General features: G+C 70.8%; 397 protein-coding genes, 8 tRNA genes, 3 rRNA genes, 1 other RNA gene, 3 pseudogenes and 3 riboswitches (2 of these 415 running past the window's edge). Of the genes and pseudogenes, 249 read left to right on the forward strand and 163 right to left on the reverse strand.

Annotated elements, in window-relative coordinates:
• Nucleotides 1-1968, forward strand: the 3' portion of a protein-coding gene (locus OHA17_RS23485) for an MMPL family transporter (protein WP_406508241.1). It extends 270 nt beyond the left edge of the window; the window shows 1968 of its 2238 coding nt (coding positions 271-2238); its start codon lies off the left edge, out of view; the stop codon is at nucleotides 1966-1968.
• A 171-nt stretch (nucleotides 1969-2139) separates the two neighbouring features.
• Here OHA17_RS23485 and OHA17_RS23490 read toward each other — a convergent pair whose 3' ends face one another.
• Nucleotides 2140-2544: an SsgA family sporulation/cell division regulator gene (locus OHA17_RS23490; protein WP_406508242.1), complete on the reverse strand. Its 405-nt coding sequence runs from the start codon at nucleotides 2542-2544 to the stop codon at nucleotides 2140-2142.
• Nucleotides 2545-2755: 211 nt separating this feature from the next.
• Between OHA17_RS23490 and OHA17_RS23495 the strand changes: the two genes are divergently transcribed.
• The 5 genes from OHA17_RS23495 (at nucleotide 2756) to OHA17_RS23515 (ending at nucleotide 7939) form a co-directional block, all read left to right on the forward strand.
• The gene (locus OHA17_RS23495) at nucleotides 2756-3802 is read left to right on the forward strand and encodes an energy-coupling factor ABC transporter permease (RefSeq protein WP_406508243.1); all 1047 of its coding nucleotides are present in this window, start codon (nucleotides 2756-2758) and stop codon (nucleotides 3800-3802) included.
• A 1-nt stretch (nucleotide 3803) separates the two neighbouring features.
• Nucleotides 3804-4565, forward strand: coding sequence for a cobalt ECF transporter T component CbiQ (gene cbiQ, locus OHA17_RS23500; RefSeq protein WP_053729612.1), 762 nt, complete (start codon nucleotides 3804-3806; stop codon nucleotides 4563-4565).
• Nucleotides 4566-4579: 14 nt separating this feature from the next.
• On the forward strand, nucleotides 4580-5341 hold the full coding sequence (locus OHA17_RS23505) for an energy-coupling factor ABC transporter ATP-binding protein (protein ID WP_406508244.1): 762 nt from the start codon (nucleotides 4580-4582) through the stop codon (nucleotides 5339-5341).
• A 616-nt stretch (nucleotides 5342-5957) separates the two neighbouring features.
• The gene (locus tag OHA17_RS23510) at nucleotides 5958-7124 is read left to right on the forward strand and encodes a serine hydrolase domain-containing protein (RefSeq protein WP_406510792.1); all 1167 of its coding nucleotides are present in this window, start codon (nucleotides 5958-5960) and stop codon (nucleotides 7122-7124) included.
• Nucleotides 7121-7939 (forward strand): SDR family NAD(P)-dependent oxidoreductase, encoded by an 819-nt coding sequence (locus OHA17_RS23515; protein WP_406508245.1) that lies wholly within the window; start codon nucleotides 7121-7123, stop codon nucleotides 7937-7939. The genes OHA17_RS23510 and OHA17_RS23515 overlap by 4 nt, the downstream gene beginning before the upstream one ends.
• 15 nt (nucleotides 7940-7954) lie before the next feature.
• Here OHA17_RS23515 and OHA17_RS23520 read toward each other — a convergent pair whose 3' ends face one another.
• From OHA17_RS23520 to OHA17_RS23530, 3 genes are all read right to left on the reverse strand, one after another.
• Nucleotides 7955-8800 (reverse strand): EamA family transporter, encoded by an 846-nt coding sequence (locus OHA17_RS23520; protein ID WP_398875995.1) that lies wholly within the window; start codon nucleotides 8798-8800, stop codon nucleotides 7955-7957.
• A 121-nt stretch (nucleotides 8801-8921) separates the two neighbouring features.
• Nucleotides 8922-10547, reverse strand: coding sequence for a penicillin-binding transpeptidase domain-containing protein (locus OHA17_RS23525; RefSeq protein ID WP_406508246.1), 1626 nt, complete (start codon nucleotides 10545-10547; stop codon nucleotides 8922-8924).
• Nucleotides 10548-10680: 133 nt separating this feature from the next.
• Nucleotides 10681-12456, reverse strand: a complete 1776-nt coding sequence (locus tag OHA17_RS23530; RefSeq protein WP_406508247.1) for a dolichyl-phosphate-mannose--protein mannosyltransferase — start codon at nucleotides 12454-12456, stop codon at nucleotides 10681-10683.
• Between the two features lie 76 nt (nucleotides 12457-12532).
• Here OHA17_RS23530 and rsmI point away from each other — a divergent pair, with 76 nt between their 5' ends.
• The 6 genes from rsmI (at nucleotide 12533) to OHA17_RS23560 (ending at nucleotide 18547) form a co-directional block, all read left to right on the forward strand.
• On the forward strand, nucleotides 12533-13420 hold the full coding sequence (gene rsmI, locus OHA17_RS23535; protein WP_406508248.1) for a 16S rRNA (cytidine(1402)-2'-O)-methyltransferase: 888 nt from the start codon (nucleotides 12533-12535) through the stop codon (nucleotides 13418-13420).
• A gap of 192 nt (nucleotides 13421-13612) precedes the next feature.
• The gene (locus tag OHA17_RS23540) at nucleotides 13613-13978 is read left to right on the forward strand and encodes a hypothetical protein (RefSeq protein ID WP_406508249.1); all 366 of its coding nucleotides are present in this window, start codon (nucleotides 13613-13615) and stop codon (nucleotides 13976-13978) included.
• Between the two features lie 61 nt (nucleotides 13979-14039).
• The gene (locus tag OHA17_RS23545; protein WP_053729621.1) at nucleotides 14040-14912 is read left to right on the forward strand and encodes a TatD family hydrolase; all 873 of its coding nucleotides are present in this window, start codon (nucleotides 14040-14042) and stop codon (nucleotides 14910-14912) included.
• Nucleotides 14913-15047: 135 nt separating this feature from the next.
• Nucleotides 15048-16454, forward strand: coding sequence for a ubiquitin-like domain-containing protein (locus OHA17_RS23550; RefSeq protein WP_406508250.1), 1407 nt, complete (start codon nucleotides 15048-15050; stop codon nucleotides 16452-16454).
• Nucleotides 16451-17314, forward strand: a complete 864-nt coding sequence (gene rsmA / locus OHA17_RS23555) for a 16S rRNA (adenine(1518)-N(6)/adenine(1519)-N(6))-dimethyltransferase RsmA (RefSeq protein WP_406508251.1) — start codon at nucleotides 16451-16453, stop codon at nucleotides 17312-17314. The genes OHA17_RS23550 and rsmA overlap by 4 nt, the downstream gene beginning before the upstream one ends.
• Before the next feature lie 330 nt (nucleotides 17315-17644).
• Nucleotides 17645-18547, forward strand: coding sequence for a 4-(cytidine 5'-diphospho)-2-C-methyl-D-erythritol kinase (locus tag OHA17_RS23560; RefSeq protein ID WP_406508252.1), 903 nt, complete (start codon nucleotides 17645-17647; stop codon nucleotides 18545-18547).
• Between the two features lie 2 nt (nucleotides 18548-18549).
• On the opposite strand, the gene OHA17_RS23565 is transcribed toward OHA17_RS23560, so the two are convergent.
• From OHA17_RS23565 to OHA17_RS23580, 4 genes are all read right to left on the reverse strand, one after another.
• Entirely contained in the window at nucleotides 18550-19080 is a 531-nt protein-coding gene (locus OHA17_RS23565) for a Uma2 family endonuclease (RefSeq protein ID WP_406508253.1), read from the reverse strand.
• A gap of 174 nt (nucleotides 19081-19254) precedes the next feature.
• A complete protein-coding gene (locus OHA17_RS23570; protein WP_406508254.1) occupies nucleotides 19255-19497 on the reverse strand; it encodes a DUF397 domain-containing protein in 243 nt (80 codons plus the stop codon).
• Nucleotides 19494-20330: a Scr1 family TA system antitoxin-like transcriptional regulator gene (locus OHA17_RS23575; RefSeq protein WP_406508255.1), complete on the reverse strand. Its 837-nt coding sequence runs from the start codon at nucleotides 20328-20330 to the stop codon at nucleotides 19494-19496. The genes OHA17_RS23570 and OHA17_RS23575 overlap by 4 nt, the downstream gene beginning before the upstream one ends.
• Nucleotides 20331-20446: 116 nt before the next feature.
• Nucleotides 20447-21088, reverse strand: a complete 642-nt coding sequence (locus OHA17_RS23580) for a lipoprotein (RefSeq protein ID WP_406508256.1) — start codon at nucleotides 21086-21088, stop codon at nucleotides 20447-20449.
• Between the two features lie 147 nt (nucleotides 21089-21235).
• Here OHA17_RS23580 and OHA17_RS23585 point away from each other — a divergent pair, with 147 nt between their 5' ends.
• From OHA17_RS23585 to OHA17_RS23600, 4 genes are all read left to right on the forward strand, one after another.
• The gene (locus tag OHA17_RS23585) at nucleotides 21236-23041 is read left to right on the forward strand and encodes an ABC-F family ATP-binding cassette domain-containing protein (RefSeq protein WP_406508257.1); all 1806 of its coding nucleotides are present in this window, start codon (nucleotides 21236-21238) and stop codon (nucleotides 23039-23041) included.
• Nucleotides 23042-23367: 326 nt separating this feature from the next.
• The gene (locus tag OHA17_RS23590) at nucleotides 23368-25053 is read left to right on the forward strand and encodes a PQQ-binding-like beta-propeller repeat protein (protein ID WP_406508258.1); all 1686 of its coding nucleotides are present in this window, start codon (nucleotides 23368-23370) and stop codon (nucleotides 25051-25053) included.
• 46 nt (nucleotides 25054-25099) lie between these two features.
• Nucleotides 25100-26959 carry a PQQ-binding-like beta-propeller repeat protein gene (locus OHA17_RS23595; protein ID WP_406508259.1) on the forward strand — a complete coding sequence of 620 codons (1860 nt, stop codon included), beginning with the start codon at nucleotides 25100-25102 and terminating at the stop codon, nucleotides 26957-26959.
• A gap of 343 nt (nucleotides 26960-27302) precedes the next feature.
• Nucleotides 27303-27974 carry a LuxR C-terminal-related transcriptional regulator gene (locus OHA17_RS23600; protein ID WP_053729630.1) on the forward strand — a complete coding sequence of 224 codons (672 nt, stop codon included), beginning with the start codon at nucleotides 27303-27305 and terminating at the stop codon, nucleotides 27972-27974.
• Nucleotides 27975-28271: 297 nt separating this feature from the next.
• On the opposite strand, the gene OHA17_RS23605 is transcribed toward OHA17_RS23600, so the two are convergent.
• Together OHA17_RS23605 and OHA17_RS23610 are read right to left on the reverse strand one after the other, a co-directional pair.
• The gene (locus OHA17_RS23605) at nucleotides 28272-28550 is read right to left on the reverse strand and encodes a hypothetical protein (protein ID WP_053729631.1); all 279 of its coding nucleotides are present in this window, start codon (nucleotides 28548-28550) and stop codon (nucleotides 28272-28274) included.
• Between the two features lie 16 nt (nucleotides 28551-28566).
• A complete protein-coding gene (locus OHA17_RS23610; RefSeq protein ID WP_406508260.1) occupies nucleotides 28567-30237 on the reverse strand; it encodes a sodium:solute symporter family protein in 1671 nt (556 codons plus the stop codon).
• 228 nt (nucleotides 30238-30465) lie between these two features.
• On the opposite strand from OHA17_RS23610, the gene galT reads away from it, so the two are divergent.
• Genes galT through galK form a run of 3 tightly spaced genes read left to right on the forward strand, consistent with a single transcriptional unit; the run spans nucleotide 30466 to nucleotide 33627 of the window.
• Entirely contained in the window at nucleotides 30466-31521 is a 1056-nt protein-coding gene (gene galT, locus OHA17_RS23615; RefSeq protein ID WP_406508261.1) for a galactose-1-phosphate uridylyltransferase, read from the forward strand.
• A complete protein-coding gene (gene galE, locus OHA17_RS23620; RefSeq protein WP_406508262.1) occupies nucleotides 31518-32486 on the forward strand; it encodes a UDP-glucose 4-epimerase GalE in 969 nt (322 codons plus the stop codon). The genes galT and galE overlap by 4 nt, the downstream gene beginning before the upstream one ends.
• Complete coding sequence (gene galK / locus OHA17_RS23625; RefSeq protein ID WP_406508263.1) at nucleotides 32479-33627, forward strand: galactokinase; 1149 nt, start codon at nucleotides 32479-32481, stop codon at nucleotides 33625-33627. The genes galE and galK overlap by 8 nt, the downstream gene beginning before the upstream one ends.
• Nucleotides 33628-34247: 620 nt before the next feature.
• Here galK and OHA17_RS23630 read toward each other — a convergent pair.
• Nucleotides 34248-34715, reverse strand: coding sequence for a GNAT family N-acetyltransferase (locus tag OHA17_RS23630; RefSeq protein ID WP_406508264.1), 468 nt, complete (start codon nucleotides 34713-34715; stop codon nucleotides 34248-34250).
• A gap of 263 nt (nucleotides 34716-34978) precedes the next feature.
• Here OHA17_RS23630 and OHA17_RS23635 point away from each other — a divergent pair, with 263 nt between their 5' ends.
• A complete protein-coding gene (locus tag OHA17_RS23635) occupies nucleotides 34979-35743 on the forward strand; it encodes a response regulator transcription factor (RefSeq protein ID WP_053724555.1) in 765 nt (254 codons plus the stop codon).
• On the opposite strand, the gene tamR is transcribed toward OHA17_RS23635, so the two are convergent.
• A complete protein-coding gene (tamR, locus tag OHA17_RS23640; RefSeq protein ID WP_053724556.1) occupies nucleotides 35702-36199 on the reverse strand; it encodes a MarR family transcriptional regulator TamR in 498 nt (165 codons plus the stop codon). The genes OHA17_RS23635 and tamR overlap by 42 nt on opposite strands.
• Before the next feature lie 131 nt (nucleotides 36200-36330).
• Between tamR and OHA17_RS23645 the strand changes: the two genes are divergently transcribed.
• On the forward strand, nucleotides 36331-37182 hold the full coding sequence (locus tag OHA17_RS23645) for a trans-aconitate 2-methyltransferase (RefSeq protein ID WP_406508265.1): 852 nt from the start codon (nucleotides 36331-36333) through the stop codon (nucleotides 37180-37182).
• A gap of 40 nt (nucleotides 37183-37222) precedes the next feature.
• A complete protein-coding gene (locus OHA17_RS23650; RefSeq protein WP_406508266.1) occupies nucleotides 37223-37591 on the forward strand; it encodes a VOC family protein in 369 nt (122 codons plus the stop codon).
• A 61-nt stretch (nucleotides 37592-37652) separates the two neighbouring features.
• Here the strand turns inward: OHA17_RS23650 and OHA17_RS23655 are convergent, their stop codons facing one another.
• The 3 genes from OHA17_RS23655 to OHA17_RS23665 all read right to left on the reverse strand — a co-directional run bounded on the left by OHA17_RS23655 (nucleotide 37653) and on the right by OHA17_RS23665 (nucleotide 41365).
• Nucleotides 37653-39377 (reverse strand): FG-GAP repeat domain-containing protein, encoded by a 1725-nt coding sequence (locus OHA17_RS23655; RefSeq protein WP_406508267.1) that lies wholly within the window; start codon nucleotides 39375-39377, stop codon nucleotides 37653-37655.
• A gap of 273 nt (nucleotides 39378-39650) precedes the next feature.
• Nucleotides 39651-40373 (reverse strand): TetR family transcriptional regulator, encoded by a 723-nt coding sequence (locus OHA17_RS23660; RefSeq protein ID WP_406508268.1) that lies wholly within the window; start codon nucleotides 40371-40373, stop codon nucleotides 39651-39653.
• Entirely contained in the window at nucleotides 40370-41365 is a 996-nt protein-coding gene (locus tag OHA17_RS23665; protein WP_406508269.1) for an acyl-CoA desaturase, read from the reverse strand. The genes OHA17_RS23660 and OHA17_RS23665 overlap by 4 nt, the downstream gene beginning before the upstream one ends.
• Nucleotides 41366-41583: 218 nt before the next feature.
• Here OHA17_RS23665 and ppc point away from each other — a divergent pair, with 218 nt between their 5' ends.
• On the forward strand, nucleotides 41584-44313 hold the full coding sequence (ppc, locus tag OHA17_RS23670) for a phosphoenolpyruvate carboxylase (RefSeq protein ID WP_053724562.1): 2730 nt from the start codon (nucleotides 41584-41586) through the stop codon (nucleotides 44311-44313).
• A gap of 543 nt (nucleotides 44314-44856) precedes the next feature.
• On the opposite strand, the gene OHA17_RS23675 is transcribed toward ppc, so the two are convergent.
• The 3 genes from OHA17_RS23675 to OHA17_RS23685 all read right to left on the reverse strand — a co-directional run bounded on the left by OHA17_RS23675 (nucleotide 44857) and on the right by OHA17_RS23685 (nucleotide 46721).
• Nucleotides 44857-45324 (reverse strand): hypothetical protein, encoded by a 468-nt coding sequence (locus OHA17_RS23675; RefSeq protein WP_406508270.1) that lies wholly within the window; start codon nucleotides 45322-45324, stop codon nucleotides 44857-44859.
• Nucleotides 45325-45400: 76 nt separating this feature from the next.
• Nucleotides 45401-45994, reverse strand: a complete 594-nt coding sequence (gene pth, locus OHA17_RS23680) for an aminoacyl-tRNA hydrolase (protein WP_053724564.1) — start codon at nucleotides 45992-45994, stop codon at nucleotides 45401-45403.
• Between the two features lie 139 nt (nucleotides 45995-46133).
• Nucleotides 46134-46721, reverse strand: coding sequence for a 50S ribosomal protein L25/general stress protein Ctc (locus OHA17_RS23685; protein WP_406508271.1), 588 nt, complete (start codon nucleotides 46719-46721; stop codon nucleotides 46134-46136).
• Nucleotides 46722-46946: 225 nt separating this feature from the next.
• Between OHA17_RS23685 and OHA17_RS23690 the strand changes: the two genes are divergently transcribed.
• Nucleotides 46947-47897 carry a LysR family transcriptional regulator gene (locus OHA17_RS23690; protein ID WP_406508272.1) on the forward strand — a complete coding sequence of 317 codons (951 nt, stop codon included), beginning with the start codon at nucleotides 46947-46949 and terminating at the stop codon, nucleotides 47895-47897.
• The gene (locus OHA17_RS23695; protein WP_406508273.1) at nucleotides 47894-48781 is read left to right on the forward strand and encodes a serine hydrolase; all 888 of its coding nucleotides are present in this window, start codon (nucleotides 47894-47896) and stop codon (nucleotides 48779-48781) included. Before OHA17_RS23690 ends, OHA17_RS23695 begins: the two co-directional genes overlap by 4 nt.
• Before the next feature lie 53 nt (nucleotides 48782-48834).
• On the opposite strand, the gene OHA17_RS23700 is transcribed toward OHA17_RS23695, so the two are convergent.
• From OHA17_RS23700 to OHA17_RS23715, 4 genes are all read right to left on the reverse strand, one after another.
• Entirely contained in the window at nucleotides 48835-49809 is a 975-nt protein-coding gene (locus tag OHA17_RS23700) for a ribose-phosphate diphosphokinase (RefSeq protein WP_053725021.1), read from the reverse strand.
• A 126-nt stretch (nucleotides 49810-49935) separates the two neighbouring features.
• Nucleotides 49936-51384 (reverse strand): bifunctional UDP-N-acetylglucosamine diphosphorylase/glucosamine-1-phosphate N-acetyltransferase GlmU, encoded by a 1449-nt coding sequence (gene glmU, locus OHA17_RS23705; protein WP_406508274.1) that lies wholly within the window; start codon nucleotides 51382-51384, stop codon nucleotides 49936-49938.
• A gap of 130 nt (nucleotides 51385-51514) precedes the next feature.
• Nucleotides 51515-51585, reverse strand: a tRNA-Gln gene (locus tag OHA17_RS23710).
• An 11-nt stretch (nucleotides 51586-51596) separates the two neighbouring features.
• Complete coding sequence (locus OHA17_RS23715) at nucleotides 51597-52472, reverse strand: hypothetical protein (protein WP_406508275.1); 876 nt, start codon at nucleotides 52470-52472, stop codon at nucleotides 51597-51599.
• Nucleotides 52473-52626: 154 nt separating this feature from the next.
• On the opposite strand from OHA17_RS23715, the gene OHA17_RS23720 reads away from it, so the two are divergent.
• Complete coding sequence (locus OHA17_RS23720) at nucleotides 52627-53946, forward strand: sensor histidine kinase (RefSeq protein WP_406508276.1); 1320 nt, start codon at nucleotides 52627-52629, stop codon at nucleotides 53944-53946.
• Between the two features lie 152 nt (nucleotides 53947-54098).
• On the opposite strand, the gene OHA17_RS23725 is transcribed toward OHA17_RS23720, so the two are convergent.
• Together OHA17_RS23725 and OHA17_RS23730 are read right to left on the reverse strand one after the other, a co-directional pair.
• Entirely contained in the window at nucleotides 54099-54587 is a 489-nt protein-coding gene (locus tag OHA17_RS23725) for an SUKH-3 domain-containing protein (RefSeq protein WP_398875961.1), read from the reverse strand.
• Between the two features lie 41 nt (nucleotides 54588-54628).
• Nucleotides 54629-55186 carry a YwqJ-related putative deaminase gene (locus OHA17_RS23730; protein ID WP_406508277.1) on the reverse strand — a complete coding sequence of 186 codons (558 nt, stop codon included), beginning with the start codon at nucleotides 55184-55186 and terminating at the stop codon, nucleotides 54629-54631.
• A gap of 249 nt (nucleotides 55187-55435) precedes the next feature.
• Here OHA17_RS23730 and OHA17_RS23735 point away from each other — a divergent pair, with 249 nt between their 5' ends.
• From OHA17_RS23735 to OHA17_RS23745, 3 genes are all read left to right on the forward strand, one after another.
• Nucleotides 55436-56422, forward strand: a complete 987-nt coding sequence (locus OHA17_RS23735; protein ID WP_406508278.1) for an SMI1/KNR4 family protein — start codon at nucleotides 55436-55438, stop codon at nucleotides 56420-56422.
• A gap of 8 nt (nucleotides 56423-56430) precedes the next feature.
• A complete protein-coding gene (locus tag OHA17_RS23740) occupies nucleotides 56431-59106 on the forward strand; it encodes an SUKH-4 family immunity protein (RefSeq protein WP_406508279.1) in 2676 nt (891 codons plus the stop codon).
• 253 nt (nucleotides 59107-59359) lie between these two features.
• A complete protein-coding gene (locus OHA17_RS23745; RefSeq protein WP_406508280.1) occupies nucleotides 59360-60262 on the forward strand; it encodes a cellulose-binding protein in 903 nt (300 codons plus the stop codon).
• 29 nt (nucleotides 60263-60291) lie between these two features.
• Here the strand turns inward: OHA17_RS23745 and OHA17_RS23750 are convergent, their stop codons facing one another.
• Nucleotides 60292-61875: an MFS transporter gene (locus OHA17_RS23750; RefSeq protein ID WP_406508281.1), complete on the reverse strand. Its 1584-nt coding sequence runs from the start codon at nucleotides 61873-61875 to the stop codon at nucleotides 60292-60294.
• Nucleotides 61876-62190: 315 nt separating this feature from the next.
• Between OHA17_RS23750 and OHA17_RS23755 the strand changes: the two genes are divergently transcribed.
• Both OHA17_RS23755 and OHA17_RS23760 read left to right on the forward strand, forming a co-directional pair.
• A complete protein-coding gene (locus OHA17_RS23755) occupies nucleotides 62191-62979 on the forward strand; it encodes an ABC transporter ATP-binding protein (protein WP_053725031.1) in 789 nt (262 codons plus the stop codon).
• Nucleotides 62976-65555 (forward strand): ABC transporter permease, encoded by a 2580-nt coding sequence (locus OHA17_RS23760; RefSeq protein WP_406508282.1) that lies wholly within the window; start codon nucleotides 62976-62978, stop codon nucleotides 65553-65555. The genes OHA17_RS23755 and OHA17_RS23760 overlap by 4 nt, the downstream gene beginning before the upstream one ends.
• A gap of 3 nt (nucleotides 65556-65558) precedes the next feature.
• On the opposite strand, the gene OHA17_RS23765 is transcribed toward OHA17_RS23760, so the two are convergent.
• The 3 genes from OHA17_RS23765 to OHA17_RS23775 are packed head-to-tail and all read right to left on the reverse strand — an operon-like array spanning nucleotide 65559 to nucleotide 67948.
• Nucleotides 65559-66995: a DUF2079 domain-containing protein gene (locus OHA17_RS23765; RefSeq protein ID WP_406508283.1), complete on the reverse strand. Its 1437-nt coding sequence runs from the start codon at nucleotides 66993-66995 to the stop codon at nucleotides 65559-65561.
• Nucleotides 66996-67011: 16 nt separating this feature from the next.
• Nucleotides 67012-67464 carry a hypothetical protein gene (locus OHA17_RS23770; RefSeq protein WP_406508284.1) on the reverse strand — a complete coding sequence of 151 codons (453 nt, stop codon included), beginning with the start codon at nucleotides 67462-67464 and terminating at the stop codon, nucleotides 67012-67014.
• A complete protein-coding gene (locus OHA17_RS23775) occupies nucleotides 67457-67948 on the reverse strand; it encodes a SigE family RNA polymerase sigma factor (RefSeq protein WP_406508285.1) in 492 nt (163 codons plus the stop codon). Before OHA17_RS23775 ends, OHA17_RS23770 begins: the two co-directional genes overlap by 8 nt.
• A 506-nt stretch (nucleotides 67949-68454) precedes the next feature.
• On the opposite strand from OHA17_RS23775, the gene mfd reads away from it, so the two are divergent.
• Both mfd and OHA17_RS23785 read left to right on the forward strand, forming a co-directional pair.
• Nucleotides 68455-71988, forward strand: coding sequence for a transcription-repair coupling factor (mfd, locus tag OHA17_RS23780; protein ID WP_406508286.1), 3534 nt, complete (start codon nucleotides 68455-68457; stop codon nucleotides 71986-71988).
• A gap of 238 nt (nucleotides 71989-72226) precedes the next feature.
• Nucleotides 72227-72904 carry an HNH endonuclease family protein gene (locus OHA17_RS23785; RefSeq protein ID WP_406508287.1) on the forward strand — a complete coding sequence of 226 codons (678 nt, stop codon included), beginning with the start codon at nucleotides 72227-72229 and terminating at the stop codon, nucleotides 72902-72904.
• Between the two features lie 25 nt (nucleotides 72905-72929).
• On the opposite strand, the gene OHA17_RS23790 is transcribed toward OHA17_RS23785, so the two are convergent.
• Entirely contained in the window at nucleotides 72930-73646 is a 717-nt protein-coding gene (locus tag OHA17_RS23790; protein WP_406508288.1) for a hypothetical protein, read from the reverse strand.
• Nucleotides 73647-73839: 193 nt separating this feature from the next.
• Between OHA17_RS23790 and OHA17_RS23795 the strand changes: the two genes are divergently transcribed.
• The 3 genes from OHA17_RS23795 to OHA17_RS23805 all read left to right on the forward strand — a co-directional run bounded on the left by OHA17_RS23795 (nucleotide 73840) and on the right by OHA17_RS23805 (nucleotide 78279).
• Nucleotides 73840-75909, forward strand: a complete 2070-nt coding sequence (locus OHA17_RS23795) for an N-6 DNA methylase (protein WP_406508289.1) — start codon at nucleotides 73840-73842, stop codon at nucleotides 75907-75909.
• 241 nt (nucleotides 75910-76150) lie between these two features.
• The gene (locus OHA17_RS23800; protein WP_406508290.1) at nucleotides 76151-76738 is read left to right on the forward strand and encodes a hypothetical protein; all 588 of its coding nucleotides are present in this window, start codon (nucleotides 76151-76153) and stop codon (nucleotides 76736-76738) included.
• Complete coding sequence (locus tag OHA17_RS23805; RefSeq protein ID WP_406508291.1) at nucleotides 76735-78279, forward strand: protein kinase domain-containing protein; 1545 nt, start codon at nucleotides 76735-76737, stop codon at nucleotides 78277-78279. The genes OHA17_RS23800 and OHA17_RS23805 overlap by 4 nt, the downstream gene beginning before the upstream one ends.
• Before the next feature lie 356 nt (nucleotides 78280-78635).
• Here OHA17_RS23805 and OHA17_RS23810 read toward each other — a convergent pair whose 3' ends face one another.
• Entirely contained in the window at nucleotides 78636-81095 is a 2460-nt protein-coding gene (locus OHA17_RS23810; RefSeq protein WP_406508292.1) for a YfhO family protein, read from the reverse strand.
• A gap of 248 nt (nucleotides 81096-81343) precedes the next feature.
• On the opposite strand from OHA17_RS23810, the gene OHA17_RS23815 reads away from it, so the two are divergent.
• Entirely contained in the window at nucleotides 81344-82021 is a 678-nt protein-coding gene (locus tag OHA17_RS23815; protein WP_406508293.1) for a SurA N-terminal domain-containing protein, read from the forward strand.
• Between the two features lie 21 nt (nucleotides 82022-82042).
• Entirely contained in the window at nucleotides 82043-83002 is a 960-nt protein-coding gene (locus OHA17_RS23820; protein WP_406508294.1) for a nucleoside triphosphate pyrophosphohydrolase, read from the forward strand.
• 75 nt (nucleotides 83003-83077) lie between these two features.
• Here OHA17_RS23820 and OHA17_RS23825 read toward each other — a convergent pair whose 3' ends face one another.
• Nucleotides 83078-84292: a globin domain-containing protein gene (locus tag OHA17_RS23825; protein ID WP_406508295.1), complete on the reverse strand. Its 1215-nt coding sequence runs from the start codon at nucleotides 84290-84292 to the stop codon at nucleotides 83078-83080.
• A gap of 39 nt (nucleotides 84293-84331) precedes the next feature.
• On the opposite strand from OHA17_RS23825, the gene OHA17_RS23830 reads away from it, so the two are divergent.
• The 9 genes from OHA17_RS23830 (at nucleotide 84332) to OHA17_RS23870 (ending at nucleotide 94781) form a co-directional block, all read left to right on the forward strand.
• Complete coding sequence (locus OHA17_RS23830) at nucleotides 84332-85588, forward strand: cytochrome P450 (protein WP_406508296.1); 1257 nt, start codon at nucleotides 84332-84334, stop codon at nucleotides 85586-85588.
• 135 nt (nucleotides 85589-85723) lie between these two features.
• Nucleotides 85724-86740, forward strand: coding sequence for a transglycosylase family protein (locus OHA17_RS23835; protein ID WP_406508297.1), 1017 nt, complete (start codon nucleotides 85724-85726; stop codon nucleotides 86738-86740).
• A 257-nt stretch (nucleotides 86741-86997) separates the two neighbouring features.
• Nucleotides 86998-87166, forward strand: a riboswitch (cyclic di-AMP (ydaO/yuaA leader).
• A gap of 3 nt (nucleotides 87167-87169) precedes the next feature.
• Nucleotides 87170-87886: a transglycosylase family protein gene (locus OHA17_RS23840; RefSeq protein ID WP_053725043.1), complete on the forward strand. Its 717-nt coding sequence runs from the start codon at nucleotides 87170-87172 to the stop codon at nucleotides 87884-87886.
• Nucleotides 87887-88145: 259 nt separating this feature from the next.
• Nucleotides 88146-89432, forward strand: a complete 1287-nt coding sequence (gene eno / locus OHA17_RS23845) for a phosphopyruvate hydratase (protein ID WP_053725044.1) — start codon at nucleotides 88146-88148, stop codon at nucleotides 89430-89432.
• 101 nt (nucleotides 89433-89533) lie between these two features.
• A complete protein-coding gene (locus OHA17_RS23850) occupies nucleotides 89534-90022 on the forward strand; it encodes a septum formation initiator family protein (protein WP_406508298.1) in 489 nt (162 codons plus the stop codon).
• A 31-nt stretch (nucleotides 90023-90053) separates the two neighbouring features.
• Nucleotides 90054-90587, forward strand: coding sequence for a DUF501 domain-containing protein (locus OHA17_RS23855; protein ID WP_053725046.1), 534 nt, complete (start codon nucleotides 90054-90056; stop codon nucleotides 90585-90587).
• The gene (locus OHA17_RS23860) at nucleotides 90584-91498 is read left to right on the forward strand and encodes an exopolyphosphatase (RefSeq protein ID WP_406508299.1); all 915 of its coding nucleotides are present in this window, start codon (nucleotides 90584-90586) and stop codon (nucleotides 91496-91498) included. The genes OHA17_RS23855 and OHA17_RS23860 overlap by 4 nt, the downstream gene beginning before the upstream one ends.
• 369 nt (nucleotides 91499-91867) lie before the next feature.
• Nucleotides 91868-93265 (forward strand): NAD(P)/FAD-dependent oxidoreductase, encoded by a 1398-nt coding sequence (locus OHA17_RS23865; protein ID WP_078966233.1) that lies wholly within the window; start codon nucleotides 91868-91870, stop codon nucleotides 93263-93265.
• 223 nt (nucleotides 93266-93488) lie between these two features.
• Nucleotides 93489-94781, forward strand: a complete 1293-nt coding sequence (locus tag OHA17_RS23870; RefSeq protein ID WP_406508300.1) for a class I SAM-dependent methyltransferase — start codon at nucleotides 93489-93491, stop codon at nucleotides 94779-94781.
• Between the two features lie 77 nt (nucleotides 94782-94858).
• Here the strand turns inward: OHA17_RS23870 and OHA17_RS23875 are convergent, their stop codons facing one another.
• Together OHA17_RS23875 and OHA17_RS23880 are read right to left on the reverse strand one after the other, a co-directional pair.
• A complete protein-coding gene (locus OHA17_RS23875) occupies nucleotides 94859-97390 on the reverse strand; it encodes an ABC transporter permease (protein WP_406508301.1) in 2532 nt (843 codons plus the stop codon).
• A gap of 180 nt (nucleotides 97391-97570) precedes the next feature.
• Nucleotides 97571-98341 carry an ABC transporter ATP-binding protein gene (locus OHA17_RS23880; RefSeq protein WP_398875935.1) on the reverse strand — a complete coding sequence of 257 codons (771 nt, stop codon included), beginning with the start codon at nucleotides 98339-98341 and terminating at the stop codon, nucleotides 97571-97573.
• A gap of 445 nt (nucleotides 98342-98786) precedes the next feature.
• Between OHA17_RS23880 and OHA17_RS23885 the strand changes: the two genes are divergently transcribed.
• Nucleotides 98787-98868, forward strand: a tRNA-Leu gene (locus OHA17_RS23885).
• A gap of 155 nt (nucleotides 98869-99023) precedes the next feature.
• Nucleotides 99024-99887, forward strand: coding sequence for a Bax inhibitor-1/YccA family protein (locus OHA17_RS23890; RefSeq protein ID WP_406508302.1), 864 nt, complete (start codon nucleotides 99024-99026; stop codon nucleotides 99885-99887).
• A gap of 70 nt (nucleotides 99888-99957) precedes the next feature.
• On the opposite strand, the gene OHA17_RS23895 is transcribed toward OHA17_RS23890, so the two are convergent.
• The 3 genes from OHA17_RS23895 to OHA17_RS23905 all read right to left on the reverse strand — a co-directional run bounded on the left by OHA17_RS23895 (nucleotide 99958) and on the right by OHA17_RS23905 (nucleotide 103125).
• A complete protein-coding gene (locus OHA17_RS23895) occupies nucleotides 99958-101151 on the reverse strand; it encodes a glycoside hydrolase family 64 protein (protein WP_406508303.1) in 1194 nt (397 codons plus the stop codon).
• A gap of 17 nt (nucleotides 101152-101168) precedes the next feature.
• On the reverse strand, nucleotides 101169-102569 hold the full coding sequence (locus tag OHA17_RS23900) for a glycoside hydrolase family 16 protein (protein ID WP_406508304.1): 1401 nt from the start codon (nucleotides 102567-102569) through the stop codon (nucleotides 101169-101171).
• A gap of 325 nt (nucleotides 102570-102894) precedes the next feature.
• Nucleotides 102895-103125 (reverse strand): DUF4287 domain-containing protein, encoded by a 231-nt coding sequence (locus tag OHA17_RS23905; RefSeq protein ID WP_053725101.1) that lies wholly within the window; start codon nucleotides 103123-103125, stop codon nucleotides 102895-102897.
• Nucleotides 103126-103225: 100 nt separating this feature from the next.
• Here OHA17_RS23905 and OHA17_RS23910 point away from each other — a divergent pair, with 100 nt between their 5' ends.
• Nucleotides 103226-103552: a hypothetical protein gene (locus tag OHA17_RS23910; protein ID WP_406508305.1), complete on the forward strand. Its 327-nt coding sequence runs from the start codon at nucleotides 103226-103228 to the stop codon at nucleotides 103550-103552.
• 25 nt (nucleotides 103553-103577) lie between these two features.
• On the opposite strand, the gene OHA17_RS23915 is transcribed toward OHA17_RS23910, so the two are convergent.
• The 3 genes from OHA17_RS23915 to OHA17_RS23925 form a co-directional block, all read right to left on the reverse strand.
• Nucleotides 103578-104396 carry a hypothetical protein gene (locus OHA17_RS23915; protein WP_199826911.1) on the reverse strand — a complete coding sequence of 273 codons (819 nt, stop codon included), beginning with the start codon at nucleotides 104394-104396 and terminating at the stop codon, nucleotides 103578-103580.
• 421 nt (nucleotides 104397-104817) lie between these two features.
• A complete protein-coding gene (locus OHA17_RS23920; protein ID WP_406508306.1) occupies nucleotides 104818-106038 on the reverse strand; it encodes an acetyl-CoA C-acetyltransferase in 1221 nt (406 codons plus the stop codon).
• A 200-nt stretch (nucleotides 106039-106238) separates the two neighbouring features.
• Nucleotides 106239-107225, reverse strand: coding sequence for an SGNH/GDSL hydrolase family protein (locus OHA17_RS23925; RefSeq protein WP_398876190.1), 987 nt, complete (start codon nucleotides 107223-107225; stop codon nucleotides 106239-106241).
• Between the two features lie 164 nt (nucleotides 107226-107389).
• Here OHA17_RS23925 and OHA17_RS23930 point away from each other — a divergent pair, with 164 nt between their 5' ends.
• Nucleotides 107390-108778 carry a cystathionine beta-synthase gene (locus OHA17_RS23930; RefSeq protein WP_053725058.1) on the forward strand — a complete coding sequence of 463 codons (1389 nt, stop codon included), beginning with the start codon at nucleotides 107390-107392 and terminating at the stop codon, nucleotides 108776-108778.
• Between the two features lie 423 nt (nucleotides 108779-109201).
• Here the strand turns inward: OHA17_RS23930 and OHA17_RS23935 are convergent, their stop codons facing one another.
• Both OHA17_RS23935 and OHA17_RS23940 read right to left on the reverse strand, forming a co-directional pair.
• Nucleotides 109202-109645 carry a hypothetical protein gene (locus OHA17_RS23935; RefSeq protein WP_406508307.1) on the reverse strand — a complete coding sequence of 148 codons (444 nt, stop codon included), beginning with the start codon at nucleotides 109643-109645 and terminating at the stop codon, nucleotides 109202-109204.
• Entirely contained in the window at nucleotides 109632-111077 is a 1446-nt protein-coding gene (locus tag OHA17_RS23940) for a purine-cytosine permease family protein (protein WP_406508308.1), read from the reverse strand. Before OHA17_RS23940 ends, OHA17_RS23935 begins: the two co-directional genes overlap by 14 nt.
• Before the next feature lie 142 nt (nucleotides 111078-111219).
• On the opposite strand from OHA17_RS23940, the gene OHA17_RS23945 reads away from it, so the two are divergent.
• The 3 genes from OHA17_RS23945 (at nucleotide 111220) to OHA17_RS23955 (ending at nucleotide 114213) form a co-directional block, all read left to right on the forward strand.
• The gene (locus tag OHA17_RS23945) at nucleotides 111220-112719 is read left to right on the forward strand and encodes an aromatic amino acid ammonia-lyase (RefSeq protein WP_398875926.1); all 1500 of its coding nucleotides are present in this window, start codon (nucleotides 111220-111222) and stop codon (nucleotides 112717-112719) included.
• A gap of 11 nt (nucleotides 112720-112730) precedes the next feature.
• The gene (locus OHA17_RS23950; RefSeq protein WP_406508309.1) at nucleotides 112731-113570 is read left to right on the forward strand and encodes a MurR/RpiR family transcriptional regulator; all 840 of its coding nucleotides are present in this window, start codon (nucleotides 112731-112733) and stop codon (nucleotides 113568-113570) included.
• A gap of 76 nt (nucleotides 113571-113646) precedes the next feature.
• On the forward strand, nucleotides 113647-114213 hold the full coding sequence (locus OHA17_RS23955) for a hypothetical protein (protein ID WP_406508310.1): 567 nt from the start codon (nucleotides 113647-113649) through the stop codon (nucleotides 114211-114213).
• 13 nt (nucleotides 114214-114226) lie between these two features.
• Here OHA17_RS23955 and OHA17_RS23960 read toward each other — a convergent pair whose 3' ends face one another.
• Nucleotides 114227-115573 carry a diaminopimelate decarboxylase gene (locus OHA17_RS23960; protein WP_406508311.1) on the reverse strand — a complete coding sequence of 449 codons (1347 nt, stop codon included), beginning with the start codon at nucleotides 115571-115573 and terminating at the stop codon, nucleotides 114227-114229.
• 115 nt (nucleotides 115574-115688) lie between these two features.
• Between OHA17_RS23960 and hutU the strand changes: the two genes are divergently transcribed.
• From hutU to hutI, 4 genes are all read left to right on the forward strand, one after another.
• Nucleotides 115689-117371 (forward strand): urocanate hydratase, encoded by a 1683-nt coding sequence (gene hutU / locus OHA17_RS23965; protein WP_406508312.1) that lies wholly within the window; start codon nucleotides 115689-115691, stop codon nucleotides 117369-117371.
• 464 nt (nucleotides 117372-117835) lie between these two features.
• Nucleotides 117836-119026, forward strand: a complete 1191-nt coding sequence (locus OHA17_RS23970) for an allantoate amidohydrolase (protein WP_406508313.1) — start codon at nucleotides 117836-117838, stop codon at nucleotides 119024-119026.
• Nucleotides 119017-120354, forward strand: coding sequence for a formimidoylglutamate deiminase (locus OHA17_RS23975; protein WP_406508314.1), 1338 nt, complete (start codon nucleotides 119017-119019; stop codon nucleotides 120352-120354). The genes OHA17_RS23970 and OHA17_RS23975 overlap by 10 nt, the downstream gene beginning before the upstream one ends.
• A 371-nt stretch (nucleotides 120355-120725) precedes the next feature.
• Nucleotides 120726-121892, forward strand: a complete 1167-nt coding sequence (hutI, locus tag OHA17_RS23980; protein ID WP_406508315.1) for an imidazolonepropionase — start codon at nucleotides 120726-120728, stop codon at nucleotides 121890-121892.
• Nucleotides 121893-121904: 12 nt separating this feature from the next.
• Here the strand turns inward: hutI and OHA17_RS23985 are convergent, their stop codons facing one another.
• Nucleotides 121905-123728 carry an FGLLP motif-containing membrane protein gene (locus OHA17_RS23985; protein WP_406508316.1) on the reverse strand — a complete coding sequence of 608 codons (1824 nt, stop codon included), beginning with the start codon at nucleotides 123726-123728 and terminating at the stop codon, nucleotides 121905-121907.
• A gap of 160 nt (nucleotides 123729-123888) precedes the next feature.
• Here OHA17_RS23985 and OHA17_RS23990 point away from each other — a divergent pair, with 160 nt between their 5' ends.
• Nucleotides 123889-124113 (forward strand): hypothetical protein, encoded by a 225-nt coding sequence (locus tag OHA17_RS23990; RefSeq protein ID WP_406508317.1) that lies wholly within the window; start codon nucleotides 123889-123891, stop codon nucleotides 124111-124113.
• Nucleotides 124114-124254: 141 nt separating this feature from the next.
• Here OHA17_RS23990 and OHA17_RS23995 read toward each other — a convergent pair whose 3' ends face one another.
• Nucleotides 124255-124554: a hypothetical protein gene (locus OHA17_RS23995; RefSeq protein WP_386135065.1), complete on the reverse strand. Its 300-nt coding sequence runs from the start codon at nucleotides 124552-124554 to the stop codon at nucleotides 124255-124257.
• A 346-nt stretch (nucleotides 124555-124900) separates the two neighbouring features.
• Between OHA17_RS23995 and OHA17_RS24000 the strand changes: the two genes are divergently transcribed.
• From OHA17_RS24000 to OHA17_RS24030, 7 genes are all read left to right on the forward strand, one after another.
• Entirely contained in the window at nucleotides 124901-126067 is a 1167-nt protein-coding gene (locus tag OHA17_RS24000) for an RNA-guided endonuclease InsQ/TnpB family protein (protein ID WP_406508318.1), read from the forward strand.
• 262 nt (nucleotides 126068-126329) lie between these two features.
• Nucleotides 126330-127400, forward strand: a complete 1071-nt coding sequence (locus tag OHA17_RS24005; RefSeq protein WP_406508319.1) for a GNAT family N-acetyltransferase — start codon at nucleotides 126330-126332, stop codon at nucleotides 127398-127400.
• 134 nt (nucleotides 127401-127534) lie between these two features.
• Nucleotides 127535-128788, forward strand: coding sequence for a glycosyltransferase (locus tag OHA17_RS24010; protein WP_406510793.1), 1254 nt, complete (start codon nucleotides 127535-127537; stop codon nucleotides 128786-128788).
• On the forward strand, nucleotides 128785-129588 hold the full coding sequence (locus tag OHA17_RS24015) for a polysaccharide deacetylase family protein (protein WP_406508320.1): 804 nt from the start codon (nucleotides 128785-128787) through the stop codon (nucleotides 129586-129588). Before OHA17_RS24010 ends, OHA17_RS24015 begins: the two co-directional genes overlap by 4 nt.
• 139 nt (nucleotides 129589-129727) lie before the next feature.
• Nucleotides 129728-131644, forward strand: coding sequence for a hypothetical protein (locus tag OHA17_RS24020; RefSeq protein ID WP_406508321.1), 1917 nt, complete (start codon nucleotides 129728-129730; stop codon nucleotides 131642-131644).
• Nucleotides 131645-131932: 288 nt separating this feature from the next.
• Nucleotides 131933-132334: a hypothetical protein gene (locus tag OHA17_RS24025; protein WP_406508322.1), complete on the forward strand. Its 402-nt coding sequence runs from the start codon at nucleotides 131933-131935 to the stop codon at nucleotides 132332-132334.
• Nucleotides 132331-133413 (forward strand): glycoside hydrolase family 26 protein, encoded by a 1083-nt coding sequence (locus OHA17_RS24030; RefSeq protein ID WP_406508323.1) that lies wholly within the window; start codon nucleotides 132331-132333, stop codon nucleotides 133411-133413. The genes OHA17_RS24025 and OHA17_RS24030 overlap by 4 nt, the downstream gene beginning before the upstream one ends.
• Here the strand turns inward: OHA17_RS24030 and OHA17_RS24035 are convergent.
• The 3 genes from OHA17_RS24035 to OHA17_RS24045 all read right to left on the reverse strand — a co-directional run bounded on the left by OHA17_RS24035 (nucleotide 133388) and on the right by OHA17_RS24045 (nucleotide 137778).
• A complete protein-coding gene (locus OHA17_RS24035; RefSeq protein ID WP_406508324.1) occupies nucleotides 133388-135571 on the reverse strand; it encodes a lipopolysaccharide biosynthesis protein in 2184 nt (727 codons plus the stop codon). The genes OHA17_RS24030 and OHA17_RS24035 overlap by 26 nt on opposite strands.
• On the reverse strand, nucleotides 135564-136736 hold the full coding sequence (locus OHA17_RS24040) for a DegT/DnrJ/EryC1/StrS family aminotransferase (RefSeq protein ID WP_406508325.1): 1173 nt from the start codon (nucleotides 136734-136736) through the stop codon (nucleotides 135564-135566). The genes OHA17_RS24035 and OHA17_RS24040 overlap by 8 nt, the downstream gene beginning before the upstream one ends.
• A gap of 139 nt (nucleotides 136737-136875) precedes the next feature.
• A complete protein-coding gene (locus OHA17_RS24045; RefSeq protein WP_398875908.1) occupies nucleotides 136876-137778 on the reverse strand; it encodes an RNA polymerase sigma factor SigF in 903 nt (300 codons plus the stop codon).
• Nucleotides 137779-138023: 245 nt separating this feature from the next.
• Between OHA17_RS24045 and OHA17_RS24050 the strand changes: the two genes are divergently transcribed.
• From OHA17_RS24050 to OHA17_RS24075, 6 genes are all read left to right on the forward strand, one after another.
• Nucleotides 138024-138392, forward strand: a complete 369-nt coding sequence (locus tag OHA17_RS24050; protein WP_053725107.1) for an STAS domain-containing protein — start codon at nucleotides 138024-138026, stop codon at nucleotides 138390-138392.
• A 64-nt stretch (nucleotides 138393-138456) separates the two neighbouring features.
• On the forward strand, nucleotides 138457-138966 hold the full coding sequence (locus OHA17_RS24055) for an ATP-binding protein (protein WP_406508326.1): 510 nt from the start codon (nucleotides 138457-138459) through the stop codon (nucleotides 138964-138966).
• Nucleotides 138967-139144: 178 nt separating this feature from the next.
• Complete coding sequence (locus OHA17_RS24060) at nucleotides 139145-139831, forward strand: peptidase (RefSeq protein ID WP_406508327.1); 687 nt, start codon at nucleotides 139145-139147, stop codon at nucleotides 139829-139831.
• A 54-nt stretch (nucleotides 139832-139885) separates the two neighbouring features.
• The gene (locus OHA17_RS24065) at nucleotides 139886-140824 is read left to right on the forward strand and encodes a hypothetical protein (protein ID WP_406508328.1); all 939 of its coding nucleotides are present in this window, start codon (nucleotides 139886-139888) and stop codon (nucleotides 140822-140824) included.
• 59 nt (nucleotides 140825-140883) lie between these two features.
• Nucleotides 140884-141939: a hypothetical protein gene (locus OHA17_RS24070; RefSeq protein ID WP_406510794.1), complete on the forward strand. Its 1056-nt coding sequence runs from the start codon at nucleotides 140884-140886 to the stop codon at nucleotides 141937-141939.
• Nucleotides 141940-141953: 14 nt separating this feature from the next.
• Nucleotides 141954-143402: a hypothetical protein gene (locus tag OHA17_RS24075; RefSeq protein ID WP_406510795.1), complete on the forward strand. Its 1449-nt coding sequence runs from the start codon at nucleotides 141954-141956 to the stop codon at nucleotides 143400-143402.
• Nucleotides 143403-143482: 80 nt separating this feature from the next.
• Here OHA17_RS24075 and OHA17_RS24080 read toward each other — a convergent pair whose 3' ends face one another.
• Nucleotides 143483-144982 (reverse strand): peptide MFS transporter, encoded by a 1500-nt coding sequence (locus OHA17_RS24080; RefSeq protein WP_406508329.1) that lies wholly within the window; start codon nucleotides 144980-144982, stop codon nucleotides 143483-143485.
• 469 nt (nucleotides 144983-145451) lie between these two features.
• Between OHA17_RS24080 and OHA17_RS24085 the strand changes: the two genes are divergently transcribed.
• Nucleotides 145452-146129: a response regulator transcription factor gene (locus tag OHA17_RS24085; RefSeq protein WP_053725082.1), complete on the forward strand. Its 678-nt coding sequence runs from the start codon at nucleotides 145452-145454 to the stop codon at nucleotides 146127-146129.
• A 13-nt stretch (nucleotides 146130-146142) separates the two neighbouring features.
• Nucleotides 146143-147414 (forward strand): ATP-binding protein, encoded by a 1272-nt coding sequence (locus OHA17_RS24090; RefSeq protein WP_406508330.1) that lies wholly within the window; start codon nucleotides 146143-146145, stop codon nucleotides 147412-147414.
• A 25-nt stretch (nucleotides 147415-147439) separates the two neighbouring features.
• Here the strand turns inward: OHA17_RS24090 and OHA17_RS24095 are convergent, their stop codons facing one another.
• Nucleotides 147440-147943: a GtrA family protein gene (locus OHA17_RS24095; protein ID WP_406508331.1), complete on the reverse strand. Its 504-nt coding sequence runs from the start codon at nucleotides 147941-147943 to the stop codon at nucleotides 147440-147442.
• A gap of 157 nt (nucleotides 147944-148100) precedes the next feature.
• On the opposite strand from OHA17_RS24095, the gene OHA17_RS24100 reads away from it, so the two are divergent.
• From OHA17_RS24100 to OHA17_RS24115, 4 genes are all read left to right on the forward strand, one after another.
• Nucleotides 148101-149240: a 5-(carboxyamino)imidazole ribonucleotide synthase gene (locus OHA17_RS24100; protein ID WP_406508332.1), complete on the forward strand. Its 1140-nt coding sequence runs from the start codon at nucleotides 148101-148103 to the stop codon at nucleotides 149238-149240.
• Nucleotides 149237-149776 (forward strand): 5-(carboxyamino)imidazole ribonucleotide mutase, encoded by a 540-nt coding sequence (gene purE / locus OHA17_RS24105; RefSeq protein WP_053725085.1) that lies wholly within the window; start codon nucleotides 149237-149239, stop codon nucleotides 149774-149776. The genes OHA17_RS24100 and purE overlap by 4 nt, the downstream gene beginning before the upstream one ends.
• Before the next feature lie 5 nt (nucleotides 149777-149781).
• Entirely contained in the window at nucleotides 149782-150966 is a 1185-nt protein-coding gene (locus OHA17_RS24110) for a dipeptidase (RefSeq protein WP_406508333.1), read from the forward strand.
• Between the two features lie 567 nt (nucleotides 150967-151533).
• Nucleotides 151534-152661, forward strand: a complete 1128-nt coding sequence (locus tag OHA17_RS24115) for a dipeptidase (protein WP_406508334.1) — start codon at nucleotides 151534-151536, stop codon at nucleotides 152659-152661.
• Nucleotides 152662-152685: 24 nt separating this feature from the next.
• Here the strand turns inward: OHA17_RS24115 and OHA17_RS24120 are convergent, their stop codons facing one another.
• Nucleotides 152686-154011 carry a UDP-glucose dehydrogenase family protein gene (locus OHA17_RS24120; protein WP_406508335.1) on the reverse strand — a complete coding sequence of 442 codons (1326 nt, stop codon included), beginning with the start codon at nucleotides 154009-154011 and terminating at the stop codon, nucleotides 152686-152688.
• A 192-nt stretch (nucleotides 154012-154203) separates the two neighbouring features.
• On the opposite strand from OHA17_RS24120, the gene OHA17_RS24125 reads away from it, so the two are divergent.
• Nucleotides 154204-155370: an acyl-CoA dehydrogenase family protein gene (locus OHA17_RS24125; protein WP_406508336.1), complete on the forward strand. Its 1167-nt coding sequence runs from the start codon at nucleotides 154204-154206 to the stop codon at nucleotides 155368-155370.
• Nucleotides 155371-155452: 82 nt separating this feature from the next.
• Here the strand turns inward: OHA17_RS24125 and OHA17_RS24130 are convergent, their stop codons facing one another.
• The gene (locus OHA17_RS24130) at nucleotides 155453-156730 is read right to left on the reverse strand and encodes a peptidase (RefSeq protein WP_406508337.1); all 1278 of its coding nucleotides are present in this window, start codon (nucleotides 156728-156730) and stop codon (nucleotides 155453-155455) included.
• Between the two features lie 231 nt (nucleotides 156731-156961).
• Nucleotides 156962-158281, reverse strand: a complete 1320-nt coding sequence (locus OHA17_RS24135; RefSeq protein ID WP_406508338.1) for an LCP family protein — start codon at nucleotides 158279-158281, stop codon at nucleotides 156962-156964.
• A 117-nt stretch (nucleotides 158282-158398) separates the two neighbouring features.
• On the opposite strand from OHA17_RS24135, the gene OHA17_RS24140 reads away from it, so the two are divergent.
• Nucleotides 158399-158923 (forward strand): acyl-CoA thioesterase, encoded by a 525-nt coding sequence (locus tag OHA17_RS24140; RefSeq protein WP_053725090.1) that lies wholly within the window; start codon nucleotides 158399-158401, stop codon nucleotides 158921-158923.
• Between the two features lie 14 nt (nucleotides 158924-158937).
• Here the strand turns inward: OHA17_RS24140 and OHA17_RS24145 are convergent, their stop codons facing one another.
• The gene (locus tag OHA17_RS24145; RefSeq protein WP_406510796.1) at nucleotides 158938-160335 is read right to left on the reverse strand and encodes an LCP family protein; all 1398 of its coding nucleotides are present in this window, start codon (nucleotides 160333-160335) and stop codon (nucleotides 158938-158940) included.
• Nucleotides 160336-160536: 201 nt separating this feature from the next.
• On the opposite strand from OHA17_RS24145, the gene OHA17_RS24150 reads away from it, so the two are divergent.
• Nucleotides 160537-161553, forward strand: a complete 1017-nt coding sequence (locus OHA17_RS24150; protein ID WP_406508339.1) for a glycosyltransferase family 2 protein — start codon at nucleotides 160537-160539, stop codon at nucleotides 161551-161553.
• 67 nt (nucleotides 161554-161620) lie between these two features.
• On the opposite strand, the gene OHA17_RS24155 is transcribed toward OHA17_RS24150, so the two are convergent.
• From OHA17_RS24155 to OHA17_RS24170, 4 genes are all read right to left on the reverse strand, one after another.
• Nucleotides 161621-163342 carry an LCP family protein gene (locus tag OHA17_RS24155; RefSeq protein WP_406508340.1) on the reverse strand — a complete coding sequence of 574 codons (1722 nt, stop codon included), beginning with the start codon at nucleotides 163340-163342 and terminating at the stop codon, nucleotides 161621-161623.
• A gap of 58 nt (nucleotides 163343-163400) precedes the next feature.
• Nucleotides 163401-165134 carry an LCP family protein gene (locus tag OHA17_RS24160; protein WP_406508341.1) on the reverse strand — a complete coding sequence of 578 codons (1734 nt, stop codon included), beginning with the start codon at nucleotides 165132-165134 and terminating at the stop codon, nucleotides 163401-163403.
• A 230-nt stretch (nucleotides 165135-165364) separates the two neighbouring features.
• Complete coding sequence (locus OHA17_RS24165) at nucleotides 165365-166732, reverse strand: LCP family protein (protein ID WP_406508342.1); 1368 nt, start codon at nucleotides 166730-166732, stop codon at nucleotides 165365-165367.
• 181 nt (nucleotides 166733-166913) lie between these two features.
• Nucleotides 166914-167666, reverse strand: coding sequence for a TIGR03089 family protein (locus tag OHA17_RS24170; protein ID WP_406508343.1), 753 nt, complete (start codon nucleotides 167664-167666; stop codon nucleotides 166914-166916).
• 129 nt (nucleotides 167667-167795) lie between these two features.
• On the opposite strand from OHA17_RS24170, the gene OHA17_RS24175 reads away from it, so the two are divergent.
• The 3 genes from OHA17_RS24175 (at nucleotide 167796) to OHA17_RS24185 (ending at nucleotide 171766) form a co-directional block, all read left to right on the forward strand.
• A complete protein-coding gene (locus OHA17_RS24175) occupies nucleotides 167796-169058 on the forward strand; it encodes a peptidoglycan recognition protein (protein ID WP_406508344.1) in 1263 nt (420 codons plus the stop codon).
• 108 nt (nucleotides 169059-169166) lie between these two features.
• On the forward strand, nucleotides 169167-170249 hold the full coding sequence (locus OHA17_RS24180; RefSeq protein ID WP_053725095.1) for an NDP-sugar synthase: 1083 nt from the start codon (nucleotides 169167-169169) through the stop codon (nucleotides 170247-170249).
• 551 nt (nucleotides 170250-170800) lie between these two features.
• The gene (locus OHA17_RS24185; RefSeq protein WP_406508345.1) at nucleotides 170801-171766 is read left to right on the forward strand and encodes a DNA-3-methyladenine glycosylase family protein; all 966 of its coding nucleotides are present in this window, start codon (nucleotides 170801-170803) and stop codon (nucleotides 171764-171766) included.
• Between the two features lie 6 nt (nucleotides 171767-171772).
• On the opposite strand, the gene OHA17_RS24190 is transcribed toward OHA17_RS24185, so the two are convergent.
• The 3 genes from OHA17_RS24190 to OHA17_RS24200 form a co-directional block, all read right to left on the reverse strand.
• Nucleotides 171773-173062, reverse strand: a complete 1290-nt coding sequence (locus OHA17_RS24190) for a coenzyme F420-0:L-glutamate ligase (protein ID WP_406508346.1) — start codon at nucleotides 173060-173062, stop codon at nucleotides 171773-171775.
• Nucleotides 173059-174015 (reverse strand): 2-phospho-L-lactate transferase, encoded by a 957-nt coding sequence (cofD, locus tag OHA17_RS24195; RefSeq protein ID WP_406508347.1) that lies wholly within the window; start codon nucleotides 174013-174015, stop codon nucleotides 173059-173061. Before cofD ends, OHA17_RS24190 begins: the two co-directional genes overlap by 4 nt.
• A gap of 98 nt (nucleotides 174016-174113) precedes the next feature.
• Complete coding sequence (locus OHA17_RS24200; protein WP_398875888.1) at nucleotides 174114-174620, reverse strand: cysteine dioxygenase; 507 nt, start codon at nucleotides 174618-174620, stop codon at nucleotides 174114-174116.
• 717 nt (nucleotides 174621-175337) lie between these two features.
• On the opposite strand from OHA17_RS24200, the gene OHA17_RS24205 reads away from it, so the two are divergent.
• The 3 genes from OHA17_RS24205 to OHA17_RS24215 all read left to right on the forward strand — a co-directional run bounded on the left by OHA17_RS24205 (nucleotide 175338) and on the right by OHA17_RS24215 (nucleotide 181178).
• Nucleotides 175338-175601 (forward strand): WhiB family transcriptional regulator, encoded by a 264-nt coding sequence (locus OHA17_RS24205; protein ID WP_053723761.1) that lies wholly within the window; start codon nucleotides 175338-175340, stop codon nucleotides 175599-175601.
• Nucleotides 175602-175896: 295 nt separating this feature from the next.
• Nucleotides 175897-179604: a glycosyltransferase gene (locus OHA17_RS24210; protein WP_406508348.1), complete on the forward strand. Its 3708-nt coding sequence runs from the start codon at nucleotides 175897-175899 to the stop codon at nucleotides 179602-179604.
• Entirely contained in the window at nucleotides 179601-181178 is a 1578-nt protein-coding gene (locus tag OHA17_RS24215; RefSeq protein WP_406508349.1) for a DUF5719 family protein, read from the forward strand. The genes OHA17_RS24210 and OHA17_RS24215 overlap by 4 nt, the downstream gene beginning before the upstream one ends.
• 23 nt (nucleotides 181179-181201) lie before the next feature.
• Here OHA17_RS24215 and OHA17_RS24220 read toward each other — a convergent pair whose 3' ends face one another.
• A complete protein-coding gene (locus tag OHA17_RS24220; protein ID WP_398875885.1) occupies nucleotides 181202-181744 on the reverse strand; it encodes a metallopeptidase family protein in 543 nt (180 codons plus the stop codon).
• A gap of 221 nt (nucleotides 181745-181965) precedes the next feature.
• On the opposite strand from OHA17_RS24220, the gene OHA17_RS24225 reads away from it, so the two are divergent.
• The 6 genes from OHA17_RS24225 (at nucleotide 181966) to OHA17_RS24250 (ending at nucleotide 187928) form a co-directional block, all read left to right on the forward strand.
• Complete coding sequence (locus OHA17_RS24225) at nucleotides 181966-182385, forward strand: DUF3499 domain-containing protein (RefSeq protein ID WP_398875884.1); 420 nt, start codon at nucleotides 181966-181968, stop codon at nucleotides 182383-182385.
• Nucleotides 182386-182575: 190 nt separating this feature from the next.
• The gene (locus OHA17_RS24230; RefSeq protein WP_406508350.1) at nucleotides 182576-183937 is read left to right on the forward strand and encodes a phosphomannomutase/phosphoglucomutase; all 1362 of its coding nucleotides are present in this window, start codon (nucleotides 182576-182578) and stop codon (nucleotides 183935-183937) included.
• A gap of 253 nt (nucleotides 183938-184190) precedes the next feature.
• On the forward strand, nucleotides 184191-184373 hold the full coding sequence (locus OHA17_RS24235; protein ID WP_053723767.1) for a Trm112 family protein: 183 nt from the start codon (nucleotides 184191-184193) through the stop codon (nucleotides 184371-184373).
• Between the two features lie 66 nt (nucleotides 184374-184439).
• The gene (locus OHA17_RS24240; protein WP_406508351.1) at nucleotides 184440-185567 is read left to right on the forward strand and encodes an SIS domain-containing protein; all 1128 of its coding nucleotides are present in this window, start codon (nucleotides 184440-184442) and stop codon (nucleotides 185565-185567) included.
• 155 nt (nucleotides 185568-185722) lie between these two features.
• Nucleotides 185723-186889 (forward strand): mannose-6-phosphate isomerase, class I, encoded by a 1167-nt coding sequence (gene manA / locus OHA17_RS24245; RefSeq protein WP_406508352.1) that lies wholly within the window; start codon nucleotides 185723-185725, stop codon nucleotides 186887-186889.
• A 79-nt stretch (nucleotides 186890-186968) separates the two neighbouring features.
• On the forward strand, nucleotides 186969-187928 hold the full coding sequence (locus OHA17_RS24250; protein WP_406508353.1) for a cation diffusion facilitator family transporter: 960 nt from the start codon (nucleotides 186969-186971) through the stop codon (nucleotides 187926-187928).
• Nucleotides 187929-188630: 702 nt separating this feature from the next.
• On the opposite strand, the gene OHA17_RS24255 is transcribed toward OHA17_RS24250, so the two are convergent.
• Nucleotides 188631-190634, reverse strand: a complete 2004-nt coding sequence (locus OHA17_RS24255) for a fructose-specific PTS transporter subunit EIIC (protein ID WP_406510797.1) — start codon at nucleotides 190632-190634, stop codon at nucleotides 188631-188633.
• A 476-nt stretch (nucleotides 190635-191110) separates the two neighbouring features.
• Between OHA17_RS24255 and ahcY the strand changes: the two genes are divergently transcribed.
• Together ahcY and OHA17_RS24265 are read left to right on the forward strand one after the other, a co-directional pair.
• Nucleotides 191111-192574 (forward strand): adenosylhomocysteinase, encoded by a 1464-nt coding sequence (gene ahcY, locus OHA17_RS24260; RefSeq protein ID WP_406508354.1) that lies wholly within the window; start codon nucleotides 191111-191113, stop codon nucleotides 192572-192574.
• 270 nt (nucleotides 192575-192844) lie between these two features.
• A complete protein-coding gene (locus OHA17_RS24265; RefSeq protein ID WP_406508355.1) occupies nucleotides 192845-193465 on the forward strand; it encodes a hypothetical protein in 621 nt (206 codons plus the stop codon).
• A 125-nt stretch (nucleotides 193466-193590) separates the two neighbouring features.
• Here OHA17_RS24265 and OHA17_RS24270 read toward each other — a convergent pair whose 3' ends face one another.
• Nucleotides 193591-194628, reverse strand: a complete 1038-nt coding sequence (locus tag OHA17_RS24270) for an RDD family protein (protein ID WP_406508356.1) — start codon at nucleotides 194626-194628, stop codon at nucleotides 193591-193593.
• Between the two features lie 128 nt (nucleotides 194629-194756).
• Here OHA17_RS24270 and OHA17_RS24275 point away from each other — a divergent pair, with 128 nt between their 5' ends.
• From OHA17_RS24275 to rrf, 4 genes are all read left to right on the forward strand, one after another.
• Nucleotides 194757-195764: a stage II sporulation protein M gene (locus tag OHA17_RS24275; RefSeq protein ID WP_406508357.1), complete on the forward strand. Its 1008-nt coding sequence runs from the start codon at nucleotides 194757-194759 to the stop codon at nucleotides 195762-195764.
• Nucleotides 195765-196371: 607 nt separating this feature from the next.
• A 16S ribosomal RNA gene (locus OHA17_RS24280) occupies nucleotides 196372-197897 on the forward strand.
• 304 nt (nucleotides 197898-198201) lie between these two features.
• Nucleotides 198202-201325: ribosomal RNA gene (locus tag OHA17_RS24285) — 23S ribosomal RNA — on the forward strand.
• Nucleotides 201326-201410: 85 nt separating this feature from the next.
• Nucleotides 201411-201527 (forward strand): 5S ribosomal RNA (gene rrf / locus OHA17_RS24290).
• The 16S, 23S and 5S rRNA genes sit together here, the layout of an rRNA operon.
• Nucleotides 201528-201639: 112 nt before the next feature.
• On the opposite strand, the gene OHA17_RS24295 is transcribed toward rrf, so the two are convergent.
• Genes OHA17_RS24295 through OHA17_RS24315 form a run of 5 tightly spaced genes read right to left on the reverse strand, consistent with a single transcriptional unit; the run spans nucleotide 201640 to nucleotide 207059 of the window.
• Nucleotides 201640-202950 carry a DUF58 domain-containing protein gene (locus OHA17_RS24295; protein ID WP_406508358.1) on the reverse strand — a complete coding sequence of 437 codons (1311 nt, stop codon included), beginning with the start codon at nucleotides 202948-202950 and terminating at the stop codon, nucleotides 201640-201642.
• Nucleotides 202951-202959: 9 nt separating this feature from the next.
• Nucleotides 202960-203943, reverse strand: a complete 984-nt coding sequence (locus OHA17_RS24300) for an AAA family ATPase (RefSeq protein ID WP_406508359.1) — start codon at nucleotides 203941-203943, stop codon at nucleotides 202960-202962.
• Nucleotides 203940-205124, reverse strand: coding sequence for a DUF4350 domain-containing protein (locus tag OHA17_RS24305; RefSeq protein WP_406508360.1), 1185 nt, complete (start codon nucleotides 205122-205124; stop codon nucleotides 203940-203942). The genes OHA17_RS24300 and OHA17_RS24305 overlap by 4 nt, the downstream gene beginning before the upstream one ends.
• Entirely contained in the window at nucleotides 205121-205810 is a 690-nt protein-coding gene (locus OHA17_RS24310; protein ID WP_406508361.1) for a DUF4129 domain-containing protein, read from the reverse strand. The genes OHA17_RS24305 and OHA17_RS24310 overlap by 4 nt, the downstream gene beginning before the upstream one ends.
• A 4-nt stretch (nucleotides 205811-205814) precedes the next feature.
• On the reverse strand, nucleotides 205815-207059 hold the full coding sequence (locus tag OHA17_RS24315; RefSeq protein WP_406508363.1) for a glycerophosphoryl diester phosphodiesterase membrane domain-containing protein: 1245 nt from the start codon (nucleotides 207057-207059) through the stop codon (nucleotides 205815-205817).
• Nucleotides 207060-207214: 155 nt separating this feature from the next.
• On the opposite strand from OHA17_RS24315, the gene mtnA reads away from it, so the two are divergent.
• From mtnA to OHA17_RS24350, 7 genes are all read left to right on the forward strand, one after another.
• A complete protein-coding gene (gene mtnA / locus OHA17_RS24320) occupies nucleotides 207215-208363 on the forward strand; it encodes an S-methyl-5-thioribose-1-phosphate isomerase (RefSeq protein ID WP_406508364.1) in 1149 nt (382 codons plus the stop codon).
• Between the two features lie 4 nt (nucleotides 208364-208367).
• On the forward strand, nucleotides 208368-209057 hold the full coding sequence (gene mtrA, locus OHA17_RS24325; RefSeq protein WP_189389435.1) for a two-component system response regulator MtrA: 690 nt from the start codon (nucleotides 208368-208370) through the stop codon (nucleotides 209055-209057).
• A 1-nt stretch (nucleotide 209058) separates the two neighbouring features.
• On the forward strand, nucleotides 209059-211059 hold the full coding sequence (gene mtrB / locus OHA17_RS24330; protein WP_053727252.1) for an MtrAB system histidine kinase MtrB: 2001 nt from the start codon (nucleotides 209059-209061) through the stop codon (nucleotides 211057-211059).
• Nucleotides 211049-212956 (forward strand): LpqB family beta-propeller domain-containing protein, encoded by a 1908-nt coding sequence (locus OHA17_RS24335; RefSeq protein WP_406508365.1) that lies wholly within the window; start codon nucleotides 211049-211051, stop codon nucleotides 212954-212956. Before mtrB ends, OHA17_RS24335 begins: the two co-directional genes overlap by 11 nt.
• Nucleotides 212957-213023: 67 nt before the next feature.
• The gene (locus OHA17_RS24340; protein WP_406508366.1) at nucleotides 213024-213851 is read left to right on the forward strand and encodes a ComF family protein; all 828 of its coding nucleotides are present in this window, start codon (nucleotides 213024-213026) and stop codon (nucleotides 213849-213851) included.
• 314 nt (nucleotides 213852-214165) lie between these two features.
• Entirely contained in the window at nucleotides 214166-214855 is a 690-nt protein-coding gene (hpf, locus tag OHA17_RS24345; protein ID WP_406508367.1) for a ribosome hibernation-promoting factor, HPF/YfiA family, read from the forward strand.
• Between the two features lie 249 nt (nucleotides 214856-215104).
• Nucleotides 215105-215863, forward strand: coding sequence for a response regulator (locus tag OHA17_RS24350; RefSeq protein ID WP_406508368.1), 759 nt, complete (start codon nucleotides 215105-215107; stop codon nucleotides 215861-215863).
• On the opposite strand, the gene OHA17_RS24355 is transcribed toward OHA17_RS24350, so the two are convergent.
• Both OHA17_RS24355 and OHA17_RS24360 read right to left on the reverse strand, forming a co-directional pair.
• A complete protein-coding gene (locus OHA17_RS24355; protein ID WP_406508369.1) occupies nucleotides 215856-217022 on the reverse strand; it encodes a winged helix-turn-helix domain-containing protein in 1167 nt (388 codons plus the stop codon). The genes OHA17_RS24350 and OHA17_RS24355 overlap by 8 nt on opposite strands.
• A gap of 44 nt (nucleotides 217023-217066) precedes the next feature.
• Entirely contained in the window at nucleotides 217067-217639 is a 573-nt protein-coding gene (locus tag OHA17_RS24360; protein ID WP_398872403.1) for a GNAT family N-acetyltransferase, read from the reverse strand.
• A 197-nt stretch (nucleotides 217640-217836) separates the two neighbouring features.
• Here OHA17_RS24360 and secA point away from each other — a divergent pair, with 197 nt between their 5' ends.
• Nucleotides 217837-220689: a preprotein translocase subunit SecA gene (secA, locus tag OHA17_RS24365; protein ID WP_398872401.1), complete on the forward strand. Its 2853-nt coding sequence runs from the start codon at nucleotides 217837-217839 to the stop codon at nucleotides 220687-220689.
• Between the two features lie 87 nt (nucleotides 220690-220776).
• Here the strand turns inward: secA and OHA17_RS24370 are convergent, their stop codons facing one another.
• Nucleotides 220777-221184, reverse strand: coding sequence for an Rv3235 family protein (locus tag OHA17_RS24370; protein ID WP_053727245.1), 408 nt, complete (start codon nucleotides 221182-221184; stop codon nucleotides 220777-220779).
• Nucleotides 221185-221458: 274 nt separating this feature from the next.
• Here OHA17_RS24370 and OHA17_RS24375 point away from each other — a divergent pair, with 274 nt between their 5' ends.
• Entirely contained in the window at nucleotides 221459-221965 is a 507-nt protein-coding gene (locus tag OHA17_RS24375) for a DUF6912 family protein (protein WP_406508370.1), read from the forward strand.
• Nucleotides 221966-222043: 78 nt separating this feature from the next.
• Entirely contained in the window at nucleotides 222044-222739 is a 696-nt protein-coding gene (locus OHA17_RS24380) for an HAD family hydrolase (RefSeq protein ID WP_406508371.1), read from the forward strand.
• Between the two features lie 22 nt (nucleotides 222740-222761).
• Here the strand turns inward: OHA17_RS24380 and OHA17_RS24385 are convergent, their stop codons facing one another.
• Nucleotides 222762-223328, reverse strand: a complete 567-nt coding sequence (locus OHA17_RS24385; protein WP_053727242.1) for a DJ-1/PfpI family protein — start codon at nucleotides 223326-223328, stop codon at nucleotides 222762-222764.
• A 461-nt stretch (nucleotides 223329-223789) separates the two neighbouring features.
• Between OHA17_RS24385 and OHA17_RS24390 the strand changes: the two genes are divergently transcribed.
• Entirely contained in the window at nucleotides 223790-228781 is a 4992-nt protein-coding gene (locus OHA17_RS24390; RefSeq protein ID WP_406508372.1) for an NAD-glutamate dehydrogenase, read from the forward strand.
• Between the two features lie 74 nt (nucleotides 228782-228855).
• Here OHA17_RS24390 and OHA17_RS24395 read toward each other — a convergent pair whose 3' ends face one another.
• The 3 genes from OHA17_RS24395 to OHA17_RS24405 form a co-directional block, all read right to left on the reverse strand.
• Nucleotides 228856-230130: a glycosyltransferase 87 family protein gene (locus tag OHA17_RS24395; RefSeq protein WP_406508373.1), complete on the reverse strand. Its 1275-nt coding sequence runs from the start codon at nucleotides 230128-230130 to the stop codon at nucleotides 228856-228858.
• A gap of 183 nt (nucleotides 230131-230313) precedes the next feature.
• Entirely contained in the window at nucleotides 230314-231102 is a 789-nt protein-coding gene (locus tag OHA17_RS24400) for an ABC transporter ATP-binding protein (RefSeq protein ID WP_406510798.1), read from the reverse strand.
• A 40-nt stretch (nucleotides 231103-231142) separates the two neighbouring features.
• Nucleotides 231143-232042, reverse strand: coding sequence for an ABC transporter permease (locus OHA17_RS24405; RefSeq protein WP_406510799.1), 900 nt, complete (start codon nucleotides 232040-232042; stop codon nucleotides 231143-231145).
• A 204-nt stretch (nucleotides 232043-232246) separates the two neighbouring features.
• On the opposite strand from OHA17_RS24405, the gene OHA17_RS24410 reads away from it, so the two are divergent.
• The gene (locus OHA17_RS24410) at nucleotides 232247-232879 is read left to right on the forward strand and encodes a TetR/AcrR family transcriptional regulator (RefSeq protein ID WP_053727239.1); all 633 of its coding nucleotides are present in this window, start codon (nucleotides 232247-232249) and stop codon (nucleotides 232877-232879) included.
• 199 nt (nucleotides 232880-233078) lie between these two features.
• On the opposite strand, the gene OHA17_RS24415 is transcribed toward OHA17_RS24410, so the two are convergent.
• From OHA17_RS24415 to OHA17_RS24435, 5 genes are all read right to left on the reverse strand, one after another.
• Nucleotides 233079-235325 (reverse strand): CDP-glycerol glycerophosphotransferase family protein, encoded by a 2247-nt coding sequence (locus tag OHA17_RS24415; protein ID WP_406508374.1) that lies wholly within the window; start codon nucleotides 235323-235325, stop codon nucleotides 233079-233081.
• A 180-nt stretch (nucleotides 235326-235505) separates the two neighbouring features.
• Entirely contained in the window at nucleotides 235506-236387 is an 882-nt protein-coding gene (locus tag OHA17_RS24420; protein ID WP_398872387.1) for a carbohydrate ABC transporter permease, read from the reverse strand.
• Nucleotides 236388-236484: 97 nt separating this feature from the next.
• A complete protein-coding gene (locus OHA17_RS24425) occupies nucleotides 236485-237837 on the reverse strand; it encodes a carbohydrate ABC transporter permease (RefSeq protein ID WP_406508375.1) in 1353 nt (450 codons plus the stop codon).
• 7 nt (nucleotides 237838-237844) lie between these two features.
• Nucleotides 237845-239242: an ABC transporter substrate-binding protein gene (locus OHA17_RS24430; RefSeq protein ID WP_406508376.1), complete on the reverse strand. Its 1398-nt coding sequence runs from the start codon at nucleotides 239240-239242 to the stop codon at nucleotides 237845-237847.
• 232 nt (nucleotides 239243-239474) lie between these two features.
• Nucleotides 239475-242561 carry an FtsK/SpoIIIE domain-containing protein gene (locus OHA17_RS24435; RefSeq protein ID WP_406508377.1) on the reverse strand — a complete coding sequence of 1029 codons (3087 nt, stop codon included), beginning with the start codon at nucleotides 242559-242561 and terminating at the stop codon, nucleotides 239475-239477.
• Nucleotides 242562-242958: 397 nt separating this feature from the next.
• On the opposite strand from OHA17_RS24435, the gene OHA17_RS24440 reads away from it, so the two are divergent.
• The 4 genes from OHA17_RS24440 (at nucleotide 242959) to OHA17_RS24455 (ending at nucleotide 248606) form a co-directional block, all read left to right on the forward strand.
• A complete protein-coding gene (locus OHA17_RS24440; RefSeq protein ID WP_406508378.1) occupies nucleotides 242959-244632 on the forward strand; it encodes a serine/threonine-protein kinase in 1674 nt (557 codons plus the stop codon).
• 142 nt (nucleotides 244633-244774) lie between these two features.
• Nucleotides 244775-246019 carry a serine/threonine-protein kinase gene (locus tag OHA17_RS24445; RefSeq protein WP_406508379.1) on the forward strand — a complete coding sequence of 415 codons (1245 nt, stop codon included), beginning with the start codon at nucleotides 244775-244777 and terminating at the stop codon, nucleotides 246017-246019.
• A gap of 58 nt (nucleotides 246020-246077) precedes the next feature.
• Nucleotides 246078-247184 (forward strand): peptide chain release factor 2, encoded by a 1107-nt coding sequence (prfB, locus tag OHA17_RS24450; RefSeq protein ID WP_406508380.1) that lies wholly within the window; start codon nucleotides 246078-246080, stop codon nucleotides 247182-247184.
• A gap of 438 nt (nucleotides 247185-247622) precedes the next feature.
• Nucleotides 247623-248606: a hypothetical protein gene (locus OHA17_RS24455; RefSeq protein WP_406508381.1), complete on the forward strand. Its 984-nt coding sequence runs from the start codon at nucleotides 247623-247625 to the stop codon at nucleotides 248604-248606.
• A 74-nt stretch (nucleotides 248607-248680) separates the two neighbouring features.
• Here OHA17_RS24455 and OHA17_RS24460 read toward each other — a convergent pair whose 3' ends face one another.
• Nucleotides 248681-248872, reverse strand: a complete 192-nt coding sequence (locus OHA17_RS24460) for a hypothetical protein (RefSeq protein ID WP_053727229.1) — start codon at nucleotides 248870-248872, stop codon at nucleotides 248681-248683.
• A 264-nt stretch (nucleotides 248873-249136) separates the two neighbouring features.
• Between OHA17_RS24460 and ftsE the strand changes: the two genes are divergently transcribed.
• From ftsE to ssrA, 5 genes are all read left to right on the forward strand, one after another.
• Nucleotides 249137-249826, forward strand: coding sequence for a cell division ATP-binding protein FtsE (gene ftsE / locus OHA17_RS24465; RefSeq protein WP_053727228.1), 690 nt, complete (start codon nucleotides 249137-249139; stop codon nucleotides 249824-249826).
• Between the two features lie 46 nt (nucleotides 249827-249872).
• A complete protein-coding gene (gene ftsX / locus OHA17_RS24470; RefSeq protein WP_053727227.1) occupies nucleotides 249873-250790 on the forward strand; it encodes a permease-like cell division protein FtsX in 918 nt (305 codons plus the stop codon).
• A gap of 93 nt (nucleotides 250791-250883) precedes the next feature.
• Entirely contained in the window at nucleotides 250884-252080 is a 1197-nt protein-coding gene (locus OHA17_RS24475) for a S41 family peptidase (RefSeq protein ID WP_406508382.1), read from the forward strand.
• Nucleotides 252081-252114: 34 nt separating this feature from the next.
• Nucleotides 252115-252627: an SsrA-binding protein SmpB gene (gene smpB, locus OHA17_RS24480; protein WP_053727225.1), complete on the forward strand. Its 513-nt coding sequence runs from the start codon at nucleotides 252115-252117 to the stop codon at nucleotides 252625-252627.
• 131 nt (nucleotides 252628-252758) lie between these two features.
• Nucleotides 252759-253128: a transfer-messenger RNA gene (ssrA, locus tag OHA17_RS24485) on the forward strand.
• Between the two features lie 63 nt (nucleotides 253129-253191).
• Here the strand turns inward: ssrA and OHA17_RS24490 are convergent.
• The gene (locus OHA17_RS24490; RefSeq protein WP_406508383.1) at nucleotides 253192-253611 is read right to left on the reverse strand and encodes a hypothetical protein; all 420 of its coding nucleotides are present in this window, start codon (nucleotides 253609-253611) and stop codon (nucleotides 253192-253194) included.
• Nucleotides 253612-253665: 54 nt separating this feature from the next.
• Nucleotides 253666-254892, reverse strand: coding sequence for an MFS transporter (locus tag OHA17_RS24495; protein ID WP_406508384.1), 1227 nt, complete (start codon nucleotides 254890-254892; stop codon nucleotides 253666-253668).
• A gap of 103 nt (nucleotides 254893-254995) precedes the next feature.
• Here OHA17_RS24495 and OHA17_RS24500 point away from each other — a divergent pair, with 103 nt between their 5' ends.
• The 6 genes from OHA17_RS24500 to OHA17_RS24525 all read left to right on the forward strand — a co-directional run bounded on the left by OHA17_RS24500 (nucleotide 254996) and on the right by OHA17_RS24525 (nucleotide 263233).
• Nucleotides 254996-256006, forward strand: a complete 1011-nt coding sequence (locus OHA17_RS24500) for a LysR family transcriptional regulator (RefSeq protein WP_406508385.1) — start codon at nucleotides 254996-254998, stop codon at nucleotides 256004-256006.
• Between the two features lie 155 nt (nucleotides 256007-256161).
• On the forward strand, nucleotides 256162-256950 hold the full coding sequence (locus OHA17_RS24505; RefSeq protein ID WP_406508386.1) for a hypothetical protein: 789 nt from the start codon (nucleotides 256162-256164) through the stop codon (nucleotides 256948-256950).
• A 275-nt stretch (nucleotides 256951-257225) separates the two neighbouring features.
• Nucleotides 257226-259331 (forward strand): bifunctional polysaccharide deacetylase/glycosyltransferase family 2 protein, encoded by a 2106-nt coding sequence (locus tag OHA17_RS24510; protein WP_406510800.1) that lies wholly within the window; start codon nucleotides 257226-257228, stop codon nucleotides 259329-259331.
• Nucleotides 259328-260485, forward strand: a complete 1158-nt coding sequence (locus tag OHA17_RS24515) for an acyltransferase (RefSeq protein ID WP_406508387.1) — start codon at nucleotides 259328-259330, stop codon at nucleotides 260483-260485. Before OHA17_RS24510 ends, OHA17_RS24515 begins: the two co-directional genes overlap by 4 nt.
• A 143-nt stretch (nucleotides 260486-260628) precedes the next feature.
• Nucleotides 260629-261966 (forward strand): nitrate/nitrite transporter, encoded by a 1338-nt coding sequence (locus tag OHA17_RS24520; protein ID WP_406510801.1) that lies wholly within the window; start codon nucleotides 260629-260631, stop codon nucleotides 261964-261966.
• A gap of 103 nt (nucleotides 261967-262069) precedes the next feature.
• Nucleotides 262070-263233 carry a uroporphyrinogen-III synthase gene (locus OHA17_RS24525; protein WP_398872361.1) on the forward strand — a complete coding sequence of 388 codons (1164 nt, stop codon included), beginning with the start codon at nucleotides 262070-262072 and terminating at the stop codon, nucleotides 263231-263233.
• A gap of 42 nt (nucleotides 263234-263275) precedes the next feature.
• On the opposite strand, the gene OHA17_RS24530 is transcribed toward OHA17_RS24525, so the two are convergent.
• From OHA17_RS24530 to OHA17_RS24545, 4 genes are all read right to left on the reverse strand, one after another.
• A complete protein-coding gene (locus OHA17_RS24530; protein ID WP_406508388.1) occupies nucleotides 263276-263959 on the reverse strand; it encodes a DUF2637 domain-containing protein in 684 nt (227 codons plus the stop codon).
• 49 nt (nucleotides 263960-264008) lie between these two features.
• Complete coding sequence (locus OHA17_RS24535; protein ID WP_406508389.1) at nucleotides 264009-264203, reverse strand: hypothetical protein; 195 nt, start codon at nucleotides 264201-264203, stop codon at nucleotides 264009-264011.
• Between the two features lie 660 nt (nucleotides 264204-264863).
• Nucleotides 264864-265145 carry a hypothetical protein gene (locus OHA17_RS24540; RefSeq protein WP_189966143.1) on the reverse strand — a complete coding sequence of 94 codons (282 nt, stop codon included), beginning with the start codon at nucleotides 265143-265145 and terminating at the stop codon, nucleotides 264864-264866.
• 73 nt (nucleotides 265146-265218) lie between these two features.
• Nucleotides 265219-265959: a hypothetical protein gene (locus OHA17_RS24545; protein WP_398872359.1), complete on the reverse strand. Its 741-nt coding sequence runs from the start codon at nucleotides 265957-265959 to the stop codon at nucleotides 265219-265221.
• Between the two features lie 537 nt (nucleotides 265960-266496).
• Here OHA17_RS24545 and OHA17_RS24550 point away from each other — a divergent pair.
• From OHA17_RS24550 to OHA17_RS24560, 3 genes are all read left to right on the forward strand, one after another.
• Nucleotides 266497-266970, forward strand: a complete 474-nt coding sequence (locus tag OHA17_RS24550) for a hypothetical protein (RefSeq protein WP_398872357.1) — start codon at nucleotides 266497-266499, stop codon at nucleotides 266968-266970.
• Between the two features lie 291 nt (nucleotides 266971-267261).
• Nucleotides 267262-267543, forward strand: coding sequence for a hypothetical protein (locus tag OHA17_RS24555; RefSeq protein ID WP_053727213.1), 282 nt, complete (start codon nucleotides 267262-267264; stop codon nucleotides 267541-267543).
• Nucleotides 267544-268264: 721 nt separating this feature from the next.
• Nucleotides 268265-268558, forward strand: a complete 294-nt coding sequence (locus OHA17_RS24560; RefSeq protein WP_398872355.1) for a hypothetical protein — start codon at nucleotides 268265-268267, stop codon at nucleotides 268556-268558.
• A gap of 201 nt (nucleotides 268559-268759) precedes the next feature.
• Here the strand turns inward: OHA17_RS24560 and OHA17_RS24565 are convergent, their stop codons facing one another.
• Nucleotides 268760-270184: a condensation domain-containing protein gene (locus tag OHA17_RS24565; protein ID WP_406508390.1), complete on the reverse strand. Its 1425-nt coding sequence runs from the start codon at nucleotides 270182-270184 to the stop codon at nucleotides 268760-268762.
• A 346-nt stretch (nucleotides 270185-270530) separates the two neighbouring features.
• Between OHA17_RS24565 and OHA17_RS24570 the strand changes: the two genes are divergently transcribed.
• The 10 genes from OHA17_RS24570 to OHA17_RS24615 all read left to right on the forward strand — a co-directional run bounded on the left by OHA17_RS24570 (nucleotide 270531) and on the right by OHA17_RS24615 (nucleotide 279988).
• On the forward strand, nucleotides 270531-270773 hold the full coding sequence (locus tag OHA17_RS24570) for a hypothetical protein (RefSeq protein ID WP_053727210.1): 243 nt from the start codon (nucleotides 270531-270533) through the stop codon (nucleotides 270771-270773).
• Nucleotides 270774-271044: 271 nt separating this feature from the next.
• The gene (locus OHA17_RS24575) at nucleotides 271045-271392 is read left to right on the forward strand and encodes a hypothetical protein (protein WP_406508391.1); all 348 of its coding nucleotides are present in this window, start codon (nucleotides 271045-271047) and stop codon (nucleotides 271390-271392) included.
• 390 nt (nucleotides 271393-271782) lie between these two features.
• On the forward strand, nucleotides 271783-272073 hold the full coding sequence (locus OHA17_RS24580) for a hypothetical protein (protein ID WP_406508392.1): 291 nt from the start codon (nucleotides 271783-271785) through the stop codon (nucleotides 272071-272073).
• Between the two features lie 402 nt (nucleotides 272074-272475).
• Nucleotides 272476-272832 carry a hypothetical protein gene (locus tag OHA17_RS24585; protein ID WP_398872347.1) on the forward strand — a complete coding sequence of 119 codons (357 nt, stop codon included), beginning with the start codon at nucleotides 272476-272478 and terminating at the stop codon, nucleotides 272830-272832.
• 161 nt (nucleotides 272833-272993) lie between these two features.
• A complete protein-coding gene (locus tag OHA17_RS24590; RefSeq protein WP_406508393.1) occupies nucleotides 272994-273554 on the forward strand; it encodes a CGNR zinc finger domain-containing protein in 561 nt (186 codons plus the stop codon).
• Between the two features lie 92 nt (nucleotides 273555-273646).
• Entirely contained in the window at nucleotides 273647-274234 is a 588-nt protein-coding gene (locus tag OHA17_RS24595; protein WP_078966511.1) for a sigma-70 family RNA polymerase sigma factor, read from the forward strand.
• Complete coding sequence (locus tag OHA17_RS24600) at nucleotides 274231-274992, forward strand: anti-sigma factor family protein (RefSeq protein ID WP_406508394.1); 762 nt, start codon at nucleotides 274231-274233, stop codon at nucleotides 274990-274992. Before OHA17_RS24595 ends, OHA17_RS24600 begins: the two co-directional genes overlap by 4 nt.
• A gap of 117 nt (nucleotides 274993-275109) precedes the next feature.
• On the forward strand, nucleotides 275110-277503 hold the full coding sequence (locus OHA17_RS24605; RefSeq protein WP_406508395.1) for a HelD family protein: 2394 nt from the start codon (nucleotides 275110-275112) through the stop codon (nucleotides 277501-277503).
• Between the two features lie 396 nt (nucleotides 277504-277899).
• Nucleotides 277900-279333 (forward strand): NAD-dependent malic enzyme, encoded by a 1434-nt coding sequence (locus OHA17_RS24610; protein ID WP_053727202.1) that lies wholly within the window; start codon nucleotides 277900-277902, stop codon nucleotides 279331-279333.
• Between the two features lie 373 nt (nucleotides 279334-279706).
• Entirely contained in the window at nucleotides 279707-279988 is a 282-nt protein-coding gene (locus OHA17_RS24615) for an HU family DNA-binding protein (protein WP_003968811.1), read from the forward strand.
• A gap of 88 nt (nucleotides 279989-280076) precedes the next feature.
• On the opposite strand, the gene murA is transcribed toward OHA17_RS24615, so the two are convergent.
• On the reverse strand, nucleotides 280077-281417 hold the full coding sequence (murA, locus tag OHA17_RS24620) for a UDP-N-acetylglucosamine 1-carboxyvinyltransferase (RefSeq protein WP_398872337.1): 1341 nt from the start codon (nucleotides 281415-281417) through the stop codon (nucleotides 280077-280079).
• A gap of 294 nt (nucleotides 281418-281711) precedes the next feature.
• On the opposite strand from murA, the gene OHA17_RS24625 reads away from it, so the two are divergent.
• The 9 genes from OHA17_RS24625 to OHA17_RS24665 all read left to right on the forward strand — a co-directional run bounded on the left by OHA17_RS24625 (nucleotide 281712) and on the right by OHA17_RS24665 (nucleotide 293531).
• The gene (locus OHA17_RS24625) at nucleotides 281712-282272 is read left to right on the forward strand and encodes a YqgE/AlgH family protein (protein WP_053727200.1); all 561 of its coding nucleotides are present in this window, start codon (nucleotides 281712-281714) and stop codon (nucleotides 282270-282272) included.
• 55 nt (nucleotides 282273-282327) lie between these two features.
• On the forward strand, nucleotides 282328-282615 hold the full coding sequence (locus OHA17_RS24630; protein ID WP_078966510.1) for a DUF3039 domain-containing protein: 288 nt from the start codon (nucleotides 282328-282330) through the stop codon (nucleotides 282613-282615).
• A gap of 206 nt (nucleotides 282616-282821) precedes the next feature.
• Nucleotides 282822-284138, forward strand: coding sequence for an extracellular solute-binding protein (locus tag OHA17_RS24635; RefSeq protein ID WP_406508396.1), 1317 nt, complete (start codon nucleotides 282822-282824; stop codon nucleotides 284136-284138).
• Nucleotides 284139-284188: 50 nt separating this feature from the next.
• A complete protein-coding gene (locus OHA17_RS24640; RefSeq protein WP_406510802.1) occupies nucleotides 284189-285085 on the forward strand; it encodes a carbohydrate ABC transporter permease in 897 nt (298 codons plus the stop codon).
• Nucleotides 285082-285936 carry a carbohydrate ABC transporter permease gene (locus OHA17_RS24645; protein ID WP_406508397.1) on the forward strand — a complete coding sequence of 285 codons (855 nt, stop codon included), beginning with the start codon at nucleotides 285082-285084 and terminating at the stop codon, nucleotides 285934-285936. Before OHA17_RS24640 ends, OHA17_RS24645 begins: the two co-directional genes overlap by 4 nt.
• Nucleotides 285937-286669: 733 nt before the next feature.
• A complete protein-coding gene (locus tag OHA17_RS24650; protein WP_406508398.1) occupies nucleotides 286670-288379 on the forward strand; it encodes a beta-N-acetylhexosaminidase in 1710 nt (569 codons plus the stop codon).
• Between the two features lie 333 nt (nucleotides 288380-288712).
• Complete coding sequence (locus OHA17_RS24655) at nucleotides 288713-289612, forward strand: FAD binding domain-containing protein (protein ID WP_406508399.1); 900 nt, start codon at nucleotides 288713-288715, stop codon at nucleotides 289610-289612.
• The gene (locus tag OHA17_RS24660; RefSeq protein WP_406508400.1) at nucleotides 289609-291216 is read left to right on the forward strand and encodes a 2Fe-2S iron-sulfur cluster-binding protein; all 1608 of its coding nucleotides are present in this window, start codon (nucleotides 289609-289611) and stop codon (nucleotides 291214-291216) included. Before OHA17_RS24655 ends, OHA17_RS24660 begins: the two co-directional genes overlap by 4 nt.
• A complete protein-coding gene (locus OHA17_RS24665) occupies nucleotides 291213-293531 on the forward strand; it encodes a xanthine dehydrogenase family protein molybdopterin-binding subunit (RefSeq protein WP_406508401.1) in 2319 nt (772 codons plus the stop codon). The genes OHA17_RS24660 and OHA17_RS24665 overlap by 4 nt, the downstream gene beginning before the upstream one ends.
• 4 nt (nucleotides 293532-293535) lie before the next feature.
• Here the strand turns inward: OHA17_RS24665 and OHA17_RS24670 are convergent.
• Nucleotides 293536-294276, reverse strand: a pseudogene (locus OHA17_RS24670) (NAD(P)-binding domain-containing protein); the annotation flags it as partial.
• On the opposite strand from OHA17_RS24670, the pseudogene OHA17_RS24675 reads away from it, so the two are divergent.
• From OHA17_RS24675 to OHA17_RS24695, 5 genes and pseudogenes are all read left to right on the forward strand, one after another.
• A pseudogene (locus OHA17_RS24675) lies at nucleotides 294260-294463 on the forward strand (winged helix-turn-helix transcriptional regulator); the annotation flags it as partial. The pseudogenes OHA17_RS24670 and OHA17_RS24675 sit on opposite strands and share 17 nt — an antisense overlap.
• A gap of 79 nt (nucleotides 294464-294542) precedes the next feature.
• Nucleotides 294543-294902 (forward strand): hypothetical protein, encoded by a 360-nt coding sequence (locus OHA17_RS24680; protein ID WP_406508402.1) that lies wholly within the window; start codon nucleotides 294543-294545, stop codon nucleotides 294900-294902.
• Nucleotides 294903-294939: 37 nt separating this feature from the next.
• Nucleotides 294940-297243, forward strand: coding sequence for a DUF6571 family protein (locus OHA17_RS24685; RefSeq protein WP_406508403.1), 2304 nt, complete (start codon nucleotides 294940-294942; stop codon nucleotides 297241-297243).
• Between the two features lie 35 nt (nucleotides 297244-297278).
• Complete coding sequence (locus OHA17_RS24690) at nucleotides 297279-297794, forward strand: hypothetical protein (RefSeq protein WP_406508404.1); 516 nt, start codon at nucleotides 297279-297281, stop codon at nucleotides 297792-297794.
• A gap of 227 nt (nucleotides 297795-298021) precedes the next feature.
• Nucleotides 298022-298666, forward strand: coding sequence for an HAD family hydrolase (locus tag OHA17_RS24695; RefSeq protein ID WP_406508405.1), 645 nt, complete (start codon nucleotides 298022-298024; stop codon nucleotides 298664-298666).
• Here OHA17_RS24695 and OHA17_RS24700 read toward each other — a convergent pair.
• The 4 genes from OHA17_RS24700 to OHA17_RS24715 all read right to left on the reverse strand — a co-directional run bounded on the left by OHA17_RS24700 (nucleotide 298663) and on the right by OHA17_RS24715 (nucleotide 301699).
• Nucleotides 298663-299514, reverse strand: a complete 852-nt coding sequence (locus OHA17_RS24700; protein WP_406508406.1) for a DUF1932 domain-containing protein — start codon at nucleotides 299512-299514, stop codon at nucleotides 298663-298665. The two genes, OHA17_RS24695 and OHA17_RS24700, sit on opposite strands and share 4 nt — an antisense overlap.
• Complete coding sequence (locus tag OHA17_RS24705; RefSeq protein WP_406508407.1) at nucleotides 299511-300095, reverse strand: guanylate kinase; 585 nt, start codon at nucleotides 300093-300095, stop codon at nucleotides 299511-299513. The genes OHA17_RS24700 and OHA17_RS24705 overlap by 4 nt, the downstream gene beginning before the upstream one ends.
• The gene (locus OHA17_RS24710; protein WP_406508408.1) at nucleotides 300095-301111 is read right to left on the reverse strand and encodes an AAA family ATPase; all 1017 of its coding nucleotides are present in this window, start codon (nucleotides 301109-301111) and stop codon (nucleotides 300095-300097) included. The genes OHA17_RS24705 and OHA17_RS24710 overlap by 1 nt, the downstream gene beginning before the upstream one ends.
• A 234-nt stretch (nucleotides 301112-301345) precedes the next feature.
• Complete coding sequence (locus OHA17_RS24715) at nucleotides 301346-301699, reverse strand: GntR family transcriptional regulator (protein WP_406510803.1); 354 nt, start codon at nucleotides 301697-301699, stop codon at nucleotides 301346-301348.
• A 587-nt stretch (nucleotides 301700-302286) separates the two neighbouring features.
• On the opposite strand from OHA17_RS24715, the gene OHA17_RS24720 reads away from it, so the two are divergent.
• The 16 genes from OHA17_RS24720 (at nucleotide 302287) to ssb (ending at nucleotide 312209) form a co-directional block, all read left to right on the forward strand.
• Complete coding sequence (locus OHA17_RS24720; protein ID WP_406508409.1) at nucleotides 302287-302457, forward strand: hypothetical protein; 171 nt, start codon at nucleotides 302287-302289, stop codon at nucleotides 302455-302457.
• A gap of 89 nt (nucleotides 302458-302546) precedes the next feature.
• A complete protein-coding gene (locus tag OHA17_RS24725; protein WP_406508410.1) occupies nucleotides 302547-302843 on the forward strand; it encodes a hypothetical protein in 297 nt (98 codons plus the stop codon).
• A complete protein-coding gene (locus tag OHA17_RS24730; protein WP_406508411.1) occupies nucleotides 302840-303184 on the forward strand; it encodes a hypothetical protein in 345 nt (114 codons plus the stop codon). The genes OHA17_RS24725 and OHA17_RS24730 overlap by 4 nt, the downstream gene beginning before the upstream one ends.
• Nucleotides 303181-303711, forward strand: coding sequence for a hypothetical protein (locus tag OHA17_RS24735; protein WP_406508412.1), 531 nt, complete (start codon nucleotides 303181-303183; stop codon nucleotides 303709-303711). Before OHA17_RS24730 ends, OHA17_RS24735 begins: the two co-directional genes overlap by 4 nt.
• Nucleotides 303708-304715: a DUF2637 domain-containing protein gene (locus tag OHA17_RS24740; protein ID WP_406508413.1), complete on the forward strand. Its 1008-nt coding sequence runs from the start codon at nucleotides 303708-303710 to the stop codon at nucleotides 304713-304715. The genes OHA17_RS24735 and OHA17_RS24740 overlap by 4 nt, the downstream gene beginning before the upstream one ends.
• On the forward strand, nucleotides 304715-305101 hold the full coding sequence (locus OHA17_RS24745) for an RRQRL motif-containing zinc-binding protein (protein WP_406508414.1): 387 nt from the start codon (nucleotides 304715-304717) through the stop codon (nucleotides 305099-305101). Before OHA17_RS24740 ends, OHA17_RS24745 begins: the two co-directional genes overlap by 1 nt.
• A 28-nt stretch (nucleotides 305102-305129) precedes the next feature.
• Nucleotides 305130-305456 carry a hypothetical protein gene (locus OHA17_RS24750; protein WP_406508415.1) on the forward strand — a complete coding sequence of 109 codons (327 nt, stop codon included), beginning with the start codon at nucleotides 305130-305132 and terminating at the stop codon, nucleotides 305454-305456.
• Nucleotides 305457-305492: 36 nt separating this feature from the next.
• Nucleotides 305493-305714 carry a hypothetical protein gene (locus OHA17_RS24755; protein WP_406508416.1) on the forward strand — a complete coding sequence of 74 codons (222 nt, stop codon included), beginning with the start codon at nucleotides 305493-305495 and terminating at the stop codon, nucleotides 305712-305714.
• Between the two features lie 585 nt (nucleotides 305715-306299).
• Entirely contained in the window at nucleotides 306300-307427 is a 1128-nt protein-coding gene (locus OHA17_RS24760; RefSeq protein ID WP_406508417.1) for a hypothetical protein, read from the forward strand.
• 2 nt (nucleotides 307428-307429) lie between these two features.
• On the forward strand, nucleotides 307430-309598 hold the full coding sequence (locus OHA17_RS24765) for a hypothetical protein (RefSeq protein WP_406508418.1): 2169 nt from the start codon (nucleotides 307430-307432) through the stop codon (nucleotides 309596-309598).
• 225 nt (nucleotides 309599-309823) lie between these two features.
• Nucleotides 309824-310015 carry a hypothetical protein gene (locus tag OHA17_RS24770; protein WP_406508419.1) on the forward strand — a complete coding sequence of 64 codons (192 nt, stop codon included), beginning with the start codon at nucleotides 309824-309826 and terminating at the stop codon, nucleotides 310013-310015.
• 24 nt (nucleotides 310016-310039) lie between these two features.
• Entirely contained in the window at nucleotides 310040-310525 is a 486-nt protein-coding gene (locus tag OHA17_RS24775) for a hypothetical protein (protein ID WP_406508420.1), read from the forward strand.
• An 11-nt stretch (nucleotides 310526-310536) separates the two neighbouring features.
• Entirely contained in the window at nucleotides 310537-310866 is a 330-nt protein-coding gene (locus tag OHA17_RS24780) for a MazG-like family protein (RefSeq protein ID WP_406508421.1), read from the forward strand.
• Nucleotides 310863-311066 (forward strand): hypothetical protein, encoded by a 204-nt coding sequence (locus tag OHA17_RS24785; protein WP_406508422.1) that lies wholly within the window; start codon nucleotides 310863-310865, stop codon nucleotides 311064-311066. Before OHA17_RS24780 ends, OHA17_RS24785 begins: the two co-directional genes overlap by 4 nt.
• Nucleotides 311063-311743 carry a hypothetical protein gene (locus tag OHA17_RS24790; protein WP_406508423.1) on the forward strand — a complete coding sequence of 227 codons (681 nt, stop codon included), beginning with the start codon at nucleotides 311063-311065 and terminating at the stop codon, nucleotides 311741-311743. Before OHA17_RS24785 ends, OHA17_RS24790 begins: the two co-directional genes overlap by 4 nt.
• Before the next feature lie 10 nt (nucleotides 311744-311753).
• Nucleotides 311754-312209 carry a single-stranded DNA-binding protein gene (ssb, locus tag OHA17_RS24795; protein WP_406508424.1) on the forward strand — a complete coding sequence of 152 codons (456 nt, stop codon included), beginning with the start codon at nucleotides 311754-311756 and terminating at the stop codon, nucleotides 312207-312209.
• Between the two features lie 124 nt (nucleotides 312210-312333).
• On the opposite strand, the gene OHA17_RS24800 is transcribed toward ssb, so the two are convergent.
• Nucleotides 312334-313344 (reverse strand): hypothetical protein, encoded by a 1011-nt coding sequence (locus OHA17_RS24800; RefSeq protein WP_406508425.1) that lies wholly within the window; start codon nucleotides 313342-313344, stop codon nucleotides 312334-312336.
• 142 nt (nucleotides 313345-313486) lie between these two features.
• On the opposite strand from OHA17_RS24800, the gene OHA17_RS24805 reads away from it, so the two are divergent.
• The 5 genes from OHA17_RS24805 (at nucleotide 313487) to OHA17_RS24825 (ending at nucleotide 317700) form a co-directional block, all read left to right on the forward strand.
• Complete coding sequence (locus OHA17_RS24805; RefSeq protein ID WP_406508426.1) at nucleotides 313487-314398, forward strand: bifunctional DNA primase/polymerase; 912 nt, start codon at nucleotides 313487-313489, stop codon at nucleotides 314396-314398.
• Nucleotides 314395-314748 (forward strand): hypothetical protein, encoded by a 354-nt coding sequence (locus OHA17_RS24810; RefSeq protein WP_406508427.1) that lies wholly within the window; start codon nucleotides 314395-314397, stop codon nucleotides 314746-314748. The genes OHA17_RS24805 and OHA17_RS24810 overlap by 4 nt, the downstream gene beginning before the upstream one ends.
• Nucleotides 314745-316007: a DUF3631 domain-containing protein gene (locus OHA17_RS24815; RefSeq protein WP_406508428.1), complete on the forward strand. Its 1263-nt coding sequence runs from the start codon at nucleotides 314745-314747 to the stop codon at nucleotides 316005-316007. Before OHA17_RS24810 ends, OHA17_RS24815 begins: the two co-directional genes overlap by 4 nt.
• A 192-nt stretch (nucleotides 316008-316199) precedes the next feature.
• On the forward strand, nucleotides 316200-316421 hold the full coding sequence (locus tag OHA17_RS24820) for a helix-turn-helix domain-containing protein (RefSeq protein ID WP_406508429.1): 222 nt from the start codon (nucleotides 316200-316202) through the stop codon (nucleotides 316419-316421).
• A 10-nt stretch (nucleotides 316422-316431) separates the two neighbouring features.
• Complete coding sequence (locus tag OHA17_RS24825) at nucleotides 316432-317700, forward strand: tyrosine-type recombinase/integrase (protein ID WP_406508430.1); 1269 nt, start codon at nucleotides 316432-316434, stop codon at nucleotides 317698-317700.
• An 81-nt stretch (nucleotides 317701-317781) separates the two neighbouring features.
• Here the strand turns inward: OHA17_RS24825 and OHA17_RS24830 are convergent.
• Nucleotides 317782-317856: transfer RNA gene (locus OHA17_RS24830), tRNA-Cys, on the reverse strand.
• 182 nt (nucleotides 317857-318038) lie between these two features.
• On the opposite strand from OHA17_RS24830, the gene OHA17_RS24835 reads away from it, so the two are divergent.
• The 4 genes from OHA17_RS24835 (at nucleotide 318039) to OHA17_RS24850 (ending at nucleotide 324149) form a co-directional block, all read left to right on the forward strand.
• Nucleotides 318039-319472: an MFS transporter gene (locus OHA17_RS24835; RefSeq protein ID WP_406508431.1), complete on the forward strand. Its 1434-nt coding sequence runs from the start codon at nucleotides 318039-318041 to the stop codon at nucleotides 319470-319472.
• Nucleotides 319473-320361: 889 nt separating this feature from the next.
• Complete coding sequence (locus OHA17_RS24840) at nucleotides 320362-322146, forward strand: DEAD/DEAH box helicase (protein WP_398872311.1); 1785 nt, start codon at nucleotides 320362-320364, stop codon at nucleotides 322144-322146.
• A 481-nt stretch (nucleotides 322147-322627) separates the two neighbouring features.
• Nucleotides 322628-323272, forward strand: coding sequence for an IclR family transcriptional regulator (locus OHA17_RS24845; RefSeq protein WP_053729455.1), 645 nt, complete (start codon nucleotides 322628-322630; stop codon nucleotides 323270-323272).
• Nucleotides 323273-323360: 88 nt separating this feature from the next.
• The gene (locus OHA17_RS24850) at nucleotides 323361-324149 is read left to right on the forward strand and encodes a S16 family serine protease (protein ID WP_406508432.1); all 789 of its coding nucleotides are present in this window, start codon (nucleotides 323361-323363) and stop codon (nucleotides 324147-324149) included.
• On the opposite strand, the gene OHA17_RS24855 is transcribed toward OHA17_RS24850, so the two are convergent.
• The 8 genes from OHA17_RS24855 to OHA17_RS24890 all read right to left on the reverse strand — a co-directional run bounded on the left by OHA17_RS24855 (nucleotide 324082) and on the right by OHA17_RS24890 (nucleotide 330689).
• On the reverse strand, nucleotides 324082-325392 hold the full coding sequence (locus tag OHA17_RS24855; RefSeq protein WP_406508433.1) for an MFS transporter: 1311 nt from the start codon (nucleotides 325390-325392) through the stop codon (nucleotides 324082-324084). The two genes, OHA17_RS24850 and OHA17_RS24855, sit on opposite strands and share 68 nt — an antisense overlap.
• Entirely contained in the window at nucleotides 325389-325568 is a 180-nt protein-coding gene (locus OHA17_RS24860; protein WP_406508434.1) for a hypothetical protein, read from the reverse strand. Before OHA17_RS24860 ends, OHA17_RS24855 begins: the two co-directional genes overlap by 4 nt.
• Before the next feature lie 13 nt (nucleotides 325569-325581).
• On the reverse strand, nucleotides 325582-326211 hold the full coding sequence (locus OHA17_RS24865) for an ArsR/SmtB family transcription factor (RefSeq protein ID WP_406508435.1): 630 nt from the start codon (nucleotides 326209-326211) through the stop codon (nucleotides 325582-325584).
• Nucleotides 326212-326308: 97 nt separating this feature from the next.
• The gene (locus OHA17_RS24870) at nucleotides 326309-327292 is read right to left on the reverse strand and encodes a glycine betaine ABC transporter substrate-binding protein (protein WP_406508436.1); all 984 of its coding nucleotides are present in this window, start codon (nucleotides 327290-327292) and stop codon (nucleotides 326309-326311) included.
• The gene (locus OHA17_RS24875) at nucleotides 327292-328164 is read right to left on the reverse strand and encodes an ABC transporter permease (RefSeq protein ID WP_406508437.1); all 873 of its coding nucleotides are present in this window, start codon (nucleotides 328162-328164) and stop codon (nucleotides 327292-327294) included. Before OHA17_RS24875 ends, OHA17_RS24870 begins: the two co-directional genes overlap by 1 nt.
• Nucleotides 328161-329363: an ABC transporter ATP-binding protein gene (locus OHA17_RS24880; protein ID WP_053729500.1), complete on the reverse strand. Its 1203-nt coding sequence runs from the start codon at nucleotides 329361-329363 to the stop codon at nucleotides 328161-328163. The genes OHA17_RS24875 and OHA17_RS24880 overlap by 4 nt, the downstream gene beginning before the upstream one ends.
• Before the next feature lie 166 nt (nucleotides 329364-329529).
• Nucleotides 329530-330177 (reverse strand): ABC transporter permease, encoded by a 648-nt coding sequence (locus OHA17_RS24885; protein ID WP_398872297.1) that lies wholly within the window; start codon nucleotides 330175-330177, stop codon nucleotides 329530-329532.
• A 26-nt stretch (nucleotides 330178-330203) separates the two neighbouring features.
• Nucleotides 330204-330689, reverse strand: a complete 486-nt coding sequence (locus tag OHA17_RS24890) for an Lrp/AsnC family transcriptional regulator (protein WP_053729462.1) — start codon at nucleotides 330687-330689, stop codon at nucleotides 330204-330206.
• 121 nt (nucleotides 330690-330810) lie between these two features.
• On the opposite strand from OHA17_RS24890, the gene hppD reads away from it, so the two are divergent.
• Nucleotides 330811-331953: a 4-hydroxyphenylpyruvate dioxygenase gene (hppD, locus tag OHA17_RS24895; RefSeq protein ID WP_053729463.1), complete on the forward strand. Its 1143-nt coding sequence runs from the start codon at nucleotides 330811-330813 to the stop codon at nucleotides 331951-331953.
• Between the two features lie 115 nt (nucleotides 331954-332068).
• On the opposite strand, the gene OHA17_RS24900 is transcribed toward hppD, so the two are convergent.
• Nucleotides 332069-333781, reverse strand: a complete 1713-nt coding sequence (locus tag OHA17_RS24900) for a tetratricopeptide repeat protein (RefSeq protein WP_406508438.1) — start codon at nucleotides 333779-333781, stop codon at nucleotides 332069-332071.
• A gap of 98 nt (nucleotides 333782-333879) precedes the next feature.
• Here OHA17_RS24900 and OHA17_RS24905 point away from each other — a divergent pair, with 98 nt between their 5' ends.
• Nucleotides 333880-335247: an FAD-binding oxidoreductase gene (locus OHA17_RS24905; RefSeq protein ID WP_406508439.1), complete on the forward strand. Its 1368-nt coding sequence runs from the start codon at nucleotides 333880-333882 to the stop codon at nucleotides 335245-335247.
• Between the two features lie 10 nt (nucleotides 335248-335257).
• Here the strand turns inward: OHA17_RS24905 and OHA17_RS24910 are convergent, their stop codons facing one another.
• Entirely contained in the window at nucleotides 335258-335743 is a 486-nt protein-coding gene (locus OHA17_RS24910) for an SsgA family sporulation/cell division regulator (RefSeq protein WP_398872291.1), read from the reverse strand.
• A gap of 121 nt (nucleotides 335744-335864) precedes the next feature.
• Nucleotides 335865-337031 (reverse strand): hypothetical protein, encoded by a 1167-nt coding sequence (locus OHA17_RS24915; RefSeq protein ID WP_406508440.1) that lies wholly within the window; start codon nucleotides 337029-337031, stop codon nucleotides 335865-335867.
• Nucleotides 337032-337309: 278 nt separating this feature from the next.
• On the opposite strand from OHA17_RS24915, the gene OHA17_RS24920 reads away from it, so the two are divergent.
• Both OHA17_RS24920 and OHA17_RS24925 read left to right on the forward strand, forming a co-directional pair.
• Nucleotides 337310-338710, forward strand: a complete 1401-nt coding sequence (locus OHA17_RS24920) for an RDD family protein (RefSeq protein ID WP_406508441.1) — start codon at nucleotides 337310-337312, stop codon at nucleotides 338708-338710.
• A gap of 91 nt (nucleotides 338711-338801) precedes the next feature.
• On the forward strand, nucleotides 338802-339593 hold the full coding sequence (locus OHA17_RS24925) for an RDD family protein (protein ID WP_406508442.1): 792 nt from the start codon (nucleotides 338802-338804) through the stop codon (nucleotides 339591-339593).
• Here OHA17_RS24925 and OHA17_RS24930 read toward each other — a convergent pair.
• Complete coding sequence (locus OHA17_RS24930; RefSeq protein ID WP_406508443.1) at nucleotides 339579-339941, reverse strand: hypothetical protein; 363 nt, start codon at nucleotides 339939-339941, stop codon at nucleotides 339579-339581. The genes OHA17_RS24925 and OHA17_RS24930 overlap by 15 nt on opposite strands.
• 420 nt (nucleotides 339942-340361) lie before the next feature.
• Here OHA17_RS24930 and OHA17_RS24935 point away from each other — a divergent pair, with 420 nt between their 5' ends.
• Entirely contained in the window at nucleotides 340362-342752 is a 2391-nt protein-coding gene (locus tag OHA17_RS24935; protein ID WP_406508444.1) for an immune inhibitor A domain-containing protein, read from the forward strand.
• A gap of 136 nt (nucleotides 342753-342888) precedes the next feature.
• Nucleotides 342889-343188, forward strand: a complete 300-nt coding sequence (locus OHA17_RS24940; RefSeq protein WP_053729469.1) for a hypothetical protein — start codon at nucleotides 342889-342891, stop codon at nucleotides 343186-343188.
• Between the two features lie 2 nt (nucleotides 343189-343190).
• On the opposite strand, the gene OHA17_RS24945 is transcribed toward OHA17_RS24940, so the two are convergent.
• Nucleotides 343191-343778, reverse strand: coding sequence for an isochorismatase family protein (locus tag OHA17_RS24945; protein WP_406508445.1), 588 nt, complete (start codon nucleotides 343776-343778; stop codon nucleotides 343191-343193).
• 140 nt (nucleotides 343779-343918) lie between these two features.
• A complete protein-coding gene (locus tag OHA17_RS24950) occupies nucleotides 343919-345247 on the reverse strand; it encodes a nicotinate phosphoribosyltransferase (RefSeq protein ID WP_406508446.1) in 1329 nt (442 codons plus the stop codon).
• A gap of 272 nt (nucleotides 345248-345519) precedes the next feature.
• Here OHA17_RS24950 and clpS point away from each other — a divergent pair, with 272 nt between their 5' ends.
• The 10 genes from clpS (at nucleotide 345520) to OHA17_RS25000 (ending at nucleotide 353278) form a co-directional block, all read left to right on the forward strand.
• The gene (clpS, locus tag OHA17_RS24955; protein WP_053729472.1) at nucleotides 345520-345825 is read left to right on the forward strand and encodes an ATP-dependent Clp protease adapter ClpS; all 306 of its coding nucleotides are present in this window, start codon (nucleotides 345520-345522) and stop codon (nucleotides 345823-345825) included.
• Nucleotides 345825-346406 carry a DUF2017 domain-containing protein gene (locus OHA17_RS24960; RefSeq protein ID WP_406508447.1) on the forward strand — a complete coding sequence of 194 codons (582 nt, stop codon included), beginning with the start codon at nucleotides 345825-345827 and terminating at the stop codon, nucleotides 346404-346406. The genes clpS and OHA17_RS24960 overlap by 1 nt, the downstream gene beginning before the upstream one ends.
• A gap of 319 nt (nucleotides 346407-346725) precedes the next feature.
• Nucleotides 346726-348195, forward strand: coding sequence for an amino acid permease (locus OHA17_RS24965; protein ID WP_406508448.1), 1470 nt, complete (start codon nucleotides 346726-346728; stop codon nucleotides 348193-348195).
• An 85-nt stretch (nucleotides 348196-348280) separates the two neighbouring features.
• Complete coding sequence (locus tag OHA17_RS24970; RefSeq protein WP_406508449.1) at nucleotides 348281-348703, forward strand: Mov34/MPN/PAD-1 family protein; 423 nt, start codon at nucleotides 348281-348283, stop codon at nucleotides 348701-348703.
• 49 nt (nucleotides 348704-348752) lie between these two features.
• A riboswitch (cobalamin riboswitch) is annotated at nucleotides 348753-348886 on the forward strand.
• A gap of 37 nt (nucleotides 348887-348923) precedes the next feature.
• Complete coding sequence (locus tag OHA17_RS24975) at nucleotides 348924-349904, forward strand: ABC transporter substrate-binding protein (protein ID WP_406508450.1); 981 nt, start codon at nucleotides 348924-348926, stop codon at nucleotides 349902-349904.
• A gap of 5 nt (nucleotides 349905-349909) precedes the next feature.
• Entirely contained in the window at nucleotides 349910-350938 is a 1029-nt protein-coding gene (locus tag OHA17_RS24980; RefSeq protein WP_406508451.1) for a FecCD family ABC transporter permease, read from the forward strand.
• Nucleotides 350935-351729 (forward strand): ABC transporter ATP-binding protein, encoded by a 795-nt coding sequence (locus OHA17_RS24985; protein WP_406508452.1) that lies wholly within the window; start codon nucleotides 350935-350937, stop codon nucleotides 351727-351729. The genes OHA17_RS24980 and OHA17_RS24985 overlap by 4 nt, the downstream gene beginning before the upstream one ends.
• Before the next feature lie 77 nt (nucleotides 351730-351806).
• Nucleotides 351807-351935: a putative leader peptide gene (locus OHA17_RS24990; protein WP_264198279.1), complete on the forward strand. Its 129-nt coding sequence runs from the start codon at nucleotides 351807-351809 to the stop codon at nucleotides 351933-351935.
• Nucleotides 351936-352047: 112 nt separating this feature from the next.
• Complete coding sequence (locus tag OHA17_RS24995) at nucleotides 352048-352326, forward strand: MoaD/ThiS family protein (protein ID WP_398872265.1); 279 nt, start codon at nucleotides 352048-352050, stop codon at nucleotides 352324-352326.
• 1 nt (nucleotide 352327) lies between these two features.
• Nucleotides 352328-353278 carry a PLP-dependent cysteine synthase family protein gene (locus OHA17_RS25000; RefSeq protein WP_406508453.1) on the forward strand — a complete coding sequence of 317 codons (951 nt, stop codon included), beginning with the start codon at nucleotides 352328-352330 and terminating at the stop codon, nucleotides 353276-353278.
• A 28-nt stretch (nucleotides 353279-353306) separates the two neighbouring features.
• Here OHA17_RS25000 and OHA17_RS25005 read toward each other — a convergent pair whose 3' ends face one another.
• Nucleotides 353307-353768 carry a type II toxin-antitoxin system PemK/MazF family toxin gene (locus tag OHA17_RS25005; protein WP_398872261.1) on the reverse strand — a complete coding sequence of 154 codons (462 nt, stop codon included), beginning with the start codon at nucleotides 353766-353768 and terminating at the stop codon, nucleotides 353307-353309.
• A 245-nt stretch (nucleotides 353769-354013) separates the two neighbouring features.
• On the opposite strand from OHA17_RS25005, the gene OHA17_RS25010 reads away from it, so the two are divergent.
• The gene (locus tag OHA17_RS25010; protein ID WP_406508454.1) at nucleotides 354014-354766 is read left to right on the forward strand and encodes an MBL fold metallo-hydrolase; all 753 of its coding nucleotides are present in this window, start codon (nucleotides 354014-354016) and stop codon (nucleotides 354764-354766) included.
• Nucleotides 354767-354841: 75 nt separating this feature from the next.
• Here OHA17_RS25010 and OHA17_RS25015 read toward each other — a convergent pair whose 3' ends face one another.
• The gene (locus OHA17_RS25015; RefSeq protein ID WP_053729483.1) at nucleotides 354842-356104 is read right to left on the reverse strand and encodes a PTS transporter subunit EIIC; all 1263 of its coding nucleotides are present in this window, start codon (nucleotides 356102-356104) and stop codon (nucleotides 354842-354844) included.
• A 339-nt stretch (nucleotides 356105-356443) separates the two neighbouring features.
• The gene (locus OHA17_RS25020; protein ID WP_406508455.1) at nucleotides 356444-357739 is read right to left on the reverse strand and encodes a PTS transporter subunit EIIC; all 1296 of its coding nucleotides are present in this window, start codon (nucleotides 357737-357739) and stop codon (nucleotides 356444-356446) included.
• A gap of 231 nt (nucleotides 357740-357970) precedes the next feature.
• On the opposite strand from OHA17_RS25020, the gene OHA17_RS25025 reads away from it, so the two are divergent.
• The 4 genes from OHA17_RS25025 (at nucleotide 357971) to rdgB (ending at nucleotide 360175) form a co-directional block, all read left to right on the forward strand.
• Entirely contained in the window at nucleotides 357971-358204 is a 234-nt protein-coding gene (locus tag OHA17_RS25025; protein ID WP_053729485.1) for a glucose PTS transporter subunit EIIB, read from the forward strand.
• Nucleotides 358205-358299: 95 nt separating this feature from the next.
• A complete protein-coding gene (gene rph / locus OHA17_RS25030) occupies nucleotides 358300-359037 on the forward strand; it encodes a ribonuclease PH (RefSeq protein WP_406508456.1) in 738 nt (245 codons plus the stop codon).
• Nucleotides 359038-359154: 117 nt separating this feature from the next.
• A complete protein-coding gene (locus OHA17_RS25035; protein ID WP_406508457.1) occupies nucleotides 359155-359529 on the forward strand; it encodes a hypothetical protein in 375 nt (124 codons plus the stop codon).
• A gap of 43 nt (nucleotides 359530-359572) precedes the next feature.
• Nucleotides 359573-360175, forward strand: a complete 603-nt coding sequence (gene rdgB, locus OHA17_RS25040) for an RdgB/HAM1 family non-canonical purine NTP pyrophosphatase (protein ID WP_406508458.1) — start codon at nucleotides 359573-359575, stop codon at nucleotides 360173-360175.
• Nucleotides 360176-360231: 56 nt separating this feature from the next.
• Here rdgB and OHA17_RS25045 read toward each other — a convergent pair.
• Both OHA17_RS25045 and bcp read right to left on the reverse strand, forming a co-directional pair.
• Nucleotides 360232-360304 (reverse strand) — tRNA-Leu (locus OHA17_RS25045).
• 91 nt (nucleotides 360305-360395) lie between these two features.
• Complete coding sequence (bcp, locus tag OHA17_RS25050; RefSeq protein ID WP_189966275.1) at nucleotides 360396-360863, reverse strand: thioredoxin-dependent thiol peroxidase; 468 nt, start codon at nucleotides 360861-360863, stop codon at nucleotides 360396-360398.
• A 134-nt stretch (nucleotides 360864-360997) separates the two neighbouring features.
• On the opposite strand from bcp, the gene OHA17_RS25055 reads away from it, so the two are divergent.
• The 3 genes from OHA17_RS25055 (at nucleotide 360998) to OHA17_RS25065 (ending at nucleotide 362162) form a co-directional block, all read left to right on the forward strand.
• Nucleotides 360998-361318: a DUF3618 domain-containing protein gene (locus OHA17_RS25055; RefSeq protein WP_053729491.1), complete on the forward strand. Its 321-nt coding sequence runs from the start codon at nucleotides 360998-361000 to the stop codon at nucleotides 361316-361318.
• 44 nt (nucleotides 361319-361362) lie between these two features.
• On the forward strand, nucleotides 361363-361695 hold the full coding sequence (locus OHA17_RS25060) for a co-chaperone GroES (protein WP_053729492.1): 333 nt from the start codon (nucleotides 361363-361365) through the stop codon (nucleotides 361693-361695).
• A 42-nt stretch (nucleotides 361696-361737) separates the two neighbouring features.
• Nucleotides 361738-361808: riboswitch (guanidine-III (ykkC-III) riboswitch) on the forward strand.
• Nucleotides 361809-361841: 33 nt separating this feature from the next.
• Entirely contained in the window at nucleotides 361842-362162 is a 321-nt protein-coding gene (locus OHA17_RS25065; protein WP_053729493.1) for a multidrug efflux SMR transporter, read from the forward strand.
• Between the two features lie 10 nt (nucleotides 362163-362172).
• Here OHA17_RS25065 and OHA17_RS25070 read toward each other — a convergent pair whose 3' ends face one another.
• Nucleotides 362173-364695 carry a transglycosylase domain-containing protein gene (locus tag OHA17_RS25070; RefSeq protein ID WP_406508459.1) on the reverse strand — a complete coding sequence of 841 codons (2523 nt, stop codon included), beginning with the start codon at nucleotides 364693-364695 and terminating at the stop codon, nucleotides 362173-362175.
• Between the two features lie 161 nt (nucleotides 364696-364856).
• Here OHA17_RS25070 and OHA17_RS25075 point away from each other — a divergent pair, with 161 nt between their 5' ends.
• From OHA17_RS25075 to OHA17_RS25090, 4 genes are all read left to right on the forward strand, one after another.
• Entirely contained in the window at nucleotides 364857-365657 is an 801-nt protein-coding gene (locus OHA17_RS25075) for an ABC transporter permease (RefSeq protein ID WP_406508460.1), read from the forward strand.
• A gap of 49 nt (nucleotides 365658-365706) precedes the next feature.
• A complete protein-coding gene (locus OHA17_RS25080) occupies nucleotides 365707-366483 on the forward strand; it encodes an ABC transporter permease (RefSeq protein WP_406510804.1) in 777 nt (258 codons plus the stop codon).
• A 109-nt stretch (nucleotides 366484-366592) separates the two neighbouring features.
• Nucleotides 366593-367552 (forward strand): ATP-binding cassette domain-containing protein, encoded by a 960-nt coding sequence (locus OHA17_RS25085; protein WP_406510805.1) that lies wholly within the window; start codon nucleotides 366593-366595, stop codon nucleotides 367550-367552.
• Between the two features lie 43 nt (nucleotides 367553-367595).
• The gene (locus OHA17_RS25090) at nucleotides 367596-368252 is read left to right on the forward strand and encodes a DUF1707 domain-containing protein (RefSeq protein WP_406510806.1); all 657 of its coding nucleotides are present in this window, start codon (nucleotides 367596-367598) and stop codon (nucleotides 368250-368252) included.
• A gap of 299 nt (nucleotides 368253-368551) precedes the next feature.
• Here the strand turns inward: OHA17_RS25090 and OHA17_RS25095 are convergent, their stop codons facing one another.
• Nucleotides 368552-369775, reverse strand: a complete 1224-nt coding sequence (locus OHA17_RS25095) for a GDSL-type esterase/lipase family protein (protein ID WP_406508461.1) — start codon at nucleotides 369773-369775, stop codon at nucleotides 368552-368554.
• A gap of 175 nt (nucleotides 369776-369950) precedes the next feature.
• Here OHA17_RS25095 and OHA17_RS25100 point away from each other — a divergent pair, with 175 nt between their 5' ends.
• A complete protein-coding gene (locus OHA17_RS25100) occupies nucleotides 369951-371291 on the forward strand; it encodes a DUF445 domain-containing protein (RefSeq protein WP_398872245.1) in 1341 nt (446 codons plus the stop codon).
• A gap of 165 nt (nucleotides 371292-371456) precedes the next feature.
• On the opposite strand, the gene OHA17_RS25105 is transcribed toward OHA17_RS25100, so the two are convergent.
• The 3 genes from OHA17_RS25105 to OHA17_RS25115 all read right to left on the reverse strand — a co-directional run bounded on the left by OHA17_RS25105 (nucleotide 371457) and on the right by OHA17_RS25115 (nucleotide 372930).
• The gene (locus tag OHA17_RS25105; RefSeq protein ID WP_053730296.1) at nucleotides 371457-371762 is read right to left on the reverse strand and encodes a hypothetical protein; all 306 of its coding nucleotides are present in this window, start codon (nucleotides 371760-371762) and stop codon (nucleotides 371457-371459) included.
• Between the two features lie 110 nt (nucleotides 371763-371872).
• Nucleotides 371873-372085, reverse strand: a complete 213-nt coding sequence (locus OHA17_RS25110; protein WP_406508462.1) for a DUF397 domain-containing protein — start codon at nucleotides 372083-372085, stop codon at nucleotides 371873-371875.
• Entirely contained in the window at nucleotides 372082-372930 is an 849-nt protein-coding gene (locus OHA17_RS25115) for a helix-turn-helix domain-containing protein (protein ID WP_406508463.1), read from the reverse strand. The genes OHA17_RS25110 and OHA17_RS25115 overlap by 4 nt, the downstream gene beginning before the upstream one ends.
• A gap of 209 nt (nucleotides 372931-373139) precedes the next feature.
• On the opposite strand from OHA17_RS25115, the gene OHA17_RS25120 reads away from it, so the two are divergent.
• Nucleotides 373140-373847 carry an ATP-binding protein gene (locus OHA17_RS25120; protein WP_406508464.1) on the forward strand — a complete coding sequence of 236 codons (708 nt, stop codon included), beginning with the start codon at nucleotides 373140-373142 and terminating at the stop codon, nucleotides 373845-373847.
• Between the two features lie 91 nt (nucleotides 373848-373938).
• On the opposite strand, the gene OHA17_RS25125 is transcribed toward OHA17_RS25120, so the two are convergent.
• Complete coding sequence (locus tag OHA17_RS25125) at nucleotides 373939-375708, reverse strand: DUF262 domain-containing protein (RefSeq protein WP_406508465.1); 1770 nt, start codon at nucleotides 375706-375708, stop codon at nucleotides 373939-373941.
• A 286-nt stretch (nucleotides 375709-375994) separates the two neighbouring features.
• Between OHA17_RS25125 and OHA17_RS25130 the strand changes: the two genes are divergently transcribed.
• Both OHA17_RS25130 and OHA17_RS25135 read left to right on the forward strand, forming a co-directional pair.
• Nucleotides 375995-376771 (forward strand): hypothetical protein, encoded by a 777-nt coding sequence (locus tag OHA17_RS25130; RefSeq protein ID WP_406508466.1) that lies wholly within the window; start codon nucleotides 375995-375997, stop codon nucleotides 376769-376771.
• 196 nt (nucleotides 376772-376967) lie between these two features.
• Nucleotides 376968-378074 carry an MrcB family domain-containing protein gene (locus tag OHA17_RS25135; protein ID WP_406508467.1) on the forward strand — a complete coding sequence of 369 codons (1107 nt, stop codon included), beginning with the start codon at nucleotides 376968-376970 and terminating at the stop codon, nucleotides 378072-378074.
• Nucleotides 378075-378129: 55 nt separating this feature from the next.
• Here the strand turns inward: OHA17_RS25135 and OHA17_RS25140 are convergent, their stop codons facing one another.
• Nucleotides 378130-379143, reverse strand: coding sequence for an SEC-C metal-binding domain-containing protein (locus OHA17_RS25140; RefSeq protein WP_406508468.1), 1014 nt, complete (start codon nucleotides 379141-379143; stop codon nucleotides 378130-378132).
• Nucleotides 379144-379259: 116 nt separating this feature from the next.
• Here OHA17_RS25140 and OHA17_RS25145 point away from each other — a divergent pair, with 116 nt between their 5' ends.
• The 3 genes from OHA17_RS25145 to OHA17_RS25155 are packed head-to-tail and all read left to right on the forward strand — an operon-like array spanning nucleotide 379260 to nucleotide 381765.
• Complete coding sequence (locus tag OHA17_RS25145; RefSeq protein WP_406508469.1) at nucleotides 379260-380045, forward strand: class E sortase; 786 nt, start codon at nucleotides 379260-379262, stop codon at nucleotides 380043-380045.
• A 9-nt stretch (nucleotides 380046-380054) separates the two neighbouring features.
• Entirely contained in the window at nucleotides 380055-380282 is a 228-nt protein-coding gene (locus tag OHA17_RS25150; protein ID WP_406508470.1) for a DUF3311 domain-containing protein, read from the forward strand.
• A complete protein-coding gene (locus tag OHA17_RS25155) occupies nucleotides 380275-381765 on the forward strand; it encodes a sodium:solute symporter (RefSeq protein ID WP_406508471.1) in 1491 nt (496 codons plus the stop codon). The genes OHA17_RS25150 and OHA17_RS25155 overlap by 8 nt, the downstream gene beginning before the upstream one ends.
• 12 nt (nucleotides 381766-381777) lie before the next feature.
• Here OHA17_RS25155 and OHA17_RS25160 read toward each other — a convergent pair whose 3' ends face one another.
• Complete coding sequence (locus OHA17_RS25160; protein WP_406508472.1) at nucleotides 381778-383151, reverse strand: MFS transporter; 1374 nt, start codon at nucleotides 383149-383151, stop codon at nucleotides 381778-381780.
• A gap of 183 nt (nucleotides 383152-383334) precedes the next feature.
• Between OHA17_RS25160 and OHA17_RS25165 the strand changes: the two genes are divergently transcribed.
• The 5 genes from OHA17_RS25165 (at nucleotide 383335) to OHA17_RS25185 (ending at nucleotide 386859) form a co-directional block, all read left to right on the forward strand.
• Nucleotides 383335-383868 (forward strand): winged helix-turn-helix transcriptional regulator, encoded by a 534-nt coding sequence (locus tag OHA17_RS25165; protein ID WP_406508473.1) that lies wholly within the window; start codon nucleotides 383335-383337, stop codon nucleotides 383866-383868.
• A gap of 181 nt (nucleotides 383869-384049) precedes the next feature.
• Nucleotides 384050-384373 carry a DUF6412 domain-containing protein gene (locus OHA17_RS25170; RefSeq protein WP_053730286.1) on the forward strand — a complete coding sequence of 108 codons (324 nt, stop codon included), beginning with the start codon at nucleotides 384050-384052 and terminating at the stop codon, nucleotides 384371-384373.
• Nucleotides 384374-384480: 107 nt separating this feature from the next.
• A complete protein-coding gene (locus OHA17_RS25175; protein WP_406508474.1) occupies nucleotides 384481-385254 on the forward strand; it encodes a YidC/Oxa1 family membrane protein insertase in 774 nt (257 codons plus the stop codon).
• A gap of 158 nt (nucleotides 385255-385412) precedes the next feature.
• Nucleotides 385413-386270: a fumarylacetoacetate hydrolase family protein gene (locus OHA17_RS25180; RefSeq protein WP_406508475.1), complete on the forward strand. Its 858-nt coding sequence runs from the start codon at nucleotides 385413-385415 to the stop codon at nucleotides 386268-386270.
• Between the two features lie 22 nt (nucleotides 386271-386292).
• Entirely contained in the window at nucleotides 386293-386859 is a 567-nt protein-coding gene (locus OHA17_RS25185) for a Uma2 family endonuclease (protein WP_406508476.1), read from the forward strand.
• 43 nt (nucleotides 386860-386902) lie between these two features.
• On the opposite strand, the gene OHA17_RS25190 is transcribed toward OHA17_RS25185, so the two are convergent.
• Both OHA17_RS25190 and OHA17_RS25195 read right to left on the reverse strand, forming a co-directional pair.
• Nucleotides 386903-387352, reverse strand: a complete 450-nt coding sequence (locus OHA17_RS25190) for a heme-degrading domain-containing protein (RefSeq protein WP_406510807.1) — start codon at nucleotides 387350-387352, stop codon at nucleotides 386903-386905.
• 59 nt (nucleotides 387353-387411) lie between these two features.
• Nucleotides 387412-388497 (reverse strand): Gfo/Idh/MocA family oxidoreductase, encoded by a 1086-nt coding sequence (locus OHA17_RS25195; protein ID WP_406508477.1) that lies wholly within the window; start codon nucleotides 388495-388497, stop codon nucleotides 387412-387414.
• 68 nt (nucleotides 388498-388565) lie between these two features.
• Between OHA17_RS25195 and OHA17_RS25200 the strand changes: the two genes are divergently transcribed.
• The 13 genes from OHA17_RS25200 (at nucleotide 388566) to OHA17_RS25260 (ending at nucleotide 401593) form a co-directional block, all read left to right on the forward strand.
• Nucleotides 388566-389681: an ROK family protein gene (locus tag OHA17_RS25200; RefSeq protein WP_406508478.1), complete on the forward strand. Its 1116-nt coding sequence runs from the start codon at nucleotides 388566-388568 to the stop codon at nucleotides 389679-389681.
• A gap of 232 nt (nucleotides 389682-389913) precedes the next feature.
• Nucleotides 389914-390708 carry a hypothetical protein gene (locus OHA17_RS25205; RefSeq protein ID WP_406508479.1) on the forward strand — a complete coding sequence of 265 codons (795 nt, stop codon included), beginning with the start codon at nucleotides 389914-389916 and terminating at the stop codon, nucleotides 390706-390708.
• A 115-nt stretch (nucleotides 390709-390823) separates the two neighbouring features.
• On the forward strand, nucleotides 390824-391585 hold the full coding sequence (locus OHA17_RS25210) for a GntR family transcriptional regulator (RefSeq protein ID WP_053730309.1): 762 nt from the start codon (nucleotides 390824-390826) through the stop codon (nucleotides 391583-391585).
• A gap of 462 nt (nucleotides 391586-392047) precedes the next feature.
• Nucleotides 392048-393169: a TIGR03364 family FAD-dependent oxidoreductase gene (locus OHA17_RS25215; RefSeq protein WP_406508480.1), complete on the forward strand. Its 1122-nt coding sequence runs from the start codon at nucleotides 392048-392050 to the stop codon at nucleotides 393167-393169.
• A gap of 14 nt (nucleotides 393170-393183) precedes the next feature.
• The gene (locus OHA17_RS25220) at nucleotides 393184-393894 is read left to right on the forward strand and encodes an HAD family hydrolase (protein WP_406508481.1); all 711 of its coding nucleotides are present in this window, start codon (nucleotides 393184-393186) and stop codon (nucleotides 393892-393894) included.
• Nucleotides 393891-394970 (forward strand): ABC transporter ATP-binding protein, encoded by a 1080-nt coding sequence (locus OHA17_RS25225; protein WP_406508482.1) that lies wholly within the window; start codon nucleotides 393891-393893, stop codon nucleotides 394968-394970. The genes OHA17_RS25220 and OHA17_RS25225 overlap by 4 nt, the downstream gene beginning before the upstream one ends.
• Before the next feature lie 205 nt (nucleotides 394971-395175).
• The gene (locus tag OHA17_RS25230; protein WP_406510808.1) at nucleotides 395176-396009 is read left to right on the forward strand and encodes a 2-aminoethylphosphonate ABC transporter permease subunit; all 834 of its coding nucleotides are present in this window, start codon (nucleotides 395176-395178) and stop codon (nucleotides 396007-396009) included.
• Entirely contained in the window at nucleotides 395996-396793 is a 798-nt protein-coding gene (locus OHA17_RS25235; RefSeq protein WP_406508483.1) for an ABC transporter permease, read from the forward strand. The genes OHA17_RS25230 and OHA17_RS25235 overlap by 14 nt, the downstream gene beginning before the upstream one ends.
• A 36-nt stretch (nucleotides 396794-396829) precedes the next feature.
• The gene (locus OHA17_RS25240; protein ID WP_406508484.1) at nucleotides 396830-397906 is read left to right on the forward strand and encodes a 2-aminoethylphosphonate ABC transporter substrate-binding protein; all 1077 of its coding nucleotides are present in this window, start codon (nucleotides 396830-396832) and stop codon (nucleotides 397904-397906) included.
• A 164-nt stretch (nucleotides 397907-398070) separates the two neighbouring features.
• A complete protein-coding gene (locus OHA17_RS25245) occupies nucleotides 398071-398850 on the forward strand; it encodes an HAD-IIA family hydrolase (protein ID WP_053730275.1) in 780 nt (259 codons plus the stop codon).
• Between the two features lie 100 nt (nucleotides 398851-398950).
• A complete protein-coding gene (locus tag OHA17_RS25250) occupies nucleotides 398951-399526 on the forward strand; it encodes a hypothetical protein (RefSeq protein WP_406508485.1) in 576 nt (191 codons plus the stop codon).
• A 1-nt stretch (nucleotide 399527) separates the two neighbouring features.
• Nucleotides 399528-400211 carry a class F sortase gene (locus OHA17_RS25255; protein WP_406508486.1) on the forward strand — a complete coding sequence of 228 codons (684 nt, stop codon included), beginning with the start codon at nucleotides 399528-399530 and terminating at the stop codon, nucleotides 400209-400211.
• A gap of 380 nt (nucleotides 400212-400591) precedes the next feature.
• Nucleotides 400592-401593, forward strand: a complete 1002-nt coding sequence (locus tag OHA17_RS25260) for a glycoside hydrolase family 6 protein (RefSeq protein ID WP_406510809.1) — start codon at nucleotides 400592-400594, stop codon at nucleotides 401591-401593.
• A gap of 103 nt (nucleotides 401594-401696) precedes the next feature.
• On the opposite strand, the gene OHA17_RS25265 is transcribed toward OHA17_RS25260, so the two are convergent.
• Nucleotides 401697-401770 (reverse strand) — tRNA-Lys (locus OHA17_RS25265).
• A 193-nt stretch (nucleotides 401771-401963) separates the two neighbouring features.
• Here OHA17_RS25265 and OHA17_RS25270 point away from each other — a divergent pair.
• From OHA17_RS25270 to OHA17_RS25290, 5 genes and pseudogenes are all read left to right on the forward strand, one after another.
• Nucleotides 401964-403586 (forward strand): peptidoglycan-binding protein, encoded by a 1623-nt coding sequence (locus tag OHA17_RS25270; protein ID WP_406508487.1) that lies wholly within the window; start codon nucleotides 401964-401966, stop codon nucleotides 403584-403586.
• A gap of 160 nt (nucleotides 403587-403746) precedes the next feature.
• Nucleotides 403747-404913, forward strand: a pseudogene (locus OHA17_RS25275) (SPFH domain-containing protein); the annotation flags it as partial.
• 197 nt (nucleotides 404914-405110) lie between these two features.
• Nucleotides 405111-405710, forward strand: a complete 600-nt coding sequence (locus tag OHA17_RS25280) for a lytic polysaccharide monooxygenase (RefSeq protein WP_406508489.1) — start codon at nucleotides 405111-405113, stop codon at nucleotides 405708-405710.
• Between the two features lie 26 nt (nucleotides 405711-405736).
• Nucleotides 405737-407431 (forward strand): AMP-binding protein, encoded by a 1695-nt coding sequence (locus OHA17_RS25285; protein ID WP_406508490.1) that lies wholly within the window; start codon nucleotides 405737-405739, stop codon nucleotides 407429-407431.
• A gap of 224 nt (nucleotides 407432-407655) precedes the next feature.
• On the forward strand, nucleotides 407656-408615 hold the full coding sequence (locus OHA17_RS25290) for an SGNH/GDSL hydrolase family protein (RefSeq protein WP_406508491.1): 960 nt from the start codon (nucleotides 407656-407658) through the stop codon (nucleotides 408613-408615).
• Between the two features lie 96 nt (nucleotides 408616-408711).
• On the opposite strand, the gene OHA17_RS25295 is transcribed toward OHA17_RS25290, so the two are convergent.
• The 9 genes from OHA17_RS25295 to OHA17_RS25335 all read right to left on the reverse strand — a co-directional run bounded on the left by OHA17_RS25295 (nucleotide 408712) and on the right by OHA17_RS25335 (nucleotide 416553).
• On the reverse strand, nucleotides 408712-410295 hold the full coding sequence (locus OHA17_RS25295) for an MFS transporter (protein WP_406508492.1): 1584 nt from the start codon (nucleotides 410293-410295) through the stop codon (nucleotides 408712-408714).
• Between the two features lie 129 nt (nucleotides 410296-410424).
• Nucleotides 410425-410889 carry a group II truncated hemoglobin gene (locus OHA17_RS25300; protein ID WP_406508493.1) on the reverse strand — a complete coding sequence of 155 codons (465 nt, stop codon included), beginning with the start codon at nucleotides 410887-410889 and terminating at the stop codon, nucleotides 410425-410427.
• Nucleotides 410890-411006: 117 nt separating this feature from the next.
• Nucleotides 411007-411080: transfer RNA gene (locus OHA17_RS25305), tRNA-Lys, on the reverse strand.
• 75 nt (nucleotides 411081-411155) lie between these two features.
• A complete protein-coding gene (locus OHA17_RS25310) occupies nucleotides 411156-411914 on the reverse strand; it encodes an IclR family transcriptional regulator (protein ID WP_189966364.1) in 759 nt (252 codons plus the stop codon).
• Between the two features lie 211 nt (nucleotides 411915-412125).
• A complete protein-coding gene (locus tag OHA17_RS25315) occupies nucleotides 412126-412908 on the reverse strand; it encodes an amino acid ABC transporter ATP-binding protein (RefSeq protein ID WP_406508494.1) in 783 nt (260 codons plus the stop codon).
• Entirely contained in the window at nucleotides 412898-413548 is a 651-nt protein-coding gene (gene ehuD / locus OHA17_RS25320) for an ectoine/hydroxyectoine ABC transporter permease subunit EhuD (RefSeq protein ID WP_398872184.1), read from the reverse strand. The genes OHA17_RS25315 and ehuD overlap by 11 nt, the downstream gene beginning before the upstream one ends.
• Entirely contained in the window at nucleotides 413545-414201 is a 657-nt protein-coding gene (gene ehuC, locus OHA17_RS25325) for an ectoine/hydroxyectoine ABC transporter permease subunit EhuC (protein WP_398872182.1), read from the reverse strand. Before ehuC ends, ehuD begins: the two co-directional genes overlap by 4 nt.
• Nucleotides 414198-415076, reverse strand: coding sequence for an ectoine/hydroxyectoine ABC transporter substrate-binding protein EhuB (ehuB, locus tag OHA17_RS25330; RefSeq protein ID WP_406508495.1), 879 nt, complete (start codon nucleotides 415074-415076; stop codon nucleotides 414198-414200). Before ehuB ends, ehuC begins: the two co-directional genes overlap by 4 nt.
• Before the next feature lie 76 nt (nucleotides 415077-415152).
• On the reverse strand, nucleotides 415153-416553 hold the full coding sequence (locus OHA17_RS25335) for an amidase (RefSeq protein ID WP_406508496.1): 1401 nt from the start codon (nucleotides 416551-416553) through the stop codon (nucleotides 415153-415155).
• A gap of 350 nt (nucleotides 416554-416903) precedes the next feature.
• Here OHA17_RS25335 and OHA17_RS25340 point away from each other — a divergent pair, with 350 nt between their 5' ends.
• On the forward strand, nucleotides 416904-417965 hold the full coding sequence (locus OHA17_RS25340) for an LLM class flavin-dependent oxidoreductase (RefSeq protein WP_406508497.1): 1062 nt from the start codon (nucleotides 416904-416906) through the stop codon (nucleotides 417963-417965).
• Between the two features lie 268 nt (nucleotides 417966-418233).
• Here OHA17_RS25340 and OHA17_RS25345 read toward each other — a convergent pair whose 3' ends face one another.
• On the reverse strand, nucleotides 418234-418782 hold the full coding sequence (locus OHA17_RS25345; RefSeq protein WP_406508498.1) for an NADPH-dependent FMN reductase: 549 nt from the start codon (nucleotides 418780-418782) through the stop codon (nucleotides 418234-418236).
• Nucleotides 418783-419051: 269 nt separating this feature from the next.
• Here OHA17_RS25345 and OHA17_RS25350 point away from each other — a divergent pair, with 269 nt between their 5' ends.
• A complete protein-coding gene (locus OHA17_RS25350) occupies nucleotides 419052-420743 on the forward strand; it encodes a glycosyl hydrolase family 18 protein (RefSeq protein WP_406508499.1) in 1692 nt (563 codons plus the stop codon).
• A gap of 77 nt (nucleotides 420744-420820) precedes the next feature.
• On the opposite strand, the gene OHA17_RS25355 is transcribed toward OHA17_RS25350, so the two are convergent.
• Nucleotides 420821-422536 (reverse strand): putative bifunctional diguanylate cyclase/phosphodiesterase, encoded by a 1716-nt coding sequence (locus OHA17_RS25355; protein WP_406510810.1) that lies wholly within the window; start codon nucleotides 422534-422536, stop codon nucleotides 420821-420823.
• Between the two features lie 628 nt (nucleotides 422537-423164).
• Between OHA17_RS25355 and OHA17_RS25360 the strand changes: the two genes are divergently transcribed.
• Nucleotides 423165-424436, forward strand: coding sequence for a M6 family metalloprotease domain-containing protein (locus OHA17_RS25360; protein ID WP_406508500.1), 1272 nt, complete (start codon nucleotides 423165-423167; stop codon nucleotides 424434-424436).
• A gap of 82 nt (nucleotides 424437-424518) precedes the next feature.
• On the opposite strand, the gene OHA17_RS25365 is transcribed toward OHA17_RS25360, so the two are convergent.
• The 7 genes from OHA17_RS25365 to OHA17_RS25395 all read right to left on the reverse strand — a co-directional run bounded on the left by OHA17_RS25365 (nucleotide 424519) and on the right by OHA17_RS25395 (nucleotide 430985).
• A tRNA-Lys gene (locus OHA17_RS25365) sits at nucleotides 424519-424592 on the reverse strand.
• Complete coding sequence (locus OHA17_RS25370; RefSeq protein ID WP_406508501.1) at nucleotides 424583-425299, reverse strand: bifunctional DNA primase/polymerase; 717 nt, start codon at nucleotides 425297-425299, stop codon at nucleotides 424583-424585. Before OHA17_RS25370 ends, OHA17_RS25365 begins: the two co-directional genes overlap by 10 nt.
• Nucleotides 425300-425438: 139 nt before the next feature.
• Nucleotides 425439-425786 (reverse strand): hypothetical protein, encoded by a 348-nt coding sequence (locus tag OHA17_RS25375; protein ID WP_053730260.1) that lies wholly within the window; start codon nucleotides 425784-425786, stop codon nucleotides 425439-425441.
• A 328-nt stretch (nucleotides 425787-426114) separates the two neighbouring features.
• The gene (locus tag OHA17_RS25380; RefSeq protein ID WP_406508502.1) at nucleotides 426115-427455 is read right to left on the reverse strand and encodes an AAA domain-containing protein; all 1341 of its coding nucleotides are present in this window, start codon (nucleotides 427453-427455) and stop codon (nucleotides 426115-426117) included.
• A complete protein-coding gene (locus tag OHA17_RS25385) occupies nucleotides 427452-429038 on the reverse strand; it encodes a hypothetical protein (protein ID WP_406508503.1) in 1587 nt (528 codons plus the stop codon). The genes OHA17_RS25380 and OHA17_RS25385 overlap by 4 nt, the downstream gene beginning before the upstream one ends.
• Nucleotides 429029-430177, reverse strand: coding sequence for a hypothetical protein (locus tag OHA17_RS25390; RefSeq protein ID WP_406508504.1), 1149 nt, complete (start codon nucleotides 430175-430177; stop codon nucleotides 429029-429031). Before OHA17_RS25390 ends, OHA17_RS25385 begins: the two co-directional genes overlap by 10 nt.
• The gene (locus OHA17_RS25395; protein ID WP_406508505.1) at nucleotides 430098-430985 is read right to left on the reverse strand and encodes a phosphatase PAP2 family protein; all 888 of its coding nucleotides are present in this window, start codon (nucleotides 430983-430985) and stop codon (nucleotides 430098-430100) included. Before OHA17_RS25395 ends, OHA17_RS25390 begins: the two co-directional genes overlap by 80 nt.
• Nucleotides 430986-431200: 215 nt before the next feature.
• Here OHA17_RS25395 and OHA17_RS25400 point away from each other — a divergent pair, with 215 nt between their 5' ends.
• Nucleotides 431201-431806, forward strand: coding sequence for a histidine phosphatase family protein (locus tag OHA17_RS25400; protein WP_406508506.1), 606 nt, complete (start codon nucleotides 431201-431203; stop codon nucleotides 431804-431806).
• A gap of 838 nt (nucleotides 431807-432644) precedes the next feature.
• On the opposite strand, the gene OHA17_RS25405 is transcribed toward OHA17_RS25400, so the two are convergent.
• On the reverse strand, nucleotides 432645-434153 hold the full coding sequence (locus OHA17_RS25405) for a hypothetical protein (protein ID WP_406508507.1): 1509 nt from the start codon (nucleotides 434151-434153) through the stop codon (nucleotides 432645-432647).
• 231 nt (nucleotides 434154-434384) lie between these two features.
• Here OHA17_RS25405 and OHA17_RS25410 point away from each other — a divergent pair, with 231 nt between their 5' ends.
• Together OHA17_RS25410 and OHA17_RS25415 are read left to right on the forward strand one after the other, a co-directional pair.
• Nucleotides 434385-434867: a hypothetical protein gene (locus tag OHA17_RS25410; protein WP_406508508.1), complete on the forward strand. Its 483-nt coding sequence runs from the start codon at nucleotides 434385-434387 to the stop codon at nucleotides 434865-434867.
• Between the two features lie 122 nt (nucleotides 434868-434989).
• Entirely contained in the window at nucleotides 434990-435847 is an 858-nt protein-coding gene (locus OHA17_RS25415; RefSeq protein WP_406508509.1) for a spermidine synthase, read from the forward strand.
• A gap of 12 nt (nucleotides 435848-435859) precedes the next feature.
• On the opposite strand, the gene OHA17_RS25420 is transcribed toward OHA17_RS25415, so the two are convergent.
• On the reverse strand, nucleotides 435860-436414 hold the full coding sequence (locus OHA17_RS25420) for a hypothetical protein (protein ID WP_406508510.1): 555 nt from the start codon (nucleotides 436412-436414) through the stop codon (nucleotides 435860-435862).
• A 99-nt stretch (nucleotides 436415-436513) separates the two neighbouring features.
• Here OHA17_RS25420 and OHA17_RS25425 point away from each other — a divergent pair, with 99 nt between their 5' ends.
• The 3 genes from OHA17_RS25425 to OHA17_RS25435 all read left to right on the forward strand — a co-directional run bounded on the left by OHA17_RS25425 (nucleotide 436514) and on the right by OHA17_RS25435 (nucleotide 440754).
• On the forward strand, nucleotides 436514-437203 hold the full coding sequence (locus OHA17_RS25425) for a response regulator transcription factor (RefSeq protein ID WP_053730252.1): 690 nt from the start codon (nucleotides 436514-436516) through the stop codon (nucleotides 437201-437203).
• A complete protein-coding gene (locus OHA17_RS25430; protein ID WP_406508511.1) occupies nucleotides 437200-438591 on the forward strand; it encodes a sensor histidine kinase in 1392 nt (463 codons plus the stop codon). The genes OHA17_RS25425 and OHA17_RS25430 overlap by 4 nt, the downstream gene beginning before the upstream one ends.
• Before the next feature lie 681 nt (nucleotides 438592-439272).
• Complete coding sequence (locus tag OHA17_RS25435; protein ID WP_406508512.1) at nucleotides 439273-440754, forward strand: cellulose binding domain-containing protein; 1482 nt, start codon at nucleotides 439273-439275, stop codon at nucleotides 440752-440754.
• Here OHA17_RS25435 and OHA17_RS25440 read toward each other — a convergent pair.
• From OHA17_RS25440 to OHA17_RS25475, 8 genes are all read right to left on the reverse strand, one after another.
• The gene (locus OHA17_RS25440; protein WP_406508513.1) at nucleotides 440745-440906 is read right to left on the reverse strand and encodes a hypothetical protein; all 162 of its coding nucleotides are present in this window, start codon (nucleotides 440904-440906) and stop codon (nucleotides 440745-440747) included. The two genes, OHA17_RS25435 and OHA17_RS25440, sit on opposite strands and share 10 nt — an antisense overlap.
• A gap of 16 nt (nucleotides 440907-440922) precedes the next feature.
• A complete protein-coding gene (locus OHA17_RS25445; RefSeq protein WP_406508514.1) occupies nucleotides 440923-441090 on the reverse strand; it encodes a hypothetical protein in 168 nt (55 codons plus the stop codon).
• Between the two features lie 20 nt (nucleotides 441091-441110).
• Nucleotides 441111-441875, reverse strand: coding sequence for a MerR family transcriptional regulator (locus tag OHA17_RS25450; protein WP_406508515.1), 765 nt, complete (start codon nucleotides 441873-441875; stop codon nucleotides 441111-441113).
• A gap of 50 nt (nucleotides 441876-441925) precedes the next feature.
• A complete protein-coding gene (locus tag OHA17_RS25455; protein WP_406508516.1) occupies nucleotides 441926-443575 on the reverse strand; it encodes a bifunctional aspartate transaminase/aspartate 4-decarboxylase in 1650 nt (549 codons plus the stop codon).
• A 65-nt stretch (nucleotides 443576-443640) separates the two neighbouring features.
• Nucleotides 443641-445044: a GH1 family beta-glucosidase gene (locus OHA17_RS25460; protein WP_406508517.1), complete on the reverse strand. Its 1404-nt coding sequence runs from the start codon at nucleotides 445042-445044 to the stop codon at nucleotides 443641-443643.
• Nucleotides 445045-445204: 160 nt separating this feature from the next.
• The gene (locus OHA17_RS25465) at nucleotides 445205-446086 is read right to left on the reverse strand and encodes a carbohydrate ABC transporter permease (RefSeq protein WP_406510811.1); all 882 of its coding nucleotides are present in this window, start codon (nucleotides 446084-446086) and stop codon (nucleotides 445205-445207) included.
• Nucleotides 446044-447039 (reverse strand): carbohydrate ABC transporter permease, encoded by a 996-nt coding sequence (locus OHA17_RS25470; RefSeq protein ID WP_406508518.1) that lies wholly within the window; start codon nucleotides 447037-447039, stop codon nucleotides 446044-446046. The genes OHA17_RS25465 and OHA17_RS25470 overlap by 43 nt, the downstream gene beginning before the upstream one ends.
• A gap of 2 nt (nucleotides 447040-447041) precedes the next feature.
• Nucleotides 447042-448361 (reverse strand): extracellular solute-binding protein, encoded by a 1320-nt coding sequence (locus OHA17_RS25475; protein ID WP_406508519.1) that lies wholly within the window; start codon nucleotides 448359-448361, stop codon nucleotides 447042-447044.
• Nucleotides 448362-448612: 251 nt separating this feature from the next.
• On the opposite strand from OHA17_RS25475, the gene OHA17_RS25480 reads away from it, so the two are divergent.
• Nucleotides 448613-449644: a LacI family DNA-binding transcriptional regulator gene (locus OHA17_RS25480; RefSeq protein WP_406508520.1), complete on the forward strand. Its 1032-nt coding sequence runs from the start codon at nucleotides 448613-448615 to the stop codon at nucleotides 449642-449644.
• Nucleotides 449645-449734: 90 nt separating this feature from the next.
• Here the strand turns inward: OHA17_RS25480 and OHA17_RS25485 are convergent.
• The 4 genes from OHA17_RS25485 to OHA17_RS25500 form a co-directional block, all read right to left on the reverse strand.
• Nucleotides 449735-449807 (reverse strand) — tRNA-His (locus OHA17_RS25485).
• Between the two features lie 133 nt (nucleotides 449808-449940).
• Nucleotides 449941-450543: an oligoribonuclease gene (orn, locus tag OHA17_RS25490; protein WP_053723702.1), complete on the reverse strand. Its 603-nt coding sequence runs from the start codon at nucleotides 450541-450543 to the stop codon at nucleotides 449941-449943.
• A gap of 10 nt (nucleotides 450544-450553) precedes the next feature.
• Nucleotides 450554-451804, reverse strand: coding sequence for a helix-turn-helix domain-containing protein (locus OHA17_RS25495; RefSeq protein WP_053723701.1), 1251 nt, complete (start codon nucleotides 451802-451804; stop codon nucleotides 450554-450556).
• Nucleotides 451805-452191: 387 nt separating this feature from the next.
• Entirely contained in the window at nucleotides 452192-452512 is a 321-nt protein-coding gene (locus tag OHA17_RS25500; RefSeq protein ID WP_398872132.1) for a hypothetical protein, read from the reverse strand.
• Nucleotides 452513-452956: 444 nt separating this feature from the next.
• On the opposite strand from OHA17_RS25500, the gene OHA17_RS25505 reads away from it, so the two are divergent.
• Nucleotides 452957-453478, forward strand: coding sequence for a universal stress protein (locus OHA17_RS25505; protein WP_053723699.1), 522 nt, complete (start codon nucleotides 452957-452959; stop codon nucleotides 453476-453478).
• Nucleotides 453479-453643: 165 nt separating this feature from the next.
• Nucleotides 453644-454213, forward strand: a complete 570-nt coding sequence (locus tag OHA17_RS25510) for an acetate uptake transporter (protein ID WP_053723698.1) — start codon at nucleotides 453644-453646, stop codon at nucleotides 454211-454213.
• Nucleotides 454214-454318: 105 nt separating this feature from the next.
• Here the strand turns inward: OHA17_RS25510 and glmS are convergent, their stop codons facing one another.
• The 3 genes from glmS to OHA17_RS25525 all read right to left on the reverse strand — a co-directional run bounded on the left by glmS (nucleotide 454319) and on the right by OHA17_RS25525 (nucleotide 457456).
• Complete coding sequence (gene glmS, locus OHA17_RS25515) at nucleotides 454319-456136, reverse strand: glutamine--fructose-6-phosphate transaminase (isomerizing) (RefSeq protein ID WP_406508521.1); 1818 nt, start codon at nucleotides 456134-456136, stop codon at nucleotides 454319-454321.
• Between the two features lie 55 nt (nucleotides 456137-456191).
• The gene (locus OHA17_RS25520; protein ID WP_053723696.1) at nucleotides 456192-456473 is read right to left on the reverse strand and encodes a hypothetical protein; all 282 of its coding nucleotides are present in this window, start codon (nucleotides 456471-456473) and stop codon (nucleotides 456192-456194) included.
• 98 nt (nucleotides 456474-456571) lie between these two features.
• Nucleotides 456572-457456 (reverse strand): DUF4429 domain-containing protein, encoded by an 885-nt coding sequence (locus OHA17_RS25525; RefSeq protein ID WP_406508522.1) that lies wholly within the window; start codon nucleotides 457454-457456, stop codon nucleotides 456572-456574.
• A 176-nt stretch (nucleotides 457457-457632) separates the two neighbouring features.
• Between OHA17_RS25525 and OHA17_RS25530 the strand changes: the two genes are divergently transcribed.
• Nucleotides 457633-459225, forward strand: a complete 1593-nt coding sequence (locus OHA17_RS25530) for a beta-N-acetylhexosaminidase (RefSeq protein WP_406508523.1) — start codon at nucleotides 457633-457635, stop codon at nucleotides 459223-459225.
• Nucleotides 459226-459285: 60 nt separating this feature from the next.
• On the opposite strand, the gene OHA17_RS25535 is transcribed toward OHA17_RS25530, so the two are convergent.
• Complete coding sequence (locus OHA17_RS25535; protein ID WP_406508524.1) at nucleotides 459286-461055, reverse strand: IucA/IucC family protein; 1770 nt, start codon at nucleotides 461053-461055, stop codon at nucleotides 459286-459288.
• Nucleotides 461052-461373: the 3' portion of a GNAT family N-acetyltransferase gene (locus tag OHA17_RS25540; protein ID WP_406508525.1), read on the reverse strand. It continues 233 nt past the right edge of the window; the window shows 322 of its 555 coding nt (coding positions 234-555); its start codon lies beyond the right edge, outside the window; it ends in the stop codon at nucleotides 461052-461054. The genes OHA17_RS25535 and OHA17_RS25540 overlap by 4 nt, the downstream gene beginning before the upstream one ends.

The raw sequence follows: 461373 nt of genomic DNA on the forward strand, positions 1-461373 counted from the left end.
AAGGCCGCGGTCGAGAAGACGATCGCGGGCCTGAAGGCCGGCTCGGACCAGGTCGCCGCGGTGACCGACCCGTTCAAGGCCAACGCCGTCTCCAAGAACGGCCAGGGCCCCATCGCGTACGTCCAGGTGTCGTACAAGGCCAACGCGATGCAGCTGACCGACGACACCCGTGACGCGCTCAAGAAGAGCGGCGACGAGGCGAAGAAGGCCGGGCTCACCGTCGAGATCGGCGGTGACGCGCTGCAGGCCATGCCGGAGCAGGGGGCCGGCGAGATCATCGGCGTGATCATCGCGGGCGTCGTCCTGGTGATCACCTTCGGGTCGCTGGTGGCGGCCGGGCTCCCGCTGCTCACCGCGCTCATCGGCGTCGGCATCGGTATCTCCACGATCACCGCGCTCGCCAACGTACTCGACCTCGGCACCACCACCGGCACCCTCGCGATGATGATCGGGCTCGCGGTCGGCATCGACTACGCGCTGTTCATCGTCTCCCGCTACCGGGCCGAGCTGGCCGAGGGCAGGGAACGCGAGGAAGCCGCCGGACGGGCCGTCGGAACGGCCGGCTCCGCCGTGGTGTTCGCCGGTCTGACCGTGGTGATCGCGCTGGTCGGCCTCGCCGTGGTCAACATCCCGATGCTCACCAAGATGGGCGCGGCCGCGGCCGGCACGGTCGTCATCGCCGTCCTCATCGCGCTCACCCTGATCCCCGCGCTGCTCGGCTTCGCCGGCAAGCGCGTGCTCGGCCGCAAGGCCCGCAAGGCGCACGAGCAGGGCGAGAAGACCGCCTCGACCAAGCCCAACATGGGCACCCGCTGGGCGAGCTTCGTGCTGCGCAAGCCGGTGTGGGTGCTGCTCGTCGGCGTGCTCGGCCTCGGCGCGATAGCGCTGCCGGCGAGCTCGCTGCAGATGGGCCTGCCGGACGACGGCTCGCAGCCGACCTCCACCACGCAGCGCCGTGCCTACGACACCCTCTCCGAGGGCTTCGGGCCCGGCTTCAACGGGCCGCTCATGGTCGTCGTCGACGGCAAGGACAGCACGAACCCGCAGGCCGCCGCCAACAAGACGGTCGACGCGATCAAGAAGCTCCCGGACGCGGGTCCGGTGCTCCCGCCCGCGTTCAACAAGGACAACGGCAACAACACGGCGACCATCACGGTCATACCGAAGTCCAAGCCGTCCTCCACCCAGACCGAGGACCTGGTCCACTCGATCCGGGACACCAACGAGTCGATCAAGGCCGAGACCGGGGCGAAGCTCCTGGTCACCGGCTCGACCGCGATGAACATCGACTTCTCGCAGAAGATGAACGACGCCCTGCTGCCCTACCTGGCACTCGTCGTCGGGCTCGCCTTCCTGCTCCTGATGGTGGTCTTCCGTTCGGTCCTGGTCCCGCTGAAGGCGGCCCTCGGCTTCCTGCTCTCGGTGGTCGCCGCCCTCGGCGCGGTCGTCGCGGTCTTCCAGTGGGGCTGGCTCGGCTCGCTGTTCGGCGTGCAGCAGACCGGCCCGATCATGTCCATGATGCCGATCTTCATGGTGGGCGTGGTCTTCGGTCTCGCGATGGACTACGAGGTCTTCCTGGTCACGCGGATGCGCGAGGCGTACGTCCACGGCGAGCGGCCCGGCCAGGCGATCGTCACCGGGTTCAAGCACGGCGCCCGGGTGGTCACCGCAGCCGCGGTGATCATGATCGCGGTGTTCTCCGGCTTCATCGGCTCCAGCGAGCAAATGATCAAGATGATCGGCTTCGGCCTCGCGATAGCGGTCTTCTTCGACGCGTTCATCGTCCGCATGGCGATCGTGCCCGCGGTGCTCGCGCTGCTCGGCGCGAAGGCCTGGTGGCTGCCGCGCTGGCTGGACCGGGTGCTGCCGAACGTCGACGTCGAGGGCGAGGGCCTGCGCAAGCAGGAGGCCGCCGAACTCGACAGCGACGGCGACCCCGACGGGCGTCGCGAGCTGGCGCGGGTCTGACCCCCGCCTCCTGAACGCCGGGACCCTTCGAACCGAGCGGCCGTGGGTCCCGGCCGACGTCGGCGGCCTGTGGGGACGGGACCGCCGGCGCCCCTCGGCCCCTCGTGCGTACCGCGCACGGGGGGCCTCCGCATGCCGTAAGGCATGCCGTACGGAATGTCGTACGGAAGCTCAGCGGTGGCGGCCCGCCGCGGACGGGGCCGCCCGCGCGTCGGTGGCGTAGGTGTGGCGCAGGAAGCGGACCAGCGGCGAGCTGTCGAACTGGACCACCGCGACCCCGTCCGGCGAGTGGAATTCGAGGACCGTCTGGGCGCGGCCGCACGGCCACACCTCCACGTCGCCCCGGCGGGCGGGCGCGCGCAGCCCCGATTCGAGCAGGTCGCGCGGGAAGATCCATTCGTTGCCGCCCGGGAAGGCGAAGCAGACCGTGCCGGGGGCGTCGGCGGGGTCGTAGCGCAGCTTCACCGGGACGGGGTTGGTGAGCGGGGCGTCCGTGACGATGCGGGCCCGGGCGTGATCCTCGACGGAGCGGCTGTCGGCGTGTTCCTCGGCGTGGTCCTCGACTGCGGGGGACATCGGTCGCTCCTCACGCTGGGTGCTGAATGAAATTCGGTTCGTGCTAGTTGGTATCAAATGTCCCATATTTTTCGGGTAAACCCCCAGCGAGTCGGCTTGTCACTTGGTACTTGTCCGCTCTTGCGAAGGGTTCGCAACAGGGCACTATCATCAAACGGTTCTGCGCATGCCGCGCAGGGAAGAGGGCGCCACGGGAAATCGGAGTCCCCCCATGCACGTACCCGATGGATTCATCAACGCACCTGTATCGGCGGTCACAGGTGTGGTCGCCGCCGGAGCCGTCGCCGTCAGCCTGCGCGGGGCGCGCCGCGAACTCGACGAAAAGACGGCGCCGCTGGCCGGTCTCGTCGCCGCGTTCATCTTCGCCGTGCAGATGCTGAACTTCCCCGTCGCGGCCGGCACCAGCGGCCATCTGCTCGGCGGCGCGCTCGCCGCGATCCTCGTCGGGCCCTACACCGGCGTGCTGTGCGTGTCCGTGGTCCTGCTCATGCAGGGCATCCTGTTCGCCGACGGCGGCCTCACTGCGCTCGGCGTGAACATCACCGACATGGCGATCACCACGACCGTCGTCGCCTACGCCCTCTTCCGCGGCCTCGTGAAGGTGCTGCCCCGCACCCGCCGCTCGATCACCGTCGCCTCGTTCGTGGCCGCGCTGCTCTCCGTCCCGGCCGCCGCCCTCGTCTTCACCGCGATCTACGCGCTCGGCGGCACCACCGACGTGCCGATCGCCAAGGTGCTCACCGCGATGGTCGGCGTGCACGTCCTGATCGGCATCGGCGAGGCCGTGATCACCGCGCTCACGGTGGGCGCCGTCATCGCCGTACGCCCCGACCTCGTGCACGGGGCCCGCGGCCTGACCGCGCCGCTCAAGCTGCGCGTCGGCGGCGAACTCGTCGACGCGCCCGCCGCCGCCCCCGCGGCGGCCCGCACCCGCTCCACGAAGAAGGTGTGGGGCATCGGCATCGTCACCGCGCTCGTCCTCGCCGGGTTCGTCTCCTTCTACGCCTCGGCCAGCCCCGACGGCCTGGAGAAGGTCGCCCACGACAAGGGCATCGACGCCAAGACCAAGTCGCACGCCACCTCCGACTCGCCGCTCGCCGACTACTCCGTCAAGGACATCGGCGACGCCCGCCTGGCCGGCGGCCTCGCCGGAGTGATCGGCGTCGGCGTCACCGTCGTGGTGGGCAGCGGCGTGTTCTGGGCCGTACGCCGCCACCGTACGGAGCCCGCCCCCGAGCGCACCCCGGAAGCGGTCTGACGTGGGAGCGGGCCACTCCCACCGGCTCTACCGGCACGGCCACTCACCCGTCCACGACCTGCCCCCGCACTGCAAGCTCGCCGCGGTGTTCCTGTTCGTGGTCGTCGTGGTGTCCACACCGCGCGAGGCGATGTGGGCCTTCGCGCTGTACGCCGTGCTGCTCGCCTGCGTGGCGGGTGCGGCCCGCATCCCGGCCGGATACCTCCTGAAGCGGCTGCTCATCGAGATCCCGTTCGTGGCGTTCGCCGTGCTCATGCCGTTCGTCGTGCCCGGCGAGCAGGTCCACGTGCTCGGCCTCTCGCTCAGCGAGAACGGGCTGTGGGGCGCCTGGAACGTGCTCGCCAAGGGCACCCTCGGCGTCGCCGCCTCCGTGATCCTCGCCTCCACCACCGAACTGCGCGCCCTGCTGCTCGGCCTGCAGCGCCTCAAACTGCCGCCGCTCCTCGTCCAGATCGCGTCCTTCATGATCCGGTACGGGGACGTGATCACCGACGAGATGCGGCGGATGTCGATCGCCCGCCGCTCGCGCGGCTTCGAGGCACGCGGGGTGCGCTCCTGGGGCGTCCTCGCCAAGTCGGCGGGCGCGCTCTTCATCCGCTCCTACGAACGCGGCGAACGCGTCCATCTCGCGATGGTCAGCCGCGGCTACGCCGGCGCCATGCCGGTGATCGACGAGGTGACGGCGACCCGCGCCCAGTGGACGCGGGCCGTGGCCCTCCCCGTGACGGCGCTCGCCGTCTGTCTGCTGGGCTGGATTCTGTGACAGGTGAGAACGTCATGAACGCTGAGAACGTCCCGTCCCTCGAAGTGTCCGGGCTCGCCTTCGCCTACCCCGACGGGCATCAGGCGCTGTTCGGCGTCGACCTGACGGTGGCGCGCGGCGAGCGGGTCGCGCTGCTCGGCCCCAACGGCGCGGGCAAGACGACCCTCGTCCTCCACCTCAACGGCATCCTCGAAGGCGGCGCGGGCTCCGTGACCGTCGCCGGTCTGCCGGTCGCCAAGAAGAACCTCGCCGAGATCCGGCGCCGGGTCGGCATCGTCTTCCAGGACCCCGACGACCAGCTCTTCATGCCGACCGTCCGCGAAGACGTCGCCTTCGGCCCGGCAGCGTCCGGCGTGCGCGGGCCGGAACTGGAGAAGCGGGTCCTCGCGGCCCTCACCCAAGTGGGAATGGCCGAGTACGCCGACCGGCCGCCGCACCACCTGTCCTTCGGCCAGCGCCGCCGCGTCGCCGTCGCGACGGTGCTCGCGATGTCGCCGGAGATCCTGGTCCTGGACGAGCCGTCGTCCAACCTCGACCCCGCGTCGCGGCGCGAACTGGCCGACATCTTGCGGGGGTTGGACGTAACGGTCCTCATGGTGACCCATGACCTGCCGTACGCGCTGGAGCTGTGCGGGCGGGCGGTGATCCTGAGCGAGGGGGTCATCGCGGCGGACGGCCCCACGGGGGATGTCCTGTCCGACGCGGCCCTGATGCGGGCGCATCGCCTTGAGCTCCCGTTCGGCTTCGACCCGTCCGCGACGGCGGCGCTCCGCTAGGGGGCGGGTCATCTCGGCGCGGGCCCGCCGTACCCTTTTGCGCAGTTCCCCGCGCCCCTTAACGGGCCGGACGCCGTCCGCGGGCCTGCCGTGCCCTTTGCGCAGTTCCCCGCGCCCCTTAACCCCGTTTCGGCCGCAGGGGGCGTGTGGCTGGTCGCGCAGTTCCTCGCGCGCCTAACCCCGTTTTCGGCCTCGGGTCGTGGGTGGTTGCTCGCGCAGTTCCCCGCGCACCTGAACCCGCCTTCGTCCGCGGGCCGTACGTGGTGCTCGCGCAGTTCCCCGCGCCCCTGACAGCATCGATCCTGGCCAGCACCGGCATCTTCAGCCTGTCGTGGGGGTCCCCCTGGCCCTTAAGGCCTTGGGGGAGTTTGAGGACGAGCGCCCTTCAGGCGCGAACGGGGTCTGGGGCGGAGCCCCAGGTCATGACCGCCGGGCCGCAGGCGACCCACCCACCCCCGGAGGGTTTAGGGAAGGGGTGGGGTGGGGGCGAAACGGGGTCTGGGGCGGAGCCCCAGTGCACCCGCCCGGGCCGCAACCCCGCCCGCGTCGGCCCCGCCTCCCCGTCAGGCACCATGGGTAGCGGGCACCAGCGCGGCGCCCAGCAAGATGGGGAGCGATCGTGGTCGACGTACAGGGCACCGTGGCACCGGGCTACGAACCGGTGAAGGACGCCTTCGTGCGGAACTTCGAGCAGCGCGGAGAACGCGGCGCGGCCGTCGCCGTCTACCGGCACGGCCGCAAGGTCGTCGACCTGTGGGCCGGCACCAAGGACGTGGACGGCACCGCCCCCTGGGCGCTGGACACCGCCCAGATAGTGCGCTCGGCCACCAAGGGCGTGGTCGCCGCCGTCCCCCTCCTCCTGCACCAGCGCGGACGGCTCGACCTGGACGCCCCGGTGTCGACGTACTGGCCCGAGTTCAAGGCGGCCGGCAAGGAGCGCACCCTCGTACGGCACCTCCTCTCGCACCGGGCCGGGGTGCCCGCCCTCGACCGCCCGCTCACCCCCGCCGAGGCCGCCGACGGCGAGAGCGGACCGGCCGCCGTGGCCGCGCAGCCCCCGTTCTGGGAGCCCGGCACCGCGCACGGCTACCACGCGCAGACCTACAGCTGGCTGCTCGGCGAGCTGGTCCGGCGCGTCACCGGGCGCACCATCGGCCGGTGGGTGGCAGAGGAGATAGCCGGGCCGCTCGGCCTGGACTTCTGGATGGGCGTGCCGGACACCGAGGCGCACCGGGTGGGCCGGGTCGGCCCCGTCGAGGCGCCCGAGGCGGGCGACGGCGGGCTGCGGCTCAGGCCGAAGCGCAGCGTCACCGAGGCCTACCAGGACCCGCACTCGCTGACCCGGCGCGCGTTCGGCGCGATCGACCCGCTGCCGGACGAGAACGACCCCGCCTACCGCGCCGCCGAACTCCCCGCCTCCGCGGGCATCTCCACCGCCCGCGCGCTGGCCCGCTTCTACGCCGCCACCTTCGGCGAAGTGGACGGCGGGGAGCGGCTGTTCGCGCCCGCCACGCTCGCCCTGGCCCGCACGGAGGAGAGTTCGGGGCCGGACAGGGTCCTGGTCGTGAACACCCGCTTCGGCCTCGGCTACATGCTGCACGGCCCGGCCTCCCCGCTCCTCGCCCCCGGATCCTTCGGGCACCCCGGACGCGGCGGCTCGCTGGGCTTCGCCGACCCCGAGTCGGGGACCGCGTTCGGCTATGTGACCAACGGCCTGCAGAAGGGCGTCACCGCCGACCCCCGTGCCCAGGCCCTGGTGCGGGCGCTACGTTCGACCGTATGACGCATCCTCAGACGGCTTCCCAAGCGGCTTCCCAGACGGTTTTCAACGCAGCACGTTTCGACGGACACGCGGTACTGATCACCGGCGCGGGGCGCGGCATCGGCGCCGCCACCGCGCGCAGGCTGGCCGCCGAGGGCGCCCAAGTCCTCGTCACCGACGTCGAGTTGGGGCGGGCGGCCGAAACGGCGGCCGAACTGAAAGGTGCCGTAGCCCGGCACTGCGACGTGTCCGACCGGGCTTCGGTGGAGGCCGCGGTCGCCTTCGCCGTCGAGGAGTTCGGCCGGCTCGACGTCCTCGTCAACAACGCCTATTCGTGCACGCCGGACGCCGCGCGCTTCGAGGACGAGGACGACGAGGAGTGGGCCCGCGACCTCGACATCAGCCTCACCGGCGCCTTCCGCTGCGCCCGCGCCGCCCTGCCGCACCTCGCCGCGTCCGGCCGGGGCGCGATCGTCAGCATCGGATCGGTCAACGGCGAGCAGGACTTCGGCAACCACGCCTACAGCGCCGCCAAGGCGGGCCTCGCCTCCCTGACCCGTACGCTCGCCGGGGACGCCGCGCCGCGCGGGGTGCGGGTCAACCTGGTCGAGCCCGGCACCGTCCACACCCCCACCTGGGACGGCCGCGAGGCCCAGCTGGAGCGGATGGCGAAGCTGTACCCGCTGGGCCGGGTCGGCGAGCCCGAGGACATCGCGGCGGCTGTCGCCTTCCTCGCCTCGGCCGACGCGTCCTGGATCACCGGCACCACCCTGCGCGTCGACGGCGGCCTCCTCGCGGTCAACACCGGCTTCCAGCGGGCGGCTTGCGGGGAGTGACCGGCCGAGGGGATGTCACCCCGCCCGCAGCATCAGGCCGATGCCCACCACAAGGAGGCCCGCCGCGGCGATCCGGGGGGCGCCGAAGCGTTCCTTGAAGAAGATCGCCCCGATCGCCGCGCCCACGATGATCGACGATTCGCGCAGCGCGGCGATCGGGGCGAGCGGCGCCCTGGTCTGCGCCCACAGGACGAGCCCGTACGCGGTGACCGAGAGCGCCGCGCCTAGGAGCCCGCGGGCCGCGAACGGGCGCAGTTCCACGGCCAGTTGGGACCGCCGGCGGTATACGGCGTAGGCGGGGATGGCCAGGCCCTCCAGGATCATCAGCCAGGCGATGTAGCCGGACGAGGAGCCCGAGGCGCGCACCCCGACGCCGTCGACGACGGTGTACCCGGCGATCGTGAGGCCGGTGGCGAGGGCCGCGAGAATGGCCGGCCAGTTCGGCCGCGAGCCGCGCAGGCCCCACAGGGCGACCCCGACCAGCCCCGCGCAGGCCACGGCCACGCCCGCCAGCTGCCAGGCGTTCGGCATCTCGTGCACGAACACGGCGGCGAGCACGGTCACCACCAGCGGGGCCGTGCCGCGCGCGATCGGATACATCTGCCCGAAGTCGCCCAGCGTGAACGACCGCATGAGCAGCAGCATGTACGCGACGTGCAGAGCCGCCGAGACCAGCAGATACGGCCAGGCCCCGCGGTCCGGCACCGGCACGAACGGCAGCGCGAGCAGCCCGATCAGCGCGCCGCCGCCGGATATCAGGGTGAAGGAGAGCAGCTGGTCCTTGAGGTGGTGGGCGAGCGCGTTCCAGCTGGCGTGCGTGAGGGCCGCGAGCAGCACCGCGCACGTGATGGTCAGGGTCACGAGTGCCGCTCGCGCGGGTCGAGGGGGCGATCCGAAGAGTCCATGGCCCGCACGCTAGTGGTCGGTGTACGGGCCACGCGAGAGGGTTTCAGAGCCTGGGCCCGACCCCTGCTCCAGGTGCTCAGCCCGCGCGCAGGACCTGCGCGACGATCGGCCCCGCCGCGTCCCCGCCGTGTCCGCCGGACTGCACCAGGGCGGCCGCCGCGAGGTCGTCGCTGTAGCCGGTGAACCAGCTGTCCGACTTGTTCTGGCCGTCCTTCTCGGCGGAGCCGGTCTTGGCGCCCTTGTCGCCGCCGACGCTCTGCATGGCCACGGTCGCCGTCCCGTACGAGGCGGTCGCGGTGATGTGCATCATCTCGCGCAGCTGGCCGGCGATGCCCGAGGGCAGCGGGTCGGCCTGGGCCAGCGCCCGGCCGTCGAGGGACTGCGGCACGATCACCGGCTGGCGGAAGCGGCCCGACTTCGCGGTCGCCGCGATGGACGCCATGTCGAGCGGGCTCATCTGGACCTTGCCCTGCCCGATGTACGCCGCCGCCGTCTCGGCACCGGCCGAGGCGGGCACGCTGCCGTCGAAGGACGGCACGCCGATCTTCCAGTCCTGGCCGATGCCGAAGTAGTTGGCCGCGACGCGCCCCAGCGCCCCGTCGTCGTTCACGTCGTCGACGAGCTTGATGAAGGCGGTGTTGCAGGACTTGGCGAAGCTCATCGAGAAGGGCTTGTTGTCCAGCGAGAAGTTGTTGAGGTTGTGGAAGGTGACGCCCTGCCACATCACGTCGGAGGGACACTCGGTCGGCTTGTCCGGGGCCGCCTTGCCCTTCTCGATCAGCATCGCCGCGGTGACGATCTTCATCGTGGAGCCGGGCGCGACCCGGCCCTGGAGCGACGCCGGGAACTTGTCGGTGCGGTTGTCCGCGACCGCCCGGATCTCACCGGTGCTCGGCTTGACGGCCACCACCGACGACTCCCCGAACCCCTTCACGGCCTTCTCGGCGGCCGCCTGCACATCCGCGTCCAGGGTCGTCTTCAGCTTGCCCGGCGTGCCCTTCTGCAGGGTGATCAGCGTGCGGGCCGGGGTGTTGTTGCCCTGGATCTGGAGCTCGATGCCCGGCGTGCCGTCGACCTTGGCGCCGTACTTCTGGCGAAGCCCGTCCAGGATCGCGGCCAGCGAGGGGTACTGCTCCTTGGTCAGCGGCCGGTCCTTGTAGTCGACGGCCTGGATCTCGGGGTTCTGCGCCTTGTCCGTCACCAGGCGCTCGCCCGTCTTCAGCTGCGGGTGCAGCACGGCGGGCTGCCAGTCCACCAGCACCTTGTGCGTCAACTGGCCGCGTACGACGGTGAGTTGGGAGGCGTAGGACAGCGGGGCCGTCTTGCCCTCGAAGGAGACGTCGGCCTTGACGGTGTACGGGACGACCGCCCCGTTCGGCGCGCCCGGGGTGACCACCACGTTCGTGATGTGGGCCTGGTCGCTGAAGCCGGTCAGCGCGGCCGAGGCGCCCTGCTGGTTGTTGGTCAGGGCGGCGGCCCCCGCCGCGTCGCCCTTCGCCCAGGCCTGGAGGAAGCCGGTGGAGGTCTCCTTGATCTCGTCCGCGCCAGGCGGCCCGGTGCGCGCGGGCGCGCCCTGCGTGCGCGTCCCGCCGGAGCCCTTGTCGTCACCCCCGCCCACCAGCGTGTAGCCCCCGTACGCCACGCCTCCGGCGACCACCACGAACACCCCGCCCACGATGGCGACCTTCGCTCCACTGCGCATCCCGCAGTTCCCCTCCCCAGGAGTCCCCCGAACCTCTTGAACGTGTTCAAGGGGTTACTTGGGGGCGACTCTACGGGACGGCAGTGACAGCGGTGCTCTCAGTTGTCGAACGGTTACCGGAACGCGACCGGCATCACACCCAGCTGTCCAGCCACATCCGGCTGCGCCACGCGTCGAGGGGGATCGCGGTGCCGGTGTAGATCGGCCAGAAGTACACGAAGTTCCACACGATCAGCAGGACGAGCACACCCGCCCCGATCGCCCCCACCGCACGCCGTCGCTCGTCCGAGCCCGGTGGCCCCATGATCGCGCCGATCATCATCGCCACCGCGAGACACAGGAACGGCACGAACACGACCGCGTAGAAGAAGAAGATCGTCCGCTCCTGGTACATGAACCAGGGCAGGTACCCGGCCGCGATGCCGCACGCGATCGCGCCGGCCCGCCAGTCGCGCCGGAAGATCCAGCGCCACAGGACGTAGAGAAGCGCGAAGCAGGCGGCCCACCACAGCAGCGGGGTGCCGAGCGCGAGGACCTCGGAGGCGCACTTGCCGGCCGTGTTGGAGGGGCAGCCCTGGGTGCCGGGGGCGGGGCTCTCGTAGTAGTACGAGACGGGCCGGCCGAGCACCAGCCAGCTCCACGGGTTCGACTGGTAGGTGTGGCCCTCGGTGAGGCCGACGTGGAAGCTGTAGACCTCGGTCTCGTAGTGCCAGAAGCTGCGCAGCGAGGCCGGCACCCAGCTCAGGTCGAACTGCGGCAGGTGGTTGATGGTGCCGATGACCGGGAGCTTGATGTGGTCGGGGGACAGGCCCGCGCGGCCGTCCGCCCAGTGCCGGCCGTACCCCTTGTCGGTGACGAACCAGCCCGTCCACGACGCCATGTACGTGGCGATCGCGACCGGCACCGTGGAGAGGAACGCCCAGAACGCGTCCCGGCGAAGGACCGCCCGGTAGGGGGTGACCGCCCCCGCCGTGCGCCGGGCGCCCACGTCCCACAGGACGGCCATCACGCAGAAGAAGGCCAGGATGTAGAGGCCGTTCCACTTGGTGCCGCAGGCCAGGCCGAGCATGATCCCGGCGCCGAGCCGCCAGGGCCGCCAGCCGAACCTCAAGGTCGCCGCGATCTCCGCGTCCGGGCGCAGCAGTCCGTCCTCGCCCTCGGGCAGCGCGGCCGCGAGTTTCGCTCTCGTACGGTCGCGGTCGACGAGGAGGCAGCCGAACGCGGCCACCACGAAGAACATGAGGACGGTGTCGAGCAGTGCGGTGCGGCTCATCACGAAGTGCAGCCCGTCGACCGCGAGCAGCGTGCCCGCGAGGCACCCCAGGAACGTCGAGCGGAACAGGCGCCGCCCGATCCGGCAGATCAGCAGCACCGACAGGGTGCCGAGCACGGCGACCATGAAGCGCCAGCCGAACGGCGTGAAGCCGAACATCTTCTCGCCGATGCCGATCAGGTACTTGCCGACCGGCGGGTGCACCACATAGCCCGGCGCGGTCGGCACCGCGATCAGATCGGGGTTGGCGAGGATCGACTTGTCGATGTCCTTCGGCCAGTCGCCCTCGTAGCCGTGGTTGATGAGCGCCCAGGCGTCCTTGGCGTAGTACGTCTCGTCGAATATCACCGCGTGCGGGGCGCCCAGGTGCCAGAACCGCATGAGCCCCGCGACCAGCGTCACCAGGAGCGGCCCCGCCCACGCCGACCAGCGCACGATGCGCGCCGCCCACAGGGGCGGGATGCCGAGCACCGTCCACAGCTGCCCCGAGGGCCGGGTGAACGGAGGCACCAGACGCTCGCGCAGCCCGGTTCTCGGCCGCACGACATGGCCGAACCGGCGCATGCGGTGCGGCCAGGAGGGCGGCTCGTCCCCGGCTTCGTGGCCCGGCAGGGTCTGTGGCGCAGTACTGGTCACCGCGCCATCGTAGGGAACCCGGCTGTGCGAGTCCCGTGGCCGGGCCCGGCGGCCCGGCCGTCGCCGGGCTGCGAGGATGGTTGGTGTGACCGGAACTCTCGTACTCGCAGGCACCCCCATCGGCGACACCGCGGACGCCCCGCCCCGGCTCGCCGCCGAACTGGAGCGGGCCGACGTCGTCGCCGCCGAGGACACCCGGCGCCTTCGCCGCCTCACCCAGGCGCTCGGCGTGCACACCCATGGCCGGGTCCTCTCCTACTTCGAGGGCAACGAGTCGGCGCGCACCCCCGAACTGGTCGAGGCCCTCGAAGGCGGCGCCCGGGTGCTGCTCGTCACCGACGCGGGCATGCCGTCGGTCTCCGACCCCGGGTACCGCCTGGTCGCGGCCTGCGTGGAGAAGGACATCAAGGTCACGGCGGTGCCGGGCCCCTCGGCGGTGCTGACCGCGCTCGCCCTGTCCGGGCTTCCCGTGGACCGCTTCTGCTTCGAGGGGTTCCTGCCGCGCAAGGCCGGCGAGCGCCTCGGCCGGTTGCGTGAGGTCGCCGACGAGCGGCGCACGCTGGTCTACTTCGAGGCCCCGCACCGGCTCGACGACACCCTGGCCGCGATGGCCGAGGTGTTCGGCGCCGGGCGGCGCGCGGCGGTGTGCCGGGAGCTGACCAAGACGTACGAGGAGGTCAAGCGCGGCCCCCTGAAGGACCTCGCCGAGTGGGCGGCCGAGGGTGTGCGCGGCGAGATCACCGTCGTGGTCGAGGGCGCGCCCCAGACGGGCCCGGCCGATCTGGACGAGGCCGAGCTGGTCAGGCGCGTACAGGTCCGGGAAGAGGCGGGGGAGCGGCGCAAGGAGGCCATCGCGGCCGTCGCCGTCGAGACGGGTCTACCCAAGCGCGAGGTGTTCGACGCGGTAGTGGCGGCAAAGAATGCGGCACGTCAGGGCCCCGCCGCAGGTAAAGGACTATCGTAAAAAGTAAAACGCAGGCCGCGCACCGGGGCAGGGAAAAGCACGCAGCCCTAGGAAAGGCCAAGACCACGCCAACTCTCGACAGCCCCTGATGCGTTTTGGCAGCGAAAGGCGTCTCCTGGATCGGGGACGCTTTCGCCCCCGCTCGCAAGAGCGCTCGCAAGAGCTTGTCCAGCGGACAAGAGGAGCCGGCACATGAGTGAGATCGCTGAGACCACGGCACACGAGGCGTATGCCTTCGCGTGCATGAGGTGCGGATACGGCTGGGAACAGGCGTACGAAATAGAGCACCACACAGACGCCACTGGCCAGGCATTCGTCATATACAAGGCCAACGGCGAACGGGTGCCCTCCCCGCTGTCCGCCCCCACCTGCCTCAACTGCGGCGGGCACGTGGTGCGCATCATGCGTGCCGGGCGGGTGTCGTCCGCACAGCAGTGGCTCAAGGACCACGAGGCGAAGCCGGCCAAGTCCGAGCTGGAAGACACCGCCGAGACCGCTGCGAAGCCGGAGCACCACTGGCACCTGTCGGACCTCCTGCATCCCTTCCACCGGAAGTAGGCGCCCGCACGTACGCGACCGGTCGCGTACGGGGGCGCGCCCCTTTCGTAGGATCGCCCGTATGAGTGCCGCCAAGGATGCCCCGCCGCCCCTGCCCGAACCGCTCGGAGTGGCGGTGGCCGATTCGCACACCCACCTGGACATGCAGGACGGCACGGTCGAACAGGCCCTGGAGAAGGCCGCGGCCGTGGGCGTCACCACCGTGGTCCAGGTGGGCTGCGACGTGAAGGGCTCCCGGTGGGCGGCGGAGACCGCCGAGGCGTACGCGCCCGTGCACGCGGCCGTGGCCCTGCACCCCAACGAAGCCCCCCGGATCGTCCACGGAGACCCCGACGGCTGGTCGCGCCAAGGCGCGCGCGGCCCCGGCGGCGACGGCGCGCTGGACGAGGCCCTCGCCGAGATCGAGCGGCTCGCCGCCCTGCCGTGGGTCAAGGCCGTCGGCGAGACCGGCCTCGACTACTACCGCACGGGACCCGAGGGCAAGGCCGCCCAGGAGCGGTCCTTCCGGGCGCACATCGAGATCGCCAAGCGGCAGGGCAAGGCGCTCGTCATCCACGATCGCGAGGCGCACGCCGATGTGCTGCGTATTCTGCGCGAGGAAGGCGCACCGGAACGCACGGTCTTCCACTGTTATTCCGGCGACGCGGAAATGGCCGAACTCTGCGCCGAATCCGGGTACTTCATGTCCTTCGCGGGAAACATGACCTTCAAAAACGCCCAGCCGCTGCGCGACGCTCTCGCCGTCGCCCCGCTGGAACTCGTTCTCGTCGAGACCGACGCGCCGTTTCTCACCCCGGCTCCGTACCGCGGACGGCCCAATGCGCCGTATCTCATTCCGGTCACGGTACGGGCCATGGCGGCCGTGAAGGGCATCGGCGAAGACGTGCTGGCCGCGGCGATCGCGGACAACACTGCGCGCGCGTTTGATTACTGACCGATAACAGGATCCGGTCGCGCCGAGCGGTGCACAGGGTAGCGCCACGACGCTGTGTAGTCGAGTTGCTTTGGAGAGTGACCGCTGCTCCGCTAGTGTCCCGGCCCGCACCATCGGACCGGACCCTGGAGCGTCGTGAGCAATTCGCAGGGCAGTCACCGTGCCGCACGCGGCGGCAACCGCGCCGCGACCGCCACGGCAACGCCTCCGTACGGGGTCGCCGCGGGCACCGCAGAGGCGTCCGCGCCCCCCTTCGGCTCCCGCGCGCCCCGTTACGACGGCTTCACGCCCGCCTACGCGGACCACGAGACCCTGATCGCCCCGGTGCCCGTCCCCGAGCAGCGCGCACCCGTGCCACCCCGCCCAGAACGCCGAGAACGCCAGGACGCAGAGCCCGGAGGGCGGGCCGGGGCGCGCCGGGCGGCCCGGCGCCGCAAGTCCTCGGGCGGGCCCGAGGGCCTGCGCAGGCTCGTCCCGCAGGCCCTCGTCGTCGCGTTCCTGGCGGGCGGCACCTCCGCGTTCGTCGTCAGCGACAAGGCGGTCCACCTGACCGTCGACGGCGTACCGCGCACCATGCACACCTTCGCCGACAGCGTCGAGGAGCTCCTGGCCGACGAGCACGTGCCGGTCGGGGCGCACGACCTCGTGGCGCCCGGCCCCGGCGCGGAGCTCGCCGGCGGCGACGAGGTCGTGGTGCGCTACGGCCGCCCCGTCCAGCTCACCCTCGACGGCCAGCGCCGCCAGGTGTGGACGACCGCCCGCACCGTCGACGGGGCCCTGCGCCAGCTCGGCGTGCGCGCCGAAGGTGCCTATCTGTCGGTGTCCCGCTCCTTGGAGATCGGCCGCGCGGGCCTCTCCCTGGACGTACGCACCGAACGCTCGGTGACCTTCCTCGCGGACGGCCGCGAACGCACCCTGCGCACCAACGCGGCCACGGTCTCCGGTGCCCTGGAGGAAGCGGGCATCTCGCTGCAGGGCCAGGACACGACCTCCGTACCCCCGATGTCCTTCCCCCGCGACGGCCAGACGGTCACGGTCATGCGGATCAGCGGAACGAGGGAGGTGCGCGAGGAGCTCATCCCCTTCAAGGTCGAGAAGACCAAGGACGACACGCTGTTCACGGGTACGCAGGTCGTGGTCCGCCAGGGCCGGCAGGGCGCCCGCAAGGTCACGTACGCGCTGCGGACGGTCAACGGGGTCAAGCAGAGGCCGAAGAAGATCGCCGAGGAGATCGTGCGCGAGGCGGTCACCCAGCAGGTCAAGGTCGGCACCAAGGCACTGCCCGCCTCGGTGGGCGGCGCCGACCACCTCAACTGGAGCGGCCTGGCCCACTGCGAGTCGGGCGGCCGCCCGAGCGCCCTCGACCCGTCCGGCACGTACGGCGGGCTCTACCAGTTCGACGCGGGCACCTGGCACTCGCTCGGCGGCAGCGGGCGGCCCGAGCAGGCACCGGCGGGCGAGCAGACGTTCCGGGCGAAGAAGCTGTTCGTGACCAGGGGAGCGAGCCCGTGGCCGCACTGCGGCCGTAGGCTGTATCGGTGAGCACCACTGAGCCCGACGCACTCCTTACCCCCGCCGACATCCGCGAACTGGCCGCGGCGCTTGGCGTACGCCCCACCAAGCAGCGCGGCCAGAACTTCGTCATCGACGCCAACACGGTCCGCCGCATCGTGCGGACCGCCGAGGTCCGCCCCGACGACGTGGTGGTCGAGGTGGGCCCGGGCCTGGGCTCGCTGACCCTGGCGCTGCTCGAAGCGGCGGACCGGGTGGTGGCGGTGGAGATCGACGACGTACTGGCGTCGGCGCTCCCCTCGACGATCGCGGCACGCATGCCGAGCCGTGCGGACCGTTTCGCTCTGGTCCACTCCGACGCGATGCTGGTCAAGGACCTGCCGGGCCCGCCCCCCACGGCACTCGTGGCGAACCTCCCGTACAACGTGGCGGTCCCGGTCCTCCTCCACATGCTGGACCGCTTCCCGAGCATCGAACGCACCCTGGTCATGGTCCAGGCGGAGGTCGCGGACCGCCTCGCGGCGAAGCCGGGCAACAAGGTGTACGGGGTGCCTTCGGTGAAGGCGAACTGGTACGCGGAGGTGAAGCGGGCGGGGTCGATCGGCCGGAACGTGTTCTGGCCGGCGCCGAACGTGGACTCCGGGCTGGTGTCGCTGGTGCGGCGTACGTCCCCGGTGGAGACGACGGCCTCCAAGGCGGAGGTCTTCGCGGCCGTGGACGCGGCGTTCGCGCAGCGCCGCAAGACCCTGCGGGCGGCGCTGTCGGGCTGGGCGGGCTCGCCTGCGGCGGCCGAGGCGGCCCTGGTTGCGGCGGGGGTTTCTCCGCAGGCGCGGGGCGAGGGGTTGACGGTGGAGGAATTCGCCCGGATCGCAGAGAACCGCCCGAGCTAGGACCGCCTGCGGCGAGCCATTCCCCAGCCCGCCCCTTCCCGAGACCCGCCGGGGGAGTTCGTTCGGCTGCGGGCCGTGGGTGGTTGCTCGCGCAGTTCCCCGCGCCCCTATCAGGGTGGATGCGGGCATACCCAGCCCGTCATGGGGGTCCCCCCTGGCCCTTAAGGCCTTGGGGGAGTTTGAGGACGAGCGCCCTTAAGGCGCGAACGGGGTCTGGGGCGGAGCCCCAGGGGCCTTCCCCCCGGAGGCCACGCGGCGGAGCCGCAGAGTGTTGCAGCGGGAAGGGGCGGGGTGGGGGAAAATGAAGCCGCCCGCACCCGAAGGAGCCACGTGACCCCCCGCACCGTCACCGTCCGCGTCCCCGCCAAGGTCAACGCCCAACTGGCCGTGGGCCCCGCCCGCCCCGACGGGTTCCACGACCTCGCCAACGTGTTCCTCGCCGTCGCCCTCTACGACACCGTCACGGTGACCCCCGCCGACGAGCTCCGCATCACCTGCACCGGCCCGGACGCGGAACAGGTCCCCCTGGACCGCACCAACCTGGCCGCCCGAGCGGCGGAACTCCTCGCGGCCCGGCACGGCATCGAGCCCAACGTCCACATCCACATCGACAAGGACATCCCCGTAGCGGGCGGCATGGCAGGCGGCAGCGCGGACGGCGCGGGCGCGCTCCTGGCCTGCGACGCCCTGTGGGGTACGGGCGCCGAACAGTCCCAACTCCTCGACATCTGCGCCGAGTTGGGCAGCGACGTCCCGTTCAGCCTGGTCGGCGGAGCAGCCCTCGGTACGGGACGCGGCGAGAAGCTCACCCCGCTGGAAGTCGGCGGCACCTTCCACTGGGTGTTCGCGGTGGCGGACGGCGGCCTGTCCACCCCGGCGGTCTACCGGGAGTTCGACCGCCTCACCCTGGACGCCCCCGCCCCCGTAGCCTCCCCGGCTCTCCTGGACGCACTCCGCACCGGCGACCCGAAGGCCCTCGCGGCCGCCCTCACCAACGACCTGCAGCCCGCCGCCCTGTCCCTGCGCCCCTCCTTGGCGGACACCCTGGAGACGGGCAAGCAGGCGGGCGCCCTGGCCACCCTGGTCTCAGGCTCGGGCCCGACGACGGCTTTCCTGTGCGCAGACCCCGAAGCGGCGACCAAGGTCGCGACGGCCCTCACCGCATCGGGCACCTGCCGCACCGCGCGGGTGGCCTCGTCACCGGCACAGGGGGCGACGGTGCTGCCGGGCTGAGATCAGAGCTCGTCGATCGCGGTGAGGTCGAGGTCGATGGCGTAGGGCTTGCCGACCTTGAGCCGGTCGCGCTGCATGCCCATGTGTACGTACGCCTTGGTGAGCGGGTCGAGCTCGTAGACGTGAACCACCGGCTCGTCGCCGGTGCCGCCCCGCTCGACCCGCCAGAAGTTCGGGATCCCAGCGGCGGCGTACTTCTGCGGCTTCGTCGTACGGTCCCGGGACTCGGAATCCGGGGAGACGACTTCGACGGCGAGCAGCACGTCTTCCGCGCGAAAGCTCATCTGGTCCGGCCCAGTGATCGCGGAAGCCTGAACCACGCTGACGTCGGGCGTGAGGCCATTGCGGCTGTCCAGTACGACGGTCATGTTCCGGGTGACCTTGAACTCGGTTGGCAGGTCACGGCGTACGCCGCCGACCAGCAGGTCGACCACGACCGAGTGGAACATGCGCTGCGGGCTCGCGAAGACCAGGCTCCCGTCGATCAGCTCGGTGCGCGACGGGAGCTCGGGCAGCGTGAACAGGTCGTCCACGGTGTAGCCGTCCCGAGGCGGCCGGGGTCACTGGTACTCGACGGGCTCGTCAGCGTTCATGGTTTCGTCCATGGACGGGATCCTTCGGCACGCCCGTCCACAGTGACCGCCGCTTTCCGACCGCGTCACCACGAAGCGTGACGCAGCCGTGTCCTGTTCGACCCAGGCCGGTCGTCAGCCCCGGTGCCCCGCGACGAACGCGGTCCACGCCCGCGCCGAGACGGCGAACTGCGGACCCTGCTTGTCCTTGGAGTCGCGTACGTGGACGGTGGCGGGGCAGACCGCGACCTCTACGCAGTTGTCGCCCTGGCCGCTGCTGTAGCTCGACTTGTGCCAGGCGAGGGCGACTTCTATGCAGTCGTCGCCCTGGGGGCTGCTGTAGCTGGACTTGAACCAGGCGAGTTCACTGGCGCTCATAGGGCTCCTCGGATTCGCTCCAGCAGGCCCCTTGACTTGGCAGGGGTGAGGGCCTGCGAGCGCAGTGTCGCATACAGGCGGTAGAGCAGCGCCACCTCATTTGGGTCGGAGATCAGGCGGCCGTTCAACTGGCCTTCGGAATAGGCGTGTCGGCGACCGTCGGGTAGTTCCAGCAGGCGCAGCGGGCCTGCGAGGCCAGCGTGCTCCGTGGACTCCAACGGCATGATCTGCAACACCACGTTGCGAGGCTCGGTGAGAGCTAGCACATGGTCCAACAGGCCGCGTGTGACCTCCGGTCCGCCGATGCCGCGTCGGAAGACGTGCTCCTCGACGACGAAGCTGTACGAGACGTGGGGGCGGTCGCACAGGAGCCGCTGTCGCTGCATGCGGGCCACCACCTTGGCCTCCAACTCCTCGTCGGTCAGCGGGGGAAGGGCGTTGCCGAAGGTCACCTGTGCGTACGCCTCCGACTGCAACAGGCCCGGTACCAACCGGCATTCGTACGTGTCCAGGCTGTCCGCGAGCCGCTCATACCTCGCCCACTGGCGGAACCACGCCGCCAACCCCGGATGCCGGGTCAGATGGCGGTACGCCTTCTTCAGCGCGCCCGTCCCGCCCAGGGCCGGCTCCGCTCGGTCCACGAAGTCGCGGTCCGGCATGCGGCGGCCCAACTCGATCGATTCCACGGTGTGTTTGGAGAAGCGGACCAGCGAGGCGAGCTCTTCGCGGGTGAGGCCGGCGTGTTCGCGCAGGCCCTGCACGAAGGCCCCGAACGTCTTCAGGCTGTCGGACGAAACGGGCTCGCCCGCGCCGTACTCCCAGTCCTCGGTCATGTGCCGCCACCTTCCGGTGAGTTGATCTCCCCGCTCAACTCACCCAGGGTGACCGCTCGCGACCGTACCGTCCACCCTCCGTGTCCGTACGCTCGCTCAGCGTACGGACCGGGGCGTCATGGCGTCGGCTTCATGCTGGACTTCGCCAGCTCGTACGCCGGGAGCATTTCCGTCTGCTCCTGCGTGTCCAGGCCGGACAGGTGCAGGACGAGCGTGCCCTTCGGGGTGACCACCGCCAGTGCCCGCTCCTGCTTCGACTCGTCCATCAGCTTGTTGTACGTCTCGAAGACGACCTCGGTCGCGGGGAGCGAGCCCGCCTTGATCTCCTCGTACGTCGCCTTGCTCGCGTTCTTGTTCGCGCCGACGAACGCCTCCAGGGCCGAGCGGGGCGTGCCCGACTTGGCGTCCTCGGTCCAGGCTCGCAGGAAGCCGACGTTCCCCGCCGGCTTCGCGTCCATCTCGCACGCCATCGTGAACGGGCCCTGCTTGCTGAGCCCGGCGAGCGGGGAGTCCGCAGCCTCCGGCTCCACCGGCTTCGCCTTCCACTTGGCCGCCAGGTCGAAGGCCACCGGCAGTGTGCACGCCGAGCCCGCCGCCCCCACCGCGGAGCCCTTGGCCGCCGTCGCCGTCGCCCCGCCCTGCGAGGGCTTCGCCGGGGCCGACGGCGCCGCCTTCTCCTCGCCGCACCCCGTCAGTGCCGCCCCCGCCAGCGCCAGCGCCACCGCGCCCCGCACCACATTCCGCACATTCCGCTTCATGAGCCCCCGCCCCTTTACAACTCGTAATCCCCAGGTCTTGAACCTCGGATTACCGAACATGTGATCCCCTGATCGCGCACCGCACGCTATCCGACCCCTCGCGGCGACTACCCTGGACGACGATCCATCCCCCTGCTCAGGAGTGAAATGGCCGTCAACCTGGTCAATGTCGAGGCAGTCAGCAAGGTGTACGGGACCCGTGCCCTGCTCGACGGTGTTTCCCTCGGCGTCTCCGAAGGTGACCGGATCGGTGTCGTAGGGCGCAACGGCGACGGCAAGACCACCCTGATCCGGATGCTCGCCCAGCTGGAGGAGCCGGACACCGGGCGGGTCACACACGTGGGCGGGCTGCGCCTCGGCGTGCTCACCCAGCACGACTCGCTCGACCCCGAGGCCACCGTCCGGCACGAGGTCATCGGCGACCTCGCCGACCACGAGTGGGCCGGCAACGCCAAGATCCGTGACGTCCTTACGGGCCTGTTCGGCGGGCTCGACCTGCCCGGCTTCGCGCAGGGCCTCGACACCGTCATCGCGCCCCTTTCCGGCGGCGAGCGGCGCCGCATCGCGCTGGCCAAGCTGCTCATCGGTGAGCCGGATCTGATTGTTCTTGATGAGCCGACCAACCATTTGGATGTGGAAGGCATCAGCTGGCTCGCCCGGCACCTCCAGGCCCGGCGGTCCGCGCTCGTCTGCGTCACCCACGACCGCTGGTTCCTCGACCAGGTCTGCACCCGCATGTGGGACGTCCAGCGGGGGTCGGTGTTCGAGTACGAGGGCGGGTACTCCGACTACGTCTTCGCGCGGGCCGAGCGCGAGCGCATCGCCGCCACCGAGGAGGTCAAGCGGCAGAACCTGATGCGCAAGGAGCTCGCCTGGCTGCGCCGCGGTGCCCCGGCCCGTACCTCCAAGCCGCGCTACCGCATCGAGGCCGCCAACGAGCTCATCGCCGACGTGCCGCCGCCGCGCGACACCAGCGAGCTGATGAAGTTCGCGAACGCCCGGCTCGGCAAGACCGTCTTCGACCTGGAGGACGTGACCGTCCAGGCGGGCGAGAAGCTGCTGCTCAAGCACCTGACCTGGCAGCTCGGCCCCGGCGACCGCATCGGCCTGGTCGGCGTGAACGGCGCGGGCAAGACCTCGCTGCTCCGCGCACTGACCGAGGCCTGGCGCACCGCGGGCGAGGCGCAGCCGGTGGCCGGCAAGGTCGTCGTCGGCAAGACCGTGAAGCTCGCCTACCTCTCCCAGGACGTCGCCGAACTCCCGCCCGCCCTGCGGGTGTTGGAGGCCGTCCAGCAGATCCGCGACCGCGTCGACCTCGGCAAGGGCCGCGAGATGACCGCCGGGCAGCTCTGCGAGCAGTTCGGCTTCTCGAAGGAGAAGCAGTGGACGCCTGTCGGTGACCTCTCCGGTGGTGAGCGGCGGCGGCTCCAGCTGCTCCGTCTGCTCATGGACGAGCCCAACGTGCTCTTCCTCGACGAGCCCACCAACGACCTCGACATCGAGACCCTGACCCAGCTGGAGGACCTCCTCGACGGCTGGCCGGGCTCCATGGTCGTCATCTCCCACGACCGGTTCTTCATCGAGCGCACCACCGACCACGTGTGGGCGCTGCTCGGCGACGCCACGCTGCGGATGCTGCCGCGCGGCATCGACGAGTACCTGGAGCGCAGGCAGCGGATGATCGAGTCCGCGCCGGCTCCGGTCGCGGCCCCCGCCGCCAGGCCCACGAGCGCGGTCTCGGCGCAGGACGCCCGCGCCGCCAAGAAGGAACTCCAGAAGGTCGAGCGGCAGCTCAACAAGATCTCCGACCGCGAGACCAATCTGCATGCGCAAATCGCCGATAACGCCACGGACTTCGGCAAGGTGGCGAAACTGGACGCCGAGCTGCGCGAACTGATCGCCGAGCGCGACGAGTTGGAGATGCGCTGGCTCGAACTGGCCGAGGAGGCCTGAGGCACACCCTTACGAACGTCTTGCGGCGCTTGCGTAGAGACGGCGTACAGAGTCAGTAACGGCGGCATTACGGGCCGGTTCTCCCTTGGGAACAGGGGTGACCGGCCCGTGGCGCGTAGTGCTCCGAGTGATAGAAAGTAGCTCCGTTCGACTGACGTAAAGACGTAAAGACGCAAATTCGGGGGTATCTCGCTGTGACTCAGCCGCCCAGTTCGCAACCACCACAGGGTGGCTTCGGAGCACCGCAGGACAAGCCTCAGGGACCGCCGGCCCAGCCGCCGCAGATGCCGGCCGCGCCGCCTACTCCACCGGCCCAGCCACCGCAGATGCCGCCCGCTCCGCCGGCCGGAGCGCCCGGCTACGGCTACCCGCAGACGCCCCCGCAGCAGCCGGGTTACGGCTACCCGCAGACCTCGCCCCAGCAGCCTGGTTACGGCTACCCGGGCCAGCCTCCGACGGGCCCCAACCCGTATGCGCAGACCCAGCAGGGCGGCTACGGCTACCCCGGTCAGCCGCAGTACCCGGGCGCCCCGGTGCCGCCGCAGGGCGGTGGCAAGAACCCGTTCAAGGGCAAGCCCGGGGCGATCGTGGCCGCGGCGGTCGCGGGCCTCCTGGTCATAGGCGGCGGCGCGTACTTCATGTTCAGCGGCAGCAGCGACAACAAGAAGCCCGTCGCCGACAAGAGTCACGGCGCACAGCCCTCCGGCTCGGCCTCCGTCGACAAGGGCGACGGCAAGGGCAACGGCGGCAGCGACTCCAGCGACATCAACGCCGGGATCAAGGACGGCGAGGCGCGGGTCTGGCTGCACGAGAACGAGACCGCGCTGACCCAGAACGGCGCCGAGCAGCACGGCCCCTGGCGGCTGGGCGACGTCGTCGTCAAGGCCATGTACAAGGAGGTCGTCGGCTACGCCGTGGCGGACGGCAAGGAGAAGTGGAAGGTGTCCCTGGACACCCCCATCTGCAGCGCCCCGCACGACACCACCGCGGACGGAAAAATCGTCTTCGGCGTCCAGGAGAACAACACCAAGGACGCCAAGTGCAATCAGCTCCAGATGGTCGACCTGGCGGCCGGCAAGGCGGGCTGGAAGGCTCCGGTGCCGTCGGAGGGCCTATTCGACATCATGGTCGGCGGCGACATGGCGATCAGCGGCAACACCGTGGTGCTTGCCCGCATGGGCGGCGCGAGCGGCTTCTCCATCACCGACGGCAAGAAGCTGTACGGCACCCCGAAGACCGGTAACTGCCGCTCCGACGCGTTCGCGGGCGGCCCCAAGCTGATCTCCGTGGGCACCTGCAGCGACCCGAACAACACCAGCATGGACGCCCCGCAGTCGGAGCTCCTGCAGGAGCTGGACCCGGCGACCGGCCAGCCCAAGTGGAACTACCAGTACGACAAGGGCTGGTCGATCCGGCGCATCTACTCGATGGACCCGCTGGTCGTCTACGCCACCAACAAGGACAAGAAGACGTGGAACATCTCCACCTTCACCCCTGACGGCAAGGTCCGCTCGCAGGTCGACTCCAAGTCTCAACTGACCGCGAACTGCAGCGGGTTCGGCATCGTCGACCGCCAGCTCCAGGACTGCTCGGGCACGGCCGCCGACGCCAACACCCTCTACATCTCCACCGAGGGCAAGGACGCCGGCGACCTCGGGGTCGGCCGCAGCAACGACATCGTCGCCATCGACCTCGGCACCGGCAAGGAGAAGTGGCACGCGGCCGCGCCCAAGGGCCGCATGATGGAGCCGCTGGCCGTGGAGGGCGGCAAGGTCGTGGTCTACATCGAGCCCGGCATCGACGACGAGGGGGCCGCGATCGCGACCCTGCCGCCGACCGGCGGCACGCCGACGATCACGCTGCAGAGCCCGTCGGCGGCCGCCAGCACCGAGCAAGCCTTCTTCAGCCCCCGCATCACGTGGGCGGGCGGGCGCGTCTTCCTCCTCAACGGGCGAGTGAACAGCCCCAAGGGCGACCAGAGGGACAACTCGATCCTGTCCTTCGGCAAGTGACGCCCCAACTCCCCGTCCCCGCCTTCCAGTCAGAGGTCTCCCCGGCATGAGCCAGCCACCCCAGCCACCATCGCAGCCCCCGCAGCCCGAGGACGCGCCCAAGGGCTTCGGCGCCCCGCAGCAGCCCCCGGCCCCCGGGTTCGGCGCGCCCCAGGAGCCGGCGGCGCCCGGCTTCGGCGCGCCCACCCCGCCGCCGCCCGCAGGACCGCCGAGCACCCCGCCGCCCGCGGCGGCCCCGGCGTACGGCTACCCGCAGGCGCCCGGGCAGCAGCCCGGCTACGGCTACCCGCAGACCCCGCCCCCGCAGCAGCCGGGCTACGGCTACCCGGGCCAGCCGCAGCAGCCGGGCCAGCCCGGTCAGCCCGGTTACGGATACCCGACGCCGCAGCCCGCCACCCAGCCGATGCAGCCGCAGTACGCGACGCCGGGCGCGCCCGTGCCCGGCGGTCAGGGCGGCGGCGGCAAGAAGCTCAACACGCAGATGACGATCATCATCGCGGCGGTCGTCGCGGTGGGCCTGATCGTCGGCGGCGGCATCTGGTACGCGGGCAAGGACGACGGCAAGAGCGACGCCAAGCAGGGCGACACCGGCGGCGCCAAGGGCGACGGCGGCAGCGCGACCGGAGGCGGCGGCAAGGAGAAGGTCCCCGCCAACACCGCCGGCAAGGTGCTCTTCCAGACCCCCCAGCCCAAGGTCACCGACCTCACCTCGGTGCACGGCTCCTGGCTCACCGACAAGGTGTACGCCAAGTCGGGCGTCAAGGAGATCGTCGGCTACGACCCGGTCAAGGGCACCCAGCTCTGGAAGCTCCCGCTGACCGGCAACGTCTGCGAGTCCACCACGCACGTCTCGGCCGACGGCAAGACCGCGTTCGCCTTCGAGAGCCAGGAGGCCGGCGCCAAGGTCGCCTCCTGCACCGAGGTCGCCGGCCTCGACCTCAACACCGGCAAGCTGCTGTGGCAGGCGGACATCAAGGGCGCCAACGGCGACCGCAAGACCCGCTTCGACGAGGTCACCCTGGGCGCGGGCACCGTCGCCGCGGGCGGCCTCGACGGCGGCGCGGCCTGGGACGTGAACACCGGCAAGGAACTGTGGAAGCCCACCACCACCGCCGACCAGTGCAAGGACGTCGGCTACGGCGGCGGTGACGCGCTCGTGGCGGTCCGCAAGTGCGGCGACTACGACAAGCCCACCATCAACATCCAGACGCTCGACCCCAAGTCGGGCCAGCCGATCTCGACGTACAAGATGCTGCCCGGCATCCAGTACGCCCACATCGTCTCCACCAGCCCGCTGGTGCTCGCCGCCGACGTCGGCGAGAGCGCGGGCGACGGCAGCGGCATCTCGGACTTCTTCTCCGTCGACGCCAAGACCGGCAAGCTGCTCGCCCGCATCCCGGCACCCGGCGACAAGTACGCCGCCGACTGTGACGGCACCTCCGTAGAGAAGTGCACGATGGTCGCGGCCGGCAACGGCAGGCTGTACGTGCCGACCGAGCAGCACGAGAACGCCGCCGGCTCCAGCTCGGTGGGCCGCACCAACGAGATCGTCGCCTTCGACCTCACCACCGGCCAGCCCGTGCCCGGCAAGGCGGACGCGGGCGACGGCTACACGCTGTACCCGATGCGCATGGACGGCAACAACGTCATCGCGTACAAGGACGCCCCGTACGACAAGGGCACCCAGGTCGTCAGCATCGACGGCGGCAGCCTCAAGTCGACGCTGCTCCTGGAGAACCCGGCCGACCGTGCGGTCCGCGACGCGATCACGTCGTTCTCGCCGAAGTACTCCGAGATGCTCTACGGCAACGGCCGCCTGTACCTGGGCGCGGTGCTCCTGAGCAAGCCGTACTCGGCGAGCGACGCCGACAAGAAGTTCCTGTTCATGGCGACCGGCACCGGCTGAGGCGCGGGTCCGGCGAAGGCCCCGGCGGCGGAGAACGAACTCCGCCGCCGGGGCCTTTCGCTTTTTCCGCACCCCGTTTCGGCCATCTGTTCCCTCGCAGGTCGGGGGCGTGCAGGGATTCGGAACGGGCTGAGTTTGCTTCATCCACTCCCCCTCCTTCTTCCTCAACCGGGCCTGAATGCCGGAGAATTCGGCATTCCGGGGGCTTCTTACCGGTAAGGGGCGCGCGGCGTCGAACAAGCGTGTAGCTTGCCGGGGCAAGAGGGGCCGGGGACCGGGGGGTCCGAGTGGGCTGCCCTCAGCTCGTAGAGCTGGGGAGAGTCCAGGGGATGGGGGTAGCTCGATGGGCGTGCGGCTCATGGTGGTCGACGACCACCGGCTGCTCGCCGAGGCACTCGCCTCGGCGCTGAAACTGCGGGGCCACCGGGTGCTCGCCGCGGCGGCTCCGGTCGCCGGGGCCGCCGAACTGGTGGTGAGCCGGGCGCCCGAGGTGTGCCTGCTTGGCACGGCCTCGCCCGCCGAACCGGGGGTGTTCGACCCGATCGTACGGATCAAACGGGAGCGGCCGCAGGTGGCCGTGGTGGTGCTCGGCCCGGTGCCGAGCCCGCGCGGCATCGCGGCGGCGTTCGCGGCGGGGGCGTCGGGTTACGTGCGCCACGACGAGCGCATAGAGGGCGTCGAGCGGGCGATGGTGAAAGCGAGGGCCGGTGAGGCGGCGGTGGCCCCGCAGCTGTTGCAGGGCGCGTTCGCCGAACTCCTCAACCCGGCGGCCCAGCCCGACGACGAGGGCCAGCGCCTCCTCCAACTCCTGACGCCCCGCGAGGTGGAGGTCCTGGTCAGGGTGGCGGACGGCGAGGACACCCGGCTGATCGCGGCGGGCATGGGAATAGCGCCCTCCACCGCGCGGACCCACGTCCAGCGGGTCCTGATGAAGCTGGGGGTGGGCTCCCGCCTGGAGGCGGCGGCGCTGGCCGCGCGAACGGGCCTACTGGACCGGGTCACCCCGAGCCAGTGAATGCACCCCTTGGGGCTCCGCCCCAGACCCTGGGAGGCCCCACCCCACCCCACCCCTTCCCGAAACCCGCCGGGGGTTGGGAAGGGGGGAAGCCGGGTTTCCTGGGGCTCCGCCCCAGACCCCGTTCGCGCCTTGAGGGCGCTCGTCCTCAATCGCCGGACGGGCTGAAATGCTCCGGTGCGGGCCAGCACCGGTCCTGCTAGGGGCGCGGGGCTGTGACATTGTGCGGCTCCGCCGCGCGGGCGCGACCAGCCAGCCACGGTCCGCACCCAACCACCCCGCACCCCGCAGAACGCGCTACTCCCCGGACGTAGGCGTAGGCGGAGCCGTAGGCCGCAGTTTCAGCCACACCAGGAAGAACACCCCCAGAGCCAGCATCCCCAACCCGGTCCAGAGGTTGATGTTGACTCCCTGCGCCTTCTTCAGATCCGCGTCGGACGCGAAGACCCCCGCCCCGCCGACAATCACCCCGTACAGGGTGAACAGCCCGCCGATGATCCGGCGGATGTCGAACAACCGGGCCGCCGACGCCGACTTCCGCTCCAACTCGGAGACTTCACGCTGCAGTTCAGACATTTAAAGAGGCCTCCGGTCAGAACGAGTAGGGCACGTAGCAGAGCGCGGCCAGCGCGATCGCGCCCCAGCCGAGCAGGGCGGGCCGGCGGTACCAGGCGGCGTCGCCCTCGGCGGGCGGCTCCTCGACGCCGGGCGACTTCGTCCCGTACACCAGACCCGCCAGCTCAGCCGCCGGCTTCGGCTCGGTGAACAGCGTGACGACGACCATCACGACCGCACCCGCCACGAAGCCGACGATCGCCGAGACGAAGTTCGCGCCCTGGTCGGTCGGGATCGACACGACACCCTGCTTGTAGATCCAGAAGTAGTTGACCATCGCCGCCGTGGTGCCCGCGAACAGCCCCCACACCCCGGACTTCACCGACGCCCGCTTCCAGAACATCCCGATCACGAACACCACGAACATCGGCACGTTGAAGAAGGAGAACAGCGTCTGGAGGTAGCCCATGATGTTGGAGAAGGACGAGGCGATGAACGCCGTGCCGATGGACGCCAGAACCCCGATCGCGGTGATCAGACGCCCGAACCGGAGGTAGTAGCCGTCCGGCTGGTCCTTCTTCACGTACTTGGCCCAGATGTCGTACGTGAACACGGTGTTGAAGGACGACACGTTCGCCGCCATGCCCGCCATGAACGCCGCGAGCAGACCGGTCACCGCGATGCCGAGCACGCCGTTGGGCAACAGCTCCTGCATGAGCATCGGGATCGCGTCGTTGTACGTGAGGTCCGAGCCCGCCGTGCCGATCTTCGGCACGAGTACGGCCGCGACGAGGCCGGGGATCATGACCAGGAACACGATGAACATCTTCGGGAACGCGGCGATCAGCGGGGTCCGCCGGGCGGCGCTCAGGTTCTTCGCGGACAGCGCCCGCTGCACCTCGGCGAAGTTGGTCGTCCAGTAGCCGAAGGACAGCACGAAGCCGAGCCCGAGCACGATGGTCAGCCAGTTCGCGCCCAGCGGGTTGGCCTGGCCGATGCCGGTGCCGCCCCACGCGGACAGGAAGTTGTCGCCGTGGCTGGTCTTGAGCGAGCTCGTCAGGCCGTCCCAGCCGCCGACCCGCTTCAGGCCCAGGATGGTCAGCGGTATGAGCGCGGCCAGGATCACGAAGAACTGGAGCACCTCGTTGTAGATCGCCGAGGAGAGCCCGCCGATGGTGATGTACGCGAGCACGAACAGCCCGGCGACGACGATCGCCACCCACTGCGGCCAGCCGAGCAGCGCCTCCACGACGATCGACAGGGCGTACAGGTTGACGCCCGCGATCAGCACGGCGGCGAACGCGAACAGCACCGAGGCGAGCAGGTGCGCCGACTTGTCGAAGCGCTGGAGCAGGAACTCCGGTACGGAGCGGACCTTCGACCCGTAGTAGAAGGGCATCATCACGAGCCCGAGGAAGACCATCGCCGGGATCGCGCCGATCCAGTACCAGTGCACGACCGCGACGCCGTACTGGGCGCCCGTCGCGGACATGCCCAGGATCTCGGTGGCGCCGAGGTTGGCGGCGACGAAGGCGAGCCCGGTCACCCAGGCCGGCAGCGACCGGCCCGACAGGAAGAAGTCGAGGCTGGTCTTCACGCTGGCGCGGGCGGCGAAGCCGATGCCCAGAACGACGATGAAGTAGATCGCCAGAATCGTGTAGTCGAGCCCGTTGGTGGGGAGCCGTAGCCCCGCGGCCAGGTATTGCATGCGTACTCGCTTCGTCGCGCTTACTGATCCGGACGGGAACCTACGCCTCCATGTTCAGAAACTGAACAGTTTTGATGAGATTGTTTGTTTGATTGTGATCGAGCGTGGATCGCCGCCGGAGCTGCCGCCGTACTTGATCATCCATAGCAACCGCTTGCACGCCCATTGACGGAGCCTGTTGGCTTGTGGTTTGTTGTGTGCGGTTCTGTTGGATGGTGGAGGTTGCAGGTGAAGAAGACGTCGACCCGGCTCGCCGACGGTCGTGAGCTGCTCTACTACGACTTGCGGGACGACCTCGTACGGGACGAGACGGACCGCCGCCCCCTCGACCCGGTCTCGACCGCGTCCGAGATCCGCCGCGACCCGCTGCTCGGCGACGCCGTGGCCGTCGCCTCCCACCGCCAGGGCCGCACCTACCACCCACCCGCCGACGAATGCCCGCTCTGCCCGTCGCGCGACGGGCGCCTCAGCGAGATCCCGGCCGCCGACTACGACGTCGTCGTCTTCGAGAACCGCTTCCCCTCGCTCGCGGGCGAATCCGGGCGCTGCGAGGTCGTCTGCTTCACCCCCGACCACGACGCCTCCTTCGCCGACCTCACCGAGGAGCAGGCCGCGCTCGTCCTGGAGGCCTGGACCGACCGCACCGCCGAACTCGCCGAACTCCCGCAGGTCCAGCAGGTGTTCTGCTTCGAGAACCGGGGCGCCGAAATAGGCGTCACCCTCGGCCACCCGCACGGCCAGATCTACGGCTACCCCTTCACCACCCCGCGCACCGCCCTGATGCTCCGCTCGCTCGCCGAGCACCGCGAGCGCACGGGCGGCCGCAACCTCTTCGACGACGTGGTCGAGCGGGAGCTCGCCGACGGCGACCGGGTGGTCCTCGACGGCGAACACTGGGTGGCGTTCGTGCCGTACGCCGCGCACTGGCCGTACGAGGTCCATCTGCACCCCAAGCGGCGCGTCCCGGACCTGCGGGAGCTCGACGACGGCGCGCGCACAGAGTTCCCACAGATGTATCTGGAACTCTTGAGGCGATTCGACCGGATCTTCGGTCCCGACGAGCCGCCCACCCCCTACATCGCCGCCTGGCACCAGGCGCCGTTCCGGGGCGAGGGCGCCGCCGACCGTGCGGAGTTCGGGCTCCATCTTGAGCTTTTCACCATCCGACGCACTTCCGGCAAGCTGAAGTACCTCGCCGGTTCCGAGTCCGGCATGAGCGTGTTCATCAACGACGTGCCGCCGGAGGCCGCGGCCGAGCGACTGCGAGAGGCGGCAAGCAAGTGAGCAAGTACCTGGTGACGGGCGGTGCGGGGTACGTGGGCAGCGTGGTGGCGGCCCACCTGGTCGAGGCCGGCCACGAGGTGACCGTCCTGGACGACCTCTCCACGGGCTTTTGCGAGGCGGTCCCGGCGGGTGCCGAGTTCATCGAGGCCCGCATTCAGGACGCGGCCAAGTGGCTGGACTCCTCCTTCGACGCGGTGCTCCACTTCGCGGCGTTCTCGCAGGTGGGCGAGTCGGTGCTGAACCCGGAGAAGTACTGGTCGAACAACGTGGGCGGCACGATGGCGCTGCTCGCGGCGATGCGGGACGCGGATGTACGCACACTGGTCTTCTCCTCCACGGCCGCGACCTACGGCGAGCCGGTCTCGACCCCGATCACCGAGACCGACCCGACGGCCCCGACCAGCCCCTACGGCGCGTCCAAGCTGGCGGTCGACCACATGATCGCGGGCGAGTGCACGGCCCACGGCCTGGCGGCGGTGTCGCTGCGATACTTCAACGTGGCGGGCGCGTACGGGAGTTGCGGCGAGCGCCACGAGCCGGAGTCGCACCTGATCCCGCTGGTGCTGCAAGTGGCGCTGGGGGAGCGGGAGTCGATCTCGATCTACGGCGACGACTACCCGACCCCCGACGGCACTTGCGTCCGGGACTACATCCACGTGGCGGACCTGGCGGAGGCGCACCTGCTCGCCCTTGACGCGGCGACGGCGGGCGAGCACCTGGTCTGCAACCTGGGCAACGGCAACGGGTTCTCGGTCCGCGAGGTCGTGGAGACCGCGCGCAAGGTGACCGGGCACCCGATCCCGGAGGTCGTCGCGGGCCGGCGCGGCGGCGACCCGGCGGTCCTGGTGGCCTCCGCGGCGCGCGCCCACGACCGCCTGGGCTGGCAGCCCGCGCGCGCCGACCTCGCCGGAATCGTGGCGGACGCCTGGGCGTTCGCGCGGCGGACGGAGCACGCGGGTGAGTGAAGTGGCCGCCGCCTTCAGGGAGTTGTACGGGTCGGAGCCGGACGGGGTGTGGGCGGCGCCCGGCCGGGTCAACCTCATCGGCGAGTACACCGACTTCAACGAGGGCTTCGTCATGCCGCTCGCCCTGCCGCACACGGCGGTGGCGGCGGTGGCCCGGCGGGCGGACGGGGTGCTGCGGATCCACTCGGCGGACATCGAGGGCCCGCTCGTGGAGCTCCGGATCGACGAGCTGGAACCGCTGTCCGGCGCGGGCTGGGCGGCGTACCCGGCGGGAGTGGCGTGGGCGCTGCGACAGGCGGGCCACGAGGTGACCGGCGCCGACATCCACCTGACGTCGACGGTACCGACGGGCGCGGGCCTGTCGTCGTCGGCGGCGCTGGAGGTGGTGACGGGTCTGGCGCTGCGGGATGTGTTCCAACTGTCTTTGTCCATGGAGGAGTTGGCAGGGATTGCACAGAAGGCGGAGAACGCCTTCGTCGGGGTCCCGTGCGGAATCATGGACCAGACGGCGTCGGCGTGCTGCACGGAGGGCCACGTGCTGCACTTGGACGCGAGGGACCTGAGCCGACGCCAGATCCCGTTCGACCTGCCGGCGCACGGACTGCGGCTCCTGGTCGTGGACACCCGCGTGAAGCACGCGCTGGGGGACGGCGCGTACGCCGAACGGCGCGCCGGCTGCGAGCGGGGCGCGCGGGAGCTGGGTGTACGGACCCTGCGCGAGGTGGAATTCGCGCAACTCCAGTATGTGCTGGGCCAGTTGTCCTCCCTCCCGACCGTACGGGACTACGTGCGGCATGTGGTGAGCGACAACGAGCGGGTGGAGCGGGTGGCGGCGCTGCTGGCGGCGGGCGACGTCCGGGGTGTGGGCCCGGTCCTGACCGAGGGCCACGCTTCCCTGCGGGACGATCTGCGGGTGTCCTGCGCGGAGCTGGACCTGGTGGTCGAGACGGCGGTGGCGGCGGGGGCGCTGGGCGCGCGCATGACCGGCGGGGGTTTCGGCGGCTCGGCGATCGTACTGGTGGAGGAGGCTGAGCTGGGCCCGGTGACGAAGGCCCTGGTGACAGCCTTCGAGGGGGCCGGCCTGACCCGCCCGAGGGTGTTCGAGGCGGTGCCGTCGGAGGGGGCGAGGCGGGTGGGGTGAGGGGGGCTTTCCCTCCATCCCGCCCCTACCCCGCTGTGACGCGCTGCGGCTGCGCCGCGTGGCTCCGGGGAGGGGGTTCGTCGGCCCGGCGGGGTGTGCGCTGGGGCTCTGCCCCAGACCCCGTGGGCCCCTCCCCGCCCCTTCCCTAGACCCTCCGGGGGTGGGTGGGTTGGTGGGTTCGGCTCCGGCCTGGGGCGGGTAGGTGGTTCGGGTGCGGGCCTTGCGTGGTTGCTCGCGCAGTTCCCCGCGCCCCTAGCAGGATGGTGCTGGGCCGGGTCGGCATCTTCAGCCCGTCCGGCGTTTGAGGACGAGCGCCGTTCAGGCGCGAACGGGGGTCCGGGGGCGGAGCCCCCGAAAAGGGGTGCAGGGGACGGAGTCCCCGCGGGGGTTCGAGGGGCGCAGCCCCTCAAGGGGGTCTGGGGCGGAGCCCCAGGGGTCGACGCATCCAACCCCCTGCATGGGCGGGCGGGTGGGCCAACTCCCCGGGGGTGCAGGGGGCGGAGCCCCCGCAGGGGGGGGCTGGGGGCGTAGCCCCCAGAAGCCGAACCGTCCCACCCGCGTCACGGGTGGGTGGGTGGGAAAACCCCCGGGGTCTGGGGCGGAGCCCCAGGCGGCCCGGGTCAGCTCGTACCCCCGCCCGCGGCGCAGCCCAGCCGCTTCGTCAGCGTGTACTCCGTAACCCCCGGAGGATAGTCGGGGATGGCGCACACCACCTCGTACCCCCGCTTGCGATAGAACCCCGGCGCCTGGAAGTCCCACGTCTCCACCCGCGCGAAGCCGCAACCCCGCTCGGAGCGCGCCAACTCCTCGGCAGAGGTGAGGAGTTGGGAGCCCAGGCCCCCCGAGCGGAGCCCCGCGTCGACCCACAGGAGGTCCACGTGCAGCCACCCCGCCCACGTACGCCCCACCAGGCCCCCCGCGAGCAGCCCCTCCTCGTTCAACCCCCAGACATGGAGCGGCACTTCCTTCTCCGACGGAGTCCCCCGCAGCGCGCGCAGCACCGGGGACCGCTCGGTATTCGTGTCCCGCAGCCGCCGATGCAGCTGCACCTGCCGGTCCTTGTCCACTTCTGTCTCGATACGAAACATGGAACTCACCCTAAACATTCGCGCACGCCAAGTAGCCGTACGGGTTCAATCAGTTCTGCAAAGTGCCTTCCGCTCACAGCTCACGGCCCTACGCTGATGCACAACACCGGTGGGGGCCGGTGTTGATCAGGGGGCGAGACAGTCGGGTACGTCGCCCGGGGCGGGGTAGTACTCAGTGCACGGCGGCGGCCGTGCGACTGCGGTGAACCCAGCTCCGGGCGCCGTACCCGTACCGGTCCGTCCCCCGACCCTGGGGGTGTCACTTGGTACGTATCCGAGTTCTGGTGGTGGACGACCACCGCATCTTTGCCGAGTCGCTCGCCGCGGCCCTGGCGGCGGAGCCCGATGTGGACGTCGCCGCGGCCGGCAGCGGCCCCGCGGCGCTGCGCTGCCTGGAGCGGGGCGCCGCCGAAGGGCGCAGATTCGATGTGATGCTCGTCGACGCGGACTTGGGCACGTCGGCGACGGTCCCGGTGGCCCGCGCGGTGCCCGACAGCGGCGCCGACGGCCTGGTGGACGGCATCTCCCTGGTCGCGGGCGTGCGTTCGGGCCAGCCCGCGGTGCGCACCGTCGTACTCGCCGAGAAGGACGACCCGCGCCGGGCCGCCCTCGCCCTGCAGGCCGGCGCCTGCGGCTGGGTCGCCAAGGACTGCTCCCTGCAACGGCTGCTCGCCGTGATCCGGGGCGTACTGCGGGACGAGACGCACCTGCCGCCCGCGCTGCTCACCGGCGTCCTGCGGGAGCTGACGGCCGCCCGCAAGCACCGCACCGAGTCCGAGCGGCTGGTGGAGTCGCTCACCCCGCGTGAGCGCGAGGTGCTGCGCTGCATGGTGGCCGGGCTCGGCCGCAAGGCGGTCGCCGAGCGCCTGTTCCTGTCGCCGCACACGGTGCGCACCCACATGCAGAACGTGCTCGGCAAGCTGGGCGTGCACTCCACGCTCGCGGCCGTCGCACTGGCCCGCCGGGCGGGCGTCGGCCCGGTCGACCTAGCCGGGGATGTTGTCGAACGGGGCGGTCAACTGGCGTAGCAGGGCCGCCAGTTCGCCCCGCTGGTTGCGGCTGAGCTCGCCGAGGATGGCCCGCTCCTGCTCAAGGAGTCCGGCGAGCGCCTGGTCGGCCCGGTCGCGCCCCTCGGGTGTGAGCCGCACCAGGACCCCGCGCCGGTCGCTGGGGTCGGGCAGCCGCTCGACCAGGCCCTTCTTGGCGAGCCGGTCGATCCGGTTGGTCATCGTGCCCGAGGTGACCAGCGTCTGCGTCAGAAGCTGCCCGGGGGAGAGCTGGTAGGGGGCGCCCGCGCGCCGCAGCGACGTCAGCACGTCGAACTCCCAGGGCTCCAGGCTGTGCTCGGCGAACGCGAGCCTGCGGGCCCGGTCGAGATGGCGGGCCAGCCTGCTGACCCGGCTGAGCACCTCGAGTGGTTCCACGTCGAGGTCCGGGCGCTCTCGGCGCCATGCTGCGACCAATCGGTCGACCTCGTCCTCCATGGCGATCAGTGTAGAGGGTCTGTCGACGTGAAGTCTCTTGACGTCAAGATATATATCGAGCCACCATTGGGCATGGAGGGGCCGGGACCCTGTTCCGCTTCGGCCAGCCGTACCTGCAAGGGGGCTCGAACATGCATTCCGATTCATCGACGACCACCACTCAGACCGAGCCACCGGTCTGGGACCCACAGCAGTATCTGCGTCACGCCGGGCACCGCACCCGCCCGTTCCTCGACCTGCTCGGCCACATTCCGGAACTCCCGGCGATCGGCGGCCTCTCGCCCCGGATCGCCGACCTCGGCTGCGGCCCCGGCAACGTCACCGTCCGCCTCGCCGACCGCTGGCCCGACGCCCGCATCACCGGCTTCGACCTGTCACCGCAGATGCTCGCCCAGGCCGACAAGGACCATGCCGGCACCACCGCGGGCGGCGGCTGGCTCGACTTCCAGGTCGCCGACGCCGCGCACTGGCTGCCGGACGAACCGTACGACCTGATCGTCTCCAACGCGGCGCTGCAGTGGGTTCCCAACCACCCCGAGTCGTTCCGGGCCTGGATCGACGGGCTGAGCCCCGGCGGCACCTTCGCCTTCCAGGTCCCCGGCAATTTCACCTCGCCCAGTCACGCGATCCTCGCCGAACTCTGCGAGTCCCCGCGCTGGCGCTGCCGCCTCGACGACCACGGCCGCCGTTACGTCCATATCCTCGAACCCGCCGACTACCTCACCCGCCTCGTGGATCTCGGCTGCGAGACCGATGTCTGGGAAACCGTCTACTGCCAGCTGCTCACCGGCCCCGACCCCGTCCTCGACTGGGTGAAGGGCACCGCCCTGCGCCCCGTGCTCACCGCGCTCGACGGCGACCAGGAAGCCATTGACGCCCTGCTCACCGAATACCGCGACCGGCTCCGCGAGGCCTACCCGCCGGGCCCGCACGGCACGGTCTTCCCGTTCCGTCGCATTTTCGCCGTAGCCAGGAAGAAGTAGAGGAAGTAGAAGGAGTGGAAGAAGCAGGAGGAACGAGCCGATGCTTGCCGCTGTCGACCATGTGCAGCTCGCCGCCCCGCCGGGCAGCGAGCCGCAGTTGAGGACGTACTACGAAGACATACTCGGCATGACCGAAATCCCCAAGCCCCCGGTGCTCGCGGCCCGGGGCGGCTGCTGGTTCCAGTACGGGACCGTCCAGCTCCACCTCGGCATCGAGGAGGACTTCCGCCCCGCGAAGAAGGCCCACCCGGGGCTGCGCGTCACCTCGATCGATGCGTACGCGCGGCGCCTGGAGGGGCACGGCGCCAACGTCGTCTGGGACGACGACCTGCCGGGCCACCGGCGCTTCTACTCCGAGGACCCGGTGGGCAACCGCCTGGAATTCCTGGAGCCGGTCGCCTCCGGATGAACAACGCCGAGTGCCCCGCCCCTTTCCGTTGAGAAGGGGGCGGGGCACTGGGCGTATCGGCCTAGTAGATGCCGTTGTACGTGTTCCAGCCGGCACCCAGGCTCGCGCGCTCCTTGAAGGAGCCCGTGCCGTTGGCGTCGTAGCGCCAGGCCTTGCCGGAGCTGTCGACGCCGATCACGTCGGCGCGGCCGTCACCGGTCATGTCGCCCGGGGTGGCCAGCTTGTTGTAGCCGTTCCAGCCGCCGCCGAGGTCGATGCGGTTGCCGAAGCCGGGCGTCGACTTGCCCGGGTACATGAACAGGTGGCCGTTGCCGTCACGGGCCAGCAGGTCCGCGACGCCGTCACCGTTGATGTCACCGGCGCCGATGAGCTTGTTGAAGCCGTTCCAGCCCGCACCGAGGTCGACCCGGTTGTAGAACCCGGTCGCCTGGCCGTTGCCGGGGTAGAGGTACATGTGGCCGTTGTTGCCCCGCGCGAGCAGGTCGCCGTTGCCCTCACCGGTGAGGTCGCCGACCCCGGCGATCCCGTTGAACGCGTCCCAGCCGGCGCCGAGGTCGTGGCCCTCGACGAAGAGGTGACCGCCGCCGAGCTCCAGCAGCGTGCCCCAGCGGCTGTCGGCGCGGAGCGAGGAGGTGAAGGTGACGTTGGCCCCGGCCCAGCCGCCGACGTCGCTGATCAGCTTGCGGTCGGCCAGGGTGCCGTTGCCCAGCGCGTAGTAGTAGTAGAGCGAGCCCTGGGTGTCGAGGCCGAGCAGGTCGCCCTTGCCGAAGGACGCGTTGCCGCCGGCATTGGCCAGGACGGAGCCGTTCCAGCCGGTGGCGTTCATGGCGCCCCGCGGGCCCAGGCCGCCCTGCGGGTCGACGCCGTAGTACCAGAGCGCCCCCGCGAGGTCGCGCCCCACGATGTAGCTGCCCGCGGCGTCGTCCATCACGAGGAGCTGGTTGTAGACGTTCCAGCCCGTGCCGATCTTGACGCGGTCCTTCAGCGGGGCAGCGGTGCTGCCCGAACCCGAATAGAAGAACAGGTCGCCGCCGGGCGTGCGGGCGACGATGTCGGCGATGCCGTCGCTGTTCATGTCGAGGCTGCCGACGATCTGGTCGTAGATCCCCCAGCCGCTGCCGACCTTGACCCGGTCCCCGAAGGGGCTGCCGCTGATCGAGCCGGTGCCGGGGTACAGGTACAGGTCGCCGGAAGGCGTACGGGCCAGCAGGTCGGCTTTGCCGTCACCGGTGAGATCGCCGGGCACGATCAGCTTGTTGTACGCGTTCCAGCCGGTGCTGGACCACGACAGTGAGCCGCCGTAGACAGAGAGGCTGTCCTGCTGGTTCTGGTCCTTGACCGGCGTGGCGTACAGGCCCGAGTACAGGGCCAGCGTGCCGGTCGGCGACACGACGAACAGCTCGGGGTTCCCGTCGCCGTCGATGTCGCCGGGCTCGATCAGGTCCTTGGCCGGGGCGTAGCTGCTGGAGACCTCCGGGTTGTGGGTGATCTTCCAGGGCTCCAGGTAGACCTTGCCGTTCGGCTCCTGGTACAGCAGATCGCTGTCGCCGTCCTTGTTCAGGTCGAACCGGGGCTTCCGCGGGACGGCGGCGGTCGTGGCGCTGTAAGGCGTCTTGTGCTGGGGCCGGGCCGCGGAGGGCTCGGCAGTCTGCGGCTTCGCCGGCTTCGCCGCGACATGCGGCCCCGCCGGGTTGCTGTCGGCCGAGGCCGGGCCGGCGAGCAGCATGCCCGCCGACAGAACGATGGCGGTGCAGGCCGCGAGGCGGCTCGCGCGCTTGGTGCGCACAGAGGACAAAATTCCCCCCATGGGAATAAGCGGGTAGATCCGGGGGGAATGGAATCGCTGCGTATTCGTCGTCGCATGGGCGCACGGAAAAGGGCGCGGCACACACGCCGTGGCGGCAGTACGCAGTCACGGGTGATTGCACGCGAGGAATGGCGAAAATCCCCCCCGGGATTGTGCGTGAAGACTACAGCGGATACTTGTGTAGTTGAAGTGAAAATTGTGGCCGATGTTGTCCGCTGCTACCCGACGCCATTGCCCGATGGGGGCTGGGTATCAGTTCTTGCGGTGGCCTATCAGGCGCGGTTTCGGTTCAAGACCGTCCAAACCGTGCCAGGCCAGATTCACCAGATGCGCCGCGACTTCCGCCTTCTTGGGCTTGCGCACGTCCAGCCACCACTGCCCGGTGAGCGCCACCATGCCGACCAGCGCCTGCGCGTACAGCGGCGCCAGTTTCGCGTCGAAACCGCGGGCCTTGAACTCCAGGCCCAGAATGTCCTCGACCTGGGTCGCGATGTCGGAGATCAGCGAGGCGAACGTTCCCGTCGACTGGGCGACGGGGGAGTCGCGCACCAGAATGCGGAATCCGTCCGTATACGTATCGATGTAGTCGAGCAGGGCGAATGCGGCCTGCTCCAGGAGTTCCCGCGGGTGCCCCGCGGTCAGTGCGCCCGTCACGCCGTCGAGCAGCGAGCGCATTTCCCGGTCCACGACGACCGCGTACAGGCCTTCCTTGCCGCCGAAGTGCTCGTACACCACCGGCTTGGAGACGCCCGCCTTCGCCGCGATCTCCTCGACCGAGGTGCCCTCGAAGCCCTTCTCCGCGAAGAGTGTGCGACCGATGTCCAGCAGTTGCTCCCGGCGCTCGGCGCCGGTCATCCGGGTCCGGCGGGTGCGCCGGGGCTTCTCTGCGGAGCCTGGGGCCCCGGCCGAGCGGGAGGAACCAGAGGTGCTGGTGGTACGGGTGGTACTGGAGTCGGTCGCCACGTCGTCCATCATGCCGCCTCGGCGGCCTTGTCCTTGCGCCGGGACCGGTCGCCCTCGTTCCGCTTGGAGTCGATACGGGCCGCGCTCGGCCAGCGCACGTCGTAGGCCAGACCCAACTGCTCGCACCAGCGGATGATCCGGGCACTGGAGTCGATCTGCCCGCGCATCACCCCGTGCCGGGCCGACGTCGGGTCCGCGTGGTGCAGGTTGTGCCACGACTCGCCGCAGGACAGGACCGCCAGCCACCACACGTTGCCGCTGCGGTCACGCGACTTGAACGGCCGCTTGCCCACCGCGTGACAGATCGAGTTGATCGACCACGTCACATGGTGCAGCAGCGCGACCCGCACAAGCGAGCCCCAGAAGAACGCCGTGAACGCGCCCCACCACGACATCGTCACCAGACCGCCCACCAGCGGCGGAATCGCGAGGGACACGATCGTCCAGTAGACGAAGTCGCGCGAGATGCGGCGGATCGCCGGGTCGGCCAGGAGGTCCGGGGCGTACTTCTCCTGCGAGGTCTGCTCCTCGTCGAACATCCAGGCGATGTGCGCCCACCACAGGCCCTTCATCAGCGCGGGCAGCGTCTCGCCGAACCGCCACGGCGAATGCGGGTCGCCCTCCGCGTCCGAGAACTTGTGGTGCCTGCGGTGATCGGCCACCCAGCGCACCAGCGGCCCTTCCACCGCCATCGAGCCCGCGACCGCGAGCGCGATCCGCAGCGGCCGCTTCGCCTTGAACGAGCCGTGCGTGAAATAGCGGTGGAAACCGATCGTCACGCCGTGGCAGCCCAGGTAGTACATGAACACGAGGAGGCCGAGATCGAGCCAGCTGACCCCCCAGCCCCAGGCGAGCGGCACCGCGGCGAGCAGCGCCACGAAGGGCACCGTGATGAAGAGCAGCAGAGCGATCTGCTCGATGGAGCGTTTGCTTTCGCCGCCCAGCGTCGCGGACGGCACCGGAGGTTCGTCCGGCGACTTGAGCAGATCGGGACTGGTGGTCATGGGGAGTACCCCCGGCAGGGTGAGGAATTCGAGAGGGATTGCCTGGCTACGGTTGCGTAACCTACGGCAACGTAAGTATGGCAGTGCCGTGGCCCGGGACAAGAGCCCGTGGACGGCGGGGCGGAACGGGACACCTATCCTGGGTGTCGTCGGACAGCGCGGTCCGCAAGCCTCCAGAACCCTCCAGACGTGCTCAAACACTGCAAGGAGCCGCACCTGTGAGCAGTGCCGACCAGACCCCCTCCGCCAGCCACGAGCTGCGCGCCGACATCCGCCGACTGGGTGACCTGCTGGGCGAGACCCTCGTCCGACAGGAGGGCCCCGAGCTCCTTGAGCTTGTCGAGCGGGTCCGCGCGCTGACCCGGAGCGACGGCGAAGCAGCCGCCGAACTCCTCGGCGGCACCGAAGTCGAGACCGCCGCCAAGCTGGTACGCGCGTTCTCCACCTATTTCCACCTCGCGAACGTGACCGAACAGGTCCACCGAGGCCGTGAGCTGCGCGCCCACCGCGCCGCCGAGGGCAGCCTGCTCGCCCGCACCGCCGACATGCTCAAGGACGGCGACCCCGAGCACGTCCGCGAGAGCGTCAAGAACCTCAACGTGCGGCCGGTCTTCACCGCCCACCCCACCGAGGCCGCCCGCCGCTCCGTCCTCAACAAGCTGCGCCGCATCGCCGAGCTCCTGGAAACCCCGGTCATCGACTCCGACCGGCGCCGCCACGACCTGCGCCTGGCCGAGAACATCGACCTGATCTGGCAGACCGACGAGCTCCGCGTCGTACGCCCCGAACCGGCCGACGAGGCCCGCAACGCCATCTACTACCTCGACGAGCTGCACGCCGGCGCCGTCGGGGACGTACTGGAGGACCTGGCGGCCGAACTGGAGCGCGTCGGCGTCGAGCTGCCCCCGGGCACCCGCCCGCTCACCTTCGGCACCTGGATCGGCGGCGACCGCGACGGCAACCCCAACGTGACCCCCGCGGTCACCTGGGAGGTGCTGATCCTCCAGCACGAGCACGGCATCAACGACGCGCTCGAAATGATCGACTTCCTGCGCGGGCTGCTCTCCAACTCCATCCGCTACGCCGGAGCCACCGAAGAGCTGCTCTCCTCCCTCCAGGCCGACCTCGAAGCCCTCCCCGAGATCAGCCCCCGCTACAAGCGCCTCAACGCCGAGGAGCCCTACCGCCTCAAGGCCACCGCAATCCGGCAGAAGCTCGTCCACACCAAGGACCGGCTCGCCAAGGGCACCCCGCACCAGCCGGGCCGCGACTACCTCGGCACGGCCGAGCTGCTCACCGACCTCACCCTCATCCAGACCTCCCTGCGCGAACACCGCGGCGCCCTGTTCGCCGACGGCCGCATGGACCGTACGATCCGCACGCTCGCGGCGTTCGGCCTCCAGCTCGCCACCATGGACGTACGCGAACACGCGGATGCCCACCACCACGCGCTCGGCCAGCTCTTCGACCGGCTCGGCGAGGAGTCCTGGCGCTACGCCGACATGCCGCGCGACTACCGGCAGAAGCTGCTCGCCAAGGAGCTCCGCTCCCGCCGCCCGCTCGCGCCCACCCCGGCCCCGCTGGACGCGGCCGGACAGAAGACCCTCGGCGTCTTCGGCACCGTCAAGGAAGCCTTCGAGCGGTTCGGGCCCGAGGTCATCGAGTCGTACATCATCTCGATGTGCCAGGGCGCCGACGACGTGTTCGCCGCCGCCGTCCTCGCCCGCGAGGCCGGCCTCATCGACCTGCACGGCGGCTGGGCCAAGATCGGCATCGTGCCGCTCCTGGAGACGACCGACGAACTGCGCGCCGCCGACGTCATCCTCGACGAAATGCTGGCCGACCCCTCCTACCGGCGCCTCGTCTCGCTCCGCGGCGACGTCCAGGAGGTCATGCTCGGCTACTCGGACTCCTCGAAGTTCGGCGGCATCACCACCTCCCAGTGGGAGATCCACCGCGCCCAGCGGAGGCTGAGGGATGTCGCTCACCGTTACGGAGTCCGGCTGAGGCTGTTCCACGGCCGCGGCGGCACCGTCGGCCGCGGCGGCGGCCCCTCGCACGATGCCATCCTCGCCCAGCCCTGGGGCACCCTGGAGGGCGAGATCAAGGTCACCGAGCAGGGCGAGGTCATCTCCGACAAGTACCTCATCCCGTCGCTGGCCAGGGAGAACCTGGAGCTCACGGTGGCGGCCACGCTCCAGGCATCCGCCCTGCACACCGCGCCCCGCCAGTCCGACGAGGCGCTCGCCCGCTGGGACGCGGCCATGGACACGGTGTCCGACGCGGCCCACTCGGCGTACCGCAAGCTCGTCGAGGACCCGGACCTCCCCGCCTACTTCTTCGCCTCCACTCCCGTCGACCAGCTCGCCGAGCTGCACCTCGGCTCACGGCCCTCGCGCCGCCCCGACTCGGGTGCCGGCCTCGACGGGCTCCGCGCGATCCCGTGGGTCTTCGGCTGGACCCAGTCCCGGCAGATCGTGCCCGGCTGGTACGGCGTCGGCTCGGGCCTCAAGGCGCTGCGCGAGGCCGGGCTCGACACGGTGCTCGACGAGATGAGCGAGCGCTGGCACTTCTTCCGCAACTTCCTCTCCAACGTGGAGATGACGCTCGCGAAGACGGACCTGCGGATCGCCCGGCACTACGTCGACACGCTCGTGCCGGACGAACTGAAGCACGTGTTCTCCGCGATCGAGGCGGAGCACGAGCTGACCGTGCGGGAGGTCCTCCGGATCACCGGGCGCGATGAACTGCTGGGCGCCAACCCGGTGTTGCAGCAGACCTTCGCGATCCGGGACGCGTATCTGGACCCGATCTCCTACCTTCAGGTCGCGCTCCTTGCCCGCCAGCGGTCGGCCGCGGAGCGGGGCGAGGCGGCGGACCCGCTGCTGTCCCGGGCCCTTCTCCTCACGGTGAACGGCGTGGCAGCGGGCCTGCGCAACACGGGCTGATTTTCCCCACCCCGCCCCTTCCCCAGACCCTCCGGGGGTTGGGAAGGGGCGGAGGCTGGTCCTGGGGCTCCGCCCCAGACCCCGTTCGCGCCTGAAGGGCGCTCGTCCTCAAACTCCCCCAAGGCCTTAAGGGCCAGGGGGGACCCCCATGACGGGCTGAAATGCCCCGGTGCGGGCCAGCACCATCCTGCTAGGGGCGCGGGGCTGTGACATGTGCGGCTTCGCCGCGTGTGCGCGACCGGGAGTGCCGGGTGCCTTACAGGGGCGCGGGGAACTGCGCGAGCACCACGCACGGTCCGCAGGCCGAAGGGCGGTTGGGGTGGCAGGGCGCAGCGCAGGGGATGCCTGCGAGGGATCCTGCTCAGGGGCGCGGGGAAACTGCGCGAGCAACCATGCACGGTCCGCAGGTTGACGGGCTACGGGGTTCGGGCTGCAGCCCGGGGTGCCTGCACCGGATCCTGCTAGGGGCGCGGGGAACTGCGCGCTCAGCCACCCACGGTCCGCAGGCCGAAGAGCGGGGGTCGGGGGCAGCGCCCCCGGAAGCTACAGGGCGATGAATGCCGCCGCCATCGTCGCCGCGCCCACCAACCCCGTCACCCACGCCGTCCGCGGCATCCGCAGGCCCCCGCCTACCACCAGCGCCGCGAGCAGCAGCGCCCCCGCCAGCGGCAGCCATGCGTACAGGAGGCCCGCCGCCCCGCTGCGTACCGCCTCCGCCGTGCCCGGTTTCACGACCACCGGTATGTGGTCGCCCCGCCGAACCGCCACCGACTCGGCGATCGTCATGCCCGGGTGCGCCGACGAGCCCGGCGAGGGCCGGTAGGGGCCGGTGCACACGTCGTCCGCGCACCTCGTCACCGTCAGCGTGCCGTGGTCGCGGCCCTTCGCCAGGACCACGTGCTGGGCGGTGCCCCACGACGACCAGAACCCGGCGACCACGAGCAGCGCGGCGACCAGGGCCATCGCGGCCCGGCGCACGTACAGCAGGAAGGTACGGCTCCGTTTCGTCATGGGGCGCGATCCTGACGGCTGTGGATGCGCTCGGTCAACCTCTACCCAGCAATCGGCGCCGCTCTGCCATGCCTTGTCAGGAGTTGTACGTCGACTGGGCTCGTTCCAGGCCCTCGATGACCAAGGCCTCCGCCGCGTCCGCCGCCCGGTCCACGAAGTAGCCCAGCTCCTTGCGCTCCGTCGAGGAGAAGTCCTTCAGGACGAAGTCCGCCACCTGCATCCGCCCCGGCGGCCGCCCGATCCCGAACCGCACCCGGTGATAGTCCGCACCCAGCGACTTCGTGATCGACTTCAGGCCGTTGTGCCCGTTGTCCCCACCGCCCAGCTTCAGCCGCAGCACCCCGTAGTCGATGTCCAGCTCGTCGTGGACCGCGACGATGTTGGCCACCGGCACCTTGTAGAAGTCGCGCAGCGCCGTCACCGGACCACCCGAAAGGTTCATGTACGACAACGGCTTGGCGAGCACCACCCGGCGGTTCAGCGGACCCGGCGGACCGATCCGTCCCTCCACGACCTGCGCCCGCGCCTTGTGCGCCTTGAACCTGCCGCCCATGCGCTCCGCGAGCAGATCGACGGTCATGAACCCGACGTTGTGCCGGTTCGCGGCGTACTCCGGACCCGGATTGCCCAGGCCCACGATCAGCCAGGGTGCGTTCGCGTCGGTCGTCATGGGGACTGCGTCTCCTCACGAAGGGACAAAACATGTGGACGAAACATATGGACAAAGAAAAAACGGGGCGGCGGGCCATTGTGGCCCGCCACCCCGTCGGAGTCCGTGCCCGGCACGGATCTCAGGCAGAGCGTGCGGCTCAGGCCTCGGCGCCTTCGGCGGCCTCGGTCTCGGCGGCCGGCTCCTCGGCCTGCGCGGCCAGGATCTGGATGACGACGGCCTCGGGGTCGGTGGCCAGGGTGGTGCCCGCCGGGAGCTTGATGTCCTTGGCGTGGATGGCCGCGCCGGCCTCAAGGCCCTGGATGGAGACGGTGACCGAGGTCGGGATGTGGGTGGCCTCGGCCTCGACGGAGAGCGTGTTCAGCACGTTCTCGACCAGGAAGCTGCCCGGGGCCAGGTCGCCCTCGGTCTCGACCGCGACCTCGACCGTGACCTTCTCGCCCTTCTTGACGAGCAGCAGGTCGACGTGGACCAGGTAGCCCTTGATGGCGTCACGCTGGACGGCCTTCGGGATGGCGAGCTCGGTCTTGCCGTCGATGTCCAGGGACAGCAGGACGTTCGCGGTACGCAGCGCCAGGTGCAGCTCGTGGCCCGGCAGGGTCACGTGGACCGGCTCGGTGCCGTGACCGTAGATGACAGCGGGAACCTTGTTCTCACGGCGGATGCTGCGGGCGGCGCCCTTGCCGAAGCTGGAACGGACGTCGGCGGCGAGCTTGATCTCAGCCATGTGCACTCCTCGTAGAAGATGATCCAAAAATGGTGGTCACCCGGCCACGACTGGCCTGCTACGAAGAGCGCGTCGATAACGGACCGCCGTACCTCAGGTACGGCCTCCCTCGCCGAGCAACTTCCCCAGGCTACCCGGCCACCCCCCCACCCGCCCAATTGGATCAGCCGGGGAGGCTCTGTTGTCGAATCCTGCCTCATAGGCGTTCGCCTATCCTTGCTGTTCATGGACCTGCTGCTGCACCTCAGGTACTTCCGCACCGTCGCCGAAGAACAACACTTCGGCCGCGCCGCCGAACGCCTGCGCGTTGCCCAGCCCTCCCTCTCCCAGCGCATCCAGCGCCTCGAACGCGAACTCGGCGTCCGCCTCCTCGACCGCGGCCGCACCGGCGCCACCCTCACCCCGGCGGGCCGCCTCGTCCTCGCCGAAGCCGACCCCCTGCTCGACGCCGCCGACCGCCTGCGCACCCTCGTCGGCCGCGTCCAAGGAGGCGCCGCAGGCACCCTGCGCGCCGCCGTCCCGCCCCAGCTCGGCGGCGCCACCATCGCCGCCCTCCTCACCGCCTACCGCGACCGCAGCCCCGGCGGCGAACTCGACCTCCGCGAACTCAGCACCGCCGACCAGAGAGCCGAACTCACCGCGGGCACCCTCGACGCCGGCATCGTCCGCCACCCCTGCCCCGCGACCGGCCTCGGCTTCGGCCCCCAACTCCACCAGCCACTCGGCGCCCTCCTCGCCGACCAGGACCCCCTCGCCGCCCACACCGAGATCGACGTACGCGAACTCGACGGCCGCGAACTCGTCCTCTTCCCCCGCGCCGACGCCCCCGCCCTCCACGACGAAACCCTCACCGCCTGCGCCCGCCACGGCTGCACCCCCAGCGCCGTCCGCGAAGTCGCCGGCATCGAATTCACCCGCGCCCTCATCCTGTCCGGCACCCACGTCGTCGCCCTCCTGCCCCGGCCGGCCCCCGAACCCGGCACCACCTGGCGCCCCCTGCACGCCAACCCCCTCACCTGGCGCACCTCCACCGCCTGGCCCGCCGGACGCGACGGCCCCGCCGTCCGCCTCTTCACCGAAGCCGCCCACGACGTCCTGCGCGAAACCGCCGGCCTCACCCCCACCGCCACCCAGCGGCGCCTCTTCCCCCGCCCCGCATCGGAGTTCCCGCTGTGAACACCCCCGTACGCAGCCGCATCACCGCCGCCTTCACCGACGCCGGCATCACCGGATCCCTCTGCGCCACCGACATCGACACCGGCGCCGACATCACCCTGGCCGCCGACACCCCCGTCTCCACCGCCAGCGTCCACAAGCTGTGCCTCGTCGCCACCCTCTACCGCGAAGCCGCCGCCGGACGCATCGACCCCACCACCCCCCTCGACATCCCCGCAGGCGGGCGCGCCCCCGGCCCCACCGGCCTCGCCGTCATGCGCGACGCCGCCCGCCTCTCCCTGCGCGACCTCGCCTCCCTCGCCATCGCCGTCAGCGACAACGCCGCCGCCGACCTCCTCTGGGACCACCTCGGCCTCGACACCGTCAACGCCACCATGAACGCCCTCGGACTCACCCGCACCATCGCCGTCCACAACCAGGCCGGCCTCTACGCCACGATGGTCACCGACACCGGCCGCAGCGGCCCCGCAGCCCTCGTCGACCCCGCCGCCGTCGCCCGCCTCACCGTCCTCGATCCCACCCGCACCAACCGCTCCACCCCCCGAGAAATCTGCGCCCTCCTCGCCGCCGTCTGGCGCGACGAGCTCTGCCAAGAACCCTGGGCCGACGAACTCCGCGCCATCCTCGGCGTCCAGGCCTGGAGCCACCGCCTCGCCTCCGGCTTCCCCTTCGACGACGTACACGTCAGCGGCAAAACCGGCACCCTGCCCACGCTCCGCCACGAAGCCGGGGTCGTCGAATACCCCGACGGCGGGCGCTACGCCGTCGCCGTCTTCACCCGCGCCGCCTCCACCGCCGCCACCCTGCCCGCCGCCGACGCCGCCATCGGACGCGCCGCCAGAATCGCCGTCGACGCGCTGCGCGCCACACCCACCAGGGCATGAAGAAGGGGCCGCGCCCGAAACCGGACGCGGCCCCAACTCCCAACAACTACAAGCTAGTTCTCCTCGAACAGACTCGTCACCGAGCCGTCCTCGAAGACCTCGCGCACCGCGCGGGCGATCGACGGAGCGATCGAAAGCACCGTGATCTTGTCGAGCTCCAGATCCGACGGATCCGGCAGCGTGTTCGTGAACACGAACTCGCTCACCTTGGAGTTCTTCAGACGGTCCGCGGCCGGACCCGACAGGATGCCGTGCGTCGCCGTCACGATGACGTCCTCCGCACCGTGCGCGAACAGCGCATCGGCAGCGGCGCAGATCGTGCCACCCGTGTCGATCATGTCGTCGACCAGGACACAGACGCGGCCCTTCACATCACCGACGACCTCGTGCACCGTCACCGTGTTCGCGACGTCCTTGTCACGGCGCTTGTGCACGATGGCGAGCGGCGCGTCCAGACGGTCGCACCAACGGTCGGCGACCCGCACGCGACCCGCGTCCGGAGACACGATCGTCAGCTTCGAGCGGTCGACCTTCGCACCCACGTAGTCCGCCAGCACCGGCAGCGCCGTGAGGTGGTCCACCGGACCGTCGAAGAAGCCCTGGATCTGGTCCGTGTGCAGGTCGACGGTGAGGATGCGGTCCGCACCCGCCGTCTTCAGCAGATCGGCCACCAGACGCGCCGAGATCGGCTCACGGCCCTTGTGCTTCTTGTCCTGACGGGCATAGCCGTAGGACGGCACGATCACCGTGATCGAGCGGGCCGACGCGCGCTTCAGCGCGTCGATCATGATGAGCTGCTCCATGATCCACTTATTGATCGGAGCCGTGTGGCTCTGGATCAGGAAGCAGTCCGCACCACGCGCCGACTCCTGGAAACGAACGTAGATCTCACCGTTCGCGAAGTCGAAGGCCTTCGTCGGCACGAGGCCCACACCCAACTGGTGCGCAACCTCCTCGGCCAGCTCGGGGTGGGCGCGGCCGGAGAAGAGCATCAACTTCTTCTCGCCGGTCGTCTTGATCCCGGTCACAGCACAGTCTCCTCAGACGTGTTCGATGCCGCTGCACCCGCGCGGTCCCTGTCGCGGCGAGCCAGCCGAATATGTGCACCTGTCGCGTCTATCACGGTACGCCGTGAAAGACGCGCCCGAATCCGGTCAGTTCTCCCCACCCGACTGCTCGGCCGCAGCCTGAGCAGCCTGCGCGGCAGCACTTCCCGGACGCTTGCGCTCCACCCAACCCTCAATATTCCGCTGCTGGCCACGGGCGACAGCCAACGAACCCGGCGGCACATCCTTCGTGATCACCGAACCCGCAGCGGTGTAAGCACCGTCCCCCACTGTGACAGGAGCAACAAACATGTTGTCCGAACCCGTCTTGCAGTGTGAGCCGATCGTCGTGTGGTGCTTGGCCTCACCGTCGTAATTCACAAACACGCTGGCCGCGCCGATGTTCGTGAACTCACCGATCGTCGCGTCCCCCACATACGACAGATGCGGAACCTTCGTCCCCTCACCGATCGTCGCGTTCTTCGTCTCGACGTACGTACCGATCTTGGCCTTCACCCCGAGGCGCGTACCCGGCCGCAGATAGGCGTACGGGCCGACCGTCGCACCCTCACCCACCTCCGAGTCGTACGCCACCGCATTGTCGAGCCGAGCGTCCCGGCCCACGACCGTGTTCGTCAGACGCGAATTGGGACCCACCTCGGCACCCGAAGACAGGTGAGTCGTCCCCAGCAGCTGAGTACCGGGAAGCACCACGGCATCCTGCTCGAAAGTCACCTGAACATCGACGAACGTCGACGCCGGATCCACCACCGTCACACCCGCGAGCATCGCCCGCTCCAGCAACCGGTCATTCAGCAAACGACGCGCCTCGGCCAACTGCACCCGATTGTTGATCCCCAGAATCTCCCGGAAATCCCCCGCCAACGACGCACCGACCCGATGCCCCGCCTCACGCAGAATCCCCAGCACATCAGTCAGATACTCCTCACCCTGACTGTTGTCCGTCCGCACCTTCCCCAACGCATCCGCCAACAACGCGCCGTCGAACGCGAACACACCCGAATTGATCTCACGAATCGCGCGCTGCGCCTCGCTCGCGTCCTTGTGCTCGACGATCGCGGTGACCGCACCCGAGACGTTGTCCCGCACGATGCGGCCGTAGCCCGTGGAGTCGGCGACCTCGGCGGTCAGCACGGTGACCGCGTTGCGGTCCGCCTCGTGCGTACGGGTCAGCTCCGCCAGCGTCGCGCCGGTCAGCAGCGGGGTGTCGCCGCACACCACGACGACCGTGCCCTCGATGGTCTGGCCCAGCTCCTCCAGCGCCATCCGGACGGCGTGGCCGGTGCCGTTCTGCTCGTACTGGACCGCGGTGCGCGCCTCGGCGTCGATCGCGCCGAGGTGGGCGGACACCTGCTCGCGGGCGTGGCCCACGACCACGACGAGGTGCTGGGGGTCCAGCTCACGAGCGGCCGCCACGACATGGCCGACGAGCGAGCGCCCGCAGATCTCGTGCAGAACCTTGGGAGTGGCCGACTTCATGCGGGTGCCCTCACCCGCGGCGAGGACGACGACGGCGGCCGGGCGGGTTGCGCTCACGGAGGTGCCCTTCGGCTTCGGGGGGTGGACACCCGAAGGATACCGGGGGGTTTCGCGGATGAAATCGGGGTGGGGGCGGGGGAAAACGCGGCGGGTCCTGACTGGGACAGTCAGGACCCGAACTTTTGAGCTCCCAGGGAAGGAATCGAACCCTCATTCAATGGACCAAAACCATTTGTCCTGCCATTAGACGACCTGGGATGGTCTGCCCTCTATGTCCGTTTCGACTCACCGGTCGAGAGGGCAGCCCCTACTATGCCGTACCAGGCGCCTTCCATGCGACGGTACAGATCGACGCTATCCCGGACATAGATCGCGAGGCAGCCCCGGTACGTGTCGCCGGTGTTCTTCCGGAGTGTCTTCGGGTTGTGGCGCTTGAGTACGGGCTTGTTGAAGCTGGCGGGGTCGAGGCCTGTCAGTTCCGCCCAGAACCGCGTCGCTTCCTCCACGTCGGCCGACTCGTGAATGTTGACGCAGAGACGGAGCCGTTCCGGCGTGACGCCCTGCAGCCCCAGCCACTTCAGGTAGAGCTCGATCACGTTCGGGTCGCTGTTGATGAACTTCAGGGACTCCCGGCGGGCCCAGGGCTTGTCCTTTGCTCCCTCTGCCCAGTACAGGACCACGCCGACGAGGTACAGCTCCCGATCGGACAGCTCCCCGACGTCGGCCGCCGAGTCCTCCTTGGCCTGCTGGCGCTCCTCCTCGCGCCGCTGAAGCGTCGCCTCCCAGCCTCGCCGGGCGATCGCCGACGCCTCCTCCGGGGTGCGGGTGCGGTCCGGCTTGGGGAGGTCGCGGACCCACAGGGATATCGAGCTCTTCGAGCAGCCGAGCTCGACCTGGATCTGGTCGTACGTCATGCCCTGTGCGCGGAGCTCTCTCGCCCGGTCGCGGAGGTCGTCCTTGGCGTTGGGGCGCTTGGTCCACTCGGGGGCCGGTTCGCCGTTCAGGAGGCGGTTCAGGAGGTCGTTGTTGTCGACGAACAGGCGGTCGCGGATCTGGCGGCGGCTGAGGCCTTCTCGGCGCAGGGCGACGGCCTGCTCGCGCAGGGCCTCGAAGTCGGCGTATTTGCCGGGTGTGGTCGATGTCATACGGACACGCTCGTCCGGAATGCGGATGTCCGCTCGAATAGGCGGGCGATTCACTACATCAGGGGATGATCGACGATTTCTGGCGTGTTCGAGGGGATTTCGTGCTGCGCACGCCGACGGAAAAACGTTCGCGCTCGCCCGTAGTCTGGGTGCTATGACCGCAACGGGGGCTTACCAGGAAGCCACGGGGTTGACCTCCCGTGGCTGGTGGTGGTGGGAACGCAGGCGCAGCGCGGTGCTGGATGTGCTGCTCGGGTTGATCTCCGCGCTGGAATGTGCGCTGGAGGGTGTGAGTTTCGCGGGGGACGCGGGGTTGCCCGTGCCGGCCGGGGTGTTGCTCGGGCTTGCCGCGGGGGCGTCGTTGGTGCTTCGGCGGCGGTGGCCGATCGCCGTGGTGCTGGTGTCGATCGCGGTGACGCCGGCCAGCATGGGTTTCATTCTGAGCGTGGTGGGGCTGTACACGCTGGCCGCGTCGGATGTGCCGCGCCGGATCACGGCGGCGCTGGCGGGGATGTCGGTGGCGGGGACGTTCATCGTCACGTTCGTGCGGATGCATCAGAGCGTGGCGCGAGGTGATTACGACCCGGGGCGCTGGTACGTGCCGCTGGTGTCGCTGGTGATGTCGCTCGGGATCTCGGGTCCGCCGCTGCTGTACGGGCTGTATATAGGGGCGCGGCGGCGGTTGATGGAGTCGTTGCGGGAGCGGGCGGATTCGCTGGAGCGGGAGTTGTCGCTGCTCGCGGACCGGGCCGAGGAGCGGGCGGAGTGGGCGCGTACGGAGGAGCGGACGCGGATTGCCCGGGAGATGCATGACGTGGTGGCGCACCGGGTGTCGTTGATGGTGGTGCACGCTGCGGCGTTGCAGGCGGTGGCGCGCAAGGATCCGGAGAAGGCGGTCAAGAACGCGGCGCTGGTCGGTGACATGGGGCGGCAGGCGTTGACGGAGTTGCGGGAGATGCTCGGGGTTTTGCGGGCGGCGGATCAGCGGCCGGTGGCGGTGCGGGTGGCTCCGGTGCCGTTGGCGGCGGTGGGGGTGGCTGCCGCGGCTGCCGCCGCCGCTGCGGAGGAGGGTCCGTGTCTGGCGGACATCGAGGCGTTGGTGGGGCAGTCCCGGGAGGCCGGGATGGTGGTGGAGCTGATGGTGCAGGGGGAGGCGCGGGGGTATGACGCGCTGGTGGAGCAGACGGCGTACCGGGTGGTCCAGGAGGCGCTGACCAATGTGCACAAGCATGCGGCGGGCGCGAAGGTGATGGTGCGGCTGGCTCGGCGTGAGGCCGAGGTGGCGATGCAGGTGGAGAACGGTCCTGCGGACGGGGTCACGGAGGATGCGGGGTTGCCGTCCGGCGGCAATGGTCTGGTGGGGATGCGGGAGCGGGTGACGGCGCTGGGCGGGGTGTTCGTGTCGGGGGCGACGGATGCGGGCGGGTTCCGGGTGTCGGCGGTGCTGCCGGACCGGGCTCCGGTGGTGTCGTAGCGTCCCTGGGGCTCCGCCCCAGACCCCGGGGGCGCCCCACCCGGGCCCTGGGGGCTCCGCCCCCAGACCCCCGTTCGCGCCTGAACGGCGCTCGTCCTCAAACGCCGGACAGGCTGGATATGCCTCCGCATCGGCCCTGCTATGGGTTCGGGTCAGCCCGATGTCAGGCGGATTGGCTGGGTGCCCGTGAGGAGGGTGTTCAGGGCGTGGTCGATGTCGGGCCCGAGGTACCAGTCGCCGGTGTGGTCGAGGGAGTAGACGCGGCCTTCGGCGTCGATGGCCAGTACGGCCTGCTGGTCGCCTTCCTCGCCGAGCGGGGCGATGTCGGTTTCGAGGGCGCGGCCGAGGTCGGCGAGGGTGCGGGCGAGGTGGAGGCCGGCGAGGGGGTCGAAGCGCAGGGCGGCGGGGGCGTTGCGGCGGCCGGGGCCCGGGGCGGTGAGGCTGAGGCCGCCGAATTCGGCCCAGGCTTCGACGGCGGCGGGGAAGACGGTGTGGCGGTGTCCCGCGGGCGAGGTGTGGCCGCGCAGGACGTCGGCCCAGGCTTCGGCCTGGCGGATGTCCCAGCGGCCGGGCTGCCAGCCGGCGGTGCGCAGGGCGGCGTCGACGGGGACGGGGAAGCGGGTGGTGGAGATGTCCGGCATCGGCCGCGGCCTTTCCGTGAGGTTTTGGTAGTGGGGTCGGCTCAGGGTTCGACGCTGCGGACGCCGAAGTGGTCGAGCAGGGCGGTGCAGGAGCGGCAGGGGGGTGCGTAGCTGCCGTGGAGGGGGTCGCCGTCCTCGCGTATGCGGCGGGCGGTGAGTTTGGCGTGTTTGAGGGCGCGGCGGGCCTCGCCGTGGGTGAGGGGCTTGCGCTGGGCGCGTTTGGAGCGTCCTGTTTCGACGGCGGTCAGGTGTCGGGAGAGCAGGATGGCTTCGGGGCAGCGGCCGGTGAAGCGTTCGCGTTGGCCGCTGGTGAGGGTGTCGAGGTAGTCCTGTACGAGGGTGTGCAGGATCGGTGGCTGTTCGCCTTTGCCGGCGGTACAGGTGAGGGTTTCGCCGCGTACGGAGAGGGCGGCGGCGATGGCGGGGAGGATGCCGTCGCGGCGGTGGCGGAGTAAGGGAGCGGCGGTGGTGGCCGTGGCGCTCCACCCCAGGCGTGGGTCGCCCGGCCCCTGGCGTGGGTCGCCCGGCCCCTGGCGTGGGTCGCCCGGTGTCCCTTTTATCGCGCTTGTTGCTGATGTTTCGCCTGGTGCGGTGTGCATGGTGCTGTGTTCCTCCCACTGGCCGCGGCTTCAGCCGCACGTGTCAGCGCCCCCGAGTTGCGGGGACAGCCTGCCAAATGTGCGTACTGGTACGGAAGCTGGGGCGTGATAAGCCGCGCGTCGCGGGCGCAGGGTGATGCGGGTGTGACGGTTGGTGACCGATATGCGGGGCCGGGACCCGGTATTGCCTCACCGCATAGTCTGGTCCTCACCAGCCAGACGCAGAGCACGCAGCAGGGGGCAACCGCCATGACGACAGGTCGGCTCGGGCAGCATGCCGCGCCACCGAACGCGGCCTATGCCGGGCAGGTCGTGCACTTCCCGGATCCGGTCCGGGCCTCCCGGCATCCCAGAGGGGTGCGGGTGGACGAGAACGGCTTCCCGGTCTTCTCGGCGTACGCCCGTGCGGCGGCGGAGATCGCGGAGCCGCCCGAGGGTTTCGGGGTGGACGAGCTCCGGCTGACCGACTACGTGTCGGCGAACGCGGCGCTGGCCGCGGCGGGCCACGAGCTGTGGGACACGATCGCTCCGGTGGCGACGCCGCACGGCTGGACGTGGCATCACGTGCCGGGCGGCCGCCGTCTCGAACTGGTGCCGGTCGAGGTGAAGGCGCTGCTGCGGCATTACGGCGGTCTCGCGACGGCGCAGGTCGAGCACGGCAAGCGGGGTACGCGTCCGCTGCAGGAGACGCGGCCCGCGCATTTCGGTCTGCCGAAGGGTTCGGTGTCGGTGACGGAGTCCCAACTCCTCGGTGTGGAGGAGGACTTGGGGTACCGGCTGCCGGGTGCCTACCGGTCGTTCCTGAAGGCGGCGGGGGGTTGTGCCCCGATGGGCGCGGCGCTCGACGCCGAGCTGGGGCTCCTGGTGGACCAGCCGTTCTTCACGGTGCGTGAGGAGGCGGCGGTCAACGACCTGGTGTACATCAACAAGTGTCTGCGTGATCACCTCACCAAGGACTATCTGGGCGTCGCGTTCGTCCAGGGCGGGATCCTCGCGGTGAAGGTGCGGGGTTCGGCGGTCGGTTCGGTGTGGTTCTGCGCGTACGACGACGCGCGGGACCGGGACGGGCTGAGCGTGCACGAGCGGGTGGAGCAGCTGCTGCTGCCCTGTGGGGACGATTTCGACGCGTTCCTGGCGCGGCTCGCGGGCAATCCGCCGGAGCTGGAGACCGTGGCGAACCTGATGGTGGACGGCGGCTTCGCGCGCGCCGTCGAGACGACCTCGGTAGGGGAGTGAGCCGGCCGATGGTGACTTTCGCTCAGGCGCAGGAGCGCGCGGAAGAGTGGATCAACGGCGATGTGCCCGCGTATCAGCACCGTGAGGTGCGGGTACGGGAGTTCGAGCTGGGTTTCGTGGTGTGGGCGGAGGACCGCGAGAACGGGCCTTCGGGCGGTGGCGGCGCGCAGCGTCTGGTGATCGCCCGGGACAGCGGCGAGGCGTCGCTGTGGCCGGCGCTGCCGGTGGGTGAGGTGATCCGCCGGTACGAGGAGGAGTACGGGGTGCCCGAGGGCGCGCCGCCCGCGCCGGAGCCCCCGGCGCGGATCGATCTGAACCAGACGTCGTTCCTGCTGAGTCCGCCGGAGTGGTTGCAGGAGGCGGCGGACAAGCTGGGGATTCCGGACCGGCGGGGCGAGAGTGCCGCTTCGGGTGCTTCTCAGGGCGCTGGTTCCGGTGCGTCGCAGGGGGCCGGTGTTTCTCAAGGTGCCGGTGTGCCCGGTGCCGGGGCGTCTCCCGGCGCCCCCGCTCCCGCTGCTCCCGAGCCCGCGTGGCCGGCGCCCGCCGCCGCCTCGCAGGGCGGTCCGGCCGCCGGGACTCCGGCCGGGGCCACGCCCTGGGCGGGGACGGACACCAACGCCGGTTCGGACGACGGTTCGGTGCCGCTGCCGGCGACGGTGTTCGCGCCCTCGCTGTCCGGTTCGGACGAGGAGGACGCGGCCCCGCCGAGGGCGCTGCCCGAGGCGAAGACCGCGCTGATGGCGGGGGGCAGTCAGCTTCCGCCGACGGCCCTTGCGCCGGCGCTCGACCCGCAGGCCGGGCCGCCGCCGGGGTCGACCCCGCCGCCGGTCGCGCCCGCTCCCGTTGCGCCCGCTCCGGTCCCGCCCGCCCGCTCCACCGGCCCCGCGTCTTCGGGCGCCGGGGACATCGCGGACGCGGCCACCAGCAAGGCGGTCGGGCCGCCGCCGGGTGCGCGGGCCGTGCGCGGCGGGGGTTCGACGACTCCGCCGCCGCCCGGTGCGCCGGGTACTCCGGGTGCCCGTCCGGGCGTGCCGGTGCCTCCTCCCGCGCCGGGTTCGACTCCGCCGCCGGGTGCGCCCGCGGGCGGTTATCTGCCGACGCAGCTGGTCTCGCAGCTCGGCCCCGAGGGTGCCCAGCCGCCCGGCCCGCCGACGCCGCCGCCCGCGCAGGGCGGGGTGCACCAGGCGGCCACGATGTTCGCGGACCCGAGCCAAATGGGCCCCGGCGGTCCTGGTGGCCCGGTGCCTCCCGGTCCTCCCGGGGCGCCCGGCGCCCCGATGCCGCCGGGCCCTCCCGGTGCGCCCGGTACCCCGCCCGGCGGGGTGCACTATGCGGCGACGATGTTCGCGGACCCGAGCCAAATGGGCCCCGGCGGTCCTGGTGGCCCGGTGCCTCCCGGTCCTCCTGGGGCGCCCGGCGCTCCGGGTGCCCCGATGCCGCCCGGCCCGCCCGGAGCCCCGGGTGCCCCCGGCGCGCCCATGCCGCCCGGTCCCCCCGGCGGCCCGCAGCCGCCCGCGGTTCCGGGTGCTCCCGGCGCTCCCGGTGGCGGCGTGCACCAGGCGGCGACGATGCTCGCGGGGCCCGCGCAGATGGGTCCCGGTGGTCCGGGTGCTCCGATGCCGCCCGGTCCGCCCGGCATGCCGCCGGGTGGTCCGGTACCGCAGGCGCCGCCCGCGTACGGCTATCCGCAGCAGCCCCCGGCGGGGCCGCCGACGGTCGGCCCGGGTTATCAGGCGGTGCTGCGCTACCGTGCGCCCGACGGGTCCGAGCAGCAGCTCATCCGCCGTTCGGCGCCGGGCATTCCGCACCCGGAGTGGCAGATCTTCCATGAGCTGCGGGCGATGAACGTGCCCGCCGACCATGTGCTCGAACTGCACACGGAGCTGGAGTCGTGCGAGCTTCCGGGTGGTTACTGCGCGCGGATGATCCGTGAGCAGTGGCCGCAGGTGCGGATCACGCATGTCGCCCCGTACGGCAAGGATCACGGCTCGCGTCGGCAGGGTGTGCAGCATCTGCTCACCCACCAGGGCGAGTTGGCGCAGGTGGCGGACGGTCCGGCCAGGCCGCAGCCGGTGCGGGCGCCGATCCCGGCGGTGCAGCCGGTGCCGCCGCTGCCGCCGGAGGGGGTGGCGCACGAGCTGGCGGGCGCGTTCGGGCCGCAGGGTGTGTTCCGCTTCGACCAGCGCGCGGTGTCGCGGCAGGGCGTGCCGGAGGTCGTGGCGGTCACGCTGGTGTGGGCGGGTCTTCCGGTGGACTTCGGGCCGTTCTTCTGGGCGCAGGCCGCGCCCGGGCAGCCGGTGCCGACGCTGGCCGAGCTCGCCCAGCAGCGCGGTGTGCAGCCGGCCGCGGACGCGGGCTCGTACCTGGTGATGGGCTCGGACTTCGGGCGGGCGATCTGTGTCCAGTACGGGACCGCGAACATCGTGGCGGTGCCGGTGGAGGCGGGGCCCGGCGGGCAGTCGGTGCCGCCGCAGTTCGTGAACTCGGGGCTGCCCGAGTTCGTGCGCTCCCTCGCGTTGCTCGGCCGGATGTGGCGGCTGCGGTTCGGGCTCAACCCCGAGCAGGCGGGCCGCTGGACGGTCGACTTCCAGGCGCAGCTCGCGGCGCTGGACCCGGCGGCCCTGGCGTCGCCGGAGAGCTGGTGGTCGGTGCTGCTTGAGCAGTTGTGGGACGGGCTGCTCTGACCGTTGCCTTTCGCTGTGCCGAGGCGCTCACCGTGCGGGTCGCGGTGGGCGCCTCTTGCGTGTGTCACCTGGGCGATTCCGGCTTCTGACGCCAATTGGCGCATCCTTGGGCGTGCGGTGTGGGCGGAGTGTCGCGTTATGACCACTTCGCTTCGATCGGTCAGGATTCGATCGATCAGGGTGAGTGAGTGAGCGCCGATCAGCCAGGACGGGGACGCCGGGTCGCCCGTGGGTGCCAAGGAGAGGCTTCAGGATGAGCGCAGCATCGATGCCACCGCCGCCGTCGGCGGAGCCGTTCGGCTACAGCCGGGGCCGTGGCTACCGCCCCGATCAGGTCGACCGGACGCTGGCGCGGACCTCGCAGGAGCGGGACGCGGCCTGGGAGCGGGCGGCCCGGCTCACCGTGCTCGCCAAGGAGATGGGCGCCCAGGCGGCCGTCCTGCGCGAGCAGGTCACGGCGCTCTCCCCGCAGACGTACGAGGGCCTCGGCGGGCGCGCCGGGGTGCTGTTCGCGCTGACGGTCGAGGAGGCGGACGCGCTGCGGGCCGGGGCCGAGGAAGCGGCGGCCGGCCGGATGCGTGCCGCCGAGGAGGCGGGCCGGGCGATCCGGGACGCGGCGCGGGCGCACAGCGAGGGGGTGCTCGCGGCGGCCGAGGCGTGGGTGCAGCAGACGCTGCTGGCGGCCCGTACCGAGGCGGACGAGCTGCGGGTCGCGGCCCGCGTCGAGGCCAAGGAGCAGCGCGAGGAGGCGGCCGACGCGCTCGACGAGATGCGCCGGCGCTGCGAGGAGTTCCTGGCCGGGCAGGAACAGGAGTGCACCGAGGCGTTCGAAGCCGCCGAGCGTGAACGGGCCGCGCGGGAGGCCGAGTTGGACGCCTCCGTCGCCGAGCTGACCGCCGCCGCCGAGGCGGGCCTGGAGGAGGCGCGGCGCGCGTTCGCCGAGGCCGAGGAGAGCGCGCGCCGCGACCAGGAGGACGCGGAGGAGCGGGCGGCCGAGCTGGTGGCCGAGGCGCGGGCCGCCGAGGAGCGGATCGCGGCGGAGACGGAGCGGCTGCTGCGCGAGCACGCCGGGGCCCGCGAGGAGGTGCAGGCGCACATGACGCACGTACGCAACAGTCTGGCGACGCTGACGGGCCGCACACCGGAGGAGGACTGATCCATCAACTCCCATGTGCTGCAAGGGAGTTAGTCCTTGTCGTGCTCGGCGAGGATCGGGAAGCGGCGCGGGGCCAGGAAGAGCAGGACGAGCAGGGACAGGACGGCGGCGAGCGCGGCGCCGACGTAGACGTGGCCGACCGCGCTCGCCACCGCCCGGCGCAGGTAGTCGGCGGCGTCGGCGGTCAGGGACGCCGGGTGTTGCAGGGCGTGCGAGACGGAGTCGAGGTCGCCGGGCAGGCCCGGCATGGGGGCGTGGGCCAGGCGGGCGGCGAGGGTGGCGTTGGCGATGGCGCCGAACAGGGCCGCGCCGACCGACTGGCCGACCTGGCGGCAGAACAGTACGGACGCGGTCGTGGTGCCGCGCTCGGCCCAGCCCACCGTCGACTGGACGCCGATGATCAGCGGGAGCTGGAACAGGCCGAGCGCGCCGCCGAGCAGCAGCATGAGCAGCGCGGGCTGCCAGGCCCGGCCGGGGAAGGGCAGCAGCGGGAAGGCGGCGAGGATCAGCGCGGCGAGGGCGATGCCGGTGATCGCGGAGTTGCGGAAGCCGATGCGGGTGTAGACGCGGCTGGAGAGCGCGGCGGACAGCGGCCAGCTCAGCGTCATCACGGACAGGACGAACCCGGCGGCGGTGGGGTTGAGACCGAGGACGGACTGGGCGTACGTGGGCAGGAACACGGTGGGGGCGACCATCAGCAGGCCGAGCCCGCCGAGCGCCAGGTTGACCGCGGCGATGGTGCGCCGGCGCCACACCCAGCCGGGTATGACGGGCTCGGCGGCCCGGCGCTCCACGTACACGGTGAGCGCCGCGAGCGCGGCGCTGCCCGCGAGCAGGGCGAGTGAGGGCGTCGACAGCCAGGGCCAGGCGACGCCGCCCTGGACGAGCGCGGTGAGCAGCAGGGCGCCGGTGGCGAAGACGCACAGCGCGCCCGCCCAGTCGATGCGGGGCCGGGCGGCGGGCCTCGGCCGGGCGGGTTCGGTGAAGTGGCGGACGACGAGATAGAGGGCGACCGCGCCGACGGGCACGTTGATGAGGAAGATCCAGCGCCAGTCCGCGTACGTGGCGAGGAGGCCGCCGAGGGCCGGTCCGGCGACCGCGGAGACGGCCCAGACCGTGGACAGCTTGGCCTGGATCTTGGGGCGTTCCTTGAGCGGATACAGGTCGGCGGCGATCGTCTGGACGGTGCCCTGGAGGGCGCCGCCGCCCAGGCCCTGCACGACGCGGAAGGCGATCAGCGCGGCCATGTTCCAGGCGAACGCGCAAAGCACCGAGCCGGCGAGGAAGACGATGACGCCGGCGATGAGGACGGGCTTGCGGCCGAAGGTGTCGGAGAGCTTGCCGTAGACGGGCAGGGTGACGGTCACGGCGAGCAGATAGCCGGAGAACAGCCAGGAGAAGACGGCGAATCCGCCGAGGTCGCCGACGATCTGGGGGACGGCGGTCGACACGATGGTGCCGTCGAGGGCAGCCAGGGCCATGCCCATCATGAGGGCCGCGACGACCGGGCCGCGCCCACGCGTGGGGGTGGCGTCCGGTGCCGCGCCGGGTATCGCCGCTTCGGTGCCGGGTGCTTCGTCGGAGACGCTCACCGAGATCCCTTCACTGTGCATGCATCTGGGGGACCCACCTTCTCACCCGGGCCTGGAGCCGCGGCAGGGGTGGAGGCGGCCCTGACACGCACTCCGCCCACGGGTGGAGACCCCTAAGGGTCGGGCCCTACTTGGGGGCAGGGGGCGTTCGTCCCGGCGGAGGAGGTGGCGGCATCCCTTCGGTCCTTACCTTGGTTTTACGTCGAGGCGCGCGGCCGGGGGTGGGGAAAGCCCCACCTCAAGACTGCGCCTGGCACCAGGGCACGGGGGCCCTGCATGGCCCGACACTCGATGCGTACGTCAGCGACTGGCTGAAATTGACCTAGGAGAATTACCGTGACAACGGCTGTGACGATTCCCAGGCACGGGGACACTGGAGGGCGCACGGCGGTCGCGGCCCGGGCGCGGCAGGTCGTGAAGGCGTACGGATCGGGGGAGACCCGGGTGGTCGCCCTCGACCATGTCGATGTCGACATAGCCCGCGGCCAGTTCACCGCGATCATGGGCCCCTCGGGTTCCGGCAAGTCCACGCTGATGCACTGCCTGGCGGGGCTCGACACGGTGACCGGCGGCCAGATCTACCTGGACGAGACCGAGATCACCGGGCTCAAGGACAAGAAGCTCACCCAGCTGCGCCGGGACCGGATCGGGTTCATCTTCCAGGCGTTCAACCTGCTGCCGACGCTGAACGCGCTGGAGAACATCACGCTGCCGATGGACATCGCGGGCCGCAAGCCGGACGCGAAGTGGCTGGAGCGCGTCGTGGAGACGGTGGGCCTGGCGGGGCGGCTCAAGCACCGGCCGACCCAGCTGTCGGGCGGCCAGCAGCAACGCGTCGCCGTGGCACGGGCGTTGGCGGCCCGGCCGGAGATCATCTTCGGTGACGAGCCGACCGGAAACCTGGACTCGCGGGCCGGCGCCGAGGTGCTCGGCTTCCTGCGCCAGTCCGTCGACGAGCTGGGCCAGACCATCGTGATGGTCACCCACGATCCGGTGGCCGCCTCCTACGCCGACCGGGTGCTGTACCTCGCGGACGGCCGCATCGTGGACGAGATGTTCCGCCCGACCGCAGACGCGGTCCTGGACCGCATGAAGGACTTCGACGCGCGGGGGCGGACCTCGTGAGCGTGCTCAAGACCTCGATGCGCAACTTCCTCGCGCACAAGGGACGGATGGCGCTCTCCGCCGTCGCGGTCCTGCTTTCGGTGGCGTTCGTGTGCGGCACGCTCGTGTTCACCGACACCATGAACACCACCTTCGACAAGCTGTTCGCGGCGACCTCCTCCGACGTCACCGTCAGCCCCAAGTCGGCCTCCGACGACGGTGCCCCCTCGCGGACCGGCAAGCCCGACGCGCTGCCCGCATCCCTGATCCAGCGGGTCGAGAAGGCGCCCGGCGTGGGCAAGGCCGAGGGTGGCGTCGGCAGCACCAGCGTCACGGTCGTCAACGCCAAGAACGAGAACATGGGCTCCTCCACCGGCGCCCCGACCATCGCCGGCAACTGGACCGACAACGACCTCAAGGCGATGGAGATCACCTCCGGGCACGCCCCGCGCGGGCCGACCGAGATGATGGTCGACGCCGACACCGCCGACAAGCACCACCTGAAGATCGGCGACTCGCTGCGCACCATCGCCGTCACCGGCGACTTCACCGCCAAGATCACCGGCATCGCCACGTTCAAGGTGACCAACCCGGGCGCGGCCATCGTCTACTTCGACACCGCGACCGCCCAGCAGGAACTCCTGGGCGCCACCGGCCAGTTCACCCAGATCAACGTCACCGCGGCGAGCGGGGTGAGCGACACCCAGCTCAAGCAGAACGTGGCGGCCCAGCTCGGCTCGGGCCCGTACAAGCTCCAGACCGCGAAGGAGGCCGCGGACGCCAGCAGGGACAGCGTCGGCTCGTTCCTCGACGTGATGAAGTACGCGATGCTCGGCTTCGCCGGGATCGCCTTCCTCGTCGGCATCTTCCTGATCATCAACACGTTCTCGATGCTGGTCGCCCAGCGCACCCGCGAGATCGGCCTGATGCGCGCGATCGGCTCCAGCCGCAAGCAGGTCAACCGCTCGGTGCTCCTGGAGGCGCTGCTGCTCGGCGTGTTCGGCTCGATCCTCGGTGTGGGCGCGGGAGTCGGTCTCGCGGTCGGCCTGATGAAGCTGATGGGCTCCATCGGGATGGAGCTGTCCACCGGTGACCTCACCGTCAAGTGGACGACGCCCGTGACCGGCCTGGCCCTCGGTGTCGTGGTGACCGTCGTCGCCGCCTACGTCCCGGCCCGCCGGGCCGGGAAGATCTCGCCGATGGCCGCGCTGCGCGACGCCGGCACCCCGGCCGACGGCAAGGCCGGCGTCATCCGGGCCACCATCGGCCTGGTCCTGACCGGCGCGGGCACCGCCGCCCTGTTCGCCAGCGCCAACTCCTCGAAGGCGGCGGCCGGTTCGGGCCTGCTCGGCCTCGGCGTCGTCCTCACCCTGATCGGCTTCGTGGTCGTCGGCCCGCTCCTCGCGGGCGGCGTGGTGCGGGTGATCAGCGCCCTGGTGCTGCGGATGTTCGGCCCGGTCGGGCGGATGGCCGAGCGCAACGCGCTGCGCAACCCGCGGCGTACCGGGGCGACCGGCGCGGCCCTCATGATCGGCCTCGCCCTGGTGGCGTGCCTCTCGGTGGTCGGCTCCTCGATGGTCGCCTCGGCCACCAGCGAGCTCGACAAGTCGGTCGGCGCGGACTTCATCGTGTCCTCCGGCACCGGCCAGCCGATCGTGCCGCAGGCCGCCGAAGCCCTGAAGAAGACCCCGGGCATCGAGCACGTCACCAACTACAAGGACATGGACGCGAAGGTGACCGCCCCCGACGGCAGCACCTCCAAGGACGAGAACCTGATCGCCGCCGACCCGACGTACCAGCAGGACCTGCGGCGCAAGGTGGTTTCCGGCGACCTGGCCGCCGCGTACGGCAAGAACGCGATGTCGGTCGGCGACACCTACGCCACGGCGCACCACGTCAAGGTCGGCGACTCGATGACCGTCGCCTTCAAGGACGGCGGGACCGCCCGGCTGAAGGTCGCGGCGATCACCTCGGACGACACCAACGTCGACAAGGCCGCGATGTACACCAGCATCACGACGGCCGCGAGCTACGTCCCCGCCGACCGGATGCCCAAGAACGCGATCATGTTCGCGAAGGCGGACGACGGCAAGGCCAAGGAGGCGTACGCCTCCCTGAAGGACTCGCTGAAGGCGTATCCCCAGTACAAGGTGCAGAACCAGGCCGACTTCAAGCAGGACCTGAAGGACCAGATCGGCCAGCTCCTGAACATCGTGTACGGCCTGCTCGCCCTCGCGATCATCGTGGCGGTGCTCGGTGTGGTGAACACCCTGGCCCTGTCGGTGGTCGAGCGGACCCGGGAGATCGGCCTGATGCGGGCGATCGGCCTCTCGCGCCGGCAGCTGCGCCGGATGATCCGCCTGGAGTCGGTGGTGATCGCCCTGTTCGGCGCGCTGCTCGGCCTCGGGCTCGGCATGGGCTGGGGCACGACCGCCCAGAAACTGCTCGCCCTTGAGGGCATGGGCGTCCTGGAAATCCCCTGGCCGACCATCATCACGGTGTTCGTGGCCTCGGCCTTCGTGGGCCTGTTCGCGGCGCTGATCCCGGCGTTCAGGGCGGGAAGGATGAACGTCCTGAACGCGATCGCGACGGATTAGTCCCTAGCCGAGCTTCAGCAGTACGTAACCCCCTGCCACCCCGGTGACCGTGTAGACGGCGCCGGGGTGCAGTGCTGTCGCGTACCGGACGGGGTCGCCCGCCCAGCCGTCGGAGTTGTCGAGCGCGATGTAGCCCGGGGTCACGGGGCGCGCTGCGCCGACCCAGAAGACGCGGCAGCGGGAGGTGAGCCGGGCGATCGGCCCGATGTTCGCCTCGACGGTCGCCCCGTCCGGAATCGTCCCCAACAGGCGCTCCACGGCGGCCACTTGAGGGCTCTTGCGGTACGTGGCCGGGTCGGTCAGCGCGGCCAGCGGCAGCGAGAGCGTCAGGGCGAGGGCCGCCGCGGCCGCGCAGACCGGCAGGTCGCGGGCGTACGAACGCAGCCAGGCGCGCGGGCTGTGCCGCGCGGTGGCCACCGCGTCGGCTAGGGCCAGCGCGAGGACCGGCATCAGGACCGCGCTGTAGTGCCAGTCCGTCGACCAGTAGTGGTCGTCCGAGGACAGGAGGCGCCAGCCGAGGGTGGGCAGCGCGACGAGCAGCAGCGGGGAGCGCAGCGCGAGGAGCCCGGTGGTGGGGAGCAGCGTCCACAGCAGGGTGCGGCCCTTGACGTCCCAGCCGGCCAGCGGGCCCGCGCCGCCGTTCACCTTGCCCCAATAGTCGTACGTACCCGAGGAGTTGAAGGCGGGGATGACGACGGTGAGGGTGACCAGGGTGGCCACGGCACCGAACGCGGCCACGGCGACGGCGTACCGCACGGCGCGGGGCGAGGTGGCGCGGGCGCGTACCGCGACGACGACGGCGAGCGCGGCTGTCGTCAGGCCGAGGTCCTCCTTCACGAGGACGAGGGGCAGCGCGTACAGGAGGGCCGCGCGCCACCGTCCGCGCAGCACCGCCTCCAGGGCGAAGGCGATCAGCGGGACGGCGAAGCAGATCTCGTGGAAGTCGAAGTCGGCGGCCCGCTGGATCCCCCACGAAAGCCCGAACGCGACCCCGACGGCGAGCCCGCGCCTGCGCCCGAGCAGCCGGGCCGAGGCGCGGGTCACCGGGACCGCGGCCAGCGCGAACAGGGCGGACTGGGCGACGAGCAGGGTGACCGGGGTGGGGAACAGCCGGTAGGCGGGGGCGAGCAGCGCGGTCACCGGACTGAAGTGATCCCCGAGGACGTCGGTGCCGGGCCCCTTCAGATCGGCGACGGGCGTCTGGAGGTGGGCGTAGGCGCGCACGACCTGCTCGAAGATCCCGAGGTCCCAGGAGAGAGTCTCCATCCGCCGGTAGCGCAGGACGCCGAGGGTGGCGTAGGCGAGGAAGAGGGCGGCGGCGAGGAGGTGGGGATCGGCTGCCGGGGGCGGGGATATTCGGGGCCGAGGCCCGTTCTGTTTCTCTTGTTTTGTGGGGGTATGAGCGGAGTTTTCGGGCAGGGTGAGGAGAGCTCCGGACACGGTGGGGTTCCTTGGATCAGTGGGGGCGGGTGGTGGGGGTGACGGATCCGGAGCCGTCGGAGAGGGAGAAGGAGGGGGACGGGGGCGGGGACGGCGAGCCGGAGGGCACGGCGCGCGAAGGAGTGGCGGAGCCGGTCGTCGGCGGGTCGGAGTAGGAGGGGCTGGGCCGCTCGGACGGCGTCCCCGAGCCCTGCGCGGCGGAGGGCGTGCCGGCGTCCGGGGTGGACGCGGGCAGCACCGGCGGGCTCTGCTGGAGCCGCAGGCCGAGCGCGGCGCCGGACCCGGCGAGCAGGCACACCGCGCAGGCGGCGAGCGCGGCCATGTTGCGGCGGCGGCGCCGCAGGCCGCGTGCGGCGACGCGTTCGGCGGGCTCGGGGACGATGCCGCGGCCGCCCGCGTCGGCGGCCCGCTTCAGGGCGCGGGCCAGGGACTCCTCGTCCCGGTGGAAGTCAGAGTGGAAGTCAGACACCGTGTTCCTCCTCCAGGAGACGGGGCGCGAGGGCGGCCCGGGCGCGCGAAAGGTGGGTCTTGACGGTGCCGGCGCTGATGCCGGTCTCGTGTGCGACCTGGTCCACGCTCAGGTCGCACACGTAGTGCAGTACGGCGACGCGGCGCTGGCGGTCGGAGAGGCCGCGCAGGGCGTCGATGAGCGCGACGGTTCCGGGGTCGGGTTCGGGGGCCTCGGCGCTGTGCACCTGGTTGTGGCGCCGCCAGGCCTCCGCGGCCCTGCGGCCGCGCCGCCACCGGCTCACCGCGAGGCGCCAGGCCACGGTCCGCACCCAGGCCTGGGGCCCGGCCCCCGCGTCGAGGTGGCTCCGGCGGCCCCAGGCCCGCACGAACGCCTCCTGGACTACGTCCTGGGCCTCGTGGAGGTCGCCGGTCATCAGGTAGACCTGGCCGACCAGCGGTTTCACGGAGTGAGCGTAGAACTCCTCGAACTCCTCGTCGGTCAATGCGGTGCTCCCGTGGGGGGTGGATGGGTCTCGGGGGGTATACGCGCTGGGGGCGGCGCGCGGTTGACACCCCGGGGCGACTTTTTCGCGGGGCGGTTCGGGGCGCCGAGGCGGGGGTCCCCTGGGGCTCAGCCCCAGACCCCGGGGGCCCCGCCCCACCCCTTCCCGAAACCCGCCGGGGGAGTTCGTTCGGCTGCGGCTCGTCGGCTGGTCCTGGGGCTCCGCCCCAGACCCCGTTCGCGCCTGAAGGGCGCTCGTCCTCAATCGCCGGACGGGCTGAAATGCTCCGGTGCGGGCCGGGGTCGATCCCGCTAGGGGCGCGGGGAACTGCGCGAGCAACCACGCACGGTCCGCGGCCGAAAGCAGGCGGGGCCCGGGGCGCAGCCCCAGGGGGTTGGGGCTGGAGCGGGCGGCGGGTGTCAGTGGGGCGTCGTAGGCTGGAAGCCCCGGCCCGTACGACGTGTCGGGCGGTTCGCGTTGCCCACTCCCCGGGATGGATGCCCTTCATGAGCCTGCACGGTCTGCTGGACGCCGTTGTACGAGACCCCGCGCTCGCCGAAGCGGTGAAGGCCGCCACCGACGGCCACCGGATGCACGTCGACCTGGTCGGCCCCCCGGCCGCCCGCCCCTTCGCGATCGCGGGCCTCGCGCGCGAGGCCGGGCGCCCCGTGCTCGCCGTGACCGCCACCGGCCGGGAGGCCGAGGACCTGGCGGCGGCGCTGCGCTCGATGCTGCCCGCCGAGGAGATCGTCGAGTACCCGTCGTGGGAGACGCTGCCGCACGAGCGGCTCTCGCCCCGCAGTGACACCGTGGGCCGAAGGCTCGCCGTCCTGCGCCGCCTCACCCACCCCAGCAAGGACGACCCGTCGGCCGGCCCGGTCAGCGTCGTGGTCGCCCCCATCAGGTCCGTGCTTCAGCCTCAGGTCAAGGGGCTCGGGGACCTCGAACCCGTCGCGCTCCGCATCGGGCAGTCCGCCGACCTCAACACCATCGTCGAAGGGCTCGCCGCCGCCGCGTACGCCCGCGTCGAACTCGTCGAGAAGCGCGGGGAGTTCGCCGTGCGGGGTGGCATCCTCGATGTCTTCCCGCCCACCGAAGAACACCCCCTGCGCGTCGAGTTCTGGGGCGACGACGTCGAGGAGATCCGGTACTTCAAGGTCGCCGACCAGCGCTCCCTCGAAATCGCCGAGCACGGGCTCTGGGCGCCGCCCTGCCGCGAGCTGCTGCTCACCGACGACGTGCGCACCCGCGCCGCCGCCCTCGCCGAGGAGCACCCCGAGCTCGGCGAGCTGCTCGGGAAGATCGCCGAGGGCATCGCGGTGGAGGGCATGGAGTCCCTCGCCCCGGTCCTGGTCGACGACATGGAGCTGCTCATCGACGTGCTGCCCAAGGGCTCGATGGCGGTCGTGTGCGATCCGGAGCGGGTGCGGACCAGAGCCGCCGACCTGGTCGCCACCAGCCAGGAGTTCCTCCAGGCGTCCTGGGCGGCGAGCGCGGGCGGGGGGCAGGCGCCCATCGACGTCGACGCCGCCTCCCTGTGGGGCATCGCGGACGTCCGCGACCGGGCCCGCGAGCTCGGCATGATGTGGTGGTCGGTCTCCCCGTTCGCCGCCGACGAGGCGGACTTCGACGATGACACCCTCAAGCTCGGCATGCACGCCCCCGAGACGTACCGCGGCGACACGCAGCGCGCGCTCACCGACACCAAGCAGTGGCTCGCCGACGGCTGGCGCACGGTGTACGTGACGGAGGGCCACGGCCCGGCCTCGCGCACCGTCGAGGTCCTCGGCGGCGAGGGCATCGCGGCCCGACTGGCCGTGGACCTGGGCGAGTTGACGCCGTCCGTCGTGCAGGTCGCCTGCGGCGCCATCGACTACGGCTTCATCGACCCGGCGCTCAAGCTCGCCGTCCTGACCGAGACCGACCTCACCGGCCAGCGCACCGCCACCAAGGACCTGGGCCGCATGCCGGCCCGCCGCCGCAAGACCATCGACCCGCTCACCCTGGAGGTGGGCGACTACATCGTGCACGAGCAGCACGGCGTGGGCCGCTACATCGAGATGGTGCAGCGCACCGTGCAGAACGCGACCCGTGAGTATCTGCTGGTCGAGTACGCGCCCGCCAAGCGCGGCCAGCCCGGCGACCGGCTCTACATTCCCACCGATCAGCTGGAGCAGGTCACCAAGTACGTCGGTGGTGAGGCGCCCACCCTGCACCGGCTCGGCGGCGCCGACTGGACCAAGACCAAGGCGCGCGCCAAGAAGGCCGTCAAGGAGATCGCCGCCGACCTCATCCGGCTGTACAGCGCGCGCATGGCCGCGCCCGGTCACGCCTTCGGCGCCGACACCCCCTGGCAGCGCGAGCTGGAGGACGCGTTCCCGTACGCGGAGACCCCCGACCAGCTGTCCACCATCGCCGAGGTCAAGGAGGACATGGAGAAGACGGTCCCGATGGACCGGCTGATCTGCGGCGACGTCGGCTACGGCAAGACCGAGATCGCGGTGCGCGCGGCCTTCAAGGCCGTCCAGGACGGCAAGCAGGTCGCCGTCCTCGTGCCGACCACGCTCCTCGTCCAGCAGCACTTCGGCACCTTCACCGAGCGCTACGCCCAATTCCCGGTCAACGTAAGGGCGTTGAGCCGTTTCCAGTCCGACACCGAGGCCAAGGCCACGCTCGAAGGGCTCAAGGACGGATCCGTCGACCTCGTCATCGGCACGCACCGCCTGTTCTCGTCCGAGACCAAGTTCAAGGACCTGGGCCTGGTCATCGTCGACGAGGAGCAGCGCTTCGGCGTCGAGCACAAGGAGCAGCTGAAGAAGCTCCGCGCCAACGTGGACGTGCTGACCATGTCCGCGACGCCCATTCCCCGTACGCTCGAAATGGCCGTCACGGGCATCCGCGAGATGTCGACGATCACCACGCCCCCCGAGGAGCGCCACCCCGTCCTCACCTTCGTCGGGCCGTACGAGGAGAAGCAGATCGGCGCCGCCATCCGGCGCGAGCTGCTGCGCGAGGGCCAGGTCTTCTACATCCACAACCGGGTCGAGTCCATCGACCGGGCGGCCGCCCGGCTGCGCGAGATCGTGCCCGAGGCGCGCATCCAGACCGCGCACGGGCAGATGGGCGAGAGCCAGCTCGAACAGGTCGTGGTCGACTTCTGGGAGAAGAAGTTCGACGTGCTCGTCTCGACGACGATCGTCGAGTCCGGCATCGACATCTCCAACGCCAACACCCTGATCGTCGAGCGCGGCGACAACTTCGGCCTCTCCCAGCTCCACCAGCTGCGCGGCCGGGTCGGCCGTGGCCGCGAGCGCGGCTACTCCTACTTCCTGTACCCGCCGGAGAAGCCGCTGACCGAGACCGCGCACGAGCGGCTCGCCACCATCGCCCAGCACACCGAGATGGGCGCGGGCATGTACGTGGCGATGAAGGACCTCGAAATCCGCGGCGCGGGCAACCTGCTCGGCGGCGAGCAGTCCGGGCACATCGCGGGCGTCGGCTTCGACCTGTACGTCCGCATGGTCGGCGAGGCCGTCGCCGACTACCGGGCGCAGATGGAGGGCGGCGAGCAGGAGGAGGCGCCGCTCGAAGTCAAGATCGAGCTGCCGGTCGACGCGCACGTCCCGCACGACTACGCGCCGGGCGAGCGGCTGCGCCTCCAGGCCTACCGCGCGATCGCCTCGGCCAACTCCGAGGAGGACATCAAGGCGGTGCGCGAGGAGCTCACCGACCGGTACGGCAAGCTGCCCGAGCCGGTCGAGAACCTGCTCCTGGTGGCCGGCCTGCGCATGCTGGCGCGCGCCTGCGGGGTCGGCGAGATCGTGCTCCAGGGTCCCAACATCCGCTTCGCGCCGGTGGATTTGAGGGAGTCCCAGGAGCTCCGCCTCAAGCGGCTCTACCCCCGTACGGTGATCAAGGCGCCCACCCGGCAGATCCTGGTGCCCCGCCCGACCGCCGGGAAGATCGGCGGCAAGCCGGTGGTGGGCAGGGAACTGCTCGCGTGGACGGGCGAGTTCCTCACCACGATCCTGGGGTCCTGAGGAGCGGGGAAGGCGGGTGGCGCCGTTCGGCGCCGCCCGCCTTCCCCGTGCCCGGCGCCCGGCCGGAGCCCGGTGTGAGCCGGTCCGTGCGGGCCGCGCCCGGTCCCGTACGCCGGTCGTGCCGTGGTGATCAAGGGCGGTCGGCTGTCCCTTTCGGGACCATTGGCCCGCGGGCCGACGGGTAGGACTACCTAGGATTGCGAGGTTCCGCCAACTGCTCCCAGGACGGCCCGCCTTGATGCGTATCTACCGAATTGCCCTGCCCGCGACCGCCCTCGCGGCGTCGCTCGTCCTCACCGGCTGCGGTGGCGACGGCGCCAAGAAGAGCGGTGCCCCCGGACCCAAGGGCGCGGCCGGCTCCGCGCTCGCCGCCGTCGACTCGCTCACCGTCAAGGGGCGGGCGCCGAAGACCGGATACAGCCGTGACCAGTTCGGCAAGGGCTGGACCGACACGGACCACAACGGCTGCCAGACCCGCGAGGACATACTCAAGCGGGACCTCAAGGACGTGAAGTTCAAGGACAAGTGCGACGTGGCGTCCGGGACGCTCGTCCACGACCCGTACACCGGGCAGTCCATCCAGTTCACGCGCGGCGCCAGCAAGATCGACATCGATCATGTGGTGGCCCTGTCGGACGCCTGGCAGAAGGGCGCCCAGCAGTGGGGCAAGCAGAAGCGGGCCGAGTTCGCCAACGACCCGCTCAACCTGATCGCCGTCGACGCGAGCGCGAACCGCCGCAAGAGCGACGGCGACGCGGCGACCTGGCTGCCGCCGTACCAGGCGTACCGCTGTACGTATGTGGCGGACCAGGTGGCCGTGAAGAAGAAGTACGGCGTGTGGCTGACCGATGCCGAGAAGGCCGCCATGAAGACGGTCCTGGCCGAGTGCCCGGACCAGAAGCTCCCGGCGGGCTGAGCCGCCCGGGAGCTGTGACGGTGCGTCAGACCGCGATCGAGGACCGCGTCGGGGCGACCGCGTGGACCGGCTCGCCGAAGTGCGAGAAGGCGAGCGTGCCGGGGCTGTCGCCGCCCACGGTGACCATCTTCAGGAGGTACGGCTTGCCCGAGGTCGCCACGTCCATCGTGTAAGCCTCGGCGCCGTCCTTCTCGGTCAGGACGATCGCGGGGTGGCCGTCGACCTTGGTGGTCGCGCCCTTCTTGGCCTCGGTGTCCTCGCCCTGGAAGCCGCCGAGGAAGTTGTTCAGGTCGCAGACCGAGGCGAGGTCCTTGCCGTCGGCGGAGGCGGTGTTCGTCTTCGTCCACTTGCTCGTGCCCTGGGGCCGCAGGTAGACGGTCTTGCCGATCTTGATGATGCCGATGGTGTCCTTGCCCTGCGCGATCGTGCCGGTGCAGTCGCCCTTGGAGTTCAGCGAGAGGTCCATCTTGCTGGCGCCCTCCTTGGGGTCGGCGATGTCCGCCTTGAGGTGCAGCGAGGTGGCCTGGCGGGTGACCTTGAGCGAGTCGGTGAGTATCTGACCACCGGTCAGATCCGCGTCCGGTCCCTTCGACGCGGCCGCGGCCGGGCTCACGGCGGCGGGCGCGCTGGGGGCGGCCGAGTCCTTGGCGGCCGTGCCGGAGTCCGAGCCCGAACAGGCCGTCAGGGCCGTGGTGGCGCAGACGAAGAGGACGGTGGTGGTGGCGATGGTGCGGCGGCGCATGGCGTGAACTCCCCCTGGGGGTGCTGATGCTGGGCGGGCGGAACGGCAGGTGTGGCGGGGCCGGGCACATCAGAGCAGAGTCCTGTGAACCGAGTCAACACAAGTGCCTGAATCGTGATTGTTCACGGCGTGTATGGAGCGCTGCGGTGCCGTTCGGTAGGGTCGGCATCACGCGGACGAGGGGAGCAGTCAGGTGCCGGAGCACGCAGCGGAGGTGACCGCGGCCACCATCGCCCGGCTCGCGGGGGTGGGCCGCGCGGCCGTCAGCAACTGGCGCCGCAGGCATGCCGACTTCCCCAGGCCGGTCGGCGGCACCGAGACCAGCCCGTCCTTCGCGCTCCACGAAGTCGAGCAATGGCTGCGCACCCAGGGCAAGTTGGCCGAGGTCCCGCTGCGCGAACGCGTCTGGCAGCAGCTCTCGACCCACCCCGCGGGCGCCGTCACGGCCCTGGTCCACGCGGGCTGCGCCCTGCTGGCCGTACGGGACCACCCCGCCAAGTGGCGCAAGCTGGCCGCTCTTTCGGACGCGGGGCTCGCGGAGGGGCTGCCGGGACTGCTCGGTGAGGTGCTGGGGGAGCGGTTCGGGGACGGCGACCCCGGCCCCGCTGTTCACAGCCGCTCCCTGAATACCCCCGGCGCCGCCGAGCTCGCCCCCTCTGTGCCGCTGCTCCGCGGGGCCGCCGAGCTCGCCGCCGAAGACGGGGCCCGGGAGGCCTTCGAGTTTCTGCTCGGGCGGCACCTCGACGCCAACCCCCGTCAGTACACGCTCACTCCGCAGGGGCCCGCCGAGCTCATGGCCGCGCTCGTCGGGGCGGCGGGCAGCGTCCTCGACCCGGCCTGCGGCACCGGCACGCTGCTGTGCGCGCTGCCGGACGCCGTCGCCCCGCACGGCCAGGACGCCGACCCCGACCTCGCCGCCCTCACCGGGCTCCGGCTCGCCCTCGCCGGCTCCGCCGCCATCCGTACCGCGGCCGCCGACTCGCTGCGCGCGGACGCCTTCCCGACCCTCGCCGCCGACGCCGTGCTGTGCCACCCGCCGTTCAACGAGCGGGCCTGGGGCCACGACGAACTCGCCTACGACCCGCGCTGGGAGTACGGCCTCCCGGCCCGCACCGAGTCCGAACTCGCCTGGGTGCAGCACGCGTTGGCCCGGCTGCGCGAGGGCGGCACCGCCGTCGTCCTGATGCCGCCCGCCGCCGCCTCGCGTCGCTCCGGGCGCCGGATCCGCGCCGATCTGCTGCGCCGCGGCGCCCTGCGCGCGGTCGTCGCGCTGCCCGCCGGGGCCGCGCCGCCGTACGGCATCCCGCTGCACCTGTGGGTGCTGCGCAGGCCGGGCGCCGCCACCCGGCCCGCGCCCGAGCTGCTCCTCGTCGACACCGCCGGGATCGATGGCGTCGCGGTGGACGGCGGCCGCGACCGGCTGCCCTGGCCCGCGCTCCAAGCCGCGGTGCTCGACGCCTGGACCCCGTTCGACCGCGACGGCACGGTCGCCGAACAGCCCGGGGTCAGCCGGTCGGTGCCGGTCATCGAGCTCCTCGACGACGACGTCGACCTCGCGCCGGCCCGCCATCTGCCGCCGCCCGCCGCCGAAGGCGGCACGGCCGCGCTCGACGCGGTGCGCGAACGCCTCGACGCCACCCTGCGCCTTGCCGCCGAACTGGCCCCCCCGCCCGCCGCGCCCGCCGCCGCGCAGGGCGCCCGCCGGCCGCTCACCACCGTCGGCGAACTCGCCCGGGCGGGCGCCCTCGTGCTGCGCGCGGGCGGCGCCGGCACCGGTATCGACGGGCCCGCCGTCCTCACCGAGCACGACGTACTGGCCGGCACCGCGCCCTCGGGCACCCTGCCCGAAGGGCCCGCCGAAGACCCGGTCCTGACCCGCACCGGCGACGTCGTGGTGCCCGTGCTCGGCGGCGGCGCCGTAGCCCGGGTCGTCGACGAGGCGGGTGCGGGCGCCGCCCTCGGTCGCAACCTCCAGCTCCTGCGCCCCGAACCGGCGGCCCTGGACGCGTGGTTCCTCGCCGGGTTCCTGCGCGGCACCGCCAACAACCGCCAGGCCAGCAGCTACGCCACCACCGCCTCCCGGCTCGACGTCCGCAGGCTGCACCTGCCCCGGCTCCCGCTCGCCGAACAGCGCCGCTACGGCGAGCGGTTCCGGGCGCTCGCCGCGTTCGAGGACGCGCTGCGCCTCGCGGGCCGGCTCGGCGAGCAGCTCGTACAGGGCCTGCACGACGGCCTGACGGACGGTTCCGTCGGGCCCGAGTGAGGGCGGGGCGGCCGGGTCGGCCGGGCCTGGGTGAGGCAGGCCGGGGCGACGGTGTGGCGGTGCGGTCGGCGGCCGGGGTGATCCGGGGAATCCGGGTTCCGGCCGGTCTCCGGTGACGGTTGGATACCGGCCGGGGGATCGCCCGGCCCGCTGTCAGTGCCGGTGTATACGCTCGTATCCCTGACCAGTCCCGGTCGTGTCAGTCCCCCTATCCGTCCCAGTCCCAGTTCCAGGAGCAGCGATGCACGGCCCCGGCTATGGACCGCCGCAGCCCCGCCCCTCGGGCGCGGGGGCGATCGTGCTGCGCGTGCTGTTCGCGCTGCTGCCGCTGGTCAGCATCGGAATGCTGTCGTGGACCGCGCTGCTGCGGCTCGCGATCGTGACCCGGCGCGGGGCGCACTGGGCGCTGTTCTGGGCCCAACTGGCCGTATTCGTCTTCTTCTTCAGCTTCATCGTGGCCGCCCCCGACGAGAACGACTGGCGGATGGACGTCGGGATGATGGGCCTGCTCGCGCTCGCCGTGGCCAGCACCGCGTACTTCCTGTACGCCGACATCCGCCACGCGGCGCAGGAGCCGTTCGTCGTGCACCCGTTCGCCCAGTACGGGGCGCCCGCCCGTTACGGCCCGCCGCACATACCGGGGACCACGGCCCCGCAGTTCGGGCCGTACGTGAACCCGTACGCCGACACCCCCGTGCCGAGCCCGCCCCCGGCTCCCGTGCCCCCGCAGCCGCATGCCCCGGCCGCGCCCAGGATCGAGCAGGTCAGGGCCGAGCTCGACGAGCTGTCGCAGTACCTGCGCAAGGGGACCGAGGGCGAGGTCAGGTGACCGAGGGGCGGGTCGTCGCCGGGCGCTACGAGCTGGCGGCGCTCCTCGGCCAGGGCGGCATGGGCCAGGTGTGGACGGCGTACGACCAACGTCTTGACCGCCGGGTCGCGGTGAAGCTCCTTCGGCCGGACCGGGTCGCGGGCGTCGGGTCGGCCGAAGAGGTGGACGAGCTGCGGCGCCGGTTCGTGCGCGAGTGCCGGGTGACCGCGCAGGTCGACCACCCCGGCCTTGTCACCGTGCACGACGCGGGCAGCGACGGCGACGACCTGTACCTCGTCATGCAGTACGTCGAGGGTGCCGACCTCGCCGACCACCTCGCCGAGCACGAGCCGTACCCCTGGCCGTGGACGGTGGCGGTCGCCGCCCAGCTGTGCGCGGTGCTCTCGGCGGTGCACGCGGTGCCGATCGTCCACCGCGACCTCAAGCCGCGCAATGTGATGGTGCGGCCGGACGGCACGGTGACCGTGCTCGACCTGGGCGTCGCCTCCGTCCTCGACTCCGACACGACCCGGCTGACGCACACCGGTTCGCCGATCGGCTCGCCCGCCTACATGGCGCCCGAGCAGGCGATGGGCGGCACGGTCGGCCCGTACACCGATCTGTACGCGCTCGGGGTGCTGCTGCACGAACTGCTCAGCGGGGACGTCCCGTTCGCGGGGTCCACCGCGCTGGGCGTCCTGCACCGCCACCTGTACGAACCGCCCGTCCCGGTGCGGGGACTGCGCCCCGAGGTCCCCGAATCCCTCGAAGCCCTCGTGCTCCGCCTCCTGGCCAAGGACCCACAATCCAGGCCGAGTTGTGCGCAGGAGGTGTACGAGGCGCTGGTGCCGCTGCTTCCGGCGCGGGGCGGTCCGGGGCCCGCGGGGCCGCTCGACCCGACCCGGCCGTTCCTGCGCCCGCACGCGCCCTGGCCGGACCGCGCCACGGCCCCCGCGCCCGGGCCGGTCACCCCGCCGGTACCGCCTGTACCACCGCGGCCCGACGTGGCGGGCGCGGTCGACGAGGTCAAGCGGCTGCTCGGCGAGGGCCGCATCACGCAGGCCGTCGACATCCTCGGTTCGATCCTGCCCGCCGCGGCGGCCGAGCACGGTGAACGGTCGCCGGTCGTACGCATCCTGCGCAAGCAGTACGCGGCGACGCTGATGGACGACGGCCAGTACCGGCGCGCCCTGCCCGAGCTGCGCCGGCTCGCCGCCGACCGGGCGGCCGAGGCGGGCCCCGCCGACCCGCAGGCCCTGGACTTCCGGCACGACGCGGCCCAGTGCCTGGAGCAACTGGGCGAGGCGGGTGCGGCGCTGGCGGAGTACCGGGCGGTGCTGCCCGGCTTCGAGGCGCGGTACGCGGCCGCCGACCCGTCCCGGGTGTTCGGCATCCGCCATCGGATCGGGCACCTGCTGCTCGCGGTGGGCGACCATGCGGCGGGGCATCACCAATTGCAGGCCCTGCTGTGGGATGCGGAGCGGCTGTACGGCGCGCAGCACCCCTACCCCACCGACCTGCGCCGCGCCCTCGCCCACCAGCGAGAGGTCCGGGGAGGCTGAGCCCTGTTCCGCTGGGTGCGGGTGCGGTTTTGAGTGCGGGCCGGGTTTGCGCAGTTCCCCGCGCCCCTTAACCCGCCTTCGGACTCGGGCCGTGGGTGGCTGGTCGCGCCCACGCGGCGGAGCCGCACAATGTCACTGCCCCGCGCCCCTAGCGGCATTGATTCTGGCCAGCACCGGCATCTCTAGCCTGTCCGGCGTTTGAGGACGAGCGCCTTTCGGGCGCGAACGGGGTCTGGGGCGGAGCCCCAGGAGTCCAGCTCAGCCCATCCACACCCCCGGAGGGTTTCGGGAAGGGGTGGGGTGGGGGCCTCCGGGGTCTGGGGCGGAGCCCCAGTGCACCCGGCCGCACCCCACAGCTACACCCCCTGCGCCCGGAACCGCCGCCGCACCGGCCCCCACGCCCCCACCCCCGCCAGGGCGAGCAGCGCGGCCACCCCCACCGCCGAGCCCGAACGCAGCCCCGGCGGCCGGAAGCCGCAGTCCACCGTGCGAGCCCCGGCCGGCAGCGGTACGGCCACCAGGCCAAAATAGTCGCCCGCCGGGGAAGAACCCGCACCGTTCACCGCGCAGCTCCACCCCGCGATACGGGGCATCGCGAACACCGCAGTCCCGGCCGCGCCCGCAGAGAGTTCGGCGTGCACCGAGCTGGACGAGACCGAGACCCGGGCCGCGCCCGTCGCCCGCAGATGGTCCACCGCCCGGGCCAGCGCCCCCCGGTCCAGGCACCCCAGCTCCGCGGAGCGATCCGCGGGGGTCAGGGTGATGTGGGAAGCGCGGCCCGGCCCCGCCGACGTGCCGAACGGGATCAGCGGGGCCCGGCGGCTGGGCGCGCCGCCGCGCATTTCGACGACCGGGCCGTCACCCAGGCGCGCGGACCCGAAGTGTTCGGGCGCCCAAAGGAAGATGTCGGTCCCGGCGGGGCAGCCCTGTGTGAGGGTGCGGGTCGTGTAGACCCGGGCGCCGAGCAGCGACTCCTGGTTGCGGAACGGGTTGCTCCCGTAAGCCGGTTGGGGCCCGGACGGCCGCAGCGTGACCAGCGGCGGGGTCGCGGCGGCCCGGACGAGGGTGGGGTCGCCGCCCTTCTGGGCGACCCGCACCCGCGCGCCCACCGAGAAGATCGCATCCGTCACCGGGTTGTCGAGGCTCTGCATCGCCCGCCCCCGAGAGGTCCAGCCGCCGCCGAGCGCGGTCATCGTACGGTTGAGGACTTCCGGGGTGAGGCTGGAGTAGTAGGCGCCGCCCTCGCCGCCGAGCAGCAGCGGGTCGTTGTTGGTGATCTGGCGCTGCCCGGGGTCGGTGCGGTAGGCGGGCCAGCCCGAGGCGTCCGATTCAAGGGCGGCGCGCGCCGAGTGCTCGGCGCCCCAGGCGGGATAGCCGTCCATGCGGGCCGCCCGCTGCTGGTCCCCGTACGCGACCGTCACGCCCGCCTGCGCGATCTGCGCCCCGGCGAGCAGGGCGAGGGCGAGGAGGGTCGGTCCCCGCCGAGCCCGGCGGGCCAGGAGCAGGCCGCCGGTCATGGCGGCAAGGCCCAGGGCGAACAGGGGGTACGTCCAGGCCGAGATGAGCTCGCTGAAGGCCGCGCCCGCCGCGATCAGGGCGAGCACGCCGCTCCCGCCGAGCAGCGCGCGGCGCCCGGGGATTCCGTACGACAGACAGATCCAGGCGGCGATCACGAGGATGCCGCACAGGATGAAGGTCTGCCGGTAGGGGCTGCCGTTGGGGGTGACGAAGGCGTGCCAGGCCAGATGGGTCGGCTTCCACTGGAAGGAGAGCGCGACGGCGAGGGCGAGCCCGCTCCACGCGTACCGCTCGCGGCGCGGGACCGCGCGGTGGAAGGCGAGCGTGCAGGCGAGCAGCAGTGCGCCGGTGCCGAGGTAGACGGCGGGGGAGGAGAAGGAGTACGTGCCGGGCAGGGTGCGGGCCAGGTAGTCCGGCCAGGACACCGGCGCGAACTCCCGCACCCAGCCCGGATGCGCGTGCTTCGTGCCCAGATAGATGGTGAAGAGGAGCGGTGCCGAGAGCCCGATGCCGATCACGAACGACCGCGTGGCGAGCAGGACCGCCCGTACCCGGCCGCGCCGGTCCGTGCCGCGGTCCACGTACAGCAGGAGGAGCAGGACCAGTCCGGCCCCGAGCGTCGCCATGTACGCGGTGTAGAAGTTGGCGATCCAGGCGAGCGCCACGACCAGCGGGCCGAGCACCGGCCGCCGGCCCGTCCTGGCCCAGTGGCCGACCAGGCAGAGCAGCGGGAAGGCGATCAGGCCGTCCAGCCACATCGGGTTGTAGATCGACTCCAGGACCGACCAGCCGCACAGCGCGTACGAGGCGCCGAGCACCCCCGCCACCCAGCGGTGCCGGACCGCCGGGCGCAGCGCGAGGAGCAGCACCGTCATGGCGACGGCCGCGGCCGCCATCTTCAGGACGGTGATCACATACACCGCGAGGTCGATCCGGTCGCGCGGGAAGACCCCGACGAGCAGCGCGAACGGGCTGCCGAGATACGTGCCGAGGTCGGGCAGGAACGAAGTCCCGTACCCGGACTGCCAGTTGAGGAGAAGGCCGCCCTCGGCCCGGCCGTGCAGCAGGTCCCACAGGTGCTCGTGGAAGGGGATGAACTGGTTGCCCAGGTCGTTGATGCTGCGGGTGTGCCGCTGGAGCGGGCCGAGCGGGACGACCCCGGCGACCGCGTCCGCGCCGCACACCGCGACCAGGGTGATCAGTGCGGAGAGGGCGGCGGCCCGGGTGGCCGGGCGGCGGGCGGCCGCGGTCCGCACCGGGGCCACCGGCGGGGCGGGGGCGGCTTCGAGGGTCGGCATCGAGGTCCTTTGCTGTGCGCTGCCGTCGAATATGCCGGACCCCCGGGGGCAACGCAGCGGGCCGGGAACTCAGTTCACGCAATGGACGGCGCGGCTTCACCCGGCTTCACCCCCGCGACCGATGACAGTCGCGAATCGTTGGGCGAATCAGTGGCCCAGGCCACGCCGACTGCCTAACATCGATCACCGCAAGGTCTTAGCAAGGTTCGTCGCCACGCTGCACGTATCTGCTCCGCCGGGAGGCTCCTTTGCACCGCCGCCGTCGCACCGCGCTCTCCGTCTCCGTCGCCCTGCTCGCCGCGGGCCCGCTCCTCGCGGCCTGCGGCAGTACGGCCCACCCGGGGGCCGCGGCCGTCGTCGGGGGGCAGCGGATCGAGGTCTCCGCACTTCAGGCCGAGGTCAAGGACGTACGGACGGCGCAGGAGAAGTCCCCGCAGTCCGCCCAGCTGATCAAGGACTCGGGCCAGCTCGGCAAGGTCAAACTCAGCAACATGATCTTCGACCGCGTGCTCGGGCACGCGGCCTCGCAGGCCGGGGTGAGCGTCAGCCGCAAGGAGATCGAGGACGCGCGGGCCGCGATGGTCCAGCAGGCCGGCGGCGAGGACCAGCTGCGCGAGCAGGCCCTCACCAACGGCGGGCTCGCCCCGGACCAGATCGACGCGTACGTCCAGCGGCAGGTCACCGAGGAGAAGCTGGCCGCCGCGATCGGCGCCCGCACCCAGCAGGACCTGCTGCCCGCGCTGGTCAAGGCGTCCAAGGACCTCGGCGTGGACGTGAACCCGCGCTACGGCAGCTGGAACGCGAGCCAGATCCAGCTCGCCGACTACCAGGCCCCCTGGATCGCCAAGGCCAAGCAGCCCGCGGCCCCGCAGCCCGCCCCTGACGAGCAGCAGAGCGACCCCGGGGACTCCGTCTCGACCGGCTGAGCCAGCGGGTAGGTTCGACGGGTGACTGCTGTTGAAGAACCCGGCCGAATCGTTTTGCTCACCGCGAGCCACCGGGTCGCCCCGGGCCTGCTCTCCTGGCCCGCGTGGGAGACCCTGCGCGACGCCGACCTCGTGCTGTGCCCCGACGCCGGGCACCCGCAGCTGCCGTATCTGCGCGAGGCCGGCGTGCCGGTGGAGATCTCGGCGCCGGACGCGCAGGAACTCGTCTCGGCGTGTGCCGGGGGCCGGACCGTCGTCGTCCTGCCCTCCGGCGAGGGCGACCGCCGCCTGACCGACGGCCTGGCCCGGCTGGCCGGCTCCGGGCGCGTGCAGATGCCGGACCTGGAACTGCTTCCCGGCTCCTACGACCTGCCGGGCGCCCGCCTGCTCGACCTCGTCCAGGTCATGGACCGCATCCGCCGCGAATGCCCGTGGTCCTCCCAGCAGACCCACAAGGGCCTGGCCAAGTACGCCCTTGAGGAGGCGTACGAGCTGGTCGAGGCGGTGGAGGAGGGGGACCGCGACGAGCTCCGCGAGGAGCTGGGGGACGTACTGCTCCAGGTCGTCTTCCACGCGCGGATCGCGGAGGAGGACGCGGAGGCGCCGTTCTCGGTGGACGACGTGGCGGGCGGCATCGTCGAAAAACTGATCCACCGCCACCCGCACGTCTTCGGCTCGGAGACGGCCTCCACGCCGGAGGAGGTGAAGTCGCACTGGCTGCGGATGAAGGCGGTCGAGAAGCGGCGTGCGTCGGTGACGGACGGGGTTCCGCTGGGCCAGCCGGCCCTGGCCCTGGCGGCGAAGCTGTCCGCGCGGGCTCGTACGGCGGGCCTGTCGGTGCCGCTTCCCTCCGGGGAGGGGGTCGGGTATCGCCTCCTCGCGCTGGCGGTGGAGGCGGAGGCGGCCGGGGCCGACCCGGAGGCGGCCCTGCGCGCCGCGGCGCGCGCCTACCGAGAGGCGATCCGCTCAGCAGAGAGCTGATCCCCCACCCCGCCCCTTCCCGCTGTGACACTCTGCGGCTCCGCCGCGTGGCCTCCGGGTGCGGGGGTGGGGGATTCAAGCCCGGGCCGCCGGGTTGTGCCAGCGCGGGACCGGGCGGTTCAGGAGCCACTCCGCCGGGCCGAGGGGGCGGGGGCCCGGGCCCGCCGAAGGGACCGCGTCGCTCAAGATGCGGGACGCCGCCGCCCCCAGGCCCACCAGAACCTCCCGGACCTCCGCCATGAACCCCGGCGGCCCGGCCAGGAAGACCCCATGGTGGGCCCAGTGGCTCCGATGGCCCAGAGCGGTGATCAGGCGTTCCGTGGCCTGAAGGGGGTCACGGCCCGGCGCCGGCGTGATGAACGTCGTGTGCAGGCAGGGGAGTCGGGAGGCCAGCGCCTCCACGGCCGGCCGGTCGTACAGGTACGCCGCATCCCGCGCCACCACGAACAGCCGTACCTCGTCGTCGAACCGAGCCCCCGCCAGCTGCTCCAGAAGCGCCTTCATGGGGGCCCAGCCCGTACCCGCCGCTATGAAAGTCAGCGGGCCGACTGGGGCCGGCCCCAGGGATAAGGAGCCCGCCGGTGGGCTCAGCCGCAGCGCATCGCCCGGATCCGTCCGCTCGACCAGCGCCGTCGACATCGGCCCGCCGGACACCCGGCTGACGTGAAGGTCGACCGTGCCGTCCGCGCGCGGCGCGTTTCCGATCGAGTACGTCCGCCACACCCCCGGCACCCGCGGATGCGCCACACTCACGTACTGCCCTGCCGCATAAGGGAGTTGGGGTGCCGGGCGCAGGGTGAGGACCGCCAGGTCGGGGCCGTACCCGGCATGGCGGACGACCTCCGCGCCCCACCACGCCGGCTCCCCCGCCGCGGCCGCCGCGGCCGCGCCCTCCAGCATCGTCTCGGACATCACCGAGTACGCCTGGCACCACGCCTTCTCCACCTCCGCCGTCCACGCCCCGCCCGCCGCCCGGGCGAACGCGGCGAGCAGGCTCGCGCCGACCGCCGCGTAGTGCTCCGGCGCCGCCAGGAACTTGCGGTGGTCGCGGCCGAGCGCGCGCAGATAGGAGGGGAGGGACGGGTCGCCGAGCCGGGCCACGACCTCCGTGATCGCGGCGAACAGCCGGTCCCGCTGGCTTTCCATGGCGTCCGGCCCGGACGGGAACAGCGCCCGCAGGCCCGGGTTGTGCCAGAAGAGGTGGGAATAGAAATATTTGGCCGCATGCTCGGCCCGCCGCTCCACCACCGCGAAGCCGGCCCTCAGCACCTCTTGGTCCTCTTGATCCACCGCGTGAATGTAGGGGAGAGGGCGGGATACGGTCGAGAGGTGCAGGACAACAACCCCATTCCGCCCGCCCCGCCCGCCCCCGAACTCTTCACCTGGGAGTTCGCCACCGACCCGTACCCGGCCTACGCCTGGCTGCGCGAGCACGCCCCCGTGCACCGCACCCGGCTGCCCAGCGGCGTCGAGGCGTGGCTGGTCACGCGGTACGGGGACGCCAAGCAGGCCCTCGCCGACCAGCGGCTCTCCAAGAACCCCGCGCACCACGACGAGCCGGCCCACGCCAAGGGCAGGACGGGCATCCCGGGTGAGCGCAAGGCCGAGCTGATGACGCACCTGCTCAACATCGACCCGCCGGACCACACCCGGCTCCGCCGCCTCGTCTCCAAGGCGTTCACTCCGCGTACCGTCGCCCAATTCGCGCCCCGGGTACAGGAGTTGACGGATCAGCTCATCGACGCCTTCGAGGGCAGGGGAGCGGCCGATCTCATCCACGAGTTCGCCTTTCCACTGCCCATCTACGCCATCTGCGACCTGCTCGGCGTACCCCGCGAGGACCAGGACGACTTCCGTGACTGGGCAGGCATGATGATCCGCCATGGAGGCGGCCCCCGAGGCGGCGTCGCCCGCTCGGTCAAGAAGATGCGCACCTACCTCGCCGAGCTCATCCACAAGAAGCGCGAGAACCCCGGAGACGACCTCATCTCCCGGCTCATCGAGGCCAGCGACCACGGCGAGCACCTGTCGGAGAACGAAGTCGCGGCCATGGCCTTCATCGTGCTCTTCGCCGGATTCGAGACGACCGTCAATCTGATCGGCAATGGGGTCTATGCCCTGTTGCGCAACCCCGGCCAACGGGAGCGGCTCCAGGACTCCCTCGCCGCGGGGGAGAGCGACCTCCTCGAAACCGGCGTCGAGGAACTCCTGCGTTACGACGGGCCTGTCGAGATGGCCACCTGGCGGTTCGCCACCCGGCCGCTGACGCTCGGCGGGCAGGACATCGCGGCCGGCGACCCCGTGCTCGTCGTGCTCGCCGCCGCCGACCGCGACCCCGAGCGCTTCGCCGACCCGGACACCCTCGACCTCGGCCGCAAGGACAACCAGCACCTCGGGTACGGGCACGGGATCCACTACTGCCTCGGTGCCCCGCTCGCCCGGCTCGAAGGGCAGACCGCTCTGGCGACCCTGCTGCGGCGCCTCCCTGACCTGCGGCTCGCGGTGGAACCTGACGATTTGCGCTGGCGCGGCGGGCTCATCATGCGCGGACTGCGCACCCTGCCGGTCGAGTTCACCAGCCCATGACGATCGCCCGCATCTGACGGGCCGTCAAGACTGTGACTTTTATGTGATCCCGGGTGCATCGACTTGTGACAAGCGTTCGAGTACGGCTACGTTCACCGTTCATTCGGCTCAGCAGTCACACGGAAGGCCTTTTGCATGCGCTCCGGGAATGGACGGCATCGTCGACCCCGCCAGGCACCCGCTCTCGTCGTCGCGGCAGGAGTGACCGGATCGGCCATCGCCCTTCCTCTGCTCGCCGCGACCGGCGCGAACGCCGCGGACGCGAACACCTGGAACCAGGTGGCCGCCTGCGAGTCCGGCGGGATGTGGAGCGCCGACTTCGGCAACGGCCTGTACGGCGGGCTCCAGTTCTCGCAGGCCACCTGGGAGGCGTACGGCGGTACGGACTACGCCCAGCGCGCCGACCTCGCCAGCCGTGCCCAGCAGATAGCCGTCGCCGAGCAGGTGCTCGCGGCCAAGGGCCCGGGGGCCTTCGCGAACTGCGGCAGCGGCGCCGGGCTCACCAAGGGCGGCGGCTCGGCGGACGTCGACCCGGGCGCGCCCGACACGTCGACCGGGACGCCCACGCCCACGCCCGCTCCCGCGACCCCCACCGTCCCGCCGACCAAGGCGCCCGAAGCCCCGGCGCCGAGCGGCTCCACGCCCGCCACGCCGGCCCCGGGTGCCACGAAGCCGAGCGACCCGGCCAAGCCCCCGACGCCCTCCGCGTCCACCCCGGCGAGCCCCGGCAAGCACCGCGGGGCGCCCTCGCCGGAGGAGAGCGCGGGCACGGCTCCGGGCGGCACGTCCTCGTCCGCCCCGACGACCGGTCAGGTCGAACCTGGCACTCCGGCCGGTACGAGTGGTTCGAACGATTCGGGCAACTCATCCGATAGCCGCGATTCCGGACGGCATGCCTCGCGGGGTGACGATGCCTCACGTGAGTCCGGCAACACCCCCGCCGCGAACGGCGACTACACCGTCCGGCCCGGCGACAACCTGTCCGCCATCGCCGAGGCGAACAAGATCCAGGGCGGCTGGCCCGCGCTGTACCACGCCAACGAGAAGCTGATCGGCACCGACCCCAACCTCATCCTGCCTGGCCAGAGCCTGGACCTGAAGGATGCGGCGGCGGCTCTGACGGCCCCGAACTCGGCACCGAAGCAGGGTTAGTTCGCGGGCCTATGTCCGTTCTGTGCAAATGAGACATGGGTCTCTTCGCCTCAACTGGCTTGTCCCGTCTGCCCGGTCCGTCCGCCCCGCCCCTCACCTGCGGAAACACCCCTTCTGTATCGGCAAGTAGGGGGGATTTCTCCCCGATGTGCGTCTTTGAACATTGGCGGGGCGTGTGTTTTCGTCGGACTCGCTCGTCACCACGAGCCCCGTCGACCGAGCACGCCGAATCCTGCCGTCGGCCGACGGGAACAGTCGACGCTTATGCGCCGTAGGCAGGAGCGGGGGACCCAAGGTAAGTGCCGGGCCCGGCAGTTCGAGTGACTGCCGCAACGGCTTGGGGTGAAGACGGGCGCATCGACGCTCGGCCGGGCAGCTCACGCCCGAACCCGACAGCTCACCTCGCAGGCGTCGGTGAGGAGAACCTCCATGCTGCTTTCCGGCAAGGGCAAGCACCGTCGCCCGTCCAAGGCCGTCCGTGTCGCCACGCTGGCCGGTGTCACCGGCGCCGCCGTGGCCGCCCCGCTGATGGCGGCGGGCAACGCCTCCGCCGCTTCCGTCCAGACCTGGGACGCCGTCGCCCAGTGCGAGTCCGGCGGCAACTGGTCCATCAACACCGGCAACGGCTACTACGGCGGCCTGCAGTTCTCGCAGTCCTCCTGGGCCGCCGCCGGCGGCACCCAGTACGCCTCGCGCGCCGACCTGGCCACCAAGGGCCAGCAGATAGCCACCGCCGAGAAGCTGCTCGCCATCCAGGGCCCGGGTGCCTGGGGCTGCGCCGGCGCCGGCAACCTGACCGCGGGCGGCAGCAAGGCCGACGTGGACACCTCCGGTTCGTCCTCCTCGAAGCCGAAGGCCTCGAAGCCCGCGGCGCCCAAGCAGCAGGCCCAGCCCCAGCAGAAGTCGCAGCCGAAGGCGCAGAAGTCCGAGCGCACCGAGTCCGCGCCGGCCAGCCGCGACCAGCAGCGCACCGAGCCGGTCAAGCAGGGCAACGGCGAATACACCGTCAAGTCCGGCGACACCCTCGGCAACATCGCGGCCGCCAACGGCGTCAAGGGCGGCTGGCAGAAGCTGTTCGAGCTGAACAAGGACATCGTCAAGGACGCGAACCTGATCTTCCCGGGCCAGAAGCTGCACCTCGGCTGAGACTGACCCACCCCCAGGTCGCCCCGACCCGGCGCGCATTCCCCCGTACGCGCCGGGCCGGGGTTTTCGCTGTTACCCGGCAGTAGTGTTGTGGTCCTTTGCCCGGGATTAAGGGTCCTTGGTCCCTTTTTCGTCCCAGGAGGCGGGCACTCGGCTGGCCGGAGCCCCAGAGCCGGTTAGGCTCTTGTCGCAAGGCGAACGCGACCCCGCACGACCTTGCACTGCTTGCGTCACATCTAGCGTCACATCCCAGAAGGAGATGCTCGTGCCGTCCATCGACGTCGTCGTAGCCCGGGAAATCCTGGACTCCCGAGGCAACCCCACGGTCGAGGTCGAGGTCGGCCTCGACGACGGCAGCACCGGCCGTGCTGCAGTTCCGTCCGGCGCCTCCACCGGTGCCTTCGAGGCCATCGAGCTCCGCGACGGTGACCCCAACCGCTACGGCGGCAAGGGTGTCGAGAAGGCCGTCCTCGCCGTCATCGAGCAGATCGGCCCGGAGCTCGTCGGCTACGACGCCACCGAGCAGCGCCTGATCGACCAGGCCATGTTCGACCTGGACGCCACGGACAACAAGGGCTCGCTCGGCGCCAACGCCATCCTCGGCGTCTCCCTCGCCGTCGCGCACGCCGCCTCCGAGGCCAGCGACCTGCCGCTGTTCCGCTACCTGGGCGGCCCCAACGCGCACCTGCTGCCCGTCCCGATGATGAACATCCTCAACGGTGGGTCGCACGCCGACTCCAACGTCGACATCCAGGAGTTCATGATCGCCCCGATCGGCGCGGAGTCCTTCTCCGAGGCCCTTCGCTGGGGTGCCGAGGTCTACCACACGCTCAAGGGCGTCCTGAAGCGCAAGGGCCTCTCCACCGGCCTCGGCGACGAGGGCGGCTTCGCGCCGAACCTGGAGTCCAACCGCGCAGCCCTGGACCTCATCGTCGAGGCCATCAAGGAAGCCGGCTACGCCCCGGGCAAGGACATCGCGCTCGCGCTCGACGTCGCCGCGTCCGAGTTCTACAAGGACGGCAAGTACGAGTTCGAGGGCAAGTCCCGCTCGGCCGCCGAGATGACCGAGTACTACGAGGAGCTCGTCTCCGCGTACCCGCTGGTCTCCATCGAGGACCCGCTGTTCGAGGACGACTGGGCCGGCTGGAACACCATCACCTCGCGCCTCGGCTCGAAGGTCCAGATCGTCGGCGACGACCTGTTCGTCACCAACCCCGAGCGCCTCGCGCGCGGCATCGAGGAGGGCTCCGCCAACGCCCTGCTCGTCAAGGTCAACCAGATCGGTTCGCTGACCGAGACCCTGGACGCCGTCGAGATGGCCCAGCGCAACGGCTTCAAGTGCATGATGTCCCACCGCTCCGGCGAGACCGAGGACGTCACCATCGCCGACCTCGCCGTCGCGGTGAACTGCGGCCAGATCAAGACCGGCGCCCCGGCCCGCTCGGACCGCGTCGCCAAGTACAACCAGCTGCTGCGCATCGAGGAGATCCTCGACGACGCCGCGGTCTACGCCGGCCGCAGCGCCTTCCCGCGCTTCAAGGGCTGACATTTGATGGGCTAAAGCCCTAGCCAGTCGTACGTACGTCCCCGGCCGCGGTCCCGTACCGTGTCCGGGGACGTACGTGTGTAAGGGGAGGCGGGAGAGCGATGGGCAAGAACGCCAAGGCCACGGACCGCGACCGGTTCTCCACCGCGGCCCGGCTCAAGGTGCTCGGCGAGCAGACCGCCGCCCGGGTCTACCGCTCGCAGAGCAAACGCCAGGCCCGCCGCTCCCGGCTCACCGGCCGGGCGGCGCTGCTCGCCCTGGTCCTCTGCTCGCTGATCGTGGCGCTCGCCTACCCCATGCGGCAGTACGTCTCGCAGCGCGCCGACATCTCCGACCAGCGGCGCAGGGCCGCCGAGGCACAGCAGGAGGTCGAGGAGCTGCGGGACGAGAAGGCGCGGCTCCAGGACGACGCGTACATCGAGAAACTGGCCCGCGAGCACCTGCACATGCAGTTCCCGGGGGAGACCAGCTTCACCGTCGTCGACCCGGGCACGGCGAACAAGCACCGCGAGGACAAGGCCGCGACCAGCCGCGCCTGGCACTACAACCTCTGGGACGGCGTCGACAACGCCGACCGCCCCGCCAACTGACCACCTGCTAGCGATAGAGACTGACCCAGGCATGGAAACGCCCCCGCCCCAGACCGAACGCACCGAGCCCACCGACGCGGACATCGCCGCCTTCAAGCAGCAACTGGGCCGCCCTCCGCGCGGGCTGCGCGCGATCGCGCACCGCTGCCCCTGCGGCAACCCGGACGTCGTCGAGACGGCCCCGCGCCTGGAGGACGGCACGCCCTTCCCGACGACGTACTACCTGACGTGCCCGCGCGCGGCCTCCGCGATCGGCACGCTTGAGGCGAACGGCGTCATGAAGGAGATGACCGAGCGCCTCGCGAGCGACCCGGAGCTCGCCGCCGCCTACCGCGCGGCCCACGAGGACTACATCGCGCGCCGCGACGCCATCGACGTCCTGGAGGGCTTCCCGAGCGCGGGCGGCATGCCGGACCGGGTCAAGTGCCTGCACGTCCTCGTCGGGCACTCGCTGGCCGCGGGCCCGGGCGTGAACCCGCTCGGCGACGAGGCGATCGCGATGCTGCCCGAGTGGTGGGCGAAGGGCCCGTGCGTGACGCCGTGCGGCGGGGAGGACACCAAGTGACCCGCGTCGCCGCGATCGACTGCGGTACGAACTCGATCCGCCTGCTGGTCGCGGACGCTGACCCCGCCACCGGGGACATCGTCGACCTGGACCGGCGCATGACGATCGTCCGGCTCGGCCAGGGCGTGGACCGCACCGGGCGGCTCGCCCCCGAGGCCCTGGAGCGGACGTTCGCGGCGTGCCGCGAGTACGCCGCGGTGATCAAGGAGCTGGGGGCCGAGCGCATCCGCTTCGTGGCCACCTCCGCCTCGCGCGACGCCGAGAACCGGGACGACTTCGTACGCGGCGTCCTCGACATCCTGGGCGTCGAGCCCGAGGTGATCTCCGGCGACCAGGAGGCCGAGTTCTCCTTCACCGGCGCCACCAAGGAACTGCACGCCGACGGCAAGTACCTGGTCGTCGACATCGGCGGCGGCTCCACCGAGTTCGTGGTCGGCTCCCGGACCGTGGAGGCCGCCCGCTCGGTCGACATCGGCTGTGTGCGGATGACCGAGCGCCACCACCCCGGCGACCCGGCGACGCCCGAGCAGATCGCCGCGATCCGCGCCGACATCGAGGCGGCCCTCGACCTCGCCGAGCAGAGCGTGCCGCTGCGCGAGCCGCGCACCCTGGTCGGCCTCGCGGGCTCGGTCACCACCGTCGCCGCGATCGCGCTCGGCCTGACCGCGTACGACTCGGCCGCCATCCATCATTCACGTATCTCTCACGACGACGTCGCCGCGGTCACCGAGCGGCTGCTCGCCTCCACCCACGAGGAGCGCACCCGCATCCCCGTGCTGCACCCGGGCCGGATCGACGTCATCGCGGCCGGTGCGCTGGTGCTTCTTGCCGTGATGGAGCGGACCGGGGCCCGTGAGGTCGTGGTCAGCGAGCACGACATTCTGGACGGAATCGCCTGGTCGGTCGCCTGATCGCGGTCCCGGGGGGCCCTTTGGGCCGGGCCGCGCGAGAAAGTTCGTGAAGTTCTTCACAAGGAATTGGGGCCCCCGGGCCGAGGTTTGTGGTCCCAGGACCGCTTTCCGAGGCTCAGGGGCCCCTTCCGCGCGCATTCCAGACGGTGGTTGCCGTGTTACGCCTGCGTTTCATACGGCAGTGGTCCAGCGGGCTCGGCGCCGTGCAGGCCAGTTCAGGAGGGGTGAACAACGTTCTCCCCTATACCGTGGTTCCCTCGTCGCGCCATGACCTCGGTCACGTGGGCCGCGCAGTGTAGCAGAGCCCCCTGCGAACCTTGTGAAGGGGCGCACGAGCGGGGGTCCATCGGCGGGTGGATACTCGATGGCATGAGCACCACGGAGCGTCCCAGGATCCTCGTAGTAGGTGGCGGGTACGTAGGCCTGTACGCAGCGCGACGCATTCTGAAGAAGATGCGTTACGCGGAAGCGACCGTCACGGTCGTCGACCCGCGCTCGTACATGACGTACCAGCCCTTCCTCCCCGAAGCCGCCGCAGGCAGCATCTCGCCGCGTCACGTCGTCGTCCCTCTGCGACGCGTCGTGCGTGGAGCCGAGGTGCTCACCGGCCGGGTCACCAGCATCGACCAGGACCGCAAGGTCGCCACGGTCGCGCCGCTCGTCGGCGAGGCCTACGAGCTGCCCTTCGACTACCTGGTCATCGCGATGGGTGCGGTCTCCCGCACCTTCCCGATCCCCGGTCTCGCCGAGCAGGGCATCGGCATGAAGGGCGTGGAAGAGGCCATCGGCCTGCGCAACCACGTCCTGGAGCAGCTCGACAAGGCCGACTCCACCACGGACGAGGACGTCCGCCGCAAGGCGCTGACCTTCGTCTTCGTGGGCGGCGGCTTCGCCGGCGCGGAGACCATAGGCGAGGTGGAGGACATGGCCCGCGACGCGGCCAAGTACTACACCAACGTCAAGCGCGAGGACATGCGCTTCATCCTGGTCGACGCCGCCGACAAGATCCTTCCCGAGGTCGGCCCGGAGCTCGGGCGCTGGGGCAAGGAGCACCTTGAGGGCCGTGGCGTCGAGATCTACCTCTCGACCTCCATGGACTCCTGCGTGGACGGCCACGTCGTGCTGAAGAACGGCCTTGAGGTCGACTCCAACACCATCGTGTGGACCGCGGGCGTCAAGCCCAACCCGGCGCTCTCCCGCTTCGGCCTCCCGCTCGGCCCGCGCGGCCACGTGGACGCCCAGCCGACCCTCCAGGTCACCGGCACCGACTACATCTGGGCCGCGGGCGACAACGCCCAGGTCCCGGACCTCGCCTCGATCAAGGCCGGCGTTCCGGCCGAGCGCGCCTGGTGCCCGCCGAACGCCCAGCACGCGCTGCGTCAGGCCAAGGTGCTCGGCGACAACGTGGTCTCCGGCATGCGGGGCTTCCCGCAGAAGGAGTACTCGCACTCCAACAAGGGTGCGGTGGCGGGCCTCGGCCTCCACAAGGGCGTCGCGATGATCGTCATGGGCAAGATGAAGATCAAGCTCAAGGGCCGTCTCGCCTGGTACATGCACCGTGGCTACCACGGTCTGGCCGTGCCGACCTGGAACCGCAAGATCCGCGTCTTCGCCGACTGGACGCTCGCGATGTTCCTCAAGCGCGAGGTCGTCTCCCTCGGTGCGATGGAGACGCCGCGCGAGGAGTTCTACGAGGCGGCCAAGCCCGCTCCGGCTCCCGCGGCCAAGGCCGAGGACAAGGCCGACGCGAAGGCCAAGGCCTCCTAGCCCCACCAGCGTTACCCCGAAGGGGCCGTCCGCCATCCGTGGTGCGGGCGGCCCCTTCGGCGTACCCGGCACCGTCCGGGCTGCTCCATGATCGATTTCCGGCCAAGAAGATGGTGTATGCAGACATCCTGTCACTCTCATGCGCGGTAGCGGGATTGCCCCGCGCCCGGGCACTGTTGACGGGGGTGCTGAGACATTTCTGCGAGGCACGGAGGTGTGCACCATGGCCGACGCGGCGCTGCGGCTGACCGCTCTTGCCGAGGAATTGCTGGGGGAGGCCCTCCCGGTACGCATCCGGGCGTGGGACGGCAGTGAGGCGGGCCCGCCCGGCGCTCCGGTGCTCGTCGTACGCCATCGGCGCGCGCTGCGCCGACTGCTGTGGAAGCCGGGCGAACTGGGTCTGGCCCGCGCCTGGGTGGCGGGCGAGATCGACGTCGAGGGCGACCTGTACGCGGCCCTCGACCTGCTGGCCGGGCTGATCTGGGAGCGCGGCGGCGAGCCCAAGGACACCCTCCACCCGGTGCGCGACCCGAGGCTGCGGGCCGCCGCCAAGGCCCTGGTGAAGCTGGGCGGCGCGCTGCCCCCGCCGCCCCCGCCCGCCGAGGAGATGCGGCGCCGCGCCGGCCGGCTGCACACCAAGCGCCGCGACAAAGAGGCGATCAGCCACCACTACGACGTCGGCAACGACTTCTACGAGCTGGTGCTCGGCCCGTCGATGGTCTACTCGTGCGCGTACTGGGAGTCGCCCGGGGCCTCCCTCGAAGACGCCCAGCGCGACAAACTCGACCTGATCTGCCGCAAGTTGGCCCTGAAGGAGGGCGATCGGCTGCTCGACGTCGGCTGCGGCTGGGGCTCGATGGCCATCCACGCGGCCCGCGAGTACGGCGCGCGCGTCGTCGGCATCACGCTGTCGCGCGAACAGGCCGCGTTCGCCCGCAAGCGGATCGCCGAGGAGGGGCTCACCGACCGGATAGAGATCCGCGTCCAGGACTACCGGGAGGTCAAGGACGGCCCGTTCGACGCGATCTCCTCCATCGGCATGGCCGAGCACGTCGGCACGGTGCGGTACGCGGAGTACGCCGACATCCTGTACGCCCTGCTCAAGGACGGCGGACGGCTGCTCAACCACCAGATCGCCCGGCGTCCCGAGCGGGACGAATCGGCGTACCAGGTCGACGAGTTCATCGACAAGTACGTCTTCCCCGACGGTGAGCTCGCCCCGGTCGGCCGCACCCTGGCCACCTTGGAGGAGGCCGGGTTCGAGGCCCGCGACGTCGAACCGATCCGGGAGCACTACGCCCTGACGCTGCGTCACTGGGTGGCGAACCTGGAGTCCGACTGGGCCCGCGCCGTGCGCTACACCAGCCCCGGCCGGGCCCGGATCTGGCGGCTCTACATGGCGGCCTCCGCGCTCTCCTTCGAGCGCAACCGGATCGGGGTCAACCAGATCCTGGCGGTGAAGACCCCGGTGGGCGGCGCCTCGGGAATGCCGCTGAGGTCCCGCACCTGGAACTGACCGCAGGACGTCGAAGGGCCCCGGGAGTCGAACTCCCGGGGCCCTTCAACTCGCTTGCACGCAGCGGTACTTGACGACTACTCGGTCTTGATGGCCGTCAGCATGTTGAGCTTCGCGGCGCTGCGGGCCGGCCACATCGCGGCGAGCACGCCCACCAGGCCGGCGAGCAGCAGGAAGATGCCGATGCGGTCCCACGGGATGACCAGGGCGTAGTTCGGGATGGACTTCTTGATGGTCTGGCCGATGGCCCAGGCGAGGAAGGAGCCGAGGCCGATGCCGATCACCGCGCCGAACATCGAGATGACGACGGCTTCCAGGCGGATCATGCGCTTGACCTTGCGGCGGTCCAGGCCGATCGCCCGCAGCATGCCGATCTCCTGCTGGCGCTCGAACACCGACATCGCGAGCGTGTTGACGACACCGAGGACCGCGATGATCAGGGCCATCGCGAGCAGGCCGTACATGATGTTGAGCAGCGTGTTGATCATGCCGCCGAACTCGTTGCGGATGTCCTGCTGGTCCATGATGCTGATCGCCGGGTTGTCACCGAGCGCGCTGACCAGGGCCTTCTCGTTGGCGCTTGTGGCGCCGCCGTCCGTCTTGACGAAGATCTGCGGGATGTAGGGCTTGGTCTCGTGCGGGTCGAGCACGGAGGTCGGGGCGAGCACCGAGTCCAGGAACTCGTTCTCCTTGTACGTCGCGCCGATCGTGAGCTCGCCCTTCTTCTTGTCCGCGAACTCGACGGCGACCTTGGAGCCGGGCTTCCAGTTGTGCTTGGCGGCGGTCTTGTCGTCGACGGCTATCTGCCCCTGGCCGAGGGTGGCGAGGGAGCCGGACACCGGCTCGACGTTGATGACCTTCTCGATGTCGCCGGGCGTCACGCCCGCCACCGACTGGTCGTGGCCGTCGAGCTGGAGGTACGAGGACTCCTTGGGGGAGACCGCCGAGACGCCCGGGGCCTTGCGCAGCGCGGACAGGACGTCCTTGTCGAGCCCGGAGCCGTTGGCCGCCATCTGGACCATGTAGTCGGCCTTGATGTTGTCGGTCGTCATCTTGTCGATGGCGGTGCCGAGCGTGACGCCGAGCACGGACAGGCCGGTGACCAGGGTGAGGCCGATGGCGAGCGCGGAGGCGGTGGCGCCGGTGCGGCGCGGGTTGCGCACCGCGTTCTGGCTGGCGAGCTTGCCGGAGACGCCGAACGCCTTGCTGAGCGCGGGCCGGACGAGGGCGATGATCGGGCGGGACAGGAGCGGGATCAGGACGATGATGCCGACCAGGGCGAGGAAGGCGCCGAGGCCGATGAGCATCTTGCCGTCCTTGCCGGCGGCGGCACCGGCCATGACCGCGCCCGCACCGGCGAGGGTGATCACGCCGCCGATGGAGTTCCGTACGACCAGGGACTTGGTGGTGGCCACGCCGTGCACGCTGTTCATCGCGGCGACCGGCGGGATCTTCGCGGCGCGCCAGGCGGGCAGCAGGGCGGCGATCAGGGTGACGAGGACGCCGACGGCGAGGGCGGCGATCACCGGCGTCGCCGAGACGATCAGCGGGCCGTCCGGCAGCTTGGCGCCGAAGGCACCCATCGCGGACCGCAGCCCGGTCGCGAGGCCGAGACCGAGCGCGAAGCCGATCGCGGAGGCGATGGTGCCGACCACCAGGGCCTCGGCGAGCACCGAGCGGCGGACCTGGCCGCGCGAGGCGCCGACGGCACGCATCAGGGCGAGCTCACGGGTGCGCTGGGCGACCAGCATGGTGAAGGTGTTGGAGATCAGGAAGATGCCGACGAACAGCGCGATCGCGGCGAAGGCGAGCAGCGTCTGGTTGAGGCCGCTGAGGCCCTGCTCGATGTCCTTGGCCTCCTGGTCGGCGAGCGCCTTGCCGGTTTTGGCGTCGGCGTCCTTGGGGAGCAGCGGCTTGACCTCGGTGAGGATCTTCTGGGCGTCGGCGCCGGGGGCGGCGGCCACGCTCACCTTCTGGAAGTAGCCCGGCTTGAGGTAGAGCTGCTGGGCGACGGAGGTGTCGAACAGGACGAGGCTGCCGCCCGCGTTGACCTGGCCGTCCTCGGTGGTGAAGACGCCGGCGAGCTTGTACTGCTTGACCGGCCCGTTGGTGGCGACCCGCACGGTGTCGCCGACCGCGTACTCGCCCTTGTCGGCGGTGTCCTTGTCGAGGGCGATCTGGTCGTCCCGCGCCGGGCCCGAGCCCTGCGTGAAGGTGTACGCCGGGTCCTTGCCGTCCTGGCCGGGGGCGAAGTTGCCGCCCTTGTTGGCCCAGCCCTGGCCGATCAGCTTGCCGTCGGTGCCGGCCACACCGGCGAAGCCGTCCACCCGGCCGGTGGCCGAGGCGACCCCGTCGAGCTTCTCGATCTTCTGCAGGGTCTGCTTGCTGACACCGGGCTCCCGCTCGACGTCGTCACGGCTGCCGTACGTGGTGACGGCGACGGCCACCTTGTCGTAGCTCTTGGACGACTGGTTGCGGAAGGCGTTGCCGAGGGTGTCGGTGAAGACGAGCGTGCCGGAGACGAAGGCGACGCCGAGCATGACGGCGAGCACCGTCATCAACAGCCGGGCCTTGTGCGCGAGCACGTTGCGCAGGGCGGTCTTGAACATGGGGTTTCTCAGTCCTGGGTCGGGTCGGGCCGTAGCGGCGCCGGGCGCCAAAAGTCAGCCCCTCCGGCGTTTGAGGAGCGGGGTCCGGGGGCGGAGCCCCCTGCGGTACCGGGTGCGGGCACGGGGCCCGGAGTCAGCTGGCTGCGGGGGTTCGGGGGCAAGGCCCCCGACGGCTCCGGGTCAGCTGGTGCGGCCCTTCGCGTCGAAGGCCTTCATGCGGTCGAGCACCCCGTCCGCGCTGGGCCGGAGCATCTCGTCGACGATCCGCCCGTCGGCGAGGAATATGACCCGGTCCGCATAGGACGCGGCGACCGGGTCGTGGGTCACCATGACGACGGTCTGCCCGAGCTCGCGCACCGAGTTGCGCAGGAAGCCGAGGACCTCGGCGCCGGAGCGCGAGTCCAGGTTTCCGGTCGGCTCGTCGCCGAAGATGATCTCCGGCTGGGAGGCGAGCGCGCGGGCCACGGCGACGCGCTGCTGCTGGCCGCCGGAGAGCTGGGTGGGGCGGTGGCCGAGCCGGTCGGCCAGGCCCACCATGGAGATGACCTGGTCGAGCCACTGCTTGTTGGGCTTGCGGCCCGCGATGTCCATGGGCAGCGTGATGTTCTCCAGGGCGGTCAGCGTGGGCAGCAGGTTGAACGCCTGGAAGATGAAGCCGATCTTGTCGCGGCGCAGCTGCGTGAGCTGCTTGTCCTTGAGCGAGCCGAGCTCGGTCTCACCGATGCGGACGGAGCCGGAGCTGAAGGAGTCGAGGCCCGCGACGCAGTGCATCAGGGTGGACTTGCCGGAGCCCGACGGGCCCATGATCGCGGTGAACTCGCCCTGCCGGAAGTCGACCGTGACCTGGTCCAGGGCGACCACCTGGGTCTCGCCCGTGCCGTAGACCTTCGACAGCTCGACGGCGCGGGCGGCCACCGCGGTCGCGCGGTGTGCGGTGGGGATGGTGGTCACGGAGGTACTCCTGTCGAACGGCTTTCGGGGACTTCTCCATCCTTGCCGCCGTACGGCGGCACATCGTCAGTCCCTGTGCCCGTTCGCTGGCCCTCTTGAGTCGGACGGAAGAACCCCCGCCGTCCTCCTGAGGTATGACGGCACCCCTGAGAAGCGCGCGGGATCGAGGCGGACTCCGCCACCGCTCAAGCCGTACTCCGGCGAGCTGTGCCAGCGTCGGGGTGCGAGGCGGAATCGGGCATCGACTTTCCGTCATTCCGGGCCCGCATATCGGGGTACCCCGGACGCCCTGCCAACCGCCTCCGGCATGTGCCAACACCGCCCCGAGCTGTGCTGACGCACCCTCAGGCGTCAATAAAATAAGACAACATCGGGTGGTTGTTCCGCTGTTCGGGGGATGCGTCGGGCTAGGCTCGTCCCGCGAAACGCGGAGCCGCGCGCCCTTGCCCGGATGGTGGAACGCAGACACGGCGAGCTTAAACCTCGCTGGCCTTCGGGCCGTGCCGGTTCGAGTCCGGCTCCGGGCACTCATGCAGGTTCCGGCTTCCCGCGCGTCGGGTCGTCGGACCCTTGCACCCCCCTCCTCCACGCGTGAAGATCCTCCCTAGGCATTACGTCCGTTTCTTTGCGAGCCTATTACTCTTGACGGCAAGGCCGCGCACGGTGGCCATGGAGGAGTGAGATGAGGAGCAGCAACCCGGTCTTCTCGCGACGGGGGTTCAGCCGCGACAACGGCTACGCCGGTTTCAACACCGCGCAGTCGCCGCAGGCCGGGGGCAACCCGTACGCGCAGGCGCCCACGAACCCGTACGCGACGAACCCGTACGCACAGCAGGACACGCAGCAGGCGCCGGCCCGCTCCGGTGTGATGACGATCGACGACGTGGTCGCGCGCACCGCGATCACGCTCGGCACCGTCGTCGCCGGTGCGGTCGTGGCGTGGCTGGCGCTGCCGGTCGACGCGGCGCACATCGGCAAGTCGTACGGCATCGCGTTCGGCGCGGCCCTGGTCGCGTTCGTCCTCGCCATGGTCCAGTCCTTCAAGCGCAAGCCGACGCCGGCGCTGATCCTCGGGTACGCCGCCTTCGAGGGCGTCTTCCTCGGCGTGATCAGCTCGGCCGTCACGACGCACGTGTCGGCGGGTGCGGTACCGCAGGCGGTGCTCGGCACCATGGCGGTCTTCGCCGGCGTGCTCATCGCCTACAAGACCCGGCTGATCCGGGTCAACCGCCGCTTCACCGGCTTCGTCATGGCCGCGGCCATCGGCTTCATGCTGCTGATGCTGGTCAACCTGCTGTTCTCGGCGATCGGCGGGGGCGACGGCCTCGGCTTCCGCAGTGGCGGCCTCGGCATCCTCTTCGGGATCATCGGCATCATCCTGGGCGCCTGCTTCCTGGCCATCGACTTCAAGCAGGTCGAGGACGGGATCACGTACGGGGCCCCGCGCGAGGAGTCCTGGCTGGCGGCCTTCGGCCTCACCATGACCCTGGTGTGGATCTACCTGGAGGCGCTGCGGCTGATCTCCATCCTGCAGGGCAACGACTGACACCGGCGACGGTGGACGTCACGAGGGGCCCCGCCCGGCACACCGCCGGGCGGGGCCCCTCGTCGTGTGCTCACCAGCCGATCGACAGCGTCAGATCGGTGGGCGGGTTCGCGTTGCCCAGGATCTGTACCGAGGACTGGTCATTGATGTCGTCGTACGGGAAGCCGTACGCGCGGCCGTCCAGGCCGACCGTGTGGAAGAAGGCCGCGTAGTCGTTCTTGGCGGCCGTGCCCTGGTAGTACGCGGACGGGGTGTGCCACAGCGCGGTGTTCTGGGCCACGCCCCGGTTGAACGCGGCGCAGAACTCCGCGCCGAGCCGCTTCTCCTCGTCGCCGCCCGAGGCGAGCGCACCCGAGCAGGCCATGACCTCGCGCGAGGTCGGCTTGTGCAGGGTGAAGGGGCCCGCGCCGTTCCTGGTGAAGGTCAGGGTGTCGCCCGCGACCCGCCCGGAGAACGTCTCGCCCGGCAGGCTCAGGGTGAAGGGGTGGGACGCGTAGTAGCTCCAGGTCTGGTCGATGGTCGCGGTCAGGTAGTCCGCCGGGAAGCCGGCGGCCGAGCGCGGGGCCACGATCCGGTAGGTGGACCGCAGCGGCTTGAAGGCCGCCCCGACGCCCGCCGCGTACGCCGACATGACCTGGGCGCGGGTCCTGGTGATGCCGCGGGTGGTGTCGTAGCCGCTGGAGGTCTGGCGCAGCCGGGAGGTCATCGGGAAGCCGAACTGGTCGACCTGGGTGGTGTTCCCGCCGTACGCCGCCTGCCCGTTGACGAAGGTGTACTCGTACCAGTCGTAGTAGACGTCGTTGTTGGGGTCGGACGGGTTGTTCGGGTCGGGGCCGCCCCAGCCCTGGTCGTCCGGCGAGACCGGGATGTAGAGCGGCGAGCCGAGCGAGAGGTAGACGCGGCCGCCGCGGATCGAGGACGGGGAGGCGACCCGGCCGCCCGCCTGGGCCAGGGTGAACGACATGTTCGGGTAGTTCACACCGCGCTTGGAGAGGTGGCCCGGCGCGTTCGCGTCGAGGTGGTTGATGTGGGCCGTGCTGCCGTCGGGCTTGAGGTACGACCACTGGCCGGGGGTGATCTGGCCGAGCACGGTGACGTAGATCTGCGCGTCGGCGTACGCGCCGTGGGTGTTGTTCTGGAAGACGATCGGGAATCCGGCCGCGGCGGCCGGGGTGTTGGCGGCCGTCGCCGTGCCGCCGCCCGCGCCGAGGAACAACAGGGCGCCGGCGGTCGCGGCCGCGAGGAGGAGCCGTACGGTCTTCATGGCTGCCCGCCTCCTCATCAGTGGCCGAACGCGAGCCAGTTGACGTTCGCGAAGTCCGCGCCCTGGCCGCTCGTGAAGGTCACGTACACGTCATGCGTGCCGGTCACGCCGCTGATGTTCGCCGGGACGGTGCGCCAGCTCTGCCAGCCGCCCGTGTTGGCCACGGCGAAGCTGCCGACGGGCGCGCTGCTCCGGCTGTCCAGGCGCACCTCCACCAGGCCGCTGACCCCGCCGGCCGCGCCGCTCGCCACGCGCGCGGAGAACTGCCTGGCCGCTGTCGTACCGAAGTCCACGCCCTTGTAGAGCGCCCAGTCACCGTTGGCGAGGGAGCCGATGTCCTGGCCGCCGCCGCTGTCGGTGGTGGTCTCCTTCACCACACCGGACTGCTGGTCGTACGACTCGGCCTGGATGGTGCCGTAGGCGTCACGGCTGCCGGCCGGGGGTGTGGTGGGCGGGGTGGTGGTGCCGGAGCCGGCTGCCTGCTGCACGGTGACGTAGTCGACGACCAGCGGGTGGCCGGGCTGGGTGCCCGCGTCGGGGCCGCCGCCGAACGCGTCGGGGAAGCCGCCGCCCATGGCGACGTTCAGGATGACGAAGTAGCCGTGGTTGGTGGCGTTCGTCCAGGTCGTCGCGTCGACCTGGTTCTGGTTCACGGTGTGGAAGTTGACGCCGTCCAGGTAGAAGCGCATCTGTTCGGTGGGGCCCGAGCGGTCCCATTCGACGGCGTACGTGTGGAAGCCGCCCTGGCAGGTGGCTCCGTCGCAGGCCTTCTGGCCGCCGATGCCGGTGGTCTCGTTGCAGGGGCCGCCGGGGCTGGTGCCGCAGTGCATGGTGGACCAGTTGTTGTTGAGGCCCTGGACGTTCTCCATGACGTCGAGTTCGCCGATGCCGGGCCAGTTCCACCAGTTGCCGCGGAAGGGCGAGCCGAGGGCCCAGAAGGCCGGCCAGTAGCCCTTGGCGGCGGCGCCCGTCACGTCCGGCATCTGCAGGCGCGCCTCGATGCGGAGCTTGCCGCCGGCCGGGGGCTGGAAGTCGGAGCGCTTGGTCTCGATGCGGCCGGAGGTCCAGTTGCCCGCGGCGTCGCGCTGCGGGGTGATGCGCAGGTTCCCGGCGCCGTCCAGGGAGACGTTGTTGGTGGACGAGGTCATCGTCTCGACCTCGCCGGTGCCGAAGTTGACGGGGCCGCCGGGGTAGCTGGTGCCGGTCGTGTACTGCCAGTTCGCGGTGTTCACGCCGGACCCGGCCGGGCCGTTGAAGTCGTCGCTGAACACCGTGGTCCAGCCCGCCGGGGGCGGCGGGGCTGAGGCGCTGGCGGGCAGGGCGACCACCGCGGCGGAGGCCGCGGCGAGGCCGAGGGTGGAGAGCACGGCGATCACGGCTCGCCCGGCCGGGCTGCGTCTGTGGGGCGTCGGGTGCATGTGGGGGGTGCCTCTCTCGGAAAGAGAGCGCTCTGAGAGCGCTCTCAACGACGGGCTGCGCGGTCACTGTGCTCCCCGTCGTCCGGAGCGTCAAGAGGTAAAGCGGTGAAAGCCCTTGAAGGGATGGGGAGTTCACCTACTGAAGGCGCGTGCAGGCGCGTGAGGGCGGTGGGGCGGGAGAGCTCGTGCCGGTGTGGACCGGGGCATCCGGACCGGGCGCCGGGGGGCGTCCGGGCAGCACTTCGCCCCGCCGACCGGTCATCGGCGGGGCGAAGGGGCGGTGCGCTTCCCTGCGGGAAGCCTGGCGGCGGAGTTCCTCCCGGAGCTAGAGCAGGCGGCGCGCGGCCCGCCTCAGGTCGTACTCATGGATGATCGCCTTGGCGTGCCCATAGGCGAGATCGTGCTCGCTCCGGAGCCAGCTGACCTTCTCCTCGAAACGGAAGAGGGAGGGGCCTTCCTCGACGGTGCGGAGCCAGTCGGACACTTCACGACCGGTGCAATGGGGGATGCGGGAAAGCAGGTTGCGATGGGTCTCTTCGGAGAAGACTTGGGACATCGGCGCCTCCGGAGGCATTGCGCTTACTGGTCCTTCACTGCACCGTGCCTGAGGGTTCGCGTATTGGCAACAGTGCGGGGGAGGCGCGTAGGGTCGCGGCGTGCTCGATGTGAACCCGTTGATCTTGGCCGTGGACCGCTTCGCCGACCGGCTGCGTGCCGCTCCCGAGAGCCGGCTGCGGCGTGGCGCGGCGGCCGAAGGGCTGGCGCTGGCCCGGGAGTTGGCGGTCCGTGCGCAGCGCGTCGAGGACCCCGGGCGCGAGCCGCGGATCATGCCGGACGCCGGCGTGTTCGCGGTCGCGGACCAAGTCCTGGTCGCCGGACGGGATTTGGCGCAGGCGCTGCGCACGGCGAAGACCCCGCCCGGCGGGGAGCCGGACGGGGCCGTGGAGCTGGTGGAAGCCGCGGGGGCGCGGGCCTTCGGCTAGCCGCCCCCGGGAGTGGCCCTCGCCGTCAGAGCGAGGCGATGACCCGGTCCGCGAGGATGTAGACGCTCTCCTGGCCGCACGAGAAGGTCAGCGCGTACGCGCCGGACACTCCGGAGCCGCCGAGCAGCACCGGGGCGTCGCCGTCGCGCAGGGCGTCCGCGAGGCGCTCCGCGGTCTCGCGGTGGCCCGGGGTCATGCAGAGCGTGGTGCCGTCGGCGAAGACGTACACGTCGAGCGTGCCGAGCGGCCCCGGGCGCACGTCCGCGAGGGCGGTACGGGACTCGGCGAGCTCCTCCAGGCGGGAGACGGTGGCCTCGTGGTCGGCGACGACGGGCGTCTGGACCGGTACGAAGTCGGGGTGCGAGGGGTGGCGGCGGCGGGCCGCGGCGAGCTCGGGGGAGTCCTCGGGGAACTCCTCCGCGGTCTCCAGCGCCTCGGCCATCTCCAGGGCCTCGGCCTCCAGGCCCGTGAAGTCCGCCTGGCGGGGCAGGAAGAACGCGGCGTCCTCACCGAGCCCCGCGAGCCCGCCCAGCATCGGGGAGGGCGCGTCGGCGGCGTCCCTGGCCTCCTGGGCGGCCCAGAAGGCGCGCGCCTCGGCCAGCTCGCGCTCCCGCTCCTCGGCGAGGGCCTCGGCGACGGCGGCGCGTATTTCGGCGGCCGGGGTCGCGCTGGAGCGGGCCTGCTGGGGCAGGGAGACGCTCTGGTCGGCGCGGTGTTCGGCACGGGCGGCTGCCAGGTCTTCGCGCAGAGCCACGACCTGCTTGCGCAGCCCGTGGGCAGCGTGCAGGGCAGCGGCGCCCACGGCCGTGGCAGCGGCCGTGGTCAGCAGCAGGGCAAGAGGCATGGCGCTCACTGACTTACTCCCGGATTCAAACGATTCCCCGACTTCCTACATCAGCTTGTCGTGAGCTCGCTCCCGGTGTCAGTGCATTACGTCACGAAATGGACAGGTCTTTGAGCCTCAGGTTTACCGGCATATCGTCCCTGACCTGGGAGAACGTGTTCCCCGCAGGAGATACGTCACATCCTGGGGGAGATTCGGTCACGGTTAGGACGCGGAACGATTGGCTGTGCGTGGCCTGTGGGACGCGGGAGCCCAGGTCAGGGACCCGAGGGTCGCGCTGTGCGTTCAACCTGTGGCGGCCGGGGCGTCAACGCTGCGTCGACCACGCGTCAACGCAGCGCTCCGGCCGCCCGGGGCGTCTCTGGCCGAGGTTCCGGCCGAGGTTCCGGCCGAGACTTCGGTCGAGACTTCGGCCGAGGTCTCAGCTGAGCCGCTCGATGACCATCGCCATGCCCTGGCCGCCGCCGACGCACATGGTCTCCAGACCGAACTGCTTGTCGTGGAACTGGAGGCTGTTGATCAGCGTGCCGGTGATGCGGGCGCCGGTCATGCCGAAGGGGTGGCCGACCGCGATGGCGCCGCCGTTGACGTTCAGCTTGTCCAGCGGGATGCCGAGGTCCTGGTAGGACGGGATCACCTGGGCGGCGAAGGCCTCGTTGATCTCGAAGAGGTCGATGTCGTCGACGGTGAGTCCGGCGCGCTTCAGCGCCTGGCGGGAGGCCTCGACCGGGCCGAGGCCCATGATCTCGGGCGACAGGCCCGTGACGCCGGTGGAGACGATGCGGGCCAGCGGGGTCAGGCCGAGCTCGCGCGCCTTGGTGTCGCTCATGATCACGAGGGCCGCGGCGCCGTCGTTCAGCGGGCAGCAGTTGCCGGCGGTGACGAGTCCGTCCGGGCGGAAGACGGGCTTGAGGCCCTGGACGCCCTCGACGGTGACGCCCGCGCGCGGGCCGTCGTCCTTGCTGACCACGGTGCCGTCCGGCGTCGTCACCGGGGTGATCTCGCGCTCCCAGAAGCCGTTCTTGATGGCTTCCTCGGCGAGGTTCTGCGAGCGCACGCCGAACTCGTCCATCTCCTGGCGCGAGATGCCCTTGAGGCGGGCGAGGTTCTCGGCGGTCTGGCCCATCGCGATGTACGCGTCCGGGACGAGACCGTCCTCGCGCGGGTCGTGCCAGTTGGCGCCCTCGGACTGCGCGACGGCGGCGGTGCGTGCCTCGGCGTCGGCGAAGAACGGGTTGTGGGTGTCGGGGAGGCCGTCGCTGCTGCCCTTGACCGAGCGGGACACCATCTCGACACCGGCCGAGATGAACACGTCGCCCTCGCCCGCCTTGATGGCGTGCAGCGCCATCCGGGAGGTCTGGAGCGAGGACGAGCAGTACCGGGTGATCGTGCAGCCCGGCAGGTGGTCCATGCCCATCTGCACGGCCACGATGCGGCCCAGGTTGTGGCCCTGCTCGCCGCCGGGCAGGCCGCAGCCGAGCATCAGGTCGTCGATGTCGCGGGGGTCCAGCTCGGGGACCTTGGCGAGGGCGGCCTGGATGATCGTGGCCGTGAGGTCGTCGGGGCGGAGGTCCTTGAGCGAGCCCTTGAAGGCGCGGCCGATGGGGGAGCGGGCGGTCGAGACGATCACGGCTTCGGGCATCACGGCTCCAGGGGATGGGAAGGCAGGACTCCTTGGGAAGTTACCCGCACGTACTGGATTGGTCATCCGGGGTGGCGTGTGATGCGGGACTCTTTTCTAAGCGGTTGCTCAGTGGCCGTCCGGTGGAGTTCTCGGCGGCCCGCCCGGTACCGGGCCGACTGGTCGCCCAGGGCCCCGGGACAACCCCGGGGCGCCCGTCGTCACCGTCTCGTGTGCGAGCCGTTGCGGGTCGGCTCCACCGGGTCCGGCAGGCGCCGCCGACGCCGGTGCTTGAGCAGGGCCCAGGGCGCGCGGGCCGCCGTGACCTCCGTGCCCGCCTGGGCCGCCGCGGCCGAGGCCGCCTTCGCCACCGGCAGGATGTCCTCGTCGCGCGAGGCGTCGGGGTGGTCGGACTCCGGCCACAGGCCGAGCGCGGCGCACAGCGTGGGCAGCACCGCCATCGCCGCGGTCGCGTACCCCTCGGCCGAGGGGTGGTAGTTGTCGGGCCCGAACAGCTCCCGCGGGTTCGCCTCGAACTCCGGGCCGAGCAGATGGCCCAGCGACACCGTGCGGCCGCCCTGCTCCACCACCACGATCGTCTGCGCCGCGGCGAGCTGGCGCGAGACCCGCCGGGCCAGCCAGCGCAGCGGCTGGTAGACGGGCTCGATGGTGCCGAGGTCGGGGCAGGTCCCGACGACCACTTCGGCCCCGGCGGTACGCAGCCGGCGTACCGCGGTCGACAGGTAGCGCACCGAGGTGGTGGGTGCCATCCGGGTGGTGACGTCGTTCGCGCCGATCATGATCACGCAGACGTCGGGGACGCGGGCGGGGTCGGCGAGCAGCAGGGACACCTGGCGTTCGAGGTCGTCGGAGCGGGCCCCGGGCAGCGCCACGTTCCGCAGCGTCACCATGCGCTCGGCGACCGCCGCGAGCCCCGAGGCGAGCAGGGCGGCCGGGGTCTGGCCCGCTCTTCGCACGCCCTGGCCGGCCGCCGTGGAGTCGCCCAGCATGCCGAGCCTGAGCGGCTGCGTACCGTCGGCGAAGGCCGTTCCGTACAGCCCGTCCGCGTTCGGGGCCTGCGGGGAGCCGCCGCCCACCGTGCGTTTCGCGAGCGCCAGCTCGGCCAGGACGACGCCCACCGCGGCCCCCGCGAGCAGCCCGATGCCGCCGCCGCCGAACGCCGCGCCCGTCGCGATCCGCCGTGCCACCCTCGCTCTCGACAGAGTCCCCGCCACCGCCACCTCCCTGGAGCTTGCAGTCGTACAACAGCTAACTGCCCGGTAGCGGGTGCCGCTCAATCCAGTGCAGAGGTGAACACCCCGTCGTGGTCCGCATACGCTGGCGGTACCTAATCGGAGACCCGGAGACAACGGTGCGATTCCACGACTCGATGATCAGCCTCGTAGGCAACACCCCGCTGGTGAGGCTCAACAGTGTGACCCAGGGCATTCAGGCGACAGTCCTGGCCAAGGTCGAGTACTTCAACCCGGGCGGCTCGGTGAAGGACCGGATCGCCGTCCGCATGATCGAGGCGGCCGAGCAGTCCGGCGCCCTCAAGCCCGGCGGCACGATCGTGGAGCCGACCAGCGGCAACACGGGCGTGGGCCTGGCCATCGTGGCCCAGCAGAAGGGCTACAAGTGCATCTTCGTCTGCCCTGACAAGGTCTCCACGGACAAGATCAACGTGCTGCGGGCGTACGGCGCCGAGGTCGTGGTCTGCCCGACGGCGGTCGACCCGGAGCACCCCGACTCGTACTACAACGTCTCGGACCGCCTGGTGCGCGAGACGCCGGGGGCCTGGAAGCCGGACCAGTACAGCAACCCGAACAACCCCCGTTCGCACTACGAGACCACCGGCCCCGAGCTGTGGGAGCAGACGGAGGGGAAGATCACCCACTTCGTCGCGGGCGTCGGCACCGGCGGCACCATCTCCGGCACCGGCCGCTACCTCAAGGAGGCCAGCGACGGCAAGGTGAGGATCGTCGGCGCCGACCCGGAGGGCTCCGTCTACAGCGGCGGCTCCGGGCGTCCGTACCTGGTGGAGGGCGTCGGCGAGGACTTCTGGCCGACCGCCTACGACCAGGACGTCACCGACGAGATCGTCGCGGTGTCCGACAAGGACTCCTTCCAGATGACCCGGCGCCTGGCCAAGGAGGAGGGCCTCCTGGTCGGCGGCTCCTGCGGCATGGCCGTTGTGGCCGCGCTCAAGGTCGCCGAGGGCCTCGGCCCCGACGACGTGGTCGTCGTGCTCCTGCCGGACTCCGGCCGCGGCTACCTGTCGAAGATCTTCAACGACGAGTGGATGGCGGACTACGGCTTCCTGGAGGAGGCCGGTCCCTCCGCGCGCGTCGCCGACGTGCTCGGCTACAAGGAAGCCGGTCACCTTCCCTCGCTGGTGCACATGCACCCCGAGGAGACGGTCGGCCAGGCCATCGAGGTGCTCCGCGAGTACGGCGTCTCGCAGATGCCCATCGTGAAGCCGGGCGCGGGTCACCCCGATGTGATGGCCGCCGAGGTCATCGGCTCGGTCGTCGAACGCGAGCTGCTCGACGCCCTGTTCACCCAGCGGGCCCTGTTGGACGACGCGCTGGAGAAGCACATGAGCGCGCCGCTGCCGCAGGTCGGCTCGGGCGAGCCGGTCGGCGACCTGATGTCCGTGCTCGGCAAGGCGGACGCGGCGATCGTGATCGTCGAGGGCAAGCCGACCGGGGTGGTCAGCCGCCAGGACCTGCTGGCCTTCCTGGCCCGCACCCCGCAGTAGGCCGACGGCCGCTCCAACTCCCCCAGGGGGAGCGGGAGTGGCCGAGGCAGCCGAAGTCGCGCAACCGGTACGAGCGCGACATGTGCGCGCAGCACCCGCTTAACACGGCTCGTGCACAGTGGTGGATGTCGGCAGGGGAACCCGGGCAGGGGGCCCCGGCCGGCGCCACCAGCGGCGTCGAGGAACTTCCGGAGCGGCTCCCGGACTTCCACGGACGCCCAGGACGCGGAGACCGGCCCTGACCCGGGACCGTGTCCCTCGCGGGGACCGCCGTCGTCCCGCCCCCCGGGCGACCGGGGGTGCGGCGGTCCCCGCGATCACCTTTTTCCGGGGTCGGCGCCCACTCTTTTTCCGGAGCCGGCGCCCACCCTGATTCCGGGCCCGCGTTGGCCCAACTCGCCACCCCCGTACGGAAGTTGTGGCTCAGTCGTCTTCGCGGGGCCGCCGGAAGAGCTGCCACGGCCAGCGGTGTGCCGCGTGCACGGCGTTCACGGCGACGATGCCGAGCCAGGTGGTGAGCAGCCCGGGGTAACCGGCTTGCGCCGCGCCGATCGCGGACAGCGGTATCGCGAGGATCAGCGAGATCATGGCGAAGCCGAAGCGCTCGCCGAAGTGGCTCTCCGGGCCGCCCCGGGCCGGGCGGCCGCCGCGGGCCACGACCATCTGCTGCTCCGCCAGCTGCCGCCGCACCCGCCGGTCCACCGAGCCGTCGACCCGCTGCTCGACCTTCTCCAGGAAGGAGTCGACGAGCGCGGACTCGTACTCGGGGCCGAGGTCCCGACGGGCATGCAGGGTGGCGTCGAGTTCCTTCTTGAGCTCGGCGTCCTTCAGGAGGCTGGGCCGGGGCTCGGTGTCACGGGCATCCATGCACTTGACGGTACGGAGCGGAGGCCTCGTCCGCACGGGGGGTACCCCCCGTATTTCTTCCTCGTGCCAGCACGAAGAAGAGCGCCGCAGGGACGGCCAGGCCCACGATCCACGAGACGTCGGCGCCGCCGAGCCGCCCGACCAGTGGGCCCGTGTAGAAGCTCGTGGCCAGGAACGGGAGCTGGGCGAGCACCCCGATCACGTACACCGACAGCGCGTCCCAGCGCCAGGCGCCGTAGCGGCCGCGGGGGTCGAAGAGGGCCGGGATGTCGTAGCGCTCGCGGGAGATCAGGTAGTAGTCGACCAGGTTGATCGCGGACCACGGTGTGAAGAAGGTGAGCAGGAAGAGCAGGAAGTCCTTGAACGAGGTCAGGAACGAGTCCTTGCCCGCGAGCGCCACCGCCGTGCCGGCCAGCATGATGCCGCCGATGTAGAGGGCGCGGGCGCGCGGCCCGATCGTTTTCTGGGCGCGGAAGCCGCTGACGCTGGTCACCATCGACATGAACCCGCCGTAGGTGTTGAGCACGTTGATCGTGAGCTTGCCCAGCGCGATCGTGAAGTACAGGAACGAGGCGATCAGGCCGGTGCCGCCGAGCCCGACGACGTACCCGACCTGGTTGGCGAGGAAGGCGTCGCCGGCGGTCGCCGCGACCAGCACGCCGAAGGTCATCGACCACTGGGAGCCCAGCGCCGAGCCCGCCAGCGTCCACCAGAACGTGGCGCGGGTGCTGGTCGTGCGGGGCAGGTAGCGCGAGTAGTCCGCGACGTACGGGCCGAACGCGAGCTGCCAGGACGCCGAGAGGGAGACCGCGAGCAGGAACATCGGGAGGTGGAAGGCGCGGTCGTGCAGGACCGCCGTCAGGTCGATCCGGTCGAGCAGGCGTATGCCCAGGTAGACGAAGGCCAGCGCGCAGATCACGCTCGCCACCCGGCCGAGCGCGTGGATCACCCGGTAGCCGATCGTCGCGGTCACGGCGGTGACCAGGGCGAAGATGATGATGCCGGGGGTCTCGCCGAGGTGGGTGAGCTCGCCGGTCGCCTGGCCCGCGAGCACGCTGCCGCTGGCGAAGAAGCCGACGTACATCACGATCACCAGGAGCAGCGGCACCACCGCCCCGCGCACGCCGAACTGGGCCCGCGAGGAGATCATCTGCGGCAGCCCCAGGCGCGGGCCCTGCGCCGAGTGCAGGGCCATCACGGCGCCGCCGAGCAGGTTGCCGACGACGAGGCCGATCAGCGACCAGAACGCGCCGCCGCCGAAGACCACCGCGAGGGCGCCGGTCACGACGGCGGTGATCTGGAGGTTGGCGCCGAGCCACAGCGTGAACTGGCTGAAGGCGCTGCCGTGGCGCTCGGCGTCCGGGACGACGTCGATGGAGCGGCGCTCGACGAGGGAGGCGCCCGGCCCTGAGGGTTCGGGGGATGCGGTCATGGGGGTGCTCCTTCGCGACGAGGAGGCGGTGCAGGCTTGCCCGGCTGTATATCGTCATGCAGAGTTCTGGGTGTCTGAATAACTTGTCAATGGCTCAGGCCCGGGCCCTTGGCGCCGCGTCCGGAAATGGTGGTGATCGCGCATGTTGTCGTCCCACGTCGTGGACGCCTCGCAGGATTCGCCGACCGGGATCGTCGTGCTCGACGGCGAGACCCTGCCCGTCGCCGACGTCGTCCGGCTCGCCGATGGAACCGCGCGCCCCGTGCCCGGCACCGAGGCGATGCGGCGCGTCGAGCACGCCTGGCACACCGCGCGCGAACTCGCCGCCTCCGGGCGGGTGTACGGCCGCTCGACCGGAGTCGGCGCCAACCGCACCGAGGCCGTGCCCACCGAGGCCGCCGCGGGCCACGGCCTGCGCCTGCTGCGCAGCCACGCCGGGGCGATCGGCGACCCGCTGCCCGCCCGCGAGGTCCGCGCGATGCTCGCGGTGCGGGCCAACCAGCTGCTCGCGGGCGGCGCGGGCCTCCGCCCGACCGTGGTCACCGCGCTGTGCGAGGCCCTGGAGGCCGGGGCGCAGCCGGTGGTCAACGAGTTCGGCTCGGTCGGCACCGGGGACATCGCCGCCCTCGCCCAGGTCGGCCTCGCGCTCGCCGGGGAACACCCCTGGCAGGGCGGCCCCGAGCCCGAGGCGCAGCCCCTCGACAACAACGACGCGCTGGCGCTGATCAGTTCCAACGCCCTGACCCTGGGCCAGTCCGCGCTCGCCCTGGACGAGCTGCGCCGCCTGGTGTCGGCCACCGAGATCGTGGGCGCCTTCTCGCTGCTCGCCGTCGACGGCTCCTACGAGGCGTACGCGGAGCCCGTGCACGCGGCGCGCCCGCACCCCGGCTCGTACGCCACTGCCGCCCGCATGCGCGAACTGCTCGGCGCCCCCGAGCGGCCGACCCCGCCGCTCGGCCGCATCCAGGACCCGTACGGATTCCGCTGCCTGCCGCAGATCCACGGGCCCGCGCACGACGCCGCCGACGCCCTGGAGCGGGTCCTCGCGATCGAGATCAACGCCGCCGCCGAGAACCCGCTGATCTCGCCCGACGACCTCGCCGCCTACCACCACGGCGGGTTCTATCTGGCCCAACTCGCCCTGGCGCTCGACCACTTCAGGCTCGCCGTCACCCAGGTCGCCCGCCTGTCCACCTCGCGCCTCTCCGCCCTCAACGAGCCCGCCTACACCCGCCTGAAGCCCTTCCTCGCGGACGCCGAGCCCGCCTCGTCCGGCGTGATGATCCTGGAGTACGCGGCCGGCGCCGCCCTCGGTGATCTGCGGGCCTTCGCCGCCCCGGCCTCACTGGGCCACGCTGTACTCTCTCGGGGCGTCGAGGAGCAGGCCAGCTTCGCCTCGCTCGCGGCCCGTCAGACGCTGCGGCTGGGCGGGGCGCTGCGACTGGTGGTGGGGTGCGAACTCGTCGCGGCGGTACGGGCGTTGCGCCAGCGCGATCTGCGCCCGGACCCGGAACTTCCGGTCGGGCGGGCGTTCGCGCTCGCCGAGTCCGTGCTCGACGAGGACGTCACCGACCGGCCGCTGACCGCGGACGTCGACCGGGCGGCCGCACTGCTCGACCGGTTCAAGGATCTGTACGCATGAAGGGGGACGGCATGAGCGAGGGCCCTGCCGCACGGCTGCAACAGCTCTTCGAGGGGCGCAGGCTGACCCCGACGCAGCGGCGCATCGCACACTGCATGGTGCGCCGCGCCGCCGACGTGCCCTTCCTGTCCAGCGTCGAACTCGCCGAACTCGCCGGCGTCAGCCAGCCGTCGGTGACCCGGTTCGCGGTCGCCCTCGGCTTCGACGGCTACCCGGCGCTCCGCCGCCACCTGCGCGAGGTCGCCCCCGCCGCGACCGGCCAGGAGGCCGAGACCTCGTACAACGAGTACCAGCAGGCCGTGCAGGCCGAGATCGAGAACCTCCAGCACCTGGCCGGTCTCCTCGCCGATCCGCGCCCGGTCGAGGACGCGGGCCGGCTGCTCGCCGCCTCCCGGCCGCTGCCCGTGCTCGGCCTGCGCGCGGCCTCCTCGCAGGCCCGCGGCTTCGCCTACTTCGCGGCCAAGGTGCACCCCGACGTCCGCCTGCTCGACGAGGGCGGCACCATGCTGGCCGACCGGATCGACGCGGCGCTGCGGGCCGGGGCCTCGGCCCTGCTGTGCTTCGCGCTGCCGCGCCATCCCAAGGAGGTCGTCGAGGCGCTCGCGTACGCGCAGTCGGCCGGGCTCACCGTGGTCACGGTCGCCGACTCGGCGTTCGCGCCGGTCGCCAAGTACAGCGACCTGCTGATCCCGGCGGCCGTCGGCACCGGCCTCGCCTTCGACACGGCCTGCGCGCCGATGCTGCTTGGCCGGGTCCTCCTGGAAGCCATGTGCGACGACCTGCCGGACGCGCAGGCCCGCCTGGAGGAGTTCGACGCGAAGGCGGCGGCGCGCGGCCTGTTCGTGGAGTAACGCCAGGTCCCTTAAGGAACCGCTCAGATTGCCCGGCTAACGTCCGCGCCAGTAATGCGAGGCATGGAGGTGGGACGTGGGTCGCGGAGGGCAGGCGCTGGCGCGCGTGGCGGTGATCGTACGGGCCGGGGCGGCCCCGCTGTGGTGGCTGGGCCTGCTGGCCGCGGGCCTCGGGGCCGTGCTCCCGGTGAGCCTGACGGGCCGCCGGATCGGGCTGCTCGCGGGGGCCGCGCTGTTCCTCGTCGCGGCGGCCGTCGTGTTCGTGGCCCGGCGCCGCCGCTACACGCACTTCGCGAAGGCCGCGTCCCGCGCCGCCAAGGCGGACTTCCTCCAGGACCGTGTCGTGACCGTACGCACCTGGCGGCGGGCCTGGCGCTGGTGGCTGCTGCTCGGCTTCCTCGCGGCGGCGGGCTCCTCCTTCGCGCTGCCCGGCGCGGGCGGCCTGCTGATGGCGGGCGCGGGCGCGGGCCTGTGGCTGAAGGCGGGCTGGCTGGGGCGCCTGGAGCGTGCGGGCGACGCGCTGATCTGGGTCCGCACGGACTGGGCGGCGAAGGGCGCGCCGGTGGGCAAGAAGGTGCGGGGCTTCCGGGCGACCGGGCTCGGCGCGGGGGACGCGGCGCCCGGCGGGGCCCGGCGCCGCTGAACTCGGAGCTCTCTCAGAGCAGGGCGTCCGCGTGGGCGCCGCCCGCCTCCTCGACCAGGTCCGCGATGGGCTGCGGGTCGCGCACCGTCGCGAACCTCACCCCGTCCGCCGTGGCCGTGAAGCCGTAAATCCCGGGCCTGGCAAGGGAGTTGTAGGAGTAGTGGTGGGCGAAGTAGTACGCGCCCGTGTCCAGGACTCCCGTGAAGTCGCCCTGTTCGAGCAGGGGCAGCGGGCGGTTCTCGGCGAGCAGGTCCCCGGCGAAGCAGGCGGGCCCCGCGATGTCCTGGGCGACGGGCGGGCCCTGCTTGGGGCGGCCCTTCGCGTCGTACGCCTCGATCCGCAGCGGCCAGGAGGCGGGCGCGTACACGGTGCGGGCCGCGATCTGCACGCCCGCGTGGGTGACCGCGATGGGGCGGCCGCCCGAGCTCTTCGCGTACTCGACCCGGGCGAGCACCAGACCGTGCTTGGCGAGCAGTGAGCGGCCGAACTCCGTCACCAGGCCGTACCGTCCGTCGAACAGTCCCGGCACCTCCTCCTTAAGGAGGCTCGCGTAAGCGGCATACGTAGGCGTCTCTTCGTCGGACCCGAAGTTGACGGGGAGGCCGCCGCCGATGTCGATCGTGTCGACCTGCTGCCGCCCCACCGCCGCGTTGATCTCCTCCGCGAGCTCGTGGGCGGCCCGCACGCCCCGTGCCATGAGGGAGAGCGCCACGCCCTGCGACCCGGAGTGCGTGTGCAGCCGGGTCAGCCAGGGGCGCTCCGCATACGCCCGTACGACCCAGTCCCGGGCGCCGTCGTCGAGCAGCGCGACCCCGAACTTGGACGTGGCCGTCGCCGTGGACAGCGCGTCGATGGACCCCGCGCCGAGCTGCGGGTTGACCCGGATGCCCAGGGGCGAGGCGCTCGGCGCCGAGGACACGAGGGCGTCCAGGCGGGCGAGCTCCTGGGGGTTGTCCGCGTTCACGGCGATGCCCAGGGCCAGCGCCTCGCGCAGCTCGGCCGGGGTCTTGGCGGGGGAGTCGAGCACGGTGGCCGCGGGGCGGATCCCGGCGGCCCTGGCCAGCGCGAGCTCGCCCGGGCTCGCGACCTCGGCGCCCAGGCCCTCGGCGAGCAGCAGCCGCAGGACCGGGACCAGCGGGCAGGCCTTCACCGCGAAGGCGTGCAGCACCGGTGCGTCGGTGACGGCGGCGAAGGCGGCGCGCAGGGCGGCCGCGCCCGCGCGGATGCCGGCGGTGTCGAGGAGGGCGACGATGGGGACGTCGGGCCCGGCCAGGCCCTGCTCGACCGCGGCCCGCACGGCCTGTTCGCGGCGCTCCGCCGCGGCGGTCCCGGCGGCGCGGGACGTTGCCTGGGAAGTCATGCGATCAAGCCAATCACCGGGTGGCCCCGAGTGCAGAGGGTACGCATCTATTGACTAGTTCTATTCAGTGACACAGGATGTGAATATCTGGATCAGGTCACGAGGAGGCACCGCCATGTCAGGACCCCGCCCCGTACGGGCACCGCGCGGCACGGAACTGAGCGCCCTGGGATGGCAGCAGGAAGCCGCGCTGCGCATGCTCCAGAACAACCTCGACCCCGAGGTCGCCGAGCACCCCGACCAGCTCGTCGTCTACGGCGGCACCGGCAAGGCCGCCCGCGACTGGCGCTCCTTCGACGCCATGGTGCGTACGCTGCGCACGCTCAAGCAGGACGAGACGATGCTGGTCCAGTCCGGCCGCCCCGTCGGCGTCATGCAGACCCACGAGTGGGCGCCGCGCGTCCTGATCGCCAACTCCAACCTGGTCGGCGACTGGGCCAACTGGGAGGAGTTCCGCCGTCTGGAGGCCCTCGGCCTCACCATGTACGGCCAGATGACGGCCGGCTCCTGGATCTACATCGGCACGCAGGGCATCCTCCAGGGCACGTACGAGACGTTCGCCGCGGTCGCCGCCAAGCTGCATTCAATCGGTAAAGGGGTCAACGGCACCCTCGCCGGAACGATCACCCTGACCGCCGGCCTCGGCGGCATGGGCGGCGCCCAGCCGCTCGCCGTGACCATGAACGACGGCGTCGCGATCTGTATCGACGTCGACCCGCGCGCCATCGAGCGCCGCATCGAGCACCGCTACCTGGACGTGAAGGCGGACTCCCTGGAGCACGCCCTCCAGCTCGCCGTAGAGGCCCGCGACGCCCGCCGCCCGCTCTCCATCGGCCTCCTCGGCAACGCGGCGGAGCTGCTCCCGCGCATGCTCGCCGAAGGCGCCCCGATCGACATCGTGACCGACCAGACCTCGGCCCACGACCCGCTCGCGTACCTCCCCGTCGGCGTGGACTTCGACGACATGGCGTCGTACGCGGCGAAGGACCCGGCGGGCTTCACGACCCGGGCCCGCGAGTCGATGGCCAAGCACGTCGAGGCGATGGTCGGCTTCATGGACGCCGGCGCCGAGGTCTTCGACTACGGCAACTCCATCCGCGGCGAGGCCCAACTCGCGGGCTACGAGCGGGCGTTCGCGTTCCCCGGCTTCGTGCCGGCCTACATCCGCCCGCTGTTCTGCGAGGGCAAGGGCCCCTTCCGCTGGGCGGCCCTGTCGGGCGAGGCGTCCGACATCGCGAAGACGGACAAGGCGCTCCTCGACCTCTTCCCCGAGAACGAGTCGCTGCACCGCTGGATCAAGATGGCCGGCGAGCGCGTCCACTTCCAGGGCCTCCCGGCGCGCATCTGCTGGCTCGGCCAGGGGGAGCGCGACAAGGCGGGCGACATGTTCAACGACATGGTCGCCAACGGCACCCTCGCCGCCCCCCTCGCGATCGGCCGCGACCACCTGGACTGCGGCTCGGTGGCCTCCCCGTACCGCGAGACCGAGGCGATGCTGGACGGCTCCGACGCGATCGCCGACTGGCCGCTCCTGAACGCGATGGTGAACGTCGCGTCGGGTGCGTCCTGGGTGTCCATCCACCACGGCGGCGGCGTCGGCATGGGCCGCTCCATCCACGCGGGCCAGGTGTCCGTGGCGGACGGCACGAAGCTGGCGGGCGAGAAGATCCGGCGCGTCCTCACCAATGACCCCGGCATGGGCGTCATCCGGCATGTCGACGCCGGGTACGACATCGCGGAGCGGGTGGCGGACGAGCGCGGGGTCCGCATCCCGATGCGGGAGGGTGACGGCGAGTGAGTCTTTCCCCCACCCCGCCCCTTCCCGAACCGGGGGCGCTGCCCCCGGACCCCCAGTCGCGCCTTGAGGGCGCTCGTCCTCAAACGCCGGACGGGCTGAAGACGCCCGCCGCTGCCGGGATCGACCCTGCCAAGGGCGTGCCCGTACCCGGCGCCGCTGGGGCTCCGCCCCAGACCCCGTTCGCGCTTGAAGGGCGCTCGTCCTCAATCTCCCCCAAGGACTCCGTCCAGGGGGTACCCCCAGGGGCTGAAGGCGCCGCTGTACCCGGCGCTGCCAGGGGCGCGGGGAACTGCGCGAGCAACGACGTACGGTCCGCGGGCGACCGACCCGCAAAGTCAGCCTCTCCGGCGTTTGAGGAGCGGGGTCCGGGGCGGAGCCCCGTGTCCGCCGGGTCGCACCCGGACTCCTCACCCCCGGAGGGTCTCGGGAAGGGGCGGGGTGGGGAATCCGCCTCCTTCCAGGAGATGTGGGCCACGCTCGCACCCATCGGCCGCGACAGCGGAACCCGCGGGTACCGCCGCCACGCCTGGACCGAGGCCGACGCCGACTGCCGCGCCTGGTTCCAGGCCCAGGCGGAGTCCCGGGGGCTCACCTACGAGCTGGACCGCAACGGCAACCAGTGGGCCTGGGCCGGGGACCCGGCGGCCGGGGACGCCGTCGTCACCGGGTCGCACCTCGACTCCGTACCCGACGGCGGCGCCTTCGACGGCCCCCTCGGCGTCGTGTCGTCCTTCGCCGCCCTGGATGAACTCCGGCGCAGGGGAGCCCGGTTCACCAAGCCCCTCGCCATCACCAACTTCGGTGACGAGGAGGGCGCGAGGTTCGGGCTTGCCTGTGTCGGGTCACGGCTCGCCGCGGGACAGCTCACCGTCGACGCCGCGCACCGCCTGCGTGACGCGGACGGCGTGAGCCTTCCGCAGGCCATGGAGCGCGCCGGGTACGACCCGGACACCATCGGCCCGGACCCCGAACGCCTCGCCCGCATCGGCGCGTTCGTGGAGCTGCACGTGGAGCAGGGGCGGGCGCTCGACCTCAGCGGGGACGCCGTCGGCATCGCCTCGGCGATCTGGCCGCACGGCCGCTGGCGGTTCGACTTCGCGGGGGAGGCCAACCACGCCGGCACCACCCGCCTGGTCGACCGGCGCGACCCGATGCTGACGTACGCCGAGACCGTCCTCGCCGCCCGCCGCGAGGCGGAACTCGCGGGTGCCGTCGCGACGTTCGGCAAGATCTCCTGCGAGCCCAACGGCGTCAACGCCATCCCCTCCCTGGTGCGCGGCTGGCTGGACTCGCGCGCCGCCGACCAGTCCACCCTGGACACGGTCGTCGCCGCGATCGAGCAGGCCGCCAAGGAGCGGGCCGAGCGGGACGGCGTGGACCTCAGCGTCGTACGCGAGTCCTTCACGCCCGTCGTGGAGTTCGAGCACGCGCTGCGGGACGAGATCGCCAAGATCCTCGGCGGCCACACCCCGGTCCTGGGGACCGGGGCGGGACACGACGCCGGAATCCTGTCCGGCTCGATCCCGACCGCCATGCTGTTCGTACGCAACCCCACCGGCGTCTCGCACTCCCCGGCCGAGTTCGCCGGCGAGGACGACTGCGTCGCCGGGGTGCTCGCACTCGCCGATGTACTGGAGGGCCTGGCGTGCAGGTGACGTACTGGCTGGAACACGCCTGGCTCGACCCCGAGGCCGAGCCGGGCGTGGCCGTGGAGGTCGCCGACGACGGCCGAATCGCCGCTGTCCGCAAGGGAGTCGATGCGCCGCCGCCCGGCGCCGTGGTGCTGCGCGGGTTCACCGTCCCCGGTCTCGCCAACGCCCACTCGCACGCCTTCCACCGCGCCCTGCGCTCCACCGTGCAGGTCGGCTCCGGGACCTTCTGGACCTGGCGCGAGATCATGTACGAGGTCGCGTCCCGGCTCACCCCGGACACGTACCACGCCCTCGCCCGCGCCGTGTACGCGGAGATGGCGCTGGCGGGGATCACCGCGGTCGGCGAGTTCCACTACGTCCACCACGCGCCGGGCGGCACCCCTTACGCCGACCCCAACGCGATGGGCGAGGCGCTGATCGCCGCGGCCGCCGAGGCGGGCATCCGCATCACCCTGCTCGACACGGCCTACCTCTCCTCCGGCTTCGGCGCCGCCCCCGACCGGCACCAGCTCCGCTTCTCGGACGGCACGGCCGAGGCCTGGGCGGCACGCTGCTCGGCCCTCAAGGACCGCGAGCACGCCAGGATCGGCGCGGCCATCCACTCCGTACGGGCCGTCCCCGCAAGGGAGTTGGGCACGGTCGCCCAGTGGGCCGAGGCGCGGCGGGCTCCGCTGCACGTGCACCTGTCCGAGCAGACGGCGGAGAACGACGCCTGCCTGGACGCGTACGGTCTGACGCCCACTCAGCTGCTCGCCGAGCACGGGGTGCTGGGGCCGCGCACGACGGGCGTCCACAACACGCACCTGACGGACGGGGACATCTCGCTGCTCGGCTCCACCGGTACGGGCACCTGCATGTGCCCCACCACCGAGCGCGACCTCGCGGACGGCATCGGTCCCGCGCTCGCCCTCCAGCGGGCCGGGTCCCCGCTCTCCCTCGGCAGCGACAGCCATGCCGTGATCGACATCCTGGAGGAGGCGCGGGCGATGGAACTCGACGAGCGCCTTCGTACGCGGACGCGGGGGCACTGGACGGCGGCGGCGCTGCTGCGGGCCGCGACCGCCGACGGCCAGGCGGCGCTCGGCTGGGGCGACGCGGGCCGGATCGAGGTGGGCGCTCTCGCGGACCTCACCACGATCGCGCTCGACTCGGTCCGGACGGCGGGTCCAGTCCCTCGGCTGGCTGCCGAGACGGCGGTGTTCGCGGCGTCGTCGGCCGACGTCCGGCATGTGGTGGTGGGCGGCCGTCAGGTGGTGCGGGACGGGTCCCACGCCCTGATACCCGACGTGGCGTCGGAACTGACGGCGGCGATCGCGACGCTGAGATCGTAGAAGTTCCCCCACCCCGCCCCTTCCCGCTGTAACACTCTGCGGCTCCGCCGCGTGGCCTCCGGGGGTGGGGAAGGGGGAAGCCGGGTTTCCTGGGGCTCCGCCCCAGACCCCGCTCCTCAAACGCCGGAGGGGCTAAGAAGGTGGTCGGTTATCTGCGGACCGTGCGTGGCTGGTCGCGCAGTTCCCCGCGCCCCTAGCAGGGCTGGTGGCGGCCGGTACTGGCATCTTCAGCCCGTCCGGCGTTTGAGGACGAGCGCCCTTCAGGCGCGAATGGGGTCTGGGGCGGAGCCCCAGGAAGCCGGCTTCCCGCCCCTTCCCCACCTCCGGAGGGTCTCGGGGAGGGGCGGGGTGGGGAACGAAGAAAGGACACCATGAGCAGCACCCTCGTACACAACATCACCACCCTCGTCACCAACGACCCCGCCAGGGAAACCGGCCCCCTCGGCCTCATCCAGAACGCCGCCCTCGTCGTCGAAGACGACAAGATCGCCTGGGTGGGCCCGGCAGCGGACGCCCCGCCCACCGACACCGCCCACGACGCCCACGGCCGAGCCGTGATCCCCGGCTTCGTCGACTCGCACTCCCACCTCGTCTTCGCCGGCGACAGAACCGCGGAGTTCAACGCCCGCATGTCCGGCCAGGCGTACGCTGCCGGCGGCATCCGGACCACCGTCGCCGCCACCCGCGCCGCGAGCGACGAGGAGCTGGGGGACAACGTCGCCCGGTACCTCGCCGAGGCGCTGCGGCAGGGCACCACCACGCTGGAGACCAAGTCCGGGTACGGGCTCACCGTCCAGGACGAGGCCCGCGCGCTGCGCATTGCCGCCGAGCACACCGACGAGGTCACCTACCTCGGCGCGCACATCGTGGCCCCGGAGTACGCCGACGACCCGGCCGGATACGTCGCCCTGGTCACCGGCGAGATGCTCGACGCCTGCGCCCCGTACGCCCGTTGGGTCGACGTGTTCTGCGAGAAGGGCGCCTTCGACGGGGATCAGGCGCGTGCCATCCTCACCGCGGGCCAGGCCAAGGGGCTGCTCGCGCGGGTCCACGCCAACCAGCTCACCTACGGGCCCGGCGTCCAGCTCGCCGTGGAGCTGGGCGCGGCCTCCGCCGACCACTGCACCCACCTCACCGACGCGGACGTCGACGCCCTCGCCAACAGCGCGACGGTCGCGACCCTGCTGCCCGGCGCCGAGTTCTCCACCCGGGCCCAATGGCCGGACGCCAGGCGGCTGTTGGACGCGGGCGCGACCGTCGCGCTGTCCACCGACTGCAACCCCGGGTCGTCCTTCACGTCCTCGATGCCGTTCTGCATCGCGCTCGCCGTACGGGACATGAAGATGACCCCGGACGAGGCGATCTGGTCCGCCACCGCGGGCGGCGCCGCCGCGCTGCGCCGCACCGACATCGGCCGCCTCACCCCGGGCGCCCGCGCCGACCTGGCGTTCCTGGACGCGCCCTCGCACGTCCACCTCGCCTACCGGCCCGGCGTCCCGCTGGTGAGCGAGGTCTGGCGGGCGGGCCGCAGGGTCTGACCGGCCAACCGTTCACGCTGCCGTGGCCCGCCGCTCCAGGCGGGCCACCCAGCGCCGCAGGCCCAGCGAGAACGCCCCGGCCAGGACGAACAGGCCCGTCGCGATGGCCACCGTCAGCCAGCGCAGGTCCTTCGAGACCAGCAGGTGCGCGCCCGCGCCCGGGTGCACCTGGCTGAGCAGCACGTGGAAGAAGAAGGTCAGCGCGACCAGATACAGCGCGTACCAGGCGGGCTTGTTCCACTCCTTGAGCACCCGCCCGTCCATGCCGGACAGCGGCAGCATCCCGAACACCACGACCTCGACCCCGCCCACCACGGCCAGGCCGACCGTGTACGCCAGCACGTACGGCATGCTCCCGGGATCGGCGTCGCGCCCCGCCTCGACCAGGGGCGTGCCCAGCGTCCAGACCAGCAGCGAGGCCGCCAGCGTGCAGATCCCGCCGACCAGCACGGCCTGCCCCTTCGGCACGCCGCCGGGGACGCGCGGCGGAGCGCCGAGTACCAGGTACACCGCGACGAGCCCATAGACGTACGGCACGGGGGACTCCAGCCACCTCGAAAGACCCGCCATCACCACGGCAAGCGCCAACCCGGCCGGAACCACCCGGAGTTCGGCCGGAACCCCGCCCCGGCCCGGCCGCATCAGGGAGTCTTTCGTCTTCTCGTACGTCATGAGAATGAGCAGCATTCCGGCCGCCGCCCCGATCACCTTGACGGCGGTCTGCGCGCTCCAATGGGTGGTGGCGTCGGCCCACACGACGAGTGCCCCGCCACCGAGCGCGTAGCCGCCCATCCGCAGCCAGCCGGGCACCCGGGCGGGACCGCTGTGCTGCCGCCTGCGCCACCAGCGGGTCAGTGCGTTGTCGGCGAGCTGCGAGGGGAACGCCTTCTCCAGGAGCAGCACCATCAGCAGGAACCAGGCGGCAAGACCCGCCGAACCCGCCAGGTCCTTGAGCGCCCAGGACACTTCGGCGGGCGTACGCAGACTTCCGACGAGCCCGATTCCGTGACCGTGGCCGCCCCCGGCCTTCGGCGGGGGTGTGGAGGACGGGGAAGGGCCGGGGACGACGCCCGAGTCCTTGTGCGAGGAGGTCGGGTCCGGCGATCCGGGCTTCGTGCCGGGGTTGTCCGGTGTCGTGCGCGGGGTCGGGCTGGGGCTCGGGTCCGTCTGCTGGCCGGAGACCTTGTCGTGGCCGGGGGACGGGGTCTGCGAGCCCGTACCGTTCGGTGTGGGTGTGGGCGTGGGCGGTGTTGGCGACACGGGCGGGGTGACCGCCACCGCGGTCACCGTGAACGGCGCCGAGGCCGTGAGCTGCTCCCCGGGCGTGGTGTGGCCCCCCGTACTGGCGACGGGCAGCCCCTGGCAGGTCACGGTCACGTTGTGCGGGCCCGCCGCGGCCCCCGCCGGCACCGCGAAGGAGGCCCTGAGCGTCCAGTCCGCCCTCGACACGGCCCCGGACGCGACGGCCGTCGCGTCCCACAGGACGCGGGCCGCCGCACCGCACTGGAAGCCCGTACCGAGGACGTGCACGGTGCTGCCGGGTGCGCCGGATCCCGGGTCGAGCGAGACCGCGGGCGGTGGCGGAGGTGGTGGCGGAGGAGGCTCCGGCGCGAGCACCCCGAAGATTCCGCTCCGGCTCACCGAGGGGCGCGAGGCGCAGGTCGCGACGACCGTGTGCGTCCCCGGCGCCGCGTTCGCCGGCACGACGTACCGGTACGTGAAGACACCCGACGCGTCGGTCCACCCCTTGACCGGCGGGAAGAGGTCGCTGGTCAGGGTGAGTGGCCCGGCGAACCCGTCGCCGTTTCCCGCGCAGTCGAAGCCGCTCCCGTTCACGTGGAGGGGCCCCTTCTGGCTGGCCGTCGGGTACACCTCGAACACGGGGTTCGCGGACGGCCGTGGCCGCGGGGTGGTGGCCGACGGCTTCGGGTTTCCGGCGTGCGTCGGCGTAGGAGATGTGGGCCCGGCCAGTGGCGTGGAAGGGCCGGGCCCCGGCGTGGATCCCGCGGGTGCGGAGCCGACCGCGGCGGCCGTCGCCGCCGTGGTCACCATGCGTTCGGGCGCCGCCGGACCCGGCACCCCGGCGATGGCCGGCAGCACTGCCGCCGCGCACACCGCCACGCATGAACTCCGTTTCCACAGCCTCTTCTCCATCGGCTGCGCCCCCTCGGATCCGCACGGCCCTCCCCGGACCGTTCCGCCTCCCGGTTACGAGTCCTAGGACGCCACGACCCCGAGGAGAAGGTTCCGGCGCGCGGGCGGCGCATAGGAGCGAGATTGCCCGACGGATATGCGCTGCGCGCCCCTCAGGCGCCGCCCCTCAGACACCGGCCCCCAAGCACCGGCCCTCAAGCACAGGCGATCAAGAACTGGCCAGCCGCTCGATCTCCGCCGTGTCGCCCGTCGCGAGCAGCCCGAAGAGCCGAAGCACCTCGTCCTTGGACACGCCGGACAGCTGGCGCGGGGGCGCGTCCGGGTCGTCCAGGTTCTCCCAGAGGAGCCAGAGCAGCTCGCCGCTCGGGAAGGCGCTCAGGGACCAGCCGTTCTCGTGGGTCAGGGAGACGTCGGGGTGCTCGTCGTCGGCGTCGGCCAGGCCGTCGAGGATCGTGCGCATCGTCGCCTCGTCGGGCTCGTCGACGGAGGTGCCCGACAGGTCGGTCATGAAGTAGCTCATACCGTGCATTAGCTCACGCCGAACGCCCCACCCGTACGTCCGGGCCCGTCCGCCCCGGACGTAGGCACGGCCAGGACGGGGTCAAAACGACGACGGCGTACCAACCTTCACCCGGTTCCAGCGAGGGCGCCTTGGCATTCACGCCGGGGAGGAATCGCATCCCATGCCCGCGACGCGGGGTGTCGCTGCGCCGGTCTTCTTCTGTGAGCGCAGAGCGCCCGCTTCTTGCCCTCGAAGCCGGGCAATGCGTACATGTGTGCTACTGGTCACCAATTGTGTTGGAAGGGCCGGACGACTGGCATGTGTGTCGCATGGTCGCACTACCGTCTGGGTCATGAAGCTGGTGGTGCAGGTGAAGCTGCTGCCGACGCCCGTGCAGGCGGCGGCACTTGACGCGACGTTGCGTGCCTGCAACCGCGCCGCCAACCAGGCTTCGAGGGTTGCGTACGAGACGGGTGTGACCAGCCGCAACGATCTGCAAAAGGCCGTTTACACGGACCTGAAGGCCCGGTACGCACTGTCCGCGCAGCCCGCAGTGCGGGTGGTGAAGAAGGTCGTGGACGCCTACGCGACCCTGCGCGCGAACGTGAAGGCGGGCCATCTCGGCCCGGCGGACTCGAAGAGGTACCGGAAGGCCACCGGTTCCCCGATCGCCTTCCGGCCGCGGGCGGCCCAGCCCTTCGACGACCGCTGCCTGTCCTGGCAGATGGACGCCCGCACCGTCTCGATCTGGACTGTCCACGGCCGTCTGAAGAACCTGGGTTTCGCCGCCTCGCCCGACCAGCTCAAGACCCTGGTCGCGTACCGCAAGGGTGAAAGTGACCTGATCTTCCGGGACGGGAAATGGTTCCTGACCGCGACCTGTGAGATACCCGCCCCCGAGGTGTTCGAGCCGGCCGACTGGATCGGAGTGGACCGCGGCATCGTCAATCTCGCCACCACCAGCGACAACACCAACTACCAGGGACGGCGTCTGTCCCGATACCGGCGTTGGCAGGCCCGCAAACGCGCCGAACTCCAGGCCAAGAAGACCCGCTCGGCGACCCGACGGCTGGCCCGCAGCGCCAAGAAGGAGCACCGTCATGCCACCCACCTGAACCATGTGATCAGCAAGGAGATCGTGTCGGTCGCGCAACGCACCGGGCGCGGGATAGCCGTCGAGGAACTCGGCGGGATCCGGGACCGGGTACGGCTACGCCGTGACCAGCGCGGCACGCTCTCTTCCTGGCCTTTCCACCAGTTGGGACAGCACCTCGTCTACAAGGCCTGCCGGGCTGGGGTGCCGTTCCTTGAGGTGGATCCGGCTTACACCTCGCACCGCTGCCCGCGCTGTGGGCACACCGAGCGGGCCAACCGGCCCGGCCGGGGCCATTTCCGTTGTCGTCGGTGCGGGCTCGCTGGCCCTGCCGACCTCGTCGCCGGGGTCAACGTGCGCGATCGCGCACGCTCGGCGTGGGCGTTCGTCACCATGCCCGTCGCTCCAGGGCCCACCTCGGCCTGAGGCGAGATGCGACCCGTGACCGTCCCGTCGTGGGGGGCAGTCGGGAGCGCGACAAGGCGTGAATCGCTGAGCTCCACAAGCTCGGCCGTTCACGGCCGAGAAGGTGACCGTATGGTTACAAAATGAGGGAAGGTACCTACCCTCGGGGAAAATCGACCGGTACCGTCCAGGTTCAGCGTGGCTCAGGGTGAGACCGGGGGGTCGAAAGTTGAGCAGTCTGCGCGGGAGCGGCGGCGCCGAGGGCGCACGGGGACGGATACGAGTGGCGAGGCCCGGCGATCTGAGCGCCGGGGAACTGGAGGTCTGGCGCGAGCTGCGGGCCAAGTCGCAGACGCCGGAGAATCCTTTCATGGAGCCGGAGTTCACTCTGGCCGTGGGGCGAGTGCGGTCCTCGGCGCGGGTCGCCGTGGTGTACGAGGGTGGAGAGCCATCCGCCTTCTTCCCTTATGAGAAGGGGAAGTTGGGGCAGGGACGGGCCATCGGGTTCGGCGTCTCGGACTGTCAGGGGATGGTCGCCCGGCCCGAACTCGGCCTGGAGCGCGACGAGTTGATGCGGGCGTGCGGTCTGTCCTCCTGGGAGTTCGACAACCTGGAGTCCGGTCAGTCGCTGTTCGCGCCGGACGCGGCCGCCGAGTACGCCTCCTTCGTCATCGACGTGGGGGCCGGTTACGAGGCGTACGAAACGATCCTGCGCCGGCAGTCGCCGAAGTTCTTCAAGACCACCGCCGCCAAGGAGCGCCGCCTTGGCCGACAGGCGGGGGAGGTGCGGTTCGTCTTCGACGAGCGGGACCCGGCGGCGCTGGCCCGGCTCATGGAGTGGAAGTCCGCGCAGTACCGCCGCACCGGGCGGCGCGACCGGTTCGCGCAGGAGTGGATCAACACCCTGGTGCAGCAGCTCGCCCACACCCGCGCGCCCGGCTGCTCGGGGGTGCTCTCCGTGCTGTACGCGGGGGACAAGCCGGTCGCCGCCCACTTCGGGCTGCGCTCGCGCACCGTCCTGGCCTGCTGGTTCCCGGCGTACGACCCGGAGTTCGCCAAGTTCTCGCCGGGCCTGGTGCTCCATCTGCGGATGGCCGAGGCGGCCGCGGCCGAGGGCATCGGGATGCTCGACCTCGGGCGGGGGGCCGCCGAGTACAAGGACGCGCTGAAGACCGGCGAGATACCGGTGTACGAGGGGGCGTCCACCCGGCCCGGCGCGGGCGCGGTGCTGCACTGGATCGGGCGCGAGCCGTCCCGCCGGGCGCACGGATTCGTACGGAAGCGGCCGAGGCTCGCCGAGTTCGCGCAGCGCAGCCTCAAGCGGGCCGGGCGGTTGCGCGGCGCCGGAAAGTAGCGCCCCGCGAGGGGAGCTGAGCACATCAGAAGACCCGGAGCACGGGGGGAAGCACAGTGTCGGACAGGTCATCGCACGCATCGCAGGGGCCGGAGGCCCAGAGCCTCGTGAGACCGCAGGGCATCGGGCAGGGGATCAGCGTGGGGGAGCTGGATCTCGACGGCCTGGACGGCGACGTGCTGTCGCTCACGCCCGCGCCGGGCGGGCCGCCGGTCGGGCCCGGCGAGGTGTACGTCCTGGTCAGGCTGCGGGGGCGGCCGGTCGGGACGGTGCTCGGGCAGGTCAGGGAGGGCGACGACGCGGCCGAGGTGCTCGCGACGGCGGCCCGCAAGCAGCTCACCGGGTTCGTGCCCGAGGAGCGGCCAGCGCCCGCGCCCCGGCTGCCGCGCGCCAGTGTCGTCGTCGCCACGAGGGAGCGGGCCGGCCAACTCGCCCGCGCGCTCGACTCGTTGCTCGGCCAGGACCACCCCGACTACGAGATCCTCGTCGTCGACAACAATCCGGCCACCGACCAGACCCGCGAGCTCGTCGAGCGGAGTTACGCCGCGCTCGGCGTGCGCTACGTCGTCGAACCCGTGCCGGGGCTCGCCGCCGCCCACAACCGGGGCGTCGCGGCCGCGCACGGCGAGATCCTCGCGTTCACCGACGACGACGTGATCGCCGACCGGCGCTGGCTGTCCTCGCTGGCCGCGCCCTTCGCGGACGACCCCCGGCTCGGCTGCGTCACCGGTCTGATCCTGCCCGCCCGCCTCACCACCCCCGCGCAGATCCTCCTGGAGAGCCACGGCGGCTTCACCAAGGGCTTCGCGCCGCGCCACTTCGACCCGCGCAGGCCCCCGGCCGACGAGCCGCTGTTCCCCTTCACGGCGGGCCGGTTCGGCTCCGGCGCCAACATGGCCTTCCGGGCGGGCGCCATCCGCGCGGTCGGCGGCTTCGACCCGGCGACCGGCACCGGAACCCCGGCCAGGGGCGGCGACGACCTGTACGCCTTCGCCCGGGTCGTCGTCGCGGGCCACCGGCTCAGCTACACGCCCGAGGCGCTGGTGTGGCACCACCACCGCGAGACTTGGCAGGACCTGGAGAACCAGGCGTACGGATACGGCGCCGGGCTCACCGCCTACCTCACCGCGATCATCGTGCGCCGCCCGGCCCTGCTGCCCGCGCTGCTCGCCCGGGTGCCGCGTGGCCTCGCGCACGCGCTGGCCATCAGCGCCCATCGCGACGCGGGCGAGCAGTCCGTGCCGGGCGAGCACGGCTCGCAGAGCTACCCGTGGCCGCGCTCGCTGTCCCGCCTGGAGCGCCGGGGCATGCTGTACGGGCCGCTCGGCTACCTCCGCGCCCGCCGCCGGGTGCGCGGCCACCGACTGCCCTGGGAGGCGGCCCGATGAGCACCGACGCGCCCCGCATCCCGGTGCTCCTGTACCACGCGGTGATGGACGACCCGCCCGGCTGGATCGCCGAATTCACCGTCGCGCCAAGGGAGTTCGAGGCCCAGCTCGACGCGATCCGCGACAGCGGGCGTACGCCGGTGACCATGAGCACGCTCGCCGCGCACCTCGCCGGGCGGGCCCCGCTGCCGCCGAGGCCCGTCGCGCTCACCTTCGACGACGGCTTCGCCGACCTGCCGGGCCGCACCGCCGAGGCGCTCGCCGAGCGCGGCATGCCCGCCACCGCGTACCTCACCACCGGCGCGATCACGCCCGGCCGGCAGAGCCTGCTGCCGCCCGCGCCGATGATGACGCTCGACCAGGCGAAACTCCTGGAGGAGTACGGTCTTGAGATCGGCGGGCACACCGTCTCGCACCCCCAGCTCGACACCCTCACGGCGCGGGCCCTCCGGCTCGAACTCACCGAATCCAAAACAGAGTTGGAAGACGCCCTCGGCCACCGGATCGACCACCTCGCCTACCCGCACGGCTACAACAGCCGCGCCGTGCGCCGGGCGGCGCGCGCGGCGGGGTACGAGAGCGCCGTCGCGGTGCGGCACGCGCTCAGCTCGGAGCGCGACGAGACGTACCGCATCGCCCGGCTCATCCTGCGCCGCACCCACACCGTCGCCGACGTCGAGGCGTGGATGCGCGGGGAGGGGGCACGGGTCGCCCCGTACAACGACTCGCCGCGGACGGCCGGTTGGCGGCTCTACCGGCGGACCAGGGCCCTCGTGAAGGGGCCCGTTTTCGCGGGGTGACGGGAGTGGGGGGCGGTCTGCGGTGTAGCCACACAAACGCGAAGAGTGTTCCTATACTTCGCTCAAGGGGACAGCCAGGAGAACAGCCAGGGGACAGCGGCGTGACGGCCGTGACCACATCTGTGGGGGGAGTCGCACTGTGCAGCAACGTGTGCCCACGCCGGTCCAGGGGAGCAAGCAGCAGCCCCCCGACGATCCGGCCAAGGAGCAGGCGGCGGACGCGCCGACGAAGGGCGCGCGGCGCTGGTCGAGACCGGATCTGATACAGCCTCAAATCCTGTTCACCTGGCTTCCGTTGGTGGTCGCGACCGCCTTATGGGTGTACTCGCTGCCGCACATCGACTACCGGCACATGGACGACTGGGGCCTGCTCGACCAGCTGCCCGCCGCCTTCTACCTCTCGCTCGCGGTCCTGACCGGCGGCTTCGTCGTCAGCCTGCGGCGGGCGGGCACCGCGCCCTGGTGGCCCGGCCTCTACAGCGTCGCCCTGCTCTTCGCGCTGAAGGCGCCCACCGCGATCCTGTACAACTCGGTGCGCTACCCCTGGTCCTCCAAGCACGACGCGGTGGTCAACCACCTCCTCGCCAACCAGGAGCTGCGGCCGAGTGTGCCGCTGTCCGGCAACATGGCGGCGTACGACCAGTGGCCCGGCTTCTTCACGCTCAACGCGGGCCTGGTGCGCGCCTTCGGCGTGGACACCGCGGCCTCGTACCTCAACTGGGCCTCGCTCTTCTACGGCGTCGTCCTCATCCCCGTACTGGTCCTGATCTACCGCACCTTCGCCGAGGACTGGCGCCTCGTGTGGACCGGCGTGTGGATCTTCGAGGTGGCCAACTGGGTCGGCCAGGACTACTTCTCGCCCCAGGGCACGGCGCTGATCCTCGACCTGGCCGTACTGGCCGTGGTCTTCCGGCACTTCGTGCGTCCCGGGGCCGCGGGCGAGCTGCGCTCACGGGCCAACCTCGACCCGGCGGCGGCCAGCGTCCCGCCGCCGACGACCGGCCGCCAGCGCGCGGTCTGCATCGCGATCCTGGCCCCGATGATCGCCGCCATCAACTTCACCCACCAGCTCACCCCGGTGATGCTGTGCGTCGCCCTGGTCGCCCTCAACCTGACCCGGCGCTACCGCAACCCCGGGCTGCTCGTCGTCACGGCCGTGATCATGCTGATCTGGGACGTCACGATGGGCCGGCCGCTGTTCGTGGAGACGCTGGCCTCGCTGAAGGAGTCGGTGGGCAACCTCCTCAACAACTCGCGGGCGGGGTACGCGGGTGAACTCACCGGCCCCGGGCCGGTGTTGCAGGGCCGCGCCGATGTCGTCATGGTGCTGGTGATCGCCGGTCTCGCGGCCGTCGCTGTGATCCTGCGCCGAAAGCTGGTCAAGAGCGCGCTGCCGCTGCTCCTGGTGTCGATCGCGCCGGTGCCGCTGTTCGCCGTCAACGACTACGGCGGCGAAATGCTCTTCCGCGTCTACCTGTTCGGGCTGCCCGGGGCGGCGTTCTTCGCGGCGGCGGCGCTCGTGCCCGCGGCGGCGGGGCAGAGCAAGGGGCGGATCAGCCCCGTGGTGCGACGGCGGGTCGCGGCCGTCGCCCTGCCGCTGGTGCTCGTCCTGCTGGTGGCCGGGTTCATCCCCGCGTACTACGGCAAGGAGCGCATGTACTACACGCCGCCCGCCGAGACGGCGATGGTGACGAAGGTGCTCGACAACGCACCCAAGGGCTCGATGATCCTGGCCGTCACCGGGTCCTTCCCGCAGGCGCTGCACCGGTACGACCAGCTGGACCACTGGTACGTCGCCGAGCAGCAGGAGCCGCAGAACGCGATCATGCTGCGGGATCCTGTGGGCTACCTGGAGCCGCAGCTGCCCAAGGACGGGCGGCCCGTGTACTTCATCCTCACGCGGACGCAGGACTTCTATACGGCGGGGGAGGGGTTGCTCCCTGCGGGGGGCTTCGCGGAGCTGAAGTCGAAGCTTGAGGCTTCGCCGAGGTTCCGGGTGATCGATGGGAATGCGTACGGAACGGTGCTGCAGTATGTGGCCCCACGCCCGAGCTGACCCCACCCCGCCCCTTCCCTAGACCCTCCGGAGGGTTGATGTCCGGCTGCGGCCCGGTGGTCGTCCTGGGGCTCTGCCCCAGACCCCGTTCGCGCCTTAAGGGCGCTCGTCCTCAATCTCCCCCAAGGCCTTAAGGGCCAGGGGGGACCCCCATGACGGGCTGAAATGCCCGGTGCGGGCCAGCACTGACGCCGTTAGGGGCGCGGGGAACTGCGCGACCAGCCAGCGACCGCCCGCAGCCGAGTCAATCGCACACGCACCACCCTCACCGACCCGGAGGTCGTCGAAATGCCCCTCAGCCAGACCCACATCAGAGTCACCGTCGCCCTCTCCGGCTGGCTGGCGCTGGCGGCAACCGCGCTGCCCGCAGTGAGCCCGGCCCGATGGATCCCCGTACTGCTCTTCGTGTCGCTCGGGCCCGGCTTCGCGCTGCTCTACCCGCAGCGCGGCACCCTGCGACCCGGGGCCCGCCTTGAGGCACTCGCGCTCGTCGCGCCGCTCAGCCTCTCGTTCGGGGCGCTCGTGTCCACCTGCCTCTTCCTCGTGCACGGGTTCTCGGCGACCGCGTTCCTGGTCTCGCTCGCCTCCTTCTCGACCGTGGCCTGCGCCTTCCCGGGGCTGCCCCTGCCGGCCGCGACCCGGGGCGCCGTGGAGCGTACGAAACGGGCCAAACCCGGGCCCGCGCGGTGACCCGGCGCGCGGTCACCGCGGCCACCCTGCTGGTCGTGGCCGGGCTCGTCGCCGGGTTCGCGGTCTGGCTCGACAAACCCGAGAAGCGGAACGCGCTGCCCGCCAACGCCGCCTCCGGCCCCGCGCCGAGCGGACGCTGCGCCCCCGACGCGAAGCTCACGCCGCCGTGCGGGGCCTGGTGGGGCGCCTACGTCCCGTACGCGAAGAACGGCTCCCTGAAGGACGCCGTGCTCGACTTCGAGGGGAAGATCGGGCGCAGGCTCGACCTGCTGTACACGTACCACGACATGTCGAACAAACCGCTCGACGGCGAGCTGCTCACCCCCGACGAGCAGGCGCTCGGCCGGGACCGGCTGCTCATGCTGGCCTGGGAGTCCACGGTCTGGCGCAAGCCGCACCACGAGGGGTACACGGAAGACCAGTTGGGGTGGGCGAAGGTCGCGTCGGGAGCGTACGACGAATCGATCGTCGATCCGCAGGCCCGCCGCATCAAGGCGTACGGCAAGCGGGTCTTCCTCTCCTTCGACCAGGAGGTCGACGCGCGCACCCCGGACGCGGGTACGCCCGAGGAGTACGTGGCCGCCTACCGGCACCTCCACGACCGCTTCAAGCAGCTCGGCGTGGACAACGTGGTGTGGGTGTGGACCGTATCCGGCTATCTCGCCAACGGTGATCTCTTCAAGCGGCTCTATCCGGGCGACCGTTACGTCGACTGGATCGGCATGGATCAGTACAACTACTTCCTCTGTCACAACACGACCGACTGGAAGGACTTCTCGCGCAGCCAGAAGCCCACCTACGACTGGCTGCGGGCGAACATCTCCGACCGCAAGCCGATCATGCTCTCCGAGTTCGCCACCGCCCCTGATCCGCAGCGGCCGCAGCGGGCACGGCAGTGGTACGAGGAGGTGCCCGACACGGCCAAGTCCGCTCTGCCGGATGCCAAGGCCATGGTCATGTGGAATCGGTCCGTGCCGGGGAAGGGGTGTGACCTCACCGTCAACTCCGGCCCGCCACTTGCCGGTTACCGGAGTGCCGGTTCGGACGGGTACTTCAAGCAGCCCGTTCCCGGTCGCTGAACCAGCGGTTCACCAGGGCCGCCGCCGTGACCGCGCACAGGCCGGCGAAGACCGGCAGGGCGGCCTCGGCCAACGCGCGCTGCGCCGCCCAGCCCGCCACCGCGAGGACCCACACCACGACCGCGGTGATCCGCCAGTGCACCCGCAGCGCCCGCAGGGCCACCGTCGCCAGGGCCAGGCAGAGCAGTTGCAGTGTGCCGGGCAGCCAGCGCTCGATTCCGTTCTGTGTGGCGAGCCCGGCGGTCTCGGTGAGGAAGCGGACCAGCGGGGTGTGCCAGGGGCCCGCCACCGGATCGGGCGGTACGCCGAGGATGACCGGCGCGGTGTGCAGGCCCGCCACGGTCACCCAGAGCCCGGCCACGAGCAGCCCCGGGCGCGGCCGGTACAGCGATACCGCCGCGCTGCACACGACGATGAGCAGCACCCCGGCGGTCAGGCTCACCGGCGGCAGGTGGTGGAGCAGGCCGGTGCCGTTGAGGTTGCCGCCGGGGACGTCGGCGGCCCGCGACAGCGGCACCCAGAACAGGCCCGCCGCGAGACCGAGCAGCAGCCACAGGGCGGTCGTCAGGAGCGACTCGTCGCTCTCGCGGGCCGCCGGGTCGGGCAGGGTGCGCAGCTGCAGGGTGGTCGCGGAGCCCTGCTCGGGGTGGTGGGCGCCGGGGACGTACACGGGGATGCCGAGCGCGGGGGTCGCGGTGTCCATGCCGCCGCGCAGGTACGCGGTCTGGGTGGCCCAGCGGGTGCCGTACTCCTGGGCCTCCTCGGTCCGGGCGGCCTGCGCGAGCATGGCCCAACTGGTGCCGAACTCGGCCGCCTTGGAGGGGCGCGGGGGCCGGACGGCGGCGCGGCCCGCGAGTGCGGCGCGCAGTCCCGGCACGCAGCACAGCGCCATCACGGTCATCGCGCACAGCTGGGCCCAGCCGGCGCCGGAGATGCCGAACACGCCGAGCAGCACGGCGGCGCTGCCGAGGACCAGGGTGCACATCGCGCCCTGGAGGATCGCCAGCATGCCGGTGCGGCCCTGGACGCGAAGCACCCCGATGTACAGCTCGACGGCGACCCGCGGGATCGCGGCCGCGGCCAGCAACTGGAGGACGAGCGTGCCGTGTTGGGCGTAGTCGCCGCCGAACGGGCCGAGGATCTGCGGGGCGAACAGGATGAGGAACAGCACGACCGGGATCAGCAGGAGCGCCATCCGGCGCAGCGCCCCGCGCACCCCGTCGGCGAGCTTGTCGGGGCTGTGCGAGGAGTGCGCGGTGAGCGAGGAGGCCATGTTGATGGCCATGAACTCCATGGTCCCGCCGACCGTGTAAGCGATGAAGAAGAAGCCGTTCTGCGCGGCCGGGAAGCGCACCGCGACCATCACCGGAAGCAGGTTGATCATGGCGAGCGAGAACAGCGCGCCGACCGAGTCCCCGGCCAGGAAGCGGCCGATCTCGCGCAGTTCCGGGACCGGCCGGTCGCGGTCGGCGGCGGCCTGCGCGGGGATGAGCCGACGGAAGATCAGCCAGCCGAGCGGCAGGATGGAAAGGACCATCGCCGCGGCCCAGGACAGGAAGACGCCCAGCGCGAGCGCCGAGAACACGGCGAGCAGGAGCAGCTTGCCCAGCGAGAACACGGCGTTGCCGACCGGCACCCAGATCGCCTTGCGCAGGCCGGTCAGGACGCCGTCCTGGAGGGTCAGGATCGCCCAGGCCACCGACGACACCGTGAAGATCACCCCGGCGGTGAGCCCGGACAGCGGCGCGTACGAGGGCCCCCACAGCGGCAGCGAGAACAGGAAGGCGACGCAGGCCACGGCCACCACGACGGTGCTGGCGACGTAGGCGCGCCGCACGAGCGGGCCGGTGGATCGGCCGGCGCGGGGTACGTAGCGCACCACCGCGCCGATCATGGTGGTGGCGGTGATCGAGGCGAGCAGCTTCATCGCGGCGATGGCCGCCGAGCCCTGCCCGACCGCCTCCTCGCTGTAGTAGCGGGCCGCGACCAGCCAGAAGCCGAGGCCGAGGGCGGCCGAGACGGCCGTGGACAGCATCAGGGCGTAGGCGTTGCGGAACATCGAGTCGCCGCCGCCCGCGGGCGGGGGGCCGTCCGTGACGGCCTGCTCTGACGGCACGGCGGCGATGTCCTCGATCTCGGATCTGGCCGTGTCAGACACCGGCGGGGCCGCCCCTCGCGGGCCGGGTGCCCGCCGCACGCAGTACCTCCATGGTGCGCGCGGCCTTCAACGGGTCGACGGGCAGGGCGTGCCGGGCGAACCACCGGCCCGCCCCAGGGGCGGGGGAGAGGTCGGTGAAGGCCTCGCCCGCGTAGTCGTCGAGCGGCGGGTCGTACAGATAGCCCACCGTGATCCGCTCCCGGGCCAGGGCCGCGCGGGCCGCGTCCCGGTCCTCGACGAGCAGCGGCACCCGGAACAGCGGCTGGACGGGCCCGGGTTTCGGCCGTGCCCACTCGGTGGCGAGCAGCCGCTCGGCGCCTCGGCGGTGCGCGTCGAGCACGGAGTCGAGCCTGTCCAACTTCCTTTGGATCCGGGCGAGTCGGCCCTTCCCCGGGGTCGCCCGGTAGTCGTGCATGTCGACCCGGGCCCAGGAGTGGAAGGGGGCGAGGCCCGGCGCGGCCTCGATCGCGCGGCGCAGTTCGCCGGGGCGCAGCGGCATCCGGATGTCCTCGCGCTCCTGCTGCCCGAGCATGCGCAGGACCGCCCAGGCGGCGGGCGCCAGACGCAGCCCGCGCACGGTCGCCTCCGCGTACGGCCGTGCCCAGTAGGCGAGTTCGGCGCCGGAGCCGCGTGGCGCGAGGAGCGCGTCGCGGGTCTTGGCGAGGGCCTCGCGCAGGCCCGGGTCGGCGATCGCGAGGAAGCCGCCCGCCTTGGCCGCGGTGTGCTTGGAGAGGCTGAAGACGGAGGCCTGCCCGAACGTGCCCACCTTGCGCCCGGCGATCTCGCTGCCGATGGCGTGCGCCGCGTCCTCGATGAGTGGGATCCCCAACTGCCCGCATGTGACGGCCAGTTCGGGTGCCGGATCGGGGTTGCCGTACAGATTGGTGGTGAGGACGGCGGACAGCCGCGGCCAGAGTTCGTCCGGTACGGCCGCCAGGTCGATGGATCCGTCGTGCGGGTCGAGCGGCGCCTGCACCGGGCGGAGCCCGGCCGCGAGCACCACGAAGAAGATGACGTCGTCGTTGACCGGCGACATCAGCACCCGGCCGCCCGGCGGGCACCAGTGTCTGAGCGCCACGTACAGGCCGAGCCGGCAGGACGGCACATAGAGGCACTCGCGCCCCAGCCGTTCGCGCATCGACGCTTCGAGCTCTTCGTACGCCATGAAGTCCCCCCAGACCCCCCGCATCCCCAGCGCTCAATGTGACCCAGTCCGCACTGCTTCGTCAACAATGCGGAAGGGCCCGTACCTTGACGGAACGGGCCCTTCGGACAGGTGTGCGGCACTCGTGGGCCGACCGGTCCTATTCTTCGAGTGTCAGCCCCTTGCGGAGCTTGCGCAGGGTGCGCGAGAGCAGCCGGGAGACGTGCATCTGGGAGATGCCGAGCTCCTCGCCGATCTCGGACTGCGTCATGTTGGCGACGAAGCGCAGCGAGAGGATCTTCCGGTCCCTGGAGGGGAGTTCGGCGATCAGCGGCTTCAGCGACTCGACGTACTCGACGCCTTCGAGGTCGTGGTCCTCGTAGCCGATGCGGTCGGTGAGCGCTCCTTCGGAGTCGTCCTCCTCGGGCTGCGCGTCCAGCGAGCTCGCGGTGTACGCGTTGCTCGCCGCCATGCCTTCGACGACTTCTTCCTTGGTGATGCCGAGGCGTTCGGCGAGCTCGCCCACCGTGGCCGAGCGGTCCAGCTGCTGGGCGAGCTCGTCGCCCGCCTTGGCGAGGTCCAGGCGGAGTTCCTGCAGCCTGCGCGGGACGCGCACGGACCAGGAGGTGTCGCGGAAGAAGCGCTTGATCTCGCCGACGATGGTCGGCATCGCGAAGGTGGGGAACTCCACGCCGCGGTCGAACTCGAACCGGTCGATCGCCTTGATCAGGCCGATGGTGCCGACCTGGATGATGTCCTCCATCGGCTCGCTGCGGGAGCGGAAGCGCGATGCGGCGAACTTGACCAGGGCCAGGTTCAGTTCGACGAGCGTGTTGCGCACGTACGCGTACTCGTGCGTGCCCTCTTCGAGGGCGTCGAGGCGGGCGAAGAGCGTCTTCGAAAGGGCCCGCGCGTCGACGGGGCCGACCTCGGTGAAGGGCGGGATCTCGGGAAGGCCCTCAAGGCCTTCCGTTTCGTGCGATCGTGCATGCGGGGGGCGGATGTCCTGCGGATCCTGCTTGATCGACGTATCCGCTTGCGATTCGTCGAGCCGGGGTGACATGGGTCTCCTCCATCGTTCTCGGCATATGGCTGCCGATGCCCATACGTGTTGTCCGCGGTGTGCGGCGCCTCCGTGGCCGGTCGTGTTGAATAGCTGTCCCTACTACCCCTACCCGCTTTGAGCACGCTCCCGCAAGGCTTCTTTGCCCCGCTATGTCCGCTTTGTTGGGATGTTCGGGTTCTGGAAGGCGTAGGGAAGGCGTAGTGTTCTTGGGAAGTTACGACGAATCGGCGAAGAGGGACGGCATGGACCGCGGCACGGTCGGCAGCACGAATCGGGGCCGGCTCCGGGTCGGAGTCCGCACCGTGGGTCGCAGTGAGATCCTGACTCCGGCGGGTGAGCTCGATCACCACACCGCGGATCTGCTCAGGGAACCCCTGGAAGAAGCCATCGCCCAAGGGCGCACCCGGCTCGTCGTCGACTGCTCGCAGCTCGAATTCTGCGACTCCACCGGACTGAACGTGCTGCTCGGCGCCCGCCTCAAGGCGGAGGAGCTCGGCGGCGGGGTCCATCTGGTGGCGATGCAGCCCGTCGTGGCGCGAGTATTCGAGATCACGGGGGCGGAGGCGGTCTTCACCGTGCATGATTCGCTCGATACCGCTCTGTGCGACTGACCCCGATTCGTCCGGGCAGGAGAGCAGACTGAAGACATTGGCGAATCGGTGAGGTGAAGCGCTGATGAGCACCACCCGGGAGCAGGCTCCGGGCGACCGCGGGCCCGAGCCCCATGGCGCCCGGCCCGGTGCTGTGCCGTCGGAATCCGACGGTGCGGGACCCGCCGTGTCCTCGCGCGTCCTCGCGCTGAACGGGGCGAGCGGCATCGTCCCGATGGCCCGCGACTTCACCCGGCAGGCCCTCTACGACTGGGGCTGGCTGCCGGCGGCGACCGCCGAGGGCCGGGCCGCCTGCGAGGACGTGCTGCTCGTCGTCTCCGAGCTGGTCACCAACGCCTGCCTGCACGCCGAGGGCCCCGAGGGTCTGCGCGTCTCGCACACCTCGAAGGTGCTGCGCCTTGAGGTCAGCGACCTCGGTACGGGCCAGCCCGCGCCGCGCACCCCGCACCGCGCGGGGCGGCCCGGCGGGCACGGGATGTTCATCGTGCAGCGGCTGTGCCTCGACTGGGGCGTGCTGCGCACGTCCGGGGTGGCCGGCAAGACGGTCTGGGCGGAACTCGCGGCACCCGCGTAACTCCTGTTCACGGTTACCGGCGGTTCGGACCGCCGGTCCACAGGCATGTCCGCACCTCGATCCCACCCTGTTCTTTGTCTTCCCTCGACAACCTCCCCGGCGTACCTTGAGCGCCCAATCTGATGTGCCGTCAGTAACTTGGCGGCCTCCGGCAGAACCGGTATGAGGGGAACCAGAGGTGTCGTACCAGAAGAGGACAGCTCTCGCGCTGGCGGCAGCGGTCGCGGGCTCGGTGGTGCTGATCACCGCACCGGCGGCCCAGGCCTCCGTCGTCGACGTCAACTACAACTGCCAGACCCCGATCGGCGCCAAGAGCGCGGTGTCGCCCATCGACATCAAGGCGGTCAAGAGCGGCAGTTCCTACAACGTGACCATGACCTTCCAGAAGGGCGTCTCCTCCAGCCCGGTCGCGCTCGGCGCGGGCGCGATGAACCCGAGCGCGGTGATCAACCTCGGCGGCGCCGACAAGGGCACCCTCGCGGTCAAGGGCCCCGCCAACTCCGCGGAGATACCCGCCAATACGCCCATCAAGATCAGTGACTTGTCGGGCACCTACGTCCCCAAGGCCAACGGCAAGGTCACCTTCACCGCGGGCGTCCTCACCATCAAGGCGCTCGGCACCACCACGACCTGCACCGCGAGCAACAGCCCCGGCCCCTCCCTGGAACTCGACGTCACCGGAGCCAGTGGCTCGGGCGGCACCAGCGGCACCAGCGGCGGTTCGGGCGGCACCCCGGCCCCGGCCGCCCTGCCCAAGACCGGCCCCCTGGACTCGGCCGTGGCGCTCGGCACCCTCGGCGGCACGGTGGTCCTGGTCGGCGCGGCCGGAGTGCTGTGGCTGACCCGCCGGGGCCAGCGGGCCTGACTCCCACTCCCGTACGCCCCGCAAGGGGAACCCCTCGCACCCGAGGAGCCGCCGATGCGTCCGATCCGCCTGGCCCTGCCGGCCGCGGCCCTGCTGCTGTGCGCGCTCTCGGCGCCCGCCGCGCACGGCGCACCGGCAGCGAGCGAGGACTGGACCGCCGCGCCCGCATCCGGCGGCGGGACCCGCCCGAGCGCCGGCGGGAGACCCTACTTCTATCTGGAGGGCGCACCCGGCACGGTCCTTGAGGACAAGGTCTCGCTGAGCAACCCGACCGGCACCCCGCTGACGCTGAAGCTGCGCGGAGCCGCCGCGTACAACACCGCCGACCGGGCCTTCGCCGTGCGCCGGGCGCCCGACCCCTGGATCGCCCTTGCCGTGCCCGAGGTGAAGGTCCCGCCGCACACCCGCGCCGACGTGCCCTTCGCGGTCACCGTCCCGGCGAGCGCGCAGCCTGGCGACCACCCCGCGGCCCTGGTCGCCGCGGCGGGCGGTCGCGAGGTCGGCGTACGCCTCCAACTCCGGGTCGCAGGGCCGACGTTGAGCGCCCTGACCGTCGAGTCCGTACGCATCGACAAGGCCCATGGGCTCATCCGCTACGCCCTGGTCAACCGGGGCAACACCGCCCTGACCCCGCGCCTCGCGCTGCGCGCCGACGGAGTGTTCGGCCGCGCCCTGGACCGCCCGGCCCGGACCCTGCCGGTCGAGCTCCTGCCCGGACAGCGCGTCGAGCTGAGCGAACCCTGGGCGCACCCGCCCGCCCTCGACCGGGTCACCGTCCGCCTCGACGTCACCGCGGACGGCGGCGCCCGCTCCACCGCCGAGGCGAGCGCCGCCTTCGTGCCGTGGGGCGCGGTCGCGGGGGCGGGCCTGGTGCTGCTCGGCGGCGCGGCCGGGGCCCTCCGGCTCGTACGGCGGCGCGGACGCCGCACCGCCGAGATCGATGAACTACCCGTAGCAGAACGCGAGTTGGCGCAGACAGGAGCTCTTCAGTGAAGCCACGCCGGAGGGGTCCGGCCCTCGTCCTGCTGCTGCTCGGCCTGCTCGCGCTGCCGATGGCCGGGCCCTCGTACGCCGACGCCGACAAGCCCGCGCCCACCGTGGCGCTCTCCCAGACCGAGGCGGCCAAGGGCGCCGACATCACCGTCGCCGGTCAGGGCTGGCGGCCCGGCGCGCTGCTCATGCTGCTCGTCTGCGGGCAGTCCGACCCGGACAACGGCGTCATCGGCGGCACCAACTCCTGCTCCAACGCGGACGGCCAGGCCGTCACCACCGACGCCAAGGGCTCCTTCAGCAAGGTGCTCCTCGCCGCACCGCCGCCCAAGCCCTGCCCCTGCGTCGTCCACGTGGCGACCGTGCAGGGCGAACAGGCCGTCGTGGACACCGAGTTGAAGATCACCGGGCATCCGGTGGCGCCGCTGCCCACCCCGACCGGCGACGGAAAGCTCGCCGTCCTCGCCGAGCCCCGCCTCGACGGCAGCAGCTCCCTGCTGACCTGGTTCGGCGCGCCGCCGAGCCGCACCCTGGTCTTCACCGTCGGCAACCTGGGCTCGGCCCCCGTCAAGGATCCCGTCTTCCAACTCGGCACCTCCCACGGCGTGTTCGCGCCGCAGTGGGAGGACCGGCAGTGGAAGGGCACCGTCCAGCCCGGCCAGAAGGCCGAGATCAAGCTCGACTTCGAGCTGTCGGCCGGCGCCCACGGCGACTACCAGGTCTCGCTCCAGTACGCGAAGACGCTGCTCGCCACCGAGCCGTGGGGGGTGGACCGCCCCTGGGGCGTGACCTTCTTCTGGGTGCTGCTCTGCCTGGTGGTGCCCGCCGCCGTCTTCCGCATCGGCATGGCCGTGGTCGACCGGCTGCGGCCGCGCGACCCGAAGCGGGCCGGCCCGGCCCGGCACCGCGGCGTGCGGCTGCCCGAAGTGACCCTGCGGCTCCCGAAGTCGGGTCCCGCGCCGGGCGAGCGGAAGAGGCCGCCCGCCGAGCCGGGGCCGGACAGGGGCGGCGCCCCCAACGGGACCACGGCCGCGCTGCCGTGGTTCACCCCCGACTCCGCACCGACCGAGAACCACCCCAACCGTCCACAACGTCCCACGACGAAGGGAAAACCGTGACCACGCAACGGAGGATGAGCGCGGCCGGTCTCGCGCTGATGCTCGGCGGCGCGGGGATCATGCTGGCCGCAGGCCCCGCACAAGCAGCCGAAGTCTCGTACGCCACCGAGTGCATACCGCCGTCCATCTCCGGTCTGCCGCCGGTCGAGGGGACGACGAAGGTGCAGATCACCGCGCCCGCCACGGCCAAGGTGGGCGACGTGGTGGACGTCGTCTGGAAGTTCACCCAGGCCGCGTCGAACAACCCGAACGTCCTCGACCTCAACAAGGACGTCGTCCTGCCGACCGGCACCCTCAAGGCGGGCGGCGCGCAGAGCGCCGACATCCCGATGAAGGGCCCCCGGCAGAACCCGCCGATCCCCAAGAACAGCCCGATGGTCCTGTCGGACATGACGGCCAAGCTGAAGCTGACCAAGGCGGGCGACGTCACCCTGACGCCGGACGCGTACAACATCAACGTCAACCAGATCATGTCGACGGACACCAAGTGCACGCCGAAGGCGGCCGTCGGGGTCGGAGCGACGATCAAGGTGACGGACGCGGGCGGCACGTCCGGTGGGACCTCCGGGGGCACCACGGCCGGTGGCACGACCGGCGGGTCCACGTCGGGCGGCACGACGACCTCCGGGGGCACGACCGGCGGGTCCACCACCGGCGGCACGACGACCTCGGGCACCACCACTGGCGGCACCACCACTGGCGGCACCGCGACCGGCGGCTCCACCTCCGGCGGCTCGACGGCCGGCGGAACCACCGGCGGCAGCGGCGGCCAGACCGACTTCCCCGGCAAGGAAGTCGCCGTCAACTTCGCCTGTACGTCGCCCGGCCCGGCCGGCATCCAGTCCAAGGTGACCATCAACGCCAAGAAGAACGGCGGGAGTTACGACCTCACCGTCAAGACCGCCAAGGGCGTCATGAACAGCCCGGCCGACCTTCCGGCGGGCGCGCTCAAGCCGTCCATGCAGGTCGCCGTCGGCGGCGCCGACAAGGGCTCGGTGGTCGTCACGGGCCCGGCCAACCCCGACCCGATCAAGGCGGGCGCCCCGGTGAGCCTCACCGACATGACGGGCACCTACAAGCCGGGCGCCTCCGGCAAGTCCACGCTGAGCCCGGGCGACCTGTCCATCGACGTCACCCTGGGCGGCTCGCCGATCCACATCCCGTGCAAGGTCTCCGGCTCGGCGCCGGTGTCCCTGGAGCTCGACACGGCGGCCCAGCCCGGCGGCGCGGCCGGCGGCAGCGGCTCCGCGGGCACGGCGGGCACCACGGGCACCACGGGCACCACGGGCACCACGGGCACGTCGGGGGCCACCGGCTCCTCGACCTCCGGCGGCCTCGCCCAGACCGGCGCGAGCGACACGGGCGCCCTGCGCGCGCTCGGCCTGGTCGCCGGCACGGTGATCCTGCTGGGCGGCGCGATCTTCACCTTCACCCCGTGGAGGCGCCTGCGCGGCACCCGCTGACGCCCCTGGGGAACGCGAAGAGCCGCCGCACCGGAAAGGTGCGGCGGCTCTTCGCGTACGGACGATCGGGAAGGCGGTGCTTAGTGCACGCCACCCATGAGCGGCTTGACCTTCCTGCGGAACATGAAGATCGCGACACCCGCGAGGACGGCGAGCCCGCCCTGGCTGGCGAACCAGTACGTCGAGTCGGTCGGCGCACCGATCAGCTGGAGCAGCGCGATGACCGAGTCGCCGGCCGTGACGGCCAGGAACCAGACACCCATCATCTGGGAGGCGTACTTCTCCGGCGCCAGCTTGGTGGTCAGCGAGAGCCCGACCGGGGAGAGCGTGAGCTCACCGATGGTCTGGATCAGGTAGACGCCGCACAGCCACAGCGGGGTGACCTTGACGTCGCCGGACGCGGCGGCCTGGGCCAGCATCATCACGAAGAACGAGGCGCCGATGAGCGTGAGGCCGAAGGCGAACTTCGACAGCGTGCTCGGCTCCTGGCGGCGCTTGCTCAGGTACACCCAGAGCCAGGCGAAGACCGGGGCCAGGGCCATCACGTACAGCGGGTTCAGGGACTGGAACCAGCTGGACGGGAAGTTCAGGCCGAACAGGTTGTTCGCGGTCTTGTCCTGCGCGAACACGCTCAGCGTCGAGCCGGTCTGGTCGTAGATGCCCCAGAAGACGGCCGCGGCGACGAAGAACCAGACGTACGCCGACATCCGGGACTGCGAGACCTGGTCGAGGTCCTTGTCACGCTTGATGCGCATCAGGTACCAGGCCGGGATGACGAGGCCCGCGATGGTCAGCGGCCAGATGGCCCAGTCGACCGTGAAGTGACCCGAGACCGCGAGGGCGCCGTAGGCGACGACCGCGACGGCCAGCCACAGCAGGACCTTCTTGATGATCCCGGCGCGCTCGGCCTCGGACATCGGCGTCGGGACGACGTCGCTGTCCGCCGACATGTGGCGGGTACCGAGGAAGAAGAACAGCAGACCAAGGGCCATACCCACACCGGCAAAGGCGAACCCGAGGTGCCAGTTGACCTTCTGGCCGACGGTGCCGATGCTCAGCGGCGCCAGGAAGGCACCGAGGTTGATGCCCATGTAGAAGATGGTGAAGCCGCCGTCGCGACGCGGGTCGTTCTTGTCCGGGTACAGGTGGCCGACCATCGTGGAGATGTTGGCCTTGAGGAGACCCGAGCCGATCGCGATGGCCGCGAGACCGATGAAGAACGAGATCTCGACCGGAACGGCCAGGAGGAAGTGGCCGATCATGATGATCGTGCCGCCGACGGCGACCGTCTTGCGGGCACCCCAGGCGCGGTCGGCGAGCCAGCCGCCCGGCAGGGCGAGCAGGTACACCATCGCGTTGTACACGGAGTAGATCGCGGTGGCCGTGGCCATGTTGAACCCGAGCCCGCCCTGGGACGCCGGGGCGACCAGGTAGAGCACGAGCAGGGCCCGCATGCCGTAGAAGCTGTAGCGCTCCCACATCTCCGTCATGAAGAGGTTGGCCAGGCCGCGGGGGTGGCCGAGGAAGGTCTTCTCGGTGCCAGTGGTACTGGCGGAGTCCTTCGTCAGGCTGGACGCCATGGTCGATCCTTGCTTGCTCGGGACGCGCGCTTCGTGAGCGTTGAGTCGCGCCCGGTGGGGGAGGGCCGGCACCGGCATGGCTACTGTCCCCCCAACGCCTTTGGGGTCCGGCTCCGTGGGGGAGCGCGGGAAGGACAGACCACACCGGGATCCACACCCCTTGCGCTTCTTCGCGCTGGGGCCCGGCCCGTAGGTCATTCACTGGTCTCAAGACTGGCAAAGCCCGTCTTGTGCAGAAAAGAGACCCTTGGCGCGCCAAGCAAGCCAAAGGTCCCCGTGTAGTGCTATAGGCGTTGGCACACCATACGTCACCAGACTGCGGCATATGGAAGGACTTGAGAGATGGATCACAGGCATACCTGGAACCACTGACCCTGATTCGAAGGTGTTAAACAAGATCGCTTGGTAGACCCGCAGGGTGGGTGGATCACCTGACGCATTGTCGCCGCCGCGGACTACCATCACCTCCATGACCCGTGTACTGCTCGCCGAGGACGACGCGTCCATCTCGGAGCCACTGGCCCGCGCCCTGCGCAGGGAGGGTTACGAGGTCGAGGTGCGCGAGGACGGCCCGACCGCCCTCGACGCCGGACTGCAGGGGGGCGCCGACCTGGTCGTGCTCGACCTGGGGCTCCCCGGCATGGACGGCCTCGAAGTCGCCCGGAGGCTGCGCTCCGAGGGACACACCGTCCCCATCCTCGTGCTCACCGCCCGCGCCGATGAGGTGGACACCGTGGTCGGCCTCGACGCCGGCGCCGACGACTACGTGACCAAGCCCTTCCGCCTTGCCGAACTGCTCGCCAGGGTCCGGGCGCTGCTGCGCCGCGGCGCCACCGAGCCGGTGCCCCAGCCCGCCACCCACGGCGTGCGGATCGACGTCGAGTCGCACCGCGCCTGGATGGGCGACGAGGAGCTCCAGCTCACCGCCAAGGAGTTCGACCTGCTCAGGGTCCTGGTGCGGGACGCCGGCCGGGTCGTGACCCGCGACCAGCTGATGCGCGAGGTCTGGGACACCACGTGGTGGTCCTCGACCAAGACGCTCGACATGCACATCTCGTGGCTGCGCAAGAAGCTCGGCGACGACGCGGCCAACCCGCGCTACATCGCCACCGTCCGCGGAGTCGGCTTCCGCTTCGAGAAGAGCTAGAGCACCTCCGCACATGCGCCGTCGACTGATCAACTCCACACTCGCGGTCGTTCTCGTGGTGATCGCGGTCTTCGGCGTCTCCCTCGTCATCGTCGAGACGCGGACCATCAGCAGCAGCGCCCAGGAGAGCGTCAACTCCGAGGCGCTGCGGCTGGTCTCCGTCGTCGACAGCCGCACCCTGGCGAACGAGACGATCAACGCGCAGGTCCTGAACGAACAGATCGACCCCAAGCGGTACGCCCGCATCGAGATCCCGGGCCGCCCGGTGATGGAGATCGGCCAGAAGCCCGAGGGCACCGTCATCAAGGGCACCGCCGTGGGCGAGCGCGGCGAGGCCGTCCTGGTCGAGGAGTCCCGCTCCACGGTCACCAAGGAGGTCGGGCGCACGCTGCTGATCATCGGCGCGGTGGCCCTGCTCGCCATCGTCTCCGCGGTGCTCCTGGCCGTACGCCAGGCCAACAAGCTGGCATCCCCGCTCACCGACCTCGCCGAGACCGCCGAGCGGCTCGGCTCCGGCGACCCGCGCCCGCGCCACAAGCGGTACGGGGTGCCCGAGCTCGACCGGGTCGCCGATGTGCTCGACTCCTCGGCCGACCGGATCGGCCGGATGCTCACCGCCGAGCGGCGCCTCGCCGCGGACGCCTCGCACCAGCTGCGCACGCCGCTGACCGCGCTCTCCATGCGCCTGGAGGAGATCGCCCTCACCGACGACCTCGACACGGTCAAGGATGAGGCCACGATCGCGCTCACCCAGGTCGAGCGGCTCACCGACGTCGTGGAGCGCCTGCTCACCAACAGCCGTGATCCACGCACGGGTTCAGCCGTGGTCTTCTCCCTCGACGAGGTCGTCAAGCAGCAGCTGGAGGAGTGGCGCCCGGCCTACCGCAGCGCGAGCCGCGCGATCGTGCGCTCCGGCAAGACCGGTCTGAAGGCGGTCGGCACGCCGGGCGCGGTCGCCCAAGTACTGGCCGCGCTGATCGAGAACTCGCTGATGCACGGAGGCGGCACCGTCGCGGTGCGCACCCGCGTCACCGGCAACCAGGCCGTGGTCGAGGTCACCGACGAGGGCCCGGGCGTACGTCCCGACCTCGGCGCGCGGATCTTCGAGCGGACCATCAGCGGCCGCAACTCCACGGGCATCGGCCTCGCCGTCGCCCGCGACCTCGCCGAGGCCGACGGCGGCCGGCTCGAAATGCTCCAGCAGCAGCCGGCGGTGTTCGCGCTGTTCCTCAGCAGGGAGGCGCGGGGGCGCCGCGAGCCGGAGCGTACGGAGACGATCCGCTGAACCCGTCCCGGTTCAGCGCACGCGGTCAGCGCTTGGCGGGGACGGCGGGCCGGGGGCCGTCGAGAAACGATTCCGCCGTCTGTACGGCCTCCCGGGCGGGCAGCGCGCGGAAGACCCAGGTGCGGTAGGACCAGAACCGGAACAGCGTGCCGATGCCGATGCCGGCGAACTTGAAGAAGTTGTTCTGCCACGGGCTGTTCCAGCCGAACCCGTACGTCGCCGCGTACAGAATGCCGTTCTCGATCACCGCGCCGACCACGCTGAACAGCAGGAACAGGGTGAGCTCACGGGCCCGGCCGCTCTTCTCGCGGTCGCGGTAGGTGAAGTAGCGGAACCCCACGTAGTTGAAGGCGATCGCGATCGCGGTGGCCAGCAGGCTGGCCCGCACGACCTGGAGGTCGGTCGTGTGCCGCAGCAGGTTGAAGGCGCCCATGTTCACGAGCACGCCGAGCCCGCCGACGGCGCCGAACTTGGCGACCTCGCGGACGAGCAGTCGCAGTCGCGATGGCGACGCGCCCTGTGCACTCATGGTGATCGCCCAGCCCCGTCCGAGTAGGTGTGCTTTTCGTGCCAGTCAACCCGCCCATGCTAACCACCCCCTCCGCGCGACGCCCCCGGGCATCCGGATTCCCCCGGGCGGAACCCGGCCATGGAGGGCCCACGGAGGCGGCGGATACCCTGGAGGCGTGACGTTCCCGGTAGTCGGCATGGTCGGCGGCGGTCAGCTCGCCCGCATGACCCACGAGGCGGGCATCCCCCTCGGCATCAGATTCAAGCTCCTCAGTGACACCCCGCAGGACTCGGCGGCCCAGGTGGTGAGCGACGTCGTCATCGGCGACTATCGCGACCTGGACACGCTGCGTGACTTCGCGCGCGGCTGTGACGTGATCACGTTCGATCACGAGCACGTGCCCACCGAACACCTGCGGGCCCTGGAAGCGGACGGCATCGTCGTCCGGCCGGGGCCCGACGCGTTGGTGCACGCCCACGACAAGGGGGTGATGCGCGCCCGGCTCAGCGAGATCGGCGCGCCCTGCCCCCGCCACCGCATCGTGGCCGACCCGGCCGACGTATCGCGGTTCGCGGCGGAAGGGGACGGCTTCCCGGTCATCCTCAAGACCGTCGTCGGCGGCTACGACGGCAAGGGCGTGTGGTTCGTACGCTCCGAGGCGGACGCGGCGGACGCCTTCAAGGCCGGGGTCGCGGTCCTGGCCGAGGAGAAGGTGGACTTCGTCCGCGAGCTCGCGGCCAATGTCGTACGGTCCCCCAGCGACCAGGCCGTGGCCTACCCGGTCGTCGAGTCGATCCAGGTCGGCGGGGTCTGCGACACGGTGATCGCCCCCGCGCCCGACCTCGCCGACGCGCTGGCGGGCGAGGCACAGGAGCTCGCCCTGCGCATCGCCTCCGAACTGGGCGTGGTCGGCCACCTCGCGGTCGAGCTCTTCGAGACGCGCGACGGCCGCATCCTGGTCAACGAGCTGGCGATGCGCCCGCACAACTCCGGCCACTGGACCCAGGACGGCGCGATCACCTCGCAGTTCGCCAACCACGTCCGCGCCGTCCTCGACCTCCCCCTGGGCGACCCGCGCCCGCGGTCGAAGTGGACCGTGATGTGCAACGTGCTCGGCGGCGACTACCCGGACATGTACTACGCGTACCTGCACTGCATGGCCCGGGACCCGCAGCTCAAGATCCACATGTACGGAAAGGACGTGAAGCCCGGCCGCAAGGTGGGCCACGTCAACACCTACGGCGACGACCTCGCGGACGTCCGCGAGCGGGCCCGCCACGCAGCCGACTACCTCAGAGGAACGATCACCGAATGAGCGCGACCCCTGTCAACGGACCTGTCGTCGGCATCGTCATGGGCTCGGACTCCGACTGGCCGGTCATGGAGGCCGCCGCCAAGGCGCTTGACGAGTTCGAGATCCGGTACGAGGTCGACGTCGTCTCCGCGCACCGGATGCCGCACGAGATGATCGCGTACGGCGAGCACGCGGCGGACCGCGGCCTGAAGGCGATCATCGCCGGCGCGGGCGGCGCCGCCCACCTGCCCGGCATGCTGGCCTCGGTCACCCCGCTGCCGGTCATCGGCGTCCCGGTCCCGCTCAAGTACCTCGACGGCATGGACTCGCTGCTCTCCATCGTGCAGATGCCGGCGGGCGTGCCGGTGGCGACGGTCTCGGTCGGCGGTGCGCGCAACGCGGGCCTGCTCGCGGCGCGCATCCTGGCCACGCACGACGCCGAACTCCTCGCCCGCATGCGGGAGTTCCAGCAGGAGCTCAACGACCAGGCCACCGAGAAGGGCAAGCGGCTGCGGGCGAAGGTCGAGGGTTCGGGCGCCTTCGGATTCGGAAAGTGAGTCCCATGACCTTCCTCGAAGAAGCCCGGACCCTCCTCGCCGCCCACCCCGTCGTCGACGGCCACAACGACCTGCCGTGGGCACTGCGCGCCAAGGCCCGTTACGACCTCGACCGCTGCGACCTCGCGACCGACCTGACCGGCCGCACCCACACCGACCTCGCCCGGCTGCGGGCGGGCGGGGTCGGCGCGCAGTTCTGGTCCGTGTACGTCCGTACCGACCTGGCGGGCGACGAGGCGGTCAGCGCGACCCTGGAGCAGATCGACTGCGTCGACCAGATGCTGGCGCGCTACCCCGGCGACCTGGCGCCCGCGCTCACCGCGGACGACATGGAGACGGCCCGCGCCGAGGGCCGCATCGCCTCGCTGAAGGGCGCCGAGGGCGGCCACTCGATCAACAACTCCCTCGCCACACTGCGGGCGTTGTACGCGCTGGGCGTCCGCTACATGACCCTGACCCACAACGACAACCTGCCGTGGGCGGACTCGGCGACGGACGAGCCGGGGGTGGGCGGCCTTTCGCCGTTCGGCCACGAGGTCGTACGCGAGATGAACCGCACGGGCATGCTGGTGGACCTGTCGCACGTGGCGGCGACGACGATGCGGGACGCGCTGTCGACGTCCGTCGCCCCCGTGATCTTCTCCCACTCCTCTTCGAGGGCGATCTGCGACCACCCGCGCAATATCCCGGACGACGTGCTGGCCCAGCTGCCGGCCAACGGCGGGGTGGCCATGGCCACGTTCGTCCCGAAGTTCATCCTGCCGGCGGCGGTGGCCTGGACCCAGGCGGCCGACGAGAACCTGCGGGCGCACGGGCACCACCACCTGGACACCTCGCCGGAGGCCATGAAGCTCCACGAGGCGTTCGAGGCGGCCAACCCTCGGCCCATCGCGACGGCCGCGACGGTGGCGGACCACCTGGACCACATGCGGGAGGTGGCGGGCGTGGACCACATCGGCATCGGCGGCGACTTCGACGGCACGGCGTTCACCCCGTCCGGCCTCGACGACGTCTCGGGCTACCCGAACCTGGTGGCCGAGCTGCTGTCCCGGGGCTGGTCCTCGACGGACCTGGCGAAGCTGACGTGGTCGAACGCGGTGCGGGTGCTGCGCGACGCGGAGTCCGTTTCCAGGGAGCTGCGCGCTCAGCGGGGTCCGTCGAACGCGGTGCCGGCCGACCTGGACGCGTGACCCGGGGTGCCTCCGGGGGCACTGCCCCCGGGCCCCCGCTCCTCCAACGCCGGAGGGGCTGAGTACGTCGCTGATCGGCCGCGGGCCGTGGGGGCTGGCCGCGCAGTTCCTCGCGCCCCCAACCCCCTTTCGTCCGCGGACCGTGCGTGGTTGCTCGCGCAGTTCCCCGCGCCCTAGCAGGGTGGTGCTGGCCCGAATGGGCATCTTCAGCCCGTCCGGCCTCTAGCGCGCCGCCCATGCAGGCATACCCAGCCCGTCATGGGGGTCCCCCCTGGCCCTTAAGGCCTTGGGGGAGTTTGAGGACGAGCGCCCTTAAGGCGCGAACGGGGTCTGGGGCGGAGCCCCAAGATGGCCGACCCCACCCGCCCCCGGAGGCCACGCGGCGGAGCCGCAGAGTGTTACAGCGGGAAGGGGCGGGGTGGGGCCTCCAGGGTCTGGGGCGGAGCCCCAGCAGCTCCCCCCGGGCCGGGCAGGGACCCCCGGATGGCCCACCCGCCGTGACCCCGCCGCCCCCGCGTGGCACCGTGGCCGTACCTGCCGCCACAGCCGACACGCCGGGAGCCCGTCATGGCAGACCTGCAGGACGCCCCCGAGGACACCTCGGCGGCCGGCGAGCTCGATCCGTCGATCCCCGCACCCCCCGACGCCCCACCCGTACCGGAATACAGCGCCGACGGCCTGGCCCGGGCCCGGGCCCTGCTCGCCGCGCACCCCGTGGCCGACGGGCACAACACCCTGGCGAAGGCCCTCGGGCAGATCCCCTGGCACGATCTGGAGGTCGGCGAGAACGGGCTCGACACGGACATCCCGCGGCTGCGGGCCGGCGGGGTCGGCGCGCAGTTCTGGGCACTGACCGCGGACGCCGACTGCCCGGACCCCGCCGGGGTCACCCTGGAACGGCTGGACCGGATCCGTTCGCTGATCGCCTCGTACCCGGAGTGGCTGCGGCTCGCCCTGACCGGCGGGGACCTCGCGGACGCCCGCAACTGCGGCCGCATCGCCTCGTTCCTCGGCCCCGTGACCGCGCACGCGCTCGGCGACTCGCTGGGCACGCTGCGGGCGTACCACGTCCTCGGCGTGCGGATCCTCGCGCTGGGCCCGGGCACCCGCTGGACCGAGCCGGGGCTCACCCGCTTCGGCCTGGAAGTGGTGCGCGAGGCGAACCGGCTCGGGATGCTGCTCGACCTCTCGGGCGCGGCCCCGGGCACCTGGCGCCGCACCATCGACAACTCCAAGGCCCCGGCGCTGCTCTCGCGCTCGGCGGCGGCCTCCCTCACCAAGCACCCGCTGAACGCCTCCGACGAGCTGCTCGCCGAGCTCGGCGCGAGCGGCGGGGTCTGCCTGGTGAGCTTCGCCCCCGAGCAGATCGAGCAGGGCGCTCGGGCCGTATCCGTACGCGATGTGGCCGATCACATCGAGCGGGTGCGGGATGTGGCCGGGCCCACCCACGTGGGCCTTGCGGGGACGTACGGGCTGGTCAGGGGCGCCCCGCGGGCCGCCGGTCTCGAAGACGCCTCCTGCTATCCGACGCTGATCGCCGAGCTCCTCGGCCGGGGCTGGACCGATCCCGAAATCGCGGCGCTGACCTGGGAGAACTTTGCCCGGGTCGTCCGCGACGTGGAGTTCACGGCCCGCGCCACGGCACCGCGCAGGACCCCGTCGAAGGCCACCATCGAGGACCTCGACGGGCCCTGAACGGGGCTTTGGCCGCGGGGTGCGTCAGGCGCGCGGGCGCCCCATCGCGCGGTACGTCCAGCCCGCCTCGCGCCACTTGACCGGGTCCAGCGCGTTGCGCCCGTCCAGGATGATCCGGCCGGCGGTCGCCTTCGCGAGCTCGGCCGGGTCGAGGTCGCGGAACTCGCGCCACTCGGTCAGGTGCAGCACGACGTCGGCGCCGCGCACCGCGTCGTACGCCGAGTCGGCGTAGCCGAGCGTGGGGAAGAGGCGGCGGGCGTTGGCCATGCCCTTCGGGTCGTACACCGTGACCTGGCCGCCCTGGAGGTGGATCTGCCCGGCGACGTTCAGCGCGGGAGAGTCGCGCACGTCGTCGGAGTCGGGCTTGAAGGTGGCGCCGAGGACGGCGACCCGCTTGCCGAGGAAGGTCTCGCCGCCCACCGCCTCGCGGGCCAGCTCCACCATGTGGCCGCGCCGGCGCATGTTGACCGAGTCGACCTCGCGCAGGAAGGTCAGCGCCTGGTCGGCGCCGAGCTCGCCGGCCCGCGCCATGAACGCCCGGATGTCCTTGGGCAGGCAGCCGCCGCCGAAGCCGATGCCGGCCCGCAGGAACTTCTTCCCGATCCGCTCGTCGTGGCCGATGGCCTCGGCCAGCTTCACCACGTCGCCGTCGGCGGCCTCGCACACCTCGGCCATGGCGTTGATGAACGAGATCTTCGTGGCGAGGAAGGAGTTCGCCGCGGTCTTGACCAGCTCGGCGGTCGGGAAGTCGGTCACGACGAACGGCGAGCCCTCGCCGACCGGGGTCGTGTACACCTCGCGGAGCAGCTTCTCGGCGCGCTCGCTCTCCACGCCGACCACGATCCGGTCCGGGTGCAGGGTGTCGTCGACGGCGAAGCCCTCGCGCAGGAACTCCGGGTTCCACGCCAGCTCCACGCCCTCGGGCAGCGCGGCCGCGAGCCGGGCCGCCGAGCCGACCGGCACCGTCGACTTGCCGACGACGAGGGCGCCGTCCCGCAGGTGCGGGGCGAGTGAGCCGAAGGCGGAGTCGACGAAGCTCATGTCACAGGCGTACTCGCCGTGCTTCTGCGGGGTGTTCACGCAGACGAAGTGCACATCGCCGAACGCCCCGACCTCCTCCCAGGAGGTGGTGAAGCGCAGCCGCCCGGTCGCGCCCTCGATGCCCGCGACGTGCTTGCGGAGCAGCTCCTCCAGACCGGGCTCGTACATCGGCACGCGCCCCTGTCCCAGCATCTCGATCTTCTCGGGGACCACGTCAAGGCCGAGCACCTCGAACCCCAGCTCCGCCATGGCCGCGGCATGGGTGGCTCCGAGGTATCCGGTGCCGATCACAGTGATCTTGAGGGCCATGCGGTGCTCCTGGAAGTGCGGGCTCGGGAGGCGGGCAGCGTACGGGCGACAAACGCGCTGACCGAGCATAGTCGGGCCCCGGGCGGGCCCCCTTTTCGGGCTGTCGCCAAGCTCACGTATGCCTAGGGCGGCACAGCCCCCTAAAATTAGGTTACTTAACGGTAGTTAGCGTCCCTTGGGGAGTGAGAGACCTTGGCCGGAACGGCTGGCAACTCGGAGTTCGACCTGTACCGCCCGTCCGAGGAGCACGACATGCTCCGCGACGCCATCCGCTCGCTCTCCGAGGCCAAGATCGGCCCGTTCGCGGCCGAGGTCGACGAGCAGGCCCGCTTCCCCCGGGAGGCGCTCGACGCGCTCGTCGCCAACGACCTGCACGCCGTGCACGTGCCGGAGGAGTACGGCGGCGCCGGCGCGGACGCGCTCGCGACCGTCATCGTGATCGAAGAGGTCGCGCGGGTCTGCGCCTCCTCCTCCCTCATCCCGGCCGTGAACAAGCTCGGCTCGCTCCCGGTGATCCTCTCCGGCTCCGAGGAGCTGAAGAAGAAGTACCTGGGCCCGCTGGCCAAGGGCGAGGGCATGTTCTCGTACTGCCTCTCCGAGCCGGACGCGGGCTCGGACGCGGCAGGCATGAAGACGAAGGCCGTCCGCGACGGGGACTTCTGGGTCCTCAACGGCGTGAAGCGCTGGATCACCAACGCCGGTGAGAGCGAGTACTACACGGTCATGGCCGTGACCGACCCCGAGAAGCGCTCGAAGGGCATCAGCGCCTTCGTCGTCGAGAAGTCGGACGAGGGCGTCTCCTTCGGCGCCCCCGAGAAGAAGCTCGGCATCAAGGGCTCGCCGACCCGCGAGGTCTACCTCGACAACGTCCGCATCCCCCTCGACCGCATGATCGGCGAGGAGGGCACGGGCTTCGCGACCGCCATGAAGACCCTGGACCACACCCGCATCACCATCGCGGCCCAGGCCCTCGGCATCGCGCAGGGCGCCCTCGACTACGCCAAGGGCTACGTCCAGGAGCGCAAGCAGTTCGGCAAGGCCATCGCCGACTTCCAGGGCATCCAGTTCATGCTGGCCGACATGGCCATGAAGCTGGAGGCCGCCCGCCAGCTCACTTACGCGGCGGCCGCCAAGTCCGAGCGCCTCGACTCCGACCTGACGTTCTTCGGCGCCGCCGCCAAGTGCTTCGCCTCGGACGTCGCCATGGAGATCACCACCGACGCCGTCCAGCTCCTCGGCGGCTACGGCTACACCCGCGACTACCCGGTCGAGCGCATGATGCGCGACGCCAAGATCACCCAGATCTACGAGGGTACGAACCAGGTTCAGCGCATCGTGATGTCGCGCAACTTGCCGTAGCTGTACGGGAGTTGAGGAGGGCCCGCATCCGTTGCGTACGGATGCGGGCCCTCTTCTGTGCTGTGGCGTGCTGCGCTGTGCGTCAGTGCTGCGCGGCCTTGCGGCGGCGTACGAGCGCGATCGCTCCGGCGCCGAGCACCACCGCGCCGCCCGACAGGGCGAGCTGCGGGAGCGCCGAGGAGGAGCCCGTCTCCGCGAGGGCGCCGCTCTTGGGGGCGGCGGCGGTGGCGGACAGCGGGGTCGCCGCGGCGCCGCCCTGCGGGCGGGGGGCCGTGGTCGGCTTCGACTCGCCGGTCTTGGTGGGCTTGGCGCCGACGGCCAGGACGTCGAACTCGTACCTGGCCTGGCTCGGCGTCCCGCCGCAGGTGCCGTCCGCGTTGCGGTAGTCGGCGGCCACGAACAGGTCGGCCCGGCCGACGGGCGTGGAGCCGTCGACCTTCAGGCGCAGCTTCACATCGGCGCTCTTGCCGGCCGCGAGGTTGGTCACGGGGCCCGCCTGGTTGAGCGGCAGGTCCTTCCAGCCGTTCGAGCCGGCGTCGGACCACTGGAGGTGCACCAGCTTGTCGATGTCCTTGCCGCCGCCCTTGCCGTTGACGTACGCGTAGACGAACGGCCACAGCCGGTCCAGCTGCTTGCCGGTCCCGTTGGTCACCCGTACCGAGAAGTCGGCGCTGGAACCCGCCGCGATCTGGGACGGGAAGCCGTTCAGGACCGCCGTGAGGGCCATGTCCTGCGGGCACTTGCCGCCCTGGCCGCCGGCGCCGCCCTCGCCGCCGGCCGCCTTCGCGTCGGCGAGCGCCTTGTCGGCGGCCTGCTTGTCGGCGAGTGCCTTGGCCTTGGTGCCCTTGGCGCGCTCCAGCTCGGCCTTCGCCGCGTTCTGTACCTGGTCGGCCGCCTTCTTGGCGGTGGCGAGCTTGCCGGCCGCGGTGGCGTTCGCCGTGTCCGCGGCCGTGACGGCCGCCTCGGCCTTGGCGACGCGCTGCGCCGCGAGGTCCTTGTCGACCGGGCCTGCGGTGGCGGGCAGCGCGTTCTGCCAGGTCTTCGCGTCGGTGAGCTCCTGGTCGGCGGCGGCCTTCACGCGGGCCGCCTCGTCGGCGTCCTTCTGGGCGTTCTTCAGCGCGACCATGGCCGGCGCCGAGTCCAGGTCGGCGAGCGCCTTGCGGGCGTCGCTCTCGTCCGCGACGGCCTTGTCGTACGCCTTCTGGGCGTCGGCCGCCGCCTTTTCGAGCTCCGCGATCGTGGGCTTCTTCTCGGTCTGTGCCGCGGGTTTTCCGTCGGCGAATGCCGGGGTCACGGAAAGCAGCAGGGCGGGGGTGGTGACGGCGGCGACGGCCGTCGCGAGAGTACGGCTTATCTTCACTGGGGCCCTTTGTGAGTCCAAAAGAACGGTCCAAAAGAACGCAAAAGAAATAGGCCGTGATCGTAGGGCCGCAATGCGGTGCGGGGGAAGCGGAAAAACGCCCGCCGCCGGGCGCCCGTCAGGCGCCCGGCGGCGGGCAAATCACAGCAACTGGGGGCAGTTGCCCACGGTTGCTGTGGTTTCTCTGTGACTCATGTCATGCGGCACCGGTCAACGCCCGTGCCCCGGAGGCTACTTGACGGTGACCGTCTCGTCGTTCTTCAGCTCGTTCACCAGCTGCGTGACCTTCGGCTTGTCCCACAGGAGCGAGGTCTGCGGCCCGTCGCCCGCGACCGGCATGTTCATCGAGATGCCGTCGCCGCCGGTGATGCCCTTCATCGCCCAGAACATGGAGCCCAGGTCGAACAGGCTCATGTCCTTGTCGACGATCAGGGTGTCCAGGCCCGCGCCCATCACCGGGTACAGCTTGAACGGGTTGAGGATCGTGGTCGGCGTCGCCGTCTGGCTGGCCAGGGCGGACAGGAACTTCTGCTGGTTCTTCGTGCGCTCCAGGTCGCCGGCCGCGTAACCGTGCCGGTTGCGGACGAACGCCAGGGCCTGCTGTCCGTCGAGGGTCTGCTTGCCCTTCTTGAAGTCCGCGCCGGAGTCCTTGTCCTTGATGTCCTGCGGAATATCGAGTTCCACGCCGCCGACCGCGTCCACGATGTTCGCGAATCCCGCGAAGCCGATCTCCGCGTAATGGTCGATGTGCAGTCCGGTATTCGCCTCGACGGTACGGACGAGCAGCTCGGGGCCGTCGATGGAGAACGCCGCGTTCAGCTTGTCCTTGCCCTTGGACGGGAACGACTTTCCGGAGTCGGAGCCCTTGAAGCTGGGGATCGTCACCCAGGAGTCGCGGGGCAGCGAGACCATCGTGTTCCCGTTGTCGCCGACGTGCAGCAGGATCATCGAGTCGGTCCGCTTGCCCTCGGCCGAGCCGGTGTGCAGCTTCTTCTTCTCCGCGTCGGACATGCCGTCGCGGGAGTCGGAGCCGACGATCAGGTAGTTGGTGCCCTTGCCCTCGGCGGGCCGGTCGATGACCTTGGACAGGTCGACCTCGCGGCGCACCTTGCCGTCCGCCCAGAAGTACGTGGCGACCGAGGTGACCAGGAGCACCACGACCAGGGACAGCACCCCGATGGTGATCCTCTTGCGCCAGTTCGGCGCCGCCCCGGGCCTGCGCCCGCCGCTCCGGCGCGGGCCTTCGGGGCCACCGGGCCCGGCCGGACCCCGGCCCGCCGGGCTGCCGTAGACATGGCCCTCGCTGTACCCGCTGTCGTACGAGCCCTGTCCGGGAACCGTGCCCTGGCCGTACTGCTGCTGCCCGTAGCCGTCGTCGTACCCGGGCTGCTGCTGCGGGACGGGACGCTGCGGGGGAGGGACGGGGGCGGGCCGCTGGACGTGCCGCATCCGGCGGGCGTCCTCGGGCCGCGCGGCGGAGCTGCCGCGGCCGTAGGCGTCCTCGCTGTTTCCGCGGGCGTTGCCATTGCGGGCGTCGGGCCATTCGTTCATGCCGTCCAGCATGCACGGCGGCCCCGGGCCGCTGACAGGGCAGGGGGGAATTCGGGGCACGGCTGTTGCAAGGCTGATGCAAAGAGCTTCGGCGCGCCGCCGCCTAAAGTGGAACGCATGACTGATCTTCCGGGCAAGCCGACCTCGGCCTCCCGAACCACCCTGAGCCACATCATGACCACCCACGACACCAACCTCCTCGGCACGGTGCACGGCGGCGTGATCATGAAGCTGGTGGACGACGCCGCGGGCGCGGTGGCCGGACGCCACTCGGGCGGCCCGGCCGTCACCGCCTCCATGGACGAGATGGTGTTCTTGATGCCGGTCAGGGTCGGCGACCTGGTGCATGTGAAGGCGCAGGTCAACTGGACGGGCCGGTCCTCGATGGAGGTCGGCGTACGGGTCCTCGCCGAGCGCTGGAACGAGTCGACCCCGGCCCAGCAGGTGGGGTCCGCCTACCTCGTCTTCGCGGCGGTCGACGCCGACGGCAAGCCCCGCCCGGTGCCCCCGGTGGTCCCCGAGACCGAGCGCGACGAGCGCCGCTACCAGGAGGCCCAGATCCGCCGCACCCACCGGCTCGCGCGGCGCCGCGCGATCATGGAGCTCCGGGAGAAGAGGGCGGCGGAGGGCCTGGACGACTAGCCCCCATCAGGGGGTCAGGGACAGACCACCTTGTCCCCCGTCACCGTTCCGAAGTCGCCCTGCGGCTGTTCCTCCGCCCGGACCGGGACCACGTCCTTGAAGTCGGCGCCCGCCGTCACCTTCATCATGGCGCCGAGCCCCTTCACCGGGCGCAGCTCGCTGCCCGGCAGGGCGATGGCAAGGGACCCGGCGGAGCGGTCCCAGCGCGGGTCGTACTCGATCAGGGTGCGGCGCATGGCCAGGTTGGCGCTCGGCCGGGGGGAGCCGGTGGTCTTGAAGCCGGTGGCCTGCAGGGCGTCGTCGACGCGCTGGCCGAGCCCGTCGGTGCGGGTCCCGTTGTAGACCTGCACCTTGATCCGCGCGGGGTCGACCTCGACGATCGAGCCAGGGTTCTTGCGCGGCGGCTTCGCGTCCTTGGGGGCCGCCTTCGGCGGGGGTGCGTGCGGGGCCAGCGGCTTGTCGTCGCGGAGCAGCTGGAACAGCTTCTTCGCCTTGGCGTCGTCCCACTTCACGGTCGAGCCGACGCCCTTGACCTGGATGTTGAGCTGCCCGAGCGGCACCGTGGTGAAGTCCGACGAGGAGGGTGAGAACCCCTTCATCGCGGAGGCGAAGTTCAGCATCTCCTCTACCCCGAAGCCCTCGTCGGCGCGTACCGAGGAGAGCAGGGACGAGGCGACCTCGCGGAACTTCACCGGGTTCAGGAGCACCCCGTTGCTCGTCGCCTTCGCGATCAGGGCGGCCAGGAAGCGCTGCTGGCGCTGCATCCGGCCGAGGTCGGCGGAGCCGTCGGTGTGCCGGGAGCGCACGTACTGGAGGGCTTCGCCGCCGTTCAGCTGGTGGGTGCCCGCGGTGAGGTCGAGGCCGGTGAAGGAGTCCTTCAGGGGGCGGGCCGTGCAGATCTGCACCCCGCCGACCACGTCGACCGTCTTCATGAAGCTGGTGAAGTCGACCTCCAGGTAGTGGTCGATCTTCAGCCCCGTCGCGTTCTCGATGGTGCGCACCGAGAGCGCGGGCCCGCCCTCGGCGTAGGCCGCGTTCAGCTTCACGGGGTGCTTGACGTGGTGCTGACCGGCCTCGTCGGTGTGCTCGGGGACCTCGGCGTAGGAGTCGCGCGGCAGGCTCACGATGCTGACCCGGTCCCGCTCCGCCGACACGTGCACCATCATGATCGTGTCCGTGCAGTGGCAGGGGGCCCCGCCGAGCCGGTACTTCCGCTTCTCCTCCGGCGTGATCTTGTCCCGCCCGTCGGTGCCGACGAGCAGGATGTTCGTGCCCCGGCTGCCCTGCGGCCGGTTCTTCATGTCCCGGAACGGGTCGACCCGGCCGATCCCGCCGTCCAGGCTGGTCACCACCGCATGCCCGACCCCGCCCGCGCCGAGCACCAGGACGGACAGCGTGGTCGCGAGCCGCAAGCCCCAGCGGGGGCGCTCGTCGTGCTGTCTGCTGCGGGGCTGACCGGGTCGTACGGGGCGCGGGCGGGGCGGCGTGGGCACGGGGACCTCCGCGGGTGACAGGGGGATCTTGAGCACCGTAGGCCCATACGATCAGCTACCCCGTGCACCGCCCCGGCCGCCGCGCGACCGTGTCCCCCATTCGCGGTAACGTGACCACCGATGAACGCCACGCCTGCTGTTTCCGTGATCATGCCGGTCCTCAATGAGGAGCGGCATCTGCGCAACTCGGTCCGTCACATCCTGGAGCAGGAGTACGCGGGCGAGATGGAGGTGGTGATCGCGCTCGGCCCGTCCACGGACCGCACCGACGAGATCGCCGCCGAGCTGGTGGCCGACGACCCCCGGGTCCATACGGTCCCCAATCCCACCGGGCGCACGCCCGCGGCCCTGAACGCCGCCATCAAGGCCTCCCGCCACCCGATCGTGGTTCGCGTGGACGGCCACGGCATGCTGTCGCCGAACTACATCGCGACCGCCGTACGGCTCCTGGAGGAGACCGGCGCGCAGAACGTCGGCGGCATCATGCACGCCGAGGGCGAGAACGCCTGGGAGGACGCGGTCGCCGCCGCGATGACCTCGAAGATCGGCGTCGGCAACGCGGCCTTCCACACGGGAGGCGCGGCCGGGCCCGCCGAAACCGTGTATCTGGGTGTCTTCCGCCGTGAGGCCCTTGAGCAACAGGGCGGCTACAACGAGGAGTTCATCCGCGCCCAGGACTGGGAGCTGAACTTCCGGATCAGGGAGGCCGGCGGCCTCATCTGGTTCTCGCCCGAGCTCAAGGTCCAGTACCGGCCCCGGCCGTCGGTGAAGGCACTGGCCAAGCAGTACAAGGACTACGGCCGTTGGCGCCATGTGGTGGCCCGCTACCACGAGGGCTCCATCAACCTGCGCTATCTGGCACCGCCGACCGCCGTCTGCGCGATCGCCGCGGGCGTCGTGGTGGGCGCGCTCGTCACGCCCTGGGGGTTCGTGGTTCCGGCCGGATACCTGGCCGCGATCGCCGCGGGCTCGCTGCCGGCCGGCAAGGGGCTCTCGCTCAGGGCCCGCGCCCAGATCCCGGTGGCGCTCGCCACGATGCACATGTCGTGGGGCTTCGGCTTCCTCACCAGCCCGAAGGCGCTGGCCAAGAAGGTCATCGCGAGCCGCCGCCCGGCCGTGCGGACCACGTCCGTCTGAACGTACGCAACAGGGGGCGCCCGGTGCCGAAAAGCACCGGGCGCCCCCTTTCGGCTGCGTACGCGGGCTAGAAACGGTAGGGCGCGTACACCTCCATGCAGGCGCCCTTGTCGGCTCCGTTGACCGTCTCGGCGTCCTTGAGCGGGTCGCTCTCCTTGGGGTCCTGCTTCGGGTAGCTGTCGCCGGTGCGCCAGTCGCCGCCGACCACCAGGGTCAGGCCCTTGACGTCGGCGGCCTTGACCGCGGAGGCGGGCAGGCCGAGCGCCGTGGCGATCGACTCCGCGTCCGCCTTGCCCTGCTCGCCCGCGGCCTTGGGGTAGTCGACCTCGCTGGTGGAGGCGGGGTTGCTGGAACCCGTCTCGGCCTTCTTGAAGCCCTTGGCCTTGAGGGCGGTGACCACCTCGGTGGCCCGGCCCTTGGCGGCGACGCGGCCGCCCGTGCCGGTGCCGTTGACCACGCTCACCGCGAGCGAGTCGGGGGCCGCGGCGGCCGGGCCCTTGGAAGGCGGGGCGGCGGGCTTGCCGTCGCTCTTGCCGTCCAGCGGCTTGTCGTCCCGCAGCATCGCCCACAGCGCGTCGGCCTTCGCCCTGTCCGGCACCACGTGGGCATCCGGGTCCTTGGGGTCGGGCAGGCGCGGCATGGTCAGCATGTTGATGCGGTCCATGGGGATGTCCTTGAGCTCCATCCCCAGGTCGAACAGCTTCTTGACGTTGAGCTCCGAGGACACCTTGAGCGCCTTGACCGCGGTTTCGGCGATGCCCATCAGGCGGCCCGTGTCGGTGAACGCGTCCTGGTCCTTGAGGTTGCGGATCACCGAGTTCATGTACATGTGCTGGGCCTGGGAGCGGCCGATGTCGCTGCCGAAGGCGTGCCGGGTGCGCAGCCACTGGAGGGCCTGCTCGCCCTTCACCGTGTGGTTGCCCGCGGTGAGGTGCAGACCCGAGCCGCCCTTCTGGAGCTTCGTGGAGTGGTCGTCGATGTTCTGCTTCACGCAGACGTCGGCGCCGCCCACCGCGTCCGAGATGGCCACGACACCGGCGAAGTCGACCATCATCCAGTGGTCGATGTAGATGCCGGTCAGCTTCTCCCAGGTGTCCAGGACACAGCCCGCCCCGCCGCGTCCGAGCGCCTCGTTGATGATGGCGTTCGTGGCCGGGTAGGTCTTGTTCTTCTCGGTGTCCTTGCACTGCGGCATGTCCACCCGGGTGTCGCGCGGGATGCTGACGACCGAGGCGTTCTTGCGGTCGGCCGAGACGTGCAGCAGCATCTGTACGTCCGCGTGCGCGTCGCCGTCCCGGATGTCCTTGCCGCCGCCGAGCTTGACGTTGTCGTCCGAGGCCCGGCTGTCCGAGCCGACCAGCAGGATGTTCAGCGGCGTCTGGCCGTCGGCGTTCGGCGCGCTCTTCTTGGCGTCGCTGCCGCCCGCGCTGCGGTCGCCCTTGCGGATGCTGTTGTTCAGGTGCTGGTAGTACAGGTAACCGGCGGTGGCCGTCCCGAGTATGAGGACCGCGAGTGTGATCGCGGTCCATCTCAGTATTCGGTACTTGCGTTTGCCCCGCTTGCGGCGGCCGCTCCTGCGGTGCCCGCGGCCGGCCGCCGCGGGGTCCTCGGGCGTGCCTGTGCCCTCGGCCGCGCCGGAGCCGCCCGGCGGGCCTGAACTGCCGGAATCCTTCGGCGACTTGGGCCCGCCGGACGCGTCGTCCCCGTACAGGCTCTCGTCCCAGCCGAGTTCGCCCGCGTGTTCGACGCGTCCCTGCGTCCCCTCCCCGCGCACGCTGTTCTTGCCCACCCCACTACCCCCTGTTGTATCGACTCCCCCTGAGGCCCCGGGTGGGCCGTGAGTCTGTCTACTTGGCGCACACCGACTTGTCGGCTTCGACCTTCTGAATGCCCTCCGGTGCCTTGGCCGGAGCGGCTATGGGTGTTCCCGCCTGCTTGAAGTCGGGGCCGAGGGTCAGCACCATGGGCTCCTTGCCCACGGCGTCCTTCGTGCCCGGCTTCAGGGCCGAGGCGGACAGGCCGAGCAGATCCGCGAGTTTGCGGGCCTGGTCGGCCTGGTTCGGCGCGTAGGCCAGGACCGTGGCGGGCACCTTCGCCGGCGCGTTCGAGCCGTTGCTCGACTTGAGCACGCCCTCCTGGTTCTGCATCCAGGTCACCACGTCACCGGCGGAGCCCGCCGCCGCGCCGCCGTTGAGCACGGTGACCCGTACGTCGGAGGCCTTGGCGCGGGGGCCGTTGAGGCGGGCGGCCTCCTCGGCGGCGGCCGAGCTCTGGGCGTCCGCCTCCTTCTTCTTCACCTCGGTGAGCGAGGTGTCGGCGCGCATCATCGCGAACAGCGCGTCGGCCTTCGTCGGGTCGGGCACGACGGTGATGTGCTTCTTCCCCTCGGCCGGATTGTCTATGACCGGCAGCGTGGTGAAGGTGATGTTCTTCGCGTCGATCTTGCCGAGGACCTGGGCGAGGTCGGTCAGCTTCTTGATGCTGCCTATTCCGGAGTCGACCGTGAGCGCCTTGGTCGCGGCGTCCGCGAGCCCGTACATCTTGGTCGGGCTGCCGAGGGTGTCGTCCGACTTCATCTGCCGGATCATCGAGCCGAGGAACTGCTGCTGCTGCTTGATGCGGGAGAGGTCGCTCTCGCCGGCGAAGCTGTGCCGGGTCCGTACGAACGCGAGGGCCTGCTCGCCCTTGACGACGCTCTCGCCGGCCGGGAGCTTCAGATGCGACTTCGGGTCGTCCACCGGCTTGGTGAGGCAGACCTTGACGCCGCCGACGGCCGTGGACAGCTCCTTGACGGCGTTGAAGTCGGCCATCATGAAGTGGTCGACGTTGAGCCCGGTGATCTGCTTGACCGTACGCATCGTGCAGCCCGGGTCGCGGCCCTCCTGGCCCAGGCTCGTGTTGAACCGCACCTTCTTCTCCGCCGGCACCGTCTTGGTGGTGCCGTCCTTCTGCTTGGTCGGGCAGGCGGGGATGTCGATCACCATGTCGCGCGGGATGGACATCGCGGTCGCGTTGGTCCGGTCCGCCGAGACGTGGAAGAGGATGTTGGTGTCGGCGTGGCCCTCGCTGCCCGCGTCGCCGTAGCCCTCGTTGCCCGCGCCGGTGCGCTTGTCGGTGCCGATGACCAGGACGTTGAACGCCCCGTCCGGCACCGAGCTCTTGCTGCCCGCGTCACCGACGTCGACGGTGTTGAGGTTGCCGTTGAAGTGCTGGTAGAGCCAGTACGCGCCGCCCGCGCCGACGACCAGGACGAAGCCCATCACGCCGCCCGTCCACAGCAGCGCCTTCTTCTTGCGCGTCGCCTTGGGCTTGCGCTTGCGGCGGCCCTGGGCGTCGGGGGACTCCTCGGGTGACCGGTTCGATCGGCGGTTGCGCTGCCCGGGCACCTCGCGGCGCCCGGAACGTCCGGACTGCCCTGATCTCTTGCCCGATGCGGGACCGGTCGACGACCGGCCGGGAGCGGAATTCGACTGCGTTCCGGAAGGACTCAGTCGCAATTCGTAAGTGCCGGTTTCCGGGTTGAGGACCCACTGGTCTGCGGGGTCGACATCATCGGCCCGCCCACGGCTCTGCGCATCCACGGTTGCTTCTGTCCTCCGTCGGTGCCGAGTCGCTTCCCCCAAAGCGCTCAATCATTCGCTCATGCAGTGCGCGGCCCGTTGGCCGGTCGCACCGGATCGCGTCACACTATCTGGCCAGTTCGTCCAAGAGCGACGGCCGTGACAAATTCCACGCCCTTTACAACCGGGCATTTGACCCCAATCCGCTGGTGGTCATGTGTATTTCACAGGATGCAGACATACACGCCCGGCTAGCCGCACATGCCCGACGCGGCGTTCGTCCCCGAGTAGACGGGCGTCGCCGAAGGGCTCGGCGAGGGGTCCGGATCGTCGGGCCGCTTGCCGTCCGAGCCGGAGCCGGGCTTCGTGCTCTCCTTGGCCTTCGTCACGTCCGCGGCGGGCGCCACCTTGATCGGCCGGTCTTCACGCAGCTGCTTGAAGAGCCCGTCCGCGTCCGGCTGCACGAGCTCGTCGCGGTCGCTGTCGTATGCGTAGGGCTGGCGCGGAACGGTCAGGAAGCGAATGTTCTCGGTCGGAATCCCGCGCACCGAGCGCACCAGGTCGTACAGATCCTTCAGGGTGTTCAGACCCGGGTCCGTGGTGATGGACCTGGTCGCCGCATCCAGGACCGGGAAGAGGCGGGTCGGGTTGAGCAGCACCCCGTTGCTCTGCACCTTCTTGATCAGCGAGCCGAGGAACTGCTGTTGGCGGTCCATGCGTTGGGTGTCGCTGCCGTCCCCGAAGCCGTGCCGGGAGCGTACGAAGCCCAGCGCCTGTTCCCCGCGCAGCAGTTGGCGGCCGGCGGGGAGTTTCAGATGGGCCTGCCGGTCGTCGACCGGCTCCTTCAGACAGACCTCGACGCCGTCCACCGCGTCGACCATGTCCTTGAACCCGCTGAAGTCGACCACCATGTGGTGGTCGATCCGGATGCCGGTCATGTTCTCGACCGTACGGATCGTGCAGGCCGCGCCGCCCATCTCGAACGCCGAGTTGAACTGGGCGAATTGCTGCTTGGTCTGGGTGCCGTCCGGTCTGCCGCAGGCGGGGATGTCGGCCATCAGGTCGCGCGGCAGCGAGACGGCGGTGGCGCTGAGCCGGTCGGCGGCCAGGTGCAGCAGGATCGTGGTGTCCGAGCGCTGGCTGCCGCCGTCGTCCCTGCCGTACGAGGAGTTGTTGCCCGCGCGCGAGTCCGAGCCGATGAGCAGCAGGTTCTGCGCGTCGTGCACGACGGAGGCGGGCCGGTCCCGCTCGTACTTGTCCAGCTCGTGCGCGGCGGTGGTGTCCGTCTGGATGTTGCCGTCGAGCTTCCGGTAGAACCACCAGCCGGTTCCAGCTGCCGCGAGGACGACGACGGAGACGCCGAGCGCGGTCCAACGCAGCCAGCGACGGCCGCCCTTGGCGCCCTCGGGGTCTGCCGCGATGGGCTCGGCGTCGGGTCCGGTGTCCTCGGGGTCTGCCGCGGTGGGCTCCGTGTCCGGTTCGGCGTCCGTGGTTTCCGGGGTCTCCGTGGTTTTTGGGGCATCGGGCTCCGCGTCCGCCGAGGCGCCGGTGGCCGGCGGTGGCTGCTCGGCCCCGGCCCGGTCTTCCGGTTCAGGGGGAGTGCCAGCACTGTCGGTCACGTCGGCGTCCATCCTCACGGGCCATCACGGGGTCGGCGGGCGCGGTGCGCCGCCGGGCACCCCGGTAGACGGCCGAATCGCGCGCATGGTTGTGCGTACGGTCGATCATGTACCGGAGGCGATGGCGGGGCCCGGGGACTCGGCCCCCGAGTGGGCCACAAGGGTGGAGTTCAGCGGATCGTCACAGCGAGCGGTGCGTGACCCGCTCGCTCTCGGCCCGCTTCTCAAGCCCGCCGTCGGCCAGTTGGGCCAGGTTGCGGCACAGGACGACCGAGCCGCCCGAGGCGAGCGGGGCGTACAGGCCGCTCGCGAGCCCCTGCCAGCCGTCGTACGAGAGTGCCGAAAGCAGCCTTGAAGCGGAGCCGAGGCCGAGCTCGGCGGCCGCCGAGCGGGCCCGCCCGACGAGTTCGGCGGCGCTCAGTTCGAGGCCGTCGACGGCGAGCGCCGGGGCGTCCGGGTCGACGGGCACGAACGGCGCGAAACGATCGCCCTGGCTCGGCACCTCGACGGCGTAGTCCGCGAACCCCGCGGGCGGCTGCGGGAAGCGGCCGCCGAGCGGGCGCAGCGCGAGCGCCACCCGCTCGCCGGTGCAGGCGCGGGCCCCCTCCAGGGTGTCGGGGCCGCTGACCACGAGGTCGGCTGCGGCCGGATCGCCGCCGAGCTCGACGGTCACGCCCACCGAGTGGCAGGCCATCAGCCACACGGCGCTCTGCCAGTGCGCGGGGAGCAGTAGCGCGAGGCGGTCGCCGGGCTCGGCGGCGAGATCGCCCTGGAGCAGATTCGCGGTCTTGGCCACCCAATTGGCGAAGGTGGCGACGGACAGTTCCACGCGTTCGCCGGTGGCGTCGTCGTAGAAGGTGATGAAGGGGCGGCCCGGGTCCGCGGCGAGCGCGGATCGCAGCAGGTCGGCAGGGGTGCGGTCGCTGGCGTTCACGCGGGCAAGGCTACGTGGCGCGCGGCCTCGGCACCGGCACCGGTGGGCGGGCTGCGTACACCGGTTTGGCCGACGGACCGTCAGTTCCGCAATGGACAGGATTGTGCATCTATGTCCACGATCGTCAGCATGCGTAGCTTCCATGCGTCTTCGATCGGCGTCGCCGCTGTCGCGGCCCTCGCCTTCCCCCTGGCGGCCACGACACCCGTAGCGGCGTCGAGTTCCGCGCCGCCGTCGGCCGCCGCGGAACTCGCCGGCTCCACCCAGTCGCTGCCGCTGGACCCGCTGCCCGGGGCGGACCGCGCGGCGGACGGCGCGTCCCAAGAGGGCCTGGCCCAGCGGGAAGTACGGCCGTTCTCGCTGGTCGGCGTCGTCTGGGACAACGCCGACGACGAGCTGCACGGCAGCGCCCAGGTCCGCACCCGGGGCCGCGCGGCCGGCACCTGGTCCGACTGGCAGGATCTGGACACCCACAACCACGACCACGCCGCCGACCCCGGCACCCCCGAGGCCGCGCGCCCCCTGCACGGTTCGACCGCGCCGCTGTGGGTCGGCGACTCGGACGCCGTCGAGGCACGCGTACGTCCCGAAGGTGCCGACGGCGAGCCGCTTCCCAAGGGGCTGCGCCTGGACCTCGTCGACCCGGGCGCCGCACCCGCCGAGGAGGACACGGGCGAGGGCACCCGCGAGCTGCGGGCCCCCGACGCGCTGCCCGCCCTGGACGAGGCCGCGACGCGGGCCGAGGCGGCCGAGGCGGCCGGAACCACGGCTCATGCCCGCCCGTACGTCGGGAAGCGGCCGCGCATCATCACGCGCAAGGGCTGGGGCGCCGACGAGGGGATGCGCGAGAGCGGGTTCCTCTACACCAAGAGCGTCAAGGTCGCCTTCGTCCACCACACCGGGTCCGGCAACGGATACAGCTGTGCCCAGGCGCCCTCCGTTCTGCGCAGTATTTATCGCTACCACGTCAAGAGCAACGGCTGGCGGGACATCGGCTACAACTTCGCCGTCGACAAGTGCGGAAAGATCTACGAAGGCCGCGCCGGGGGTGTGGCCAAGGCCGTCATGGGCGCGCACACTCTCGGTTTCAACACCAACAGCGTGGGCATCGCGCTCCTTGGCACGTACAACGACACGAACCCGCCGGCCGCCGCCCTCAAAGCCATCGAGCAGCTCTCGGCCTGGAAGCTCGGACTGTACGGAGTGAACCCCAAGGGGAAGAGCACGCTCGTCTCCGCCGGCGGCAACCGCTACAAGAAGGGACGCAGCGTCAAGTTCAACGCCATCGCCGGTCACCGCGACGGATTCGCCACCGACTGCCCGGGGACGCGCCTGTACGGCAGGCTCGGCACGGTCCGGGCCGCCGCGGCCCGCTACCAGGGCCGGCGCTGACCGGGCGGCATGAGCATCCGGACAGTCTGCATACACTGGCCGGCCGGGAGTTCCGCCCCAGCGTGACGGAATCCGAAGGCCGGCCCCAGCAGGAAGCAGAGACGACAGGTGACAGAAGCGATCCTCCTGGTCGGCGGCAAGGGCACGAGGCTCCGCCCCCTCACGGTGAACACACCCAAGCCGATGGTTCCGGCGGCCGGCGTCCCCTTCCTCACCCACCAGCTGGCCCGGGCCCACGCGGCGGGCGTCGACCACATCGTCCTGGCCACCTCTTATCTGGCCGAGGTGTTCGAGCCGTACTTCGGCGACGGCTCCGCGCTCGGCCTCAGCATCGAGTACGTGACGGAGGACGAGCCGCTGGGCACGGGCGGCGCCATCCGCAACGTGGCGTCCCGGCTCCGCTCGGGCCCCGACGACCCGGTCCTGATCTTCAACGGCGACATCCTGACGGGCCTGGACATCCGGGCGCTCGTGGACACCCACGACTCCTCCGGCGCGGACGTCTCCCTGCACCTGACCCGGGTCGACGACCCGAGGGCGTTCGGCCTGGTCCCCACCGACCCGACCGGCCGCGTCACGGCCTTCCTGGAGAAGCCCCAGACGCCGGAGGAAATCGTCACGGACCAGATCAACGCGGGGGCGTACGTGTTCCGGCGTTCGGTCATCGACGAGATTCCGGCGGGCCGCCCGGTCTCGGTGGAGCGCGAAACGTTCCCGGGCCTGCTGGCGGAGGGAGCCCACCTCCAGGGAATGGTCGATTCGACCTACTGGCTGGACCTGGGCACTCCGCAGGCCTTCGTCCGTGGCTCGGCGGACCTGGTGCTCGGCCGCGCCCCCTCCCCGGCGGTCCCCGGCCGCTGCGGCGACCGACTCGTCCTCCCCACAGCGAAGGTGGCCCCCGACGCGAAGCTGACCGGCGGCACGGTGGTGGGCCACGGCGCGGTGGTGGGCGAGGGCGCGCGGATCACGGGCAGCACGATCCTGTCGGACGCGGTGGTCGAGGCGGGCGCGGTGATCACGGACTCGCTGGTCGGAGCGGGTGCGCGCATCGGCGCGCGGACGATCCTGGCCGGAGCGGTCGTGGGTGACGGCGCGAGGGTGGGCCCGGACAACGAGCTCCGCGAGGGGGTACGGGTGTGGTGCGACGCGGTGCTCCCGGCGGGGTCGGTCCGCTTCTCCTCGGACCAGTAGCCCCGCCCTCGGGGCTCCGCCCCAAACCCCGGGGGTTCCCCTCCCACCCACCCGTACAGCGGATGCAACAGCCCGAGCCCCCGGGGCTCCGCCCCGGACCCGGCTCCTCAAACGCCGGAGGGGCTGGGTATGCCATCGGTCGGTTGCGAGCCGGTGGGGGCTGCCCGCGCAGTTCCCCGCGCCCCTGGACGCGCTTTCGGCCTGCGGGCCGTGGGTGGTTCCTCGCGCAGTTCCCCGCGCCCCCAGCGGGGTTGGCCTGGGCAGGATGCCCATGTGCGCATCTCCGGCCGGTCGACGATCATGGACCTGCACCCACCTCCAGCCCGTCCGGCGATTGAGGACGAGCGCCCTCAAGGCGCGAACGGGGTCTGGGGCGGAGCCCCAGGATCGACCGCCGGGCCGCACCCGACATCCCACCCCCGGAGGGTCTAGGGAAGGGGTGGGGTGGGGTCCCAACGGGGTCTGGGGCGGAGCCCCAGGAACGCGGGGAGCAGGGGGCCGGCAACGCCGCGTACCCTCGAAGGGCACCCCACCCCCCCCGAGGACCCCCCGTGGCAGGACGATTCACCCCCCGCACACCCGGCCGCCCCATCCCCGCCCCCCGCGCGGCAGGGCGGACCCGGGCCTGGGCGCCGGCAGAGGGGCCCCTCGACCTCCCCCTGACCCTCGGCCCCCTCAGACGCGGCCCCGCGGACCCCACCTACCGCACCACCCCCGACGGAGCGGTATGGCGCACGTCGAGAACCCCCGCCGGCCCCGCCACCCTGCGAGTGGCCGCCCGGAACGGCACCGCGCACGCCGAGGCGTGGGGCGAGGGCGCGGAGTGGATGCTTGAGCAACTCCCCGCGCTGCTGGGGGAGTTGGACGACCCCGGCGCCTTCACGCCCCGCCACCGCCTCGTGGCCGAGGCGCACCGCAGGCGACCCGGACTGCGCCTCGGCCGTACCGGACTGGTCCTTGAATCCCTGATCCCCTCCGTCCTGGAACAGAAGGTCACCACGACCGAGGCCTACCGCGCCTGGCGGCTCCTCGTCCGGAAGTTCGGCGAGCCCGCCCCCGGCGCCCCTGACGGGATGTACGTCATGCCCGACGCGAGGACCTGGGCGCTGATCCCGTCCTGGGAGTGGCACCGCGCCGGCGTCGACTCGAAGCGCTCGGACGCCGTCATGCGCGCGGTGCGGGTGGCCCGCCGCATGGAGGAGGCGGCCACCATGGACCCGTCGAAGGCCGCCGAGCGGCTCCAGCTCATCCCGGGCATCGGCCCGTGGACCGCCGCCGAAACCCTCCAACGGGCCATCGGCGCCGCCGACTTGGTGACCGTCGGCGACCTCCATCTGCCCGGCATCATCGGCCACGCCCTCGCGGGCGACCGGCACGCCGACGACGCCGAGATGCTGGCCCTGCTCGAACCGTACGCGGGCCAGCGCCACCGGGCCGCCCGCCTGATCCTGCTCAGCGGCCACACCCCGGAGCGCCGCGCCCCGCGCATGCAGCCCGGCAACATCGCCCCGCTGTAGGCGAGTTCAGCGCACCTCGATGAACGCCGAAGCCTCCCGCGCCGGGCGCTCCTTCGGCGGCTGGGCCGCGTGCCCCACGGCCACCGCCCCCATCGGGTCCCAATGGGCGGGCAGGCCGAGGGAGTCGCGTACGACATCGCGGCAGAACATCGTCGAGGACACCCACGCCGAGCCGAGCCGCTCGCCCGCCAGGGCCACCAGGAAGTTCTGGACGCCCGCGCCCGCCGCGACCACGAACATCTCGCGCTCGGCGTCGTCGCGGCGGGCGTCGCCGTAGCTGTGCGAGCCGTCCATCACCAGGCAGGGCACCACCAAGTACGGTGCGGCGCGCAGGACTTCGCCGCGCGCGACCCGCTTGGCGATCGACTCCTCGGACTTGCCGTCGCGACGCAGGTCCTCGATCCAGGCGGCCCGCATCGCGTCGAGCAGCCGCGTGCGCGACTCCTCCGATTCGAGCAGCACGAACCGCCAGGGCGTCGTGTGGTGCGGGGCCGGCGCGGTGACCGCCGCCGCCACCGCGCGCCGTACCGCGCCGGGGTCGACGGGCTCGGCCGTGAAGGCCCGTACCGTACGCCGCTGGGTGACCGCCTCGCGTACCGCCTCCGAAGTGCCCAGGCGGAACATGTCGTCGACCGAGGCGCGGACCATTTCGCGGGCCGAGCCCTCGCCCGCGAGGTGGCCGAGCCCGCGGACCACGGCGACCGGAAGGCCGCCGGCCTTGCCCTTCACCAGGTCGCCCGCGGCGGCCAGCTCGTCGGCGAGCGAGATCACGGTCGCGCTCAGCGGATTGCCGTGCGCGTCCGTGCCGCCGCGCAGGTCGTCGAGGACGCGTACGCCACTGGCGCCGATCGCCACGTCGGTGAGCCCGTTGCGCCAGGGCCGTCCGAAGGTGTCCGTGACGATCACGCCGACCTCGACGCCGAGCGCGTCACGCAGCCCGGCGCGGATCGCGGCCGCCGAGGCGTCCGGGTCCTCGGGCAGCAACAGCACTGTCCCGGCAGGAGTGTTGGAGGCGTCGACGCCGGCCGCGGCCATGATCAGGCCCTGCCGGTTCTCGACTATGCGCAGGGTGCCGCGCCGAGCCACCACCCGTACCGTCTCGGCGTCTATGGCCGCCTCGCGGTCGGTGGCCTCGGTGATCCGGCCCTCCGCCTTGGAGACGATCTTCGAGGTGACGAGCAGGATGTCGCCGTCGGCGAGGCCGGGCTCGGCCGCCGCGATCAGCTTCGCCAGGTCGTCACCGGCCTGCACCTCCGGCAGCCCCGGCAGCGCCCACACCCGGAAGGAAGGGTTCACGCGCGGACCTCCTCCGCAAGCCGGAGGGCCTCGCGGGCCATGGCGGCCGTCGTGTCCAGGTCCGTCATCATCAGCGGCACGGCCCGGCAGCGGATGCCCGCCTCCTCGATCCGCGCGACCGTGCCGGCGTCCACGCTGTCGACCAGCCAGCCGTCGAGCAGCCCCGAGCCGTAGTGCTCGGCGACCGCGGCCGCCGTGGACTCCACGCCGACCGCGGCGAGCACCTTGTCGGCCATGCCGCGCACCGGGGCGTCACCCACGATGGGGGAGAGGCCGACCACCGGCACGCCTGCCTCGGCGATCGCCTCGCGGATGCCGGGCACGGCCAGGATCGTGCCGACCGAGACGACCGGGTTGGACGGCGGGAAGAGGATGACGTCGGCCGCGGCGATCGCTTCGAGGACGCCGGGCGCGGGCTTGGCCTGCTCGGCGCCGACGGGCACGACGGCCTGCGCGTCCACGGAGGCCCGCAGCTTCACCCAGTACTCCTGGAAGTGGACCGCCTTGCGCTCACCGTCCACATCGATGGCCACATGGGTCTCGACGCGGTCGTCGGACATCGGGATGAGCCGGACGCCGGGCTGCCAGCGGGCGCACAGCGCCTCGGTGACGGCGCTCAGCGGGTAGCCCGCGCCGAGCATCTGCGTACGGACGATGTGCGTCGCGAAGTCGCGGTCGCCGAGCCCGAACCACTCGGGCCCGACCCCGTACGCGGCGAGCTCCTCCTTCACGGTGAAGGACTCGTCGGTACGTCCCCAGCCCTGCTCCTCGTTGATGCCACCGCCCAGGGTGTACATCACGGTGTCGAGGTCGGGGCAGACCTTCAGGCCGAACAGATGGATGTCGTCACCGGTGTTGCCGATGACGGTGATGTCCGCGTCGGGGGCGGCGGACTTCAGACCACGGAGGAAGCGGGCACCACCGATGCCGCCTGCCAGAACCACAATGCGCATGCCCGACAGTCTGTCAGGCGCAGCCTGATCCTTTGAGGGGCGGTGGTCGGGAGTGGGGCCTCCCCTGCTCCTTCAGAGCTTGGGGAAGGGTGGGGGTGTCAGGCGGGTACGACATCCTGGGTCGCCGGGGAGGAGCTCTGGCTGGCGTGCATCGGCATGTCGGTCAGGCCCGGGTAGTAGACGTGCAGGCTGACGGCCGGTTCCAGGGAGTCGTTGACGACGTCGTGCACATAGCCCGGCGCGAAGACCCGCTGGGTTCCGGCGCCCAGGTTCCGTACGCCGCGCTCGGTGTGCTCGGTCAGCTCGCCGGCCAGGACGGTCAGTACGCCCGAGGACGCGCCGTGGTCGTGGGCGCCGCTGCCCTGGCCGGGCACCCAGGACAGGAGCCAGACCTCGTAGCCGGGCCCCGTGCGCAGCCGGTGGTACCAGCGGGAGACCGCGTCGTACTGGACGAGGTGGGCCCACTGGGAGCGGTCGGCGGCGATGGAGCGGGCGAGTCCGGCGAACTCGGCGACGGTGGCGGGGTGCTCGCGGGCGGGCTGCAGGAGGTGCTGGACCTCAAGGATGTCGCCGGCGATCTGGAGGTCGCTGTGGCTGCTGTTCATGGTGCGGGGGTTCCTCGGCAGAAGTGCTGGGGTGTCGCAGATGAGGTGTCTCGCGGAGACGGCGGCCGCCCGGAGCGGACGCGTGGCGTCTCAGGGGAGGCGAGGGGAGAAGCTGGATCGCACGTGGCGCGGGAGGTGCGGGATCAACAGCTGGAACAGCAACAGCGTGCCTGGACAGCGCTGCGGAACCCACGGATGTGGGTCGCTCGGTGCGCTGCGGTCACGGACATGCCGTCCAGGAGACCGGGTTGTGGGTCTGTTGTCAACCCAATGCCCGATTTGGCGGCAATGTTTCACCTCATCCGGTTACTGGAGCCGGAGAAAGGTTTGTGCAGTCGCGGGGCGGGAGATGTGGCGCAGCAACTGTGCAACCAAACGCCGTTGCCTTCTCGTGATCCGAATGTGATCCGGGCCGCTTTCCGGGTACGGACGCAACAAGATCAACACTCGTCTCGTCCTCCTCTGTAGTCGCAGTCGGGCGCGAGTCGGGCGGACCGGTGAGGAGGGGTGTCGGTGTGGGCCAGCGGCAGGCGTCACCTTTTTACCGATTTGAACACTTTCCGCAAAGCCTTGGTTCCGCAGAGTGAATACCAGGCTCAATAGCAGATCTCGGCTTGACTGGCCCGGATCCACGCACTTGTAATTTCACTCGTGTCGTTCAGCCGGATTCGGTAACGGCAACATCACGGGGCAGCAAAAGACAGACGAGGGGCGCACATGACCGAGCTGTTTCAGGAACTGCTGGTCGACGAGGCCGAAGAGGAGCTCGGCTGGCAGGAACGGGCACTCTGCGCCCAGACCGACCCCGAATCCTTCTTCCCTGAAAAGGGCGGCTCCACCAGGGAGGCCAAGAAGGTCTGCCTCGCCTGCGAAGTGCGCTCCGAATGCCTTGAGTACGCCCTCGCCAACGACGAGCGGTTCGGCATCTGGGGCGGCCTGTCCGAGCGCGAGCGCCGCCGCCTGAAGAAGGCCGCCGTCTGAACTCCCTCGGAACCGTCCGAAGTCCCTTGAGGGAGGGCCTCGACAAGGGGCCTTGAGGAGCCCGCCGTCTGACCCCCGGCGACCACCCTCAGGGGCCCAAACCGCCCAACTCCGTACACAACCAACGGTCCGTCCTCTGCGCCCCGTCCGCAGGCGGCGGACCGTTTGTGTGGCAGCCGTTAGTGTGGGGCGCTGTCCACGGCACTCCGGTCACGTCAGAGCCCGTCTCACGACACCGGCCGCGCCTACCGCAGTCAGCACAGCAGCCTTCCGGGGCGGAGGGGCCCGTACCTCGATGTCCGTGCACAGCCAGTCGACGGCCCCGTACGAGGCGGCCGCGACTCCCGAGTTCCCCCGACATGTCGTCACCGCCGTGGTCGTCTCGCACGACGGCGCACGCTGGCTCCCCGACGTCCTGGCCGGACTCCTGGGCCAGGAACGCCCCGTACAGAACGCGTACGCCGCCGACACCGGCAGCGCCGACGACTCCGCCCGCCTGGTCACCGAGGCGCTCGGCGCCGAACGCGTCCTGCACCTCGCCCGCCGCACCGGATTCGGCACCGCCGTCGAGGAGGCCGCCCGCACCGCACCCGTGCTCGGCCCCGAGGAACTCCCCTATCTGAAGCGCCCCAGCGGCTGGGACCCGGTCTCGCGCACCTGGCGCGACGACAGCTACGACCTGCCCGAACTCCCGCACGGCGAGCCCGTGCAGTGGCTCTGGCTGCTCCACGACGACTGCGCGCCCGAGCCCGACGCGCTCGCCGAACTGCTGCGCGTCGCCGACTCCAACTCCCATGCCGCGATCATCGGCCCCAAACTCCGCGGCTGGTACGACCGCAAGCAACTCCTCGAAGTGGGCGTGTCCATCGCCCACAGCGGGCGCCGCTGGACGGGCCTGGACCGGCGCGAACAGGACCAGGGCCAGCACGACCAGGTCCGGCCCGTGCTCTCCGTGTCGTCGGCGGGCATGCTGATCCGCCGCGACGTGTGGGACGAGCTCGGCGGCTTCGACCGCAGGCTGCCGCTGATGCGCGACGACGTCGATCTGTGCTGGCGCGCCCACGACGCCGGGCACACCGTCCTCGTCGCCCCCGACGCCGCGGTCCGCCACGCCGAGGCCTCGGCCCGCGAACGCCGCACCGTCGACTGCGCGGGCCGCTCGGTCGTCAACCCGCACCGGGTCGACAAGGCGGGCGCTGTCTACACCATGCTCGTCAACTCCCGTCCCGCGCTGCTCCCTTACGTGCTGCTCCGCATCGTGATCGGCACGCTCCTGCGCACCGTCGCCTACCTCGTGGGCAAGGTGCCGGGGCAGGCCGTCGACGAGGTCATGGGCCTCTCCGCCACCCTGCTGCGGCCCGGCCGGATCCTCGCCGGACGCAAGAAGCGCGGCAAGAGCGGCGTCGAGGCGAGCGAACTGCGCCCGCTGTTCCCGCCGCCCGGCGCCACCATCCGCGCCACCGTCGAATCCGTGGCGGGCAGCCTCGGCGCGGGCACCGAGGACACCGGCGGCTCCCGGCACGGCGCCGTCGAATCCGGACCCGGCGGGGACGACGCCGACTTCCTGGAGATCGAGCAGTTCGCCCGCCTCAAGAAGATCGCCCGCAAACCGGCGCCGGTCCTCTTCGCACTCCTGCTGCTCGTCTCCCTTGTCGCGTGCCGCGATCTGCTCGGCGGTGGCACCCTCATGGGCGGCGCCCTGCTGCCCGCGCCCGACCACATCGGGGACCTGTGGGGCCGCTACGCCGACGCCTGGCACCCCATCGGCGCCGGCGACACCCAGACCGCGCCGCCCTACCTCGCGATCATCGCCGTGCTTTCCGCGCTCTGCTTCGGCTCGACCGGCTTCGCGCTGACCCTGCTCCTGGTCTGCTCGGTCCCGCTGGCCGGGCTCACCGCGTACTTCGCCTCGCGCCCGCTCGTCGCATCCCGCCAGCTGCGCGCCTGGGCAGCCATCGCCTACGCCTTCCTGCCCGCCGCCACCGGCGCGCTCGCCGCGGGCCGGCTCGGCACCGCCGTCCTCGCGATCCTGCTGCCGCTGATCGGCCGGGCCGGGGTGTCCGCCGCCGGGTTCCGCGGCGACGGCACCCGCGGCAGCTGGCGCGCCACCTGGACGTACGCGCTGCTCCTGACCATCGCGACGGCGTTCACGCCGGTCGTGTGGCCGGTCGCGGTGCTGCTCGGCATCGGCGTGCTGGCCCTGCGCCGGGGCGACATCGGGGCGTACGGGCTGCGGTTCCTGGCCGCCGTCGGCACCCCGCTCCTGATGCTCGCGCCGTGGTCGCTGACCCTGGTCACCGGACCGTCCGGCTTCCTGAGGGAAGCGGGCCTGGAGTACGGGGACGGCTCGGCCGGCGCGCTCGACCTGCTCGGGGCGAGCCCCGGCGGGGCCAAGACGGTCGGCGGGCTCATGCTCATCGGCTTCGTCGGGGCCGCGCTCGCGGCGCTGCTCCGCTCGGAGCGCACCTTCGCGATCCGCACCGCCTGGGCCGTCGCACTCACCGGCTTCCTCTTCGCGATCCTGTCGAACCACAGCGCCTGGGCGGGCCCCGCGACCCTCGTGTACGGGCTCGCGCTGCTCGCCGCCGGAGCGATCGGCGCCGAGAACGGCCGGACCCGGGTCGCCGGGCACGGCTTCGGCTGGCGCCAGCCGGTCGCCGCGCTGATCGCGCTCGCGGCCGCCCTCGGTCCCGTGTACTCCGCGGCGAACTGGATGATCGGCGGCGCCGCGGGCCCGCTGGAGCGGCGCGACCCCGTGCAGGTGCCGGCGTTCGTCGCCGAGGAGAGCGGCACCCGCGACCAGGCCCGCACCCTGGTCCTTGGCGGCACCTCGCCCGCCAAGGTCGCGTACACGCTGGTGAGGGGCTCGGGCGCCCAGCTCGGCGACGCCGAACTCGCCGCGTCCGCAGGCGGCGACGCCGGGCTCGGCAAGGTCGTCTCCAACCTCGTCGCGGGCTCCGGCGCCGACCAGTCGACCCAGCTCAGCGGCTACGCCGTGCGCTATGTGCTGGTCCGCGACGGCGCGCCCCGCTCCTTCGCCCGCACCCTCGACTCGACGCCCGGCCTCAGCCGCCTCAGCCAGCTCGACGGCAGCGCGCTGTGGCGGGTCGACCGTCAGGTCGCCCGCGCCGTGATCGTCCCGGCCAAGGGCGGCGAGAGCCTGCCGGTGGCCGCGGACCCCGTCGACATCCACACCAAGGTCCCGGCCGGCGAGGCCGGCCGCGTCCTGCGCATCGCCGACAAGTCCGCACCCGGCTGGACTGCCACCCTCGACGGCAAGGCGCTCAAGAGGACCACCGTCGACGGCTGGGCCCAGGGCTTCGAACTCCCGGCGGACGCGGGCACGTTGGACGTCACCTACGACGCCCCGTTCACCCACGCCGCCTGGATCTGGATCCAGGCCGCGCTCGCCCTCGTCCTGCTCGTGCTGGCCCTGCCGGGCCGCCGCCGCGAGATCGACGACGACCTGCCCGAGGCGGAGGAGGCCCTGGCGGCCGTCCCCGCGCAGCCCGTCGCGGGCGAGGGCCGCCGGGCCCGCAGGCTCCGCGCCCAGGCCGAGGCCGAGCCCCCCGGCGAGGGACAGCCCGCCGAGCAGGCCGACATCCCGCAGCAGCCGGCGTACGACGAGTGGGACGCGGCGCAGTACGCCACCACCTCCCCGGCCGCCGACCCCACCCAGCACGACCAGCAGGCGCAGCAGCAGTACGACCCGTACCAGCAGCAGTACCCCGGCTACCAGCAGTACCCCGACGGCCAGTACGCCCAGGTCCCGTACCCCGAGCAGCACTACCCCGAGACGCCGTACCCCCAAGTCCCGGGCGCCGACGGCCAGTTCGGCCAGGGCCAGTACGTCGACGGGCACGGGCAGCAGACGTACGACCCCTACCAGCAGCCGCAGGGCCTGCCGCTGCCGCCGGACGGGAGTTACGACCCGTACGGCTACGGATACCCGCCCGAGCAGCCCGAGCAGCAGCCGCACCGCCCCGACGGGAGCCAGCAGTGAAGCGCACCACCCTCTCCCTCGCCGCGGGGGCCGTCGCCCTCGCCGCGCTGACCGGCTTCGCCTCGCTCACCGCGCCCGGCGGCTCCACCGACACCGGCGCCAAGTCCCCGGCCCGGCTGCCCGTCGAACGCTCCAGCCTGCTGTGCCCGGCGCCCAGCATCTCCGACCTGGCCCAGACGACGTACACCGCGTTCACCCCGAAGGGCGCCGCGGGCGGCCCGCAGGGCAAGCCGGGCACGGCCGTGCTGAACCCGGCGGTGCCGCCGCCCGCCGACACCGGCGCGCCCTCGCCCGCCGCCTCGACCGACAAGGCGAAGGACGGCAAGGGCAAGGACGGCAAGGACAAGAAGCCGGCCGACAAGCCCGCCTCCGGCCAGCCGGTCATCTCCCTGAAGGAGCCCGGCAAGCCGGTCGCCGCCACCGCGTCCGGCGCCGACGCACCCGCCCTCACCGGCTCCGCCGACGGCCTCCTCGCGCCGGGCTGGGCCGCCCAGCAGACCACCCAGATCACCGGCGGCGTCGGGCGCGCCCTGCTCGGCACCAGTTGCACCGCGCCGGATGCCGACTTCTGGTTCCCCGGCGCGTCCACGGCCAAGGACCGCCAGGACTACGTCCACCTGACCAACCCGGACGACACCGCGGCCGTCGCCGACATCGAGCTCTTCGGCAAGGACGGTCCCATCAAGGCCGACATCGGCGAGGGCATCACGATCCCCGCCAAGTCGAGCGTCCCCGTTCTCCTCTCCACACTGACCGGCACGGTGGCCGACGATCTGACGGTGCATGTCTCCACCCGCGCGGGCCGGGTCGGCGCGGTGGTGCAGGCCACGGATGCGAAGGCGGGCGCGGACTGGCTGCCCGCGTCGGCGGACGCGGCCGCCTCCCAGGTGCTTCCGGGCATCCCGGGCGACGCCACCGACGTACGCCTGATCGTGCACGCCAAGGGCGCGGACGACGCGGACCTCAAGGTGAAGCTGATGGGCAAGGGGGGCAGCTTCACACCGGCGGGGCTGGACACCGTCCACGTGAAATCGGGGATGACGGCGTCCTTTGATTTGAAGAACGTCACGAGGGGCGAGGCGGGTTCCCTTCTGCTCACCCCGGATGCGGACGGCAGCACTCCGGTCGTCGCGGCGCTGCGCGTGGTCCGTGGCACAGGTGACAAGCAGGAGATCGCCTTCATCCCGGCCACCAATCCGGTCGGCAACCGCGCGACGGTCACCGACAACCGGGACAAGGCCACCACGCTCGTGCTGACCGCGCCCGGCACCAAGGACGCCACGGTGAAGGTCACCTCCTCCGCGGGCACCGAGGCCGGCGAGCCCCAGTCCAAGACGTACACCGTGAAGGCGGGCACCACCCTCGTCGTCGACCCGCAGGTCCCCTCCGGCCTCAAGGGCTCGTACGCGCTGACCGTCGAGCCCGATCCGAACGGTGGGCCCGTCTACGCCTCGCGCACGCTGGCGATCACGCAGGACGGCGTCCCGATGTTCACGGTGCAGACGCTGGCCGACGACAAGGGCACGGTCGCGGTGCCGGCCGCCTCCCAGGACCTCTCGGTCCTGGAGAAGTAGGCCCTGGAGGAGGAAGAGGGGGCTCAGTCCTGCCCGTACCGCGGGTCGACCGACTCCGGTGCCAGACCCAGGAGTTCGGCGACCTGCTCGACCACGACCTCGTGGACGAGCAGGGCGCGCTCGTCCCGGTTCTTGGTACGGATCTCGACCGGCCGGCGGTAGACCAGGATCCGGGCGGGGTGGTCCTTGCCCGCCGGAAGCGCACGGCCCAGCGGCACCGCCTCGTCGCTCCAGGCCGCCGGTTCCCCGTCGTCGTCCGCGGTGCCGGGGGCGTCCTTGAACGGCACGTCGGTGACCAGGAACTCCACCTCCGCCAGCTGCGGCCAGCGCCGCTCCAGGCGCTCCACGGAGTCGAGTACGAGATCGCGGAAGGTCTCGGCCCTGCTGGCCGAGAGCGGCACCTGGGGCGGCGCCACGGGGCCGCGCATGCCACGGCCGTGCCGGTCGCGGCGCCGGGGCCCCGATCGGGAGCCAGTACCTTCGGCTGAGCTGGAGCTGTCCATCACTGACGCAGCGTAGCCCTCCGGAGCCGGTGGCGATCGCGGCGGCGGCCCCGGGGACCGCATGTCGCGGGCATGTCGCGGGATGACCATTTCGGCCACGCATGAGAGCGGTTACCGGCCCGTCCGACACCTAGGATTTCGCGTCGTTTGACCGAATCGTTCCCAAGTGGCGGTCGGCACAAGGGCGGTAACCGCCCGTGGTCCTCTGTTCCCGTGCAGGTCAGCGCAGTTGCTCGGACGCCTCCTGTGCCAGAGCTCACACCGCGACACGGGGGAGTGACCTGGTGGAGAGTCGTCGCGGCCCGGTCAAGAGTGCGGTACCGTCCAACGTCGTGAGCCCTGTACGTCGCTGTTCGCGCACCGCGTGCGGCCGCCCTGCCGTCGCGACACTGACGTACGTCTACGCGGACTCGACCGCAGTTCTCGGTCCGCTCGCCACCTACGCCGAACCCCACTGCTACGACCTGTGCGCCGAGCACAGCGAGCGCCTGACCGCGCCCCGCGGCTGGGAGGTCGTCCGCCTGACGGATGCCTCCGCCCCGGCCCGCCCCAGCGGCGACGACCTGGAGGCGCTCGCCAACGCCGTCCGGGAGGCGGCGCGTCCCCAGGAGCGCGCCGCCGATGCAGGCGGAGCGCGCGCGGCGGACCCGGCGGAAGTCGGCCGCCGAGGCCATCTGCGCGTCCTGCCCTCGCCCGAATCCTGACCCCGGCTCCGCCGCCGCGAGCTTCCGGCTCCGCAGCCGTCCCGCAACCCACAGGTGTCGCGGCCGAGTTGACACAGTCTGCCCGGGTCCACCGAAGCTGTGGCCGGCGCACAGGTGGCGGCGGGTAGTTTGGGAGCCCGGTCGGCGCCCCGGGGAGGACGCCGTCGACGACATCAGGGAAGGTTGGGCCGTGGCTGCTGATCTGTCGCAGATCGTGAAGGCGTACGACGTCCGCGGAGTGGTGCCGGATCAGTGGGACGAGTCCCTTGCCGAGCTCTTCGGCGCGGCCTTCGTCACCGTGACGCAGGCGGACGCCATCGTCGTCGGCCACGACATGCGGCCCTCGTCGCCCGGCCTCTCGGCGGCCTTCGCGCGCGGCGCGGCCGCCCTGGGCGCGGACGTCACGCTCATCGGCCTCTGCTCCACGGACCAGCTCTACTACGCGTCCGGCGCGCTGGACCTGCCGGGCGCGATGTTCACCGCCTCGCACAACCCGGCCCAGTACAACGGCATCAAGCTGTGCCGCAAGGGCGCGGCCCCGGTCGGCCAGGACACCGGCCTCGCCGAGATCCGCGAGCTGGTCGAGCGGTGGTCCGAGCAGGGCGGCCCGGCCCCGGCGGCCGAGGCGGGCACGATCGGCGAGCGCGAGACGTTGACGGACTACGCGGCCCATCTCCTGTCCCTCGTCGACCTCTCGGCCATCCGCCCCCTGAAGGTCGTGGTCGACGCGGGCAACGGAATGGGCGGGCACACCGTGCCCACCGTGTTCGAAGGCCTGCCCCTCGACGTGGTCCCGATGTACTTCGAGCTCGACGGCACCTTCCCCAACCACGAGGCCAACCCGCTCGACCCGGCGAACATCGTGGACCTCCAGGCCCGCGTCATCGCCGAGGGCGCGGACCTCGGCCTCGCCTTCGACGGCGACGCCGACCGCTGCTTCGTCGTCGACGAGCGGGGCGAGCCGGTCTCGCCCTCCGCGATCACCGCCCTGGTCGCGGCCCGCGAGCTCGCCCGGCACCCCGGCGGCACCGTGATCCACAACCTGATCACCTCCTGGTCCGTCCCCGAGGTGGTCCGCGAGAACGGCGGCACCCCCGTCCGCACCCGGGTCGGCCACTCCTTCATCAAGCAGGAGATGGCGGCCACCGGAGCGATCTTCGGCGGCGAGCACTCCGCGCACTACTACTTCGCCGACTTCTGGAACGCGGACACCGGCATGCTGGCCGCGCTCCACGTGCTGGCCGCGCTGGGCGGACAGCAGGGCAGCCTCTCCGCCCTGGTCGCCCAGTACGACCGCTACGCGGGCTCGGGCGAGATCAACTCCACGGTCGAGGACCAGGCGGGCCGCGCGGCCGCCGTCCGCGCCGTCTACGAGGGCCAGGCAGGCCTCACCCTGGACGAGCTCGACGGCCTGACTGTCACCGCCCAGGACTGGTGGTTCAACCTGCGCGCCTCCAACACCGAGCCGCTGCTGCGCCTGAACGTCGAGGCGCGCGACGTACCGACGATGGCGAAGGTGCGGGACGAGGTCCTGGCGATCGTCCGGGGCTGAGGCAGGCCCGACCGGGGCGCACCCGGGGTCGGCTTCCGACAGGCGTGGGCGTCCGGGCCACCCACGCCCGTCGGCATGTGAACACCCCGGTGGCCCCGCGCCCCTCCCACCGCGTGTAAGCCCCCAGCGGCCCCCGCACCCCACTCCCTTCACCGGGCACGCACCCCGCCCACCCCGGCGGTAGGCTGACCTGGCCCGACCCCCGCGCGCGTTCCGGACGCGTACGGAACGAAGAATCGCCGAAGGGAACCCCATGCCGCTCGAAGCCGGCCTCCTCGAGATCCTCGCCTGCCCGGCCTGCCACGCCCCGCTCAGCGACGCGACCTCGGCGGACGAGCCCGAGCTGATCTGCACCGGCAAGGACTGCGGCCTCGCCTACCCCGTGCGCGACGGCATCCCGGTCCTCCTGGTGGACGAGGCCCGCCGCCCCGCGTAAGCAGGGTGCGGGCCCCGCCCGCGCACTCCCGGTAACCCGCCAAGCCAGAGCCGGAGGCCGACCTACATGCTCGACGAGTCGCTGCTCGATGCACCGGAAGCCCTCGCCAGGGCCGACCGCCGTGGCCTGCTGCGCGGCGCGGCCGAGGCGGGCGCCCGCGTCCGCACCGCGGCCCGGCACGCGGCCGAGGCCGGTATCGCCGAGCTGAAGCCGGAGGGCCGCCCCCGGTCCGTCCTGATCGCGGGCCCCGGCACCGCGGCGGCGGGCGTGGCCGACCTGATCACGGCGCTCGCGGGCGCGTCCGCACCGGTCACCCGCCTGGAGTCGACCGGCGTCGCCCCCGCCGCGGGCGCCCTGCGCTGGAGCCTGCCGGGCTGGGCGGGCTCCGTCGACCTGCTGCTCATCACCACCACCGACGGCACCGAGCCGGGCCTCGCGCTCCTCGCCGAGCAGGCCTACCGCAGGGGATGCAACGTCGTCGCGGTCGCCCCGCAGCGCTCCCCGCTGGCGGAGGCCGTGGACGGGGTGCACGGCCTGGTCGTGCCGATGGCGTCGGCCCCCTTCGAACCCGACGAGGCGGAGTTGTCCGCCGCGAGCCCGAGCGCCCTGTGGTCGCTCTTCACGCCCCTGCTCGCGCTCCTCGACCGGGTCGGGCTGCTCAGCGCGCCCCCCGAGACCATCGAGAAGGTCGCCGCCCGCCTGGACCGCACCGCCGAACGCTGCGGCCCGGCGATCGCGACCTACAGCAACCCCGCGAAGACGCTCGCCTCCGAGCTCGCCGAATCGCTCCCGCTCATCTGGACCGAGGGCCTGGGCGCGGCCCCGGCCGGACGCCGGTTCGCCGCCGTGCTCAGCGAGCTGTCCGGCCACCCCGCGCTCGCCGCCGAACTCCCCGAGGCGCTGCCCGCGCACGGCGTGCTGCTCGCGGGCTCGCTCGCGGCCGGCGCCGACCCGGACGACTTTTTCCGCGACCGCGTGGACGAGCCCGAGCGGCTGCACGCCCGCGTCGTCCTGCTGCGCGACCGGCCCACGGGCGGTCTCTCCGCCGCCCCCGCCGCCCGCGAACTCGCGCTGAGCCACGACACCCCGGTCAGCGAGCTCGAACCCGAGGAGGGCAGCGAGCTCGAATGCCTCGCCGAGCTCCTCGCCATCACCGACTTCGCGACCGTGTACCTGACGATCGCGTCGACCTGACCCCGCCCGCGCCGCGCGGCCGGGGTCTGCCCAGGGACAGGGTGCCTGCCACCGTCAGTCCACCCCCGGGAAGCCAGAAGCCTTCGGCAAGCCCCGCATGTGGAACGTCTCCCGGAACCGTCTTCCGGAACCCGAAAGAGAACACAGGACGACCCATGGACCGTCTCACCAACACCATCCGTCCCTACGCCTGGGGCTCCACCACCCTCATCCCGGAACTCCTCGGCACCGCCCCCAGCGGCGAGCCCCAGGCCGAGATGTGGATGGGCGCCCACCCCGGAGCCCCGTCCCGGCTCGACCGCGGCACAGGGCCGACATCGTTGTCAGACGTGATCGCGGCGGATCCGGCGGGCGAGCTTGGCCGCGCGGCCGTGGCCAGGTTCGGCCCCCGCCTGCCCTTCCTGCTCAAGGTCCTGGCGGCCGGCGCCCCCCTCTCCCTCCAGGTGCACCCCGACCTCGCGCAGGCGAAGGAGGGGTACGAGGCCGAGGAGCAGGCCGGGGTCCCCGTCGACGCCCCGCACCGCAACTACAAGGACGCCAACCACAAGCCCGAACTGATCTGCGCGCTCACGCCCTTCGAGGGACTGTGCGGCTTCCGCACGCCCGAGGAGGCCGCACAGACCCTGGCCGCGCTTGAGGTCGACTCGCTCAAGCCGTACGTCGACCTGCTGCGCGCCCAGCCCGTCGAGGCGGCCCTGCGCGAGGTCCTCACCGCCGTACTGACCGCCGACCGCGAGGAGATGGCGGCGACGGTGACCGAGACGGCCGCCGCGTGCGAACGCCTGGGCGGCGCGCAGTACACGGCGTACGCCTCCCTCGCGCACCACTACCCCGGCGATCCGGGTGTGATCGCGGCGATGCTGCTCAACTACGTCCAACTCCAGCCCGGCGAAGCCCTGTTCCTGGGCGCCGGGGTGCCGCACGCCTACCTCAGCGGCATGGGCGTGGAGATCATGGCCAACTCCGACAACGTCCTTCGTTGCGGCCTGACTCCCAAACATGTCGACGTCCCCGAACTGCTCCGGGTCGTACGCTTCGAGCCGACCGACCCGGGCGTGCTGCGCCCCGAGGCGTCGCCGGCGGGGGAGGAGCTGTACGAGACCCCGATCGACGAGTTCCGCCTGTCCCGTTTCGTACGGGCGGAGGGCGCCGTCCCCACCGAACTGACGGCCCAGACCCCACAGATCGTCCTCTGCACGGCGGGCAGCCCCTCGGTCGGGGGATTGACACTGACCCCGGGTGCGTCCGTATTCGTACCGGCCGAGGAAAGGTCCGAACTGTCCGGTACGGGAACGGTGTTCCGCGCCACGGTCGTTGCCTGATGTAACAATGTGCCGCCGCGGGGTCCGGCACCGGCCGGCCCCCGCAGAGGGCAACCGACGAAGGGAAGACGGCAACTCCATGAGCGCGTCAGGCGGAACCAAGGCCATCGTGGCGGCGCTGAGCGCCAACCTCGCCATCGCGGTGGCGAAGTTCGTGGCGTTCCTGTTCAGCGGTTCGTCGTCGATGCTCGCGGAGAGCGTGCACTCGCTCGCCGACTCCGGCAACCAGGGCCTGCTGCTGCTCGGCGGCAAGAAGGCCCAGCGCGAGGCGACGCCGCAACACCCCTTCGGCTACGGTCGCGAGCGCTATATCTACGCGTTCCTGGTCTCGATCGTGCTGTTCTCGGTCGGCGGCATGTTCGCGGTCTACGAGGGCTACGAGAAGATCCAGCACCCGCACGCGATCGAGGCCTGGTACTGGCCGGTCGGCGTGCTGGTCTTCGCGATCGTCGCGGAGGGCTTCTCGTTCCGTACGGCGATCAAGGAATCGAACGTCACCCGGGGCGGCCTGTCCTGGAAGGAGTTCATCCGCCGGGCGAAGGCACCCGAACTCCCCGTCGTCCTCCTGGAGGACTTCGGCGCGCTGGTCGGCCTGGTCCTGGCCCTCCTCGGCGTGGGCCTCGCGCTGGCCACGGGCGACGGCGTCTGGGACGGCATCGGCACGCTGTGCATCGGCATCCTGCTGATCCTGATCGCCCTCATCCTGGCGGCGGAGACCAAGTCGCTGCTGCTCGGCGAGTCGGCGGGCGCGGACGAGGTGGCGAAGATCAAGGCGGCGATCGTGGACGGCGACACGGTGACCGCCGTCATCCACATGCGCACCCTCCACCTGGGCCCCGAGGAACTCCTGGTGGCCGCCAAGATCGCCGTCCAGCACGACGACACGGCCCAGGAGGTCGCCACCGCGATCAATGAGGCAGAGTCCCGCATCCGCGCGGCCGTCCCGATCGCCAGGGTGATCTACCTGGAGCCGGACATCTACAGCGCGGAGGAAGCGGCAGCGGGCCCCGACCCGAAGGCAACGCCGGGCGGCCGCTGAGCGTCCAGGGAGGGGCGCGCCCCCTTCCCCGGCCTCCGGGACACGCTCCCACCCCCACCCAGCAAAACCCAGCCCCTCCGGCCCTACGCACCAACCGGAGGGCCAGCCTCCCCGCCCATGCGGCGCTTGAGGAGAGGGGAGGCTGAGGACAGAGCCCCCAGCACCACCGCCTCGAAGCCGGTGAATGGTCCCTCGGGTGGTCTGCACGGGGGACAACGCCAGCCCCTGCGACGCTTGAGAGGCGGGGGTGGGGGCGCAGAGCCCCCAAGCACCACCCACCACAGCGCCGAGGCCGGCGAATGTTCGTCCGGGAGGTCTTCTCGCGGGGTGGAAACTTCAGCCCCTCCAGCGCTTAGGGGCGGGGGGCTGGGGGAGCGGAGCCCCGGCATCGCCCACGGGGCCGAGGCCGGGCGAATGGTCCTTCGGCAGGTCTGCGCGGGGGACAACTCCAGCCCTCGCGGCGCTTGAGAGGCGGTGGTCTGGGGGCAGGGACCCCAAGCACCACCCATCGCCCCGAGGCCGGCGAATGTTCCTCCGGGGCGGCCTTTCGCAGGGTGGCAACTTCAGCCCCTCCGGAGCTCCGGGAGCGGGGCCGGGCCAGAGCCCCGGCAACCACCCACCGGCCGACAGCCGAACGAACACCCCCGGAGGGTCTCGGGAAGGGGCGGGGCGGGGAGAAAATCCCACCCCAGCCCCCACGGCCTACTGAATCTCCCCCAGCACCTCCAGAACCGCCGCCGCGTCACCCGCCTCGGCCAACCGCCCCCGGAACCCCGTGTCCATCAACTTCCGGGACAGCAACGCCAGAATCCGCAGGTGCTCATCGCCCGCCGCAGCCTCCGGCACGGAGATCATGAAGATGAGCTTGGCCCGAGTCCCGTCGAGCGACCCCCACTCGATGCCCTCGGCGGACCGCGCGAACCCCACGGTCGGCACGGACACCGCATCGGTCTTCGCATGCGGAATGGCGATCTCCTCGCCGAGCCCGGTCGTCCCCTGAGCCTCCCGGGCGAGCGCGACCCGTACGAGCTCGTCGACGTCCCGTACGTTCCCGGTGGAGGCCAGCATCTCGGCCATCTCCCGGATCGCGGCGTCCTTGTCGTGCGAGGCGAGCTGAACCTTCACGGTCTGGGCGGTGAGGTACCCGGAGAGCACCTCGGGGGCGGCAACGGAGCCAGAACGCTCCGGGGCCTGTACGGCCAGGGCAGCGGCACCGTCACTACCAGCGCTCGCACCACCGCCTGCGCTCGCACCACTTCCTGCACCCGTGCCACCACCCGCACCGACAGCCACACCAGCCAGAGCAGGCTCAGGGACCAGGGCAGCGGTCCCGACCTCGCCCCGCCGCCCCTTCCGCTGCTTGACGTCGATCAGCGCATTCGTGGTCAGCGCGGTGACAGCCGTACCAATGGCGATGGCCAGGAAGAACATCGCCGCCCCGCCCACAGCCCCGAACAGCGAAACGATCGGCCCGCCGTGCGGAACGGAGTCCGACACCCCGGCCACACCGGCGACCGCACCGGCCACCGCACCACCCAGCATGTTCGCGGGGATGACCTGGGCCGGACGGGCCGCGGCGAACGGAATCGCACCTTCCGAGATGCCGAAGAAGCCCATGAACAGCGCCGCGATACCGGTCTCCCGCTCCTGGTCGGTGTAGAGCTTGCGCCGCAGCAGCGTGGCCAGGCCCTGGCCGAGCGGCATGACCGGAATGGCCGCGGCGGCCATGCCCATGACGGCGTTGTTCGTGCCGATCAGACCCACCGCGACGAGGAACGCCGTCTTGTTGACCGGCCCGCCCATGTCGAACGCGATCATGAGCCCGATCAGTGCGCCGAGCACGATCGCACTGGACCCCGTCATGCCGTTGAGCCAGCTGGTCAGATGCGTGAACACCCAGGAGATCGGCTGCCCGATCACGTAGATGTAGAACAACCCCAACGCCAGCGTCGACACGATCGGGATCACGATGATCGGCATGATCGGCTGGACGAACTTCGGCACCTTGACCTTGCGGATCCACAGCACCAGGTACCCGGCGAGGAATCCGGTCGCGATAGCGCCGAGGAATCCGGCGTTCGCGTCCGCGCCGTAGATGTTCACGGCGTCGGCGGCGAGGAAGCCGCCGATCATGCCGGGCACCAGGGCGGGCCGGTCGCCGAGGGCGAAGGCGATGTAGCCGGAGAAGATCGGCAGCATCAGCTTGAAGCCGAGCGTGCCGAGCGTGTTGACGTAGAACCAGAACGAGTCCTTGTCGAACTCGATGCCCTTCGGCGTGCTGTGACCGCCCAGCGCGATCGAGACGGCGAGCAGCAGACCGCCGACCACCACGAACGGGATCATGTGCGAGACGCCGTTCATCAGCGCCTTGTACGCGGCACTGCGCTCCTTGCCGCCGCCGCCCGCACCGCCACCGCCGCCACTGCCGGACGGGAGGCCATGGCCCCCTGCGTGCACAGCCGCGCTCTGCACCTGCCCTATGAGCTGCTCGGGCCGGTGGATGCCGTCCGCGACGGGCACGCTCAGCACCTTCTTGCCGACGAACCGATCGAGCGCGACGTCCTTGTCGGCCGCGATGATGATCCCGTCGGCCTCTCTGACATCGTTGTCATCCAGTACGTTTTCGGCCCCGATGGAGCCCTGCGTCTCCACCTTCATCTCGATGCCGAGCGCCGCCGCAGCCTGGGCCAGCTTCTCGGCGGCCATATAGGTGTGAGCGATGCCGGTCGGACAGGCGGTCACCGCGAGCAGCTTCAACTTCCGCTGCCCCTCGCTAGCCGGACTGGTCACGTGGGGGTCTCCTAACGCTTCGCGCCTCGTCGCGCAGATCGTGCGTACGGTCCGCTCGTATCCCGAGTCGGGCCGACCCAAGCATCCTCCACCAGGTAAGGGCCAGATCAAAAGTCCGTTAGGCCCGGTTCGCCCGGACTCTGGTCCCGATTTTCGGCCGAGGCTATTGGCCGGGCACGCTGGGGCGCGCTCGGCCGATCGGTGTAGATTCGTGACCAGAGCCAGACGTCGCTGCTGATGGCGGTCGGTCGGTCCCGCATGGACCCGGCCGAGGGAGAGAGGGCCTCCGACGGACTGCGCTGCGAGCGCGTTCGGGCACTCCCATGCCTATCTCCGCGCCCGCAGACCAGCCGTACCCACCCTCGCCACCAACCCACGAGGAGCAGCCCGCCATGACGACTGACGCCACCGGCGCCGGCCAGGACTTCAAGGTCGCCGACCTCTCCCTCGCCGCCTTCGGCCGCAAGGAGATCACCCTCGCCGAGCACGAGATGCCCGGCCTGATGTCGATCCGCAAGGAGTACGCCGCCACGCAGCCGCTGGCCGGCGCCCGCATCACCGGCTCGCTGCACATGACCGTGCAGACCGCCGTGCTGATCGAGACCCTGGTCGCCCTCGGCGCCGAGGTCCGCTGGGCCTCCTGCAACATCTTCTCCACCCAGGACCACGCCGCCGCCGCCATCGCGGTCGGCCCGAACGGCACCCCGGACGCCCCCGCCGGCGTCCCGGTCTACGCCTGGAAGGGCGAGACCCTTGAGGAGTACTGGTGGTGCACGGAGCAGGCGCTGACCTGGCCGAACACCCCCACCGGCGGCCCGAACATGATCCTGGACGACGGCGGCGACGCCACCCTCCTGGTCCACAAGGGCGTCGAGTTCGAGAAGGCCGGCGCGGCCCCGGACCCGTCGACCGCGGACTCCGAGGAGTACGCCCACATTCTCACCCTGCTGAACCGCACCCTGGGTGAGAACCCCCAGAAGTGGACCCAGCTGGCCTCCGAGATCCGTGGTGTGACGGAGGAGACCACTACGGGTGTTCACCGTCTGTACGAGATGATGCGCGACGGCGACCTTCTGTTCCCGGCGATCAATGTGAATGACGCGGTGACGAAGTCGAAGTTCGACAACAAGTACGGCTGCCGCCACTCCCTGATCGACGGCATCAACCGCGCCACCGATGTCCTCATCGGCGGCAAGACGGTCGTCGTGTGCGGCTACGGTGATGTGGGCAAGGGCTGTGCGGAGTCTCTGCGCGGGCAGGGCGCCCGCGTGATCATCACGGAGATCGACCCGATCTGCGCGCTCCAGGCGGCGATGGACGGCTACCAGGTCACGACGCTGGACGAGGTCGTCGACAAGGCGGACATCTTCGTCACCACGACGGGCAACAAGGACATCATCATGGCCGCGGACATGGCCAGGATGAAGCACCAGGCGATCGTCGGGAACATCGGCCACTTCGACAACGAGATCGACATGGCCGGCCTGGCCAGGATCCCGGGTGTCGTCAAGGACGAGGTCAAGCCCCAGGTGCACACCTGGACCTTCCCCGACGGCAGGGTCCTGATCGTGCTGTCCGAGGGCCGTCTGCTGAACCTCGGCAACGCGACCGGTCACCCCTCCTTCGTCATGTCGAACTCCTTCGCGGACCAGACGCTGGCCCAGATCGAGCTCTTCACCAAGCCGTCCGAGTACCCGACCGACGTCTATGTGCTGCCCAAGCACCTCGACGAGAAGGTCGCCCGCCTCCACCTGGCATCGCTCGGCGTCAGGCTCACCGAGCTCCGCCCGGAGCAGGCCGCGTACATCGGCGTAGACGTCGAGGGCCCGTACAAGCCGGACCACTACCGCTACTGAGCCCCCGACACCGACACCCCGAGGACCGCAGGGCGCCGGGCCCAACGGCCCCTGCAGTCCTCGGAGTTGACGGCATCACCGGCTCAGCCGCCACCGGCACTCGGCTCCACCGGTACGTCATCGGCCCGGTACGTCATGGGCACCCGGTACTCATCGGCACCCGGTACGTCATCGGTACTGAGGCAGGCCCCCGCACCCCCGTGACGGGGGCCTGCCCCGTACCGCCCCCACACCGAGTCAGCGCCCGACTTCCGAGGACACCGAGATCCCATGCCCCGCGGCCGATATTCGCTTCACGATCCCCACGACCACACTCCCCTCGGCGAAGAACACTTCCACTGCGCGCCGGGCCCTTCCGGCTGGCGCTACGTCTCCCAGCTCACCACCCCCTCCGGAGACCACGCGGGCTCCGTAGACCTCGCGCTGGACGAACTCGGCCGCCCGATCCGCCTCGAACTCCATGCCGCCGCCTGGCAGGTACGAGGCGCCGCGCTCGACGGCGTCACCTGGGTCCGTACGGACCCCTCCGGGACCCATGCCACCGAAGGCAATGTGCGCGCCCACGCCTTCTCCGGCACTTCCCCCGCGTTCCTCGTCGCCACCTCCCGTCTGCTCCGCCTCACCCCCCACTCCCCGACGACGCGCGTCCGCCTCGTCGCGTTCACGGACCCGGTCCTCGCCCCCCGAACGATCGACCAGTCCTGGGCCCTGAAGAAAAGTGAAGCGCACGCCACTGACAACGGCCCCCTGACCGTGGACGAGTACCAGGTCAGCGCCCTGGACACGGGCGAGCAGCACACCGTTCACATCGCCGGCGACGTAGTCCTCGCGGCCCCCGGCATCGAGCTGGAATCCCTGGAATCCCCACCGTCGACGTTCCCCACGCCGTAGCCAGGGAGCGTCCGGCACCTGGCGTTCGCCACCTGGCGCCCGAGCGCCGCGGTCCTACTCGGCCCGGCCCTTTCCCCTCCATCGCCCGCGACCCGACCTCCGCCCCGCCATCAGGCAGGCGACCGTCAGGCAGGCGGCGCGAATCCCGTCGGACGCGCGGGAGATCCAGCGCTGTTCGCAACCTCGGCTCCCGGCTCCCCGGAACCAGTCGGCTCAGCGGCACCGCCCGAAGCCGGCAGCCCGGCCGAGGCGGAAGTCACGGCCGGGTCCGCGGCCAGGTGCGACCCCGCGCCCGAACCCCAAGCCGGAGCGGGACTGACGAACCCAGGCGGAGCAACCGCAGCCGGCGAGCCGAAAACCGGCCCAGGACCCCCGCCGTGAACCCCCACCCCCATGCCACCGGCAGCAGCCTGCCCCGCCCCGAACGCCCGTCGTGCGTCCCGAGCCTGGCGCTCGCCCACCACACCGGCCAGATAGGCCGCAGGCGGCACTCCCTCCGGGAGGGGCGCTCCCGTACAAGCCGCCACGTCCTCGGCCAGGCGGACCGCCATCGTCGAGCTCACCTGCGGGTCGAGCTGGCGCATACGCGTCAAGTACTGGCGCACCGCCAGCCAGAGCCCGTCCGGCACCCGTGACAGGTCCAGCCCGGCGAACCGCCCCACCAGCCACGGCGGCGGAGGCGGAACGGCCGCGGTCCACCCCGACGACACCCGCTCCCGCACGACCAGCGTCCCCGCGAAGACGTCCCCGATCCGCCGCCCGCGCTCGGAGACGAGCGACGCGATGCAGGCGACGACACCGAACGTCAGCAGAATCTCGATGACCCCCATGGCCCCGCGCACCAGCGCGTGCCGGAACCGGATCGGCCCCCCGTCGTCCCGCACCACCCGCAGCCCGCAGGCAAGCTTCCCCAGCGACCGCCCGTGCGACAGCGTCTCGACCGCGATCGGGCCCCCGACCAGCACGAGCACGAACAGGGCCACGGCTGTCGCAGCCTGGGCAGCGGCATCCAGCGAGGCAGTGGCGAACAACATGACCAACGAGACCAATATGTACGCCGCCCACACCACGGCCAGGTCGATCACCAACGCCAGCGCCCTACTAGGCAACCGCGCGGGCCGCATCCCCAGTACGACCGCATCCCCCGTGACCAGCGCGCTCACCCGATACCCCACCCTCCACAGACGACGGCCTTCCACACCCCTCGAACCACCCAGTCTGCCAAGCTGGCCCGCAGCGCGCCGCAGTAGTACGGACCGTACGCACCCAGTGCCTGGAGCAGCAGCAGAACATGGACCTCGACGTCTTCGTGACCGCCCACCACACGGAGTGGGACCGCCTCGAACACCTCCTGCACCGCGGCCGCCGCCTCACGGGCGCCGAGGCGGACGAGCTGGTGACGCTCTACCAGCGCACGTCCACGCACCTCTCCCAAATACAGTCCAGCGCCCCGGACCCCCTGCTCACCGCCCGCCTGACGCAACTGGTGGCCCGCGCGCGCTCCACCGTCACCGGCACCCGCCGCGCGACCTGGCGCGACGCCGCCCGCTTCCTTACGGAGGGCTTCCCCGCCGCCGTCTACCGCGCGCGCCACTGGTGGATAACCGCGGCCCTGATCTCCATAGCCGTCGCCGCGGTCATCGGCTGGTGGATAGGCACCCACCCCGAGGTCCAGTCCGCGATCGCCGCCCCCGACGCGCTGCGCCAGATGACGCGACCGGGCGGCGAATACGAGACGTACTACTCAAGCCACCCGGCCGCCTCCTTCGCGGCCCAGGTCTGGACGAACAATGCCCAGGCCACCGCAATGTGCCTGGTCCTGGGCGCCTTCCTCGGCATCCCGGTCCTGTGGATCCTCTTCCTCAACATGCTCAACCTGGGCGTCGGCATCGGCCTCATGTCGTCCGCGGGACGCCTCGACACCTTCCTCGGTCTGGTCCTGCCGCACGGCCTCCTCGAACTGACCGCGGTGTTCGTAGCCGCCGGTACGGGCATGCGGCTCGGCTGGACCGTCGTCGACCCGGGCCCGCGCACCCGTCGCGCAGCCCTCGCAGAGCAGGGCCGAGCAGCCGTAGGCATGGCCATCGGCCTGGCCCTGGTGCTGTTCGTCTCCGGCATGATCGAGGGCTTCGTAACCCCCTCCGGCCTGCCCACCTGGGCCCGAATAGCCATCGGCATAGCCGCCGAACTGGCCTTTCTTGTGTACGTGTACGTCCTGGGCGGCCGAGCCGCACGAGCTGGCGAGGCCGGCGACATCGAAGCCACCGCCCGCAGCGCCGAGCTCCCGACAGCCGCGTGATGTGCGTACGCCCCCTCTGACCTGCTACTGTCCTCTTCGCCCACAAAAATCGTTGACACGGTCGGAGTGGGGAGGTAGATTCAAACGGTTGCCTCGAACTGGACAAGTTCGGGAGCACTAGCTAGCATCTCTCTCGCTCTCATCGGAAATTGAATTTCCGAGTGATGAGCCATTCCGATTCACCATTCGAAGTCAGCGAAGTCGATTCGGTCGACTGAAATGCTTCTGGTAGAGTCGGAATCGCCGAAAAGGGAAACGCGAAAGCGGATAGCGAATCGGCAGCCCACTCCAGCGGGTGGCAGAAACGGAAATCGGATCTGCTAAGCTGGAAACACGAAATACCGAAGGGAAGCGCCCGGAGGAAAGCCCGAGAGGGTGAGTACGAAGGAAGCGTCCGTTCCTTGAGAACTCAACAGCGTGCCAAAAGTCAACGCCAGATTGACAACCCCGTATCCGCTTCGGCGGATCGAGGTTCCTTTGAAAAGTCCACTCGCCCCCTTGGGGTGTGGGTGGCGATTACACAGCGAGGACGCTGTGGACGACCGGCCTCATTCCGGCCTGGTCGTCCCGCTCTTACGTGATGTGTGCACCCGATTACGGGTAAACATTCATGGAGAGTTTGATCCTGGCTCAGGACGAACGCTGGCGGCGTGCTTAACACATGCAAGTCGAACGATGAAGCCCTTCGGGGTGGATTAGTGGCGAACGGGTGAGTAACACGTGGGCAATCTGCCCTTCACTCTGGGACAAGCCCTGGAAACGGGGTCTAATACCGGATAACACTTCCTGCCGCATGGTGGGGGGTTAAAAGCTCCGGCGGTGAAGGATGAGCCCGCGGCCTATCAGCTTGTTGGTGGGGTGATGGCCTACCAAGGCGACGACGGGTAGCCGGCCTGAGAGGGCGACCGGCCACACTGGGACTGAGACACGGCCCAGACTCCTACGGGAGGCAGCAGTGGGGAATATTGCACAATGGGCGAAAGCCTGATGCAGCGACGCCGCGTGAGGGATGACGGCCTTCGGGTTGTAAACCTCTTTCAGCAGGGAAGAAGCGAAAGTGACGGTACCTGCAGAAGAAGCGCCGGCTAACTACGTGCCAGCAGCCGCGGTAATACGTAGGGCGCAAGCGTTGTCCGGAATTATTGGGCGTAAAGAGCTCGTAGGCGGCTTGTCACGTCGGATGTGAAAGCCCGGGGCTTAACCCCGGGTCTGCATTCGATACGGGCTAGCTAGAGTGTGGTAGGGGAGATCGGAATTCCTGGTGTAGCGGTGAAATGCGCAGATATCAGGAGGAACACCGGTGGCGAAGGCGGATCTCTGGGCCATTACTGACGCTGAGGAGCGAAAGCGTGGGGAGCGAACAGGATTAGATACCCTGGTAGTCCACGCCGTAAACGTTGGGAACTAGGTGTTGGCGACATTCCACGTCGTCGGTGCCGCAGCTAACGCATTAAGTTCCCCGCCTGGGGAGTACGGCCGCAAGGCTAAAACTCAAAGGAATTGACGGGGGCCCGCACAAGCAGCGGAGCATGTGGCTTAATTCGACGCAACGCGAAGAACCTTACCAAGGCTTGACATATACCGGAAACGGCCAGAGATGGTCGCCCCCTTGTGGTCGGTATACAGGTGGTGCATGGCTGTCGTCAGCTCGTGTCGTGAGATGTTGGGTTAAGTCCCGCAACGAGCGCAACCCTTGTTCTGTGTTGCCAGCATGCCCTTCGGGGTGATGGGGACTCACAGGAGACTGCCGGGGTCAACTCGGAGGAAGGTGGGGACGACGTCAAGTCATCATGCCCCTTATGTCTTGGGCTGCACACGTGCTACAATGGCCGGTACAAAGAGCTGCGATGCCGCGAGGCGGAGCGAATCTCAAAAAGCCGGTCTCAGTTCGGATTGGGGTCTGCAACTCGACCCCATGAAGTCGGAGTTGCTAGTAATCGCAGATCAGCATTGCTGCGGTGAATACGTTCCCGGGCCTTGTACACACCGCCCGTCACGTCACGAAAGTCGGTAACACCCGAAGCCGGTGGCCCAACCCCTTGTGGGAGGGAGCTGTCGAAGGTGGGACTGGCGATTGGGACGAAGTCGTAACAAGGTAGCCGTACCGGAAGGTGCGGCTGGATCACCTCCTTTCTAAGGAGCACTTCTCACCAGGTTCGCCTGGTCAGAGGCCATTTCGTCGGCAAACGTCCGACGGTGGTCAGCTCATGGGTGGAACGTTGACTATTCGGCACGATGCTTCAGGGTCACCAGTACTGCTTCGGCGTGGAACGTGAACCAGGGAGGATCGGGTCGGGCACGCTGTTGGGTGTCTGAGGGTACGGACCGTGAGGTCTGTCCTTCTGATGCCGGCCCCAGTGAACTCCACCACGATGTTGGTGGGGTGATGGGTGGCTGGTCGTTGTTTGAGAACTGCACAGTGGACGCGAGCATCTGTGGCCAAGTTTTTAAGGGCGCACGGTGGATGCCTTGGCACCAGGAACCGATGAAGGACGTGGGAGGCCACGATAGTCCCCGGGGAGCCGTCAACCAGGCTTTGATCCGGGGGTTTCCGAATGGGGAAACCCGGCAGTCGTCATGGGCTGTCACCCATACCTGAACACATAGGGTATGTGGAGGGAACGAGGGGAAGTGAAACATCTCAGTACCCTCAGGAAGAGAAAACAACCGTGATTCCGGGAGTAGTGGCGAGCGAAACCGGATGAGGCCAAACCGTATGCGTGTGATACCCGGCAGGGGTTGCGCATGCGGGGTTGTGGGATCTCTCTTCTGTCGTCTGCCGGCGACAGGACGAGTCAGAAACCGTTGGTGTAGGCGAAGGACATGCGAAAGGTCCGGCGTAGAGGGTAAGACCCCCGTAGCTGAAACATCAACGGCTCGTTTGAGAGACACCCAAGTAGCACGGGGCCCGAGAAATCCCGTGTGAATCTGGCGGGACCACCCGCTAAGCCTAAATATTCCCTGGTGACCGATAGCGGATAGTACCGTGAGGGAATGGTGAAAAGTACCGCGGGAGCGGAGTGAAATAGTACCTGAAACCGTGTGCCTACAAGCCGTGGGAGCGTCGCTGGCAGCACTTGTGCTGTCAGTCGTGACTGCGTGCCTTTTGAAGAATGAGCCTGCGAGTTAGCGGTGTGTAGCGAGGTTAACCCGTGTGGGGAAGCCGTAGCGAAAGCGAGTCCGAACAGGGCGATTGAGTTGCACGCTCTAGACCCGAAGCGGAGTGATCTAGCCATGGGCAGGTTGAAGCGGCTGTAAGAGGTCGTGGAGGACCGAACCCACCAGGGTTGAAAACCTGGGGGATGACCTGTGGTTAGGGGTGAAAGGCCAATCAAACTCCGTGATAGCTGGTTCTCCCCGAAATGCATTTAGGTGCAGCGTCGTGTGTTTCTTGCCGGAGGTAGAGCACTGGATAGGCGATGGGCCCTACCGGGTTACTGACCTTAGCCAAACTCCGAATGCCGGTAAGTGAGAGCGCGGCAGTGAGACTGTGGGGGATAAGCTCCATGGTCGAGAGGGAAACAGCCCAGAGCATCGACTAAGGCCCCTAAGCGTACGCTAAGTGGGAAAGGATGTGGAGTCGCAGAGACAACCAGGAGGTTGGCTTAGAAGCAGCCACCCTTGAAAGAGTGCGTAATAGCTCACTGGTCAAGTGATTCCGCGCCGACAATGTAGCGGGGCTCAAGCGTACCGCCGAAGTCGTGTCATTCCAGCATATAGGGCCAACGCCTGCTGGGATGGGTAGGGGAGCGTCGTGTGCCGGGTGAAGCTGCAGCGGAAGCTAGTGGTGGACGGTTCACGAGTGAGAATGCAGGCATGAGTAGCGATACACACGTGAGAAACGTGTGCGCCGATTGACTAAGGGTTCCTGGGTCAAGCTGATCTGCCCAGGGTAAGTCGGGACCTAAGGCGAGGCCGACAGGCGTAGTCGATGGACAACCGGTTGATATTCCGGTACCCGCTTTGAAACGCCCAGTATCGAGCCCATTAATGCTAAGGCCGTGAAGCCGTTCCGGACCCTTCGGGGAATGGAAAGTGGTGGAGCCGCCGGCCCAAGGTGGTAGTAGGTAAGCGATGGGGTGACGCAGGAAGGTAGTCCAGCCCGGGCGGTGGTTGTCCCGGGGTAAGGGTGTAGCCCGTCATCTAGGCAAATCCGGATGACATATAAGGGTGAGACCTGATGCCGAGCCGATTGTGGTGAAGTGGATGATCCTATGCTGTCGAGAAAAGCCTCTAGCGAGTTTCATGGCGGCCCGTACCCTAAACCGACTCAGGTGGTCAGGTAGAGAATACCGAGGCGTTCGGGTGAACTATGGTTAAGGAACTCGGCAAAATGCCCCCGTAACTTCGGGAGAAGGGGGCCACGTCCGGTGATGAGTCTTGCACTCTGAGCTGGGGGTGGCCGCAGAGACCAGCGAGAAGCGACTGTTTACTAAAAACACAGGTCCGTGCGAAGCCGTAAGGCGATGTATACGGACTGACGCCTGCCCGGTGCTGGAACGTTAAGGGGACCGGTTAGTCACATTTCGGTGTGGCGAAGCTGAGAACTTAAGCGCCAGTAAACGGCGGTGGTAACTATAACCATCCTAAGGTAGCGAAATTCCTTGTCGGGTAAGTTCCGACCTGCACGAATGGCGTAACGACTTCTCGACTGTCTCAACCATAGGCCCGGTGAAATTGCACTACGAGTAAAGATGCTCGTTTCGCGCAGCAGGACGGAAAGACCCCGGGACCTTTACTACAGTTTGATATTGGTGTTCGGTTCGGCTTGTGTAGGATAGGTGGGAGACTTTGAAGCGGCCACGCCAGTGGTTGTGGAGTCGTCGTTGAAATACCACTCTGGTCGTGCTGGATGTCTAACCTCGGTCCGTGATCCGGATCAGGGACAGTGTCTGATGGGTAGTTTAACTGGGGCGGTTGCCTCCTAAAGAGTAACGGAGGCGCCCAAAGGTTCCCTCAGCCTGGTTGGCAATCAGGTGTTGAGTGTAAGTGCACAAGGGAGCTTGACTGTGAGACCGACGGGTCGAGCAGGGACGAAAGTCGGGACTAGTGATCCGGCGGTGGCTTGTGGAAGCGCCGTCGCTCAACGGATAAAAGGTACCCCGGGGATAACAGGCTGATCTTCCCCAAGAGTCCATATCGACGGGATGGTTTGGCACCTCGATGTCGGCTCGTCGCATCCTGGGGCTGGAGTCGGTCCCAAGGGTTGGGCTGTTCGCCCATTAAAGCGGTACGCGAGCTGGGTTTAGAACGTCGTGAGACAGTTCGGTCCCTATCCGCTGCGCGCGCAGGAACATTGAGAAGGGCTGTCCCTAGTACGAGAGGACCGGGACGGACGAACCTCTGGTGTGCCAGTTGTCCTGCCAAGGGCATGGCTGGTTGGCTACGTTCGGAAAGGATAACCGCTGAAAGCATCTAAGCGGGAAGCCTGCTTCGAGATGAGTGTTCCCACCTCCTTGAGAGGGTAAGGCTCCCAGTAGACGACTGGGTTGATAGGCCAGATGTGGAAGCCCGGTAACGGGTGGAGCTGACTGGTACTAATAGGCCGAGGGCTTGTCCTCAGTTGCTCGCGTCCACTGTGTTTGTTCTGAAGCAATGAACAGCCGTCAGAACCGTTTCCGGTTCCGGTGTTCAACTTCATAGTGTTTCGGTGGTCATAGCGTTAGGGAAACGCCCGGTTACATTCCGAACCCGGAAGCTAAGCCTTTCAGCGCCGATGGTACTGCAGGGGGGACCCTGTGGGAGAGTAGGACGCCGCCGAACAAATTGTGGGGAAAGCCCCGCACCAGACCGTAGGAATACGGTCACGGTGCGGGGCTTTTTCGCGTTTCAGGGAGGGTTGGAAGAAGGGAGCCCTCTTCCAACCCTCCCTTTTTTACAGGCGGCCCGTCGCCTTTAGCTCGAGGTATGCATCAGCCAAGGCCGGGGCCAATCCGTCCGGGGTGGCGTCGACGACTGTGACGCCGTGGCGCATCAGCTTCTCGGCGGTGCGGCGGCGTTGCTGCTGGTTCTGGCTGGCTGCGGCCGCCTCATAGACCGCCTCGACGTCGCCTCGCGCCGCTGCCATCTGCTGGATGTGGGGGTCGGCCACCGATGCCACCAGTACCGTATGCCGTTGCGTGAGTTGGGGCAGGACAGGGAGTAGCCCCTCTTCGGCTGCCGCTGTGTCCAGGCTGGTCAGCAGGACGATCAGGGAGCGGCGGGGCGCGTGAGTCAGGGCCGCCGCGCTGAGGCCGCGTGCGTCGGTCTCCACGAGGGACGGTTCGAGTGGGGCCATTGCGTTGACCAGCGCGGGCAGGAGTTCGCCCGCGGCTCGGCCCAGCACCTGGGTCCGTACCCGACGGTCATAGGCGAGGAGGTCGACTCGGTCGCCGGCTCGTGAAGCGAGGGCGGCCAGCAGCAGCCCGGCGTCCATCGCGGCATCGAGCCGGGGTACGTCGCCGACGCGGCCGGCCGATGTGCGACCCGTGTCGAGGACGACGAGTACGTGGCGGTCGCGCTCCGGGCGCCAGGTGCGTACGGCGACATTTCCCTGGCGGGCGGTGGCACGCCAGTCGATGGAACGGGTGTCGTCGCCGGGGACGTACTCGCGGAGGCTGTCGAATTCGGTGCCCTCGCCGCGGATCAACACACTGGTACGGCCGTCGAGTTCGCGGAGCCGGGCCAGGCGGGACGGCAGGTGTTTGCGGCTCGTGAAGGGCGGCAGGACCCGGACCGTCCAGGGAACCCGGTGGCTGCCCTGGCGGGCGGCCAGGCCGAGCGGGCCATACGAGCGGATCGTGACGCGGTCCGCGTGGCGGTCGCCCCGGCGGGTCGGCCGCAGTGTTGTGGACAGGCGGCTTCGTTCGCCGGCCGCGATCGTCAACGGATGCCGAGATGCGGCCTGTTCGGTGCCGGACGGCCAACTACTGGGCGGCCAGGCGTCCCTGAGCTGGGCGCGGAGGTGGCGGCTGGAGGGGTTGGTGACAGTGAGGCCGACCTCGGCCGCGTCACCCAGTCGAACTGACGTATCACCGCTTCGAGTGAACTGGAGCTTCTGCACTGGCGCCGCGCACGCGTAGTCGCACAGAATTGCGAGTGCAAGGGGAGCGTTGACCGCCAGCATGCCGGTCCAGCCCGGGGCGAAGACCCCGACGGGGATGGAGCCGAGGGCGGCGAGGAGTGCGGAGCGTCCGGTGAGGGCCATCGGGGCTCCTCAGCGGGGCACGGGGACGTGGGCGAGGACCGAGGTGATGACGGAGTCGGCGGTGACGCCCTCCATCTCGGCTTCGGGGCGCAATTGGATGCGGTGGCGAAGTGTGGGGAGTGCCAGGGCTTTCACATCGTCCGGGATGACGTAGTCCCGGCCGGTGAGCCAGGCCCAGGCCCGGGCCGTGGAGAGCAGGGCGGTGGCGCCTCGCGGGGAGACCCCGAGGCTGAGCGAGGGGGATTCACGCGTGGCACGACAGATATCGACGACATAGCCGGTGATCTCGGCCGAGACCGAGGTCTTGGCGACGGCGGCGCGGGCGGCTTCGAGGTCGGCGGCGCCGGCCACCGGGCGTACGCCTGCCGCCTTGAGGTCGCGGGGGTTGAAGCCGTTCGCGTGGCGGGCCAGCACGTCTATCTCGTCCTGGCGAGATGGCAGCGGGACCGTCAACTTCAGTAGGAATCGGTCCAGTTGAGCCTCGGGCAGGGGATACGTGCCCTCGTACTCGACCGGGTTCTGCGTGGCGGCCACCAGGAACGGGTCGGGCAGGAGGCGCGGGGTGCCGTCGACCGTGACCTGACGCTCTTCCATGGCTTCGAGGAGAGACGACTGGGTCTTGGGCGGGGTGCGGTTGATCTCGTCCGCGAGCAGCAGGTTGGTGAAGACCGGACCGGGCTGGAAGGAGAACTCTGCGGTACGGGCGTCGTAGATGAGAGAACCGGTGACGTCGCTCGGCATCAGGTCGGGGGTGAACTGGACGCGCTTGGTGTCGAGTTCGAGGGAGGCCGCCAGCGCGCGCACCAAGAGGGTCTTGGCGACGCCCGGTACACCTTCGAGCAGCACATGGCCGCGGCACAGGAGGGCGACGACGAGGCCGGTGACGGCGGAGTCCTGGCCGACCACGGCCTTGGCGATCTCGGCGCGCAGGGCTTCCAGGGAAGCGCGGGCGCTGTCCGGGTTCGCTGCGGTCTCCGGGGTGCGGTCGCTCATGAAGTGCGTACCTCTCTTTCGAGGGCGTCCAGTTCGTCCGCGAGGCGGACAAGTGCGGCGTCGTCGGCCGGTGTCGGGCCGAAGAGCAGGGAAAGGGGGTCACGGCCGGCCGAGGGGAGCCGGGCGGAGACGGCCGGGACGAGGGCCTCGGGGGAGTGTGCCGCCGAGGCGGTCACGCCGAGGAGGGGGGCCAGGCGAGTGCGGGTGGCCGAGCGGAGTGTGTCGGCCGCGCGGTCGCGGGCGTTGGCCTTGCGGTAGAGGCGGGCGCGGCCTTCGGTCGCCTCGGACGCGCGGATGGCGACCGGGAGTTGCTCGGTGACGAGGGGGCCGAGCCGGCGGGCCCGCCAGATGGCGGCGAGCACGGCGGCGAGAGCGAGTTGGAGGGTGGCCCAGCGCCATCCGGAGGGGATCAGGTCGAAGAAGGAGCGTTTGCCGCCGTCGGTGGCCGACGCGTCACCCAGCGAGGGGAGGTACCAGACCAGATGAGGGCGAGTACCAAGCAGTTGGAGGGCGAGGGAGGCGTTGCCCTCCTTGTCGAGGCGGTGGTTGAGGAGGATGTCGGGGGCTCCGAGCAGGACGGTTTCGCCCTGTCCCGGGGGCGCGGTGCGGAGCAGAGTGGGCAGGCCATTGGCCGGGTAGCAGCCGTCGTTGCTCTCGTCAGGGGCCGCGTAGCGGATGCCGCCGGCGTCGGCTCGTCCCGCTCGGGCTGCCGCGGGCTGGGCGCAGTCGGGGTCGCGGGGCTTGACGGAGACGGAGCTCTCGGCGCGTATCCCGGGGGCGAGGATGCCCAGGGAGGGCGAGCTGGGGGCGATGAGGATCGTACGGCCGCCGGAGTGGGCGGTGGCGGCCCGGAGTTGGCGTTGCTGGCCCTCGGTCAGGAGATCGGGGACCGTGATCAGCAGTGTGGTGTCGGGGCCGGTGGCGGCCGTCGCCTCGTCGAGGGTGGTGACCACGCGGGTGGAGACTCCCTGGGCCTTGAGGAGCTGGGCGACGGCTCGGCTGCCGTACTGGTCGGCGGAGCGCGGATCGAGGCTGCCGTGCTCGGAGTTGGAGTGCAGCGCGGCGAGCGCGATGCCGGCCGCGGCCAGGATGGCGAGGGCGAGCAGCAGGCCCCGGGTACGGGTCCACAGCTGGCGGGCCGTGACCGTGGTGGAGGTCGGGGCGGCTATGGGGGCGGTCATTCGGCCCCTCCGTGGACCGCGTCGCTCAAGGCGGGCTTGGTGCGTTCGAGGTCGCGATCGAGGTCGCGCAGGCGTCCATACGCTGCCTCGTCGGCGGTGCGGCCGCCGTATGTGACGTCGTCGAACGACCGGGCGGCGGTGCGGAGTCGGTCCGCGTGTCCGGGCAGGGGGCAGCCCGCTTCAGCGGCGGCTTCGTCGGCGGTGCGGCCGGGGCGGGGGTCGAGGAGGGCGCGCTCTTCGAGCGAGCGGACGATGGCGCGCATGCGTTCCTGGACGGCTTCGTTCCAGTGGCGGGCAGCGGCGTGCCTCTCGGCCGCGGTGCGGTGTTCGGCGGCGCTGCGCGGACGGTCGTCGAAGACCGTGCCGCCCGAGGTGACGGCCCGCTGCGGGGTGCCGAGCCGCCACCACAGCGCGACGATCAGCGCGAGGACGGCGACCGCGATCACGACCAGGCCGAGCGGGCCGCCGGGGGTGGCCCCGGATGCCGAGTCGAAGAGCGAGCCGACCCAGTCCCAGAACGCGTTGAGGGCGCGCTGGAGGAGGCTCGGGTCGTTCTGGTGGTACGCCGGGTCGGACAGTTCGCGCCGGGCCGCCTCGCGGGCGGCGTCGCGCCCGATGTCCACCGGAGGCGTGCCGGATGCGCCGTTCAGCAGTCGTGCCGTGATGAAGCCCCCCGCTCCTGACACTGCATCAGCTCTCGGGTGTCTCGTAGCCGGGAACGCCTGCGGCGCGCGCGAGTTCGAGGTCCAGAGCCTCGCGACGGATGCGCTGGTCGATGTAGAGCAGGACGCTGACCCCGGCGGCGATGGGGTAGGTGATCGCCGAGGCGATCACGGCCCCGATCCCCGAGATGATCAGGTAGGTCCAGCCGAACTCAGGAGTGGTGCCGCTGAGGATGTCGTGGAAGTCGCTGCTGTCCACGGCCATCCCGATCGCGGTGAACGGGAACACGATGATCATCGAGACGATGGCCATCAGGATCGACGTCAGCAGGGTGATGCCGAGGATGCGCCACCAGGAGCCGTTGACCAGCTTGGCGGAGCGGCGCAGGGACTGGACGATGCTCTGCCGTTCCAGCATCAGCGCCGGGGCGGCGAGGCTGAAGCGGATGTACAGCCACAGGGTGACCACGGACGCGGCGAGACCGCCGAGCACGACGAGTGCGGCGCCGCCGCCTCCCCCGAGGAGCGCGCCGGGAAGGATGCCGACGGCGAAGATCGTGCAGAACATGCCGAACAGGAGGGCCAGCAGGCCGAACAGGCTCAGCAGGCGCGGTCGGGCCTCGGTCCAGGCGTCGCCGAGGCTCACCGGGCGGCCGAGCACGGACCGGCTCACGACGATGGTGAGGACGGCCGTCGTGAACAGCGTGGCGAACTGACCGATGATCAGGGACGGCGTGAGGTCGAGGAGGCTGGACTGCAGCGCGTCGAAGGCCTGGTTGACGGCCTCGGTGCCCGTCGCGTTCGGATCGACCGAGGTCGGGGTCGGCAGGATGAACCGGACAGCGAGGATCTGCGCGATCTGGGAGATCACGGCGACGGTCAGCGTCAGGCCGAGGACCGTGCGCCAGTGGGCGCGCGCCGTGGAGACGGCGCCGTCGAGGATCTCGCCGACCCCCAGCGGGCGCAGCGGGATGACGCCCGGCTTGGCGGCGGGAGGGCGGCCGTAGTTCTGGTTCCAGTTGCCGCCCGGAGGCTGCCCCGGGACCTGGCCCCAGCCGCCGGGCCCCCGCTGCGGGCCGCCCCAGCCGGGCTGCGGCGCAGGCGGCGTCTGGCCCGCGCCCGGCGGGGACCACTGGGCGGCCGGGGGCTGGTCCTGCGACCACTTGGAGGAGGCACGGGCCCGGTCGGAGGGCTCGGGTGTCGGGGGAGTACCCGAGTTTTCGCCGTCGGAGGGGGCCGATCCGGGCGAGGCCCAGCCCGGAGAGTCGTTCACGGTCGTCCACCTCGGGGATTGGTCGCGGGACCGGCTGCGCGTGCCGGCTCCTTCGGGTTGGCTGCCATCGTGCCACGTGGATCCTGGCCGCGGACCTGCCCCCGTATCTCGTTCGCACCTTCAATTGTCGGTGGCTCACGGGGCAGACTGGGCGGATGGCTGATCAGGACGTGCGAACCACCATGGGGCCCAGTCCTTCGGGGATTCCTTCGCTGCGCTGGGACGAGCCTCCGGAGGGCCCGGTGCTGGTCCTCCTGGACCAGACCCGCCTGCCGGCCGAGGAGGTGGAGCTCGTCTGCACGGATGTGCCGGGCCTGGTGCTTGCCATCCGGACACTGGCGGTACGAGGGGCGCCACTGCTCGGTATCGCCGGGGCCTACGGGGTGGCGCTCGCCGCTGCGCGCGGCTACGACGTGGACGAGGCGGCGGCGCTGCTCGCGGGGGCGCGGCCCACCGCGGTCAACCTCGGGTACGGGGTGCGGCTGGCGGCCGGGGCGTACAGGGCGGCCGTCGAGAAGGGCGTGGGCCCGGCGGAGGCCGGGGCGGCGGCGCTGGCCGCGGCCAAGGCGCTGCACCGGGCCGATGCCGAGGGCAGCGCGCGGATGGCCCGGCACGGGCTCGCGCTGCTCGACGAGCTGCTGCCCGGCGGCAGCCACCGCATCCTCACCCACTGCAACACCGGGCGGCTGGTCTCCGGCGGCGAGGGCACCGCCTTCGCGGTCGCGCTGGCCGCGCACCGGGCGGGCCGGCTGCGGCGGCTGTGGGTCGACGAGACGCGGCCGCTGCTGCAGGGTGCGCGGCTGACGGCGTACGAAGCAGCGGGCAGTGGGATGGCGTACAGCCTGCTGAGCGACAATGCGGCCGGCTCGCTGTTCGCGACAGGTGAGGTGGATGCTGTCCTCATCGGTGCCGACCGCATCGCGGCCGACGGCTCGGTGGCGAACAAGGTGGGCAGCTATCCGCTCGCCGTGCTCGCCAAGTACCACCACGTGCCGTTCGTCGTGGTCGCGCCGGTCACCACGGTGGACCTGGAGAGCCCCGACGGCGCTTCGATCGAGGTCGAGCAGCGGCCCGGCCAGGAGGTGACAGAGTTCACTGCGCCGCAGGTCCCGGGGGGCGGCTGGGGGTCCGGTTCCGGATTTCCGGTGGCACCGCTTGGGACGCAGGCGTACAACCCCGCCTTCGATGTGACACCGCCGGAACTGGTCACGGCGATCGTCACGGAGGAAGGGGTGCTCTCCCCGGTGACAGGGGGCGGGCTGAGGGAGCTGTGTGCCAGGTCACGCCGGGTAACGATTAGCTAATGGGATGATGACGTTTATGAAGGGACGCGTCCTTGTCGTCGACGACGACACCGCACTGGCCGAGATGCTCGGCATTGTGTTGCGTGGAGAAGGTTTTGAGCCGTCGTTCGTAGCGGATGGCGACAAGGCACTGGCGGCATTTCGTGACGCCAAGCCCGACCTGGTGCTGCTCGATCTCATGCTGCCCGGACGGGACGGCATCGAGGTCTGCAGGCTGATCAGGGCCGAGTCGGGTGTGCCGATCGTCATGCTCACCGCAAAGAGCGACACCGTGGACGTGGTGGTCGGCCTGGAGTCAGGGGCCGATGACTACATCGTCAAGCCGTTCAAGCCGAAGGAGCTGGTCGCCCGGATCCGGGCCAGGCTGCGCAGGTCCGAGGAGCCTGCGCCCGAGCAGCTCGCCATCGGTGACCTGGTCATCGACGTGGCCGGGCACTCGGTGAAGCGGGACGGGCAGTCGATCGCACTGACCCCGCTGGAGTTCGACCTGCTGGTCGCGCTCGCCCGCAAGCCGTGGCAGGTGTTCACTCGAGAAGTACTCCTCGAACAGGTCTGGGGCTACCGCCACGCGGCGGACACCCGCCTGGTCAACGTGCATGTCCAGCGGCTGCGCTCGAAGGTCGAGAAGGACCCCGAGCGGCCGGAGATCGTGGTGACCGTCCGTGGGGTCGGTTACAAGGCAGGACCGAGCTGAGATGACCCAAGAAGCTGGGCGCAAGACGTCCTGGGGCGGCCGGCTGCTCCAGGACGGAGCGCCCGGCGGTCCGGTGCTGCGCCTCGTCGTGCGCTGGCTGCGGCGCCCGCTGCTGCCCGCCGCGCGGCTGTGGCGGCGCAACATCCAGCTGCGGGTGGTCGCGGCCACCCTGCTGATGTCGCTGGGAGTGGTCCTGCTGCTCGGCTTCGTGGTCATCGGGGCGGTGCGCAACGGCCTGCTCGAAACCAAGGAGAAGGCGGCCGAGAGCCAGTCCGCGGGCGGTTTCGCGGTCGCGAAGGACAAGGCCGGCACACCCGTCTCGTCCGGCGACGACTCCACCACCGGCCGCGGCTCCGGCTCCTCGGTGAGCTGGCGCAACGACCTGGTGACCCAGCTCGCGAGCAGCGGCCAGGGCGCGTTCTACGTCGTCGCCCTGGGCTCGGCCTCGTCGGACTCCGACTCGGCGTCCAGCAACCGGGGGCCGCGCGCCTCCGGCTTCGTGGACCCCCGCGCGAGCGTTCCGCAGAGCCTGCGCGACAGCGTCGACGAGGGCGTCGGCGCGTTCAAGACGTACACCTCGATCAAGTTCACCGACGGCCAGGACGCCGAGCCGGGGCTCGTCGTGGGCACCCGGCTCAAAGACGTCGACGGGCAGTCCTACCAGCTCTACTACCTCTTCCCGCTGGTGCAGGAGGAGAAGTCGCTCACCCTGGTCAAGACGACGCTGGCGACCGCCGGGCTCTTCGTCGTGGTGCTGCTCGGGGCGATCGCCTGGCTCGTGGTGCGGCAGGTGGTCACGCCGGTGCGGATGGCGGCCGGAGTCGCCGAACGGCTCTCCACCGGCGTCCTCAGAGAGCGCATGAAGGTCACCGGCGAGGACGACATCGCCCGGCTCGGCGAGGCCTTCAACAAGATGGCGCAGAACCTCCAGGGCAAGATCAACCAGCTGGAGGAGCTGTCCCGGATGCAGCGGCGGTTCGTTTCCGACGTGTCGCACGAGCTGCGCACACCGCTGACGACCGTACGGATGGCAGCCGATGTCATCCATGAGGCGCGGGTCGACTTCGACCCGGTGACGGCGCGTTCGGCCGAGCTGCTCGCCGGGCAGCTGGACCGGTTCGAGTCGCTGCTCGCCGACCTCCTGGAGATCAGCCGGTTCGACGCGGGCGCGGCCGCCCTGGAAGCCGAGCCGATAGACCTGCGGGAGGTAGTGCGCCGGGTGATCGAGGGCGCCGAGCCGCTGGCCGAGCGCAAGGGAACCCGGATACGGGTGGCCGGCGACGAACAGCCCGTGGTCGCCGAGGCCGATGCCCGCCGGGTCGAGCGGGTGCTGCGCAACCTGGTCGTCAACGCCGTCGAGCACGGCGAGGGCAAGGACGTCGTGGTGCGCCTCGCGGCGGCCGGCGGGGCCGTCGCGGTCGCGGTGCGGGACTACGGCGTCGGGCTCAAGCCCGGCGAGGCGACGCGGGTGTTCAACCGGTTCTGGCGGGCCGACCCGGCGCGCGCCCGTACCACCGGGGGTACCGGGCTCGGCCTGTCGATCGCCGTCGAGGACGCGCGGCTGCACGGCGGCTGGCTGCAGGCCTGGGGCGAGCCGGGCGGCGGTTCCCAGTTCCGCCTGACCCTGCCGCGTACCGCCGACGAGCCGCTGCGCGGATCGCCGATACCACTGGAGCCGGAGGACTCACGGGCCGCCCGCGAGCGGGCCAAGGCCGAGGCGGGGGCCGCGCAGGCGCAGGGCAACCGGCTCTCCTCCGTCCCGACGCCGCGCCTCGACCGCTCCACGCTGCCCGTGCCGCCCACGGCCCCGGTGCGTCCGCGCACCTCGGGTCCCGCGGCCAGCCCGGCGGGGCTGCCCGGAGGCGGCGGAGGCCGGGTGGTGGCACGGCTGGCCGACGCGGAGCCAGGCGCGCGGCCCACTGCGGAGCGCGAGGACGACGCGGCGGGCCCCGAGCGCCTTGCCGAAGTGACTGACCAGGAGGGATCGGCCCGTGGGCGCTGACCGGGGGAGGGCCCGCGGCAGGCTGCCGCGGGCGGTGGTCGTGCTGGGCTGTGGCTCGCTGCTGGTGTCGGGCTGCGCGTCCATGCCGAGCAGCGGCGATGTGCACTCGGTCTCGGCGTCCCAGCGGGCCGATTCGCAGGTGCAGGTGTACGCGGTGCCGCCGCGGCCCGGCGCCGAGCCCAACGAGATCGTCGCGGGCTTCCTGGAGGCCATGACCAGCGACGATCCCCAGTTCGCGATGGCCCGCCAGTATCTGACCGCGGCGGCCGCGAAGGACTGGCAGGCGAACCAGGTCACGGTCCTCGCCGAGGGCCCCGACCCGCAGCCGAACCGCTCCGGCGACCGGGGCACGGACTCGAACGGCTTCACCTTCACGGTGTCGGGCAAGCCCGTCGCCGTCGTCGACAAGCAGCGCGCCTACCAGCCCGCCAAGCCGCAGGACACGTACAGCCAGACCATTCACCTGGTGCGGCAGAGCGGTCCGGACGGGACCGGCAGGGAGTGGCGCATCGACGCGCTGCCGGAGGGGCTGCTGCTCGGGCAGTCCGACTTCCAGCGCATCTACCGCTCCGTCAACAAGTACTACTTCGCTGCGGGCCAGGACCGCCTGGTCGCCGACCCGGTGTACGTGCGTCAGCGCACCGACCCCGAGACGCAGATGAACCTGGTCACGCAGACGGTGCAGTCGGTCCTGGACGGTCCGACCAACTGGCTGAAACCAGTGGTCACTTCGAAGTTTCCATCGGGAACGGCGCTGAAGAGCGACACCAAGTCGCTTGCCCTGGACGACCGCAACGCGCTGAAGGTTCCGCTGAACGAGCGGGCCTCCAATGTCGGTGAGGCGCTGTGCAAGCGGATGGCGGCCCAACTCCTGTTCACCCTGCGGGATCTGACGACCACTCGGATCGGCCAGGTGGAGCTCGACCGGGCCAACGGCTCCCAGCTGTGTGTGCTCAGCGGCGACCAGGCCGAGACGTACGCGCCGGACCGCATGTCGACCAGCCCGGGACAGTACTTCGTGGACGCCGGTGGCCATGTGGAGCGGATGCGGGCCGACGCGAGCGGTTCGGACAGCTCGGGCGGCAGCACGGACAGCTCGGACGGTTCGGACGCCTCGGTGGTGACCGAGCCGGTGCAGGGTCCGTTCGGCAAGGGCGAGCAGCAGGTGCGTACGGTCGCGGTCTCGCGGGACGAGAAGCGCGCGGCCGGGGTGTCGGCGGACGGCAAGTCCCTGCTCGTGGCCCCGCTCGCGGCCGGCGGCGAGCTGGTGCACGCGCCGGTGGCCAGCGACGACAAGGACGCCAAGAACGGCGGCCTCTCGGCGCCGAGTTGGGACGGGCGCGGCGACCTGTGGGTGGCCGACCGCAATCCGGCCAAGTCGCGGCTGCTGCGTCTGGCGCAGGGCACGGGCGAGCCCGAGACGGTCGACGTGGCCGGTCTCAACGGCGCGCAGATCCAGCAGGTGCGCATGTCGGCGGACGGCGTGCGGGTGGCGCTGCTCGTGTCCGAGGGCGGGCACACGACGCTGCGGATCGGCCGGGTCGAGCGGACCGGCGACGGCGACAAGAGCGTGGTCTCGGTGGTCGAACTGCGGCCCGGGGCACCGCAGATGGAGGACGTGACCGCCGTCTCCTGGGCCGGGCGCAGCCGTCTGGTCGTGGTCGGCAAGGAGATCGGCGGGGTCTCCCAGCAGCTGCGCTATGTGCAGACGGACGGGTCGACGTCGGCGGCCGGCACCCTGCCGAGCGTCAACAAGCTCACGGACATCGCGGCCACCGACGACGACCGGATGCCGCTGGTGGCGCACTCGCAGGAGGACGGCATCGTCCGGCTGCCGCCCGGGGCGAACTGGCGGACGGCTGTCAAGAAGGGCTCGGCGCCCGCGTATCCCGGGTAGCCGCCGGGCTGTGGACGGGTTGTCCACAGGGGTGGCCGGGCCCCGCTCCTGTTGGCACAGTGGAGCCATGCGGGGGTGGTGGCGGGAGTTCTCCGGCCTTGTGCTGCCGACCGCCTGCGGCGGCTGCGGCAGGCCGCGTACGGCGCTGTGCGAGGAGTGCCGGGCGGCGCTGCTCGGGGTGCCCGCGCGCCGGGTCCGTCCGGCGCCGGAGCCCGCCGGGCTGCCCGTGGTGTACGCCGCCGCGCCCTACGAGGACGCGGTGCGCGCGGTGCTGCTCGGGCACAAGGAGCGGGGCGCGCTCGGTATGGCCGGGGTGCTCGGGCAGGCGCTGGCGGGCGCGGCGCGAGCGGTCGCGGGGCCGTCCGGCCGGAGGCCGTTGCTGCTGGTCCCGCTGCCGTCGTCGCGGCGTGCGGTGCGGGCCCGCGGGCACGACGCGACCCGGCGCATCGCGCTGGCCGCGGCCGGGGAACTGCGCCGGACCGGAACGGACGCGCGGGTGGCCGCGGTCCTGCGCCAGCGTCGGGTGGTGGCCGACCAGGCGGGCCTGAGCGCCCCGCAGCGGCTCGCGAATCTGTCCGGGGCCCTGGTGGTGGCAGGCGGTGGCGCGCGGCTGCTGGAGGGCGGCCGGGTGGTCCTGGTGGACGATCTGATGACCACGGGCGCAACGCTGGTGGAGGCGGCGCGTGCGGTGCGGGCGACGGGGGTGGGCGATCCCGGCGACGACCCTTCCGGCGGAGATGGATGCCTCGGGCAGGGAATTCCAGGATTTCCCCGTGCGGGGGCTTCGCATCAGCGGCCGGGAGCCGGGGCGGCGGTACGGAACGCCGGTGTTGCGCACCCGATGGCCGCGGTTGTCGCGGTCACTCCGGAATCGTTCGCAATAAACCGGAACTGACCGTGAACTTGCATCGTTGCAGGTAGTGAGAGGGCAGAAGCACTTGAGTGGAGGTACGTGCGAGTAGCGGGTGCCGACATCCGGCCGGGCGAGCTATGTTCGGTTGTGAGGAATGGCGAAAGACCGTTCACTTAATGCACGGCTGAGCTTCGGCGCGTTTTCACTTACCCCCGACTTGGTGGGGTGGGGATCTTCTCGACGGGGGAGGAGGAGGTGATACGTCACCGAGTCCGACGCCCCGGCACTCACCGGGGTCTGGTGCAAAAGGGAGCAGCTCCGCACTGAGGCGGAGTGATCCGGGAACGGAGTTCTGCGTGGACATCGTCGTCAAGGGCCGCAAGACCGAGGTGCCCGAGCGGTTCCGCAAGCACGTGGCCGAGAAGCTGAAGCTGGAGAAGATCCAGAAGCTCGACGGCAAGGTAATCAGCCTCGACGTCGAGGTGTCCAAGGAACACAACCCGCGGCAGGCGGACCGTTCGGACCGGGTGGAGATCACCCTCCACTCGCGCGGCCCGGTGATCCGTGCGGAAGCGGCGGCAGCAGACCCGTACGCGGCGCTCGACCTGGCCACCGGCAAGCTGGAGGCGCGGCTGCGCAAGCAGCACGACAAGCGCTACACGCGCCGGGGCAGCGGCCGGCTCTCGGCCGCCGAGGTCGTCTCTGTCGTACCGGGTGTGGCGGAGTTGAACGGAAACGGCAAGCCTGTGGACGCTTCGGAGGAAGACCGCATTCCCACCACCAGGATCGGCTCGCTCGAAGTACAGGGCGAAGGACCGCTGGTGGTCCGCGAGAAGAACCATGTCGCAGCCCCGATGACGCTCGACCAGGCGCTCTACGAGATGGAGCTGGTCGGGCACGACTTCTACCTGTTCGTCGACTCGGAGACGAAGCAGCCCAGTGTCGTCTACCGGCGGCACGCCTACGACTACGGCGTCATCCACCTGGAGACCGACCCGCTCGCCGGTGAGGACGCGAGCGGCGCGGGCGGTGCGCTGGGCGGCTGACCCCGGCCGGGAAGGACCGCGGAGAACCCGCCGGCCGGCGCGTTGAACGTCCGCGGACGGCGCGCCGTACCAACGGGTGACGGTGCCCCTGGAGCCCTTGTGCGCCCCCAGGGGCACCATCGTGCGACCACTGGATCACCCTTCTGTCGGCCGGGCATGAAATCATGGCGTCGCACGCCAACCGCAGCTCCCTGGAGCGTGGTTGGTGCCGCACACCAACTCGGGCCACGGCCTTCAGGGGGAGGAACGATGGCGGACAGCTTCGGGCCGGTGCACGACGGTTCCCATGCCGACAGCCCGAACGGTGGGGACGGCGGAGCCTGCGTGGACGCGGGCACCTCCCGCAAGGAGCCGATCCGGGTCCTGGTGGTGGACGACCACGCCCTGTTCCGCCGGGGCCTGGAGATCGTGCTGGCGGCCGAGGAGGACATCCAGGTCGTCGGCGAGGCGGGGGACGGCGCGGAGGCGGTGGACAAGGCGGCCGACCTGCTGCCGGACATCGTGCTGATGGACGTGCGGATGCCCCGGCGCGGCGGCATCGAGGCCTGCACCTCCATCAAGGAGGTGGCTCCCAGCGCGAAGATCATCATGCTGACGATCAGCGACGAGGAGGCCGACCTCTACGACGCGATCAAGGCGGGCGCGACCGGCTATCTCCTCAAGGAGATCTCCACCGACGAGGTCGCGACCGCGATCCGGGCGGTGGCCGACGGGCAGTCGCAGATCAGCCCCTCGATGGCCTCCAAGCTGCTCACCGAGTTCAAGTCGATGATCCAGCGCACCGACGAGCGCCGTCTGGTGCCCGCGCCCCGGCTCACGGACCGCGAGCTGGAGGTCCTCAAGCTGGTCGCCACGGGGATGAACAACCGTGACATCGCCAAGGAGTTGTTCATCTCCGAGAACACCGTGAAGAACCACGTGCGCAACATCCTGGAGAAGCTGCAGCTGCACTCCAGAATGGAAGCGGTGGTCTACGCGATGCGCGAGAAGATCCTGGAGATCAGGTAGCCAGGGCCGCGCCGAGCGCCGCCGCCTCCTGAGGAGTCCCGGCCCGTTCGACGCGTACGGAGTCGCAGCCCACCCACTCGGCGGCCTCCAGCAGGGCCTGCGCCATGGGCCGCACAGCCTTCGGCGAGTCCAGCGAGACCTGCTTGGCGACCAGGGTGCGGCCTTCGCGCGCCGGGTCGACGCGGCCGATCAGCCGGCCGCCGGAGAGCAGCGGCATCGCGAAGTACCCGTGGATCCGCTTGGGCTTGGGCACGTAGGCCTCCAGGCGGTGGGTGAAGCCGAAGATCCGCTCGGTGCGGGCGCGCTCCCAGACCAGGGAGTCGAACGGCGAGAGCAGCGTGGTGCGGTGGCGGCCGCGCGGCTCGGTGGCCAGTGCCTCGGGGTCGGCCCAGGCGGGCTTGGACCAGCCCTGCACGCTGACCGGCACCAGGCCCGAGTCGGCGACCACCGCGTCGAACTGCTCGCCCTTGAGACGGTGGTAGTCCGCGATGTCCGCCCGGGTGCCCACGCCGAGCGACTGTCCCGCGAGCCGCACCAGGCGGCGCAGGCACTCGGTGTCGTCCAGGTCGTCGTGCAGCACCGCGTCCGGAATGGCGCGCTCGGCCAGGTCGTACACCCGCTTCCAGCCGCGCCGCTCGGTGCAGACCACCTCGCCGTACATCAGCGCCCGCTCGACGGCGACCTTGGACGCCGACCAGTCCCACCACTCGCCCTTGTTCTTGGCGCCGCCCAAGTCCGTTGCCGTGAGCGGGCCTTCGGCGCGCAGCTGCTTGATCACCTGCTCGTACGCGCCGTCCGGCAGCTCGTGGTTCCAGTGCGGCCGGGAGCGGTAGGCGCGGCGGCGGAAGGCGAAGTGCGGCCACTCCTCGACGGGCAGGATGCAGGCCGCGTGCGACCAGTACTCGAAGGAGTGGCCGCCGCTCCAGTACGCCTCCTCGACGGTCTTGCGGCCGACCGCGCCGAGGCGGGCGTACGGGACGAGCTCGTGCGAGCGGGCGAGCACGGAGATGGTGTCGAGCTGGACCGCGCCCAGGTGGCGCAGCACCCCGCGCACCCCGGCCCGCCGGTCGGGTGCGCCGAGGAAGCCCTGGGCGCGCAGGGCGATCCGGCGGGCCTCGTCGGCGGACAGTTCGGCGGCGGGAGGCGGCAGGCTCGTCATGCTCCGCACGATAGTGGCCGCCACTGACAACGCCCGGGCCGGGATCAGCCCTGCGCGGGCAGGTACGGGAGCGCGCTCGGCAGGCCCAGGTCGGAGGGGAGCAGGGCGCCGACCCAGCTGTCGCGGCGGGTGCCCTTGTTGAACAGGGCGCCGCGCAGGGTGCCCTCCAGGGTGAAGCCGGCCTTCTCGGCCACCTTGCGCGAGCCCGCGTTGCCGACCTCGGCCCGCCACTCCAGGCGGTCGATCCCGAGCTCCGTGAACGCCCAGCGGGCCAGGCGCAGCAGCGCCTCCGTGGTGTAGCCGTGGCCGCGGTGCTCGGCCACCGCCCAGAAGCCGATCTCGGCGGTGCCCGTCCCGCGCGCCATCACGCCCATGAGGGCGAGCAGCGGCCCGCCGTCCTTGGGGAAGATCGCGAAGCAGTATTCGGTGCCGGTCGTCCAGGACTCCGGCGCGATCTTGCCGGCGAAGGTCTCGGCGTCCTCGCGGGTGTAGGGCGAGGGGACGGTGGTCCAGCGCTGGACGGCCGGGTCCTGGGCGCCCTCGTACACGGCGTCGATGTCCTGGGGGCCGAGCGGGCGCAGCAGCAGCCGCTCCGAGGTGAGTGTCACGGGTTCCATCGCCCGATTCTGCGTGGGCCGGGCAGCCGGAGCCACCTCATTTCCCCGTCAGCCCGGCACCTTCGGACAGTCCCGTCCGTTGTCGTAACGGCAGACCTCCCGGCGCGGCCGGGTCCTCGCATACGATGACCGTTGCTGTACCCCTACCCATAGCCACTCGACCGCGCCAGGCCCGACCGGCAAGGAGACCAACCCCCGTGTCCGTCCTCTCAAAGATCATGCGTGCAGGCGAAGGCAAGATCCTGCGCAAGCTGCACCGCATCGCGGACCAGGTCAACTCCATCGAAGAGGACTTCGTCAACCTCTCCGACGCCGAGCTGCGTGCCCTCACCGACGAGTACAAGGAGCGGTACGCGGCCGGCGAGAGCCTGGACGACCTGCTGCCCGAAGCCTTCGCGACCGTGCGCGAGGCCGCCAAGCGCGTCCTCGGCCAGCGTCACTACGACGTCCAGATGATGGGTGGCGCCGCCCTGCACCTCGGCTATGTCGCCGAGATGAAGACCGGTGAGGGCAAGACCCTCGTCGGCACGCTGCCGGCGTACCTCAACGCGCTGTCCGGCAAGGGCGTGCACCTGATCACGGTCAACGACTACCTGGCCGAGCGCGACTCCGAGATGATGGGCCGGGTGCACAAGTTCCTCGGTCTTGAGGTCGGTTGCATCCTCGCCAACATGTCGCCCGCCGAGCGTCGCGCCATGTACAACTGCGACATCACGTACGGCACGAACAACGAGTTCGGCTTCGACTACCTCCGCGACAACATGGCGTGGTCCCAGGACGAGCTCGTCCAGCGCGGTCACAACTTCGCGATCGTCGACGAGGTCGACTCGATCCTGGTCGACGAGGCCCGTACGCCGCTGATCATCTCCGGCCCGGCCGACCAGGCCACCAAGTGGTACGGCGACTTCGCCAAGCTGGTGACGCGCCTGTCCAAGGGCGAGGCGGGCAACCCGCTCAAGGGCATCGAGGAGACCGGCGACTACGAGGTCGACGAGAAGAAGCGCACCGTCGCCATCCACGAGCCGGGCGTCGCCAAGGTCGAGGACTGGCTGGGCATCGACAACCTCTACGAGTCGGTGAACACCCCGCTGGTCGGTTACCTGAACAACGCCATCAAGGCGAAGGAACTGTTCAAGAAGGACAAGGACTACGTCGTCATGGACGGCGAAGTCATGATCGTCGACGAGCACACCGGCCGTATCCTCGCCGGCCGCCGCTACAACGAGGGCATGCACCAGGCGATCGAGGCGAAGGAAGGGGTGGACATCAAGGACGAGAACCAGACGCTCGCCACGATCACCCTGCAGAACTTCTTCCGCCTCTACAAGCGGCACGACCAGCAGGGCAAGGAAGAGCCCGGCCTCTCCGGCATGACCGGTACGGCGATGACCGAGGCGGCCGAGTTCCACCAGATCTACAAGCTGGGCGTCGTCCCGATCCCGACCAACCGGCCGATGGTCCGCAAGGACCAGTCCGACCTGATCTACCGCACCGAGGTCGCGAAGTTCGAGGCGGTCGTCGACGACATCGCCGAGAAGCACGAGAAGGGCCAGCCGATCCTGGTCGGCACCACCTCGGTCGAGAAGTCCGAGTACCTCTCGCAGCAGCTCTCCAAGCGCGGCATCCAGCACGAGGTGCTCAACGCCAAGCAGCACGACCGGGAGGCGACGATCGTCGCCCAGGCCGGCCGCAAGGGCGCCGTCACTGTCGCCACGAACATGGCCGGACGAGGCACGGACATCAAGCTCGGCGGCAACCCGGACGACCTCGCCGAGGCCGAGCTGCGCCAGGCGGGTCTCGACCCGGTCGAGCACGTCGAGGAGTGGGCCGCGGCGCTGCCCGCCGCCCTGGAGAAGGCCGAGCTCGCCGTCAAGGCCGAGTTCGAAGAGGTCAAGGAGCTCGGCGGCCTGTACGTGCTCGGCACCGAGCGGCACGAGTCGCGGCGCATCGACAACCAGCTGCGCGGCCGCTCCGGCCGTCAGGGCGACCCGGGCGAGTCCCGCTTCTACCTGTCGCTCGGCGACGACCTGATGCGCCTGTTCAAGGCCCAGATGGTCGAGCGCGTCATGTCGATGGCGAACGTTCCGGACGACGTCCCGATCGAGAACAAGATGGTGACGCGCGCGATCGCGTCCGCCCAGTCGCAGGTCGAGCAGCAGAACTTCGAGACGCGTAAGAACGTCCTGAAGTACGACGAGGTGCTCAACCGTCAGCGCGAGGTCATCTACGGCGAGCGCCGCCGCGTCCTGGAGGGCGAGGACCTGCACGAGCAGGTCAGGCACTTCATGGACGACACGATCGACGCCTACATCCAGGCCGAGACCGTCGAGGGCTTCGCCGAGGAGTGGGACCTGGACCGGCTGTGGGGCGCGTTCAAGCAGCTCTACCCGGTGAAGGTCACCGTGGAGGAGCTGGAGGACGCGGCGGGCGACCGGGCGGGCATCACCGCCGAGTTCATCGCCGAGTCCGTCAAGGACGACATCTACGAGCAGTACGCCTCCCGTGAGGAGCAGCTCGGCTCCGACATCATGCGCGAGCTGGAGCGCCGCGTGGTCCTGTCGGTCCTGGACCGCAAGTGGCGTGAGCACCTCTACGAGATGGACTACCTCCAGGAGGGCATCGGCCTGCGGGCCATGGCGCAGAAGGACCCGCTGGTCGAGTACCAGCGCGAGGGCTTCGACATGTTCAACGCCATGATGGAGGGCATCAAGGAGGAGTCGGTCGGCTACCTGTTCAACCTGGAGGTCCAGGTCGAGCAGCAGGTCGAGGAGGTCCCGGTCGAGGACGCTCCGGCCGACGTGCCCTCGCTCAGCAAGGAGGACGCCATCCCGGCCGCGCGTCCGGAGATCCGGGCCAAGGGCCTGGACGCCCCGCAGCGCCCGGACCGGCTGCACTTCTCGGCGCCGACGGTGGACGGCGAGGGCGGCGTCGTCGAGGGCGACTTCGACAACGGTGACGACGAGCCCACCCGCTCCGAGTCGGACGGCCTGACGCGCGCCGAGCGCCGCAAGGCCCAGAAGACCACGGGCGGCCGCCGCCGCAAGAAGTAAGCCGCAAGAAGCAGTCGGCGGCTGTACGTCGTCGAGGGGCCCGGCACCGGGAAGGTGCCGGGCCCCTTTTTGCCGTCGTCCCCCTCGCTATGCCGGGACCCGCTCGCCGCCCAGCTCGACCGCGGCGCACCGCCAGCGCAGATCGGCGCCCCGCTCCAGGCGGAAGGCCATGGCGCGCACCTGCTCGCCCGCCGCGATGCAGGCGGCCGCCTCGACGATCCCCCGGTCCAGCGGGGCCGCGCGGCAGGACCGTACGACGGGACGGGTGCCGCGGGTGCGGAACGGGGTGCGCGGGGCGAGCCGCACCAGTTGCTCGTACGCGTCCCCGACGGTCAGGCCCAGCATCCAGTGCACCGGGCGCTCGCCGCTGAGCACCGCGAGGAGTTTCTGCGCGAACAGCTCGTGCGGGGTCAGCCGCTGTGGGCGCCGGACTCCGGTGCTGCCGGGCCTGCGCTGGTCGCCGCGTCCCGCCGGCCCGGTCGTGGTCCTGCTCATGGCTGCCGCCCCCTTCGATACCAGTGGGTAACTTCTGTTGGGGATCTTGTACGGGGGCGGCGGGAGCGGCCGCAAGGACCGACCCGGGGTGCGGCGGGGCCATCCGGATTCACCTATCCGGGTGAGTGGGTGAGCTGTCTTCCCAGGTGGGGGCCGGTACGGCAGGCTCCGTCGGCCAGGGGAGCCGAGTCGGTACCGGCAGCTCGAAGGGGGACTCCCGCGCGTATCCTGAACCCGTCTCACGACCGGGACGACGAGAAGAGAGCGGTCTGTCATGCGCGTCTACGTACCCCTGACCATCTCCGGTCTCGCGGCGGCACACGGCGCGGGAGAGCTCGGCCCCGGCCCGCTCACCGCCTACGCCGTCACCCCCGGCCTGCGCGAGTGGTACGTCTCCGACGACATCGAGGAGCTGGAGTACGCGGCGCTCAGCCGGGCCGCGGCCGCCTCGCTGCGGCTGCTCGCCGGAGCACCCGACACGGCCCGGCGCCGGGTCGTGATCGCCGTGGACGTGCCGGACAACACGGTGGCCGCCGACCCGGACAGCGCCTTGGACGCCGGCTCGCTGGGCGAGGTCCGGATCGCCTCCGCCGTGGCACTGGCCAAGGCGGCCGCCGTACACGTGGACGCCGAGGACGCGGTGGCCGATGTGACGGCGGCGGCCGGCGCGCTCGGCGCCGCCGATCACGGTGACGACGACGCCCAGTTCACCGTGGACGGGGCCGAGGACCACGAACTGCTCTGGTTCGGGGTGCAGGAGATCCCCAACCTGATCGCCTGACCTCCCGCTCGACCTGCCCTGACCTGCGGATACGGCCGCTCGTGGTCGATTGTCAGTGGGGGTGGGTACCGTTTTGGCATGGGGAACGGCAGGCAGGACACGGGGAAGCGCCCGGCGCATCTGGTCTGGGACTGGAACGGCACGCTGCTCGACGACAACGTGGCGATCATCGAGGCGACCAACGCCGCCTTCGCGGAGCTCGGCCTGGAGCCGATCACGCTGGAGCGGTACCGCGATCTGTACTGCGTGCCGGTACCCCGGTTCTATCAGCGCCTGATGGGGCGGCTGCCCACGGACGCCGAGTGGCTGGTCATGGACGAGGCCTTCCACCAGCAGTACTGGGCACGGGCGGATGCCTGCGGGCTCACCGAGGGCGCGGCCGAGCTCCTCGCGGCGCGGTGGGCGGCCGGGCTCAGCCAGTCGCTGCTTTCCATGGCGCCGCACGAACACCTGGTGCCGATCGTGCGGCGGCACGGGATCACCGACCACTTCGTACGGGTTGACGGACGCACCGGGCCCTCGCACGGCAGCAAGGCGGAGCACATGGTGCGCCACCTGACGGCGCTGCGGGCGGCGGACCCCGAGATATCCGGCGAGCGGATCGTGGTGATCGGAGACGCGGTCGACGACGCGGTGGCCGCGGTGGCCGTGGGTGCGAAGGCGGTGCTGTTCACCGGCGGCTCCCACAGCCGGGCCAGCCTCGCCGCGGCGGGGGTGCCGGTCGTCGACTCCCTCGCCGAGGCGGTGGCCGTCGCGGAGGAACTGGTCGGCTGAGCGGGGTTACGTCCGAGCAGGGCTACGTCACCGGCGCCTTCGCCCGCAGCACCGTCAGGAACTCTCGCATCCAGCGGGAGTGGTCGGGCCACGCGCGGGCGGAGACCAGGGTGCCGTCCACCACCGTCTCGGCGTCCTGGAAGGTCGCGCCCGCCGTCTGCATGTCCAGCTCAAGGGCGGGATAGGCGGTCACCCGGCGCCCGCTCAGGCCGCCGATCGCGGCCGTCAGGAGCGGGCCGTGGCAGATCTGGGCGACCGGCTTGTCGGTGTCGAAGAAGGCCTTCAGGATCTTCCTCAGCTCCGGGTCGTTGCGGAGGTACTCGGGGGCCCGGCCGCCCGGGATCACCAGCGCGGCGTACTGGCCGGGATCGACCTCCGAGAAGGCCAGGTCGGCGGGCCAGGTGTAGCCGGGCTTCTCCGTGTACGTGTCGAAGCCGGGCTCGAAGTCGTGGATCACGAACCGCAGCTTCTTGCGGGCCGGGGCCGCGATGTGGACGTCGTACCCCTCCTCGCGCAGGCGCTGGTACGGGTAGAGGACTTCCAGGGATTCGGCGGCGTCACCGGTCACGATGAGGATCTTGGCTGCCATGAGTGCACTCCCTCTCAGGGGGCTGGAGCTCAGGTGGCTGGAGGTCGATCGCACAAGCGGATTCCGTACGGTCAACCTGCCCGCGCGGCGACGGTTTGCCAAGAGGGCTCGTTCCCGCCGCCACGTCGCTGTCCAGAGTGTCAAACTTCGGGCCCAGCTTTTGTACACATAAGGCTCATGACGGTTCGGGGGGAAGGGGCGATAGCCTTGTCCCGTGATCAGCGCGATATGCCGCGGAGGCACTGATGCCTCTGCCCTGCGCCCGGAGCACCACCGTGCCCGGGCAGTCGCTGATTCCCTCCACCCGGAATCAGGGCCCGAAGCCACAAAATTGGCCGGTAAGCGCCCGGGTATCTCTCATCGCGGCATAGCGTCGACACCGACCGGACACCCCGCGTCGTGGCGTTGCGTCGCTTCTTTCCCCTACGTCACGCAACGGCGCGCGACAGGAGCCAGAGGACATGCAGACCAAGCTGGACGAAGCCAAGGCCGAGCTGCTCGCACGGGCGGCCCGGGTAGCTGAGAACAGCCCGGCCGGGGGGCCCGGAGGCCTGGGGGACACCCCCCGGACCGACCGGGCAGCCACGACTGGGGCCACGAGCGAGGAAGGTCCCGACCAGGGCGTCCTTCTCGGGTACCTCCAGCGCTACTACCTGCACACCGCTCCCGAGGACCTGGCCGACCGCGACCCGGTCGACGTCTTCGGCGCAGCGCTCTCCCACTACCGGCTCGCGGAGAACCGGCCACAGGGCACCGCGAACGTCCGGGTGCACACCCCGACCGTCGAGGAGAACGGCTGGACCTGCAGCCACTCCGTCGTCGAGGTGGTCACCGACGACATGCCCTTCCTCGTCGACTCGGTCACCAACGAGCTGTCCCGGCAGAGCCGCGGCATCCACGTCGTGATCCACCCGCAGGTCGTCGTGCGCCGTGACCTCACCGGCAAGCTCATCGAGGTCCTCGACACCGGTGCCCAGACCGCCGAGCTGCCGCACGACGCGCTCACCGAGTCCTGGATCCACGTCGAGATCGACCGCGAGACCGACCGCGCCGACCTGAAGCAGATCACCGCCGACCTGCTGCGCGTCCTGTCCGACGTACGGGAAGCCGTCGAGGACTGGGAGAAGATGCGCGACGCCGCGCTGCGCATCGCCGACGAGCTGCCCAAGGAGCCGAAGGCCGGCGACCTGCGCGACCAGGAGGTCGACGAGGCCCGTGAGCTGCTGCGCTGGCTCTCGGACGACCACTTCACCTTCCTCGGCTACCGCGAGTACCAGCTCACCGACGACGACTCGCTGTCCGCCGTCCCCGGCACCGGCCTCGGCATCCTGCGCTCCGACCCGCAGCACGGCGAGGACGACGGCCACCCCGTCTCGCCGTCCTTCAGCCGGCTGCCCGCCGACGCCCGCGCCAAGGCCCGCGAGCACAAGCTCCTCGTGCTGACCAAGGCCAACAGCCGGGCCACCGTGCACCGGCCCTCCTACCTCGACTACGTCGGCGTGAAGAAGTTCGACGAGCAGGGCAACGTCGTCGGCGAGCGCCGCTTCCTCGGCCTGTTCTCCTCGGCCGCCTACACCGAGTCCGTGCGCCGGGTGCCGGTCGTGCGCCGCAAGGTCGAAGAGGTCCTCAAGGGCGCGGGCTTCTCGCCCAACAGCCACGACGGCCGCGACCTGCTCCAGATCATGGAGACCTACCCGCGCGACGAGCTGTTCCAGACCCCGGCCGACCAGCTGCGCTCCATCGTGACCTCCGTCCTGTACCTCCAGGAGCGGCGCCGGCTGCGCCTGTACCTGCGCCAGGACGAGTACGGCCGCTACTACTCGGCGCTGATCTACCTGCCGCGCGACCGCTACACCACGGGCGTTCGGCTGCGGCTCATCGACATCCTCAAGGAGGAGCTCGGCGGCACCAGCGTCGACTTCACCGCCTGGAACACCGAGTCGATCCTGTCCCGGCTGCACTTCGTGGTGCGCGTCCCGGCCGGCACCGAGCTGACCGAGCTCACCGATGCCGACTCCGACCGCATCGAGGCCCGCCTCGTCGAGGCCGCCCGCTCCTGGGCCGACGGCTTCTCCGACGCGCTGAACGCCGAGTGCGGCGAGGAGCGCGCCGCCGAGCTGCTCCGCCGCTACGGCCACGCGTTCCCCGAGGGCTACAAGGCCGACCACTCGCCGCGCGCGGCGGTCGCCGACCTCGTGCACCTTGAGCAACTGACCCACGGGCGCAATGACTTCGCGCTCTCCCTGTACGAGCCGGTCGGCGCGGGCCCCGGCGAGCGCCGCTTCAAGATCTACCGGATCGGCGAGCAGGTCTCGCTGTCCGCGGTGCTCCCGGTGCTCCAGCGCCTGGGCGTCGAGGTCACCGACGAGCGGCCCTACGAGCTGCGCTGCGCGGACCGTACGCACGCGTGGATCTACGACTTCGGCCTGCGCATGCCGAAGAAGATCAACGGCAACGGCGACTACCTGGCCGACGACGCCCGTGAGCGCTTCCAGGAGGCCTTCGCCGCCACCTGGACGGGCGCCGCCGAGAACGACGGCTTCAACTCCCTCGTGCTGCGCGCCGGTCTCAACTGGCGCCAGGCGATGGTGCTCCGCGCCTACGCCAAGTACCTGCGCCAGGCGGGCTCCACGTTCAGCCAGGACTACATGGAGGACACCCTCCGCGACAACGTCCACACCACCCGGCTGCTCGTCTCGCTCTTCGAGGCCCGGCTCTCGCCGGACCGCCAGCGGGCCGGCACCGAGCTCATCGACGGGCTCCTCGAAGAGCTCGACGGCGCGCTCGACCAGGTGGCGAGCCTCGACGAGGACCGCATCCTGCGCTCCTTCCTCACCGTCATCAAGGCGACCCTGCGCACCAACTTCTTCCAGAAGACCGTGGACGGCACTCCGCACGCGTACGTCTCGATGAAGTTCGACCCGCAGATGATCCCCGACCTGCCGGCGCCCCGCCCGGCGTTCGAGATCTGGGTGTACTCGCCGCGCGTCGAGGGCGTCCACCTGCGCTTCGGCAAGGTCGCCCGCGGCGGCCTTCGCTGGTCCGACCGGCGTGAGGACTTCCGCACCGAGATCCTCGGCCTGGTCAAGGCGCAGATGGTGAAGAACACCGTCATCGTGCCGGTCGGCGCCAAGGGCGGCTTCGTCGCCAAGCAGCTCCCCGACCCGTCGGTGGACCGCGACGCCTGGCTCGCCGAGGGCATCGCCAGCTACAAGACGTTCATCTCGGCGCTGCTCGACATCACCGACAACCTGGTCGCGGGCGAGGTCGTCCCGCCGGCCGACGTGGTCCGCCACGACGAGGACGACACCTACCTGGTGGTCGCCGCCGACAAGGGCACCGCCACGTTCTCGGACATCGCCAACGACGTGGCGATCAGCTACGACTTCTGGCTCGGCGACGCCTTCGCCTCCGGCGGCTCCGCCGGATACGACCACAAGGGCATGGGCATCACCGCCCGCGGCGCCTGGGAGTCCGTCAAGCGGCACTTCCGCGAGCTCGGCCACGACAGCCAGAGCGAGGACTTCACGGTCGTCGGCGTCGGCGACATGTCGGGCGACGTGTTCGGCAACGGCATGCTGCTCTCCGAGCACATCCGCCTGGTCGCGGCCTTCGACCACCGGCACATCTTCATCGACCCGAAGCCGGACGCGGCCGTCTCCTACGCAGAGCGCCGCCGCCTGTTCGACCTGCCGCGCTCCAGCTGGGCCGACTACAACAAGGAACTGCTCTCGGCGGGCGGCGGCATCCACCCCCGCACCGCCAAGTCGATCCCGCTGAACGCGCACATCCGCGAGGCCCTCGGCATCCCGGCCGGCGTCACCAAGCTGACCCCGGCCGACCTGATGCAGGCCATCCTCAAGGCCCCGGTCGACCTGCTGTGGAACGGCGGCATCGGTACGTACGTGAAGTCGTCGGCGGAGTCCAACGCGGACGTCGGCGACAAGGCCAACGACGCGATCCGCGTCAACGGCGAGGACCTGCGCGTCAAGGTCGTCGGCGAGGGCGGCAACCTGGGTCTGACCCAGCTCGGCCGGATCGAGTTCGACCGCAAGGGCGGCCCCGAGGGCGAGGGCGGCAAGATCAACACCGACGCCATCGACAACAGCGCGGGCGTCGACACCTCCGACCACGAGGTGAACATCAAGATCCTGCTCAACGCCCTGGTGGCGGACGGCGACATGACCGTCAAGCAGCGCAACAAGATCCTCGCCGCGATGACCGACGAGGTCGGCCACCTGGTGCTGCGCAACAACTACGCGCAGAACGTGGCGCTGGCCAACGCGGTCGCGCAGTCGCCCTCGCTGCTCCACGCCCACCAGCGCTTCATGCGCCGCCTGGGCCGCGACGGCCACCTGGACCGGGCCCTTGAGTTCCTGCCCAACGACCGCCAGATCCGTGAACTGCTGAACAGCGGCAAGGGGCTCAGCCAGCCCGAGCTCGCCGTGCTGATGGCGTACACCAAGATCACGGTGGCCGACGAGCTGATCCACACCGGTCTGCCGGACGACCCGCACCTGGCCAAGCTGCTGCACGCCTACTTCCCGCAGCAGCTCCGTGAGAAGTTCACCGAGGCCGTCGACGGGCACGCGCTGCGCCGCGAGATCATCACGACGGTGCTGGTCAACGACACCGTCAACATCGGTGGTTCGACCTTCCTGCACCGGCTCCGCGAGGAGACCGGGGCCTCGCTCGAAGAGATCGTGCGGGCGCACGCCGCGGCCCGCGAGATCTTCGGCGTGAGCGGGGTGTGGGACGCCGTCGAGGCGCTCGACAACAAGGTCGCCGCCGACGTCCAGACCCGCATCCGGCTGCACTCGCGCCGGCTTGTGGAGCGCGGCACCCGCTGGCTGCTCAACAACCGGCCGCAGCCGCTCCAGATCGCCGAGACGATCGAGGACTTCTCGGCCGGTGTGGCCCAGGTCTGGGACTCGCTCGCGAACCTGCTGCGGGGCGCCGACCTGGAGTGGTACCAGGGCATCCTGGACGAGCTGACCGGCGTGGGCGTGCCCGAGGAGCTCGCGCGGCGCGTCGCCGGGTTCTCCTCGGTCTTCCCGGCGCTCGACATCGTGGCCATCGCGGCCCGCACCGGCAAGGAGCCGCTCCAGGTCGCCGAGGTCTACTACGACCTCGCGGACCGGCTGCGGATCACCCAGCTCCTGGACCGGATCATCGAGCTGCCGCGGGCCGACCGCTGGCAGTCGATGGCGCGTGCCGCCATCCGCGAGGACCTGTTCGCGGCGCACGCCGGGCTGACCCAGGACGTCCTGTCGGCCGGCAACGGCACGACGCCGCCGGAGCAGCGGTTCAAGGCGTGGGAGGACAAGAACGCGGCGATCCTGGGCCGTGCCCGCACCACCCTGGAGGAGATCCAGTCCTCCGACGCGTTCGATCTGGCGAACCTGTCCGTCGCGATGCGGACCATGAGGACGCTGCTGCGCTCGCACAGCTGAGGCTCCCCGCGCCTCCTGGGGGCGCGGGAACGCCGCATTCGTAAGGGGCGTCCACCCTCGTGGTGGGCGCCCCTTCAGCGTTGGGCGGTAGTCGAGGCCGTCACCGTGGAGGTCCACAACCTGCGGCAGGAGAGCAGGGTCGCGGCAAGGAGCAAGGCGTTGCGGGCGGACATCACCCCGGTGCCCAGCGCGGTTCCGGCCATGACCTCGTCGTACAGGCAGGGGAAGGCCAGTGCGCTCAACGCGGCTGCGGGGAGCAGGAGTTGAGCCACCGGGCGCTGGCTCGTCCGGCGCGAGGTGAGGCAGGCGGCGGCCAGGCCGAGCAGCCAGATCAGGTACTGGGGGCTGATCACCCGGCTCGTCACGGTGAACAGCAGCACCGCGCAGAGCGCCGCGTCCAGCGGCACCGCCGCCGTCCAGTGCCGGGCGCGCACCCGCCAGAGCAGCAGCCAGCAGAGCGCGAGTCCGGTCAGGGCCAGGCTGAGGGTGGCGAGCGCGGAGACGTACGGGCCGGTGAACTCCATGGCTCCGTATCGGTAGACGACCCGGCCGGGGTGGCCCGCGAGCAGGTGGGCGAGCTGGAGCGCGGTGCCGCCGAACGATTCGATCTGGATGCCCCGACCGCCCTGCTGGCGGGCGAAGTCCAGGGTGTGGTCGAAGGCGAGGGCGAGCACGGCGAGCAGGGCGGCCGCCGAGCCGAGCGCGCCGAGCAGCGCGCGGCGGGCGCCGCGGCCGGGCGGGGCGCCGATCAGCGTGAGCAGAGGCCACACCTTGACCAGGGCGCCGAGCCCCGCGAGCGCGCCGCCGAGCCCGGGGCGGCGGCGCAGCGTGAGCACGGCGGCCACCGCGAGGGCGGTGACCTGCACGTCGTAGCGGGCGTACGGGATGTGCAGGAGCAGCGGGAGGCCGCACACCCACAGCCAGGCCCCGGCCGCGCTGCCGCCGGGGCGGGCGCCGGCCCGGACCAGCGCGCGGGCGATCAGCGCGTCGCAGCCGACGGTGACGGCGGTGAAGGCCTGGAAGAAGGAGAGGAAGGGGAGCAGCGAGGGGGCGAGCAAGATCGCCCCCGCGCCCGGCGGGTACTGCCAGGTGGGGTCGCCGAGCGGGAAGGCGCCCGTGCCGAGTTGCTCGTGCCAGCGCCGGTAGAGGACGTACACCTCGCCGGTCACCCCGCCGACGCCGAGCCGGTCGGTGACCAAGAGGTGGAGCATCACCGCCCGGCTGGCGAGCCAGCTCGCGACGAGGGCCGCGGACCGGGTGCGGCGGCCGGACGCGCCGGGGTCGGGCGCGGCCGCCGGGGCGGGGATGCGGACCCGGGCGGGCGACGGGGGCAGCTGAGAGGGCGTCATCGCGCGAAGCTTATGCGTGGTTTGTCCTGATTTCGAGGGACGCTGTGACGGGCGCGGGGCGCGAGGCGCGGTGACAGCAGCGTGCGGGGCGCGCGGAGTCGCCATCGCGCCGGGCGTCGCTTCGGGCGTCGCGACAGCGGAGTGCGGGGCGCCCCGACGGCACCCCGCACATCCGCGGACCGGCTACTTCTTCTTCGTGAACTGCTCGTACGCCGCGATGACCTCGTCCGTCGGGCCGTCCATCCGCAGCGTGCCCGACTCCAGCCAGAGGGACCGCTCGCAGTTCTCCCTGATCGAGGCGTTGCTGTGGCTGACCAGGAAGACGGTGCCCGCCTCCTGGCGCAGCTCGTTGATGCGCTCCTGGCTGCGGCGCTGGAACCGGGCGTCACCGGTGGCCAGGGCCTCGTCGATGAGCAGCACGTCGTGGTTCTTGGCGGCCGCGATGGAGAAGCGCAGCCGCGCGCTCATGCCGGAGGAGTACGTGCGCATGGGGAGCGAGATGAAGTCGTCCTTCTCGTTGATCCCGGAGAAGTCGACGATGTCGTCGTAGCGCTCGCGCACCTCCTCGCGGGACATGCCCATGGCGAGTGCGCCGAGGGTGACGTTGCGCTCGCCGGTCAGGTCGTTCATCAGGGCCGCGTTCACGCCGAGCAGCGAGGGCTGGCCCTGGGTGTAGATCTTGCCCCGGGCGGTCGGCAGCAGGCCCGCGACCGCCTTGAGCAGGGTCGACTTGCCCGAGCCGTTGGAACCGATGAGGCCGATCGCCTCGCCGCGCCGGGCCACGAAGGTGACGCCCTTGACGGCGTGCACCTCGCGCATGCCCGGGGTCTCCTTGCGCGAGACGATCCGGTTGAGGGCTGCGGTGGCCCCGCCCCTGCCCTTGGATCCGGTCCCGTTGACCTTGTAGATGATGTGCACGTCGTCGACGATCACGGTCGGCTCGCCGAGTTCGACCGGCGCGCTGTCCGCCACGGCGTCGGCCGGCTCGGCCGACTTGTCCAGCGTCTGGGTGTCAGCCACGTCCGTACTGCTCCTCTGCCTTCCAGAAGTAGATGAAGCCCGCGGTCAGCGCGACGAACGCCCAGCCCGCGGCCACCGCCCACACGTGCGGGGGCAGCTTGTTGGCGTGGAAGCTCTTGATCATCGCGAACCGGACCAGGTCGATGTAGACCGCGGCCGGGTTGAGCCCGAGCAGTTGGGCCACCATGTGGTTCATCTTCTTGAGCTGCGGGCCCAGGTTCCACATCACGCCGGACATGTACATCCAGGTGCGCAGGATGAACGGCATCACCTGGGCGACGTCCGGGGTCTTCGCGGTGATCCGGGCCATCACGAGCGACAGGCCCGTGTTGAACATCGACTGCAGGACCAGCGCCGGGATCAGCAGCAGCCACGAGACGCCGGGCAGCTGCCCGAAGCACATGATGATGATCGCCAGCGCGGCCAGCGAGAACAGCAGCTGCTGGAGCTGCTGGAGGGCGAGCGAGACGGGCAGCGAGGCGCGCGGGAAGTGCAGCGCCCGCACCAGGCCGATGTTGCCGGTGATCGCGCGGGTGCCCGCCATGATCGAGTTGGCCGTGAAGGTCCAGATGAAGACGCCCGTGACCAGCCACGGGATGTAGTCGGGCGTGCTGGACTTGTTGCCCATCAGGATGCCGAAGATGAAGTAGTACACCGCCGCGTTCAGGAGCGGCGTCATCAGCTGCCAGATCTGGCCCAGCTTCGCCTCGCTGTACTGGGCGGTCAGCTTGGCGGTGGCGAACGCGGTGATGAAGTGGCGCCGGGCCCACAGCTGCCGCACGTACTCGGGCAGCGAGGGGCGGGCGCCGCTCACCTTCAGGCCGTACTTCTCGGCCAGCTCGGCCGGGCTGAGGGCCTGGTCGCCGGTGTACCGGGCGGACTGCGTCGGGATGGAGGCCGACGCGGCCGATGGTGCTGCGGTCTGGCGCGCAGCTTCGGTCTGGCTCACTACGGTCGCTTTCGCCGGGGGATCCCGGGAGGGTTCCCGGGGCGGGGGATCACTTGCGACGGAACGGACCCGTATCGTCGCTACGGCGAGAGTAGGACGGCTCCACGTCGCAACGCAACCGTCTCGTCGCAACGCTATGCTCAAGGCATGACCAAGACGGACCCGGAGATCGCCGCGAACCGCCCGCAGTCACGCCGTGCCCCCGCGGGCGCCGCCGTGCTGCGTGAGGACGTGACGGACGCCATCCGGGCGGCCGTCTTCGAGGAACTCGCCGCGGTCGGCTTCGCCCGGATGTCCATCGAGGGCATCGCGCGCCGTGCGGGGGTCGGCAAGACGGCGGTCTACCGCCGGTGGAAGTCGAAGCTCAGCCTGGTCCTGGACCTCGTGTCGGCATTCGCCGAGCAGGGCCTCCCGGTGCCGCACACCGGCTCCCTCTACGGGGACATCCGGGCCCTGCTCGCGGTCGCCTCGCTCGCCCTGCGCCATCCGATCGCCTCGCAGGTCATCCCCGACCTGCTGGTCGAATCCGTACGCCACCCGGAGATCGCCGACGCGATCAAGGCCGCGCTGCTCGACGGGCAGCAGGGCGTTGCCGCGGTTGTCGTCCGCGAGGCGGTCGAGCGGGGCGAGCTGCCCGCCGGGGCGGACCCCGACCGGGCGCTCGACCTGATCGTGGGCCCGCTGTACTGGCGGCTCGTCGTCGTCAAGGGAGCGCTGCCGAAGGGCTACCTGGACGATCTGGCCAAGTCCGCGGTGGCGGCGCTCAAGGCTGTCGCCTAGCTTCAGAGGGGCTCCCGCGTCTTGTTTCGTCGGGTGCGGGCCGTCTGCGGCTGGTCGCGCCCACGCGGCGGAGCCGCACAATGTCACAGTCCCGCGCCCCTGAGGGCGTGGTGCCGCGCCCGAGTCGGGAAGTCCGCGCAGGTCCTCGCCACGCCCCGAAACGGGGCGCAGCGGTACCGCACACGTAAGCGGAAGGCGCTCAGCGCCCCGCCGGGAGCGCCGTCGCCGGGGCGAACTCCGTTCCCCTGACGCGCTGTTCGGGCACGTTCCGGGTCGCGGGGGTCGCCGCCGCGGCCTTCAGGAACACCCGCCGCACCACCCGCTCCGCCGCGTGTCCGTCGTCGTACGGGCAGAAGCGGGTGCGGAAGGCGGACCTCAGCTGGGCCGAGCGGGAGCCGCGCCAGTGGCCGGTGGTGAAGATGTCGATCAGCTCGTCCTCGGTGCGGGCGACCGCGCCCGGCGGGCGGGTCCGCAGGTCGAAGTAGGTGCCCCGGGCCGCCTCGTACGCCTCGCGGTCGTCGTCGAGGATCACGATCGGCCGGTCCAGGCCGGCGTAGTCGAACATCAGGGACGAGTAGTCCGTGACGAGCGCGTCCGAGACCAGGAAGAGCTCCTCGATGCTCGGGTACCCCGTGACGTCCAGGACGCGCGGCAGCGGCGTCCGGCTCAGCGGGGCCCGGTAGGCGAAGTGGGCGCGGGTCAGCAGGAAGAACTCCGGGCCGAGCGCGCGGCCGAACCGGTCCAGGTCGAGCGGAAGGTGCTGGCTGCGGCTGTAGTCGCGATGCGTCGGCGCGTACAGGACGACCGTCGACTGCCCCGGAATGCCGAGCAGTTCGCGCAGCCCGGCCGTGCCGGCGGGGGTGGCGCGGCGCAGCACGTCGTTGCGCGGGCTGCCGTATTCGAGCGTGGTGTACGCGGCCGGGAAGGCGCGCTCGCCGACGAGGGTGGCGTGCCGGTTGGCGGTCAGGGCGTAGTCCCACTTGTCGGCGTCGGCGAGAAGTCGGGTGACGTCGGTGCCGCGTGAGGCTGCCGGACGGTCCGTCAGATCCAGGCCCACCGACTTGAGCGGCGTTCCGTGGTGGGTCTGGAGCAGGATCTGGCCGGGCCGCTTGACCAGGCGGTGGTCGAACTCGACGTTGTTCACCAGGTACTTGGCGCGGGCGAGCGCCGCGAAGTATCCGAAGCTTTCGGGGCGGATGCGGCGGGTGGCCGACGGCACCGTCGTGTCCTGCTCGGGCGTGGTGATCCAGGCGGTCCGCATGCCGGGGACGAGTTCGCGGACCTTGGCCTCGATGGCGGCCGGGCTGCACGCGTAGCCGCGGTTCCGGTACGCGCTGAACACCGCCAGATCGTCGTGCACGGGGAGGCGGCGCTGGATGCGGTAGTGCAGCCGCAGGGCGGTCGTGCGGGCCGGGCGCACCACCGCCGCGGCGAACGCCCGGGCGCGGGCGCGCAGCGCGCGGATCCCCCGCAGCACGCGGTGGGTGCGGTACGTGGCGAAGCGGACCCCGGCGTAGCACAGCCCGGCCGCGCCCGGCACGCGGTGGCGGCCGTAGTGGGCGCGGGCCAGACGGAAGAACTCGGCGCGGGTGCGCGCGGACAGACCGGGCGCGGTGAGCACGGTGGCGGAGGCGGCCGCGAGGTGGTCGGCCATCCGGCGCGCGAGCACCGGGCGCCAACTGCTGAGTGCGGGGCGGGAGTCGACGAAGTCGAAGACGCGGTCGTACTGGGGGAAGAGGTCGAAGTGGCGGCCGGGTGCGGGGTCCGGGCCGCGCCGTCTGCGGTGGTGCACGCAGACCCGCTCCAGGGTGCTGAGCGAACCCGCCGCGAGCAGGGCCGCGTACGACCAGAAGGTGTCCGTGTGCCGGCCGGGCGTGAAGGCGAGCCCCTCGCGCTCGGTGAACTCCCGCCGGTACGCCTTGTTCCAGGACGGGGACGGCTGCTTCAACAGGTCCGGGCGCTCGGTCAGTTGGAAGGGGGCGGGGCCCGACTCGGTGAGGTGCGGCGGAAGGTGGAGGTCCTCCGTCTCGCCCGACCAGTGCGTGTGGGCGTGGCCGAAGACCAGGACGTCGGGGTCGCCGGACGCCTTGAGCCGGTCGGCGATGTCGCGCAGGGCGTGCGGGGCCAGGGTGTCGTCGCCGTCGAGGAACAGCACGTACTCACCGGTGGCGCGGGCGAGCCCGGCGTTGCGGGCGGGGCCCGGCCCCTGGCCCGGGTCGGCCGGGTCCGGGGGCAGGTGGACGGCGACGACCCGGGGATCGCGGGCGGCGAACTCGTCGATGATCTCGCCGCAGGAGTCGGGCGAGCCGGCGTCGACCGCGATCACTTCCAGGTCGAACGCCGGGCTCTCGTCACTCTCGTACGTCTGACTCAGTACCGATTCCAGACAGGGATGAAGATAGGCCTGGAGCTTGTACGCGGGCACGATGACGCTGAACCGGGGCAACGGACATCCTGGGGGGCGTGAGAAGACACGGGCGGATGGCCCGTGAACGTCCGAAGGAGTGATCCGGTTACGCCGCTGGTGCCGTCCGGCGTATTCGCGCGATCATGCGCTTGACGTGGTGTCATGCGATCGCGCGGCCATGATCGTTCGATCGGGTGATCAAGTCCCTTGTGCGTACGCTCACTTCACCGCGCCGGCCATCACCCCCGACACGAACTGCCGCTGGAAGGCGAAGAAGACGGCGAGCGGGATGACCATGGAGACGAAGGCGCCCGGGGCGAGGACGTCGATGTTGTTGCCGAACTGGCGGACCTGCTGCTGCAGGGCCACCGTGATCGGCGGGTGCTTGGAGTCGGCGAAGATCAGCGCGACCAGCATGTCGTTCCAGACCCACAGGAACTGGAAGATGCCGAGCGAGGCGATCGCCGGGCCGCCGAGCGGCATCACGACCCGGGTGAAGAGCCGGATCTCGCCCGCGCCGTCCAAGCGGGCCGCTTCCAGCAGTTCCCTCGGGATCTCCGCGAAGAAGTTGCGAAGCAGGAAGATCGCGAAGGGCAGGCCGAAGGCGACGTGAAAGATGATCACGCCGACCGTCGTCTCGAAGATCCCGATCTGGCCGAAAAGCTTGGCGACCGGCACGAGGGCGACCTGCACCGGCACGACCAGCAGGCTCACCACGACCATGAACCACCAGTCGCGGCCCGGGAAGTCCATCCAGGCGAAGGCGTACCCGGCGAGCGAGCCGATGACGACGACCAGGACCGTGGCCGGGACGGTGATCGCGACCGTGGACAGCAGGGAGTCGGTGATCGTGCTGTTGTCCAGCAGGTTCGCGTAGTTGTGGAAGGTGAGCTGGGACGGGTCGGTGAACGTCTTCCACCAGCCCGTCGAGGCGATGTCGGAGGGGCTGCGCACCGAGGAGAGCAGGAGCCCGACGGTCGGCATCAGCCAGAAGAGCCCGACCAGGATGAGGAACACGCGCAGCACGCCGCCGCCCGTACGCGACGCGATGCGCGCGGGCAGCGACTGCCGGGCCTTGACGATCCCTTCGACAGCGGTCATCGCCTGGCCTCCCTGCGCATGCGCCGGATGTTGCTGTGCTGTCCCGGGGGACGACCCCCGGACCCCCGGCAGGGGGCGGTCGCGACACGGCGGGTCCTCATCGCCTGGCCTCCCTGCGCATGCGCCGGATGTTGAAGAGCATCACCGGAATCACGAGGAGCAGCAGCAGGACCGCGATCGCGCTGCCTATGCCCAGGTCCGCCTCGGTGCCGAAGGAGGAGCGGTAGAGCTGGAGGGCGAGCACGTTCGCGTCGGCCTGGCTGGAGCCCGGCGCGATGATGAAGACCAGGTCGAAGATCTTCAGGACGTTGATCATCAGCGTGACCAGGACGACCGCGAGCACCGGCGCGAGCAGCGGGACGGTGACCCGGCGGAACACCTGCCACTCGTTCGCGCCGTCCACGCGGGCCGCTTCGAGGAGTTCGCGCGGAAGCCCGGCGAGCCCCGCCGCGATGAGCACCATCGCGAACCCGGCCCACATCCAGATGTACGAGCCGATGATGGCCGGGGTGACCAGCGTCGGGCCGAGCCATTCGACGCCGTTGTACGGCTCGTGGAAGTTGCTTTCGGGGAGCCGGAGCCGGGCCCCGTCGGCCGAGGCGGGCAGCGTGAACGTGCCGTCCGCGCCGGCGGTCGCCGAGGCGGCGACCTTGCCGTCCTTCACCGCCTCGACCTTGATGCCCTTGAGGCCGATCTCCTTGGTGTCGATGACGTTCGGCTGACCGCCGCCGCCCTTGGTGAAGTCGAGCCAGACCGTGCCGGTGACCTTGCCCGGGTCGGGCTTGGCGGGCTTGGCGGTCCCGGCCGACGTCGGCATCTTGTCGGCGGCCACCCCGACGAGGGGGAGCAGCGCGGGCTGCCCGACGTGCACCGCGTCCCGGGTGATGAACGTGCCGCCGCCCCCGTCCTTCAGCGGCGCGCTGGGCAGCGGATGCGCCTTGGGATAGCCGGCCGACTCGGTGAACGTGTCGTGCACGCCCACCACCACGGCGTTGGCGACCCCGCGCGCCGGGTCCTGCTCGTACACCAGGCGGAAGATGATGCCCGCGGCGAGCATGGAGATCGCCATGGGCATGAACACGATGAGCTTGAACGCCGTTCCCCAGCGCACCCGTTCGGTCAGTACGGCGAAGATCAGGCCGAGGGCGGTGGCGATCGTCGGGGCGCAGACGACCCAGATCGCGTTGTTCTTCACGGCGGTGCGGATGGTGTGGTCGGTGAACAGCGTCTTGTAGTTGTCGATTCCGGCGAACGAATGGCCGGACTGATCGAAGAACGATCGATAGATCGAGAATCCGATCGGATAGACCACGAGCGCACCGAGCAGCACGAGCGCGGGCAGCAGGAAGGCTGCCGCGATCCACTTGCGGGTGCCGGTGACGCTCTTGACGGTCCTGGGTGCGGGCGGTGTGGCGGGAGGCGGGGCGCCTCCCGCCGTGGCGGTCGTCATCGCCGGATCAGTTCTTGAACGCCGCGGCCGCGTCGGCCTCCAGCTTGGACTGGGTGCTTGCGATGTCGGACGGGTTCTTGAGGAAGTCCTGGAGGTCCTTCCACTCGCCCTTGCCGGGGGTGCCGCCGAAGGACTGCGGGGCCTGGTCCGACATGTCGAAGCGCACGTTGTCACCGGCCGCGATCAGCGACTTGGCGATGTCGCGCTGCACGTCGTTGGGGTACGCGCCGAAGTCCAGGGACTTGTTGGGCGAGACGAAGCCGCCGGCCTTCGCCCAGATCTGCGCGGCGTCGGTGGACGCGAGCCACGTCAGCAGCGCCTGGGCGCCCTTGGTGTCCTTCAGGGCCACGGCCGCGTCGCCGCCCGTCACGACCGGGGCCTTGTCGCCCACGGCCGGGAACGGGAACGCCTTGGCGTCGGTGCCGATCTTGGCGTTGGTCTCCGCGATGTTGACGGAGGCGAAGTCGCCCTCGAAGACCATGCCGGCCTTGGGCTGGTCGCCACCGGTGAAGGTCTGCGTCACGGAGGCCGGGAACTCGGTCTGGAGCGCGCCGTTGGTGCCGCCCGCGATGAGATTCGGCTTGCCGAAGAGCTGGGCGAGGGTGGTGAGCGCGTCCTTCACGGACGGGTCGGTCCACTTGATCGCGTGCTTGGCCAACTGGTCGTACTTCTCGGGCCCGGCCTGGGAGAGATAGACGTTCTCGAACCAGTCGGTGAGCGTCCAGCCGTCCGCGCCACCGATGGACACCGGGGTCACGCCGGAGGCGGAGATGGTGTCGGCGGTGCTGAGGAAGTCCTTCCACGTCGCGGGGACCTTGACGCCCGCGCTCTCGAAGACCTTGGTGTTGTACCAGATCAGGGACTTGTTGGCGGCCTTGAAGTACACCCCGTACTGGGTGCCGTCGACCGAACCCAGGTCCTGCCACACCTTCGAGTAGTTCGCGGTGAGCTGCGCCTTCGCCTCGGGCCCGGCGGGCTTGGCCCACTTCTTCGCCACGGCCTGCTGGATCGCGCCGACCTGGGGCAGCATCGCCACATCGGGCGGGCTGCCACCCGCGATCTTCGTGCCGAGGAAGTTGACGATGGGGTCCTGGGCGGGCACGAAGGTGACGGTGGCCCCGGTCCGCGCCTCGAACTCCTTGAGCACCTTCACGAAGTTGGCCTGCTCGGGCCCCGTCCACACGGCGGCGACCTCGATCTTCTCCCCGTTGAGCTTGGGGAGTTGGACCCCGCCGCCCGTGGACGCGGAGGTCGAGGCGCTGGCGGACGGGCCGCTCTTCTTGCCGTCGCCGCTGCTGCACGCGGCCGCGCCGAGCGCGAGACCGCTGATGGCGAGGGCGGATATGAGGGTGCGACCAGTCGTCGTGGTGCGTGTGGTGGTGCGGCCTGTACGAGTGCTGCGCATGCGTGCCCCGTCTCTCCCGTGCGCGTACGAACCGCCGCGCCCGGTGACGCAGGCGCCGCCGCTCTCGTCCCGTGCGACAGTCCTACGCCCGGTGTGGGGGCGCCGCAATACCGCCTTCGCCGTCCAGTTGGTGATCGTGATGGGCTTGTGACGTTGGGCGTCGCGGGATGTCCCAACTGCCTCCCTTTGCAGCCGGGTTGATCCATCGGGGCCGCGGGCGGCGGCCCCGCCGTCACGGCAGCGGCGGCACCGAAGGCGCGTTGACCAAGGACGCCGCGCGGTCGAGGGCGCTGGCCAACAGGGCGAGGTCGGTGGGGCCGTTGCCGAGCTCGCGGACCGGCCTTCGGGCCGGCGGGTCGCCCATCCGCTCCCACTCCAGGACCACGACGGTCGGCCGCTGCGTCGCGGTGCGCGGTATGCGCCCGGTGACCCGGCCGCCCTGGAACGGCACGGACACCCCGTCCGCCTGATGCAGCCGCCCCCGCCCCGGCGACGGCTCCTCCGGAGAGGGCGATGCGGGCGGCGGGTCCAGGACGACCCGGTGCCGGGCACCGCGCGCGAGCTCCGTGTCGGCTGTGCGGTCGGGCCGGGCCGAGGCCGCCACGAGGTGCACCCCGAGCCGCTCGCCCTCGCGGGCCACCGCCTCCAGGGCCCGTACGACCGAACCCGCGGCAGGCCGCCCGGGACTGCCGAGCGCGGGCGCCACCAGCGCGTCCAGATCGTCGACCAGGACGACCAGGCGGGGCAGCGCGGGCCCCTCCTCGGTGCGGCTGCGGGCCACCGGGCGCAGCCGCAGCGTGCTGCTGCCCGGCGGGTCGAGGTCGCCCCGGCTCTCCACGGCGGGCGCCTGCCGCTGCCCCACCAGGCGCCCGGCGACCTCGCGCTGGGTCTGCCACTGTGCGAAGCCGAGCCCGCCGAGCACCTCGGCCCGGCGCTTCAGCTCGGCCCCCAGCGCCTGCGCGAACTCCCGCATCCGTACGGGGTCGGAAGCGATCAAGTGGGTTGACACATGCGGGAGTTCAGTGCAGGGGCGAAGGCCCTCGCCGCGTTCGCCGCCCGCTCCGTCGACCAGGATCAGGGCGAGGCGGTCGGGCCGGGCGCCCGCGGCGAGCGAGGCGGCGACGGCCCGCAGCAGCTCGGTGCGGCCGCTGCCGGGCGGTCCTTCGACCAGGAGGTGGGGGCCGTCGGACGCGAGGTCCACGCCGACCGGGCCGCGCGGCCCGGTGCCGAGCACGACCGCCCCGTCCGGCGCCGACTCCCAACGGGCCATCAAGGATGCCGGGGTGGCCCGGGCAAGGCCCAACTCGTCAAGGAGCCGGGACGATTGGGGCAGTGAGGAGGCGAGGCGCCCGGCCGAGGCCGCCGTGCCGTCGCCGGTACGCAGCGGGGCGAGCGCGCGGGCGAACCGCTCGGCCCAGGCGCGCGACACCGCGTCCATCGTGGCCACCGTGCCGTGCCCGGCCGGCCGGCCGCCCGCGATGCGCAGCAGCCGCAGAGCGGTGGCCACATCACCGCTGAGCAGGGCGACCGCCCCGCATTCGCGGAACGCGAGCGAGGCCGCGCACGCCGTCTCGTACGTCGCCGCGACGGGGGAGGCCGCCGATGCGGGCGGGGCGTCGGCGAGGCAGAGCAGATGGATGCCGGCCGCGGCGCCGGCCGCGGCGAGGCGCGCGGTGGTCTCGCGCAGCGGGGCCGAACCCGGGTCGCCGTCGACGACGACCACCGTGAGCGGGCCCTCGTAGCGGGCGGCGGCCTCGGCCACCGCGCTCCGGTCCGCCGAGGCCCAGGCCGGGCCGAGCGGGCCCGCGTCGAGCCGTCTGACCAGCTCGGACGTGCGTGCCGTCGCCTGGTCGCGGTCGTAGGCGAGGAGCAGCCGGCAGTCCTGGCCGTGCGCGGGGCGGACCTGGGGGAGCCAGCCCAGCCAGTCCCACTCGGCGGTCCGCGCCTGGAGGGGGCGCGCCCGGTCCGTACTGATGAGGACGATCTCCAGGGTGGTCGGCGCGTGCAGCGCGGCCAGCTGGGCGATCGCCGAGCGGGCCAGTCCCGCGAGCCGCTCGCGGGGCCCGGCGAGCCCGAGCGAGCCCGCCTCGCGCAGCCCCACCGTGACCGGCACGGCCGCCAGCTCGCCCCGGTCCGCGGTGCCGACCCGGACGGCGAGCGCCTCGGGATGGCCGGGCTCGCGCTCCCAGAGCCGGGGGCCGGGGCCGAGCGCGGTCAGGAGCAGCGCGGCCGGGTCGGGCCAGCTCTCGGGTGCGGGCTCGGCCGGGGGCCGCTGCGGCTCCGCGGGTGCTTCCTCGGGCGCCACCTCGCCGCGGCCGCCGGCCAGCCGCCGGGCCCAGGCGCCTATCCCGCCGCGCCTTCGGCCGGCGTCGGCCGCGTCCGCTCGGGAGTGCTCGGCCTCGTCCGGCCCGGGCAGGCCTTCGGGGAGCCGGGTGCCGCGTATCGGCGTGCCCTGCCGCCTGCTCGGCGGCGCCGCCTCCCGGTGGTCGTCGCGGCCGTCGTGCCCGTACCCGGAGGGCGCCCCCAGCGCGTCGAACCCGCCGCCGTGCGCCTCCTCACGCCCGCCGGGCGTACTGAGAGGGGGCGCCGAGTGGCCGAAGGCGTAGGCCGTATCGCCCGACGGAGGGCTCAACTGCGGGGCGGGACCGGCCTGTTCGGCGCCTGTCGTGCGGGGGGTGACCCGGAGGTGGCCGTCGCCGTCCGGGACGGTGGCGAGGGAGGGCTCCGCCTCGGGGCCGCCGGGGGAGAGCCGCAGGGCGGACTCGCCGACCCGCAGCAGCGCGCCGGGCGCGAGCCGGACCGGCCGGGCGCCGATCTCCCGGCCGTCGAGGCGGGTGCCGTTCGTGGAGTTCAGGTCGGCGACGCTCACCCGGCCGTCCTCGCCGACCGTCACCTCGCAGTGCTGGCGCGAGACGTCGGGATCGTCCAGCGGGACGTCCGACTCCGTGGCGCGGCCGATGCCGATGCGGCCGCCGTGCAGCAGGTGGACGCCGCCCGCGTCGGGACCCGCCACCACGTGCAGCCGGGCCGGGGCCGGGCCGTCGTGGGCCGGCTCGTCCTCGGCGGGGGAGGCGAGCGAGAGCACCGCTCCGTCCACCAGGGGTGGCTCACCCAGGATGCGGCGCTGGGCGTCGAGCCGCTCGCGGCCCGCGTACAGCACCACGGAAGCGCCCGAGACCTCCGCGCCCGAGGCGGCCGAGGCCAGGCCGGATGCGACGGCCGCGAGTGCCGTCCCCGCCGGGGCGGTGACGAGCACGTCGCAGGCGCGCGCCGCAGCGTGGCCGCTGCGCGGCGCGAGGACGGTCAGCCGGATCTGCATCGCCTCGGCGGTCCCTTCTGCGCGGGGGTGCCAAGGAGGAGGAACAGCCCTGTGATTCCCCCCACCCGGCACACAATTCGTGCTGAGGGCATCCTCGCACCTGCCACTGACAACACGCCCGTCGCCCACCTTTATTTGATCTTGATTGGTCGGCTCGGGACGCAAATGTGGACGGAAAAGTGGCTGGTTGCGACCGAGTGGGGCATTTCGAGGAGGTGCCGGGCACGGTCGTTCGGCAACCTTCTGTGCGAAGACCGCGTCTTCCATGAGAACCATGAGAAGACGGTGAACAAGCTGGTGGCGCCGACCCCACGACCCGTCGGCACGATCGGGAGCGGCACTAGAGTGGGCCGGAAACCCACACAGCAATGGACGCGAGCAGCAGGGAGCGCATGACGTGCGGCCGGTAGGCAGCAAGTACCTGCTCGAGGAGCCGCTCGGACGCGGCGCCACGGGCACCGTCTGGCGAGCCCGCCAGCGGGAGACCGCGGGCTCCGAGGCGTCCGTGGCGGGCCAGCCGGGCGAGACGGTGGCGATCAAGGTCCTCAAGGAGGAGCTCGCCAACGACGCGGACGTGGTGATGCGCTTCCTGCGCGAACGCTCCGTGCTCCTGAGGCTGCGCCACGACAACATCGTGCGCACCCGCGACCTGGTCGTCGAGGGCGATCTGCTCGCTCTGGTCATGGACCTGATCGACGGTCCGGACCTGCACCGCTACATCCGCGAGAACGGCCCGCTCACCCCGGTCGCCGCGTCCCTGCTCACCGCGCAGATCGCCGACGCGCTCGCCGCGAGCCACGCCGACGGCGTCGTCCACCGCGACCTGAAGCCCGCCAACGTCCTCCTGGACGAGCGCGACGGCGCGATGCACCCGATGCTGACCGACTTCGGCATCGCGCGCCTGGCGGACTCCCCGGGCCTGACCCGTACGCACGAGTTCGTGGGCACGCCCGCCTATGTCGCGCCGGAGTCCGCCGAGGGCCGCCCGCAGACCTCCGCCGTCGACATCTACGGCGCCGGAATCCTGCTGTACGAGCTGGTCACGGGCCGGCCTCCGTTCGCGGGCGGCACCGCGCTCGAAGTCCTGCACCGCCACCTGAGCGAGGAGCCGCGCCGGCCGACCACCGTCCCGGCCCCGCTGTGGACGGTCATCGAGCGCTGCCTCAGCAAGGACCCGGACCGCCGGCCCAGCGCCGAGAACCTGGCGCGAGGGCTGCGCGTCGTCGCCTCCGGCATCGGCGTCCACTCCACCGCGGCCCAGGTCGAGGCGGCCGACGGCGTGGGCGCGCTGCTCGCGCCCGACCCGGCGCCGGCCCCGGTCCCCGAGGCCCCCGGCGCGGCCGACCCGACCCAGGTGCTTCCGAGCAACGCGGCCTCGTACGACCCGGCCGCGCGCACCTCGGTGCTGCCGCAGACGGGCCAGGCCCAGCACGCCGACCCGACGGCCGTCATGCCGCCGGTCCCGCAGGACCAGCCGCAGCCGCAGGAGCCGCACCCCTGGCAGTCCCAGCTCCAGGCGGCGCGCGACCGCAACGAGCAGACCCAGGTCGGCTACCTGCCGCCCGAGCAGGACCCGCTGCGCCGCCGCCCGCACCGCCAGCAGCAGCCCCCGCAGGGCTACGGCCAGCAGGGCCAGCAGCCGCCCCAGGGCTACGCCCAGCAGCGCCCGCCGCAGGGCCGGCCGCCCCAGCACCAGCAGTACGCCCCGCCGCCGCAGCCCTACCAGCAGCAACCGCAGCCCTACCAGCAGCAGCAACCGCAGCAGCACGCGCCGCAGCGCCAGCAGTACGCGCCCCCGCCGCAGCAGCCGCAGGCCCCCGCCCGTGAGCCGCGGGAGCCCCGCGAGCCGCGTCGGCGCAGCCCGAACCGGATGCGGATCCCGGGTCTCGGCTGCCTCAAGGGCTGCCTGTTCACGTTCCTGCTGCTGTTCGTCGCGGGCTGGCTGATCTGGGAGCTCACCCCGCTCCAGGACTGGGTCGCCCAGGGCAAGAGCTACTGGCAGGCCATCGGTGACGGGATTTCGACGGTATCCGGCTGGATCAAGAGCATCGGCGGCTCCGGAAAGCAGTGAGCAAAGGGCTCCGCCCCGTCGGTCCGGGACGCGACTTCGTGGATTTGTCGACTTCCAGAGGGTGATTTCGGCGCCAGAAGTGAAGGTTGGCGTCCCGGCCGCGTAGCCTCAGCGTGCACAGCCAGCCGCTGAGGGAGCAGTCTTGGCACGGAATATCGGCAGCCGGTACACCGCCCACCAGATCCTGGGCCGCGGCAGCGCCGGCACGGTGTGGCTCGGCGAAGGGCCCGATGGCCCCGTCGCCATCAAGCTGCTGCGCGAGGACCTGGCCGCCGATCAGGAGCTGGTCGGCCGCTTCGTGCAGGAGCGCACCGCGCTGCTCGGCCTCGACCACCCCAACGTGGTCGGCGTGCGCGACCTGGTGGTGGACGGCAACGACCTCGCTCTGGTCATGGACCTGATCCGGGGCACCGACGTGCGCACCCGCCTGGACCGCGAGCGCCGGCTCGCCCCCGAGGCGGCCGTGGCCATCGCGGCCGACGTCGCCGACGGCCTCGCCGCCGCCCACGCGGCCGGCGTGGTGCACCGGGACGTCAAGCCCGAGAACATCCTCCTGGACATGCAGGGGCCGCTCGGCCCCGGCGGCGCCCACCCCGCGCTCCTCACCGACTTCGGCGTCGCCAAGCTCATCGACACCCCGCGCCGCACCAAGGCGACGCGGATCATCGGCACCCCGGACTACCTGGCCCCCGAGATCGTCGAGGGCCTCCCGCCGCGCGCCGCCGTCGACATCTACGCGCTCGCGACGGTCCTGTACGAGCTGCTCGCGGGCTTCACCCCGTTCGGCGGCGGCCACCCCGGCGCCGTACTGCGCCGTCATGTGACCGAGACGGTCGTCCCGCTCCCCGGCATCCCCGACGAGCTGTGGCAGCTGATCGTCCAGTGCCTGGCCAAGGCCCCGGCATCCCGCCTTCGCGCCTCCGAACTCTCGGTCCGGCTGCGCGAACTGCTCCCCCTGGTCGCGGGCATGCCCCCGCTCGACGTGGACGAGCCGGACGCCGAGGGCACCGAGGACGAAGAGGCGTACGAGGACCCGTACCCGACCGCCCCCACCGCTCCGCGCCGCGGCGCGGTCCCGCTCGTGCCAGGGGCGCAGCACGACTCCGCCAACCGCGACACCCACACCAGCATGCGCGTCCCCGGCCCCGACGAGCTGGCCGGCGGCCCGCTCGGCACCGCCCGCGCACCCCGCTCCTCGGGCGCCCCGCGCCCCGGCTCGGCCCGCCACCGCGCCGACCAGGTCCGCAAGCGCCGCCTCGTCCTGACCACGGCCGCGGTCGCGCTCGCGGCGGCGGTCGGCGTCGGCGGCTGGCTGGCCCTGAGCGACGACTCCGGCAAGCAGCCGCCACCGCAGGACACCAAGAACTCGGCGCCCGTCGTCCCCTAGGCCACGATGATCAAGCCGCCCGGGGAACGCCGGAGCGCGCAGCCGTTACGCTGGACCCGTGGCAGTCGTCGATGTATCCGAAGAGCTGAAGTCCCTCTCCTCGACCATGGGGTCGATCGAGGCCGTCCTGGACCTCGACACGATGAGGGCAGATATTGCTGCGCTCGAAGAGCAGGCGGCCGCCCCGTCCCTCTGGGACGACCCGGAGGCGGCGCAGAAGATCACCAGCAAGCTTTCGCACCTCCAGGCGGAGCTGCGCAAGACCGAGGCCCTGCGCGGCCGGATCGACGACCTCGGGGTGCTCTTCGAGCTCGCCGAGGAGATGGACGACCCGGACACCCGCACCGAGGCCGAGGCCGAGCTGGAGTCCGTGCGCAAGGCGCTGGACGAGATGGAGGTCCGTACCCTCCTGTCCGGCGAGTACGACTCCCGCGAGGCGCTGGTCAACATCCGCGCCGAGGCCGGCGGCGTCGACGCCTCCGACTTCGCCGAGCGCCTCCAGCGCATGTACCTGCGCTGGGCCGAGCGCCACGGCTACAAGACCGAGGTGTACGAGACCTCGTACGCGGAAGAGGCCGGCATCAAGTCGACCACCTTCGTCGTCAGCGCGCCCTACGCCTACGGCACGCTCTCCGTGGAGCAGGGCACGCACCGCCTGGTCCGCATCTCGCCCTTCGACAACCAGGGCCGCCGCCAGACGTCCTTCGCGGGCGTCGAGGTGCTGCCGGTCGTCGAGCAGTCCGACCACGTCGAGATCGACGAGTCCGAGCTGCGCATCGACGTGTACCGCGCGTCGGGCCCCGGCGGCCAGGGCGTCAACACCACGGACTCCGCGGTCCGCATCACGCACCTCCCGACCGGCATCGTGGTCTCCTGCCAGAACGAGCGCTCGCAGATCCAGAACAAGGCGAGCGCCATGAACGTCCTCCAGGCCAAGCTCCTAGAGCGCCGCCGCCAGGAGGAGCAGGCGCTGATGGACTCGCTCAAGGGCGACGGCGGCAACTCCTGGGGCAACCAGATGCGTTCGTACGTCCTGCACCCGTACCAGATGGTCAAGGACCTCCGCACGGAGTTCGAGGTCGGCAACCCGCAGGCGGTCCTCGACGGCGAGATCGACGGCTTCCTCGAAGCGGGCATCCGCTGGCGCAAGCAGCAGGAGAAGTAAGCCAGTTACCGCCGTGCTTTGAGCACACGACGACGCCGGGCCCCGAAAAGGGACCCGGCGTCTTCTGTTGTGGTGGTTACGTGTGCCGGTGGTGACCGTTCCGTAGGGGAGCGGGGCGAGAACGTGTCCCGGGGCTGAATTCGCTGGCGCAAGCGGGAATTGGGCGACTCGGCGCTTTGTCGACATCCGAACTCTCTTGTGAAGGGCGTCAGTTCCGGCCTTCTGTCACAGTCGTATTCCCGTACGCCCGGCAAGTAGGGCGATTTCGGGCATTGCGTGCGCAACGACCTTGACGTCATCTTTAAAACTGGCAAAGCTAACGCGCGGCATGCGTATTTCTGGGGCGTGTGTGACGGGGGAGGGGCCCAATCGCTCTCCCTGGCGTTGCCGCCCCGGGCGCTGCTCCACGACGAGACAGCTACTGGGGGTAGCAGGCAGATGACCAAGAACACGCGGGTCCGCGTCGCGCGGATAGCAGCCGGTGCGGTGATTGCCGCCGGCGCGTCCCTGACCGCCGCGGGGGCGGCCCAGGCCGTCGGCTTCGACTCCAACGACGGCAAGGCCAAGAGCACCTACGACGAGCCCTGCATCCCGGGTACGCCGCTGTGCGACACCACGGGCGGCCAGACGACCGGTTCGACCACCGATGGTTCGACCGGTTCCACGACCTCCGAGGGCACCACGGGCTCGACCACCTCCGAGGGCACCACCGGTTCCACCACCTCCGAGGGCACGACCGGCTCGACCACCTCTTCGGGTACGACCGGTTCCACCACCTCCGAGGGCACCACGGGGTCCACGACCTCCGGCACCTCGGGCACCACGGGGTCGACGACCTCGGGCACCACCGGCACCACGGGCTCCACCACGTCGGGCAGCACGGGGTCGACGACTTCGGGCACCACCGGTTCCACCACCTCCGGCACCTCGGGCAGCACCGGTTCGACCGGCTCCACCGGTTCGACGGGCTCCACGGGCTCCACGGGCTCCACGGGCTCCACGGGCAGCACCGGTTCCACGGGCTCGACCGGTTCCACCGGCAGCACGGGCTCCACCGGTTCGACGGGTTCGACGGGTTCGACCGGCAGCACCGGTTCCACGGGCAGCACCGGTTCCACCACCTCGGGTACCTCGGGCAGCACCGGTTCGACCGGCTCCACCGGTTCGACGGGCTCCACGGGCAGCACCGGTTCCACGGGCTCGACCGGTTCCACCGGCACCACGGGCTCCACCGGCAACACCGGCACCAACCCCGACACCGTCGGGTCGCAGCCGGTCGAGCAGGGCAAGCAGAAGGAGGAGCTCGCCGCCACCGGTGCGGGCGGGACCACCTTCCTGCTGGTCGGCGCCGCGACCATGATCGCGGGTGGCATCGGCTTCCGCTTCATGCCGCGCCTCGCGGGCGGCCGTAACGTTGCGTAAGCGCTAGCTGACGCACAAGAGGGCCCCGGGTGCCATCAAGCACCCGGGGCCCTCTTCGCGTACGGACCGACGGATCAGACGGTCTGGTGGGCCAGCAGGGCAAAGGCCCCTATCAGGACGATCAGCAGGGTCACCAGCGCCGCGGGGCTCAGGGCCCCCCACTGGCTCTCCTGCTGCAGGCGCTCCCGGTTCGCCCGGCAGACGCGACAGCGGCCCTCGCTCACGGGCGCCGCGCAGTTGGCGCACACCAATCGGTCATAGGTCATGCGCTCTCCTCCTCCCGCGCGGCGGAGCCGGCGCATACAGCTGTCAAACCGCTATCTCTCCGCTCAACGCTCAGGGAAACGCAACCGTTCCCCCTACCACTGTGCCAGCTCCCGCGCGTTTCGGCGCGCCCCGCCTGATTCATCCCGGTCCCGCCCCTGTAACCCAGGGGACATAAGGTGCATCCCCGGACGCGGCCTGCGCGGGCTCCTTCCGTTCGCGTAAGGTCACGGACACCTATACCCCCGGCCGACCGTGGTGCACCCGTGATCCGATTCGACAATGTCTCCAAGACCTATCCCAAGCAGAACCGACCAGCCCTGCGGGAAGTCTCCCTCGACATCGAGAAGGGGGAGTTCGTCTTCCTCGTCGGCTCCTCCGGTTCCGGGAAGTCGACCTTCCTGAGACTCGTCCTGCGCGAAGAGCGCGCCAGCCACGGGCAGGTGCACGTGCTCGGCAAGGATCTGGCCCGGCTCTCCAACTGGAAGGTGCCGCACATGCGGCGCCAACTGGGCACCGTCTTCCAGGACTTCCGGCTGCTCCCCAACAAGACCGTCGCGGAGAACGTCGCGTTCGCCCAGGAGGTCATCGGAAAGCCGCGCGGCGAGATCCGCAAGGCCGTGCCGCAGGTGCTCGACCTCGTCGGGCTCGGCGGCAAGGAGGACCGCAGGCCCGGTGAGCTCTCCGGCGGTGAGCAGCAGCGCGTGGCCATCGCCCGCGCCTTCGTGAACCGGCCCATGCTGCTCATCGCGGACGAGCCGACCGGCAACCTCGACCCGCAGACCTCCGTCGGCATCATGAAGCTGCTCGACCGGATCAACCGGACCGGCACCACCGTAATCATGGCGACCCACGACCAGAACATCGTCGACCAGATGCGCAAGCGCGTCATCGAGCTGGAGTCCGGCCGTCTCGTACGAGACCAGGCGCGCGGCGTCTACGGCTACCAGCACTGAGCGCCGTAGAGCACTCGTCGAGCACTGAAAGGCTGAAATCGTCGCCATGCGCGCTCAGTTCGTTCTCTCGGAGATCGGGGTCGGTCTCCGCCGCAACCTGACCATGACGATCGCCGTCGTCGTCTCCGTCGCCCTCTCGCTGGCCCTGTTCGGCGGTTCGCTGCTGATGCGGGACCAGGTCAACAACATGAAGGGCTACTGGTACGACAAGGTCAACGTCTCCATCTTCCTCTGCAACAAGGCCGACGCCGAGAGCGTCGCCAAGTGCGCCAAGGGCGCGGTGACCGCCCAGCAGAAGAAGGACATCGAGGCCGACCTCAAGAAGCTGGACGTCGTCCAGACGGTGTCGTACGAGTCGGCCGACGAAGCGTTCAAGCACTACAAGGAGCAGTTCGGCAGCTCCCCGATGGCAGGTTCCATCACCCCGGACCAGATGCAGGAGTCGTTCCGGGTCAAGCTCAAGGACCCGGAGAAGTTCGCCGTGGTCGCCACCGCCTTCGCCGGCCGCGACGGCGTCCAGTCCGTACAGGACCAGAAGGGCATCCTGGAGAACCTCTTCGGGCTGCTCAACGGCATGAACGTGGCGGCGATGCTGGTCATGTTCGTGATGCTGATCGTCGCGCTGATGCTGATCGTCAACACCGTGCGCGTCTCGGCCTTCAGCAGGCGGCGCGAAACGGGGATCATGCGCCTGGTCGGCGCCTCCAGCTTCTACATCCAGGCGCCGTTCATCATGGAGGCCGCCTTCGCCGGGCTGATGGGCGGCGTGGCCGCCGCGGGCTTCCTGGTCGTCGGCCGCTACTTCATGATCGACCACGGGCTCGACCTGGCGCATAAGCTGAACCTCATCAACTTCATCGGCTGGGACGCGGTGTTGGCCAAGCTGCCGCTGGTGCTCGCGGCGAGCGTCCTGATGCCCGCGCTCGCGGCCTTCTTCGCGCTGCGCAAGTACCTCAAGGTCTGAGCCCGTGTCCGAACCCCGCGTGTGACATGCGCCCCGGGCGCCGTAGGAGCAACAGCCCCTACGGCGCCCGACGTTTGTCCTAGACTCGGCGCCATGTCGGGCCCGGAGCTCTGTCCCAGGCCCCGCGGCGTGCGCCGCGGGGCGGCTCTGGCGTTGGTCTTCGCGAGCGTCCTGGTGACGGCGGCAGCCACCAACTGCCTGCCGCGCGTCGAGCAGAGACCACCCGCATTAGCAGCCGGGACCGCGGCGGCCGCCCTCGACCCGCGCCCGGGACACACCACCCGCCGGGGCGACCGCACCGCCGAGGACGTGACCCGGGCGGCCGCCGAGGCGCAGGCCGACGGCAAGTCCGCCACCCGCGCCGCCGAGGAGGCCGTGGGCCGCAGCGGGGACCGCTGGGGAGCGGTGTACGACAAGGACCAGTACGAGCAGTACACGGACGCCCTCGACGGCCGCTACACCGGCGTCGGCCTCTGGGTCGCGCGCACCGCCGACGGCCGCACCCAGGTGACCCGGGTGCAGACCGGCGGCCCCGCCGCCCGCGCCGGCGTCCAAGCCGGCGACTTCCTGCGCAGCATCGACCACTGGTCCGCCGACGGGCAGCCCGTCACCGAGGCCGTCTCCCGGCTTCGCGGCGACGCGGCGGGCAGCAAGGTCGTCGTCGGCCTCCAGCGCGGCTCGCGCAGCTGGCGGCAGACGCTGGACCGGGCGGTCCTCGACACCCAGGACGTGGCCGTCGAAAAGCTCTCCGCCAAGGTCGTCATGATCAAGGTGACAGCCTTCACCAAGGGGTCGGGCGAGCGGGTGGGCGCCGCGGTGCGCCAGGCACCCAAGGACGCCGGGATCCTGCTCGACCTGCGGGGCAACAGCGGCGGCCTGGTCGGCGAGGCCGTCACCGCCGCCTCCGCCTTCCTCGACGGCGGCCTGGTCGCCACGTACGACGTGCACGGCAAGCAGCAGGCCCTGTACGCGGCCGGCGACGGGGACGGCGCGAGACCCCTGGTCGTGCTGATCGACGGCGGCACCATGAGCGCGGCCGAACTCCTCACCGGCGCGCTCCAGGACCGCGGCCGCGCGGTCACCGTCGGCTCGCGCACCTTCGGCAAGGGGTCGGTCCAGATGCCCACCGGCCTCGCGGGCGGCTCGGTCGCCGAGCTGACCGTCGGCCACTACCGCACCCCCTCGGGCCACGGCCTCGACGGCAAGGGCATCACCCCCGACCTTCCGGTCACCGACCGCCCCCTCGAACACGCGAAGACCGTCCTGAGCGGTCTGGGCGGCACGTCTTAAACCTCTTGCGCCAGGGTGCGAAAATGGCTGCACTATGGCTAAGAACACGGGCAAGGACAAAGAGAAGGACAGCAAGCGCAAGCTGGTCGCGCAGAACAAGAAGGCACGGCACGACTACCTCATCATCGACACCTACGAGTGCGGTCTCGTGCTCACCGGCACCGAGGTGAAGTCGCTGCGCCAGGGCCGCGCCTCGCTGGTCGACGGGTTCGTCCAGATCGACGGCGGCGAGGCCTGGCTGCACAACGTGCACGTGCCGGAGTACGCGCAGGGCACCTGGACCAACCACAGCGCGCGGCGCAAGCGGAAGCTGCTCCTGCACCGGGTCGAGATCGACAAGCTGGAGTCGAAGTCGGGGGAGTCGGGCCACACGATCGTGCCCCTCGCCCTGTACTTCAAGGACGGCCGGGCCAAGATCGAGATCGCGCTGGCCAAGGGCAAGAAGGAGTACGACAAGCGGCAGACGCTGCGCGAGAAGCAGGACCGGCGCGAGACGGACCGAGCCATCTCGGCGGTCAAGCGCAAGGAGCGGGCGAGCCTGCGCTAGACCCGCGCCGGGTCGAGCCTGCGCCGGACCCGTGCCGGGGCCCGCGCGGAATAGGCTGGCACCCTCGGCCGTTGGTCACGTACGATGGCATCAGTCCCTCACCGCAGGGGCGCCTTTTGAAAACACCACATGGGGATGATCGGTTTCGACAGCGGATGTCGAAGCAGGGGAAGCGTGTCGAGGAAGCGGCAATGATCTCGTAAACCATATGTCGCAAACAATAATCGCCAACACCAAGCGCGATTCCTTCGCCCTCGCTGCCTAAGTAGCGACTTGCGAAGTGTCAGCCCGGGGCTGTTCCCGACCCGGATCCTGGCATCAGCTAGGGAACTAAACTTCTAGACCCGGTCACGGGGTTTAGAAGGAAATCAAACAGTGGCTGGGCCCGTCGGCGACTTGTTCGCGTGATTGCCGGGGCCGAGAAAATCGCAGCGAACTGCACACGGAGAAGCCCTGTTTTTGCACCGTTGGACGCGGGTTCGATTCCCGCCATCTCCACAATTCCCATGTAGGCGAAGGCCCCGCTGTTTCGACAGCGGGGCCTTTGTCGTGTCCGGGGCCGGGTCAGGCGACCGGCTCGCCGGTCAGCATGCCGAGGAGCTGGTCCATCTCGTTGCGCCACAGGCGGTGCACGTTCATGCGGGTCGGCTTCGGCTGTCCCGGCAGCTGGCAGCGGAACGAGCTCCACAGGGTGTTCCGCCGTACGTCGCTGATCATCCGCATCGCCTCGGCCGGCGGGATCGCCGTGACGATTTCCTGCGGCCGGTTGTTCCAGCGGCTGGCCCGGTGCAGGAGCACGGCCTGCTGGGTCACGGTGATGAAGTAGTACGTCAGGAAGCACTGGCCTATGAGGCCGAGCATGCTCATCAGCCAGACGCTGGGGCCCGCCACCGCCTGGATCATGACGATCGGGCGATCCTGCGGGTTGGCCTGCGCGATCGCCTCGGCGACCTGCTGCTGGATGGTCGACTTCTTCATGGCCATGGGGATGGGCCTTCCTGATACGTGGTCATGCTCAAGCGGAGGGGGACGTCCCGCTTACCGGCGGGGCGGTGCAGCGTACCGTCCGGATCCGGCCACGCTCACCACCAGGGCGACGGCCGCCGCGCAGACCGGGACCAAGTAGCCCATGTCCGCGCCCGCTTGCTCGATGGCCTGGCCGCCGGTGGCCGAGCCCACTGCGATGCCGCCGAGGATCGCGGTGACGGCGAGGGTCATGCCCTCGTTCAACTGGCCCTCGGGGGTGCGGCGCTGGACCAGCGTCATGCCGGTGACCATGGTGGGCGCGGTGGCGGCGCCCGCGCACAACAGGGCCGCCGCGAGCACCGCGAGCGAGCCGCCGCTCCGAGCCGCGAGCAGCGGCAGGCACATCAGTACGGTCATGGCCCCGACGCAGCCGACGAGCCGCCGGGACGTGCCCCGGGCCGGGCGCGCTGTCCCGTACAGGAGTCCGGCGACGCACGATCCGGCCGCCTGGAGCGCGAGCACCCCGCCTGCCGCTGAGGGGTGGCCCAGCCCGTCGGCGTACGCGATGGTGACGACCTCCAGGGAGCCGAACACCACGCCGGTGGCGAGGAAGACCGCGAGGAGCGGGGCGAACCCCCTTGCTCTCAAAGGGGACTTGGCGGCCGGCGTACGGGGTGCGGCGGGCGGCTCGGTCGTGCGCTGGGCGGTGAAGAGCAGCATGCCCGTCATCAGCAGGACCGTGCCGACCAGCGTGCCGGCCTCGGGGAACAGGGCCGAGCAGAGGAAGGCCGCGGCGACCGGGCCGAGCATGAAGCAGAGCTCGTCGGCGGCCTGCTCGAAGGAGTTGGCCGTGTGTAGGGCAGCCGGATCATCGCGGTGCAGGTGGGCCCAGCGGGCGCGGGACATGCCGCCGGTGTTGGGGGTGGTGGCGGTCGCGGCGTACGCGGCGAACAGGGTCCAGTCCGGGGCGCCGAAGTGCACGCACAGGAGCAGGGCCAGTGAGCCGAGGACAGCAACTGCCGTTGCGGGTACGGCAATTCGGGCCTGGCCGTGCCGGTCGACGAGCCGGGCCGTCCACGGGGCGACGAGCGCGGTCGCGGCGAGGCCGGTGGCGGTGACGGCGCCTGCGAGGGCGTACGAGCCGCGCGCGCCCGCGATCATGATCACGGCGCTGACGCTGAACATGCCCATGGGGAGCCGGGCGACGAGGTTGCCGAGCGTGAAGGCGCGGGCGCCGGGGGTGCGGAAGAGGCGTATGTAGGGGTTCGGGCGGCGGGCGAGCGGGGTCGTTTGCGGCATGCCCCGATCCTCGCGACGCCCTGGTGATGGGGTCCAACACCTGATCAGGGACCATTCACGCACCCTTGTTGTCAACGCCCCTGATGTTGTTGACTTCCCCCTCGTGCCCCACGACCTGGACCCGCGGCTCCTTCGCTCGTTCGCCGCCGTCGCCGACGAACTGCACTTCACCCGCGCCGCCGCCCGGCTGTTCGTCGCCCAGCAGGCGCTGAGCCGCGATGTCCGGCGCCTGGAGCGGGAGTTGGGCGCCGAACTCTTCGTGCGGACCACCCGGGCCGTCGCGCTCACGGCGGACGGGGCGCGGCTGCTGCCGTACGCCCGCAAGGTGCTCGCCGCCCACGACGAGCTGCGTGCCGCGTGGGCCGGCGCAGGGTCCGCGCGGCCGCTGCTCGTGGACGTTTCGGCGCCCGTCGGCACCGGGGCGCGGGTGCTCGCCGAGGCCCGCGAACAGGCGCCTGGCGTCGAGTTCGTGGCCCGGTTCATCAGCGGGCTCACCGGCGCGGCCGCCGAGATCCTGGCCGGGCGGCTCGACGTGTCCTTCGGCCGGGTGGCCGGGCTCGACCCGGCGGTGCTCGCGGGGCTCGGCCACCAGCCGGTGCGCTACGAGCGGATGGCGGTGCTGCTCGACCGGGAGCACCGGCTCGCGGGGCTCGCCGAGGTGCCGTTGGACGCGCTGGCCGGGGAGACGCTGTACGCGGCGGCCGGAAATCCGGCCACCGCCGAGTGGACCGACCTCGCCGAACGGCTCTTCGCCGGGCGCGGCATCGAGATGGCGGCGCCGTTCCCGGAGATCGCGGGGGAGGAGGAGTTCGTCCGGGTGGTGCGCAAGCAGGGCTGGTCGGTCCTGGCCAGCACCGAGTTCATGGACGTGCCCGGCATGGTCGTGCGCCCGCTGACCGGACCCGTACCGCTGGCTCCGGTGTCGTTGGTGTGGCGCAAGGGGCTCTCGCATCCTGGCGTGGACGTCCTGCGGCGGGTCGCCAACGAAGCCTCAGCGGCGCACGGCTGGCTGGAAAAGCCCGCCGAAAGCTGGCTGCCGGAGCCCGACATGTCCCTGATGGCGGCTGATGCCCCGCATGTGGCCCGCCGAAGGCGAACATCGCGCGATACGTGAACACATGTCCACAGCCACGTGCGCTACATTCATCGCCCGGGTGCGGCGGGATAGTGGGGGCGCTCGGAACGGGTGGGATTTCCCCGTTCCGGATGGTGGCGCCCGGGAGTCGTGCGCGCAACCCGCGAAACACATTTCAGGGAGTGCGTACGAACATGGACAGTCGGATATCCAACGGGCCGGGCGGACAGCCCCGCCCAGGCCACCCGGTGGGTGACCAGCCGCCACGCGACCAGACGATGCAACTCGGCGTGTTCGCCGAGGAGTTGACCACGCCCACGCGGCGGCTGACCAAGCCCGATCCGCGGTTGACCAAGCCTGAACCGAAGGCGGTCAGGACCGATCCGCGGCTGGTCAAGCCCGATCCGCGGGTGGCCAGGCCCGAGCCGCACGCGACCGCGCCCACACAGCAGTTGGCCAACCCCGATTCCGAGCTCCATCCCGAGCTCCATCCCGAGCCCGCGCCCGTTTCGCGGTCCATGACCCAGAAGATCCCGATCTTCAAGCCGCTGCGGGCGGCCTCGGCCGAGCAGGCCGTGTTCGTCGACGTCAGCGGGAAGCGCGGCAAGAAGCTGCGCTGGCTCGGCTGGCTCTTCGGGCTCGCCGCCACCGGCTTCGCCGTGGCGCTCGTCGGCTCGCTGCTCGGCGGCAGCGCCCGCGCCCCCGGTCTCAACCTGCCCGACAAGGCCGACGCCGTGACGGCGCCGCCCAAGGCGACCGCCTCGGCGGCCCCGCAGCCGAAGGCGTCGCCCTCGAAGAAGGCCGTGGTCCCCGTGCACAGCGCCTCCAAGGCGCCCTCGCCGAAGTCCTCCAAGTCCTCGCACAGCGCCACCCCCGTCACGGGGCACAGCCCGGTGAACTCCAAGGTCTCCCCGCGTCCCGGCACCTCGCACAAGCCGGTCACGCGGGCAGCCTCCCCCTCCGCCGGCAAGACCGGCGCCTGAGCACCGCCGTCCCGGCCCGCCCGCAGTGGTCCGGACGGCGCCCTGAGCGGTCTTGGTGAAGTCAGAGCCTGTGTCTAAACCCCGCCCGGGCCCGCGCGGGATTTAGACACAGGCTCTCAGCCCACCGGCCCGCACTCGACGCGCTCCACATCCCGCGGAGCGCTTGGCACCAACCCCGTACGGCCACCACGGCGTACCGGCCCGAAGGCGTAACGACACCTGCCATGAGAACCACCAAGGCCAAGCCGCGGCCAGCGCGACGCAAGCGGCTGCCCATGCGCTATCTGCTGCCGCTGCTGCTGCTCGTCGCGCTCGTCGCGATGCTGATGCTGCGCGGCTATGTGCACAGCGAGATCCAGGCGGACCACCGCGTACGCGACCCCGCACCCACCGACAAGGTGCCCGAGAAGATCATCGACGGCGGGCCGGTCATCGACGCGCGCAACGCCGCCAAGCCGGTCAGCCTGCAGATACCGGACCACAAGATCGTCATCACCTTCGACGACGGCCCGGACCCCACCTGGACGCCGAAGGTCCTGGACGAGCTGAAGAAGTACCACGCGCACGCCGTCTTCTTCGTGACCGGAACCAACGCCTCGCGCTACCCGGACCTCATCAAGCGCATGGTGGCCGAGGGCCACGAGGTGGGCCTGCACACCTTCAACCACCCCGACCTGTCCTACCAGTCGAAGTCGCGCATCGACCGCGAGCTCTCCGAGAACCAGCTCGCGCTCGCGGGCGCCGCGGGCGTGCACAGCTCGCTGTTCCGGCCGCCGTACTCCTCGTTCGCCGACGCCATGGACAACGACACCTGGCCGGTCGTCCAGTACGTCGGCAGCAAGGGCTACGTCGTGGCGCTCGACTCCACCGACAGTGAGGACTGGCAGCGCCCCGGCGTCAAGAAGATCATCCACAACGCCACCCCGGAGGACGACAAGGGCGCCATCGTCCTGATGCACGACTTCGGCGGCGACCGCTCGCAGACCGTGGCCGCGCTCGACAAGTTCCTGCCGGACATGCAGGAGTCGGGCTACACCTTCGTCAACCTCACCACCGCGCTCGGCGCGCCCAGCGCGCTGACCCCGGTCAAGGGCATGGACCTGTGGAAGGGCGAGGCCTTCGTGGGCGCCGTCCAGGTCGCCGAGCACACCACCGACTTCCTGGTCGCCGGCCTCGCGGTCGTCGGCGTGCTGGTCTTCGCCCGCTTCGGGCTGATGCTGGTGCTGTCCTTCGTGCACGCCCGCAAGGTGCGCAAGAAGGACTTCCAATGGGGCCCGCCGGTCACCGAACCGGTCTCGGTCCTGGTGCCCGCGTACAACGAACGCGAATGCATCGCCAACACTGTTCGTTCGCTCATGGCGAGCGATCATCCGATCGAAGTGATCGTCATCGACGACGGTTCGAGCGACGGGACCGCCGACATCGTCGAGGCGCTCGGCTATCCCAACGTACGCGTGGTGCGCCAGGAGAACGCCGGCAAGCCCGCCGCCCTCAACAACGGGATCGCGCACGCCCGTTACGAGCTCGTCGTGATGATGGACGGCGACACCGTCTTCGAGCCGTCCACCGTCCGCGAACTGGTGCAGCCCTTCGGTAACCTGCGCGTCGGCGCCGTCGCGGGCAACGCCAAGGTCGGCAACCGCGACTCGCTCATCGGCGCCTGGCAGCACATCGAGTACGTGATGGGCTTCAACCTCGACCGCCGGATGTACGACCTGATGGGCATCATGCCCACCATCCCCGGCGCGGTCGGCGCCTTCCGCCGCCAGGCCCTGGAGCGGGTCGGCGGCATGAGCGAGGACACCCTCGCCGAGGACACCGACATCACCATGGCCATCCACCGCGACGGCTGGCGCGTGGTCTACAGCGAGAACGCCCGCGCCTGGACCGAGGCCCCCGAATCCGTCCAGCAGCTCTGGTCGCAGCGCTACCGCTGGTCGTACGGCACCATGCAGGCGATCTGGAAGCACCGCGGCGCCATCAAGGACCGCGGCGCATCCGGCCGCTTCGGCCGCTTCGGCCTGCCGCTCGTCGCCGCGTTCATGGTGGTGGCCCCGCTGCTCGCCCCGCTGATCGACATCTTCCTCCTGTACGGAATCGTCTTCGGCAAGACCGAGCAGACCATCGTGGCCTGGCTCGTCGTGCTCATGATCCAGGCGGTGTGCGCGGCCTACGCCTTCCGGCTCGACAAGGAGAAGCTCACGCATCTGCTCTCGCTGCCCCTCCAGCAGGTCCTGTACCGGCAGTTGATGTACGTCGTGCTGCTCCAGTCCTGGATCACCGCGGTGACCGGCGGCCGCCTTCGCTGGCAGAAGCTGCGCCGCACCGGCGTGGTCGAGGCGCCGGGCAACCCGGCCGCACGGAAGGCGGCGGCGGGATGACCTCGTACGTGGAAGTTCCGGGAGCGGCGGCCACCCCCGCCGCCCCGGCGCCCCGGGCGCCCGCGCGCGACCGGTACTTCGATTTCCTGCGCGCCCTCGCCCTGTTCCGGGTGGTGCTCTACCACCTGATGGGCTGGGCCTGGCTGCCGCTCGCCTTCCCCTCCATGGGCGTGATGTTCGCGCTCGCCGGAAACCTGATGGCCCGCTCCCTGAAGCGGCCCGCCGTCCAGGTCGTACGGGGCCGCCTGCGCCGGCTGCTGCCGCCGATGTGGCTGCTCGGCGCGGTCGGCATCACCGGCATGCTCGCCCAGGGCTGGGGCCCCGACTCCGACGGGCACCCCGCCTGGTGGTGGGGGCACCTGCTGTTCTGGGTGGTCCCGCTGAGCGACCCGCCGTACGGGGCCGGGCTGCCCGGCATTCATCACGTACTGGGTGACAACTGGGGCGCCAACCTGGCCGAACCGCTCTGGTACCTGCGCGCCTACCTGTGGTTCGTGCTGCTCTCGCCGCTGTTCCGGACGTTGCTGCGGCGCCTGCCGTGGCTGACGATCCTCGCCCCGGTCGCGATCGCCGCGCTCGTGGACTTCGTGGACCTGGGCCTGCCCGAGCGCATCGACTCCGCGCTCACCGACTTCGCCACCTTCGGCGCCTGCTGGATCCTCGGCATGGCCCACCAGGCGGGCGTCACGCGGAAGTTGCCGAACTTCCTGATCCCCTCGCTCGCCCCCATCGTGATGGCCCTCGGCTACTGGTGGGCGGTGCGCGGCGGGTTCTCGATCACCGGCGACACCGAGCTCGACTCGATCCCGCTCGCGCAGACCCTGTGGTCGCTCGGCGCGGTGCTCCTGCTGCTGCACATCAGCCCCTCGTGGGAGCAGTGGCCGGCCCCGCTGCGCCGCTGGGACCGCCTGATCACCCTGCTCAACTCGCGGGCCGTGACGGTCTACCTGTGGCACAACCTGTGCATCCTGGTCGCAGCCACCGTCTGGGACGACCTGTGGAGCATCGACGCACTCGCCGGCGCGGGCAAGTTCCTCAACAGCTCGTGGCCGGTACTCGCCGTGACCTGGGTCCTCATCGGCCTGTGCGTGCTGTGCTTCGGCTGGGTCGAGGACGTCGCCGCCAAGCGCCGGCCCCGGCTCTGGCCCGCCTGACGGACCCGGGCGGCGGCCGTCTCACCGCCGCCGCCCGGACCCCGTGAAGACAAGGTTGCACCCCGGTCACCCGGCGGCACGCGGCCGAAACCCTCCCTCCCTACGGTCGCTGTCACGTGAAGCGAACCGACCGTGGAGGCATGATGGCTGGCCGTTGGATCGAGCGGTGGGACCCCGAGGACGACACCTTCTGGCGGGAGACCGGCGAGCGCGTCGCCCGGCGCAACCTCTTCCTGTCCGTGTTCTGCGAACACATCGGGTTCTCGGTCTGGAGCCTGTGGTCGGTGATGGTGCTCTTCATGGGCCCCGGCTACGGAGTGGACCCCGCGGGCAAGTTCTTCCTGATCTCGGTGGCGACCCTCGTCGGCGCCCTCGTCCGGATCCCCTACACCTTCGCCGTCGCCCGCTTCGGCGGCCGCAACTGGAGCGTCATCAGCTGCCTGCTGCTCCTGCTCCCGGCCGGCGCCGCCTGGCTCGCCATGGAGCCCGGCACCTCGTACACCACGTTCCTCCTGGTCGCGGCACTCGCCGGGGTCGGCGGGGGCAACTTCGCCTCCTCGATGACCAACATCAACGCCTTCTTCCCGCTCCGCAAGAAGGGCTGGGCGCTCGGACTCAACGCGGGCGGCGGCAACATCGGCGTACCGGTGGTGCAGCTCGTCGGGCTGCTCGTCATCGCGACCGCCGGGGCCACCCACCCGCGCATCGTGCTCGCCGTCTACATCCCGCTGATCGTCATCGCCGGGCTCTGCGCGGCGCTGGGCATGGACAACCTGGCGCCGGTACGCAACGACACGGGCGCCGCCAAAGAGGCGCTGCGGGACGCGCACACCTGGATCATGGCGTTCCTGTACGTCGGCACGTTCGGCTCCTTCATCGGCTACAGCTTCGCCTTCGGCCTCGTACTCCAGACCCAGTTCGGCCGGACCCCGCTGCAGGCCGCCTCGCTCACCTTCATCGGGCCGCTGCTCGGCTCCGTGATCCGGCCGGTCGGCGGCCGTCTCGCCGACCTGTACGGCGGCGCCCGCATCACCCTGTGGAACTTCGCCGCGATGGCCGCCGCGACCGGCGTCGTCCTGTACGCCTCCGTCCAGAAGTCGCTGCCCGTCTTCCTCACCGGGTTCATCGCCCTGTTCGTACTCAGCGGGCTCGGCAACGGCTCCACGTACAAGATGATCCCCGGCATCTTCCAGGCCAAGGCGCTCGCCCGCGGGCTGTCCGGCGAGGACGCGGCGGCCTACGGGCGGCGGCTCTCGGGGGCGGCCATGGGGTTCGTCGGGGCCATCGGCGCACTCGGCGGGCTCGCCATCAACCTCGCCTTCCGGCAGTCCTTCCAGACCGTGGGCACCGGCACCGCCGCCTTCGCCGCCTTCCTGGCCTGCTACGCGGCGTGCTTCACGGTGACCTGGGCGGTATACGTACGCCGACCTGCCCGGACACTCCACGCCGCCGCGCCCGCGCCCGCCTACGCCGAGGTGTGATCCTTGTCGGTGGGGGGTGACGTAACACCCGGGAAACCACGGTGAACCCCGGGCGTCACGCCCCGTTGGCAGGCTCGGACGCCCCCGCACCACCTGGAGAGTCATGTCCGCAGAAGCAGAAGTGGCCGCACCGCACGGTCCGGGCGGGCCCCTCGGTGGATTTACCGTCGGCGTCACCGCCGCCCGCCGGGCCGACGAGCTTGCGGCGCTGCTCACCCGCCGCGGGGCCGCCGTGCTGCACGCGCCCGCGCTGCGGATCGTGCCGCTCGCCGACGACAGTGAACTCCTCGCCGCCACCCAGGAGTTGATCGCCAAGGTGCCCGACACGGTGGTGGCGACCACGGCCATCGGTTTCCGCGGCTGGGTCGAGGCCGCCGACGGCTGGGGGATGGGGGACGCGCTCCTGAAGACCCTCAAGGGCGTCGAACTCCTCGCCCGCGGGCCCAAGGTCAAGGGCGCGGTCCGGGCCGCCGGGCTCACCGAACAGTGGTCGCCCTCGTCCGAGTCGATGGCCGAGGTCCTCGACCGGCTGCTCGCCGAGGGCGTCGCGGGCCGGCGCATCGCGATCCAGCTGCACGGCGAGCCCCTGCCGGGCTTCGTGGAGGCGCTGCGTGCGGCCGGCGCCGAGGTCGTCGGGGTGCCGGTCTACCGCTGGCTGCCGCCGCAGGACCCGGCGCCGCTCGACCGGCTCCTGGACGCCACCGTCTCGCATGGCCTGGACGCGCTCACCTTCACCAGCGCCCCGGCCGCGGCCTCGCTCCTGAGCCGGGCAGAGGAGCGAGGCATGCTCGCCGAGCTGCTGCTCGCCCTGCACGACGACGTCCTGCCAGTCTGTGTCGGCCCGGTCACCGCGCTGCCGCTCCAGGCCCGCGGTGTGACCACGCTGGCCCCCGAGCGCTTCCGGCTGGGCCCTCTCGTCCAGCTCCTGTGCACCGAACTCCCGGCCCGCGCAAGGGTGTTGCCCCTGGCCGGCCGCCGCGTCGAGATCCGCGGCCACGCGGTTCTGGTGGACGGCGAGCTGAAACCCGTACCCCCGGCCGGCATGGCCCTGCTGCGCGCCCTGGCCCGCCGCCCCGGCTGGGTGGTGGCCCGCGCCGAACTCCTTCGCGCACTGCCCGGCTCGGGCACGGACGAACACGCCGTGGAAACCGCGATGGCCCGCCTGCGCACGGCACTTGGCGCCCCCCGGGTCATCCAGACAGTGGTGAAGCGCGGCTACCGGCTCGCGCTCGACCCGGCGGCGGACGCGAAGTACGCGGAGGGCTGAGCGGGCCCGGCCGAGTGGCGTCCTCGTAGGACGGGTCCGCCTCTACGGCCTCTTCTTGAGCCCGTTCACCATGTCGAAGGCGTGCCGGGGGCCGGGCCGGGGCGAGAACTGGCCGACGAGTTCACGGAAACAGACCAGGGCGGTGATCGGCGGAATTCCGACGACTACCATCGCGAAAAGGGAATGCGGCGCCTGGCCGATACACATGGCCACCGCAGTGCCGGAAGAGATCAGCATCACCGCCCAGGACCGCCGGGCGGTCCGGTGCTGAACGGATGCCCGCAGGATGGACAGACCTGCCAACAGCCACGGCCCGTACACCGTCAGCGGCCACCAGCGCGCCAACTGAGGCGACGCCCCGAGCAGCGCGATGATGCGCAGCTGATTGTACGAATAAGAGATGGACCAGGTCAGTATCGTCACCGCGCAGATGGTGATTATTGTGATCAGGATCGAGACGGCGATGATCCTCCGTTTTCCGGCGAGGACGTGAAATCCTGACCGAGGCCGCCGCCGGCTGACCTGGCGGTGCGAGTGCCTGTCGCCGTCCAAAGGGGGAGGCGCCGGATCCACGCTGTGTGTCGGCTGCAGGATCCGGGCCAGTTCCTCGTCCGGATCCCAGACTTCCGACGGGGTCTCCGGATCGGGCGTGCGCCACATGTGCTGCACGTCGATCGGCTGGGTGTAATCAGGATATTGGTCTACCGCATCATAATCGGCTCTCATTCCGAATCCTTTCGATCACTTGCTTCTCCGTGCGCGGGTGGGGGTTGTCTCAGCCGGAGTGCGAGCCCTGGGCCGACCATCCCGCCGTCGCGGCCTGCATGTATTCACTCTCCATCCGGCCGATGGTCGCGAGGAACTCCTCAAGCAGGTCCGAGCAGTGCATGAGGCCTCCCAGCTCCCCGGAGTCTTCCTGGTGCGAGAGGAGCGGACGAGCCTTTTCTGCGTTCTTTTCCTTCAAAGTCACGATCGCCTAACGAGCATCACGCGGCGCGAGGCGTCGTACATTCGGGGGAATGTGGGCCGCTGAAACCCTCCTGTATATCGGATTACAGTCCCTGGTCGATGAAATTCCGAGACGAATTACAGGGTTTTGCCCGAGGGGGTTTTCAGCCAAGATCCATCGAGCCGGCCCGGCGCTTCAACTGACGTATCGTTTCGGCTCGTTGGGCGGGACGAGCACGGTGACGGGGACTGTGTCCGGTCGTTGAGCCGGGCGGTCGAGGGAAGTGCACAAGGGGTCCCGGGACGTTCGTCGTCCCGGGACCCCGTGCCCTTCAAGCACCCTGGCCGGTCCGCCGGGTTCGCGCGTCGAACGCGGGTCGGCGGCGCCGCGCGGAAGGAACGCCGGAGCTGGTGGCGACGGGGGCGCATTCTGAACCGGCGTCGTACTCGGTACGCGGCGGCTCGGCCCGAGGGATGGGCGGGCGGCCAACCGGCTGCGCCCGGCCCCGGGCTGTGCCTGCGGCGCCGGGTTCGACGGCCGACGATGCGGCTGGAGCCATCTCCCCCTGCGCCTCCGGGCCCGGTGACACCACCCCGGGCCCGGAGGCCAGTGGCCCTCGTGCGTAACCGCGAAGAACAGGACGAGGGCAGGGCCTTGGCGGAAGGCGTGCGGTGCGCCTTGTCAGCCGACCTTGCTGTTGCAGCCCATGTCCGAGCCGAGGTGGGCGGGCTGCGCGCCCGGGGCGCCTTCGCCGTTGAGCCCGTTGCCCAGCAGGGCGTTGAGGGCGCCGACGCTGCCGAGGACATCGATGTTCATGTCGTGCGAGCGGCACTCGGAGTTCTGCATGATGTCGGTGTCGTGCGCGCCCTCCTCGCCGTGCGCGAAGGCGGTGCCGCCGCCGAAGGCGCCGATGCCGCCGAGGACGGCGACGCCGACGAGGGCGACCTTCTGGATCTTGCGCATTTCTTCTCCGTTGATCGAGCTGATGTGGTGTGCGACAGATGGAGTTGAGCGGTGGAGATTCGCGGAGAGGCGATCAGCCGAGTCGGGGCAGACCCAGCTGACCCACGGGCGGCGCCGCGAGCTGGCCGAGGCCGAGCCCGGGTACCTGCGGGGCGCTGGCCGGCGCGATCAGCGGGTTGATGAGCGGGTTCACCGTGGGGTTCACCTGCGGGTTCACCTGCGGGGCGACACGAGGCGCGGGCTCCGGGTTGAAGACCTGGGGCATGGCGACCTGGGGGGCGACCTGCGGAGTGACCTGCGGTGCCGCCTGCGGCATGATCTGCGGCTGCGGCCCGGCCTGTGCGACACCCGTCGACTGGGCGTAGGCGGCCGCCTGCGGCGGCGCCGCCGGGGGAGCCATCAGCGGCTGGGCGTACGGCTGCTGGTTGGAGGACTGCGTCGTGCTCGACGCGCTGGACACCGACGTGGCCTGCGCCCGGGGCGGCTGGTACTGCGGGGGTGCGTACTGGGGCGGCGGCGCGTACTGCGGGGGTGCGTACTGCGGCGGGGGCCCGTACTGCGGGGGCCCGTACTGCGGCGGCGGCGCGTACTGCGGGGGCGGCCCGTACTGCGGGTACTGCGGGGCGGGCGCGTACTGCGGCGGCGGCCCGTACTGCGGGGGTGCGTAGTCGGGTGCCGAGTACTGGGGACCAGGCGCCGGACCGGGACCTCCGTACCCGTACCCGGGTGAGTCGGCATGGCTGACGCCGACGCCGACGGCGGACAGACCGCCGGCCGCTGCTACTACGAGCGCGGCCTTGTGAAGCTTTCGCATGGAACCCTCGGCCCTTCAATACCTGTACAGGGGAAATCCGTTGCATTCAGTGCAGTCTTGCGTGCGCTCAGTCTGATATTCACACTGCGCCCAAGCGGGGGAAATGGGGGCTGCCTTGTGGACTTCACGCCGGAGTCGACGGCGGATCCCGTTGGCCCTCTCTCCGGATTCGCGGTCGCCGCCTTCTCCCTGCTGGCAACGACGTTTCCTCCGGCCCGGTCACGGGATCCAAAATTCCGTCACCCATTTGCCATCACCCGCCGCACCACGGACGAGTGAGGACGTGCCGCTCCTGTCACGAACAAGTGCGAGCCGGACACTCCTGCGTTGACGATTCAGATGATGATTCGCACCCTTCGGCAAATGGGTGACCACGTCCCGGATCCCGTGACGGGAGCCGTACTCATCTCGTTCCGCACAGGGCCAGGACGATGGCCCACTCGCAGCCGCACAGGACAGCGGAAACGGCACGGCTGCACTGGCTCATCCGCATTCCCATACGTTCCACGCACAGGTCAACGAAGGGCCGAGGGTTCCATGCGCAAGTTTCAACAGGTCGCGCTCGTCTTCGCAGCAGCCGGCGGGCTGTCCGCCATCGGCGTCGGCTCCAGCTCCGCCGTCGCTCCCGTTGCGTACAACGGTGCTGCTCCGCCCCCGATCGGGCAGCCGGACACCGCCCACGCCTCCTCGTCCTCGCAGGCCGTCGCGCGCAGTTACAGCACGCCCACCCAGCCGCAGGGAATGTCCCTGCCGCAGCCCTCTGAGGTCAGCCCGCAGGTCAACCCGCAGCTGAACCCGCTGATCTCCCCTCAGATCTCCCCGCAGACGGCCCCGGCGCCGGGCGGCTCGGTGGACCAGAACAACCTCTTCCGCCCGTCCCAGGAGTGCAGCCCGCAGAACCTGCTCAACGCGAATCTCCCCATCGCCGTACTCGCCGGCGCCGAGACCCACGGCGTCAGCTGCACCCAGGCCAACAACCAGGCGAACGCCCTCGCCCACGCGGAGCATTAGGGCTTTAGCCGCCAGGCCGTTTGATGGCTCTTAAACCGAGAGCCATCAAAAGCGCAGCCGCGGCTCGTGAACTCTTCGACCTGGCCGGTCACCGCAGTGCGACCGCAGGTATGGGTGGTGGATGACGCCGAAGGCCCGCCGGTTGGCATTACGACTTCAGGGTGCTTCCAGAACAACATCGCTGCACCCGGCGCGTCATCGGGCGGTTCAGGGGTATTTCGTATTAATTTCCGTGACCGTAAGGAATCGATCTGCCACGGATCGTATCCACTTCACTCCAACGGAGATGACATGAACAAGCTTCGCAAGGCCGCCGTTCTGGTCGCTGCTCTCGGCAGCCTCGGAATGCTGGCCGCTGGCACGGCCCAGGCGCACGACGGCGGCAAGGGCGGCGACCAGTTCAAGATCGGCCAGAGCAGCAACTGCAAGTCGCACGACCTGAACCTCGACGTCCTCGGCCAGGTCGGCCTGCTCAACGGCCTGCTGGGCAACGCGCTCAACGGCGAGGGCAACCCGGGTGCCCAGAACACCCACATCGGTTCGAGCATGGGCTGCAACAACAGCGCCTTCTAAGCACGTGTCCGGTCACATAGTCGGCCGAAAGCGGGAACAGGTCCCGGCACCGAGTCCAAGGCTCGGTGCCGGGACCTTTTTTGCGCCGGAGCGGCCATCCGGCAGGGGTGCGGGAGCTGGGCCCGCCGACGTGCGGATTCGCCGATCAGGGCGCGCGCAAAGCGCTGGTGGGCAACGGGCGGTCGTGCGCGCCGGGCGCCCGCGTGGCGGCCCCTGAGCGTGACGACGCGGCGGTGGGGGCCCGAGGGAGGGGATGCGAGTGGGGGCGCCGCGGCGGCCCTCGGCGCGGCAACGGCAAGGTCACCGCGCCCGGCTCCCGCTGTTGACGGTTCCGGCCGTCGCTCCCGTCGCTCCCGTCGTTCCCATCTCTTCTCTCTTCTCGTCCGCGACGGCTCTGTTCTCGTCCGGGACGATTCGAGTGCGCAACTGCGGCGCAGAACCTGGGAGTTCATCGGAATATACGACCGGTTCGGCGTCCGTTGATTCACCGTCCGTCAACTGCCCTTCTGGGTACCGGAGTTGGATCCGTGAGGGCGGAGCTCGACCAGGTTCAACCTCGGCGCGCACGGGGCGGGTTATATCCCGCAATCGACCAACGTGGTGAGGGATTTCATGAATTCGGCGCGCCGCCGGGTGCTTTGGGGATACGTCGTATTACCTCTGTAACTACACGAAGTCGATCTGTCACAGATCGCGTCCACTTCACTCCATCGGAGATGACATGCACAAGCTTCGCAAGGCCGCCGTCCTGGTCGCTGCCCTCGGCAGCATCGGGCTCCTCACCGCCGGCGCTGCCCACGCCGACGGGGGCAAGGGCGGCCGGGGCGGCGATTTCTTCGACATCAAGCAGAGCAGCACCTGCACGTCGCATGACAGCAACGTCGACATCCTCGGCCAGGTCGGCATCCTCAACGGCCTGGGCGGCAACCTCCTGAACGGCGAGGGCAACGCGGGCTCGCAGCAGACCTCCATGGGCTCCAGCATGGGCTGCAGCAACAGCGCGTTCAGCAAGTAGAAGTCACACCCTTCCTCGGCGCCCCGGCAACAGGCCGGGGCGCCGAGGCGTTTGTGCCGTGAGCCGTCCGCCGCCTTCTTGATCAAGTCGCCCGCGCACCAGTGGTGTTGCAGCTCGAAGCCCCCGACGTGTGGTCGGGGGCGAGTCGGGACGGGCTGCTCGGGCCGGCGGTGGCCGACGCGTTGGGGTGCCGCGGAGCGATCACCCTGCGAGGTCGTGCGGTGCGAGTTCGCGGGCGCGTTGCTCGCGGGCCACTTCGAGGATGACGTTCCCCAACCGCTCGGTGTACAGCCGCATGTTCTTGTACGCGACGTCGGTGTCGGGGTAGCGGCAGGTGAACCACAGGCCCTCGTGGAGCCGGTTCAGCCAGATGCACACCTGGTCGCCGTAGGACACCCGCACCAGCCCGTAGGCCGCCAGCTCGTCCCAGCGCTCCGCGCCCGCGATGCCTCGTGCGTCGACGAACGAGACGATCGAATACAGGTCGGGCGAGGTCGGGCGGAAGTCCGAGCCGAGCAGGCGCAGCACCCGGGCCAGCGGCATGCGCGCCAGCGACCTGTTGGCCTGCAGCTCGGCGCGTACGACCTTCAGGGCGCTGAGGAAGTCGGGCGCCCGGTCGATGGGGACCTCGATGGGCGCACCGCCGACGTACCAGCCAACGGAGTTGGACCACTTGGACTTCACTCGGGTGTGGAACGGGACCACGGCGCGGTAGACGGGCTGTCCGCCGATCTCGTTGACGATGAGGCTGGTTGCGGCCAGCATGCCGACGAGGCTGCCGCCGAAGGGCCGACAGTACGACTCGAACGCGGCGGCGGACTCCGCGTCGACGAGCATCTCGCGCATGAGCTTCTGCGTGGGCAGGGGGCCGCCGGGTTCCAGGCCGAGCGGGACGGGGAAGTTGGGTAGCTTCCCGTTGCACCGCTTGATGAACTCCCGCCAGCGGCCGACGATCTCGTGGCCGCCGTCGATCCGGTCCGCGTCCGCCCGCTCGATCTCGCAGAAGTCGACGTAACTGCCGACCGTCGGCTCCTCCACGGGGCGGCCCTCGACGGCCGCGGCGTAGAGCTCGTGGACCTCGGCGGGGATGCGCTGGATGGAGTAGGAGTCGACGTTGCTGTGGTCGAAGGCGATGTACACGCTGGTGCTGTCGTCCCTGATGACGGCCGCATAGAGGAAGTTGGGCCAGCGCAGCGCGTTCGCCACGGTGTCGAAGCGATTCTGCAGCTGCTCGACGAGTTGCCCCGCGTCGGGGAAGTCGCCGATGTCCTCGCGCTGGAGCGACACGGCCTCGGTGTCGAGCGTGAACCGGCGCATCTCGTCGCCGTCCCAGCGGAAGCCGCTGCGCAGCGTCTCGTGCCGGAGCGTCCAGCTGCGCAGCGCGTCCTGCAGCGCGTCGAGGTCGACCGTGCCCGGGATGTCGAATGCCGTACCGATCCAGGTCGGCACGAACAGGCCGTCCTCGTGCACCGATTGGGCGGTCCTGATGTGCGACTCCTGGAGATACGCGGGCGGTCGGGGGTCCTCCGGAAGGTCCGCCGCCGCCGCTACCGTCGCCGGACTGAGCGCCCACTCGACGAGCCGTCCGGGCCGGACCTCGCAACGCTGGATGTCGGTGATTCGCACGGGCGTCTCCGTTCGCAGTTGGAGCCCGGATCGGGCGGACCCGTTCAAGGGAAAGCCGCGAGCGCGAACGGAGGCACCCGGAACATGATGTGTTACCACTTTTGAGTGGATTGAGTGATCGGCGGATGTGAGCCAATCGGTCCACCGGGCATTCGGCGGGCGTCAAGCGGCACGTCTCGGTCCACCAGCGGGTCGAGCCTGAGGACGCGGTCTTGTTCGAGTCCACGGAGAGTCATTGTCGGAGAGAGGGCGCACCCTCTGGGGAGATGCATCGTTACTGTTTGTGTTCAACCGGTAACGGTGGGCAATCAACCTCGATGTACAGGCAATGGAGGACCGAGGTTCCATGCGTAAGTTTCAGCAGGCCATGATCGCAGCAGTGGCGGCGGCTGGCGGTCTGGCCGCAGTCGGCGCCGGCGCCGGTACCGCCTCCGCCCATGAAGGCGTGCACCAGAACGACCACTACCGCCCCTACCAGGAGTGCAGCCCGCAGGCGGGGGCCGAGGCCAATACCCCGCTCAGCGTGCTCGGTCTCTCCGACACCTTGGGCACCACCTGCGGCCAGTTCAACCAAGCATTCACCAAGTGAGGTCGGCGGCGTAAGCGAGCCCGACGCTTTCCGCGGGCCCCTTCGGGGTCATCCCCGAGGGGGCCCGTTCATGTGCGGCCGCCCGGAGCGCGAGGCGGCTGACTGCAGTAACGGTGCCTGCGATAGGCAAGCCCTTCACTTCGTAAGCGAAACGGACCCGAACGTCCCGGACATGGGTCGGACGCTGGAGCCCGGCTCTCCGGCCTGCCCAGGGCCCGGCGCGGTCGGTTCGCGGCGCCCTGGCGCCCCTCACAAAAGGAAACGCATCCACATGTTCAGTGCGAAGAAGATCGCGGCCGTCTCGGGGCTTCTCGGCGGCCTCGTCGTGACGTGTGCCGGCGCCGCCCAGGCGCACACCGCGGCAGCGCCGGTCTGTACCCACACCCAGGAAAGCACCACCTGCGTCCAGCGGATCGTCGGCACCGCGCCCGAGGGCGAGGGGTACATCCTCCGCCAGGCGCAGGGCTGTGTGCCGACCGAGCCCCTGTCGCTGCCCGTGGTGGGCCTGTTGAACCGCGGGAACATGAAGATCGGTCCCGAGGTGACCTGTTCCCCCACCAACCCGGGGCCCGAAAGGGGCGAGGAGCCGGGCGTCAACCCCCTTGGCCTGCTGAGCTGAGCGCGAGGTCGGAATCTTCCGACGCCTGCCTCACCTTTTCGACGGCGGATGGCCGGACCGGGCGACCGGGTCCGGCCATCCGCCGTTTTCCGGGCCTGCGGGCAAAAGTTTCCGGGCCTGCGGGCAAAAGTTTCCGGGCCTGCGGGCAAACGAGTGACCGTCCCCCGCCGCCCGTGACTCACCCCCGGGGAAATGTCGTTTCACCGGAGAGGGGTGAGTACGACCCGGCTCCCTCAATTCCCTTGTCCGCGGCGGACGAAGGGCGCCTCGCCATGGCCGACACGGCGCACAGAAAGTACCAAAGATCCCAAATGACTACACTCCGTCTGTATATGCTCACATTAAGTAGTCCGGTCAGGGCTTCACACCTAGATAAGGAAGAGTCGAATTATGCGCAAGTTTCAGCGGGCTGCGGCCGTAGCCGCAGCGGTTGCGGGGCTGTCCATCCTCGGCGCCGGCGTCAGCTTCGCCCACGACGGCGGGGTCACCGCGGTGGCTTCCTCGCAGGCCAACGCCGTGGCCAACAACGGTGGCTGGGACGGCGGCCCGGAGCACGGCCGGGGCAGCGGGCCGGTGTTCGCCCCGGAGAACGGTGCCGGTGTCAGCTACGGCCAGGACCACGGCCCGGACCACGATGGGGACCACGGCGACCACGGCGACCACGACGGCGAAGGCCAGTAAAGAAATTCCCCGAGCTCGGTGCGCACGTTTCGGGGAGCTGCGGTCGTAGCCGCAGCGGTCGCGGGTCGGGAAATTCCTCAACCCGCGCCGCACTGAGCCCCACAAGGCGTATCGATATCCGGCAGAACATCGCAATGCGAGTCGCACGATCTGAATGTCCATCTCCTGGACCGGCTCGGGCTGCTCGACGGTGCGCCGGAAAACACCCTCAATGGCACGGGCAGCCCGGACGCGCAACAAACCCACCAGGGTGCGCGCCCGGGCTGTACCGCTGCCGTCGCCGGACGCGGTTGAAGCCGCGTCGGGCGACGGGTCCCCGTATTTCGATTTCCTCCAAGGCTCGGGTGCACGCCGAATCACTGGCGTAGGCGCCCGGGCCTCGATTGCAAAGGAACGCAGCACATGTTCAGTCGGCAGAAGATCGCAACCGTCTCGGGGCTCATCGGAAGTCTCGCCGTGATCTGCGTCGGCGCCACGCAGGCGCACGCCGAGCAGCCCAAGCCCAAGGGCGAGTGCAAGACCTCCCCCGCGGGTGAGACCACCTGCATCCACAAGACCGAGACCGTTCACATCGACAAGAAGAACGGCAGCTACACCATCAAGCAGACGCAGGAATGCTCGACGACCGACCGGCCGAACGTGGTGATGCCCGGAGACGCCAAGGTGAACCAGGCGACCATGCAGGTCGGGCCGACCGCGGACTGCTCCAACAGCGTGAAGCTGCCCAAGGGCGTCAAGGTGCCGCACTTCGAGTTCTGAGGCGCGATCGGCGCAGGGAGCGGCTCCGCTGTGGGGGGAGCGGACGCGGGCGTCGGCTCCCTCGCGCGGCAACCGCCCGGTAGGAGGGGTTCCGGGGGAGGCCCGGGGCGGGCACTCTGGGGGGTGGCACTCACCGGTAACCCCTAGGCGGTGACAGGCGCATGGTGCGGTTCGACTCGGGGCGGATCTGTCTGGATCTGCTGGCGACCGGGGCGTACGAGAGGGAACAGCTCGACAGCACCGCACAGTTGGGCCAGTGGCTGCTCCGCGCCGGACTGGTCCCGCGCGGCACACCGCTCACCGGACTGGGCCGCGACTGGCCGGTCCGATTCATCGAACTCCGGCGCTGCATAGGCGAGTTGGTCCACGCCGAGCTGGGTGGGCCGGCCGACTGCGAGCCCGCCGCCCTTGAGCGGGTCAACGCGCTCGCGGCCGCGCCGCCCCCGGGCGTACGTGCCATCCGGGGCGCCGACGGCGGACTCGTCCGTACCCTGAGCCGCGCCCCCGAATGCGGCGCGCTGCTCGCCGTGGTCGCCCGGGACGCCGTCGACCTGCTCACCGACCCCGAGGCGCGGGCCCGCCTTCGCCAGTGCGAGGGCGACAACTGCCGCCTGCTCTACCTCGACACCTCGCGAGGGCGCCGGCGCCGCTGGTGTTCGAGCGAGGTGTGCGGAAACCGCGAGCGGGTGGCCCGGCACCGGCGCCGCGTGGCCGCGCTCTGAGAGACCCGCGCGAAGAAAGTCGCCCCGCCTTTGAATGGATGCGGACAACCGCCCGTATGGAGAGATGAACCGGCCCGCAGCCGCGCGCCGGGATGGTCTCGACCTGGAGGTGCCGGTTGCGCAAGGATGCCGCCGTGGCCGATGACCGTCCGCGAGGGGCCAAGCACCGCTCCGTGCCCGACGAGGAGCTGATGCGGGCGCTGTACCGCGAGCACGCGGGGCCGCTGCTCGGGTACGTCATGCGGCTCGTCGCCGGCGACCGGCAGCGGGCCGAGGACGTCGTGCAGGAGACGCTCATCCGTGCCTGGAAGAACGCCGGTCAGCTCAATCGGGCCACCGGTTCGGTCCGCCCCTGGCTGGTGACGGTCGCGCGCCGCATCGTCATCGACGGCCACCGCAGCCGGCAGGCCCGGCCGCAGGAGGTCGATCCGTCGCCGCTGGAGGTCATGCCCGCGGAGGACGAGATCGACAAGGCGTTGTGGCTGATGACCCTCTCGGATGCGCTCGACGACCTCACCCCGGCCCACCGGGAGGCCCTCGTCGAGACGTACTTCAAGGGACGTACGGTCAATGAGGCGGCCCAGGCGCTCGGCGTACCCAGCGGGACCGTGAGGTCCCGGGTGTTCTACGCCCTGCGCTCCATGAAACTCGCACTGGAGGAACGGGGGGTGACGACATGACGACCGGGGAATACGCGGAGGGCTCGCTGCACGAGGCTGTCGGCGCGTACGCGCTCGGCATCCTGGACGACGCCGAGGCCACCGCCTTCGAAGCGCACCTCGCGGGCTGCGACCTGTGCGCCGCCGAACTCGACGGCCTGGCCGGCATGGAGCCGCTCCTTGCCACCCTCAGGGAGTTCCCGAGCCCCGCCGCCCAGCCGCTGCGCCCGGCCCCGCCCAGCATGACCACGACCCTGATCAACGAGGTCGCGGCCCAGCGCGCCAAGCGCCGCCGGCGCACCACGTACCTGGTGGCGGCAGCGGCCGCGCTGATCGTCGGCGGCCCGGCGATCGCGGTGGTGGCGACCTCCGGGGACACCGGCACCCACCAGAGTGCCGAGGCGCACCCGACCAGCCCGGCCGAGGACGCCTTCTTCAACCACATGACCCAGAAGGTCTCCGCGACCGACCCGAAGACCGACGTCACCGCGACCGTCGGCACCGAGGCCAAGGCGTGGGGCACCCACACCGTCCTGGAGCTCAAGAACGTCAAGGGCCCGCTGAAGTGCAGCCTGATCGCGGTCGGCAAGAACGGCGACCAGGAGACCGTCACCTCCTGGGCGGTGCCCAACTGGGGCTACGGGATCAAGGACAGCCCGCACGAGTCGGCCAAGTATCCGCTGTACGTGCACGGCGGCACCGCGATGAACCGCGACCAGATCGACCACTTCGAGGTCCGTACGTTCGACGGGAAGGCGCTCGTGGACGTCCCGGCGTGAGCCGCGGGGCGCCACGGCCGTCCCGACATGCGGTTCGGCACCAAATTGTGGCCTGACATCGGGTCCCCCTTCGCGTACGGTTGACGGCTGCCCAATGCACGTCAGAAGGGGGCCTCGGTGGCCGCGCAGGATGCCGCTGTCGATACCGCTTCCGGTACCGCCGAATCCGCTGTGGATTCGGTCCGGGAACGCGAGATCGCTGGGGAACAGGTACATCTCGACCAGGTGTACCGCCGCCTGGAGGAGAAGATCCACGAGGCGGAGTTCCTGATGAACGACGCCGCCAAGCGCGGGCAGGTCGGCACGCCCGGCGCGCTCGCCGAACGCGACGCCCAGGTCTTCCGGGCGGGGGTCCACCTCAACCGGCTCAACAACGAGTTCGAGGACTTCCTCTTCGGCCGGATCGACCTGCTGCTCGGCAAGGACGGCAAGAAGGGCCCGGACGGCGCGTACACCTCGGTCGACCCGGCCGAGGACGCCGTGCGCCCCGACGGCACGGCCGACATCGCCGAGACGCTGCACATCGGCCGGATCGGCGTCCTGGACGCCGACTACTCGCCGCTGGTGATCGACTGGCGGGCGCCGGCCGCGGCGCCGTTCTACCGCTCGACGCCGGTCGACCCGGGCCGTGTCGTACGCCGCCGGGTCATCCGCTCCAAGGGCCGCAAGGTGCTCGGCGTCGAGGACGACCTGATGCGCCCGGAGCTCAGGGCGACCCTGGACGGCGCCGAGCTGCCCGTGATCGGCGACGGCGCCCTGATGGCCGCGCTCGGCCAGGCCCGCAGCCACACCATGCGGGACATCGTCGCCTCCATCCAGGCCGAGCAGGACCTGGTCATCCGGGCCCCCGCCGCCTCGGTGACGTACGTCGAGGGCGGCCCCGGCACCGGCAAGACGGCGGTCGCGCTGCACCGCGCGGCCTACCTCCTCTACCAGGACCGGCGGCGCTACTCCGGCGGCATCCTGATCGTCTCGCCGACCCCGCTGCTCGTCGCGTACACCGAGGGCGTGCTGCCCTCGCTCGGCGAGGAGGGCCAGGTCGCGATCCGCGCGGTCGGCAACCTCGTGGACGGGGCGGAGGCCACCGAGTACGACGACCCGGCGGTCGCCCGCATCAAGGGCTCCTCGCGGATGCTCCACGTCCTGCGCCGGGCCGCCAGGGGCGCCCTGGAGGGCCCGGGGGAGCACCCCAGGCGCTCCCGGCGGCGCGGCGGCGAACAGCTCGCCCTCGGCGAGCAGGCGCCCGCGCCGCACCCCGGCCAGCGGCTGCGCGTCGTCGCCTTCGGCGCGCGCGTCGAGCTGGAGGGCGAGGAGCTGCGCCGCATCCGCCAGAACGTGCTCGGCGGCACCGCGCCCGTCAACCTGCTGCGCCCGCGCGCCCGCAGGCTGCTGCTCGACGCCCTGTGGTCGAAGTCGGGCGCGAACGGCCGGCACACGGACCCCGAGCTCGCCGCCGAGCTGCGCTCCTCCTTCGACGACGACATCGCCTCCGAGGACGCCTTCATCGCCTTCCTCGACGCGTGGTGGCCGGAGCTCACCCCGCGCGGGGTGCTCGCCGCGATGGCCGACGAGAAGCGGCTCGCGCGCTGGGCCCGCCGGGTCCTCAACCAGGGCGAGGTGCGCCGCCTGGCCCGCTCGCTCGCGCGTACCGCCAACGGCGCCTTCTCGGTGCACGACGTGGCCCTGCTCGACGAGCTGGAGACGCTGCTCGGCGCCCCGGCCCGGCCGAAGAAGAAGCGCGAGTACGACCCGCTGGACGCGCTGACCGGCCTCGAAGAGCTGATGCCGCACCGCGAGGAGACCCAGCGCGAGCGCGCCGAGCGGCTCGCCCAGGAACGTACCGAGTACGCGCACGTCATCGTCGACGAGGCGCAGGACCTCACGCCCATGCAGTGGCGGATGGTCGGCCGGCGCGGGCGCACCGCCACCTGGACGGTCGTGGGCGACCCCGCGCAGTCCTCCTGGTCCGATCCGGACGAGGCCGCCGAGGCCCGCGACGAAGCCCTGGGCACCCGCCCGCGCCGCCGCTTCGAGCTGACCGTCAACTACCGCAACCCGGCCGAGATCGCCGAACTGGCCGCCAAGGTACTGGCGTTGGCGATGCCGGGCATGAAGTCCCCGGCCGCCGTCCGCTCGACGGGTGTGCGGCCGAGATTCGCGGTCGTACGCGACGGCGACCTCGCCCGCTCCGTACGGGAGGAGGCGGCGCGGCTGCTCGACCGGGTCGACGGAACGGTCGGCGTGGTCGTCGCGATGCGCCGCCGCGAACAGGCCGCGCGCTGGCTCGCGGGGCTCGGCGACCGGGTGGTGGCGCTGGGCAGCCTGGAGGCCAAGGGCCTGGAGTACGACGCCACGGTGGTCGTCTCCCCGGCCGAGATCGCGGACGAGTCCCCGGCCGGACTGCGGGTGCTGTACGTGGCGTTGACCCGGGCGACGCAGCAGCTCACGGTCGTCTCCGGGGACCGGGACGAGCCCGACGCGGACGGGGTGCCGGATCTGCTCCGGGATTAAATCCGGGTCAACTCGCGATGCGGGGATCACTTGCCGGGGTGGTTTGTTAGCCTGGGTGTGGCACCGGCTCGATCCAAGCCCCCGGGCCCAACCTTAGTCGCTCAGAGCGACCACTTGCCGCGAGGCGAGCATGGCGGGTCGGTGTCATTAACGTGAGCGACAGGCCCACGTCATCTCCGGATGGCGTGGGCCTGTTGTCGTTGGTGCGGGGCCCTCGGCAGGTTCCCGGAGGGTCTTCCGCCGGACCATCACTTTCTCGTATGGTGGAAACAACTTTCCGAAACGGGTCGCCCATTATCGGCTACCAGCCAGTAGGTGCGACCATCGGATGGCACCGCCGCGCCACAGCCGGGGCGGTGCTAGCAACGAAGCTAGGGAAAGCAGAGGAACACGGTCATGGCAACGGCGCCCAGCGTCTCGTACTCGATGACGGTCCGCCTTGAGGTGCCCGCCAGCGGCACGGCGGTCTCTCAGCTCACCACCGCCGTGGAGTCCTCCGGCGGGTCGGTGACCGGCCTCGACGTGACCGCCTCCGGCCACGAGAAGCTGCGGATCGACGTCACCATCGCGGCCACCTCCACCGCGCACGCCGACGAGATCGTCGAGGAGCTGCGCGGCATCGAGGGCGTCACCCTCGGCAAGGTCTCCGACCGTACGTTCCTGATGCACCTCGGCGGCAAGATCGAGATGCAGTCGAAGCACCCCATCCGCAACCGTGACGACCTCTCCATGATCTACACCCCGGGCGTGGCCCGCGTGTGCATGGCGATCGCCGAGAACCCCGAGGACGCCCGCCGCCTCACCATCAAGCGCAACTCCGTCGCAGTCGTGACGGACGGCTCCGCGGTGCTCGGCCTCGGCAACATCGGCCCGATGGCCGCGCTGCCCGTCATGGAGGGCAAGGCGGCCCTCTTCAAGCGCTTCGCCGGCATCGACGCCTGGCCGATCTGCCTGGACACCCAGGACACCGACGCCATCGTCGAGATCGTCAAGGCGATCGCCCCCGGCTTCGCGGGCATCAACCTCGAAGACATCTCCGCGCCCCGCTGCTTCGAGATCGAGGCCCGCCTGCGCGAGGCCCTCGACATCCCCGTCTTCCACGACGACCAGCACGGCACCGCGATCGTGGTGCTCGCCTCGCTGACCAACGCACTTCGCGTGGTGGGCAAGGGAATTGGCGACGTACGCGTGGTCATGTCCGGGGCCGGCGCGGCCGGTACCGCCATCCTCAAGCTGCTGCTCGCGGCCGGTGTCAAGAACGCCGTCGTGGCCGACATCCACGGCGTGGTGCACGCGGGCCGCGACGACCTGATCAGCGCGAGCCCCGAGTCCGCGCTGCGCTGGATCGCCGACAACACCAACCCCGAGGGCCTGACCGGCACGCTCAAGGAGGCCGTGGTCGGCGCCGACGTCTTCATCGGCGTCTCGGCTCCCAACGTCCTCAACGGCGACGACGTCGCGGCGATGGCCGACGGCGCGATCGTGTTCGCGCTCGCGAACCCGGACCCCGAGGTCGACCCCGCGATCGCCCGCCAGAGCGCGGCAGTTGTGGCCACCGGCCGCTCGGACTTCCCCAACCAGATCAACAACGTGCTGGTCTTCCCCGGCGTCTTCCGGGGCCTCCTGGACGCCCAGTCCCGCACGGTCAACACCGAGATGATGCTGGCCGCGGCCGGCGCGCTCGCGGACGTCGTCGCCGAGGACGAGCTCAACGCGAACTACATCATCCCGTCGGTCTTCAACGACAAGGTCGCCGGAGCGGTCGCGGGAGCCGTCCGCAACGCCGCCAAGGCCGCCGGGGGCGCTGTGACGGGGCCCACGTCGGCCTGAGCTCCGGCGCGTCGCGGGATGCGGGCCCAGTAACGCCCCCTTAGGGTGACGGACCATGACCCGCATCCGCACCGGCCCTGGCCCGGGAGTCCACACCCTGTCGACGGAGCGTCACCTTGATGAGGCAGTGGCGCTTTTCATGTGACGCAGGGTGACTCGGGAGGGTGCCGGATTGGCTTTCCCGCCGTAGGTGGGGGCAGGATGCTCCCCCAAGGACTTCGTCCAGGGGGACCCCCAGGACGCGAGGTCGTGCAAGCGGACCCGGGTCCGGGGACTGTCCGAGGGCCCTGGCAGCATCGGCTTCGCTGTACCCAACATGCGGCTTCCGCCGCGTGGCACGCCTCACAGGCAAGAAGAACACGGGAGTAAGAACATGAACCGCAGTGAGCTGGTGGCCGCGCTGGCCGACCGCGCCGAGGTGACCCGCAAGGACGCCGACGCCGTGCTGGCCGCTCTCGCCGAGACCGTCGGCGAGATCGTCGCCAAGGGCGACGAGAAGGTCACCATCCCCGGCTTCCTGACCTTCGAGCGCACTCACCGTGCCGCTCGTACCGCTCGTAACCCGCAGACCGGCGACCCGATCAACATCCCGGCCGGCTACAGCGTGAAGGTCTCCGCGGGCTCGAAGCTCAAGGAAGCCGCCAAGGGCAAGTAAGCGCCTTTGGCTTTGCAAGGCGCTTAGCAGCAACACTGAGGGCGGCCACCCTGACCGGGGTGGCCGCCCTTTTGTGTGTCTACGGACGCTAGACGAGCGCGCCGTTGGGGAGTTCGACCTTTGCGCCGAGGCTCTCCAGCTTCTCCATGAAGTTCTCGTAGCCGCGGTTGATCAGGTCGATGCCGTGCACCCGGGACGTGCCCTGGGCCGCCAGGGCCGCGATCAGGTACGAGAAGCCGCCCCGCAGGTCCGGGATGACCAGATCGGCGCCCTGGAGCTTCGTGGGGCCGCTCACGACCGCGGAGTGCAGGAAGTTGCGCTGGCCGAAGCGGCAGTCCGAGCCGCCCAGGCACTCGCGGTACAGCTGGATGTGCGCGCCCATCTGGTTCAGCGCCGAGGTGAAGCCGAGCCGCGACTCGTACACCGTCTCGTGGACGATGGACAGGCCGGTGGCCTGGGTGAGGGCGACGACCAGCGGCTGCTGCCAGTCCGTCTGGAAGCCCGGGTGCACGTCCGTTTCGAGGGCGATGGACTTGAGCGAGCCGCCGGGGTGCCAGAAGCGGATGCCCTCGTCGTCGATCTCGAAGGCGCCGCCGACCTTCCGGTAGGTGTTCAGGAACGTCATCATCGAGCGCTGCTGGGCGCCGCGGACGTAGATGTTGCCCTCGGTCGCCAGCGCAGCGGACGCCCACGAGGCGGCCTCCAGGCGGTCCGAGAGGGCGCGGTGGGTGTAGCCGCCGAGCTTGTCGACACCGGTGACGCGGATCGTCCGGTCGGTGTCCATGGCGATGATCGCGCCCATCTTCTGCAGCACGCAGATGAGGTCCTCGATCTCCGGCTCGACCGCGGCGTTGGCGAGCTCGGTCACGCCCTCCGCGAGCACCGCGGTGAGCAGCACCTGCTCGGTCGCGCCGACCGAGGGGTAGGGCAGCCGGATCTTGCAGCCGCGAAGCCGCTGCGGGGCCTCCAGGTACTGGCCGTCCGCGCGCTTCTCGATGGTCGCGCCGAACTGGCGCAGCACCTCGAAGTGGAAGTCGATGGGCCGGCCGCCGATGTCGCAGCCGCCGAGGCCCGGGATGAAGGCGTGGCCCAGGCGGTGCAGGAGCGGGCCGCACAGCAGGATCGGGATCCGCGAGGAACCCGCGTGCGCGTCGATGTCGGCGACGTTGGCGGACTCGACGTGGGACGGGTCGAGGATCAGCTCGCCCGGCTCGTCGCCGGGGCGGACGGTGACGCCGTGCAGCTGCAGCAGACCCCGTACGACGCGCACGTCGCGGATGTCGGGCACATTGCGCAGTCTGCTCGGGCCGCTGCCGAGAAGGGCGGCGACCATCGCCTTCGGCACGAGGTTCTTCGCGCCGCGGACGCGGATCTCGCCCTCGAGCGGGGTTCCGCCGTGGACAAGCAGTACATCGTCTGTGCCGGTCATGAATCTCGCGTTCCGGAGTGGTCGGGCAAGGGGCAGGGGTAAAGGGTAAGGGGCTTTCACCCCTGCCCCATAAGGCCGAGGAGGGTTCACGAAGGTAATGAATTCGCTACAGCACGCTCCGCGCAGGGAGTTCAGCTCAGCGTCACGTACCCCGGTCCTCTTCCGGGGGCGCACGAGGGAAGAGGTCCTCTTGCTGCCGTGCGCCCGCCCGTCACCCGACCGCCACCCCTCAACGTCGCGCTTCGCGCGGCACCTTCCTATCCGAACGGCACGGTTATGCGGGATCATGTCCGCATGACCGAGGTGTCCTCGCTCACAGGGCGGCTGCTCGTCGCCACTCCGGCCCTCGCGGACCCGAACTTCGACCGCGCGGTGGTGCTGCTCCTCGACCACGACGAGGAGGGCACGCTCGGCGTGGTCCTGAACCGGCCGACCCCGGTCGGCGTCGGCGACATCCTGGAGTCCTGGGCGGGATTGGCCGGCGAGCCCGGCGTGGTCTTCCAGGGCGGCCCGGTCTCCCTCGACTCGGCCCTCGGCGTCGCCGTCATCCCGGGCGACGAGGGGCCGCTCGGCTGGCGGCGGGTGTACGGGGCGATCGGCCTGGTCGACCTGGAGGCGCCGCCGGAACTGCTCGCCGCCGCCCTCGGCTCGCTGCGGATCTTCGCCGGTTACGCCGGCTGGGGCCCCGGCCAGCTGGAGGACGAGCTCACCGACGGCGCCTGGTACGTGGTCGAGTCGGAGCCCGGTGACGTCTCGTCCCCGGAACCCGAGAGCCTGTGGCGGGCGGTGCTGCGCCGCCAGCGCAGCGAGCTCGCGATGGTCGCCACCTATCCGGACGATCCCTCGCTCAATTGACGCCCCGGCGACGCGCCTCCACCCAATCCGGTTGCCTTCAGTACCCTTGGTGGTTATGAGCACTCTTGAGCCCGAGCGCGGGGCAGGTACGGGGACCCTCGTAGAGCCGACACCGCAGGTGTCGAACGGCGACGGCGACCATGAGCGCTTCGCCCACTACGTCCAGAAGGACAAGATCATGGCGAGCGCGCTGGACGGCACGCCCGTCGTCGCGCTCTGCGGCAAGGTCTGGGTGCCGGGGCGCGACCCGAAGAAGTACCCGGTCTGCCCGATGTGCAAGGAGATCTACGAGTCCATGGGCGCCGGTGGCGACAAGGACAAGGGCGGCAAGGACAAGAAGTAGCCCCGGATGAGCAGGTAGTCCGGGACGAGGTGGCCCCAGCGGCCCCCGGGGTGTGCGTGACGCACACCCCGGGGGCCGTTTTGTGTGTGCCGGGTTGTCCAGACCTCTTGCCGGGGGCTTTGCCTCCGCCATAACCTCCTCCCTGTTGTGCAGTATGCGAAACGCCCGTTGCGTATGTTGCAACGGCCATGGGGAGGATCTCTGCCGTGAAGCTCACTGCCCGAACTGCCCGAGCCGCTCTGACTGCCCTGCCACTGGCGGCACTTGCCCTCGCCGGCCTGGCCGCCTGCGCCCCGCAGACGTCCGACAACAGCGCCAGGAGCGACGACAAGAGCGGAACCCTGCGGGTCTGGCTCTTCCAGGAGGTGAGCAACGGCCCCAAACAGCAAGTGGTGGACAAGGCCGTGGCCGCCTTCAAGCAGGCCCACAAGGGCGCCGATGTGCAGGTCGAGTACATACCCGTCGACACCCGCGCCCAGAAGATCAAGGCTGCCTTCAACGACCCGGCCTCCGCGCCCGACCTGATCGAGTACGGCAACACCGACACGGCCGGCTATGTGAAGGACGGCGGACTCGCCGATGTGAGCGACGAGTTCGCGGCCTGGCCCGAGGCGAAGGACACCGACCCGACGGCGAAGCAGTCCGTCACCGTGGGCGGCAGGATCTACGGGGCCCCGCTGTTCGTGGGCGTACGCGCGCTGTACTACCGCACCGACGTCCTCAAGGACCTGGGCCTCGCCGTGCCGAAGACCCAGGACGAGCTGATCGCGACCGCGAAGAAGATCCACCAGACGAAGCCCGACCTGTACGGGCTCGCGGTGGGCGGCGCCTACACGTACGGCGCGCTGCCGTTCCTCTGGGCCGACGGGGGCGAACTGGCCACCGAGAGCGGCGGGAAATACACCTCGGCGATCGACAGCGCGGCCGCCCGCAAGGGCATCGCCGCCTACACCTCGCTCTTCGGCGACGCCAACTGCTCCGCCGCCAAGTGCGCGCAGATGGGCGGCAACGCCACCGTCACGGCCTTCGCGAACGGCAAGGCGGCCATGGCGATCGGCGGAGACTTCAACCACGCCGCCGTCGAGGCGGGCACCGTCAAGGGCAAGTACGCGGTCGTGCCGCTGCCGGGCCTGACATCGGGCTCGGTCGCCCCGGCCTTCGCGGGCGGCAACAACATCGGCGTACTGAAGAGCAGTTCGCACCGCACGCTCGCGGTCGGCCTCATGGAGCAGCTCGCAGGCAAGGCCACCCAGCGCGAGCTGTTCGACGCGATGGGCTTCCTGCCGACGTACACCGACGTACGGGCGGACGTCGCGAAGAAGCAGCCGTTCGTCGAGCCGTTCGTGCGCACCCTGGCGGCGGGCGCCAAGTTCGTTCCCGCATCGCCCGGTTGGAGCCAGATCGACTCCTCGCTCGTGCTGCCGACGATGTTCCAGGAGATCGTCAGCGGCAAGAAGGGCGTCGCGAAGGCGTCGTCGGACGCGGCGAAGAGGATGAACGACGTGTTCGGGGCGGCGGGTTGAGCCCCGCGACCGCCGCGCGGGACGCCGTACGGGTGCCCGTGGCGAAGTCGATGCCGGGCCGCCGCTCGCACCGGCGGGCCGGCTGGACCCCGTGGCTGTACCTGGCCCCCGCCCTCGCCGTCCTCGGCGCGCTCCTCGTCTACCCGATCTACCAACTCGGCCTGATCTCCTTCCTGGAGTACACCCAGGCCCAGGTCAGCGGCGGTCAGCCGACCAGCTTCCAGGGCTTCGGGAACTACTCCGCCCTCTTCTCGGACAGCCAGTTCTGGTCGGTGCTGCTCGCCACGGTCGTCTTCGCGGCGGCCTGCGTCCTGAGCACCCTCGCGATGGGCTGCGCGCTCGCCGTGCTGCTCACGCGCGTACGGGCACTGCCCCGGCTCGCGCTGATGCTGGCCGCGCTCGGCGCGTGGGCGACGCCCGCGATCACCGGATCGACGGTGTGGATGTTCCTGTTCGACCCGGACTTCGGCCCGGTCAACCGGGTCCTGGGCCTCGGCGACCACTCGTGGACGTACGGCCGCTACAGCGCGTTCCTGCTGGTGCTGCTCGAAGTGGTGTGGTGCTCCTTCCCGTTCGTGATGGTCACGGTGTACGCCGGGATCCGCGCGATCCCGGGCGAGGTCCTGGAGGCGGCCGCGCTGGACGGGGCGTCGCAGTGGCGGATCTGGCGGTCCGTCATGGTCCCGATGCTGCGGCCGATCCTCACGGTCGTCACAATCCAGTCCGTCATCTGGGACTTCAAGGTCTTCACGCAGATCTACGTCATGACGAACGGGGGCGGGATCGCGGGCCAGAACCTGGTCCTGAACGTGTACGCGTACCAGAAGGCGTTCGCTTCCTCGCAGTACAGCCTCGGCTCGGCGATCGGCGTGGTGATGCTGCTGATCCTGCTCGCGGCGACGCTGGTGTACCTGCGGGTGCTGCGGGGGCGGGGGGAGGAGCTGTGAGTCTCGTACGGGTTCAACGTGCGCTACGTGCCCGGCGCCCGGGGCGGTTGGCCGCCGAGGTGGTCGCGCTGGTGGCGGCCGTGGTGGTCGCCTTCCCCCTGTACTGGATGGTGCTCTCCGCCTTCAAACCGGCGGGGGAGGTGCAGTCGGCGCACCCCAAGCCGTGGACGCTGTCCCCCTCCCCCGATTCCTTCCGCCGCGTCTTCACACAGCAGGACTTCGGGCGGTACTTCCTCAACAGCCTGGTGGTGGCGGGCTCGGTGGTGCTGCTCTCGGCCCTGATCGCCTTTCTGGCGGCGACGGCGGTGACGCGCTTCCGGTTCAAGTTCCGCACCACGCTGCTGATCATGTTCCTGGTGGCGCAGATGGTGCCGGTCGAGGCGCTGACGATCCCGCTGTTCTTCCTGATGCGGGATCTGGGCCAGCTCAACACCCTTGGCTCGCTGATCCTGCCGCACCTGGCCTTCTCGCTGCCCTTCGCGATCTGGATGCTGCGGGGGTTCGTGAAGGGGGTGCCGGTGGCGCTGGAGGAGGCGGCGGCGCTGGACGGGGCGAGCCGCACGCGGTTCCTTTGGCAGGTTCTTTTTCCGCTGGTCTTTCCCGGGCTGGTCGCGACGAGCGTCTTTTCGTTCATCGCCGCGTGGAACGACTTCCTGTTCGCGAAGTCGTTCATCATCAGCGACACGTCGCAGTCCACGCTGCCGATGGCGCTGCTGGTCTTCTTCAAGCCGGACGAGAACGACTGGGGCGGGATCATGGCGGCCTCGACGGTGATGACGCTGCCGGTGCTTGTGTTCTTCGTGCTGGTGCAGCGGCGGTTGGTTTCGGGGGTGGGGGGTGCGGTGAAGTGAGGCTTGGCTCAGCCGGGTTGCCCACCCGCCCGCCCATTGCTCAGGGCTGGAAGGGCTGGCCCCCTGGGCTTCGCCCAGACCCCCTGGGGGCTGCGCCCCCTCGACCCCCACGAGGGCCTCCGCCCTCGCCCCCCACGAGGGCCCCCACGAGGGCCTCCGCCCTCGCCCCCCACGAGGGCCCCCACGAGGGCCCCCGCCCTCGACTTCTGCGAGGGGATCCGTCCTCGACCCCGGCGGGGACCGCATCCCCTGCACCACTTTCGCGGGCTCTGTCCCCGGACCCCCGGGGTGCTGGGCCCCGGTGATGGGGGTGGGGAGGCTGAGGCCTGGGGCCGTGCCCCAGGTTCCCGCAGGGGACTGGGTCTCCTGCACCCCTCTCGGGGGCTTCGCCCGAGTCACCTGCGGGAGGTGGGGCCCGGCGCCTTGCTCGGGGCTTCGCCCGAGCCCCCGGGGACTGCGTCACCGGCTCCCCTCTCGCGGGCTCCGTGCACGCGAACCTCCCCTGGCTCCCCCGGCAGCACTCCCGGTCGGGCACACCGCGCAGGGGCAAAATCCAGCCCCTCCGGCGTTTGAGGAGCGGGGGTCTGGGGGCGGTGCCCCCAGTGCTGATCACCAGCCGCAGCCGACCCGAATCCCTCGGAGGGTCTCGGGAAGGGGCGGGGTGGGGAAAGAAAAAGCCGCACCCACACCCGCACACCACACCCCACACCCCCCCACTCCACGAAAGGACCTCATGGACGACAACCTGGACACCCACAGCCCCCTAAGCCCCCACAGCCACCCTGGCCCCCACAGCCTCATTCCCGCCCCCAGCACCCTGCGCCCGGCCGGCGAAACCCCCACCCGCCGCCCCCTGCACCCCCACACCACCCTCCACACCACCCCCGGCACCGAACCCCTCGCCGGGCTCCTGCGAGGGACGGTCGGGGCCGCGACCGGGCTGTCGTTGGCCGACGGGGCCACCGGGCAGGACCGCATCGTGCTGCGGATCAGCCCGGAGGTCGCGGGGCGGCACGGCCCGGAGGGGTACCGGCTCTCCACGGACCGCTCCGTCGACGACGTCGCCGTACTCATCGAGGGCGGCAGCGCGGCCGGTGTGTTCCGGGGGATGCAGACGTTCCGTCAGCTGCTCGGACCGGACGCCTTCCGCCGCGCTCCGCTGGAAGGCGCCCGGCGCTGGGACCTCCCTGAGGTCACCGTCGAGGACGGGCCCCGCTTCGCCTGGCGCGGGCTCATGCTCGACGTCTCGCGGCACTTCATGCCGAAGGACGGCGTACTGCGCTACCTCGACCTCATCGCCGCCCACAAGCTCAATGTCTTTCACTTCCATCTCACCGACGACCAGGGGTGGAGGATCGAGATCAAGCGCTATCCCCGTCTCACCGAGGTCGGGGCGTGGCGCTCACGTACCAAGTGGGGGCATCGCGCATCGCCCCTGTGGGACGAGAAGCCGCACGGGGGTTACTACACCCAGGACGACATCCGCGAGATCGTCGCGTACGCCGCCGAGCGGCATATCCGGGTCGTCCCCGAGATCGACATCCCGGGGCACTCGCAGGCCGCCATCGCCGCGTACCCCGAACTCGGCAACACCGACGTCATCGACACCGCCTCCCTCTCCGTCTGGGACACCTGGGGCGTCAATCCGAACGTACTCGCCCCCACTGACAACACCCTCCGCTTCTACGAAGGGGTGTTGGAGGAGGTGCTTGAGATGTTTCCCGAGGCGACATCCCCGTTCATTCACATCGGCGGGGACGAGTGCCCCAAGGAGCAGTGGCAGAAGTCGGACCTCGTGCAGGAGCGGATCCGTGAGCTCGGGCTCGCCGGCGAGAACGAGCTCCAGTCCTGGCTCATCCGGCACTTCGACAGCTGGCTCGGCGCGCGCGGCCGCCGGCTCATCGGCTGGGACGAGATCCTGGAGGGCGGCCTCGCACCCGGCGCCGCCGTCTCGTCCTGGCGCGGCTACGGCGCCGGCATCGCCGCCGCCGAGGCCGGGCACGACGTCGTGATGTGCCCCGAGCAGCACGTCTACCTGGACCACCGGCAGGCCGGCGGCGAGGACGAGCCGATGCCCATCGGATACGTGCGCACCCTGGAGGACGTCTACCGGTTCGAGCCGGTGCCGCCGCAGCTCGGCCCCGAGGCAGCCGCCCACGTCCTGGGCACCCAGGCCAATGTGTGGACCGAGGTGATGGAGAACCAGTCCCGCGTCGACTACCAGGTGTTCCCCCGGCTCGCCGCCTTCGCCGAGGTGGCCTGGAGCGCGCTGTCCGCCCCCGCCGACCGCGACTTCGCCGATTTCGAACGGCGAATGTCCGCCCATTACCGACGACTTGACGCACTCGGCGTCGACTACCGTCCGCCCACCGGCCCGTTGCCGTGGCAGCAGCGCCCAGGTGTGCTCGGACGCCCGATCGAGGGGGCGCCCCCAAACAGGTGAGCCGCGGCCCAAGGAGGTGCTCTGCGGCCGTGTCCCTGGGAGCGTGACCCCAGGTCACGGCCGCCCGGCCGCGACCAGCTGCGAGGAAGACCGCTGTGACGAACATCCGGCGTGCGGAACCAGGCGTACCGCATAAGTCGTACAACGCTTTCCAAACCGGAACATTCCCCAGGTCGGGGACGGAAGTGTGCTTCGCGGACCCTCCCGTCGGCCGGTCCGGAAGATGTGCCAGAGTTGCCACGTCCGGGCTGTGAGCACGTACGGTACGGCCATCAGCAGGTGGCCACAGACGGCACAGTCGTACGGCCGGGACACCGGGAAGGGGCAGCTGGGTTGACCACGCACGCACCGCAGGCGGCGCAGTCCGTGACGCTGCCTGCCTCACTGGACGAGGCCGTGGCGGCGCTCGCGGCCATGCCTGCCGCCGTGCCCGTCGCGGGCGGCACCGATCTGATGGCGGCCGTGAACCGGGGCCTGCTCCGCCCGGCCGGCCTGGTCGGACTCGGCAGGATCAACGAGATCCGCGGCTGGCAGTACCAGGACGGCCACGCCCTGCTCGGCGCCGGTCTCACCCACGCCCGTATGGGCCGCCCGGACTTCGCGGCGCTCATTCCGGCGCTCGCCGCGGCCGCGCGCGCCGCAGGGCCCCCGCAGATCCGCAACGCGGGCACCCTGGGCGGCAACATCGCCTCCGCGGCCCCGACCGGGGACGCGCTGCCCGTGCTCGCCGCGCTCGAAGCCACCCTCGTCATCGCGGGCCCGGGCGGCGCCCGACGTGAAATTCCCGTGTCGCATCTGCTGGCCGGGCGGGACATGCTCGCCCCGGCCGAGTTGATCGGATATGTCCGGGTGCCGCTGCTGCACGCTCCCCAAGTTTTCCTCAAGGCCACCGGCCGCACCGGCCCCGGCCGCGCCACCGCCTCGGTCGCCGTCGTGCTCGACCCGGCCCGGCGCGGAGTGCGCTGCGCGGTCGGCGCCATCGCGCCCATGCCGCTGCGGCCCCTGGAGGCCGAGCGCTGGATCGCCTCGCTCATCGACTGGGACGGCGAGCGCGCGGCGCTGGCCCCGGAGGCGCTCGGCGCGTTCGGCGAGTACGTGGCCGCCGCCTGCATCCCGGACCCGGCGACACCCGAGGACGGCTCACAGCCGCCGCCCCTCTCGCCCGCCGTACTGCATCTGCGGCGCACCGTCGCCGCGTTGGCCCGACGAGCACTGGGGAGGGCGCTGTCGTGACCGACCGCGACAACGAGCACGAGACCGAGCGCGGACACGAGCACGGCTATGGCCAGGTGCCCCGGCACGGCGGCTGGGAGCCCGTCCCGCACGGCGGCGAGTACGAGCCCGACGCCACGGCCTTCGTCCAGCTCCCCCCGGACATGGACATGATGGGTGCCCCGCTGGCGGCCCCCGGCCACGGCTACGTACCGCCGATGATCGTGCCGCTCACCCCGGCCGCCGCGACGGACCCGGGCGCGACCGGCGTCTGGCGCATCCCGACCGAGCTGACCGGGCAGTCCACGCCCGACGCCACCCCCGCGCCGGGTGCGCAGACCGTGGTGTGGCCGGAGCCCGCCGCGCCCGCCCCCGTGCCCGCGACCCCGACGGAGCCCGCCCGCGACCCGGCCGCCACGGCCCAGTGGAACTTCGCCGACGAGCCCTCCCTCGCGGGCACCGGCCAGTGGACCATCCCGGTCGCGGAGGGTGAACTCCCGGAAGAATCCGGCGAGTTCACCACCTCGTCGCTGATCGAGCAGTGGGGCTCGACCCCGCCCGCCACCCTCCCCGGCGGCGCGCCCGCCCCCTGGGCGAACCAGCTGCCGGAGGCCCGGCAGCCCGAGCCCCGGCCCGAGATCCGGGAGCCCGCGCGCCAGGAGTCCGCGCCGGAGCCTGTGCTGCCCGCCGCCGACATTCCGGATGTACGGGACGTATCGGATGCCGCCGGGCCGACGGGCGGCGTCGCCCAGCAGTCGCATCCGCACCTGGAACCGGAAGCCGTGCGCGCGGCCGAGCCCCAGCCGGAAGCGCCCGCAGCCGAACCCGCCCCTGAAACGGTCGAAGCGCCCGGAACGCCCGAAGCGGGCAAGTCGCCCGAAGCGCCTGAAGCGCCTGAATCGGCCGAACTGCCCGCGCCCCAGCACGAAGCCGAGCCCGAGCCGGAGCCGGGTCCTCAGCCCGCGCCGGAGGTCACCGCCGACCCCGGGACCGTCACCGACCCCGCCCCCGAGCCCGTCGTGGAAGCACCGCCCGCTCCCGACCTCGAACACCCCCGGGCCTCCTACGTGCTGCGCGTCAACGGGGCCGACCGGCCCGTCACCGAGGCCTGGGTCGGGGAGTCGCTGCTCTACGTGCTGCGCGAGCGGCTCGGGCTCGCCGGGGCCAAGGACGGGTGCTCGCAGGGTGAGTGCGGGGCCTGCAACGTCCAGGTGGACGGGCGGCTCGTCGCCTCCTGCCTGGTGCCCGCGGCGACCACCGCCGGCAGCGAGGTCCGTACCGTCGAGGGGCTCGCCACCGACGGCGAACCCTCCGACGTCCAGCGGGCCCTTGCCGAGAGCGGCGCCGTGCAGTGCGGCTTCTGCATCCCCGGCATGGCCATGACCGTGCACGACCTGCTCGAAGGCAACCACGCCCCCACCGAACTCGAAACGCGCCAGGCGCTCTGCGGCAACCTGTGCCGCTGCTCCGGCTACCGTGGTGTGCTCGACGCGGTGAAGGACGTCGTGGCGGGCCGCGAGGCGGCAGGCGCGGCCCACGCCGAAGAGGCCCGCATTCCGCACCAGGCACCCCCCGGGGCCGGCAGCGCCAGGCCCCCGCACACGCACGACGGAGGCATGGCGTGAGCAACGACGCAGCCACCGCGACGGTCGACGGCGCCAGCCCGGCGGCGGCGCCGGAGCAGCAGGCACCCGCGCACGGGATCGGCGCGTCCCTCGCGCCGGTCGACGCGCGGGCCAAGGCCGAGGGCACCTTCCCCTACGCGGCCGACCTGTGGGCCGAGGGCCTGCTGTGGGCGGCCGTGCTGCGCGCCCCGCACGCGTACGCCCGCATCGTCTCGATCGACACCTCGGCCGCCGTCGCCATGCCGGGCGTACGGTCCGTGGTGACCCACGCCGACGTGCCGGGCGACCCGGCGTTCGGCCGCCGCATCGCCGACCGGCCCGTCTTCGCCGCCGAGTTCGTACGCCACCACGGCGAGCCCATCGCCGCCGTGGCCGCCGACCACCCGGACACCGCGCGCCTGGCGGCCGCCGCGATCGCCGTCGAGTACGAGGTGCTCGAACCGGTCACCGACCCGGAGAAGGCGTTCGCGGCCGAACCGCTGCACCCCGACGGCAACCTGATCCGGCACATCCCGCTCCAGTTCGGCGACCCCGAGGCGACCGGAGAGGTCGTGGTCGAGGGCCTGTACCGAATCGGCCGCCAGGACCCGGCCCCGATCGGCGCCGAGGCCGGCCTCGCGGTGCCCCGGCCCGACGGCGGCGTCGAGCTGTACACCGCGTCCACCGACCCGCACAGCGACCGCGACCTGGCCGCCGCCTGCTTCGGCCTGGAGCCGGACCGGGTGAAGGTCGTCGTCACCGGAGTGCCCGGCGCGACCGGCGACCGCGAGGACCTCGGCTTCCAACTCCCGCTGGGACTCCTGGCGTTGAAGACGGGCTGCCCGGTCAAGCTGACCGCGACCCGCGAGGAGTCCTTCCTCGGCCACGCCCACCGCCACCCGACGCTGCTCCGCTACCGCCACCACGCGGACGCCGAGGGCCGCCTCGTCAAGGTCGAGGCGCAGATCCTGCTCGACGCGGGCGCCTACGCCGAGGCCTCCTCGGAATCCCTCGCCGCGGCCGTCGCGTTCGCGTGCGGCCCGTACGTCGTGCCGCACGCCTTCGTCGAGGGCTGGGCGGTGCGCACCAACAACCCGCCGTCCGGGCACGTCCGGGGCGAGGGCGCCATGCAGGTGTGCGCGGCGTACGAGGGCCAAATGGACAAGCTCGCAACGAAGTTGGGCCTCGACCCGGCCGAACTGCGCATGCGCAACGCGCTCGCGACCGGCGACCTGCTGCCCACCGGCCAGACCGTCACCTGCCCGGCCCCCGTGGCCGAACTCCTCGCCGCCGTACGGGACTTCCCGCTGCCGGTGCTGCCCAAGGACGCTCCCGAGGACGACTGGCTGCTGCCGGGCGGCCCCGAGGGCGCGGGCGAGCCGGACGCGGTCCGGCGCGGCGTCGGCTACGCGCTCGGCATGGTCCACATGCTCGGCGCGGAGGGCACCGACGAGGTCTCCACGGCCACCGTCAAGGTCCAGGACGGCGTCGCGACGGTCATCTGCGCGGCCGTCGAGACCGGCCAGGGCTTCACCACGCTGGCCCGCCAGATCGTCCAGGAGACCCTGGGCATCGACGAGGTCCACGTCGCCCCCGTCGACACCGACCAGCCCCCGGCGGGCCCCGCCACCCACGGCCGCCACACCTGGGTCTCGGGCGGCGCGGTCGAACGCGCGGCCAAGATGGTCCGCACCCAGCTGCTCCAGCCCCTGGCGCACAAGTTCGGCATGTCCACGGAGCTGCTCCAGATCGCCGACGGCAAGATCACGTCGTACGACGGTGTCCTGTCCACGACGGTCACCGAGGCGATGGAAGGCAAGGAACTCTGGGCCACCGCCCAGTGCCGCCCGCACCCCACCGAGCCGCTCGACGAGACGGGCCAGGGCGACGCGTTCGTGGGCCTCGCGTTCTGCGCGATCCGCGCGGTGGTGGACGTCGACATCGAGCTCGGCTCCGTCCGGGTCGTCGAACTCGCCGTCGCCCAGGACGTCGGCCGCATCCTCAACCCCCGCCAGCTCGCGGCCCGTATCGAGGCCGGAGTGACCCAGGGCGTGGGCGCGGCCCTGACCGAGAACCTGCGCACGGTGCGCGGCCAGATCCGCCACCCCGACCTCACGGGCTACGCCCTGCCGACGGCCCTCGACGCCCCCGACATCCGCATCGTGAAACTGGTCGAGGAGCGGGACGTGGTGGCCCCCTTCGGCGCGAAGGCCGCGAGTGCCGTCCCGGTGGTCACCTCCCCGGCCGCGATCGCCTCCGCGGTCCGCGCCGCGACCGGCCGCCCGGTCAACCGCCTCCCGATCCGGCCGCAGGCGGCGGTGGTTCAGCAGGGCTAGCGGGTCAGCGCGCGAGGAGGTCGACCACGCCCGTCAGGTCCTCCTCGCCGCCGCCCTCGGCGAGGCGCCGCCGCATCAACGCGAAGTAGGGGAAGATCAGTTCGGGGCTGACGCCCTGCTGCTCGGCGGTGTCGAGGAAGGTCGGTGTTCCGGCCGCCTGCATGCCGAGGTTGGAGACGACCCCCTTGGTGTAGTCGCCGCTCTTCAGCTGGCCGGTGGTCCGGTGGACCGACGGGGCCATCGCGACGAGCCAGTCGGCGAGCGGCGGGGCCAGCGAGGCGGGGTCGACGTCCTCCTTGCGGATCAGGGCGAAGGCGTGCGCCACCCCCGCGAACATCCCGTACATGGCGCTGAGCAGGGCCACGTCGTGCAGCGCCGCGAAGTCCGTGTCTGCGCCGACGTAGGTGGTGGCGACCGGAACGGCCAGCGTCGCGCGGTGCCGCTCGAACAGCTCGCGCGAGCCGCTGTAGAAGACGTAACCACCCGCTTCGGGTACGCCGATCATCGGCGGGACGGCCATGATCCCGCCGTCCAGGTAGCGGGCGCCGCGCTCGCGCGCCCACGCGGCGCGGGCCCGGGCCTGGGCGGGGGTGCTGGTGGTCAGATTGACCAGGTCCTTGCCGGCCGGCTCGGCGCCGTCGAGCGCCTCACCGACGGAGTCGTCGTCCAACAGGCAAGTAATGACAAGGGAGTTGGCCGCCACGGCCTGGGTGGCACTGTCGGCGGCCCGCGCGCCTGAGGCGGACGGCGGGGTGCGCCGCGTCTAGTACGACGAGGTGCCGCCCCGCGTCGAGTACTCGCTGACCGAGGACGGGGTGCGCCTCAACGAGGCGATTCAGCCACTGGCGGCGTGGGGCCGCGACCGGGCGACCGGGCAGGGTGATCCCGGGGACAAGAGTGCGGCCGCTCATTCACCCCTGAGCGCCCGCTGACACCAAATCCGCGGGGCCTCCCTCCCGTACGCTGACGACAAAGATTCCGTAATTCACGCGTATGGAACGGGAGTTGGGGATGTCGTCAGGGGCTACGGCGCAGGGCTCGGGCTGCGGGGATCTCGTCGCGCACGCCGATGATCTCGGGGTGATCGGTGCGGACGCGTACAAGCTGTACGACGGATTCCGGCGCGACGGGGATCATGCGAGGGCGGCCACCTTCGAGGCGGCGCGGGCGCTCAGCGCGGACAACTTCACCAGTGGGGCAGCCCTGATGAAGGTCCACGACACCTGGCAGAGCCAGTACACGACGCTCCGCGACGCCTGCGCGCAGATCTCCAACCACCTCGACTACTCCACCGCCCGGCACGCGAAGGACGACGCGCGCGTACGGGGCGCCCTGGCAGCCGTCTCGGTGATCAGCGACTACATCAGTTAGCAAGCGACTACATCAACTAGCATACGGGAAAGGGCAGTTGTTGAAGTTCGCGGACGTGGTGAACGCCCCGGTCGGCAAACTCAGGGCGGCGGTGGACGACTGGTCGGACATGGCGCTCAGGCTGAAGAGGCTGTCCGACGAGGCCCACGACGGCATGCGGGTGCATGCCGAGACGGCCAGGTGGGCCGGGGTGAACGCGGGGGTCACCCGTGAGTTCATCCGCAAGACGGTGAAGGAGTTCGCGGACGCGGAGAAGGAGGCCGAGGGTGTGCACCGGCTCCTGCTCGATGCGTACACGGAGTTCAAGAAGGCGAAGGACGGGCTGCAGGCCATTCTGGACGGCGCGCGGGCGAGCGGCATCGCCATCGACGCGAGAGGCCGGGTCGTGGCCCGCCACCCGGTCGCGGACGCCGCCGTGCGGCACGACCCCGAGTACGCCGGGCTGGCGAAGGACCTGAAGGCCGAGCAGGCGAACGTGGCGGCCTGGCAGCGCAAGGTCGACGCGCTGATCGCCGGGTGCGACGCGGCGGACGAGTCGCTGCGGCTCGCCCTGACGGCGAACGTTCCGCACGAACACGACTTCACCGTGCCACGGTTCGCCTCCCTGGACGACGAGGAGGCCGCGCGGGCGGTGGACCTGGCGAAGCGGGTCACCGGCGAGGGCGGCACGGCCCGCAACGTGGCGGAACTCAAGCGGCTCCAGACCCTGCTGGACGCGAACGCCCACGACCCCGAGTTCTCGACCTCCTTCTACCGGCGGCTCGGTGCGCAGGGAACGCTGGAGTTCTACACGCGGCTCTCCCTCGACGCGACGGCCCTCGGCCCGGCGGGCCTGGACCGTGTCGCGATGGTCCGCCACGTCCAGGACGACTTGGGCCCGATGCTGGGCCTCGCCACGAACCCCCACACCGCCGGCCACCTCGGCGGCCCCTGGACGACCGACCTGATGCGGGCGGGCCGCCGCCCGATCGAGGTGGGGGGCTTCGCGGGCGAGGGGGCGAAGGTGTACGGGTACCAGGCCCTTGCCGCGCTGCTGCGGCACGGCACGTACGACAAGGAGTTCCTGCTGCCCGTCGCCCGCGACATGGTGGGCTTCGAGCACCAGAACCCGCACGTTTTCGAGCGGGGTGTACCGCAGGTCCCGGGCATGGCCCTGAACCTCGACCCATCGGGCGGCCGGGGCTTCGACCCCCTGACCGGCCTGATGTCGGCGATGTCCAACAACCCTGATTCGTCCTCGGAGTTCTTCAACGAGCCGGTCCGTGCGGACAGCGACGGCAATGGTCTGGTGACGGCGGACGACGCGGCGGTCCGGGCCCCCGGGGGCGGCCAGCTCAGCATGGTCGACCACCTCCTGGACAAGCCCCCCACGGACGACAGCTACGACGCCCTCCCCGGCGACCGCACCCCGTACCAGTCCGCCCTGGGCAACGCCCTGGAGGCAGCGGTCACGGGCCGCGTCCCGGGCGACGAGGCGGCAAAGCCGGAGGAGCACACGGCGGCGATGGCCGCCGTGATGGAAAAGGTGGTCGCGAAGATCGGCGCGGATCCGTCCTTGATCCTGGGCGAGGATGACGCGCCGGGGAAGCTGGAGGGGCTTTCGGGGAACTTTGGGAATATGGCGGCGGAGTATATGGCCGACATTCAAGTGGCGGCGGAGAACGGGGCGGAGCAGGCGAAGCCGTTCGGAGTCTTGGCGAACTTCGCCAACTTCGGGCAAGTGGCCCACTTCCTGGGAGCGGTGGCCCATGACCCTGATGCGTACGGCGCGATTACGAATGCCCAGCAGGCCTATACGACTCTTCTGGTCCGCGATGTGTTTGCCCACCCGGAGAATCATGGGTCCGATGTGGGTGAGGCCGTGCGCAATGCGGTGTATCCGGGTGGTGAGATCGCCGGCGTGATGGCCGAGGCGCGTGTGCAGGCGATCTACGAGCAGCATGCGGCCACTGACAAGGACTTCAACGACGCCCTGCAGGACAAGGCCGACTGGACGAACCGGATCATCAGCGCGGTCGGCGCGAAGTACGTCGAGATGCTGCCGGTCGGTGGCGATGCCGTGGAATGGCTCCAGGAGGACATCACCAAGTCCATGGTCGAGAACAGGCAGCATGACTCGTCCAGCGCAGCGAGCCAGGAGGCCGCGGACGCTTACTCGGCAGCGCAGGACAAGGCGAAGAAGGCTGCGTCGGCCGCAGTGGGTACGGCTGGGCAGAGCGCGGGCCTTCCCCCGCGGGATACCCGGGAATATCAGGGAGTCGCGTCCTCGTCGATCTCCGACGCCTATTCCGCCGGGCGGAATGCGGCGTCCGTCGCAGAGCCTCCCGGCGGCACGAAATGAGGGGCGGTGGGAGAGCCCTCATAGCCGTACTGATCGTGGTGCTGATCATGGCTGGTTGCTCGGCCGAGCCCTCGGTGCCGAGTATGCCGAAGAACGTCTGCTGGGGGGTCTTCGCGAGCAGTTCGGTCGCACCGTTGCTGCCCAACGGTGACACGGCCAAGGTGGAGAACGATCGTCCCATCGACGTCTTTGGTAGCGAGCGGAGTACGTACTGCGCGGTGCGTATCGACGGCAATTCGCGATTCGTGGCGTGGGCCGAGCTCCGAAGGAGCGGAAAGGGTACGGATTGGAACCACGCGGCACGGACGTTTGGCTCACACATCGAAGCGGGTGACGAGGCGTTCGTCTGGGACGGCGCAGCCGCCTCCGTCTTCCTGTGCGAGCGACCGGATCTCCCCAGGGGCTTGGCCCTGCCGCCCTCAGCCAAGTACATCGAACTGGAACTGACGGCGGACCGGTCGCCCAAAACCCAGCAGACCCGGGACGTACTCACGACCCTGATGAAGCAGTACGTCCAGTTCGCCAAACGGGATCTCAAGTGCCGGAATTGATCGGGCTGTTGGAGGCCGTGACCGGAATCGAACCGGCGTAACTCGCTTTGCAGGTTTGTCCGGGCCGGTCAGGGCCTGATCCGGTCTCGTTCGTCGGCGTTCAATACCGTACGGACATCGCGCCCAGCGGTGCGGAGTGAACGGCTCCGGACGCCGATGAACGTCCATGAACGAGACGGAAACTGAGACGGATCGCGGCCGGACGGCCGATCCCGTAGCGTCGCCGTGTGCTGGCACTTTTCGACCTGGATAACACTCTGATTGACCGTAGCGCGGGCCTTGAGGACTGGGCCCGTGGCTTCGTACGCTCGCGCTCCCTGCCTCAAGAGGCGGAGGCCGTCATCTGCGATCGGCTCCGCGAGCGGGCACGCCCTGAGGACTTCGTGGACCTGCGGGTGACCCTCGGTCTCACTGCCGACCTGGGCGACCTCTGGCACGAGTACGTCGATGGCGTCGCGCGTTCGGTGCGCTGCTTCCCTGGGGGCCGGGAAGGGCTCGAAGCGCTACGCGGCGCGGGATGGACGATCGGCATCGCGACGAACGGCGCGGGCGACATCCAGCGCGCCAAGCTCACTGAGACAGGTCTCGCCCCGCTCTTCGACGGCATCTGTGTCTCGGGGGAGGTAGGGGTGCGGAAGCCGGAGCGTAGTTTCTTCGAGGCTGCGGCGGCGGAGTGCGGTGCCTCGCTCAGCGCCGGAGGGTGGATGGTCGGCGACAACCCCGAGACGGACATGGGCGGGGCAAGGGCGGTGGGATTGCGGACGCTCTGGGTGGCCAACGGTCGCGAATGGGCCGATGGCCCCCGCGAGCCCGACGTCATGGTGCCGGGCCTCGCGGAGGCCATCGAGGTACTGCGAGGGGCCACGGTCTAGGTCGGCTCCGCCTCCGGGGCCACGTGCAGTTTGTCTAGCGTCAGCGCAAGATCAGGCGAAGTGTCCTTGAGGCCTGCCCACCGCTCCATGACGGCAGCCGCGGCGTCGGCCAGATCTGAGGGGAGCCCTACCTCTTCGAGGGCGCGCGCCGCCTCCTTCATCTCTGGGCCCCAGCGCCATGACCGAGCGGCGACCTTCGGGAAGTACGCAATCTCTGCCAGGTAGCTGGTCGTGCGCCCTTCGGCGATGTCGAGTAGTTCTGCCTCCACCCCGTGGTCACTGGCGAGGGCGTAGGCGACGGCGGCCAGCGCACGGCTCGCCTTCTGGTAGCTGCTGTATGACAGCTTGAGCGCGGAGGCCTGACCGATCCCGCCTGGCAAGGGCCGTGCTTGGACGGCGCTTCCGTTGAAGAGGCGGGCGACCAGCGATACAGCGTCGACCGGGCCGGACAGATACAGGCGTGGGCTCTTCGAGTCCGACGGCGGGGACCCGATCACGGAGCCGTCGACCGCGATCGCCCCGGAGCGCTGCACGATGGCGCTGATGTTGGCCATCGTCGCGGGGGAGACCGCGTTCCCATCGACGTAGATACCGGCGTACGAGTACGTCGCGACGTCCTGCGCCACGCCTTCAGCCGCGGCCGGCGGGCAGAGGCTCAGGATGATGTCCGCCCGTTCGGCCATCTCGCTCAGCGCTGGTACGGGAGTGAGCCCGTACCTTTCGGCACGGGCCTTGCTGCTCGCGCTGCGGCCGACTGGGCACCACAGAACCTCAGCACCGGAGCGCCGTGCCTGAGCGGCGACGGCGGCTCCCATGCTGCCCGGGTGCAGGATGCCGAGCGTCGTCATCCGACAAGCTCCCGAATGTTCTGGCTCTCGGCTGAGGCCGTGGCTGCGAGGGCTTCGATGATGGCCTTGGCCGACTCGGTGGGGCTGAGCTGATCGGTCCGGAGGGCGAGCGTCCACGGCTCGGTTTCGTGGGCCAACAGATCCTCTCGGGTCTCGTGCCAAACCTTCACCCGAGCCTCTACGTCCTTGTCCCCGCGGCCGATGGAACGGGACTCCGTGACGTCCAGTGCGCACCACAGGAGTACGCGAATCCAGTGCAGGGGGAAGGCCGCCACCGCACTGGCCCCCACGACCTGCCCCATGTGCAGAACGGGGATTCGGTCGGCGTCGACCAGGGACGTGACGCCCTGCCGGTCGATGGCGTACTCGGCGTCATAGCGGGCGTTGCGGTAGAGGAGTTCTCCCGCGCGCGACAGCTCTTCAATGTGGTCAACGGTCGTGAGCCGGTATCCCGTCGTACGCCCGGGACCGGCCTTGAGCCGCTCGAACAGCGCGAACTCCGGCCGGAGCCGAACCAGTTCACTGGTGACGGTGTCCTTGCCGGAGCCGGGCGGCCCGTAAAGGATCACGCCGGACGGCATCACAGCCCACCCCCACTCAGCACGTCGCGTGCTTCGTCGACCAGGGCGACAGCGGCGCCCAGCCGGTTGTCGACAACGAAGTGCGGGCCCTGCGGACGGAACTTCAGGTCGAGCCCCAACGCGTATTCGTCCCACGCTTCCATCTTCCAGGCGTCACGTGCCGCGCCACGGAATTCGATGTACTCGCGCATAGATTCGACGTCGCACTCAACCCATATCGTGGCGACCGAAACCCGCTTCGACCGGCAACGATTCTGAAACCGCTGCATCCAGGCGGATTGAGCGAACTCTGTGATAAATGGAGCATCAAGGATTGCTGAGATTCCGCAATCCAAGTTGTCCCAGGCGGCTTCCATGAGGCACCGATATTCGAGCGGCCGGACCTTCTCCCGGTATAGCTCGGAACTCCGGTCGTGTGCCTCCCCGCCTAGCGAGACAAGGAGTTGATCGACCAGCGGGCGCGTCAGTGAGTCCTTGTCGAGGATCGGCCAACCGGTGAGCCCCCCGAGGAACTTCGCGAACTCCGACTTCCCCGACCCGGCATACCCTCCGACCAGGATCACGGTCGGTCCGTCAGTGCTTGCCCCTGCCGTGTGGCGACTCCATGCGTTGACCACACGATTGCGCAGAGCCTCGCTGTCCACGTCGTCCGTACCCTCGCGGATGCTGCTCAGCGCTTTGCGTACTGCGTCCGGCTGGTCGGGGAGCTTTCGCTCAGCGGAAGCGGGCGCCGGTACGGATTCCACAGGGGCATCCTCTCCGGGCAGGGCTTTACGGAAGCCGAGTTGAGCCTCATTGCGACGATAGAGGCGGCAGTACGCCCGGCGGTAATGCGGACCGGGATATACCGAGCCTTTTTCGTGGCCCCAGATTGTTTGGAAGTTCGCGGCAATGTTGAAGCCGTGCCGCTCCGCGATTTCGCGAAGCTTCTCCCCCGTGTCTTCCAGAGTGAGCCCTATCTCCTCGCGGTGCATCCGCAGGAGATCCGGCTTCCAATCCGGGTGCTTCCGAGCCATCTGCCCCTCCTAGATAGCTAGTCGGAGCCGCGAGTGTAGCGGCCCGACTAGCGCTGTGGAAATTCGTGATAGCGCATGTGTAAGCGGATGTATAAAACCGCTTGGACTTTCTCAGGTAGCGGGACGTGATACCGGGTTTCGCCCTGCGGATGTGAAGTAGTGCACACACCGAACGAGGAGGTTCAGATGTCCCGCAGCGCGACTGTTCAGAACCCACCCCGGCTTGCTGGAAGGTCAGTTCCCTTCCAGGGTCGCGACGCGTCGGCGCAGCTCTCCAACCTCGCTCCGCAGTTGCTCGACTTCCTCGCGCAGTTCGACCACGGTCCCGACCGGATCGGCGAGCTGCGCTGCGCGGCCGGCGGCGGGCGTCAGGAAGACACCCTTGCCCTGGTGGCTCACGACGAGCCCGTCTGTCTTCAACTGGTTGATGGCGGCGCGGGCCACGGTCACCGTGACCTCGTACGACTCTTGGAGCTTCCCGTAAGAGGGGAGTTGCCCGGTCTCGGTGAACTCGCCCTTCGCGATGCGTTGCCGCAGGTCATCGGCTACCTGCTGGTAGGCGAACTTCTCGCCGGTCCACTCGACCATCTGCACCCCAAGTCTCGTCTCGATCTCTGCCTCATAGTGCCTAAGCCGCAGAGATAGAACCAGCGTCCCACGCAGCCTGTTCCGCGAAGGGACTTGACGCACTCTGCCTCACAGTGCACTCTGAGGCAGAGCCGAGAAAGTGGCTCGCCTCGGAAGAGGTAGAGCGCTTGATCAGCCTGTTTGACCTGCACGAATGCAGAGGGCGGGGACGCTGCAATCCCGCTAAAGGCCAGGGGACAGGGCTTCGGCCCGACTGGCGAGGTGGCCCGGTGACCGCGAGCAACGGCCGGAGGGTGGGGACTGGGTCCCCCTTGCAGTGCGTATCCCCTGTTCAGCGACGTGAAGGAGTGGCAGTGAGTCGACGAAAGCGATGGGCGCGGCCGTGAGAGACCGGCACGGTGGCGTCGTTCTATTCCCGGTCCGTGAGCGCGATTGAGCGCCGCGGCCGACCGGTCGTCTTCGACTGTTTCGCGGCGGCTGGCGCCGCGCCGGTTGCCTCCTCCGTCCGTCCGGGCGCCCTTCGGGGCGGTCTCGTACGGACGGGGTTGAGGGGAGCCGGAGAGTCCGGCCCCGGAATGGGGTCCGCCATGGACAAGAAGCTCGCCGCGGCCATCCAGCGTGACAACGACCTGGAGGACGCGGGCATGCACGGCGATGACCGCAGGACCTGCTGGACCCACCAGACGTGGGCCGAGGAGTGCGCCGACAACCCGATGCACACGAACCCGAGTGTTTCGCACTACCCGCGCCCGGCCTGACCTTCCACTCTCCGAACGCTGTGCGCCCCCGGAGCGGCTACTCCGGGGGCGCTGTTCGGGCCGTACCTACTGCTAGGGAGACACGCCCCATGAAGAACATCGTTGCAGGTCATGTACCTGTTACCGCGATCGAGTTCGTTGAGCTGGCCCTGGGGACCCCGGTTGATCTGTGGCTCGGGGTGGAGGGCGAGAGCGAGATGGAGCGCGCGGCCCGCCTGGATGCGGCCCGCGACATCCTGACCGACTACCCCAACCTGCCTGACCAGGTCTCCCGGGTCGCCGCTGAGGCGATCGAGGCGTTCGCCCCGGAGCTGTTCAACGTCGTCCCGCTGGCTGGATCCACGAGCCGGCGGCGCCGGCCGAGCCGGAGCGGGGTGGCGGCATGACCACGCTGAGGCTCGATGACCTGACGGTCGCGCTGCGTGCCCTGCGGTTGCTGGCTGCGGAGTTCGCAGAGCTGCCCGCGGGTGGGGTATCCGTTTCCACGATCTGGCCGGACCGCGTGGAACTGTCCTTCCACGATGACCTGCCGGGTTTTGAGGCGTGGCGGGCCGCGCTGGGTATCGACCCGGATGCGGTGGAACTTCGTCCCCAGGAACAGGGGCGGACCTGGTGCTTGCTGGCTCGCGCCGACTATGCGGGCGCTGACGTCCGTCTCTTCGGCTACGCCGCCATTCCGCCGGGAACCGTCGTGGGCGAGGGTGCTCGATCGGTGGTGACGGCATGATCCGCATCGTCACCAGGAAGCGCCTCGCGCTCCTCGAAGCCGACACCCACGCTGCGTTCGAGCGTGCTCGTCAGGCGAGTGAGGCCGCGCACAAGGCGTCGGGTCGGCACGCACGGGAGCTGAGTGCGGCGATCGACCGGGCCGAGCGGGCGGAGGCGGCCAGCGAAGAGGTGAGCGTGCTCCTGGCCGGGGCCGTGAGCGAGCTGGCCGCGCAGCAGGAGCAGCTTCTGCTGAAGGGCCTTGAACTGCGTCGCCTTCGGGCGGAGTTGGAGCGGGGCCCGGTGGACGGAGAGACGCTCACGGTGCTGTTCCACTTCGGTGAGCCGCACACGGTCTACCGCTCGCGCGAGGACGCCCACGCCGACACCACCACCCATGGCGTCGCCGCGGACGGGTGGGTGCCGTGCGATGAACGTGCGCCGTCCGCGTTCATGTGGCGGTGTGAGGCGTTCGTCTACGACGCCGCCTCCAACGGGTTCCGCCGGGTGTTCCCGCCCGCGGCGGTGCCGGTGAGGGGTGCGGCGTGAACAGTGTTCAAACGCGTTCAGCGGAGCGGGCACTGTCGGGCGGCACATGGTTGATCGTGTGCGGAGCGATGCTCTACTCGATCCTCACGGTCACGCCGTTGATGGCCGGGCACACGGCCCCTGAGTGGGCGTGGACGGCCCCGATTCTGCCGCTGGTGGTGGATGCGGCGGTGGTCATCGTGGTCAAGCTCGATGACGTCCTGGCCCGCCTTGGCGGGCACGGAGGCACCTGGCCGATCCTGCTCCGCTGGATGACCGGCCTCATGACATGGGCCCTCAACATCGGCGACTCCGCGTTGAGGAAAGACCTGGTCGGCGTGGCCGTCCACTCCGTGGCGCCCCTGCTTTTGATCGTCACGGCGGAGACCAGCCTCGCCTACCGGCGGGCCCTCGCCGCGGCTCAAGCCGCTCTGCAAGCGGAGCGCCAGGCCGAGCGGGACCGGGCCGAACAGAAGGCCCGGGAGCGTGCCGAGCAGGCCCGCGCCGACGCGCGGGAGGAACGCGAGCACGCCGCCACGCAGGAGCGTGAACGCCGCGACCACGAAGCCCGCCTGGCCCGTGAACAGGGCGAGCGGGAAGAGCGCCAACGCCGCGAGGAACGCGAAGAGCGCGAGCGTACGGAGGCGGCTGAGCGGGAGAGCCGTGAACGCCTTGAACGCGAGCGTGAACAGCGTGAACAAGAGTGCGTGGACCTTGAACGGCAGGCGCGTGAGCGGGCCGAAGCCGAGCGGCGGGAGCGCATCGCGAGGGCGGAGCGTGAACAGCGTGAACGCCAGGAGCGCGCAGCTCGTGAACGCGATGCGCTTCTTGAGCGTGGGCCCGCGCAGACCAAGCTCGCTGAGGATGAGGCCCGCCAGATCGTGACGGCCGCGTACGAGGCGGCCCTGCCGGTGCGGCAGGCCGCGGAACTGTGCGGCTGGTCGGTCGGCTGGGTCTCTTCCCGCTACGCCGAACACCGCGATCCCAGCACCGGCGGTGCTGAGCTGGCGATTGCGAGCCGCTGATGCCGACCGCCTACGCACGCTGTTACGACCCGGCCGGCGCCCGCTACGGGATACCGACGTTTCCTTGGAGGCTGGCTCCGGACGGCTACGCCACGCGCCGACAGCTTCGGGCCCGCGGGCTGCGGCCCGGCGGGCAGGAGGTTGCCGCCCAGCTCATGCGCGAGTCCCGCCGGCGCAAGGCGGGGGTGAGCGTGGCGTTCCTCTACCGCGTCGACCACGCCAAGCCGGTCCGCCCGATGACCTCGCGGAAGTGGGGCGCGCTCGCGCTGGCGATGCTGGCCCGCCGCACCTGCCCCGAGTGCCGCGTGGTCTACAGCTACTGCATTCCGCGCTCGCTCGGCATGTGCCTGCTGTGCGCCGACGCCGAAGGACAGCGCGCCGCCTGAACACCACTACACGATCAAGGAGTTCACCATGCACATCGCGCACCGGACACGCCTGCACCTCATCTCGCTGACGGGCGCGGTGGTCGCCGTGGTCTGCGGGACCTGGACCGGGACCCGTCTGGCCGGCTACGGCGTGCCGTGGCCGCTCTACATGGCCTGCGCCATGGCGGTCAGCAGCGCCCTGCTCAGTTCCCTGGACAGGGTGACGCAGAGGCTCGACAGCACCCTCTACCGCTGCCGCGAGGTGGACTGCGCGTACAAGGTGCGCGTGGCGCACGTGGATGCGGCCGAGCGGCGCCGCTGGCAGGAGGCCGCGGCCTCCCACCCCTGCCACGAACTCAACGCCCGCCCCTGACCTGGCGCCAACACCCGTTCTGACCAGGAGGTTTCGATGGATTCCACGTCTACGGCCGAGGCGGCGAAGGTGGCGTATCACTTCGTGCTGACGATGCAGTTCCCGGACGGCACGTACGGCTCCGTGGACGGCGTCACGTACGTCGATTCCGGCACCACCCGCGCCGACGTGTTCACGCAGATGCGCCAGCACCTGGCCCGCGAGGCGGGCCGCGGCGGGGTCGTCACGTTCTTCGCTCTTGAGCCCAACCGGCTCTGATCTGCACGGTCCCGCTTTTCCTGCGCAGGGCCCGGACGCCTGCTTTGGCCGGCTGCGTCCGGGCCCTGCTTACTCCCTCGAAGGAGTGCACTCAGCATGACTGACCTGAGTACCGAACCGGTAGTAGCCCCTGAAGCACCACCCCCCGACCCCACCCCCGCCTCCGAGCCGGATCCTGCCCCTGACGTTCCGGAGCTGGCGCACACTCCGGGCGGGTACCCGGTCCTGCCGCTGGCGTTGTCCAGCGCGAACACCACCGCGAGCGTGATCGGCGCGGGCGGCCTGGCCGGCGGGCCGGTCGGCGCTGCCGCGGCGGCCGGCGGCGCGGCCCTGCTCGCTGTCGTCGCTGCCGGTATCCGTGCCCGTCGCCTCGCTGCCGAACAACGCCAGACCCGCCCACGCTCCACGACCACCGGACGCAGCACCGCGACTGGTGCCCGGCGGCCGAGCCGCGGGCTGCCCACCCAAGGACGCGGGAACCGCGCAGGTTCTCTGTCGGGCCGAGGAAGTAGCGGTCGGGGCAGGGCGACCACTTCCCGTGCGGGTTCTGCCAGTTCGGGCCGCGGTGCAGCATCGCGGACCGCGATGGGGACGGGGCGAGGTCTGGGTAGGCGCCAGACACCGGCCGGTCGCGGCGGCGCCCACCAGGGTCTCGGCAACCGTTCCGGAGTCGGCCGCACGGGGGCCGGGGCCGGGAGGCTGGGGCAGGCGCGCGCTCTGCGCACGGCCAACGCCCGCCGGCATCCGACCCGTTCGGCCGCCCGCACGGGCGCGACGCAGGACCGGCGGGCCGTCGCCGACGCCCGGCGTGACGCCAAAGCCGCCGCCCGCCAGGCCAAGCGCGACGCGCGAGGAGGCGGGCGCGGACCGCTCGGCCGTGCCGCCGCGTGGGGCGGGCGCAAAGCCGGTGCCGGGGCCCGTGCGCTCATCTCGAAGGCCCGGGGCAAGCAGGACCGGGCCACGGATGCCGCTCTGGCGGCCAAGCGGTCGGCGGCGCGGAAGGCGCCGGCGCGCCGTAAGGCGCGGTGGGCGCTGTGGCGGTCGGCGGCGCGCATGTTCGGCAAGCGCCTGCTCGCCTGCGCTCTCGGGGGCGCGCTCGGCCTGGTCGGTCTGGTGACCAGTCCGATCGGGCGCCGTCTGGGGATCCCGTGGTTGGTGCATCCGGGCCGGCGTCTGTACCGGCGCATCGTCGACAAGGCCCGCCGCCAGTGCGCCGAGCGGGATGCGCGGATCCGCAAGACCCGTAGCGAGGAAGAGGCCGCCGCGGATGCCGCCGCGTCCGCTGATCCGGGGGCGATCGGGGACCGCGTAGAGCGCCCCGCCCGGATGGTGCCCGTGTCCTACCCGACTGTTTCGGAGGTCGAGAACGTGTCTGGTTTCAAGTTCGAAGAGGCCGCGTCGGAGATGCAGAACGCCGCGGCGACGTACGACCCGGACAGCAACATGGAGGTCGTCGACATGATCGACAACCTCCCTTCCGCTCTGGAGTGCGTCGCTAAGACCTTCCTGATTCTCGCGGAGCGCTCCGACCGGGAGTTCGCCTTCGAGAAGGAGGTGGCCGACGGGTTCGACGACATCTACAAGTCCCTGCTCTCCGCCGTGGACGCGGCGGTCGACCTGGGGCCGCGGTTCCGCGAGATCCACGAAGGCGACATCGCCCGCCACGAGGACCCCCGCAACGGGTCCGATGCCGAGAAGAAGTGGAACGTCTGACCATGCCGACCGAGACCACCACGAAGAAGACCAAGAAGGCCGAGCCGGCCGTGGAGTTGGCGACGGGGCCGGAGTGGGACTGGGCGGCCGGTCACGGACCCGTGACCGGTGCCCTGTCCGCCACCACCGGAGCGTTCGCCGTGGCCACCTGCGGTGCTGCGGGCGGGATGCCGCCCGGCTGGGCGCTCGCGGTCGGCACCGCGGGGGCCATCGGGCATGCGGCGGCCGGGATCCGGCTGCGCAACGCCGGCCGCACCGTCGCCGCCCGCGCCGCCTCCTGGCTCATCGGGGGCGGCTGGACCACGTGGGCCATGGCCCACGGCCCGCTCACCTGGGAAGCACTCGGATCCCTCGCCGCGATCGGCGTGGCCATGGGCGCTGCGACCCGGTCCACCAACCTCTACGAGGAAGCCCGCGAGGAGGAAGCCCTCGCGGCGGGACAGCGCCAGATCGCGGCCGAGTTGTCGGCCGAGCGGCGCGCGATCGCTGAGGAGTGGGCGGGGCGGATCGAGCGGGTCTGCGGTATCCGGATCCGCATCCTGGCAGTGGAGAAGTGGGAGGCCGGGACCGGGTTCACCATCGACGCCGAACTCCCCGGCGGCGCCACCTACGACGCGATCGCCAAGAAGTCGGCGGCCCTCTCATCGGATGCGCATCTGCCGCACGGCTGCACCGTCACCACCGGCCCCGGCATCCACCAGGGCCGCACCCTCATCGACGTCGGCACCGTCAACGTCCTCATGGAAGAGACCCCGTACCCGGCCGGGTACGGGGCGCTGTCCCTGCACACCGGCATCCCCTGGGGCTACCGCTCGAACGCGGACAAGATCCTGACCTTCCTGCGTGAGCAGTGCGCGCTGGTGGTGGGGCCGACCGGGTCGGGCAAGACCAACATGGTGCACGTCATCCTGGCCGGGTTCGCCCGCGCCACCGACGTCCTGACCTGGGTCATCGACCTCAACGCCGGATCGGCTGGCCTGCCCTGGGTCCTTCCCGCCCTCCAATCGGCCGGAAGCGGCAGGCCGATCCGGCCCGGGATCGACTGGCTCGCCTCCACCTACGACGAAGCCCTCCTCCTGCTCGACACCGCCCTCGCGGTCGGCCGGCACCGCAAGATGGCGTATCAGGATCTGCTGGCGCGGGAGAACACCGACCTGCTGCCCATCAGCGCGTCGATCCCGCAGATCGAGCTGGTCATCGACGAGGGTGCGGAGATCCTGGTCAGCACCGACCGCAAGATGCGCAAGCTCGCCGAGAAGATCCTGGAGGTCATCCGGCTGCTGCGCTCGATGGGCATCCGCACCGTGCTCACCGCGCTCGGTGCCACGAGCAGCGTGCTCGGGAACCTGATGATCCGCCGCGAGGCCAAGGCCCGTGTCGCGCTGACCGGCGGGGAGACCGAGGGCATGGACCTGTCCAAGATGTTCCCCGGCTCCCGCGGCCTGCGCCCCGAGCAAGCCCCGTACAAGGGCGCCGGGTTCATGGCCACCCCGGAATCCCCGGTCGGGCTGTTCAAGACGTGGCGGATCCTGCCGCACCAGATCCGAGAGATCGTCATCGCCACCTCAGACCGGCACCCCCGGCTGGACGACATCTCCGCCAAAGCCGCCGGCGCCGCGTACGCGCGGCGCTGGGATGCCGACCGCATCGCCTGGATGCGCGACTCCAACGCCACCCTCGCCGCCATCGAGACCGGCACAGGGGGTGTGGTTCCGGGAGTCGAGCAGGCGCCGCGGCGCGGGCTGAACCTGACCGCCCTGCGCGAGCCGGACCAACCCGAACAGGCTGAGCCCGGGGCGAGTGCGGAGGATGAGCTCGCGGCCCGGTTCCTGGAGCAGATCGACGAACAGTTCGGCACCACCGAAGAACCCCGCCGCGAGCCGCGCCGGGATCATCCGGGGCTGAACCTGTCCGCCTTCCGCAAGGGCGAACGCGAACAGCCGACGCTGGAGCCGGAATCGCGGGAGGGCGGACCGGAGTGGCTCGCCGACGCGATCACCGCGATCGAGGCGGCAGGGGCTGCGGGCATGAAGCCTTCCGCCGTCGCCGACATGGTCGGCAAGGACCGCAAGACGGTCCGTGCCGCCCTGCAAGAACCGGTCTCCCGGGGCCAGTTGATCTACCGAGAGAACGGGCCGCGCTCCGTCTACATCCATCCCGATCACGCCTGAAGCCGGTCACTCACCGCTACTGGGTAGTGGGTAGTGGGGAACGCCCCACTACCCACTAGAACGCCCTACTAGCGGCCCCACCTCCGGGAACAGGCGTGTTTCTACTGGGGACCCCACTACCCACTACCCAGTAGCCACACCCCACTACAGCTACACACCGTCACTGCTCGTCGGGCGGCGCCACCTCGTTGGTGCCGCCCGACGGTCGTCTCCGGGAGGCTGCTCGTGATCGTGACCCTGTCCGCCGTCGCCCTGTTCGGCGCGCTCACCTTCATGCTGTTCCGCAACCGCGAAATCGGACCCCTCAGCGCGCTCGTGCTGTTCCTCTTCGGGTTCTTCACCGCCGCGACCGGAGCCGCCGGTCCCATCCGCTCGATGTGCACGGCGATCGTCACCGCGCTCAACCACGTGGCCTGAGAACCCTGTTGAAGGGAGCACCTTGTGCCCTATGACGCCGCCTACGAGATCACCACCAAAGCCCTGAGCCCCAGCCCGCTCGCCTACCAGCCCGGCCCCGCGCGGGCCGTGATGCTGCCGCACGAGATCCCGCCCGGCGTGCAACTGGTCACCCTGCCCGACGGACAGCGCGCCCTGGCCTACGTCCAGCCGCCCGCCCACCAGCCGCCGCCCGCCCCGGCCGGATCGCAGCCGATCCCGGCGTGGGCCAAAACCACCGCCCTGCTCGCCCCGACCGTTGGCTTCGGCATCGCCGCGGGTGGTATCGGGCTCTCCTACGCAGCCCCGGGACTGATCGCCTTGAGCCACGCCCTGTGGGCTGCCGTCGCCCTCATCGCCGCCGGCGCCCTCGCCGTACCCGCTCTGCTCGGTGGCGTCCGGCGCCGGATGACCGGGCCCACGCAGATCACGCAGCACATCACCGCGACCGGCCTGTTCGGCCGCGCCAACGGCACCATCAACCACCAGTAAGGAGCGCCCCTATGAGCGCCAGCCTGTGGCCCCTGGCCGCCCGCATCACTGCCACTCTCGACGCCACCAACGGCACCTCACCCCACGAGATCGCCATGCGCCTGTTGAAGGTCGGCGAGGAAGCCGGGGAGGCATCCGCCGCATACATCGGCGCGACGGGTCAGAACCCCCGCAAGGGCGTCACCCATAACCACCACGACGTAGCCGACGAGCTGTGCGACGTCATCATCGCCGCCGCGGTCGCCCTTCACTCCTTCACCAGCGCCCCGCCTGCGGTCCTGGAGGCCAAACTCCACGTCGCCGCCAGCCGCCTCAACACCGAGCAGGTGAGCCCGCGATGACCTGCCTCTCCTGCACTGGACACCACCCCGTCCGCCTCGACGCCTTCTCCGCCGGCGACCCCCGCGCCTCCCTGCACGCGGCGCACCGCGCCACCGCGGCCCGCGCCGCTGCGCCCGGGCCGGTCCACGTCCACTACGACGCGACCACCGACACCTTCGCCGTCATCCGCACCGACCAGCCCGAACGGAGCACGACATGAAGACCAGCCCCGCCTGGTTCGAGTCCCTCAGCGACAGCGTGTACGCACTTGGTGCCGCGGCCCGCGAGGCTCAACACGCCTCCCGTACCGCCGAAGTAGCCCGCGACAGCTACGACCTGAACCGGCTGCGTCCGGTCGACGGCCGAGTACAGGTCGACGACCGCCCCGACACCATGCCGTTCCTGCCCCACGACCAGGCCCTGTTCGCGATCGGCGACATCTTCAGCGAACAGGCGGACAGGCTGCGATCCCTGTACGTCCACGCCGCCATCGGCTACGCCTACGGCTCCATCTGGGCCATCCTTCGCGTCTTGGACGGCCAGCACCCCGATGCGGTCCAACTCGGCCGCACGTCGGAGGGGTTCTACCTCATCCCGGGCGGGCTGCACCGGGACCCGTCCACGATGACGGGCCTGAAGCACTGGAACCACTACCCCCAGTTCATCGCCGCTCACGCCCGCATGCTGCTGTCCGAAAGCGCCGGGATGCATGCCGACTGCCTCAGCGACCAGCCCCACCTCACCGACCGCGAGGCCAGTGAGCTGCATCAGGCACTCGACAGCGCCGCCAGCCTCCCCGAAGCAACCTACGCATTTGGCGTGCTTGCCGAGTCCGCCCTGCACTTCGCGCTGCTCGAACCCCGCGCCCAGCACGCTCGCACCCACACCAGCCACTGAGGAGACCGCCATGTCGTTCGGAGAGACCCCGATCACCGTCATCGGCAACCTGACCGCCGACCCGGAACTCAGGTTCACGCCCTCCGGCGCGCCACTCGCCAAGTTCACCATCGCCGCCACCCCGCGCACCTACGACAAGGACTCCGGGAAGTGGACGGACGGCACCGCCACCTTCTTCCGCTGCGCCGCCTGGCGCCAGCTCGCCGAACACGTCGCGGACAGCCTGACCAAGGGCTCACGCGTGGTCGCCTTCGGCCGGATCCGCCAGCACAACTGGCAGACCCCCGAAGGAGAGAACCGCTCCATGCTCGCCCTGGAAATCGACGAAATCGGCGCAAGTCTGCGCTTCACCACCGTCGACATCGCCGCCAAGCGCCCCGCCACCCAGGCCACACCCGGGGACGACGCCTGGGGCGCCACGGGCGACGCCCCGGCCGCGAAGAGCGGCGACGAACCCCCGTTCTAGCTGCGCCAAGGGCGGCCCCCGTCTCGCCAAAGCCAGGGCCGCCCTTGTCCACCAGTGCTTCTCACAGAACTGGCCTCTCCAGCATGCCGCACCTGCCCAGCTCTGGGGCAGATGGCGGTGATGGTCAGGTCAGGGGCCAGCCAGCAAATCCGTCTTCGGTCTGGTAAACCAACGCCACCTTCTGCTCCGTGAGCAGGTCCTGGACGTCGTCAGTCGGTGCGCTGGGCAACAGCACCGCGACGCGTACCGTCTCAGGGTTGGGGATGTGCCGGCGGTAGTCCGCCAACTGCCCAATCGCCATCCGGATGTTGGACCGCGTGGTGAGCCCCTTCGCCTCGTACAAGACGTGGTCACTCGCGTCATACAGGTCGGGCGTGAGCGCTCCGGGTTCGCCCTTGATGGTGATCTGGAAGCTGTGCGTGGTGTGCCCCTGGGCCGCCAGGTGCGCCTCAAAAGCCGTCACCAACTCGCCCTCGCGGCGCAGCACCTTGCGGGTCACGGCCGGAATGTCGACCACGGTCTCCGGCGTGCTGTGCTGCTCGGACTTCTTCGCCTTCGCGCCGGTGTGCTGCGGCAGGTTCACGGGCGCCGACTGCACCGCAGACGACGCGGTCACCTCGATTCCCGAACTGCCCGCCGGGTGCAGCTTGTCCGCCTCGGTCCAGGCCGGTGTCGTGCCCGGGACGGGTCGGAGCCGGAAGACCAGCACGTTACGCATCACGCCGTCGCGGCCGGGCCCGCGACGGACCTCGAACGGCTGGACCGGGTCCACCGCCATCTGCCCGATGTAGCGCTGCCGCATCGCCCCGCCCCCGGGAACCCTGCCGTGCGCCACGAACAGGTGGACATCGCGGCCATCTTCCCCGTGGTAGCGCAGGGACTTGTTGCGCCCGGCAACGCTCTGGTCACCCTTCGCACCAGCGCCGGTGTACAGGTACAGCGGGCCAAACTCGTCGTCCTCGGCCCGCCCGTCGAAGGTGTAGCCGTACTCCTCACCAGCGGACGGGTCGGAGTAGACGAACACCTTCTTCGCCTCGTCGGCCGGCTCGATGCCCTGGAAGGTTCCACAGCCGAAGGTCTGCGCGATCGCCTCGCGCGTTGTCACCAGGCCCGGCTTGAGTTCAAGAGTGGTCATCCCACAAACCTAACTCCCGCCACTGACAACCCCTCTTGAACCATCCGCACCACCGCACATACGCCGAGGGCGGCCCCCGTCTCGCCAAAGCCGGGACCGCCCTTGTCCACCAGTACTTCTCACAGAACTGGAGACACCCAGCATGACCCATTGCACCGCCCCACGGCGAGCCTGCTTGCTCGCCGCCGCTTTAGCCGCTGCCGAGCGCGGGTGGCCAGTCTTCCCGCTCCGCTCCGGCGCCAAGCGCCCCGCGCTCCACGGCGAAGACCGCTGCCCGGCCACCGGGGAGTGCGCCGGCGGGCACCGCAAGTGGGAGCAGCGCGCCACCACCGACCCCGACCGCATCCAACGGGCATGGGGCCGCGGGGCGTTCAACGTCGGCATCGCAACCGGCCCCGCGCACCTCGTGGTCGTCGACCTGGACGTGCCCAAGGGGACGAGCAGTGCGGACACGCCTTGCGGCGTGACCTCCTTCTCTGCGCTCTGCGAGCGCGCCGGCCAGCCAGTCCCCGTCACGTACACGGTGCGGACCCCCAGTGCCGGACAGCACCTGTATTTCCGCGCCCTGTCCGGCGTCCGGTTGGCCAACACGGCTGGAATGTTGGCCCCGTTGGTCGACACCCGGGCCTGGGGCGGTTACGTCGTGGCTCCCGGCAGCATCGTCACCGCCGGCGTCTACGAGGTCATCAATCCGGCTCCCGTCGCCCCGCTGCCCAACTGGCTGCGGTGCGAGCTTCAGCCCGCCCCCAGGGCCGCGGGTCCGGTCGCGATCGCACCGGCCCACAACGCGAGCCGGGTGGCACAGGTCGCCCTGGACCGCGAGTGCACCGCGATCGCGGCGGCCCCGGAAGGAGAGCGGGAAGCGGTGCTGTTCAAGGCTGCCCGCTCCCTGGGGCGCTTCGTGGCCTGGGGCGACATCCCCCGCCACGTGGTCGAAGAGGCTTTTCAGGGGGCGGGGGAGGCGGCCGGACTCAAGGCGTACGAGTGCCGCTCCACCCTGCGCTCCGCCCTGAACTGGTCCATCCGCACCGCCCGGCCCCGGGAGACGGCATGACCACCCACCCCACCCCCGCCCTGAAAAGCCTCCCCACCCCCGCCGACCGGCCGGAGCGCGCCGGATCCCGTGGGGCGGGTGCTGGTGGTGCGGCGAAGGACGGCGCCCGAAGGGCGTCCGCATCTGCCTGTCCGCTCGACGCGGCGCATGACGACGGACGACGCATCGTCGCCCTGCTCCACATCGTCGCCCCGCGCGGCACCACCCCCACCGCCCGCTCCCGCTGCTCCTGCGGCCAGGACCTCAGCGCGATCGGACGCCCCCGGGTGCTGGCCCTCATCAACGACCACACCACGCACCGCACCGAGTGCCCCCTGCTCCACGCACAGGAAGGGAGGAACACCGCATGACCAGCACCAACCCGGCCGCGCCCGCCATCGACGGCGCCGCCCTGCTCGACGAGGTCGAGGCGTTCCACCGCCGCTTCAACGTCTTCCCCACCGAACACGCCTACACCGCCGTCACCCTGTGGGACGCGCACGCCCACCTCATGGACGCACTCGACGGCACCGCCCGCCTGGCCTTCCTCAGCCCCGAGCCCGGATCGGGCAAGTCCCGGGCCCTGGAAATCGTGGAGACCCTCACCCCGCGCGCCGCGACCACCGTCAACGCCTCTGCCAATGCCCTGTTCCGGCTGGTGTCGGCCGACGAAGGAACCCCCACCCTCCTCTTCGATGAGATCGACACCGTTTTCGGCCCCAAGGCCGGCGGCAACGAAGAGGTCCGCGGGTTCCTCAACTCCGGCTACCGGCGCGGCGCCAAGTCCCTGCGCTGCGTCGGCGACGGCAACGACCAGAAGGCCGGGTTCTTCCCCTCGTTCTGCGCCGTCGCCATGGCCGGACTCGGCTCGCTCCCGGACACGATCCTCACGCGCTCGGTCATCATCCGGATGCGGAAGAAGGCGCCCAACGAGACGTGCGAGCCCTACCGGCGCCGGATCCACGAGAAGCAGGGCCACGCCCTGCGTGACCGGCTTGCGGAATGGACCGCCACCCTGCACGACCAGGTCGCCGAAGCCTGGCCGGAGATGCCCGAAGGCGTCACCGACCGGCCCGCCGACGTGTGGGAGCCCCTCTTGGCGGTCGCCGATGCGGCGGGCGGGCACTGGCCCGAGCGGGGCCGTGCCGCGTGCCTGGCGCTCATCAAGGCCGCGAGCGAGGGCGACGAAGCCTCGCTCGGTGTGCGGCTGTTGACCGATCTGCGTGACCGCGTGTTTTGCGGCGTCGACCGGATGCCGACCGCGGCCATCCTCGAAGTCCTGCTCTCCCTGGACGATGCGCCGTGGGCCGACATGAGCGAGGACGGACAGGCCACCAAGCCGCTCACTGCTCGCCGGCTGTCCAAGCTCCTGAGTCAGTACGTGAAGCCCGACAACACTCCGATCAGGCCCCGGGGCATCCGGGTCGGCAGCACCACCCCCAAGGGCTACTACGCGGAAGACCTCGACGACGCGTGGAGCCGCTACTGCTCTCGGTCCGAAGAAATCCGCAACATTCGCCACACCGCAACATCGCAGGTCACAGGGGGGGAATCTGTGGCGGATCCGTGTCGTGTGGCGGATACGCCCGACGCGGATGCCACTCCGCCCCTGATGCGCATCGTCGGCTGACCCCAGCCCACCCGAGATGCCGTCGCGCACCCGCGCGGCGGCATCTATCCGCCACACAATCGCTATCCGCCACAAATTTAAGCCGCTGACCAGCGATGTTGCGGCGTGGCGGATGTTGCGGATCCCCAAGGGGGAGGGGAAGCGACCCCGCCCCCGTGTTCCAGCACCACCGCCCTTACCAAGGAGCGCTGCATGGACACGGCCCATGTCGAAGACCCCACCGTTCTCCTGCTGACCGTGGAAGAAGCCGCCCGACGGCTCCGGATCGGCCGGACCAACTGCTACGCGCTGATCCGCACGGGACAGCTCGAATCCGTCCCCGTGGGGCGCTTGCGGCGCGTTCCCGCCGACGCCCTGCCGGAGTTCGTCGCACGTCTCCGCGCCGCCAACCACCCCACGTCGCTTGCTGCTTGAGAGGTTCGCCATGGAAGAGAAGAAGCGCACCCGGCAGCCGAACGGCCGTTCCTCCATCTACCAGGGGGCGGACGGCAAGTGGCACGGCCGCGTGACCGTCGGCGTGCGGCCGGACGGCAAGCCCGACCGTCGGCACGTTGAGCGCAAGACCCGCGCTGAAGTCACGAAAGCAGTCAAGGAGTTGGAGCGTCAGCGGGATGCGAAGACGCTCCGCACGCCCGGCCGGGCGTGGACCGTCGCCGCATGGCTCACCCACTGGATCGAGAACATTGCGCCCCTCGGGGTCAACTCGAACACCATGGTCGGCTATGGCGTCGCTGTCAGGAAGCACCTGATTCCCGGGCTTGGCGCGCACAAGCTGGATCAGCTCAAGCCCGAGCACATCGAGCACTTTTACAGCCTCATGATGTTGGCGGGCAGCAAGCCCGCCACCGCTCATCAGGCTCACCGGACCTTCCGCACCGCGCTGAACGAAGCCGTACGGCGCGGCCATCTGGCACAAAACCCGGTGCGACTGGCCAAGGCCCCACGCGTGAGGGAGGAAGAAGTGGAACCGTACTCCGTCGATGAAGTTCAGCGCCTTTTGAAGGCTGCGAGTGAGCAGAGGAATTCGGCGCGTTGGGCCGTGGCACTCGCCCTTGGGCTGCGACAAGGGGAAGTGCTCGGATTGAAGTGGGATGACCTGGACTTGGACGGTGGATTCCTGGTGGTGCGGCGCAGCCGGCATCGTCCGCAGTACGCCCACGGCTGCGCAGAACCGTGCGGACGTAAGGCGGGGTATTGCCCGGAGCGCCGGCGTACCAATCCGGAGACTGCCGATACCAAGTCGCGAGCCGGCCGCCGCGCGGTCGGCCTTCCGGAACAGCTTGTCGACCTGTTGCGGGTCCATCGCCAACAACAGGAAGTCGAGCGGGAGAAGGCAGGAAAGCGCTGGACCGAAGGGGGTTGGGTGTTCCCTGACGAGAAAGGGCGCATCGCTTCTCACCGCAAGGACTGGGCGGAATGGAAAGAGTTGTTGAAGACAGCGAAGGTCCGTGACGGGCGACTGCACGATGCCCGCCACACCGCAGCTACGGTTCTGCTGATCCTCGGAGTGCCTGAGCGGGCCGTCATGGGGCTCATGGGATGGTCGACAACGGCCATGGCTGCCCGATATCAGCACATGGTCGACGCCGTGCGTACCGACGTGGCGAAGCAGGTCGACGGACTGATCTGGAAGCCTGAGGCCGATAGGCCGGACGACGATGGTGCGGCCGGGGCGCTCGTACCGGCCAACTGAGACGGAAACTGAGACGAGCAATGAGTAGGGCGGTTCACCGTGTGGTGAACCGCCCTACTCGTATGCCCTGATGAGAGCCATTGGAGGCCGTGACCGGAATCGAACCGGCGTAACTCGCTTTGCAGGCGAGTCCCTCAACCACTCGGGCACACGGCCGTGTGCTGGTGCGTTGACATGACCGTAGGGGGCGGCGCGGGGGAGGGGAAGGGGGGTCGGTGGGGTGCAATGGGACTGCCATACGGCGTTCATGTTCGGGCTTGGGACTACGACTATTTACGTAGCTGGAGTCCCGTCCTTTGGCAGGGGGCGGGGCGCGGTGCGGCTCTTACTGTGGGCGGATGAGCGCCCTTGAATCGTCCGATGCCCGTACGGCCGGCCCCATGGCCGAGCTCCCCGCCGGGGGGATTCTGGGGCGGGAGTTCCGCGCGCTGAGCTTCGGGATCATCGCCGTCGTGCTGCTCATCGCGTTCGAGGCGACCGCCGTGGGTACGGCCATGCCCGTCGCGGCGCGGGAGCTGGACGGGGTGTCGCTGTACGCGTTCGCCTTCTCCGCGTACTTCACGACGAGTCTGTTCGGGATGGTCGTCGCGGGGCAGTGGGCCGACCGGCGCGGGCCGCTCGGGGCGCTCGGGGTCGGGATGGCGGGGTTCGCGGCGGGGCTGCTGCTGTCCGGGACCGCGCTGAACATGTGGACGTTCATCGCGGGGCGGGCCGTGCAGGGGCTCGGCGGCGGGCTGGTGATCGTCGCGCTGTACGTCGTCATCGGGCGGGCCTACCCCGCGCGGCTCCAGCCGACGATCATGGCGGCGTTCGCGGCGGGCTGGGTGGTGCCCTCCGTGGTCGGGCCGCTCGTGGCGGGGACGGCCACCGAACAGCTGGGCTGGCGCTGGGTGTTCACCGGGATTCCGGTGCTCGTGGTGTTCCCGCTGGCGCTCGCGCTGCCCGCGACGCGGCGGATGGCGTCGGGTCCTGCCGAGCCGTCGGCGCCCGTCCAGCCCTTCGATCGGCGCCGGATCAGGCTGGCGCTGGGCATCTCGGTCGGGGCCGGGCTTCTGCAGTACGCGGGGCAGGAGCTGAGGTGGCTGTCCCTGCTGCCGTTCGTGGCAGGCGTGGCTCTGCTGGCCCCGGCGGTCGCGGGACGGCGCGCCCTGCTGCCGCACGGCACCTGGCGGGCGGCGCGCGGGCTGCCCGCGGTGGTGCTGCTGCGCGGCCTTGCGGCGGGGTCGTTCATCGCTGCGGAGTCGTTCGTGCCGCTGATGCTCGTCACCCAGCGCGGGCTCACGCCGACGATGGCCGGTCTTTCGCTCGCCGTCGGCGGGGCGACCTGGGCGCTGGGTTCGTACGTACAGGCCCGGCCGCGGATGGAGGTGTACCGGGAGCGGCTGATGGTGGGCGGGATGGTGCTGGTGGCCCTCGCGATAGTGGCCGCGCCGAGCGTGCTCGTCGCGGCGGTGCCGGTGTGGGTGGTCGGCGTCGCGTGGGGCGTGGGCTGTTTCGGCATGGGCATGGTGATCGCCTCGACTAGCGTGCTGCTCCTGAAGCTGTCGGCCCCGCAGGAGGCCGGCGCGAACTCGGCCGCCCTCCAGATCTCGGACGGCCTGTCCAACGTGCTGCTGCTGGCGGTGGGCGGGGCAGGGTTCGCGGCGCTCGGGGGTGGCGCGGTCTCGGGGGCGACGGCCTCGCACCCGGGGGCGTTCCTGGTGGTGTTCCTGCCGATGGGGGTGGTGGCGGTGGTCGGGGCGTTTGTCGCGGGCCGCGTCCGGGGGAGCTGAGCGATGGGGCTCCGCCCGGGTTGTCCTGGGGCTCCGCCCCAGACCCCGGGAGTTCGCCCCACCCCGCCCCTTCCCGCAACCCTCCGGGGGAGTGTGCCGGGTGCGGGGTGTGGTCGCTTTTCGGGCAGTTCCCCGCGCCCCCGAACAGCCCGCTTTCGGGTGCGGGCCGTGTCGCTTTTCGCGCAGTTCCTCGCGCCCCCGAGCGACCCGACTTCGTCCGCGGGCCGTGGTCGCTCCTCGCGCAGTTCCCCGCGCCCCTGTAGGTGGACCCGGGTCGTCGCAGCCCCGCCCCTAGCTGCACTAGTGCTGGCCGGCACTGGACACTTCAGCCGGTCATGGGGGTCCCCCTGGCCCTTAAGGCCTTGGGGGAGTTTGAGGACGAGCGCCGTGCAGGCGCGAACGGGGGTCCGGGGGCGGAGCCCCCGGAAGGGGTGCAGGGGACGAAGTCCCCGCGGGGGGTCTGGGGCGCAGCCCCAGGGCTCAGCCCTCCCCACCCCCGTCACGGGCGGGAGGGTGGGCAAGCGTCCCCGGGGTCTGGGGCGGAGCCCCAGGAGGCCTGGGCCGTGCAACCCCGCGCGTACGGGTGGGCGGGTGGGCGAACCCCGGGGCGCCCCCCCACCCCCCCGCTGTGAGGCGGGTCTCAACCCCGCCCCGCCGGGAGGCATTCCGCCGGGGTCCGCCGGCCCGCGCCGGTAAGGTGGCCCGGTTGTCGTACGTAAGAGCCGGTGTCCGGACCCGCCCGGGCCCGCCGAGCCGGACGGAGTTCAGCCCCAGCCCAAAGCCAGCCGGTGCTGAGCCGGACGGAGCCGAGCCCAGCCCCGAAGCAGCCCCCCGGGCCCGCCCCGGATGCCCCTGACCCCGTACAACCGAGAGCCTCGAACCGGAGACCGTGACTACTACCGCCTCCCACCACCTCTCACCCGCCTTCCCCGGCCGCGCCCCCTGGGGCACCGCCAACAAGCTGCGTGCCTGGCAGCAGGGTGCCCTGGAGAGGTATGTCCAGGAGCAGCCGCGCGACTTCCTCGCCGTCGCGACGCCCGGCGCCGGCAAGACGACCTTCGCGCTGACGCTCGCGTCGTGGCTGCTGCACCACCACGTGGTCCAGCAGATCACCGTCGTCGCGCCGACCGAGCACCTCAAGAAGCAGTGGGCGGACGCGGCGGCCCGGGTCGGCATCAAGCTCGACCCGGACTACAGCGCCGGGCCGCTGAGCCGCGAGTACCACGGCGTCGCCGTCACCTACGCCGGTGTCGGCGTGCGCCCCATGCTGCACCGCAACCGCTGCGAGCAGCGCAAGACCCTGGTGATTCTGGATGAGATTCACCACGCCGGTGACTCGAAGTCCTGGGGTGAGGCTTGCCTTGAAGCCTTTGACCCCGCCACCCGGCGGCTCGCGCTCACCGGTACGCCCTTCCGGTCCGACACCAACCCCATCCCCTTCGTCACGTACGAGGAGGGGAACGACGGCATCCGCCGGTCCTCCGCCGACTACACGTACGGATACGGCAACGCGCTCGCCGACGGAGTCGTGCGGCCCGTCATATTCATGAGCTACAGCGGCAACATGCGCTGGCGCACCAAGGCCGGTGACGAGATCGCCGCCCGGCTCGGCGAGCCCATGACCAAGGACGCCATCTCGCAGGCCTGGCGCACCGCGCTCGACGCCCGCGGCGACTGGATGCCCAATGTGCTGCGCGCCGCCGACCAGCGGTTGACCGAAGTGAGGAAGGCCATCCCGGACGCCGGGGCGCTCGTCATCGCCTCCGATCAGGATTCCGCCCGCGCCTACGCCAAGCTGATCCGCGAGATCACCGGCACCAAGGCCACCGTCGTGCTCTCCGACGACACCGGCGCCTCCAAGCGGATCGACGAGTTCAGCGAGGGCGACTCCCGGTGGATGGTCGCCGTCCGCATGGTGTCGGAAGGCGTCGACGTGCCGCGCCTGGCCGTCGGCGTGTACGCCACCACCATTTCCACCCCCCTCTTCTTCGCCCAGGCAGTCGGCCGTTTCGTGCGGTCGAGGCGGCGCGGCGAGACCGCTTCCGTTTTCCTGCCCACCATTCCGATGCTCCTCGGCTTCGCCAATGAGATGGAGGTCGAGCGCGACCACGTGCTCGACAAGCCGAAGAAGGACGGCGAGGAAGAAGACCCGTACGCCGAGTCCGAACAGGAAATGGACGACGCGAACAAGCAGCAGGACGAGGACACCGGGGACGACATGCTCCCCTTCGAGGCCCTCGAATCGGATGCCGTGTTCGACCGGGTCATGTACAACGGCGCCGAATTCGGCATGCAGGCCCACCCGGGAAGCGAGGAGGAGCAGGACTATCTCGGCATTCCCGGGCTCCTCGAACCGGACCAGGTGCAGATGCTGCTGCAGAAGCGGCAGGCCCGGCAGATCGCGCACAGCCGCCAGAAGCCGGCCGAGCAGGCCGATCTGCTCGAAATGCCCGCCGAGCGGCGCCCCGTCGTCTCGCACAAGGAGTTGCTCGAACTCCGCAAGTCGCTGAACACGATGGTCGGCGCGTACGTCCACCAGAGCGGCAAGCCGCACGGCGTCATCCACACCGAGCTGCGCCGGGTGTGCGGCGGCCCGCCGAGCGCCGAGGCCACGGCCGGCCAGCTCCGCGAGCGGATCAAGAAGGTCCAGGAGTGGGCGACCCGCATGAAGTAGCGGGCGCAACACGGCGAACGGGGCCCGGCGTGCGATGCCGGGCCCCGTTCGATCCCATGGGTACGGGATGCGTGCGAGGACCGGCCCCCACGGACGCCCCTCGGACGACTGCCACAGTAATGTCCCGGTAAATCCATTCCGGTCGCCCAAGGTCCTCGCTAAGACGGACTTAGGTCCCGAATCTGAGCGAACGGGGATCAAATTCGTCGCCCATGGGCATTATTTGTCCATCCGTTGGGGTCGGTTCGCCCATTCCATGGGGCGCGGAATTCTGCTCGCGCCCGGATTCTGGACGAGGTCTTCCGCTGAGCGGTGTCCGCTCGCTACTGTCCCGGCCATGCAAACGCCCCGTGGCAGCGTCGCCTCGGAGCGCAGCCGGTGCCTTGGCCTCGCCGGCGGGCTCTGCGCGCGATGCCGATGGGACCGGTGCCGCGAACCACGGAGAGTGCCGCCGCGACTCACCACTTAAGGAGTGGGTGTCGTGACCGCGGAGACCTCCCAGACGCTCGACCGGGGACTACGCGTCCTCAAGCTGCTCGCCGACACCGACCACGGTCTGACGGTCACCGAGTTGTCCAACAAACTCGGCGTCAACCGCACGGTCGTCTACCGCCTGCTCGCGACCCTGGAGCAGCACGCCCTTGTACGACGTGATCTGGGCGGCCGCGCCCGGGTCGGGCTCGGGGTGCTGCGCCTGGGCCGTCAGGTGCATCCGCTGGTCCGCGAGGCCGCGCTGCCCGCGCTGCGCTCGCTCGCCGAGGACATAGGCGCGACCGCCCACCTCACCCTCGTCGACGGTTCGGACGCGCTCGCGGTCGCCGTGGTCGAGCCGACCTGGACCGACTACCACGTCGCCTACCGGGCCGGGTTCCGCCACCCCCTGGACAAGGGCGCGGCCGGCCGGGCGATCCTCGCCGCCCGCCAGGCCGGGGGCCTCGCCGAGCCCGGCTTCACCCTCACCCACGGCGAGCTGGAGGCCGGCGCGAGCGGGGCCGCGGCGCCGCTCGTCGGGGTCACCGGGATAGAGGGGAGCGTCGGCGTGGTGATGCTCGCCGACGCCGTACCCGAGCGGGTCGGGCCCCGGGTCGTGGACGCGGCCAGGGAGGTCTCCGACGCCCTGCGCTGAGCCGGAGCCGCGAGCCGGTGCGGCCGCCGCCCGGCCCCGCCCGGGCCCGTGCCCCGGGCGGCCGGGTGCGTACGGATAGATTGGAGCCGTGCTCACTCGTCACCCCCGCCTCCGTAACCTCGCCATCGGCGCCGCTCCGGTCGTGGCGCTGCTCGCCGTCGCCTGCTTCGCGCCGCTGCCGTTCGCGGTGGCGCAGCCGGGGCCGACCGCGAACGTCCTGGGCGACGACGAGGGCAAGCCGGTGATCACCATCTCCGGCGCGCCCACCCGCCCCACCAGCGGGCAGCTGCGGATGACCACCATCGTGGCGACCGGGCCCAACGCGGACGTCGGCATCTCCGACGTCGTCGACGGCTGGTTCCGCACCGACCGGGCCGTGATGCCCCGCGACTCGGTCTATCCGGGCGGCGGCAGCGAGAAGGAGATCTCCGCGCACAACCAGGCGGAGATGAAGCAGTCGCAGGACTCCGCGACGGTCGCGGCCCTCGGCCATCTCGGCCTCAGCCCCGACAAGGTCAAGGTCGATCTGCACCTCGCCGACGTCGGCGGCCCGAGCGCCGGGCTGCTCTTCACCCTCGGCATCATCGACAAGCTGAACGGCAACGGCTCCGGCGGCGACCTCACCGGCGGCCGCAACATCGCCGGTACGGGGACGATCACCGGCGGCGGTGACGTCGGCGCGGTCGGCGGGGTCGCGCTCAAGACGCAGGCCGCGGCCCGGGACGGGGCGACCGTCTTCCTCGTGCCGAAGGCGGAGTGCTCGGACGCACAGGCCGAACTGCCCAAGGGGCTGCGCCTGATCCCCGTCACTACGCTGAAGGGTGCGGTGTCCGCGCTCCAGGCGTTGCAGAAGGGCGCCCCGGTTCCGTCCTGCTGACGGCGCCCGCGTCCATGTCCTGCCAGGCCGGGAGGACCAGCGGGCTCAGCGTGGCGAGCAGGTAGACCCCGCCGACCGCGAGCAGCGCGCCGCGCACCCCGGCCGCCTCCACGAGGAAGCCGGCCGCGAGCCCGCCGAGCGGCATCGCCAGTTCGCAGCCCGCCGTGAGCACCCCGGCGACCCGGCTGCGCAGCTCGTCCGGCACCTTTTCGTAGATCACCGTCGTCAGGATCGGGTTGAGCGCGCCGCTCGCGAGCCCGGCGATCAGCATCGTGACGGCCAGCGGCAGCGTGCTGCCGGTCAGCGCGGCGACCGCGTACCGGGGCGCCCCGCACAGCAGCACGCAGACCGTGAAGACCGTACGGCGCGAGAGGCGGTGGCCGACCACGCCGTACAGGAGCGCACCCGACAGGCCACCCGCCCCGAACAGGGCGGCGAGCAGGCCGAGTTGGGTCGCGCCGCCGAGTTCCTGCTCGGCGTGGACGGGGAGCAGCACGGCGTTCCAGCCCTGGTCGGTGCCGTTCATCAGCATCACCATCGTGACCACCGCGAGCAGCAGCCGGGTGCGCGCCAAGTAGCCGTATCCCTCGCGGAGTTCGGCCTTGTAGGTGCGCGCCGAGACCGGTGGCGCGTCGCGCCGGGGGCGGGCCGCGCGGACGTCGCGCAGGCCGACGGCGACGAGCACCGCCGAGACGGCGAAGGTCGCGCCGTCGACGAGGAGTACGTTGCCGGCGCCGGTCAGCGCGATGAGCACGCCGGCCAGGGCCGCGCCGGTCATCCGGGCGCCGCGCGAGACGGCGTCGTACACGCTGGCCGCGCGCGCCAGGGTCGTACCGGACTGGCGGGCGAGGTCCGGCAGGAGGACGTAGCGGGCGGTGACGCCCGGGGTGTGGGCGAGGCCGCCGAGCGCCATCAGGGCGCACAGCAGCCAGAATGCGAGGAGCCCGGTGCGGTGCAGGAGCGGGATCGCGGCGACCGCGAGCCCGCAGACGACGTCGGAGCCGACCGAGACCCGGCGGCGGCCGACGCGGTCGATGACCGGGCCGCCGATCAGGGCCGAGACCACGATCGGCAGCGTCGCGCAGAAGGCGACGACCCCGGCCCGGCCCGCGCTGCCGGTGGTCTCAAGGACGAACCACGGCACCCCGATCAGGGTGAGTGAACTGCCGCTCGCCGAAACGGCGTTGGCGGCCAGTACGGCCGCGAGCGGCCTTCTGTCGCGGTGTCCCCCCGGCCCGCTCATGCGAGGCGGGCTTGCCGGTGCGGTGGCTGCTGGGTCAGGTGGAGGCCCAACTCGACCAATATCCATCCCAGTTGGGTGCGCAGCGCGCGGGGCTCGCGGGGGAGCGCGGCGCGGGCCTCCGCCTCCAGCTCGGCGGCGCGCAGGTGGTGCAGCACGAGGTGGGTGTCGCTGTGCATGGCGGCGGTCCTTTCAGTGGGACGGGTGGGAGCGCGGGAAGGAGTGCAGGTGGACGCGGACCTGGGCGGCGTCGCCCGCCTCGTCCGGGGTGATCGTGCGGTACGTCTCGACGACCGCGTGCAGCTTCTCGTTGAGCTCGTGCAGCTGGGCCGCGGAGAGGTTGAGGGTGAAGTCGCTCAGGTCGCCGCTGGTGGACCAGGGCTCGGGCCAGTCGTGCCTGGTGGCGAGCCAGGTCGAGAGCTCCTGGGTGTGGATGTTCGCGATCTCGTGCAGGAACAGGTTGGCCGCGCCCCGCACCTCGGGATCGGTGCTGGTGTGCAGGTCGTCGGCGAACGAGGTGCCGTTGTGCATCGCCTTCCACCAGCGCTCGCGGCCCTTGCCGCGGCCCGGGTCGTCCTCGACGAAGCCGTGCGCGGCGAGCTGGCGCAGGTGGTAGCTGGTCGCACCGCTCGACTCGCCGAGCCGTTCGCCGAGTTGGGAGGCGGTGGCCGGGCCGTCGTGGCGCAGCGACTTCAGGATCCGGATGCGCAGGGGGTGGGCGAGGCCGCGCAGGGAGCGGGCGTCGAGGATGCGCTCTCCGGCCGCGTTCTGGGGGTGCTTGCCGGGGGGCCGCTCGGTGTCGGGCTTCTTGCTCTCGGGCATGGTCCAAAGGTAGCGATGCAAAGAGAGTGTTGCAACGCTTTCTTTGCATCAACTTCTTTGCAAGGGGTTCTTCGCAAGTCGTGCCGGGCCGGCCCGCTCACCCCTTCTTGATGAACCCCTCCCGCACCAGCCAGTCCAGCGCCACGTCGTGCGGGTCCTGGCCCTCCACGTCGACCTTGGCGTTCAGCTCCCGGGCGACCTGCGTGGTGAGCCTGGCGCTGAGCGGGTCGAGGAGGCCCGCGATCGCCGGGTACTTCTCGTACGTCCTGCTGTGCAGCTCGGGCGCCGCGTTGTAGTTGGGGAAGAAGTGCTTGTCGTCCTGGAGGGTCGCCAGGTCCATCGCCTTGATGCGGCCGTCGGTGGTGAACACCTCGCCGAGCAGGCAGGAGCTGGACTTGGACACCTGGGTGTAGACGATCCCGGCGTCCATCTTCTGGATGTTGGAGGCGGGGATCGACATCCCGTACGCCTTCTCCATGCCGGGCAGCCCGTCCTCGCGGGACGCGAACTCGTTCTCCACGCAGATCGTCACCGCCGATGGGTCCTTCTTCGACAGGGCGGCCACGTCGGACATCGTCTTGAGGTGGTACTTGGCGTTGTTGGCCTGGCTGATGCCGAGGGAGTAGGTGTTGTTGAGGGTCGACTGGGGGAGCCACGTCACGCCGTTCTTCAGGTCGGCGTCGCGCACCGCCTGCCACTGGGCCTGCGGGTCGACGATCGGCTTGCTGTTGCCCAGATAGGTGATCCACGCCGTGCCCGTGTACTCGTACATCGCGTCCGCGTCGCCCTTCACGATCGCCTCGCGGGCGCTGATCGAGCCGGGCAGGTTCGTACGGTCGAGGACCTCGGCGCCGGCCGCCTTGAAGACCAGGCCGACCATCTGGCCCAGGATGATGTTCTCGCTGAAGTTCTTCGAAGTGACCGTCAGGGACGCCCCCTTGAGGGGCAGGCCCTTGCCGACCGAGCCGGGCACCACGTCGTCCACCATCGGCGAGCCGGACTTGAGCCCGCAGCCGGACACCGCGGCGAGCAGCGCCAGGCTGCCCCCGGCGGCGGCCAGTGCCGTACGGAGGTGCCGCATCACTGAGCCTCCAGTCCGCGCGGGGTCAGCGCCACCTCGGCCAGCGAGGCCAGCCAGTCCACGAGCAGGGCGAGCGCCACCGTCAGGATCGAGCCGAGGACCAGGACCGGCATGCGCTGGGTCTGGATGCCGGAGGTGATCAGGTCGCCGAGGCCGCCCCCGCCGCCGAAGGTGGCGAGCGTCGCGGTGCCGACGTTCAGGACGAGCGCGGTGCGCACCCCGGCGAGGATCAGCGGTACCGCGAGCGGCAGTTCGACCTTGCCGAGGGTGCCGAGCGCCGACATGCCGATGCCGCGCGAGGCCTCCACCAGCTGCGGATCGATCGCCTTCAGGCCGGCCACCGTGTTGGACAGCACCGGCAGCACGGCGTAGATCACCATGCCGATGACGGCCGTGCCGGGCCCGATGCCCAGCCAGATCACCAGGAGCGCGAGGAGGCCGATGGCCGGGGTGGCCTGGCCGATGTTGGCGATCGCGGTGACCAGCGGCGCCGCCCGGCTCACCCCGCGCCGGGTCAGCGCGATGCCCAGCGGGATCGCGATGACCAGCACCCAGAACGTGGAGATCGCGGTCAGCTTCACGTGCTGCCACAGCCGCAGTTGGACGTTGCCGTTGTCGAGGGAGTTCTTCGCGATCGAGTCCAGGTGGGCGTTGGTGATCCAGAAGTACGTGATCACCAGGACCACCGCGATGACGAGCGGCAGGAACACCAGCTTCTGCCAGGTGATCCGGCGGGCCGGCTTCCCCGGCGCCGGGCCCGCCTCCTCCTCGGGCTCGGCGAGCGCGTCGGTCAGCTCGTCGCGGAAGGCGTGCCCCTTGACCTCGTGCTCGCCGGGCGGGCGCTCGGCCGGTGCAGGGTTCTTGGGCGTCATGACTCCTCCGCACCGCCCTCCAGCTCCTGTTCGGTCTGGTGGTGGCGGAGCTCTTCGAGGTCGTGCTGGTGCTCGATGGCCGCGAGCCGGTCGGCCTCCAGGAGCTCGTGCACGGAGTTCATCAGCGTCTCCATGTCGACGACGCCGATGTACTCGCCGCGCCGCCCGGTCACCGCGACCCGGCCGCCCGAGTCGATGAGCACGGCCTCCAGGGCGTCGTGCAGCGTCGCGTCCCGGGTCACCGTGTCGTGCACCAGCTGCCCGGCCCGCGCGAGCGAGCCCTTGGCGCGCATCAGGTCGCCGCGCCGCAGCCACTTGTAGGGCCGGTTCCTGCGGTCCAGCATGAGCAGCTCGTTGTGCGGGCCGCTGCGCAGCTTGTTGAAGATCGACTGGAGCGGGTCGTCGACGGTGACCGTGGGGAACTCGGCCATCTCCACATCCCGTACGCGGGTGAGGTTGAGCCGCTTGAGGGCGGCGCCCGCGCCCACGAACCCGGACACGAAGTCGTCGGCCGGGTTGGTCAGGATGGCCTCGGGCGTATCGAATTGAGCGATGTGTGAACGTTCGCGCAGAACGGCGATTCGATCGCCCAGTTTGATCGCTTCGTCGAAGTCGTGCGTGACGAAGACGATCGTCTTGTGCAGCTCGTGCTGGAGGCGGATCAGCTCGTCCTGGAGGTGGTCGCGGGTGATCGGGTCGACCGCGCCGAACGGCTCGTCCATCAGCAGGACCGGCGGGTCGGCCGCCAACGCCCTTGCCACGCCCACCCGTTGCTGCTGTCCGCCGGAGAGCTGGCGCGGATAGCGGCCGTGGAACTCGCGCGGGTCGAGCCCGACCAGGTCGAGCATCTCCTCCACCCGGTCCTTCACCTTCGACTTGGACCAGCCGACCATCTTCGGTACGAGCGCGATGTTCTCGGCGACCGTCATGTGCGGGAAGAGCCCGGACGACTGGATCGCGTACCCGACCTTGCGGCGCAGCTTCACCGGGTCGATGTCGGTGACGTCCTCGTCGTTGATCCGGATCCGGCCGGAGGTCGGCTCGATCAGACGGTTGATCATCTTGAGGGTGGTCGACTTCCCGCAGCCCGACGGGCCGACGAAGATGACGGTCTCGCCCGCCTTGATCTCCATGTTGACGCTGTCCACCGACGGGTTGGGGTTGCCCGGGTACCGCTTGGTGAGGTTCTCCAGCTGGATGGAGGCGCCCGAGGTGGCGGCGCCGCTCGGCTCGGGCTCCGTCCGCTCGCGCGCGGATCGTTCGCGCGCGGATCGTTCGCGCGCGGATCGTTCGCGCGCGTCTCGTTCGTGCTCGGATCGAGCGCCCTCGTTTCGTTCGTACTCGGATCGTTCGTGCTCGGATCGCTCAGACACGGATCCCCCTCGGGATGGTGAGACGGCCGACCAGTACGTACGCCGCGTCGAAGAGCAGGGCGAGCACCACGATGCCGAGGGTGCCCGCGAGCACCTGGTTGATGGCGTTGGCGCTGCCGAGCGAGGCGATCCCGCGGAAGATCTCGTTGCCGAGCCCGGGGCCCGATGCGTACGCCGCGATCGCCGCGATGCCCATCAGCATCTGCGTCGAGACCCGGATGCCGGTGAGGATCGGCGGCCAGGCCAGCGGGAGTTCGACCCGCACCAGACGGGCGACGCGCGACATGCCGATGCCCTTGGCCGCGTCCACGAGCGAGGGATCGACGCCGCGCAGGCCCACGATCGAGTTCCGGACGATCGGAAGCAGCCCGTACAGCGTCAGGGTCACGACGGTGGGCGCCACGCCCAGGCCCACCAGCGGGATCAGCAGACCGATCATGGCGAGCGAGGGGATCGTGAGGATCGACGAGGTGGACGTGATGGCCAGGCCCGCCGCCCAGCCGCTGCGGTACGTCACCACGCCGATCACGATGCCGAGCACGGTCGCGATCACCATGCACTGGAACACCGCGCTCGCGTGCTGGAGGGCGTCGGTGAGCAGCTGCTGGTGCCTGCTGGACAAGTAGTCCCAGAAACCCACGCGCGCTCACCCCTGTCGGTCCCCGGTCAGGCACCGCCGGGGACGGAGTCCTGAGCCGCCTGCTCCACCAGCGGGATGATCCGCAGCGGGACCGGGTTCTCCATGACGATCGCCGTGGAGGCCCGGACGATGCCATCAAAACCGACAACCCGGTCGATCACACGCTGGAGATCGGCGTTGGAGCGGGCCACCAGGCGGCACAGCATGTCGCCGTGCCCGGTGGTCGTGTGAAGCTCCAGGACCTCGGGCACGGTCGTCAAATGGGCCCGTACGTCCGCCCCCTGGCCCTGTTTGATCTCCAGGGTGGCGAAGGCGGTGACCGGGTAGCCGAGCGCGGCCGGATCGACGTCCGGGCCGAAGCCCCGGATGACTCCATTCGACTGAAGCCGGTCGAGCCGCGCCTGGACCGTGCCGCGCGCGACCCCGAGCCGCCGCGACGCCTCCAGGACCCCGATCCGGGGCTCCCGCGCGAGCAGCACGATCAGCCGCCCGTCCAGATGATCGATCGACATCGCCGCCTCCAGATGGTCATCATGTACAGAACGCCTCCCCATACTGGCCAGTCGCTGTACGGATTGACCAGTGAAAGCGCGAACTATTGCGCAGCTTGCCGGACCGAGGGACTCTGCCGCCATGACTGAGACCATCCACCACACCCCCGAATCCGCGCGGCAGGCCGACCCCTTCCCGGTGAAGGGCATGGACGCGGTCGTCTTCGCCGTGGGCAACGCCAAGCAGGCCGCGCACTACTACTCGACGGCCTTCGGCATGAAGCTGGTCGCCTACTCCGGACCGGAGAACGGCAGCCGCGAGACCGCCAGCTACGTGCTGACCAGCGGCGCCGCCCGCTTCGTGTTCACCTCCGTCATCAAGACCGCCACCGACCGCGGCCGCTTCCTCGCCGAGCACGTCGCCGAGCACGGCGACGGCGTGGTGGACCTCGCCATCGAGGTGCCGGACGCGCGGGCCGCGTACAAGTACGCCACCGAGCACGGCGCCACCGGTCTGGAGGAGCCGCACGAGGTCTCCGACGAGCACGGCACCGTCGTCCTGGCCGCGATCGCCACGTACGGCAAGACCCGGCACACCCTGGTCGAGCGCTCCGGCTACACCGGCCCCTACCTGCCGGGCTTCGTCGAGGCCGCGCCGATGGTCGAGACCCCGAAGAGGTATTTCCAGGCGATCGACCACTGTGTGGGCAACGTCGAGCTCGGCAAGATGAACGAGTGGGTGGCGTTCTACAACAACGTCATGGGCTTCACCAACATGAAGGAGTTCGTGGGCGACGACATCGCCACCGAGTACTCCGCGCTCATGTCGAAGGTGGTCGCCGACGGCACCCTCAAGGTGAAGTTCCCGCTCAACGAGCCGGCCATCGCCAAGAAGAAGTCGCAGATCGACGAGTACCTGGAGTTCTACGGCGGCCCCGGCGTCCAGCACATCGCGCTCGCCACCAACGACATCGTCGCCTCGGTGAAGGCCATGCGGGCCGCGGGCGTGCAGTTCCTGGACACCCCCGACTCGTACTACGACACCCTCGGCGAGTGGGCCGGCGAGACCCGGGTGCCGGTCGAGACGCTGCGCGAGCTGAAGATCCTGGTCGACCGCGACGAGGACGGCTACCTCCTGCAGATCTTCACCAAGCCGGTCCAGGACCGCCCCACCGTGTTCTTCGAGATGATCGAGCGGCACGGTTCGATGGGCTTCGGCAAGGGCAACTTCAAGGCGCTCTTCGAGGCGATCGAGCGCGAGCAGGAGAAGCGCGGCAACCTCTGACCTGCAACTGGTCACGTTCGTACGGTAATTGAGTTACCGTCATCAGTCTGCGGCCCCACGGACCTGACCCGTGGGGCCGCGACTCTTTTCGCCCGGCCGCCCGCCCTCGCGAAACTCAGTGGCGCCGCTTCGAGGGCTTGCGCGGCTTGGTCGGTCGCTTCGGGCCCGAGTTCGCGCTCGTCCCCGAATCCGAGGACGAGGAGCCCGCGCTGGAAGAACCGGAGCCCGAGCTGGAGCCGGACCCCGAGCCGGAGCCTGAGCCGGATCCCGAGCTTGAGCCGGATCCGGAGCCCGAACCCGAACCCGAACCCGATCCCGAGTCGGAGTCCGAACCCGCCTGGGCCGCGGCCGCCACATAGCCGTACATGTCCCTCGGGCCGCCCTCCGCCGGCTCGCCGAGCGCCGCCAGCGCCTCCTTCGCCTTCGGCGCGAGCAGCGGCGAGAAGTACGGGTTGGTGCGCAGCGCGTCCTGGAGGTGGCGGCGGGCCGCGCCCGACTGGCCGAGCTCCCGCTCGATGATGGCCTGGTGGTAGGAGAACAGGGCGTCGCGCACCCCGGAGTCGGTCGCCTTGCGCGCGTGGACCAGCGCCTCCTCCGTCTCGCCCGACCGGTACATCGCCCAGCCGAGCGCGTCCTCGCTCGCCGCGCTCGGATGCGCCCTCCACTCGGCTTCGAGCCGGTCGAGCGCGAGGTGCGTGGCACCGTGGTCGGTCTCGAACCGGCCGAGCACCAAGGCGTCGTCCACCCCGTTGGCGCCGTCTTGTGCGGCGAGCTCGCGCAGCTTCTCGAACCAGGTGTGCGCGTCGCCGTCCAGGCCCTGGGACTCGTACAACTCGCCCAGTTCCAGGAGGTATTCGGGGCGCGGCAGAACGGCGATCGCCGCCAGGTAGTCGCGCTGGGCGTCCGCTTTTTGGCCGAGCGCGACCTTGGCGCGGGCCCGGCCCGCGAGCGCCGCGTGCGTGCTCGGATCGGTGCGCAGCGCCGCGTCGTAGTGGGTGATCGCCGCCTGCGGCTCGCCCCGCTCCCACGCGAGATCGCCCACCGCCACCAGCGCGGCCGCCTTCTGCAGGGGCGACGTGGCGTGCCCGACCGCCTCGTCGAGGGCGGCCGAGGCGTCCTCGCGCCAGCCGTGCTCGCGGTAGACCTCGGCCGCCTGGGCCAACGCGGCCGAACCGCCCCGGAGTTCGAGCAGCTGCTCCACCGCCTTCGCCGCGGCCTTCGCGTCACCGAGCCCGTTGTACGCCTCGATCAGCGGGGGGTAGAGCGTCCACCGGGCGGCCTTGCGGGCGCGTACGCCCTCGGCCAGGGTGCGCGCCGCGGCGTAGTCGTGCCGGGCGTCGGCGAGCGCCGCGAGACCGATCTCGGCGTCCAGGTTGTCCTTCGGCCGCACCTGGAGCGAGCGCTTCAGGGCCGACTCGGCGCGCGGGTAGAACGAGGAGTCGGCGGCCCGTACGCCCCGCTCCAGATAGGCGGAGCCGAGCACCGCCCACGACGCGTCGTCCGTGGGATGGGTGCGCACCCAGTCCGCCCGGTCGGTGATCAGCGCCGTCAGATCGCCCACCGAGGCGGGCGCCCCGGCGGCCGCCGCCGTCAGGGCTCGCGCGGCCGGACCCAGGGCGGGCGGCGGCGCCTTCGGTGCCTCGCCCTCGGGCCTGATCAGCAGCACGCCCCCGACCAGCACGGTCGCCGCCATCGCCACCAGGACGGCCCGCTTCAGGGCCCGCGGCGGCCCGGACGGCGGCGAGGTCCGCTGGGCCGCGGCCGAGGCGGCCAGCCAGGCCGCCCGGCGTGCCGCGTCCGCATCCTGTTCGGTCTTCGCGATCTCCATGGCGCTCACTGTGCGTCAATAGGAAGAGCGCACCGGTCCCGCCCGACCGACCGGGGAAAGGGTTCACACCGATGGCCCCCGGGTGCCAGGCTGAAGGCATGGACGATCTTCTCGAACGGCTGCGCGAGGAACTCCCGGCGGACGCCGTCATCACCGACCCCGACATCACCGGTTCCTACGCCCACGACATGGCGAGCTTCTGCGCCGCGGGCAGCCCGGCCGTCGTCGTGCTGCCCCGCACCGTCGAGCAGGTCCAGCACGTGATGCGCACGGCGACGGCGCTGCGCGTGCCCGTCGTGCCGCAGGGCGCGCGCACCGGCCTGTCCGGCGCGGCCAACGCGAGCGAGGGCTGCATCGTCCTGTCCCTGGTCAAGATGGACCGCATCCTGGAGATCAACCCGGTCGACCGGGTCGCGGTCGTCGAACCCGGCGTCGTCAACGCCGTACTGTCGCGCCAAGTCCACGAGCAAGGGCTCTACTACCCGCCGGATCCCTCCAGTTGGGAGATGTGCACCATCGGCGGGAACATCGGCACCGCGTCCGGCGGTCTGTGCTGTGTGAAGTACGGGGTGACCGCGGAGTACGTCCTCGGCCTCGAAGTCGTGCTCGCCGACGGGCGGCTCATGAGCACGGGGCGGCGCACCGCCAAGGGCGTCGCCGGGTACGACCTGACCCGGCTCTTCGTCGGCTCCGAGGGCAGCCTCGGCATCGTCGTGAAGGCGGTCCTCGCGCTGCGCCCCGCGCCGCCGCCGCAGCTCGCGCTCGCCGCCGAGTTCCCGTCCGCCGCGGCCGCCTGCGACGCCGTCGTACGGATCATGGAGCGCGGCCACACCCCGTCGCTGCTCGAACTCATGGACCGCACCACCATCCGGGCCGTCAACCGCATGGCCAACATGGGTCTGCCCGACAGCACCGAGGCGCTGCTGCTCGCCGCCTTCGACACCCCGGACGCGGCCGCCGGCCTCGCGGCCGTCGGCGAGCTGTGCACCGCCGCGGGCGCGACCCAGGTCGTCCCGGCCGAGGACGTCGGCGAGTCCGAACTCCTGCTCCAGGCAAGGCGGTTGTCGCTCACCGCACTGGAGACGATCAAGTCGGCCACGATGATCGACGACGTGTGCGTGCCGCGCTCCAAGCTCGCCGCGATGCTCGAAGGCACCTCCGCGATCGCCGCCAAGTACGAGCTGACCATCGGCGTCTGCGCGCACGCCGGCGACGGCAACACCCACCCCGTGGTCTGCTTCGACGCCGCCGACGAGGACGAGTCGCGGCGCGCCCGCGAGTCGTTCGACGAGATCATGGCGCTCGGTCTGGAACTGGGCGGCACCATCACCGGCGAACACGGCGTCGGCGTACTCAAGAAGGAATGGCTGGCCCGCGAGCTCGGTCCGGTGGGTATCGAGATGCAGCGCGCGGTGAAGCACGCCTTCGACCCGCTCGGCCTGCTGAATCCGGGCAAGCTGTTCTGAACGCGGGCCCTCACGCACCCTCCTCCGGCCGGGACTCGTCGGAGGGCCACGGGTCGCGCAGCCACAGCTCGTCCGCGCGGCCGTTGGCCGGCGCGAGCAGCTCGGCCAGGCCGTCGTCGATGCCGAGCTGTTCGGTCTCGGAGCCGGGCGGCACCACCCGGAGCGTCCGCTCCAGCCACGCCGAGACCTGCGCGGACGGCGCTTCGAGCAGCGCGTCGCCGTCCGGCGAACTGAGCGCCATCAGGACCACGCTGCGGCCCTCGACCTTGGTCGGCCAGATCCGCACGTCGCCGTGCCCGCACGCCCGGAACACCCCCTCGACCAGGAGCTCGCGCGCGAACGTCCAGTTGACGGGGGTCTCCGAGCCGATGTGGAAGGTGATGTGCACGGCGTACGGGTCGTTGGTGCGGTAGGTGAGCCGGGCCGGCACGGGGATGCTGCGCTCGGGCGACAGCACCAGTTTGAGCTCCAGTTCGCGTTCCACCACGGTGTGCATGAGGGGTCTCTCTTCCTTTTCCCTGGACGGGCCCGGGAGCGGGCCGTACAGGGTGAGAGCGCGTTCCCCCGCGGTCATTACGCGACTTCGGGAAGTTTTTTCGTAAGAGCTTTTTTGAGCGCTACGGCGGGCCCGAGCCGTTGAGCCAGCTCGCGCCGTACACCGCCGAGCCGAGCGCGAGGACGGCGACCACCCCCGCCGCCCGCGCCGCGCGCACCCGGGACAGCGCGAGCGCCACCGGAAGCAGCAGCGGGAACGCGGGCAGGAGCAGGCGGGGCTTGGAGCCGAAGTAGCCCGAGGAGCACAGCGCGAGGGCCATCACGATGCCGGTGTAGACGAGCAGCGGGAGCGGCTGTCGCCCGCGCACGCAGGCCCAGTACGCCCAGAGCGCGAGCGCCGTGCCCGCGATCAGGCCGATTCCGGCGAGCACGACGGGCCAGCCGCCGAGGTGGGCCACGATGAACTTCCCGTACGCCAGGCCCCCATCGAAGCCGTTGCCCCACTCGGCCTGGACGTCGAGATAGGCGAGCGGGCCGCCCCGGCGCAGGCCGACCCACAGGATGTAGCCCGCGGCGCCGAGCGGGGCGATCAGCGCCCCGGCGAGCAGCCGCGCCCCGATGTGCCGGGTGCGCCGCGCCTCGACGGCGGCCCCCGCCCACAGCGCGGCCGCGACCGCGAGCCCCACCGGGCGGGTGAGCCCCGCGAGCGACGCGAGGAGCCCGGCCTCGATCCAGCGGCGCCCGAGGACCGCGTACAGCGCCCAGGCGGCGAGCGCGACGAAGAGGGCCTCGCTGTACGCCATCGACTCGACGATCCCGACCGGGACCGCCGCCCACAGCGTCACCAGGAGGAGCCCGGCCCGATGCCCGTAGAGCTGATGGCCCATCAGATACATGCCCCAGGCGGCGGCGAGTCCCGCGAGGCCGCTGACGAGCAGCCCCGCGTCGCCCGGGCCGAGCGGGCTCACCGCGGCGACGGCCTGCTCCAGCCAGGGGAGCAGCGGGAAGAACGCCATGTCGGACAGGACGCGGCCGTCGGGCGCGGTCAGCGTGAAGTCGTAGCCGGACTCGGCGACCCGCACGTACCAGAGCGAGTCCCAGCGCGCGGAGAGCAGCTCATGGGCGTCGCTGTCGTTGACGCGGGACCAGATGGCGAGGGCCAGCAGGCCGAGCGCGCGGATCGCCGCGAACGCCGCGACGGCCGTCCAGGCCCGCCGTAACGCGGACGGCTGCGCCAGAGAACCGTCGGCCGGTTCGTCGTGACCGGTTCGGCCGGGCCCCACGCGCATTGCTCACTCACTTTCCTGACCGGCCGGGCCGGGTGCACCAGTTCGATCCGCCACGACTGTACGCACTGGTGGGACCCCGAAGCGCGGCCCGGTCCCCGGGTGCGGCGCGGCGCGGCGCCGTAGCCCGTACGCGGGCTTCCTCCCCGGCTTCTTCCTACCGACCCCGGGTTCTTCGTTAATGTCCTCCTGGGACAAGCGGAAGCGGCCGGTCGGTGTCAGGGCCGGGCGGCGTACCGCGGCAGAGATCAAGCGTGCTGGATCGGAACGGAGTTGGGGACATGGCGGCGGTTCCTCCTGACAGCGGCGGGAGCGTAGCCCGGGAAGGGTATTACCCGGACCCCTCCATTCCCGGATATGTCCGGTACTGGAACGGGGTCTCCTGGGTGCCCGGCACGAGCCGGCCCGCCCCCGCCCCGGGTGAGGCGCAGCCCACCCCGCCGCCGGGCGCCGCCCCCGCGCCGGCCCCCTCCCTCGCCGCCGCGCCGCCGGTCGGGCCGGCGCCCGTGGAGGAGACGGGCCCGGTCTTCCTCGACGAGCCCGAGGCCTCGCCCGCGTCCGCCGCGCAGGGCCCGGGCGCCCGGCCGCAACCCGCCTGGCACGCGGACGCCGCCCACCAGTCCGGCTTCGGCGGCGACCAGGACCGCCGGGTCTCCTGGGGGCAGCCGGTCGATCCGCGCGGGCTGCCCGAGGCGGCCGACCCGCGCCGCCTTCCCGACCCCCGGCGGCCCGAACCCGTACGGCCGACACCTCCGGCGGCCCCCGCGCGGCCCGGCGGCTCGGTGCCGCAGCAGCAGTCCGGGCGGCTCGCGGGGGCGATGCCGCCCGCCGCCGTCGAACCGCCGCCCGCGCGGGCCCAACTGCCGGCCCCGGCCGACCCGGTCCGCCCCGCGCCGCCGACCGGCCGCGCGGACGGCCAGTACGCCGCTCCCGCCCAGGCTCAGCCGCAGCAGCCGCCGCAGGCCCGGCTCATGCAGCCGGGTGCCGCGCAGCCCGCTCCCGTACCGCCGTATCCCGCGCAGCCGCAGCCCGCCGTGCCCGGTTCGCCCATGACGGCGGGGCCCGGAGGAGGGGCCGCGTCCTGGGCGCAGCAGGTGCACCAGCTCGCTCAGCCCGACCCGCAGGCGGCCGAGCCGGTCGTGCCGTGGAAGCCGCCGGTCGCCGACCCGTTCCTCGCGGCCGCCCAGGCGCAGGCCTCGGCCAGGCCCGCCGGGCTCGGCAGGCGCCTGATCGCGCGGCTCGTCGACACGGTGCTGCTCGGCGGCGCCGTCGCGGGTCTCGCCGTACCGCTGGTCTCGGGGGTCGTCGACCACATCCAGGAGAAGATCGACGCGGCGAAGCTGTCGGGGCGGACGGTCACCGTCTACCTCCTCGACGGCACCACCGCGGGCTTCCTCGGCATCGTCCTCGGCGCCTTCCTCGTCCTCGGCCTGCTGTACGAGGCGCTGCCCACCGCCAAGTGGGGCCGCACGCTCGGCAAGAAGCTGTGCGGGGTGCAGGTGCGCGGCATCGAGTCGTACGAGCCGCCGACGTTCGGTCAGGCGGTGCGCCGCTGGCTGGTCTACGGGGTGCTCGGGCTGCTCGCGGTGGGCGTGGTCAACGTGGCGTGGTGCCTGTTCGACCGTCCGTGGCGCCAGTGCTGGCACGACAAGGCGGCCCGTACGTTCGTCGCGCAGGGCTGAGGGAGCACTTCTGGCGGGATCCGCTCGGACCCGTACCCCGAACGGCGTCCGTACCGTTGCGGGGGCCTCGCGCGCGCGGTGCACTACCGGCATGAGCACCGATCAGCCGCCGCCCGGTCAGCCGCCCGAGGACGACCCGTTCCGTAAGAAGCCGTCAGAGCCTCCGCAGAGCGGTTCTCCCTACGGCGGTTCGGCGCCGCCGCCCGGTGATTCCCCGTACGGCACGGGCCCGCCGCCCAGCGGCGCGGGCCCCTACGGCACGCCGCCGCCCCCGGTCGGCGGAGGCGGGGGTGGTCCGTACGGCGGGCCGCCTCCCCCCGGTGGTGGCTCGCCGTACGGCAGCGCCCCGCCACCGCCCTCCGACCCCTACGGGGGCGGGTACGGCGGTGTCGACCCGCTGGCCGGAATGCCGCCGCTCGCCGACTACGGCAAGCGGTTCCTGGCCCGCTTCATCGACTTCCTGATCATCGCGATCCCGCTCGGCCTGATCGAGTGGGGGACCAGCAACCGGTTCGTCATCTCCACGAGCAACAGCGACTCCGGCACCGACGTGGTCAGCAAGGCGTACTCCGGCAGCGGGCTGCTCTGGCTGCTGATCTCGCTGGTCGCCTACATCGGCTACGACACCCTGATGGTGTCCAAGTCCGGTCAGACGCTCGGCAAGAAGTGGCTGGGGCTGCGGGTCGCGATGCTCAACGACGGCAGTGTGCCCACCACCAACGCGGCGCTCGCCCGGGCCGCCGTGCTGTGGGCGCCGTTCGTGATCTGCTGCTACTGCCTGTGGGACATCATCCTGATCATCACGATCGTGGCGGACAAGCCGTACCGGCAGGGCTGGCACGACAAGGCCGGCAAGACGGTGGTGGTCTCAACCACGCAGTGAGTGCTCGCGAGCGGGCCGTTCAGAGGTGACGGAAACGCTCCCCCGATGCCTTGAGGGCAAGGGAGGGACCCCCACCGCGGCGGAAGTCTCCACGACGGCCGCACGGTTCACCGGTGCCGCACCAGCGGCCAGGACCGTGCGGTCGTTGGCGTTCGCGTCCGCGCGCGCCCGGCGGGGCAGCGGCATGGGGACCGTGACGGCGACGAGCAGGCCGAGCAGGAGGGCCGCGAGGACTATGACGGCCACTCCGACCCCGGACTCGGTGCGCGAGAGCAGCAGCATGGCGACGGTCGAGAAGACGACGGTGGCCGAACCGTAGGAGAGCTGTGCGGCAGTGGGACGCGGCATGGCGGTATCCGTCCTCATGGTTCGGATAGGGGTGGGCCTCTCAACCGTTCTCAACCGGCGGACCTGGCAGCCGGATCGCACTGTCAAGCGACTCTACGACGGTCCATGCCCGAGCGGAACTGTTGGTAAGCGTGACCTAACCCACGGTGCCGTTGCACAGGGGGCGCACGGAGTCATTCGGCGATGCGGCACCGTCCGAATGGCGAGACGTGCGCACCGGTTGTCCCGGTCTGTTAGCACAAGTGTCACGTTCGGATAGCGGAACTCGCCTTCTGCATAATGTACTTGGCACAAACAAGTCAAGATCTGTCTTTTCTTTGGTAACTCCGGTCCAATGTCGTCACTTGAGACGCGTGTCGTGCACCGGAACCAGCCCCTCACCCCCCGGTTCCTGCCGGCCGCGGGGGAGGAAAACATCAAGTGACCAGCAGCAGGAAGGCGGCAAGAGCCGCCGCCGTGCTCGTGGCTCTCGCCACGGCCGGCGCCACGGGCTCGGCATACGCCACGGCCCAGGCGGACTCGAAGGCTCCGGCACCCGTCGTCCGCCAAGACCCGTCCACGGCCAAGGGTCAGGAGCACAACCTCAAGGGCCCGTTCAGCGACCAGCAGGCCCAGCAGCGCCAGGCGGCGCTGGAGCAGGTGATCTCCGGCAAGAAGAAGGTCGAGAAGAAGGACGGCTCCGACGTCGTCAAGCTCGACGACAACAAGTACGTCGAGCTCGGCCGGCAGAAGACCGACAAGATCTTCACGATCCTGGTGGAGTTCGGCGACCAGGTCGACAACACCACGATGTACGACCCGGACGGCCCCGACGGCCCCAAGCCGCCGCAGCCGAAGTACGGGGGCACCCCCGGCCCGGCGCACAACCAGATAGCCAAGCCCGACCGGGCGAAGGACAACTCCACGGCCTGGCAGGCCGATTACAACCAGAAGCACTTCCAGGACCTGTACTTCGGTACGGGCCAGGGCGTCAACTCGCTGAAGACGTACTACGAGAAGACCTCCTCGGGGCGCTACTCGGTCGACGGCCAGGTCACCGACTGGGTCAAGATCCCGTACAACGAGGCCCGCTACGGCTCCAACTTCTGCGGCCAGACCAACTGCGCCAACGTGTGGGACACCGTCCGCGACGGCGTCAACGCCTGGGTCGCCGACCAGAAGGCCAAGGGCCAGACGGACGCGCAGATCAAGGCGACCCTGGGTCAGTACGACCAGTGGGACCGCAACGACTACAACAACAACGGCAACTTCAACGAGCCCGACGGCTACATCGACCACTTCCAGATCGTCCACGCGGGCGAGGACGAGTCGGCGGGCGGCGGCGCCCAGGGCGCCAACGCCCTGTGGGCGCACCGCTGGTACGCGTACGGCACGGACGCCGGCAAGACCGGCCCGGCGAACAACAAGGCCGGCGGTACGCAGATCGGCGACACCGGGATGTGGGTCGGCGACTACACGATGCAGCCGGAGAACGGCGGCCTCGGCGTCTTCGCCCACGAGTACGGCCACGACCTCGGTCTGCCGGACCTCTACGACACCACCAACACCGCCGAGAACTCGGTCGGTTTCTGGTCGCTGATGTCGGCGGGCTCCTGGCTCGGCACCGGCAAGGACTCCATCGGAGACATGCCCGGCGACATGACCGCCTGGGACAAGCTCCAGCTCGGCTGGCTCAACGCCGAGACGGTGAAGGCCGGCACGGACAAGACGGTCAAACTGGGTGTCTCCGAGTACAACACCAACGACAAGCAGGCGCTTGTCGTGGAGCTGCCCAAGAAGGAAGTCACCACCACCGTCGTGAAGCCCGCCGAGGGCTCCAAGCAGTGGTGGAGCGGCATGGGTGACAACCTCAACAACACCCTGACCCGCAGCCTCGACCTGACCGGCAAGTCCAAGGCGTCCCTGGACCTTTCGGGCTGGTGGGACATCGAGAAGGACTACGACTTCCTGTACACCGAGGTCTCCACGGACAACGGCGCCAGCTGGAACGCGATCGACGGCACCGCCGACGGCAAGGCCATCACCCGCGACTCCAGCGACAAGCCGGCCCTGACCGACGCCTCGGGCGCGTACAAGAAGCTGTCGTTCCCGCTCGACAAGTACGCGGGCCAGAAGATCCAGCTCCGCTTCCGCTACCAGACGGACGGCGGCGCGGGCGGCAAGGGCTTCACGGCCGACGCGATCACCGTCAGCGCGGACGGCGCGGCCGTCGTGACCGACGGCGCCGAGGGCGACGACAACGGCTGGACGCCGAAGAACTTCACCCGCATCGGCGAGTCGTTCACCAACGACTACCCGCAGTACTACATCGCGGAGAACCGCCAGTACGTCTCGTTCGACCAGACCCTCAAGGTCGGCCCGTACAACTTCGGCTTCTCGGGCACCCGCCCGAGCTGGGTCGAGCACTACCCGTACCAGAAGGGTCTGCTCATCTGGCTCTGGGACACCTCCCAGAAGGACAACAACGTCTCGGCCCACCCGGGCCAGGGTCTGATCCTGCCGATCGACGCGCACGCCAAGCCCCTCAAGTGGGCCGACGGCACGCTGCTCCGCAACAAGGCCCAGCCCTTCGACGCGCCCTTCAGCTGGTACCCGACGGACAGCTTCACGCTGCACAAGGCGGACGTCGCCACGAAGATCAACTCCCAGATGGGCGTGCCGATCTTCGACGACCACCACGGCACCTACTGGTACGCCGAGAACCCGACCGGGAGCGTCAAGGTTCCTGACACCAAGACCCGGATCTCGATCGTCAACCAGCCGCTGGACGGCTCGACGGTCACCGTGAAGGTCGGCTCCTCGATCAAGTAATTTTAAAAACCGCAGGTCAAACCATGATCGGCCGTCGCCCTCTAGCGGGGCGGCGGCCGATCGTGTTTAGGTGCGTCCTACGAGTCCTTATTGACAGCGGGTCCAACGCGTCGTCTTACAGGGGGAGTGGTCCGGCATGCCCGGCGGAGGTTTCTGCAAGCTGCCAGGGGGCAGCGTGGTCGTCGCGCTCACGCTGCCGAACCCGGCCGCGCCCGGCACCAACGTGCGCGTCCTGGTGCACGCCGTCAACCGAGCCCGCGCCCTGACCAGGCTGCGGAACCTCGGTCTGCGGGCGGTCTACCTGCGCGGTCAGACCGAGCCGCCGACGCTGGACGAGATCACGGCCGTCCTGCACCATCCGGACGGCCTGCTGTGGCGCACGGCCCCGGAGACGACGGAAGAGCTCTGGCACCCGATACGCGCCCTGCTGCGGTAGGCCTAGACGACGGGCTTGCCCGACAGCTCGACCCCGGCCGCCCGCATCTCGTCGAGCGCCAGCGAGGTGGTGTGCTCCGTCACTCCCGCCGTCAGGTCGAGCAGCACATGCGTGGCGAACCCGGCCCGCACCGCGTCCAGGGCGGTCGCCCGCACGCAGTGGTCGGTGGCGATGCCCACCACGTCGACCTCGGTGACCTGCCGGGCACGCAGCCAGTCGGCCAGCGAGACGCCGTTCTCGTCGAGCCCCTCGAAGCCGCTGTACGCGGCCGCGTACGCGCCCTTGTCGAAGACCGCGTCGACCGCCCCGCAGGCGACCGCCGGCGCGAAGTTGGGGTGGAAGCCCACGCCCTCCGTGCCGGCGACGCAGTGCGCGGGCCAGGAGTGCTCGAAGTCGGGGGCGTCCGAGAAGTGCGCGCCCGGGTCGATGTGGTGGTCGCGGGTCGCCACCACGTGGCGGTAGGCGGACCCGGCCGCCTGGCCCACCAGATCGGTGATCGCGGCGGCGACGTCCGAGCCGCCCGCGACCGCGAGGGAGCCGCCCTCGCAGAAGTCGTTCTGGACGTCCACGACGATCAAGGCGCGGTGCATGTCGGCTGTCCTTCGGTCTGCGGGCCCGGGGGTCTGCGGGCTGTTCCTTGAGCGTAGAGACTTCGTTCGGCGCGCGGCAGGGGGCAAACGGGGGCGGAAACCCTGCCGCGCGCGGGAGCCGTCGGGCTCGGAGTTGCGGCTCAGACGTACTCGGTCGGGATGACCGGCTCGCCGCGCGACAGCTGGCTCGCCGACATCGGCAGGGCGGCCAGCGCGTCGATGTGCCGCTCACGGGCGCTGTCCAGCGGCTCGCGGGCCACCACCGAGCCGCCCTTGACCAGCTCGACCAGGAGCTGGCGGTCGGCGAGCGCGGTCGGTACCGCACCGGTGCCGATGACCTCGGCCTCGGCGATCCCGTACGCGTCCGAGCGGCGCGCGGCCCACTTGCGGCCGCCGATCGAGGTCTTGGCGCCGAGCGACTTCTTGGCGACGGGGACCAGCGGGGCCTTCGGGTCGGCGGACTGGGCGCGGGCGACCAGCTTGTAGACCATCGAGCAGGTCGGGTGCCCGGAGCCGGTGACCAGCTGGGTGCCCACGCCGTACGCGTCCACCGGGGCCGCGGCGAGCGAGGCGATGGCGTACTCGTCGAGGTCGGAGGTGACCACGATCTTGGTGTCGGTCGCGCCGAGCTCGTCGAGCTGCTGGCGCACCCGGTGGGCGACCAGGAGCAGGTCGCCCGAGTCGATGCGGACCGCGCCGAGCTCGGGCCCGGCGATCTCGACGGCGGTGCGCACCGCCTCGGCGACGTCGTACGTGTCGACCAGCAGGGTCGTGCCGCGGCCGAGCGAGTCGACCTGGGCCCGGAAGGCGTCCCGCTCGCTGTCGTGGAGCAGGGTGAAGGCGTGCGCGCTGGTGCCGACGGTCGGGATGCCGTAGCGGAAGCCGGCCGCGAGGTCCGAGGTGGAGCTGAAGCCGCCGACGTAGGCGGCCCGCGAGGAGGCCACCGCGGACAGCTCGTGGGTGCGGCGCGCGCCCATCTCGATGAGCGGGCGCCCGCCGGCCGCGGCCGACATCCGCGAGGCCGCCGCCGCGATCGCCGAGTCGTGGTTGAGGATCGACAGGATCACGGTTTCGAGCAGCACGCACTCGGCGAAGGAGCCCTCGACGCGCAGGACCGGCGAGCCCGGGAAGTAGACCTCGCCCTCGGGGTAGCCCCAGATGTCACCGCTGAAGCGGTACGAGGAGAGCCAGTGCAGGGTGGGCTCGTCGACGATCCTGTTCTCGCGCAGGAAGCCGAGCACGCCCGCGTCGAAGCGGAAGTTCTCGACGGCGTCCAGGACGCGCCCGGTGCCGCCGACCACGCCGTACCGGCGGCCCTCGGGAAGGCGGCGGGTGAAGACCTCGAAGACCGAGCGCCGCCCGGCCGTGCCGGCCTTCAGCGCGGCCTGGAGCATCGTGAACTCGTACTGGTCGGTGAAGAGCGCGGTCGACGGCACGTCCACCGGCAGCCCGAGGTCCGGGGCATTCACAGCGAGCCACCTCGCACTTTCGTCCGGGCCGGGCACACGCCGGCCGGGGTTTGGGGATCGCCCCCGAAAGAGGGGGGCATGTGGGGGATGCTACCCCGAATACTCGTCACTCTGACGATTTCTAGGGGCCCGTTTGTGCGATGACCCGTTCCGGGTGGCAGCATGGAGGCCGTGGCTGTGATGTCCGGGGCGCCCCGGACCCCCGGCAGGCTGTGATTCCCGGGGGTCGGCCCCCGGACCCCCGGCAGAAGAGACGAAGGTCGCCCAGAGTCGTGAGTGTTGCCCCCGTAGAGATCGAACGCCCCGAGTCGGCGGAGTCGAGCCGGCCCGTCGCCGAACCCGACGTGCCCTGGGTGACGCTCGTGCACAACGACCCCGTCAACCTGATGAGCTACGTGCAGTACGTCTTCCAGTCCTACTTCGGCTACTCGAAGGACAAGGCCCACAAGCTGATGCTCGACGTGCACCACAAGGGACGGGCCGTGGTCTCCAGCGGCAGCCGCGAGGAGATGGAGCGGGACGTGCAGGCGATGCACGGCTACGGGCTCTGGGCGACGCTCACCCAGGACCGCGGCTGATGGCCGGGCACTTCGAGGCCCTGCCCCGCGGCGGCGCCGCCGTCGCGCTCGACGAGGTCGAGATCGCCATCCTGCGCTCGCTCGCCGTCCAGCTGCTCGAACTCTTCGGGCCCGGCGGCGAACCGGCCGAGGACGCGGACCCGCTGGCCGCCCTGTTCGCCGAGGGCCCGAGCGAGCCGCCCGCCGACCCCGCGCTCGCCCGCCTCTTCCCCGAGGCGTACGCGAGCGAGGAGAGCGATGAACTGCGCGCCAAATCAGCCGAGTTCAGGCGCTTCACCGAGAACGACCTGCGCGCGCGCAAGCGCACCGACGCCCTCGCGGTCGTGCACGGCCTCGACGCGCTGAGCCCGAAGGGCGACGGCGGAGCCGTCCTCAAGCTGACCGCCGAGGACTCCCAGCACTGGCTCGGCGCGCTCAACGACCTGCGCCTGACCATCGGCACCCGCCTGGAGATCACCGACGAGGACGAGAGCGGCGAGCTGTACCGACTGCCGGACGACGACCCGCGCAAGCCGATGGTGATGGCCTATTTGTGGCTGGGTGTGCTGCAGGAAACACTCATCGAAACGCTCATGCCCTGACCGATCGACCGGAAGATGACTGTTCGCTCAGCGGACGCTCAAATCCGTATAACGATCCTGTCACCACATCGACCTCCTTTGTCGTATTGCGGGATCTTTGTCCGCTTCTTCCTGTGGTGTGCAACACAGTGGCCGATAGGGATCACCCATAAGGCCGTGATAAATCTTCACGACCACCCGGGGACGCCACCCATGTACCCGGGGGCGCTTCGGCCGGCTGACCGCCGGTGGCACTCCATCCACATCCGGGGGGATCAGGACCTGATCCGTCGCTTCGTGACCGAAGCGCGCGGGTCGGCATGGAGAAAGGCGCACCACCATGACCTCAGCGCAGGTCGACAAGCACGACGACCGTCCTGCCGGCAATGAGGCCGCGGGGACCGACAGCGTCAACGGACCGAGCGAAGTCGCGGGCGAGGGATACCAGCGGGGCCTCGGGGCCCGGCAGATCCAGATGATCGCGATCGGCGGTGCCATCGGCACCGGCCTGTTCCTCGGCGCGGGCAAGGCCATCTCGAAGGCCGGCCCCAGCCTCATCCTGGCCTATGCCATCGCGGGCCTGGTCATCTTCTTCATCATGCGCGCCCTCGGCGAGCTGCTCATGTACCGCCCGGTGTCGGGCTCCTTCTCGGAGTACGCCCGGGAGTTCGTCGGCCCGTTCTGGGGCTTCGTCACCGGCTGGACGTACTGGCTCTTCTGGGTCGTCACCGGCATCACCGAGGTGACCGCGGCCGCCCAGTACATGTCCTTCTGGACCCATGGCAGCATCCCGCAATGGGCCTACGCGCTGATCTTCACGCTCATCCTGTACGCCGTGAACCTCATCTCCGTGAAGCTCTTCGGTGAGCTGGAGTTCTGGTTCTCCATGGTCAAGGTCACCGCGATCGTCGGCATGATCCTGATCTGCGCCGGCATCCTCACCGTCGGCTTCTCGGACGCCGCGGACACCGCCACCGTCGCCAACCTGTGGAACGACGGCGGGTTCTTCCCCAAGGGCATCGGCGGCACGCTGATGACCCTGCAGATCGTGATGTTCGCCTTCCTCGCCGTCGAGCTGGTCGGTGTGACCGCGGGCGAGTCCAAGGACCCCGAGAAGACCCTGCCCAAGGCCATCAACACCGTGCCGTGGCGCATCGCCGTCTTCTACATCGGCGCCCTGATCATGATCCTCTCGGTCGTCCCGTGGCACGAGTTCCAGCCGGGCGTCAGCCCCTTCGTCGCCGCCTTCCAGAAGATGGGCCTCGGCATCGGCGCCGGGATCGTCAACTTCGTCGTGCTGACCGCCGCGCTCTCCTCCTGCAACTCGGGCATGTACTCCACCGGCCGCATGCTGCGCGACCTCGCGCTCAACGGCCAGGGCCCGAAGGCCTTCACCAAGCTGACCAAGAGCGGCACCCCGCTGATCGGCACCACGGTCTCCGCGGCGCTCATGCTGGTCGGCGTGTGGATCAACTACGTGGCGCCCGGCAAGGCCTTCGACTACGTGGTCTCCTTCGCCACCATCTCCGGCATGTGGGCCTGGATCATGATCCTGGTCTGCCAGATCCGCTACCGCCGCCAGTCGGACGCCGGAGCCCTGCCGCAGTCCAGCTTCCGCGCCCCCGGCGCCCCGTACACCAGCTGGTTCGCGCTGCTCTTCATCTTCATGGTCATCGTGATGATGGGCATCGACAAGGACTCCCGCGTCTCGCTGTACTGCGCGCCGCTGTGGGCCCTGATCCTGGGCGTCTCCTACCTCGTCCTGAAGGCCAAGAACCCCGAGAACAAGGCCTTCGCCAAGCGCAGCTGATCCGCTGACCAGCAGGTTCTCACCATGCGGGCCGTCTCGTATCGCACCTCGATACGGGACGGCCTGTCTGCTTATCCTTGCCGACATGCTGACCATCACCCAGGCCCTGCACGACCAGCTCGTGGCGCACGCCCGCGCCGACCACCCCGACGAGGCGTGCGGTGTGGTCGCGGGCCCGGCGGGCACCGGCCGCGCCGAGCGCTTCATCCCGATGCTGAACGCGGCCCGCTCGCCCACGTTCTACGAGTTCGACTCGCAGGACCTCCTGAAGCTGTACCGCGAGATGGACGACCGCGACGAGGAGCCGGTGATCGTCTACCACTCGCACACCGCGACCGAGGCGTACCCGTCCCGCACGGACGTGACGTACGCCAACGAGCCGGGCGCGCACTACGTCCTGGTGTCGACGGCGGACACGGACGGGGCGGGGGAGTTCCAGTTCCGCTCGTACCGGATCGTGGACGGCGTGATCACGGAAGAAGACGTGAAGGTCGTCGAGGCGTACTGACGCGTACCGCCGCGCGCCGCCGCGTACGGACCGACACGTACTATCTGTACGCAATCTTGATTATTCGGGCGGCAGGACCCAGGAAGCCGGTGTGAATCCGGCACGGTCCCGCCACTGTGACCGGCCCCGTGGACACCCCGCGGCGCCGGAAGCCAGGAACTGACCTGCCGCCTTCTCCCGACGACAGGGGACGTGGAAATCCCCTTGGAGGAGCTCAGTCATGCTCTGGCGCCGCGCGGCCCTGGCCGCCGCCCTGCTGTTCCCGCTCGCCGCGTGCACGACACAGGCGCGGCCCGAGGCCCGGGGCGGCCCGGCCCCCGGCTTCCCGTACACGGTCACCAACTGCGGGGTGACGACGACGTTCACGGCGCCGCCGAAGCGGGCGGTGACGATGAACCAGCACGCCACGGAGGTGATGCTGGAGCTGGGCCTCGCCAAGTCCCTTGTCGGGACCGCCTACTTGGACGACAAGGTGCTGCCGAAGTACGCGGCGGACTACCACTCGGTCCCGGTCCTGGCCGCCGAGTACCCCTCGTACGAGAAGCTCCTGTCGGTCGCGCCCGACTACGTGTACGGCGGCTACGCAACCGCCTTCGCCGCGAACGAGGGCCGGGGCCGCGAGGCGCTCGCCAAGAGCGGCATCAAGTCCCGCCTGAACGTGGAGAACTGCCCCAAGGGCGCCTCGACGACGATGGACGAGGTGTACGAGGAGGTCCGCGAGGTCGGCCGGACGTTCGGGGTGCCCGAGCGGGCGGAGTCGTGGGTGAAGTCGGCCGAGGCCACGAACGCGAGGACGGCGGCGGCCCAGAAGGGGCGGGCGCCGGTCTCGGTCTTCGTCTACGACAGCGGGGACAAGACGGCGTTCACGGTGGGCGGCAAGGGCATCGGCAACGACATCGTGACGAGGGCGGGCGGCCGCAACGTCTTCGCGGACGACCTGAAGGACAAGTCCTTCGGCGACGCGAGCTGGGAAAACGTGGTGGCCCGCGGGCCGGAGCTGATCCTGATCCTGGACTACGGCGGCACGAGCGTGGCGGCCAAGAAGCAACGCCTGCGCGACGACCCGGCGCTGGCGTCCGTCCCGGCCGTCAAGAACAACCGCTTCGCGGTCCTGCCGCTGTCGGACATGGTGACGGGGGTCAGAGCACCGGACGCGGTGGCGAAGCTGGCGGGGCAGCTCCGCCCGGGGGCGGGGGAGTGAGCGGGGTGACCCCGCGTTGGCGGTACCCCCTCGTGCTCGGGGGGCTCACAGCCGTACTGGCTGCCGGCTTCATCGCCGGGCTCGCGCTCGGCTCGGTGCGGATACCGGCCCACCAAGTGCTCGGGATCGTCACCGGTTCGGCGGAGCCCGGCCCGTACCGGACCATCGTGCTCGACGTGCGGCTGCCCCGCGTCGTGCTCGGGGCCGTCACCGGGGCCGGGCTCGCCGTCATCGGGACCGTACTGCAGGCCCTCGTGCGCAACCCCCTCGCCGACCCCTTCCTGCTCGGGGTGTCCAGCGGGGCCTCCGCCGGCGCCGTCGCCGTGATCGTGCTCGGGGTGGGGGCCGGGGTGGCCACCACCGTCGCGCTGCCCGCCGCCGCCTTCGCGGGGGCGCTCGCAGCCCTGGTCCTCGTGTACGCACTGGCCAGGCGCGGCGGTTCCATGACGGGCGGCAGCCTGGTCCTCGCCGGGGTCGCCGTCTCGTACGTCCTGTCCGCGCTGACCAGCCTGATCCTGGTGACCTCGGCCAGCGCCGAACACGTAGCCGAAGTCCTGCACTGGACGCTCGGCGGACTCGGCGGCGCCCGCTGGGACATGCTCGCCCTGCCCGCCGTCGCCCTCGGCGTCGGCACCCTCGTCCTGATCGCCCTGGCCCGCCCCCTGGACCTGCTGCTCGTCGGCGAGGAGGGCGCCACCGTCCTCGGCCTCGACACCGGCCGCTTCCGCGCGGCCGTCTTCGTGCTGGCCTCCCTGCTCACCGGCATCCTCGTCGCGTACAGCGGAGCGATCGGCTTCGTCGGCCTGATGGTTCCGCACGCCGCCCGCATGGCCGTCGGCGCCGCCCACCGCACCCTGCTCCCGGTCGCGGCCCTCGGCGGCGCCGCCTTCCTGGTCCTGGCCGACCTCGCGGCCCGCACCGTCGCCGCCCCGCAGGACATCCCCGTCGGCGTGCTCACCGCGCTCACCGGCGGCCCGTTCTTCCTCTGGATGCTGCGCGGCCGCAGGGCCGGCGCGGAAGGCAGCCCCGCATGACGACCCTGCGCACCGAATCGCTCTCGTACACCACGCCCCAGGGCCGCGAACTGCTCTGTGGCATCACCCTGGACGCCGCCGAGGGCGAGACCGTCGCCCTGGTCGGCCCCAACGGCAGCGGCAAGACGACCCTGCTGCGCTGCGTCTACGGAACCCTGCGCCCCACCACCGGCCGCGTCCTGCTCGACGGCGCCGACCTGCACGCGATGCCGGTCAAGGCCCGCGCCCGCCGCATCGCGACGGTCCCGCAGGACGCCGACGCCGGCGGCATCGAGCTGACCGTCCGCGAGATCGTCGCCATGGGCCGCTCCCCGCACCACCGCTTCTGGGAGGCCGACACCGCCGCCGACGACACCCTCGTACGCGAGGCATTGGCCCGCGTCGGCATCGCGGACCTCGCCGCCCGCCCCTTCCCCTCCCTCTCCGGCGGCGAACGCCAGCGCGCCCTGGTCGCCCGGGCCCTCGTGCAGCAGCCGGACGTCGTCGTCCTGGACGAGCCGACCAACCACCTGGACATCCGCTACCAGCTCGAAGTCCTGTCCCTGGTAAGGGAGTTGGGCACGGTCAACCTGCTCGCCCTGCACGACCTGAACCTCGCCGCGTACTACTGCGACCGCATCTGCGTCCTGGCGGCCGGCCGCATCGTCGCCGCGGGCCCGCCCGCCGACGTCCTCACCGCGGAACTCCTGCGCGAGGTGTACGGAGTGAACGCCGAGGTGAGCCGCCACCCCGTTACCGGCGCGCCCACCGTCGTCTATCTGCCGCCCGCAAGGGCCGCGACCACACCCTGACCGCATCCTGAGCGGAATCCGTCCAGGATGCGAGATCACATTCCGGGAAGCGGACCGGGAATCTATACGATGACCCCATGGTTTCGAACGACGTGAGCGACAAGACGCCGAGCAGCGGCCCCGCCCTGCTGCTCGTGGCGCGGCTGCACGTCGACCTGTGCCGCCTCGCCAGCGCGATCTGTACGGCCCGCGCAGCCGCCGTCTGACGCCGCGCGCCCCCGCATCAACGCACCACCGCACGCCCGACGGCGTGCGGCGCGCGGACCCGAGCCCGAGCCGCGCCCACCTGCCTCTCCCTTTAGATCAGGAGCCCACGCCATGGCCATCGAGGTCCGCATCCCGACCATCCTCCGCACCTACACCGACGGCGCCAAGGCCGTCGAAGGCAGCGGCGCCACCCTCGCCGACCTGTTCAACGACCTCGACGCCCGGCACACCGGCATCCGCGAGCGCATCGTGGACGGCGACAACCTGCGCCGCTTCGTGAACGTGTACCTCAACGACGAGGACGTCCGCTTCCTCGACGGCATCAACACCGAACTGGCCGACGGCGACAACGTCACGATCCTGCCCGCCGTCGCGGGCGGCGCCGTCTGACATGCGCTACGACTCCGCTCTCGCCGCGGTCGGCAACACCCCGCTGGTCCGCCTCCCGCGCCTGTCTCCGTCGGACGACGTACGGATCTGGGCCAAGCTGGAGGACCGCAACCCGACCGGTTCGATCAAGGACCGGCCGGCCCTCCACATGGTCGAACAGGCCGAGAAGGACGGCCGGTTGACGCCGGGCTGCACCATTCTCGAACCCACCAGCGGCAACACCGGCATCTCGCTCGCGATGGCCGCGAAGCTCAAGGGCTACCGCATCGTGTGCGTGATGCCGGAGAACACCTCCCAGGAGCGCCGCGACCTGCTGGCGATGTGGGGCGCGGAGATCGTCTCGTCCCCGGCGGCGGGCGGCTCCAACACGGCCGTACGGGTCGCCAAGGAGCTGGCCGCCGAGAACCCGTCCTGGGTGATGCTCTACCAGTACGGAAACCCGGACAACGCGGGCGCCCACTACGCCACCACGGGCCCCGAGATCCTCACCGACCTGCCCTCCATCACCCACTTCGTGGCGGGCCTCGGCACCACCGGAACGCTGATGGGCGTCGGCCGCTACCTGCGCGAGAACGTCCCCGGCATCCAGATCGTCGCGGCCGAACCCCGCTACGACGACCTGGTCTACGGCCTGCGCAACCTCGACGAGGGCTTCGTGCCCGAGCTGTACGACGCCTCTGTGCTGACCACCCGCTTCTCGGTCGGCTCGGCCGACGCGGTCACCCGCACCCGAGAGCTCCTCCAACAGGAGGGCATCTTCGCGGGCGTCTCCACCGGCGCCGCCCTGCACGCGGCGATCGGCGTCGGCAAGAAGGCCGTCAGGGCGGGCACCCCGGCGGACATCGTCTTCGTCGTCGCCGACGGCGGCTGGAAGTACCTGTCGACCGGCGTCTACACCGCGCCCACGACCGAGGCCGCGATCGAGACCCTGCACGGCCAGCTCTGGGCGTGACGGCCCGCAGGGAAGGGACCGGGGGCCGTCACCCCGCCAGGTGGCGGACCTGGTCCCACAGGGTCGGGTCCACCACGCCCACCCGGCGGCGGAACGCCCACACCCCGACCTCGCGCAGCTCGTCGGTCTCCAGGAAGCTGGGCCGTCCGTGCGCGTCGGCCACCGTGCCGGGCGGCAGCGGAATGACCCCGGCCCGCTCGTCGTGGTACTTGCTGGTGATCTTCGCGACGGTCACCGCGTCGCCCCGCACCCGCAGCACCAGACACGGACGGTCCTTGCCGCCCGGAACATCCTCGTAGGGCACCTCGGCCCACCAGATCTCCCCGGCCTTCGGCAGCCGCCCTGTGCCCCGGCCCGTCCCCGCCGGGCGGGCCGGCGGCCGGGTGCGCCCACCGGGCCTGCGCGCGGAGCGCCCGCGCCCGTCCATGGCGGCCGCGACCAACGCGAGAGCAACCACGGCCCCCAGCGCCAGCCACCACGACGTGTCCATATCCCAGACGTTACCGGCGCACCACCCACCGCGCGCGCTCCATGCCAACACCATCCGAACCGGTGACAGCGCAGGTGAGTTCCCCCACAACGGCCCGCTCCAAAGGAGCGAGGGGCCTTGTGGCGCCTTACGCTCGACGAACCGCAGCCCTTCCCCGCGGCCGCCCCGCAAGGCCCGTCCGCCCCGTCGGCCCCCCTCAACGACAGGCTTCGCCTGGCCCCGCTGATTCCGGAGGTTCACGCTCCATGAAGCTCACCGTCGTCGGCTGTTCCGGGTCGTTCCCGTCCGCGGAATCGGCCTGCTCCAGCTACCTCGTCGAGGCAGACGGCTTCCGGCTGCTCCTCGACATGGGCAACGGAGCCCTCGGTGAGCTGCAGCGCCACATCGGCCTGTACGACCTCGACGCGATCTTCCTGTCGCATCTGCACGCCGACCACTGCATCGACATGTGCGGCTACTTCGTCGCCCGCTACTACCGCCACGAGGGCGGCCGCTGCGCGCCGATGCCGGTGTACGCGCCGGAGGGCGCCGAGCAGCGCCTGACCACGGCGTACGCGGACACGCCCTCCGCGTCCTCGATGAGCGAGGTATTCGACTTCCACACCCTGAAGCCGGGCACCTTCGACATCGGCCCCTTCTCGGTGCGTACGGAGCGGGTGTGCCACCCCGTCGAGGCGTACGGCATCCGCATCGAGCACGGCGGCAGCACGCTCGCGTACTCCGGCGACACCGGGGTCTGCGCCGCCCTCGACGAACTGGCCGAGGGCGCCGACCTGTTCCTGTGCGAGGCCTCCTTCACGTACGGCAAGGAGGACATCCCGGCGCTGCACCTCAACGGCCGCGAGGCGGGCCAGAGCGCGGCGCGCGCCGACGTGGGGCGCCTGGTCCTCACCCACATCCCGCCGTGGACGGACGGCGAGGCCAACCTGGCGGACGCCCGAGCGGTCTACTCCGGCCCGACGGAACTGGCCGCGCCGGGCGCGGCGTACGAGGTCTGAGCGCCTCGTCTGCGTATGCGAAAGGCCCCCGGAACCTCGCGGTTCCGGGGGCCTTCGTGCGAGGTGGTGAGGGGCTTACGCCTTCGTGAGGTCCTCGACCTCTTCCTCGGGCTCACGGCCCGGGGTGGGAATGTTGAACTTCGTGATCGCGAAGCGGAAGACCACGTAGTAGATCGCCGCGAAGACCAGGCCGATCGGGATGATCATCCAGGCGTTGGTGGCGAACTTCCAGTTGAGCACGTAGTCGATCGCACCGGCCGAGAAGGTGAAGCCGTGGTGCACGCCGAGCGCCCAGGTCACGGCCATCGACACGGCGGTCAGGACCGCGTGGATCACGTAGAGGACCGGCGCGATGAACATGAACGCGAACTCGATCGGCTCGGTGATGCCGGTGACGAACGAGGTCAGCGCGAGCGACATCATCATGCCGCCGACGGCCTTGCGGCGCTCGGGACGGGCGCAGTGCGTGATGGCCAGGGCCACGGCAGGGAGGGCGAACATCATGATCGGGAAGAAGCCCGTCATGAACTGACCGGCCGTCGGGTCACCGTGCATGAAGCGCTGCACGTCACCGTGCCAGACAGCACCGGAGGAGTCCGTGTAGCTGCCGATCTCCTGCCAGGCGACCGTGTTCACGAACTGGTGCATGCCGACCGGCAGCAGGGCGCGGTTGACCACACCGAAGATGCCGGCGCCGACGGCACCCAAGCCCGTCATCCACTCGCCGAACGAGGTGATGGCGTCGCCGATCGGGCCCCAGATCAGGCCGAACAGCACACCCATGGCGGTGCCGATGAAGGCCATGAGGATCGGGACGAGGCGGCGGCCGTTGAAGAAGCCGAGCCAGTCCACCAGCTTGGTGCGGTGGAACCGCTGCCACACCACGGCCGATATCAGGCCCATGATGATGCCGCCGAGGACCTTCGGGTCGTTGTAGACCGCCGGGACGTCGACGCCCTTGTTCTGCGTGGTGTTGATGACGGCGTCGTGCACGGGGAACGCGGTCAGCACGTTCTTGTAGACCAGGAAGCCGACGAGGGCCGCCAGCGCGGTGGAGCCGTCGGCCTTCTTCGCGAAGCCGATCGCGACACCGATGCAGAACAGCAGCGGCATGTTGGAGAAGACCGCGTCACCGGCGGTCATGAAGACCTTGGCGACCGTGTTCCAGCCGAGGCCGTCCTTGCCGAAGACATCGTCCTGGCCGAGCCGGAGCAGAATGCCCGCGGCGGGCAGCACGGCGATCGGCAGCTGCAAGCTGCGCCCGATCTTCTGCAGACCCTGGAACAGGCCGGAGCCCCGCTTCTTCGCGGGCGCCGCCGTAGCGGTGGCCGTACTCATCAACATCCTCCAGTAGGCAAGGCGCCGCCCGGGGGCATGGGAAACTACGGGGGGGACGGCGGCGTCTCGGGGGAACGCGGTCAAGCCCGCGTGGTCTACACCATTGAGTGGTGTAGACCAGTTGTAGCACGGTGAGGGTTAGATAAGGAACCTTCGTTTTTTGTGGCCTGAGCCATACCCGGCAATACGGGCAAGGCCGACTCCGTGCCGTCTCCCCGCCGTGACCTTTCCGTAGCCCCGCCGCGCCCGAAAGGCCCGCGAAACGACACGCCAAAGCCCCCGGACCGGGCGGTCCGAGGGCCTTGCTGAACAAAGCGGAGAGGGGATTGCGGGGAAGGGCTACGCCTTGATGTTCTCCTTCTCCAGCTCGTCCTCCTCCGGCTCCCGCCCCGGCGTCGGCAGGTTGAACTTGGTGATCGCGAAGCGGAACACCACGTAATAGACGGCGGCGAAGCACGCTCCGATCGGAATGATCATCCAAGGCTTCGTCGCCAGGCCCCAGTTGATGACGTAGTCGATCAGGCCGGCCGAGAAACTGAAGCCGTCCTTGACGCCGAGCCCCCAGCTCACCGCCATGGAAACGCCGGTGAGCACCGCGTGGATCACGTACAGCAGCGGCGCGATGAAGACGAAGGAGTACTCGATCGGCTCGGTGATGCCGGTGACGAGCGAGGTCAGGCCGACCGAGAGCATCATGCCGCTCACCTCCTTGCGGCGGTGCGGCTTGGCGCAGTGTGCGATCGCCAGGGCCGCCGCGGGCAGCGCGAACATCATGATCGGGAAGAACCCGGTCTGGAACTGGCCGGCCGTCGGGTCGCCCGCCAGGAAGCGCGGGATGTCGCCGTGCACGATCGTCCCGTCCGGCTTGGTGAAGTCGCCGAACTGGAACCAGATGAAGGTGTTCAGGAACTGGTGCAGGCCGATCACCAGCAACGCACGGTTGGCGACACCGAAGATGCCGGAACCGGCGGCTCCCAGGTCGACGAGCCACTTGCTGAAGCTGGTCAGTGCGTCACCGACCGGCGGCCAGATCCACAGACACAGCACCGAGAACACGATCGCGACCCCGGCCATGATGATCGGCACGAGCCGGCGCCCGTTGAAGAACCCCAGCCAGTCCACCAGCTTCGTACGGTGGAAGCGCTGCCAGAAGTACGCGGTCAGCAGGCCCATCACGATGCCGCCGAAGACCCCCGGATTCTGGTACGTGGCCAGAACGGCCGAGCCGTCCTTCGCGACACAGGCGCCCGCCGCGAGCTTCGCACCGGCGGCGCAGTCCTTCGGGAACTGCTGGAGCACCCCGTAATAGACGAGGAATCCGGCCACCGCCGCGAGCGCGGTCGAACCGTCGGCCTTCTTCGCCATGCCGATCGCGACGCCCACGCAGAACAGCAGCGGCAGCCCGAGCGCGCCGTTGAGCAGGGCGCCGCCCGCGCCGTTGAACACCTTGGCGACGTCGTTCCAGCCGAGTCCGGTCTTGCCGAACACGTCGTCCTGGCCGAGCCGGTTGAGGATGCCCGCCGCGGGCAGCACGGCGATCGGCAGCTGGAGGCTGCGGCCCATCTTCTGCAGCCCCTGGAACAGCCCGTTCCACCACTTGGGCTGCGGTACTGCGGCCGCGCTGCTCGCACTCATCGGCAACCTCCAGGCTTGCGGAACAAGCCGTCTCGGACGGTCGTTGCACACTGGTGTAGACCAGTTGCGGTATCGTCCGGAGAGGCCCCTCGCGGGACATGGCTCCGGTGATCGCCATCCTTGGCCAGGCAGAATGCGCTCGCGCGCATAGCTGGGCCAAACGTGGGTTACCGTGACAAAGCGGACCTACCGTGGGCCGACACAGCGTTCTTCAAGAACCAGGAGAGACACATGGCCAGCAAGGCTGAGAAGATCGTCGCCGGCCTCGGCGGTATCGAGAACATCGAAGAAGTCGAAGGCTGCATCACCCGCCTGCGCACCGAAGTCATCGACCCGAGCAAGGTCGACGAGGCCGCCCTCAAGGCCGCCGGCGCCCACGGCGTCGTCAAGATGGGCACCGCCGTCCAGGTCGTCATCGGCACCGACGCCGACCCCATCGCCGCGGACATCGAAGACATGATGTGAGCGACCCGCTCAGCCAAAGGCCCCTCCCGAACCGGTAGGGGCCTTTCGCGTACGCACGGAACGCACCCCCAGCACCATCACCTAGGCTCATAGCCATGTCTCGTATCGACGGCCGCACCCCCGAACAGCTCCGCCCCGTCACCATCGAACGCGGATGGAGCAAGCACGCCGAGGGCTCCGTCCTCATCTCCTTCGGCGACACCAAAGTCTTCTGCACCGCCTCCGTCACCGAAGGCGTCCCGCGCTGGCGCAAGGGCAGCGGCGAAGGCTGGGTCACCGCCGAATACTCCATGCTGCCCCGCTCCACCAACACCCGCGGCGACCGCGAATCCGTCCGCGGCAAGATCGGCGGCCGCACCCACGAGATCTCCCGCCTCATCGGCCGCTCCCTGCGCGCCGTCATCGACTACAAGGCCCTCGGCGAGAACACCATCGTCCTGGACTGCGACGTCCTCCAGGCCGACGGCGGCACCCGCACCGCCGCCATCACCGGCGCCTACGTCGCCCTCGCCGACGCCATCACCTGGGCCCAAGGCAAGAAGCTCGTCAAGCACGGCCGCCAGCCGCTCACCGGCACCGTCAGCGCCGTCTCCGTCGGCATCGTCGACGGCGCCCCCCTCCTCGACCTCTGCTACGAGGAGGACGTACGCGCCGAGACCGACATGAACGTCGTCTGCGCCGGCGACGGCCGCTTCGTCGAGGTCCAGGGCACCGCCGAGGCCGAGCCCTTCGACCGCAAGGAACTCAACGCGCTCCTCGACCTGGCCACCGGCGGCTGCGCCGACCTCACCGCCCTCCAACTCCGCGCCCTGGCCGCGGTGTCCGGAGAGTAAAGAAGCAACCAAGGGGCACGCTTCCCGCGTCACCACGAGTACGGGCGCACGGGCCAACCGTGCGCCCGTCCGTCACTTCCGGAACCCCTTCCGGAACTCCTGGGGAGGACCCGACCGATGCGCCGAACCGTGCTCGCCGTCGCCACCGCGGCCCTGGCCGTCACCGTCACCGCCGGATGCGGCGCGGTCGACAAGGCGATCGACTGCGTCAAGACCGCGGACGCCATCGGCAACAGCGTCGACAACCTCGGCAAGGCCGTCGGCAACGCCACGGACAACCCCACCCAGGCCGACCAGGCACTCAACGACATCGACAAAGAACTGTCGTCCCTGAAGAACAAGACGGACAACGCCGACCTCTCCAAGGCCGTCGACGACCTCAACAAGGCCGTCGGCAACGTCCGTACGGCCATCAAGAACGGCGACACCACCCCCGACATCAGCGGCGTCACCAGCGCCGCCAAGGAAATCGGCAAGGTCTGCACGCCGTAGGGCTCAGGTCGGCCGGATTCCTCGCTCCCCCGATACTGGGAGCATGACGCGCCTGATCCTCGCCACCCGCAACGCCGGCAAAATCACCGAACTCCACGCCATCCTCGCCGCGGCCGGGCTGCCCCACGAACTCGTGGGCGCCGACGCGTACCCCGAGATCCCCGACGTCAAGGAGACCGGCGTCACCTTCGCCGAGAACGCCCTCCTCAAGGCGCACGCCCTGGCCCAGGCCACCGGCCTGCCCGCCGTCGCTGACGACTCGGGCCTCTGCGTGGACGTGCTGAACGGCGCCCCCGGCATCTTCTCGGCCCGCTGGTCCGGCACCCACGGCGACGACCAGGCCAACCTGGACCTCCTCCTGGCCCAGCTCTCCGACATCGCCGACGAACACCGAGCCGCCCACTTCGCCTGCGCCGCGGCCCTCGCCCTCCCGGACGGCACGGAGCGCGTGGTGGAGGGCCGCCTCCTGGGCACCCTGCGCCACACCCCCACCGGAACGGGCGGCTTCGGCTACGACCCGATCCTCCAGCCGGAGGGCGAGACGCGCACGTGCGCGGAGCTGTCGGCCGAGGAGAAAAACGCGATCAGCCACCGGGGACAGGCGTTCAGGGCGCTGGTGCCGGTGGTGCGGGAGTTGTTGGGCTGAGGCGCACGGCGAAGGCCCGGCTCGCTTGGACAAGCGGGCCGGGCCTTCTGTTTCAGTGCGCCCGGTCGGATTCGAACCGACAGACACGACCACCTAAAGATCGCCGCTCAGCCCTTGGCGTACGGGCGCGTGGGCCACGGCCTACTGTACTGGGCGATGCCGACCAGGCGTGGGGACCCCGGCCAAGAGGACCGGGGCGGACCCTTCCGCTCGTGGGCGCTCAGATGCCCAAGTCCTTGATGATCTTGGCGACATGGCCCGTCGCCTTCACGTTGTACAGGGCGCGCTCCACCTTGCCCGCCTCGTCCACGACCACCGTCGAGCGGATGACGCCCGTCACCGTCTTGCCGTACAGCTTCTTCTCGCCGTACGCGCCGTACGCCTCCAGGACCTCCTTGGAGGGGTCGCCGACCAGGGTGACCTTCAGGGACTCCTTCTCGCGGAACTTCGCCAGCTTCTCCGGCTTGTCGGGGGAGACGCCGATGACGTCGTACCCGGCGCCCGCGAGCAACTCCAGGTTGTCCGTGAAGTCGCAGGCCTGCTTGGTGCAGCCGGGGGTCAGGGCGGCCGGGTAGAAGTAGACGATGACCTTGCGGCCCTTGTGTGCGGCGAGCGAGACCTCGTTGCCGTCGGCGTCGGGCAGGGTGAAGGCGGGGGCGGTGTCGCCGGGCTGAAGTCGCTCGCTCATGGGTTTCCTCCGGAAAGGCCGAGGGTGTGGCGTACAACGACAGAGCCTAATGGGGGCCTGTGACAGTGCATCGGCGACGGAGCTGACAGACTGTGGATGACGGATGACCCCATACGACCACCGGAGGCGGCGCAGTGTCGGATGCCAGGACCCCTGCGCAGATCGAGGCGGACATCAGGAGCAGGCGGGACCAGCTCGCGGTGACCCTCGACGAGATCGGGGTGCGGCTGCACCCGTCCACGATCGTCGGCGATGCCAAGGCGAGGTTCGCCTCGGCCGTGGACCACACGGCGGGCCGGGCGTATGTGGCGGTGAACCGTACGGTGAACGACGTGAAGGCGCAGTTCGTGTCCGAGGACGGGTCGCCCCGGGTGGAGCGGATCGTGCCGGTCGCGCTGGTCGCTGTGGGCCTGGTGGGGTTGCTCGCGCTTTCGGCGAAGAAGAGGCGGGCCTGACCCTTCGGCGTACGCCCGGCGCCGGGGCGGGTAGGTTCGACCCCGTGAGCGAGAACACCCACGACAAGCTGCCCATCCGGATGCTGCACGACCGCGTGCTGGTCCGGTCAGACTCTCCCGAGGGCGAGCGGCGTTCGGGCGGCGGCATCCTGATTCCGGCGACCGCCGCCGTAGGCAAACGGCTGGCCTGGGCCGAGGTGGTCGCGGTCGGTCAGAACGTGCGCACCGTCGAGCCGGGCGACCGGGTCCTGTACGACCCCGAGGACCGTGCCGAGGTCGAGGTGCGGGGCGTGGCGTACGTGCTGATGCGCGAGCGCGATCTGCATGCCGTCGCCTCCGAGCGGGTGTCGGTGGACGCCACCGGGCTGTATCTGTAACCCCTGGTTCAAGGGCTGGTGACCGGTGTCACCAGCCCTTTTGCATGCCCTTTGCTATCGTGGTGGGACCCCGACGAGACGCGTCGTACCGGGTCAGGACAAGACGACGCACCCCGTATGTGTTCGCGTCTTTCGGAGGTGCCGTCATGGCATGGGTCCTGCTCGTCGTCGCCGGTCTGCTCGAAGTGGGCTGGTCGATCGGGATGAAGTACACCGACGGATTCACTCGCCTCGTGCCCAGTGTGCTCACGGGCGCGGGGATCGTCGCTTCGATGCTGCTGCTTTCGCAGGCCGCCAAGACGCTGCCCATTGGTACGGCGTACGGCGTGTGGGTCGGTATCGGCGCGGCCGGTGCGGCGGTGCTCGGCATGGTGGTGCTCGGTGAGCCGGCCACCGCCGCCCGGATCTTCTTCGTGTGCTTGCTGCTCGTCGCGGTGGTGGGGCTGAAGGCGACGAGCGGGCACTAGCGCTCCGGCCTCACGGGCTTCTTGATCCGCGGGGCCGGTCGGCGAGGCCTGTTGTGGTGCCGGCCGTTCCTGCGGTCGTGCCGCCGTTGTCGGTGCCGCCGGTGTTGGTGCCTGCGTCCGTGGCGCCGCCCTGGGTCTGGCCCTGTGTCTGCCCTTGCGTCGTGCCCTGGTTCTGGCCCTGCGTCGATCCTTGGGTCTGGCCCTGGTTCTGGCCTTGGGTCTGCCCCTGTGTCGTGCCCTGTGTCTGCCCCTGGGCCTGGCCTTGGTTCTGGCCTTGGGTCTGGCCCTGGTTGCGGCCGCCGGTCGTGCCCTGGTTCTGGCCCTGGTTCTGCCCTTGCGTCTGGCCTTGGTCCTGGCCCTGTGTCTGGCCCTGGTTGCTGCCGGGGGGCTGGGGCTGGGACGGGTTCGGGGGCGGCGGCTCGACCGGGACGCTCGCGCCGTCCTGGAGTTCCAGGTCGAAGTCCTTGGCCTCGCTGCCCTGGAGGGCGCCCTTGGTGTACTGGGCCCAGATCTGCGCGGGCGGCCCGCCGCCGTTCATGCGGGTGAAGCCGAGCGCCCCGTACAGCGGCTGCTGGACCGCCGTTTCGGGGTCGGCGCCCATCAGTGCGACGACGGTGGCCAGGTCCGGGGTGTAGCCCGCGAACCAGGCGGCCTTGTCCTGTTCGGCGGTGCCGGTCTTGCCGGCGGCGGGCCGCCCCGAGGCCTGGGCCGCCGTGCCCGTGCCGCCTTCGACGACGCTCTGCAGCATCGACGTCGTGGTGTCGGCGGCCTCGCGGCTGACGGCCTGCTTGGTGTCCTGCGAGGGCAGTTCGGTCTTCTCGCCGTCCTTGATGACGGATTCGACCATCGTGTACGTGCCGTGGCGGCCGTGGCCGGCGAGCGTGGCGTACGCCTGCGTCATGTCGAGGACGCTGGCGGTCGCGGTGCCGAGCGCGATGGACGGGCCGTTGGGCATGTCCGGGGTGTCGGCGGGGATGCCGAGGTCGATCGCGGTCTGTTTGACCTTGGAGGGGCCGACGTCGACGGCCATCTGTGCGTACACCGCGTTGACGGACTTGTCGGTGGCGGTGCGGACGGTGATCTGCCCGTACGAGGTGTCGTCCTCGTTGGCGGGGTTGTACGGGGTGCCCTTCCAGCCCTGCACATAGCGCTTGTTGGTGCCGTCGTAGACGGTGTTCGGGGTGATGGTGCGCCCGTCCTGGGTGGTCGATTCGTTGACGACGGCCGAGGTGAAGACGAACGGCTTGAAGGTGGAGCCGACTTGGAAGTCGTGCCGGGTCGCGTTGTTGACGTACTGCTTGGTGTAGTCGATGCCCCCGTACATCGCGAGGACCTTGCCGGTCGACGGGTCGATGGAGGCGCCGCCGACGCGGACGTTGCGGTCGGCCTTGCGGTCGGTGCTGAGCTTGGAGTTGACCTTGTCGTCGACGGCTTTGACGAAGGCGTCCTGCTTGTCCTTCTCGATGGTGGTGGTGATGCGGTAGCCGCCGGTCGCGAGGGTGTTCTCCTCGATGATCTTGTTGCTGGTGAGGTAGTCCTTGACGGCCTCGACGAGATAGCCGCGCTGGCCCGCGAGACCGGCCCGGGGCTTGACCTTTCCGGGGACGGGGAAGGTGGTCGCGGCCCGCTCGGCGGCGCCGAGCCACTTCTTCTTGACCATGCCGTCGAGTACGTAGTTCCAGCGGGCCAGCGCCCGGGGCTTGTTCTCGGGGTGGGCGATCACGTCGTACGCGCTGGGGGAGTTGAGCAGGGAGGCGAGGTAGGCGCCCTCGGCGGTGGTGAGTTTCTCGACGTCCTTGCTGTAGTACGCCTGGGAGGCGGCCTGGATGCCGTAGGCGTTGCGGCCGAAGTAGCTGGTGTTCAGATACCCGGCGAGAATGTCCTCTTTGGTCTCCTCGCGATTGAGTTTGATCGCGATGAAGAATTCCTTCACCTTGCGGGTGACCGTCTGCTCCTGGCCCAGGTAGTAGTTCTTGACGTACTGCTGGGTGATGGTGGAGCCGCCCTGGGTGCCCTTGCCGGTGAGGGTGTTCCAGGCGGCGCGGACCATGGCCTTGGGGTCGACGGCGCGCTCGGAGTAGAAGTCCCGGTCCTCGGCGGCCAGTACGGCGCGCTGCACGTTGAGCGGGACCTGGGCGAGCTGTACGTTCTCGCGGTTGATCTCGCCGTCCGAGGCGAGCTGGGTGCCGTCGGCGTACAGGAAGACGTTGGACTGGGCGGTGGCCCCGGCGTTGGCGGCCGGGATCGACACGAGCGTGTAGCCGGTGATGAAGCCGCCGATGAGCAGCAGGGCGGCGAGGAGGAAGAGGCCGAGCACGATGCGCCAGCGGGGGACGAAGCGGCGCCATCCGGTCCGCTTGGGGCGCTTGCCCGGTTTGGCCGGGTCGCCCGGGGTCCCGGGGCCCTGGCGCGGGGCGCCTGCTGCCGCGGCGGGCGCGGGCGCGGGTCTGTCGGCGGTGGGATCCCGGGGCGTCCACTTCTGCGGCGCCTCGTGTCCGGGCTTCGGGGGCTCCGGCTGCTCGTCGTCGCTCATGTCTCTCCGGCCGTTGCATCTCGGGTCGTTTGCGGAATGTATGGGGCGATATGCGGTGTAAGGACATCTTGCATGCCGCACCGCGGAAATTCCGTCGCGAAGGGCCGTGGGGCTGGGCTAGGCTCCCGCGCTTTGGTGTCCATGACGGTGAGGGGGCGTTCGTGCGGCTGTACGGGGTCGTGGCCGCGGGTGGGTTCCGGCGCTATACGACGTACCGGGTCGCCACCGCGGCCGGGATTTTCACCAACACTGTCTTCGGCGTGATCGTGGCCTACACCTATATAGCCCTGTGGGACCAGCGCCCCAACCTCGGCGGCTACGACCAGTCCCAGGCGCTCACCTATGTGTGGATCAGCCAGGCCATGCTCATGACGGTCAACCTGTTCGGCGGCGGCTTCGCGGACGAACTCGTGGAACGCATCCGTACGGGTGACATCGCGATCGACCTGTACCGTCCGGCCGACCTCCAGCTGTGGTGGCTGTCCGCCGATCTGGGCCGGGCGCTGTTCCACTTCCTGGGGCGCGGGGTGGCCCCGCTGGCCTTCGGCGCGCTGTTCTTCGACCTCGCGCTGCCGACGAACCCGCTGACCTGGCTCGCCTTCCTGCTCGCGGTCCTGCTCGGCGTGGTGGTGAGTTTCGCGCTGCGCTTCCTGGTGGCGCTCTCGGCGTTCTGGCTGCTCGACGGGGCCGGCGTCGCCTCGCTCGTGTCGATCGCGGGCCTGTTCTTCTCCGGGATGCTGCTGCCGCTCAACGCCTTCCCCGGCCTGCTCGGCGAGGTGGCCCGCGCGCTGCCGTGGTCCTCGCTGCTCCAGATCCCGGCGGACGTCCTGATGGGCCGGCACCGGGGCTGGGGCCTGCTCGGTGCGTACGGCTTCCAGCTCGGCTGGGCGGCGGCGCTGCTCGGCGTCGGCCGGGTGCTCCAGTCCGCGGCGGTACGGAGAGTGGTGGTGCAGGGTGGCTGAGACGGTGACCGAGCGTCGGCCGGCGCCGGGTGTGTGGGCGACGTACAGGATGATCGCCGGAATGTGGATCCGCTCCACACTCGCCTACCGGGCGTCGTTCGTGATGATGCTGGTCGGGAACTTCCTGGTGACCGCGTTCGACTTCGTCGTGATCGCCCTGATGTTCTCGCGGGTCCGCTCGCTCGGCGGGTACTCCTTCGCCGAAGTGGCGTTCCTGTACGGGACGTCGACGACCGCGTTCGGGCTCGCGAACGCGGTCCTCGGTTCGATCGACAAGCTGGGCGCGCGCATCCGCGACGGCACGCTCGACACGCTGCTCGTGCGCCCGGCGCCGGTCCTCGCCCAGGTCGCCGCCGATCGCTTCGGCCTCCAGCGCCTGGGCCGGCTCCTCCAGGGCGTGCTGGTCCTGGCGGGTTCGCTGCTGTCCCTGCACGTGCACTGGACGGTACTGAAGGTGCTCCTGGTGCCGGTGATGCTGCTCAGCGGCACCGCGATCTTCTGCGCGGTGTTCGTGGCGGGCGCGGCCTTCCAGTTCTGGGCGCAGGACGCGGCGGAGGTGCAGAGCGCGTTCACGTACGGCGGCCAGACGCTGCTCCAGTACCCGCCGACGGTGTTCGCCAAGGACATGGTGCGCGGCGTCACCTTCATCCTGCCGCTGGCCTTCGTGAACTGGCTGCCCGCGCTGTACATCCTGGGCCGCCCGTACCCGCTGGCCCTGCCGACCTGGCTCGCGTTCACACCGCCGCTGGTAGCGGCCGCGTGCCTGACGCTGGCGGGGCAGGCGTGGCGGGTGGGGATTCGTTCGTACCGCAGCACGGGGAGTTGACGGATGGACCTGAACTCACGTCACAGCAAGGGGAGTTGATGTGATGGACATGAACATGGACCTGGACCTGGACCTGGACAGGGACAGGGACAGGGACATGAACTTGGGCATGGACCTGATCGAACTCGACGAGGTGGAAAAGGTCTTCGACGTACGCCGCAAGACGGGACGGCTGCGTCGCGAAAAACGACAGGTCAGGGCGGTCGACGGGATCAGCTTCCGAGTGCCGCGCGGCGAGATGGTCGGCTACATCGGCCCGAACGGCGCCGGAAAATCCACCACGATCAAGATGCTGACGGGCATCCTCACCCCGAGCGCGGGCCGCCTCAGAGTGGCGGGCCTGGACCCGTCCCGAGAACGTACGAAACTGGCGCAGCGCATCGGCGTGGTCTTCGGCCAACGCACCACGTTGTGGTGGGACTTGCCGCTGTACGACTCGTACAAGCTGGCCCACCGCATGTACCGCATCCCGGACGCCCGCTTCCGCGAAAACCTGGACAGATGCGTCGAACTCCTCGACCTGTCAAGCCTGTTGGACGTACCTGTCCGCCAACTCTCCCTCGGTCAAAGGATGCGGGGTGACATCGCGGCGGCGTTGCTGCACGACCCGGACGTCCTGTACCTCGACGAGCCGACGATCGGCCTGGACGTCATCAGCAAGGCAAAGGTCCGGCAATTTCTGCGCGACCTGAACGCGGAACGCGCCACCACGATCCTGCTCACCACGCACGACCTGACCGACATCGAGCAGCTCTGCAAGCGGGTGATGGTCATCGACCACGGGCGCCTGATGTACGACGGCGCGCTGGCCGGACTGCACGAGGCGGGCGAGAGCGAACGCACCCTGGTGGTCGACCTGGAGCGCGAACTCCCGCCGGTACGGGCGGATGGCGCCCGCGTGGTGAAGGTGGAGGGCCCCCGCCAGTGGCTCGCCTTCCCCGCCTCGGCGTCGGCGGCACCGCTGGTCGCGCACATCGCGGAGGCGTACCCGCTGGTGGACCTGTCGGTACGTGAACCGGACATCGAGGCCGTGATCGCGAGAATGTACGAAGACCGAGGCCTTCACTAGTCTTCAGGCCATGACGAGTGAACCAACGGGTGGGCTGCCGGAGATGCGGGCCTCGGACGCCGAGCGGGAGCGGGTCGCCGAGTCGCTGAGGGACGCGGTAGCCGAGGGCCGGCTCGACATGGAGGAGTTCGAGCAGCGCCTGGAGGCGGCCTACAAGGCGCGTACGCACGGGGAGTTGGAGCCGCTCGTCCGCGACCTGCCGGCGCCGGGCACGGCGGGTCCTGCGGCCCCGGTGGCTCGACGCACGGAGGACGAGACGGAGATCCACTGGCCCTCCCGCATCGGCCACCCGCCCACCTCCAAAGGAGGCTTCGCCCTCTGGGGCGGCTTCAACCGGAAGGGCAACTGGACGGTGGCCAGGAAGTTCACCGCGTTCGCGATGTGGGGCGGCGGCGACATCGACCTGCGCGAGGCCCGCTTCGAGGACCGTGAGACGGTGATCCGCCTCTTCACGATCATGGGCGGCATCGGCGTGACGGTCCCGCCCGAGCTGAACGTCCAGGTCAAGGGCTTCGGAATCATGGGCGGGGTGGGCGGCAGCAAGGCCAACGGCGAGGGCACGCCGGGCTCGCCGCACGTCACGATCATCGCGTTCGCCCTGATGGGCGGGATCGGGGTGGACCGGAAGCTGCGGAAGGCGCAGAAGGAGCGGTTGCGGTTGGAGAAGCGGGAGGAGAAGGGGCGGAAGGAGCTGGGGTGAGGGTGCGAGTTTGGCTGCGGGTCGTGGGCGGCTGGTCGCGCAGTTCCGCGCGCCCCTAGCAGGGTGGATGCGGGCATACCCAGCCTGTCATGGGGGTCCCCCCTGGCCCTTAAGGCCTTGGGGGAGTTTGAGGACGAGCGGCTTTAAGGCGCGACCGGGGTCTGGGGCGGAGCCCCAGGGGACGACCACCGGGCCGCACCCGACGAACTCCCCCGGAGGGTCTCGGGAAGGGGCGGGGTGGGGAAGAAACCCGCCGCAGGCGCCCACCCACCCGCACTTGACCCCCGCCGAGCGCCACCTCACAACACCCCCAGATCCACCCCCCGCCCCATCGCCAGATACCCCGCATCAGACGGATGCAGCCGATCCCCCGAGTCGTACGGCCCCCACAAGGAACGCGGCGCATACGGATCCCGAAGCACCCGGTCTATGTCGACGACCCCGTCATAAACCCCACCCCCACGAATCGCGGAATTCACGGAACCCCGCACCCGCTGAACCGCCCCCGTACAACCCCGAACCCCGCCGCAAGGCGAAAGCGTCGTGCCAAGGACGCGCACCCCCCGCGCATGCCCCACCCGCACCAACTCCCGCATCCCCGCGAGCAGCGCGCCGGCATCCCGCTGCCCACCGAGCAGATCGTTGATCCCGAGCTCGACAACGACCGTACGAACCCCGGCCCGCGACAGCGCATCCCGCTGGAAGCGTTCGATCCCGCTGGGCCCGGCGAACCGCGCGAGCAGCGCGTTCCCGCCGATCCCGGCATTGAGCACGGCCCGAGGCGCCGAACCGTCGCTCGGGTCGAGGGCGGCGTGCGGCCCCCGGAGCCGCCCGGCCAGCACATCCGTCCAGCGCCGATCGGCCCCCGGCGTGGACCCGACCCCCTCGGTTATCGAGTCCCCGAACACGACGACGCTGCCGGCCGCGGCCCCGGGCCCCTGCACATCGAGGGCGGTGACATACCGCCAAGCGCCCGTGACCTGCGCAAACACCCCGGGGTCGGCCGCACGGTCGATGTCACCCCGGGCCACGAACGAGGTCTGCTGCGCCCCGGGGTGCCAGGTGACGGGCCCGGCCGCGTACACGGAAACGTAAAGATCACCCGAGGCGGGCACCTCGAAGGCGAGCGGGTCGCTGACGACCTCCCCGCCGGCCGGCACGGAGACCCGCGCGAGCCCGCGGAAGGTCAGCGTCCGCATGGTCCGCGCGGGGTCGGCCACGGTGGCGAGCGTGGTGTGGCGCAGGTCGAGCGGGGCGTGCCCGAACAGGTTGGACACGGTGACGCGGGCCCGGCTCCCGCCGAGCGACGTGTGCACGACATTGCGTACGGTCCGGGCCGAATCGCCCCCGGGCTCGGCGCCGACGGGAGCGGCGTACCAGGTCCCGGCCCAGTCGCCGTCGTCGTCAGAACCCGCCCCGGCCCGCTCGGGCACGACCACGGCGTAGACGGTGGCGGCGAGCAGCACCACCACAGCGAGCAGGGCAAGGCGCCCGGCATGCGACCGAAGCGTCCGCATGGACATGATCCGAATGTACGGAGCGAAGGCCCGCGGGGCCACGCGAACGAGTGGTCGCACGGGCGCACGGGAACTGAACGTGCGCGCCGTAAGTACTTCAGGTAGAGGTCGTACGGAACGGATCCTGGACGTACGAGACAGATCGGGGTCGTGCACAGGCACGGCGGGTGGAGCGAAGCGTATGGAACGTACGAGATCGGGGCCCGACGCCGAGGTGGCGGTCGAGGCGGACACGGCCGCGCGCACGCCCCGCTCGTCCCCCTTCGCCTACACGGCGGCGGACGAGGAGAAGCGCCGGGGCGTGCGCCGTATGAAGGCGACGGCGACGGGCCTGCTGCTCCTGGTCGCGGTGGTCTTCGGCCTCGCGACGTGGGCGGACCGCTCGGGCGCGGGCGCGTGGGCGGGTTACGTCGCGGCGGCGGCCGAGGCGGGCATGGTGGGTGCGCTGGCGGACTGGTTCGCGGTGACGGCCCTGTTCCGCCGCCCGCTGGGCCTGCCCATCCCGCACACGGCGATCATCCAGAACAAGAAGGACCAGTTCGGTGCCACGCTCGGCTCGTTCGTGGGCGAGAACTTCCTGTCGGCGGCCGTCGTACGCACCCGCCTCCAGGCCCTGGGCATCGGCCGTCGCCTGGGCACCTGGCTCGCGGAGCCCGAGCACGCGGACCGGGTCACATCGGAGCTGGCCACGGCCCTGCGCGGCGCGCTGACGGTGCTCAGGGACTCCGACGTCCAGGCGGTGGTGGGCGAGGCGATCACGCGCCGGGCGGACGCGGCGGAGATCGCGCCCGGCCTCGGCAAGGCGCTGGAGAAGATCGTCGCCGACGGCAGCCACCGCAAGGCCGTGGACCTGGTCTGCGTACGGGCCCACGACTGGCTGGTGCTGCACGGGGACTCCGTGATGGACGCGGTGCAGGGCGGCGCCCCCGGCTGGACCCCGCGCTTCGTGGACCGCAAGGTGGGCGAGCGCGTCTACAAGGAGCTGCTGCGCTTCATAACCGAGATGCGCGACATGCCGGCCCACCCGGCGCGCGGCGCCCTGGACCGCTTCCTGGCGGACTTCGCGGCCGACCTCCAGTCGGACTCCGAGACCCGGACCAGGGTGGAGCGCTTCAAGTCGGAGATACTGGCCCGCCCCGAGGTCCAGGACATCATCGCCTCGGCGTGGTCCTCCGTACGGTCAATGATCATCGCGGCGGCGGAGGACGACCACAGCGAACTGCGCCTGCGCGCCAGGGCGTCCCTGCTCTCCCTGGGCACCCGCCTGTCCACGGACCCCCGCCTCCAGTCCAAGGTGGACGGCTGGCTGGAGGACGCGGCGGCGTACGTGGTCTCGACCTACCGTGCCGAGATCACATCACTCATCACCGACACGGTGGCGTCGTGGGACGCGAACGACACGTCACGCAAGATCGAGGCGAACATCGGCCGCGACCTGCAGTTCATCCGCATCAACGGCACGGTGGTCGGAGCCCTGGCGGGCCTCCTGATCTATACGGTGTCGCACGCGCTGGGCGGGTAGAGGCATGGGAGGGGTTCCTGTTGGAATCCATCGGGCGCATGACCGACAGGCCTGTCCCTGCCGTACGGCCATGCGCCCGACCACCGTGGGGAGTTGCCCTTAAGTACGGCCCGGGGCCGGACTCTGTTCAGCGGGTCGGGAAATCTCTTCCTTCCCGGCTCTCTTCTACTCGGCGGAATTACGGGTGACAGCCCAGGAGGCGACGGCGACGGCCCCGGCCACGCCGAAGACGGAGGGCCAGGCGCCAACCTTCTTGGCCAGCGGGTGAGACCCGGCGAAGGCGGCGACGTAGGCGGTGGTGAGCCCGACGGCAGCCTTGGTCCCGGCGGCCTGCTGCCATTGCCGCGCGGCGAGCGCCCCGGCCGCGGCCAGCGCCACCCCGCCAAGGGGCCGCTTCTTGGTCCACCGGGCAACCCCGTACCCCCCGATGAGCCCGCCGGCCGCGATAGCAGTTGCGGGAACCTTTGCCATGGTTTGCCTCCTGAAGTGCGGTTTCTTTGAGGCTAACGGGCGCACGCTGGGGGGCTTCTAGGGGGGCCTGGGGGTGCGGGGTGTTGGGGCCCCGCGTGGCGAAGCCCTGCCTAGCTGAGCCGCTCTGCCCGTACGGCATCCACGAATGCACCCCAGGCGCCATGGCAGAACATTAGCCGGGGCCCCTCGGCCCACTTCGAGTCGCGTACGGCACAGATCGCACCGAGGCTGAAGGACGCCTCGACGCATTCGCCACCCGAGCCGTTGCTGTAGCTGCTCCTGAACCACGGGCCGGTGGTGGGCGGGTGGGGCGTGTTGTTCATCGGGAGTGCTCCTCCATCGCGCTTCTCATGAGGTGCGTCGAGCGGGACGGACTCAACGCGAGGGCCCGAAGGTTGTCGAAGGCCTTGGTGTACTGCCCTACATCATGCGGCGTGTCCAGGTAGGTGGCATCGGTCATGCCATCGCGATACACGAGGTCGAGATCTTCCTGCTCGGGAAAACCGAGGATGGTGAAGGCGCCCGTGGCCGGATAGGTCCCAGCGGTGAAGGGGAGGACCTGGAGTGTTACGTTCGGCAAAGCGCTTACGGCCAGCATGCGTTCGAGCTGCTCGTGCATCAGCTTGGTGTCGCCGACGACGTGACGCAGCACGGCCTCATGGACGATGAACCACGCATCCGGTGCGCCCTCCTGCGTGAGCAGGGACTGTCGCTCCATGCGTACTGTCACGGCGCGTTCCAGATCCTCGGGCGTCATCTGATTGGTCGCACGGTGTAGTTCTGCTGCGTATTCGGCGGTCTGCATCAGCCCGGGCACGAACTCGCACTGGTACTGCCGCAGGTTCGAAGCTGCCTGCTCGAAGCCGACGTATCCAGCGAACCAGGGGGGAACTCCGGTGCCGTGCGCCTGCCACCAGCCGCGGACCTTCGAGTCCTTGGCCAGCGCCATGAGGAGCTCACGCAGTTCCTCGGAGGTGGCGTAGAACCGGCACAGGGCGTCGACATCCGAGGGCTGGACCCGTCCGTTCCCCGTCTCCAGCCGGTTCACCTTGGAGCCGCTCCAGTGCAGCGCCTCGCCGATCTGGTTGCAGGTCAGGCCGCTCTCCTCGCGGAGCTTCTTGAGTTCGATCGCCAACCGGCGGCGACGGGCAGTGGGCGAATCGGCCATCTCAACTCCTGGGTCCTTAGGGGAAGTTCCATCTCATCTGAAGGCCGGCGGATCGCCAATCACTCGATGGAGCGAATCCCTGTGTGCACATTGCATAGCGGGATGGGCGATGGGATCGTCTCACTTGGAGTTACGAGAGGCGACTGTTGGTTACAAGCCGCTCGTTGAGCCCTGACTTTGGGATGCCACCAGGCTGGGAGGTAGCCGACATGCTCTTCTACGACGGCGAAACCGTGAATCAGCGACGCTCGAAGTACGGGGTGGCTGAGGTGAACGGATGCCGATTCGGAATCGATCGCAAGGCGTGGGATCTGCCGTTCCTGGCTGAGCTTGAGGAACTCGCGGCCCTGAGACGCATCATGCGTCTCCATCTGACGATGTGGGGCTTGCCGCATGTCGTCGAGTCCGCTCAGCTGTGCGTGACGGAACTCGTAGCCAACGTGATCACGCATGTGGGTCCGCAGACTCCGACGACTCTGGCCGTGTCCATGAATGGCAACCTCCTCCGCATCGAGGTGGTCGACCCCGATACGCGCGCGCTGCCAACTCTCCTCGCAGCAACGACTGATGACGAGTCGGGGAGAGGGATGGCACTCGTCGAGGCGACAGCGGAGCGTTGGGGAGTCGTCCTCAGGGCGGATACGAAGGTCACGTGGTGCGAACTCGCCACCGGCCTCCGCTCCGCAGACGACCATCTCGATGACCCTCAAGTGGCTAGGGCGGAAGTGCTGTTGGGGCTCTACTGCTGCGAGGCCAAGCCAGCGCAGGCGTCCGCCAGCCGTGTTTCCCTATCCGTTGCGGAGGAAGCCACGATCGAAGTGATCGTCGACCTCCTCCGCTGGCTGCGTGTCCATGGCCGAGATTCGGATGCTGTCATGGAATGCGCCTGGGGACGCTTCGAGTCGGCACCACAATGATGGCGCTAATTACTTAGGACTCGGGTAGGTCGCTAGAGCGGCGCAATCTCACTTTGGATGCTGAGCTGATTGGCTGTGCGCTCGGGAATCGTCAGAAGAGTTTACTTTCTGCGGGGGTATCGATTGGCCACACCTCGACCGCGATCTTGGCGAGATCTCTTTGGCGGTCAACAATTCCCTGGGTGCTCCATGCGGAGTTGTCGGCGTCCCATAGACGAGATAGCCCGGTATTCGTCGTGACTAGCAGGGACGATGACTCATACGCTGCCGCCTTATCCGGGAAGGTCCTGTTAGATGCCGCCCGATTTTTGCGGCCGAGCAGGAGAGTCTGATTTCCGAGACGGTTGATCCATGTTCCGTGCTCTGAGAATCTGTATTCTGGCGCCGGAGATTGGGGATATATGTGCTCCACGTGAACGGTACTTGTGTTTGCCACAACCACGTCATCGACGCCCGCAGATATCCTTAGATGCTGCTCGATCTTGGTCAAGAGATAGCGCGCTTGAGTGCTTCGCGGCACGGGAGCCTTCTCGAAGTCACTTCGGAACGTCTCGTCGTCAGGTATCCAATCTCTAATTTGTCGGCTTGCCGATTCGAGGGGCAAGCCGCCGTTAACTGCTTTAGCAAGACCAAAGAGTTTCTCTTCGAGCAGGGTCGATTCACGGCGCCCAACTACGGTCCAACGCACATAGAAGGTGAGGATTTCTCGCGCGACTCTGCACATCTCGCTATAATTCGTTTTGCCCGACACTGCTAGCAGTAGTGGATAGGCGGCATCTGCACCCAGAGCCCGCACCTCGTCCAACAGCCCGTTGAGTGGCTCGTGATCGGTCCCGGAAACAATCAGGTCGATGTACCGTCCTGATGCATCCTGTAGTTCCGCTGCGAAGTGTCGGACCTCGTACCTCGGGAGCTCTTCGTCGAAGCGAGTTGTCAGATGTGAACGTATCGTGGTGTATAGGCTGTGCGAGCGAACGTCTCCATGGCGAGATACCCAGAAGTGGCGGAGGAACTTTTCGATGTCCTCTCTGCGTTCAAATCGGTCCAATAGGGCTTGCCATGCGTTATTTACTCGCCCTTTCTCGGCGTCGTCCCGGCTCTTCTCCATGAGGAAGTTTCGGACAAGGTCTACCGTGGAAAGATCTTTCCCTCGCGAGTTGATTGTTTCGAATACTTCATTGGCGTCACTCGATGTTGGCGTCTGTATTTCGACGAACACCAAGCCTTTCACGAGGCAGTCTTTAAGGTCATCTAGCCAGTCAAGGCGTTCGTCATCAAGCGGAATGTTCGCTATTGCATTTGTTATGTGAGTTTGAAAGTTCGAGTAGGCATCTTGGATCAGCTTATGGGAAGGGCGTGTTGGTTTCTCTGTGCTCACCACTTTTCCGGTCGTCTCATTCCAGTCCTGAATGAAGTCCTTGAAGAAGTCGCGGTCGAATAGTGAGAGGGTAAGGAACAGTTGGGGGCGGGAGTGCCTGCCGTCCTTTCTTGCGATGTAGTCGCGCTGGATGTTGTTCGCCATGAGTCGGGCTTCTGTGGAAGCCATTTGACCAAGCGTGTCTCGTATTGCCGCAATCAGGATCGTCGAGGTAGTCAAACGTTGCTGCCCATCAAGCAATGAACGGCTGGTCACCTTGTCGTCAGTGATCGTCACGATAGGGCCGATGAAGTACTCAGTAGATGCCTCACTTCCAGTCTGTCGCGCTTTCATAAACTTCTGAATGTCGGACCAGTAGGTGTCAACTTCTTTTTTACCCCAGGCGTACTGGCGCTGGCTGTCGTCAGGGACCTCTACCGGAGGGTTGTTAGCTCCGATGAGTTGCCCAAGAGTCTGTCGTGCCGCGTGCTTGATGATCGCCATCAGGAACTCCCTGCCCCGTTGTTTCTCGGGCACGATAGTCGCCAAGTGTCAGCCAGTGCCCCCTTGCTCCGGCGTGGCGCGCCGAGCGGCTCAAACCCGCACCTTGGAACCTTGCAGGATTCCTAGAATTTTGTCAGCTTTCGTAAATTACGGTCAATTATGGAGGAATTGCTTAAAAGGGTAATTTTCGTTCGTTTCGTTCTGCTCGTGCCGGCTGTGAAGGTGTGGCCTTGGTGCTGGTAGATTCTTGTTTGTCTGTCGTTAGCTGTGCGTGAGGTGTAGATCTGTGGCAAGTTCAGTCTCCAATACCGCCCCGCATTACCTACATCAGGTTCTTAGTCGTGTGCATGCGTCTGGAGCTCAAAGCCTGCGTGAAGGATGGTCTGGCGTTCTGGATGCGGAGTGGGGGTCTGGTGAATTCGCCAGGCGGCATGCTGAAGTCGCGGCGTTGCTTTCTGAGACGATGCAGCAAGTTCAAGCCCTGCCCGAGCGCGCCCGACTGAGGTACTCCAGATACTTCTCGGATTGGTGGCTGGCCGTGGTTCAGCCAAATTCTGGGTGGACGGATCCGGGGCGAAGCGCCAATGGCCTTATTACTCAAGATATCTTGGATCATCTAGAGTCGGCGGCTGATCAGATAGATGGAGCTTTGGCTGGCACCAGTTCTGCGCCACGCGGGAGCAATCTCCAGGATTTGAAGGATAGCTGCACTTCATGGCTTGAAATCTTGAGAGGCGCGCCAGCTGGGGACTTGCCGGTCACGTTGCAGGAAGGTCTGATCTCTCAGATCCTTCATCTCATCTGGCTTATAGATAATGCCGACTTGTTTGGTGGCTCACGCATTTCACGCGAGGCCAATCAAGTGATCGGTTCGCTTGCGCAGGCGGCCGTGGTGAACCGGGGCGATGTTGAGACTACGGGGCGCTGGAAGCGTGCGCTTCTTGCATTTATCGCGTCAGCTGCACTATTTACGACCGGTGCGACTGAACTCCAGAATGCGATTGGGGCGGGGGACGGGCTTGTCAAAGAGATTGGCTCGGTTGTGGATGGTTTGAGCGGGTAGTTGTGGACTGGTCGGGCTGAATTGATGATCTTGAGTGGAGCCCATCGGGCGGCGCGGTTGATTCGCCAGCGGGGTTGTCACCACTTGGGATGTGACCATCGAGGGTAGAGCTTCCAGTCGAGCTGGCATGGTCGCTTGATGTCAAGAACGGTCGATATCGGTCACGGATCTCATCGTCGTGAGTTAGGTTCCATCTATGGGGATTCGGGATCTGCTTCGCGACGTCACAACAACGTACGACCGACATGCGGGGTCGCGGAGGGATGTGCCCGGGCAACGAGTGCTCCGGGAGGTCGCCAGGCGGACTGACTTGCTGCTTCCTCCAGGGTTCGCCGCAGAGGGCCACGGCGGGCAGGCAACCCCTGCGGCTACTCCCTGGATCGGGCTGTTCGATGCCAGGGGTAACAGTGACCCCAAGCAGGGGCTGTACTTGGCGTACATCTTCAGCGCGGACTTGAGGGACGTGGCCCTGACCTTGCAGCAGGGCATCACCTCGCTGGAGAAGCGCCTAGGCAAGGGCCGGGCGCGTGAGGAGCATCTGCGACGCCATGCCTCGCGACTTCGTCGGGCGGTGGCGACCCAGCGGCGGCAGGGATGGATAGACCAGCCTTCCCTCCGTGACAGAAGTACCAGGCCGAGGGCTTACGAAGCCGCTAGCGTCATCGCGCGGACCTACGCGACGGATCGGCTGCCTGACGAAGTCGTTCTGCAGGGCGATTTGATGCATGCCGTCGACCTTCTTCGAAGTGCGGAGTTGGCCAACGAAGCGTGGTGGTTCGCGGACAGTAGTCAGACCCTTGAGGTTGGCTATGACGTATCGAGCCACGATGGCAGCGATGATCCATTGGCTGGGTTCAAGCCGAAGGACAGTTCTGACTACGTGGCCAACATCAAGGCTAAGCAGCAGGTGAAGCGGCGTAGTCATGAGAGGCTCATCAAGGACTTCGCCATCCACTCCGCATCGTGCGGGTATGCCGCGAAGACGGATGGCCAGCACCCCAAAGACCTCGTTCTCTCACGGCGTGGGGCGGGGGCTGAGGGTGCCGACGAATGGTTGGTCGAGGCGAAGGTTGTTCGGAACGGCAACCCTACGGAGGCCGTCCGGCAAGCGGTTGGGCAACTCCACGAGTACAGATACTTCTTGTATCCGGAACAGCGGCGTCCCCGCCTCATTGGTCTGTTCTCGGAGGAGATAGGGGTGTACTCGGGATATCTAGAGGACCACGGCATCGCCTCTATCTGGCAGACGAGTGAGGCGTGGGGTGGGTCTCCACTGGCCCGCGAGTGGGGTCTGGCTAGGTAGCTGGCTGCCGACGAGGCGGCCGGTGGTTTGGACTCACCGGCCGCCCCCAGGGTCTTTAGTCAGCCCCGTGGCAGTCCCCATAGTTGACCCCCGACCCGCACCAGCAATCCGCCCCCCGCCCCGGCGGCCACGCCACGGCTCGGCCTCGGGCTGCCAGGGTCGTCGCGTACTGCGGTAGTAGGTCCGCGTTTGCCGGGGACGAGGATTCCGAGGCTGCGAAGGCCTCGTACGAGGGGACCGTTGCCGTCACGATGCCCAGGTTCGGGGTGCCCGCTGCCGCCAGTTCGCGCAGGGATGCCTCGATGTCCAGCAAGTGGGCGGCATGCGTGGGGTATTCGGACTGGAGCTCCGGGTACGCCGTCAGGAGTTCGTCCAGTTCTGGTTCCGGCCAGTGCAGGACCGCTACCGGGAACGGGCGGGACAGAGCCGCCCGGTAGCTGCCCAACTCCGCTCGCAGGCGGGCCAGTTCGGCCTGGAGCTCGGCCGGGTCCTCCGAGCCCAGGGACCACAGGCGCTTCGGGTCGTGGAGTTCGTCCAGGGTGATCGGCGCCGTGTGCAGCTCGTCGGCCAGGGTGTCCCACGTGTCGTGGGCCAGGGCCAGCAGGCGGCGCACCCGGTGACGAGTCGTCAGCAAGGACTGCGTGCTGTACGGGATTCCTGTCGTGTCCACCGCCTCCTCTCCAACTCCCAGCAGTGTCAATGCTGTTGTCAGGGAGGCGTGGGCCAGGTCCAGTTCGTCGTGGGCCTCCAGCGTCTCGGCGACGATCTCCCACGCCGCCGGGTCCAGCGGGGCCGCCGCCCGGATGCCCTCGATGATGGCGCGGGCCTCCGGCTCGTGGCCGTACTCCCACAGGTTCGCGGCCTTGAACGCCTTCACCAGGTGGGGGTGGTCCACCTTCGAGGCCAGCAGGCGGTCGTAGAGCGTGGTCGCCTTCGGGCGGTCGCCGGCGAGTTCCAGGTGGGCCGCGGCCTGTAGCAGCAGGGGCTCGTGGTCCTCCGGGTACTGCGCCGCGGTGCGCAGCAGACGCTCGGCTTCGGCAGTGTGATCGGCAGGCGTGTCGGGGCGCATGAGGGACACCGTACTGCTGTACGGGGGCCCGGCGGAGGGCGCTTCCGGCCCTGGTGGGTCGAGTCCGTCACGTTGCGGGCCTGGTGAGTTGTGGCGGCGGCACCTACCCTGCGCCCGTGCGCACAGGGATACCGGTGATGGTGCAGGGCGGACGCGCCCGGCGGGCCTGGGCGGCCCGGGGGCTGTGGGCCGGGGCCGAGCTCGCCGTGACGTTCGGGCTGCTTGTCCTGCTGCTCGTCGCGCACCAGCTGTGGTGGACCAATCGGGAGGCCCGGGCCGAGGCCGGGCGCACCGTCCATTCCCTGGAGGAGGAGTGGGGGGCTTCCCCTCATCCGGTGGCCTCCGCCACGACGCCCGACGAGCAGGTCGCCGTCGGGGACGACCCCGCCGCCGGCGCCCCTCACCCCTCCGGGGGTAAGGCCGCCTCCGGTGCGAAGATCACCCCGCACGGTGACCAGGCGTACGCCGTCATCCGGATTCCCCGCATCGGGGTCACCGCGCCCATCGCCCAGGGGATCAGCAAGGCCGGTGTGCTCGACAAGGGGTACGTCGGGCACTACGTGCAGAGCGCCCAGCCGGGGCAAGTCGGCAACTTCGCGCTCGCCGGGCATCGAAACACCCACGGGGAGCCCTTTCGCTACATCAATGAGGTGAGGGCCGGTGACCAGGTGGTTGTTGAGACTCGGGACACCGTCTTTACGTACGTTGTTGACTCCGTACTGCCCCAGACCTCCGCCCGCGACAGCGGGACCATAGCTGCCGTTCCCCGTAGTGATGTCAAGCCCTCGTACGGGTACAGCGCGCCCGGGCGCTACATCACGCTCACCACCTGTACGCCCGAGTTCACCTCCACCTATCGCCTTGTTGTGTGGGGCAAGTTGCAGGCGAGCCGTCCGCGCTAGCGTTCGGACATGCGTCGTCGTCGATCTCATGTGCTCTGGCTGGGGGTGCCCTACCTGCTGTATCTGGGGGCGCTGCCCTTCGTGAACAAGGTGCGGCCCGTGGTCTTCGGGTTGCCTTTCCTCTTCTTCTGGCTGCTGATCGCGACGCTGGTCACCCCACTCGCCATCTGGTTCACCTGGCGGGGCGACAAAGGCATGCGGGGCGACAAGAGCATGAGGGGGGCACGCGATGAGTAGTGCCGCTGTTGCCACCACCATCTTCGGGGTCTTCATGGTGGGCACCGTCGCGCTCGGGCTCTTCGCCGTACGTGGCCGCGGGGGCGGCGGGGGCGGGCTCGCCGAGTGGTCCGTCGGCGGGCGGAGCCTGGGGACCGTGTTCATCTGGGTGCTCATGGCGGGCGAGAGCTACACCAGTTTCAGCTATCTGGGTGCCGCGGGCTGGGGATACAACTACGGCGCCCCGGTGCTGTATGTGGTCGCCTACATGTCGTGCGGCTATGCCGTGGGATATGTCGTCGGGCCCATGTTGTGGGGCTACGCAAGAAAGCACGGGCTTGTGGGGATCACCGACATGGTGGCCCACCGGTACGGGCGGCCCTGGGTCGGGGCGCTCGTCGCGCTGCTCGCGACCGTCTTCCTGCTGCCGTACATCCAGTTGCAGATCACCGGCATGGGCGTGGTCGTGTCGACCATCTCGTACGGTGCCGTCTCGCTCAACTGGGCTTATTTCATTGCCTTCGCGGTCACCACAGGGTTCGTGGTCGTGAGCGGGCTGCGCGGCAGCGCCTGGGTGTCCGTACTCAAGGACGTACTCGTCATCGCCACCCTGGCCTTCCTCGCGATCTATGTGCCGCTGCACTACTTCGGCGGGTACGGGGACTTTCTCGACCGGGTCGTGAGCGAGAAGAGCGACTGGCTCACGTTGCCGGGGCACGGCGGGGCGTTCGGGGAGGCGTGGTTCGCCACCACGTCCGTGCTCAACTCCCTCACGGTTGTTATTTTTCCGACCACAGTCGCCGGGTATCTCGGGGCGCGCAGTGCCGATGCCCTGCGGCGCAACGCCATGCTGCTGCCCGCCTACAACGTGCTGCTCTTCGTGCCCATGCTGCTCGGGATGGCGGCGATCTTCGTCGTGCCGGGCCTTGCCGGGGCCGACTCCAACCTCGCGCTCTTCAAGCTCGTCGTCGACTCGCTGCCCGCCTGGACCGTCGGGCTCATCGGGGTGGCCGCGGCGCTGTCCTCGATCGTGCCGATGGCGGTGTTCATGCTGGTCATCGGCACGATGTGGGGGCGCAGTGTGCTCTCGCTCGTGCCCCGGCTGAGAGAGCGGCAGAAGGGTGCCTCGCAGGTCGTGGTGGTCGTCGCGGGGGCGCTCGCCCTGCTCATGACGTACACCGTGCCCAACACCCTCGTACGGCTCTCGCTCATCTCGTACGAGGGGATGGCACAGCTCCTGCCGATGCTGCTTCTGGGGCTTGTGTGGCGGAAGTTGACTCTGGTGGGCGGGCTCGCGGGGCTTGCTGTCGGGGTCGGGGTGGTGTGCGGGTTCGTGTTCACCGACCGCGATCCGGTGTGGGGCGTCAACGCCGGGATCATCGCGCTCGGCCTCAACCTCCTTGTGGCGCTTGCCCTTTCGTACCTCGGGCCCAAGGAGGCGCCGGCCGAGGGCGACGTACTGGCCCGCGATCCCATCTACGACGAGGAGCCCGCCTCCCTGTGAGCATGAGCGTCCTCAGCGGCGTGAGCGCAGGGCCACCGTCAGGGCCGCGGCCGCCAGCGCCAGGGCCGCCGACACCGCGATCACCGTGTTCGGGCCCGCCGGGGCCACCGCGATCGTGAGGGCGACGCCCGCCGACGAACCGATGTAGCGGGCCGTGTTGTTGGCGCCCGAGCCCATCGCCGCGCGCTCGGCCGGGACCGATTCGACGGCGAGGCGGGGGAGCGCGGCGTTCAGGAGGCCGCTGCCGGCGCCCGCGACCAGGAGGCCGGGGACGAGGCGGAGCAGCGGGCCGGAGGCGAGGGCGCCGAGCATCGCGAGGACTCCGGCCGCGTGCAGGACGAAGCCGATGGCCAGCTGGTGGCGGGCGGCGACCCGGCCCGCCAGGCGCCTGGCCTGGAGCGCCACCACGAACGCGGTGCCCGACCACAGGACGAACAGCCAGGCCGCGTTCATCGGCGAGGTGCCGAGCAACTGGCTGAGCAGGGCGGGCAGATAGCTGAAGAAGCCGATCACCGAGAGGCCGGTGAACAGGGCGCCCGCCGAGGACGCCAGGAACTCGGCGCGGCGGAAGAGCGCCAGGTCGATCATGGGGGCGGCGGCGCGGCGCTCGACGTATACGAAGGCGGTCGTCAGGACGGCGGCCGCCACTACCAGGGCGAGGACTGCCGGGCGCAGCCAGCCGTCGCGGCCCAGGGTCAGCGCACCGATCAGGGAGGTGAACGCGAGGCCCAGCATGACCGCGGCCGGCACGTCCGGGCGGCCGCCGCGCGGGGCCCGCGACTCGGTCAGCGCGCGCACCGCGAACCCGGCCGTGACCAGCGCCGGGACGGCCAGAATCCCGTATACCAGACGCCAGTTGAGGGTGGCCAGGCTGCCCGCGAGGAGCGGGCCGAGGGCTATGCCGCCGCTGACGAACGCGCCCCACACGCCGGTGGCGCGGATGCGGGCGGCGCCCGCGGGGAAGGCCGCGACCAGGAGGCCGAGGCTGCTCGCGAGGATGGCCGCGGACGCCATGCCCTGGGCGACGCGGGCGAGGGTGAAGGTCAGGGTGGTCGGGGCGAGGGCGCCGAGCGCCATGGTGAGGCCGAGGGCGAGGGTGCCGGCGAGGAAGACGCGGCGGCGGCCGTGGTCGTCGGCGAGGCTGCCCGCGATCAGGAGCAGCGCGGCGAGACCGAGCGGGGCGCCGTTGAGGAGCCAGGCCTGGGCGGAGAGCGCGGTGTGGAAGGACGCGGTCATGCCGGGCAGCGTCAGCATCGGGGCGGTGTAGTTCATCAGCGCGACGGCGGTGGCGGCGCTGGTCACGGCGAGCGTGGCGCCGGGCCGGCCGCCGGTCCCGGGGGCCTGGGCGGGCGGCGTCGTCGTGGTGGTGCGTACTGCCTGCGTCATGGGTTCCCTCACGGGGGCACGGGGCACGGGGCATTTGGGCATGGGGCATTTGGGCATGGGGACGGGGTATTGGGCGTCAGGTCTGCGGCCCGATCAAATACTGGTTCAGTGAATGAACCTTGATTTTCTCCGACCCTAGCACTGAAGGTTCGTTCAGTGAACCCACCCGGTAGACTCGGACGCATGGCTCTCGGCAAGGACTACGACTACGCCGCGCAGGAGTGCTCCATCGCCCGCGCGCTGGAGATCGTCGGCGAGCGCTGGACGCTGCTCGTCGTGCGGGACGCGCTCTACGGGGTGCGCCGCTACAACGACTTCCTGGTCCACCTCAAGATCCCTCGGGCCGTGCTGGCCGCCCGCCTCCAGTCGCTCACCGAGGCCGGGGTCCTGGAGAAGCGCCGCTACCAGGAGTCGCCGCCGCGCGACGAGTACGTGCCTACGGAACTGGGGCGCGCACTGTGGCCGGCGCTGCGGGCGCTCGGGCTCTGGGGGCGGGCGTTCAATCCGGACGCGCGGCCGATGCGGACCTTCCACCACGCCGAGTGCGGGACCGAGCTCGGGTCGTACGGGGAGTGCCGGGCATGCGGGCGGGCGGTCGACCCCGAGGACGTCGAGATGCGGCCCGGCGCGGGGCTCGGCCCGGCCGTGGACCCGGTGAGCCGCGCGCTGCGGGCGCCCCGGCGACTGTTGCAGCCCCTCGAAAATCAGCCGCTGTGACGTGATTCGCTCTGGTGGAGCCCCCTGCCGAAGCGTCGTGTATAACGGCTGGAGGGAAATCCGCAGCGCATGAGCGACTCCGTATGAGCGGCTCCGCATGAGTGACTGCGCATGAGTGACCGCACGTGAGTGGTTGCACATGAGTGACTGCGACTGAGTTGAGCGAGTGAGGGAGGGCAGCATGGACGGCGTCATCGCGCGTTCCGTACGGGTTGCCCGGCCGGTGCTCGGTCTCTTCCTCTTCCTGCTCGCCCAGGCCGTCCTCGTCGAGGGCGGCATGATCTCGGCCGCCGTCGCGCTCGCCGCTACCGCCGCCGCGGGCTCCGCGCTCGCCGTGTGCGCGACGCTCGCCTCGCGCGCGGTGCCGCAGGTGGCCCGCACCAAGGTGCGTACCGCGATCCGCGACCGGGAACGGCGTACCGCCTTCCTGCCGCAGCGCGACCCCGACGCCTCCGGGCGGCCCCGGCCCCGAGCGCCCGGGGCTCTCGTCCCGACGGCCGCGTAGGGGCACCCTCGTAACGCTCCGCCCCTCCCGGCTCGTCACGCCGACATGCACGTCACTCACGTGCGCTCACATGGCATTCCTGACGAGACGCCCCGGAGGGCCTCCTCATGCTCACATCCCTTTTCAGCGCTTTCGCGAGCCTCGCCGAGCACCTCGCGAGCCTGCTCGAACCGCTCTTCCACGGTGCTTCGACGGCCGCCGCGATCGTGCTTTTCACCGCTCTCGTACGTCTCGCCGTGCACCCACTGTCGCGGCAGGCGGCGCGGGGCCAGAAGGCGCAGGCCAAGTTGCGGCCGCAGATGGCGGCGCTGCGCGAGAAGCACGGCAAGGACAGCAAGGCGCTCCAGAAAGCGGTCATGGAGCTGCACGCCGCCGAGAAGGTGTCGCCGCTGTCGGGCTGCCTGCCCAGCCTGCTCCAGATGCCCGCGTTCTTCCTGCTCTACCACCTGTTCTCCAGCAAGCAGATCGGCGGGAAGGCGAACGCCCTGCTCGACCACACGCTCTTCGCCGCGCCGCTCGGCGGGAACTGGTCGCAGGCGCTCGCCGACGGCGGGATCTTCGGGGCGCGGGGCCTGGTCTACCTCGTACTGTTCGCGATCGTCGCGGCCGTGGCCACCTTCAACTACCGGCGGATGAAGCGGCAGATGGCGGCCACGCCGGTGCCCGTCGTCGCGCCGGGCGGGCAGGACGCGGTGCCCGGGATGGCGGCGATGACCAAGTTCATGCCGCTGCTGTCGTTCGCCACGCTGTTCACGGTCGGGGTGGTGCCGCTCGCGGCCGCGCTGTACGTCGTGACCAGCACCACCTGGACCGCCGTCGAGCGGGCCTTCCTCTACAAGGACATGCTGCCCGCGCCGGCCGCGCTGGCGACCGCAGCCTGAGCGCTCCGCAGGCAGGAGCGCATAGCACCCCGGACGCTGGTTACGGTCCAGTTTGTGAACGGGGTCTTGCGGAGTGGACGTCTTCCTTGGAGGATCGGACGATCCTCCGATGGCCGCTACCCATCGGCCGGGCCCGGCTCGACCAAGGGAGACTGACCATGAAGCTGCTGCGTGCAGGCAACGCCGGCGAAGAGCGTCCGGCGCTGCTCGACGCCGACGGGACCCTGCGGGACCTGTCCGGCCTGGTGTCGGACATCGACGGCGAGCTGCTCGCCGACGAGTTCGCCCTGGACCGGATACGGGCCGCCGCCGACACCGGCGTGCTGCCCGCGTTCGAGGACGCCGGGGCGCGCATCGGGCCGCCGGTCGCGCGGATCGGCAAGGTCGTGTGCATCGGGCTGAACTACCACGACCACGCCGAGGAGACCGGGGCCGCGATTCCGGCCGAGCCGGTCATCTTCTTCAAGGCGGCGGACACGGTGGTCGGGCCGAACGACACCGTGCTCGTACCGCGCAAGTCGGTCAAGACCGACTGGGAGGTCGAGCTCGCCATCGTCATCGGGCGCACCGCGCGGTACATCGGCGACGACGAGGATCCGCTGGCGTACGTCGCCGGGTACGCGGTCTCGCACGACGTGTCCGAGCGGGAGTTCCAGATCGAGCGCGGCGGCACGTGGGACAAGGGCAAGAACTGCGAGACGTTCAACCCGCTCGGGCCGTGGCTGGTCACCCGGGACGAGGTCCCGGACCCGCAGGCCCTCTCGCTCAAGCTCTGGGTCAACGGGGAGCTCAAGCAGGACGGCTCCACGGCGCAGCAGATCTTCCCCGTCGCGGAGGTCGTCCGCTACGTCAGCCAGTTCATGACGCTGTACCCGGGGGATGTCATCAACACGGGAACCCCTGCGGGGGTGGCCATGGGGCAGCCCGAGCCGAAGCCGTATCTGCGGGCGGGGGATGTTGTAGAACTGGAGATCGAGGGGTTGGGGCGGCAGCGGCAGCAGCTCAAGGACGCCTAGCCTGGCGTCATGAGGAGGCACCATGACCGTCCCGCAGTTCGGGCAGGCCGAAGTGGCGCTTGATGAGTTCGAGGCGTTCGATGCCGCGGCTCCGGAGGGCTTCCACGTCGAGCTGATCAACGGGAGGGTCCTGGTGTCCCGGGCTCCGGACGGTGACCACGACGAGAGCGTGATGTTCATCGGGGACCAGGTGCGGGCGCGCCGTCCCGAGCTGCGCATGTACCAGGAGCGCGGGTTGACTGTGCCCGCCTACCGAGCCGGGCGGGCGCGCGTCGACGGCGCGGTTGCCCCGCTCGGGTATTTCCGAGGGCAGCCGTCCTGGTCGGATCCTGAGGGCGTCCTCATGGTCGTCGAGGTGACTTCGGGATCCGAGCAGGACGCTGACGTGGACCGTGTCGACAAGCGCGACGCCTACGCTCAAGCGGGGCTCCCTGTCTACCTGCTCGTCGACCGCCACCGCGGCGAGGCCGTCGTGCACTGGGACCCGGAGGGCGGCACCTACCGGCACTCGGCGACAGCCGCCTTCGGTGCCAAATTGGCCCTCCCCGAACCCTTCGGCTTCGACCTCGACACCTCCGAGCTCGCCTGACGGCTCAGTCGGCCGGTGCGGCTCCGCGCCCCCGCACCGGCCCTCACCCCTGCTTCAACCTGCGCAACCCCTCCACCACCAGCGCATGATCCTCAGCCTGGGGCAGCCCGGACACCGTGACCGTGCCCACGACGCCGACCCCCTCCACCGTCACCGGGTATGAACCCCCGTGTGCGGCAAAGGAGTTGGGGTCCAGGCGGGACGACTCCTCGAACGTCGTGCCCTTCGCGCGGAAGCGGGCGCCGACCAGGAACGATGGGGCCGCGTAGCGTTCGGCGACGCGGCGCTTGCGGTCGATCCAGGCGTCGTTGTCGGCGCTGGAGCCGGGCAGCGTGCAGCGGAACACCTGCCGGGTGCCGTGCTGTACGTCGATGGCGACCGGAGCTTCGCGCTCCACGGCCAGGGAGCGCAGCAGCATGCCGAGCTCCCAGGCGTCCTCGTACGTGAACTGCCGCAGAACCAGGCTCTGTTGCTCGGCCTCCAGGACGGACACCGGGTCCGCCGCCGGGGCCCCCTCCGCCGCCTCGCGGTGTGCCGCCGTGTCCCGGGCCCTCACAGTGCCAGCTCCACGGTCACGCCCTCGCGGGCCGAGCGGCGGGCCGCTTCCAGGACGTCCAGCGCGGCCGCCGCCTCGTGCGCGGTGACCGGGGGTTCGCCGCCCTCGCGCAGGGCCTTCGCGATCGCCGCGTAGTACGCAGGGTAGTCGCCCGGCACCGTTTCGAGGGGGCGGCCGCCGCCGGTCTGGGGGGACTCGCCCGAGCCCACCCGGCCCCACATCGACTCCGGCTCCACGCCCCACGGCTCGTCCGCCGAAGGCCGCTTGCCCTCGCGCAGGGCCGCCTCCTGAGGGTCGAGGCCGTACTTCACATAGCCTGCGGCAGAGCCCAACACCCGGAAGCGCGGGCCGAGTTGGGCGGTCGTCGCGCTGACGTACAGGTGCGAGCGGACGCCGCCGGCGTGCGTGATCGCGATGAAGGTGTCGTCGTCGGCCTCGGCGCCGGGGCGGCGCACGTCGGCCTCCGCGTAGACGCGAAGGGCCGGGCCGAACAGGACGAGCGCCTGGTCGACGACATGGCTGCCCAGGTCGTACAGCAGCCCGCCGATCTCACTCGGGTCGCCCGACTCGCGCCAGCCGCCCTTGGGCTGCGGCCGCCACCGCTCGAAGCGCGACTCGAACCGCTGGACCTCGCCGAGCTCGCCGTCCGCGAGCAGCGCCTGGAGAGTCAGGAAGTCGTTGTCCCAGCGGCGGTTCTGGAAGACGGAGAGCGGCAGGCCGCGCTCCTCGGCGAGGGCCGCCAGGTCGCGCGCCTCGGCGGCGGTGCCGGCCAGCGGCTTGTCCACGACCACCGGCAGACCCGCCTTGAGCGAGGCGGTCGCGATCGGGACGTGCGTCTTGTTCGGCGAGGCGATCACGACCAGGTCGAGGCCCGCGTCGTACAGCTCCTCGGGGGAGGCCGCGACGCGCAGCGAGTCGCCGTGCTCGGCGCGGGCCTGCGCCTGGCGCTCGGGGTTCGAGGTGACGACCGTGTCGAGGACGAGGCCGTCGGTCGCGGCGATCAGCGGGGCGTGGAAGACGGAGCCCGCCAGGCCGTAGCCCACGAGTCCCACGCGGAGGCCGTCGGTCTGGGGAGCGTTCATGGGATCCTTCATGCCAACCACTTAAGCAACGCTGTTGCCAAAGTGCAAGCAAGAGGGACAATGGGTCGGTGAACAGGAGCAATACGGGTGCGAACCTGCCGGCGCTGCGCGACCACAACGCCGCGCTGGTCCTCGACCTGCTGCGCGCCGCGGGCGGGGCGGGCATCAGCAGGCTGGAGCTCGCCGAGCGCACCGGGCTCACCCCGCAGGCCGTCAGCAAGATCACCGCGCGGCTGCGGGACGAGGGCACGGCCACCGAGGCGGGCCGCCGCGCCTCCACCGGGGGCAAGCCGCGCACCGTGCTCAAGCTGGTGCCGTCCGCCGCGCACGCCATCGGCCTCCACCTGGACCGCGACGAGCTGACCGCGGTCCTCGTCGACCTCGCGGGCACCCTGGTCGGCGCCAGGACCGTGCCGCTGGACCTCGGCGCACAACCCTCGTGCGTGGTGGAGGCGGCGGCCGCCGAGGCGGAGGCGCTGACCGGCGGGCGGCGGGTGCTCGGCGTCGGCGTCGCCATGCCGGGCCCGCTCGACCACGACAGCGGGGTGCTGCACCGCGTCACCGGCTTCCCGCACTGGAACGGCTTCCCGCTGCGCGACGCACTCGCCGAACGGCTCGGCCGGAAGGTCTTCCTGGACAAGGACACCAACGCCGCCGCCCTCGGCCTCGCCCTGCGCGCCGGCACCCGGGCGGGCTCCTTCGCGTACCTCCACCTCGGTACGGGACTCGGCGCGGGGCTCGTGCTCGGCGGGGCGCTGCACCGCGGCGCCCGTACGGGAGCGGGCGAATTCGGGCACCAGACGATCCTGCTCGGCGGGCCGGTGTGCGGCTGCGGCGGGCGCGGCTGCATCGAGGCGCTGTGCCTGGCGGCGGTCGCCCGCGGGGACATCGCGGCGGCGGCCCGCTTCCTCGGCGTGGGGGCGGCCAACCTCGTCGGGCTGCTCGACATCGACGAGATCCTGCTGGGCGGCCGCACCGTCACCGCCGACCAGGACACGTTCGTACGGGGAGTGGCCGCGGTCGTCGAGGAACGCGCCCGGCGCGGCGGCGCCCCCGAGGTCCCGGTCCGCCCGGCCGCGGGCGGCCCGCACGCCGTGGCGGAGGGCGCGGCCCAACTGGTCCTGGTCCCGGTCTTCGGGCGGGCGAATGTGGCGTATCCACAGCCGACGTATCCACAGCCGTAGGGCCGGCACACCCTGCCCGGGGCGCACCCGACCGCACACATAAGACGGCCTGATATTGGGCTGATAGGGCGGTCTTCACCGGCGTGTCCTGGCGTACCCGGGCGGGGCGCGCGAGGCGGGCCGCCGACGCGTGGCAGGCTCGCGGCCCACGACCGGGTCCGACCGGGAGGCGCCGACGCCGGACGGGCAGCGGCCGCCGAGCCCCGAACGCCGCGAGCAGCAAAGGCCCCTCATGCGACTGCGCACTGCCCTCGTCACCGCAGTGGCCGCCGCCGCCATCGCCCCGCTCGCGGGGCCGGCCGCGGCCGACGACGGCGGGTTCCCGTCCGGCCGGCACAACGTCGCGCCGCTCAAGCCGGTCGTCACCGCGGTGCCCGTCGAGCCGCCGCTCAACCTGAAGGTGCCCTACTGCGCCGGCCGGACCGGCTCCGCGTTCCCGCTGGACACGAAGATCCACGGCGGGCCCGCCGAGTACCACCCCGGCGGCGGCAGCCGGTCCTGGTCGCTCGACCTCACCAACACCTCGCACGAGACCTGCGACAGCGTCCACCCCGTTCTCGTCCTGGTCGACCGGGACCACACGCTCAAGAACGACCAGCTCCGGATGGAGTTCGACGACCCGGCCACCGGCCGCAGGCACCCCGTGACGTTCCTCAAGACCGACGAGGACGAGCACATCGGCGTCTTCGACGACGGCTTCCCCGGCTTCGTCGTCGGCGCGGGCAAGACCCTCACCGTGCCGGTACGGCTCGGGTTCACCGCCGACGCGGTGCCCGACCAGATCACCGCGAACGCGGCGATCGTGCAGCGCCGCGGCAGCAACGGCCAGTGGGTGGGGGAGTCCGCCGACTACCGCTTCGACGTCGTCGCCGAGGGCGACCTCCTGCACGAGATCGACACCGAGCTCGCCGAGACCGGCCGGGGCAGCGCGCTCGCCCGCCTCGGCCTCGCCGCCGCCGTACTGCTCCTCGCGGGCGGCGCCCTGGTGACCGCGCCGCGGCGGTTCCGTGTCCGGCGCCGCCGCTGAGCAGGGCGTCGACCCCGGCTGTTCACGTGCTCATGCGAGCATCGCCCCTGTGGAAACCCCGAACGACGCCCTGAACGACTCCTTGAGCTCGCTGAGCGACACCCCGTACGACTCCCTGACCGGTTACCCCGAGAATCAGGCCCCCGGCGCCCCCATCCGCTCCGGCATCCCGGAGCACGGGCGCATCCCCAAGTACTACGCCGTCAAGGCCCAAGTCGCCCTGCTCATCGACGAGTTGGGGGAGGGTGACCTGCTGCCGACCGAGCGCGACCTGGCGCTGCGCTACGAAGTCGCCCGGGAGACCGTCCGCCAGGCGCTGCGCGAGCTGCTCCTCGAAGGGAGGCTGCGCCGCCAGGGCCGGGGCACGGTGGTGGCCGGCGCCAAACTGGAACAGCCCCTCTCGCTGGCCAGCTACACCGAAGGTGTGCGCCGCCAGGGCCGTACGCCCGGACGCCACCTCATCACCCTCGAACGTTTCCCCTGCCCGCCCGCGCTCGCCGCCGAGACCGGGCTTGAGCGGGGCGAGCCCGTCTGGCACATGGAGCGCGTCCTGCTCGCCGACGACGAGCGCATGGGCCTGGAGAGCACGTACGCGGCGGTGGCGCGGATGCCCGACCTGGACAAGGAGTTCACGCCGGACTCCTCCTTCTACGCCTACCTGCGCGACCGGCTCGGGGTCACGCTCGGGGACGTCGACGAGCGCATCGAGACGGTCCTTGCCACGCCGCGGGAAGCCCTGCTCATCGGCACCCCGCCCGCGCTGCCGATGCTGCTCATCCATCGGGTTTCGCGGGATGCGGGCGGTGGCCCCCTGGAGAGGGTTCGCACGCTGTACCGGGGGGACCGGTTTTCCTTTACGACTCACCTCGGGCGATAGCGCTCTGCTGGGGGTGCGGGGGTTTCGACTGCGGGCCGTCGGGGGCTTTTGCGCAGTTCCCCGCGCCCCTAAAACCTGCTTTCGGCCGCGGGCCGTGGGTGGTTGCTCGCGCCCACGCGGCGGAGCCGCACATGTCACAGCCCCGCGCCCCTGGATGCCATGCGCTGCGCGCATGTGCCTGTCCTTTGGCTGCGGGCTGTGCGTGGCTGGTCGCGCAGTTCCCCGCGCCCCTAGCAGGGTCGGTTCTGGGGGCAGCACCGAGCATCTTCAGCCTGTCCGGCGTTTGAGGACGAGCGCCCTTCAGGCGCGATCGGGGTCTGGGGCGGAGCCCCAGGAGGTTAGGTGCCACGAGCCATTCGGTAACGGGAGCATAACGGGTCTAGGCCAAGCTTGGGAGGGCGTTCACCGTCCCGTTGCCGTACGGACCGGTGCGGGACACCCGCCCCGAGGAGCGTTGCCGCCGTGAGAGTCATCGTCGTTGGAGCCGGCGTGGTGGGAACCATGCACGCCTGGCACGCAGTGGAACGCGGCCACGAGGTCGTACACATCGAGCGCGAGAGCGAGGCGCGCGGGGCCTCGCTCCGCAACTTCGGCCAGATATGGGTCAGCGGCCGCGCGGGCGGTGAGGAGCTGGACACCGCGCTCCGCGCCCGCGAACTGTGGGAGGGGATCGGCGAACGCGTCCCCGGGCTCGGCTTCCGGCCCAACGGCTCGCTGACCCCGCTGCGCACCGACCTCGAACTTGCCGTCGCCGAGGCCGCGTTGAGCCGAGAGGACGCCGCCGCCCGCGGCTACAAGCTCCTCACCGCCGACGAGGCCCGCGCCCTCAACCCCGCCCTGCGCGGCGAATTCGCCGCCGCCCTGTGGTGCGAGCGGGACGCCGCCGTCGAGCCCCGTACCGCTCAACTCGCCCTGAAAACAGAGCTGTTGGCGTCCGGCCGGTACACGTACCTCGGTGGCCGGGAAGTCCGTGAGGTCCTCGGCGGTACCGCCGTCCGGGACGACCACGGCGATGTGCACCGCGGTGACTTCGTCGTCCTCTGTACGGGAGCGTGGCTCGGCGGGCTCGTGCGGGAGCTCGCGCCCGAGCTGCCCGTGCGGCGCGTGCGGCTCCAGATGATGCAGACCGCGCCGCTCGGCGAGCCGCTCACCACCTCCGTCGCCGACGCCGACAGCTTCCGCTACTACCCGGCCTACGCGAGCGACGCCCTCGACGCGCTCAACGCCGGGCAGGCGCAGGACCCGACCGCCGCCGCGCACAAGATGCAGCTCCTCATGGTGCAGCGCGAGGACGGCGGGCTGACCATCGGCGACACCCACGAGTACGAGCACCCCTTCGCCTTCGACGTCCTGGAGGAGCCGTACGAGCACCTCGTCCGGGTCGTCGAGTCCTTCCTCGGCCGGCCGCTGCCCAAGATCCAGCGCCGCTGGGCCGGGGTCTACGCCCAGTGCACCGACACCTCGCGCGTCGTGCACCGCCAGCAGGTGCGGGACGGAGTGTGGCTGGTGACCGGGCCCGGCGGACGCGGCATGACGTGCTCCCCGGCCATCGCCGAGAAGACCGCCAACGAGCTGGGCTGGTAAGGGAGTTGACCACCATGAAGTTGACCACAACGAACGCGTACAATTTGGTCGTGCTCGACATGGCGGGCACCACCGTCGCCGACGGCGGGCTCGTCGAGCGGGCCTTCGCGAGCGCCGCCGGGGCGCTCGGCGTCGAGGCCGGCTCGGCCGAGCACGCCACCATGCTCGACTACGTCCGCGCCACCATGGGCGAGTCCAAGATCTCGGTCTTCCGTCACCTCTTCGGCGACGAGGCCAAGGCGCGGACCGCGAACACCGCCTTCGAGGAGGCGTACGGAACGCTCGTCGACGACGGGCTCATCGCGCCGGTCCCGGGCGCCCGCGAGGCCATCGAGCAGCTCGCGGCCCAGGGCCGGACCGTGGTCCTCTCCACCGGCTTCGCCCGTGTCACCCAGGACGCGATCCTCAAAGCCCTCGACTGGCAGGACCTCGTCCCGCTCACCCTGTGCCCGGCCGACGCGGGGGGCCGCGGCCGCCCCTACCCCGACATGGTGCTCAGCGCCTTCCTGCGGACCGGCGCGGTCGACTCGGTGCGCGACATCGCAGTGGCCGGCGACACCTCGTACGACATGCTCAGCGGCGTACGGTCCGGGGCGGGCATCGTCGCGGGCGTACTGACCGGCGCCCACGGGAGCGAGGCCCTCGCCGAAGCGGGCGCCTCCCATGTCCTCGGATCTGTCGCTGAACTCCCCGACCTGATAGGTGAGTTGGAGGCCGAAAGGTGAGCGGCGCCGCCCCGCCGGGTGCCGCGCGCAGCGGCATCCGCTTCGACGGCGTCACCGTCGCCTACCACGGCAACGTCGTCCTCGAATCGCTCGACCTCACGATCGAACCCGGCGAGGTCATGGCCCTGCTCGGGCCCTCGGGCTCCGGCAAGACCACCGCGCTGCGCGCCGTCGCCGGGTTCGTCCAGCCCGTGCGGGGCCGGGTGTTCATCGGCGAGCGCGACGTGACCCACCTGCCGCCCCACCAGCGAGGCATCGGCATGGTCGTCCAGCAGTACGCGCTCTTCCCGCACATGCGGGTCGAGGACAACGTGGCGTTCGGCCTGAAGGCCCAGAAGGTGCCCAAGGGGCAGATCCCCGGGCGGGTCGCCGAATCCCTCGCCATGACCGGCATGGACGCCTATGCCAAGCGCTATCCGCGCGAGCTCTCCGGCGGGCAGCAGCAGCGCGTCGCCATCGCCCGCGCGCTCGCCATCCGGCCCGACGTCCTCCTCCTGGACGAGCCGCTCTCCGCGCTGGACGCGCAGCTGCGCTCCGGCATGCTGACCGAACTCGCCCGGCTGCACCGGGAGTTGCCGGACGTCTCCATCCTGTACGTCACCCACGACCAGGTCGAGGCGCTCACCCTGGCCGACCGCATCGCCGTCATGGACAAGGCCCGCCTCCAGGACTGCGGGAGCCCGCAGGACCTGTACCGGCGGCCGCGTACGGAATTCACGGCGTCGTTCGTGGGCAACGCGAACCTGCTTCCGGTGCGGGTGGGAGCCGGGTCGGTGCTGTTCGGGGACACCGAGCTGTCCGTCGCGACCGAGGACGCCGCCTGGGGGGCGATGGCCACGCTGTGCGTGCGGCCCCACCTGGTCGGGCTCGGGCCCGGGCCCAATGCCTTGCGCGGGCGCGTCGCGGAGGTGCAGTGGCGGGGGGCCACGCATCGGTTGTACGTCGACGTAGCTGGTGAGCGCATCAAGGCCGACGTCCGCGAGCTGCGGGTCACGCCGGCGCTGGGTGACGAGGTGACCCTGCACTTCGCCCGCGAGGACGCGGTGCTGCTGGCCGCAGGGGTGTCGGGTGGCTAGCCCGGGGCGGCCGGGGTTCGCCAGTGACCCGGCACTGGGGGCTGTGCCCACCCTCCCCCAAGGCCTTAAGGGCCAGGGAGGGACCCCCATCGCCCTGCGGAACGACTGCCCACAGCTGGGGGAAAGGGATCGGGGAGCAGGAGCGCCCGGCGGGGGCGGTGGGCCCGGGACAAGCGGTGGCCGCAGGCCAGACGAGGGATCCGGGCTGGGCGGCAGGCATCAACTGCCCACCCTGCTATGGGCGTTGCCCCCAGTCGTCGTACTGGCTGCCGTCTTCCTGTACCCGCTCACGCTGGTGGTGCGGCAGTCCATCTCCCCCGACTCCGGCGGCACCTCCCTCCAGCCCTACGCCGACGTGTTCGCCTCCGCCGCCTTCCGGGACGCGCTCGGCACCACCGTCTGGCTCGCGGTCGGCGCGACCGTCGGATGCCTCCTGCTCGGGTTCGCGCTCGCGCTCGTCATCGCGTTCGTGCCGTTTCCCGGCGGGAAGGCCGTCGCGAAGTTCATCGACGTGTTCCTCTCCTTCCCGTCCTTCCTGATCACGCTCGCGCTGCTGTTCATCTACGGCACCGTCGGCATGGCCAACGGGCTGTGGACGGATGCCACCGGCGCGCACAGCGGGCCCTTCCAGTTCCTGACCACGCCCTGGGGCGTGCTGCTCGCGGAGATCACGTACTTCACGCCCTTCGTGATGCGCCCGCTGCTCGCCGCGTTCTCCCAACTGGACACCGCCCAGCTGGAAGTGGCGTCCTCGCTGGGCGCGCGGCCGGCCAGGATCGTACGGCGGGTGATCCTGCCCGAGGCGCTGCCCGCGCTCGCGGCGGGCGGGTCGCTGGTCCTGGTGATGTGTCTGAACGAATTCGGCATCGTGCTGTTCACCGGCGCCAAGGGGGTCACCACGCTGCCCATGCTCGTCTACAGCAAGGCGATCCTGGAGTCGGACTACCCGGCCGCCTGTGTCGTCGCCGTCGTCAACATCGCGATTTCCGTGGGCCTCTACGGCCTCTACCGGGTGGTGAGCCGTCGTGTTGGTGCATAGCCGGGGCGGCCGCTGGGCCACCTGGACCGTCTTCTTCGCCCTGTTCCTGCCGGTCTTCGCGCTGCCGCTGCTGGTCATCGTCACCGCGTCGTTCGCGACGAGCTGGTCGAGCGCGTTTCCCTCCGGGTTCACCGCCGAGCACTACAGCGCGGCGACCACCGGAGACTCCCTCCAGGCGCTCACCACCAGCCTGGTCACCGCCCTCGCGGCGAGCGTCCTCGCGCTGACCGTGGGTTCGTGGGCGGCGCTGGCCGCGGCGGCCCTGAAGAAGGGCGGACGGCGCTTCATGGACGCCCTGTTCGTGCTGCCGGTCGCCGTGCCGTCGGTGGTCGTCGGCCTCGCGATCCTCGTCGCGTTCTCCAAGCCGCCGGTGCTGCTCAACGGGACGCGCTGGATCGTGATCCTCGCGCACACCGTTCTTGTCATGGCGTTTGCCTACCAGTCGGTTTCGGCTGCCATCCTGCGCCTCGACCCGATGTACGAACAGGCCGCCGCCAGTCTGGGCGCCCGGCCGCATCTGGTCCTGTGGCGGGTGAAGCTGCCGCTGCTCCTGCCGTCCCTGACCGCGGCCGCAGGCCTCTGCTTCGCCCTGTCCATGGGCGAGTTGAGCGCCACCATGATGCTCTACCCGCCGGACTGGACCCCGCTGCCCGTGCAGATCTTCGCGGCCACCGACCGCGGCTCCCTCTTCACCGGCGCGGCCGTCGCCGTGGTGCTCATGGGGACGACGCTGCTCGTCCTGCTCGCCGTTTCCCGCATCCGTACCAAAGCCTCCTTCCGATGACCAGCTGACCCGAGAATCTCAGGAGTCCCGAACGTCATGCACAGAAACACCTTCACCGCAGTCAAGCCGATCGCCGCCGTCACCGGCAGCCTCGTCCTCGCCGCCACCCTGTCCGCCTGCGGCGGCGACTCCTCGGCCGACTCGAACGCGAAGACCGTCACCGTCTACAGCGCCGACGGCCTCAAGGGCGAGAAGGGCGACGGCTGGTACGACAAGGTCTTCAAGGACTTCGAGGCGAAGACCGGCATCAAGGTCAAGTACGTCGAGGGCGGCTCCGGCGAGATGGTGCAGCGCGCCGTCCGCGAGAAGTCCAACACCCAGGCCGACCTGCTCATCACCCTGCCGCCGTTCATCCAGCAGGCCCAGGACAAGGGGCTGCTGCAGAAGTACGTACCAGCCGGCGCGGACAAGGTGGACGGCGGCGCCAAGTCGCCCGACGGCATGTGGACTTCGGTCGTCAACAACTACTTCGGGTTCGTCTACAACAAGAAGGAGCTGACGGAGGCCCCCAAGAACTGGGAGGACCTCCTCGACGCCAAGTACAAGAACAAGATCCAGTACTCCACGCCGGGCGTCGCGGGCGACGGCACCGCCCTCGTGATCAAGGCCATGCACGACTTCGGCGGCAAGGAAGCCGCGATGGAGTACCTGCGCAAGCTCCAGGCCAACAACGTCGGCCCGTCCGCCTCCACCGGCAAGCTCGCGCCCAAGGTCGACAAGGGCGAGCTGCTCGCCGCCAACGGCGACGTGCAGATGAACTACGCCCAGGCCAAGACCATGCCGAACCTCGGCATCTGGTTCCCCGGCACCAAGAGCGGCACCAAGCCGTCCTCCTTCGGCCTGCCGTACGCGGCCGGCCTGGTCAGCAAGGCCCCGCACAGCGCCAACGGCAAGAAGCTCCTCGACTACATGCTGAGCGAGGAGGCGCAGAAGGAGGTCAGCGAGATCGGCGGCGGTTTCGCGGCCCGCACCGACATCAAGGCCACCGACGCCAACGCCGTCGCGCTCGGCAAGCTGATGCAGGGCGTCGACGTCTTCCAGCCCGACTGGCTGGACATCTCCAAGAACCTGCCGGCGTACGTGGACGCGTGGAAGTCCGCCACCGGAAGCTGAACGGTCCCGGAAACCGAACGGTCCGGACGCTGATCGACCAGGTCGGGATCGGCGGATCCTGACTAGGCTGGGGGCGTCGGCAACGCACAGCGCGGTGCGCCGACGTCCCCAGCTCATCGCTCAGCAGCGCGCGAAGACCGCGCAGAACGCAGGAGTCCGCACCCATGGCAGAGCGCAAGCCGATCGAATCCTGGCTCACCGACATGGACGGTGTCCTCATCCACGAGGGCACCCCCATCCCCGGTGCGGACGCCTTCCTCAAGACGCTCAAGGAGTCGGGCCGCCCCTTCCTCGTCCTCACCAACAACTCGATCTACACCCCGCGAGACCTGCACGCCCGGCTGCTGCGCATGGGCCTGGACGTGCCGGTCGAGAACATCTGGACCTCGGCCCTCGCCACCGCGAAGTTCCTCGACGACCAGCGCCCCGGCGGCACCGCGTACGTCATCGGCGAGGCGGGCCTGACCACCGCGCTGCACGACATCGGGTACGTCCTGACCGACCACGAGCCGGATTACGTGGTCCTGGGCGAGACCCGTACGTACAGCTTCGAGGCGCTCACCAAGGCGATCCGGCTGATCAACGCCGGGGCCCGGTTCATCTGCACCAACCCGGACGAGACCGGCCCGAGCCAGGAGGGCCCGCTGCCCGCCACCGGCGCCGTCGCGGCCCTGATCACCAAGGCCACCGGCAGGAAGCCGTACTTCGCGGGCAAGCCCAACCCGCTGATGATGCGCACCGGCCTCAACGCGATCGGCGCGCACTCCGAGACCAGCGCCATGATCGGCGACCGGATGGACACGGACGTGCTGGCCGGTCTTGAGGCGGGCATGCAGACGTTCCTGGTCCTGACCGGGCTGACCCGGCCGGAGGACGTGGAGTCGTACCCGTTCCGCCCGTCCAAGATCGTCGACTCGATCGCGGACCTGGTGAAACTGATCTGACCCGTCCGGGCGGATGGCGCCTCCGTCCGGCTCAGCCGCCACGCCCTCGGGGTGCGGAATGCGGGCCCGCGCGGGAATCTCGGGTAACAGGAGGTTCACCATGCGCATCCGTTCCATCACATTCTGTGCGGCAGTGGCGGCCGCCGCCCTGACCGTGCTGCCCGCGTCCCCGGCGGTGGCCGAGTCCGAGCAACACGGATCGGTGCGGGTGGCCCCGAGCGCCACGGCCCCCGGCGGGGAGGTGGATCTGCGTGTCAGCGTGTGCAGCGGCCGCGAGGCGATCGGCACCTCCGACGCCTTCGTGTCGGAGGCCCGCTTCTCGCCCGCCGCCGGCGGCGCCCTGTTCGCCCGGGCGCGGATCCGCTCCGACGCACAGGACCGCGACTACGACATCTGGGTCAACTGCAAGGACAGCTCCGGCAAGGCGAGCGGCCGCCTCACCGTCGTCCACGGCAACGGGCGCCGCGACAACGACAGCGACCGCGAGCACTCCCACGCCACCCCGTACAGACCCGTGCACGCGGGCGGCGGCGGTGCGGCGACGGTTGCCGCGGGCGGGGCCAAGGAGCAGGGCCCCGGCACCCGGCACGCGGTGATCGGCCTCGTGCTCGCGGCCGTCGCTGCGGTCGCCGTGGCGTCCCGCAGCGTGCGGCGCCGGCGCGGCGGCGGCGACTGAGATGTCCTCGGCGCGGGGTAGCGGGCGGCCGATCACGGGCCTCGCCTGGGCCGTGCTGCTGCTCGGCCTGTGGCTGTGGGGCCGGGACGCCTCCAGCGGCTCCGTCAGTACGTCGGCGCCCACCGCGGGCGACATCGCGGCGGTGGGCCGCCCGCTCGGTGTGCCGCTGCCGCCCGCGCACGACCCGCTGAAGGGCGCGTCGCCGCAGCGCGTGGAGATCCCCTCCGTAGGCGTCGCCGCGCCGGTCGTGCCGCGCGGCCTGGACGCCGACGGCGCCGTCGACCCGCCGCCGTACGACCGGCCCGGCACGGTCGGCTGGTTCGGCAGCGGGACCCGGCCCGGCGAGGCGGGCGCCGCCCTCCTGGTCGGGCACGTGGACACCCGGAGCAAGCCGGCCGTGTTCTACGGCCTGAGCGCCGTCCGCACCGGCCAGCACATCAAGGTGACCCGCACCGACGGCTCGGTCGCCGAGTTCACCATCGACGACGTCCAGGTCTTCCCGCGCAGCCACTTCGACGCGGCGAAGGTGTACGGCCCCCGGCGGCGCGGGCGGGCCGAGCTGCGCCTGATCACCTGCGGCGGAACGTACGACCACCGGACGAAGGCCTACACCGCCAACGTGGTGGTCTCGGCCTATCTGACCGACGCGAGGGACGCGGCCCCTGCGAAGCCGCCGAAGCCCTGAGCGCCCCGCGCGGGAGGCCGGGCCCGGACCTCGGGCGGCCACCCGGCACCTGGCCCGGCCGACGGCCCGCTCCCCCCGGAGCCGCCGACCGGGCTGGTCCTCGACCGCCGGCGCACGGGCTGCGGGAGAAGCCCGGCACCGCCGCGGGAGGTTCGGGGCCCGTGTCCGAACACAGGCCGACAGGGCGGTCGGGGGCTCGTGGGGCGACCGGGGCGACCGGGGCGGGGGGCGGCGCCCCCACTCTAGAACCGATCGGCGCCCTGGGCCTAGGTCCAGTTAACGCCAAGTCCCTTTGCCGACACGCTGAGTTGAGAGCCGACAGGGGTGGCCGGGCCGTGACGCGACAGATCAACTCGGCCTGGATTCAAGGGAGTTTGGCCCTGCCGGGCGTGCGGTCCTGCGCGGTGGCCGCCGCGACGGCTCTCCTCGCTTCGGGCTGCGGCGGCGCCGGCAAGGGTCCGGCCCCGAGCCCGACACCCTCCGAACCGTCCCGGCCCCCGCCCGCCACGGGCCGGTTCTGGGTGGACCCGGACACCAGCGCGGCGCGTCAGCTGGCCGCGTACACGAAGGCCGGTGACGGTGCGAAGGCCGCGCTCATCAGGAAGATCGCCGAGCAGCCGGTGGGCGAGTGGATCGCCGGGAGCGACCCGGAGGCGGTGGTGCGCGGCTACACCGAGGCCGCCGCCAAGGCCGGTCGCACGGCACTGCTCGTCCTCTACAACATCCCGCACCGCGACTGCGGGCAGTTCTCCAAGGGGGGCGCCCCCGACGACGACGCCTATCGCGGCTGGGTCGACCAGGTGGCCCGCGGCATCGGTGACCGCCCCACCACGGTCGTCCTCGAACCGGACGCCGTCCTGCACCTCGTCGACGGCTGCACCCCCCGCGCGTTTCACGCGGCGCGCTACGCGCTCCTGAAGAGCGCCGTCGAGCGGCTCAAGCGGCAGCAGACGGCGAAGGTGTACGTGGACGCGGGCAACGCGGGATGGCACTCCCCGGACAGCTTGGACGAAGCGCTGCGGCGGGCGGGCATCGAGAGCGCCGACGGATTCGCGGTGAACGTCTCCAACTTCCAGACCACGCGGGCGAGCCGGGAGTTCGGGGAGCGCCTGTCGGCGAAGGTCGGCGGCAAGCACTTCGTGATCGACACGAGCCGCAACGGCAACGGCCCCTATACGCAGGGCGACCCCGCCGAGAACTGGTGCAACCCGCCGGGCCGGGCCCTCGGCGAACGTCCGACGACGGATACGGGGGGCGGCCCGGTCGACGCCTACGTCTGGGTGAAGCGCCCGGGGGAGTCGGACGGCCCGTGCCGCGGCGGCCCTCGGGCAGGCGCGTGGTGGCCGGAATACGCCCTGGGTCTGGCGAGCAATTCTCGCTGAGCGATGCGTCGGGGCGCCGGGAGCGGCGGGCACGGGCGGTCGCGCCGGACTTCGGGAACGACCGAGGCCCCCTCGCGCTGGGCGAGGGGGCCTCGGTGGTGCGTGCGCCGCCAGGGACTCGAACCCCGGACCCGCTGATTAAGAGTCAGCTGCTCTAACCAACTGAGCTAGCGGCGCCTGCTGACCCGGAAAACTTTACCGGACTCCAGAGGGTGGTTTTGACCAGCGCCACGCTGTCAGATGTTCGTTTTATCCCTTTCGTTCCGTCAAACTGCCACTCATTATGACAATCGCGACACTGCTGTCCGCGCGGAAGTGCGGAAAAGATCTTCGAAGTCTCCTAGAGCGGAACGAACGGGAGGGGGAGCGGATGAAGGCCAGCGCACCGGGGCCGGTGTTCGAGGACTACGAGCCCGCGAGGGAGTGCGGCTGCTCCGGCTGCGCGGACCGCCGGCGGCTGCGACTGCTCCCGGTGCGCGACGGCGGCCACCCCGCGGCGAGCGGCGGCGCCCGGCGCGCGCTGGTGGCGGCCACCGCGGCCTCGGTGGTGCTCGGCGGCTCGGGGCCGGCCGCCGCCGTCCCCGTCCCGCTGCCCGGCGGAACCGGCGCCAGCATGCCCGCCGACCCCGGGCCGCCCACCGAGCAGGGCGGCCCCAGCGGGCTGCACGGCGCACCGGGCCAGCCCGCGCACGGGCCCGTCAAGCCGCGCCCGATCACCCGGGCCGAGATCATCAACCGGGCCAAGACCTGGGTGGCCGCGTCGGTCCCGTACGACATGGAGGCGTACTGGGCGGACGGGTACCGGCAGGACTGTTCCGGCTATGTGTCGATGGCGTGGAACCTCGGCACCAACGAGTGGACGGGGAGCCTGGACGAGTTCGCCGTGCGGACGACGCGCAACCAGCTCCAGCCCGGCGACATCCTGCTCTTCCACAACCCGAGCAACCCCAACAAGGGCTCGCACGTGGTGATCTTCGGCGGCTGGACGGACCACACGCACAACTACTACACGGCCTACGAACAGACCCCGCCCGGCACCCGCAAGCAGGCCACCCCGTACGCGTACTGGAAGAACTCGGCCAAGTACCTGCCCTACCGGTACAAGGCGCTCGCCTCCGGCAGTGGCGGCGGGGAGACCGTCACGGAGCCCCCCACGGAGCCCCCCACGCAGCTCCAGAGCCTGGCGTTCCCGGGCACCGCGCAGTTCGGGCCCGGCGCCGACAACAGCTATGTCACCCGGCTCGGCCAGATGCTGGTGCTGCGCGGCGGAAGCCGCTTCTACAGCGAGGGGCCGGGGCCGCGCTGGACCTCGGCCGACCTGAACGCGACCCGCGCCTTCCAGGAGGCACAGGGCTGGACCGGCGACGGCGCCGACGGGATCCCGGGGCCGCAGACCTGGGCGCTGCTTGTGAAGGGCGGCGGCAAGGACATCGCCCCCGACGGGACGGGCCCGGCCCCGGCCAAGCCGCAGGTCCCGGCGCCTGCCAAGCCTCAAGCCCCGGCCCCGGCCAAGCCTCAGGTTCCTGCTCCGGCCCAGTCCCAAGTCCCGGCGCCGGCCAAGCCTCAGGTTCCTGCTCCGGCCCAGTCCCAGGTCCCGGCGTCGGCCCCGACTACGGCCTCGGCTCCGGCCACGGCTCCGGCTCCGGCCACGGCTCCGGCCACGGCTCCGGCTCCAGCCACGGCCCCGACCACGGCTCCGGCTCCGACCACAGCCCCGACCACGGCCCCGGCTCCGGGCGGCTCGCAGGCCGTGCGGCCCGCGTACCCGGGCCTGAGCTACTTCCGGCCCGGCCAGGGCAGTCCGTTCGTCACCCGGCTCGGCCTGCAGCTCGTGAAGAAGGGGTTCGGCAGGTACTACACCGCGGGGCCCGGGCCGAGTTGGAGCGAGGAGGACCGGCGCAACGTCGAGGCGTTCCAGCGGGCCCAGGGCTGGTCCGGCGCGGAGGCCGACGGCTACCCCGGCCCAGAGACCTGGCGGCGGCTCTTCGCGTGACGGCGGGACGCCACGACGGGAATGACGGCCTCACGGAATGACGCCGTGAGGGCACGACGGAATAACCGCACCACGGAATAACCGCACCACGGAACAACCGCACCACGACATCACGACATGACGGCATGACGGCATCACGGAAGGAACGACGAGCATGCAGACCCCCACCCCGACCCCGCCCGACGGCGCCGAGCCGCCCCGGATCCCTGCCATCGCGGCGCCGGGCTCCGGGCGCCGGGTGACCGTGATCAGCAGCGAGAGCACCGCCGCGATCCCGGTCCACCTGCTGTTCCGCGAGGCCACCGGGCCCAACCGGGTCGTCCCCGCAGCGGATCAGGCCGTCCCCCGGCCGATCGCGAGGCCCCCAAGACAGGCGGGCGCGCGCACGGTCGTCGCGGCCCCGGCCAGGCCCGCGCCCCCGGTCGACCCGCGCATCGCGGAGCGGCCGGGGCCGGTGCTGCCCGGCGGGGCGGCCGTCGCCGCCGGGCTGCTCGCGCTCGCGGGCTGCGCGGCGCTGATCTGGCGGATCGGCGCCCTGCCCCGACTGGTGACCGTGCTGCTGCGGCTGCCCTCGTACCCGTACCACGGGATCGGCCTCGAACACTGGGGGCTGCTCGCCCTCGGGGTGACCGTGGTGGTGCTCGCGTTCGGCGGGCTCGGGCGCGGGCGCGTCGGGTACGCCTGGGTGCTCTCGCTGTTCGGCGACTACCGGGGGACCGTGCGGCGCACCGGCCTGGTGTGGATGAGCCCGCTGATGCTGCGTCGCCGCGTCGACCTGCGGCTGCGGCACTGGCGCAGCGAGCCGATGGGCGCGGTCGACGCGAACGGGACCGCGCTGCGGGTGGTGGTCATGGTGGTGTGGCGGATCCGGGACACCGCGCGGGCCGCGCTCGCCGTCGCCGACCACGAGAGGTATCTGCGCGAGCAGGTGGAGGCGGCGATGGTCCGGATCCTCTCGCAGCTCCCGGCCGACGCCTTCCACGAGGACGCGCCCACCCTGCGCAACGCGGAGGCCGTCGGCGACGCGCTGACCCGCCTGCTGAAGTCGGAGGGGGAGGCGGTCGGCATCGAGCTGTACTCGGCGCAGCCGACCCGGATCGAGTACGCGCCCGAGGTGGCGGCGGCGATGCGCCGGCAGCGGGTCGCGGCGCTCGACGCCCGCCACCGCGACCTTGTGCTGACCTCGGTGGTGGACGCGGTCGAGGACACCGTGCACCGGCTGACCTCGCGGGGTCTGGTGGAGCTCGACGACTACGAGCGCAAGGCCCTGGTGAAGGACCTGACGGTGGCGTTCTACACGGGACGGGGGACGGGGGAGGGCGGCTGAGGACGCAGGGACGCAGGGACGCAGGGACGCAGGGACGCAGGGACGCAGGGGGAGCGCCGCAATCTCATGCGGCGCTTGGCCTGGACACGCTCAACTCCCGTCAATAGTCTGGGAGTTGGTCTAGACCGGAACATGAGATACCGCACGCGTGCAGCTCCATCCAAGGAACTCCCCCACGTTCTCCAGGAGTGGTCAGCATGCGAAAGAAGCAGCGGCTCGGTGCCGCTGTGGTGGGGCTCGCCGTCGTCGGCGCGTCCCTGCTCGCGACCGGCAGCGCGAGCAGCCACGGCTACACCGACCAGCCGATCAGCCGGCAGAAGCTCTGCGCCAACGGCACGGTCACCAACTGCGGTGACATCCAGTGGGAGCCGCAGTCCGTCGAGGGCCCCAAGGGCTTCCCGGCGGCTGGCCCCGCCGACCAGACGATCTGCGCGGGCGGCAACAGCAGATTCGCCCAGCTCGACGACCCGCGCGGCGGCGCCGGCTGGCCCACCACCAAACTGACGGGTGGTCAGACCTACACGTTCCGCTGGCAGTTCACCGCCCGCCACGCCACGACCGACTTCCGCTACTACCTCACCAAGCAGGGCTGGGACCCGACCCGGAAACTCACCCGGGCCGCGCTCGACACCCAGCCGTTCCTCATCGTCCCGTACGGCGGGAAGCAGCCCCCGGCCACGCTCTCGCACGACGGCACCATCCCCACCGGCCGGACCGGTCATCACGTCATCCTGGCCGTGTGGACGATCGCGGACACCGGAAACGCCTTCTACGCGTGCTCGGACGTTCAGTTCTGACAGTTCGTCAACTACGGTGCGGCGCCATGACCGCCATCAAGAAGAGTGCGTCGACCGCATCGATCGCATCGACCGTGTCGGAGTACGTGCGGCGCCAGTGGGGCGACGGGCGGACCGGACTGCGGTACGGCGATCTGGAACTCACCCACCACCAGATCGCCGCGGGCGCCGCCGCCCGCGCCGCGCTCCTGACCGAGCTGTTGCCCCGAGGTGTCGAGCCGCACCTCGGGGTCCTGCTCGACAACACCCCCGAATTCCCGCTCTGGCTCAGCGCGGCGGCTCTGGCCGGGGCCGCCGTGGCGGGTATCAACCCCACCCGGCGCGGCCCCGAGCTGGCCCGGGACATCCTGCACACCGAATGCCGGGTCCTGGTCACCGGGCGCGTACACCTTCCCCTGCTCGACGGTCTCGAACTGCCGGGCGTACGCGTTCTGGTGACGGACACGGAGGCGTACGAGCAGCTCCTCGCGCCGTACGAGGGAGCGAAGCCGGGCGAGTCGACGGTGGGTGGCCCGGTCGGCCCCGCCACCCGGTTCCTCCTGTACTTCACCTCGGGCTCGACCGGCGCCCCCAAGGCCGCGATCTGCAGCCAGGGCCGGCTTGCCGCGGCGGGCGAGTCGCTGGTGAGCCACTTCGGGACGGGCCGGGACGACGTCCACTACATCTGCATGCCGATGTTCCACGGCAACGCGGTGATCGCGAACTGGGCGCCGGCGCTGACGGCGGGCGCGACGGTGGCGCTGAGGGACCGCTTCTCGGCGTCGGGGTTCGTGGCGGACGTACGGGCGTACGGGGCGACGTACTTCACTTACGTGGGCCGGGCGATCCAGTACTTGCTCGCGACTCCCGAGCGGGCGGAGGACCGGGACCACTCGTTGCGGATCGGGTTCGGGACCGAGGCGGGGGCGGTGGACGCGGACCGGTTCGCGCAGCGGTTCGGGGTGCGGCTCGTCGAGGGGTACGGGTCCTCCGAGGGCGGGGCCGCGATCCAGCGCACGCCGGGGACGCCACCGGGGGCGATAGGCAGGCCCGCGCCGGGCGGCGACCTGGCGGTGGTCGACGCGTCGGGCCGTGAGTGCGAACGGGCCCGCTTCGACGGCTCGGGCCGCCTCCTCAACGGGGCTGCCGCGATAGGAGAGTTGGTGAACAGGGGGCCCAGCCCCTTCGAGGGCTACTGGCGCAACGCCTCCGCGGACGCGGAACGCCGCCGGGGCGGGTGGTACTGGACGGGCGACCTCTTCTACCGCGACACGGAAGGCTTCCTGTACTTCGCGGCCCGGGCGGACGACCGCCTCCGGGTGGACAGCGAGAACCTGGCCGCGGCGATGATCGAGAACATCCTGGCGCGGTGGGAGCGGGTGACGGGGGTGGCGGTGTACGCGGTCCCCGACCCGGTCACGGGCGACCAGGTGATGGCAGCACTGTCCCTGCGGGGCGGGCTCGACCCGGGCTTCGACCCGGCGGCCTTCCTCGAATTCCTCTCCACCCAACCGGACTTGGGTACGAAGATGGCGCCGCGGTTCGTGAGGTTGCTGCCGGGGCTTCCGGTGACGGCCACGAACAAGGTGCACCGGGCTGTGCTGCGGCGGGAGGGGTTCTGGGAGGGGGCGGGGGAGGTGTGGTGGCGGCCGCCGGGGGCGGCGTCCTACCGGAGACTGTCGAAGGAGGACGCCACCGGGCAGTTGCCCCGGGCCCCGGGGGGCCCACCCACCCGCCCGTGACGCAGCGCTGGATGAGCCGAGCCCCAGGGATCCGGCTTCGCTCTTCCTCACCCTCGGAGGCCGCGCGGCGGAGCCGCAGATCCGGGGTCCTGGGGCGGAGCCCCAGGGCGGCCCCCCGTCGGGGCGGGCAGAACCGGCCAGCCCAGTCGCACCTGATCCCGCGCCCGGGTGAATCATCGGCCAGGGTCCCCCGACACCCCGCCCCGCAATGGGTGGATAGGCGCGTGAACCCCCGCCTCCTCCTCACCGCCCTCGCCCTCACCACCACCCTGCTCGCCGGCGCGGCCGCCCCCGCCGCCCCGGCCCCCGTGACGGCCGCGTCCCGTACCGCGCCTGCCGGTCGGGCAGCCCACAAGGCCCCCCGGTTCCATGAGTACGTCGCCCTCGGCGACTCCTGGTCCGCCGATGTCACCTTCCTCGGCATCGATCACACCTACGCCCCCGTCGGCTGTGCCCAGAGCAGCTGGAACTACCCCAAGCAGGTCGCCGCCCGGCTCGGTGTGGCGGCGTTCCGGGACGCGACCTGCGGCGGCGCCACCACCGCCGAGATGACCGCGCCGCAGAACGTCGGCCAGGCGCTGCTGCTGTCGCAGGGGGTGAACCCGGCCCAGTTCGACCGGCTGACCCCCACCACCGACCTGGTCACCGTCGGCATCGGCGGCAATGACGCCGGGCTGGAGGGCGTGGTGCTCGGCTGTATCAACCCGCTGCCCGCCCCGCTCGCCGGCCCGTGCCGGACCAGGTTCGCCAGGCCCGGCGACAGGGACCTGATGTCGCAGCAGATCGCCGCCGCCAAGTCGCGGATCACCGGCGTACTGGAGGGCATCCACGAGCGCTCGCCCCACGCCACGGTGCTGGTCGTCGACTATCTGGCGGGGGTCGCCACCGACCGCGGCTGCTATCCACGGGTGCCGATCCTCGACGAGGACCTGACCTGGTTCGGCGCCCGGCTCAAGGAGCTGAACGCCATGCTCGCCTCCGCCGCGGCGGAGGGCGGGGCCCGGTTCGTCGACACGTACCGGGGAAGCCTCGGGCACGACATCTGCAAGGCCGCCGATACACGCTGGGTCGAGGGCTTCATGCCGGTGTCCAGCAACCCGCCGGGGCCCGCCGTCCCGTTCCACCCCAACCGCCTCGGTGCCGACCATCAGGCCGCAACTGTCCTTGCGGAATTGGGTAGTTGACCCGCGTCGTCTTTGTCGAGCGCCCCGAAGGGCCGGCCATCGGGAGATAGATGGCCGGCCCTTCGGTGACACAGGGGGTACGCGTACGTACCGGGTTCACATCGCCGGTTCCGAGATCCTGGCCGGGGCCACCTCGCTGCCGTCGCCCTCGGCGCCCTGTGCCTGAGCCGCGGCCTTCGCCGCCGCGGCCGGACCCCGCAGCATCCCCGCCGCAAGCACCGCCGCGATCACCAGGATCAGCGTGCCGCCGACCGCCGCGTACTGCATGCCGTGCACGAAGGCCTGCTGGGCGAGGCCCGCCAGCGCCCGGTCGGTGCCGGCGACCGCCGCGCCCAGGGTTTCGCGGGCGGCGGCCGGGGCCGAGGCCGGCAGGTCGGAGCGGTAGACCGCGGTGCCGATCGAGCCGAGCACCGCCATGCCGAGCGCCCCGCCGAACTCCTGCCCCGTTTCGAGCAGCGAGGCCGCAGAGCCCGCCTTCTCGGCGGGGGCCGAGGCCAGCGCCATGTCGGAGACGAGGGCCATCACCGTCACGATGCCCATGCCGATGACCGCCGCACCGGCCAGCACGGTCCACAGCGAATCGGTCCCGGCGAGCGCCAGGAGTGCGTAGCCGGCGGCGCCGATCACGAAGCCAGCCGCGATGACGTACGCCCGGTTCACCTTCTGCGCCACGGCAGTTGCCGTGGGAGCGGCGGCGCCGATGGCGAGCGAGGGGGCGACGCTCCACAGCGCGGCCCGCAGGGTGCTCATGTCGAGCACGGACTGGAGGTACTGGGTGGTGAAGTAGGCCGAGCCCATCATGGCGAACGCGGCGATGGTGTTGAGCGAGATCGCGGCGCCGAACCCCCGGCCGGGGCGGAACAGTTCACGGCTGATCATCGCGTCGCGCCGGGTGAGCTGACGGCGTACGAAGACGGTCCCGAGGACGAGGCCCACCGCGACGCAGATCACGCTGAGCGCGGAGAAGCCGTCGGCCGCGAACTCCTTGAGGCCGTACACCACCGGCAGCACCGCGCCCATCGACAGCGGCACGCTCAGCAGGTCGAACCTGCCGGGCGCCGGGTCCTTGAACTCCGGGACGAGCAGCGGCGCCAGGATCAGGAGCAGCACCATCGCGGGTACGTTGATCAGGAAGACCGAGCCCCACCACAGGTGCTCCAGCATGATCCCGCTCATCACCGAGCCGAGCGCGACACCGCCCGCCATGGCGCCGGACCAGATGCCGATCGCCTGACCGCGCTGCTTGTCGTCGCGGAACATGTTGCGGACCAGGCCCATCGTCGAGGGCATCAGGGTGGCCCCGCCGATCCCGAGCAGCGCCCGTGCGGCGATGAGCATCTCGGCGCTGGTGGCGTACGCGGCGGTCACCGAGGCGACGCCGAAGGCGGCGGCACCGAAGAGGAGCAGCTTGCGGCGGCCGATCCGGTCGCCGAGCGAGCCCATCGTGATCAGCAGCCCGGCGAGCGCGAAGGCGTACACATCGATGATCCACAGCTGCTGGGTGGCGGAGGGGTCGAGCTCGCGGCTGATGGAGGGGAGCGCGAAGTAGAGGACGGAGACGTCCATCGAGACGAGGAGGAGGGGCAGCAGGAGGACCACGAAGGCGGTCCATTCCCTGCGCCCGGCGCGGAGGCCCGCCCCGCCGGTGGTGCTCGCTGTGGTGCTCGTCGAGTTCGTCATGACAGCAATGTACGAGCGTCTTAAACGTCTGTCTAGTACTGGCGTTTAAGACGTCCGTATAAATTTCTGGATCGCTCGAAGAGTCGCGCTGTCGTGGGTCGGCGGCTGTCGTGGGTCAGCTGTCGTGGGTCAGCTCCCCGGCTCCCACGGCGGGGTCTGGTTCCACCCCCACTTCGGCACAGGGGCGTCGGGGGAGGGAGTGGGCGGGTTCGGGCCCGAGTACAGCAGCGCCATCCGCGTGCCCCACTCGATGTAGTACGCGAAGACCGCGCGGAACTCGGGATCCCGCGGCAGCTCCGCCTCGTCGGCGGCGTCCATCAGGAGGGCGATCCAGCGGCGGCGCTGCTCCTCGGTGATGCCCCGGCCCAGGTGCATCGTCGCCATGTGGGCGTGCCCGCCGTGGTGCGCGCTGTACTCGGCGGGGCCGCCGAACACCTCGGCGAGCCAGATCGCCACGTGGTGGGGGTGGTCGGGCCCCGCGTTCGCGAAGACCTCGGCCAGGACGGGATCCTTGTGCACCTGCCGGTAGAACACCTCGGTCAGCCGGTCCAGGGCGGCCTGACCGCCCATCCATGCGTACGGGGTCTGGGTCATGCGGGGTCCCTCCGGGAAGCGGCGGCATCCAACGCCTCCCAGCCTCACACGGCCCCCGCGCACCCGCCCGCACGTACGAAAAAGCCCCCCGCTTTCGCGAGGGGCTTTCTCCGTCTGTGCGCCGCCAGGGACTCGAACCCCGGACCCGCTGATTAAGAGTCAGCTGCTCTAACCAACTGAGCTAGCGGCGCCTGCTGACAGAGAAAATACTACCTGGTCCCTCGGGGTGCTCCTGACCACCTCGGGACCGGGCTGCGCCGGGACGGTCAGATGGCCAGCGAGAGCACCACCGGGGCGGCCCTGCGGTTGAGGGTGTCGGCCGCGGCGCGCAGCCGGTGGGCGTGCTCGATCGGCATCGACAGGGCCAGGCAGCCCACGGCCGAACCGGCGGTCAGCGGGACGGCCGCGCAGACCGTGCCCACCGCGTACTCCTGGAGGTCGAGCACCGGCACGGTGGCCGGCTGGCTGTCGAGCTTCGAGAAGAGCACCTTCTCGCTGGTGATCGTCCGCGAGGTGAGCCGGGCGATCTTGTGGCGCGAGAGGTGATCGCGGCGGCCGTTCTGGTCGAGCTGGGTCAGCAGGCACTTGCCGACCGCGCTCGCGTGCGCCGCCGACTTGAAGTCGACCCACTCGTTCACCTTCGGGGCGGTCGGCCCGTCCGCGTACTGGGTGATCTTGACCTCGCCGTCGATGTAGCGGCTGATGTAGACGGCCGCGCCCACCGAGTCGCGCAGGGCCATGAGGGTGTCCTGGAGTTTGGTCTCCAGGGCCTGCTGGCGGGCGGCGCCCGAGCCGAGCAGGACCATCGAGTCGCCGATCACATAGGCGCCGTCGGCCACCTGCTCGACGTATCCCTCGCGCCGCAGCATGAGCAGCATCGAGGTCAAATGGGCGGTGGGGAGGCCCGTCTCGCGCGCGATCTGGACATCGGTCACACCGCCGCCGTGCCTGGAGATCGCCTCCAGGACTCGGAGGACGTACTGCACCGAATGGAACGGCGCGGTCGGCTCTGGCTTCAGCGCCACGGTTTCCCCCTAGCAGGTCGAACTGCGAAGGTGGCAGGTCTGCTGTTCCACGATAGCCGCCAAGACCCCTTTCCGGTGGGGGTGTTGACAAGATTGATGGCGCGTTCCAGGGCCATAAGCTGGGACGCGCCACCGTGGCATATGCCAGAGTCACGATCGGGGGGCGCTCGGATGGCCGGAACGTGAGGTCAGGGTCGTGCACGGCGCGTGCTCAGGCGATTGCGCCGAGGAACTCACGCGTACGCTCGTGTTCCGGATCGCCGAAGATCTTCTCGGGCGGACCCGACTCGATGACCTTGCCCGCGTCGAACATCATCACCTCGTCCGAGATGTCCCGCGCGAAGCTCATCTCGTGCGTGACGCAGAGCATCGTGATGTCGGTCGTACGGGCGATGTCGCGCAGCAGGTCGAGGACGCCGGCGACCAGTTCCGGGTCGAGCGCGGAGGTCACCTCGTCGAGGAGCAGCACCTGCGGGCGCATGGCCAGCGCCCGCGCGATCGCGACGCGCTGCTGCTGCCCGCCGGACAGCTGGGTGGGCTTCGCGTCGCGCTTCTCGCCCAGGCCCACCAGGTCGAGCAGCTCGCGCGCCCGCGCCTCGGCCTCGTCGGGGGACAGGCCGAGCACCCGGACCGGGGCCTCGGTGATGTTGCGCAGCACGCTCATGTTGGGGAACAGGTTGAACTGCTGGAAGACCATCCCGATCTTCTTGCGGGCCTCCCGGCGCTCCTTCTCGCCGGCCGGGTGCAGCCGCGTCCCGTTGACCTGGATGATGCCCGAGTCGGGCGTCTCCAGGGTCATGAGCAGCCGCAGGATCGTGGTCTTGCCGGAGCCCGACGGGCCGATCAGGGTGACGTGCTTGCCCTTGCGGGCGGTGAAGCAGAGGTCGTCGAGGACGGTGTTGTCGCCGAAGCGTTTGGTGACGTTCTCGAAGCGGATCAGCTCGGTGCTGCTCTGCTTCTTCACGGGCAGGTCGATCTGGGTGTCAGCGGACAAGGCGGCGCTCCAGGGCTCGTACGAACAGCGAAGCCGGATAGGCGATGAGGATGAAGGCGACGCCGACGACGGTCAGCGGCTCGGTGTACTGGAAGGTGCTCGCCCCCGCCAGGCGGGACTGCTGGAGCATCTCCAGGACGCCGATCCCGGCGAGCAGCGGGGTGTCCTTCAGCATGGAGATGACGTAGTTGCCGAGCGCGGGCGCGATGCGGCGGACCGCCTGCGGCAGGATCACCGCGAACCAGGTGCGGTGCGCGGGCAGGCTCAGCGCGGTCGCCGCCTCCCACTGGCCCTTGGGCACGGCGTCGATGCCGGCCCGGTAGACCTGCGCGGTGTACGTCGAGTAGTGCAGGCCGATGGCGAGGACGCCGGTGGTCAGCGCGGAGAACTTCACGCCCCACTCCGGCAGCACGAAGAACAGGAAGAACAGCTGCACCAGTAGGGGCGTGGTGCGGATGAACTCCGTGATCAGGTTGACCGGCCAGCGCACGAAGCGGGTCGGCGCCCGGAAGGCCAGCGCCCACACCAGGCCCAGGCTGAAGGAGATGAGGGAGCCGAGCGCGAGGATCTGCAGCGTGGTGAGCACGCCGTCCCCGAAGCGCGGCATGAAGTCCCAGACCGCGGACCAGTCCCAATTCACTTGGCCACCCCCAGATTCGCCTTGGTGCGGCGTTCAAGTGCCTTCATGCCACGGGTGATTCCGAAGGCGAGGACGAAGTAGATGACCAGCGTGATGGAGTAGATCTGCGCGCTGTCCTGCGTGGCGAGCCGCACCAGGTACGCCGCGAACGACACGTCGCCCACCCCGAGCAGCGAGACCAGGGCGGTCCCCTTGAGCAGTTCGACGAGCAGGTTGCAGAACGGCGGGATCATCTCCGGCACCGCCTGCGGCAGCAGCACGAGACGCATCCGCTGCCAGGGCGTGAAGCTCAGCGCGATGCCGGCCTCGCGCTGGGCGGGCGCCACCGAATTCAGCGCGCCGCGCACGATCTCCGCGCCGTACGCACCGTAGGAGAGGCCGAGCGCGAGCACCGCCGCCCACATCGGGACGAGCTGCCAGCCCGCGAGCGGCGGCAGCACGAAGAACAGCCAGAACATCAGGACAAGGGCCGAGGTCCCGCGGAAGATCTCCGTGTACGCGGCCGCAAGGAAGCGCACCAGGCGCGAGCGGTGGGTGCGGGCGATGCCGACGCCGAACGCTACCGCTGCCGCCAACACAGCGCTGTACACGGTCAGTTGGACCGTGATCCAGATTCCCGGCAGCACCCAGTGCTGCCACAGTCCCGCCGTCATCGGCACAGCTCCTTGGCGGTCAGGGTGGTCATCTCGGCCTGCGTGAAGCCGAACGGCCGCAGGATCCGGAACAGCTCGCCGCTCTGCTTCATGCGGTGGATCTCGGTGTTGAAGGCGTCGCGCAGCGGGCCGTCGGTGGGCCGGAAGGCGAAGCCGCCGCCGTCGATCTTCTTCTTGCCGTCGACGACCGCCGCGAACGGCTGGGTGGCCTCGGCCTTCGAGCTCTTCTTCACCACCTCGCGCACGGTGAGCGAGGTCCCGGCGAAGACGTCGACGCGGCCCGACTCGACCGCGTTCAGGCCCGCGACCTGGTCCTGGAGGATGACGATGTCGCTCTCGGGGTAGCCGGCGGCGGTGGCGTAGCCGATCTCGGCGTAGCCGGTGCCGGTCGCGAACCGCGCCTCGCCGCGGACCACGTCCTCGTAGCTGTGCAGGTTCTTCGGGTTGCCCTTGCGGACGATGAACGCGTCCAGCATCTGGTACTCGGGGTCCGCGAACAGGACCTGCGCGCAGCGGTCCTTGTTGATGTACATCCCGGCGGAAACGACGTCGAACTGTTGGGAGTTGAGCCCGGGTATCAGCGAGGAGAAGTCGGTCGCCACGGGCTGTACGCGGCCGATGCCGAGCCGCTTGAAGATCACCTTGGCGAGTTCGGGGGCCTCGCCGGTGAACTCGCCCTGGTCGTTCACATACCCGTACGGGACCTCACCGGCGATGCCGAGGCGTACCGCGCCCTGCGACTTGAGGCGGGCCAGCGCGCCGCCCTGGGGGACGCGGGAGCAGGCGGCGGCGCCGGTGAGGGCGACGGCGGCGGTGCCGGTGAGCAGGGTTCGCCTGGGTATGGAGGGTCTGGGGCGTGAGGTAGCTCGGGCCATGGCGGCGCGGCTACCCCCCTTTACTCGGCCCATGCCCCCTATTTTTCGGGGCGCCGCCCGGGCCCGCCCGTCGGGCTCACTCCATCGGGCGCTCCGGGAAGGCCGCGGCGGCCCGCAGCACGACCCCGTCCCGGTAGCGCGCCGCGATCAGCTGGAGGCCGATCGGAAGGCCGTCCGCGTCCATGCCGACCGGGACCGTCGCTGCCGGCTGCTGGGTCAGATTGAACGGGTACGTGAACGGGGTCCATCCGGTCCAGCGCTGCAGGGCGGAGCCCGTCGGAGCCTCCCGGCCCGCTTCGAAGGCGGTGATCGGCAGCGTCGGCGTCACCAGGACGTCGAACCGCTGGTGGAAGCGGGCCATCCGGCGGCCGAGCTCCAGGCGGGCCGTCTGCGCGGCGAGCAGCTCCAGCCCGGAGAGCCGCGCACCGCGCACCGCCATCTGCCGCAGCCCCGGATCGAGCAAGTCCCTTAGCTGTGCGCCCAGTTGATCGACCAGGCGAGCCGTTCCGGCGCTCCACAGGGTGTGGAAGACGTCGACCGGGTCCGCGAAGTCGGGGTCGGCCTCCTCCACATGCGCGCCCAGGTCGGCGAGCCGGGTCACCGCGGCCCGTACCGCCGCCGCGACCGCCGGGCGTACTGCCACCTGCCCGCCGAAGGAGGGGGAGTAGGCGATGCGCAGTCCCTTGACGCCCGCCTCCGCGTCCTCGGCGAGGGCCGCCGCGTACGAGTGGGCCGGGGGTTCCAGGGCGGTCGGGTCGCGCCAGTCCGCGCCGCTGATCACGTCGAGGAGCAGCGCCGCGTCCGCCGCGTCCCGGGCGATGGGGCCCACGTGGGACAGGGCGCTGAACGAGCTCGCGGGGTACAGCGGGACCCGGCCGTACGTCGGCTTGAGCCCGAACGCCCCGCAGAACGAGGCCGGGATGCGGATCGAGCCCCCGCCGTCCGTGCCGAGCGAGAGCGGCGCCGCCCCGGCCGCGACGGCCGCCGCGCTGCCCCCGCTGGAGCCGCCCGCCGTGCGCGTCGGGTCGTGCGGGTTGCGGGTGACGCCGGTGCGGGGGGAATCGGTGACGCCCTTCCAGCCGAACTCGGGGGTCGTCGTCTTGCCGACCAGCACCGCCCCGTGCTCGCGCAGCCGGGCCACGGCAGGGGCATCCTCGTTCCAACTCCCTTGTTCCGACGTGGTGTTGGACCCTCTGAGCGTGGGCCCGCCGGCTTGCAGGAGCAGATCCTTCACGGACACGGGCACCCCGTCGAGAAGCCCCTTGGGCTCCCCGGCACGCCACCGTTCGGTGGATGCGCGGGCCTGGGCCAGGGCGGGTTCGGTGTCGATGCGCACGAACGCGTTGAGGCGGGGCTGGATCGCCTCGATCCGGGCCAGCACGGAACGGGTCGCATCGAGAGGGGAGAAGGTGCCTGCCCGGTAGCCGGCCAGGAGTTGACGTGCCGTCAGGTCGAAGAGTTCGCTCGGCTCGGTCATGAATGGTGTCGTACCCATGTTTGTGCCGGGCCACGTGGCTGGGCAGGATCGGCTTCCCCGAGCGGGGCCAGCCCCAGCTCCGCCAGGGGCGCGGGGCTGTGACATTGTGCGGCTCCGCCGCGCCCGCCCCGGGGTCGGTTGGGAAGCCGCTTCCGCATGTGTATTGGTCGACTGCAGGCCGTCGTGGGCTGGTCGCGCAGTTCCCCGCGCCCCTGGCGGGGTTCGGTTCGCCGGGGGTGACCCGGCCACGCCATTCGTGGCGCGGGAATAAAACGGAGTCACCCTCCTGTTTGGCTTCGCGTACGCAGAACGCGTACGACCTGACGAGCTGGAGGCGCGGACCGGTGGACGTGGATGCGATTCGAGGGACGGCGGTCGGAACCGCCCCCGTACCCCTGTCCGTACTCGACCTGGTGACCGTCGGCAACGGTTACACCGCGAACCGTGCCCTGCGCACCAGCGTGGAGATCTCGCAGCTCGCCGAGCGGCGCGGCTTCCACCGGCACTGGGTCGCCGAGCACCACTCCATGCCGGGTGTCGCCTCGTCCGCGCCGGCCGTGATCCTCGCCCACCTCGCCGCGCACACCTCGCGCATCCGGCTCGGTTCGGGCGGTGTGATGCTGCCCAACCACGCCCCGTTGGTGATCGCCGAGCAGTTCGGCACGCTGGAGGCGATGGCCCCGGGCCGCATCGACCTCGGGCTCGGGCGGGCGCCCGGCACGGACGGCGCGACGGCCGCCGCGCTGCGCCGCACCGACAGGCTCAACGAGGGCGCCGAGGACTTCCCGCAGCAGCTCGCCGAGCTGACCCGGTTCCTCGACGACGACTTCCCCGACGGGCACCCGTACGCCCGCATCCACGCGGTGCCGGGTCCCGTTCAGGGCCCCTCGGCCCGGCCGCCCATCTGGCTGCTCGGCTCCTCCGGTTTCAGCGCCCGCCTGGCCGGCACGCTCGGTCTCCCCTTCGCCTTCGCGCACCACTTCTCGGCGGCGAACACCGTTCCGGCGCTGGACCTGTACCGGGATTCCTTCCGGCCGTCGCAGGTCCTTGACGCGCCGTACGCCCTGATCGGAGTCTCGGCGCTGGCGGCGGACGACGAGAAGGAGGCTCGGCGCCAGACCCTGACCAATGCGCTCTCGATGGTCCGCCTGCGCACCGGCCGGCCGGGCCTCGTGCCGACCCCGGAGGAGGCCGAGTCCTACCAATTCAGCGCGCTGGAGCGGGAGTTCGTGGACAGCTGGCTGGCGAACGTCGTCTCCGGGACGGCGCAGGAGGTGCGGGTGAGGCTGGACGAGCTCCAGAAGCGCACCGGTGCGGATGAGCTGATGATCACGGCCAACGCGCATGGGCCCGAGGTGAGGGTGCGCTCCTACGAGCTGATCGCTGACGAGTACGGGTTGCCCCAGCTATAACCCCCTAGGGGCGCGGGGAACTGCGCGACCAGCCCACGACGGCCTGCGGTCGACCGGACAGAGGCGGAAGCGGTTGTTCCCAACTGGCCCTGGGGTGCGCCGGGGTCTGCTCCCGCCGGTTTCCCGCCGTCTGCGGACCGTGCGTGGCTGGTCGCGCAGTTCCCCGCGCCCCTTGGCGGCATGGGGCTCAACTCCGCTCTGGAGCGCGCGGGTTCCTCCCCAGGGCCCCCAAAGGCAAGGGGGGTTGGGGGCCCAACTAGCCCTCAAATCAAGCCGGTTCCGCATTCAGTAGGGTGCTGACCACCCCGGTCAGAGCGTTCCGCAGCGCCACGTCGGCCACCAGGCCCGAGCCGGGGTCGATCGCGTCCCGCGGGACCGGGACATGGGCGGCCGCCGCGTCCACGACGAACGCCCCCGTGTAACCCAGCACCGTACGCAGCGCCGCATGCGCCCCCGCCGCGCCCGTCGGGGCGACCGACGCGTTGATCCAGCCCACCCGCTTGTCCGTGATCTCGACGCCGCCCACCGTCCAGTCGAGCAGGTTCTTGAAGGAGCCCGGCAGGTCGCCCGCGTACTCCGGGGTGCAGATCAGGATCGCGTCCGCGTCCGCGATCAGGGCGCGCAGCCGCACCACTTCCGCGGGCAGCGGCTCGGTGTCGTCGTCCGGGTTGAAGTGGGGGAGTGCGCCCATGCCTTCGTAGGTGACGGCCCTCGCGCGCCCGGCCGCCAGTTCCGCGAGCGTGCGGACCACGGCCGAGTTGGTGGAGGCGGCGCGCAGGCTGCCGCTGATGAGGACGAGGGTCGGGATGCCGGTCATGCCGCCGATGCTACGTCGGTAAAACCTGGGTTACCGGAGAGGACTGGTCCAGCCCGTCCCCCGACGCCCCCGCGGCCGCGCATGGCCAGTCATCGCCGGGTGCGGGCGGCCCGAGGCGCCTCAACTCCGCCCCTGACAGGCGCATTCACCTCCCGATTGGTCTAGTCCTCAATTTGGTTCAGACCATTGACGTGGCCGGGATCCGATCGCTATCACTTCCTCAACCGCCGTCACCCGCACCCCCTGTGCCGCATCCCCCGGAGGCCGTCTTGCACCGCCGCAGACCCCTTGTTGCCGCCCTGAGTACCGCCGTGCTCGCCGCCGGCGCCCTGGCCGCCTTCGCGGGCCTGGGCACCGCATCCGCCGCGACCGCCGCCCAGAGTGCCGCGCCTTCGACGGGCGGCGTGAAGATCGCGTACTACGACCAGTGGAGCGTGTACGGGAACGCCTTCTACCCCAAGCACCTCGACACCCGCGGCATCGCGGGCAAACTGGACGTCCTCAACTACTCGTTCGGCAACATCGACCCCACCAACCTCACCTGTTTCGAGGCGAACAAGGCGGCGGGCGACGACAACAACCCCAACGCCGGTGATGGCGCGGGCGATTCGTTCGCCGACTACCAGAAGTCGTTCTCGGCCGCCGACAGCGTCAGCGGCGCCGCCGACACCTGGAACCAGCCCATCGTCGGGGTGTTCAACCAGTTCAAGCAGCTCAAGGCCAAGTACCCCAAGCTGAAGATCAACATCTCCCTCGGCGGCTGGACGTACTCCAAGTACTTCCACGACGCGGCCCTCACCGACGCCAGCCGCAAGAAGTTCGTCTCCTCCTGCATCAACCAGTACATCGCCGGAAACCTGCCGGTCGACGGCGGGTACGGCGGCGACGGAACGGCGGCCGGGATCTTCGACGGCATCGACATCGACTGGGAGTACCCGGGCTCGCCCGACGGCCACCTCGGCAACCACTACGGCGCCGAGGACAAGGCCAACTACACGGCTCTGCTGGCCGAGTTCCGCTCGCAGCTGGATGCGTACGGAGCCGCGCACGGCGGCAAGCACTACCTCCTGACGGCGGCCCTCCCGGCCGGCCAGGACAAGATCAAGAACATCGAGACGGACAAGATCGGCGCGTCCCTCGACTACGCCAACATCATGACGTACGACATGCACGGCGCCTGGAACGCGACCGGGCCCACCTACCACCAGTCCCCGCTGGTCTCGCCCGCGAACGACCCGACGGACGTGATCAAGCCCGGCACCCAGAAGTACTCGATCTCCAACGCGATCGACTCCTGGATCGACGGCAACGCGGCCTACGGCATCGCGGGCGGCTTCCCGGCCAACAAGATCACGCTCGGGTACGAGTTCTACTACCGCGGCTGGAAGGGCGTCCCGGCGGCCAACAACGGCCTCGCCCAGACCGCGACCGGCCCGTCCAATGCCCGGCCCACCAGCCAGGTCGCGGGCACCGCGCTCTACAAGGAACTCGGCGGCATCGTCGACAACCCGGCGACCACGTTCTGGGACGCCGACGCGAAGGCCTCGTACTTCTACAAGGACGGCGAGTTCTTCACCGGCCTCGACAAGCAGTCCATCCAGGCCCGCGCCGACTATGCCCACCAGCGTGGCCTCGCCGGCGCCATGATGTACAGCCTGCTCGGCCTCGACGACAACACCACGCTGCTCAACGAGATCGTGGCCGCGGTCGGCTCGTCCCCCTCCTCCTCCCCGGACCCGACGCCGACGGCCACCGGCTCCCCGTCGCCGACCGCGACCAACAGCCCGTCCCCGGCCCCCGGCGGCTGCACCGCCACCGCGTGGGACAAGGCGGCGGCCTACGGCGGCGGTACGCAGGTCTCGTACGGCGGTCACACCTGGAAGGCCAAGTGGTGGACGCAGGGCGAGCAGCCCGGCACCACCGGCGAGTGGGGCGTCTGGCAGGACCTCGGCGCCTGCTGACCTGAGCGCCCCCGCACACGCGGCCGCCCCGCTCCTCGCCCTGTGGCGGAGCGGGGCGGCCGTCCACGTACCGGCGCTCAGACCTTCTGCGGGCTCAGCGCGACCATCTCGGCGATCCGGTCCGGCGCGACCGCCCGCGAGTAGAGCCAGCCCTGGCCGGTGTCGCAGCCGATCCGGGCGAGCCGGGAGGCCTGTTCGACGGTCTCCACGCACTCGGCGGTGACGGTGAGCCCGAGCCGGTGGGCGAGCTGGACCATCGCCTCGACGATGGTCTCGTCGGCCGGGTTGGGGTGGGCGCCGCCCTCGTCGTACTGGAAACCGCGCACGAACGACCCGTCCAGCTTGAGGACGGAGACGGGCAGCCGGCTCAGGTAGGCGAGGTTGGAGTAGCCGGTGCCGAAGTCGTCGATCGCGATGTGCACGCCCATGTCGGACAGGGCCTGAAGGGCCTGGAGCGGGCGGCCCGCCGAGCCCATCACCGCGGACTCGGTGAGCTCCAACTGGAGCAGGTCGGGCGGGAGCCCGGTCTCCGCGAGGATCTCCGCGACGTCCGCCACCAGGTCGGAGTCCCAGACCTGGCGCACCGCGACGTTGACGCTGACGAAGACCGGCGGCACGTCCGGGTGCTCGATCTGCCAGCGCCGCGCCTGCCGGCACGCGGTGCGCAGCACCCAGCGGCCGAGCTGGACCACCGAGCCGTCTTCTTCAGCAATTCCGATGAACCGATTCGGCGGGAGCATCCCGAACTGCGGATGGTTCCAGCGCACCAGCGCCTCGACGCCGTGCACCACCCCGTCGGCCATGCCCACCAGCGGCTGGTACTCCAGCGTGAACTCCCCGCGCTCGACGGCCGGCCGGAGCGTGGAGGACAGCGCCTGCCGGGTCATGCGGTGGGCGTTGCGCTCGGGGTCGAACAGCGTCCAGCGGGCCTTGCCGTCGGCCTTCGCCCAGTACAGCGTGGTGTCGGCGGCCTGCATCAGACCGGTCGCGGTGGTGCCGGCGCCGGCCCGCTCCACCACCCCGATCGACGCCGACACCGACAGGCGCTGGCCCGCCAGGTCGAACGGCTGCTGGAGGGCTTCCAGTACGGACCGGGCGAGCTCGGCCAGCTGCTCCGTGCCCGTGGAGTCCTCGACCAGGACGGCGAACTCGTCGCCGCCGAGCCGCGCCACCAGGTGCCCGCCGCTGCGCGCGTACCCGGCCTGGTCGGCGCACTCGGTGAGGCGGGCCGCGACCGCGCTGAGCAGCCGGTCGCCGACCCGGTGGCCGAGCGTGTCGTTGACCGCCTTGAACCCGTCGAGGTCGAGGTAGCAGATTCCGATGCGGCCGGTGCCGCCGTCGTAAGTGGACGCTTCGAGCGCGGAGTTGAGGCGCTCGAAGAAGAGGGTGCGGTTGGGCAGCCGGGTCACCGGGTCGTGCATCTGGAGGTGGCGCAGGCGCGCCTGGAGCTCGCGCCGGTCGCTGATGTCCGCGATCGAGAGCAGCACGCTGGAGCTGTCGGGCACGGGCGCGACGGTGACCTCGGCCCAGAGCGAGTGCCCGTCGGGGTGCTTGAGGCGGCGGGTGCAGCGGAACCGGTTGCGGGCACCGCGCAGCACCTCGCGGTAGGCGTGCCAGGTGCGGTTGTCGGCGGCCAGATCGACGAGGCCGGCGGCGTCCTGCTCGTGCAGCGCGGCCGGGTCGGTGCCCAGGAGTTCGGCGAGCGCGTCGTTGGCGGCGACGACGGTGCCCTCGCGGTCGACGACCGCCATCGCGAGGTGGGCGGCGTTGAACGCGGCCCGGTAGTCGCGCAGTTCGGAGGCGCTGCGCCCCGCCGCGTACTGGGTGGCCTGCTCGGCGCGCTCGGCCCGCAGGGCGGCCAGGAGCTCGGCGGCCCGGTCGGCGAGCGGGCCCGCCGGCTGCTCCGCGGGGGAGTCCGGCGCGGGGCCGGTCGGTTCCGGCGGATGTTCGGGCGGGGGGTTTCCGGCAGGTTCCGGAGGGCGCTCGGCCAGGGCGCCTCCGAGCCGGTCGATATGACGCTCTGTGATCGGCGACCGGGTGGTCGCGGGTGCTGGACCCGGTCCTTCGGAGGTTCCGCTCACCGCTGGCTCCCGCAGTGCAATCGAGTTGTGCAGAGGTAGTACGGAGTTGCTCTGGTTCTTCGGCCGGGGTGGACGACAGCCTTGTGAGCCGGTTCCACGCAGGAAAGTGTGCCGATCATAGAGGCTGGCGCGCGGCGCGATCCAGCTTCGTCGTCGTGATCAAGGGCACCAGGAGTTCCGGGGCGATCGTTGACCGATCGTTTCTGCGCGGGTGTGGCCGGGCTCGGGCCCTCGGTGATCGGTCGTGACTTTCCGTAAGTCATCGGGGTGTCGCCCCCCTTCACCTTTCTGGGGCAGCAAAACAGGGCGTATCTGAATAGACCTGCACAAAGTGGGTGGGATGTCCCGCATCCCGCTCCCGGAGGTCGACGTGCAGCGTCAGCAGACACCCGGGGGAGTGGAGCGTGTCCGGCTGCGCAGTGCGGCGGCGGCGCTCACCTCCCTCTCGGCGCTCGCCGCCATCTCGCTGGCGTCGGGTCCCGCCGTCGCGGCGAACGCCGCGGTGCCCTGCGCCCTGCCCCGGACCAAGGCCCACCACTCGCTCGGCCTCGACACCTGGAACGCCGCCTATCCGCGCCCGGTCCGCGCCCTGAACGCGGTGATGATCTTCCTGTCCTTCCCGGACTCGAAGCCGGCCACCACCCCCAAGGACCTGGCCGCCGACTACTTCCCCGCCACCAGCCGCTTCTTCGAGCAGGCCTCGTACGGCAAGTTCCGGCTGAACGCCGAGCCGCAACAGCGCTGGGTGCGCATGCCGGCCGCGTCGACCTCGTACCGCATAGCGCGCGACTGGGACCCGGACCAGCGCACCCGCTATCTGCAGGACGCGATCCGCGCGGCCGATCCGACCACCGACTTCTCGAAGTACGACATCGTCTATCTGGTCGCCGACCCGGACGCGCCCGGTGTCGACGCGGACGCCACGAAAGTCGTCAACTTCGACCGGCCCGTGCGCGCGGACGGGCGGGACGTCAACCGTGTCGTGACCGTCTTCGAGCACCACCCGCCGGACCGCAACGTGCTGGCCCACGAGACCGGGCACGTCTTCGACCTGCCGGATCTCTACCACCGCCCCCAGGACGGGAAGAGCGGCGACTGGGACACCTATGTCGGCGACTGGGATGTGATGGGCAGTCAGTTCGGCACGGCGCCCGACCTGTTCGGCTGGCACAAGTGGAAGCTCGGCTGGCTGGACCGGCAGGAGGTCGCCTGCGTGACCGGCGACGGCACGAGCAGGCTCACCCTGGAGCCGCTGTCCGCGTCCCCCGCGAAGGCGGGCGCGGCTGGCAAGCGCCTCGCGGTGGCGCGTACCGGCGAGGACAGCGCGATCGTCATCGAGGTGCGGGACTCGGGCGGCCTGGACCGGGCGAGCTGCAAACAGGGACTGCTCGTCTACCGGGTCCGCAGCGGGTCCGCGTCCGGCGGCGGCCCGGTCGAGGTGCTCGACGCCCATCCGGGCACGGACGCGTGCTGGGAGAGGTCGGTGTACCCGGCGCTCGCGGACGCCCCGGTGGCGCTCGGCGAGACGTTCACGGTGCCCGGCGAGGGCATCAGGATCGAGGCCGAGGGCCGGACGAAATCGGGTGCCTGGACGGTCAAGATCTCCCACTGAGCGGTTCCGGCAGTGGGCATGACCGGCCCTCGCCGCGGACACGAAGAAGCCCCCCGCTTCCGCGAGGGGCTTCTTCCGTCTGTGCGCCGCCAGGGACTCGAACCCCGGACCCGCTGATTAAGAGTCAGCTGCTCTAACCAACTGAGCTAGCGGCGCCTGCTGACGTCGTAGACATTAGCATCCTGATCGGCGCGAGGAAAAATCGATATCCGGGGAAGGTCCGCGGGCTTGTTCTTGGCCGCCCGGACACAGGCCCACAGCAGTACGTCGGGCCCCGGCAGCCAGGGGCGGCGGGTGTCCGGGGCCACCAGCCAGCGGGCCGCCCCCGTGTTCTCCCGCTGCGGGCGGACCAGGGCCGGGACGGTCACGGCGTCGCCCGCGCCGTGACAGAGCAGCGGCGGGACCGGGACCTCGGCGCCGTGCCACTCCTCCCACGCCAGGAGCGAGGGCAGCCGCTGCGCGGTGCCGGGCGCGGCGAACAGCAGCATGCGCCCGCGGTGGATCGCGACCGGCCCGGAGCCCGGCCCCTCGGCCCACAGCCGGTCGAGCATCCGGCGCCCGAAGATCGACGGCACGTTCACGACGTCGAAGACCGTGCCGCAGGGCAGCACGCCGGGGGCGGTCGGCCGGGCCTCCCAGAGGGAGAGGGTGCTGCGCGCGTGAGTGGTCGCGGACGACAGCCAGGCGGCGCCCGCGGCGGTCACCTCGCCGACCTGCTGGTCGTCCTCGTCGCGCAGCGCCCGGAAGATGTCGTACGCGTCCTCGCTCCCGGCCGGTCCGCCCCGCCCGCCGACCGCTGTGAGCGGGCCGCTGCCCGTCCTGGTCTCCCGGACCCCGCTGCCCCTGCCGTTGTCGCTGCTCATGCTCTACGTCTACCGGCTGGCCAGGTTCCGGTTCGGTGACTTGGCGGAAACCGGGACAGGGCGGGGCGGGAGGGGGTATCTTGCGCCCCGGCATATGCCCGGGGCCCGTGGCCGGGGTGGTGCGGGCGGTCGGGATGCTCTAGGGGAGTTCTCCCGCGCGCATCAGATCGCGGCCGAACTCGATCATCTTCTTCGCGTAGTCCTCGGTCCACTGCGCCCGTTCCGCCACGTCGGCGGGGGTGAGCCGGTCGAAGCGGCGGGGGTCGGCGAGCTGGGCCGCCGCGATCGCCTGGAACTCGACCGCCCGGTCCGCCGCCGCCCGGAAGGCGAGGGCCAGCTCGGTCGCGCGCGAAAGAAGCGCCCGGGGATCCTCTATGGACTCCAGGTCGAAGAAGTGCTCCGGGTCGGCGGTGGCCTCGGAAGGCTCGAAGAGCAGCGGCGCGGGCCTGAGCCGCTGCCGCTCCTCTTTCCGCTCGTGCTCCGGCATGTCTGTCCTCCCAGGGGCAAGTTCGACGGTCACGGTCCGGGCGCCCCGGGCCACCGTCCATTCTCCCGCGCGTACGCAAGGGGGCCTTCGCGGGGCCGTGAGCCGGTGCGGCTCAGGGCTGCCAGACACTGCGTCCGTTGGCCGCCTCCGGCGGCATGCCGGACTCCGTCCGGCGGTGGGCCTGTCCTGGTTCAGGGCTGCCACACCACCCAGTGTTCGGCGAGATGAGAGAGCACCGCATGGTTCGCCTCCCACCCATCGGGGCTGTTTCCATTGGCCGCCTCCGGCGGCATGCCGGACTCCGTCCGGCGGTGGGGCCGTCCCTGGCTCACGGCTGCCAGCTGATCCGGTGTTCCGCCAGGTGGGACAGGACCGCATGGTTCGCCTCCCACCCATCAGGAAACTTCACCGTCACGCCCAGCTGGACCGGTTCCGTCGACGGGTGGTCGTCCAGGAGGTCCGTCACGCCCGCGCGGCACACCACGACGCAGGCGTGCCGGTGGCGCGAGGCCAGCACGCACAGGCGGCCCGTCTCCAGGTGGAAGGCCGTCGCGTCCGGGCGGCCCGAGAGCGGGTGCAGGACGACCGTCACGTCGAACTCCCTGCCCTGGAGCCGGTTCGCGGTGTCGACCGCCACCCCGCTCACGCCAAGGTCCGCGAGCGCCGCCCGGACCGCGGCGGCCTGGTCGCGGTGTGCGGTGCCGACCGCGATCCGGGCCGCCGTGAGCGGGACCGGCTCCGGCGAGCGCTCGCTGGTCGCGGCCCCGCCCCGGTCCAGGAGGCGGCGTACGACCTGGGCGACGGCGCGGACCGCCTCCGGGTCGGTGCGCGGGGTGTGCCGGGCGGGCAGTTCGAGCAGGGCCCAGCCCGACTCGGCCGCCTCGTCGAGCGCGCGGTCCGGCGCCGAGCCGTCCGAGGCGACGCCGAAGGCGAGCCGCCGGTCGCCGTGATCGGTGCCGCTGCGGAACGGCGTGAACGGATAGAACGCGTCCGAGACCAGCGGCGCCGCCGACGCCGGCAGCCGCCAGGAGACGGGCAGCCGGTGCTGCGGCAGCTCCGGGTTGTGCGCGAGCAGTGTCGAGACGGCGCTCGCCGACGGGTCGTAGGAAAGCCCCGCCCACTGCTCGGCGTCGGCGATCGCGAACGGGTCGAGCTGCCCCGGATCTCCCACGAACAGCGCCCGTTCGAAGAGCCCGGCGACCGCGAGCAGCGCGTCGGAGCGCATCTGGTACGCCTCGTCCACGATCGCGTGCCGCCAGGGCCCTCCCGTGTCGGTGGACTTGACGTGCGCCCACTTCGCCGCCGTCGAGATCACCACGTCCAGGCCCGCGAGATCGCCCGCCTTCGACGACTTCCGTACGTTCTCCAGCTCGTCCAGGGCCTTGTCGTACGGGTCGCTGTCGCTGCTGTGCAGACGGCCGACCGGCAGGTCCGGGGCCTTTTCCGCGAGGCGTACCACCAGGTCGTCGACCTGCGAGTTGGTCTGCGCGACCACCATCAACGGGCGCCCGGCGGCGGCCAGTTCGAGGGCGGCGCGCACCACGAGCGTGGACTTGCCGGCGCCCGGCGGCGAGTCCACGACGACGCCGCGGGAGACGCCGTGCAGGGTGTCGGCGAGGATCGCGTCGGTGGCCGAGGCCGCGGCCGCGCCCGGATCGAAGGCGGTCACAGAATGTCCTCGGAGGTCAGCGGGTCGGGCTGTTCGGCGCCGCTGCCCGGCGGGCCGCCGTGGGTCCACGGGGTGGCTTCCGGGTCGGGCAGCTTGGGGGCGCCGCGCTGCTCGTGCTCGAACAGCGTCCAGCAGATCCGGTCGCCCTTCTCGGGGACGGAGCCGGGCGCCGGGTCCTTGGCGCGCCCCATCTTGTCCAGGATCCGCAGGACGAGGGCGCCTTCCGGTTCGTACGTCACGAACTCGGCCTTCTGCGGTTTGCCGTCCAGGGTGCGGTAGACCTTCGCGCCCTCGGCGAGATGCGGGGCGTCGTCCGTGCGCAGGGTGACCAGGGGGCGCGGGCTGGGGCGCTTGGACTCCGTCCAGGCCGGGGTCACCTCGACGACCTCGCCCGCGAACGCCTCGCCCGCGAGCCGGCGGCCCGCCATCACGAGCGGGTCGTCCAGCGCCTCGCCCGCCTCAAGCTCGGCCTGCGCGCGCTCGCGCCGCAGCAGCTTGGTGGCGGCGGTCACCGCGTCGTCGCGGCGCGGCTGCGGCGGCTCACCCGCGGTGATGCGGTCCCGGTGGCCGGTGAAGGACCAGCGGTCGCTCGTCCAGCGCGCGGCGGCCCGCTCGCCCTCGGGGAGCTCCCGCAGCAGGTCCAGGGCGCGCCACACCGCCGCCCAGGTGGGCATGAGCTGCGCCGCGAGCAGACGCCGTATCTCCCGTTCCGCTACGGTCAGTTGACCGAGCCGCTCGTCCGCTACGAGGCCGTCCTCGGCCGCCTGCAACGCCTGGCGGGCCCGGTCGTAGCGCTCCACGGCGGGAGCGAGCAGGCGGTTGTCGAACGCCGGGTCGGTGGCCGGGCCGGCCGGCGGGCAAAGGAGCTGGCCGTCCGCGCCCCGCGCCAGCTCGGCCCGCAGCGCCGCCTGAGCCCCCGACTCGCCGTCGGGCGGGTCGATCCAGGCGAGCAGCGCGCCCAGGTGCTGGTCCTCCAGGCTGGACTGGCCGGTCGCCCAGTGCCGGTTCAGGAGGTCGGTCGCGGCGAGCAGCAGCGCGGCCCCGGGGGTGCGGGCACGCTCGGCGTAGTGCGTGAACCAGCGGCCGAGGAGCGGGACGCGGGGCGGCGCCGGATGGGGCGCGTCCGGGTCCTGCTCGGCGGCGCGGCGGAACCGCATCGAGCGGCCGAGCAGGCGCACGAAGTCGAGGCCGGCCCGGCCCGGGACGATCAACTGCGGCGCGTCCGCGCACAGTTCGACCTCGACCTTGGTCTTCTTGCCCGTCTCCGGATCGGTCTCGGAGCGCTCGGTGAGCTCGATGTCGTGGGCGTACGCGTCCAGGTACGGCAGTACGGCCTCGGCGAGATCGGCCAGGAAGCCGAAGCGCAGGTCGCGGTCGCGGGGCTGGGGGACGACGAGCAGCGTCGGGGCCGCGCGGTCGGCGCCGACCAGCGCGCCGAGCGGGGCGCCCGCCTCGCCCGCCGTGGTGAGCGGCACGAAGGCGAGGGGCCGCTCGGACAGATGGCGGTGGCGGACGGTGGTCAGCGGCTGTGCCCGGCCGGACTCGACGGCCTCAAGGCGGGCCAGGGTGGAGATCAGCGACACGGGGCGCCCGCCTCCGCGCGCAGGGCGGCCGCGCGGCGTACCGCGGCCACCGTTGGATCGGCGGGGTCGCCCGACTCGCCGCGCGCGGCCGCGAGGACCTCGCCGATCGTGGTCAGGCCGCCGAGCTCGCCCCGCAGGGAGCGGCCGAGCGCGGTCACCGCGCCCTCCTCGCGGGCCCGGCCCCGGCAGTGGAAGGCCAGCTCGCAGGCGGCCAGGCACTCCGGCGCGTACACCGCGGGCACCGCCTCGACGGCCGAGGCCAGGGACTCGCCGGACTGGCCGTCGAGGTCGAAGGTGAGGTCCGGCGGCAGGGCGTCCGCGATGTCCTCGATACGGGCCAGGCGCGTCAACTGCCGCCGGGTGACGGAGAGTTGCTTGCGCACGTCGATGACGGACGCGGTCGGCAGGTTCGAGAAGTCCTTGGGGCAGACCAGCAGGACCGAGTGGTCCACCGAGGCGCCGTCGGTGAGCGCCGCGACCCGCTCAAGGGCCAGGACGTACACCGCGGACTGGCGGGCGGCGGCGCCCACCTTCGACGGGTCGGCGGCCGCGTCGATCATGGGGAAGGACTTGATCTCGACGACCGTCCAGCGCCCGTCGGGGTGCACCACCACCGCGTCCGGCTCCAGGTAGGCGGGGGAGCCCGCCACTTCCAGGGCCAGCATCGGATGGTCGAGCAGCGTCCAGCTTCCGGCCGCGGTGGCTTCGCGCAGGGCGAGCGCGGTGCGGGCCGCGCGGCCCTCGGGACCGGCCGCCGCGAGATCGGGGGCGATGGCGTCGCCGGGCGGCTCGGCGCCCGCGCCCATCCGCTCGTGCAGCAGACGGAGCAGCTCGGTGCCGCCGTCGCCCTTCACCTTCGCCTCGAAGGCGTTGCCCCGCATGAACGCGAACTGGGACTGGCCGAACGCCGCCGACGGCGAGCCGATCGCCTCGGCGAGCGCGCCCTTGTCCACCCCGGCGCCGTCCAGGAGGGCGCGTCTGCGGCAGCCCGGGTTCGCGGCGAGGGCCGCGAGCGCCCGTGCGTCCAGCGGCCGGGCCGGGAGGGCCGGGCCGCGCAGCTCAGCGAGCCTTCGACGGAGTGCTGTCGTCGGCTTCTGCGGGGGTGTCGGAGGACTTCCGCTGCCCAGGGATTCGCTCACCCACGGAAGTCTCGCATCCGGCACCGACAATCGAGGCGCCCGTGGCGGAAGAGGCGGGCGCGAAGCGGGCGCGCACGCGCTCCGCGAGCCGCAGTACGGGCCTGGAGAGCCACAGGCCGAGGCCCATCACGGCGACGCCCGCGACCGCGTCGAGCAGGTAGTGGTTGGCCGTGCCCATCACCACGAACGTAATGGTCAGCGGATACGCGACGGCGGCGATCTTCGTTATTCGGCTGCCGCCGAACTTCCACAGCATCACCCCGCACCACAGGGCCCACCCGACGTGCAGGCTGGGCATCGCGGCGAACTGGTTGGTCATGCTGCCGAGCCCCCGGGGCGCGCTCGCCTCGCCGCCCCACCAGCCGTACGAGCCGTACTGGGCCATCGTGTCGGTGAAGCCCTGCACCGCCGGGAGCAGCCGGGGCGGGCAGGTCGGCAGGAACGTGAAGCCGATCAGGCCGAGCAGGGTGGAGGTCATCAGCCAGCTGCGGGCCGCCCGGTACTGGGTGGGGCGGCGGCGGAACAGCCAGATCAGGACGGCCGGCGTGACCAGGTAGTGCAGCGAGGCGTAGATGAAGTCGGCGGGTATGCCGACCGCCGGGGTGTGCGTGAACAGCCTGTTCAGCGGGTGTTCGGCGTTGAGGCTGAGAGCCTTCTCGATGCGCAGGATGGACAGGCCGTGCTCGACGGCCCGCGCCTCGTCGCCGCGTACGATCAGTCGTCCCAGGGAGTAGACCGCGTACACGATCGCGATCAGCGGGAGTTCGGTCCACCAGCGCGGTCGCGTGGCTTGCTGCGGCGGCTGCATCCGGCGGGTTCCTCCAACTGGTCCTCGGGTTGCCCGCGGGGGGCCTCCGGGTTTTTGGCGTGCATTCAACCGTACGGTGTAAGTGATCGCTCTCACGCAGCACCCCGGCGTTCCGGTCAGACGCCAAGATCCGACTCGGGGTTGCTTCGGCGGGTGCGCGATGATGGTTACCGGAATTACCGGAACATTTCGTACGTGATCGGGAGAGAACACCCATGGCAGCCGCCGCACCGCGCATCCTGCTGGCCCGGCACGGGCAGACCGAGTGGTCGCTCGCGGGCAAGCACACCGGCCGGACCGACATCCCCCTCCTGGAGGAGGGCCGGCGCGGCGCGAAGCTCCTCGGCGAGCGGCTGCACCGGGAGCCGTGGGGCGGGCTGCCCGGCGTCGAGGTCCGCACCAGTCCGCTCGTGCGGGCGGCCGAGACGTGCGAGCTGGCCGGGTTCGGGGACCGGGCCGAGCCGTGGGACGCGCTCATGGAGTACGACTACGGGGCGTACGAGGGCATGGCGCCGCCCGAGATCCAGGCGCTGCGGCCCGGCTGGTTCATCTGGCGGGACGGGGTGCCGGACGGGGAGACCCTGGCGCAGGTCTCCGCGCGGGCGGACGAGGTCGTGGCCTGGGCGCGCTCTGCCGGGCGGGACGTGCTGGTCTTCGCCCACGGGCACATTCTGCGGTCCATCGCGGCGAGGTGGCTGGGCGAGGAGATCTCCTTCGCGGCCCGCATCCGCCTCGACCCGACGTCGCTGTCGGTCCTGGGGTGGGCGTACGGGGCGCCTGCGCTGGAGCGGTGGAACGACACGGGGCACCTTGAGCGGTGAGCTGATCCGGTACGGGGCGGACGAGGTTGCCCGGGGCTCCGCCCCGGACCCCGGGGGTTGGTTGGCTCGGCTCCTGGGGATTCGCCCCAGACCCCGGCCAGCCCCCCCGGGGGGGTCGGTTGGCCCGGCGCCCGGGGCTCCGCCCCGGACCCCGGCGGGCTTCCCACCCGCCCACCCGTGACGGGAGTTGAGAAGGCTGAGCCCTGGGGCTGCGCCCCAGACCCCTGCGGGGACTTCGTCCCCTGCACCCCTTTCGGGGGCTGCGCCCCCCGACCCCGCGGGGACTTCGTCCCCTGCACCCCTTTCGTGGGGCTGCGCCCCAGACCCCCCGCGGGGACCTCGTCCCTCCAACCCCTCTCGGGGGCTTCGCCCCCGGACCCCCGTTCGCGCCTGAAGGGCGCTCGTCCTCAAGCGCCGGACAGGCTGGAAGTGGGCTGACGTCCGTATATGCCCGCCCGGCCGGGGGTGGGCTGACGTCCGTGTATGGCCGCCCGGGCCCGGGGGTGGGCTGACGTCCGCGTATGTCTCCTCGGCCAGGAGCGGGCCGGCGTCTGTGCCTGGTCGGTCCCAGGGGTGGGCCGGCGTGCGTCATCGGCTGGATGGCTCGGGGAGCGCGTACCGCATGCCGCCAGGGGCGCGGGGAACTGCGCGACCAGCCACGCACGGTCCGCAGGTGACAGCCCTCCGCACCGGCCTCCGCACAGCCGTCCGCACCACCAGCCCCTCCGGCGCTTGAGGAGCGGGGGGAGGAGGCGGGGGCGGCGCCCCGGGGAAGCGGGCCTCAGCCCATTTCCGCCCCCGGAGGGTCTCGGGAAGGGGCGGGGTGGGGGACAACCGGCTACACGGCCACCGCCGCCCGGCGTTCCAGGAACGCCGCCACCTCCGGCGAAGCCCTGTGCGGGGCCAGGATTCGGGACGTGTCCGCCAGCATCGCCTGGATTCGGGTGGACTGGACCTGGTTCAGGAGGTCCAGGACCTGCTGACCCGCCGCCGCGGATTCCGCCGGCGCCCCCGCCCGCGCGAGGTCGTCCGCGAGCTCGGCCCGGTACAGCGCCAGGTTCCGGGCGAAGTGGGGGTCCTGCACGGTCGCCGCGCGGTGCGCATGGCGGGCCGCCCGCGACCAGTCGCCCAGCGCCGACCAGCACTGCGCCTGGAGCATCTCCAGCTCGGCCTCGACGAAGAAGGTCATCCACTCCGGGTCGGCCGGCGAGGCGCCCCGCGCGAAGTGGGAGTGGGCCCGCGTCAGGGACTCCTCGCACGCCGAGCGGTCGCCGAGCCCCGCCCAGCCGCCGGCCTCGCGCAGCGCGAGCAGGGACAGCAGCCGGGGCGAGCCGAGCGCGTGCGCCGCGCGCTCGCCCGCCTGCGCCGCCCGCATCGCCTCGCGCGGCCGGCCCATGTCCCTGGCCAGGAACGACATGTTGCAGAACGCGTGCGCCTCAAGACCGGCGTCGCCCGCGAGCCGGGCCGTGGCGAGGGCCTCCGCGTAGTGCGAGCGGGCCTCGCCGAAGCGGCCCGAGTCGTGCGCCAACCAGCCTACGGAGATGGCCAGTTCACCCGCGCCCGTGTGCAGCCGCTCCTGCGTGGAGCGCCGCGCCGCGCTCGCGTCGAGCAGAGCGTACGCGGTGCGCAGCGGCTGGGCGGCCCGCTGGTAGAGCCCGTCCGCGCCGTGCCGGTCGTCGAGCAGTCTGATCCGGCGCACCGCCTCCTCGACGGCGCTCACCTCGGCCTCGCCGACGCGCTGGACGGGATGTGCGGATGCCGGGCCGAGGCCCAGCGAGACGGCCGCCACCGTGGCGGTGGAGCCCGTCATGAATGCGCGACGCAGCACGTCGCTCTCCTCGTGGTTCTGGTGATTGCGGTTGTGGATCTGGTTGGGGTGGATCTGGATGTGGATGCGGTCCGGCGGTTGGCCGGTGCTTTGGCCGGTGCCTTGGCTTGGACCTTGGCCGGACGAACCGTCGCGTGGATGGGCGGGGCGGGGCGTGATGTGGAGCAGGGGCGCGGCGGAAAGCGGGCGCGCCCCCCGGCCCCGTACCGTCTCTCTCGCCGAGAACCCCAAGTCGGCCAGGGTCAAACCCGGGAACATGTGCCGGAAGACCCTTTCGTACGCGTAGTTGGGGCAGCGGATCTCGCCGTTCTCCACGCGTCCGATGTAGCGGGCGTCGCAGGCGACCTGTTCGCCGATCTCGCGGGCGGCCCGGCGGACCGCGGCCGCGAACTCGCCCGGCGAACGGGCGCCCCTCAACTGCCGGAAGGCCACGTTGGGTTCCCGCGTCTGCCGGCGCGGCGTCTGCGGAGTCCGCTCGTTCACCCGGGGGTCTTCCTGGGGATCTGGTGACGGCGCCATGGCTCGACAGCTCTCTCTGGCGGGGTGGTGCGGAGCAAGAACGTACCTGCTGTGACGAGTCGTTCACTCAGTGTTTGGCTACAAACCGGATATCTCACCCACGATCCGCCATGAACTGCCATCCTTTGCGGCGGCGTGGTGCCGTTCCCCTTGACGCGCAAGGGCGTTGAACCATGTGGAGAGCGCCAGACACCGCAGAGACGCGGAGGGCTTGCCTTGTTGGAGGACTGCGTGAACACCGACACCGACATCGACTTCACAGGCTCCGGTACGCAGACGACGGCCGTCCGGCATCCGCATGCACCGCAGCCGAGCGCCCCGCCGGCCCTTGCGTGCGCCGTCGAGGAACCCTGCGACCTGGTCACCGTGCCCGCCCGCCAGGGGCTGGAGGCCGTCGACATCATCCGGCGCGGCTCCGCCCCGGCCGCCGTCGGCCCCGTCCTGCACGACGGGACCTGCGACACCCTCGGCTTCCTCGTGCCGTCGGGCACCGCCGCCGCCTGGGACGTGCCGGGCAGCGCCTGTACGGAGACCAACGGGCGCGGCCTTCGCATCGAAGGCCTGCCCGTCGAGCCGCCCGTCACCGGCTCGGGCTGGCTGCTCCCCCCGAACACCACCGAGGTCACCGACCCGGGCCTACTGCGCGCCGCCCTCGGTGAGGCGGCCCGGATGATCGAGGCCGCCGACGGGATCAGCGAGGCCGACGGCCGTTGATAGCCTGCGTCCGGAACTCCGCGCGGAACTCCGTCCGGAACCCCGCCCGGATCAGACACGGGCTCTGAGCGCCGCCACCGCGCGGGCAGGCGGCACCCGCTCGGCCGGTCGATAATGGCCGGATGGCGAAAAGCAGCAGGCGGCGCGGGCCCGAGCCCGTCGTCGAGACGGTGGACGGCGGCCTCGCCGAGCTCATACCCGACCGGGACCGGACCGGCGGGTGGACGCTGCTGCTCGACGGGGCGCCCCAGTCGCACGTGGACCTGGCCGCTCCGGACCGGCTGACCTTCGAGTACCAGCGCCGCCTCGGCCACGTCATCGATCTCGCGGCCCCGCCCGGCCAGGCTCTGAACGTCCTGCACCTCGGCGGCGGAGCCTTCACGCTGGCCCGCTACATCGCGGCCACCCGGCCCCGCTCCACCCAGCAGATAGTCGAGCTCGACGCCGCGCTCGTCCAGCTCGTACGCCGTGAGCTGCCGCTCGACCCCGGGGCCAGGATCCGGGTGCGGGGCGGCGACGCGCGCGCCGGGCTCGGCAAGCTCCCCGACGGCTGGGCCGACCTCGTCATCGCGGACGTGTTCAGCGGGGCCCGCACCCCGGCCCATCTGACCAGCACCGAGTTCCTCGCCGACGTACGCAGGGTGCTGAAGCCGGGCGGCACGTACGCCGCGAATCTCGCCGACGGGCCGCCGCTCGCGCATCTGCGGGGCCAGATCGCGACGGCCGCCGGAGTCTTCCCCGAGCTCGCGCTCGCCACCGATCCGACGGTGCTGCGCGGCAAGCGGTTCGGGAACGTGGTGCTCGCCGGCTCGGCCGTGCCGCTGCCCGTCGCCGAGCTGACCCGGCGCATCGCGGGCGACCCGCACCCCGGCCGCGTCCTGCACGGACGTGAGCTCGCCGACTTCACGGGCGGGGCCCTCGCGGTGAGCGACGCGAGCGCGAAGCCCTCGCCGGCGCCGCCGGCCGGGGCATTCCGCTGAGCGCACAGGTCCTCAGGTGTTGTTGATCTCCACCGAGGGCGGGTGGCCGTTCCAGGTGCAGAACACCGAGACGGTCTCGCTGCCCCGGGTGAAGGTGACCCGTATCCACTCCGACTGGATCCAGCGCTCCATCTGCCAGCCCGACGCGGGTGTCGCCGACACCAGCTGGGCCGAGGTGTCGCCGAGGTCGAAGACGACCCGGCCGCCCGAGACGTTGTAGCCCTGCACCGCTCCGGAATTGGCCGGGTCGCCCGAACTGCCGGACGGCGAGGGCGACTTGGTGCCGGACGGCGCGTGGCTGCCCGGCGGCTTGCCGCTCGCGGCGCCCTTCGACGGCTTCTGGGAGGGGGAGGACGACGCGGAGGGCGGGGTCTCCCTGGGCCGCTGGGTGGACGAGGCGTCCGGCTTCGCGCCTTGGGCGGTGTGCGCGTCGCCGCTGATCGGCAGGGCGCGCGGCGGGTCGTACACCGTGCCGGCGAGCACCGTGTGGACGCCCCACCAGGAGAGCGTGACCGCCGCTCCAGTGGCGAGCGACCACGCCAAACCGTGTACGAGTCCTCTGTGCATCCGGGCCATACTGCACCACGAGCCCCACCCGTGTCCCGCCGCTGTCGACTCCACTCCCACGGGGGACTCCGGTCCTCCGCATGGCGTACGGTGCGGGCCATGGCAAGTGTGCTCGTGGTCGAGGACGACCAGTTTGTCCGCTCCGCCCTCATCCGCCACCTCACCGAGGCCTCCCACACGGTACGGAGCGTCGGCACGGCACTTGAGGCGCTGCGCGAAGTGGCCCATTTCCGGTTCGACGTGGTCATCCTGGACCTCGGACTGCCCGATCTGGACGGGTCCGAGGCGCTGAAGATGCTGCGCGGCATCACCGACGTGCCGGTGATCATTGCCACCGCGCGGGACGACGAGACGGAGATCGTCCGGCTGCTCAACGACGGCGCCGACGACTACCTCACCAAGCCGTTCTCCGTGGAGCACCTCTCCGCGCGGATGGCCGCCGTGCTGCGCCGGGCGCGCGCCACGGCCGGGGCCGAACCGCCGTCACGCGTGCTCCAGGTCGGCGGGCTCTGCATCGACCCGCTGCGCCGGCAGGCCGAGCTCGACGGCGTACAGCTCGACCTGACCCGGCGCGAGTTCGACCTGCTCGCCTTCCTCGCCGGGCGGCCCGGCGTGGTCGTGCCCCGCAAGGAGCTGCTCGCCGAGGTGTGGCAGCAGTCGTACGGCGACGACCAGACCATCGATGTGCATCTGTCCTGGTTGCGGCGGAAGTTGGGGGAGACGGCCGCGCGGCCGCGCTATCTGCACACGCTGCGGGGTGTGGGCGTGAAGCTGGAGCCACCGCAGTGAGGTGGGCCCTGGTCAAGGTCTGTCTCGCCGTCACCGTGATGGTCGTGGTCGCCTTCGCGGTGCCGCTCGGCATGGTCATCAAGGAGATGGCCCGCGACCGGGCGTTCTCCAACGCCGAGCGGCAGGCCTCGGCGATCGGGCCGACCCTGTCCATCACCACCGACCGCGACGCGCTGGAACGCGCCGTCGCCTCCACCCAGTCCGGCGCCGAGGACCGGATGGCCGTGCACGTCCCGGCGGACCCGGCGGTCGCGGGCAGCGCGCCGGTGGAGATAGGCAGGCAGCGGGCGGCGGACAAGGACCTCCAGGCAACCCGGAAGATCATCAAGGCCTCCATCTCGGACGTCTCGGGCGGCTCCACGCTGCTCCAGCCGACCGCGCTCAGCTCCGGCCAGATCGCGATCGTCGAGGTCTTCGTGCCGGAGGCCGAGGTCACCAACGGCGTGACGACGGCCTGGCTCGTCCTCGCGGGCGTCGGCATCGGCCTGATCATCGGCTCCGTGGCCGTCGCCGACCGGCTCGGCGTACGCATGGTCCGCCCGGCCCAGCGGCTCGCGGGCGCGGCGCAGGACCTGGGCGAGGGCAAGCTCGGGGCGCGGGTCCCCGAGGAGGGCCCCACCGAACTGCGCTCCGCCGCCGTCGCCTTCAACTCGATGGCCGACCAGGTGGTCCAACTACTCGCCAACGAGCGGGAGTTGGCGGCCGACCTCTCGCACCGGCTGCGTACGCCGCTCACCGTACTCCGCCTGAACGCGGCCTCCCTCGGGGACGGGCCCGCGGCCGATCAGACCCGGGCCGCGGTCGAGCAGCTGGAGCGGGAGGTCGACACGATCATCCGCACCGCGCGCGAGGCCAAGCCGAAGACCCAGCCCGCCGGGCCGGGGGCGGGATGCGACGCCTGCGAGGTCATCCTCGACCGGATGGAATTCTGGTCGGCGCTCGCCGAGGACGAGGGGCGCGAGGTGCGGCTGGCCGGGGTGGACCGGCCCGTGCGCATCCCGGTCGCCCGGCCCGATCTCGTGGCCGTGCTCGACGCACTGCTCGGCAATGTGTTCCGGCACACGCCGGAGGGGACGGCGTTCTCGGTGGACGTCCACAACGGGGAGGACGCGGTGATCGTGCTCGTCTCCGACGCGGGGCCGGGGATCGCCGACCCGCGGGCGGCGCTGGAGCGGGGCAACAGCGGGGGCCGTCCCGGCTCCACCGGGCTCGGCCTCGACATCGTCCGCCGGGTCGCCGAATCGACGGGCGGCGACGTCCGGATCGGCCACTCCGTCCTGGGCGGGACGGAGGTCCGCCTCTGGATCGGGCTGGGCGTTACGCCTCCGGGGCGGCGGGGGCATCGGGTACGGGGGCGGGGGCGGGCCCGGCGGGGCGCGGAGGCCTGAGATTTCCCCCACCCCGCCCCTTCCCGAGACCCTCCGGGGGCTGTGGGCGGGCTTCAGGTCCGTTGCCGGGGGCGCTGCCCCCAGGCCCCCGCTCCTCAATCGCCGGAGGGGCTGCACGCGCGGACAGTTTTCGGCTGCGGACCGTGGGTGGCTGGTCGCGCAGTTCCCCGCGCCCCTAGCAGGGCTGATCCTGGCAGGGCGCATTCCTAGCCGGTCCGGCCTCCCGCGCGCCGCCCGTACAGACACTCACTCCCAGCGCGTGCAGCGATGACGGACGTCAGCCCACTCCTAGCCCGTCCGGCGTTTGAGGACGAGCGCCCTTAAGGCGCGAACGGGGTCTGGGGCGGAGCCCCAGGCAGCGACTACCGGGCCGCAGCCGAATGACATCCCCCGGCGGGTTTCGGGAAGGGGTGGGGTGGGGCCAACGGGGTCTGGGGCGGAGCCCCAGCGCACCCCGGCGGGCCGCACCCCACCCCCGGAGGCCGCGCGGCGGAGCCGCAGAGTGTCACAGCGGGAAGGGGCGGGGTGGGGGAACAGCCGGGCTTAACCTCCCCCCATCTCACCCTTAAGCCGACCCTAAGATCCCCAACCCCCGCCCCGAACTGGGCATTTGTCCGATTCCGCATCGCTAGCGTGCTGCCGCACCCCCGAATTCCCCCGCAACGCAGAGGCAGGCACGGCATGGGCAGCAGTACGCACCGGCGCAGGGCGAGTGGCAAGACCAAGGTGATCGGCGGGGTGGCCGCCGCCGCGGTCGTCGGCGGCGCGGCCTTCGCGCTCACCGGCACCGCGCAGGCCGCCTCGGTCGGCGCGGCGTACACCAAGACCAGTAGCTGGACCGGTGGTTACACCGGGCAGTACGTCATCACCAACGACACCGGCAAGACCCTCGCCGACTGGACCCTGGAGTTCGACCTCCCCGCCGGCACCACGCTGTCCTCTCTCTGGAACGGCGACCAGACCGTCAGCGGCCGGCACGTCACCGTGAAGCCCCCGAGCTGGGACAAGGCCGGGCTCGCCGCGGGCAAGTCGGTCACCGTCGGCTTCGTCACGTCGGCCGGCGGCACCGCGGGCGACCCCACGGGCTGTCTCATCGACCAGGAGAAGTGCTCCGTCGACACCGGCGCCACCCCCCAGCCCAGCGGCCGGCCCACCGAACAGCCCAAGCCCACCGCCAAGCCCTCCCAGTCGGCGAGCACCAAGCCCACCACTCAGCCCTCCAAGTCGGCCACCGCGATACCCACCCCCACCAAGAGCACGGGCACCTCCGCCGGCGCCGGGTTCGCCCCGTACGTCGACACCTCGCTCTACCCCACCTACGACCTCGCGGCCACCGCCGACAAGACCGGCGTCAAGCAGTTCAACCTCGCCTTCGTCACCTCCGGCGGCAGCTGCGCGCCGCTGTGGGGCGGGGTCACCGATCTCCCGAGCGACAAGGTCGCCTCGCAGATCGGCGCGCTGCGCGCCAAGGGCGGCGACGTCCGGGTCTCCTTCGGCGGTGCCTCCGGCTCCGAGCTCGGCCTCGTCTGCAAGAGCGCGGACGATCTCGCCGCCGCGTACGGCAAGGTCGTCGACGCCTACAAGCTCACCAAGGTCGACTTCGACATCGAGGGCGCGGCTCTGCCCGACACCGGCGCCAACACCCGCCGCGCGCAGGCCATCGCGAAGCTCCAGCAGTCCCACCCCGGGCTCGACGTGTCGTTCACGCTGCCCGTGATGCCGGAGGGGCTCACCCAGCCCGGCGTCGACCTCGTCGCCGACGCCAAGAAGAACGGCGTGAAGGTCTCCGCCGTCAACATCATGGCGATGGACTACGGGCCCTCCTACAGCGGCGACATGGGCGACTACGCCATCCAGGCGGCCACCGCAACTCAGGCCCAGATCAAGGGAGTTCTCGGTCTGTCCGACGCGGCTGCCTGGAAGGCCGTCGCCGTCACGCCGATGATCGGCGTCAACGACGTCAACGTGGAGAAGTTCACCGTCGCCGACGCCACCAAGCTCGTGGACTTCGCCAAGTCCAAGGGCCTCGGCTGGCTCGCCATGTGGTCCGGCGCCCGCGACCAGCAGTGCCCCGGCGGCGCCAAGAACTCCGCCGACCCGACCTGCTCCTCGATCGTCCAGGAGCCCCTGGCCTTCACCAAGGCCTTCGGCGCCTACAAGTAGCCGATCGAGTAGTCGACCAAGGCGTCGACCGAGTAGTCGATCAAGTCGTCGGTCATGTAGCCGATCGGCAGTCGATACGGGCTGTCGATACGGGCTGTCGATACGAGCAGGCCTCCTGACCAGCGTCCCGGCCGGATCGCACCTTCCCCCACGTCGGCCGGGGCGCGCTCAGCGCGTGGTGGACCTCGCGACCGCCTTCGCCACCAGCGCAAGCACCCCCACCGCGATCACCACCGCCGGCACCACGCCCCACCCGATCACCCCGAATCCCGCGAGCACGCACACCAGCGGCACGGCGATCAGCAGGAACGGCAGGAGCGAGTACTTGTTGATCATGACGCGCGGTTCCCTCCTCATCACTTCGACCTCTCTCGGGCCGCGTCCAAGTAGTCCGTCAGGCCGTCCCACTGGCCCGGCCGTGCCGACGCGTCCCCCGACAGCGCCGCCGGGTCCTCGCGCCACGCGGTGCGTACGCCCGCCGAGAGCGTTTGGTCGCCGCCGCTGAACAGGGCGCCCAGCTCGTCCATCCGGGCCGCCAGCTTGCGTACGCGCGGATCGGTCGGCGGGGTGCCGGAGAGCCTCAACTGCTCGGCCCGGCGGTACAGTTCGGGCCACTCGACCTCCAGCAGGTAGTGCGCGGCCGGGCCGATGGCCGCGGCGTGGGTGCCAAGGGCGCGTAGCTGGTCGTCGTCCAAGTGACGGCGTACCGCCTGTTCGGTGGCGGGGCTCGCGGCGCCGGTGGCGCGCAGCGCGTCGAGGACCGCGGAGGTCGTCGGCGCCCGGCCGTCCGCCACCTCCTGTTCGATGTGGACGAGCCGGTCGCGCAGGCCGGTGAGCGCCGCGAGGTGCGCCTCGACGCTCTCGCGGTGGTCGCGCAGGACCCGCATCGGGTCGACCCCGGAGTCCAGGCACACGGCGATCGTGTCGAGGCCCAGGCCCAGGCCGCGCAGGGCGAGCACCTGGTAGAGGCGGGCGATGTCGTCCTCGGTGTACTCCCGGTGGCCTCCCGACGTACGGCGGGACGGAGAGAGCAGGCCGATGGTGTCCCAGTGGTGCAGCGTGCGGACGGTGAGCCCGCTGGCCTCGGCCAGGGGACCCACCTTCCAGGTGGATTCGCTCATGGAGCCACTGTGCATCCTCACGCCGCGTGAGGTTCAAGCCCCGCGCGCCCTCATGCGCGGGACGCCTGCCACTCCTCGGCGTAGTCGTGGAAGATCGCCCGCAGATGGTGGCCGATCTTGAGGTAGTCGAGGTCGTCCAGATTGGCGAGCGAGACTCGGACCGACCACTGCGGGCCCCGGAAGCCGCCGCCGTTGAGCAGCACCACGCCGGTCTGCTCGGCCAGCCGGAACAGCGGGTCGGCGGGCTCGTACGCACTCTCCAGGAAGTCCGCGAAGCCCTTGCCGTGGACGCGTTCGGCCTCGGCGAGCAGATCGAGCTCGATGTAGTACCCGGCCCGCTGCGGATCGTCCGCGATCTTCATCTGGGCGCCCTCAAGGAGGAGTTCGAGGCGCCGGCGGACGATCGCGCGGATGCGGTGCTTGTACGCCTGCCCCTCGTCCAGCATCGCGAACAGCGAGAACAGCACCATCATCACCTGCTGCGGCAGCGAAAGACCGGCGGTGTGGTTGAGGGCGACCTGGCGCGAGTCGGCGACCAGGCGGTCGATGAAGCGGAGCATCTCCGGCTCCAGGGTCAGGGTTCCGTAGCGCCCGTTCAGGCGCTCCCGCTCGGCCTCGGGCAGCCCCGCGATCAGCTCGTCGATCACGTTGTCGTCGTGCAGGCCGATCACGCCGAGCCGGTGCCCCGTGCAGCCGAAGTGCTTGGAGTACGAGTACACGAGCAGCGTGTTGCGCGGCAGCTCGGCGGCGATCGAGCGGAAGCCCTCCACGAACGTGCCGTACACGTCGTCCGTGACGATCAGCAGATTCGGATTCGGCCCGGCGACGATCTCCCCGATCTGGTGCGCGACCCGCCCGCTCAGCGCCAGCGAGGGCGGGTTCGACGGGTTGACCAGGCACACCAGCTTCACGCCCGGGTCGGCGAGCTTGGCGACCTCCTCCGCCGGATAGCGCCACTCGCGCACCCCGGTCTCGGCGAACAGGCTCGCCTCGACGCGCACCACGTCGAACTCGTACGTGTCGAGCTCGGGGATTTCCACGTACGGGGTGAACACCGGCACCATCAGGGCGATCCGGTCGCCCTTCGCCAGGAGCCCGTTCTTCATCAGCGAGTCGAAGACGTAGCACATGGCCGCCGTGCCGCCCTCGGTCGCGAACAGCGACATCTCGCCCTCCGGGGGCCGCCGGTCGAACAGCTCGTCGGTGAGGTAGCCGCGCACGATCTGCTCGGCATGCGTCAACATCCGGTCCGGAACCGGGTAGTTGTCGCCGATCGAGCCGTCGGTGAGCTCGTGCACGAACGCGTCCCGGTCGAAGCCGAAGCGCTCGACGGCGTACGCGATGGACCGCTGGAGGAGCTCGATGCCGGGCAGGCCCGGGTGCCGGCGGGCGAAGGAGTCGAAGCGGCCGGCCGCGTCCCTCTTCTCCGGCATGCCGCCGAGGTCGTCGGCGGTCCACACCCGGCGGGACTCGGCGAGGGCGAAGCAGCCGAGGGCGTGGAAGGCTTCGCGCGGTCCGGTGGCGACCCAGTTCGGGTTGCCGCGGCCCGCGTTCAGCATCTGCCGCGCCGACTTCTCCTTCTGGCCGGGCTCGTCCTCCTGGACCGCCTGCGCGATCTCGATGAACCTGTCCTTCAGCTCGAACGGCGAGAGCCGCGCGAACGACTGGATTTCCGCACGGGTGAACCTGGTCCTGGGCACGGGGCTTCCTTACGTACGGCAGCGGAGCTCAGGGATGAGGTGCCCGCCCTCGCCCCGCCGCCGCGTCACGCCTCGGGTAGTTCACCCGTCCGGGCCAGCTCCGCGTACCAGCGGGCGCTCGACTTCGGGGTGCGGGCCAGCGTCTCGTAGTCCACGTACACCGCGCCGAACCGCTTGCCGTACCCGTACGACCACTCGAAGTTGTCCATCAGCGACCAGAGGTAGTAGCCCCGCACGTCCGCGCCCGCCTCCATCGCGCGGCGCACCGTCGCGAGGTGGTCGCGCAGATAGCCGATGCGGTCCGGGTCGTGCACCGCGCCGTCGGGGCCGGGCTTGTCGTCGCAGGCCGCGCCGTTCTCGGTGACCAGGAGCGGCAGGCCGGGCGCCTCCTTGGTGTAGCGCAGCAGCAGGTCGTACAGGCCCGACGGGTCGATGGCCCAGCCCATCGCGGTGCGCTCGCCGGGCGGCTGGTGGAAGGCGACCGAGGCGGCGCCCGGCCAGGGCGAGTGCGTGCTCGCGCCGTGGCCGTCGGCGCGGCCGTCCGCCCGCTCCGGGTCGGCGGCCGACACCAGGGACGTCGTGTAGTAGTTGAGGCCGAGGGCATCGAGCGGCTGGTGGATCGCGCGGAGATCACCGTCGTGCACGAAGGCCCAGTCGGTGACGGACGCCGTGTCCGCGAACAGGTGCTTCGGGTACGCGCCGTGCAGCATCGGCCCGTGGAAGACGCCGTTGGCCAGGTCGTCGATCCGGCGGGCCGCCTCCAGATCCGCCGGATCCTGTGAACGTGGCCTGATGACCGCAGAGTTGAGGCTCACCGCGATCCGGTTGCGGGCCGGCATCACGGCCCGCAGGGCCGAAGTCGCCTGCCCGTGAGCCAAGTTGAGGTGGTGGGCCGCTCGCAGCGCGGCCGCCGGGTCGGTCCGTCCTGGCGCGTGCACCCCCGACCCGTACCCGAGGAAGGCGCTGCACCAGGGCTCGTTGAGGGTGATCCACCGCTCGACCCGGTCGCCGAGCGCGGCCCCCACCAGGGCCGCGTACTCGGCGAAACGGCAGGCGGTGTCCCGGGCCGGCCAGCCGCCGGCGTCCTCAAGCTCCTGCGGCAGGTCCCAGTGGTAGAGGGTGAGCGCGGGCTCGATGCCCCGGTCGAGCAGCTCGTCGACGAGGCGCCGGTAGAAGTCGAGACCGAGCTGGACGGCGGGCCCGCGGCCGGTGGGCTGCACCCGCGACCAGGAGACGGAGAAGCGGTAGGAGGTGAGGCCGAGCTCCGCCATCAGCGCGATGTCCTCGCGCATGCGGTGGTAGTGGTCCACCGCGATGTCACCGGTGTCGCCGCCGGCGGTGCGGCCCGGGGTGTGGCTGAAGGTGTCCCAGATCGACGGGGTGCGCCCGTCCTCGGCCGCTGCCCCCTCGATCTGGTAGGCGGAGGTGGCGGCGCCCCAGAGGAAATCGGGGGGAAAGCGGTCGGACATGTTGCGCTCCCAACGTACGGATGGACAGAGGGAATTGGCCGCCTTTTGGCCGCAGCGGCCTTGGAGAAGCACGCTGCGCAATACCAGTACTGGCAGGGGCGCGGGGAACTGCGCGCCCAGCCCCCACCGGCCCGCAGGTGAAGCACAACAGAGGCGCCCCTCACCCTTTAACCGCGCCCTGCATGATCCCGCCCACGATCTGCCGTCCGAACAGCACGAACGCGAGCAGCAGCGGCAGCGTGCCGAGCAGGGCGCCGGCCATGATGACGGACTGGTCGGGGATGTAGCCGCGGCCGAGGCCGGTCAGGGCGACCTGGACGGTGGGGCTGCCGTTCTGGGTCAGCGCGATGATCGGCCAGAAGAAGTCGTTCCAGGCCATTACGAACGTCAGCATCCCGAGCACCGCCATCGCGGGCCGCGCGACCGGGAACACGATGTGCCACACCACCCGCCAGCTGCTCGCCCCGTCCACCCGGGCGGCCTCTATCAGCTCGGTGGGCAGCGCCCCCACCAGGTACTGCCGCATGAAGAACACCCCGAACGCGCTGACCAGGGTGGGCAGGATGACGGCCTGGAGCTGGTCGGTCCAGGACAGCTTGGCGACCAGCATGTACAGCGGTACGACGCTGAGCTGGGGCGGCACCATCATCGTGCCGATCACCAGGAGCAGCAGCAGGTTCTTGAAGCGGAAGCGCAGCTTGGCGAAGGCGAAGCCGGCCAGCGTGGAGAAGAAGACCGTGCCGGCCGCGATGGAGCCCGCCACAATCGTCGTGTTGAGCAGGGCCGTGCCCATGTTGGCGTCGGTCCAGGCGATCCGGAGGTTCTTGAACAGGTGGGAGCCGAACCAGAACGGCGGGGGCGTCTGGGCGAGCCGGGTGTTGGTGCGGGAGGCGGCCACCGCCGTCCAGATCAGCGGGAAGAGCGATCCGGCGGTGAACACGATCAGGACGGCGTGGGTGAGGCGGCCGCCGTGCAGTTGGCGGCCGGCACGCTGAGCTCTCAACTCGTCATCCCCTTGCGCAACTTGTGGGAAATGAGCCAGTTCACCGCGCCGATGAGGAGCAGGATCAGGAACATCGCCCAGGCGATCGCCGAGGCCCGGCCCAGGTGCAGATTCACCCAGCCCTGTTCGTACAGGTAGAGGCCGAGCGTCTGGAACTGGTGGTCCGAGCCGCCGGTGGCGCCCGCGGAGCCGTTGAACAGGAGCGGCTCGCCGAACAGCTGGGTGGCGCCGATCGTGGAGACGACCGCGGTGAACAGGATGGTCGGGCGCAGCGACGGGATCGTCACATGGCGGAACTGCTGCCACCGCGAGGCCCCGTCGAGCGCCGCCGACTCGTACAGGTCGGCGGGCACCGCCTGCATCGCGGCCAGGTAGATCAGCGCGTTGTAGCCGGTCCAGCGCCAGATGACGATGGTGGACACGGCCAGCTGCGAGCTCCAGCCGCCGTTCTGCCAGTCGATGTGCTCGAAGCCGACGAGCCCGAGCGCCCAGTTGATCATTCCGTAGTCGCGCCCGAAGAGCAGCACGAACACCAGCGTCGCGGCCGCCACGCTGGTGGCGTACGGGGTGAGGACGGCGACCCGGAAGAACATCGAGCCGCGCAGCTTGTAGTTGAGCAGATGGGCGATGCCGAGCGCGACGAGCAACTGCGGCACGGTGGAGAGGATCCCGATGGTGACGGTGTTGCGCAGCGCGTTCCAGAAGAAGTCGTCCGAGAGCAGGCGCGAGAAGTTCCTGAGGCCCACCCACGTCATGTCGTCCGGCGAGGTCAGCTCGACCTGGTGCAGCGAGGCCCAGCCCGTGTAGAGGAGCGGGAAGAGGCCGAAGGCCGCGAAGAACAGGAAGAAGGGCGCGATGAACGCGTACGGGCTCCAGCGCACATCGCGCCGGTAGCGGCGGCTGCGCCGCTCTTGTGCACCGGCCCGGGCGGGGGCCGTGCCCTCCTGCCCGGGACCGGGGGAGGGCACGGCGGCCGTGGTGTCGCTCGCCATCGTCACTGGTCCAGCGCGTTGTCGATCGCCTTCACCGCGGCGTCCCAGCCCTGCTGCGGCGACTTGCCCTTCTGCTCGACCTGGAGCATGCCGATGTCGGAGAGGTTCTGCTGGATGATCTGGTCCTTCGGGCCGAGGGTCTGCACCGGGGTGCCCTCGGCGGCCTGCGCGAAGATCCGGCCGATGGGCGCGTTGCCGAAGTAGGCGTGCTGGGCGTTCGCCACCGCGGGCAGTCCGTACGCGGCCTTCGCGCTCGGGAAGCTGCCGCGCTTCTCGAACAGGACGGCCTGCTGGGCGGGCGCGGTCAGCCAGGCGGCGAGCTTGGCGGCCTCCGCCGTGTGCTTGCCGGCCGAGGGCACGGTGAGGAAGGAGCCGCCCCAGTTGGACGGCTTGGGGGCCGCGGCCACGTCCCACTGGTCCTTGCCGGCGGCGCCCGCCTTGTCCTGGATGTAGCCGAGCATCCACGCCGGGCAGGACACGGTGGCGAAGGAGGCGTTGGCGAAGCCCTGGTCCCAGGTCGGCTGGAACTGCTGGAGCTTGGCGGTGAGCCCGTCGGTCGCGAACGCGGCCGCGGTGTCCCAGGCCTGTTTTATGGCCGGGTTGGTCTTGTAGACGACCTTGCCGTCGGCGTCGTAGTAGCGGGTGGCGCCGGCCCCGGTGATCGAGTTCAGCACGCCGGAGGCGGAGTCCACGAAGGCGGTGCCCGCCGGGGCCTTCGCCTTGTACTGCCGCCCCACCTCCAGATACTTGTTCCAGTCGCCCGCCCACAGCTTGCCCACGGCGTCCCGGTCGGTGGGCAGGCCCGCCTTGGCGAACAGGTCCTTGCGGTAGCAGATGCCGGTCGGCCCGGTGTCGGTGCCGAGGCCGACCGTCCTGTCGCCCTTGGCGGTGCCCTCGGCCCACTTCCACGGCAGGAAGTCGTCCTTGTTCACGCCGGGCGCCTTGGACAGGTCCTGCAGCTTGCCGCTCTGGGTCGCGGTGACCTCGGCGATGTTGCTGACCTCGACGGCCTGGATGTCGGCGAGCCCGCTGCCCGAGCCGAGGTGGGTCAGGAGCTGCGGGTAGTAGTTCTCGTTCCGCTCGATCGAGGTCTGCTTGATCTCGATGTCCGGGTGGAGCTTCATGTACGCGTCATAGAGCCCGGCCTCCTTCAGGCCGAACGCGCCGAAGACGCCGACGGTGAGGGTGGTCTTCGCGCCGCCCCCGCCGCCTCCCGCCGACGATCCGTCGGCCGCCGGGGACGTGCCGTCGTCGGCGCAGCCGGCGAGCAGCCCGGTGCCCAGCGCGGCCACGGCCGCGAGGGCCGCGAGGCGCCTGGACATACGTGTACGCGTGCGCATTGCTTCCTCCAACTGTCGTCCGGGCCAAGCCAGTTGAGGCGCGTCGGCGCGGGCGGAAGGTATGCGAAAGGTGTAGTGACCTACTAGTGTGGGAGCGCTCCCAGCCGTGATGTGTTGAAGGGTTGCGGCTCCCTGTTGGACTGTCAAGGGACCGCGCAATGGCAGCGGATGAGGTTCCCCGTCCGGCCGGGACTGTTACTTTCACCGGAGTTGCGCGAGTTGGGGAGGCAGACGTGACAGCAGCCCGCACGGTCAGGGGCCGCGGTGCCGGACGGCCCACGCTCGAAGAAGTGGCGGCCAGGGCCGGGGTCGGCCGGGGCACCGTGTCCCGGGTGATCAACGGCTCGCCCCGGGTCAGCGACGAGACCCGGGCCGCCGTCGAGGCCGCCGTCGCCGAACTCGGCTACGTACCCAACCGGGCGGCCCGCGCCCTTGCCGCGAACCGCACCGACGCCATCGCCCTGGTCGTCCCCGAGCCCGAGGCCCGCTTCTTCGCCGAGCCGTACTTCTCCGACATCGTGCGCGGGGTGGGCGCGGCGCTCGCCGACACCGAGATGCAGCTCCTGCTCACCCTGGTCGGCGGCGACCGGGAGCGGCGCAGGCTCGCCCAGTACCTCGCGTCCCACCGCGTGGACGGCGTGCTGCTCGTCTCCGTGCACGCCGACGACCCGCTGCCCGACCTGCTCGAACAGCTCGGGATCCCGGTCGTCATCAGCGGCCGCCGCCGCGAGGACGAACCGCTCGCCTCGGTCGACTGCGACAACTACGAGGGCGCCCGCACCGCCGTCGCCCACCTCGCCGCCCGCGGCCGGCGCTCCATAGCGACGATCACCGGACCCCTGGACGTGTACGGAGCCCGCCGCCGCCTCGACGGCTACCGGGCGGCTCTCGCGGCGGCGGGCCTGGACGAACTGGCCGCGCACGGCGACTTCACCGAGGAGGGCGGCCGCCGCGCGATGACCGAGCTCCTCGAACGCGCCCCGCACCTCGACGCGGTCTTCGCCGCGTCCGACGTGATGGCCTCCGGCGCCCGCCAGATCCTGCGCGAGGGCGGCCGCCGCATCCCCGAGGACACCGCCCTGATCGGCTTCGACGACTCGGCGATAGCCCGCCACATGGACCCGCCGCTGACCAGCGTGCGCCAGCCGACGGAGGAGATGGGCCGCGCGATGGCCGAGCTGCTGCTCGCCGAGATCACCGCCACCGAACCGGCCCGCCCGAGCCTGATGCTCCCCACGGAACTCGTCGTACGGGCATCGTCGTAAACAGAGGCATCGAGGGCCCGGAACAAGAAGAAGGGCCGGAACAAGAAGAAGGCCCGAACCGCTTTCGCGGCCCGGGCCTTCTTCCATCAGGGTGAGTAACGGGACTCGAACCCGCGACATCCTGGACCACAACCAGGTGCTCTACCAGCTGAGCTATACCCACCATGCATGACCGGACTGTTGTGGTCTTGGGAAGTCCCTGGGGGCTTCCCTACCGGCCGAGAAAAAGTGTACAGGGTCCGGGAGGGTGCTCGCGCACATGTTTCGAGGCACCCTCCCGGACCCCCTGCGAAGGGCTACTCCGCAGGCAGGACGTACTTCGCCGCGATCGACTTCGCGGTGTCCGAGTCCGGGCCCGGCTGCGGCACGAAGACCGCCTCCCGGTAGTAGCGGAGCTCCGCGATGGATTCGCGGATGTCCGCCAGCGCCCGGTGGTTTCCGTTCTTGTCCGGGCTGTTGAAGTACGCCCGCGGATACCAGCGGCGGGCGAGCTCCTTCACGGAGGAGACGTCCACGATCCGGTAGTGGAGGTGGGACTCCAGGCTCGGCATGTCCCGCAGCAGGAACCCGCGGTCGGTGCCGACCGAGTTTCCGCACAGCGGCGCCTTGCCCGGCTCCTTGACGTGCTCACGTACATACGCGAGGACCTGCTCCTCGGCGTCGGCCAGCGTGGTGCCGCCGGCCAGCTCGTCGAGGAGCCCGGAGGCGGTGTGCATGGTGCGCACCACCTCCGGCATGGTCTCCAGCGCGGCGTCCGGGGGACGGATCACGATGTCCACCCCTTCACCGAGTACGTTCAGCTCCGAGTCGGTGACCAGTGCGGCCACCTCGATGAGTGCGTCGTCCGCCAGCGAGAGCCCGGTCATCTCGCAGTCGATCCACACCATGCGGTCGTTCATGCGTCTTACCCTACGGGGCGCTCCGCTGACCGGGCAGACTCGGACGGCCACCGGTGTAGCCGGAGGCGTACAGATCGGAGCTGGGTTTCCCCGGCTCCGCCGCGGTGTGCGAGGTCGCACCCGGCCCCACCACCGCGCTGGCCGCCGCCGTCCGCCGGGCCTGGGGGAGCGCCTGGGGCAGAACGGTCTCCGGCACCGGAGCCGGCATGGGCACCGCGACGGGGCCCGCGCTGGGTTCCGGTTGTGGCCGCCGCGCCCGGTAGGCCGCCCGGTACGACGCCGGGGACGAGCCGAGCTGGCGGCGGAAGTGCCCGCGCAGCGCGACCGGGGAGCGGAAGCCGCAGCGGCCCGCCACCTCGTCCACGGAGTAGTCGGACGTCTCCAGCAGGCGCTGGGCCTGCAGGACCCGCTGGGTGATCAGCCACTGGAGGGGGGCCGATCCGGTCAGCGAGCGGAAACGACGGTCGAAGGTGCGACGGCTCATATACGCCCGCGCGGCCAGGGTCTCCACGTCGAACTGCTCGTGGAGGTGCTCCAGCGCCCAGGCGACGACCTCGGCCAGCGGGTCGGAGCCGATCTCCTCAGGTAAAGACCTGTCGAGATAGCGCTCCTGCCCGCCGCTGCGGCGCGGCGGCACGACCAGTCGGCGGGCCAGCGCGCCGGCCGCCTCGCTGCCGTGGTCCGTCCGCACGATGTGCAGACAGAGATCGATTCCGGCCGCGGTTCCGGCCGAGGTGAGGACGTCCCCGTCGTCGACGAAGAGCTCCCTCGGGTCCACGTGTACTGATGGATAGCGTTTGGCCAGTGTCGGCGCGTACATCCAGTGCGTCGTCGCCGGGCGGCCGTCCAGAAGACCGGCCGCGGCGAGCACGAACGCGCCGGTGCACAGCCCGACGATCCTTGCCCCTTCCTCGTGTGCCCGGCGCAGCGCGTCGAGCGCGGCTGCCGGGGGCGGCGAGGTGATGGAACGCCACGCGGGCACCACCACCGTTCCCGCCCTGCTGATTGCTTCCAGACCGTAGGGCGCGGTGAGTTCGAGTCCCCCTGTGGTCCGCAGGGGTCCTTCCTCACCGGCACACACCAGCAGTCTGTAACGCGGAACTCCCGCGTCCTGACGGTCGATTCCGAACACGGAGAGCGGAATGGAACTTTCGAAGATGGGGCCGCCACTGAACAGCAGTACGGCGACGACTTCCCGGCGTCGGCGGCCGGCCAGCTTCCTTGCGGTCTCCGGTGATGCGGCAGCGGAGTCCTGGCTCATGGCGCTAAGCCCCCCTCGGTGTTCGCGGCTCCCCGTTCTTGTCGGGCCTGTCGCTCCTGCACTTTTCCCCTCGGTTTTGCACGAGTCCCCAGCCTTCGATACGCATGATCGAATCTACTGCGTCCCGTGGCGCCGGCGTGACAAGTCCGGCACCCAGCGCTATGTCGACAAGGCAACTTGGCGCGAAGCTTTCGATCACGAAGCGTTTCACTCGTGGGCCCTGCAGGGGAAGTGCGCCTCATGGGGATGGCCCGTACCCGTATGGTGCCAGAGGCCGCAATGGTCCTTTCCTCCCTGGTGGCAAGGGGGTTGGCAGGCCATTTGGCCAAGGAATACGCCACCGGGGGAAGTTGGCCGAAAACATACGGGTCCAGGTGTGCGATCGGCTCACCTCCCGGGTGTACATCCCCCCGCGTGACGCCCACCGCGACGCGCTCCCGGAGCCGGTCGGGCGTGCCGTCCGGACACCGGAAGCGACGGCCGTGCCCGTTCCTCGGCGGCCGCCCGCTCGGACTGGCGCAGCAGCAGCCGGCATACGGCGGTCACGGCCGTCAGGCCGAGGGCGGAGCCGAACGCCCCCGCGAACGAGGACCCGTACACGATGAGCACCACCGGCACGAGCACACAGCTGAACGCCGCCCAGCGGACGACGTCGCCCGCCGGGTCGGCCGGGGGGCGGGCGGCCGCCCAGAGTGGTTCGGCGTTCACGGACCGGTTGGTACGTACGGATTCAGCCGCGGACGATACTCCGGACGGCCGGAGACGGGGGCCGGGCGGGGCGGCGGGGACGGGCGGGTGGGTGGCCGGGGGAGCGGGCACGAGGGGGTGCTTCCTGATCGAGGTCGGGCGAGATCACGCCTCTAACGCGGAAGCGGTCCGTCCAGTAACTGAAAGATCATCGGTGCGGAGGCGGAGAACGGCCGCGGGGGACCGCTGTAAAGGGCACCGGGCATTGCCATCCGGGGCGGGCTCGTGCATGCTCCGGGGAACGCCGAGTAGGTTCGGCGGCTCTGGGCAGGAGAGGAGTGTCGCCGTACCCTTGGGGGTATGGGGTTGGGAAGATGATTCCCGGACACAGCTCCGCCGCCGACTCGTTGTTGCTCACTTGTCCCCGCTGTCCCCCGACTGAGGACCTCCTTCGCCGAGACACCCATGGCCGGTCACGAATTCTCCGAACCCGCGGACCGCAAGCAGGTAGCCGACCCCACGTCGGACCTCCAGGCGGTGCCAGAACCACGACATTCCTGCGATCCCGCGTTCCGGCACGGCGTCGTCGTCGGCTTCGACGGCTCGACGTCCAGTGAGCGGGCCCTCGCCTACGCCATCGGCATGGCCAAGCGGTCCGGCTCGGGGCTGATCATCGTCCATGTCGCCAACCGGCTGCCCACCACGGTGTGGGCGGGCTGCGAGCCGCCGGTCTTCGTCGATGTCCCCGACCACCGCACCGAGGTGCTCGGGCTCGAACTCGCCTGCGCCGACTATCTCGCCGAGGTGCCCTGGATCCTGGTCGAGCGCGGCGGCGACATCTGCCACGAACTGGAAGAAGTCGGGCGCGAGTACGCGGCGGACGCGATCGTCGTCGGCTCCACGCACGGCATCGTCGGGCGGATCTTCGGCTCGGTCGCGGGCCGGCTCGCGCGGCGGGCGCAGCGCCCCGTCGTCGTCATCCCGTAATCGGGCGTTGTCCCAGTTGGGACCGGCGTGATGTTTCGCTGATGAAGCGTCAACTTCCTTTGTGCGCAGGCGAATCTACCCATGCGTAGGGGTGGATTGTGCCCTTGTGAAGGGTAGATAAGCCTCGCTGGGAAGCAGCACAACCGCACATGAAGGGAGCCCGCCGTGGACAACGAAGTTCCCGCGGGAAGCACCACCTCCACTCTCGGTCACCTCGCACTCGGACTCACTCTGCTGGCCTTCGGCCTCGGCAACACCCGCGTGATCGACGGCGTGACGGTGGCCGACTCGGTCTCGGTCGCGACCTACGTCGGCGGCATCGGCCTGTTCGTCCTCGGCGTCCTCGCCTTCCGCGATCAGGACGCGTTCACCGGCACCGCCTTCGCGGGCCTGGGCGCCTTCTGGTTCACCTGGGCCGCGGGCGCGAACACCAAGTTCTCGGCCAACGCGGCCGGCCTCTTCCTGGTCCTCTTCGCGCTCCTGGCGCTGAGCCTGGCAGCGGGTTCGGCCGGCTCCGGGCTCTTCCGGCAGGGTACGTACGGACTGCTCTTCCTCGCCCTGGTGCTCCTGGCCATCGGTCAGTTCGCCGACAGCTCCTCGCTCGGCAAGGTGGCCGGCTGGGTGGCCACCGTCGCGGGCGCCGCGGCCTGGTACGGGGCGACGGCCTCGCTCGCCAAATGGCCCACCGCCCTGCCCCGACGCGCTGCCGGCCGGGGGGTGACGGCCACCGGCTGAACGGCAGCCGCAGGCCGGTGCCTGGGCAGCACCGGCACGCAGAAGGGCGACCCCCGCCGATGGCCGGGGTCGCCCTTTTCTGCGCGTAGGGACTACGCGTACGGACTACTCGACGGTGACCGACTTGGCCAGGTTGCGCGGCTTGTCGATGTCGCGGCCCATCGCCAACGCCGTGTGGTAGGCGAAGAGTTGGAGCGGGATGCCCATGAGGATCGGGTCCAGCTCGTCCTCGTTCTTCGGCACGACGATGGTGTGGTCGGCCTTCTCCTGGTTCTGGTGCGCGACCGCGAGGATGCGGCCGCTGCGGGCCTTGATCTCCTCCAGGGCGGCGCGGTTCTTCTCCAGGAGGTCGTCGTTCGGGACGATGGCGACCGTCGGCAGCGCGGGCTCGATGAGCGCGAGCGGGCCGTGCTTCAGCTCGGAGGCGGGGTAGGCCTCGGCGTGGATGTAGGAGATCTCCTTGAGCTTCAGGGAGGCCTCCAGGGCGACCGGGTAGCCGCGCACACGCCCGATGAACATCATCGACTGGGCGCCCGCGTACTCCTTGGCCAGCTTCTCGATCTCCGGCTCCATGGCCAGGATCTCCTCGATCTGGCCGGGCAGCTTGCGCAGGCCCTCGATGATCCGCTTGCCGTCGGCCACCGACAGGTCGCGGATCCGGCCGAGGTGCAGCGCGAGCAGCGCGAACGCGACGACCGTGTTGGTGAAGCACTTGGTGGAGACGACGCAGACCTCGGGCCCGGCGTGCACGTAGGTGCCGCCGTCCGCCTCGCGGGCGATCGCCGAGCCGACGACGTTCACGACGCCGAGCACGCGGGCGCCCTTGCGCTTGAGCTCCTGCACCGCCGCGAGCACGTCGTACGTCTCACCGGACTGCGAGACCGCGATGTACAGGGTGTCGGGGTCCACGACCGGGTTGCGGTAGCGGAACTCGGAGGCCGGCTCGGCGTCCGCGGGGATGCGGGCCAGCTCCTCGATGAGGCCGGCGCCGATCAGGCCCGCGTGGTAGCTGGTGCCACAGCCGAGGATCTTGATGCGGCGCACGCCGCGCGCCTCGCGGGCGTCCAGGTTCAGGCCACCGAGGTGAACGGTCGAGAACCGGTCGTCGATGCGGCCGCGAAGCACGCGGTCGACGGCCTCGGCCTGCTCGCTCATCTCCTTGTGCATGTACGTGTCGTGGCCGCCCATGTCGAAGGAGGCGGCCTCCCACTCGACGGTCTCGGGGGTGGTGTTGGTGAGCGTGCCCGAGGTCGTGTACGTCCGGAAGTCGTCGGCCTTCAGGGTCGCCATCTCGCCGTCGTTGAGGGTGACGACCTGGCGGGTATGGGCGATCAGAGCGGCGACATCGGAGGCGACGAGCATCTCCTTCTCGCCAATGCCGAGGATGACCGGGGAGCCGTTGCGGGCGACCACGATGCGGTCGGCGAAGTCGGCGTGCATCACGGCGATGCCGTAGGTGCCCTCGATGACCTTGAGCGCCTCGCGGACCTTCTCCTCAAGGGAGTCGGCCTGGGAGCGGGCGATCAGGTGGGTGATGACCTCGGTGTCGGTCTCGGAGGCGAAGACGACGCCCTCGGCCTCCAGCTTGACGCGCAGCTCGGCGGCGTTGTCGACGATGCCGTTGTGGACGACGGCGACCTTGTTCTCGGGGTCGAGGTGCGGGTGCGAGTTCACGTCGGAGGGGGCGCCGTGGGTGGCCCAGCGGGTGTGGGCGATGCCCGTGGTGCCGGCGAAGCGCTTGGGGACGCGGGCCTCCAGGTCGCGGACGCGGCCCTTGGCCTTGACCATCTTCAGGGCCCCGGACTTGGGGGTGTTGACGACCATGCCCGCGGAGTCGTAACCCCGGTACTCCAGCCGCTGCAGGCCTTCCAGCAGCAGCGGAGCCACATCACGCTTGCCGATATAACCGACGATTCCGCACATAGAGTCTCTGCCCCTCCATCGATGTACAAAAGTTCCTGCGGTGCTCGAAGCCTGCTCAGCCGTAGACGATGCGGCGCAGCTGCCGGAGCGAGAGCTCCGGTGGCGCCACGGCGCGGTGCGGCAGCTCTGCCGCGATCCGCTCGAAGATCTCCGCGTTCACCGCGCCCCCGGACTGCAGTTCACGGTGGCGCCGGCGGACGAATTCCTCGCACGTCTCGTCGAAGTACGCCAGCACCTCAAGCACCACCCGGGCCGCTTCACCGCGCTGGAGCGCGGTGCTGCGCACCAGATGATCTACGAGGTCGTCGTGGGACGACGGGTTGCGGCGTTCGAGCACCCGTCGATATTGCGGGCTATCGGGCCCGCACGCAAGAATCCTGCCCGATTCCGGGCAGGATTCACATGATCACGCGTCTGGTCTGGACCAGAACGGCTTCACAGGCGCTTGAGGACCGCCTGCTTGGCCGCCGAGAACTCCTCGTCCGTGAGGATGCCGCTCCGGTGCAGGTCGCCGAGCTCGCGCAGGCGGCGGAGCAGTACGTCGTGGTCCTCGGCGGCCGGGGCGGCGGGCGCCGCTTCCAGGGACTTGGGGGCCGCGGCCGCCAGTTCCCGGTGCGGGGCGTGCGGGTGCGGCATCCGGACCACCACCGCCGAGGCGAGCAGCGCCATCAGCGGGTCCTTCTTGAAGCCGTTCAGCTCGACCGCCATCGGGTCGTGGCCGGGGGCGAGCCGCGGGGCGTTCGGGCTGGTGACGAAGCGCAGACAGCCGTCGCTCAGGCCGCGCGCGGGCTGCCAGACCACCCCCGTCAGCTCGTCGAGGGGGAGGGTGACCGGCCCGGCCGCCGTCTTCTTGTCGTCGGTGTGCCAGGTCCACTCCAGGTGCACGGTGCGCCCGTCGAAGGTGACCGTGGCATCGCCGGCGCCCACCGTCATCGGCACCGCAGGGCCCGGCATGAGGTAGGTGTCGACGGGCCCGTCCGGCACCTCGTCGAGCAGCAGCGCGTTGCGCACCTCGTCCACCATGTATTCGGCCACGGCCGACGTCCGGGTCTCCACGGTCAGGACGTACGGGTCCGAGGCCTCCGGCAGCTTTCCGCCGGTGACCTGGAGCAGCGGATCCGCCCCGTCCCGCAGCCGCAGCCTGAGCCGCCCCGTCTTGCGCCCCGGCTCGTACGCGATGCCCGCCACCGCGCGCAGCGGCACCGCTATCTCCCCGAGCGTCCGCTGGAGCAGACCGACCGACTTGTCGCTGCCCGGCACGATCCGCAGCGTCTCGCCGTCGAAGACCCAGGTGCCGTCCTTCTGGATGATTTCCGCCATGCGGGGATTGTTTCACCGGCCTCTGCCGTGATGATCGACTTGCGGACATCGGGCGGTTCCGGTACTCCCTGCGGTGCCGCTCTTCACCTTGACCCCGGGTGGGATCCCCGGTCCCATGGGAAGTGTTCGGTTGCTCAGCCCCCACAGTTGCGCGACCCCTTGGAAGGGAACCGCTTGTGAGACAGAGACAGCGCAGGACATTCGCCCGGCTCCTCGGCTCCCTGGTTCTGGTCGCGGCCGCCGGGCTCACCAGTATCGGGGCCTCCGCGGCCCCCGCGGCGGCGGGCGCACCCCGCCCGCTGGGCCAGATCGTGCCCGCCCCCGCCTCCGTTTCCACGGGCGGCTCCGCGTACACCATCGGCTCGGCCACCAAGATCAGGGTCGCCCCGGGCTCGCCCGACGCCCAGCGCATCGGCGACTACCTGGCGGGCGTGCTCCGCCCCTCCACCGGGTACGGGCTGCCCGTCACCAGCGCGGCCGGCAGCGACGGGATCCGGCTGCTGCTCGGCGCCGGTGACCAGGGCCTCGGCGACGAGGGCTACCGGCTCTCCTCGGGCGGCGGCTCGCTCACCATCACCGCCAACAAACCCGCCGGCCTCTTCCACGGCGTACAGACGCTGCGGCAGCTGCTGCCCGCGGCCGTGGAGAAGCGGACGAAGCAGACCGGTCCCTGGAAGATCGCGGGCGGCACGATCGCCGACTCCCCGCGCTATGCCTACCGGGGCGCGATGATCGACGTCTCGCGGCACTTCTTCAGCGTCGACCAGGTCAAGCGGTACATCGACCAGCTCGCCCTCTACAAGATCAACGAACTGCATCTGCACCTCAGCGACGACCAGGGCTGGCGCATCGCCGTCGACTCCTGGCCCAGGCTCGCCACGTACGGCGGCCAGACGCAGGTCGGCGGCGGCAAGGGCGGCTACTACACCAAGGCCGACTACCAGGCGATCGTCGCCTACGCCTCCTCCCGCTATCTGGAGGTCGTCCCCGAGATCGACACCCCGGGACACACCAACGCGGCCCTCGCCTCCTACGCCGAGCTCAACTGCAACGGCGTCGCGCCCCCGCTGTACACGGGCACCAACGTGGGCTTCAGCTCGCTGTGCGTGCCCAAGGACGTGACGTACAAGTTCCTCGACGACGTGGTGCGCGAGGTCGCGGCCCTCACGCCCGGGCGGTACGTCCACATCGGCGGCGACGAGGCGCACTCCACCTCGCACGACGACTACGTCAGCTTCATGGACAAGGCCCAGCCGGTCGTCGGCAAGTACGGCAAGACCGTGATGGCCTGGCACCAGATCGCCGGGGCCACGCCCGTCAAGGGGGCCGTCGCCCAGTACTGGGGCACGCTCGGCAACGAGACGGACGTCGCCGCGGCGGCGCAGGCGGGCACCCGGCTCGTGATGTCGCCCGCCAACCACGCCTACCTCGACATGAAGTACGACGCGAAGTCTCCGCTCGGGACCAGCTGGGCCGGATACGTCGACGTCGACAAGTCGTACGCGTGGGATCCGGACACCTTCATCGCGGGGGTGCCGGCGAAGGCCGTGCTGGGCGTCGAGGCGCCGATCTGGTCGGAGACGCTGACCAATTCCTCCCAGATCGAGTACATGGCGTTCCCGCGGCTCCAGGGGATCGCGGAGATCGGGTGGTCGCCGGCGTCCACGCACGACTGGGCGTCGTACAAGACCCGGCTCGCGCAGCAGGGGCCGCGGATGGCGGCGCTGGGGATCAACTTCTACCGGTCGCCCGTGGTGCCCTGGGTTTGATCCCCCGAAGCCGGAGGGGATCGGTCCTGCCGGAACCGATCCCCTCCGGCACGTAACGCGTCAGGCGATGGGGTTGCTCAGCGTTCCCACCAGTTGCAGCGCGCCCGCCGGATCCGCCAGGTCCACCATCTGTTCGTTGTTGCGGAGCTGGAGGCGGTTCAGGCAGGACAGGGCGAAGTCCGGGGCGAACAGGTCGTACTGCTTGAATTTGTCGGCCAGTTCGGGCTTCGAGGCCTGGTAGGCGGTGACGCAGTCCGTCACCGTCCGCCAGAACGCGGACTCCTCCAGTACTCCTTCCGTCACCAGCGCCGCGTTCAGGAAGCGGAAGAAGCAGTCGAAGACGTCCGTGAACACGGAAAGGAGCTTCATGTCCTCGGGGACGTCCGCGCGGATCCGCTCCACGGCCGGCGGCAGCGCCGCGTCCGGGTCCATGACCGCGATCTCCTCGGCGATGTCCTTGAAGATCGCCCGCGAGACCGTGCCGTCCTCGGCGAGGACCAGGATCACGTTCTCGCCGTGCGGCATGAACACCAGGTCGTACGCGTAGAAGGAGTGCAGGACCGGCACCAGGTACGCGTCCAGGTAGCCGCGCAGCCACTCGGCCGGGGTGCGGCCCGACTCGGCGATCAGGGCGCCCGCGAAGGACGCGCCCTCGTGGTCGGTGTGCAGCAGCGAGGCCATCGTGGCGAGGCGCTCGCCCGGCCGGAGCGAAGGCACCGGGCTCTCGCGCCACAGCGCGGCCAGCATCTTGCGGTACGGGGAGTAGCGGTCGGTGGCCCGCTCGTACTGCTCGTGGCGGTAGCCGATCGCCGCCCGCTCGCGGATGATCGAGAACCGGGCCGCGCGGAACGTGTCGTCCGCCGCGATCAGCCCCGCCAGCCAGTCGTTGATGGCTGGCGTCGCCTCCATGTAGGCGGCCGAAAGCCCGCGCATGAAGCCCATGTTGAGGACCGAGAGCGCCGTTTTGACGTAGTGCTTGGCCGGGTCGCTCGTGTTGAAGAAGGTACGGATCGACTGCTGGGCGAGGTAGTCGTCGTCGCCCTCGCCGAGCAGCACCAGGCGCTCCTGGGCGATCTCGGCGGCGAAGGTCACGGACAGCTTGTTCCACCACTGCCACGGGTGCACCGGCAGGAGGAGGAAGTCGGCCATGTCCAGGCCGCGTTCGGCCAGCCGTGCGGCGAACCGGTCGAGGGTGTCCCGGCCGAGTTCGGTGCGCATCAGCGCCTCGTGGTCCAGGCCCGCGCCCGCCGTGAAGGTGGCGCGGTCGCGGCGGGCCGCCAGCCACAGCAGCCGTACCGGGCTCGCGGTCTCGGGGGCGTACGCGAGGTATTCGTGGACGCCGAAGCCGAGCCGGCCGTTGTTGGCGACGAAGCAGGGGTGGCCCTCGGTCATGCCCGTCTCGATGGCCTGGAAGCCGGAGCGGACGAGCTCGGTGGACGATATCTGAGGCTTCGTCAGTTTGTATGCGGTGCCGGACAGGGTGGAGGAGATCTCCTCCAGGTACACCGGAAGGATCGCGTCGCTCAGGCCCAGCGAGCCGCGCAGTTCGAGGAAGAAGTCCAGTGCGTCCAGCGGGAGTTGGCCATCGGAGCCGTGCCGGGATATCGACTCGGCGAACACCTGCCAGTGGTCGAGGGAGAGCCGGGACGCGGTGAAGCGGTACTCGATCGAGCCGTCGTCGGAGCGGACGGCGTACCGGTCGTCGCCGAGCGGCTCGGGGGTGAGGAGGCGCTCGTGGGCGAACTCGGCGAGCGCCTTGCGGATCAGGAGCCGGTTGGCCTCGGCCCACAGCTCGGGGGTGAGGTGGGTGACCGCGGTGTCGGTGGTCATCGTGCTGCTGCCCCTAGGGTCGTACGGAACTGCTGTCGGGTGCAGAAGGACAGGTAGGCGTCCTTCTCGGGCTTGGCGATCCGCTCGGCGATCTCGAAGCCGACGGCCGCGTTCAGCGCGTGCACCGCCTTGTTGTCGACGTCGGGCTCGACGACGACGCGCTCGGTGGCCGGGTCGGTGAACAGCTCCTCCATCACGGCGGTGATGACGGCCCGCGTGAAGCCGTGCACCGGGGTGTCGGTCGGGGCGACCAGGAAGTGCATGCCGACGTCGCCGGGCAACGGCTCGTACAGGCCGACCAGTTCGACGTACGCCGGG

Source organism: Streptomyces sp. NBC_00212 (assembly GCF_045206365.1).
Taxonomy (GTDB): domain Bacteria; phylum Actinomycetota; class Actinomycetes; order Streptomycetales; family Streptomycetaceae; genus Streptomyces.

Coding starts and splice junctions, on each gene's coding strand:
- OHA17_RS23490 (WP_406508242.1), bottom strand. CDS start 2,544: ATGTCCCCCGCAGTCGAGGACCACGCCGAGGAACACGCCGACAGCCGC.
- OHA17_RS23495 (WP_406508243.1), top strand. CDS start 2,756: ATGCACGTACCCGATGGATTCATCAACGCACCTGTATCGGCGGTCACA.
- OHA17_RS23505 (WP_406508244.1), top strand. CDS start 4,580: ATGAACGCTGAGAACGTCCCGTCCCTCGAAGTGTCCGGGCTCGCCTTC.
- OHA17_RS23515 (WP_406508245.1), top strand. CDS start 7,121: ATGACGCATCCTCAGACGGCTTCCCAAGCGGCTTCCCAGACGGTTTTC.
- OHA17_RS23525 (WP_406508246.1), bottom strand. CDS start 10,547: ATGCGCAGTGGAGCGAAGGTCGCCATCGTGGGCGGGGTGTTCGTGGTG.
- rsmI (WP_406508248.1), top strand. CDS start 12,533: ATGGTTGGTGTGACCGGAACTCTCGTACTCGCAGGCACCCCCATCGGC.
- OHA17_RS23540 (WP_406508249.1), top strand. CDS start 13,613: ATGAGTGAGATCGCTGAGACCACGGCACACGAGGCGTATGCCTTCGCG.
- OHA17_RS23545 (WP_053729621.1), top strand. CDS start 14,040: ATGAGTGCCGCCAAGGATGCCCCGCCGCCCCTGCCCGAACCGCTCGGA.
- OHA17_RS23570 (WP_406508254.1), bottom strand. CDS start 19,497: ATGAGCGCCAGTGAACTCGCCTGGTTCAAGTCCAGCTACAGCAGCCCC.
- OHA17_RS23575 (WP_406508255.1), bottom strand. CDS start 20,330: ATGACCGAGGACTGGGAGTACGGCGCGGGCGAGCCCGTTTCGTCCGAC.
- OHA17_RS23580 (WP_406508256.1), bottom strand. CDS start 21,088: ATGAAGCGGAATGTGCGGAATGTGGTGCGGGGCGCGGTGGCGCTGGCG.
- OHA17_RS23585 (WP_406508257.1), top strand. CDS start 21,236: ATGGCCGTCAACCTGGTCAATGTCGAGGCAGTCAGCAAGGTGTACGGG.
- OHA17_RS23590 (WP_406508258.1), top strand. CDS start 23,368: ATGCCGCCCGCTCCGCCGGCCGGAGCGCCCGGCTACGGCTACCCGCAG.
- OHA17_RS23595 (WP_406508259.1), top strand. CDS start 25,100: ATGAGCCAGCCACCCCAGCCACCATCGCAGCCCCCGCAGCCCGAGGAC.
- OHA17_RS23600 (WP_053729630.1), top strand. CDS start 27,303: ATGGGCGTGCGGCTCATGGTGGTCGACGACCACCGGCTGCTCGCCGAG.
- OHA17_RS23605 (WP_053729631.1), bottom strand. CDS start 28,550: ATGTCTGAACTGCAGCGTGAAGTCTCCGAGTTGGAGCGGAAGTCGGCG.
- OHA17_RS23610 (WP_406508260.1), bottom strand. CDS start 30,237: ATGCAATACCTGGCCGCGGGGCTACGGCTCCCCACCAACGGGCTCGAC.
- OHA17_RS23630 (WP_406508264.1), bottom strand. CDS start 34,715: ATGTTTCGTATCGAGACAGAAGTGGACAAGGACCGGCAGGTGCAGCTG.
- tamR (WP_053724556.1), bottom strand. CDS start 36,199: ATGGAGGACGAGGTCGACCGATTGGTCGCAGCATGGCGCCGAGAGCGC.
- OHA17_RS23645 (WP_406508265.1), top strand. CDS start 36,331: ATGCATTCCGATTCATCGACGACCACCACTCAGACCGAGCCACCGGTC.
- OHA17_RS23650 (WP_406508266.1), top strand. CDS start 37,223: ATGCTTGCCGCTGTCGACCATGTGCAGCTCGCCGCCCCGCCGGGCAGC.
- OHA17_RS23660 (WP_406508268.1), bottom strand. CDS start 40,373: ATGATGGACGACGTGGCGACCGACTCCAGTACCACCCGTACCACCAGC.
- OHA17_RS23665 (WP_406508269.1), bottom strand. CDS start 41,365: ATGACCACCAGTCCCGATCTGCTCAAGTCGCCGGACGAACCTCCGGTG.
- OHA17_RS23675 (WP_406508270.1), bottom strand. CDS start 45,324: ATGACGAAACGGAGCCGTACCTTCCTGCTGTACGTGCGCCGGGCCGCG.
- pth (WP_053724564.1), bottom strand. CDS start 45,994: ATGACGACCGACGCGAACGCACCCTGGCTGATCGTGGGCCTGGGCAAT.
- OHA17_RS23685 (WP_406508271.1), bottom strand. CDS start 46,721: ATGGCTGAGATCAAGCTCGCCGCCGACGTCCGTTCCAGCTTCGGCAAG.
- OHA17_RS23690 (WP_406508272.1), top strand. CDS start 46,947: ATGGACCTGCTGCTGCACCTCAGGTACTTCCGCACCGTCGCCGAAGAA.
- OHA17_RS23715 (WP_406508275.1), bottom strand. CDS start 52,472: ATGACATCGACCACACCCGGCAAATACGCCGACTTCGAGGCCCTGCGC.
- OHA17_RS23720 (WP_406508276.1), top strand. CDS start 52,627: ATGACCGCAACGGGGGCTTACCAGGAAGCCACGGGGTTGACCTCCCGT.
- OHA17_RS23725 (WP_398875961.1), bottom strand. CDS start 54,587: ATGCCGGACATCTCCACCACCCGCTTCCCCGTCCCCGTCGACGCCGCC.
- OHA17_RS23730 (WP_406508277.1), bottom strand. CDS start 55,186: ATGCACACCGCACCAGGCGAAACATCAGCAACAAGCGCGATAAAAGGG.
- OHA17_RS23735 (WP_406508278.1), top strand. CDS start 55,436: ATGACGACAGGTCGGCTCGGGCAGCATGCCGCGCCACCGAACGCGGCC.
- OHA17_RS23740 (WP_406508279.1), top strand. CDS start 56,431: ATGGTGACTTTCGCTCAGGCGCAGGAGCGCGCGGAAGAGTGGATCAAC.
- OHA17_RS23745 (WP_406508280.1), top strand. CDS start 59,360: ATGAGCGCAGCATCGATGCCACCGCCGCCGTCGGCGGAGCCGTTCGGC.
- OHA17_RS23750 (WP_406508281.1), bottom strand. CDS start 61,875: ATGCACAGTGAAGGGATCTCGGTGAGCGTCTCCGACGAAGCACCCGGC.
- mfd (WP_406508286.1), top strand. CDS start 68,455: ATGAGCCTGCACGGTCTGCTGGACGCCGTTGTACGAGACCCCGCGCTC.
- OHA17_RS23785 (WP_406508287.1), top strand. CDS start 72,227: ATGCGTATCTACCGAATTGCCCTGCCCGCGACCGCCCTCGCGGCGTCG.
- OHA17_RS23790 (WP_406508288.1), bottom strand. CDS start 73,646: ATGCGCCGCCGCACCATCGCCACCACCACCGTCCTCTTCGTCTGCGCC.
- OHA17_RS23800 (WP_406508290.1), top strand. CDS start 76,151: ATGCACGGCCCCGGCTATGGACCGCCGCAGCCCCGCCCCTCGGGCGCG.
- OHA17_RS23810 (WP_406508292.1), bottom strand. CDS start 81,095: ATGCCGACCCTCGAAGCCGCCCCCGCCCCGCCGGTGGCCCCGGTGCGG.
- OHA17_RS23835 (WP_406508297.1), top strand. CDS start 85,724: ATGCGCTCCGGGAATGGACGGCATCGTCGACCCCGCCAGGCACCCGCT.
- OHA17_RS23840 (WP_053725043.1), top strand. CDS start 87,170: ATGCTGCTTTCCGGCAAGGGCAAGCACCGTCGCCCGTCCAAGGCCGTC.
- eno (WP_053725044.1), top strand. CDS start 88,146: ATGCTCGTGCCGTCCATCGACGTCGTCGTAGCCCGGGAAATCCTGGAC.
- OHA17_RS23850 (WP_406508298.1), top strand. CDS start 89,534: ATGGGCAAGAACGCCAAGGCCACGGACCGCGACCGGTTCTCCACCGCG.
- OHA17_RS23855 (WP_053725046.1), top strand. CDS start 90,054: ATGGAAACGCCCCCGCCCCAGACCGAACGCACCGAGCCCACCGACGCG.
- OHA17_RS23865 (WP_078966233.1), top strand. CDS start 91,868: ATGAGCACCACGGAGCGTCCCAGGATCCTCGTAGTAGGTGGCGGGTAC.
- OHA17_RS23870 (WP_406508300.1), top strand. CDS start 93,489: ATGGCCGACGCGGCGCTGCGGCTGACCGCTCTTGCCGAGGAATTGCTG.
- OHA17_RS23875 (WP_406508301.1), bottom strand. CDS start 97,390: ATGTTCAAGACCGCCCTGCGCAACGTGCTCGCGCACAAGGCCCGGCTG.
- OHA17_RS23890 (WP_406508302.1), top strand. CDS start 99,024: ATGAGGAGCAGCAACCCGGTCTTCTCGCGACGGGGGTTCAGCCGCGAC.
- OHA17_RS23895 (WP_406508303.1), bottom strand. CDS start 101,151: ATGAAGACCGTACGGCTCCTCCTCGCGGCCGCGACCGCCGGCGCCCTG.
- OHA17_RS23900 (WP_406508304.1), bottom strand. CDS start 102,569: ATGCACCCGACGCCCCACAGACGCAGCCCGGCCGGGCGAGCCGTGATC.
- OHA17_RS23905 (WP_053725101.1), bottom strand. CDS start 103,125: ATGTCCCAAGTCTTCTCCGAAGAGACCCATCGCAACCTGCTTTCCCGC.
- OHA17_RS23915 (WP_199826911.1), bottom strand. CDS start 104,396: ATGCCTCTTGCCCTGCTGCTGACCACGGCCGCTGCCACGGCCGTGGGC.
- OHA17_RS23920 (WP_406508306.1), bottom strand. CDS start 106,038: ATGCCCGAAGCCGTGATCGTCTCGACCGCCCGCTCCCCCATCGGCCGC.
- OHA17_RS23935 (WP_406508307.1), bottom strand. CDS start 109,645: ATGGATGCCCGTGACACCGAGCCCCGGCCCAGCCTCCTGAAGGACGCC.
- OHA17_RS23940 (WP_406508308.1), bottom strand. CDS start 111,077: ATGACCGCATCCCCCGAACCCTCAGGGCCGGGCGCCTCCCTCGTCGAG.
- OHA17_RS23945 (WP_398875926.1), top strand. CDS start 111,220: ATGTTGTCGTCCCACGTCGTGGACGCCTCGCAGGATTCGCCGACCGGG.
- OHA17_RS23950 (WP_406508309.1), top strand. CDS start 112,731: ATGAGCGAGGGCCCTGCCGCACGGCTGCAACAGCTCTTCGAGGGGCGC.
- OHA17_RS23960 (WP_406508311.1), bottom strand. CDS start 115,573: ATGACTTCCCAGGCAACGTCCCGCGCCGCCGGGACCGCCGCGGCGGAG.
- hutU (WP_406508312.1), top strand. CDS start 115,689: ATGTCAGGACCCCGCCCCGTACGGGCACCGCGCGGCACGGAACTGAGC.
- OHA17_RS23970 (WP_406508313.1), top strand. CDS start 117,836: ATGTGGGCCACGCTCGCACCCATCGGCCGCGACAGCGGAACCCGCGGG.
- hutI (WP_406508315.1), top strand. CDS start 120,726: ATGAGCAGCACCCTCGTACACAACATCACCACCCTCGTCACCAACGAC.
- OHA17_RS23995 (WP_386135065.1), bottom strand. CDS start 124,554: ATGACCGACCTGTCGGGCACCTCCGTCGACGAGCCCGACGAGGCGACG.
- OHA17_RS24000 (WP_406508318.1), top strand. CDS start 124,901: ATGAAGCTGGTGGTGCAGGTGAAGCTGCTGCCGACGCCCGTGCAGGCG.
- OHA17_RS24015 (WP_406508320.1), top strand. CDS start 128,785: ATGAGCACCGACGCGCCCCGCATCCCGGTGCTCCTGTACCACGCGGTG.
- OHA17_RS24025 (WP_406508322.1), top strand. CDS start 131,933: ATGCCCCTCAGCCAGACCCACATCAGAGTCACCGTCGCCCTCTCCGGC.
- OHA17_RS24040 (WP_406508325.1), bottom strand. CDS start 136,736: ATGGCGTACGAAGAGCTCGAAGCGTCGATGCGCGAACGGCTGGGGCGC.
- OHA17_RS24045 (WP_398875908.1), bottom strand. CDS start 137,778: ATGTCACCCCGGCTCGACGAATCGCAAGCGGATACGTCGATCAAGCAG.
- OHA17_RS24050 (WP_053725107.1), top strand. CDS start 138,024: ATGGACCGCGGCACGGTCGGCAGCACGAATCGGGGCCGGCTCCGGGTC.
- OHA17_RS24055 (WP_406508326.1), top strand. CDS start 138,457: ATGAGCACCACCCGGGAGCAGGCTCCGGGCGACCGCGGGCCCGAGCCC.
- OHA17_RS24065 (WP_406508328.1), top strand. CDS start 139,886: ATGCGTCCGATCCGCCTGGCCCTGCCGGCCGCGGCCCTGCTGCTGTGC.
- OHA17_RS24070 (WP_406510794.1), top strand. CDS start 140,884: ATGGCCGGGCCCTCGTACGCCGACGCCGACAAGCCCGCGCCCACCGTG.
- OHA17_RS24075 (WP_406510795.1), top strand. CDS start 141,954: ATGAGCGCGGCCGGTCTCGCGCTGATGCTCGGCGGCGCGGGGATCATG.
- OHA17_RS24080 (WP_406508329.1), bottom strand. CDS start 144,982: ATGGCGTCCAGCCTGACGAAGGACTCCGCCAGTACCACTGGCACCGAG.
- OHA17_RS24085 (WP_053725082.1), top strand. CDS start 145,452: ATGACCCGTGTACTGCTCGCCGAGGACGACGCGTCCATCTCGGAGCCA.
- OHA17_RS24090 (WP_406508330.1), top strand. CDS start 146,143: ATGCGCCGTCGACTGATCAACTCCACACTCGCGGTCGTTCTCGTGGTG.
- OHA17_RS24095 (WP_406508331.1), bottom strand. CDS start 147,943: ATGAGTGCACAGGGCGCGTCGCCATCGCGACTGCGACTGCTCGTCCGC.
- purE (WP_053725085.1), top strand. CDS start 149,237: ATGAGCGCGACCCCTGTCAACGGACCTGTCGTCGGCATCGTCATGGGC.
- OHA17_RS24110 (WP_406508333.1), top strand. CDS start 149,782: ATGACCTTCCTCGAAGAAGCCCGGACCCTCCTCGCCGCCCACCCCGTC.
- OHA17_RS24115 (WP_406508334.1), top strand. CDS start 151,534: ATGGCAGACCTGCAGGACGCCCCCGAGGACACCTCGGCGGCCGGCGAG.
- OHA17_RS24120 (WP_406508335.1), bottom strand. CDS start 154,011: ATGGCCCTCAAGATCACTGTGATCGGCACCGGATACCTCGGAGCCACC.
- OHA17_RS24135 (WP_406508338.1), bottom strand. CDS start 158,281: ATGAACGAATGGCCCGACGCCCGCAATGGCAACGCCCGCGGAAACAGC.
- OHA17_RS24140 (WP_053725090.1), top strand. CDS start 158,399: ATGACTGATCTTCCGGGCAAGCCGACCTCGGCCTCCCGAACCACCCTG.
- OHA17_RS24150 (WP_406508339.1), top strand. CDS start 160,537: ATGAACGCCACGCCTGCTGTTTCCGTGATCATGCCGGTCCTCAATGAG.
- OHA17_RS24175 (WP_406508344.1), top strand. CDS start 167,796: ATGCGTAGCTTCCATGCGTCTTCGATCGGCGTCGCCGCTGTCGCGGCC.
- cofD (WP_406508347.1), bottom strand. CDS start 174,015: ATGCGCATTGTGGTTCTGGCAGGCGGCATCGGTGGTGCCCGCTTCCTC.
- OHA17_RS24200 (WP_398875888.1), bottom strand. CDS start 174,620: ATGAACAGCAGCCACAGCGACCTCCAGATCGCCGGCGACATCCTTGAG.
- OHA17_RS24205 (WP_053723761.1), top strand. CDS start 175,338: ATGACCGAGCTGTTTCAGGAACTGCTGGTCGACGAGGCCGAAGAGGAG.
- OHA17_RS24210 (WP_406508348.1), top strand. CDS start 175,897: ATGTCCGTGCACAGCCAGTCGACGGCCCCGTACGAGGCGGCCGCGACT.
- OHA17_RS24220 (WP_398875885.1), bottom strand. CDS start 181,744: ATGCGGTCCCCGGGGCCGCCGCCGCGATCGCCACCGGCTCCGGAGGGC.
- OHA17_RS24235 (WP_053723767.1), top strand. CDS start 184,191: ATGCCGCTCGAAGCCGGCCTCCTCGAGATCCTCGCCTGCCCGGCCTGC.
- OHA17_RS24240 (WP_406508351.1), top strand. CDS start 184,440: ATGCTCGACGAGTCGCTGCTCGATGCACCGGAAGCCCTCGCCAGGGCC.
- manA (WP_406508352.1), top strand. CDS start 185,723: ATGGACCGTCTCACCAACACCATCCGTCCCTACGCCTGGGGCTCCACC.
- OHA17_RS24250 (WP_406508353.1), top strand. CDS start 186,969: ATGAGCGCGTCAGGCGGAACCAAGGCCATCGTGGCGGCGCTGAGCGCC.
- OHA17_RS24255 (WP_406510797.1), bottom strand. CDS start 190,634: ATGGCCGCCGAGAAGCTGGCCCAGGCTGCGGCGGCGCTCGGCATCGAG.
- ahcY (WP_406508354.1), top strand. CDS start 191,111: ATGACGACTGACGCCACCGGCGCCGGCCAGGACTTCAAGGTCGCCGAC.
- OHA17_RS24265 (WP_406508355.1), top strand. CDS start 192,845: ATGCCCCGCGGCCGATATTCGCTTCACGATCCCCACGACCACACTCCC.
- OHA17_RS24275 (WP_406508357.1), top strand. CDS start 194,757: ATGGACCTCGACGTCTTCGTGACCGCCCACCACACGGAGTGGGACCGC.
- OHA17_RS24295 (WP_406508358.1), bottom strand. CDS start 202,950: ATGGCCCTCACCGGACGCTCCGCACTCCTCGCCGCCCTCGGCTCCATC.
- OHA17_RS24300 (WP_406508359.1), bottom strand. CDS start 203,943: ATGAGCGACCGCACCCCGGAGACCGCAGCGAACCCGGACAGCGCCCGC.
- OHA17_RS24305 (WP_406508360.1), bottom strand. CDS start 205,124: ATGACCGCCCCCATAGCCGCCCCGACCTCCACCACGGTCACGGCCCGC.
- mtnA (WP_406508364.1), top strand. CDS start 207,215: ATGGCTGATCAGGACGTGCGAACCACCATGGGGCCCAGTCCTTCGGGG.
- mtrA (WP_189389435.1), top strand. CDS start 208,368: ATGATGACGTTTATGAAGGGACGCGTCCTTGTCGTCGACGACGACACC.
- mtrB (WP_053727252.1), top strand. CDS start 209,059: ATGACCCAAGAAGCTGGGCGCAAGACGTCCTGGGGCGGCCGGCTGCTC.
- OHA17_RS24340 (WP_406508366.1), top strand. CDS start 213,024: ATGCGGGGGTGGTGGCGGGAGTTCTCCGGCCTTGTGCTGCCGACCGCC.
- OHA17_RS24350 (WP_406508368.1), top strand. CDS start 215,105: ATGGCGGACAGCTTCGGGCCGGTGCACGACGGTTCCCATGCCGACAGC.
- OHA17_RS24355 (WP_406508369.1), bottom strand. CDS start 217,022: ATGACGAGCCTGCCGCCTCCCGCCGCCGAACTGTCCGCCGACGAGGCC.
- OHA17_RS24360 (WP_398872403.1), bottom strand. CDS start 217,639: ATGGAACCCGTGACACTCACCTCGGAGCGGCTGCTGCTGCGCCCGCTC.
- OHA17_RS24370 (WP_053727245.1), bottom strand. CDS start 221,184: ATGAGCAGGACCACGACCGGGCCGGCGGGACGCGGCGACCAGCGCAGG.
- OHA17_RS24375 (WP_406508370.1), top strand. CDS start 221,459: ATGCGCGTCTACGTACCCCTGACCATCTCCGGTCTCGCGGCGGCACAC.
- OHA17_RS24380 (WP_406508371.1), top strand. CDS start 222,044: ATGGGGAACGGCAGGCAGGACACGGGGAAGCGCCCGGCGCATCTGGTC.
- OHA17_RS24385 (WP_053727242.1), bottom strand. CDS start 223,328: ATGGCAGCCAAGATCCTCATCGTGACCGGTGACGCCGCCGAATCCCTG.
- OHA17_RS24390 (WP_406508372.1), top strand. CDS start 223,790: ATGCAGACCAAGCTGGACGAAGCCAAGGCCGAGCTGCTCGCACGGGCG.
- OHA17_RS24395 (WP_406508373.1), bottom strand. CDS start 230,130: ATGACGCCCTCTCAGCTGCCCCCGTCGCCCGCCCGGGTCCGCATCCCC.
- OHA17_RS24410 (WP_053727239.1), top strand. CDS start 232,247: ATGACCAAGACGGACCCGGAGATCGCCGCGAACCGCCCGCAGTCACGC.
- OHA17_RS24420 (WP_398872387.1), bottom strand. CDS start 236,387: ATGACCGCTGTCGAAGGGATCGTCAAGGCCCGGCAGTCGCTGCCCGCG.
- OHA17_RS24425 (WP_406508375.1), bottom strand. CDS start 237,837: ATGACGACCGCCACGGCGGGAGGCGCCCCGCCTCCCGCCACACCGCCC.
- OHA17_RS24430 (WP_406508376.1), bottom strand. CDS start 239,242: ATGCGCAGCACTCGTACAGGCCGCACCACCACACGCACCACGACGACT.
- OHA17_RS24435 (WP_406508377.1), bottom strand. CDS start 242,561: ATGCAGATCCGGCTGACCGTCCTCGCGCCGCGCAGCGGCCACGCTGCG.
- OHA17_RS24455 (WP_406508381.1), top strand. CDS start 247,623: ATGACCAAGAACACGCGGGTCCGCGTCGCGCGGATAGCAGCCGGTGCG.
- OHA17_RS24460 (WP_053727229.1), bottom strand. CDS start 248,872: ATGACCTATGACCGATTGGTGTGCGCCAACTGCGCGGCGCCCGTGAGC.
- ftsX (WP_053727227.1), top strand. CDS start 249,873: ATGCGCGCTCAGTTCGTTCTCTCGGAGATCGGGGTCGGTCTCCGCCGC.
- OHA17_RS24475 (WP_406508382.1), top strand. CDS start 250,884: ATGTCGGGCCCGGAGCTCTGTCCCAGGCCCCGCGGCGTGCGCCGCGGG.
- smpB (WP_053727225.1), top strand. CDS start 252,115: ATGGCTAAGAACACGGGCAAGGACAAAGAGAAGGACAGCAAGCGCAAG.
- OHA17_RS24490 (WP_406508383.1), bottom strand. CDS start 253,611: ATGGCCATGAAGAAGTCGACCATCCAGCAGCAGGTCGCCGAGGCGATC.
- OHA17_RS24495 (WP_406508384.1), bottom strand. CDS start 254,892: ATGCCGCAAACGACCCCGCTCGCCCGCCGCCCGAACCCCTACATACGC.
- OHA17_RS24505 (WP_406508386.1), top strand. CDS start 256,162: ATGGACAGTCGGATATCCAACGGGCCGGGCGGACAGCCCCGCCCAGGC.
- OHA17_RS24510 (WP_406510800.1), top strand. CDS start 257,226: ATGCGCTATCTGCTGCCGCTGCTGCTGCTCGTCGCGCTCGTCGCGATG.
- OHA17_RS24515 (WP_406508387.1), top strand. CDS start 259,328: ATGACCTCGTACGTGGAAGTTCCGGGAGCGGCGGCCACCCCCGCCGCC.
- OHA17_RS24520 (WP_406510801.1), top strand. CDS start 260,629: ATGGCTGGCCGTTGGATCGAGCGGTGGGACCCCGAGGACGACACCTTC.
- OHA17_RS24525 (WP_398872361.1), top strand. CDS start 262,070: ATGTCCGCAGAAGCAGAAGTGGCCGCACCGCACGGTCCGGGCGGGCCC.
- OHA17_RS24530 (WP_406508388.1), bottom strand. CDS start 263,959: ATGAGAGCCGATTATGATGCGGTAGACCAATATCCTGATTACACCCAG.
- OHA17_RS24540 (WP_189966143.1), bottom strand. CDS start 265,145: ATGCGCAAGATCCAGAAGGTCGCCCTCGTCGGCGTCGCCGTCCTCGGC.
- OHA17_RS24545 (WP_398872359.1), bottom strand. CDS start 265,959: ATGCGAAAGCTTCACAAGGCCGCGCTCGTAGTAGCAGCGGCCGGCGGT.
- OHA17_RS24550 (WP_398872357.1), top strand. CDS start 266,497: ATGCGCAAGTTTCAACAGGTCGCGCTCGTCTTCGCAGCAGCCGGCGGG.
- OHA17_RS24555 (WP_053727213.1), top strand. CDS start 267,262: ATGAACAAGCTTCGCAAGGCCGCCGTTCTGGTCGCTGCTCTCGGCAGC.
- OHA17_RS24560 (WP_398872355.1), top strand. CDS start 268,265: ATGCACAAGCTTCGCAAGGCCGCCGTCCTGGTCGCTGCCCTCGGCAGC.
- OHA17_RS24570 (WP_053727210.1), top strand. CDS start 270,531: ATGCGTAAGTTTCAGCAGGCCATGATCGCAGCAGTGGCGGCGGCTGGC.
- OHA17_RS24575 (WP_406508391.1), top strand. CDS start 271,045: ATGTTCAGTGCGAAGAAGATCGCGGCCGTCTCGGGGCTTCTCGGCGGC.
- OHA17_RS24580 (WP_406508392.1), top strand. CDS start 271,783: ATGCGCAAGTTTCAGCGGGCTGCGGCCGTAGCCGCAGCGGTTGCGGGG.
- OHA17_RS24585 (WP_398872347.1), top strand. CDS start 272,476: ATGTTCAGTCGGCAGAAGATCGCAACCGTCTCGGGGCTCATCGGAAGT.
- OHA17_RS24590 (WP_406508393.1), top strand. CDS start 272,994: ATGGTGCGGTTCGACTCGGGGCGGATCTGTCTGGATCTGCTGGCGACC.
- OHA17_RS24595 (WP_078966511.1), top strand. CDS start 273,647: ATGGTCTCGACCTGGAGGTGCCGGTTGCGCAAGGATGCCGCCGTGGCC.
- OHA17_RS24600 (WP_406508394.1), top strand. CDS start 274,231: ATGACGACCGGGGAATACGCGGAGGGCTCGCTGCACGAGGCTGTCGGC.
- OHA17_RS24610 (WP_053727202.1), top strand. CDS start 277,900: ATGGCAACGGCGCCCAGCGTCTCGTACTCGATGACGGTCCGCCTTGAG.
- OHA17_RS24615 (WP_003968811.1), top strand. CDS start 279,707: ATGAACCGCAGTGAGCTGGTGGCCGCGCTGGCCGACCGCGCCGAGGTG.
- murA (WP_398872337.1), bottom strand. CDS start 281,417: ATGACCGGCACAGACGATGTACTGCTTGTCCACGGCGGAACCCCGCTC.
- OHA17_RS24625 (WP_053727200.1), top strand. CDS start 281,712: ATGACCGAGGTGTCCTCGCTCACAGGGCGGCTGCTCGTCGCCACTCCG.
- OHA17_RS24630 (WP_078966510.1), top strand. CDS start 282,328: ATGAGCACTCTTGAGCCCGAGCGCGGGGCAGGTACGGGGACCCTCGTA.
- OHA17_RS24640 (WP_406510802.1), top strand. CDS start 284,189: ATGCCGGGCCGCCGCTCGCACCGGCGGGCCGGCTGGACCCCGTGGCTG.
- OHA17_RS24650 (WP_406508398.1), top strand. CDS start 286,670: ATGGACGACAACCTGGACACCCACAGCCCCCTAAGCCCCCACAGCCAC.
- OHA17_RS24680 (WP_406508402.1), top strand. CDS start 294,543: ATGTCGTCAGGGGCTACGGCGCAGGGCTCGGGCTGCGGGGATCTCGTC.
- OHA17_RS24700 (WP_406508406.1), bottom strand. CDS start 299,514: ATGACGACGCTCGGCATCCTGCACCCGGGCAGCATGGGAGCCGCCGTC.
- OHA17_RS24705 (WP_406508407.1), bottom strand. CDS start 300,095: ATGCCGTCCGGCGTGATCCTTTACGGGCCGCCCGGCTCCGGCAAGGAC.
- OHA17_RS24710 (WP_406508408.1), bottom strand. CDS start 301,111: ATGGCTCGGAAGCACCCGGATTGGAAGCCGGATCTCCTGCGGATGCAC.
- OHA17_RS24715 (WP_406510803.1), bottom strand. CDS start 301,699: ATGGTCGAGTGGACCGGCGAGAAGTTCGCCTACCAGCAGGTAGCCGAT.
- OHA17_RS24720 (WP_406508409.1), top strand. CDS start 302,287: ATGGACAAGAAGCTCGCCGCGGCCATCCAGCGTGACAACGACCTGGAG.
- OHA17_RS24725 (WP_406508410.1), top strand. CDS start 302,547: ATGAAGAACATCGTTGCAGGTCATGTACCTGTTACCGCGATCGAGTTC.
- OHA17_RS24730 (WP_406508411.1), top strand. CDS start 302,840: ATGACCACGCTGAGGCTCGATGACCTGACGGTCGCGCTGCGTGCCCTG.
- OHA17_RS24735 (WP_406508412.1), top strand. CDS start 303,181: ATGATCCGCATCGTCACCAGGAAGCGCCTCGCGCTCCTCGAAGCCGAC.
- OHA17_RS24745 (WP_406508414.1), top strand. CDS start 304,715: ATGCCGACCGCCTACGCACGCTGTTACGACCCGGCCGGCGCCCGCTAC.
- OHA17_RS24750 (WP_406508415.1), top strand. CDS start 305,130: ATGCACATCGCGCACCGGACACGCCTGCACCTCATCTCGCTGACGGGC.
- OHA17_RS24755 (WP_406508416.1), top strand. CDS start 305,493: ATGGATTCCACGTCTACGGCCGAGGCGGCGAAGGTGGCGTATCACTTC.
- OHA17_RS24760 (WP_406508417.1), top strand. CDS start 306,300: ATGGGGACGGGGCGAGGTCTGGGTAGGCGCCAGACACCGGCCGGTCGC.
- OHA17_RS24765 (WP_406508418.1), top strand. CDS start 307,430: ATGCCGACCGAGACCACCACGAAGAAGACCAAGAAGGCCGAGCCGGCC.
- OHA17_RS24780 (WP_406508421.1), top strand. CDS start 310,537: ATGAGCGCCAGCCTGTGGCCCCTGGCCGCCCGCATCACTGCCACTCTC.
- OHA17_RS24785 (WP_406508422.1), top strand. CDS start 310,863: ATGACCTGCCTCTCCTGCACTGGACACCACCCCGTCCGCCTCGACGCC.
- OHA17_RS24790 (WP_406508423.1), top strand. CDS start 311,063: ATGAAGACCAGCCCCGCCTGGTTCGAGTCCCTCAGCGACAGCGTGTAC.
- ssb (WP_406508424.1), top strand. CDS start 311,754: ATGTCGTTCGGAGAGACCCCGATCACCGTCATCGGCAACCTGACCGCC.
- OHA17_RS24800 (WP_406508425.1), bottom strand. CDS start 313,344: ATGACCACTCTTGAACTCAAGCCGGGCCTGGTGACAACGCGCGAGGCG.
- OHA17_RS24805 (WP_406508426.1), top strand. CDS start 313,487: ATGACCCATTGCACCGCCCCACGGCGAGCCTGCTTGCTCGCCGCCGCT.
- OHA17_RS24810 (WP_406508427.1), top strand. CDS start 314,395: ATGACCACCCACCCCACCCCCGCCCTGAAAAGCCTCCCCACCCCCGCC.
- OHA17_RS24815 (WP_406508428.1), top strand. CDS start 314,745: ATGACCAGCACCAACCCGGCCGCGCCCGCCATCGACGGCGCCGCCCTG.
- OHA17_RS24820 (WP_406508429.1), top strand. CDS start 316,200: ATGGACACGGCCCATGTCGAAGACCCCACCGTTCTCCTGCTGACCGTG.
- OHA17_RS24825 (WP_406508430.1), top strand. CDS start 316,432: ATGGAAGAGAAGAAGCGCACCCGGCAGCCGAACGGCCGTTCCTCCATC.
- OHA17_RS24835 (WP_406508431.1), top strand. CDS start 318,039: ATGAGCGCCCTTGAATCGTCCGATGCCCGTACGGCCGGCCCCATGGCC.
- OHA17_RS24855 (WP_406508433.1), bottom strand. CDS start 325,392: ATGAGCGGGCCGGGGGGACACCGCGACAGAAGGCCGCTCGCGGCCGTA.
- OHA17_RS24860 (WP_406508434.1), bottom strand. CDS start 325,568: ATGCACAGCGACACCCACCTCGTGCTGCACCACCTGCGCGCCGCCGAG.
- OHA17_RS24865 (WP_406508435.1), bottom strand. CDS start 326,211: ATGCCCGAGAGCAAGAAGCCCGACACCGAGCGGCCCCCCGGCAAGCAC.
- OHA17_RS24870 (WP_406508436.1), bottom strand. CDS start 327,292: ATGCGGCACCTCCGTACGGCACTGGCCGCCGCCGGGGGCAGCCTGGCG.
- OHA17_RS24875 (WP_406508437.1), bottom strand. CDS start 328,164: ATGACGCCCAAGAACCCTGCACCGGCCGAGCGCCCGCCCGGCGAGCAC.
- OHA17_RS24890 (WP_053729462.1), bottom strand. CDS start 330,689: ATGTCGATCGATCATCTGGACGGGCGGCTGATCGTGCTGCTCGCGCGG.
- hppD (WP_053729463.1), top strand. CDS start 330,811: ATGACTGAGACCATCCACCACACCCCCGAATCCGCGCGGCAGGCCGAC.
- OHA17_RS24900 (WP_406508438.1), bottom strand. CDS start 333,781: ATGGAGATCGCGAAGACCGAACAGGATGCGGACGCGGCACGCCGGGCG.
- OHA17_RS24905 (WP_406508439.1), top strand. CDS start 333,880: ATGGACGATCTTCTCGAACGGCTGCGCGAGGAACTCCCGGCGGACGCC.
- OHA17_RS24910 (WP_398872291.1), bottom strand. CDS start 335,743: ATGCACACCGTGGTGGAACGCGAACTGGAGCTCAAACTGGTGCTGTCG.
- OHA17_RS24915 (WP_406508440.1), bottom strand. CDS start 337,031: ATGCGCGTGGGGCCCGGCCGAACCGGTCACGACGAACCGGCCGACGGT.
- OHA17_RS24920 (WP_406508441.1), top strand. CDS start 337,310: ATGGCGGCGGTTCCTCCTGACAGCGGCGGGAGCGTAGCCCGGGAAGGG.
- OHA17_RS24925 (WP_406508442.1), top strand. CDS start 338,802: ATGAGCACCGATCAGCCGCCGCCCGGTCAGCCGCCCGAGGACGACCCG.
- OHA17_RS24930 (WP_406508443.1), bottom strand. CDS start 339,941: ATGCCGCGTCCCACTGCCGCACAGCTCTCCTACGGTTCGGCCACCGTC.
- OHA17_RS24940 (WP_053729469.1), top strand. CDS start 342,889: ATGCCCGGCGGAGGTTTCTGCAAGCTGCCAGGGGGCAGCGTGGTCGTC.
- OHA17_RS24945 (WP_406508445.1), bottom strand. CDS start 343,778: ATGCACCGCGCCTTGATCGTCGTGGACGTCCAGAACGACTTCTGCGAG.
- OHA17_RS24960 (WP_406508447.1), top strand. CDS start 345,825: ATGGCCGGGCACTTCGAGGCCCTGCCCCGCGGCGGCGCCGCCGTCGCG.
- OHA17_RS24965 (WP_406508448.1), top strand. CDS start 346,726: ATGACCTCAGCGCAGGTCGACAAGCACGACGACCGTCCTGCCGGCAAT.
- OHA17_RS24970 (WP_406508449.1), top strand. CDS start 348,281: ATGCTGACCATCACCCAGGCCCTGCACGACCAGCTCGTGGCGCACGCC.
- OHA17_RS24975 (WP_406508450.1), top strand. CDS start 348,924: ATGCTCTGGCGCCGCGCGGCCCTGGCCGCCGCCCTGCTGTTCCCGCTC.
- OHA17_RS24985 (WP_406508452.1), top strand. CDS start 350,935: ATGACGACCCTGCGCACCGAATCGCTCTCGTACACCACGCCCCAGGGC.
- OHA17_RS24990 (WP_264198279.1), top strand. CDS start 351,807: ATGGTTTCGAACGACGTGAGCGACAAGACGCCGAGCAGCGGCCCCGCC.
- OHA17_RS24995 (WP_398872265.1), top strand. CDS start 352,048: ATGGCCATCGAGGTCCGCATCCCGACCATCCTCCGCACCTACACCGAC.
- OHA17_RS25000 (WP_406508453.1), top strand. CDS start 352,328: ATGCGCTACGACTCCGCTCTCGCCGCGGTCGGCAACACCCCGCTGGTC.
- OHA17_RS25005 (WP_398872261.1), bottom strand. CDS start 353,768: ATGGACACGTCGTGGTGGCTGGCGCTGGGGGCCGTGGTTGCTCTCGCG.
- OHA17_RS25010 (WP_406508454.1), top strand. CDS start 354,014: ATGAAGCTCACCGTCGTCGGCTGTTCCGGGTCGTTCCCGTCCGCGGAA.
- OHA17_RS25015 (WP_053729483.1), bottom strand. CDS start 356,104: ATGAGTACGGCCACCGCTACGGCGGCGCCCGCGAAGAAGCGGGGCTCC.
- OHA17_RS25020 (WP_406508455.1), bottom strand. CDS start 357,739: ATGAGTGCGAGCAGCGCGGCCGCAGTACCGCAGCCCAAGTGGTGGAAC.
- OHA17_RS25025 (WP_053729485.1), top strand. CDS start 357,971: ATGGCCAGCAAGGCTGAGAAGATCGTCGCCGGCCTCGGCGGTATCGAG.
- rph (WP_406508456.1), top strand. CDS start 358,300: ATGTCTCGTATCGACGGCCGCACCCCCGAACAGCTCCGCCCCGTCACC.
- OHA17_RS25035 (WP_406508457.1), top strand. CDS start 359,155: ATGCGCCGAACCGTGCTCGCCGTCGCCACCGCGGCCCTGGCCGTCACC.
- rdgB (WP_406508458.1), top strand. CDS start 359,573: ATGACGCGCCTGATCCTCGCCACCCGCAACGCCGGCAAAATCACCGAA.
- bcp (WP_189966275.1), bottom strand. CDS start 360,863: ATGAGCGAGCGACTTCAGCCCGGCGACACCGCCCCCGCCTTCACCCTG.
- OHA17_RS25065 (WP_053729493.1), top strand. CDS start 361,842: ATGGCATGGGTCCTGCTCGTCGTCGCCGGTCTGCTCGAAGTGGGCTGG.
- OHA17_RS25070 (WP_406508459.1), bottom strand. CDS start 364,695: ATGAGCGACGACGAGCAGCCGGAGCCCCCGAAGCCCGGACACGAGGCG.
- OHA17_RS25080 (WP_406510804.1), top strand. CDS start 365,707: ATGATCGCCGGAATGTGGATCCGCTCCACACTCGCCTACCGGGCGTCG.
- OHA17_RS25085 (WP_406510805.1), top strand. CDS start 366,593: ATGGACCTGATCGAACTCGACGAGGTGGAAAAGGTCTTCGACGTACGC.
- OHA17_RS25090 (WP_406510806.1), top strand. CDS start 367,596: ATGCGGGCCTCGGACGCCGAGCGGGAGCGGGTCGCCGAGTCGCTGAGG.
- OHA17_RS25095 (WP_406508461.1), bottom strand. CDS start 369,775: ATGTCCATGCGGACGCTTCGGTCGCATGCCGGGCGCCTTGCCCTGCTC.
- OHA17_RS25100 (WP_398872245.1), top strand. CDS start 369,951: ATGGAACGTACGAGATCGGGGCCCGACGCCGAGGTGGCGGTCGAGGCG.
- OHA17_RS25105 (WP_053730296.1), bottom strand. CDS start 371,762: ATGGCAAAGGTTCCCGCAACTGCTATCGCGGCCGGCGGGCTCATCGGG.
- OHA17_RS25110 (WP_406508462.1), bottom strand. CDS start 372,085: ATGAACAACACGCCCCACCCGCCCACCACCGGCCCGTGGTTCAGGAGC.
- OHA17_RS25115 (WP_406508463.1), bottom strand. CDS start 372,930: ATGGCCGATTCGCCCACTGCCCGTCGCCGCCGGTTGGCGATCGAACTC.
- OHA17_RS25120 (WP_406508464.1), top strand. CDS start 373,140: ATGCTCTTCTACGACGGCGAAACCGTGAATCAGCGACGCTCGAAGTAC.
- OHA17_RS25125 (WP_406508465.1), bottom strand. CDS start 375,708: ATGGCGATCATCAAGCACGCGGCACGACAGACTCTTGGGCAACTCATC.
- OHA17_RS25135 (WP_406508467.1), top strand. CDS start 376,968: ATGGGGATTCGGGATCTGCTTCGCGACGTCACAACAACGTACGACCGA.
- OHA17_RS25140 (WP_406508468.1), bottom strand. CDS start 379,143: ATGCGCCCCGACACGCCTGCCGATCACACTGCCGAAGCCGAGCGTCTG.
- OHA17_RS25150 (WP_406508470.1), top strand. CDS start 380,055: ATGCGTCGTCGTCGATCTCATGTGCTCTGGCTGGGGGTGCCCTACCTG.
- OHA17_RS25155 (WP_406508471.1), top strand. CDS start 380,275: ATGAGTAGTGCCGCTGTTGCCACCACCATCTTCGGGGTCTTCATGGTG.
- OHA17_RS25160 (WP_406508472.1), bottom strand. CDS start 383,151: ATGACGCAGGCAGTACGCACCACCACGACGACGCCGCCCGCCCAGGCC.
- OHA17_RS25165 (WP_406508473.1), top strand. CDS start 383,335: ATGGCTCTCGGCAAGGACTACGACTACGCCGCGCAGGAGTGCTCCATC.
- OHA17_RS25170 (WP_053730286.1), top strand. CDS start 384,050: ATGGACGGCGTCATCGCGCGTTCCGTACGGGTTGCCCGGCCGGTGCTC.
- OHA17_RS25175 (WP_406508474.1), top strand. CDS start 384,481: ATGCTCACATCCCTTTTCAGCGCTTTCGCGAGCCTCGCCGAGCACCTC.
- OHA17_RS25180 (WP_406508475.1), top strand. CDS start 385,413: ATGAAGCTGCTGCGTGCAGGCAACGCCGGCGAAGAGCGTCCGGCGCTG.
- OHA17_RS25185 (WP_406508476.1), top strand. CDS start 386,293: ATGACCGTCCCGCAGTTCGGGCAGGCCGAAGTGGCGCTTGATGAGTTC.
- OHA17_RS25195 (WP_406508477.1), bottom strand. CDS start 388,497: ATGAACGCTCCCCAGACCGACGGCCTCCGCGTGGGACTCGTGGGCTAC.
- OHA17_RS25205 (WP_406508479.1), top strand. CDS start 389,914: ATGCGACTGCGCACTGCCCTCGTCACCGCAGTGGCCGCCGCCGCCATC.
- OHA17_RS25220 (WP_406508481.1), top strand. CDS start 393,184: ATGAAGTTGACCACAACGAACGCGTACAATTTGGTCGTGCTCGACATG.
- OHA17_RS25240 (WP_406508484.1), top strand. CDS start 396,830: ATGCACAGAAACACCTTCACCGCAGTCAAGCCGATCGCCGCCGTCACC.
- OHA17_RS25245 (WP_053730275.1), top strand. CDS start 398,071: ATGGCAGAGCGCAAGCCGATCGAATCCTGGCTCACCGACATGGACGGT.
- OHA17_RS25250 (WP_406508485.1), top strand. CDS start 398,951: ATGCGCATCCGTTCCATCACATTCTGTGCGGCAGTGGCGGCCGCCGCC.
- OHA17_RS25255 (WP_406508486.1), top strand. CDS start 399,528: ATGTCCTCGGCGCGGGGTAGCGGGCGGCCGATCACGGGCCTCGCCTGG.
- OHA17_RS25270 (WP_406508487.1), top strand. CDS start 401,964: ATGAAGGCCAGCGCACCGGGGCCGGTGTTCGAGGACTACGAGCCCGCG.
- OHA17_RS25280 (WP_406508489.1), top strand. CDS start 405,111: ATGCGAAAGAAGCAGCGGCTCGGTGCCGCTGTGGTGGGGCTCGCCGTC.
- OHA17_RS25285 (WP_406508490.1), top strand. CDS start 405,737: ATGACCGCCATCAAGAAGAGTGCGTCGACCGCATCGATCGCATCGACC.
- OHA17_RS25295 (WP_406508492.1), bottom strand. CDS start 410,295: ATGACGAACTCGACGAGCACCACAGCGAGCACCACCGGCGGGGCGGGC.
- OHA17_RS25300 (WP_406508493.1), bottom strand. CDS start 410,889: ATGACCCAGACCCCGTACGCATGGATGGGCGGTCAGGCCGCCCTGGAC.
- ehuC (WP_398872182.1), bottom strand. CDS start 414,201: ATGACGGCGGGACTGTGGCAGCACTGGGTGCTGCCGGGAATCTGGATC.
- ehuB (WP_406508495.1), bottom strand. CDS start 415,076: ATGGCCCGAGCTACCTCACGCCCCAGACCCTCCATACCCAGGCGAACC.
- OHA17_RS25335 (WP_406508496.1), bottom strand. CDS start 416,553: ATGACCGAGCCGAGCGAACTCTTCGACCTGACGGCACGTCAACTCCTG.
- OHA17_RS25345 (WP_406508498.1), bottom strand. CDS start 418,782: ATGACCGGCATCCCGACCCTCGTCCTCATCAGCGGCAGCCTGCGCGCC.
- OHA17_RS25360 (WP_406508500.1), top strand. CDS start 423,165: ATGTCCCGCATCCCGCTCCCGGAGGTCGACGTGCAGCGTCAGCAGACA.
- OHA17_RS25370 (WP_406508501.1), bottom strand. CDS start 425,299: ATGAGCAGCGACAACGGCAGGGGCAGCGGGGTCCGGGAGACCAGGACG.
- OHA17_RS25375 (WP_053730260.1), bottom strand. CDS start 425,786: ATGCCGGAGCACGAGCGGAAAGAGGAGCGGCAGCGGCTCAGGCCCGCG.
- OHA17_RS25395 (WP_406508505.1), bottom strand. CDS start 430,985: ATGCAGCCGCCGCAGCAAGCCACGCGACCGCGCTGGTGGACCGAACTC.
- OHA17_RS25400 (WP_406508506.1), top strand. CDS start 431,201: ATGGCAGCCGCCGCACCGCGCATCCTGCTGGCCCGGCACGGGCAGACC.
- OHA17_RS25405 (WP_406508507.1), bottom strand. CDS start 434,153: ATGGCGCCGTCACCAGATCCCCAGGAAGACCCCCGGGTGAACGAGCGG.
- OHA17_RS25415 (WP_406508509.1), top strand. CDS start 434,990: ATGGCGAAAAGCAGCAGGCGGCGCGGGCCCGAGCCCGTCGTCGAGACG.
- OHA17_RS25420 (WP_406508510.1), bottom strand. CDS start 436,414: ATGCACAGAGGACTCGTACACGGTTTGGCGTGGTCGCTCGCCACTGGA.
- OHA17_RS25425 (WP_053730252.1), top strand. CDS start 436,514: ATGGCAAGTGTGCTCGTGGTCGAGGACGACCAGTTTGTCCGCTCCGCC.
- OHA17_RS25435 (WP_406508512.1), top strand. CDS start 439,273: ATGGGCAGCAGTACGCACCGGCGCAGGGCGAGTGGCAAGACCAAGGTG.
- OHA17_RS25445 (WP_406508514.1), bottom strand. CDS start 441,090: ATGATCAACAAGTACTCGCTCCTGCCGTTCCTGCTGATCGCCGTGCCG.
- OHA17_RS25450 (WP_406508515.1), bottom strand. CDS start 441,875: ATGAGCGAATCCACCTGGAAGGTGGGTCCCCTGGCCGAGGCCAGCGGG.
- OHA17_RS25460 (WP_406508517.1), bottom strand. CDS start 445,044: ATGTCCGACCGCTTTCCCCCCGATTTCCTCTGGGGCGCCGCCACCTCC.
- OHA17_RS25470 (WP_406508518.1), bottom strand. CDS start 447,039: ATGGCGAGCGACACCACGGCCGCCGTGCCCTCCCCCGGTCCCGGGCAG.
- OHA17_RS25475 (WP_406508519.1), bottom strand. CDS start 448,361: ATGTCCAGGCGCCTCGCGGCCCTCGCGGCCGTGGCCGCGCTGGGCACC.
- orn (WP_053723702.1), bottom strand. CDS start 450,543: ATGAACGACCGCATGGTGTGGATCGACTGCGAGATGACCGGGCTCTCG.
- OHA17_RS25495 (WP_053723701.1), bottom strand. CDS start 451,804: ATGAGCCAGGACTCCGCTGCCGCATCACCGGAGACCGCAAGGAAGCTG.
- OHA17_RS25505 (WP_053723699.1), top strand. CDS start 452,957: ATGGCCGGTCACGAATTCTCCGAACCCGCGGACCGCAAGCAGGTAGCC.
- glmS (WP_406508521.1), bottom strand. CDS start 456,136: ATGTGCGGAATCGTCGGTTATATCGGCAAGCGTGATGTGGCTCCGCTG.
- OHA17_RS25525 (WP_406508522.1), bottom strand. CDS start 457,456: ATGGCGGAAATCATCCAGAAGGACGGCACCTGGGTCTTCGACGGCGAG.
- OHA17_RS25535 (WP_406508524.1), bottom strand. CDS start 461,055: ATGACCACCGACACCGCGGTCACCCACCTCACCCCCGAGCTGTGGGCC.